Here is a 461,373-nt window from a genome sequence, read left to right on the forward strand (position 1 = left end):
CTTTAGGAGGAAAAGATATAGATGTAACTTTAAAAACAATTTTACTTTTAATAATAAGCTTAGTTATTGTTAGATTTTTATTGAAATACTTAAAAAAACTAGCTAAAAGTAAATTGGAACAAGAAGATAAGAATAAGTTCAATACTATTTTCTCGTTTACTAGTTGGTTAGCTTATGTAATTGTCTTTTCAATAGCGTTAAGCTCAGCAGGAGTTAATTTAAGCGCTGTTTTAGTTGCCTCCTCAGCATTATTAATTGGTATTGGTTTGGCTTTGCAAACCTTTTTTCAAGATATTATTTCTGGTGTTTTTATCATTGTTGATAAAAGTGTGCATGTAGGAGATATTATAGAGTTAGATGATAAAGTAGGAAGAGTAGAGGAAATAAAATTAAGAACTACAAGAGCTGTAACCATAGATAATAAAGTATTGGTTATTCCTAATCACAAGTATTTGTCGAATAGCTTGTACAATTGGACTCAAAATGGAACAACTACTCGCGAAAATGTTACGGTAGGAGTAGCCTATGGAAGTGACGTAGCTTTGGTTAAAAAATTGTTGCTACAAGCTGCTAATGAACATCCAAAAGTATATCAACACCCCGCTCCAATGGTACTATTTGAAAACTTTGGCGATAGTTCATTAGATTTCAAATTAATATTTACATTAAATGATAGTTTTCAAGCACTAATCCCTAAGAGTGATATCAGATTTAGAATTGATGAACTGTTTAGAGAACATAATGTAAGTATTCCATTTCCTCAAAGAGATATACATATTATTGAAAAAAATAAATAATGGCTTAATTGTTGCTTTTTTAGGGAAAATATCAAAAGAATAAAAGGAAGTATGGCTAAAATATTAATAATAGAAGATGAAGCTGCAATTCGCAGAGTATTAAAAAAAATCATTTCAGAAGAAAATGATTCCTATGATGTTGAGGAAGCTGAAGATGGGTTAGCAGGAATTGAAATGATAAAGAATACAGATTATGATTTAGTGCTTTGTGATATTAAAATGCCCAAAATGGATGGGGTTGAGGTATTGGAAAAAGCCAGAAAGATAAAACCAGAAACACCTATGGTAATGATCTCCGGCCACGGAGATTTAGATACAGCAGTAAATACAATGCGTTTAGGTGCTTTCGATTATATTTCAAAACCACCAGATTTAAACCGCTTGTTAAATACGGTAAGAAATGCTTTAGATAAAAAGGAGCTAGTAGTAGAGAACAAGCGTTTAAAAAAGAAAGTGAGCAAGAATTATGAAATGATAGGTGAAAGTGATGCTATTGCTCATATTAAAGGTATCATAGAAAAAGTGGCTGCGACTGATGCTCGTGTTTTAGTTACCGGACCTAACGGAACGGGTAAAGAATTAGTGGCGCATTGGTTGCATGAAAAATCAGAACGTTCTAAAGGACCTATGATTGAAGTGAACTGTGCAGCAATTCCTTCAGAATTGATAGAGAGTGAGTTGTTTGGGCATGTGAAAGGAAGTTTTACTGGAGCAAATAAAGATAGAGCAGGTAAATTTGAAGCTGCAAATGGAGGTACTATTTTTTTAGATGAAATAGGAGATATGAGTTTGTCAGCACAGGCAAAAGTACTTCGAGCTTTACAAGAAAATAGAATTTCACGAGTAGGTTCTGATAAAGATATTAAGGTAAATGTACGTGTAGTAGCAGCGACCAATAAAGATTTAAAAAAAGAAATTGCTGAAGGACGTTTTAGAGAAGATTTGTATCATCGTTTAGCTGTAATTTTAATTGAGGTTCCGGCGTTAAATGATCGAAGAGAAGATATTCCGTTATTGGTAAAATTCTTTGCAGAGAAAATTTCGGAAGAGCAGGGTATGCCTAAAAAAGCATTTGCAGATGATGCTATAAAACAATTACAAGAGTATGATTGGACAGGGAATATTCGTGAACTTCGAAATGTTGTTGAACGTTTGTTAATCTTAGGAGAAAAAGAGGTTTCTAAAAATGATGTAAAACTATTTGCAAGTAAATAGTATAAATATTTTGTCAAAATAAAAAAGAAGAGCTTTAAGCTCTTCTTTTTTTGTGTAAGTATGTTTTAATTTAAATCGTATCTATCTGCATTCATTACTTTAGTCCAAGCGGCTACAAAGTCCTTTATAAATTTTTCTTTATTATCGTCCTGGGCATATACTTCAGCATACGAACGTAAAATTGAATTGGAACCAAATATTAAATCGGCTCTTGTAGCTGTCCATTTCGTATTTCCTGTATTTCGATCAACAATATTATAGAGGTTTTCTCCTACAGGCTTCCAAGAATATGCCATATCTGTTAAGTTTACAAAGAAATCATTACTTAAAACGCCTTCGTTATCAGTAAATACTCCATGTTTAGTACCTCCGTGATTGGTTCCTAATACACGCATTCCTCCAACTAAAACAACCATTTCAGGAGCTGTTAACCCCATAAGTTGTGTTTTGTCTAGTAATAATTCCTCAGGTGTTACAGTATACTCTTTTTTCAACCAGTTTCTATATCCGTCGTGTAAAGGTTCTAATACATCAAATGATTCAGCATCGGTCATTTCTGAAGTAGCGTCTCCTCTTCCTGGAGAGAAAGGAACTTTAATATGTACACCACCTTCTTGAGCAGCTTTTTCAATAGCAGCACTACCACCTAAAACAATTAAGTCGGCAATGCTTACTTTTTTATTCAACCCTGATTGAATTTCACTTAGTTTATCTAGAACTTTTTTCAATCTTTCAGGCTCATTTCCTTCCCAATCTTTTTGAGGAGCTAAACGAATTCGAGCACCATTCGCACCACCTCTATAGTCTGAGCTTCTGAAAGTTCTAGCGCTATCCCACGCGGTATTAATGAGCTCGGTGCGAGTTAACCCACTATTTAATAATGTGTTTTTTAATTCTTCTATTTCTGTTTCACTTAAAGTGTACACTGCTTTTGGAACAGGATCTTGCCAAATAAGGATTTCAGTAGGTGCATCAGCTCCTAAATAACGAGTATTAGGACCTAAATCACGATGCGTTAATTTGAACCAAGCTCGAGCAAACGTATCAGCAAAGTACTCTGGGTCTTTATAGAATTTTTCAGAGATCTTTCTGTACTCAGGATCCATTTTCATTGCCATATCCGCATCAGTCATGATGGGGTTTCTTTTAATGTTTGGATTATGAGCATCTGTAGGCTTGTCTTCTTCTTTCATATTAACAGGCTCCCATTGCCAAGCACCAGCAGGACTCTTTGTTAGCTCCCAATCATGATTTAATAATAAATGAAAATAAGTGTGATTCCATCTGTCAGGTGTAGTTGTCCATGCACCTTCTAAACCACTAGTAACTGCGTTTTCAGCATTTCCATTTCCTTTAGGGTTGTACCATCCTAAACCTTGTTCGTGAATTTCAGCTCCTTCAGGACTTTGACCTAAAGCGCCAGCATCGGCATTTCCATGTGCTTTTCCTACGGTATGACCTCCAGCTGTTAAAGCAACAGTTTCTTCATCGTTCATTGCCATACGCTTAAAGGTTAAACGAACATCTTTTGCAGTTCTCAGCGGATCTGGTTTGCCATCAACTCCTTCAGGGTTAACATAAATTAATCCCATTTGAACCGCAGCTAGTGGATTTTCTAGAGATTCTCTATTGGTATCGCTTTCGTATCTATTGTGTGTGGCAGCTAACCATTCTTTTTCCGAGCCCCAATAAATGTCCTTTTCAGGATGCCAAATATCTTCACGTCCTCCAGCAAAACCAAAGGTTTTGAATCCCATAGATTCGTATGCCATGTTTCCTGCTAAAATCATTAAATCGGCCCATGAAATTTTATTACCATATTTTTTCTTGATTGGCCATAATAACCTTCTTGCTTTGTCAAGATTACCATTATCAGGCCAACTATTTAATGGAGCGAAGCGTAAGTTACCAGTATTACTACCACCTCTACCATCAGCAACTCTATAAGTACCGGCAGCATGCCATGCCATTCGGATCATTAATCCTCCATAATGCCCCCAATCTGCTGGCCACCATTCTTGGCTACTTGTCATTAATTCTTTCAGATCATCTTTTAGAGCTTCAAGATCTAGTTTTTTAAATTCTTCAGCATAATTAAAATCTTCACCTAAAGGATTTGTTTTGGTATCGTGTTGATGTAGGATGTCTAAATTCAAAGATTTCGGCCACCATTCCATGACATTATTATGTATTTCGGTATTAGCGCCTTGAGAAAACGGACATTTTCCTGTTTTACTACCAGAAAAGTGTGGATTAGTATCGTTCATTTTTTTATTTTTTAAGGTTACAGTACCATCAAATTTACGATAAACCATTAGATAATTTTTATTTATATTTTTTATTTTACTATAAGATAAAATTATTTTAATTTATAATGTATTGATGTGTAGTGTTGTATTTTGTTTTTTTATGTCGTTGTTTGTTTGGTATCGATTATTCTTATAATGAAATAAAAAAATATTTTAACATTCGTTCTTTAAAATGTTAGGAAACGAAATACATTTGCATCCGTTAAGAATTATTAATCAATAAAAAACTTTAAAATGGCTACAGCAGTTGGAAAAAAATTCCCGAATCTAAACGTAGATGCAATGAACGAAATGGGTGATACGTTCAAATTAAATGTATTGGAAGAAGCAATCAATAATAAGAAGAAAATATTGTTGTTTTGGTACCCAAAAGATTTTACCTTTGTATGCCCAACTGAGTTACATGCTTTTCAAGCTGCATTATCAGAATTTGAAAAAAGAAATACAATTGTAATTGGTGCATCATGTGATACTCCTGAAGTACATTTTGCTTGGTTAAATCAAGCGAAAGAAAATGGAGGTATAGAAGGTGTAACATATCCATTGTTAGCAGATAGTAACCGTAACTTATCATCTATCTTAGGTATCTTAGATATTACTAATGAAACTTTTGATGAGGCTACAGGGACAGTTCAAGTAGAAGGAGATAATGTAACTTATAGAGCTACTTATTTAATTGACGAGGAAGGGACAGTATTCCACGAAGGAATTAACCATATGCCAGTAGGTCGTAATGTAAATGAATACTTACGTCTAATTGATGCTTACACTCACGTACAAGAAAAAGGTGAGGTGTGTCCAGCAAACTGGGAAGAAGGAAAAGAAGCAATGCAAGCAAACGCTAAAGCTACTGCAGAGTACTTAGCTGCACTTTAAAATACAGTTAGGAAAGGAACAAAGTTCGTGTGAGATAAGTGAAGGGGTCGAGCACGAACTCCTTTCGAAACCTAATAAAGTACAAGACTATGGTACAAGAATTAACTCAAGATAATTTATCGGAAGTTGTTGAAGGAAACTCGAAAGTAGTAGTACAGTTTTCAGCTACTTGGTGTGGTAACTGCCGTATTATGAAACCTAAATTTAAGAAGTTATCTTCTGAAAATGAAGAGATGGTTTTCGTAATTGTTGATGCAGAAAAGTTTCCAGAAAGCAGAAAGTTAGCAGATGTAAGTAATTTACCAACTTTTGCAACATTTGTTGATGGTAAATTTGTGAATCAAACACAAACGAACAAGTTTGATGTATTGAAAGATTTAGTAAATGAAGTTGCTTAATTATGAAATTACCAATAATTAAACACTTAACTTCTTTTATTGAAGAAAACGACCAGGATTACGTACTAGAAACTATTGAAACTCTTGAAGCCTTAACAGAAGTTCCATCATTAAAAGATGAAGAACTAGATGTAATAGGTGAGTTAATCTCTAATATGTATGGAGCAATTGAAGTCGATAAAATGATTAAAGACGGAACACCTAAGAAAGAAGCGTTAAATAGTTTTATGAAACGCGTTTTAGGTTCAATTGACCAATAGGTTTAAGGAATAAAAATTTAAATCCCAGTTTAACATAGTTAACTGGGATTTTTTTTTATGCTAAAAAGTTAATTTTTTGAGTAACTGAATATCTTTGGAAAATTTGTAGCCAGAATTTCCTTTAGTTTTTCAGAAGTCAAAGGCTTGGATTGAAATTCATTAATTTGACTAATAGATTTAGCTTTTTCTCGATCATGAGGGTCTAAAGAAGTTGTAAGCATAATAATAATTTTTTTTGCCTGCTGTTCTTTGTCAAACTTTTTATATTCTTCAAGAAACTCCCAGCCGTTCATCTTAGGCATGTTAATGTCTAAAAAGATAATTTCGGGGTGTGGGTATTGTCCTTCAATTTTAGACTCTAAATAAATTAAGGCTTCCTCAGCACTTTGTTTACAAACAATGTTTTCGGTACAATCTTCCTTTTCAATAAGTAGTTTATGAAGAAAATTTGTAGCAGGATCATCATCAATTAATAAGATAGTATGTAGTTTTTTCATAATAATTGGTTTAGTATTGTATTGTGAAGAAAAAAGTACTTCCTTCATCTGGTTTTGATTTTACTCCAATTTCACCACCATGCAAGCCTACTATTTTTTGGCAATGAGCTAGTCCTATTCCGGTGCCTTCATACTCACCATCTAAATGTAGACGTTGAAAGATAGCAAAAATTTTGTGTTGAAATTTTTTAGGTATTCCAATACCATTGTCTTTTACAAAGAATTTCCATGCGTATTTTTTTTGTTTTGCTTTTATGGTAATAACAGGAGGGATGCCTTTTTTAGAAAACTTGATAGCATTACTTATAAGGTTTTGAAATAGTAATCGAAGCTCTGTAGGGTAAGCATTTATAATAGGTAAATTATCATCATAAACAATTGTTGTTTTTGTTTTTGTAATAATGTTATTTAAATCTTCTATAATATCCTTAATTAAGACATTGCAATTGACTTTTGATAACTCTTTTTCACGACCTAACCTAGAATAGTCTAATAGATTTGTGATTAAGTTACTCATTCTGTTGGTAGCTTTTTTTATAAAAGTAAAAAGTTGTTTTGCGTTTTCATCTAATTTATCATAGTAATCCGTATAAAGAATATCAGAAAAAGTAGAGATTGTTCTCAAAGGTTCTTGTAAGTCATGAGAAGTAATATAGCTAAACTGCTCTAGTTCTTTATTCTTTTGCTCTAAAGTCTTAACATATTTAGAAGCAAGTAGTTCTTCTGCTTCTTTACGTTGAGTAATGTCTAGTTGAATAGCCATGTATTCGTTAATATGGTTTATTGTATTTTTAAGAGGTACAATAGCGGTTTCTGTCCAGTATAAGGACCCGTCTTTTGCTTTGCTCTTCACCTCTCCAAACCAGGGTTCTCCAGAAGAAACTGTTAACCAAGCATCAGTGTAAAAAGAAGCAGGATGATAATCGGAACGGACAATTTCATTGGTGTTTCCTATGATTTCTTCTTTGGAATATTTTGAAATTTCACAAAAGTTTTCGTTTACATACTTTATGTTCGTATCTTCATCAGTAATGGCCACAATAGCTATTTTATTTAAAGCCTCTTTAAACTGTAGTAATTCTCGGTTTTTGTTAATTAAGTTTTTTTCTAGTCTTTTTCGTTGATAATCAGTTTTATTTAGCCCAATAGAAATAATATAAGTGTACAAAAAACCAGAGAGAATAAGTATTAAAGTGTAAACAATAATACCCGATTGTGCTCCAATAACGTTCTCATTAATGAGTGTAAGCATCAAGAAACTTAGGAAAAAAGGAATTAATACTATAAAAGGCAATAAGCGTTGTAGTGATTTACTACCAGAATTATTTCCTAAGATTGTTTCTTTAAATCCAATATTATAAGACTTAAGTATTAGTAAAAAAGAAATAAGAACAAAAGCTACAGATGTTTGAATAGACATTGTTCTAAAAAATTCAATCTTAGCTTCTACAGGTACTCTTAAAGCGAAAGAAATAATAATGATGGACGAAACCGCGGTTGTAATAAGAGCAACGTGTTGTGTGGTAGCTATATAGACTCTGTTAGTAGATTTTAATCCAGTGAGCCCTATGGAGAAAAAGAAAAAACAGGCAGCAGTAGCTTCTGACATTCTTCCCGGATGTGTTTTTGTAATAGTGTCTTTTACAAATAAATTATCAATATATAAATCGATGTGAAAGGTATATTCTATAAGTGTTAATGTACTTATAACTAGTATTAAGTAGGTGAGAAGTAAAAAAGGCTTTTTGTATTGTTTTCGTTTTCCTCTGCTAATAATTAGGCAAATTGCAGATATAAGAAATAAAAAAGCGGTATTAAATTTAGTGGTGGCTCCATCTTCATTAACTGTAAATAAAATTCGTTTGTGAAAAATCCACTCAAACATGGTAAACGTACTAAACAGTAAAATAAGAGAAGTTAGGATATAATCTAAGTGTTTAAATTTTTGCGTTTTCATGTAGCTAATTAGTTGAGGGATTTGATAAAATGACTAGTTGTTATTTTTTACAAAACACGATAATATTTTTTCATACTCAATAACGCTTTCATCATAATTGACTAATACAGAATTAGTGAGTGTTTTTATTTTTTCAATATCTTTTAATTCAGAGCTTAAGGTTTCAATTTCATCAAGTAAATTTTTAGACTTTAATCCCATAATGGTAAATGAAGATCTCAAAAAGTGTGAAGCTTCTTTAATTAAAGTAAAGTTTTCTTCACTAATAGCTTTTTTGAGGGTTGCAATTTTTTCTTTACTCTGTATTAGGAAAATAGAAATCATTTCAGAGTACTGTTCAACATCACCAGAAAGATTTTCATTTAAAAAACCTAAATCAACAACTTCACTATTAAAACAATTGTTATGTAACATGTGCGCAATTTTTAGTACTGTTTAATCTAAACTATATATGACAAATACTGATATATTTTTAGTATATTTGAGTAGAAGGTGTCATATGTGTATAAATTTAATAAAAAAAATAGATAGATAATAATTTAATGAATAAAGCAAAAAAAATTGTTATAGCTGAGGATAACTCAGTGTTTTTATTATTAATTAAGTTGAAATTAGAAAAAGAGGGCTATGAGTTATTTGTTGCTGAAGATGGTCAAAAAGCAATTGACCTTATTGAAACTCACAAACCTGATTTAATTTTAACAGATATTATGATGGACTATCTTTCTGGCTTAGAGGTTATAAGTCATGTTAGAAATGTATTAAAAATGAATACCCCTATTATTGTCTTTTCTGCCTCAGGTCAAGAAGAAATGGTAACGAAAGCGTTTAATTTAGGAGCTAATGATTTTATGGTTAAGCCATTAATTCCTAATGAGTTGATAATAAGGGTTAAACGTATGCTTATGTAATGTAAACTAATCCCTCAGCTTTATGGTCCCCCCTCTATTTATTAATTCTTTTTTTGAAGACTTTCCGTCTATCGTCAAAATAATCTGGATACTTGCTATTGTTTTCTTTTTTATAATGATAAGTCTTATCTTTTTATTAAAAGTGACAAGATTTCGTTTAAGAAAGAAAGAGGTTTTTATAAAAGCTAGAAGTAAAGAGTATGAAAAAAGAATTGTAGACTACTTATATTTAAACGAAGATACTCAAGAATTAAACAGCTCTCAGCAGGAATTTATAGGTAAACTAAAACTAAGTTTAAAAAAGAGTTTAGATAGAAGAATATTTATCACAGCACTTTTAAAATTGAAAGGCGAAGTTTCAGGAGATATGGTTGGTGTTATTAATCAGCTGTATAAAGAATTGGGGTTAGACAAGCAAGCAATGTCTAAGTTACATAGTAAAAGGTGGCATATTGTAGCAATAGGAATTAGAGATTTAAGACGATTTAAAGTATTTGATGCTCAAAATGAAGTAGCAAAATGTATTAATCATTCAAAAATGGAGGTTCGCCGTCAGGCATATTTATATTTTATCAATTTGTTTGGATTTAAAGGACTTGATTTTTTAGATGATTTAACATCTACAATATCAATTTGGGATCAAATAGGTATTCTTGACGCTTTACAGGGAGTAAAGTTAGAAGGTGTACCTAAAGCTCAAAAATGGCTAAGATCTAAAAATGACTATGTAATATTGTTAGCTCTTGAGTTAGTGAAGGTTTATAACTTAAGAGAAACTCAAAAAGAATTATTACACTTAATACAGCATCGAAACAAAGAAATACGATTAAAGACTATTCGTGTTTTAAGCTATTTGTATATAGCTGAAGCAAAACAGGAACTTATTGATGCTTATGAAAATTTAAATGTAAAAGAACAAATTGCTGTATTTGAGCTGCTAGAAAATATAGGGGCTAGAGAAGAAAAACCTTTTGTGTTAAAACATATAAGCAGTAAAGTTTTTGAAATAAAAGTTTTAGCCTTAAAAATTTTGAAACAAATAGATACCCCAAAGTTTGTTGGGTTGAAAAATGAAATAGATGTGTTAGCAAATCTTAAGGTATTTAATTATCTAGAAAATAACCCATAAGAAAAAGAAAGCTATGGATACACAACAGATTACATATTATGTATTGCTAGTCATTCACTTTTTATTTTTAGCATACTCTTTTTTAGTGCTTTTGTCGTATGGAATACTTGCTGTTTTCTCAGGAAAAGAAACGATTTCGTATTTGAGAAAAAATAGTTTCGTTAATTATAAAGAAATTTTATCCTCAAAATTAGCACCAGGTATTTCAATTATAGCGCCTGCTTATAATGAAAGTTTAAATATTGTAGAGAATGTAAGGTCTTTGCTTTCTGCTCACTATGCAAATTACGATGTCATTATAGTAAATGATGGGAGCACCGATGATAGTTTAGACAGGTTGATTAAAGCTTATAAATTGGAAAGAGTAGAGTATTTAATCAATGAGCGCATTGAAACAAAACCTTTAAGAGCAGGAGTGTTTAGGTCTAAAAATCCTGCTTTTGAAAGACTTATTGTGGTTGATAAAGAAAATGGAGGAAAAGCAGATGCTTTAAATGTGGGGTTAAACATTAGTAATAATGATTATGTAGCATGTATTGATGTAGATTGTTTGTTGTTGGAAGACTCCCTACAAAAAATGATTAAACCTTTTTTAGAGTATACAGATAGAAAGGTTATAGCTTCTGGAGGAGTTATAAGAATAGCAAACTCTTGTGTTATAGAGAACGGAAAATTAATTGATATAAATTACCCTAAAACAACACTGGTTAGATTGCAGATACTAGAGTATTTGCGTTCTTTTTTGTTAGGAAGGATGGCTTGGAGTAAGTTAAATGGGTTATTGGTTATTTCCGGAGCATTTGGAATGTTTGATAGAAATATAGCAATTAAAGTAGGAGGGTATAATACAAAAACAGTTGGTGAAGATATGGAAATTGTTGTTCGTATGCGTAGGTACATGGAAGAGCAAAAGAAAGAATATAAAGTAGCATATATACCAGATCCTTTATGTTGGACAGAGGCTCCAGAAAATCATAAAACTTTTATCTCACAACGCAATAGATGGACACGAGGAACCATAGAAACATTAAAAGAACATCGGGTTATTGGGTTTAATCCTAAATATAGAGTTTTAGGAATGTTAAGTTTTCCTTATTGGTTTCTTTTCGAGCGTATGGCTCCCATTGTTGAAATATTAGGAATTATATATTTCATTTTATTGCTTCTTATAAGAAATATTCAATGGGATTATGCACTAGGATTTTTTTTAGCAGCCTATTTTTCATCTGTTATTTACACCTTATTAGCTGTTTTTTCAGAGGAGTTTACTTTTCATCAATACAAAAAGAAAGGAGTAGGAGCTCAGTTGGTTGTGTCAGCTCTTTTAGAGCCTTTTCTTTTACATCCCATAGTGTTATATGCGGCAATCAAAGGGAATATAGACTATTATTTTAACAAAAATCTAAGATGGGGAGAAATGACAAGAAAAGGATTGACTAATAAATATAAAGTATGAAAACAAGCTTGTTGAAGAAATCTATTTTTATTTATTCTAAAGCTATTGTTGCATTAATAGTAACATTCTGGCTAATGAGCTTTGTGGAAGCTTTTATTAAGTTTAGAACAATCACGACAGTAGAAATACTTCAGTTTATAGCCTATAAATTGTTACATGATTTTTTGGTAGTATTAATATTGGGTGTTTTGTTTTTTCCTATTTACTATGTATTCAACTTAGGACCTAAAAAACATGGAGAGTTGCTGTTTGGTGTTTTTGGAATACTACTTGTTTTAGGGGAATTTTTACTGGTAAAGTATAGCTCGATAACGTTACTAAACTTAGGGGCAGATCTTCTAGGGTATTCGTATAATGATATTTATAAAACTGTAGTTTCTTCAGAGTCGATTTCAATTGTAAATAGCCTTCTTTTTTTGGTAGCTCCTGTACTTTTTTTGATAATTCTATATTATTTCAAGAAGAGGATGTCTGATGCCTTTCCTTTAAAAATATTATTGGTGTTATTAATATTAGTAGTTCCGTTAAAGTTTTTTGCAACAGAATTTAATGAAGCCAAGTATCAAAATAAAATAGGGTTTTTAGCAATTGATGTTTTACAATTTAAGTTAGGGAAGCTAGAAGCGAATACTTATGAGGTTACAATAGAAAATGAATATCCTCTTCTAAAATTAACAGAACAAACGAAAGATGTTTTAGGTCCATTCTTTAATCAGCAGTTACAAAAACCCAATATTGTAGTCGTTATTTTTGAGGGATTGGGGACTGAGTTCGTTGATGGGAATTCGTATAGTGGATTTACACCATATGTAGATAGTTTAATAACGAATTCTTTGTATTGGGAGAATTTTGTGAGTAATACAGGAAGAACCTTTGGGGTATTACCTTCTTTAATAGGTTCTCTTCCTTTTGGAGATACTGGTTTTTTAGAGCTTGCTAAAACCCCAACTCACTTATCATTATTCAATCTGTTAAAAGAAAATGGTTACACAACATCCTATTATACTGGAGCTCCATCAAGTTTTGATAAAATTGATAACTTTTTAGAATACAATGATGTTGATTTTATTGTAGACGATAATAAGTTTGGACCGTCGTACATAAAAGCAGGAAGTGTTGATGGTTTTTCTTGGGGGTATCCAGATGCAGAAATGTTTAAAAAAGTATTGAGTACTTTAAAAGAAAAGAAAGAACCAAGATTTGATGTTATATCAACACTTAGCAACCACGAACCTTTTATATTTCCTGATAAGGCTACATATGAAATGAAAGTTGATAGTGTTTTAAATACATCGCAAAGGTTTGGGGTTTCGAAAAGAGAGATTCAGAGTAATAAGGAAATTTATGCAACATTACTTTATAGTGATAATGCTCTAAAGACTTTTATGAAAGATTATGAGGAAGAAAATAATATAGAAAACACAATTTTTATTATAACAGGTGACCATCGATTAATCCCAATTGAACAAAAAGATAAGTTGTGTAGGTTTCATGTTCCACTACTTATTTATAGTCCAATGCTAAAGAAACCACAGCGATTCAAATCGGTTTCTTCTCATTGGGATGTAGCTCCTAGTATCTATTCTTTTTTAAGTAATAATTATTTCCTAAAACCATTAAAACAAACTGCGTGGATGGGAACTGGTTTAGATACGGTTAAAGAGTTTAGGAATACTCATAAAATAGGGCTAATACGTTATAAAGGTGGACTGAAAGATTTTATTTATGATGATTATTTATATTCAGACGGAAGCTTGTATAGAATAAACAGTTCATTTGAAGTGTATAAAATTAATGACAATAAAATGTTGGAGACTGTTAAGGAGTCATTCAATAACTTTAAAAGAATAAACAACTATGTCGCGCAACAAGATAAAATTTATCCATTTACTGAAGCGCGTAAGAAGCGAAATAAAGTTGATTTTTCAATAGAGGAAAAAGAATTAATAAGAGAAGTTACTGAAGGAAAAACGTTTGATGAGGTATTTTTAATCGCGAGAGCTAAAGCATTTGATGGAGATAGAAAAACAGCAAGGTTGTTATGTGATTTCATCTTAAACAGTATGCCAAATCATGTAGATGCAAGAATTTTAAAAGGAAGAACTTTATCTTGGGATGGAAAGTATAATGAAGCAGAACCTTTGTTGTTAGAAGCTATTAATCGACATCCGTTTTATGATGATTCTTATTTGGCTTTGTTAGATACATATCGATGGTCTGGTCAAGAAAGTAAAAGCGTTATTACAGCAAAAAAAGCAATTAGAAATAAAATTAAGAATCCAAGTATAGCTTTTAAATTAGCAATGGGCTACCAAAAGTTAGCACAAAAAGAACAAGCGATTAGGGTTATAGATAGTCTTTTAGAAATATATCCAGAAAATGAAGAGTATTTAAAATTCAAAAAAGTTCTAAAATAATGATGTTAAAAGGGAAAAGTTATAGCTTATGTATAGTGTTAATATTGTGTGTATGTTCTGTTTTTTCTCAGAAAAAGACATTTCAAGGAGATCCTGATGTGGCTTTTGAAAAAGCAAGAGAATTGGCTTTTAATAAACAACGCAAAGAGGCACAAGATACTTTACGATTTATTTTAACAAAGTATCCAAATTACTTGGATGTACGTTCGTTTTTAGCCAGCACATATTCTTGGGATGGTAACTATAAACAAGCCCGAACAGAGTTTGAGTATGTGTTAGAAAAAGATGCTAAAAGAAAGAGCGATTGGGTGGGGGCAATTAATAACGAGTTATATGCAGAATTGCCGTATAAGGCATATGAGTTAGTAAAAAAAGCTTTGTTATATTTTCCAGATGATACCGATTTACTCTATTTAAAAGCAAAGTCCGAAGAAAAATTTCAAAAGCCAGAAGATGCATTACGAACTTTAGATAAGATAATTGAAATAGATAGTAATAATACCAAAGCTATTTCTTACAAGGAAAGCTTAATGAACACGCTACGCTTTAACAGTGTTGGATTGAACTATTCAATGATTTTGTATAACAAGGATGAAAGAGATCCGTCTTATTACAGTACAGTTCGATATTCAAGGCAAACAAAATATGGTAGTATTATTGGTAAAGTAAATTATTCGCGAAGATTCGATACCGATAATTTTCAGTATGAATTGGATATGTATCCGAGAATTGTAGAAGGTTTGTATGCATATATTAGTGGAGGTTTTTCAAGTGATGCTTTGTTTCCTAAAATACGCTATGGTGCGGAACTGTATAAAACACTACCATACAGCTTAGAAGTTTCCTTGGGTTTTAGAGGATTGAAGTTTTCGGAAACTACTACTATTTATACAGGGTCTGTAGGATGGTACACTGGAAATAGTTATTGGTCGTTTCAAACTTACATTACTCCTAATGATAATGGAACAAGTAAATCTGGGACTTTAACGTATCGAAGATATTATAGCGATGCGGATAATTACTTTGGTGTAGCGGTAGGTGCAGGGTTTTCTCCAGAAATAGATAGGTATCCAGTTAATACCGAGCAAACGGTAGTTTTTGATTTAAAAACTCAGAAAATTAGTGGGGAATATGCATTTACTTCTTCTAGTAAAAAACATGCTTGGAAGACTTTTGTGAATATTTTACGTGAAGAAAAAAGTTTTGATCGTGGCGAGTACTTTTTGCTATATACTTTAGGGATTTCCTATGATTTAAGATTCAGATAAGCTTATACATAAGCAAACGCCTCTACTTTTTAATTCGAGGCGTTTGCTTTTAAGAGTTTTGTTAATCCATAATAAATTTAAAACCTGCTGTTATTAAGCTTGAATTAAAAGTTGTATTTCTGTCATATTTATAAAACTTTACATCAATACTTTTGAGTCCAAACTTCCATATATGTGCTTTGGAAAAGATGTCTGTATAAGAAGCTCCAAAACCAAATTGATTGGAAGAATATTCTGAAAGGTCATAATCCGAGGTATAAAACTTGTTTGTAGACAAGTGTTTTTCGTAAGCGGCAAAATAATCTGCAGCTGTTTGATTGTAAAATCGGTATGAAGGATACAGTGTGAATTTATCTGTAATTTTTATAGGAATTTCAATACTGGCTGTGTGAGAATTGATTCCCCAATCGTCAAAATAATAACGATAAAAAGTACGCACAGTAAGCAATTCATTTAAGTACCAGTTTAGTCTACCTCCCATAGCTATTTTAAGTCTGTTATTAGGAAGCTTTTCGTTGGCATCCGCTAATTGAAAATTTTGAATAAAAGAGTCGGCTATATCACTAAAATAAACTCTTTGAAATGGTGTAGCAAGCAAACCGTTTTGTTTGATAAGGTCAAAAGCTAATGAGCCTTGTACATTTTTATGTAAAATTTGAGAAAACCCAAGACCAAAGGAATAAGAGTTTCTATTCTTACTAGAAAACTCATTAAAAATAGGACTATAATTTGTAACTCCGTATTGAACAAATAGCCCATCATTTATACCATCTCCACCGGCAGAAAAAGGTCTTAGTTCATATGGATAAATAGTTTTCCAAGTGTCTAAATATATATTAGCACTAATGCTAAGTTCTGTGTTTTTTTCGTTAAAAAGTCGGGTATAGCTTCCTCCAAAACCTATTGAAGAGTAATCAAACTCAGAAGAAACAGAGGCTTTTGCTGTCCAAATTTGGTTTCTGTCGTCAGAACTATGGCTATAATTTCCAGAGAAATTAAACCATAAATCGGTATGCGATGCACCAGTAGAAGCTTGAAAAGGATCGGCATAACCTTTATCGAAAGGGTTTACATTACTTGATGAAGCTGAGGTGTAGGCAGAAATACCTGTATCTAAAGTTAACACATCATCATCGTTTAACGGAATTGAAACTACAATGTCAGCAGTTAGGTCGGTTAATTCTTCGGTACCAACCCCACCGCTTACTGCAGCGTTATCTCCATCTTGGCTATAATAGCTTGTTAAAAAATCTACTTCAGCAGTTTCTAACACACGTTTTTTGTATACTTTAACAGAGTCTTTTGCTTGTTGAGAGAAGCTGTAAAGTGATGCAAACAAAAAAGTTATTGATAAAAAATATTTCAAATTATAAGTTGAATTAGAATTATTAAAAGGTTTAATACATTAGTTGCAGCCACAACCACCTCCAGTTTTACCACCATTAGCACCAGAGGCAGCCTCTCTATAAGAATGCATGGTAGTTACATAGCGGTCACATTTTTTTTCTGTCAGCGCCATATCAGGGTCATTAATGTTTATTTTTTCGTATTCTTTTACAACTACACAACTAGTACAGAAAAAAGTACCAATAATAGCAATCATTAATTTTTTCATATTTTATCTATCGTTATATTTTTTGAAGTTGAAATATTGCCTTTTTCATCAATAATAATACATTCAACTTTTGGTAATTGATTAACTCTATTTAAGCCTACATCTTTTCCCATCACAAAGATTGATGTAGCTAAGGCATCTGCTAATTCCGCTTTAGGGGCAAAAACAGTAACACTAATAATTCCGCTAGAAGGATACCCAGTTCTAGGATCTATAATGTGTGTATATCGTTTTCCGTTTAAATTTACAAATTTTTCATAATTTCCTGATGTAACTACAGCACTATTAACTAAAGGGAAAAGCGCAAATACTTTATTCTTATTCATAGGGTTAGTTATAGCAACTTTCCATGGTTTGCTATTAGGTTGGCTTCCCCAGGTATTCATGTCTCCTGAAGCATTTATAATACCTGCAGTGACTCCTTTTGATATAAGAAGTGCTTTTGCTTTGTCAGCGGCGTACCCTTTTCCGATAGCGCCAAAGCCAATTTTCATTCCTTTTTCTTTTAAAAAGACGGTGTTTTTGCTTTTGTCAAGTATAATATTTTGGAATCCAACCTTAGCCACAGAAACACTTATTTTATCTGCTGAGGGCATTTTTGTCATACTGCCATCAAACTTCCAGATGCAATCCATTGAAGCGTAGCTAATATCAAAAGCTCCATCAGTTAGTTTAGAGATAGAAATAGCTCTTTTAATAAGTTCAAAAAGTTCTGCATCTACAACTACAGGTTTGATTCCTGCATTTTTGTTAATTTTTGATGTTTGTGAGTTAACATCCCAAGAAGAGATTAGTTTTTCAATTCTTGTAATTTCTGATATAGCTATATCAATATTATTCTTTCCTTGTACAGAATCATTTGCAACTACCGTAATATCAAAACGGCTACCCATTAGTTTAAGGGTACGTTGATACGTCTGTTGAGCATAACCTGTAACTACTAAGAAGACTAGAAGAAAAGGAGTTAATTTATTTAATAAAAGCATTTATTTCGTCAATATAAGATACTGGAGTCGTTTTTTTATACCCTGTTTCACCCAATACTTTACCTTCTTTATCCAGTATTACAACCAAAGGAAAGAAACCTTTTTTATTGTAAGTTTCAAATAGTTTAGCATTGGCTTCTTGTTGTTCTTCAGACAGTGTGTTTTTTTTCTTTCTAGGGAAATCTGCTTGTAACATCACATAATGTTCCTTTGCGTATTCTTTAAAAGTATTAGTGCTCCAAACTTCCTTGTTCAATTTCATGCATGGAATACACCAGTCTGATCCTTGAAAAACAAGAATGATAGGTTTGTCTTCTTGTATGGCAATTTCTTTTGCTTTTGAAAAATCTGTTTGCCAGTTTTGGGCATAAGTAGTACTTAAACCCATTAGTAAAAAGATGACGATTATTGTCTTATTCATTGGTTTGTTATTTATAGTGTTAATAACGAGGCGTCCCTTTTTTTCTTACAATTTAAGAATAAAAGTTTTCTTAAGAAAGAAGCGCTTAGGATTTTAAATAAATCGTTGGTAGTAACTTTTTCCTAGTTTAATAGAGTAATCAATTACATCTTTAATAATTTTTCTGTCGTCATTTTTACGCCAATTGATGAAAAGTTCAGTGTTTTCGGGTAGTTTGATAAAGCGGACTTTGGAGTTTAACGAAAACTGAAAAGAGTAGGGTAGGATAGAAATCCCTAGTCCTTTTGAAATTAGATTTAATATCATACTTCCAAAATCAGATTCAATATGAGTTTTAGGTTCAAAACCATAGGTGTTAAAAATATTGCGAAGCAACGAAGAAAAATAAGTCGTATGATGTAAACCAGAAATGATAAATTTTTCGTTTTTTACATCTTTTAAGTCAACAAAATTATCAGTTGTTAGCCAATGATTTTCAGGAACAACAAGACAAACAGGTTCAGCATACAGTTTTTCAGATAAAATAGAAGAGTTTAAAACTTCATTTCTGCTAAAAGCAAGATCAATTTGATAATTAGTAAGAAGATTTTCAATACTAATATCAATAGGCTCCATAAGCTCTACTTTTAAATCGGGTTTTTCGTCAGAGAATATTTTAAGTAATTCTGGTAAATAGTTGTAAGAAATAGAACCTGGGTAAGCAATACTAACAAGCCCAGAAGAGCCTTCTTCAATTTTTTTAGCATGCTGGTGTGTGCGATCAAATTCATCTAATAAATCTTCCCACTTTTTTTTAAGAAACATACCCGCATCAGTCAATTTTACATTTCTTTTGTCGCGCTCAAATAAGGTAATACCCAATTCTTCCTCTAAGGCTTGAATTTGCCTGCTTAAAGAAGATTGAGAGGTGTATACCTTTTCTGCTGTCTTCCAAAAATGGAGCTCTTCTGCAAGAACTAAAAAGTATCGAATCTGTTGAAAGGTCATTCTAATGCGTTTTTTGCATTAATAGATCAAAAATAAGTATTTTTTAATAAAGGATACTGCTGTTGATTTGCATAAAAAAACTTTGTAATTATTTTAAATTGATAAAGATGGGAGTTGAAAATTTTATGGCATTTTTTGTGGCGACAATTCTTTTTATTTTAACGCCAGGGATAGAAACTATTTTTTTGATTAATAAATCAATAAGTCAAGGAAGAAAATCTGGAGTTTATACTGCTTTTGGTTTGAATACAGGAGCTTTGGTGCATACTTTGTTTGGAGCATTAGGACTGTCAATTATTGTAGCTAAATCTGCAATATTTTTTGCATTGATAAAATATTTAGGAGCGGCCTATTTAATTTATTTAGGAGTGATGAAAATAATATCTAGGAAAGGAATGATTGAAAATCTTGATGAAGAACAAAAGAAAAATTCTGCAAAAAGTGATTTTAAATCAGGGTTTATAACGAATATATTAAATCCGAAAGTTGCATTATTCTTTTTAGCGTTTTTTCCACAATTTATTAGTTCTGACCAAATAGAAAACCCAATGCCGTTTATTTTTATGGGGGTTTCTTATGCAGTTATGACGACGATTTGGTACTTAATTTTAACATCGTTTGCAGGAGCGTTTTCAAAAAAAATTAAAGAAAATCAAAAAATAGGAATACGATTGAATAAAATTTCAGGAGCAATATTTGTATTGATGGGGATTCAAATAGCGTTTATGTAAGCTCAAAACCGATAGTATTATAGTTTTACTATCGGTTTTTTATAATAAATATATAGGTTGACACTGAAAAGTGTTAGGTTTTATTAGGAGGCTATGAATGTGTCAGTTTACTTATAATTTCTTTATGCTGAGGGAATAGCTGTATGAGCTCTTCTCTTTTAGGTAGCACAAAATCGTTAAAATCAAAGCCTGGGGCAACAGTACAACCAGTAAAAGTATAAGAGTTTTCTTTAACAACTTCTGCAGCAAACCAATAACCAGCAGGAACTACAAATTGTGGTTGTTCATTATTTTCTATATCATTTCCTATGAGAACAAAAGAATAATCTCCTTGTGGAGAAATTATATGTAATTTCAGAGAACTTCCTTTATAAAAATGCCAAATTTCATCTTGATTAATTTTATGAAAAGCGGAGAATTTTTTAGAAGTCAATAAAAAATAAATACATGTACTATAATTTCTGTCTCCTTTAAAATTTGAACCTAGTTGTTCATTTTTAATGATTCCATTGCTTCTGTAAGTTTCTTTAAAATAACCACCTTCAGGATGTTCCGTTAAGTCAAACTTTTTAATTATCTGTTGTGCTGTCATTTTCTTTTTGTTCGTTCACTTTTTTAATAATGGCTTTCAAACGTTCTTTGGTACGTTGCTTTTCCAGACGAAGTTTGTTTTCCTTTTGTTTCATCAAGCGTGTATGCTTCGCTTTGTTTACGGTGTTTTTTGCTTTTCCTTTTTTAGGCATTTTTTGATGTTTTAATAGTTAATAATCCTAAGAAAGTCAAGAATCCATTTAAAATTAAGACAAAAAATCCAAAATCAAAGCCCAATTTTTCTTTGCTGTAAAAGCTAATAATATAGGTTAATACTGGAGCAATTAAACAAATGACAGGAACCAATTTGTCTTTCACCTTTAGTTTGGTGAATAACCCGAAAGCATATAACCCTAATAGCGGACCATAGGTATACCCTGCAAATTGAAATATTTTAGCAATTACACTCTCGTTTGCAATAAAATATTTAAAAATTAAGATGGTAGCTACCAAAATGAAAGAGAATAACACGTGAATTCTCTTTCGTGTTTTTTCTTTTTCTTGCTCGTTATCTTTTTTATCAATCTCTAAAATATCAATACTAAATGAGGTGGTTAACGAAGTTAAAGCACTATCGGCACTAGAGTATGCTGCGGCAATCAATCCTAATAAAAAGAACAATGCTGTAGCAATTCCTAAATTCCCACTCATGGCAACAGTTGGGAATAAGTTGTCTTTATGAGCGTCTAAACCATTAGCGGTAGCATAATCCGTTAACAAGACGCCTAAGGCTAAAAAGAAAAAGTTTACAATTACTAAGACAATAGTAAACCAAAACATGTTTTTTTGAGCATCTTTTAAGTTACGACAAGTCAAGTTTTTTTGCATCATGTCTTGATCTAACCCCGTCATTACTATAGCGATAAAAGCTCCAGAGAAAAACTGTTTCCAAAAATAATTTCCAGCTTTAACATCGTCAAAAAAGAAGGTTTTTGATAAGTTATTATTAGCAACGTACGAAAATAGGTTGTCTATGTGCATTGCATCTTTAATCATAACAATACAAACACCAACTGCAATTAGCATAAAGAGCGTTTGTAAAGTATCAGTCCATACAATTGTTTTAATACCGCCTTTAAAGGTATACAACCAAATAAGTAAAATAGTAATGGTTACCGTTACCCAAAAAGGAATTCCATATGCATCAAACAGGATTAATTGCAAAACATTGGCTACTAAAAACAATCTGAAAGCAGCACCAACAGTTCTTGAAAGTAAGAAAAAAGAAGCGCCTGTTTTATAGGAGTATCTTCCGAAGCGACCTTCTAAATAAGTATAAATAGAAGTTAAATTTAATCGGTAATAGAGAGGGAGTAATACGAGTCCAATTACAGCATACCCTAATACATATCCTAATACCATTTGCATATAACCCATTTGTTGACCTTCAACCCATCCAGGAACCGAAATAAAGGTTACTCCTGAAAGGGAAGCACCAATCATTCCAAAAGCAACTAAATACCAAGGAGAAGAATTGTTTGCTTTAAAAAATGTGGCGTTGTTTGCTGATTTGCCGGTGATGTACGAAATGAGAATTAATACACCAAAATAAGCTAAAATGAGGAGTAGTATTTGTAGTGGTTGCATACAATTAAATTATGAACTACGAATGTACTAAAATTATCATTCGTAATTCATAATTCAAGTTTTCTAAGAAAGTTCAATAACCACTTCTTCGGTTTTTCTTCGTACTTTTTTTAAGTCCTTCATATAATCGTCTTCTGCTCTAAAACCAACAGGTAATACTAAAACAGACTGTAAATTATATTTGTCTAATTCTAAGATTTCGTTATATTTTTCTGGAACAAAACCTTCCATTGGGCATGAGTCTATTTTTTCATAGGCTGCTACCGTTAGTAAGTTTCCTAAGGCAATATATGCTTGGTTTTTCATCCATTGAAATAAAACTTCTTGCGATTTGTTTTCAATGTCGTTTGTTAAGTACTCTTTAAATGGATTTAAAATTTCATCAGGAGTGTTTCTAATATCTTTTACTAATTTAAAGTAGCTTTCAACGTGTTCTGTAGTTAATTCTTTTGGAATACATAAAACCAGTAAGTGTGAAGCTTGTACAACTTGAGGCTGATTCCAAGAGTGTTCTACCAATTGTTGTTGTAGATCTTTGTTTTTTATAACTAACATTTTTACAGGTTGTAATCCGTAAGAAGTAGCCGTTAAATTAAAAGCTTCTTTTAAGATATTGATTTGTTCTTCGGAAAGACTTTTATGTTCGTCGAATTTTTTAACAGCATAACGCCATTGTAAATTTTCAATACTATTCATTCGTTTAATTTTTTTTACTTGTCAAAAGTACTCTAATATGAAATCGTCTAAAAGCACTTTGGATAATAAAAATTGATAATATCATAGAGAATATTTTTGTACCTTGAAAATGAAAATGAAAAGGAAATGTTATGAAAGAAGAGTTTTTACATTTTTTATGGCAGTACAAATTATTTAACGTTACCAATTTAACATCTGTTAAAGGTGAAACGATTGAGGTAATTAACTCGGGAGTTTATAATACCAATTCTGGACCTGATTTTTTGAATGCAGAATTAAAAATTGAAGGTCAGTTGTGGATTGGGAATGTTGAGATTCACCTAAAATCATCTGACTGGTATGCGCATCATCATGAAAAAGATTCAAACTATGACGCAGTAATTTTACATGTAGTTTGGAATTATGATACTGATGTTTTTATGAAAAATAATCTTCCTTTGCCTACTGTAGAATTGCAGCAATTTGTTCAAAAAGAAGTATTAATAAATTATCAAGAGTTATTTTCAAAAGAACAACGTTGGATTCCTTGTGAAAAGCAAATAGCAGAAGTAGATTCTTTTTTGCTTCATAATTGGTTAGAACGCTTGTATTTTGAACGTTTAGAAAACAAAGCTGTTTTTATTAAGGGATTATTAGCTAGAACCAATAATGATTATGAAGCAGTATTATTTAAGTTATTGGCAAAGAATTTCGGATTGAAAGTAAATGGAGAGGCCTTTTTTGAGTTGTCGAACTCTTTTGATTTTTCGGTACTGCGAAAAGTTCGATTTAACCAAGAACAATTGTCAGCATTATTGTTTGGACAAGCAGGTTTTTTAGCAGATGAAATTGAAGATAGTTATTATTTAGGGCTTCAAAAAGAATATAAGTACTTACAACATAAGTATCAATTGAAACCGTTAACGAAACATCGATTTCAGTTTTTTAGAATGCGTCCCAATAACTTTCCATCAATTCGAATGGCTCAGTTGGTAGCATTATACTGCAGACATCAACATTTATTTTCTCAAATATTAGAAGTATCTAGTTTGCAAAATTTTTATATGTTGTTTTCAGTAGAAGTGAATGACTTTTGGAAAACACATTATACTTTTGAAACCACTTCTAAAAAATCATCTAAAAAGCTTACAAAATCATTTATAGACTTACTCGTTGTCAATACAATCATTCCTTTAAAGTTTGTATATGAGCAAGAAAGAGGAGAGGTAAATGAAGAAAAATTATTGCAATTAATGCAGCAATTAAAACCTGAGAAAAATTCAATTATTAACAAGTTTTCTGAATTAAAAATTGAAGCAAAGAATGTTTTTGAAACCCAAGCTTTGTTGGAATTGAAAAACAACTATTGCACACAGAAACGTTGTTTACAATGTGCAATAGGAAATAGTCTATTGCGTAAATAATAAATCTCGTGAATTTTAAAATTCACGAGATTTATTTTACTCTTTTATAGGTCTATTTCTGACTAGTATAAACTCTTAAATTTAGCAGGATTTGCTTCGTGCATAATTTCGTATACTTTTTCAAAAATATCTTCAGCAGATGGTTTAGAGAAGTAATCTCCGTCAGTACCATAAGCAGGTCTGTGTGCTTTTGCTGTTAAGGTTTGTGGCTTGCTGTCTAAGTGTTTGTAACCATTTTGGTTTTCAACAATTTCTTGTAATAAATATGCTGAAGCTCCTCCAGGAACATCTTCGTCAACTACTAACAAACGGTTTGTTTTAGCAACCGATTTTACCGTATCGTGATTGATATCAAAAGGTAATAAACTTTGCGCATCTACAATTTCTACATCAATGCCAACTTGAGCTAAGTCTTTAGTAGCTTCTTCAACAATTCGTAAAGTAGAACCATAAGAAACTATAGTAATGTCGTTTCCTTCTTTGATGGTTTCCACAACCCCAATAGGAGTTTTAAAATCTCCTAAGTTGGTTGGTAATTCTTCTTTTAAACGGTATCCGTTTAAACATTCTACTACTAAAGCAGGATCATCACCTTCTAATAGGGTATTATAGAATCCAGCAGCTTTGGTCATGTTACGAGGAACCAATACGTGAATACCTCTTACGTTATTGATAATTCCTCCCATTGGAGAACCTGAGTGCCAAATTCCTTCTAAACGATGTCCACGAGTACGAACAATTAAAGGTGCCTTTTGTTTACCAAACGTACGGTAACGTAGTGTGGCTAAATCATCACTCATAATTTGTAAGGCGTACAATAAATAATCTAAATATTGAATCTCAGCAATCGGACGTAATCCACGCATTGCCATACCAATACCTTGACCTAAAATGGTAGCTTCACGAATTCCAGTGTCAGAAACACGTAATTCACCAAATTTTTCTTGTAAACCTTCCAATCCTTGATTTACATCACCAATATAACCAGCATCCTCTCCAAAGATTAATACCTCAGGATGTTTTGCCAAAATTGCATCAAAATTATCACGCATAATAATACGTGCATCTACCATATTTGTTTCTGAAGCGTAGGTTGGAGCTTCAGCTGGAACATTTTCAGTTGCTAATTCGGTTTCACTTAATAAGTGCGCCGAATATTTTACAGCAGCTTTATCAATCGAAGCTTTGATAAAGTTTTTAAGAGCTGTTTTTTCAGCAAAATCTTCATCTCTTAAGTAACGTAACGTTTTACGTGCCGCTACTAAGATATCTTTTCGTATTGGTTCAGCAATTGCTGCTAAATCGTTTTTATATTTTGTAATAAAGGAACCGTTGTTGCTCTTTTGTGCGACAGTGTCTAGTAAAGCAACAGCTTCTATAACTTCGTTTTTTATTTCGTCGGTGTAAGCACTCCAAGCATCACGTTTCGCTTTGCTAACTTCTTTTTTAGCGTCTTTTTCAATATTGATTAAATCCTCTTCTGAATCAATAAATTTTAACGTTTCACCATTCTCATTTTCTAATTCAAACTCTAAAATCCACTTACGCATTTGAGCAATACAGTCAAACTCTTGCTCCCATTGTAAACGATCAGTCGACTTGTAACGTTCGTGTGAACCAGAAGTTGAGTGTCCTTGTGGTTGTGTTAATTCTTTTACGTGAATTAATACAGGTATATGTTGCTCTCTTGCAATTTGAGAAGCTTTATTGTAGGTATCTACTAATTGAACATAATCCCATCCATTTACTACAAAAATTTCATACCCGTTGCTTCCATTTTCGCGTTGAAAACCTTTTAAGATTTCTGAAATACTTTCTTTAGTTGTTTGATGACGCGCATGTACTGAGATTCCATATTCATCATCCCATACATTCATAATCATTGGAACTTGTAAAACACCAGCCGCGTTGATAGTTTCAAAAAACAAACCTTCACTTGTACTAGCATTTCCTATAGTACCCCAGGCAACTTCGTTACCATTGATAGAAAAATTAGTGTGTTTTTCTAACCCTTTTACATTTCTGTAAATTTTAGATGCTTGCGCTAATCCTAATAAGCGAGGCATTTGACCTGCTGTAGGAGAGATGTCAGAAGATGAATTTTTTTGAGCAGTTAAATTTTTCCAATTCCCATTTTCATCTAAAGAGTGGGTTGCAAAGTGACCTCCCATTTGGCGACCTGCCGACATTGGTTCAATTTCAATATCAGTATGTGCGTATAAACCAGCAAAAAATTGTTGCGGAGTTAATTCACCTATAGCCATCATAAAGGTTTGGTCACGGTAATACCCCGAGCGAAAATCTCCATTTTGAAAGGCTTTAGCCATTGCTAATTGAGGTACTTCTTTACCATCACCAAAAATTCCAAATTTAGCCTTACCTGTTAAAACTTCTCTTCTTCCTAGCAAACTACATTCTCTACTAATACGAGCAATTTTATAATCATTTAAAACTTCGTTTTTAAAATCTTGAAAAGAAAGCTGTTGAGTATTAGCTATTTCGGTATTTTGCGTCATAATCATCTAATTTAGGTACGGTTACAAAGATAGTTTTTTTAGTTGAAATTTAAAAATTTCAGTTTTTATTGAATATTTTTCAAAATAACAGAAAAAAAAGAGAATTTGTTGAGGTATTTACAATAGTCCTCTTCTAAAAAAGTTGTAAATTCTATCAATATCTGTTGTAATGATAAAACGAATTTTTGTAGGATAAGCTCCTTTATTAATTTCGAAACCTTCGTTGGTATAAATTGGAAAATAAAATTCAAAAATGTCAGGTAGAAAGTTTAAGCGTATTCCGTTTTCATAAAAAAACTTAGGTGATGTGCTTTTGTCTTTTAACATGGCTACATCATTATATATTTCTGCCCATTTCCATACACTAACACTGGTGTTGATAGAAGAAATTAATTGGTTAGCGTAATATGGGTTTTTAAACTTTGATTTAAAACCTCCTTGATCAACAACAAATTGTTGACTAAAAATTCCTTCATTTTCTGAACGTCCAAATAAGTTTTGTTCAAACAGATAATCATTGCCTCTATTTAAACCAAAACTAAAGTAATCTCCTTCAGTATCATTGGTCAAGAAAAGTCCTCCAAAAAAACGAATTTCATAGCTTTCATTAGGAGTAAAAAACTTTCTGTACCTAATATCTGTAGATATTTTGTTGAAATTTGAATTTATTTCAGCATTGAAAGCATATCTAATGTCTTGGATAGCAGTATACTTATTGTTAATGTAGCGCAAATTAAAAATATTATACTTGTCTTGATCTGTTTGAGTATTACCAGAAGCTACTTCTTTATTAACTCCCACTAAACGAACCAAAAAAAACTTAGACCCTATGTCTCGAAGTGTGTTTCTTCTAAATTGAAAACTAACAAAAGGAGTCAAAGTGTTATAGCCTAGTTCAGGGGCATAATGAAAATTGCTACCACCAATACCGTAGCGTATTTTGTATAAACTAGATTCTTTAAGAAAATGATTGTATGCGACAACAAAAGAACCTGTTAGATTTCTACTTTTTGTTCCGTAGTTGGGAGTTATGCTAAACTCGAAGTTGTGGTTAATAATAGGTCTATTATTAATATTAACTCCTAATATTAGACCATCATATAGATTGTATTTAATGTCAGGGTAATAAAATAGTTGATTGTAGTATGGGTTTTCTGCATCCTTAAAAAAACGAAATTGGAGAGGTTTATTAATAAGGCTATTGTTTACATTTCTGAAATTGTCTAAAGAATTAAACTCAGGGTAATTATCTTCATAATTTAAAGCTAATTTATCAAAATCGCCTCTCTTTATTGTAATAGTCTTTGTAGAGTCAACATTAGTTACCCATGTTTTAAATTTTACTTTTTTATTTTGAATTCCATACAAGGTAACCGGAGCCGTAAAATTCCTTTTGTTTTTAATGGTAATGTTAAGAGAATCTTTATTTTTAGAGTATTTTACTTTTTTTATTTTATAATCAATTTTTTTATTAGTGTGTATATAATCACCAAAGAACCATTGTAAATCTTTTGAAGTGTTTTGTTGAATAATGCTAGCAAAATTTTCACTACTAGTTAGTTTTAATTGATTTTTAATATAAAACTCTTTTATAGATTTCTTTAAAATACTATCTCCAACAAAATCTTGTAAATACTTAAATCCAAGTCCAGCTTTATACTTACTAACTACTTTTCGGTTAAAATTAGAAAGTGAATCACTTGGTGTTGTTAGTGATTGATCATAGAATTTACGAGCACTAAATTGATATACAAAAGCATACTTGTCGTTTTGTTTGAGTTTAGAAAGGTTATAGGATTTTATAAGCCAATTGTTGGCATATTTACCTAAAATGGGAACTTCAGGATAGTATTTTTTTACATACTCCATCATTAAAAAAGTTTGTAATCCGTCAGTTAGCCAATAATCTTTTCTTGTATTAAGAATAATTACATCATCAAAATATTTTTGTGTTAGAGCTTTGAAAAAACCAGTTTCCCATCTAAAATTTTTAGGAAAGGGCTTAAGCCAACTGGGAATTCCATAGATCTCATGTAGGGAGTTTTTATTCACAGTACGTGCATCTACAAGAATTTCAGGATGAGGGTTTTTACCTATAAAGTCTTCAATAAATTGTATCTGTCGATTTATAATTTGGGTTGTTTCTTGGTTTGAAATATCTTTTAAATAAGCGTCTGTTTTTATTTCTTTATCATCCGTTTTAAACGATTTAAATGTTTTTAAGGTGTCAATGTGAAGTATAATGTCTTTTTTATTATGTCCAACTAAATAGTAATTTGTAAACTCCTTTTTCTCAGTTTTGTATTGATAAAGGTTACTTTCTATATAGTAATTTTTTGGGACATCGATTGAAATAGTATAGCTAGATGGCTTTTCATATAAGTCATCTAAATTTAAATTACTCATTACTTCCCATTTCTTATTAAATACAGCAGGGGTTATGTACCAAAATCGTAAATGATATCCTGTTTTTGTTTTTCCATAACCTGTGTATTTAGCATTTGGAATTTTTACAAAATAGGAAGTGAATATAGTTAAGCGATCTTGAGGTTTTAGTGTATCTGTTAGAGAAACTTCAATAACATCAGGTTGGTTCTTTTTTTCTTTAAAAGGAACTAGTTTATAATTTACGGCTAAATTTTTTATATAGCTAAAACCCCTATCACTATCTTTTGAAAAGTAAAAATCATTTTTGTAATCTTCTATAAAACGTTTGCCCAGAGGTGTTCTGTTATCTATGTAGCTATTAGCCCAATTATGTAGGTAAAGTTTTTTTAAGTTATTGGATGATTGGTTAAAAAAAACAGTTTTCTGTTGAATGTGAAGTAAGTTGTTTTTCACATCTAATTTTGCTTTGATGTCAATTGAATTTACTTGTGCTGTTACTTTTAAACAACACAATAAAATAATACAGACAAGGAAGTGTGTTTTTGATTTCAATTCAAACATAAAAAAAGCTCGTTGGAAATACAACGAGCTTTAAAGATACATATTTTTAGAAATTTGGTTTTAATTGATATTTAGCATAAAACTTATTGAAGTGCTCAACAGCTTCGTCTGCTGTATCAACAATTCTAAATAAGTTTAAATCATTTTCGCTAACATTTCCTTCTGTGATTAATGTATTCTTAATCCAATCTAATAAACCAGACCAGAATTTTTTGCCAATTAGTACAATTGGGAAACGACCAATTTTTTTTGTTTGAATTAAGGTAATGGCTTCGAAAAGTTCGTCCATAGTTCCAAAACCACCGGGCATTACCACAAACCCTTGAGAATATTTTACAAACATAACTTTACGAACAAAGAAGTAATCAAACTCTAGGTTTTTATCGCTATCAATCCATGGGTTATCATGTTGTTCAAAGGGAAGTTCAATATTTAAACCAACAGAAGTACCTTTACCACGATGAGCTCCTTTGTTACCTGCTTCCATAATACCAGGACCACCACCTGTGATTACACCAAAACCACTTTGTGTTAATTTATAAGCAACTTCTTCAGCTAACTTGTAATATTTATCATCAGTTTTTGTTCGGGCAGAACCAAAAATAGATACACATGGTCCTATTTTACTAAGTTTTTCATATCCATCAACAAACTCAGACATGATTTTAAAAATTGCCCAAGAATCGTTAGTTTTTATTTCATTCCATGTTTTTTGCTGTAGTTTTTCTCTAATTTTTCTGTCATCATTCGGACTCATATACATATATCTTTATTAAATTAACAATTTAAAGAGCTTCTAAAATTTAGAATTTTAGCAAGCCTGCTAATTTAGTGGTTTTTTATGGATAGATATAAGATAAATAAAAAAAAACTACCGTTAAAGGTAGTTTTTTTAAAAAGCAAGCAAGTTGCATATATTTAATCTGGGATGCACATTAGCATTCCATTCATATAACCGCAAGTACCTGTTCCATATCCTGATTGGCTAATCCAGTCACAAAAGTCTCCATCATTTTTGCATTTATTAATAAAGCCTCCACCATTTATGTTTTGTTGGTTTACCTTGTTTAGTACTTTTCCTAGGCTTGAAATTGATTTTTTCATAAATTGAAATTTTAAATAATCATAAGTTTAGTACCAAAAACATCCATATGTGCCACATCTACCAGCGTCACAAAAAAGACCCCATGGTCTGTATTCACAACATTTTGTACCTTGTTGATAGCAAGCACCAGAAGCACCTCCATTAATTTGTTTTTGATCAGCTTTGTTTAAGCTTTTTCCCAAATTTAAAATTGTTTTTTTCATGATTAAAAAAATTAATATTTGATAATCCTTGATCATTTAAAGACACTCAAGGTTTGTGTCTATTCTTCGCGAGAGAATTTATTTATATGAATCAGTGTTTTTATTTTAAAGATTCAAAGTTTTTTAGTCAAAATTGAATAACCGCAAGAAAGGCAGCTATTTAATTTATAAAGGTTCTATTCCATTAATACAATCAGAGTGAACAAGAGCACACATTTTGTACTCAGGAGGTAGAGCATTATAATCTGCACAACTACCGCATACACCATTTCTTATACCATAGCATATAGGCCCAGAGTAAGTATCGCAGCTACTAAAACTTCCACCGATTATTTGTTTTTGATTAGCTTTGTTTAAAGCTTTTCCTAAGTTTAAGATTTGTTTTTTCATCAGCATTTAGTTATTTAAAGATATTTAGGAGTATATCTATTTTATATAGAAAATTAAGGACCTGTAGGAGCTATCATACAGGTATAACCACAACCTGGAATGTATTCCCATGGGCTTACACAATCTACATTTGATACTGGTTGTTCATAGCAACCTCTAGAGTTAGGTAGGTCATTAGTGGATGTTTCATCACCATTACCTTTTATTTTTTTCTGTTCTAATTTATTTAGAATTTTCCCTAAACTTAAAATTGAATTTTTCATAAATTAAAAAGATTGATTAACACAACATTGTCCAGCTTGTATTTCACCTAAGCATACGAAGCCTTCAGGGAATTTAGCAGGATAGGTACAGGAACCATCACCGTGATCTGTATAAGAACCAGTGCATGGACAAGGATTAGGCAATTTATCCCCTCCATTAATTTGTTTTTGATCAGCTTTACTTAGAGCTTTACCTAAGTTTAAAATTGATTTTTTCATGATTAAAAAATTAAATATTAATTAATCCTTGATCATTTAAAGACACTCAAGGTTTGTGTCTATTCTTCGCGAGAGAATTTTTTATTTAATAATATTTTTGAGTTGATAGAAAAAACGTTCTATCAAGCGTAAATCTTCTGTTACAATATCTGCTGCCCCTTTCATTTCTTGTCTAAAAGGAATTGTTTTGTTATATGTAGTTTCTAGGTTTTGAGGTAGTTCTACATCAATTAAGTAGTTCCCATTTTCATTTGGAATGAGTGAAATATATTTTACTTTTCCGTTGAGTTCACCAAACTCATCAGAAGGGTAATTCAATAGTTTTATTTGAACTTTTTGTCCCTTTTTTATTTTACCTGAATTGGCTGCAGGGGCCTCAATTTTTCCTATAAAAGTGTTTCCTTCATCGGGGATGATGGTAAAAATAAGGTCTCCTGTTTTTACAGTTTGATTTTTGTTCCAAAAAGATAAAAAAGAAACCTTTCCGCTGATAGAAGAAGTTAAAGCATACTGTTTTTCCCAATCTTTAATAGCTTTTTTTAAGTATAAAAAAGACTGAATAGCTTTATTTTTAAGGCGTGTGTCTTGTTGTGCTTTTTTGATAGAGGTTCCTTCTAAATTTTTATTAGAATTACTGATTAATTCTCGGATTTGTGAAATTGAAGATTCAAGTGTTTTATAAGAACGTTTTGCCTGTAGATATTCTATTTCTTTTTGATCTTTTTCTTTAGCAGAAATAACCCCTTGGCTAAACATTTTTCTACTACGGTCTAAATCTTTTTCCTTAAATTCTAATTCTTTTAGGTTTAAATCTTTTTGAGATAATAAAATTTGTAGTCGTCCTTTAGCCTCAATAACGGACATCTGATTAGCAAAGTTTTCAGACTTAAAAGGAGTTAGTTTTTCGTTGAGTATGTACTCGGAATAGTCATTTTCAAATTGAGAATAACTAGAAGTTATATCACCTAAAATTAAAGGGGGAACTTTATCAATAGGGAAAAAGAATTTTTCTTGATTTACTTGTATTGTGTCTACAATACTTTTTAAGAGTAAGACATCTTTAAAGGAGGCGCTATTTTCAATGACAGCCAAAACATCTCCTTCAGTAACATTTTTCCCTTCATTGGTTAAGAAAGTTTCAAATTGCCCTGTAGATTTCGCATAAATTTTTTCAGGAGGTGTTGAAGTTGTTACCATGACTTCGGTTGAAATAACGTCAGGGTATTTTACAAACCAAGAAATGAACAATAACATTAAAATGAGTCCCAAAAAAAGTGTGTTACCCCAACGAATCATCCAATTGGGTACATGGGTTAAAATTTCTTGAACTTCTTCACTTCTAATTTCTATGTCTTGAGTATTGTTTGGCATATATGATAAAAAATATTGTAAAAATGAGGAGAATTTATTCTCCTCATATAAATAAGGTTATTAAGGTAAAAATGGGCAGGTAACACCTATTTCTTCCCAATAGACACATTCTCCATTTCTCCATGAGCAACAGTGTTTGCCTCTCCCTCCATTGATTTGCTTTTGCTCTATTTTATTTAGAGTTTTACCTAAAATTAAAATTGATTTTTTCATAATTGGTGTTAAGCATTAAGGTTAAGAAGGGCAACATTGCCCATTTTTTATTGTTCCTCTATAAACTCCTCCCGTACCATCAGGTACAGCACACACGTCTCCTTCTTGGCAGTCTAATGCACAAAAAAAGTTACTAGAGCAAAGAAAGCTAGGTCTTAAACCTCCGTTTATTTGTTTTTGCTCAGTTTTTTCTAGGACTTTACCCAAGTTTAAAATTGATTTTTTCATAATTAACAAATTTTAAAGGTACTAGCACGGAACACCTTCTTCTGGTTCATAAATGCATCGACCAGCAATAATAATACAAGAAGTTGCATGAGTTGGAGGGCACAAAGGATTGTCGTAACAACAAATAAATTTTCCGCCATTAATTTGTTGTTGTTCAGCTCTGTTTAAAGCTTTACCTAAGTTTAAAATTGATTTTTTCATGATTAAAAAATTAAATATTAATTAATCCCTGAACTATTTAAAGACACTCAAGGTTTGTGTCTATTCTTCGCGAAAAGTTTTTATTTACCACTTACTAGTTAGTTATTTAATAAAACTAACTAGTAAGTCATTACACAACAATTGTTGTGACACAATGTAGAAGCAGTTACGCATTCATTATAATTGATTACGTAATGTTTTTTAAAACCATTATAAGTGCTTCCACGTTTCCGTTAATTTTCTTTAGTTCTTTTTTGTTTAGAATTTAACCTAAGTTTAAGACTAAACCTTTCATAATTATTAATTAATTAGGAATAGCAAGCAGGATGAGTTGGTAATACACACATATAATTGCAACATACATGCCCATCCACACCACAAAAGAAACCAAACTTTTCTTTACAGACACCATATTCGTCTGTACCTCCAAAAATTTGTTTTTGTTTAGCTTGACTTAAACTTTTTCCTAGATTTAGAATTTCTTTTTTCATGATTTTTTTATTTTATAAAGTGCAACATTTTCTATATCCGCTTTGTAGCGAACAAGAATTTTCATAATCCCATTGACATTGGTTACATGTATAACTACTCCATCCTAAATCTTCACATGTGGCTTGTATATATCCACCATTAATTTGTTGTTGTTCAACTTTGTTTAAAGTTTTTCCTAAGTTTAAAATTGATTTTTTCATTTTTTAAAAAAATTAAAATTTGATAAAACCCTTGAACATTTAAAGACACTCAAGGTTTATGTCTATTCTTCGCGAGAGTTTTTTATAATGTTAGTTTTTAAAGAATTTTATTATCTAGAAAAACATGCATAGTTGACTAAAACACTCATCTGACATTCTTGTGGAAGATTGTGGTAATCTTGACACGTACCGCAAAGGGTAGCAGGTGTGTTAAGAGGATCATCAGAGTAATAACAGCCTCTTGGAGGACATGATTCACCTCTCCCGTTAATTAGTTTTTGTTCAACTTTGTTTAAAGCTTTGCCTAAGTTTAGAATTGATTTTTTCATAGTTTTAGTATTATTTAAAATTTATAGTTGAGTTAAGACTAGCACTTACTAGGGTAAAAAAGACATACGTCTATATCTATAACACCACAACCAGGACCAATACCTTCACAAGGTTGATTTATAATAGTCCCTGTAGTATCACATTGGCACATAGGTAAAGTAGGATTGTCTCCTCCATTAATTTGTTTTTGAGCAACTTTGTTCAGAACTTTACCTAGATTTAAAATTTGCTTTTTCATAATTTAAAAGTTTAAATAATTAATCCTTGATTATTTTAAAGACACTCAAGGTTTGTGTCTATTCTTCGCGAAATGAATATTTTTATTTACCTAGGTCTAGTTGGTTTTTAACTAGATGGTAATAACTTCCTTTTAGTTTGATTAATTCTTCGTGATTTCCTTTTTCGATTATTTTTCCTTTATCTAACACTACTATTTGATGTGCATTTTTTACAGTACTTAATCGGTGTGCTATTACTATCGCAGTTTTATTAGAGAAAAAAGTGTTTAGCTTTTCCATAATAACTTTTTCGTTATTGGCATCTAAGGCACTAGTAGCTTCATCAAAGAATAAGAATTTAGGGTTTTTATATACTGAACGAGCTATGAGTAGTCGTTGTTTTTGACCAGTACTAAGTCCGTTACCTTCACTTCCAATTTTGGTGTTGTAGCCTAAAGGTAAGCCATCAATATAATCTCCAATATTGGCTACATCAATAGCGTGTGCTAGTTTTTCTTTATCAACATAATCTTCACCAACAGCTATATTTTTTGCTATAGAATCATTAAAAATATACCCCTCCTGCATAACAACTCCGCAATTTCTTCTCCATTCTTTTTGAGAAATATTTTTTAAGCTAAAATTATTGATCATTATATCTCCTTTGTCAACTTGATAAAAACCAAGGAGCAATTTCATTAAAGTAGTTTTACCGCTACCGCTAACACCTACAATTGCTGTTGTTTTATTAGCAGGTATCTCAAGAGACAAATCTTTTAAAACAGGTTCCAGTCCACCAGTATATCTAAAAGAGATATCGTTTAGTTTTATAGAAGCATCTTCTGGTATATTAGTAACTTTTTCGTCGGTAGGTTTTTCTTCATCTTCCATATTGTGAATTTCACCTAACCTATCTACAGATATTTGTGCATCTTGAATATCTCTCATGAAATTAATCAATTGAGTGATGGGACCATTTAATTGTCCAACGATATAGCTAATAGCCATCATCATACCTAGTGTAATTTGACCATCTATTACAAGTTTAGCTGAAAGTATGGTAACGAACATGTTTTTAAGTTCATTAATAAAATTAGAACCTACACTTTGTGTTTGTTCAAGAGCGAGACTTTTTGTGGCAACTTTAAATAATCGTGCTTGAACATATTCCCAATTCCAACGCATACGTCTTTCTGCATTATGAAGTTTAATCTCTTGCATTCCATTAATAAGTTCGATTACTTTACTTTGTTCTTGACTTACTTGAGAAAATCGCTTGTAGTCAAGTTCTTTACGTTTTTTAAAGAAGAATAATACCCACCCAAAATATAATACACTTCCGAGTACAAATACTCCAAAGATTTGTAGGCTATAATACCCCAGAACCAAACTGAAAATAATCAGATTAAAAAATGAAAATAAAACGGTTAATGATGATGTGGTGAGTATTCTTTCAATACGTTTGTGATCATTAATTCTTTGCAGCAGGTCCCCAGTCATTCTTACATCAAAATAGGAGATAGGTAGTTTCATTAACTTGATAAAGAAGTCAGAAATTAGAGAAATATTAATACGTGTACTAAGGTGAAGTAAAATCCAACTTCTAATAATATCTAGAGATGCTTTCCCAATAAATAAAAACAACTGTGCAAATAGGATTAAGTATACAAAGTTTAAGTCTTGGTTTTTAATCCCCACATCAACTACGCTCTGAGTTAAGAAAGGAAGGATTAATTGAAGTAAGCTCCCTGCAAGCAGTCCTATTATAAGTTGAACTATAAATTTTTTGTATTTGTAAAGGTATTTAAAGATAAATGAGAAACCGAATTTTTCATCTTCTTCAAATTCTTCCTGATAGAATCTGGGAGTGGGTTCAACTAACAAAGCAATTCCCTCTTCTGTGTCTTCATTAGCGTTGTTTCCAATCCAGTGTTGTATGAACTCTTCTTTGGTAAAAGTGATGAGTCCGTGTGCAGGATCGGATATGTAAACAATATCTTTTTTTATTTTATAAAGTACTACGTAGTGGTTTTTGTTCCAGTGAATAATACAAGGAAAAGGAGCCTCTTTAAGTTTACTGTAGGCTAATTTTATACCTAAGGATTTAAACCCAATAGATTCAACGGCTTCACTTAGACCAAGTAAACTACTACCTTCACGTGTAGTCTCACTGAGGCTACGTAGTTGTTGTGTGTTAATGGTTTTGCCATAGTGTTTGGCTATAATTTTTATACATGTAGGGCCACAATCTTTGGCTTCAGTTTGTTTGTAATTTGGGAATTTTTTCAAATGAATTATATATAAAAGATTAAAAGAGCAAAATACAGAAGATTTTACTCTTTTTTTAATTAGATTCTCTTATTTAATTAGTAAGGACAATACTCCTCAGAGCGAACACAAGTCCATTCGTGTGTGTATGGATTGTAACAATCAAATTTTGTGCACTCTCCTGGAGCTCCTCCATTAATTTGTTTTTGTTCTAACTTATTTAAGGTTTTTCCTATGTTTAAAATTTGTTTTTTCATTATATAGAATTTTGATATGTGTAATTATTTTACCTGTTGAATCATTCTTATAAAAGGTAATCTCCAAAGCAAGAGGCAGGAGTTCCTTCATAAACACCTGGGATATCTCCATCTGGACATAAAGATTGACAATCTGTTGTGTATTTTGTAGAGTTTAAATAACAAAAACATTTACAATTAGGGTCAGGCATAGGTTGACCTCCACTAATTTTTTTTTGCTGTACTTTACCTAGAATTTTGCCTAAGTTTAAAATTTGTTTTTTCATTATAATCTAGTTTTGTTTTATTAAAAAATTTTATAAGCTGCCATCACATAAAAATCCTGTATTGATTTCAAAAGATTGGCACCACCTAAGAGTATTACAACAGTAACCTGGGCCACACTCGCTATGAGAACTACAATACTTCTTACCTCCATTAATTAGTTTTTGCTCAGGTTTATTTAATCTTTTGCCTAAGTTTAATATTTGTTTTTTCATTATTATAAGTTTTGTGTTTAACAACCTGTACAGCTAATGCCACCTTCAGGGCAAAATTGCCATGGTCCTGTGCAGTTATTACTCCCTCCGTTATTGCCATCACCGCTACCATTAAGATAACAGTAAATGCCTTCACAGTATTGTCCTGTTGGGCAGTTTCCTCCTTCGTCACAAAAACCTATAGCCCCACCACCGTTTACTAACTTCTGCTCCTTTTTGCTTAACGTTTTTCCTAAGTTTAAAATTTGTTTTTTCATAATTTAACTTTTAATATAAAAGAGTTAAAAATCAACTAGAAAAGTAGTTTTCTAGTTGATATATTATCTATTGAGCACAAACGTTTAGACAAGCACTTCTTTGGTCTACTCCACATGCATATATTGGCCCAAGTTCACATTGACAATAGCCACACCACATTGGTTTCCCACCGTTAATTTGTATTTGCTCTACTTTGTTTAAAGCTTTGCCTAAGTTTAAAATTGATTTTTTCATTTTAAATGGTTAATAGAGTTGATATTATAAAGGTATCCTACAATAGACTTCAGCACAGGTAAATCTTTCTTTTTCACAAATCCCATCTCTGTTAGTATCACATATTTCTCTACCTCCATTAATATAGATTTGTTCAGCTTTACTTAACGCTTTACCTAAGTTTAAAATTGATTTTTTCATCTTACTGTTTTTTAAACGCTATTAGAATTCAATATCAAAGCTGCAGTATATTTCGGCACAATGAGGACCGTTATCTTCACACTTACCGTCTTTATTAGTGTCACACATTTTTCTACCACCATTAATGTGGATTTGTTCTGCTTTGTTTAAAACTTTACCTAAGTTTAATATTTGTTTTTTCATGATAAATAATTAAAGTATTTGACATTGAAATTCAGCACATTGTAATCCCTGTTCTATACATTCACCATTACTCCATGGAGTAATACACTGTCTCTTACCTCCATTAATTTGAGTTTTTTCCGCTTTGTTTAAAACTTTACCTAATGTTAAAATTTGTTTTTTCATAATTGAAATTTTAAAGTTACTTTTGCGGCGAACATTTAAAGACACTCACCATTGTGTCTATTCTTCGCGAGAGAATATTGTTCAAAACGCAAAGCCCTTTTAAGGGCTTTGTTTTTTATTATGCTGTTTTTAATGAAGTAGTTGAAACTTGACAGTTTTCTTCCAAATCTTCAATAAATAAAATTAGATCAATTCTATTGTATTCTTTAGGGAAGGATCTTCCGTTAATTAGAATTTCAGGGGTAAAATTGATAGTATTCTCTTTACACCAATTTTTTTCTTTTTCTAGTTCAGAAATGTAGAGTTCTTTTTGTGTGCATTCTCCCCATTTTTTTAACCAAGTAGTTGGCTTTTCGTCTCCATAAATGGCATCCATAGCAGCTAAACATTCTTTTTCTCCTTTTAACTCGTATAATTCCAATAATCTACTAGTAATTTTGACTGCATCACTTTCTGTATCTTCAGGGGTTATATTGAAGCGAACTTTTATTTTTACATTGTTGTGATATCTTTTTAGAATTTCATCAACATGAGCATGAACAGGTTTACAATGCCCACAGAAAGGATTGGTTACTATTACTATCTCTAAGTTAGAATTTAAGTTTCCAAAAATAATTTCCTTACTGTTAGTTAATTGAGTGTCTAACTGTGGAGATTTCTGAAGAAGGTTATCAAATAAGGTATAGTTTCTTTTAAATTTAACACTTTCAATTTTTTCCTTTTTTAGTTCGTGTACGTTTGTAATTAATGGTTTAACATAACTCCAAGCTATCCATGATGAGAATGCTATCAATCCTAAAATAAGAAAGTCATTGATAACAAAACTATCAATGTAAGTTTTGGTAAGAATAGGAGCTAATGCTTGTATCCATAAAATACCTACAATACTTAAGCATAAAAGACACCATTTTTTTATTACTGCATACTGGTAGTAAAGAGAGTAAATTGTAGCAGGAATAGCTAATAAACTAATAGTGTATGAAATTACAGGGTTTGCTATTTGAATAAAAGTAATGATTGACAATCCTGTGAAATATAATATACTTAAGTCACTTAGCTTGTAGCCTTTTATAATTTCTGCACCTTTAGAAGTTAATACAGCATCGCAGTCTTTTTTGTCATCTGCTCCAGAACAAAAGGCATCACCAATGGAGGTTTTTAATCCCAGTTCTTGTTTTATAATAGCGATACTAACTATTATTCCGATAATAGATAGAATAAAGTATGCAATATTGTGCCATGAAGCTGAACTTTGGTAAAGATAATAGGAAGCTAAAATGGTTAAGAAGATAAATCCAATAGTTTTTACAGCATTGGATTTTGTATTAGTTTGTTCACTAGTTTCAGTTTGTTCAACAGCAACAATAATACCCGTAAATATGTTAAGGAATTCAGTTTCTGTTAGAGTGCTTTTTTTGTTATCTGAGTTATATATTATATAATCTAATCCTTTTCTTTCTAAAACAATCAAATCTTGTCCTTGCTCTTTGTTTATTTGAGCAATGAAACAGTTAGGTAATTGTAAAAGAGTTTCTGAATTTACAGGTACGTCAGCAGCAACATTTTCAATATTAAAGTGGTCTAAAACACCAGTAATTGCATGTAAACTAGGATAAGAAGGGTGACTTTGAATTTGAAAAGCAAGTTCTTCTTTGTCAAAAGGAATTCTATTTCTTTTAAGTAATTTTTGTACTAAAGTTATTAATGTGTCTTTCAAGGATATAGGTTTGTTTTGTGAATAGCTATTTTTTGATTTTTCCAAATCTATCTTGTCATAATTTAAAAAACGAAAAAAAAAACATAAAAAAAGTAAGGTTTTTCCGTACTTTTTTATTTCTAAATATATCCTTTCTCTTTTGCTATCAAAATTAATTCTCTATCACCTTTGTCTTTTACATTAAAAACCTTTTTTAGGTGTCGTTTTCTTTTTTCTATACTAGCAGCAGATAGAGGAATATAAATAGGCATATCTTTCATTTTTGAACCAATTGATAGTTCATAAAGAATTTTTCTGTCTATAGAATCAATTGAAATGTTGTTTGCAACCTCTTTTCGTATAAGTTTTAAGACTGTTTTACTATAGTAAGGTGTATTACTAACTACATTCCTAATAGCATTCTTTAATTCTTCAGATGTTAAATCGTTTTTTATTAAAAAACCTTCAGGATTTAAGCTTTTAATGATATTGTGGATTCTATAATTATCATTACAATCTGTAGATACAATAATTTTTGTACTAGGGAGTAGTTTTCTGATTAAAAGAGCTAAATCTTCACCTGATAAAATCTTTCTATTAGTTGAAGGAGTTAGCTTCAAATCCAATAGTACAAAATTTAGAGAGGTTTCTTTTTCTATAGTTCTTTTTATAATATCATATGCTCCATTACAATTATATGTAATATCAGTATTAAAATTAAGATTAGATGTTAATTTGGCAACTTTTGATATTATACTCTTATATGTCTCACATATAAGAGGACAATTATCCGCTATTAAAGCAGATTGTTTTTCTTTTTTCATATTTAAATAATTTCGGGGGGAATATTATCTTAATTTATTTTAACTACTTCTTAAAATAAATTGCGTATAAATTTATAGAAAGTAAATTAAAATCAAAAAAATAAGGCAGTTTTAACAAAATTATTTAATCAAAAAAAACGATTTTTAGTTGTTTAATTCTTTTTTTAGAAATTTAGCGGTGTAGCTTTTTTTATGGGTAGCTACTTCTTCAGGTGTTCCGTAAGTCAATACTTTTCCACCTTTTTTACCACCTTCCATACCGATATCAATAATGTAATCGGCTAGTTTAATTACATCTAAATTATGCTCTATAATTAACACGGTATTTCCTTTGTTGGCCAATTTATTTAACACTTCCATTAATACACGAATGTCTTCAAAATGTAATCCAGTGGTTGGTTCATCTAAAATATAGAAGGTGTTACCAGTATCTCTTTTAGATAATTCTGAAGCTAGTTTAATGCGTTGTGCTTCTCCGCCAGAAAGGGTAGTGGATTGTTGTCCGAGGGTGATATAACCTAGTCCAACATCTTTAATGGTTTTTAGTTTTCGATGTATCTTAGGAATGTGCTCAAAGAACTGAGTAGCTTCATTAATGGTCATATCTAACACGTCAGAAATTGATTTTCCTTTGTAGCGAATTTCAAGGGTTTCTCTATTAAAACGTTTTCCTTGACACGTTTCACATTCAACTTGAACATCAGGTAAAAAATTCATCTCAATTACGCGAACTCCTCCACCTTGACAAGTTTCACAACGACCTCCTTTTACGTTAAAACTAAAACGACCAGGTTTATAACCACGAATAGATGCTTCGGGAGTTTTAGCAAATAAACTACGAATCTCACTAAAAACACCAGTGTAAGTGGCTGGGTTAGATCGTGGTGTTCTTCCAATAGGAGATTGGTCAATGTCAATTACTTTATCAACATGCTCTAAGCCTTCGATTTTTTTATAAGGCATAGGTTTTTTTACAGCCTTGTATATGTGTGCGTTTAGAATAGGGTAGAGGGTTTCGTTGATTAATGTAGATTTACCACTACCTGAAACACCAGTCACACAAATCATTTTTCCTAAAGGAAATTCAACCGAAACATTTTTTAAATTGTTTCCAGAAGCACCTGTGAGTTTTATAATATTTCCGTTCCCTTCACGACGTTTTTTAGGAACTTCAATTTTTTTTCTTTTAGATAGGTAATCGGCGGTAAGTGTTTCGTGAGCTTTTAAATCATCAAAACTTCCTTCACTTACTATTTCTCCTCCATGGCGTCCGGCTCCTGGACCAATATCTAAGACAAAATCAGCGTTTTTAATCATGTCTTCATCATGTTCAACTACTAAAACAGAGTTTCCAACATCACGAAGTTTAATCAGAGAATCGATTAATTTTTGATTATCACGTTGGTGTAAACCAATACTAGGCTCATCTAAAATATAGAGAACTCCTACTAATTGAGAACCAATTTGCGTTGCTAAACGAATACGTTGTGCTTCACCGCCAGAAAGTGATTTAGAAGTTCTGTCTAAGGTTAAGTAATCCAATCCGACATCTAATAGAAATTGAATTCGAGTTCGAATTTCTTTTAAAATTTCAAAGGCAATAGTTAATTGTTTCTCAGACAGTTCTTTATCTATTTTTTGGAACCAGCTAGCTAGTTCTAACACATCCATATGAGCTAAATCACTTATGTTTTTATCAGTAATTTTAAAATGAAGCGCTTCTTTCTTTAATCGTTTACCATCACAAACCGAACAAGTAACTTCATCCATAAAGTCTTTAGCCCAACGTTTAATTGATGTACTTTCTGAGTTTTTGTATTGATTTTCAATAAAAGCAACTATTCCTTCAAAATCAATTTCATAATTTCGGGTTACTCCAGCCGCTTTAGATTGGATTTCAAACTTTTCTTTTCCACCATGTAAAATAACCTCCATAGCTTCTTTTGGAATGTTTTTTATAGGGTCGTTTAGTCTAAAATCATAGCGCTCAGCAATAGTTTGTAGTTGTTTGAAGATCCAACTATTTTTTTGTTCTCCCAAAGGAACAATTCCTCCATTTTTGATGGAGATGTTGTCATCTGGAATTACTTTTTGCTGGTTTATTTCATTGGTAATCCCTAGTCCGTTACAATGTATACAGGCACCTTTAGGTGAGTTGAACGAGAAAGTGTTTGGTTCCGGATTAGGATATGCAATTCCTGTTGTAGGGCACATCAATTCTCGACTAAAGTAACGCGGTTTTTCATCGTCAACGTCAATTACCATTAAAATATTATCTCCAGTATATAAAGCTGTTTTAATAGTTTCGTCTAAACGTTTCTCTGCGGCGTCATTTACAGCCAAACGATCAATAACTACTTCTATATCGTGTGTCTTGTAGCGGTCGAGTTTCATTCCTTTCTCAATCTCACGAATTTCACCATCTACACGAACACGAACAAAACCTTGTTTTGAAATTTGTTCGAATAATTCACGATAATGCCCTTTTCTCGATTTAATTAATGGTGCAAGAATAGCAATGCGTTTTCCATCGAAATCTTTTAAGATTAATTCTTTGATTTGTTCGTCAGAATAGCTCACCATTTTCTCACCAGTATTATAAGAATAAGCATCTGCTGCGCGAGAAAATAACAGACGAAGAAAGTCATATATTTCAGTAATAGTACCTACTGTAGAACGCGGACTTTTATTAGTAGTTTTCTGTTCAATAGAAATTACAGGAGAAAGTCCGTCGATTTTATCAACATCGGGACGTTCCAATCCTCCTAAGAACTGACGTGCATAGGCAGAGAAAGTTTCAATATAACGACGTTGTCCTTCTGCATAAATAGTATCAAAAGCAAGCGAAGACTTTCCGCTTCCGCTTAAACCTGTAATAACTACTAGCTTTTCACGAGGGATTTTAACATCTATGTTTTTTAAATTATGAGCTCTTGCTCCGTAAACTTCTATGTATTCTTGTTCTTTCAAAGTGAGGATTTTACCAAAAAAGGCAAAGTTACCAAAACCAAATTTATTTTAAACAAGGGTATCTAACAAATCATATGAAATTGGTATCTTGCATGTTATCTATATAATAGTAGTGCATAAAAAGAGTATTGAAATACACGAAACAGCTTTTATTACATCAACATTCAGGTCTTTAAATGAAGATTTGAGTAGAGATGTATATGCTAAACTTTGGGGGAATTCTAGAACAGATGTTTTGGTAGAAAAGTATCTTAATCAAGTTTGTGAAGAAGAAGTTTCGGCACATTGTTTAAGAAATCGATTTTTTCTAGAAGAGATTGAAAGGTTAAAACCAGAAGTGCTTATTAATTTTGGGAGTGGTTTTAGTATGTACCCTTTTTTACTGAATGAACACGTCATTAATGTTGAAATAGACAAAAAAGAAGTAATACTTTATAAAGAGGGAAAAATTAAAGAGTTTCAAAAACAGGGAAAATTACCTAAAAGAACAATCTATTTTATAGGAGTAGATTTTAGTAAAGATTATGTTAAAGTATTGTTGGAAACACTCAAGACAATAAAAGGAAGTAAATCTTCTTTTATTTTAATAGAAGGGGTGTTGTTTTTTTTATCAAGAAAAGACACAGATAAACTTTTTGAGTTGTTTTCAAAATTACAAGAAGAAGGAGACTATGTTGGAAGTGCTTCTTTCCATAATGATTTAAAAAACACTCAAGGGTTTAAAAAATTACTCGATTTTTGCAATAATGAAATGATAAAGACTGAAGCTTCTGATTGGCAAACTATAGAAGATGATTTTTATAGAAAGAATAAGAATTATGATTTAGTGAATCATCAAGATTATTTTAGTCTTTCAGAAAAGTATGGTAATGAAGTAAAGCTAGAAAAAGATTTTATTTTAAATGAAAATTTTTATATTTTAAAAAGAAAATAGTTATATGAAGTTTATCCATTCAGTCCGACATTTTTTTGAACGCCACGGATTTAACGTATCCTCTCGATTTGCAGACCGTTTAGGTATGAGAGCAACCAATGTAAGATTGTTTTTTATTTACATATCATTCGTTACCGTTGGTTTATCGTTTGGATTGTATCTAACCTTAGCATTTTTATTGCGTTTAAAAGATATGATTTATACAAAACGAACGTCAGTTTTTGATCTATGATTATAAACACGGTACTTCAATCAAGATTATATAGAGCTATAACTTACTCCGTACTTATTGTTAGTATTGGAGTTTTGGGGTACTTATTGTTGTTTGGGTATTCATTAATAGATGCCTTGTATATGACGGTAATTACTATTAGTACAATAGGTTTTGGTGAGGTGCATCCGTTTGGTACAGGAGAAAAACTATTTACAATTGGACTTATTTTATCAAGTTTATTTGTTTTTGGGTATGCAGTGTCTTCATTTTCAGAATATTTAATTAGTGGACAATTTTTTCGTCAATTAAAAGTAAAAAAAGTGCAAAAAAAAATAGAGCAATTACAAGGACATACTATTGTTTGTGGTTATGGAAGAAATGGTAAACAAGCAATAGCAAAATTAAATAGTTACAAAAAAGAGTTTGTGGTGGTAGAAATGGATGCAAAGCTTATTAAACTACTAGATGAAGTTGAAGTGCTTAATATTGAAGGTGATGCTACTATTGATGAAACTCTGTTAAAGGCAGGTATTTTGAATGCCGAAAATTTAATTACGGCTTTACCTTCAGATGCTGATAACTTATTTGTAGTGTTGACAGCTAAACAATTGAATAAAGATTGCAAAATAATTAGCAGAGCCTCAAAAGAAACATCGTATAATAAGTTAAAGATTGCTGGAGCGGATAATGTAATTATGCCAGATAAACTAGGAGGAGCTCATATGGCATCATTAGTTGTAACTCCTGATGTTATTGAGTTCGTTGATAGATTGACAATTGAAGGAGATACGACAGCGAACTTAGAAGAAGTGGCTATAAGTGATTTGCCTGAAAAATATATTGATAAAACAATATTAGATTTAGATTTGCGAAAAAAAACAGGATGTACGGTTATTGGTTACCGTACTCCAGATAAAGAATATATTATTAATCCAGAAGCTTCGGTAAAATTAGAGGCTGGAGGAAATCTTATTGTATTAGGACGTCCTGAACAAATAAATACGCTTAGAAAGTTATTTTAATGAAGAAGGTAGTAGTAACGGGAAGTAATGGTTTGTTGGGGCAAACTTTAGTGAATTTATTATTAGAAGAGAAAAGTAAGTATCAGGTAGTAGGTTTTTCAAGAGGAGAAAATAGGAGTGGAAGGAGTGATTTTGAATATGTCTCGATTGATATTACAGATGAATTGTTGCTTTGTGAAAAGTTATCTGAGTATACCCCTGATGTTATTGTAAATACAGCAGCAATGACAAATGTAGATACTTGTGAAGTTGAAAAAGAAGCTTGCAACGCATTGAATATTGATGTAGTTCAATATCTTAAAAACTATTCAGAAGAAAACAATACACATTTAATTCATATTTCAACCGATTTTATTTTTGATGGAAAAAAAGGATTGTATAAAGAAACAGATATTCCTAAGCCTTTGAGTCACTATGGATGGTCTAAGTTGAAATCTGAAGAAATCTTAACAAAGTCTACTATTGATTATACTATCCTTCGAACTATTTTAGTATATGGTAAGGTATATGATATGTCTCGTGATAATATTGTATTATGGGTGAAAAAGTCTTTAGAAGAAGGAAAAGAAATTACGATAGTTAACGACCAATATCGTATGCCGACTTATGTTGAAGATTTAGCTCTAGCTTGTAAGCTGGCTATAGATAAAAAAGCAAAAGGAATTTTTAATGTTTCTTCAAATGAGTTGTTAAGTATTTATGAAATAGCGCAACAAATAGCAGTAACTTTTGGGTTAGATAAGAGTTTAATTAAACCCATTTCTACAAGTACCTTAAATCAAAAAGCACCACGTCCTTCAAAAACAGGATTCGATTTGAAGAAAACAAGAGAAGAGCTGGGGTTGTCTCCAAAATCATTTGAGGAAGATTTACAAAAATTTAAAGAAAAGCTAATATAAAACTAGATTTAACAACTAAAACTTGTCGAGAGTACATTTTTTTATGATATTGCGGGCTGCAAATTCAAAAATCTAACACAATATTATGAATAAAAAACTACTTACATTGTTGTTATTAATAACACCGATGTTCACTTTCGCACAAGAAAAAGGTTTGGATAAACAAATCGATGAAGCTTTTAAACCAATTTCTGACTTCTTTAGCGGTTTGATCTTCTTTACAGTATTTGATACTCCTTTTGTGTTGATTTTGTTGGTGACAAGTGCTGCTTTTTTTACGATTTATTTTGGGTTTCCAAACTTTCGTTACTTCATTACAGCTATTAATGTAGTTAGAGGAAAGTATGAAGATATAGAAAAACATGGAGCTCAAATACTATATGGAGAGGAAGGAATCGCGAAGGGAGTGGATATGAATGAGGTAGATGATATTGAAGAGCATATAGAAAATTTAGAGCAGATACATAGTGATTTAGAAATCGATGGAGATATAAAAGAGACTATTAGAGATGAAAGCCATGATGGAGAAGTATCTCACTTTCAAGCCCTAGCTACAGCAGTTTCAGGTACAGTAGGAAATGGTAATATTGCAGGGGTTGCATTGGCAATTGCATTAGGAGGTCCTGGAGCAACTTTTTGGATGGTAGTTTGTGGTTTGTTGGGTATGTCAACAAAATTTGTTGAATGTACATTAGGGGTTCATTATCGTGATGTAGGTGAAGATGGTACAGTATACGGAGGACCTATGTATTATTTAACAAAAGGGTTAAAAGAAAAAGGATTTAAAACTTTAGGTAAAATAGCTGCAGCAGCATTTGCAGTTTTTTGTATTGGAGGTTCTTTTGGTGGTGGTAACGCAGCACAATCTAACCAAGCAACAATTGTAATAAAAGAATTACTAGGTTTAGAAAGTACTGCGGCTGGAGCCATTATAGGAGTTGTATTGGCAGCATTAGTAGGAATTATTATTATTGGAGGAATTAAAAGAATTGCTTCTGTAACAGAAAAAGTAGTTCCATTTATGGCGTTATTATATTTATTAGCCTGTTTTTATATTTTAGGGATTAACTTTTCATTAATTGATGATGCGATTTCTTTAATTTTTAGTGAAGCATTCAAACCAACTGCTATAGGTGTAGGAGGTCTAATAGGTGTTTTATTAGTTGGGTTTAAAAGAGCAGCTTTCTCTAACGAAGCAGGAGCAGGTTCAGCATCAATTGCGCACTCGGCAGTAAAAACAAAATATTCCGCATCAGAAGGATTAGTGGCATTATTAGAGCCATTTATCGATACAGTATTAATATGTACAATGACGGCTTTGGTAATTATTATTTTCAACTTCGGAGGAGCATTTGAATATGGAGGTGATGGTACAGGGTCTGTATTTATTGATGGAGTAGCGTATGAAGGAGCAGGAATTACTTCAAAAGCATTTGCAGCATATATTCCGTTTTCAAATGTATTTTTAACAGTGGCAGTAGTATTATTCGCTGTGTCTACAATGATTTCATGGTCATATTACGGATTACAATCATGGAAATTCTTATTTGGTAGAGGTAAAAAAGCAGATTTAACATATAAAATTTTATTCTTAACTTTCGTAGTAATTGGAGCAGCTGCAAGTATGAAGTCTATTTGGGATTTTTCAGATGCAATGATTTTTGCGATGGTATTCCCAAACATGGTAGGTTTATATTTGTTGATGCCAGTGGTTAAAAAGCAATTAAAAAGGTATTTGGATGCTATTAACCTTAAAAAGGAAGCAGTGGAATAATAAACAAAATTATAATGAAAATATTTAAATCCCATTTCTGGTACAACAAACGCCAAAGAAATGGGATTTTCTTTTTGTTGTTACTAATTGTAATAATGCAGTACATATATGTTTATGTTAATTTTTCTTCAAATGAAGAAGAGAGTATAAAAACTACTGAGTTAATAACACTTCAAAATCAGATAGACAGTTTAAAAGTAATTGAACTTAAAAAAAGAACCCAAAAACTCTATCCTTTCAATCCAAATTATATAACCGATTTTAAAGGATACCACTTAGGAATGTCTCTTAATGAAATAGATAGACTACACAAGTATAGAAAACAGAACAAGTTTGTGAATTCTGCGGGTGAATTTCAACAAATAACAAAAGTATCTGATAGTTTATTAGAGGCAATTTCTCCGTATTTTAAATTTCCAGATTGGGTGGTAAAAAGACAAAATAAAAAGAAAACTAAAGTAGTAGAATCTACTTTGGGTGAAAAGCATATATATAATAAGGTATATAAAATTTCTACTAATGATATTAATAAAGCTACACAACAGGATTTAGAAAGTGTAAATGGAATAGGAGAGGTGCTTGCTGCTAGAATTATAAAATATCGAAATAAATTACAAGGTTATTTATTTCCTTCACAGCTGTATGAGGTTTGGGGCTTGGATAAAGAAACAGCAAATCGTGTTTTACAAGCCTTTAAAATTATTGAAAAACCTAGCATTAAAAAAGTAAATGTAAATACAGCTACTTTTAAAGAAGTATTGAAAAATCCGTATATCAATTATGAGTTGTGTAAAAAGATTTTTGAGTACCGAGATGAGGTAGCAGAGCTTCAAAATATTTCAGAATTAAGAAACATTAAGGATTTTCCTTTAGATAAATACGATAGAATAGTTATATATTTGGAAGCAAAATAACAAACAACAAACAATTATAGAACCAATGAACAGTATGTATTTTACTGAAGAGCACGAGTCTTTTCGTCAGAGTTTTAGAGATTTTTTACAAAAAGAGGTTGTTCCGCATATAGATAAATGGGAAAAAGAAGGAACTGTTGAACGTTTTATCTGGAAGAAATTCGGTGAAATGGGATACTTTGGTTTAAATCAACCAGAAGAATATGGAGGATTAGGTTTAGACCTTTTCTATACAGTAATCTTTTTAGAAGAATTACAAAAAATAAACTCAGGAGGTTTTGCGGCTAACATGTGGGCACATGCTTATTTAGCAATGACGCATGTAAATAAAGAAGGAGACGATCGTATAAAAAGAGAATACTTAACACCAAGTATTGAAGGAGATAAAATAGGGTGTTTGTGTATCACTGAGCCTTTTGGAGGGAGTGATGTTGCAGGAATGCGAACTACTGCAATTAAGAAAGGAGATACTTATGTGCTTAATGGATCAAAAACATTTATCACTAACGGAGTGTATTCAGATTATTTAGTAGTAGCTGCTAAAACAAATCCAGAAGATAAGCATAGAGGAATGAGTATTTTTATTGTAGATAGAGATACTCCAGGAATTTCATCAACTAAATTAGATAAGTTAGGTTGGAGAGCTTCAGATACTGCAGAAATAGCTTTTGATAATGTGGTAATTCCTGCTGAAAACTTAATGGGAGAAGAAGGTAAAGGGTTTCCTTATATCATGCAACATTTTGCATTAGAACGTTTGGTTATGGGAATCAATGCACATGCGCGTGCAGAATATGCAGTTGACTATGCAGTGCAGTACATGAGCGAACGACAAGCATTCGGAAAAACATTAGATAAGTTTCAAGCCTTGCGACATAAAGTTGCTGAAATGGCGAGTAGAGTAGATATGTGTAAAGAGTACAACTATTCTATAGCAAAACGATTAAACGATGGTGTTTATGTTGTTAAAGAAGCAAGTATGAGTAAGTTGTTGTCTACAAAAATGGCAGATGAGGTAATTTATGATGCATTGCAATTATTAGGAGGTTATGGGTATATGGAAGAATATCCTATGGCGCGTTTACTTCGCGATAGCCGTTTAGGGCCAATCGGAGGAGGAACATCTGAAATCTTAAAAGAGATTATCGCAAAAATGGTAATAGATAAAAAGGAGTATAAACCAGCGACATAGAATTGTTTAAAAATATTAAAGTAATAAATCCTGTTTTTAGTAGCAGGATTTATTATTTAGAGTGTTTTTTTAAAGAAAAACCGATTAAAAAATAATTTGAATTTAAATAATACTTTGTATCTTTGCGGTCCAAATAAATAAAAAAAACATAATCTTCTGATATACTGTGTTTTATCGAAAGATTTTAAAATATAGAAAACTACAATGAAAGGAGGTGCAAAAACATGTTAATCATTCCAGTTAAAGAAGGAGAGAATATCGATAGAGCGTTAAAACGTTATAAGCGTAAATTTGATCGTACAAAAACGATGAAGCAACTACGTAACAGAAAGCAATTTACAAAGCCATCTGTAGCTAAACGTGCTCAAATGATTAAAGCATCTTACGTTCAGAAGTTAAGAACTCAAGAAGAAGTAGGATAGTATTTATCCTTAATTGTATAAAAAACCTGTGTTGATTTCAATACAGGTTTTTTTTGTACCTTCATTTTACTAAATAAAAGATATATGCTTATAGAAGCTTTTTTAGAATACCTAGAGTTTGAAAAGAACTATTCGAAACATACTATACAGGCATACAAAACAGATTTAATGGCATTTAAAGATTTTTGTGAAGTTGAATATGATCAAAAAGAATTGGCTGAGATTCACTATAACCAAATAAGAACATGGATCGTTAGTTTGGTTAACAATGGAGTTTCAAATAGAAGTGTGAATCGAAAGGTAAGTTCGTTAAAATCGTTTTATAAATTTTTGCAAAAGATAGGAGAGGTAACTATCAATCCATTGTCAAGTCATAAAGCATTAAAAACTCAAAAAAAGCTACAAACACCATTTGAGCAAAAAGAAATAGAAGAGGTGCTAAAATTGATTAATGATGAATCTGATTTTGTTTCTGTAAGAAACCGATTAATAGTAGAAATGCTATATTCAACAGGAATACGAAGAATTGAGTTAATTAATATCAAGGAAAAGGATATTGATTTTGGAAAGAAAGCGATAAAGGTATTAGGGAAAAGAAATAAAGAAAGATATGTAACTGTTTTACCTTCCGTATATAAAACAATGGAAGAATATTTAGAGCTAAAAAAAGCATATCAAAAAGAGAATGTTGAAGAATTATTGATAACAGAAAAAGGAGTTAAAATTTATGAAACTCTTGTTTACCGAATAATAAATTTGTACTTTAGTAGGGTGTCCACAAAAGTGAAAAAGAGCCCACATATTCTAAGGCACGCTTTTGCTACACATCTACTTAATAACGGTGCGTCGTTAAATTCGGTTAAAGAATTACTAGGGCATTCAAGTTTAGCCTCTACCCAAGTCTATACGCATAATAGCTTGGAGCAAATAAAAAAAGTGTATAATAAGGCTCACCCTAGAGAGTCGACCTAAAGATTGAAGAATTATGAAGGTATTCACGCAGTCAGTAAATTTCTCAGCAGACAAAAAATTAATAGATTTTATTGAGAAAAAAGTAGGGGGATTAGAAAAGTTTCACGACAAAATTGTTGATGCAGAAGTGTTTTTAAAAGTGCAGAAAACGAGTGAAAAAGAAAACAAAATTACGGAGATAAAAATCAATATTCCAGGGAATGAGTTGATTGTAAAAAAGCAATGTAAAACCTTTGAAGAAGGAGTTAGTATGTCGGTAGAATCGTTGAAAAGACAGTTACGAAGATCGAAAGAAAAAATAAAGGATGCTTTGGTGTCATAAAAACATAAAAAATAATTGAAAAAAGTTTTAGAAATTCAAAATAACTTTTTACATTTGCAGTCCGTTAGAAATAGCGGATTGTTTTTTTATAGCAATTGCCGATGTAGCTCAGCTGGCTAGAGCAGCTGATTTGTAATCAGCAGGTCGTGGGTTCGAGTCCCTCCATCGGCTCTAAAAGAACAAAAGTTCATTAAAATTTTGATTTAAGATTTTGGGGAGATTCCAGAGCGGCCAAATGGGACGGACTGTAACTCCGTTGTCTTACGACTTCGCAGGTTCGAATCCTGCTCTCCCCACTAAAATCTTAAACTAGCAAAATTGCGGGAGTAGCTCAGTTGGTAGAGCGTCAGCCTTCCAAGCTGAATGTCGCCGGTTCGAACCCGGTCTCCCGCTCTAAATTCGTTGCCGACATAGCTCAGTTGGTAGAGCGCATCCTTGGTAGGGATGAGGTCACGGGTTCAAATCCCGTTGTTGGCTCTATTTTAGAGTTTATTTGACAAGAGTTTTAAAATAACACTAAATATATTTAACTAAGAATTAAAATTAATAATCATGGCAAAAGGAACTTATGATCGTTCGAAACCGCACTTAAATGTAGGTACTATTGGTCACGTAGATCACGGTAAAACTACTTTAACTGCTGCAATTACAAAAGTTTTAGCAGATGCAGGATATTCTGAGCAAAGAGCTTTTGATCAAATCGATAACGCTCCAGAAGAAAAAGAAAGAGGTATTACAATTAACTCTTCTCACGTAGAGTACGCAACAGCTAACCGTCACTACGCACACGTTGACTGTCCAGGTCACGCCGATTACGTAAAGAACATGGTAACTGGAGCTGCACAAATGGATGGAGCTATCTTAGTAGTTGCTGCTACAGATGGTCCAATGCCACAAACTCGTGAGCACATCTTATTAGGTCGTCAGGTAGGTATTCCACGTATCGTTGTTTTCTTAAACAAAGTTGATATGGTTGATGATGAGGAGTTATTAGAGTTAGTAGAGATGGAAGTAAGAGATTTATTATCTTTCTATGATTACGATGGAGATAATGGTCCTGTTATTGCTGGTTCTGCTTTAGGTGCTTTAAACGGAGAGCAAAAGTGGGTTGATACAGTTTTAGAATTAATGGAAGCTGTGGATACTTGGATCGAAGAGCCACCAAGAGATACTGAAAAGCCATTCTTAATGCCAATCGAAGATGTATTCTCTATTACTGGTCGTGGTACTGTAGCAACAGGACGTATCGAAACTGGTATCATCAACACTGGAGATCCTGTAGAGATCATCGGTATGGGTGACGAGAAATTAACTTCTACTGTAACTGGTATCGAAATGTTCCGTCAAATCTTAGATAGAGGTGAAGCTGGAGATAACGCAGGTATCTTATTAAGAGGTATTGCAAAAGAAGATATCAAGAGAGGTATGGTAATCTGTAAGCCAGGTTCAATTACTCCACACGCTAAGTTTAAAGCTGAGGTATATATCTTAAAGAAAGAAGAAGGTGGACGTCACACTCCATTCCACAACAACTACCGTCCACAGTTCTACGTACGTACAACTGACGTAACTGGTAACATCAACTTACCTGATGGAGTAGAAATGGTAATGCCAGGTGATAACTTAACTATTACTGTAGACTTAATCCAACCAATCGCATTAAACGTTGGTTTACAATTCGCTATCCGTGAAGGAGGTAGAACTGTAGGAGCTGGTCAGGTAACTGAAATTTTAGACTAATTATAGTTTAATTATAAATTATAAGGAGTCTCCTTATTAGTGAGACTCCTTTATAAATACGGGTTTAGCTCAGTTGGTAGAGCACTGGTCTCCAAAACCAGGTGTCGGGAGTTCGAGTCTCTCAACCCGTGCAAAAAAAACTAAAACGAGTTGTGGTTTTTCCGCAGCTCGTTAAACGGATAAAATATGAGTAACTTTATACAATACATTAAAGGTTCTTTTGAAGAATTAAATACCAATATGACATGGGTTTCTCGTGAAGAAGCACAAAAGTCTACTGTGGTAGTTGCAGCATTTACAATTGTTTTTGCTTTAGCTGTAGCTGCTATAGATAAGGTTTTTCAAGCGGGGTTAGATAACTTCTTTAAAATGTTTTAATGATGGCTGAGTCGGTGATGAAATGGTATGTGGTTAGAGCTATTGGAGGTCAAGAAAATAAGGTAAAAACTTATATCGAGACTGAGATTGCTCGTCATGGGTTGTCTGATTATGTAAACCAAGTAATCGTTCCAACAGAAAAAGTTATTCAAGTAAGAAACGGAAAGAAAATAAACAGAGAGAGAGTTTATTTTCCTGGTTATGTAATGGTAGAAGCTAATTTAGCTGGAGAAGTTCCTCACGTAATTAGATCCGTAACAGGAGTTATTGGGTTTTTAGGTGAAACTAAAGGAGGTGATCCTGTACCAATGCGTAAATCAGAAGTAAACAGAATGTTAGGTAAGGTTGATGAACTTTCTGTTAGAGATGAAAACGTTGCAATTCCTTATTCAGTTGGTGAAACTGTAAAAGTAATTGACGGGCCTTTCAACGGATTCGATGGAACAGTTGAAAAGGTTAACGAAGAAAAGCGTAAGTTAGAAGTAATGGTTAAGATTTTTGGAAGAAAAACACCATTAGAACTAAATTACATGCAAGTAGAGAAAATATAATTGTTACACCTATATTTTGGTGTGTTTAAGCTTCCAATTTAAGCACATCGTTAAATCTTAAACAATGGCAAAAGAAGTAAGTAAATTAGTAAAACTACAAGTAAGGGGAGGTGCAGCGAATCCGTCGCCACCAGTTGGACCCGCTTTAGGTGCTGCCGGTGTTAACATCATGGAGTTCTGTAAGCAATTTAATGCTCGTACACAGGACAAACAAGGTAAAGTATTACCTGTTGTTATTACGGTTTATACAGACAAATCTTTCGAGTTTGTTGTAAAAACTCCACCAGCTGCAGTACAATTAATGGAAGCGGCCAAAATTAAGAAAGGTTCAGGTGAGCCTAATAGAAAGAAAGTAGCAAGCGTTTCTTGGGATGAAATTCGTGGAATTGCAGAAGACAAAATGGCAGATATGAATGCCTTTGAAGTTGAGTCTGCAATGAGAATGATTGCCGGAACAGCTCGTTCTATGGGATTAACAGTAACAGGTGATGCTCCTGCATAAACTTAAAAGAGATTTAGAAAATGGCAAGATTGACTAAAAAACAAAAAGAGGCTCGTGCTAAAGTAGATAGCTCTAAAGTTTATAATTTAAGTGAAGCATCAGCTTTAGTTAAAGAAATTACAAACGTAAAATTTGATGCATCTGTTGATTTAGCAGTACGTTTAGGAGTAGATCCTCGTAAAGCTAACCAAATGGTACGTGGAGTTGTAACATTACCTCACGGAACTGGTAAAGATGTAAAAGTTTTAGCATTAGTTACTCCAGATAAAGAAGCAGAAGCTAAAGAAGCAGGTGCTGATTATGTTGGATTAGATGAGTACCTTCAAAAAATTAAAGGAGGTTGGACTGATGTTGACGTTATTATTACTATGCCTTCAGTAATGGGTAAATTAGGTCCTTTAGGACGTGTATTAGGTCCTCGTGGTTTAATGCCAAACCCAAAAACAGGTACAGTAACTATGGATGTTGCAAAAGCAGTACAAGAAGTAAAAGCGGGTAAAATCGACTTTAAAGTAGATAAAACTGGTATTGTACACGCTGCAATCGGAAAAGCATCTTTCGATGCTGCTAAGATTACAGAAAATGCAAACGAGTTAATTCAAACATTAATTAAATTAAAGCCAACAGCGGCTAAAGGAACTTATATTAAGAGTATCTTTATTTCTTCTACTATGAGTCCTAGTGTTGCTGTAGATGTTAAAACAGTATCGTAAGGCAGTTAAAACTTTTTAATTATGACTAGAGAGGAAAAATCACAAGTAATACAAGATTTAACAGCACAATTAGCAGATACTAGCACCATCTATTTAGCAGATATTTCTGGTTTAGATGCAGCTACCACATCTAACTTACGTAGAGCTTGTTTCAAAGCTAACGTACAATTGGCTGTTGTTAAAAATACATTGCTTTCTAAAGCAATGGAAGCTTCTGATAAAGATTTTGGAGAGTTACCAGACGTATTAAAAGGTAATACTTCAATGTTAATTGCTGAGGCTGCGAATGCACCAGCAAAAGTTATCAAAGAGTTCAGAAAAAAATCAAAAGATCGTCCTTTATTAAAAGGAGCGTATGTTGAGGAGGCAGTTTATATTGGAGATGAACAATTAGACGCTCTTGTTAACATTAAATCTAGAGAAGAACTTATTGGAGATATTATTACGTTATTACAATCTCCTGCTAAGAATGTTGTTTCAGCATTACAATCAGGTGGTGGTAAATTATCAGGTATCTTAAAGACATTATCAGAAAAATAATTTCGCGCACTAATAAACTAAAATAATAAAATTTTTAAAAACAATTAAAATGGCAGATTTAAAAGATTTCGCAGAACAATTAGTTAACTTAACAGTAAAAGAAGTTAATGAATTAGCTGATATTTTAAAAGAAGAGTATGGTATTGAGCCAGCAGCAGCAGCTGTAGCAGTAGCAGGTCCAGTAGCAGGTGGTGGAGATGCAGCTGAAGAAAAAACTGAATTTGATGTAATCTTAAAAGCAGCAGGTGCTTCTAAATTAGCAGTTGTAAAGTTAGTTAAAGAATTAACTGGATTAGGATTAAAAGAAGCTAAAGAAATCGTTGATAGCGCACCAGCACCAGTAAAAGAAGGAATCTCTAAAGATGAGGCAGAAGGTCTTAAAAAATCTTTAGAAGAAGCAGGAGCTGAGGTAGAGCTTAAGTAAGCTATACTCCCGATTTAAAACGGGGAAAAACAATTAAGGTTTAGGTACTAAAAACACATGTTTTTAGGCCTAAACCATTTTGTGTATATATTCGTTCTTTATTTTCACAATATATTTTATTGTGTTTTTACGATTATAAAGTGCTGATTTTTAATCAGTAAAAAGCAATTAAAATTGCAGTATTGAAACAACAAAGTTTCAAAAATAATATTTTTAATTAAAAATAGCATCTCTTTTGGCAACGATAAATACTACTGAAAGAATTAACTTCGCATCATCGCAGTTAGGAGCTGATTATCCAGATTTTTTAGATATTCAGGTAAAATCTTTCCAAGATTTTTTCCAACTGCAAACTAAAGCTGAGGAGCGAGGTGAAGAAGGTTTGTATAAAACCTTTATGGATAACTTCCCGATTACAGATACCCGTAATCAATTTGTATTAGAATTTTTAGACTATTTTGTTGACCCGCCAAGATATAGCATTCAAGAATGTATAGAGCGTGGATTAACTTATAGTGTACCTTTAAAAGCACGTTTAAAATTATATTGTACTGACCCTGAACACGAAGATTTCGAAACCATCGTTCAAGATGTATATTTAGGTACAATTCCTTATATGACAAACTCTGGAACCTTTATTATTAATGGGGCAGAAAGAGTTGTGGTATCACAATTACACCGTTCACCAGGTGTATTCTTTGGGCAATCTTTCCATGCAAACGGAACCAAATTATACTCTGCAAGAGTTATTCCATTTAAAGGTTCTTGGATAGAATTTGCTACCGATATCAATCAAGTAATGTATGCTTATATTGATAGAAAGAAAAAATTACCAGTAACAACATTATTCAGAGCCATAGGTTTTGAAAGAGATAAAGATATTTTAGAAATCTTTGATTTAGCTGAAGAAGTAAAAGTATCTAAAGCAGGATTAAAGAAAGTATTAGGGCGTAAATTAGCGGCGAGAGTATTAAAGACTTGGCACGAAGATTTCGTAGACGAAGATACTGGAGAAGTAGTATCAATTGAGCGTAACGAAATTATTTATGACCGTGATACTATTATAGAAAAAGACGATATTGATGAAATAATCGAATCTGGAGCAAAAACTATCTTATTACACAAAGAAGATAATCAGCAAGCAGATTATGCCATCATCCATAATACATTACAAAAAGATCCTACAAACTCTGAAAAAGAGGCAGTAGAACATATATATAGACAGTTACGTAATGCTGAACCGCCAGACGAGGAAACTGCAAGAGGAATTATTGAAAAATTATTCTTCTCAGAGCAACGTTATAGTTTAGGTGAAGTAGGACGTTTTAGAATGAATACTAAACTTGGTTTAGATGAAGATTTAGATCAAAAAGTATTAACAAAGACTGATATCATTACTATTATTAAGTATTTAATTGAGTTAATCAATTCAAAGGCTGAAGTAGATGATATCGATCACTTATCTAACCGTCGTGTTAGAACTGTTGGTGAGCAATTAGCAGGTCAATTTGGTGTAGGTTTAGCTCGTATGGCACGTACTATTCGTGAAAGAATGAACGTTCGTGATAATGAGGTATTTACTCCAATCGACTTAATTAACGCTAAGACTTTATCTTCAGTAATTAACTCTTTCTTTGGTACTAACCAGTTATCTCAGTTCATGGATCAAACAAACCCATTAGCAGAGATTACTCATAAGCGTCGTTTATCGGCATTAGGACCAGGAGGTTTATCGCGTGAAAGAGCAGGTTTCGAGGTCCGTGACGTTCACTATACACACTATGGTCGTTTATGTCCTATCGAAACTCCTGAAGGACCAAACATTGGACTTATTTCTTCTTTAGCAGTATACGCTAAAGTAAACAGTATGGGATTCATTGAAACACCATATAAGAAAGTAGCTGATGGTTCAGTTTCTCCAGAAGAACCTATTTATTTAAGTGCTGAGGAGGAAGAAGGAATGAAGATTGCTCAATCTAACTTACCAGTAGCAAAAGATGGTAAGATTGAAACAGATAGAGTTATTGCTCGTGAAGAAGGAGATTTCCCAGTTGAAAGCCCAGAAGCAATTAATTATATGGACGTTGCTCCAAACCAAATCGCTTCTATTTCAGCATCGTTAATTCCTTTCTTAGAGCATGATGATGCGAACCGTGCATTGATGGGATCGAACATGATGCGTCAAGCTGTTCCATTATTACGTCCAGAATCTCCAATCGTAGGTACTGGTTTAGAGCGTAGAGTAGCAAAAGACTCTCGTATCTTAATCAACGCTGAAGGAGCTGGAGTTGTTGAGTATGTAGATGCTAACAAAATTACAATTAAGTACGATAGAACTGAAGAAGAGCGCATGGTAAGCTTTGACCCAGATGAGAGATCGTATGACTTAATTAAATTTAGAAAAACCAACCAAGGTACAAACATCAACTTAAAACCAATTGTAAAAGTAGGTGATAGAGTTGAAGAAGGACAAGTACTTTGTGAAGGTTATGCAACACAAAAAGGAGAATTAGCTTTAGGTAGAAACATGAAAGTAGCCTTTATGCCTTGGAAAGGGTATAACTTCGAGGATGCGATTGTGATTTCTGAAAAAGTTGTTCGTGAAGATATCTTTACTTCTATCCACATTGATGAATATTCGTTAGATGTTCGTGATACGAAGTTAGGAGCAGAGGAGTTAACAAACGATATTCCTAACGTTTCAGAAGAGGCTACTAAAGACTTAGATGAAAACGGTATGATTCGTATTGGAGCAGAGGTAAATCCTGGTGACATCTTAATTGGTAAGATTACACCTAAAGGAGAATCTGATCCAACTCCAGAAGAAAAGTTATTACGTGCCATTTTTGGTGATAAAGCAGGTGATGTAAAAGACGCATCATTAAAAGCTTCTCCATCATTAAGAGGGGTTGTAATTAACAAGAAATTATTTAAACGTGCAGTAAAAGATAAGAATAAGCGTGCTCGCGATAAGGAAGCTATTGCTAAATTAGAAGCATCTTATGTATCTAAATTTGAAACGTTAAAAGAAACTTTAGTAGAAAAATTATTCAACTTAGTATCAGGTAAAACTTCTCAAGGAGTGTATAACGATTTAGGAGAAGAAGTATTACCAAAAGGTAAAAAGTTCACTCAAAAAATGTTAAACTCTGTTGAAGACTTTACACATTTAAATGGAGTTTGGACTACTGATAAAGAGTTGAACGATTTAGTTGTAGAATTAGTTCACAACTATAAGATTAAAGTAAATGATTTACAAGGTATTTTACGTCGTGAGAAATTCACTATTTCTGTAGGAGACGAATTACCAGCAGGAATCTTAAAGCTTGCTAAAATTTATGTTGCTAAAAAACGTAAATTAAAAGTAGGAGATAAGATGGCAGGACGTCACGGAAACAAAGGTATTGTTGCACGTATTGTACGTCAAGAAGACATGCCTTTCTTAGAAGACGGAACCCCAGTAGACATCGTATTGAACCCATTAGGGGTACCATCGCGTATGAACATTGGTCAGATTTATGAAACTGTTCTTGGTTGGGCAGGTCAAAAATTAGGTCAAAAATACGCAACTCCAATTTTTGATGGGGCTTCTTTAGATGAGATTAATAAATTAACAGACGAAGCAGGTATTCCAAGATTCGGTCATACATACTTATATGACGGAGGTACAGGTAAGCGTTTTGACCAACCAGCAACAGTAGGGGTAATTTATATGATTAAGTTAGGTCACATGATTGAAGATAAGATGCATGCGCGTTCTATCGGACCTTACTCATTAATTACACAACAACCATTAGGAGGTAAAGCTCAGTTTGGAGGTCAGCGTTTTGGAGAGATGGAAGTTTGGGCACTTGAAGCATATGGTGCATCAAGTATCTTACGTGAAATCTTAACTGTTAAGTCTGATGACGTATTAGGTAGAGCTAAAACTTACGAAAGTATTGTTAAAGGAGAGGCTATGCCAGAACCAGGTTTACCAGAATCATTTAACGTATTAATGCACGAACTTAAAGGTTTAGGATTAGACGTTAAATTAGAAGAATAATCACAGTGAAATGTCTCAGAGTTTTGGCTCTGAGACAAATCATTTTTTCAATATCAGTCTTTATATAAGACATTTATTTTTAATTCGAATCCATTATCATGGCAAGAAAAAACGAAAAATACACTGTTAAGAAGTTTAACAAAATCTCAATAGGTTTAGCATCTCCTGAGTCTATTTTAGAGGCTTCTAAAGGTGAGGTGTTAAAACCAGAAACTATTAACTACCGTACACATAAACCAGAAAGAGATGGGTTGTTTTGTGAGCGTATCTTTGGTCCTGTAAAAGATTACGAGTGTGCGTGTGGTAAATATAAAAGAATTCGATATAAAGGTATCGTTTGTGACCGTTGTGGGGTTGAAGTTACTGAGAAAAAAGTACGTAGAGATAGAGTAGGTCATATTAACTTAGTGGTACCTGTAGCACATATTTGGTATTTTAGATCATTACCTAACAAAATGGGATACCTTTTAGGTTTACCATCTAAAAAGTTAGATATGATTATTTACTACGAGCGTTACGTAGTAATTCAACCAGGTATAGCTAAAAATGCTGAAGGAGAACCATTACAAAAAATGGATTTCTTAACAGAAGAAGAGTATTTAGATATTTTAGATACACTTCCACAAGAAAATATGTATTTAGAAGATTCTGATCCTAACAAGTTTATCGCTAAAATGGGAGCAGAGTGTTTAATTGATTTATTAGAAAGAATCGATTTAGATACATTATCATATGAGTTACGTCATAAAGCAAATACTGAAACTTCAAAACAACGTAAAAACGAAGCATTAAAACGTTTAAATGTTGTTGAAGCGTTTAGAGAATCTCAACAAAATAGAGAAAACAAACCAGAGTGGATGATTATGAAAGTAATTCCGGTTATTCCACCAGAATTACGTCCATTAGTTCCATTAGATGGAGGTCGTTTCGCTACTTCTGATTTGAATGATTTATACCGTCGTGTAATTATCCGTAACAATCGTTTAAAGCGATTAATGGAAATTAAAGCTCCAGAAGTAATTTTACGTAACGAAAAACGTATGTTGCAAGAATCAGTAGATTCATTATTTGATAACACACGTAAATCATCTGCAGTAAAAACTGAGTCTAACAGACCATTAAAATCATTATCTGATAGTTTAAAAGGTAAACAAGGACGTTTCCGTCAAAACTTATTAGGTAAGCGTGTTGATTATTCTGCACGTTCGGTAATTGTTGTTGGACCTGAGTTAAAATTATACGAGTGTGGATTGCCAAAAGATATGGCAGCTGAACTTTACAAGCCTTTCGTAATTCGTAAGTTAATCGAAAGAGGAATTGTTAAGACAGTAAAATCTGCAAAGAAAATTATTGACAGAAAAGAACCAGTTGTTTGGGATATTTTAGAAAATGTAATTAAAGGACACCCAGTTTTATTAAACCGTGCCCCTACCTTACACCGTTTAGGTATCCAAGCATTCCAACCGAAATTAATTGAAGGTAAAGCAATTCGTTTACACCCATTAGTGTGTACAGCCTTCAACGCCGATTTCGATGGGGATCAAATGGCGGTTCACTTACCATTAGGACCAGAAGCTATTTTAGAAGCACAATTACTAATGTTAGCTTCTCACAATATCTTAAACCCTGCAAACGGAGCTCCAATTACGGTACCGTCTCAGGATATGGTTTTAGGGTTATACTATATGACAAAAGAAAGAAAGTCAACTCCAGAAGTGCCAATTAAAGGTGAAGGGTTAATTTTCTATTCTCCAGAAGAAGTTATTATTGCCTTAAACGAAGGTAAAGTAGACTTAAATGCTGGTATAAAAGTACGTACTCAAGATGTAGAAAAAGGTGTACAAGTTACTAAGATTATTGAAACTACTGTAGGTAGAGTTTTATTTAACGAAGTAGTACCGGAAGCTGCAGGATACGTAAACGAGGTTTTAACTAAGAAATCTTTAAGAGGAATTATTGGTAACATTTTAAAAGTTACAAATATTCCTGCAGTAGGAAAATTCTTAGATGAAATCAAGAATATGGGATATAAATACGCTTTCGAAGGTGGTTTATCATTCTCATTAGGAGATATCATTATCCCAGAAGAAAAGCAAGCAATGATTGATGAAGCTAACGAAGAAGTGGATGGAATCATTATGAACTATAACATGGGTATGTTAACCCAAAAAGAACGTTATAATCAGGTAATTGATGTTTGGGGATCTACCAACAACCGATTAACTGAATTATCGATGAAGCGTTTACGTGAAGACCAACAAGGATTTAACTCAGTATATATGATGTTAGATTCTGGAGCGCGTGGATCGAAAGAGCAGATTCGTCAGTTAACAGGTATGCGTGGTTTGATGGCAAAACCTAAAAAATCGACAGCTAGTGGTGGAGAAATTATTGAAAACCCAATTTTATCGAACTTTAAAGAAGGTTTATCAATTTTAGAATACTTTATCTCTACGCACGGTGCTCGTAAAGGTCTTGCCGATACCGCATTAAAAACAGCCGATGCTGGTTATTTAACACGTCGTTTAGTAGATGTATCTCAGGATGTTATCGTAAATGAAGTAGATTGTGGTACATTAAGAGGATTAGAGGTAAGTCCATTAAAGAAAAATGATGAAATCGTTGAATCTTTAAGCGATAGAATTTCTGGTCGTACAGTATTACACGATGTATATGTTCCTAATACAGAAACGTTATTAGCTACTTCAGGTGAGTTAATTACTCCACTTTTAGCGGATAAAATTGAAGAAGCAGGAGTTGACATGGTAGAGGTAAGATCTCCGTTAACTTGTGAATCGGAAAAAGGAATTTGTGAAAAGTGTTACGGACAAAGTTTATCTACAGGTAAAAAAGTTCAAAGAGGTGAGGCAGTTGGTGTAATTGCGGCACAGTCTATTGGAGAGCCTGGTACACAGTTAACATTACGTACATTCCACGTAGGAGGGGTTGCAGGAAACATTTCTGAAGAGAATAAATTAATCTCTAAGTTTGATGGAAATGTAACTATTGACGATTTACGTACTGTAAAAGGTAAAGATACTAATGGAGAAGAAGTTGATATCGTAATTTCTCGTACAGCAGAAATCAAGATAACAGATAAGAAGACAGATGTAGTATTAAGTACTAACATTATTCCTTATGGTTCAATCATTTTCGATAAAGATAGAACTGAAGTTAAAAAAGGAGAAGCAATCTGTCAATGGGATCCATTTAACGGAGTTATCGTTTCAGAATTCGCTGGAAAAGTGAAGTTTGACAACTTAGAGCAAGGAATTAACTACTCTGTAGAGATTGATGAACAAACTGGTTTCCAAGAGAAAGTAATTACTGATTCTAAGAATAAGAAAATTATTCCTTCATTAATTATTGAGGATGCTGATGGTAATGCATTACGTTCTTACAGTTTACCAGTAGGTGCTCACTTAATAGTTGATAATGGAGATAAAGTTGAGTCAGGTAAAACATTAGTGAAGATTCCTCGTAAGTCAGGTAAAGCGGGAGATATTACAGGAGGTTTACCACGTGTAACAGAGTTATTCGAAGCACGTAACCCTTCTAACCCAGCTGTAGTTGCAGAGATTGATGGAGTTGTGTCATTTGGTAAGATTAAGCGTGGTAACCGCGAAATCATTATTGAATCTAAAACAGGAGATGTTAGGAAATACTTAATTAAGTTATCTAACCAAATCTTAGTTCAAGAAAATGACTTTATCAAAGCAGGTATGCCATTATCTGACGGAGCAATTACTCCAATAGATATCTTAAATATCAAAGGACCTTCAGCAGTACAAGAGTACTTAGTAAACGAAATTCAAGAAGTATATCGTTTACAAGGGGTGAAGATTAATGACAAGCATTTCGAAGTTGTTGTACGTCAAATGATGCGTAAAGTTAGAATTATTGATTCTGGAGATACATTATTCTTAGAAAATCAATTAGTTCATAAAACGGATTTCATCAAAGAAAACGATGCTATCTACGGAATGAAGGTTGTTGAAGATGCTGGAGATTCTGAGAAGTTAAAAGCAGGACAGATTATTACAGCTCGTCAATTAAGAGATGAGAACTCTATTTTACGTAGAGCAGATAAAAACTTAGTAGTAGCGCGTGATGCACAACCAGCAACAGCTGAACAAGTATTACAAGGTATTACAAGAGCTTCATTACAAACGAAGTCATTTATCTCAGCTGCGTCATTCCAGGAAACTACTAAAGTATTAAACGAAGCCGCAGTTAACGGTAAAGTTGATGACTTAGAAGGATTAAAAGAAAATGTAATTGTAGGTAAGCGTATACCTGCAGGTACAGGAATGAGAGTGTATGAAGATCAAATAGTTGGTCCAAAAGATGAAATAGAACAGAGTTTATAAAAACTTATGTTTATAAATTTTAATAAGGGTTTAGCGTTCTATGAGCGATAAACCCTTATTTTTTTAGTAAATTTACGTAAGAAACATTTTAAGTATGGAAGATAATAAAGAACCACAACTAAATATTGAGTTGGACCAAGATGTAGCAGAAGGGATTTATAGTAATTTAGCGATTATAAATCATTCTGTTTCAGAGTTTATAGTGGATTTTGTAAGAATATTACCTGGGGTGCCTAAAGCAAAAGTAAAATCAAGAATTATTTTAACTCCGCAACATGCAAAGCGGTTAGCAAAAGCACTTTCGGATAATGTTCATAAATTCGAGCAAGCACACGGTGAAATTAAAGATTACGAGCAACCACCAATTCCTTTAAATTTTGGAGGAACGACTGGAGAAGCATAAAAAAATCGCCTAATATACATTAGGCGATTTTTTTATTTATTTTTTTTAAAAGCCGTCAGATATATCTCTTAGCTCTTGTAAGTCTGTTATAAATATTTCCTTTCCTTTTAAATCGATTAACTTTTTCTTTTTAAATTCTGAAAGTAATCGAATAGCACTTTCTGTTGCAGTTCCTATAATATTGGCAATATCTTCACGAGAAAGGTTCACATTTATGGAACCATTTTCATTTTTATCAAACTTTGAGTCTAGTAATAAAAGAGTGGCAGCTAAACGTTGTTTTACCGTCTTTTGAGCCATATCCACAATAACATCATCTGCTTTTTTTAAAGAATTCGCCATTTTCTTTAAAATATCCATAGAGAAATTAGTGTTGTTTTCTAAATCTTTAATAATTTCTTCTTTTGGTATAAAGCAAACTTCCATATCATTAACAGCTATAGCTTTTAGATTTGAAGCTTCATTATTAATTAGACTACGTTCACCTATAATATCTCCTTTTTTTATTAAGTGAATAATTTGGTCTCTACCATTATCACTCATTTTAGAAACTTTACAAACTCCATCTTTAATACAAAAAACACCATTGATGTGTTCACCCTCGTCAAAAAGAAGTTCTCCTTTTTTAATTGTTTTAGAGGTTTTACATCCTGTAATTCTAATTAACTCTTCTTTTGTTAAAGCTTTTAAAGAATTGAATTCGCGAATAATACACTGTTCGCATTTGCTCATAACATGCCTTTTTTTACCTATTCAAATATAAGAAAAAGCTGACAATTATCATGTTTTAAATGGGGATGTTATTAGACATTTGCATTAGGCAAAAGAGTAAATATGGAAAGCACAATTTGTTTTCATTGTGGTAACGAGTGCGACACTAAAACAATTACTGTACAAGACAAAAGTTTTTGTTGTAATGGGTGTAAAACTGTTTATGAGATATTCTCAGAGAACAATTTAACTTGTTATTATGATTTTCAAAATAACCCAGGAGCTATTCCTGAGGAAATACACGGAAAATACGATTTTTTAGAAAATGAATCTATTATTGAAAAGCTACTAGAATTCAATGATGGTAACGTACAGGTAGTTAATTTATATATACCACATATACATTGTAGTTCATGTATTTGGGTGTTGGAAAACTTACATAAACTGCAAAGTAATGTATCGTCTTCACAAGTTAATTTCCCAAAGAAAACAGTACGGGTAACGTATAATTCTGAAAAAACATCTTTAAAAGAAATTGTATTACTTCTTAGTTCTATAGGATATGAACCTTATATAAGCTTAGAAGATTATGAAGCAGGTAAAAAGAAAGTAGACCGTAGCTTAATTTACAAATTAGGGATTGCTGGTTTTGCTTTTGGAAATGTGATGTTTTTATCATTTCCAGAGTATTTTGAAGTCTCAGAATTTTGGCTGGAGCAATACAAAAATGTATTCCGATGGTTAATGTTTGCTTTTTCTCTTCCAGTAGTTTTCTATGCTGGTATTGACTATTTCATTTCGGCTTATAAAGGACTTCGCTCTAAAATTTTAAATATAGATGTTCCTATAGCTTTAGGAATTTTGGTGTTGTTTGTTCGTAGCACAGCAGAAATTATATTTGATTTAGGTACTGGTTTTTTCGATAGTTTAACAGGATTAGTATTCTTTTTATTACTAGGAAAATTCTTTCAACAAAAAACCTATAACTTTCTTTCATTTGAACGTGATTATAAATCGTATTTCCCCATAGCTGTAACTAGAATAACTTCAGATAAAAAAGAGGAGAATACTCAAATTTATGAGATAAAAAAAGGAGATAGGTTACTTATTAGAAATCAAGAATTAATTCCTGTTGATGGAATTTTGATTAATGGAAATGCACAAATAGATTACAGTTTTGTTACGGGAGAAGAGATTCCTGTGAATAAACAGTCAGGAGATAAATTATTTGCGGGAGGGAAACAGCTATCTGGAAGTATAGAAATGGAAGTATTGGCATCGGTTTCACAAAGTTATTTAACGCAATTGTGGAGCAATGATGTTTTTCAAAAAGATAAAAACTCATCTTTTAAAACATTAACAGATAAAATCAGTAAAAACTTTACTATTATAGTATTGTCAATAGCTTTATTATCAACTGTTTTTTGGTTGTACTACGATTCTAGCAAAGCTTTAAATGTATTTACTTCGGTATTAATTATAGCGTGTCCATGTGCTATAGCATTAGCTGGACCTTTTACTTTAGGAAACATGTTACGAATTTTTGGCAGAAAGAAGTTTTACCTAAAAAATGCAACAGTAGTAGAACAGTTAGCGGCGGTTAATTCAGTAATTTTTGATAAAACGGGAACACTAACAACCAATAAAGATAATACCATAACCTACGAAGGAGAAGCATTAAATACAATCCAAAAGTCAATTTTAAAGAGTTCTTTAAGATCGTCTAATCACCCGTTAAGTAGAATGTTATATGCATCGTTAGTAGAAGAAAAAATGTTATCTATAGAGAAATATAAAGAACTTGTAGGCAAAGGAATAGAAGTTTCTTATCAAGAAATAAAATTAAAAATAGGATCTTCTTCTTTTGTCAGAAATGCTAAAGAACAGACAAATTTAGATACTTCAGTACATATTAGTGTAAATGATGAATATAAAGGAAAATATATTTTTAAAAACGCTTACAGAAAAGGTGTAGAAGATTTGTTTTCAAACCTACAAAAGAAATATGAACTGTCAGTTGTTTCAGGGGATAATGAAGGTGAAAAGGAGTTTTTAGAAGAACTGTTGCCCAAACAAACCAAATTTTTATTCAACCAAAAGCCACAAGACAAATTGCACTATGTAGAAGAACTACAAGAACGAGGAAGAAGCGTCTTGATGATTGGTGATGGGTTGAATGATGCAGGAGCTTTGGCTCAAAGTAATGTAGGAGTAGCTATATCAGAAAATATAAATGTGTTTTCTCCTGCTTGTGATGTTATTTTAGACGCCACAAAATTCAACCAGATTGCGAATTATATTAAAGCGTCAAAAAAAGCAATACAAATTATAAAATATTGTTTTTTACTATCTTTAATGTATAACATTGTGGGGCTTTATTTTGCTGTAACAGGACAGTTAATGCCTGTAATTGCTGCAATATTAATGCCGTTGAGTTCAATAAGTGTTGTAGTGTTTACCACAATAGCTACAAATATGTTAGGAAGAAAAATAAATTAAAAAACATGCGAATTAATAAATATATAGATCATACTTTATTAAAAGCTACAGCTACAAAAGTAGATATAGTAAAATTGTGTGATGAAGCTAAGGAATATAACTTTCATGCAGTTTGTGTAAACGGAAGTTATGTAGAGTTGGCAAGTAAAGAATTACAAAATACAGAGGTGAAAGTAGCTGCTGTAATAGGTTTTCCTTTAGGAGCAATGACCACTGAAGCAAAAATTTTTGAAGCGAAAGATTGTATTGATAAAGGAGCTTCAGAGATAGATATGGTTATAAATATTGGAAAACTGTTGGATGGAGAAGAAGATTATGTTGAAAAAGAAATCCGATTGATAAAAGAAGCTATTGGAAAAAATATATTAAAAGTAATTTTTGAAAATTGTTACCTATCTAAAGAACAAATAAAAAAAGTAAGTCAGTTGGCTGTAAATGCAGGAGCAGATTTTGTGAAAACTTCAACTGGATTTGGTACTGGAGGAGCAACTTTTGAAGATGTTGTTATTATGAATAATATAGTTGATGGTAAAGCTCAAATAAAAGCAGCTGGCGGAATTAGAGATATCCAAACAGCATTAGAGTATATAAAAATGGGAGTTACTCGCTTAGGAACTTCCTCAGGAGTCTCTTTAATTAATGAAGGAGTTTCAGACCAAAATCAATATTAAACCCCAAACGAACAAAAGTTTAGTAACCAAAATATCCCAAAAATGAGTATACATATTGAAGCTAAAGAAGGAGACATCGCAGAAACCATTTTATTACCAGGTGACCCTTTGAGAGCAAAATGGATTGCAGACACTTTTTTAGAGGACGTTGCTTGTTATAATGATGTAAGAGGAATGTTAGGCTTTACAGGAAGCTATCAAGGAAAACGAATCTCGGTGCAAGGTACGGGTATGGGAATTCCGTCTACATTAATTTATTGTCATGAGTTGATTACCGAGTATGGAGTAAAAAATTTGATTCGAGTAGGTTCAGCAGGATCATATCAAAGAGAAGTAGAAATACGAGACATTGTTATTGCCATGGCAGCTTCAACCAACTCAGGACTGAATACAGTTCGTTTTAATGGAGCTGATTATGCGCCTACTGCAAGTTTTAAGTTATTTCAAAAAGCGATAGAGGTAGCTAAAGAAAAAAAGATACCAATCAAAGCGGGTAACGTATTAAGTTCGGATGAGTTTTATGCAGATGAATTTGAAAGCTATAAAAAATGGGCTGATTATGGTGTGTTATGTGTTGAAATGGAAACCAACGGGTTATATACTGTAGCAGCAAAGCACAAAGCAAATGCACTATCAATTTTAACTATTTCTGATAGCTTAGTTACAGGTGAAAGAACCACAGCTGATGAAAGAGAACAAACTTTTAAAGAAATGATAGAAATTGCTTTAGAATTGGCCTAATGTCAGTTCGAGTGATTTTGTTGAAGAAAGAAACAAAATAGTATCAAGAACATGAACTCACTTATTCAAAAATATAACATTCCAGGACCAAGATATACGAGTTATCCAACTGTTCCGTATTGGGATAATGAAACATTTTCAAAAGAAAAATGGATAAAAACTTTTAAACAATCGTTTATAGAAAGCAATTCATCAGAAGGAATCAGCTTGTATATTCATTTACCGTTTTGTGAGAGTTTATGTACGTTTTGTGCTTGTCACAAACACATAACAAAACGTCATGAAGTAGAAGATCCATATATAGAAACAGTTCTAAAAGAATGGCAGTTGTATGTGGATCTGGTTGATGAAAAACCAGTAATAAAAGAGATTCATTTAGGAGGAGGAACACCCACATTTTTTTCAGAAACACAATTAAAAAGACTAATTGAAGGAATCTTTAATAATGCAGAAAGACATCCTGATCATGAATTTAGTTTTGAGGGACACCCTAATAATACTTCGAAAGAACACTTACAAACGTTATATGATTTAGGGTTTACCAGAGTAAGTTTTGGGGTACAAGATTACAATCCAAAAGTACAAGAAGCAATTCATCGAATTCAACCTTTTGAAAATGTTCAAAAAGTACACAATTGGGCAAAAGAAATAGGGTACAAATCCATTAGCCATGATTTAGTGTTTGGACTCCCTTTTCAAACGAAAGAGAATGTAATCTACACCATTAATAAGACAAAAGAATTACAACCTGATAGAATTTCGTTTTATAGTTATGCACATGTTCCCTGGGTAAAAGGAGTGGGGCAGCGTGGTTTTAATGAAGATGATTTACCTAAAAATGAAGAGAAGCGTGAGTTATACGAAATAGGGAAGGATTTGTTCGCAGAAATGGGCTATGTTGAAATAGGAATGGATCATTTTGCATTGCCTACAGATAGTTTATACAAGGCAACCCAAGAAAAAACATTACACCGTAATTTTATGGGATACACAGCCAATAAAACACAATTAATGATTGGGTTGGGAATGTCTGCAATATCCGATTCGTGGTATGGATTTGCACAAAATGTAAAGACAGTAAAAGAGTATGAAAAGGTAGTTAATGAAGGAGAAATTCCTGTTTTTAGAGGGCATATTTTATCAAAAGAAGACTTAATTATGAGAAAACATATTTTGAATATAATGTGTCATTTTGCTACTTCGTGGGAAGAAGAGCAATTACAGATAGAAAATGTGGAAATATATATAGAAAAGTTAGAAGAGATGATAGCTGATGGATTAGTTTCAGTTAAAGGAAGTAATCTAACGGTTCCAGAAAAAGCCAGACCGTACGTGAGAAATATTTGTATGGCATTTGATAAAAAACTCCATCAAAAACAACCCGAAACGAAATTGTTTTCAATGACGATTTAACTTTTTGTGAATAAGTGGTTTATGATAATTATCATTGCATGTCTACTTAAAAAACGATTAAATTTGAGTAAACTTAAAATCACATGTCATGAAAAAATTTGTAGTAGATTGGTCCAAAGAAGAGTTACAAACCTATCTTTTTATTTTTTGTATAAATGCCAATTATAAAGAAACAAAAGAAGAAATTGAAGCGATTTCGTTAAAGACAAACCAAGAAACATATAAGAAAATGCATGATGAGTTTGTAAAAGATAATGACTATGCGAGTATTCAAAAAATTAATGAATCACTTAAAAACTTAAACTATAGTAAAGAGGAAATAAATAAGCTATTTAAAGAGATAAAAGAGTTATTCTTATCAGATGGAAAGTATGAGATTTTGGAAAGAAATTTAATGACAGGGTTAAAAAGAGTTTTAGGTTAAACTTCTGAGATGTTTAATAAAAAAAGGATTTTATATTCATGAATATAAAATCCTTTTTTTTATGGCTAAAAAATTTCAAACAAATTTTGAAACATGACAAAAGTCATATTTTAAGAAAGTCTTCACACCTATTTTTGAACTATAATTATCAGGCAAGATATGAGCGTTATTTACTTACTACTTACACTAAGTATTTTAGTGGCTATTGTTTTTTTTATAGCATTTATTGTTTCGGTAAAAAATGGGCAGTACGATGATTCGTATACGCCATCAGTTCGTATGCTGTTTGACGATGAATTGGTAAAAGAAGACAATATTAACAACTAACAATAGATATTAAATTCAAATAGATTATGGAAATGCAACAATTTTATTACGATAATAAGATCGTAAAAAAATTCATCTACGCAACCTTACTATGGGGAATAGTAGGTTTTTCAGTAGGATTGTTATTGGCTTTTATGTTTTTGTTCCCAAATTTAACTAGCGGAATTTCGTGGTTAAGTTTTGGACGTTTAAGACCATTACATACGAACGCAGTAATTTTTGCATTCGTAGGAAATGCCATTTTTGCAGGAGTTTACTACTCACTACAACGATTACTGAAAGCCCGTATGGCGAGTGATTTTTTAAGTAACTTTAACTTTTGGGGATGGCAGTTAATAATTGTTGCAGCAGCAATAACACTTCCGTTAGGGTATACAACTTCAAAAGAATATGCCGAATTAGAATGGCCAATTGATATTGCCATAGCATTAGTTTGGGTAGCTTTTGGAGCGAACATGATTTGGACAATCTTACGAAGAAGACAACGTCATTTATACGTAGCAATATGGTTCTATTTAGGAACTTTTGTAACCGTAGCAGTACTGCACATTTTTAATAGTTTAGAACTACCTGTAAGCTTCTTAAAAAGTTACTCAGTATATGCAGGAGTACAGGATGCTTTGGTACAATGGTGGTACGGACATAATGCCGTTGCATTCTTTTTAACGACTCCGTTTTTAGGATTGATGTATTATTTTGTTCCTAAAGCGGCAAATCGCCCAGTATATTCGTATAGATTATCTATTGTACACTTCTGGTCATTAATTTTTATATACATCTGGGCAGGGCCACACCACTTATTATATACTTCGTTACCAGATTGGGCTCAAAACTTAGGAGTTGCATTTTCTGTAATGTTAATTGCACCGTCTTGGGGAGGTATGATCAATGGTTTATTGACACTACGTGGAGCTTGGGATAAAGTAAGAGTTGATCCTGTATTAAAGTTCATGGTAGTAGCCATTACGGGTTATGGTATGGCAACCTTTGAAGGTCCAATGCTATCGTTAAAAAACGTAAATGCAATAGCACACTTTAGTGATTGGATTATTGCTCACGTACACGTAGGTGCTTTAGCATGGAACGGATTCTTAACCTTTGGTATGTTATACTGGTTAGTACCAAGAATGTTCAAAACAAAATTATACTCTACAGCATTAGCTAACTTCCACTTCTGGATTGGAACTTTAGGTATCATCATGTATGCATTACCTATGTATGTAGCAGGATTTGTACAAGCTTCAATGTGGAAACAATTTAATCCAGATGGAACCTTAACATATGGAAACTTCTTAGAAACGGTTAACGAAATCATTCCAATGTATTGGATGCGTGCTATTGGAGGAAGTTTATTTATCCTTGGAGCTTTCGTTATGCTATATAATATTGTTAAAACTGTGAGATCAGGTAGTGAAGTAACTGATGAATTAGCAGAAGCAGCAGCATTAACAAAGGTTTCTAAATATAGAACAACGAAAGAAGGTTGGCATACATGGTTAGAAAGAAGACCAATCAAATTAACAATTTATGCTACGATAGCTATTTTAATTGGAGGTGTTGTTCAAATTATACCAACATTATTAGTGAAATCTAACATACCAACAATTACAAGTGTGCAACCATATACTCCACTAGAATTAGAAGGAAGGGATATTTATATCCGTGAAGGATGTGTAGGATGTCACTCGCAAATGGTACGTCCATTTAGATCAGAAGTAGAGCGTTATGGAGAGTACGCTAAAGCAGGAGAGTTTGTGTACGATCATCCATTCTTATGGGGGTCTAAACGTACAGGGCCAGACTTACTTAGAGTTGGAGGAAAGTATAACGATAGTTGGCACTTAAATCACATGTACGATCCACAAAGTACTTCACCAGGTTCTATCATGCCATCATATCAATGGTTGGTGAAAAGTAAATTAGATAAGAACGATACTGAAGGAAAAATGAAGGCAATGGTGAGTTTAGGGGTTCCTTATACAGAAGAAGATATTGCTAATGCACAAACAAGTATGGAAGAGCAAGGAACTAAAATTCAAGAGAGCTTATATGCTGATCCTGATTTTGCAACAAATTATGAAGCAGATAAAAAGTACGCTCAAGAAAACGGACAAACTTTCATTGAGATGAAAGATAGAGAAATCGTAGCCCTAATTGCTTACTTACAACGATTAGGTACTGATATTAAGATTAAAGATGTTCAAGATCAATTAAGCGCTAAAAACTAGAAATTATGTTAAAGTTCATAAAAGGCCATATGGAAACCATTGCAGGTATTGAGGTATACCCAATAATATCACTAACCATATTCTTTACATTTTTTGTAGTGTTGTTTTGGTGGGTGTTCACAGCTAAAAAAGAATATATAAGTAGGGTAAGTAATTTACCATTAGATAACTAGTAAAATTAAACAAGATGAAAAAGTATTTTCAATCTATAGTATATATCATTTTTGTTGCAGTAACTTTTTTTACTATCGCTATTGCAATTAAATCATACCAAAATCCATTTAGTTTATACGAGCATCCTTTAGTATGGATAGCAATTGTAGCGTTGGTAATGGTAGTTGTTTTGAAAGAAACATTAAACATTGTAGCGCAGCAAAAAGCAGAGCAGCTTCAAATGGAGAAAGACGGTATTCAACCTGAAGAAGTTGATAATTGGGCTTGGGCTAAAAAAATTATTAGTAAATGGACAGCAGCTAAAGCTGTTGAAGAAGAGGATGAAATTATTTTGGATCATAACTATGATGGAATAAAAGAGTTAGATAATAACTTACCACCATGGTGGTTGTACATGTTCTACGCGACTATAATTTTTGCAGCTGTATATTTAGTAAGATATCATGTTCTTGGGGCAGATAATCAAGATATGGAGTATGCACAAGCAGTTGAAAAAGCAAAAAGAGAATTGGCAACGTTCAAATCAACTTCAAAAGAAGCTGTTATTGATGCAGAAACAGTTACTGTTTTAACATCAGAAGCTGATTTAAGTAGAGGGAAAGCTGTTTTTAATCTTAACTGTGCTGCATGTCACATCGCTGATGGTGGTGGAGGTATAGGTCCTAATTTAACCGATCAATATTGGATTTTAGGAGGAGGAATTAAAAATATCTTTAATACCATTTCTAATGGTGGTAGAGATGGAAAAGGAATGGTAGCTTGGAATAAAACCTTAAAACCTAATGACATTCAAAAAGTAGCTAGTTATATTATGTCTTTACAAGGTACAACTCCAGCAAAACCAAAAGCTCCTCAAGGTGAATTATATGTAGAAGAAGGGCAAACACAAACCTCAGGAGAACAACCAAAAGATAGCATACAATAAAGTATAATTTTATTACAAATTAGTTTTTAATAGTTGATATGGAAACACCCAAAAACGAACAGTTTAGAGATAGCATAGGTACGATAAACGAAGAGGGAAAACGTGCTTGGGTGTTTCCTAAAAAACCTAGTGGTAGGTTTTACAAATACCGTAGCTATGTAAGTTACTTTTTATTAGCCTTTTTATTATCGGCGCCTTTTATAAAAATTAACGGAAACCAGTTTTTACTGTTTAATGTTTTAGAACGCAAGTTTAATATTTTCGGATTTCCTTTTTGGCCACAAGATTTTCATTTAATGGTAATTTCTATGATTATTGGCGTGGTATTTATAATCCTATTTACCGTTGTTTTTGGTAGAATTTTTTGCGGGTGGATTTGTCCACAAACCATTTTCTTAGAAATGGTTTTTAGGAAAATAGAATATGCAATTGAAGGAGATAGAGGAAAGCAAATGCGCTTAGCTAAGCAACCATGGAATGCTGAAAAGATTAAAAAGAGAGTTTTAAAATGGAGTATCTTTTTTATCATCTCGTTTATTATAGCCAATGTTTTTTTAGCATATCTTATAGGGAGTGATGAACTAATTAGCTATATAACAACGAATCCTCTAGATCACATTAGTACATTAATATCCTTATTAATTTTTACAGGGGTATTCTATTTTGTATTTGCTTGGTTTAGAGAGCAGGTGTGCATTATTGCTTGTCCTTATGGAAGATTACAAGGAGTATTGCTTGATAATAAAACGATCAATGTAGCTTATGATCATGTAAGAGGAGAAGGAAAAACAGGAAGAGGTAAATTTAAAAAGAATGAAGATAGAACGGCTTTAGGAAAAGGAGATTGTATTGATTGTTTTCAATGTGTACATGTATGTCCTACAGGAATAGATATTCGTAATGGAACACAGTTGGAGTGTGTAAACTGTACAGCGTGTATTGATGAGTGTGATCATATGATGGAGAAGGTAGGTTTACCTAAAGGATTGATTCGTTATGCAAGTGAAGAAAACATTGTAAAGAAAGCGCCTTTCAAATTTACAGCTAGAATGAAAGGATACTCAGCAGTATTATTCATCTTGACAGGAATTTTAGTTGGAATGCTATTCTTAAGAAATGATGTTGAAGCTACAATTTTAAGGCTACCAGGGCAATTATATCAACACAAAGAAAATGATATTATTAGTAATATATATACTTACAAAGTAATTAATAAAACAACCAAACAAATAGATGATGTAAGCTATAAACTGTTATCTCATAAAGGAAAGATAGAAACAGTAACACATCAAAATTTTGAAGTACCTAAGCAAGGATTAGCAGAAGGTACACTGTTTATAGAGTTACATCAATCAGAAATGGAGAAGGAAAAAGTAAGCTTAAAAATAGGGGTGTATAGTGGAAATAAATTAATAGAAACCACAACGACCAATTTTTTAGGACCAAGAAGTTATAGATAAAAAATTATCTCTAGTACAGTAGAGAAATAAAAATATAAGGGTATCGACTGTACTCGACCTAACCTAAAACTAAATAAAATGAAACTAAACTGGGGCACGGGCATAGTAATCGCAATTATTGGGTTTATAGGGTTTATCATGTATTTTGTTATAACCATGAGTACAGATAAAAACTATAATCACGATTTAGTAACAGAAAAATATTATCAGCAAGAATTAGAATTTCAGCATAAAATTAATGCTACTAAAAATGCGAATACTTTAAAAGAGAAAATTAAAATAGAAAGAATTTCAGAAGGATTAAAAATCCATTTTCCAACAGATTTTAATCCTAAAGATATAAAAGGAAAAGTGTTCCTATATAGACCATCTGATAAACAACTGGATTTTGAAATGCCTATTTCGCTTTCCAATACATATTTGCTCGTGCCTGAGAATCGTTTGTTGGATGGTCGCTGGAACATCACAGTTTCCTGGACTTACAAAAGTAAAGATTATTTATACCAAGAAGAATTAGTTTACTAATGTTTCTTTCAGCAATCATATTAGGTTTCTTAGGAAGTTTTCACTGCATAGGTATGTGCGGTCCCATAGCTTTCATGCTACCTGTAGATAGAACAAACAAGGTAAAACAGTTTTTTCAAATTACGAGTTATCATTTAGGACGTTTATTTACTTATAGCTTAATAGGGTTATTATTTGGGGCTTTGGGTAAAGGATTTTATTTCTTTGGTTTTCAGCAGCAGCTTTCAATCATAGTTGGAATCTTAATGATTTTAATCATTCTGCTCCCTAAAACCTTTCAAAAATACAATTTGTCAAAACCAATAAATAAGTGGGTAATAAAAGTGAAATCTTCCTTAGGAAAAGAACTTAAAAATAGAGGAAATGATACTTTTTTAACCATTGGGTTTTTAAATGGCTTTTTACCTTGTGGATTGGTATACATGGCTGTTTTTGGGGCATTGAACACTACTAATATGTTGTCAGGTAGTTTGTATATGTTTCTTTTTGGTTTAGGAACCATTCCGTTAATGACATCGGTTGTTTATGTTGGTAATTTTGCAAGCGGATTGCTACGAAAGAAAATTCAACAAATCATACCTTACGTAGTAATATTTATTGGGGTTTTATTTGTTTTACGTGGTTTAGGTTTAGGAATCCCATATGTATCTCCATTACCAGTTACCGAGCTTCATAATTCTGTAGAAGGTTGTCATTAAAACAATTTTGATGATGATTATCATAGTTTTACTGCTAAAATTTAGGTAACTTTATAGGAAAGGTTATAAACACTCTTAAATGATTATATTATGAAAAAAATAATAGTACCCGTTGATTTTTCATTGCATTCGGAAAACGCTTTAAAAACGGCTGCTTTTTTAGCACAACAAACTGGAGCGGAAGTAGTAGCTGTGCATATGTTAGAATTATCGAATGCTGTAATTAGTCAGTCAGAAAGTTACATTCAGCAAGAAATGTTATTTTATTTAAAACTGACGGAAAAAAAATTCACCGATTTTTTAGAAAAGGATTATTTATCAAATATAAAGGTGACTCCTGTAATAAAGCACTTTAAAATTTTTAGTGAATTAGATAAATTGGCTAGAGAAGAAAATGCTGATTTGATAATAATGGGGTCGAAAGGAGTAGAAGGTTTAAAAGAAATGTTTATCGGTTCTAATACAGAGAAGGTAATCCGTTATGCACATACACCTGTGTTAGTAATCAAAGAAAAACCGATTTCGAAAAGAATAGAGAAAGTAATATTTGCTTGCGATTTTTCGGACGATGATGTTAAACCTTATATAAAAGCTAAAGACTTTTTTAAAAAAATAGGTTGTAATATAGAATTGGTATATGTAAGTACACCTACTTCTAAATTTAGAAGCACTAAAGAATTAGAAGAAAAAATGCTACGCTTTTTTTACCAAGCAGACGAGAGCGAAGAGCACATAAAAAATGTAAAGATTATATCAGATTTTTCAGTTGAAAAAGGAATCTTTTATTATGCTGATAAAGTAGGTTCAGATGTTTTAGTAGTAGCTACTCACGGAAGAAAAGGAATAGCACACTTTTTTGAAGGTAGTATTTCTGAAGATATAGCGAATCATAGTGAACTCCCTGTAATGTCGTTCAAAATTTAAATAAAAAAGCTCATTCAAATTGAATGAGCTTTTTTATTTAGTTTTTAATGGTTTCTTTAATTTTAACTTCTTTTTTCAATTCAGGTAATCTCTTTTTTAGGAATAGTATTTGTCCTAAGTGACTTGATTGATGTTCCATTACATGAAACCAGGCATATTGGTTAGATATACTTTTACCAGCATTTACACTTTTAAACCATTTATCATTTCTTTTTCGTAATTCTTCTATGGTTTTTTCTCTTACGTTATTATATATCTTTAAATAATAATCAATGGGTTTACCTTGTAACAAATCCCTTCCTTTACTGTCTAAATCCATTCCAGCTTCCCATTCTTCTGTTTTCTCTTTATTAATTAAAGGTTCACCAAAAGTATATTCTTGATAATAAACTTCTGCAGCGGCTAAATGCATAATTAATGCACCAATTCTGTTAGCTTTAGGGTCATGTAAATGGTCTACGTGTTCTTGAGGTAAATTTTTTACAGTACGTTCAACCCTTCTTTTTAAATCTTCTAACATCGAAATCATGCTTTCTATTTCAGGGTTTTTCGCGTTTTCTTTTCCTATATATCCCCATTTTTGATCTGGTACTTTTATACCTTTACCTTTTATAAGTAAAGATTGTTTTCCAGAAAAACTATCATTACTAGATTCTAAAGAGTATTCTTTTACTCTAACAGATTTTTTGTTATTAGTAGACTCATTCCAACCGATTATTTCATTATTGATAACAGCTTCTTCAAAGTTACTATTTACTAATTTAAATTCTTTAAAGTCACCTTTTTCATCTTCAATAAATAGCTTAATATCATCAAAATAAAAATCACCATTATAAGAACATAACATTCCAAAGTTTAAAGATTTTGAATTTTTATTTATATATCCTTCAATAGTATACTGTTTCCATTCGTCACTTCTTACTCTTCTGTTATTCATATTATCAAAAAAACCAACTTCACCATCCTTTGTGTCAACTCTAGCCCATAAACCACTCCAAGCCATTTCATCAAGAGGTTTTGTTTTTATACTACCTACTATTTTAAACTTCTTTTTGTTTTCTGAATTGATGTTAACAGTTTGAGTAAGCGAAGTCCAGTCTCTAGAAATAGTCTTTTGTTGAGAAAAAGAGAACAGTGTTAAGAATAGCAATTTGAAAGTAACAATACCTTTTATATTTTTCATATTTCTTTTTTTTCAAAAATAACAAAATAAAAAAACCGTTGAAAAAATAACAACGGTTTTTATATTTTGAAAAGAGAGTTCAATTATTTTTTCTCTTCAGCTTTAATATCACTTACAAATTTTTGTAGACGTTTACCATAATCAGAATTTTTAATCCTATCAGTTAAACTGTTATTGATAGTGTCTAACAATTGAATGTTAGCATCGTACAATTCTGATAAGGCAATAAATGGTGCTGCTTCATAATCTGCATTTGCTATAGCAAAGTTTGTAGTGAATAAAAAACGACGACGAACCATTTTATTGTAATCAGTTTCTAATTGCTTAAGTAATTCTTCATCTTTAGCTTGGCGAGCTTCTACTTCTTTCTTGATAAACTCTAATCGCTGATCCATAAACTTTTGATTTACTTCGCGATATTTATCCATTACCTCTTGGTTTTTAGAACCTTTTATTTCAGGTTTAAAGCCAAACTCTTCAATATTATCGTTAATAGTAATTTCACCTTCTTCACCAAAAAACATAATATGCTTATCAGTTGTATTACCATCAAAAGTTAAATAGTATACTACAGGAGATTGAACATCATCGGTCAATATAAATTTATCATCGCCTAATAAAGCCATAGAATCTACAGACACTAAAGCTGTATCTTTCATTTTTTGAAGATATAAAGTACCTTTTTTTAATCCTTTGATCTGACCTTTAACAATCATATTTCCTTCTTTCTTAGAGGAACAAGCAAAAGCTACTAGGGCAATTGCGAAAAGAGCAATAATTTTCTTCATTGAGTTCAAAATTTATTAGATGCAAATATGCAGATTTCTCTTAAACTTTAGAGGCTATTTCCATTAAAATTGTACACGCTATCGCACCAACAGTTCCAATAGCATATCCAAAAACTGCTAACAAAACACCTACAGTTGCTAATGAAGGGTGAAAAGCTTGTGCTACAATAGGTGCAGATGCTGCACCACCCACATTCGCTTGGCTACCTACAGCTAAGAAAAAGTAGGGTGCACGAATTAATTTAGCTACTAAGATTAACAATCCTGCATGTATAGCCATCCACACTAATCCAATAGCAATTAACCCCATATTCTCAAAAATCAAGGTTAAGTCCATTTTCATTCCAATGGTTGCTACTAAAATGTAAATGAAAATACTTCCTATTTTACTAGCTCCAGCACCTTCATAGTTTTTAGCTTTGGTAAATGATAATAGAACAGCTACAACAGTAGAGATGCTAATTAACCAAAAGAAACTTGAGCCTAAGAACGAAAAGATATTTCTCCATGTTTGAGATTCTATTTGAGCTGTTATAGAACCGAAAAAGTCTCCTAAATATTTAGCTGCAAAATGACCAAATCCAACAGTACCAAAGGCAATAGCAAGCATTATCATAAAATCGGTTAAAGTAGGATTCTTTTTAACACTTTGGGTGAATTTTGAAACGCGTTCTTTTAAATCATCTATAGCAGAATTATCAGCTTTTAACCATTTGTCTATTTTATCTTTCTTACCAATTCCTATTAGTAAAATAGCCATCCATATATTGGCAACAACGATATCAACAAATACCATCCCTCCATACTTCGCAGGGTTATATTTGTAAATTTCTAACATCGCTGTTTGGTTTGCTCCACCACCAATCCAGCTTCCAGAAAGGGTAGATAAACCTCTCCATACAGCATCAAATCCTGCACCACCAACTGTTTCTGGTGAAAAAATAGAGATTAATAAAATAGCAAGGGGACCACCAATTATAATACCAACAGTTCCTGTAAAAAACATGATTAAAGCTTTAGAACCTAAGTTAAAAATAGCTTTTAAGTCGATACTCAATGTCATTAATACTAAGGCTGCAGGTAATAAAAACCTACTGGATACATAATATAATTGAGATTTATTTTTTACAACTTCATCAGCTGCATTTGTAATTTCCCATTCAGGAGAAATCACTCCTAAAGTGGTGAATATTGCAGGAATAAAATATGCCATGAATAAACCTGGAACTATTTTATAAAACTTGTGCCAAAATCCTGAAGTTTTTGATTCTGTATAAAATACAAAACCTAAAGAAATCATTAAAATACCAAATACAATTGCATCGTTAGTAAAAAGAGGTGCTCCCATTTTAAAATTTAATTTTAGCTAAAGTATGAAATTATAGTTAGTTCTATTTTTTTGTGACTTTTGTTGATTGTTACTCTTAGTTGAATTCTATTAAAATTACCAATCTTATTATATAAATTAGTCAATATCCAGTTTGAAGTTTTTTTATATTTAGAAACTTTGTATGTAAAACCGGTACCAAACTAGTTTTGATTGTATATCTCTCCTTCAAAATCAAAAAAGAAAAGCTGCCTTTAAAGGCAGCTTTTTATAAATTGTTTAAAACAAATTTATAAAGTATGGCTAAGACATCTAATACATTCAGGGTTGCTTAAGTCAGTTGATTGATCTCCTCCTTCTCCCCAGCAATATGTTTGGCAAAAAGCATCGCCACCATTGATTATTTGTTGAGCTGTTTTGTTTAAAACTGTTCCTAAATTTTTAATAGAATTTTTCATTATTAATAGATTAAAATTTAATATAACCTCTGAACATTTAAAGACACTCAGAATATGTGTCTATTTTTCGCGAAAAAATATTTTTACTTTAAAGTATTTAAAAAAGATATGTATTGTTTTTCATAACATTTTGTATTAATAGCATGATAAAAGTACAAATTGGAGGAAATAAAAAATCACCCAAAAAGGGTGATTTTTTCCAACTTTTTTTGCCTATCATAGATAATAGATAAACAGTTTTTTTGATTAAAAAATAAGAGTAGTGTTTGTGTTTACAAATGCTATAGTGGTTTGCTTAGTGTTAGATTGTTGCTTAATAAAATTGGATGTTATTTATAATAAGCTTTTAAGATTTACAGTTATTCTTCTTTCTTTTTAGGCTCACGATTAGCTTCTTTAAGAGCTTGCATAAGCATCCATTCGATCTGACCATTGGTAGATCGAAATTCATCGGAAGCCCATTTTTCAATGGCTTTTAGCATATCTTCATTAATACGCAATGCAAATGCTTTCTTTTTTGCCATGTGTTGTTTTAAAACTATTTTTTAGAATTGTAAAAAATGATTGCAAAAATACAATTTCCTTTTTCTTCTAAATAAATGAAATTATAAAGGTCAAAACGCAGATTATCAAATATGTTATAGCTACAATCATTTTAGTTGATTTTATATTGATAATTTTCCAAAACACGTATTGCATCTTCTTTTTTACGAGTTCCAATAAGTATTTTTTTACCATTTTTCAGTTCTAGCTGAATTCCAACATCTCCTGAAATATTGATAGCAGTTCCTTTTTCCTTGTTTCTGAAAAAACTTCTTTTTAATCCCCAGCCACCATATTCTCCAATAGGGTTGTAAGTTCTGATATAAGCATTGTTTATTTCATGCCAAGCTATTTTTTTCATTGAAAGATGAAACGGAAAAAATTGATAATGAATTCCGTACTCATCTATTCTTGTGCTTAGCTTAAAAATAAAGATAAACGCAAAAGATAAAGTTAAACCAAGTAGAACAAGCATAAACTCTGTTGAACTCATTGTAGAGTTTTCTTGCGTATACTCTTTAACAATAAGTGTTATGGGGACAATTAAACTTACGGCTAAGATTATTAGCAACCAAAGCTGTGTAAAACGTTGTTCTTCTTTAAAGATTTTCATCTTATCTGTTTTTATCTCGTTCTAAAATAACTTCAATATTACCATCACTTACTTGGTAAGCACTAGCTACTTTCCAACCTTGTTTCGCATAATTGTTCAGATCATCTTCGAATTTTTGTCGTCCGTTAGACCAGCTAAATTTTCTATGTATGATTTTATATTCTTTCATTTATTAAGTGGTTTTATTGGGTTTAGTGACTTAATGTCCCAGTATTAACTACTGGAGAGGCTTCTTTATCACCACATAAAATCACTAATAAATTACTCACCATAGCTGCTTTGCGCTCTTCGTCTAATTCAACAATTTCTTTCTTGTTCAATTCATTCAAAGCCATATCTACCATTTCAACAGCTCCTTGTACTATTTTATGACGTGCAGCAACAATAGCAGTGGCTTGTTGACGCTTTAACATAGCACTTGCTATTTCTTGTGCATAAGCCAAATAACCAATACGTGCTTCTAAAACTTCGATACCAGCGATAGCTAAACGTTCTTCTAATTCTTTTTCTAAGGCTTCACTTACTTCATTTACACTAGAACGTAGAGTAATGTCTTCTTCATGGCCTTCATCAGCGAAATTATCATAAGGATACATACTTGCAAGTTTACGAACAGCAGCGTCGGTTTGAACTCGAACAAAGTTTTCGTAATTGTCAACATCAAAAGCAGCTTTATAGGTTTCAGTAACTCTCCATACCAAAATAGTACTAATCATAACAGGATTTCCTAATTTGTCATTTACCTTTAAACGTTCACTGTCAAAGTTACTAGCCCTTAATGAGATTGTTTTCTTTTTATATAAAGGGTTAGCCCAAAACAATCCGTTTTGTTTAACTGTACCCACATATTTTCCAAAGAATAATAAAACTTTAGAAGAATTTGGGTTTACTAGAATAAAACCTAAGGTTAAAATAAAAGCCAGTATGGTTAATAAGATATATGCTGGATTTTCATTTTTAACAGTCAATACAATTCCTCCTATAAATGAGAGTAACACGATAACAAACATTAAATATCCGTTGGCTGGTTTGATGATTTTTTCTGCTTTCATTTGTTTTAATTTAAAGTGATATTAAAATGATATCACAAAGATATAAGTTAATTTTTGTTAAATCCAAATTTTTGAGTAAATATTTTATAATTTAGCATTCAATTTTAATTATAAATTATAGATGAAAACAAAGCTTTTACTATTAGTAACTATTTTATTTGTGAACGTTTCTTTTGCTGCTAATAATGAAGATATTTGGGGACCTACAGGTCATAGAGCTACAGGAAAAATAGCTGAGAAGCATTTAACAAAAAGAGCTAAAAAGGAAATAGAAAAATTATTACAAGGAGAAAGTTTAGCATTTGTGTCAACTTATGCAGATGAAATAAAATCTGATAGAAAAAAATACGGAAAATTTTATACTTGGCATTACGTGAACATGCCGTTAGATGTTCGTTATGAAGATGTAGAGAAAAACCCAGAGGGTGATTTAGTAACAGGTATAGCAGAATGTGTGAAAGTATTGAAGAATGCTAATAGTTCAGTAGAAGATAAGCGTTTTTATTTGAAAATGTTAGTACACTTAATAGGAGATTTACATCAACCATTGCATATAGGTCAAAAAGAAGATAAAGGCGGGAATACTATACAGGTTCAATGGCATGGAGAAGGTTCTAATTTACACAGAGTTTGGGATGAGAACTTGATTGATAAATATGACATGAGTTACATAGAATTGGCTAACAATGCTAAACACTTATCAAAAGAACAAATAAAAGCTATTCAAAAGGGAAGTGTAATAGATTGGTTACAAGATACACATCAATTGACAAAGGAAGTATACAAGTCTGCTGAGGTGGGAGAAAACTTACGCTACCGTTATTCGTATGTATATTTTCCTGTTGTAAGAGAACAATTACAAAAAGGAGGATTACGTTTAGCTAAATTATTGAATGAGATTTTTGGTTAGACTTAGTTAATAGAACAAAAAAATAAAAAGCCCGGAAATTTTTTCTGGGCTTTTTTTCTTGTTAATCTTTAGTTAATTTTAGAATTAGAGAGCATAAATAATTAGTTTTGAAAGAAATGATTAAAGCAAATTAATGAATCCACTAATGAAGAAACTATTTACACTGCTATTATTTATCTGTACAACACTATCTGCTCAAACAATCGATTTGAGTTATTATTTGCCTAAAGATGTTTCTTATAACAAAAATATTCCTACACCAAAATCAGTTTTGGGACATGAAGTAGGAGAGTGGCATGTAACACATGATAAATTAGTGGAGTATATGAAGGCTTTGGCAAAATCTTCAGATAGGGTAACACTTGAAAATAGAGGAACAACCTACGAAGGAAGACCTTTATTATTATTGACAATTACATCGTCTAAAAATCATCAGAATTTAGAACAAATAAGAAAAAATCACATCAAAGCAACCGATGATGTTTCTGTCGATATAACTAATAGCCCGATTGTAGTATATCAAGGATTTTCAATTCATGGTAATGAAGCTAGTGGATCTAACGCAGCTTTAGCTGTAGCCTATTACTTGGCAGCAGGAAAAGGAGAGAAAATAGAAGAATTATTAGAGAAGACAGTGATTTTATTTGACCCGTCGTTGAATCCAGATGGTTTGCAGCGATTTGCTTATTGGGTAAATACAAATAAAGCAAATAACATCAACCCTGATCCAAATGATAGAGAGTATCATGAGGTTTGGCCTGGAGGAAGAACCAATCACTATTGGTTTGATATGAATCGTGATTGGTTACCGGTTCAATTACCTGAGAGTAAAGCAAGAATTGAAACATTTCATCAATGGTTACCCAATATTTTAACCGATCATCATGAAATGGGAACCAATTCAACCTTCTTTTTTCAACCAGGAATTCCTAGTAGAACGAATCCGTTAACTCCAAAAATGAATCAGGAATTGACGAAAGAAATTGCTGCTTTTCATGCAAAAGCGTTAGATAAAATTGGGTCAACTTACTATTCAGAAGAAAGTTTTGATGATTTTTATTATGGAAAAGGTTCAACTTTTCCAGATATTAATGGAGGTATAGGTATTTTGTTTGAACAAGGAAGTTCTCGGGGACATGCACAAGAAAGTGATAACGGTGTATTGACTTTTCCATTCACAATTCGCAATCAATTTACAGCAGCATTGTCAACTTTGGAAGCTGCTAAAAATATGCGAACGAAAATTTTACAATATCAACAAGATTTCTATAAAAATTCAAGAAGCTCAGAAAAAAATAACGCTATTGTTTTTGGCGATGAAAAGGATGCAGGGAAAACCAATCACTTAGCAGAGGTTTTGCAACGTCATCAAATTAAATTTCATGAATTAAAAGAAGATTTTACTTTAAAAGGGAAAAATTTCAAAAAGGGATATAGCTATGTAATACCAATGAATCAGAAAAACCATCGATTGGTAAAAGCGATGTTTGATGTGCAAACTTCATTTAAAGATAGTTTGTTTTACGATGTGTCAGCATGGACATTCAATTATGCGTTCGGAGTTGATTTTGTGGATGATGTTTCATTGTCAAAAGCAGGAGTAGAGGTGACTAAATTACAACCAAAACAAGGAACAATTCTACAAAAAAGTAGTGTAGGATATCTATTCTCTTGGAATGAGTATAATACACCTAAAGCATTGAATGCTATTTTAGAAAAAGGATTGCGCGCAAAAGTAGCGATGAAGAACTTTGTAAATGGTAACGATTCTTACGATTACGGAACCATTTTTATCCCAGCTCAAAATCAACAGCTAAAAGGAAGTGAATTATTTGATTTTTTAGGGAAAATAGCCAACGAAAACCATATTGAAATCAAAGGAGTAGCTACTGGTTTAAATGAAGGAATTGATTTAGGAAGTAGAAATTTTGAAGCAGTAAAACCACAAAAAGTAGCTATGTTGGTTGGAAACAAGATTACAAGTAGTGATGCTGGAGAGATTTGGCATTTGTTAGATCAACGTTATCATATGAAGTTAACAAAGCTAGATACAGATTATGCTTCAAGAATAAATTTAGCGAAGTACACAACGATTATTGTTCCCAATAGTCAACCTATTGATAAGAATTTAGAGGAAAAATTAAAAGTTTGGGTGCGTAATGGAGGCGTATTAATCGGATATAGAAATGCAATAGATTGGCTGTCGAACAAAGGATTTATCAATGTGAAATTTAATAAAGTGAAAATAGACTCTATTACTAATGTGACGTTTGAAAATCGTTCGTTGCAATCGGGAGCGCAAGTAATTGGAGGAGCTATTTTTGAAGCGAAACTAGATCGTTCACATCCAATTAATTTTGGTTATAAAAATGACAGGATTGCTTTGTTTAGAAACACGAAACAGTTTATACAACCTGATACTAAGAGTTATAATAACCCAATTCAATACACCAATAACCCGCTATTGAGTGGTTATATTTCAAAAGAAAATTTAAAAGAATTAAAAAATACGGTTCCTTTTAAAGCAGAAAAGTTAGGAAGTGGTAGCGTAATTATTTTCACTGATAATACTAATTTTAGAGCTTTTTGGTACGGAACTAACAAGTTATTGATGAATGCAATTTTCTTTGGAAAGTTGATGTAGGAAAAAAATAGAAATAAAAAACTTTAGTAATAATGGAGTAACTGTAACATTTTTCAGTGAAAATCGTCTTTTAAGTGTATTAACCAAAAAAAGACTATGAGTTTACTAAGAGTTTTATTAGCAATTTTCTTTCCTCCTTTGGCAGTACTAGGAAAAGGATGTGGGTCGGTGGTGATTGTATTTTTATTAACCCTTTGCGGATGGGTGCCAGGAGTTATTGGAGCATTAGTGATACTGAATAATCCTAAATAAGCAATGTGGTAATTCGGTAATTTAAAAATGAATTAATTAAAAGAAAACTCCAATTTGATAACATCAAGTTGGAGTTTTTTATAGTCTCTTTTCTAAACTCTAAATTCTCTACTCAAGAACTTCATCTATAATTTTACCAGAGGATCCATTTGGAAACTGAATTTGTAATAAATTAGAGATTGTAGGAGCAATATCTACAATTTCGTATTTCTTTCTTGATGTACCTTGTTTGATTCCGTTTCCGTAAAAAATCATAGGAATATGAGTGTCATACGTATATCCAGAACCGTGTGTGGTTCCTTTTTTAGAACTACTACTTATCGTTGATGGAGTTGGTATTAACATAACATCTCCAGAAAATTTTTGATTATAACCATTTTGTAAAGAGTTTAATACTCCATTAGTAAATGTGGTAGTTTGTAATGTCTTTGCAGTAACAGCCTTATAAATTCCTTTATAATTGATAGCTTCATCAGCAATGGTTTGAGCTACGGTTTGATAATCAAGTTTTAAATCTTGAATTTTATCTTTAGCTAAGAATACTTGAAAATTAGAAACGTTTTCAATGATTTCATCAGATTTAAAGTGTTTTAAAGTAACCTCGTTTAAAAAGTTTTTAAAAGCAACAGGCTTAATATAGTTTGCAGGTATTTTTACCGATTGTAAATAAGAAGGAACTTGCACCGCAGCATGATCAGCTGTTAAGAACAAAGTATAGTTATCTTTCCCAACTTGTGTATCTAAAAACTGGAATAAATCGGCTAAATCTTTATCTAAACGTAAATACGTGTCTTCAATTTCTTTGGATGCAACTCCAAATTGATGTCCCACATAATCAGTAGAAGAATAACTGATAGCAATAAAGTCTGTATATTCAGATTTTCCTAGTTTTTCATTAATAATAGCTGCTTTGGCGAAATCGGTCGTAAGAGAGTTTCCTGCAGGTGTAGCTTTAATAATACTATAGTTGTTATTCTTGCTTCTTAAAGAAGGAATATCATGAGGAAAAACAGGTTTTTCTTCCCCTTTAAATGTTACCTCAAAATTATTGTCGTCTTCAATACTTTCTGTATAGGTATTGATATCGTATAATGTTTCCCAAGGCTTACTTAAATACTCATCTACTTTACCAGATTTGTTAAAATCTTGTACCCAAGTAGGTAATTCATTTAAATAAAAAGACGAAGAGATCCATTGTCCTTTTTCACCTCCATCAAACCAATATGCTGCATTAGCAGTATGACCAGCAGGTAAAATAGCAGAACGATCTTTAAGGGCAATACCAATGGTTTTCCCATTCATATTTTGCGCTAACCTTAATTGATCGGTCATGGTGGTTGTCATCATTCTATAAGGAGACTTTTTACCTCCATCGCCATCATTTCCAATAGTGTTATAATTACTATCATCTACACAATAAATGGATTTCTTTGCATATTTATCATACCAATCATTGCTAATTATTCCATGGTTAGTTGGAGTAGTACCTGTATAAATAGAAGTATGTCCAACAGCGGTATACGTTGGAATGTAATTATAATGAGCATTTTCTAAAGAAAATCCATTGTTTAATAAGCGCTTAAAACCATCGTTTCCATATTTGTTAGCAAAACGGATGAGGTAATCGTAACGCATTTGGTCAACAACAACACCTACTACTAATTTTGGTTTTTGAGATTTCGTTTTTTTATTTGGAGCACAGCTAGTCAAACATAAGATAGCTGCCAAAAGAGCTAATTTTTTCATGTTAAATTTTAAAAAATTTAATGTCAAAGGTACACAAAAAGCAAGCTAAAACTCATAAATAAGATGTCGAGTTAATGGTTTTTTAATACTTTAGCAAAAAAGAAAAATAGAATTCGTTTAATGAACTATATTGAGCATATAGGTAAATACGTTGCAATGCTTAAACAGGTTTTTACTAAACCTCAAAGAGCCAGAGTATTTCGTGAAGCCTTATTTAGAGAGATTGAAGAATTAGGACATAAATCAATTGGAATTATAGCTTTTATCTCCTTTTTTATTGGTGGTGTAATCGCATTACAAACAGCCTTAAATTTAGAAAGCCCGTTTATCCCAAAATCTTTAATAGGGTTTGCAGCAAAGCGTTCGGTAATTTTAGAGTTTGCACCTACATTTTGTTCCATTATTTTGGCAGGAAAAGTAGGTTCGTATATCACTTCTAGTATTGGTACTATGCGTGTTACTGAGCAAATTGATGCATTAGAAGTTATGGGAATCAATTCTTTAAATTATTTAGTACTGCCTAAAATAATAGCAACCGTATTTTTTTATCCTTTTTTAATCATACTAGGAATGTTTTTAGGAATTTTCGGAGGATGGGTTGCTGGAGTTATTTCAGGGCTATTTTCAGGAATGGATTTTATTACAGGTGTTCAAATGGATTTTGATCCGTTTTTAATAACCTATGCCTTAATCAAAACTGTTGTTTTTGCTTTTTTAATTGCTACAGTACCTTCGTATCATGGGTATTATGTAAAAGGAGGGTCGTTAGAAGTTGGTAAAGCAAGTACGCAATCGGTAGTGTGGACGACTGTACTTATTGTAATAGCTAATTATTTCTTAACTCAAATGTTATTAACCTAATGATAGAAGTAAACAATTTACATAAAGGATTTAACGGTGTTGAGATTTTAAAAGGAATATCAACCACATTTAAACCAGGAGAAACTAGCTTGATAATAGGTAGAAGTGGTTCTGGGAAAACGGTATTTTTAAAATCATTGATAGGTTTACACACACCTGAAGAAGGAACTATTATATATGATGGATTAGCAAATGTGGACATGACACTAGAAGATAAGCGTCAATTTCGTCAAGAGTTAGGAATGGTTTTTCAAGGAAGTGCATTATTTGATTCGCAAACGGTAGAAGAAAATGTGATGTTTCCGCTTAAAATGTTCACAAAAAAGCCAGAAGATGAAATGTTGGATAGAGTGAACTTTGTATTAAAACGTGTAAACTTAGAAAACTCTAATCAAAAATTTCCAGCAGAATTATCTGGAGGGATGCAAAAGCGTGTAGCCATAGCACGTGCTATTGTAATGAACCCTAAATTTTTGTTTTGTGATGAACCTAACTCGGGATTAGATCCACAAACAGCTATTGTTATAGATAACCTTATTCAAGAAATTACCGACGAATATAAAATAACTACGGTAATCAATACACACGATATGAATTCGGTGATGGAAATAGGTGATAAGATTGTTTTTTTAAAAAATGGAGTCAAAGCATGGGAGGGATCACACAAAGAAATCTTTAAAACAGACAACGAAGCTGTGGTAGATTTTGTGTATTCTTCTAATTTATTTAAAAAAGTTAGACAAGCTTACTTAAATGATGGATAGGTAACTTTCTGTTTACTAGAAGGTAATAAAAAAGAGTGATTTTTTTTTAAAATAAATTCAAAAAAATGTTTGCTGAAACAATAAAACCTTCTATATTTGCACCCGCAAACGCAGAAAAGCAAAAGCAAAAAAATGACCGGGTAGCTCAGTTGGTAGAGCATCTCCCTTTTAAGGAGAGGGTCCTGGGTTCGAGCCCCAGCCCGGTCACTAGTAAAGCTTCTCGATAAAAGAGAAGCTTTTTTTAAAAGTTTTGGGGAGATTCCAGAGCGGCCAAATGGGACGGACTGTAACTCCGTTGTCTTACGACTTCGCAGGTTCGAATCCTGCTCTCCCCACAAAAAACCTCAATCATAACGATTGAGGTTTTTTTGTGTTTGTTAATATTTTGTTTAAGTTATTTTATTTTTTGTTAAACGAAAAATTGTAGCTTTGTTGAGAGTAGAATACTTAATCAAATGAAAAAAATCTTTTTATTTATAATCTTATTACAGTCTTATAGTCTGGTATCACAAAACCAAGGGAGAATTTCAGGTAGGGTAATTGATGCTAAAACGAGAGAAACACTTCCTTTTGTAAATGTATTGATATACGGAACAACGATAGGAGCAGTTTCTAATGAAAAAGGAACTTTTGAAGTAAAGAATGTTCCTTTAGGGTATAATAAAATACAGGTCTCCTTTATAGGGTACAAAACATTAATATCGGATGAATACTTAGTGACCAAAGACAATACTCCTTTTATAAGTATTGAGTTAAATGAAGATGAAACAAATCTTGAAGAAGTAGAAGTACAGGCAAGTTTGTTCAAAAGTTCAATTGAGAGTCCGTTATCTCTCCAATCTCTAGGAATTGCAGAAATTGAAAAAAATCCTGGTGGAGACAGAGATGTTTTAAAAGTAATACAATCTTTTCCAGGTGTAGCATCTAATCCAGGATTTAGAAACGATATAATTATTAGGGGAGGAGCTACATCAGAAAATAAGTTTTATTTAGAAGGTGTGGAGGTGCCAGTGATTAACCATTTCCAAACTCAGGGAGCTAGTGGTGGCCCTGTAGGGATTATTAATGCAGATTTAGTACAGAAAGTTGATTTTTATTCAAGTGCATTTCCAGCAAACAGAGGAAATACATTAAGTTCTGTAATAGAGTTTACGCAAAAAACAGGAAATTCAAAATCGTTGAATACCAGAGCTACTATTGGAACTTCTGATGCAGGAATTACTTTAGATGGACCGTTGGGAGAAAATACAACATTTGTTTTTTCTGCTCGTCAATCGTATTTACAGTTATTATTCAAATTGATAAAACTTCCTTTTTTACCAACATATAATGATTTTCAGGCAAACATAAAATCTCAAATCTCAAAAAATAGTGAGCTTTCCATAATCGCATTAGGAGCTATTGATGATTTTGAAATTAACAAGGGAGTAAACGATGGAGAAACTGATGTAGAAACGATAAAAAGAAACAAAGTTATTTTAAATTCAGTGCCAGTAAATAGCCAATGGAATTACACTGTGGGAGCAAGTTATAAGTACTTTGCACCTAATACAACACATCTGTTTGTATTGAGTAGAAATGAATGGAAAAACAAAGCGGTTAAATATTTTCTAAATGAAGAAACACCAGCTAATTTATTACTCGATTATTCATCAAAAGAAATAGAAAACAAGTTGAGGTACGAAAGTCGTTTCGAAAGTATTAATAATGTTGATTTCAATATAGGTTTTAATCTGGAAACAGCAAGATATACCAATAGGAATTATCAGAAAAATGCAAATTCAGATGGAGTTATAACTTACGATTTTAATTCAGCTATAGATTTTGTTAAATATGGAGTTTTTGGACAGGTTTCAAAAAAATATCTAGATGATAAATTGGGAGTTTCTTTAGGTTTTAGGATAGATGGAATAGATCACAATTCAACAATGAAAAATCCATTCAATCAGTTTTCACCTAGGTTATCACTAAGTTATAATTTATCAAATAAATGGATGGTTAGCTCTTCTGTAGGACGCTATTATCAGTTACCATCTTATACCGTATTAGGGTATAAAAATGATTTAGGGGAATTCGCAAACAAAAGAGAATTAAAGTACATTCAATCTGATCATTTTGTAAGCGGATTAAGTTATAAACCGGAAGCAACATCTAAGATTACTATTGAAGGTTTTTATAAAGGATATAAGAATTATCCGTTTTCCATAAGAAATCAAATAAGTTTAGCAAATCTCGGAGCTGACTTTGGTGTTGTTGGAAACGAAGAAGTAGCTTCTATTTCAAAAGGAAGAGCTTATGGTTTTGAGTTATTGGCTCAAAAAAAATCATATAACGGACTTTATGGGGTAGCATCATATACTTTTGTAAGAAGTGAATTTAAAGATAGACAAGGTATGTATATACCTTCTACTTGGGATAATAAGCATTTACTAACTATTACGGCAGGAAAAAAGTTACATAAGAACTGGGAAATAGGAACGAAATTTAGATTGGTGGGAGGCAGACCTTATACGCCATATGATTTGAATGCTTCTTCTCTTAAAGAAAACTACGACGTGCAAAATGGAGGTATTTTAGATTATTCAAAACTGAATAAAAAACGTTTAGATACTTATACGCAGTTAGACATCCGGATAGATAAGACCTGGTTTTTAAATAAAGCAGCAATTAATCTATACTTAGACGTGCAAAATATCTATGCTAGTAGTTCAAAACAACAGCCTTATTTATTACCTGTAGAAGATGAAAATGGAAGAGTTACCGATCCTAATGATAGTTCTAGGTATGTTTTAGAAGAAATTGAAAGTACTTCTGGAAGAGCTTTACCTCGTATTGGAGTAATTGTAGATTTTTAATAGTATTCAATTTTAGTAATCTTATTAAAAAGAGTAAATTGCTCGTTTAATTTATAAAAGATTCAATAAAATGAAGAAACTCTTAATAGGTGCAGCATTTAGTTTTTTTGCTATAAACTCTCTTACTGCGCAAGAATATCAGTTTAAAACAGTAAAAGATATTGAAGACACCGAAGTAAAAAGCCAAGGAAGAACAGGAACTTGTTGGAGTTTTTCAACCACTTCTTTTTTAGAATCTGAGATTATTAGATTAACAGGTAAGAATATCGATTTATCTGAAATGTATACAGTAAGAAATACGTATTCTGACAAAGCCAATAATTATTTATATCGCCAAGGAAAAGCACAGTTTAGTGAAGGAGGTTTAGCACATGATGTTATCAATTCTGTAGCTAAATACGGTTTAGTTCCAGAGCAGGTTTTTACAGGGCTGGATTTAGGTCAAGATAGACACAATCATGCTGAAATGGTAGCTGTGTTGAAATCGATGTTGGATGCTTATATAACAAACCCAGCTGGAACGTTGAGTTCGAAATGGAAACAAGCTATAGAAGGTGTTTTAGATGTGTATTTAGGAAAAAACAAAGAAGAGTTTGTTTTTGAAGGAAAGAAGTATACTCCAAAAACCTTTAGAGAATATGTAAAAATCAATCCGTCAAACTATGTAACAATTACTTCATTTGAGCATGCTAATAAATACGATAAATTCATTTTAAACATTCCTGATAATTTTTCAAACGGAGCGTTTTATAATGTTTCGTTAGACGAATTAGTTTCTGTAACAGAAGATGCTATTAAAAATGGATATACTGTAGAATTGGATTGTGATGTGTCAGAAAAAACATTTTCTTCAAAATCTGGAGTAGCTGTAATTCCTGCGAGTAGTATGGAAAATGACAAAGCATTAACGGAAATCGTTCAAGAAAAAAAGATAACACCTAGTTTACGTCAAGCAGAATTTGAGAACTTTAATACGACTGATGATCATTTAATGCATATTGTAGGTTTGGTTAAAGATCAAAAAGGAAATACCTATTTTAAAGTGAAAAATTCTTGGGGTACTAATCAAGGGAATCAAGGATATGTATTTATGTCGGTACCGTATTTTAAATTGAAAACAATTTCTGTTTTAGTGCACAAAGATGCTCTTTCGGCTTCATTAAAAAAGAAATTAGATATTTAATAAAAAAGAGTTTAGAAATTATAAAAAGCTTGAAGTTGACTTCAAGCTTTTTATTTTCTGCCTATTTAGAGAAATTTGTATCTTTCCGAAGATAACAAAAACAAAGTGTATGGAAGAAAATAAGCATGAAGAAGTTGTAGAGCAATCAAAACAAGCAATACAAGAAGATGCGAAAGGCTTATGGGAAAAGATTAAAAAATTTATACTAGAATTACTTGATTTTAGAGATGATACCGATCATGAGGCTACTATTGAAGCAATAAAGAATGATATTTCTATTCAAGGAGCTACAGCATGGATTTTAGTATGTTCTATTTTTGTAGCATCTATTGGATTAAATGCCAACTCAACAGCAGTAGTAATTGGAGCCATGTTAATTTCTCCTTTAATGGGACCCATTTTAGGGGTAGGAATGTCAATTGCTATTAATGATATTGATACTTTAAGAAAATCGTTAACCAATTTAGCAACCATGATTGTGCTGAGTTTATTAACGGCTTTTTTATTTTTCTTTTTATTCCCATTACGAGAAGAAACATCAGAATTGTTAGGTAGGGTTAGACCCGATATACGTGATGTATTAATTGCCTTTTTTGGTGGTTTAGCATTGATTATTGCCAGAACTAAGAAGGGAACCATTGCTTCAGTAATATTTGGGGTAGCTATTGCAACAGCCTTAATGCCTCCTTTATGTACAGCAGGGTATGGTTTAGCCATAGGAAATTTTGATTATTTCTTAGGTGCGATGTATTTATTTACGATCAATACAATTTTTATTGCCTTAGCAACCTTTTTAGTGTTGAAGTTATTAGGATTTACGATGATCCGATATGTAAATTCAGCAAAGCGAAAGAGAATTGCCCGTATAGCGTCGGTAATAGCCTTTTTAGTTATGATTCCAGCGGTATTTACTTTTATAGGGGTTTATAGAGAGAGTGTGATTAGCGTGAATTACAACAAATTTTTAAAAACAAAAGTTTTAGATAATCCTAATTTATGGTTACAGCGTGAAAACATTGATGTTAGTAATAAAACAATCAACTTGTTTTTTAATGGAGATGTTAGTGATGCAACAGAGTCTTTTTTAAAAAATGAATTGAAAAGTTTTTCTAAAATAGATTCGTATCATCTTGTGATCAATGAAAATAAAGCACGTAGTGTAGATAGAGTTGTGGATGCGTATGATAGAGCTGTAGCAGAACTTGATGAAAAAGATAATATTATTAAAGGACTGCATATGGAAATCGATGATTTGAAAAAAACAATCGCTAGTCTAAATCAACGAATAGAGCAAGATGCATTAGACAGAGACAAGAATTCGATACCATTTAATAAAATTAGTAAAGAAGCAAAGATCAGATTTAATGATATCAAAGAAATAAGTTTGGCAAAAGTGTTATCGTCTAGCGATTTTATTAAAGCAGATACTACTACTGTAATCTCTATTAAATGGAATAAAAAATTAGCAGATTCTAGTATAGTGAAAAATGAGAAGGAACTTAAAAGTTGGATAGAAAAAGAGCTCAAAACAAAGAATCTTCAAATAGAAAGAAAATAAAATAACTAGAATAAAAGCTGATTGAACTATTTAATCAGCTTTTATTTTAAATTAATCACTACATTTTTTGTAGTTAACTACAAAAAATGTAGTTTTGTGTCATGAATATACCAAAACCAGGAAAATCAGTTAGAGGTTCTAAGTCAGGAAAGCCAATTATGGCGCTTTTTGATTTATTAGGACGAAGTTGGACAATGAGTATTATTTGGCATTTGAATGATTCACCAAAATCATTTAGTGATTTAGAAAAGCTTTGTGATGATATATCGCCAACTACATTAAATACAAGACTAAAAGAACTCCAAAAAACCTTTATTATAGAGAAAATACTAGGAGGATATCAATTAACAGAAATAGGAGAGGAGTTATTTCTTTTGTTTGAACCTTTAAGGAACTGGTCTAAAGAATGGTCAAAAAAGTTTAATTAAAAAATAGCACATGTTTATTATCAATTTTAATTTTATAAAGCCTATTGAAGAAGTCAATAGATATACAGAGCAACATAGAAATTATGTAGCAAAACAATATAAAGAAGGAAAATTTATAATTGGAGGTCCGCTAGAACCTAGAAGTGGAGGCATTGTAATTTCTGATATGAAAGAGAAAGAGGAAATTATTGAAGTGTTGAAGAAAGACCCACTAATAATTGAAGGAGTAGCGGAATTTAGCTTAACTGAGTTTACGCCATTAATGAGTGCAGAAAATTTAAAATCGTATGTAAAATAAAAACCGAGGAATTTCCTCGGTTTTTATTTTTGATTATGTTTTATGTGTCAATTAAAGCTTATTAAAATATAAACTTTTAATGATTCCGTCTGAAAGTCCAATCTTAGGAACGTAAATTTTTCTAGCCCCGCTCCATTTCATTGCGGACAAGTATATTTTTGTTGCAGGGACAATTACATCGGCTCTATCAGGGTTTAAACTCAGTTCAGAAATTCGCTCTTGATAACTCATCTTTTTCAAGAACTGATATTGCGCATTTAAATAGATATAAGAAATAGGTTTTCCAATTTCTCTACCTGACATTTTAAAGATCTTGTTAATGTTACCTCCAGAACCAATTAAAGAAATACGTTTGTACTCACTGGTGTTTTCTTCAATCCAATTTTGTACTTTTTTAAAAAGGATTTTATTTTCTGCTTTCTTGTTATTTAATAAACGTACGGTTCCTATTTTGAAAGATTTTGAGTTGATAATTTTCCCTTTGGAAAACAAGGTGAACTCAGTACTACCTCCCCCTACATCAACATATAAATAAGTAGAGTCGGATTCAATGAGTTGATTTAAATCGGTAGAAGATATAATAGCTGCTTCTTTTTTACCGTCAATAATATCCACTTTAACATCTGTACTTTCTAATATAGATTCTGCGACCTCCTTGCCATTTTCGGCTTCTCTCATTGCTGAGGTTGCACAAGCTTTATATCGTTCTACCCCATGAATTTTCATGATAAGTTTAAAAGCTTGCATCGCATCAATCATTCGTTGAGTGTTTGCTTCTGAAATTCGTCCAGAAACAAAAGCATCAGCTCCTAAACGAATAGGTACACGCACTAATGATGATTTTTTAAATTGTGGTTCTCTATCTCTTTCTTCAATAACGTTAGCTACTAATAACCTCACTGCATTAGATCCAATATCAATAGCTCCGTACTTCTTTATCTTCAAAATATATAGATTTATCTATGGTTTTTAGGAAACTCTACCAGTATTGTATTTCCTTTTTTAATATCCTTCCAATGTTTTGTGTCAAACTGAATCCCTACAACTCCACAGGTAGTTACATGTGCAATGGGTTTACTTCCAAACCTATTTACAAAACTATTAATACCATGGTCATGGCTAAATACAATTGCACTGTCAAAACTATCATCGAGTGCTTTTACTGTTTTTACCAAATACCCATCACTAAAGTTATACAGTTGACGTTTTATTTTCAAATTAGATAATGGATATCCAAAATTTTCACAAAAAATAACCGCTGTATGTAGGGCTCTATTAGCGCTACTAGAAAGAAAAACATCAGGTTTTTTTATTTCTCCAGCTAGGTATTTAGACAAAAGATGGGCATCGTTAATACCACGCTCTTTTAAAGGTCTATCAATATCTTTAACGCTATCATATTCCCATGATGATTTAGCGTGACGAACGATATATAGTGTTTTCATTCAAATATAAATACAATGTAAATATAAAACTAAGGAGCTAAACGTTCAAGTTTCCAAGAAAAATCTTTTTGTAAAGTGTATCGAATACGGTCGTGCATACGATTTGGACGCCCTTGCCAAAACTCAATAGAAACAGGTTTTACGATAAAACCACCCCAATGTTTTGGTCTAGGAATTTCTTGGTTTTCAAATTGTTTTTCAAAAGAAGCTAACTTTTGGTCTAGCTCTTCTCGTGAGGTAACCACTTCACTCTGTTCAGAAGCCCAAGCGCCTAATTTACTGCCATCGGGTCTCGATTCAAAATAACCATCTGATAGGTTTTCGGCTAATTTCTCAGCAGTACCTTTAATGATAATTTGTTGTTCTAAACCAGACCAAAAAAAAGACAAACACACATGGTTATTATTTAAAATAGCTTTTCCTTTTTCTGAGTTGTAATTGGTATAAAAAATAAATCCCTCCCAAGTATATCTTTTTAATAAAACCACTCTACTTTTTGGAAAACCATCTAATCCTATAGAGGCAATTGTCATGGCATTGGCTTCATCTACTAATTCAGATTCATCGGCAACAAAAAACCAATCTCTAAATAACTCAATTGGATTTTCCGGACAATTGCTTTCTAGTAATTCTTTTTTCTCGTAAGATTTTCTATAGTCACTTAAATCGTGTGCCATTACTGTTAATTTATGCTAGGTAAAAGTACAATTTTATCAAATGTATTGCTCTTTTATACTCTAAAATTTAGCAAGATTTGAATAATTGAAAGCAAGAATGGTAAAATGAGAAACAGTATTCAGTGCTAGTTTTGATGCTTGAAACAGTTCGTCAGTAAAATTATACAGTTGAGTATTTCTTTTTGTGCAAAAAATAAAAAAGTAAGCAGTTTTGTGGCATCAAAAAAATAAAAACAATGAAACACTATTTACTTATTATATGTCTTTTTGTTCATGTAGTATTAATTGCCCAAACTACTATTTCAGGGAAAATAACAGATCATCAAGGAAACCCAATAGAGGGAGCAAATGTATATTTAGAGGGAACCTATGACGGAACTTCTTCTAATGCAAAAGGAGCTTTTTCGTTTACTACCTCTGAAACAGGAAGGCAAACGTTGGTTGTATCTTTTATTTCTTTTGAAACATATACAAAAACGGCAGATGTTTCTTCATTTAAAAATATATCAATTGCGCTTCGTGAAGACGTTACCACTTTAGATGCTGTAACCATTAATGCCGGAACCTTTGAAGCTGGAGATAATGCAAAAGTAACTGCATTAAAACCGTTAGATGTAGTAACAACAGCAAGTGCTTTGGGAGATTTTGTTGGTGCACTACAAACCTTACCAGGGACATCATCGGTAAGTGAAGATGGGCGCTTGTTTGTGCGTGGAGGAGAAGCTGATGAAACACAGATTTTTGTTGATGGAATGCGTGTGTTTTCTCCGTATACGCCTACAGCTCCAAATATTCCAACACGTGGACGCTTTTCTCCATTTTTGTTTAAAGGAATCACATTTTCTACAGGAGGCTATTCAGCAGAGTATGGACAAGCATTGTCAAGTGTTTTGTTGTTAAATACGAATGATGAGTCAGTAAAAGAAAAAACAGATATATCGCTGATGACGGTAGGTTTGGGAGTAGGTAACACACAAGTATTTGGTAAAAGCTCGTTAAGTGTAAATGCATCGTATATCAACTTAGCACCGTACCAAAAATTGTTTCCAGATAGAAATGAGTGGAACAAGCCAGTACAATCGTTAAGTGGAGAAGCGGTGTACCGATTTAAGTTTGACGATGAATCACTATTAAAATTATATGGGGCTTATAGCTATACAGACTTTGATATGATCCAAGATAATATCAATTACGAAAATGGATTTCACTTTGCTTTACAAAATAGAAATCTGTATTTCAACGGATCGTATAAGCGACATTTAGCAAACAACTGGACAGTTTCTGGTGGAGTATCATTTACCAACGACCATTCTAAAGTAGGAATTTCTGAGAGTAAGATTAATGACGATGAAAATTCGGCGCACTTTAAAGTGGTTTTGAAAAAGCGATTTTCTAATCGATTTAAACTCAATTTTGGAACAGAATATTTTGTAACCAATTTTACTGAAGATTATCAAAATGAAACCAACGGGAATGCCACTTACGGATTTAACAATAACATTTTAGGAAGTTTTGCTGAAGCAGATATTTTCTTCTCTAAAAAGCTAGGTTCAAAAGTAGGAGTTCGTGGAGAGTATTCAGAATTGTTGGGGCAATTTACGGTATCTCCTAGAGCATCGATAGCATATAAATCTGGAGACAATGCTCAGTTTTCATTAGCATATGGACAATTTTATCAAAACCCGAAGAATGAGTATTTAAAATTCAACACGGAATTTAAAGCAGAGAATACGTCGCATTTTATTGCCAATTATCAATATGTAAAAGACAAGCAAATTTTAAGAATAGAAGGCTACTATAAAAAATATCAAGATTTGGTAAAGTACGATACTGATTTTACCGAACCCAATTCGAATTATTCAAATCTAGGGGAAGGCTTTTCTAAGGGGATTGATGTTTTTTGGAGAGATAACAAGAACATAAAAAATACAGATTATTGGGTGTCGTATTCGTTTTTAGATACCAAAAGAGATTATAAAAATTACACAACAAAGGCGACACCTAACTTCGCTTCAAAACACAATGTATCGGTAGTAGCAAAGCATTGGATTGCCGATTGGAAAAGTCAAGTAGGAATGAGTTACACTTTTGCATCGGGAAGAAGTTATACGAATCCTAATACCAGCGGATTTTTAAATCAAAAAACTAAAAATTACAACTCTGTAAGTGTGAATTGGGCGTATTTAATCAGTCAACAAAAAATCTTGTATTTCTCGGTAAACAATGTGTTAGGCACCCAAAATGTATTTGGATATGATTACAAGAACACCCCAAATTCAACAGGTGTTTACGAGCGACAAGCAGTTACGCCTTCAGCAGATCGTTTCTTTTTTGTCGGGTTCTTTTGGACGATTAGCGATAATAAAAAATATAACCAACTAAACAATTTATAAGGGTTTTTAAAAAAGTATAAGGATACATTTAGCTAGATTTCTCATCACTCGTTCCTCGTTCTTTCGAAATGACAAAATGTTTAAAGTCCGTCATCTCGAACGTAGTGAGAAATCTGCCACTTATAACAATTCAGTCATAAAAAATAACAACTCAGTATAGTATTTTATATAAACAATAACAATCGTAAGATATTTGAACTATCAATTAAAATCAATCAAAAATGAAAAAAATTATTACACTTTTAGCCATAGTATTTGCTGTAAATGTATCAGCACAAAGTCAATACGAAAAAGGAATGACCAAAGCATTTGAATTATGGAAAACCAACAAAACAACCGAAGCAGCTCAGTTGTTTGAAAGAATATCAAAAGCTGAAAAGAACAACTGGTTACCTCCGTATTATGCTGCTACTATTGAAATTATAGAGAGTTTTCAAATTAAAGACGAGGCAACGTTGACTACGAAGTTAACCAAGGCACAAGGGTTTTTAGATATAGCCAAGTCAATATCTCCAGAGAATCCAGAAATATTAATTACCCAAGCTTTATTAAACATCGCTTATATGGTTTTTGATGGTCAGAAATATGGAATGACGATGTCTATGAAAAATGCAACATTGTATGAGAAAGCTTTAAAATTAGCTCCTAACAATCCAAGAGTTGTGTTAAGTAAAGCAGAATCTGATATGGGAGCCGCTCGTTTTTTTGGACAATCAACCGAGCCTTTTTGTAATAATATCAAGAAAGCGATTGAATTAGGAAAAGAAGAAAAAATAACAGAGAAATTTTATCCAAGATTCAATAAAGAAAGAGCAGAAGAAGTATTGAAAAAATGTATGAAACCTTAAATTGTTTGGTTTCATTAGCTAAAAAAAGCTTCCTTACAAAATAGCAAGGAAGCTTTTTTTTAACTGCTTAAAGCAGTATTAAAATTTTGGTATTCGTAGGTTATTGCTTGGGTATAGAGCTGTGTTGCTAATTTTTCATCTATAGGATTTTCTTTCTGGTACTCCTCTAAAAAATTACCCATTGCATAAGCGCCATTGGGGTCATTGTTGCCAGTAATCCATGGAGCATAAAGATTTTTTGAAGAAGTAGGAGATAGCTGTGAGGCTAACCACGCCCATAAATATTCACAAGGTATCATGACTATAAGTGCGTAAATGGGCTCTTGATGAGAGGCTACCATCGACTCAAATTTAGAATACAACTTACAAACCTCACTAGGTACAATCCCCTCCGCATCTTTAATACGCCATGTTTTTGGAAACGTATCATTGTATTTTTGGTAGCTATTGTATTTTTTGTGTAAAAATGCCTTAAGAGTTGGATTTGAAGCTCTGTCCATTGCATTTAGATAATCTTGCGCTCCCTTAAAACAGTAATAGGCGTCACTAATATTAAACCCTCCATAATGTACAGGGTTGAGTGTCCCTGATTTAATCTCTTGAATAAATTGAGTATTCAATGTTTCATTAGCAATGTCTTGGCAGGCATTCCACATTTTCCAGAATAAAGCATCTGTTGGTGGAGGAGCAGTAGATAATTTATACTCTGTTAAAAAATTGTGGTCTAGTTGAGTTGATCTGTTGTTTTTCATAGTAATCGGGGGGCTTTTATAGGGGTTAGGTAAAAACTAGTTATTTCTCAACTCGTTTTAAGTTTAAATCTTGAAAGTCAAAACTAAAGTCAATGTTAGGAGATATGCCTTTCATTTTTATACCCATTGCTTTGCCTTCTTCATCTAAATTAAATGTAGCAAACGCATCGGCATTCATGTCTGTATATTCCCATTTTATAGCAAATGTAGTTGCTTTGTAGTAGAACATTTGTCCATTCAATTTTGGTGAACGTTTAGAGGTAAACCAAAGCTTTCCATTTTTTAAGGATATTACTACCTCACCAAACCAATCATCTTTATAGGTTCCTAAGTAGTTGTTTAAATTTATGCTTACTGATTTATTCTTTTCAACAGTCTTCCAAACTTTAGTAGTAACAGAATCTGATTTTTGCCCAGTAGCTTTTGCTTGATCTGCTAATATTTTAACCCAATCTCGTTTTTCAATCTTTAAATATGAATCCAATATTGTTTCAGGAATAGCACTGTATGCTTTTCCACCAGGTAAGGAGTTTGTCAAAACTACAATTCCTAAGTTAAGTTCAGGAACTAACACCGTTTTTGATAGCATACCTGGTAAACCACCTGTATGACTAATCACAATTTTTCCTTGTTTATCTGCAATAAACCACCCCAAACCATAAGCTGCAAAATGTTGCTGGGTTCTTGGGTTAGGCTTTGTGGAGAAGCCTAAGTTGGTATGTGGTTTCCACATTTGTTTTTGTTGTTTTTCAGAAAACAATTCATTGGATAACTCTTTCCCGTATTTTCCATTGTTTAGTTGCACAAGCATCCATTGGGTTAAATCGTGTACACTTGCGTAAATACCACCAGCAGCAGCAACCAAATCGTTATGGTAAGTAGCCAATTGTTTTATTTTTTCACCTTCGGAATCATGCGGGAACGCTAGGTTTGCATTTTTAGCTAATTTGGAACTTATAGGAGCAGAATTTTTCATTCCTAACGGATTAAATATTCTTGATTGCACAAAATCTGTCCAAGGCATACCACTAACTCGAGCTACGACTTCACCTGCTACTATATACAAAAGATTGTCGTAATCGTATTTGGTACGGAATGCTGAAACTGGTTTTTGATATTGAAAACTATTCACTACATCTTTGATTGTGAAATTGGAACCATCAGGAAAAATCATTAAATCTCCAGCGCCCAATCCTAAACCACTTCTGTGGGTTAAAAGGTCAAGAATGGTAAAATTAGCAGTTACATAATTGTTGTACATTTTAAACTCAGGAATGTACGTAATCACTTTGTCTTCCCATTTTAGTTTTCCTTCATCAACCAATATTGCTAGGGTAGCAGCCGTAAATGCTTTTGAGTTTGAAGCAATAGCAAACAAAGTGTTTTCGTCTACCTTTTCTTTGTTTTTAATAGATTTAACTCCGTATCCTTTCGAATGAATTATTTTTCCATCTTTCACCACAGCGACTGCAATTCCTACTGAAGGAGTTGATGCTAATGCTCTATTTACAAGTACATCAATTTCAGAGGAATTAATTTCTTGTGCAGTAACAGCGTTAGTAAGAGAAACAATAGTTATTAATGAGAGAAATAGAATTACTTTTTTCATAATTTTTATTTAATGTCTTTTATGAAGCTTTTGATGACAAGTTTATATATCTGCTGAACTTAGCGTAGCTATTTAGTGTATTCCCCAATAAATGAGTCCGCTTATTAGCCATAGCAACATCCATTGTCCTAATTTTAAATAGTTCTTTGGAAATTTTTTAGAAATAGTTATTCCAATCAACCAAGCAACTCCATATCCAAAAAAGTAAATGGCTAATAGTTGGAGTAACTGTGTTTCATTTTCCAAATAGTCGGTAAAATTGATAAGTCCAAGTCCAATAGAAGCAAACAATAAATCAAAAGAAATCCAATGCCAACCACTTCTCGCCATGGTCCATTTTTCTCGTTTTAAATACGTTTGGTTGTCTTCGGGTTCAATTATCTTCAATTCTTTGTCACCCATAAAAGTATGGATTAGAAAAGCTAATAAGGTTAAGATATTAGCTATTAAAATAGGTATGTTCATAAGGTTACTTTTTCTTTTTATGATAGCGATTTCATATAACTTCAGTTAGCGGATTAAAGATACTTTAATTTTGGTTTGATGCCAACAATAATAATTCCGAATAAATAAGGTCACAGTTAAATTCATTCGGAATTACAGTTATACATTGTTACTAGTTGGTTTTTATCCCACTAATGTGTTTGGGTTATGTCCTATTTTGAAGTTACAAGAATTAGCAATAAAACACATTTTATTTGCTTCATGGTGCAATTCGTTAGCTTTATTAATCATATTTTCGTCAATGATTTTCACGATTGGATTGAGGGTGACCTCCGTAAATTTTCCACTCCCGTTTTCAGTCTCTTCCATAATTCCAGTAGCATTGTCCACATAGTCAGTTACGACTATTTTGTGAACTGAACATAAATGCAAATACCAAAGCATATGACAAGCAGATAGTGAAGATAAAAAAAGGTCTTCTGGATTGTATCTTGTTTGATCTCCTAAAAAGGAAGGATCAGATGAACCCTTTATTTCGTCATATTTTCTGGGTGCTATAATTTTATGGTTCCTATTATACGACTTATAATTCAAGGTTCCGTTACCTTCGTTTCCTGTCCATTCAACTTTTATTTGGTAGTTGTGTTTTTTCATATGAATTGTTAGTTGTTTTTTTCTAGTATTCTTTCGCCAAAGGATGCTTTTTCGAGGTTTGTTTCTAATACTTCTAAATGTTGAATGATGGAGATATCTCCATTGAGTAACTCATAGATAACTTCTTTACCATAGCCCCATATTTGTTCTATTTTGGGTAGAATTTCGACCGCCTTTTGGTTTAAATTAAAAACCGTTTTTCTCTTGTCTTTTTCGTCTTTAGAAACTTGTAAATAGCCTTTTTTTACCATTTTATTGGTCATCGTAATTACTGACTGATGTGTAAATCCTAATTTTTCAGCAATACCCATTACCGAAATGTTTGGGTTTTGTTTTACGATTATTAAAACTAAATACCAGTTAGGTTCTATATCAATATTTAAGTTTCGATACATTAACCGCGTACTATGGGTCATTTTATCACTAATTCGCTTTAGTCGTGTTGCTAAAGCGATATATCCCATTTCTCTAACTAAATCATTGTTCATCTGAATCTTTTTGTCAAATATACTTAAAAAACGCAGTCAACTGCGTTTTTTTTTGAAAATAATTTCTTTAGAGAGATTAGGTTAAAAAGTATTCTTTTAGAACTTGTTGTGATAGTTTGTATAAGAGTAGTTATATGTTAAACATATAAATGGGAGGAACTAAAAAGGTTTTGAGAAATAGGAGAGGGCAAGCAATTGCTAATAGCCATTGTTTGCAAATTATTTTATTATTCAGTCTTTATCTTTTCATAAAGTGAACTTAATTTATATTCTCCATTTTCTTTAATATAAAAACCAGCTTCTCTTTCCTCTTCAAACTCTTTATTTGATAAATACTCTCCTTTTTTCCAACTTTCAATAATTTTTTCTGTTGAAACAATTATTTCAGGTGAAATTATCATTTGAGATTGAACTTTATTCCAAGGCAAGCTATAGGTTGCTTGTTCAAAATTTATAGCAACCGAATCCCCATATATTTCTTTAAATAAATCAGGGAAGCTTTTATTTTTAATCGGCAAGTTATAATTATTGTAAGGATTGAACATCAGGGGGTTCAAAAATTTAGACCCTGCAGTTTTTCCCTCTTTTAATGGAGTGATATATATTCCAGTTCCACAACCAAACCCATCGAAAGGTATAGAGTCTATTTTTCCATTCCTGAATATTTTATAATTAATTCTGATTCTTGAATTAGGTTCTCCCCAAGTCACATAATAAAATTTTTCTTTTGAGATATTTTTAAAACCTAAATAAACTGAATCTAGTTTTTCAAATTCTTTTTTGTTATAAATCCATTTAACAGGTCTGTTCTCACTATTAGGAACTTTATTCCAAGAATTACCCCAAAAATTTATCCAAGGATACTTCTCGTTTTTTTCAAAAAGTGATTGAGCTATGAATAAATCAAAATAAAAAGGCTGTTCGTATAAGCTATTCCTATAGGAAAAGTATTTCCAACTAATTATTCCTGTTAGAATAAATAAAATTAAAATAATTATTATCTTCTTTTTCATTTTAGTTTGAGTTAGAATTGAAGTTCAATAGTCTCAAAAAAGACCGTCAGTTATGGGGTTTAAGTTGCATTTTTTCAGTTTAGTACTTGTAGTTATATACTGTTGTGTGGTGTATTTCTAACAGCAATCCCAGTAAAAATAGGCTTTCGAAAAATCTTTTTTAATCAGGTTTTCTTTGCTAATAAAAATATGCCCAAGTCCGCTATCTCCAAACATTATATGTTCATCAACATCTATTTGCAAAACTTGTATGTCATCTCTTTGGTCAGCATTGTAGTCTCTGGGGTCAGATTGGGTAAATTCCGCAAACCCGCCTATTTTATGTCCCGTTGCATTGAAATATTCTCCAAATAGTTTCTCTTGTTCCTCGTTTAAGTTTTCGGTAAAATTCCAATAATCATTTCCATCAAAAAGATAATCGAATTGAGAATCTTCTGAACCACCTTTATCAATACCTTTTTCAAATGATAGTTCATGAAGTTTATAAACAGGCATTTCTTCATAATCTTTTTCAGTAATGAATGAAAAATCATTCATAGGTTCTTTGCTTAACTCCTCAACTGAATGATAAACAATAGCTGAATCTTCTTCATACCAATCTGTTGTTGACAAGAATAGTTGAAGAATCCCATTTTTAGGGAATGGTTTTAGTTCGGGAATTTGCTCAAAATTTAGTTGAGCAAGCATCACCATAGGTTTTCCATTTTCATCTTTTGGGTACTCTTTGTCAATTGGAAAAAATGGTTTTCCAAGAAATTTACTGTCTTTCAAGTCCAAATTGTCTTCTAGAAGCCTTTCTTTTCTTGGTTTTGCTTTTATTCGGATAAATTCTCGTTCGTATTTTTTTAAATCAGTTTCAAATTTCTTTAAAAAGTCAGGGATCATTAGTGTTTATTTTTATTCAATTTTTTTAGTTCAATTTTAGTTGAATTTATCGAAAATCCTATTAAATAGTCCGTATAAAAATACATGGTTTCTTGCATATTCGTTAATTTTAAACTGTCTCCTTCTTTTTCATACATCCCGATTGTTATTAATGAATCTTTTGATTCTGAAATAATTTCGTCAATACTAAAATGGTCAGGGTTTTTATCAATTCCTAGCTTAAAGTGTCTGTTTTCAATTTGAAAAGTATACTCTGTTGTTGAATAAGGATGGTTTTCAATCCATAAATTCCAGAAAAAAGAAAATATCCAATAACAAATGATTGAGTTGATAAAGAATAAAATTGAAAGTCTTTTTCTAATAAAGAAAACAATAACTCCAATTAGAATGTTTACTCCAAATATTTCGATTCTATGAGATTCGAGCCCTATAGACATTGAAGGGTAAGGTTTGATTATACTAACCCAATATTCCATTAAAAAAATATCGATTAGCAGAATTAGGATTCCAACTCCGAGTAATAATTTTGTTTCAGATATTCTTTTATCTTCTTTCATCAATGCATTTTATATATGTTATTATCACAAAAAAATTAATCGAAATCATAATTTACATCCCAATCTCCTCCAGAGCTAAAGTCAAAATAGTCATCTACTGAATCGAATACTTCAGATATATCAGAAAAAGATAAGTCAGAATCATACATAAAGTCAATTTCAAACCAATCGTAGTAATATTCATTATTATTTGAAGATACGGTTGAAGTTAATTTTAGTTTCTCTAAAAGTTCAAAGTTTAAATTTTTAAGAAGGAAGATATTTCCTTGAAGGAATAGTATTAATTCAAGCGCTTTATTAGGTTCCTGAATAATTAAATCTCCTATACTCTCATCTATTTTGCCTAAGTATTCCGTAATATCAGTTTTTAATTCATTTCCCTTTTGACTAGTCTTAAGCCAAGAAAAAGTATTTAAAACCAAATTATTTTTAAAAAGTTCATCGATTTTTAAATCATGAATAATCTCTTTTTTATACTTGTATTCGGATGGTATTTCTTTAAATATGACTCTTAAATACGACCTCAGTTGAAAATAGCTATCCTCATCAATTTTCTCTGTAAAATGCTTTTCGAAACTGTTTGGTTTATATGTCGAGTAGTTTTTTCCAGTTTCAACTACTGTATATTCTCTTAAATGCGGATCTCTAGGATGAGATTTCTTTAGTATTTTTTTAATTACCAGCACTTGTTTTAAAAGCAAATCAAATAATGTCAACTTTAAGAGTTCTATTAATTCGGTTTTAGGCTCTAAAATCAATTTAGTTCCAGCTGGTTTTAATTCTGATAATAAATATATGTTTGACTCTCTGAATTTAAAATCAGAATTAAACTTTATTATTTTATGAGGGTTCTTCAAAATGTTTTTTAGTAGTATTACGTATAACCGTTAATTATCGGTTTGGTTTATTTTGTTTATCGATTTAGAACTGTTGTTAGCAATCTCGAGTGTGATTATACATTGTTGTGAATAGTGTGTTTTTCTTTCAGTGCAAGAATTTATAAAAATCATAAGTTGTCAATTCAGCTAATAAATAAGGTAAAAACCCTAATGTTAAAATTCCGATTACACTTATTTTATTTTCTTTTAGTTTTTCAGTCAGAGTAGCAATTCCAATTTTGGTTTTTAGTTTATGGAACGATATTACAATCAAAATCAGCAATAATATATTTTCTCCAGAATAGTAAATTGTTGAAATTCCGTATTGAATTATGTCGATTGCCAAATATATTATTAGAAGAAAAGCCAATGGTAAAATCAGATAATTGTTTTCAGATTTTCTTTTTATAAATTTAATTCCGATTAGTAAGCTTAAAATTCCACAAATGATTTTCGTGTAAGCTATTATAATAGGAATCATTACAAGCCATAAAATTCCAGGTGTCGAATATTGGTGTAAATAACCAAAACCTTGATAGAGATATAGAAGACCAAAAATCAACCATATAATTCCGATTATTTTTTCTGTTTTCATTTTTTTAAATTATTTACAACGGTCTCGGCTATGAGTAGTTGCGTGGTTTGACACGAAACTTTGCAAGTACACACCAAACTGAAAATCCGCGAGGATTTTCAGAAGTAGGTAAGAACAAGCAATTACTTATAGCCATTGTTGGCATTTCGTTTTTATTTAAACATCTCAATTTTAAAAAATTCTTCTTCGTCAAAAACTAATTCCTCATCGATATCTTCTTCTGAAATTTCAATATCAGAATCTAGTTCTTCAATTTCCTCATCATCTTTCATAGAAATAGAATCTATCTTTTCTTTAATTTCTAATTTTAATGAAGAATAATCGTATTTAGAAATTAAAGATAAGCTTTCAATTTCGTTATCTAATTCGAAAATTAAATCGTCAAGAGAAGATTCTGAATCTGTAAACTCAATATCTTGTTTTATTGCATTTACAAATTTATCGTCTAAAGAGTCGATGTTTTTGGTTACAAACTCTTTAAATTCTACATCCGAAATATTCTTAAGTAATAGAAAATTTTTAATATTTCTTAACCAGCTAATATTATTATATAGTTTATTGATAATATAATTAAAGCTTAATGATATGTCATTTTTAAAGTCTGAGTAAAAATCTATGTATTTCTTTTCGTCGTGAGCATAGAGATTTTCAATCTCTATTTTTTCAAACTTTTTTATTAAAAACTTTCGTAAAGGTTTGTTTTTATAAGCAAGAATGTAATTCTTTAAATTATCTATAATATCAATATCCTTTCTTTCATTTTTGTACTCATAACTGCTGTAAAAACTACTTGAATTTTCCAGTTGATTATATCTATCAATCAAATTAGAAGCTATTAATTTTTTTACTTCTTTATTATGATTAATATTTTTTGATAAATAGTTTATTGTGTAAACTAGCTGATTAAAAAAGTATGAAGAATTAATTATCATCTTAATAATATCTTCATTAGCCCTAACTATTTTTATCAGAAAATCTTTTATTGATGGATTTTGAAAATCAACATAATGTTTTGATTTATCGGTAATATCTATTTTTATAAAACTACCTTCTAGTTCTTTTAAATAGTTTTTAAAATCTATTGGTCTAAAATCAAGAGAGTGCTTTTTTGCTGATTGATTAAAAAAGTATTTTAGAGCTTTTTTTAAATCGTTAAGTGATATAGCTCTACCAATTGATAGAAGGATATAAAGAGTATATTTTGAACCTTCTGATATTTCGGCTTTGAAAGCTCTATCCCATATTCCAAAAGGGTTATCGAGATTATCTATAAATGTTTCAGAATAGACATCTGGCTTAACTTTATTAAGCTTGATTGTCATTTGTTCAATTATCCTAGGACTATAATTTTTGTGGTTAATAATACTTTTGTATGCTTTTGATTGAATTATATTTTTAATGTGTTCATCACTAATTTTTGAATAGTATAAATGATTATATAAAATAAGCGTTTTTATTCTTTTGGTATAGTTGTTTAAATCTAATGTGTACTTGTATATATTTAACTCTGAAGTGTCTAGTTTTTCATATTTTTCCTTTGCTTGATTTAAGATATATTCTCTAGTCGTCATTATGAGAATCTTATTTTTATTATTCATTATTCTTTGAATAAACTGAACTAAATCGTAGGAACGCCCTTCAATGACATCATATTTGAGGAAATTCTCACCTAAAAAATCATCGAAATAAAATACTTGTTTTGTTTCAGATTCTTCTATCAAGATTTGTTCTCCCTCAATAACTTTTCTTATTTCTATAACCTCAAAATCTTTCTGTAAATATTCCCACAACAATAGCTTAGCTAGTGTCGTTTTACCAATTCCTGGAATCCCACTAATAATTAAAAATTGACTTTCATTTAAAATTTTAATTGCCTCTTTGATGCTATCATTCCTAACATAGTATTTATATGAATTTGTAATACTATTTATTAAAGATTTTGCTCTTTCGAATAGATGTTGGTTAATTAATGAATTAAAAATGTTTGAGCTATTAAGCCATAGTTTATAATGTTTTTGATGAACATCTTTGTGCTTGTCAATTAAAGTGTTAAGCTTCTCTCTAGAGTATATATATTCATCACTGTCAATCCAGTCTTCAAAAATTTCTCTTATTTGGTCAGTTTTAGCGACACTTAATTCTGAAGATGTTACAAAATAATATTTATCAGGATTTAATTTTTTTAATTTTTCAGCTTCTTCGGTTAGGGTTTTCTTTCCGATATATTTAACCCGTTTGCATTGAACAACAATATTGGAATCTCCATTTTTTGAATATCGTAGATCTACACCTCCGTCTTTTCCCGAAGCAAATGTTGTAAATTCCATTTTCAATTCAGCAGATAGCAAATCTTTAACTAGATGTTCAAAATCTAGAGGTGATAAAAGATTCTGAAAATCATAATTCGCCATTAATTTTTAATTATTTGGTTTGTTAAAATGAATGCCAACTAGTTTATATACAGAATAAACTTACCGTTATACTCCTTTTTTGGCAGGATAAGCAGAAGTTTTTAGCAATTTTATTCTTTTTCATTTTTTGAGAACTAAATATAGTAAAAAATCCCAAGCTAGTAACTTGGGATTTTGTGGTATCAATGTTTTTCTATTTCTGTAGTAGACTCTTGGGGGTGTTTTATTCTTTTATAATTTTATAGGTAATTGTTTTTTCTTTCGCTTTTACATCAACAAAATACAAACCTTTAGGCACCGATTTTAAATTGATATCCGCATTGTTTTGTATAGCGGTTTGTTGTAAAATGGTTTGTCCTAAAAAGTTTCGTACTGTATAGGTAAACGGAACACAGTCTTCACACTTGATATTCACCATCCCTTGTGTTGGGTTAGGATATATGCTAAAAGTATCATCGGTTTGTGAAGTGGTATCGGTGGTTTCAAACATTCTAGCAGCAGTATTTGCAGATAGGTTAATTACAGCACTCACCCCTTTATGGTCTGAAGGCCACGATAATTGATTAGCTTCAAAGGTATCGTTTTGCGTGTTTGCGGTACTCGATACATTGTTAACATACGAAGCTTTTGGCCCTACAAGAGCAGCACTGGTTGCAGAAAGCGTAGCACCTCGGTAAAAAATATAGTCAATACGATCTCTCTCGTCAGCTTCTGGTGTCCAGCTAGTGCTTCCAACCCCTGTAGCAACAGAAGGCCAGGTAATACCAGGGTTGGCAACTTCATCAGGATATACTTCTCTAAAAGCATCTACAAAACCATTATTCTCTAGAGTTTTGGTCGTATGCCAAGGGAATACCACTCCGTGGTGGTCAAACATATTGGCTTGTCTTGCTGTCCAGTCTAAGTGCGAAGGTTCGTTAAAATCCCCCACTAAAATAACCGGACGAGTTTCATTTTTTACATGATTGATAAACGCAGCAATTTGCTCATCTCTTCGTGAACCTAAATTTTGTTCTGCAATGATAGCAGGATCCGTAACGGGTTGTGGATCTTGATTGGCAGCTCCTATTTTACTCCATCCGCTATAAGGTGAAGAACCTCCACAGTTGTATCCTCTTGGAAGATAGTTAGCGTAATGCGTATAATCTAAGTGTGCGGTTGCTACCACAACACTTTGTCCGTTTACATCTACATCAAAAACCGAAATCGCACCAAGATTGGTGCCAGACGAAGTAATTGGATATTTACTAATGATAGAAACATCACCATAAGCATACCCTCTGTGGTAGTTTAAACCAATAGCCGCAAGGTTGTTTACAATTTTGGTTGTCCAATCGCCCGTATAGTTTCTTACTTCGCTAAAACATACAATATCTGGATTTACGTTGGCAATGACATCTCTAATATAGGTCATTCCGTTAGGGACCGAAGTTCCTTCTTGCCAAATATTAAATTGCAATACTTTAAGGCTATTGGTGTTACGAACAGTAACATAACCTGTTTTAGTAATGGTGTCGCTACCCGTAGTATTGCTTGCAGTTAAAGTAACATTATACGTTCCTTCGGTAGTATAGGTTACTACCGGATTTTGAGCTGTACTCGTAGCAGGGGTTCCTCCTTCATATGTCCAGTTCCAAGAGGTAGGAGTGTTCGTAGAACTATCTGTAAAAGAAATTTGTTGCCCTGAAATAATAGAAGTAGTGTTTGAAGTGAAATTAGCTACTGGAGCTCCTGATTGAATTAAGGTACCGCTGATGTTGATCTCCGCAGCTGAGGTATAATTTCCACCGTTGATATCCGAAGTGGCTACTAAACGCACATATTGTCCTTGTTTTTTAGGAAAACTAACCGTTTTTTCTATTTGGTTGGAAGCAAAGGTTCCTGTTGCAACCGCAGTTCCCCAGTTTGAAGGGGTATCACTTACATAAATTTGATAATCGGCAATGGTACCGTTGGTTCCTGTTTGACGAGGTAAGTATTTTAGCTCACAAACATCGTATATACCGTTTAAGTTAATTTGAATTTCATGCGGGTGTGTAGGTTGACTAGCACTCCATTCGGTATGCCAAATAGTTGACGTGTCGCCATCAAAGGCATTGGTAGCGACTCCGTTTTCACCTGATGTTTCCTGACTGTCTACATACTGTAAACTCCATCCAGATTGTGGAATAAGGGTACAGGTTGGAGTTTCTGTGTCTACCGTAAAACTTGAAGAGGCTAATATCGTGTATCCGTCATTCTGTAATAGGTACACTTTATAAGTTCCTGTATTTGGCAAACCAGCTGAAAAGGTAACCGTACCATTTTTAAGTTTTTTGGTGGCGCTTTTTTGTCCGTTTACATACAACCAATCAATAGAACTTACAAAGCCAGGAGTATCTCCTTGATGGTAAATACCAATCCAGTCTTTTGCATTGCCAGGACCGTTTGAAAAATTGACAGTGATAGTTTCGTTAGGAGCATAAGTGGTTTTTGAAGGGGTTACACTCTGTGCGTGTAATTTGATAAGGCTTCCTACTAATAAGAAGCAGATAAAAAAAATAGTTTTTCTCATGGGGGTTAAATTAGTTTGATGTTATATAAATTCTTATAGAATCTAGTCTACAGAAATAGTTAATTGATTAACTATCAAATTTATAAACTAATTGTTTTTATGAGTGAAGAGAGCGTAAACGGTCTGTTAAGACATTGTTATTTTTCTTACTGAAAGGTAAAGAGTAGGGGAGATTTTAACTATTTATTGCTTTTGAATGAGTTGTATTAGGAAATCAAAAGAGCCTTTATCAGCTACCCATTTTTGGTATTTCTTAAACGGAAGTTGCTGGATATTTTTTGTAGGGTGTAATTGATGAAAAATAGTTAAGGCAGCTAAAAAGCTTCCTGCCGTTGAGGGATGAAAATTATCAGAAGTATACAAAGAAGAGGTATTACTTTCATGCTCGTTATATTGTTTCCAAATTTTTCCCACAGGAAATAACAAGGCGTTATTTTGTTTGGCAGCAAATTCATGATTGGCTATAACTTTATCAAAGGTATTATAGTAATGTTTTGAAGGCCATACCATAAAATACCCCAGTTGAATATTGTACTGCTCACAAAGAGCTTTGATGGTAGCACCATCATTGATCAACATTCTTTTTCCTTCTTCCTGCGAGGACGGACCTTGTTGAATAATGACGTAATCGAATTGTTTTTTCTGAAGTAATTTTTGAAGTTTTCCTTCATTTATATGATCTATAATAGCATAGTTAGGATAGCATAAACTAGTAGTCTTGATTTTCAAATCGTTTTGCTTGCCTATTTGCTCTAACATTTTCGGCATATCGTTAGTGTAGGTTAAACTATTCCCTACAAATAAAATGTTTTGAGATTGAACAGAAAGACTTATCAATAGTAATAAGTAAAGGAGTTTTTTCATAGAATTAGCCTTTGGGTTTTTCTTCATATTCAGGGCAATCTAAACGGATATCTTGTTGTAAGAGTTCTTGTTGAAGTAAATTACAATAATCAGATTCTTGGTTTTTTTGATAGAATTTACAGCTATAGCAAGTTCGTTGTACGCTTAAGATACCACTTTGATGCAACTTGAATATTAGCTGACTTAAGGTACCAAATAAACTTTCTAATTCAGGTTGAGACAAGTTATCGACTTGTTTTTTTAAGGGAGTTGAGAAGTTATAGGTTTGTGCTATGATATCATTTCCAAGTTCCGAAATTCTTATGGAATAACTACGATTATCTGAAGATGAAAAATCTTTTTCAATCATTCCTTTTTTATCCAAAACTCGAATGGCATCACTTATAGTTGGTTTTGTAACATTGAACTCTTTAGCCAAATGGCTAACATTACACAAATTGTCTTTATGAAAAGCAACAAAAATTAGGATTTGAATTTGAATAGGACTCAAACCCACCAATTTTGCTTTTTCCCACAATAAGATTTTAAATACTTCAGAAACGCGTTCTAATCCTGCAACAATTTTACTTGAAATGTCTTTTTGCTGTTGTTCTGGGTTAAATGTGCTGTCCTTCATAAAAAAAGCCTGTCGAAATAGGTCGACAGGCAAAGTTAGTAATCCTAATTAATTTAATTACAGTTTTCCATTTCAATTATTGAATAACCATTTGCTTTAATGTTGATTAGCATTTCTTGTGTAGCTTGTTCAATATGACAAAACTTACATTCGTTAGACGATATTTGATTGGTTTTGAAAGGCTTTTTTTGAAGGTACTGTTTAGCAAAACCAAACACAAAGTTTTCTTCTTTAACATCACTAGGTACAAGAACATCAAAATGCATTATTTTACCATCATCTCTTTTTACATAGGTGTCCCAAACTGCTACTTTCATCTATTTAACTTTATAAGGTAATGATAAATTTCCGCTAGCAACACTAAATACCTCATAAACTCCTAACATAGGAAGGTCTTTGTTACTTGTATTCACTTTCATAAAAGCGGCTACTCCATCGTAGTTAAAATCAGTTCGGTTGTTTATTCTATAATCAGGAACTACTACTTTGATTTTATTTTCTTTGGTAGTCACTGGGTAACCTGGAGAGTCCATATACATTGGCATTCCCGGATTTGTAGGTGGTAATACTACCGTTTCATCTGCTTTTTTAAACTGTTTTACAGAAAGTCCACCAGCAACTCTTTCATCTTTATGAAGCACTACCCAATGTGGATGCCAAATTATACCATCATTATCATAGATTTTGTCGTTATTTTCATCCCATAGCGGAGTATCATCAAAATCTGGATGTGAAGTCAAAGCAAGTGCAACAATTCCTTCAGTGTTGCTAAAGCCAACATCAGTAGGTTTTAAGTTTGTTGGAAAAACATAACCTAAAACAGGAGCACCATCTAATTTTCCTGCTTTTGTAGGAGTGGTTTTTCCTGCTTTTCCTTTAACGGTAATTTCCCAAACAGTTACCCCTAATTTAGCTTTGTGAGTTACGTTGACTTTCTTAATTGAAAAGTCATCATTTTTATACGTATTGGTTTGTGCATAAAATGTTGTTATGCTTAGTAGTAGTATTGCTGAAGATAATATTAATTTCATTTTTTTGTGTTTTAGTTATTAAAGCAGTTAAGATAGGAATCCTAACTACTTTAAATAAAGATTTACCCTTTTACGTCTGAGATGGAAGCACCAAAGTTTATGTGCAATGCATTACCATTTGGGGTAACAAGAGCAGGTACCGATTGTACACCAGCATTTTCAGCTTCTGAAATACGAGCTTTGTCTTCACCAATGTTTACAATTTCAACATTTTGCTCTCCGATTAAACTAACAATGTCTTGTTCTGCACTTACACAAACTGGACATCCTGCGTGATAGAAAATTGATTTGTTCATTTTTTTAATATTTTTTAGTTGATGCATTATTGCGGTACAAATATAGTAAGGAATCCTAACTAAAAAAATAAAACTACTTTTTTTATTTATTTTTTTTGAAATTTACTTGTTTCAATGCCGTTCTTAGAAAATGAAAACTTCTTGTTTTTAAGTGTAAGCTTTTGTTACTTAGAGATATTAGCCTTCGTATTTGTGATATTCGGTAATAATCCAAAAATACCCGTCGAGGTCTCGTAATGAGAATTCTTTTTTCATAGAATTAGGGTTTAAGTTAATATCCTCTTCAATAGGGTAGCCCATTTTCTCAATATTTTGCCGAATTCCCAGTAAGTCGTCTGTTTTAAAATAGAGAATCAGCCCATTTCCAGGGGTGATATCTGAATTTATCATCGTAGGATGTTCGTGTTCTCCCCATACATGAAGACAGAGTAAAACTTCATTGTTTTTATCAACCAGTACAGCAAAATTATCTCCTTCATGAGTTCTTTTACACTCAAAAGCAGCTTGATACCATTGTGAGCTTTTGTTTACATCTTTAACGGCTATGATAGGATCAATTTTTGTCATTCTTTAGCTTTTACAATTGCTAGATTATTGACGATTTTCCATTTGTTATCAATATCCAAAATGAGGGAGTTGTAAGAAAGAAAATTATTTTCAGCACTTTCAATTCTCAGTTTTACAGAAGCGATAATTCCACTATGGTCAATTCCTTCGATAACCATTTTTCTGGGTAGCCCCCCAAAAATGCCATTTTGAATATTATTCAAATACTCTTGTTTATCAATAACGGTAACTCCAGAAGTCCCCATAAACCCGTTATTGGTGACTCTGAAATCTTTGTGTAACACTTTGTCTAAAAGTTCAACATCGCTGTCATCACCACCTTTTACAAAATCTATAATTGATTGTCTTATTTTGTCTTTTTCGCTCATATTAATTTGTATTAAGATTTTTCGTTGTTAACTAGCTTTAACCTAACTCAAAGGTTGTAATTCCGTATATTTTATCAATAGCTACCTTAGGGGCTTGACCATAATACATTCTCGCACATTCAAAAACATATTTTGCGTCGTATTTGTTCACCAAATCAACCGCTTTTGTATTTATGGTAGGAATATCGAGATATACCGAATCTCCAGAAGCGGTGTTTAAACAAGATTTATACAATTCTTCGGCAATTTGATTGTTGTTAGCAAATAGAGGGCCTATTTTATAACCTTTATCAACCTTTCTAATAACTGCGTAGCCTAAAACCTCATTATTTTCTGAATATTTAAAAGTGTTGCTTTGTGGCATTGAAAACCAACTTTTTAAAAACTCTTGTCTTTTGTAACCAAAACAAGCAATATCATACTCAAAAAGTTTTTCTAAATCTTCTGTTTTAATAGGAGATATGTTAGGACTGACATCCATTTTCTTACCTATGCACTCATATCTTTCATCTCGAAAGGCTATGTTAAAGCCTCCTTTTTCATAAAAAGGCTGCATGGCAACAACACCATCCATTCCTATAGACGCATTCTTATCAAGTCTTTTGATAAGAAGATCCCTTCTTAAATACCACAGTTTCTTTCCAATTCCTTGTTCTCTTAAATCAGGGCGTACAATGAACAATCCCATAAAACCAAACTCTTGGTTGTAGGAAACAACAGCACCACCAGCGATTAATTCCTTATCATTATAAAATCCGTAAAAACCATCAGGATCAGTTTTCCAAAACACGGTAGAATCGTTTTTTCCAGGATTCCATCCTTCATTTTTTGCCCAATCTACTAGGGTATTTACACCATCTTGATTGAGTTTTTTTAATTCTAGGTTTTCTACACTTATCATCTATACTGTGTTTTTTTAACCAAAATGTATTATTTATAGCACGTTTTTTTTAGTTGTACGAAGTTTTGAGAGTTTTCATTAGCAACCAAAAAGCAATTACATTTTATTTAGCTAAAAATAACAATTTTTAAACTTCTAATTTCAATCTATTTTTCAACAGAAATAATTGTTATCTCTAATTTCATGCTAAATGTAAATATAAAAGAAAAGTAAATACAGTTTTGATTAGGTATCAAAACTGTATTTATAACTAGCTATTAGTAAAGAGTTTTTGGTGTGTTATTTACCATGTTCAACTATTTTTAGTGCTGCATTTTCTCTTTTTTGAAATTCAAAATTTTGAAATTCAGAATTGTTTGGAGTATCCATTTCAAAGGTTTTTAAAACAGCAATTTCAATTTTAAGGTTATTTCCTTTAAAATCTAAAGTATGTCCGCCTTGTTTTGTGTCCTTAGATAGAAAGTGAAAATGAAAACCACTAACGTTAATACCGTCTAAATAATTAGGTAAGAGAAAACCAACCAATGTTCCTTCTGTGTTTTTATACTCAAAAAAATGTTGTTGATTGAGCATGTTTGTCAATTTTGGAAACGGTTCTTTTTCAACAGGAGAAAAGGCTCTTGTTTTCATATAATCAAACGTACCTGAAATTTTTATGGCATACATTTTATTTGAACTCGGCAGCACGTTTTTAATAGTACTCAATAAATTATTTTTATCAGTTAATGAGGTTTGAATAAAAGTAGTGTCAAACTTGAAGAATGTAACAGAAGCAAATGAGGTTAGGTGACTATTATCCAGTTCTGTTGTTTCTCCTGTTGACTTTGTTTGGTAAGCCTTTCCGTTAACCAGAGTCATCTCACCATTTAACATATCTGGAGCTCCTATTCCAAAATCTCCTTTTAGTTTTAAATTTTTAATAGGAAGTGTACCGCGATAAAGTCCGCCAACAAAGCCGTCAATAATACCATAGTTGTATAGGTTGTTGACACTTTGTTGTTTTTTGTTTAATTGTTTCCAATCAGAGATTAGTACACGGTTATGAAACATTTGAGGCATGTATATGCTTGAACTTTTTTGGTCGTAATAGATATCAGCAATACTTTCTCCTGTGAATTTGAATTTGGCTTGTTGATTTTTAAGGTCATAAATCCAAAGTTTTCCAGAACCATTTGTTGGAAAAGTTATCCAGTCAGAGATTAATAAGTGATCATTGTCTATCCATTCGATACCATCAAAAAAGCCATTGGTAATGTTAGGGAGTTTTTTAAATTCTGAAATTTCAGATTTCAAATAAACACTACCATCTCCATAATTTTTACCATTACTACATACCAATAACTCTTTTGTTTTTTGGTTGTATGCTATACCATTAACCGTAGGAATGTTTCCAATGATAGTATATGTTTTTTTAATGATGTTTATTTTATAAATATTTCCAGAAACGGTTTCCGTTACTCCAATAAAACCATTTTCTAGTTGACAGATGTCGTTTAAAAGTATTGCTTCAGGAATTGTAAGCTCAAAAACAGTTTTTCTATTGTTTATATTAAAACCAACAATTCTCTCCAAATCAGCCACAAAGAGTATGTTATTTACAATAACCATTCCTTTAGGGGCATTTAATACACCTTTTAAAGGGAGAAACTTTTTAGTTAAAATAGTACCTTCTGCTGAAATTTCACTGATAAAACCATCTGCATCTTTTTTGATAAAATCTTGACCTTGATTGGAAACAAAAAATCGTTTACCATTAGAAATTATACTTTCAGGCATTGAAAAGCCATTAGTTATTTGTTGTGAAAAGCTTACCTTCCAGAGTAGTAAGAAGGTAAGGGTAATAATATGTTTTACTTTCATTTTTTAGAATTTGATGATAATTTTCCCGAAAGATTTCCCTGATTTTAATTTTAAGAAGGCTTCTTTAGTTTTTTCTATAGGGAAAACGCTATCAATCACAGGTTTTAGGTTGTTTTTTTCAATTGCGTGTACCAATTCGGTTAATTCTTGTGCATTACCAACTGAATACCCTTGAAGTCTTATGTAATTCATAATCAAAGGGAAAATATCGATGCTTGCTTCGCTTCCCGACATAAAGCCCACTAAACCTACATAAGCATTTTCTTTACAGGAAAGGATACTTTGTTTAATAGTTTGATTGCCTGCGACATCTAAAGTAAGATCGACTCCGATTCCATCATTTAATCGTATTACCTCGCTGCTCCATTCTTTTATTTCATTGTAGTTGATAACTTTATCAGCTCCTAAAGCTTTTAACTTAGCTTCTTTTTCTTTACTACCTGTGGTGGCGATGACTTTAAGTCCAAAGGTTTTAGCAATTTGTAGGGCAAATAACGAAACTCCTCCGCTACCTTGAATTAAAATTGTTTGTCCTGCTTTGATGTTTGCTAATGATACTAAATTAGACCAAGCAGTAAGTCCTGCTACAGAGAGTGATGCAGATTCTTCGTCGGTAAGGTTTCGAGGGGCAGAAACTAAAGTGTTTTCTGGTTGAACGGTAAATTCAGATAGTGTTCCTGGTAACTGCATTCCTGTACGAAGTTCATTATTGTAGGATGTCATTTTCCCAGCTTCCCATCTAGGAATAAAAGGAATAAGTACGCGGTCTCCTTTTTTCCAACGAGTTACATTCTTTCCAACTTCTTCAACGATTCCCATACCTTCTGAAACAGGTATATGAGGAAAATTTAAGTTAGGCATTATGTTTCCTTCTACCATTATCAAATCTAAATACTGAAGTGAAACTGCTGAGGTTTTTACCAATACTTCGTTTTCATTTATGGTTGGTAAAGTAATGTTTACTAATTCTAAATGGTCTATACCAAACTGTTCTAATTGTATTGCTTTCATATCTTTTATTTTATGAAGCAAAATTAGAATCTTGATCTCAGTCTAGATTATGTGAATCAAACTATGTGTTATGAAAAGGAAACCTCTGTCTTACGGAAAGTATTAGGAGTGCTTCCAGTTTGATTTTTGAAAAAAATATTAAAGTTTGAAGGATGCTCAAAACCTAAAGAATAGCCTATTTCAGCAATATCCCAATCGCTATTCAGTAAAAGCGCTTTTGCTTCTTTAATCGTTCGTTCAGAAATCCATTGACTTGTGGTTTTTCCGGTAATATTTTTTAATGATCGGTTAAGGTGATTTGTATGAACATTAAGTTGGGTTGCAAATTCGTTGGCGTTTTTTAATTTAATGATTTGATTAGGAGAGTCAATAGGGAACTGCCTTTCCAATAATTGTATAAATAAAGAACAAATTCTTTCAGAAGCGTTAGTTGGTTTGTAGAAAGTTTCGGGAGGTTGCATTCTTAATGCTTCGTGCATAATAATTTGAACATAACTACGTATCAAATCATATTTATTGGGGTAATCGGACTGTATTTCTCTGAATATGCTTTCAAAAATTCCGACTAATAGATTTATACTTTTTTCATCTGGGCAAAAAACAAAATTCCCACCCACTTTAAATAATGGTGATTGTGAAAGGCTTTCACTTTTGAGGTTTTGGGTTACAAAATCTTCCGTAAAAAGACAAAAATAACCTGTTTGGTTTGTGGATGTAGGCTCCCAAGAATATGGAATTAGAGGGTTCATAAAAGTTATAGTATTGCCTTTTATGTTTATAGATTTTCCGGCAGAAGAGATAGTACCTTCACCATTTAAGATTAACGAAATTTTGTAAAAATCTCTTCTGTTTGTAGGGAGTGAAGTTGAATCACAAGCAAATTCTTCACGCTTGTATATATTGAACTGACCTCTAGTTTTATTAGTTTGATTGTGTTGCGCGTAAAAGTCGTCTATTGTTTCTTTTAATTTCATTTGGTGAAATTATGAAAATCAAATAATTCTATAACATCTTGTGTTATTTAATAAAAAGGATTGTCAGAGAGTAAGTTTAAAACAGTTTTATATTTCTAAATTCAATCTATTTTTTAGCTCTATTTTTCCTGTCGAAGTAATAAATACTTCTCTAGAATTGGCTTTTTTACGAATCCAGTCTTTTTCAATCATGAGTTCAAGAAGTGAAGCGCCCAATGCTCCAGCAATATGGTGTTTCCTTTCACTCCAATCTAAACATTGGTGAGCGAATGAGCGTTTTTTCTGTTGGATACTATGGATGTCTACTCCGATTTTATGAAACCATTCTTCTCCAAATTCGGTAACAGCATACTCTTTCCCAGAAATTTTAATGATTTCGTTGTCTAATAAAGACGTTGTTAATTTAACCCCAAGTTTGCCTGCTAAATGGTCATAGCAAGTTCTGGCATACGTAAAATCGTTTAATTGAGGAGACTTAATTTTTTTGTAGTCTTTGTCTATGGAAATTAAACTAGCCATGGATTCTATTACCTGAGCTACTTCATTGTTGGCAAGTTTAAAGTATCGATGTCTTCCTTGTTTTTCTACAGTTAAAAGATTAGCTGAAGTCATTTTTTTTAAATGATTACTAGCCGATTGTAAAGAAATATTGGCACTTGCAGCCAATTCAGTAGCAGTATATGCTCTACCATCTAATAAATTCCATAAGATGATAGAGCGAGATTTATCTCCTAAAATAGCAGCGATTTTACTAAACTGATTTTCTAATTCTTCGATAACTTTTATAGTTTTCTAATCCCATATTTGGGCTCGTTTTACTCCTAGTGTTCTTAAATATCCTAACAGTTGTCCTGTATGAACTGATTCATGATAGGCAATTCGATTTAAATAATCTCCTAGCTTTTTGCTTTGTCCCACTTCTTTTCGTTCTATTCGTATGCTCTCTAAATCAGTTTCATCAAGTGTTTTTATCATATCCATAAAACTGTTTCGATATTTCTCCGCAAAATTAAGCTCATTTTTTAAATCTGAGTACGCTAAATTTTTCCAAGGAGATACATAATCACCTAAATCACCTCTGTTTTTAATAATCGTATGAAATAAATGCTCACCTTCAAGAGTGTGTCGTATCATTTCAATAATAGAAAAAGCTTTTTGATCTGGTTTCCAATTTAAAAATTCTGTGGGAATATTTTCCCATAACTTGATACTTCTTCTTCTTGTTTCTGAAAAGTTTAATAAGATAATTTCAATTGCGTTCATACTTACGTTTAAATTAATTGTTGGTGATTAGGGAACAAAAGTAAATGACACTTTTATAGTATAGTTCATTTTAGAATGTAGTATGGAAGTTTTAAGTATAGGCACTTAGGATACATTTTACTTATTGTTTCTTATCTTATTAACATTCTTGTTCATACTTTGTCTAACAATATTACGGAAAATAAACTTTTTAAAAGCGCCTAGCTTTTGTTGGTGTTTAGCGTAAAATTCATCAGGCGTGTCAAAGAGTCCGAAATCTTGGTTTATCCCTTTGTCTTGTATGAATGTATTATTTAAATTCCATTCAATAGGTGGATTTTCAAAGTTATCGGTATAGGCTCCATAACCACAAAATGTAGTTTTGCAGTCGTTGTTTTTTTCTTGAAGTCTTTTCAAATATTCCTTGTCAAGAATAACACCTTCCAAAAAATACCATGTATCATTTATATAAATTTCTACCCAGCTATGTAAAATGTTTTGAGGAGATATTGTATACCAAATTCCACTAATAGCCCCTTTTTGTAGTGCTTTGTCAATAGTAAATCCGTGAATTCTATTAGGGATTCCTGTAGCTCTTAAAAGTGCCATTAATAAGGTAGCTTTCGTGTTACATTGCCCGTATCCATCTTTCAAAACTTCGGTTGCAGGGATACCATCAGATATATTGTATCCAAATTTTATTTCATCTCTAGCATAGTTGTAAATAGCTTTAACTCTTTCTACGGGATCTAATTGTTTCCAATTACGGTCATTTATTAGTTTTTGGATGGAATTGTCAGAGTAGTTTAAAGTTTTAGTTTCCTTTAAATAATTGTCCATACTTCCTTTTGCTTGTTATTTAATTACAATGCAAAGTTGGTAAGAGGAGCAAACTTAAACTTGTATAAACTGGCTATTCTTTTGAACCATAAATTTAGGGGTTAGTCCAAATGTTTCTTTAAATGTTCTTGTGTAATGAGAACTATCAGTAAATCCAAACATGTGGGCAGTGTCGGTAATAGAGTTTACAGATAAAAATGGTAAAGACTTTATCATTTTATTCCAAAGTTGATACCTTCTAAAATTGAGTCCTGTTTTTTCTTTGAATAAATGAAGGAAACGAGAAGGAGATAAACAGCAGATTTCAGCAATTTCCTCTAAACTGTATACTTTTTCGAAATTATCATCAAAAAACTCCAAAGCTTTTATAATTCTATCGTCATTTGAGTGGTTCTCAATTTTACAAGAACATTGATATTCATTTAAAGTATCGGTAACTAATGTACAAAGCTCTTTAAAATTAATTTCGGAGGTGTTGAATTTGGAAAGGATACTAACCAACTTATTTTTAAAACCAGTTTCAAGTATTGAAACGTTCAATTCTCCATAGTTTATATAGAGTTGATGTCCTAATGAACTTAAAGGATTGATTAGAATGGTTAGTTGAGTTTTTGGACTTAAGAGTTTATGTTCAACTCTAGACGAAACAAAAAAAGAATCCCCTGATTTTTCTGTTCCATCTTTTGAGGCCAAATTCATATTAGGTTTTTCAGAAACACTTATCTGTAAAGCATAGTGCTTGTGAAACTCATTAGTAGTTAAATCACCAACAAAAAGACCAAAATTTTTATCAAAATGGAACATGTTTTTGTTTTTCAGAGATAGTTAAGAACAAGCAATAATTTATACACTATTTTACTTATCTTCAAGTATTATAGTTGCAATTTGTGAGTTAATTTGATTTGGCCTAATTGTCCAGTTTAAAGCACCATTAGTTAACAAAATCACTGTAACATTTTGATTGGTTTTTTCATTCCAATAATGTCTGAAAGAGGAAATTCCAGCCCCTCCATGTCCGACCATTCTATAATCATTTTGAAGTCTATATGATTCCCATCCTAACCCAAAGTAGCCATCTTTTCCACTTTTTAACTTTACAGGAGCCCAAACTTTTTCGAGTTGTTTTTTTGTTATGATTTTTTCTTTTTGAATGACTTGAAACCATTTTGCTAAATCATTTATTGAGATATTTAAACCAGCACCAGCATACATAGGACTAGAATAATTTAAAGGAAACATCTCTAAACTCCCATTTCTTTTTTGGTAGCAAGTAACCCTATTAGGAATAACTTTTTTAAATCCACCGTACTTAGCTGAACTTAAATTGAACTTATCGAAATATTCAGTTTACATATACGATTCAAAATCCTGATTAGCCAATTTTTCAATTATAGCACGAACTAGTAAAAATCCTGTTGCATTATATTTTGACTCTGTTCCAGGGTCAGAACTAAATGGTTTGTCTCTAAGGGCTTCAATAACAGTTTTTTCACTATCAGGAGCTAAATAAATTTGATAATCTATTTGGTCTGGAACACCAGAGGTATGAGACAGTAATTGTTTGAGAGTTAATTTTCTCCAAGATTTTGGTAAGTCGTTTCTGTTTGGAAGAAAATCTTCTAAAGTTTCATTTACATCTCGTTTATGAATGCTTAATAATTTATAAAGTGCAACCGAACTGAATAATTTGGATATTGAAGCAACAGGAAAAGACTTATCTATAGTCATAGGTACTTTAAGCTGAGCATGTGCTGAACCGAATGATTTTTGGTGTACTACCTTATTGTCAACGAGGATTACGTAGTTTAATCCAATAATTTTTAGGCTATCTATGGTACTTTCTAAATAGGCATCAGTTTTACTAAAAACACTTTTATCATTTTCTTGAGCATAAGATTTTCCTATTAAACAAGTGATTAGCAATAGTTGTAAAATTAGTTTCATTAGTTATATTTTTTTTCAATGACAGATGAGATTTGAAATTGTTACAGTTTATAAAAAAATAACGGTTATTTTTTATTTGTTCATTGTTCCAAGAGTTGCTACTTTTTTCAACCATTTAGCTCTAAACTTTTCTTTTGATAATCTTATAGGACCAATAGTAGTAATTTGCACTTTTTTTACTCCTATATAGTTTAATGTTAGTTTTTTCATAGCATTATGACTCGGGCTTCTATATAGCCATTTATAGTACCAAGCAGGTTGGTCTAATGTGCAAATTATTCTGGCTGTTTTTCCTGTAAAACATTTATCCCACCATAAAGACTTTTCTCTTTTATTAAAAGCAAAACCAGGAAGTAAAACTCGGTCTAAAAAACCTTTCATAATTGCAGGTACTGAGCCCCACCAAATGGGATACACCAACACCAAATGGTCTGCCCACTTTAGTTTTTTTTGCGCTTCTAATAAGTCAGGTTCAAGTTCTGTTCGTTTTCGATAACCAAATTGAAGGTTAGGGTTAAAGTTTAATTCTCGGATGTTTATTTCTTGTATTTCAGCATTCGATTTTTTAGCGCCTATTTTATAAGCTTCAGAAAGAGCATAATTAAAACTTTCCTTATCTGGATGTCCGTTTATAATGAGTATTTTCTTCATTTATCTTAAAAAATAGGTTTTAATGTTGCTTCAAATTGAGAACCTGTTAAGTTTTCTGTTTTAAAAAACTTATACAGTATAAAACAGGTAGGTATTGTTAAAAAGACTGTGCAAATTATAAAAGTACTAAGGCTACAAAATATGCCTAAAATTTGGGTGCCAACTTCTCCTATATATGAAGCGATATTGTTTTGTTGATTTTTAAAATAAATATGAACCGATAAGGCATACTCATAAAACCGAATTGAAGTTTCATAGACTAGCCAAGTAGGATAAAACCACTTTCTAATAGGTTCCCACCATTTTCCCCAGATTGACTTTAGTTGTTGTTCGTTGTTATCTTCCATTGTTATTGTATTTGTTAGCAAAATTGCTGTAAATGGAAGGCTTATCATTTGATATAAATCAAATTCGTTTTTTGGGGTTTCTTATCCTGCTCAACGTTTCTAGAGTTATTCCTAAATAAGAAGCAATATGTGTAAGGGGAATTCTGTTGGTTATAAAAGGGTAAATGTTAAGTAGGTGTTTATATCTTTCTTCTGCTTTGTTGAATTGAATGGTGTATAAGCGTTCGCAAAGCCCTAACATGGTTTCAGTGACTATCTTACTAATTAAGCGTTCAAAGTCGTGATGCTTTTGAGAAAGCTTATCAACAGTATCTTTTGAAAATTCCAAAACGGTTGAATCTTCAACAAATTCAACATAATGGGGACTTGGTTCGTTACTAAAAAAGCTAACTATGGAAGCCATAAACTGATTTTCGAAAGTAAACCAATCTGAAATGTCTTTACCATCTTTTAAGTAATAAGCCCTTGAACATCCTTGTACAATAAAAAAGACTTTTTTAGAGAATTGCCCTTCTCGTACAACAATATCCCCTTTTTTATATACACAAACTTTTGAATTGGTAATTAACTCTTGTTGACACTCAGTAGATAAGGGAGCGTATGCTTCTTCAATCGTTTTAAAGATTTCTTTATAATTCATCCTTTCTCATTAGTAGCCTCAAACCTACTGTTTTTTTACCAAGTTCAAAAGTTATGTATGTTAATAAGCTGTGCTTTTAAGAAGGATTGGCAATACCATAATTTTTCATTAAGAAGTCTAAAGAAAACCCTAGTTTTAAATACATTTCTTTTGCCATTTCTGAGGCTTGTAGCGTAGCTAAAGATAAGTTATTGTCAATAGCCTTATTCAGCGTATGACACATGATTTCAGTAGCAAAACCTTGTTTTCTCTTTTCAGGTAAAATTCCTAAACTATGCAAACCAGCAACGCTATCAGTAGCATATAAAATTATAGTCCCAATGAGCTCTTGTTCAAAATATACCAAATAAAAAGGAATGTGCTCTCTAGTATCAAAAATTGTTTTCGGGCTTATTTTATACCCAAAAGCTTTATCAAAAGAATGACTCCACGTATTTGCTTCTTCTTCATTTTCCACTCGTTTAAACGTAATGTTTTTCTGAGTTGTAAACTTTTCTTTTAAAAGTAAACTCATACCGTATTGCACCGATTTTAGATTGAGTGGTAATTCATTTTTATCGGTATTTTCTTGATTAAAAGGAGTAAAATAAGAGAAGGTTAAGTTTCCATAAGCGTCTAACTTTTGTTGTAGTTCTTCTATTTGTTGTGAAGAAGTAATGGAATCGGTCCAAACTCTACTAGGCCACTGCGTATTTTCAATATATGCAATTTCAAAGCTATCTTCTTTTTGATGTCCTTTATATACAGAAGAAGCTGTTCTCCATAAAGAGGTTAAGTTGTCAATGTTTAATTGTGTATGGGTCATTTTGAATTGATTAAAAGAATACTAATAGCTAAAAAAACAACTCCAACAAATCGTTTTATAGTTATGGGTTCAACAGGAAGGTTTAGCCATCCGAATTTACCTGCGAATAATGAAAAAATCAGTTGACCACAAAGCCCCAGAGCAATCATTTTTGAAATACCTAATTTGGGGATTGTGTAAAAGTAAAGTGAGATTCCTATCATACTAAATAAACCTCCAATAAACCACAGGTACCAGGGTACTTGAAGCATTAAGTCAAATTCCATATTTTCTTTTTTAAAAAAGAAGAAGAATACACTTCCAAAAACGGCGCTAGCAATAGAGGTGGAAATTACTGCTATAATTGGTTGTTTTACTATAGAACCTAGTTGAGTGTTAAATCCAGCATGAACAGCAAGAGATATGCCGCCTATAAATGCTAAAAGGTATATAAATAATATTTTCATATGACAAAGATGAAAAGTATATAGCACCTTTTTCTTTACATATGTTGATTATAGTGTCGTATTTTTTATATTCTTACGAATTCTACTCAATTGTGTTGGTGTAATACCTAAATGAGAAGCGATATAGTGTAAGGGAATACGGTTTTCTATTTCAGGATTTGTATTTATGTAGTCGAGATATCGTTCTTTCGCTTCTTTCATTACAATATCAATTTCTCGCTGTTCTTTATCAATAATCCAGTTTTTTTCAATATAAGCGACATAGAAGTTTTGTATATCTCTATGTTCTTTGATTAATTGTTTGTATTCTTTGAAAGGAAAGCTAATTATTACGGTATCCTCAATAGCTTCGAGAGAAAATTGAGAAGGTTTGTTAGTTAGTGATGATACAACTGATCCGGCAAAATCACCTTGTAAGAAAATATTTTTATGATATACATTTCCATCTTTGTATAAATAACATGAAACAACTGCTCCACTATAAAGAATGTAGATATGTTTAGAAATTTTACCTAACGGAAGTATTATCTCTCCTTTTTTAAAATGTTGAATTTTGGCTATTGAAAAGAATAAGGAGACAGATTTATCATCTACAAAAGTATACCTGTTCAGTACATTTTTTACAAATTGTTCGTATTTTTCCAAAGAGTTGTTCATAGCGATTAGTCCTGTTTAATTATCAAAAGAATTACTTTTTATCTTGATTTTTAACTTGAATGATTTGTGCCGCAATACTTACCGCAATTTCTTCAGGAGTTTCACTTTTTATAGATAGCCCTATAGGTGCGTGAACTTTGTTTAATTTTTCTTGAGTAACTCCTTCGTTTAGTAAAACTTCCCACATCGTTTTTAGTTTCGCTTTACTGCCCAAAACACCTAGAAATTTATAGTTGTTTTTTATCAACTTACTTAATACTAATTTGTCATCTGTGTATTTATTGGTCATAATGGCTACATAGCTTGAAGAAGATGTTTCTACGTAGTTTTCAATATCGTTGTAATTAATTACTAATTTTTGATGAGCAGTCCGGTTATTTTCTAAGGTGTTAAGATTTTCTCTATTATCAAAAACAACGACATAGAAACCAAGTTTAACAAAGAGTTCGGAAACAGCAACGCCTACATGCCCACCGCCAACGATATATAAAGTTTCTTTAAAACCGATATGTTCATTGAAATACCAATCTTCTAAAGAGTTGATTTTATACTCAAATTGATTTTCTAGAATAAGGGAAGTAAAATCAAATTGGGTAGGAGACAAGTGTAAAGTTCCTTTTTTACCATGTTGTAAGCAAGAAATAATGTGCTCAACTATTGAAATATCATTGGAATCTAAATAATGAAAAGCAACAGTTTGTTCACCAGAACAAATCATACCCGAACCATCTTTGATATTTCCTTTGTGAATTTGTTTTTTGATGAATGTTGGAGGGTTTTCTTGTTGCAACAATTGTTTCGCTTCTTCAACGAGTGTAAACTCCATCACACCACCACCTACAGAACCGAAAATAAAACCGTTTTTAGTAATTAACATTTTAAAGCCTTTTCGACCTGGTGAACTGCCAAGATTTTCAATTACCGTTAGGAGGTATACCCTCTGTTTATTTTGAAGTTTTGTATGTAACTGTTGCCAGAATTCCATAAAAGTTTACTTAAAAATAGTTTCGCTTAGGGCATAATAAATAGCCATTAGTGCAGAAAAAATAGCACTGGCTAAAAAACGCCAATCGAGTTTTACTTTATTTTGAATGATAAAATTAGCGATAAACGAAATAGGAATGTTTACTAAAAACGACCAACAAGCAACAATGAATAAGTTACTGGTTATTTGTTCAAAATTTCCAGAAAATAACTTGATAAACAGCAAATGTCTAAAAATCCAAAGTGGATTAAAGTACGCAATCGCTAATATTGTTTTTGCAATGGTTCTTCTGAGTCCGCTATTATTGGCTGTCTTTTTTTCTATCCAATTAAAATAGTTAGGAATTTCAAGAGCATAAACGGTAGCACCAATAAGTACCATTCCGAGAAGTCTGTATATTGAAAACTCGTTTAGTAAAAGGGATGCCATCGTATCTCCAATGCTATAAATTAACGCGCCCCGAAATATATTCTGTTTGGTGTATTGTAGTTTGATAAGCTTTTATTTTTCATACAATCCCATCAACACTTTTTCGGGTGTAAAAGGAGAGTGGAATTTTAATTTATAATTAGGGTTGAAAGCTTTCACAGCTTGCTGAATGGCAAAATAAGCCCCAATTCCATACATTAATGGAGGCTCACCAACTGCTTTCGATTTTTTAATAGCCATTTGATTCCCTTCAGTTTTTAACGGAATGGTTTCTACTGTTTTGGGAGCAGAAAAAATATCAGGCACCTTATAGGTAGACAAAGCATTCGATAATAATCTTCCTTCATTGTTATAGGAGATTTCTTCCATAGTCATCCAACCAATTCCTTGTGCCAAAGCACCTTCGACTTGTCCTAAATCAATACCCATATTCATACTTTTACCAAAGTCGTGTACTATTTTTACGCTATCAATTTCATAATTACCACGAATACAATTTACAGTAACTGTTGTTATAGCTGTACCGTACACGTGGTAGGCAAACGGATGTCCTTTTTCTATGGTTTTATCAAAGTGAATAATTGGCGTTGCATAATGTGCGTTTTCAGAGAGTGCTACACGACGTAGCATCGCTTCAGCAATTAAAGCTTCCCATGTTAGATCTGATTTTTTATCACTTACAAAAATAGCATCTTCCTGAAAAGAGATGTTTTCTTTTTTGGTAGAGAGTATGTCAGCGGCAACTACTGTTAGTCGTTCAACTAACGAATTACAAGCCATTTCAGTTGCTTTTCCGTTAAGGTCGGCAGTTGAACTTGCTGCAGAAGGTGAGGTATTGGCAACACGTGTAGTATTGGTAGTTTCTAGTTTTACTTTATCTGGCGAAATTCCTAAAACACTTTGTGCTACTTGTAATATTTTGGTGTTTACACTTTGTCCCATTTCTACAGCACCTGTTGAGACACCAACACTTCCATCTTGATAAATATGCACCAAAGCACGTGCATGGTTCATTGGGGTATTGGTAAACGAAATACCAAAAGCAATAGGCATTAATGAAATACCTTTTTTGTAGCGGTTGTTCTTCTTATTGAAGTCAGCTACTTCTTGTTCTAGTTGCTCCAGTTGATATTGCTCCTTTGCGCTAAACCATGAATTTTGTGCTTGTACTTCGGTCGCAATTTGTCCGTATGAAAACTCGTCATTTTCAGCTAATAGATTAGCTTCTTGAATTAATCTTTTATTGATTCCGATTTTATCAGCGGCATCTGCAATGGCACTTTCAATCACAAACATTCCTTGTGGGCCACCAAAACCACGAAAAGCGGTGTTAGGTGGTAAGTTGGTTTTACAACTATACACTGTAGTATGTACGTTTGGAACAAAATAACTATTGGTAGCATGAAACAAAGTTCTCTCGGCAATTGCAGGTGATAAATCTGCTGCGGCTCCTGAATTTTGTAGGAACTCGGCTTCAAAAGCTTTTATTTTTAAGTCTTTGGTTAATCCTATTTTGTAAAATGAAGAATAGGGATGACGTTTCCCTGTCATGCGTAAATCGTCATGGCGATTCAGCATGTATTTAACTGGGCGGTTTAAGTGTTGCACTGCTACAGCAGCCATAACAGCCCAAGGAGTTGCTTGATCTTCTTTTCCTCCAAAACCACCTCCTAAACGGATTACATCTACTTCAATTTTATGCATTGGAACGCCTAATACCTTTGCTGCTGTTTTTTGAACAGCAGTAGGGCCTTGAGTTGATGAGGTAATTTTTATATTCCCGTTTTCTTGAGGAACGGCATAACAACCTTGTGTTTCTAAATACAAATGTTCTTGTCCGTTCGAAAAAGTCTCACCTTCAAAAACATAATCACATTCGGTAAAGGCATTTAGAGTATCCCCCAATTTGAAAGAGCGAGGAGCGTTGATAAAACTTCCTTTTTCTTTAGCTTCTTTAGCGGTTGTGATTACAGGAAGTTCTTCAATATCTATGGTAATTAAAGCTCTAGCTTTTTTAGCAATAGCTTCACTTTTGGCAACAATAAAAGCAATGGGTTGTCCCGAGAAATGAACTTCATTTTCTGCCCATAAAGGTTCATCAGGGATGATACCTCCAATTTGATTTTCTCCTAAAACATCTTTATAGGTGAATATTTTTACTACACCTTCTAACACTTCTGCTTTTGAATAATCTACCGATTTGATTTTTCCATGCGCTTTTGGCGAGTCAAAAACCAATCCGAATAAGGTGTCTTGACGTAGCATTAAATCGTCAACAAATAACGATTCTCCTCGGACATGCGTGAAACTGTCAATATTTTTCATTGTTTTCATTAGGTAATCAATTTTTTAAGTTCAACTTGGTTAGGGAATAGCTCTAAAAAGTGAGCAAAAAATAATTGTCTTGCTAACAAACGCTTGTATTCAGCATTTCCACGTACATCACTAATGGGAGAGATTTCTGACTGTAAAACTGTTTCAGCTTCTTTTACTGTTTCCGAACTGATTGTTTTTCCAATTAAAAAAGCATTGGTTTTGTGTAAATATTTCGGAATAGCAGCAACACCTCCTAATGAAAAATGTGCCTCTATAATTGTATCGTTTACTACAGAAATTCTCCCTGCGGCATTTACACTAGCAATATCCAAGTGTGTCCGTTTGCTTACTTTTTCAAAATTGAAAAAGTCCTCAGCTTGTGGAACTTTGAATTGTATTAATTGCAAGATTTCACCTTCTTGTAAATCGTATTTTTTATACTCTTGATGAAATTCTTGAAATGGAATTTGTCGAGTACTTCCATCTTCTTTTTGAATGGTTAAGGTTGAATTTAATGCTAAAAAGAAAATAGACATGTCACCAATAGGAGAGGCATTCACAAAATTACCTCCGATGGTTCCCATATTTCTGATTTGCTCTGAAGAAACTAGTTTCAGAAATTGTTTCAATTTAGGGAAAAGAGTTTGTAGTTGTTTACTTTCAGCTATTTCGGTAACCGTTGTGTTAACGCCTAAGGTACAAATCCCTTCTGTGAAAGAAATTCCTTTCAAGGCATTTTTATCGGTTAATAAATGCACATCTTCTTCCGCCATTTTATCTGCATGTTGTACATAAATATCGGTTCCGTTGGCAACTTTAACTCCTGTTTTTTCAAAGTTTTTTGGTTGTAATTGTTGTAGTTTTTCAGGAATGGTTTTGAAATAATCAGGAATAAAACCTTCTTTGATTAACCAGTCAATTTGCTGATTGCCGTTTTGTTGTTGTAATTTATGTTCTATCTCGTAACCTGCTTTTTCAATAGACTTGTAACCTGTACAACGACAAATATTTCCACTAATAGCATCGTTACAGCTTGTTGTTTTGTTGTTTTCCAAAGCATATCCTGTCATAGATACCACAAATCCTGGTGTACAAAAGCCACATTGTGTCGCATAATTATCGGTCATTGCTTTTTGTACAGCATTTAGTTCTTTAGGTAAATTGATACCTTCTACCGTAACGATGTGTTTTCCATTGGCATTTCCTAAAGGAGAAATACATGAAGTTATACTTTGGTAAGTTACTTTATTCTCAGTTAGTTCTCCAACTAATACCGTACAAGCACCACAATCGCCTTCACGACATCCTATTTTGGTTCCCTTTAACTGTTGATGGTCTCGAATAAAATCAAGTAGCGTAATACCTGCATTTGCAGACGTTTTAATTACTTGGTTATTTAATATAAATTGTATCATAAGCAAAATGCAAGATACGAAAATGTAACATGCATGTAAAGTTTAGTTTTCTTGAAATATAAAGAGTAAAGGAGAGGGATAAAAAAAGCCCTCTATTTTAGAGGGCTTGATATATATTTTAAGAAAAAATATTAAGCAAACAAGCTGTCAATTTTCTCTTTTTCTTCTTGAGCTAAGGCAGCATCTACTAAAATACGTCCACTGTGCTCGTCAATTGTAATTTTCTTACGGTTAGCGATTTCTAATTGCACTTGTGGTGGAATCGTAAAGAAAGAACCTCCAGCAGCTCCACGTTCAATAGCTACAACAGCTAATCCGTTTCTTACTTTAGTTCTAATTCTATTGTAAGCAGATAATAAGTGATCGTCAATAGACTGAGCAAATTCTTCAGATTTTTCTTTTAATAACTGCTCTTCTTTCTCAGTTTCTTTTAAGATAGCATCTAACTCACCTTTTTTGTGGGCTAAGTGACTTTCTTGTAAAGTTAATTTCTCTTTTGTTTTCTCGATAACCTCGTTTTTTTGAGCAATTTTAGCTTTGTACTCTTTAATTCTTTTTTCAGATAATTGAATTTCTAATTCTTGGTACTCAACTTCTTTAGTTAAAGAATCAAACTCACGGTTATTACGAACATTTTTTTGTTGTTCTGCATATTTAGCGATTAATGCTTTAGATTCATCAATAGCTAATTTTTTGTTACTAATATCAGTTTCTAAATTTTTAACATCTTCAGCTAAATTAGAAAGTCTAGTGTTTAATCCGGCAACTTCATCTTCTAAATCTTCAACTTCTAAAGGTAATTCACCGCGAACGTTTCTAATTTCGTCAATTCTAGAATCGATTAACTGTAAATCGTATAACGCTCTTAATTTTTCTTCTACCGTTACTTCTTTTTTTGCCATCTGTTAAATATAGTGTATTGGATTTGTACTCTTTTCGCTTAAAATAATTGCAAAAGTACTAAATTTTTTGCTAAGATAATCAACTAAAAGATTTTTTGTAAATTGTTCGCTTTCATAATGTCCAACATCGGTAAGTAAGATGTTTTTTTCAGCTTTGAAAAACTCATGATACTTAAAATCAGCACTAATGTATGCATCTGCACCTGCTCGTATGGCATTTTTGATAGCAAAACTTCCTGAACCTCCAAGTACAGCGACTTTTTTAATAGGCTTGTCAAGCAATTCTGAATGTCGAACACAGCCTGTTTTAAAGGTTTCTTTTACAAATAGTAAAAAGTCTTTTTCATTCATTGGAGAAGAAAGTTCTCCAATCATTCCCATACCTACGTTTTGGTTTTGGTTATCTAAGGTAATAACTTCGTAAGCAACTTCTTCATACGGGTGATTTTTAAAGAGAGCCGAAAGTATTTTTTCTTCTAAATAAGAATCGAATGTTACCGTAATGCAGGTTTCTTCTTCAAACATTAATTTACCTTTTTCACCAACAGTAGGATTTGAGGTTTCGTTACCTCTATAACTTCCTTTTCCTTCTACATTAAAAGAACAGTTGTCATAATTACCAATATTTCCTGCGCCCGCTTCAAATAATTTTTCACGTAAATTAGTAGCTTCTGAAAAAGGAACATAAGTAGTTAACTTTTTGATGATTCCTTTTTTAGGAATGAGTGTTCTCATGTTTTCTAAACCTAAAACTTCTCCCATTTTAGCTGAAACACCATTATTAACATTATCTAAAGCTGTATGGGTAGCATAAATAGCAATGTTATGCTGAATAGCTTTTAATACAACACGTTCTACATAATTGTTACCGTTTATTTTTTTTAAGCCACTAAATACAATTGGATGAAAGCTTACAATAAGATTACAATTGTTAGTAATTGCTTCATCCACAGTTTCTTCAAGAGTATCAAGAGTGACTATAATCCCGGTTACTTCTGTAGTGTAATTTCCTATTAATAAGCCAACATTGTCAAAATCTTCAGCATACGAAAGCGGTGCTAATTGTTCAATATAGTTGGTAACGTCTTTTATTTGCATTTGGGTGAGTTTAATGATAGTTCAAAGTTAGTAAAACTAGTTGTTACTATAAAGGTTACTTCACTTTGTTAGTAATGAAGAAATAATTTTTACTTTTGGTGTAATGAAGCTACTTCGATTTTTATTATTTCCGTTTGCTATATTGTATGATGTTGTTACGAGGTTTCGTAATTGGTTTTTTAATATTGGTATTTTAAAAGCTACTTCTTTTGATATTCCTGTAATTGCTGTAGGGAATTTGAGTGTAGGCGGGACAGGAAAATCTCCACAGATTGAATATTTGATACGTTTATTGAAAGATGATTATAAAATAGCTGTTTTAAGTCGAGGGTACAAGCGCAAAACGGAAGGTTTTCAGTTAGTAAATGATGCACATACTGCAGAAGATGTAGGAGATGAACCCTTACAGTTTTATAAAAAGTTCAAAGAAGAGATTACCGTGGCTGTGGATGCCGATAGAACGAATGGAATTCAGCAGTTGTTGCTACGTAATAATCCGCCAGAAGTTGTATTGTTGGATGATGCCTATCAGCATAGAAAAGTTACGGCCAGTAGTTATATTTTACTAACCAAGTACAACGATTTGTTTGTAGATGATTTTTTATTACCTACAGGAAATTTGCGAGAAAGTAGAAGAGGGGCTAAGCGAGCTAAGGTGATAGTGGTTACGAAATGTCCTGAGAATTTATCGAAAGGAGAACAAGAAAAAATAGTGCAAAAACTTAATCCAAAATCATATCAAAAAGTGTTTTTCACAACGATTACGTATGACGAAAATTTAAAAGGAGTTGAAGAGTTAACAATTGCTGATTTGCAGGATAAAGAAGTATTGTTAGTAACGGGAATTGCGAATCCGACTCCTTTATTGAATTTTTTGAAAGAAAAGAAAGTAAGTTTTAAGCATCTAAACTTTCCTGATCATCATAATTTCACGAATCAAGATATTACAACGATCAAGAAAAGTTTTGATGAATTGCAATCTCAACAAAAAATCATATTAACTACTGAAAAAGATTATATGCGTTTAGAAGGAAAGATTGATCCTCTTAATTATATTTCTATAAAAAGTCATTTTATAAGTGAAGAGAAAGTTTTTAACTCTTTGGTGTTTAATGAAATAAAGAAGGTTGGCTAGATTACTCGCTCGTCAGCTTTATAAGCACCACGACGGTGTAAAATCCATTGAGCTTCGTCTAATGGATTTACTCCTTTAAACTCTCTCGATTTCCCTTCTCCTTCAGGGCATACATCATAACCATGAAAAATCATTCGCAAACGTATACGACCGCTGCAAACAGTATTTAACTTAATACTTAAATCTAAAGAAGTAGCTACGGGGATGGTTCCTGTAAGATGCATCATTTCGTTTTGAAAAGAAGGAGAGTTAATAGTAGCTCTTCTAGTAGTAAGTTCAGAAATAATTTTACTTAAAAATTCTTCATTGGTTTTTATTTCAAAGCGAACAAGAGGTTCTAATAAATGTGTTCCTCCAGCTTGTAAACCTTTCATGATTCCCATTGGAGTAGCTAAGTTAAAATCGCCAGGTCTTGAATGTATATTATGATCTTCTCCTTTAATTAATGTGATTTTTACATCGGTTACTTCCCAGCCGAGTAAACCTTGCTCTAAAGCTTTAGGGATCGTTCTGGCTATTTCGTTTTGATATTTATTATGAATATCATTTTTAGAAACAATAGATTGATAGCTAACACCTGAGTTTAAAGGAGCGGGTTCAATTAAAAAAGTCATAATTGCCCAACAAGGCTTAGGCATCCAATAACGAATATAACCTTCTGCAGCTTTACTTATGGTCTCTTTGTAAACAATTTGTGGTTCTGTAAAAGTAACAGGTATTGAAAATCGCTCTAATAATGCATGTGTAAGCACTTCAATTTGCATATCCCCCATTAATAACAATAACAGTTCTTTTTCGGGTTTATGCCACTTGAATTGTAGCGTTGGATCTTCTCTGTCTATGATTTGTAAAGCCTGCGCTAAAGTATTGTAATCTTTATCGTTATCAGGTAATACTTGTACACTCAAAACGGGAGTGTTTAATTCGGGTAGTTTTGGAATTCTTTCGGGGTTGCCAAGAATGTCTCCTGTTTTAGTATCAACAACACCTGTAATAATTCCGATATCACCAGCTTTAATAGTAGTGTCAATATGTTTGGTATGATGAAAAACCTTCGATTGGTTTATTTTAGTTTCTACAGCTTGTGTATGATTATAAATAACCGACTTAGAAGATAGCTCACCCGAAAAGACTTTTACATGTGCCATAACACCATGAGTTTTATGATGTTCCAACTTGTATACATAAGCAGAAGTTTCTTGTGTGGCAGTATTCTTATCTGGTTTGATGAAATTTGTTAATCCATCTAATAATTCCTTTACACCGATGTTGTTTTTAGCAATCCCAATAAATACAGGAGAAATTAAAGCTTTGGAAGTATTCTTTACAATAGATTTTATATAGGTCTCATCAGTTATAGTACCACCGTTTAAGTATTGCTCTAACAGACTTTCATCAGTTTCAATCAGTTCTTCTGTTATGGCTTCTTTTTGTTCTTTGGTAACTAAATCATCATGAAAAACTGGAGTAATACAAGCAGCATCTAATCCTTCTTGATGACTGGTATAGATAGATACAGTTTTAATTTGAAGCTCATCTTTTATTTGTTCTAAAACACTTTCAGTATCAGCTCCTTGTCGGTCAATTTTATTAACGAAAATTATGGTTGGAATTTTCAGCTTTTGCAAAGCATCTGCAATAGTTAAGGTATGAGCCTGTACACCTTCAACTGCTGAAACAACTAAAACAACAGCATCTACCACACATAATGTTCTTGCAACTTCACTAGAAAAATCTACGTGTCCTGGAGTATCTATTAGATTGACTTTGGTATCATTCCAAATAAAAGAAGTGGTTGCTGCTTTTATGGAAATTCCACGCTCTTTTTCTAGCGCTAAACTATCAGTAACAGTAGAACCTTTATCTACACTTCCTATATTTCTTATAGCTCCTGTATGGTATAATAAATGTTCGGTTAAAGTAGTTTTACCAGCATCAACATGTGCTAAAATTCCTATGTTAAGAATGTTAGAATATTCCATTAATCAATAATATCTTATAAAGAGAGAGGTAGCTTGTTAAAATTTCTCTTTTGCAGCTGCACTAATTAGCTTAATGTCTTGCTCATCTTTACGGGGACAAATAACTAATACATCGTCTTTTTCTACAATAATGAAATCTTTTAATCCTTGAACTACTACTTTTTTGCCATTTTTAGTACTAACCATATTTCCGTTGGCGTCTTTAAAAATAGTTGTAGCTCCAACTGTTGCATTTTGGTGAGTGTCTTTACCAAGTTTGTTATATAAAGAACCCCAGGTACCTAAATCATCCCAACCAAAATCTACAGGGAGTACGTGTACTTTTTCAGAGCGTTCCATAATTCCGAAGTCGATAGAAATGTTTTCGCACTTTTCATAGTTACTTTTAATAAAATCGTCTTCAAAATTGGTGTTGTATACGTTGTCACCAGCATCTAAAATGTTAACCATTTCAGGAAGATGCTTGTTGAAAGAATCTAAGATACTAGAAACAGACCAAACAAAAATACCAGCATTCCACAGATAATCACCACTCGCTAAAAACTGAGTAGCTTTTTCTAGGTTTGGTTTTTCGGTAAACGTTTTTACTTTTTTTATTTCAGAAGCATTTTCTTCAAACTGAATATAACCATAACCTGTATTTGGATGACTCGGTTGTATTCCTAGAGTCATTAATATATCTTCTTGAAAACAAGCGTTAAAAGAAGTCTCAATATTCTTAATAAATTCCGCTTCGTTTTCTATCCAATGATCCGACGGCGCTACTAACATCACAGCATTTTCATTTTGCTGGCGAATTTTTAATGCAGCATACAAAATACAAGGGGCAGTATTACGCATTGTAGGTTCAAGTAATAGCTGTTTTGCGCTAATTTTAGGAAGTTGCTCTAATACTAACTCTTCATAACGCTTATTTGTAGCAATTAAAATATTTTCAGAAGGAACTAATTGATTAATTCTACTAAAAGTTCTTTGCAGTAAAGATTCACCAGTTCCTAATAGGTCGTGAAATTGTTTTGGATACTTTTCGGTGCTTACTGGCCAAAGACGTGAACCTACACCTCCCGCCATAATTACTGCATAATAATTAGTGTTCATACTGGTTGTTTTGATACTAGTCTGAATTTACTTCAGAATGATATAATTAATTGTTTGAAGCTACTAGCTCCACTTCTGCATTTTGATTGAATAAATAGACACGTTTGTTACTTAAGTTTAAGCACTCGTAACGTGTTCTTCGTTTGCTTCCTCTTTTGTACAGTGTCTCTTTAAACTGAAAAACACTACCATTTGGAATTTCAAAGATAAAATTCTTTCCGTCTTTAGATTCTCCTTTTCGTAAAGCTAGCGATAAATTTACATCGGTATCGGTACTGGCTTTTGGGTTTTTTAGGTAGTTGGCTAGATACGGAAGCATATCTTTCGGATAGATTTCAGGCTGTAAAAATGGTAACATTAAATGTTGAAAAACTGTTTTCCACTCTTTACCATGAGGTTGTACTCTTCCAAATTTTTGATAGGTAACATGATGTGCAATTTCATGAACTAAAGTCAACAAAAACTGATATGGGTTTAAGTTGTTATTCACCGTAATTTGCATGTGACCATTTGGTAAGCGACGAAAATCACCATGTTTGGTTTGACGTTCACTCACTATTTTTAAATTGATTTTATGCTCAATAATTAAATATTCAACTAACGGAATAGCTTCTTCAGGGATGTATTTAATCAATATTTTTTTCAAATGTAGTACTTGAATTTAAGGAGTAGAACTTGAAACTTGTAATACTTTTCCGTTGTAGTATTTGTTACCTGTTAAAGCAAAATCAAAAATATAGTTAGCCATTTCTTTAGCGGATAATGGAGCAATATAACCAGGGAAGGCTTCTTCTAGCATTTCTGTTTGTACAGCACCTAAGGCTAATACGTTAAAAGCTATTTGTTGCTCTTTATATTCTTCAGCTAGTAATTCAGATAAAGTAATAACTGCTCCTTTGGCAGAACTATAGGCTGCTAATCCAGGAAATTTCATACTTCCTTGTATTCCGCCCATGCTACTCACTGTTACTACATGGCTCCCTTGTTGCATAAATGGTAAGAGGTTTTTAGTCAATTCAGCAACTGCAAAAACATTCACTCTATAAACCTCTTCAAAATCTTGCGTAGTTAATTGCTCAAAAGGTTTATTAATCAATTTTCCTGCATTATTAACAAGAATATCTACCTTTTTCCATTCAGTTGAAACAAAATTAACCGCTTTTTTTACATCATTTTCGTTAGATAAATCAACAGAAATAGTTGTAATCTTAGGGTGGTTTATTTGCTCTAAAGGCTTAGTGTTTCTTGATAAGGCTAATACTTGATGTCCTTGATTAGCAAATTGTTGCGCTAATTCAAAACCAATACCTCTACTAGTTCCTGTAATAACAATGTGTTTCATCTAAAATAGGTAAAATTAAAAAGGCAAGCTACATAAAAATCACTACATTTAGTACCTAATCGGATTTAAATTATTATGAAAAATAGATTTTTTTTAACCTTAACTTTATTCATTTCTGCAATTGCATTTGGTCAAAATTCTTATATATTCTGTGGGAAATTAATAGATACAGAACAAGGTAAAATTAAAGAGGAACAAACTGTCGTTGTGAAAGAAAATAAAATTGTTGATGTGTTAAAAGGTTATGTTAACCCAGATAATCCTGATGATGAAATAATAGATTTAAAAGATAAAGTAGTTATTCCTGGATTGATTGACATGCATGTACATATTGAAAGTGAACATAGTCCTAAAACAAGGTTAGAAAAATATATTTTGAATGATGCAGATAGAGCTTATAATTCTGTAGGATTTGCCAAAACGACTTTATTAAATGGCTTTACTACGGTAAGAGACTTAGGAGGAACAGGAGTTAATATTTCTTTAGCAAAAGCAATTAAAGCAGACAAAATTGTTGGACCAAGAGTGTTTACAGCTGGAAAATCTTTAGCAACAACAGGAGGACATGCAGATCCAACAAATGGTAGTAGAAGAGAACTTACAGGGAATCCGGGGCCAAAAGAAGGAGTAGTAAATTCGGTAGAAGATGCTAGAAAAGCGGTTAGACAGCGTTATAAAAATGGAGCAGATTGTATTAAAATTACAGCAACAGGAGGTGTGTTGAGTGTAGCAAAATCTGGAGATAACCCTCAATTTACAATTGAAGAAATAAAAGCAATCTGTGAAACTGCCAAAGATTATGGAATGCATGTAGCAGCTCATGCTCATGGAGACGAGGGGATGCAACGAGCAATTATAGGAGGAGTAAAAACTATTGAGCATGGAACGTATATGAGTGACGCAACTATGGAGTTGATGAAAAAGCATGATGTGTATTTAGTGCCAACAATTACTGCAGGTAAAGAAGTGGAAGAGAAGGCAAAGGTTAAAGGTTTTTATCCTGAAATAGTGGTGCCTAAAGCTTTAGCGGTAGGACCACAAATACAAGGAACTTTTAGTAAAGCGTATAAAAAAGGAGTAAAAATAGCTTTTGGTACCGATGCAGGAGTATTTGAACACGGAAAGAACGGAAAAGAATTTGGGTATATGGTTGAAGCAGGGATGCCAGCGATGGAAGCAATTCAATCTGCAACGATAACTAATGCTAAATTGCTAAATAAGGAAAAGGAGTTGGGACAAGTTAAAAAAGGATTTTTAGCAGATATTATTGCTGTAAATGAAGACCCGACCCAAAATATTCACACGATGGAAAAAGTAACTTTTGTGATGAAAAACGGGAAGGTTTATAAAAAGTAGCAATTAAAAAATCCCACTTTCTATAGTAAGAGAGTGGGATTTTTAGTTTTTAAGTAGGTTATTTATTCTTTAGTAAGTTCTATTTCGAATAATTTACTCCAGTGTTTTCCTGTAACAAACAAGCGATTGGTATCTGCATCGTAAGCAATTCCATTTAATACATCATCTTGAGGTTCTAAGCTTTGATCTTTAGTAACAATATCTCTTAGTCCATTTAAATTAGCAACACCTTCAACCACACCTGTTTCAGGATTGATAATCACTATTGAGTTTTGTTGCCATTTGTTAGCATAAATTTTACCATTGATAAACTCAATTTCATTTAAATTGTCAACAGGGTATTTGTTGGTGTATACTTGAATACTGCTTTTTTCTTTCTGAGTATTGGCATCTAAAAACCAAACTTTATTTGTTCCATCCGTTTTAATAAGCTCAGAACCGTTGTGTGTCAATCCCCAACCTTCATTACTATTGGTGTAGTTAAAACTTCCAGTTTGTTTAAAAGTGTCAAAATCATAGATAAACCCCTTACGTGCTTGCCATGTTAACCAATATATTTTATTATTGAAGATGGTCATTCCTTCTCCAAAATACTTTTCATCTAAATCAGTCTTATGTAGCACTTCTCCAGTTTTTAAATCTACTTTTCTTAAAGAAGACTGTCCTTTACGTCCTGTAGTTTCGTATAAGTATCCGTTTTTATATTCTAAACCTTGAGTATAAGCATCTTTATCGTGAGGATATGTGTTTACAATCTTATAAGAATATACAGCAGGAGCTTCTTTAGCTAATACTTCAATAGAATTATTTAATTTTTTAGATTTATTTGGATAAAAGGCTAGAGCAGTAACCGCATGTTTTCCCACACCAAAATCGGCAGTATTAATAGTAACGCTGGTTTCGTTTGTATTTACACGTTTATTGTCAACATACAATTGTACTGAATCTATTTGTTCTCCTTTAAGTTGTTCAAATTTAATAGCAGCTTTATCTCCTAAAGTGGTCTTTTTTGTAGTGTTTAATTTAAATTTGTAATTAGTTTCGCTACAAGAGGTTATTACTAAAGTAGTAGCTAATCCTAAAGTAAAAAGGTTATAAAAACGCATATATATAATATTATTTTTGTAGTTTATACTGTTGTTCTACAAATTAAAGCAAATTATTTGTTTGCAAATTAAAAAAAAGGGTTAAATTTGCACCCTCAAATAGCCATTGCAGGTTTTTGAATAATGAAATGATTATAAAGCTTTACCAACTTTATATTTTTCAACAAAAATAAAAGATTTTAAATTTACAAGAGATGAAAAAAGGTATACATCCAGAAAATTATAGAATGGTAGCGTTTAAAGATATGTCTAACGGAGATGTTTTTTTAACGCGTTCAACTGCTAATACAAGAGAAACTTTAGAAGTAGAAGGAGTTGAGTATCCATTAATCAAATTAGAAATTTCAAGAACTTCACATCCTTTCTATACTGGTAAGTCTAAGTTAGTAGATACTGCAGGACGTATTGATAAGTTCAAAAACAAATACTCAAAATTCAAAAAATAATTTTAAGTATTTTATAATATATTATAAAAGCTCTGGCTATTGGTCAGAGTTTTTTTTGTTTAAAACCTTTATTTTAGCTTGTAAAAAACACAAGAGATGAGAGATACCATTTTATCGATAATTATTGTTATTAACGTTTTGTGTGGTGTGCTGGTTTATTTTATTCCAGACATGGGGAATGTTATTTTATTAACCATAGCTTCTGCAGTAACCTTGTTAGCTATTTATGATGCTTTTATTCAAAAAGAGCATTCGTTAATGAGGGCATTTCCTGTTGTGGCTCGGTTACGATGGATTTTTGAAGATGAGCGAGAGAAAATTCAGCAATACTTTATTGAAGATGATTTAAACGGAAAACCAATTAACCGTGAAAAGAGAAGTATCGTTTATCAACGCTCCAAAAAAGAAATAGAAACCGTGCCTTTTGGTACGCAACATAACGTATATAAAAAAGGGTATGAGTTTGTAAAACACTCATTGTTTCCTAAAGATCATCATTATATTACAGGAGAAAGGGTGATGATTGGTTCTGATAAGTGTACGCAAAAATATGATGCTTCAATTATCAATATATCTGCGATGTCTTTTGGTTCATTGAGTAAAAATGCAGTAATGGCATTAAACCAAGGAGCAAAGATGGGCGGTTTTGCTCATAATACCGGTGAAGGTGGAATTTCTCCATATCATTTGCAAGGAGGAGATCTGATTTTTCAAGTAGGAACTGGATATTTTGGAGCAGGAAAAAGTGTGAATGGTAAGCGTGTTTTTGATGCAGAAGTTTTTAAAAACAATGCGATTCGTCCAGAAGTAAAGATGGTGGAAATTAAATTTTCTCAAGGAGCTAAACCTGGTCACGGTGGGATTCTTCCAGCTAAAAAGAATACAAAAGAAATAGCTGAGATTCGTTCTGTAGAACCGTTTACTAGAGTAGACTCACCACCAAGTCACGATGCTTTCTCTAATTTTGATGAAATGATCAACTTTATTCAAAGTTTAAGAGAGTTATCAGGAGGAAAGCCTATTGGAATTAAATTTTGTGTTGGAGATAATGATGAAATAGAAGGAATGATCAAAGCTTTTGCTGATGCGAATAATTATCCGGATTATATTGCTGTTGATGGAGGAGAAGGAGGTACAGGTTCTGCACCATTGGAGTTTTCAAATTATATTGGAACTCCATTATTAGAAGGATTGTCATTTGTGAACGGAATGTTGAAAAAATATGGATTAAAGAATCAAATTAAAATTATTGCTAGTGGTAAAGCTATTGACGCGTTTGATGTAGTGAAATATTTGGCTCTGGGTGCAGACGCTATTGGTATGGCACGTAGTTTTATGTTAAGTTTAGGATGTATACAAGCACGTGAATGTAATTTAGATACCTGTCCTGTTGGTGTGGCAACTCAAGATAAAGATTTAGTTAAGGCTTTGGTTGTTGAATACAAGAATGTACGTGTAAAGAATTACCACAATAAAACTATTAGTGCTGTTAAAGAAATGGTAGCAGCAATGGGAAAAGAGTCGATTATTGAGGTGGAGTCTAAACATATTTTTAGAAGAGGAAAGGATGGAGAGATTACCTCTTTAGATAAAATTTATGAAGCTCAGGAAGAAGTGTTAATTTAGAATTTAGTTCTAAGTCATTTCGACTGCAGGGAGAAATCTATTTATAAGATAAAGATAAGCCTATTGGAAGCTGCTGTAGAGATTAATTCGAAGACATATCAATTAGAACGTTACCCAAAGACTTTTGATAAAAGTCTTCGTGCATGGAGTAATGCTGAGTTATTGGTGTTAGAGTACATAGCCGATAAGAATATTGAACATTTACATTTGTTTAATGATCGTTTTGGGGTGTGGAATTGTACATTGCACGATAAAAAACTCACAACAGTTTGGACCTATGCTAGTCAGCAGAAAGCCATTCGTCAAAATTTAGAGTTGAATAAGTTACCAGTTATAGTCGACTATAAAACTCCACTGGATGATTTGGGAAAAGTGGAGTTAGCTTTGATGAAAATTCCTAAGTCTATTGAATTATTCGAGCTGTTTTTACAACAAATTCACAAAGTTTCTAATGAGAACACTGAAGCGGTTTGTGGATTCATGACCAAATACTTTTCACCTTCTTTTATAAAAGTAGCAGAGCAGTATTTTGATGAGGTAACCCAATCAAAAGCATGGAAGAAAGCGCGATTACTTATTTTAAAATCGCCTAAAGAATCAATTCTGAAGAAAGAATTTATCAATACAATTCAATGGAAAGAAAAGCTTTTACAACAATATTATGGAGTGTTTTCTTCAGGAAGTATTGATATTGGAACACAATTCTTTTTGGAAAATTTAATAGTTAAACCAGAAGAGTTAAAAATATTGGATGTGGCTTCTGGGAATGGAATTATAGCTTATGAGGTAGTTGAGCAAAACCCACAAACGGAAGTAACTGTACTAGACGATTTTAATTTGGCTATTGAGTCTTCTAAAATTAATTTACAAGGAAAAAAAGCACAGTTTTTATGTGCTGACACTTTAGAAGGTATAGAAAAAGCTTCGTTTGATTTAGTGGTATCGAATCCTCCTTTTCATTTCGAACATGAAAATAATATAGAAATAGCACTGAACCTTTTTAGAGGTGTAAAAGACTGTTTAAAAACAAATGGTAGGTTTTTATTAGTAGCTAATTCACACTTAAATTATAGTACACATCTAAGTTTATTGTTTGAATCTGTAAGTGTTGTAAATCAGAATAAAAAGTTTCAAATTATAGAATGTATAAAAAAACGCTAAGAAATTTCTTAGCGTTTTTTTGTTTGATTTGTAAATTTTAAGACTACCAATAGTACGATAAACCAAACATTAAATCAGTTGAGTTTATATTAAAATTAAAAGAGCTAGTATCTCTATTAGAAAGATTAATGTTGTCTTCATGATTGGTTTTTGAGTAACCTAAACCACCTATATTGGCTTCTAAAGCAATATTTTTATTTAAGAAATAAGTTATTCCTGGCCTAATTCCTATAAAATATTCATTAGATTCTCTTTTATAGGGAGTAGGAGTGTCATTGTTTGAAAAGTCAGAATAACTATATCTAAATTCTCCTTGTAATGAAATAGTTAGTTTTTTACCAAGAGGGAAATGTTTTTTGATGTAAGGAAAAACTTGGTAAGAATTTCCCTTACCAGTCATAATTGTTGATTTATTTTTTGAATACCCATAACCTACACCCAAACCTATAATTAAGTTGTCGTTAATGGTGTATCCTATCTTAGGTGAAAAATTAAACCCAAAAGATTCAGAGTCATTGTTAGAATCTTCAGCTTCGTAGTTATTTTGGTTTATTGATAGGTTTCCACTGATATACCATGTACCTTTTTCAATAGTTAATTTTTCGTTGTCTTCTTTTTCTTGTGCATTAGCAAACGACAATGCAAACAGCATTGTGTATAATAGTAATTTTTTCATAGATTATTTTTCTTTTAAAGCGTTCAAAGATATACGTTGTGTTTTAAAAGAATGTTAACTCAATGAAAAATCATAGGAAATATCCTCTTCAATAATTGGTTCTGTGCAATTTTTTAAATCATTAATGAATTCGTCAATTTGTGTTTTGGTGACATTAGGCATACAAATTACATGAGAAATGTCTCCTTCGGTAGCTAATTGCCATTTGTCTTTTATGCTTTTCGGAGTTTTTGGTAATACTACGGTAATTGCATTAGGATTTCTCCAAGCATCAATTCCAATTTTTTGTAATTCAGCTTCGCAATATTCAGCAACAGCTAAACTATGTTGATAACGTTGTTGTAATCCTTCAACTCCTAATTGTTTTAAAGCGTACCATAAAAATAATGGTGAGTGTCCGTTACGTGAACCTGTAATGGTAGTGTCAAAAGAACCTATATAAGAAATACCCTTAGCAATTCTATCTCTGTTAGATCGTTTTGCCATTAATACTCCTGTTGGGATTGGAGAACCGATAAATTTATGTCCACTAATAGAAATGCTATCTGCACCATCCATAAAATCAAACGGTAAACGAGGTTCCATAAATGGTCCAAAAGAACCTGCTAAAGCAGCATCACAGTGAATATAATGATCTTGGATAGCCATGTTGCTTAAAATTCCTTTGATTTTACCTATGTCATCTTTAGCTTCTTTCATGGTTGTACCAAAGGTAGCTAACACGATTACAGGTTTGTGGCGGTTCATGCGAACGGTATTTTCAAAATCTTCGTAGTCCATTTCACCATTTTCTTGTGATTTAATTACAATACTAGGGATGTTTAATAAATGGATATTCTTACGTACACTATAGTGAGTAGATTCAGAATAGTATACCATAGCCTTTGGAAACAACTCACGAGCAATATATAAACCATATAAATTACTTTCAGAACCTCCGTTGGTAACATATCCCCAGAAATCTTTAGGGTTTGCTCTAAATAACTTGGCAAAAAAGGCGATAACTTCGCGTTCCATTTCGTGTGTTTGTACACGATAGGTACCTTGTTCAAAAGGATCACCAAGATTGTTAATAGGGTACTGAAAAAATCTATTTAACTCTGAATAGTCAAAATCTTTTGATACAGGATACCCTAAAAAAGTATCACGAGCATTGGTAAGTTCATGCTCAAGTTTATTTAGTTTTTGTTGATTCTCTATTGATAATTTATGCTCGTTAGCCATGGATGAAAATTTAAGCGGGCAAAAGTAAACGAAACAATAGTATTTGTCATTAAAAAGATTAATAATTAGATTATTTTTCTATTTTAATATTCTGTGTAGATAAATAATCTAATTATTACTGATTGATTGAGTGTAGAGCGATAAATTTTAATGGAACCTAACAGTTACTTGGGGTTGTAAATGAAAAAAGCTCATCGATTTGATGAGCTTTGTAACTTATAATTTAAATTTGATTGACTTTATTTTGCGGCTTTATCAACTACAATTCGTTTTTCGCGATTAGCAACTTCCCAAGCTGTATGGAAAACTAAACGAGCTCTGTTTTCTAACATTTCATAATTGATTTTGTCAGGAGTGTCTGTAGGCTGATGATAGTCAGCATGTGTTCCGTTAAAATAGAAGATGATTGGAATGTTATGCTTAGCAAAATTGTAATGGTCAGAACGATAGTAAAAACGATTAGGATCGTTATCATCGTTATATTTATAGTCTAAATTGATATTTGTATACTTCTTGTTCATTGCTTCAGAAATATTGTGTAACTCAGTACTTAACTTGTCTGAACCAATTAAATATACATAATTAGGGTTTCCTTTATGACGGTCGTCAACTCTACCGACCATGTCAATATTTAAATCAGCAACAGTGTTAGCTAAAGGGAAAATAGGATTTTCGGTATAAAATTTAGATCCTAACAAACCTTTTTCTTCACCAGTAACATGTAAGAATAGGATTGAACGCTTAGGCCCTTTGCCAGCATCAGCAGCTTTTTTGAAAGCTTCAGCAATTTCTAAGATTGCCACAGTACCAGAACCATCATCATCAGCCCCATTATAAATTTTTCCATTTTTAACTCCTTCGTGATCTAAGTGAGCAGAGATAACTACAATTTCATTTGGTTTTTCAGTTCCTTTAATGAAAGCAACCACATTTTCTGAGTCTTTTAAATTCAGTCCTCTACGGCTGTTACTATTTAAAAAATCAGCAGGAATTTCTTGGAAGTAATCATCACCACCTATTGGAGACTTAATTCCTTGGCTTACATAAAAATCTTTCAAATATTTAACAGCTTTCTTTTGCCCTGGTTCACCAGTATTTCTTCCTTCAAACTCATCAGAAGCATAAATAAATAAGTGTTTTCCTAAATCTTTAGCGGTGATAGTTTTAGCGTATTCAGCAGCATAATCTGTAGTAGTGTCATTATCTGTGCTCGTGGTTTCTTTGCTAGACCCGCATGCAACAAGCGCAATTGCACTTGCAATATAGAGTAATTTTCTCATCAATAATTAGTTAAGGTTGTTTAGTTTGATTAGTGTCCAAAAATAACAAAATGTTATAGAGGGGCAAATTTAATTTTTCTTGATAACGAATTGTTCTAATGTTTTGTTAAAACTTATAAGTTCTTTAGGAAAGAGTTCTTCAAAAGCATTTTGAGCAATTAATTCTTTTGAGGTGCCTGTATATAATTCTTTTTCTGAAAGCAAGATAAACTCATCGGCTAATTGAATTGCTAAATTTACTTCGTGTGTAGAAATAATAATAGTTTTTCCTGTATTTTCTACCAATTTTTTAAGCAGTGAAAATACCTTGAAAGTATGATGAATATCTAAATGAGCGGTTGGTTCATCTAAAATAATAATCTCTGTATCTTGCGCTAATGCACGAGCTATAAGAACCCGTTGTAATTGACCATCACTCAACTCATAAAATCGTTTGTCTCTTAAATGACTAATCTCAGTCTGTTCAATAGCCCAAAGAATTTTTTTTAAATGATCAGGGGTAAGTTTATCTATCCAGTTGGTATAAGGTTGACGTCCTAATGCTACTAATTCAAAAACGGTTAACTGACTTAAAGGTAAACGTTCTGTGAGTACTAAACTCAAGGTAGTAGATAACTCTTGATTGGTGTAAGCAGAAAGTTTTTTCTGGTTAATTTTTACGATACCTTCAAGAGGTTTTTGAACTTTAGAAATTGTACGCAGTAATGTCGATTTACCAATTCCATTTTTACCTAAAAGAGCAACAAATTTTCCTTTTTCAATCGATATATTAATCTTAGAAGCAATAGCAGTTTGTTCCTTTTTTGATTGATATCCTATAGTAAGGTTTTCGGTTTGTAAGACGATATGTTTTTCTGAATTTGTCAAACTATACGTAAATTTTCTTTTTTCTTACCAATAGCCAAATAACTATAGGGGCGCCAAAAAGTGAGGTTATAGCATTAATAGGTAAAGTGAATTCGCTTGTAGGGAGTTGTGCTATACTATCGCAAATTAATAAAACAATAGCGCCAATCAAAGCTACAGCAGGTAATAAAACTTTATGATTAGAAGTTGAAAACAACATTTTTGCTAGGTGTGGAACCGCTAAACCAACAAAAGCTATAGGTCCTGAAAACGCTGTAATAACACCTGTAAGTACGCTGGTAATTAGTAATATGATATTTCTACTTCGTTTAATATTTATTCCAAGGCTTTTAGCATAGTTCTCTCCTAATAGAAAACTATTTAAAGGTTTGATAACAAAAAAAGTACCTAGAATACCTATGAGATAAATGATTCCAAAAACTGTAAGCTCTGTCCAGGTTAAGTTTCCTAAACTTCCAAAACTCCAAAATAAATATTGTTGAATTTGTTCTGCATCACTAAAATAAGCAAGTACACTTATTACTGAGGAAGTTAAAGAACCAAACATTAATCCGATGATTAATATAGACATGGTATTACGAACTCTATTGGCAGCAATAATAACGGCTAACAATACTAAAAAAGCTCCAGAACTAGAAGCGATGGCAAGTCCCCAGTTTGAGAAAACCAAGGTTAAAAGAGTTCCCCCAAAAATACTTGAACCTAAAATAAGTAAAGCTACCCCAAGACTAGCTCCTGAAGAAATTCCTAAAACAAAAGGACCAGCAAGTGGATTTCTGAACAATGTTTGCATTAACAAACCGCTGATAGATAAACCAGATCCGACTAAAATAGCGGTAATTGCTTTGGGTAATCGGTAATTTATAATTATGGTTTCCCAACTATCTTTTATAGAAGTCCCTCCTGATAGGATATTGAAAATTTCTTTTAAAGGAATGGTTACTGAACCTAGACTAACATTTGCAAAAAGAAAAATAATCAGTAAAACCGATAGTACTAAAAAATGAACTGTATATGTTTTTGATAAATTCAACTAATCAATGGATTTTAAAAATGCTACTAATTGTTGAATTGCCAATCCGCGGTGACTAATCTTATTTTTTTCTTCCGAAGTCATTTCAGCAAAAGACTTGTTATGTTCTTCAGGTTGAAAAACAGGGTCGTATCCGAAACCATGTTCTCCTTGTTTTTGTAATAAAATTTCACCTCTACAAATACCATCAAAGAAGAACTGTTTTCCATCTAAATTTAAACAAATAGAAGTCCTAAATTGAGCTTTTCTGTTGGTCTTGTCATTTAATTCGGTTAAAAGCTTTTGCATATTGCTTTCCGAATTACTTGGTTCACCAGCATAACGAGCAGAATATACTCCTGGAGCGCCATTTAACGCTTCAACTTCCAAACCTGTATCATCAGCAAAACAGTTGTACCCAAATTTTTCAGTAATATAATCGGCTTTAATTTGAGCGTTTCCTTCTAAGGTAGTAGCAGTTTCTTCTATGTCATCAAAACAATTAATGTCTTTTAAAGAAAGTAACTCGATAGAGTCTGGAAGCATTTTTTGTACTTCGGCAAGTTTGTTTTGATTGTTAGTTGCAAAAACTAGTTTCATTGATTAGAAGTTTATATAAGCAAATGTATCAATTTTTATTCTCATGCTATTTGTATTCAACTACAGAAATCATAAAAAGAAAATAACCCGCTGTTTAACTAAACAGCGGGTTATGATAAGTTACTATTAAATAGTTTTATATTATCCTTTGATTTTTGCTAACTCTTGTTTTTTAGCATTGATTTCGTTTTCAATTTTTAGTAAACGAGTTTCAATTTTATCAATAATAGCTTGTTTTCTTTCGATGCTTTCTTTAGAAGTAGCAGGATCTTTTTTAGCTTCTTCTAATTTAGATTTCATTTTAGCTAATCCTTCTTTACCACTAATTAAAATTTCTTCGTTGATGCTAATGTCATCCTCAAGATCACTTACTAATACATTCTTTTCTTTAGTAATAACTTTCTCTTGAGCTTTAATTTGATTATCTAACTGCTTTAGTTTTTCTTCTTCTAAACGTAATGCTTCTTGCTCTTTTAAATAAGCAATCTCTCTTGCTTTACGCTCTTCATCTAATTTTTTACGAGCAGCTTCAAGTTGTTGTTTTTTTGCATCAATAGTTTCTTGACCTTTATTTAAGTCTACATTAAATGTGGTACTGTTTTCTTTCTTAGACTCAGTCTTTTTAGCTGCCTCAGCCTCTTTTTTTGTTTTTTTAGCTAATTTTCTTTCAAGGCTTTCTAAGTCTTTTTTATGACCATCAATTTGAGCATTTAACTTAGTAAGTCTTTGTTGCATGTTAGAAACTAATTTTTCTTTTCTTTCAACTTCTGTCTTAGTAGCTTTTTTATTCTTTTTATAATCTTCTAAATTAGCCTTCACGCGTTTTAATGCAGTAACACCACTCATTAAAATCTCTTCGTTGGCATTAATTTGATTTTCTTTATTTTCTATTTGAGCTTTCAACTCTTTAATATCGTCTTGAGCAGCGATTTGTTGAATGCTAAAAAATGTGATGAAAAAGATTGAAGTTGCTAAAAGCCTTAATGTTTTCATTTTAATGTGTTTAAATTTGTGTTTTGGGGCGACAAAAGTATAGTTTCTTGCTTTAAAAAAATAACTTTTAGAGAGGTATTTTTAGTGCTGTTTTTAAGGATTAACACATCTTTATTTTTTATGCAAATTCGTTAGAAAGTATTTAATTTTTTTGCATTATTCATGATGATATGGCTCGTTACGTAGAATAGTAAAAGCACGATAAATTTGTTCAACGATAAATAAACGAATCATTTGGTGAGAAAACGTCATTTTTGATAAGGATAACTTTCCTTGGGCTTTATTATATACAGCTTCAGAAAAACCATAAGGACCACCAATTACCAATACCAATTGTTTAATACCAGAGTTCATTTTCTTTTGTAGATACTGAGAAAACTCCATTGAGGTGTGTTGTTTCCCTTTGTCATCCAATAAAACTAATTGATCGGTAGGTTGTAGTTTAGACAGAATTAACTCACCTTCTTTTTCTTTTTGTTGAGACTCGCTTAGGTTTTTAACATTTTTGATGTCTGGTATCACTTCCAACTCAAACTTTACGTAATGTTTTAGTCGGTTTTGGTATTCGTCAATTAATTGCTGTAACTGCTTATTGTCAGTTTTACCTATGGCGAGTAGTTTTATTTTCATACGGCAAAATTACGAATGTTTTATAAACTCTTAAAAGGATAGGTTTCAGTTGTCTGCTGACTTTATTTCTTTTTTATCGACTCTGCAATACTTTTTATTTGGTTTAATGTTTCTTCCCAGTTTTTCTCTGAATGTTCATACATTGTTTGGTTTTTGATTTCAGAGTGTGTCAGTTTCAATAAGGTTAGCAAATCTTTTTCTTCAAGTTTGAAGCTGATTTTAGAATAATTTTCAGGTTTGTCTGGTAGTCCTGAAAAGTTACTCCAGTAGGTGTAAACAAATAGTTTATTCTCATCAAAATTAATGATATTCCCCTTGTCTACAAATTCTTTCCCATCCCAAGAAAACTTGAAGAGCAAGTCGTTATTAATTTTCCAATCCGATTCCGTCTTTACACCCAACCATTTTTCAATATGTTCAGGTTTTGTTAAAACGTCCCAAACCACTGTAGGAAGTGTTTCTATTATTCGTTCTTTTTTTATTTCCATAATGTTTTAGTTTTTGATTTAAAGTGTATCAGAAGTAAGAGAGGACTAGCAATTAATTTTATCCGTGATAATAGTCCCAAGATTCCATTGTTATAAATTCGTCTTTTAACATAACAATACAAACTCCGTGTTCCTCATCCCAATTACATTCTCCTTTATACATAACAAAGGAGGAACCATTTTGATGGTTATCTGAAATTATTATATTTTGTATTGATATAGCTTTTTTAAAATCACTTGTGTCTTTTATTTCAGGTAAGAATTCTATAAACTTTTCAAACCTTTTTAAGTAAATGGAGTTGTATGAGTTTACAGCTCCTTTGACTAAAGAACTAATTATCTTTTCTTCGTTTTCTAAGAGAAATTCATAAGCAATTAATTGTTCTTTACTGGGTTTTTCGCCAAATCCAAAAAAATCAATACATATAGAGTCTTTAGGTTGATGTTTTTTTTCAAATTGATTGAGAGACTTTAAGGAAACCAATGAATACTATTTATCCTCTTCTTCTGAGTATTCTATTTTCATATTACTCTAATAAACTATTGCTACAATTCTCAATGGCGCACCACTACCATTTTTAATTTTCATTGGTAATGCAATTATTTTAAATCCAATACTAGGTAGCTTATCTAGATTGGTTAGATTTTCAAAAGCTGGTATGTTTTGAGAGAGTAATATAACATGACTTTCAAAATATTTAGATTGACCATAGTCGATACTTGGTGTATCAATTCCAATTGCATTGATGTTCCGTTGTTCAACTAACCATTTTGCTGCTTCTTTAGACAACCCAGGAAAGTGTAGTTTTTTAACCGCATCTTCACCTCGTTCAGCAGTTCCCATATATTTAACTTTATCAGGATAGTATTTAGAAAAACCTGTTTCTAATAAAATAATACTTCCATTAGGAATTTTGATTTTCTCTTTATTTTCCCACGCTAAAAAATCATCAATTTTTATTAAGTAGTCAGGATTATTAAGTGTTTTTGAAGAAACATCAATTTTAATTGCAGACCCGATTAATTTTTCGAGAGGAATTTCATCTACAGTTTGGCCTTTTTCAGCAAAATGGATAGGTGCATCTATATGAGTTCCTCCATGTTCTGCAGTACTAAAATTATATGCGGAATAATAAAATCCTTTATCTGTTTGTCCTTTAAAAACAGTGTCTAATTTGAATTCCTTTGCTGTAACCCAATATACAGTCTCATTAGAATATGCATGGGATAAATCTATAATTTTGTCTTCTGATAAGTTTGTTTGGTCTGATTTATTAGAATCAGGCGAATTGGTCTGTTTCTCATTACATGCCAAGAGTAAAAAAAGGAATAATTTAATTAAAGAAAATGTTTTTTTCATTTTTTTAAATTTAAAACGCTAGATGATGTTTAATCACGCACAGTGGTTTTGTATGTGGTTTGTTGCATGTTTTAAGTACCTAATTTAGCAAATACAAACCAAACTGAAAATCCGTGAGGATTTTCAGAAGTATCCGAGAACAAGCAATTACTTATAGCCATTGTTGTAGTGCCTTTTATTTTATCCAACGGTATTTTCTAATTAACTCTTCTTTTTTAGTTTCAAATCCGCGAGTATCATTATCAATAACTCGCTTAAGAATCCAGCCAGCATCTTTTCCTGCATCAGAAATGGCTTTGGCGTCAGTTTTCCCTTTTGATTTATGCTTTTCATACAACGCAATCATTGGTGTTCCGTTCCAATCAAAGTTTGCACCACCAAATAAATCTCTAACTGAAAACCACTCGTCAAATCTATTTTTGCACCAACAGTAAACAGCACCTTGTAAATAGTCATAGATTCTTTGTTTTTGAGAATCCGTAATCTCTTTTACATCTCTAATTTCAGTTCTAGATATTAATGTCATTTTTTTCTATAGTTTGGTGGAAATTTCTCTTTTCCATAAATCCAGAGAAATTTGTCAATTTGCTTTAGATTATGTTTTGTCAGTCCGTAATAATTTAAAAAGTCTGAAATTATTTTTCTAAACATTTCAAAGTCTTTTAAATCAGTAGTTTTAAAATCCGAAAACTTATCTTTTCGTTTATAAGCCAATAATACTTTTTCCACGAAACTGTCATAAATAGCATAACTTTCTTGATTATGCCAGTTGCAGTATTTTGTGGCAAATGAATAAAAATTCAGTTCTGTATTATTTCTTTTTGTACGGATTCCGTGTCCTTTTGCAATTTGATGAACAACTTCAGCATCTCCATTTTTAAGTCCCTTGTCAATATTCTGTTCCAAAATATGTTCAGCCATTTTAAATGTTCCCAGTATGTTCGTGCTGTACATATCATTTATTACGCTAATTTTTAGTAGAATGTCCTCAATATTGTCATTTTTAGGGAATGCTTTAAATAACTTGACAATGGCATCATCGGCTGGCTTATATCGTTTATCTCGGTTAAATTTTTCGATATAAATGTCCAGTAATTTATTTGTCGGTTTATCTAATTCTGCCATTTTTCTCAAATGCACTACAACTCGTTATATACCAAATTTTACTGCTTTTATTCCAATAAAAAAATGTGATATCATAAAGTGTAGCAATTTTTATATGCTATCAAATATATTAAAACCAGTACTTTATCAAAAGTAAAGTTATTAACGAGTGTTAATTAATTATACAATTTTCACGAAGCTAATACAAAGCATGTATACATTCTTACGGAATCCCATAAGCTCCCTTAACAAGTTACCTATACGGAGGACCCGCAACCCAACCTACAATAGATTTACGAACTCCTTTGGTAATAGGAGTTACGCGATGCATTACAAATGAAGGGAAAACAATGATGGTACCTTTTTCTCTGGGAGCATTTACAATTTTTTGATTTAGCATAAATTGTAAATCACCGCCTTCATATTCATCAGGGTCAGATAACTGCATGGAAATACTCAGTTTTCTATCAGAAATTTCTCCCGCTCCAAAATCTAAATGCCAGTCAAAGAAATCTCCTTCAGTATAGCTAGCCAATTGTAAATTGTTGTGAAACCCCAATAAATCAAACCAATACCGTTCGTTATTACATTGCATAGCCAAACCAGCTAATCGGTTATATATCCATTCGTTTTCTGGGTTGTTTTCAATAAACATCACAGCACTCTTTCGAAGTTCATCATCATAGGTGTCGGCTCCGCTAAGAGTTGCTTTAATTTTTTGGTTATCGTCCCATAGATTGAGGATTCTTTCTGTTTCATGCGGAAGAAATAGTCCGTTGTAGTATACAAATTCTACAAAATTATTTTTTAAAGGAAGACCAAATGGATAGTTTATCGCCATAATGTATGATTAGTTGTAAGTCAAGAAAAAGGATGTTTTTCTATAGTTTTTTGATAGCAAAATATAAAAAATTAAAGAATATGCTTAAAAGTTTTCCGTAAGAGCAAGTATTTTAATCAAGAGTGTCAAATTTTTAGTAAAGAAACGGTGAAAATTATCAGAATAATAAGGAGTGAACTCAAAACGGAGAACTAAAAATAATTGTATTTTTACCTCAATAATTCAATACTATGATTTCACAAGAACAATTTAATAAAGAGTTAGATTTAATTATAGCAAATGCTATTAGAGAAGATATAGGAGATGGCGATCACACATCATTATCATGCATTCCTGTCGATGCAAAAGGGAAAGCAAAATTGTTGGTAAAAGACAAAGGGGTAATAGCTGGAGTAGAGTTTGCTAAAATGGTGTTTAATTATGTGGATGCTGATTTAGAAGTAGAAACTTTAATCAATGATGGTGAAGCAGTGAAGTATGGAGATATTGTTTTATATGTTTCAGGAAAATCACAATCTATTTTAATGGCAGAGCGTTTGGTATTAAACGCAATGCAACGTATGAGTGCCATTGCTACCAAAACAAAGTTCTTTGCCGATTTGTTAGAAGGCACCAAAACCAAAGTATTAGATACTCGTAAAACTACTCCAGGAATTCGTGCTTTAGAAAAGTGGGCAGTAAAAATTGGAGGAGGAGAAAACCACCGATTTGCTTTATACGATATGGTAATGATTAAAGATAACCATATTGATTTTGCTGGTGGGATAACTCAAGCAATCACAAAAACTAAAAAGTATTTAGCTGAAAAAGGATTGGATATTAAAATTATTGTTGAAGCTAGAAGTTTAGAAGAAATTGAAGAGATTTTGCAGAACGAAGGAGTGTACCGTATTCTAATAGATAACTTTAATTATGAAGATACGCGCAAAGCAGTTGAGTTGATTGGTGATAAATGTTTAACAGAATCTTCGGGAGGAATTAACGAAGAAACGATCAGAAAATATGCTGAATGTGGCGTTGACTTTATTTCGTCAGGGGCGTTAACGCATTCGGTATACAATATGGACTTAAGCCTAAAAGCTGTTGATTAATTAAAAATCGTCATTACGAGTGAAGCGAAGTAATCTTAATGAATAATTACTATCACTTTGTTTAAATACTAAAAACAAACCCATGAAAAAACAACTATTACTCATAGCAACCATAGTGTTAGCGATGTCATGTAAAACAGAAGAATCTAAAAAAGAAAGCGATACAAACATGATAGAAAATCCTTTGCTAGTAAAAAGTACTATAGATTATGGTGCACCAGATTTCACCAAAATTAAGAACGAACATTTTATGCCTGCCATTTTAAAAGGTATGGAAGTTCAAAATGAGGCAATAGCTAAGATTGTGGCTAACACAGAAGCTCCTACATTTGAAAATACTGTTTTAGCGCTTGAAGAAAGTTCTAAAACATTAGATAATGTAACTTCAGTTTTTTACGCATTAGCAGGAGCACATACAAATGATGTAATTAAAGATAATCAAAAAGAGCTAGCGCCTAAATTTTCAAAGCATACCGATGAAATTTTACTAAACACGAAGTTGTTTGAAAGAATAAAAGCTGTTCATGATAATTTAGAAAATTTAGAGTTAGATGCAGAATCTAAACACTTAGTAAAAGAGTATTACAAAAACTTTGTAAAAGCAGGAGCTAATTTATCAGAAGAAAAGAAAACTGAGCTAAAAGAAATCAATGCTGAATTGGCTAGTTTATCTAACGATTTTGGTAAAATGTTGTTAGATGCTAGTAAAAAAGGCGGATTAACAATTACGGATAAAGAGCAATTAAAAGGGCTTTCGGAAGATAAAATTAAAGGCTTAGAAAAAGATGGGAAGTATGAAATTCAGTTGATAAATACTACGCAACAACCTTTATTACAAACGTTAGAAAATAGAGAGGTTCGTAAAGAATTATTTGAGAAATCTATTCATAGAACAGATGCAGGTGAGTACAATACCAGTGATTTAGTAAAGAAAATGGTGTTGTTACGTGCTAAAAAAGCAAACATTTTAGGGTTTGATAATTATGCTAGTTGGAGTTTACAAGGAACTATGGCAGCTACACCAGATAAAGTTTTTGAAATGTTCAACGGATTGATTCCAGGTTCATTAGAAAAAGTAGCAGCAGAAACTAAAGAAATTCAGGCAGAAATAGCAAAAGAAGGTAATAATTTTAAATTAGCTCCATACGATTGGAATCACTTTGCAGAAAAAGTGCGTAAATCAAAATACAATTTGAACGAAGATGAAGTAAAACAGTATTTTGAATTGACCAATGTGTTAGAAAAAGGAGTATTTTATGCTGCTACCAAATTATACGGAATTACATTTAAAAAACGCACAGATATACCAACATATCATCCAGATGTAGTTGTGTACGAAATTTTTGAAGAGGACGGTAGTAAATTAGGATTGTTCTATGGAGATTATTTTGCGAGAGATAGTAAAAGAGGTGGAGCATGGATGGATGCTTTTGTAAAACAATCGAAGCTTAGAGGGCAAAAACCTGTAATTTATAATGTTTGTAACTACGCAAAACCAGCAGAAGGAGAACCAGCATTAATCAGTTTTGATAATGTTGAAACAATGTTTCATGAGTTTGGACATGCATTACACGGTTTATTTGGAAATCAACATTACGCGTCAATTTCAGGAACCAGTACAGCAAGAGATTTTGTAGAGTTTCCATCGCAATTCAATGAAAACTGGGCAACCTATCCTGAAGTTTTAAATAATTATGCATTGCACCACAAAACAGGAGAAGTAATTCCTGATGAATTATTGCAAAAAATTAAAAATGCAGGAACTTTCAATCAAGGGTATTCAATTATCGAAAACTTATGTTCTTCTAATTTAGATATGCAATGGCACACGATTGCTGCTGATACAACTATTGACGATGTTGCTAAGTTTGAAGAAGAGGCGTTAGCAAAAATGAAGTTAAAGATTGAAGAAGTTCCACCAAGATACCGTTCAACATATTTTGCACATATTTTTAGTGGAGGGTATGCCGCTGGATATTACTCGTATTTATGGACAGAAATGTTAAGTCACGATGCATACGATTGGTTTAAAAACAATGGATTATTGACAAGAGAAAACGGACAAAAGTTTAGAGAGCAGATTTTATCAAAAGGAAATACGATGGATTATGCTGAAATGTATCGAATTTTTGCAGGACATGATCCAAAAGCCGAACCAATGCTAAAAGCAAGAGGGTTACAATAAATGGTTGATTTTTTTGATAGTGAAGAATTTACTAAAGTAGATTTTACCAAAACAAAACTCAAAAAAGGAGAATATGATAGCTGTACGTTCGAGAATTGCAATTTCGAGAACGTACATGCTTCTAACATTCAGTTTTTAGAATGTGAATTTATCAATTGTAATTTTAGTAATACAGCTGTAAACGAAACTTCATTTAAAGAGTGTGTTTTTAGTAAGTGTAAAATGGTTGGCGTTAAGTTTCATGAGTGCAATAGTTTCTTGTTACAAATGAGTTTTAGTAACTGCCTGTTAAACCTATCTTCTTTTTATCAATTAAGAATACCCAATACAAAATTTGTAAATTGTAATTTGCAAGAAGTAGATTTTACCGAAACTGATATTCAAAAAAGTATTTTTCAAGATTGCGATTTAAAAGGAGCAATTTTTGATCAAACCAACATAGAAAAAGTAGATTTTAGAAGCGCTACTAATTTTGTGATTAATCCAGAAAGTAATAAAATTCAAAAAGCTAAATTTTCACAAGAGAATATTCTGGGATTATTACAGAAATATGATATTGTGGTGGAGTAAGCTTCTAAGAGGCAGAGTAGCAAAGTGAAAAAGTGAAAAATGAAAGAGAAAACGAGTATAAAAACATTCAGAGACTTGTTGGTTTGGCAAAAATCAATGGTTTTTGTAACAGAAGTTTATAAAATTTCTAATGACTTTCCTAAAGAAGAAGTTTTTGGATTGACATCTCAAATAAGAAGATGCGCGGTTTCAATACCTAGTAATATTTCAGAAGGATATGGGAGACAAAGTTTAGGAGATTTTATTCGTTTTTTAAATATAGGAATAGCTTCTTTGTTTGAATTACAAACGCAACTTGAAATTTCTCTAAACTTAGAGTATATTTCAAATGAATCTTTTACTAAACTCTATGAACAATCAAGAGAAATAGAAAGAATGTTATCAAGTCTCATAAGAAAGTTAAAAGAAAAACGATGAATTCCTCTTTGTAACTTTGCAACTAAAAGAATATGACAAAGCATATAGAAGAAAGTCTTGAAAAAATTCCAGTAGTTAACTGGCTAGTAGCCTTTGGAAAGAAGATTAAAATTCCTGGGCTAGAAGGAATGTCTTTGTATGATGTGCTTGAAATGTATGTTATAGGTATTGTAAAAGGAGCGCTAACTACAAGAGCCGGAGGAATCGCTTTCAGTTTTTTTATGGCAATTTTTCCTTTTCTGCTATTTATTTTAACGTTGATTCCATACATCCCAATAGAAGGATTTCAAGAAGGCTTACTTTCATTAATGCAAGAAGCGTTGCCTCCCAAAACCTTTGAAGCAGTTGATTTTGTAATTAAAGATATCATCAACAATCAATATGGAGGCTTGTTGTCTTTTGGTTTTTTAGCATCCATTTTTTTAATGACGAATGGAGTGAATGCTATTTTTGGAGGTTTTGAATATTCATATCATGTAAAGGAAATAAGAAGTGTGTTTAGAGCATATATCGTTTCCTTAGGAGTTTCATTGCTAATGTCACTTTTCTTAATTATCACGGTTGCATTGATAATTTTTTATCAAATAGCACTAACAAAAATTCATAAAATAGGTTGGTTAAATACGGGAGATCTTGATTTGTTTTACTACGGAAGAGGCTTTTTGTTTTTAGTAATGATTTTTACCATTGTATCGCTACTTTTTAGGTATGGAACCAAACAGGGGAAAGAAGTGAAATTCTTTTCTCCAGGAGCTATTTTAACGACAGTAGTATCCATGTTTACTTTTTACTTATTTGGAATTTATGTAGTGAAGTTTGCAAAATATAATCAACTATACGGATCAATAGGAACCTTACTTGTTTTAATGTTGTTCGTTTGGTTGAATGCAATTATTTTACTGTTAGGTTTTGAATTAAATGCTTCTATTTATCGTTTAAAACGTAAAAATAAAGCTAGAGCCAAATAATATTTTTCTTCATATTTTTCGGATATTTGCAGGTTCAAAGGAACAATAAACAGTTGTTAGTTTTTACTAATAAACTGATGATTGGTAATTGATAAATGATAACAAAAGAAATATGAAGCTAGGAATCCCAAAAGGTACAAGAGATTTTTCATCAACAGAAGTAGCAAAAAGAAACTATATTTTCAATACAATTAAACATTCGTTTGAAAATTTTGGATTTCAACCTATCGAAACACCAAGTTTTGAAAATTCTTCAACACTAATGGGTAAGTATGGAGAAGAAGGGGATCGCTTGATTTTTAAAATTTTGAATTCAGGTGATTATTTGAAAAAAGTAGATGAAGGATTACTTTCAGAGAAAGATAGTCAAAAGGTAACTTCAAAAATTTCAGAAAAAGCTTTACGTTATGATTTAACAGTGCCATTTGCACGTTATGTAGTGCAACATCAAAACGAAATTACGTTTCCTTTTAAACGTTACCAAATTCAACCTGTTTGGAGAGCGGATCGTCCACAAAAAGGGCGTTTCCGTGAGTTTTACCAATGTGATGCCGATGTGGTAGGAAGTACTTCATTATGGCAAGAAGTAGAGTTTGTACAATTATACGATGCTGTTTTTAGTAAGTTAAGACTTAATGGTACGACTATCAAAATCAACAACCGAAAGATATTATCTGGAATAGTCGAAGTTATAGGAGCTTCAGATAAGTTAATTGATTTTACGGTGGCTTTAGATAAGTTAGATAAAATAGGAAAAGAAGGGGTAGTAAACGAAATGTTGTCTAAAGGAATATCAGAAGAAGCCATTGAAAAAGTAGAACCGTTGTTTAATTTTTCAGGAAGCAATCAAGATAAATTAGCTTCTTTAGAAAATATGTTACAAGAATCTAAAGAAGGTTTACAAGGAGTAGCGGATTTAAAAACGGTAGTTGATCGAGTTGAAGCATTAGGTTTAGACTCAGCTACCTTAGAAATAGATGTAACCTTAGCGCGTGGACTGAATTATTATACAGGAGCGATATATGAAGTGGGAGCACCTGAAGGTGTGAAAATGGGCTCTATCGGAGGAGGAGGTCGTTATGACGATTTGACAGGTATTTTTGGTTTAAAAGATGTTTCAGGTGTAGGAATTTCTTTCGGATTAGATAGAATTTACTTGGTAATGGAAGAATTAGGTTTATTTGAGGCAGTCGAATTACCAAAACCGAAAGTATTGTTTTTGAATTTTGACGAAAATGAAGGTTTAGAAAAAGTCAAAATGATTAAAACGCTACGTAATAATGACATAAAAACAGAAATGTATCCAGATGTTGCTACAAGTAATAATCAACAAAAAAAGCAATGGAAATATGCCATAAATAGAGAAATTGAATTTGTTGTGACAGCGGTAGAAAATGGTACGCTTGTTGTAAAAGATATGAAGGCAGGAGAGCAAACTACCTGTTCTTTAGATGAATTGATAAATAAAGTGCAGTAAATTACAAACAATGTTGTAAATTTGCACCCATTAATTTTTGATAGCAATGTTTGAAGTGAACAGCAAAAAAATGAATAACGATAGCAAGGACGAAATAGGAGAGAACCACATTGGTACATCAGCAAAAACACCTTTAAGAGCTGATGCTTTTGATATTTCTGACAAGGAGAAGATAGAAAAGATTCAAGAGAATGTTAAAGAGATTCTTGAAACTTTAGGAATGGATTTGAATGATGATAGTTTAAGCGGAACTCCTAAAAGAGTTGCAAAAGCTTTCGTTAGCGAATTGTTTATGGGGTTAAATCCTAAAAATCAACCAGAACCATCTACATTTGAAAATACTTATAAGTACGGAGAAATGTTAGTTGAAAAGAACATTATTGTATATTCAACTTGTGAGCATCACTTATTACCAATTATTGGTAGAGCACATGTAGCGTACATTTCTAACGGTAAGGTAATAGGGCTTTCAAAAATGAACCGTATTGTAGAGTACTATGCAAAGCGTCCACAGGTACAAGAGCGTTTAACTATGCAAGTAGTACAAGCAATGCAAGAAGCTTTAGGAACTGAAGATGTGGCATGTGTTATTGATGCAAAACACTTATGTGTAAATTCTCGCGGAATTAAAGATATCGAGAGTAGTACAGTTACTGCAGAGTTTGGTGGAGCATTTAAAAACAAAGAAACCAAACGTGAATTCTTAGACTACATTAAACTGAATACAGATTTTCATTAGAGAATATAAATTCATAGATAAATACTAAAAAAGCTCATTCGAAAGAATGAGCTTTTTTAGTATTAGTAAAAATTATAAAAAGAAAACTCTCGACTAACATTGAGAGTTTTTTGTATTATCTATATCTAAAACAGTTTTTAACAGTTTGAAAAACAGTGTAATTTACGTTAAGTTAAAATTTCTCCTTTCGTATTAACAATTTTGTTACGCTAAAATAGCAATTCGTAAAAGTTTTCTTAATATTTGAAAGTTTACAAATAGTAAAAAAAATTAGTGATTTGCAATGTTAATTTTTAATAATTGTAAATAATAGATCAATGAATAATTTTAAACTTTTACTAAGTTCACTATTTCTTCTTTTTACATGTAGTGCAGCTTTAGGTCAGGGGGCTACTATTGTTGGAATAGTAAATGATGGAAATTATCCTTTGCCTGGGGCTAGTGTTATGGTATCAGGAACAGCAAAGGGGGTGAATACAGATTTTGATGGAAACTTCATTTTGTCAAATGTTAAAAATGGTGTAGTAACTTTAGAGATATCTTACATCGGTTTTGAAACAAAAACAGTTTCTGTAAATACTAACTTTAAGAAAAACGTAGGTATAATTACATTACTGCCATCTAATCAAAATTTAGAGGAAGTTATTATTACTTCTTCAGGAAGAAGAAACAGTGAAGCAAGAGCATTAAGCATTCAAAAGAAATCAATGAGTATTATGAATGTGATTGCTGCTGATGGAATCGGGAAGTTACCAGATAGAAATGCGGCAGAGACAGTACAACGTATTCAAGGATTGTCTATTGAAAGAGATCAAGGAGAAGGACGTTTTGTGTCTGTTCGTGGATTACCGCCATTTTGGGCTTCTACAACAATTAACGGAAATCGTATTCCTACAGCAGAAGAAGAAACAACTTCTCGTGCTACTGCTTTTGATTTCTTTCCTTCTGATTTAATTTCTTATGTACAAGCAGCGAAAGCATATACACCAGATATGGAAGCTGATGGTATTGGTGGAGGTGTAAACTTTATTACGCAAACAGCACCAACAAAAAGAATTTTAAATGTGAATGTGGGTGGAGGTTATAACGAAAAATCTGGAGAACCTATATACAATGCGTCATTAACTTTTGGAGATAGAAGTAAAGACGGAAAATTAGGGTTCATTATAAATGGTTCTTATTGGAATAGAAACTGGGGTACAGATAATTTTGAAGCGAGAAGAAAAGGAGACGAAGGAGTATTTAGAATGGAGCTAAGAGATTATAATGGAGTAAGAGTTACTAAAGGGTTAAACGGAGCAATGGAATACAATTTTACACCAGAGCATAAAATGTATTTCAGAGGAGTATATGGAACATTGTCAGATACAGAAACTCACTATAAACACAGAGTGCGTTTTGATAAGTTTGATTCAGCAACAAGTACAGCCAGAGTAGAGTTACAAAATATATACAACGAGTTAATTACCGAAATGATTGGTGGTGAAATTGGAGGAAGACATGTTGTAGGTAATGGTAAATTTGATTGGAGTATTGCTAATTATAACAATGAGTTTAGGTATGGAGGAATTCCAACGGAACAAGATAAAAGTTACTATGTAGTAAAGTTTAAACAAGATGGAGTAGGAATAAAACCTGAGTACTTACAGAATAGACCTGAAGCAGATGGAGGAGCAGGGGATGATAGAGCATATTGGAAAGCAGATGGAGGATTGTTGGATTATAACGATACGGATGCTTTATTTGGATTTTTTAGTGATTCTTCATTTAAAATGGATGCTACTCAAATGTCATTTGCTGATTTAGAATTGTATAAAATATCAATTAAAGAACGAGATAATATTGTAGCATCTTTAAACTATGAGTACACATTTAATGATAACTTTAAAATAAAAGTAGGTACAAAATTTAGGGACAAAGACCGTAGAGCTAAGTTTGAAGATTTATTTTACGGTTGGTCGGGTGCAGCAGCAACTCCAGTTTTATCGGACTATTCTCAATACATTATTGAACAACCAGGAAGAGCAGATTACTTAAAAGAAATAGGATCAAATATCCAGTCTACCTTTGGTCCAGTACTATCTAGACAAGGAATGGTGAATTTCTGGAAAAACAACAAAAATAATTTAAGTGTTGTTGAAGGAGATTCAGAAATGTTGAAAAACGGAGGAGGTTTAGGAAGAAACTTTAATGTAGATGAAACCCATTTATCATTCTATGGAATGGGAACTTTAAAACTTTCAGATGAATTAACAGTATTAGGAGGTTTACGAGCAACAAAAACAGAAACTGAAGTAAACGGATACGTTTGGGATGCAGATTTAAGTCAGTTGAATGCAGTGAGAAATGTAAAAGATTATTGGGCGGTGTTACCTATGTTGCATGTAAAATACTCTCCAAAAGCAGATTTAAATATTCGTTTTGCTGCAACAAGAAGCTTTTCAAGACCAAACTTTGGAGATATCGCTCCAGGAGGTACTTTTATCTCATTCGATAATGAGTTTAAAGGAGGAAACCCAAACTTAAATCCTACATTTTCATGGAATTTTGATTTACTAGGAGAATATTACTTTAAAAACGTAGGAGTAGTAAATGCGGGAATTTTCTACAAGTCGATTACAGATCCAGTATTCAACGATACCTATCAAGGTACTTATAATGGAAATGCAGGAGTAGAATTTAGTACGCCAGTAAATGGAGCTGATGCTTGGATTGGTGGTATAGAGTTAGGAATTAACAAACGATTTGATTTCTTACCTGGATTCTTACAGTATTTCGGAACTCAATTAAATGCAACGTTTATGGATTCTGAAATGACAAAACCAAGTGGAAGAAAAGTGTCAATTCCATATCAAGCAAACACCTTATTTAATGCACAGTTATTCTTCGAAAAAGGAGGGTTTAATACACGATTAGCCTACAACCACAAAGGAAGCTATGCAATTGGGTTTGGAGAAAGAGATATCGATGATATTTACTACGGAAAATACAATACACTAGATTTTTCAGCATCATATCAAATAGGAAAAAACTGGACCATTTTTACCGATGTAAATAACATATTAAATAATCCCCTAATCTACCATTACGGTAAAACTGAAGACCGTCCTAAACAAGTAGAATTCTACGGAATTAAAGGAAGTATAGGTGTAAAGTATAATCTGTAATGAACTTGTTTTCTGTTTATAAATGCAATGTAGGCTCTCATTTTTATGAGGGCTTGCATTATTAAAAAGATTTGTATGAATTTAAGGTTTATAACAAGAGCTTCTATAGCAGCTTTCGGTACCTACTTTTGTATGTATGCTTTTCGAAAGCCATTTACGGTAGCAACTTTTGCGAATGAAAGTTTTTGGGGAATTGATTACAAGATTCTTTTGATAATAGCCCAAGTAGTGGGGTATACACTATCAAAATTTATAGGAATTAAAGTCATTTCAGAAATGAAATCAGGGAAGAGAATGTTAGCTTTAATTTGTTTTATTCTTTTTGCTGAATTAAGTCTGTTAGGTTTTGCTATAACTCCAGCACCTTATAATATTTTATTTCTGTTTTTAAATGGTTTACCCTTAGGAATGATCTGGGGAATTGTATTTTCTTATTTGGAAGGAAGAAAAGCTACAGAGCTATTAGGAGTAATCTTGTCGTCGAGTTTTATCGTTTCTTCTGGAGCTGTAAAATCAGTTGGAAAAATAGTATTAGATAGCTTTGGATTTAATGAATATTGGATGCCTTTTATAACAGGGCTGTTTTTTATAATTCCGTTGATGTTTTTTGCCTGGTTACTAGAAAAATTACCAGCACCAACAAAAGAAGAAACAGAATTAAAAGTTTTACGTAAACCATTAGATTCAGCAGGAAGGAAAAAATTATTTAAAGAATTTTCAGTACCCTTGATTCTTATCATTTTCTTTTTTATGCTGCTTACAGCATTAAGAGATTTTAGAGACAATTTTGCTCGTGAAATATGGGATGCCTTAGGCTATAAAGATGCCTCTATTTATAGTGTTTCTGAAATTCCAATAGCGATAGTAGTATTAATTATTTTAGGATTTATAGGAAGCATTAGCAAAAACTACAAAGCATTTGTTTACTATCATTATGTGCTGTTTGTTTCTTGTTTAGCAGTAATTATCAGTACTTATTTATTTCAATATGATGAAATTTCAGCATTGAGTTGGATGATTATTTCTGGTTTAGGTTTATACAGTTGTTATGTTCCTTTCAACGGAATATTTTTCGACCGTATGATTGCTACTTTTAAAATAAACGGAAATGTAGGATTCTTAATTTATATAGCTGATGCTTTTGGTTATTTGGGTAGTATCCTAATTCTTTTATATAAAAACTTTGGAAAAGGAGAGATTTCTTGGTTAAGCTTTTTTACCTACGCACTTTACATCTTAGCATTTATAGGAATATTTATTACGCTATATAGCTTTTACTTTTTTAGAGTTAAAAAAAACAAAGAACAAAAAATAAATCAATTTGTATATGAATAATAAATATGACCTTATTGTTGTTGGTGGAGGAGTTTTAGGAACTTTTCATGCATATCATGCAGCAAAAAAAGGGTTGTCAGTAGCTATTTTAGAAAAAGATAGCAAACCACAAGGAGCTACAGTTCGCAATTTCGGACAAGTAGTGCCTTCAGGTATGAATCAAAAATGGCAAAACTACGGAAGAGAAAGTTTAGCTATTTATAAAAGCATTCAAGAACAATTTGATGTTTCTATACGTCAAAATGGAACCATATATATTGCTTCAAACGAAGAAGAAGTTCAGTTAATAGAAGAGCTACATCACATTAATAAAAACAACAGCTACAAGTCACAACTATTAACCAAAGAACAATGCTTAGATAAGTATGCTGGCTTGCGAAGTGACTACTGTAAAGCAGGGTTGTTTTTTCCTGAAGAAGTAACTGTGGAGCCTAGAGTCATGATTCTTCGTTTACATGAGTTCATGAAAAAAGAATTGAACGTAACAATACACTATAATACTAACGTGATTGCTACAAATAATGTTAACGGTGGTGTATCAGTGTTAACATCAAATTCCGAAGAATTATTGGCGTCAAAAGTAATCATCTGCAACGGAAGTGATTTTAAGACACTGTATCCGTCAATATATAATGAAAGTGATTTAATAGTATCTAAGCTACAAATGATGCAAACAAAACCACAGAAGAATTACCAATTAGACGGATCTATTTTAACAGGATTGACTATTAGAAGATATGAAGCTTTTGAAGAATGTGCTTCATGGAATGCGATAAAATCAAAAGAAGATCCGAATTCGTTTGAGAAAAAATACGGAGTACATATTTTATTTAAGCAAGCGACAGATGGTTCCGTAATTTTAGGAGACTCACACGAATATGCAACGGCAAAAAATATAGACGATCTTGGATTTGATTCGAATGATGATATTGATAATTTCATGATCCAAGAAGCCCAAAAAATTATCGATTTACCAACGTATGAAATTCAACATCGTTGGGCAGGTTTTTATAGTCAATGTAAAACCAAAGATCTTTTCGAATATTCGGTAGGAGAAAATATACACATTGTAACAGGAATTGGAGGGAAAGGAATGACAGGTAGTGCTGGATTTTCAAAAGAGAGTATAAATAAATTATTTTAATCAAGATAGATGTTAGAGAATATTAAAATGGTTGTTTTTGATATGGCAGGAACAACAGTAGATGAGCAAAATGTTGTGTATAAAACACTACATAAAGCATTAAATGTATACGGAGTTGAAGTTGATTTGAATACCGTTTTAAGAATTGGGGCAGGAAAAGAAAAACATCAGGCTATAAAAGATGTTTTAGCAGAATTTAAACCAAATAAATTGAGTGAATCTGAACCCATATTTGAAGCGTTTAAAAAAATGTTGGATGAAGCTTATGAAACTTTAGAAGTTAAACCTGTTAAAGGAGTAGAAAGAGTGCTACTCAATTTAAGACAAAAAGGAATTATAGTAGTTTTAAATACGGGATATAATAGGCAAGTAGCAGAAAAATTGCTAGAGAAATTGATGTGGGATAAGAATGTGCATTATGATATGCTGGTAACAGCTTCGGATGTAGAGAAAGGACGCCCACACCCAGAGATGATACAAAAAGCGATGAAAGCATTTGATATTACTGATTCTACCGTTGTTTTAAAGGCAGGAGATTCAGCTATTGATATTGAAGAAGGAAAAAATGCGAATTGTGGTGTCACAATAGGGGTTTTATCAGGAGCACAAACAAGAGAGCAACTTGAAGAGCAAAATCCAAATTATATTTTGTTGTCTTTAAATGAGTTAGTTTAATAAAATGTAAATGATATGTTTGCTAAATATGTACTTAATGTTAGCTAATTTATCTTTGTATTAAGACTAGAAAACAAATTTTAAAAAGTTTACTAATAGTGTATTTTTGGTAAATAAATTAACTATTAGTAAACTTTTTTTAAATGAAAACCAATTATTTAGTAAAGCTAAGCGCTTTAATTTTACTGTTCGCATTGTCGAGCTGTCAAGAGAACAATTTGGATGAAGTATCCAAAAAACAAGGAAATCAAGAACTGAAGAAAAAATCACTCTTAAAGAAAAAAGTACTCGTTGTAGGCTTTGATGGAGTACAGTTTGAAAAAATTTCCGAAACACCAACTCCAAATTTAGATAAGCTTACTTTAGTGAAGGCTTATGCAGGAGGAATCGATAATACCTCTTCTGAACAAAAAACAAGTAGTGGACCGGGGTGGTCAACTATTTTAACGGGTGTTTGGGTAAACAAACACGGAGTTACAGACAACAGCACTTCGCATATTTCGAAAGCGAAAAGTGTTTTTCAATTAATTAAAGAATCAAATCCTACTTTAAAAACAGCTAGTGTTGTTACTTGGGGACCTATCCATGATTTTTTTAGAGATCAATTAAACTACATAGATTACCACACGAATAGTGGGGGAGATGAGAACACAGTTACTGGAGCAATACATGCAATTAACAACGAAAATTCAGATTTTGTTTTTGCACATATTGATAATGTAGACGAAGTTGGGCATGCATTAGGTTTTGGAACTTCTTATAACAATGCTATAACAAAAGCTGATGAACAATTTGGAAGAATTGTAGCTGAGGTTGAAAAGAGAACAAATGAAGATTGGTTAATAATGGTGGTAACCGATCACGGAAGAGGTATTGGAGGATATAGTCATGGAGGACAAACAACTCAAGAAAAAACAATTTTTGTAGGTATGAATAAGAGTGGAAACGAAGAGTTTAATTCATATGTTTCTAATACTCCAAATCAAGATTTTAGTGGGATATACGGTAATGTTGCACAAACTGCAATAGTTCCTTCAATTTTAACTCACTTAAATGTATCAATTCAAAAAGAATGGCAATTAAATAGTACTTCATTAGTAGGGAATGTAGGAGTTAGAAAAGTAATGATGCAAAACTCAAATACCATTTATTGGAATTCAAATTCTTCTAACGATGTAGAAATTTATAAAAATGATTCTTTTGTAGCTTCAGCTCCAGCCTTACAAGGGTATTTTACGGACGGAAGTAGTTCAGAAGGAGGTGTTAATTATACAATTTTACTAAACGGACAAACAGGTTCCGTAGCTTTTAATAACTCTAAAATTATTGCTGGTTTAGATTGGAATGATTTAACAGATAATAGAGCTTATTTTTTCAGAAGTGACAACAATTATGTGCGTTATAATAAGTTGCTTGATAAGGCTGATGATGGTTATCCTAAAGAGGTAAATAATAGCACATGGCCAGGGTTAGGAGCTTATAAAGATTTGATAAGTGCAGCTTTTAAATGGCATAATCATAAAGGGTATTTCTTTTTAAAAGATGGAAGGTACTTGCGATATGATATGAATAACGATTCTGTAGATCCAGGGTATCCAGTTGATATTACGAATGGCAATTGGTTAGGGTTAGAATCGTATAAAAACAAAATCGTAGCTGCTTTTAAATGGGATAATAGCAAAGTATATTTCTTTTTAAATGACGGAACTTATATACGATACAGTATAACTAATGATTCTGTAGATTCTGGGTATCCAGCTACTATAAATAATAGTACTTGGCCAGGGTTGGGAGATTATGCAACAAAAATTACTGCAGCTGTAGATTGGGATTTAACTTATTGTTACTTTTTCTTAGATGACAATAGATATATTAAGTACAATAAGTCAACAGATAGTGCTGTTTCTGGTTATCCAAAAGAGATAAATAGTAGTACTTGGCCAGGGCTTAATAACTAAAATTGTAAGTTAAGTAGGGTGTTTAAAACACCCTACTTAATTATTTTCAGAATAAAAATATAGTACCAACATGGTACATGGCGTTTGAGTTCGATTAACTGGCACATGAGGAAGCCTTCCATCAAAATACAAAGAATCGCCTTCTTTAACGGTAACTTCAACATTCTCTATTACATAAGTACACTCACCATTAATAATGTATTTAAATTCCCAAGCATCGGTAGTAACTTTTTCTCTTTTTGAGTTGGGAGATATTGTAAGTAAAACAGCTTCAAAACCAACCGCATTTAAATTCTTTCCAAAAATTTGGCGGTAGGTAAAACCTTCGGCTTCTACTTCTTTTTCTATTAATTGCTGTTCTTCTTTTTTAATATGAATATATTTTGAGCCCGCTTTTTTTTCAACTCCTTCAAAAAAAGTACTGGCATCTATTTCTAAGGCAGATATAATTTCTAACAGAACAGGTAAAGAAGGAATGGTTCTACCATTTTCTATTCTAGAGATTAAACCATTACTAACGTTAGCATTTGTAGCTAATGTATTAATGGTAATGTTTTGTTTTTTTCTAATTTCTTTAATTCGTTTTCCTATTCCGATTAAAAAATTATCCATAAATGACTATTGGGGTTTCTTAACATTTAATACTCGAAAGAATATTTGTTTTTAGTTGTACTACAACTTAAGAAAACTCTACATTTCTTTCTTCAATATAAAAATACCAATGTTGAATAAGAGAAGCAAAGTTTTATCATTATTGTACAGGAATTTTAATTTCGTACAATTTTCTACTACGATTGTTTAATTTGTTTTCTCTCAACCATGAATTGTGTAGTTTCAAATCTTTGTAAGTAGTACCAAACTTTTTAGCAAATAAAGCAATATCAGTAATGGCTGTATCTACTTTTACTGTATATGTTTCTGGTAAGGTATACAAGTCTTCTTTGTCGTATACGAATCCATATTTATCTGGATTTGAAATGATTTCTTTTAAAGCCAAAACTCTAAACACATATCTTTCAGTTTCATCTGGTAATTTAGCATCATAATAATTTGTTACTCCTTGAGCTGCTAATCTTTTAGAAACACCATAATTTCCTGCATTGTAAGCTGCAGCAGCAAGTGTCCAAGAACCAAAGCGTTCTTTTGATTTTTTTAGATATTCTGCAGCAACCCTAGTTGATTTTTCTATGTCATAACGCTCATCTACATTATCATTAATTTCTAACCCAAACTCTCTACCTGTTTGTTTCATAAAGTGCCACATACCTGCCGCTCCTACTGATGAGGTCTCGTCTATAAACCCACTTTCAGCCAAAGCTAAAAATTTAAAATCGTCAGGTAAACCGTATTTTTTTAATAAAGGTTCTAGTACAGGGAAATATTTATTAGCACGTTTGATTAATAATAACCCGTTTGATTGCCAATAGGTATTAACTAATAGCTCACGATCCATACGTTCTCTTATATCAGGCTTTTCTATTGGAACGCGTTCTCCTGCTAAATTAAGATCTTGGGGTAGTTTTAAAGCTTTAATAACATAGCTTTCGGCTACATTTTTAATAATAGGTTCGTTTGATTTACTTATCGTGTTTGTAAATAAAACTGCTGTAAATACTACTATTACAACAGATAGAAAGCGTACTGACGTATTCATGTTTTTTGTTTTTTGATTGAAGTGAACTGCTCATTTTAATCTATCAATAAGCATTCCTTTTCTAAGATTTTAGAAATAGTTTTTGCTTTATTTAAGATCATTACATGGGTCCCATTTTCAACTTCAATACTGTTTTTAATATATTTTATAGGAAAAACTTCATCTTTTTTTCCGTGTATATGAACTATATTGGCAAGCGGTTCTTTTTGTTGCCAATGTAGTACATTATAAATAGCCCATTGTAGGTACTCTTTGTTTCGTACAGATAAATACATTTTGTATAATTCTGCTCGTTTTTTTAAATAATCATTGAAAAAGTAATGTTCGTAACTTTCAATGTTTGCTATAATTTTTGAAGGGAAAAGTTTATAAGCTTTCGTTATTTGTGCTAGCCTTAAACGTTTTGGGAGTTCTTTGTTGCTTTTAATGCTAGATATGATGATTACTTTTTTACAATTAATAATCTTGCTCATTTCTTGCACCATTATGCCACCAAAAGAAACTCCGACCAATATAGGGTTTTTATGTTGAATTTTTGAGCATAATCGCAACGCATATTCTTGAATAGTCTCATTAATTGATGTAGGCATCAACCAATCTAAAAAATGCAATTCAAATTGTTCTTCTGGTAGAGAGATATGCTCAAATATTTTGGTGTTGGCAGCTAAACCAGGAACAAAATATATGTGAGTTTTTGACATTATTCTATGAGCTTTTTATTTAATAAAATACCTTCTACATATTCGTGTATATCAATAAGCTCATCTGGAATACCATTCCATAAACGAATTTGAATTTGTTTTCCGTTATGAATGATATATGTACTAGGTAAATCTTGTACTTTAGGATTATTGTATACATCTTTAAAGCTTGAAAAATCCTTTTTACTAAGCTTATTATTCAATTCTTTTAGTTGTTCTTCAGAAAGAGTAAACTCATGAATTCCTTTTTCGAGTACATACTCAATTCCGTTATAAATTACATTTCCTTTTTTATCAATGGAAACACTATATCTAGGACAATCTCCAAAACATTGAGTTTTTCTTATGCTGAGTAAGGTATTTTTTTCTTTGTTGATAATATCAGCTAATTTTTCTTCGGTATTGATGTCTACTAATCTGAATTCTCCACTTTCCTGAAGTTTACCAACCCAAAATTCACGTTTCCTTTCAGGAACTTTGATGATTCCTATTTTAGAAGCCTCTGTGTCGTAAGCCATTTTACTCCAAGTTAAACCACTGTTTTTAATAAGGGATTTCACATCGTTAATACTTTTAGCATTTTTAAGTACAACGATTAACTCATTTTGAGTAGCTATAGGTTTAGCAATTTTTTCTTCTTTTATAATTATTTCTTTTTCTTTGGTTTCAGAACTTTTTTTAGGGATACTACAAGAAATTCCTAAAACTAAGAAGGAATATAAAAGATATTTCATAGGTGAATTTTATTGATTTTGTGAACTAGGCAACAAGTTAAGCAATAACTTTAGCATTCACAAAATCAAAACGCACTAAACCATCTTCATCAATTTTAGTCAAGGTAACTTTATGTAGTGTGTTTACCAAGTCTGGATTCCAAGGAGCTTTTACTTTAACGTAATTTTCGGTAAATCCGTGAATGTATCCTTCCTTATTTTCTCCTTCAAATAAAACAGTAAGCGTGTTTCCTAATTGACTTTCGTAGAAAGCTCTACGTTTTTTAACAGACAATCCACGTAACATTTTACTACGTTTTGTACGTACATTTTTAGGTACTACACCATCCATTTCAACCGCTTCTGTATTAGGTCTTTCAGAGTAGGTAAAAACATGTAAATAAGAAATATCTAATTCACTTAGATAATTATAAGTTTCTAAGAACAGTTCATCAGTTTCACCAGGAAATCCAACAATAACATCAACACCAATACAAGCGTTAGGCATTACCTCTTTAATTTTTGTTACTCTATCGGTATAAACTTTACGCAAATAACGACGCTTCATTTTCTTTAAAAGCGTATCGCTTCCCGACTGTAACGGAATATGAAAATGCGGAACAAAGGTGTCTGAGTTAGAAACAAAATCAATAGTTTCATCTTTTAACAAGTTAGGTTCTATTGAAGAGATTCGCAAACGGTGAATTCCTTCAACTTTATCTAATGCTTGAACCAATTCTAAAAAGGTGTGTTCGTGTTTTTTATTTCCGAATTCACCTTTTCCATAATCACCAATATTAACTCCAGTTAATACAATTTCTTTGATTCCTTTTTCTGAAATTTCTTTGGCATTTTTCAATACATTTTCTAAGGTATCACTACGAGAGATTCCGCGAGCTAGTGGAATAGTACAATAAGTACATTTATAATCGCAACCATCTTGTACTTTTAAAAAGGCACGGGTACGATCACCAATAGAATACGAACCTACATAAAAGTCAGCTTCTTCAATTTCGCAAGAATGCACTTCACCAATTTCATTTTTGGTTAAGTCGTTAATGTAGCTAGTTACATTAAATTTTTCAGTAGCTCCTAATACTAAATCAACACCATCAACAGCTGCTAACTCTTCTGGTTTCAATTGTGCATAACATCCAACGCCAATTACAAAAGCGTTTTCGTTTTGTTTTAAGGCAGACTTCACAATGGATTTAAAACGTTTATCAGCATTGTCAGTTACCGAGCACGTATTAATCACATATACATCTGCTTTTTCTTCAAACTCAACACGTTCAAAACCTTCGTTAACAAAGTTTCTTGCAATAGTTGAGGTTTCTGAAAAGTTTAATTTACAACCTAACGTATAAAAAGCTACTTTTTTATCTGCATTCATCTTTTCTCTATCCTAAATAAAAAATAAAAGTCTTGTACAAGTCTTCAATTTTTTAGAAGTTCGTATAGTTTATTTAATCTGCTACTGTTTTTAACAGTTTAAGGTTTGCAAAAGTACGATAATATTCATGATTTTTGAAACTAAAAGACTATTAGTTAGAAAATTAAAACATTCTGATTTAGAGGGGTTTTATGAGTTGGAAAGCAATCCGAAAGTATTACAATACGCTACAGGTGGGCCCAAAAATTTTGAAGAATGTAAAGTAGACCTAGATCAATTGATAAAAAGATATGACGATGTTGCTAATGATTTTTGGATTTATGCAGTAGAGAATAAACAAAGTAATAATTTTATAGGTACCGTTGCATTGGTGAAAGATGAAGATGGAAATGATGAAATAGGTTATCGTTTTATTGAACGTTTTTGGGGTAATGGGTTTGCTTCAGAATTATGCGGAGGATTGATACACTATTGTAAATCAAAGGGAATGAAAAAATTGATAGGCTGTGTCGTGGATGTAAATGTTGCTTCCGCTAAAATATTAGAACGATTCAATTTTGTGGCAATAGAGAAATTTATCAGTGACGATATTGGTTTACCAGAAACAAAATATGAATTGATTTTATGATGGTAGACACCCTAGAACCTCCATATTATACAGTAATTATTACTACAAAACGGAAAGAGACTATGGTTATTAAACAATAATAGGTATGTACGCAACAATTTCTAATTTTTTAAAGAAATACCTTAAACAGAGTACTATTTTTAAGTACGGATTCAATATTTCTCCTATGTATAGAAGATCTACTGGGAGAATAAATTATATTTCTGAAGACTTGTTGGAAGCACAAGTAAAAATCCCTATTACGTATAAGAATAAGAATTATGTAGGATCTATTTTTGGAGGGAGTTTATTTTCTGCTACAGATCCTGTTTTTATGATTCAGTTAATGAATATTCTAGGAAATGACTATGTAGTTTGGGATAAGGAAGCGAGTATAAAATTTAAAAGACCTGTGAAACAAGATGCTTATGTTGATTTTATTTTTTCTGAAGATGAAATAAAACAAATACAAGAACAGGTTAAAGATGAACAAGAAATAGATCTGATTAAAGAGATTAAAATAACCAACAAAGACGAATCTGTTGTTTTTGCTGAAGTATCTAAAACCATTTACATTGCAGATAAAACCTACTATAAAAATAAACGTAAGAAGAAATAAAGTTGTCGCGCTAATAACCTTATTGATTCTTTTTTCATGTACTAAGAAGAAATCAAAATATACAGACAATCAAGTTTTCCGTTACAACGAACATTCAAATATAACTTCTCTTGATCCTGCTTTTGCAAAAGATCAGCGAAATATATGGGGGGTAAATCAGCTGTATAATGGATTGGTGCAATTAGATGATAGTCTGCAAGTAGAACCGTCTATAGCTAAAAGTTGGACAATTTCTGAGGATGGAAAGGTGTACCAATTTGCATTACGTAAAGATGTGCTATTTCATAAACATGTTCTATTTGGAAAAGACTCAACAAGAAATGTTGTAGCAAAAGACTTTGAGTATTCTTTCAATAGGTTGCTAGATAAAAATGTAGCTTCTCCAGGAGGTTGGGTATTACAAAATGTAGCCAATTTTAAAGCTGAAAACGATTCTACTTTTACCATTAATTTAAAGCAACCTTTTCCACCCTTTTTAGGTTTATTGGCAATGAAATATTGTTCGGTAGTTCCTAAAGAAGCAGTAGAATTTTTTGGAAATGAGTTTAGAGCAAACCCGATAGGTACTGGGCCTTTCCATTTTAAATTATGGGTAGAAAACACCAAGTTGATACTACGCAAAAATCCACTGTATTTTGAACGAGATGAAAAAGGAAATTCACTACCATATTTAGAAGCTGTAGCGGTTACTTTTTTACCAGATAAACAAAGTGAATTTTTACAGTTTGTACAAGGAAATATTGATTTTATGAAGAGTTTAGACGCTTCGTATAAAGATGATATTTTAAATACTGATGGAACATTAAAAGAGAAATATGCAGATAAGATACGCATGCAAACAGGTGCGTATTTAAATACAGAATATTTAGGGATTTATCTGGATGGAGAAGAAGAGTTTCCTACAAAATCAAAACTCATTAGACAAGCAATCAATTATGGTTTTGATCGCGTGAAAATGATTACTTTTTTGCGAAATGGTATTGGTACGCCTGCTACGAATGGATTTATTCCGAAAGGATTACCATCTTTTAATAATCAACAAGGATATTCATATCAACCAGAGAAGGCAAAAGCTTTAGTATCGCAATACAAAGAGGAAACAGGAATTTTAGACCCACAAATAACAATCACGACAAATAGTAATTATTTGGATTTATGTGAGTTCATTCAAAGAGAATTACAAAAAATAGGCTTGCAAACTAAAGTAGATGTAATACCACCATCAACTTTACGTCAAGGTAAGGCGAGTGGTAAGCTTCCTGTTTTTAGAGCGAGTTGGATAGCTGATTATCCAGATGCTGAAAATTATGTGTCGTTATTTTACAGTAAAAACTTTACTCCTAACGGACCTAATTACACACATTTTAAAAACAAGCTTTTTGATGCTTTGTACGAGCAATCTATCAAAGAAATTGATGTGTTAAAGCGTCGAAAACTCTATCAACAAATGGATAGTATCATTATTGAAGAAGCTCCTGTAGTTCCGTTATACTACGATGAAGTTATTCGATTCACTCAAAAAAATGTACAAGGTTTAGGTATCAATCCTATTGATTTGTTGGATTTGAGGAGGGTGAAGAAAAATTAAAATACCTAAATATTTTTATTGTAGTAATCTTTAGAGAGTTTTTAAATGTTGACTGTTAGTGTTTTATGTTGTTTTTTTAGGTATTGATTCCTTAATATAACTCGTTTATGGTATTTTACGAGTTTTATGCTGTTAGTTTTATGAACTTTGATAGGCAGGTGGAAAAAGAATATTCTTTTTTTCTGTCTAGGCGAAATCCGAAAAGCCTTTAGTAAACAGAGTAGGAAAATAAAACTAACTATTATGGGATTTTATGGTAAACAACCGGTGAACCCGGAAAAATGCTCAGCCGTTTATATTTGGACAGGACTTGGTACTCCTGGATTTTTCAGTGTTTATGTTGAAGGAGAAGCTCAAAATTATTCATATGGATTTGATTTAGTTCGTGATGCTCATTTTGTAGGTGGATTAAAAGTAGATTCTATGGGATGGACAGGACCTTTAGGTAAAGGAACTACCCCATATAAAGAATCAGGAAGTTTTCAAGGAGTTTATAGAAGCGAAATTGTTGTTTCTGGATCCAACGGAAATTTTAGAATACCAGTAAGAGAAATTCCTCACGATCAAGTCGAGAAATACATTAAGTCTAGAGAATTAGAAAAAGTGTAAAGCTTGTCGATAGCTAACCTACTTATCCTAACAGATGAAATCTTTTCTGTATTTCAAGTTAAATTTCATCTGTTAGTTTATTTTTACTAAACTCAAAAAGAATAGCAAAAAACTATATACTGTTTTTTGATTCGTTCCAATAGTAACTATCTGGATATATTCGTTCTCCAAAAATAGCAGTTCCAACTCGGACAATAGTAGCACCTTCTTCAATGGCAATTTCTAAATCACCACTTATTCCCATAGAAAGTTCATTCATTTCTACATTAGGAATTTGAAGAGCTTTGATTTCTTCTTGAAGTTGCTTTAAAAGTTGAAAACATTTTCGAATTTCAGTTGATTCTGAACTTAATAATCCAATCGTCATTAACCCTTTGATATGAATATTTTTAAATTCAGATATCTTTTTTACTAATTCGATAGTTTCCTCTGGTTTTGCTCCAAACTTACTTTCTTCAAAAGATGTGTTTACTTGAATATATATATCAATTTCTTTTTCTTCAAAAGTTAAACGTTGATATAACTTTTCAGCTATGGAAAATCGATCGATAGATTCTATACAACTGGCCCATTTAAGTACCTCTTTAATTTTATTACTTTGTAAATGACCAATAAAATGAACTTCTGGTTTTTGTTCCTTTACAGCATCACATTTTTGTTTTAACTCTTGAACTTTATTTTCACCAATGAGTGTCTCTCCTTGAGCAAGGGCAAAGTTAATTTTGTCAGAGGTTACAGTTTTGGTAGCTAATAATAAACGAACATCTTTTGGATTTCTGTTGGCTTTTTCACAAGCGAATTTTATACGCTGATGAATAATGTTTAAGTTATTTTGAATATTATCCATTTTGTAGTTGACTATTCAGTTCTTCTTTTTCTATAATTTTGTTTTTTAAAGTTCTGTATGTGATGTCTTTTGCTTCAGCATAAGAGATTCCATAAATAGGATTTAGATCTCTAAACTCCTCAGGAAATTCTTGTAACAAAGCTTGATAATAAATGTCTAAATCAGCATCACTAGGAGCTTCAAACTGTAGCTTTAATTGAAAGCGTCTTAACAAAGCAGCATCAATAACACTAGAGTAATTGGTTGCAGCTATTAATAAAACATCGTTTGGTAATTGATCTATTAATTGGATAACAGTATTGACCAAACGTTTCATCTCAGCAGAATCTTTACTGTCATAATCACGGGCTTTACCTATGTAGTCAAATTCATCTAAAAATAACACAGCGCTTTCTCGCGTTGCTTTTTTAAAAACATCAGAAATATTTTTAGCAGTTTCACCAAGTTTAGATGAAACAATACTCCCCAAATTCAAGGTGATTATTTTCTTGTTTAATGTTTTTGCAATGGCTTTTGCTGTAGTTGTCTTTCCACATCCAGTATGCCCAAATAGTAATAATTTATTGTCAACAGGAAGTTTATATGAATTTAAAACGGCCACATGTTTAAACTCTTTTAATAGCTGATTTAGAGCCTTCTTGTTTTCACTGCTCAAGTGAATTTCATGTAATTCAATAGTAGTTTCTCTCGATTGAATTACAAAATCGTGTATAGCCATTTTTGTTATTTGTAATTTAAAAACAAATATACTAAGCGTAGGTTACAGCATGAAAGGTATTATTGTTTTTAACAATAATATTAATCTAGAATAAAATTTGTACTAAGTATTTGCTAAAGAAAAAACTTCTGTAATTTTGATAGTTAAAGTTGGTTAGAAAAAAAATGCAATTGAAAACAGAAACAGGTTGTTTAGGAAAAGCTAAAAGGACATTATTTGAAGTAAAACAAATGGTTGTAATGGCCTGTTTGTTGTTTACCTGTAGTGTGCTATCACAAACAGAAATGCAAAGGTTTAAAGCTTTTGGAGTGAATCCCACCATTCCCAACGATTCTCTTTTTGAAAATATAAAAAAAGCAAAAAACTTTACATCTAAATACCAAGCCACATTTGAATTGATAGAGTTTCACCAACAGAAAGGAAATATAGATTCTATTATATTCTATGGAAATAAGCTCTATACAGAAATTACAGATGAGAAATTAAAAGACAAAGAAAATTACATAGCTGAAATATCAAGTGTTATAGCTGAAGGAAAACTTGAAAAAGGACTTTTTGATGAGGCCTTAAAATGGTTTTTGCTTGGTATTGAAAACTCCAAAGAAAATAAGGATAGCGAATTATACATAAAAAACAGAATAGGGTTAGGAACTGTTAAGTTTATTAGAGAAAAAGAAGAAGAAGGAAAAGCAATTATTGAAGAATGTGTAGAGAAAGCTCCTAATGAAAAGCTAAAACATGACGCGCTTTTTGAATTGGGTTTTGTTTTTTATGCTAAAGGAAATCTAGAAGCAGCAAAGGAAAATTATAATAAAGCAAAAGTGTTTTATGTATCTGAAGGTTATACAAAGGAAGCGTTGAAAACCGACTTATTGCTTGGTAAAATCTTACAAAGAGAAAACAAGATAGAAGAAGCTTTAGATATATGTTATGCTGTTTTTAACCAATCGTTGTCTAGCGGTTTTTTCACCCTATATGCAAAAGCAGGAAATACGTTAGGAAGTATCTACTTACAGGAGAAAGATTATGAAAATGCTAAAAAAATATTATCTACCGTCTATATAAATTCTATTCAATGGGGAAATTTAGATATTGAGAGAAGAGCTATTTTAGGGTTACAAAACGCATATGCGAAGACAGAAGATTATAAAAATGCCTATTCTTTAATGACCCAATTGAACCGTTTGAACAATCAAATTCTAGAGATTCAAAACAAACAACAAGTAAACGAATTAGAAGTACAATACAAAACACTAGAACAGAAGCAAGAAATTCAACGACAAAAGGCAATGAAGAAGAATATATTGATAGGTTTTCTCATTGTATTAATACCTGTGTTAGGATTGTTGTATATGTACTACCAAAAATTACAAACACAGAGTAAGCTAACTAAAACATTAGAAGAAGTTAGTCAGCAAAAAATAACTACGTTGCTAAAAGATCAAGAATTAAAATTGGTTAAAGCTTCTTTAGAAGGACAAAATAATGAAAGGAAACGTATAGCAAGAGAATTACACGATAGTATTGGTGGTAATTTAGCGACTATCAAATTACAGCTCTCAAATAAAAATACATCAAAGCAAGAAAACCTTATTCAGCAAGTAGATGATACCTATAATCAAGTAAGAGAATTGTCTCATAACCTGATGCCTAAAAAGTTTAAAGACTCTGCGTTTACTTCAATAATTTCAGCGTATATCGATAATGTTAAAACACTATCGAAAGAGCAAATCACTTTACAAATACATCCAAAGGAGGAGATAGATGAAGTAGGTGAAAATTTAAAGGTAGAGCTGTATAAAATAATTCAAGAGCTATTAACAAATGCTTTAAAACATGCAAAGGCCACAGAAATAGATATTCAACTTTCTGTATTTAATAATAGTATAAAATTACTTTTTGAAGATGACGGAGTAGGTTTTGATCAAGAAAAGGTAAAATATGGTCTTGGGTTTCAAAATTTAAAAGATAGATTAAAAACCATTGAAGGTAATATTTTTATTAATGCTTTTCCTAACAGAGGTACTGTAATAGATATAGATGTTCCTTTAAATTAATGTGATATGACGTATAATATTATTTTGGTAGATGACCATAAGATGTTTTTAGATGGATTGTTAAGCATATTCAATAACGAAGAAGCGTACAATATTCTGCTAACGGCAAATAGTGGTGAAAATGTTATAAAATATATAGATTCAAACCCTAATCAACATATTGACATTGTCATTAGTGATATTTCCATGCCTGATATTGATGGTATTACATTAAACGACTACATAAAAAAGGAGCGCTCAGAGATTAAAACCTTGGTAGTAAGTATGCATACTGATACAAGTATGATAGATACACTAATTAAGAGTGATGTTGATGGGTACTTGTCTAAAAATGCAACACAATCTGAGTTGTTACAAGCAGTTAAAACTATTCTTAATGGTGAAAAATACTTTTCTCAATCGGTAAAACAATCCTATATGGATAATGTTTTTAATAAAGGAAAAGATACTATGGTAATGCTTACTAAAAGAGAGAAAGATGTGCTTAAACTCATTGCCGAAGAATATACTACACAAGAAATTGCCGATAAACTTTTTTTAAGTAAACATACAATTGAGAGTTATAGAAAAAATTTAATATCGAAATTGAATGTGAAAAACTTAGCGGGCTTAACCAAATATGCCATAAAACTAGGCTTAGTGGAGTAATTTTATAGAATACCCCTGAAAACAGGGTATTAACTTTCGCTAGTTTCAGGCTATTTTAAAAACAACTTCGAACGCATCTTTGTACCGTAATTATTAAGTAATAAAGTTATGGTCATTTTCGGATGGCGTGAAGCCAAAATAAATATACAGCCAATAAATAATCACAGTTGTAATTATTGCAATACACCAGAGCGATTGTTTATACAAGTAAACAGACTATATGTACATATATTTTGGATTCCTATTATTCCATTGCACAAAAAGACATATAGCATTTGTGGTCATTGTAAGTTAGAAATGAGCAAAAGCCAAATGCCTCCAGATTTACAGAAAAAAGCGAAAGACTGTAAGCAAATGAGTAAAACCCCTTGGTGGATGTTTTTAGGGCTTTTCATCGTAACTTTTTTTACGCTGTACATGTTTGCAACAGTACTTTTAATTCATAAATAAGTAAATAAATTAACTATAAACCATTTAAATTTTAATTAAACATGATTTACGGAATTTCATTAGTATTTTTAAGTATAGTGGCAGTACCGTCATTAATCTTATCAAAAAAGCCAAACGCAAAAGAATTACTTGAAAAAATAGAACCTTACCAAGGTTGGATAGGTCTTGTATTTTGTTTTTGGGGTATTTGGGGTATCATTTCAGCTATTTTAAACTTAGGTTGGTTAACTACAACTCCAATATGGTGGGGAACTTTTTTAGCAGGAAGTGTTGTTGAAGCAGGCTTAGGTTTTATGTTAGGATACGGAATGATTAGTAAACTATTCTTATCGAAAAATGCTGAAGCAAAAGAAAAAGCAGAACAATTGAGGGGGAAGATTGCACCAAAACAAGGGAAATTAGGATTATTAGGAATTGCAGTAGGAGTATGGATGATTGTTGCTTCTTTCATCTTCTTTTAAACTAATTATTTAAAGAAAAAGAAAAGAAAAAATAAAGATATAACATTGTAAACTAAGGTATAATAAGGTAGGGATGTGGGGTTTCTATCAAAAGATCAAAAACCTTGTTTGCAATGTTTTTTTATTCAACCTTAGTAGAAGATAGTTGTAAACTAAGTTTTGGATCTGTATCAATAATGTACTGAGAATCAATAATTATATCCTCATTATTGTTATTGCTGGATATCGCTTTGATATATTTAGGGGTAGTTAGTCCACTTTCGTTTACTTTTATTTTTATGTCTCTATATACAGTAATTTCTGTAATAACAACAATTTGATTTGCATTTGATAGTTCTTTCCTATCAATAATAGTTTGATTTTTAGTAAAAGTAAGTTTATTGGAGGCTTTATCAAGAGTCCAATCAGTTGAGTTCATAGTTTTTTTACAAACTTCAAATACATTATTAAGCTTTTTAAAGTGTTTTTCACCTGTTTTTAGACCAATATATAGAGCTATTTTTTCAGGTATGAAAATAGTATTAGAAGAAACTTGACTCATCAAATTATAATAGATAGAAACTTGTTGTTCCTTATCCAATGCTCTTAGCATGGTCTCACTAATTATAAGATTTGGGGTAAGATGGTTCGGGATTTTATACTTAGTTGCATCATCGTTAACTAACGTAATATTAACTGTGTTTAAACCCAGTTTTTGGATGACTTTTTCTAGTATTTTAAAGCTTATAGGGTTTATCTCTAATAAGGTATATTGTATGTTAGGTTTTAAGTATTTAATAATGATAGGAAGAAGAAGTGTTGCAAAAGGCCCAGTACCTGCATAAAGTATATGTAATGTCTTTTCTTGATGAATTTTTTCTTGAATAGCAATATCTATTCCTTTGATGAATTTTTTAGTTCGTGCAAAGTCATCAATACAAGAAGCCGCCCATAAAGTACCTATAGCGATACCATTTTCAAGATGAATAGAATCTTGAAAGTTTTCAAGGATTATATTTTCATTTGAAAGAGAAAGTAATAATTCTTTGTATTCTTTTGATGCTATTGATAACGCTTCGTAATCAAATGTGTCTTCAAAATATATTGATGTAATACGCTGTAACTCTTGTTTAAAATCCATGGATAGTTTTTAAAAATTAGGATTGTTTTGCTGTAGTTTTTGTTCTAATTCAATAATTAGTTGTTGAGAAACAGGTGCGTTCTGAAGTTTTAACTCTTCAATCATTAAGCGAATTGTTTTCGGAGATTCTATTTCTTCTTGTATGGGTTGAAAACTTTCTTTTGAAGCAAGTGAAAAAAATAAAGCATCAGACCATTCATTTCTTTCTGCATCAATAACCAAATGAATACGATCCTCTTTTCCGTGGTTAGCAACAGAATGTATAAAGTTTACATTGGTATACCAACATTCTCCAGGAAGCATGGCTAATTGCACACCATTTAAAATAAATTGAACCTCGTTATTAGTAATGATAGGAATGTGCAAACGAAAATTTCCATCTTCATAACCTAATTTATAATCACGATGAGGTTTTATTTCCGCTCCAGCACCTAATCTTAATAAACGAGCAGATAATATTGGACATTGAAAAGAATTAATAACTTCTTTAAAATATGTGCAATTATTCATTGCGGGAGTTTCTACAATTGTTTCATTACTGTTAGATAAAGCAAAAATATTAGAAGCATCACCTTTGCTTGAATATAAAGGAATTGCCTTCCATTTACCAACATAACCATTAGTATTAAAATGAGGGATCCAGTCTTGATTAACAACTAAAGAATAATCATGTAAAAGTTTAGCTGTATCAAACTGAAAAGGAAGTTGTAAGTGAGAAATAGGTGGCATGTTTATATTTTTATAACAATTGTAACTAACTTTTGTTCTTTATGAAACTGATACAAGTTACTTGAAAAATAGTAAATAATTAATTATGCTGTATTGAGTGTAGCTATTTTAAGTATGAGTGAGTAAGCTATTTATACTAACTAAAAAAGCAATCGTTACAGATTGCTTTTTTGTTTTTAAAATACTAGTTTTTTAATTCTTTGAGTAATTGTTTTCTTTATATCTGTTGGATAGCTTCTGTCTCCATGAAAAACATCAGCCATAGCTTCACTAAATTGTTGACCGTATTTTTTTAATAAAATATTTCTAATGCTTTTTTGCTCATAAAACCACTTAGAAAGCCATAAACCAGTTTGTATCTCAGGCAAGAGTTTTTCAGAAATTTTTTCTAGATATAATTTTTCAGCCAACTTAGGCTCTTTGTTAGCTTCAATAATAGCTTCGGCAGCTAGTTTACCACTATAAATGGCATTTGAAATACCTTCAGCAGTAATAGGATCAGCAAAACCAGCAGCATCACCAATTAAAAACACATTGTTTTTAACAAATCCATCAGTACGAGGAGCAACTGGAATTTGAAAACCGTGTTGTGATTCGCTAACAATGTTTGAAATTCCTAATGTTTTTAAATATTCTTGATAATATTCTTTCAAGTTAATTTTAGTTCTTCTTGCAGAAGCAACTCCAATGGATAAATGTTTTTTCTTAGGGAAGTTCCAAGCATATCCATAAGGAATTGCATCAATATCAAAACGAACTTCTTTTGACAAACGTTCAAAGTCTTCTTCAGAAACTTCTACCTCATATTCTAAAGCGGGAATTAATTTTCGAGTATCTTCTTTCCAACCTGCCATTTTTGCGGTTGGACTTAAAGCTCCGTCGGCAGCAATTACAAAATTAGCAGTGTAAGTACCTTGCGATGTATCTAAAGTAATAACATTATCAGAAAAAGAAAGACTTTTTAATTTATGATTTTCTAATAAGTCTGCTCCAAATTCTTTTGCCTTTTGAGTAATAAGGTTGTCAAAAGAATCGCGCATAATCATAGAAATCGTAGGTTCTTCTCTATGGGTTTTAAAGTGCAATTTTTCGCCTAAATAAATATCAACAGTATGAAACTCCTTTTCAACAACTTCGTCAATTTCAAAAGGTAAATTCTTACGTCCTCTAAATACAAATCCGCCTCCACAGGTTTTGTAGCGAGGTAAAGTTTCTTTTTCAATAATTACTGTTGAAATGCCTTTTTGAGCTAGATGAAAAGCAGTTGAAGCACCAGAAGGCCCACTACCAATAACGGCAACATCGTAATGTTTAATCATAGGTTAAATCTTTTGAATAAAAATACACTTTTATTTCAAAGAATAATAAAACCTACCAGCCTAAACGAGCCATAATAGGATAATGATCAGAAAGATTTATCTTGTTATATGTTTTGAATTGATTGATGGTAGCTTTTTCGTCAGTTAAAACAAAATCGATTCGCATAGGGTAGATATATCGGAAAGATTTACCTAAACCAATACCACATTCAATAAAGGCATCTTTTTTGTTTTTTGCCAGTTGTTTATAAGCCCAAGAATATGCGGTGTTATTAAAATCACCACAAACTATTTTTTTACCATTCCATGAATTTTCATGCTCTAAAATAAGATTGGTTTGATCTACTTGCTTTTCAAATCCGTTGGCTAAACGTTTAAATAAGCGTTCAGAATTTTTTTCACCAAAATTTTCTTTATTGGGATTAATTTTTAAGGATTCTAAGTGAACATTATACACTCTAATAGTGTCGTTGTTTTTTACGATATCAGTAAAAATGGTATTATTGGCACTTTTCTTAAAATCAAGTGATCCAGAGTTTATAATAGGGTATCTAGAATAAATAGCAAGCCCAAATTTATTGGTTGCCGATTTTGTTTTGATGTATTTATACGGAAGTTTTATATCTAATGATTTCGAATAATAAAACTCCTGTAAAGCAATTACGTCAGGACTTTGGCTATTGATAAACTCATAAATTTTTTGTTCAATAGTAGTATCCTCATTCCATTTGTAATAATTAAACATTCGAACATTAAAGCTCATAACTTTTAAGTCTTTGTTTAAAATGACTTCTTTATTTGAAAATTTTAGAAGCGGAGTTGAAATAAAGAGCCCTACCGATAATACAAGTAAAGAAAGTAATATATTCTTGTGAAGTTTTATAAGCCAATACACCAAAAAGAAAAGGTTTGTAAGTACTAAAAAAGGGACAAACAAACTGAAAACTGCAAAGGCAGGAATCTTTTTGGGTGATACAAAAGGAAGAATGTAAGAAAGTAATAAAGCAGTTGCTACAACTGAGTTGATAAAAAACAAAAGCTTGTTTACTAACGAGTTCCTTTTCATGTTTATGTATTAGTTTTTTCCTTGCTTAAATAAAAATTCTTTTTCGTCTTTACTTAATGTATCGTAACCAGACTTACTGATTTTATCTAAAATAGTATCAATTTCTTGCTGATTTTTTGTTTTATTAACGTTGCTTTTAGGTGTTTTATTACCAGACTTGTAAACCGTTTTTAGCTTTTTCTCTTTTTTAGTAAACACCTTTTTTAAGGAGTTGAAAACATCCAATTCTTTATTGCTAGCACTGCGTACATAAAAGAAACCAAATAAAGCACCACCTAAATGAGCTAAGTGACCTCCCGCATTTCCAGCAGGAATTTGAATAATGTCAACAGCAATCCAAATACAAGCTAATACCCATAGTTTTACAAAACCTATTAAAGGGAATTTTAATTCATAATTAGGTATATAGGTAGCAATACCAATAAAAATTGCAGAAATACCAGCAGAAGCACCTAACAAAACACTATTGTGAGCAACATTTTGTAAGGCAGGAAAAAAATTATAACTACCAACAAAAATGATTCCTCCAAACAAGGTTCCTAATAAGTAAAAACTAAGTAGTTGTTTAGGGGTAAAGTATTGCTGAAATAAATGACCAATATAAAATAAGGCAATCAAGTTTAGTAAAATGTGTAAAAAGCTGGTGTGTAAAAAACCATAGGTAATAATTGTCCATGGCTTTATTAGAAAATCATTAAAGTTGGCAGGTAATGCAAGCCACTCTACTACAAAGTTAGTTTTTGATTGAAACAAAAAACCAAAAGTATTGGTAATAAAAGCAAGCAAAAAAACAGCAAGGTTTATATAAATAAGCTTTTCTACAATACCAGCATGTTTAAATCGATATTTTAAGTTTTCTAATACATCCATTATACGTTATTTCTTTTTAAAAGATACTTACAAATCATTAAATTAACGAAACTTAAATTGATTTTTTTTCCAGTACCATGCAATGATAAAACCAATAACTGCCCCACCAACGTGTGCAAAATGTGCAATATTACCTATAGAGTATTTTGTCATACCAAAGAATAAATCACTTAAAATAATCAGCGGAATAAAATATTTAGCAGCTACAGGCACAGGGAAGAAAATTAAAGCTAGTTTAGCATTTGGATACGTTAATCCAAAAGCTACTAAAACACCATAAATTGCACCAGAAGCTCCAACAGCAGGAGTGTGATATAAGCTATAAAACTCACTCATAGTTTTGTTTGATAAGGTAATCAAACTGTCATTGTACTGTCCAGAATCTAAAATATTTTGAATTTCAGTAGGAGAAATTCCCATAGTAATTAATTGTTCGTAGATTCCATTAAATTGATAATAGTTTGCAAGTGTGTATATTAATCCAGCTCCAATACCAGCAGAGAAGTAAAAGAATAAAAATTTATTTCTTCCCCACATTTGTTCTAACGGAGTACCAAAAGCCCATAAACCGTACATATTAAAGAGCAAGTGCATTGTTCCACCATGCATAAACATGTGTGTTATGTATTGCCAAATGCCAAAATGTTCATTTTTTGGGAAATGTAAAGCTAACAGATTGGTTAAATCCATATGCAATAGCAGAGGGGCAAAAAACATAATCACGTTAATGATTATTAAATGTTTTATGGCTTGCGTTAATCTTGGCATAATTCTTTTTTATTTGTTAAAAATGGTATCAATTTCACTTAAAGCTAATGTTTTAAATGTTGATTTACCAAATGGTGAAATGTTAGGTTCCTTGCAAGAAAACAAATTGTTTACCAAGTTTTCTTGTTCTTTTAAACTTAACGAAGTTCCTGTTTTTATGGCTAATGATTTAGCAAATGATTTAGCCATAATATCAAAATGACTAAAACTAGTATCTGGTACTTCTAATTTAATATCGTCTAATAACTGCTCTAAAATAAAAGTAATTTGACTTTCAGTTATAGAGGTAGGAATTCCCGCAATTACTACACTTTCTTTTGTAAATTCATCAAACATAAATCCAGCACTTTCTAAATCAGACTTTATACTGTAAATCATTTCAATATCCGATGAAGAAAATGAAATGTTTACTGGAAATAACAATTGCTGACTACTAGCTTCTTTAACAGTAATGTTCTCTAAAAACTCTTCATATAAAACACGTTGATGTGCTAAGGATTGATGAATTAATACTACTCCAGATTTTATAGAGCTTAGTAAATATTTCTTTTGAATTTGAAAGGTTTTTCCCGTTTCGTTTTCTTGTTGAGATTCAAAAAGTTGTTCTTGTTGTATAGGTTCAACAGTATCTATATTTGTGTATAAAGCTTCCCAACTACCAGTATCTTTCTTAAAGTTTGATTGATAACTGTGTGTACTAGTATTTTTCGAAGAACTGTTAGTAATCGTAGGTTCGTCGTAGTTTGTTGTTTCCGTTTTAAACGGATTAAAAGTTGGGTCTACTGTAATCGGTGGAATCGAAGAACCACTTTTTTTACTATAATCGTAAGGAGTATCTAAAGTAGCATCTCTGTCAAAATCCAATACAGGAGCAACATTATATTGCCCTAAACTATGTTTTACAGTGGCACGTAAAATAGCGTATAAGGCTTTTTCATTGTCAAACTTTATCTCTGTTTTTGTCGGATGAATATTGATATCAATCGTATTCGGTGGTACTTCTAAATACAAAAAATACGATGGATGTGATCCACTTTCTAACAAACCTTCAAAAGCATTAACCACAGCGTGATTTAAGTATGAACTTTTAATGAAACGGTTGTTGACAAAAAAGAATTGTTCTCCGCGTTTTTTCTTAGCAAACTCAGGTTTTGCCACAAATCCATTAACAGTAATAATATCGGTTTGCTCGTTAATTGGAACTAGTTTTTCATTCATTTTAGTTCCAAAAATAGCAACGATACGCTTACGAAGATTGCTCTTTTTTAAATGGTAAACTTCGTTATTGTTGTGGTGTAATAAAAAAGAAATACTAGGATGTGCCAAAGCAACACGTTGAAATTCATCTATAATATGACGGGTTTCAATAGCGTCTGATTTTAAGAAGTTACGACGTGCTGGAATGTTAAAAAATAAATTTTTAACAGCAATACTCGTTCCTTTTGCTGTTGATATTACTTCTTGAGAAGCAATTTCACTTCCTTCAATTTTTATTTGTGTACCCAGTTCATCATCTTCCTGCTTTGTTTTTAATTCAACATGAGCAATTGCCGCAATTGAAGCTAAAGCCTCTCCACGAAATCCTTTGGTATTTAAGTTGAATAAATCTTGAGCTTCTTTAATTTTTGAAGTAGCATGACGCTCAAAACTTAAGCGAGCATCGGTAGGACTCATTCCTTTACCATCGTCAATTACTTGAATCAAAGTTTTTCCTGCATCTTTTAAAAGTAAAGTAATTGAGGTAGCACCAGCATCAATAGAGTTTTCAATCAATTCTTTTACCACAGAAGCAGGTCGTTGCACCACTTCACCAGCAGCAATTTGATTCGCAACATGATCAGGAAGTAACTGTATGATATCTGACATTTAATTATTTTTTAGGGAAAAAGATTGAAAGATCGAAATCGATTAAAAACAAGAAGATTAGCGTTAAAATCAGCGCAATAATAACAACAGTCTTGTTTAATCGGTATCCTGATTTTTTTAAGTCATCAAAAGCAGCATTAAACTTTCCTTTTAAATTCTTTTTCTTTCCAATAGTAGTTCTGTAATCATCAAACTTCTGTTTAATCTCATAAGGGTTTCCTTCTCCTTTGTAATAACGAGGTTTGTAATCGAACTTTTTATTTTCTCTTTTGATAATTCCCATAAAAATGTTGCTTCATTTATAGCTTAAGCGGTACAAAAATCACACCAAATAAGACGAAATTCAAAGTTACTGAATTATAGACAGGTGGTCAAAATTTATAAATAAATTAAAGTTAAAAAAGAAGCGAGAAACCTTTTAAGATTTCTCGCTTTATATTCTATTGTTTTAAAAGAAATTAAAATCCTAATGAGTTAGATGTGCGTTCTTGGTTTTTAATAGCGGCCATTTTAATAGCAGCCACAGCACACTCAATTCCTTTATTTCCTAGTTTTCCTCCAGAGCGGTCGATCGATTGCTGTTTAGTGTTATCAGTCAATACACAAAAGATTACTGGAACATCGTATTTGATGTTTAAGTCTACTATTCCTTGTGTTACTCCTTCGCATACAAAATCGAAATGCTTGGTTTCACCTTGAATAACATTACCAATAGCGATGATAGCATCCAATTTTTGGGTTTCAATCATTTTTTTGCAACCGTATACTAATTCGAAACTACCAGGAACATCCCAAGAAACAATGTTTTCTTGCTCAGTACCACAGTCTAGTAAAGTTTCAATTGCACCTTTATGAAGGTTTTTGGTGATTTCAGGATTCCATTCTGAAACAACAATCCCAAATCGAAAAGGTTTCGCATTTGGGATTGAAGCTTTATCGTAATAAGATAAATTTGTTGTTGCCATTATTGAGCGTATTTAGCACTGTTGATATATTTTTCAATATCTCTACCTTGATCGGTATCAGCATATTTTTCTTTAATGGTTGTGTATAATTTTTCAGCTTTACTGTACTCTTTTAAATCCATAGCAATCTGAGCTGCTTTGAATAAGAATAAAGGAGTTGTAAATTGATTGTCTTTTTTGTTCGCTGCTTTTTCATAGTAGTCTAAAGCATCTTTTGGTTGGTTAATATCAGCAAAAGCATCACCAATAGCTCCTAAAGCAGCAGGTCCTAATAATTCGTCGTCAGAACTAAAGTTTCCTAAATACTCGATAGCTTCTTCGTATTTTTTCATTCTTAAGTAAGAAATACCAGCGTAGTAGTTTGCTAAGTTTCCAGCTTTGGTTCCGCTAAATTTATCAGCAATATCAACAAAACCGTATTTTCCATCACCACCTTCTAAACCAAGAGTGTATAAAGAATCAGCAGCAGCTCCAGCAGATACATTTGCTTTTTCAAAGAAAGTACGTGGGTAAGCTAATTCGTTAGAAGCTTCTTTTTGTGTTGGTTCAGCAATAAATTTATTATAAGCTAAGTACACTAAAATTAAAGCTGCAATAGTTACCAATCCGTAAAATAATGGCTTGCTATTTTTTTCAATCCATTGTTCTGATTTGTTCGCAGTTTCGTCTAAAGTATTAAATACTTCAGCAGTAGTACTTTGCGTTTCATCAAATGTTTCTTCTACTTCTTGTGTAACCTTTTCTTTCTTAGGTTTAAAACCTCTTTTTTTGTATGTAGCCATAGTTGCTTAAAAAATTAGTGGCGACAAAAATAGTTTTTTTAATTGGATTTTAAAAGTCGTTTTTTCGTAAATTTTCGATAATTTGCGCATTCTTTTTTGAAACAACGCTTATTCATGTATTTGCAAAAAATATCATTGGTGAATTTTAAAAATATCGAATTGCAAACTTTTGATTTTCAGAAGAAAATAAATTGTTTTGTAGGGAATAATGGTATTGGGAAAACCAACGTATTAGATGCAATTTATTACTTGTCTTTTGCGAAAAGTTACTTCAATTCGGTTGCAGGTCAGAATATTCGTCACGGTCAAGATTTTTTTATGATTGAGGGTGATTATTTGCTAAATGAACGACAAGAAAAAATTGTTTGCTCTTTAAAAAGAGGGCAAAAGAAGGTTTTGAAACGCAATGGTAAAGCATATGAAAAGTTTTCTGAACATATTGGTCAATTACCTTTGGTTATTATTTCTCCTGCAGATAGAGATTTGATTGTAGAAGGAAGTGAAACACGTCGTAAATTTATCGATGGAGTAATTTCGCAACAGGATAAACAGTATTTACAAGCTTTAATTTCGTACACTAAGATAGTAAGTCAGCGAAATGCTTTACTAAAATATTTTGCAGCAAACAGAACATTTGACGCTTTAAATTTAAAGGTGTACGACGAGCAGTTAATTGAATACGGAACGGTTATTTACAATAAGCGAAAAGTGTTTTTAGAAGAATTTGTGCCTATTTTTAATGTTAAGCACCAAATTATTACTGGAGCTAATGAAGAAGTAAATTTGCGATACAAAAGTCAGTTACATGAGGTGTCTTTGAAAGATTTACTGGTGCAAAATTTGGAGAAGGATAAGATATTACAATATACATCAGCAGGAATACATAAAGATGATTTAAGTTTTGAAATAGGGGAGCATCCTATAAAAAAGTTTGGTTCACAAGGACAGCAAAAATCATACTTAATAGCATTAAAATTAGCACAGTTTGAGTTTATTAAACAGCAATCTAATGTCACACCAATTTTGTTGTTGGATGATATTTTTGATAAGTTAGATGAACATCGTGTAGCACAAATTGTGGATTTAGTGAATAGTGATGAGTTCGGACAAATTTTTATTACTGATACACATGCTGATCGTACAGAGGAAGTTATTAAAAAGAGTAATCAAGAGTATCAGATTTTTAAATTATAAGGTGATTACAAGAAAGTATGACGAAGTAATTTTTGAATAATTAGCTTGCAATTCTTGTTGGTTATGATAAAAAGATAAAACAAATGGCTAAAAGAGAAAATGACAGTTTTTCCATAAAAGACTTAATGGGGAGTTTTATTCAAGAGAATAATAATTTGAAAAAGGGTTTTCAGAAAATTCATATTGATGAAGCTTGGGAAAAATTGATGGGAACAGGTGTTGCTTCATATACAAGCGAAGTAAAACTACAAAATGGCACTTTAATTGTTCGTTTGTCTTCTTCTGTATTACGTGAAGAGTTGAGCTATGGAAAAGATAAAATTATACGCATGATTAATGAAGAAATGGGGGAGGAACTTGTAAAAAAAATAATGCTAGTTTAGTCTAGGGTTTGTAATGTGTTAAAATAGAGTGTTTATTTTAAAAGATTTGTTTCTGAGCCTGTTAGTGTTTTAATTATTGTTTTTGCGATTTCTATTGAAATTATTTCGCTTAATGCAAGGTCAATAAATTTACCTTTGATTATTTCGAACCAATTCTTTTTGTTTACTCTATTTGTTAACTCTTTTAATTCATCAATTTCGTCAAAGATTACTTGTTGGCCATAGTTTTGTTTTATTAACATCTCTTTTAATTCTAAAAGTTGTTCTTCTATTTTATCGCGGCTTTCGTGTGAGAAATAATCGCAATCAGATACTATGTTGCTTTCGTAGATATACCATAAAAACAAATCTTTAAAGGGGGTTAGGAAATAGTTATTAAAAGTCCTCTGATATTCATGGAAATCTCTTCCTTTATCATACCAATACCTTGATAATTCGATATAATGAGGTGTTGATTTTTTTTCCTGATTAAACTTTGTTAAAATAGTAAAATAAGCAAAAGCCCCTTGTATATCTGGTGTAAGTAAACTTTGGATTATAACTCGTTTTTCTGAACTTTTGATATTATTAAAATCAGATGGTAGTTTTGTTTTGATTTCGGAGTAATCATTTTCTATTCTTTCAAGAATTCTATTTGAAATATCCTGATGTTTTAAAAAGTATATTAGTTGGGTAAGCTTGTTTGAGACTTCTGAAAATTCACAATATTCAACATCTGAAATATAGTCTTTGAATTTGTTTTCTAGTTCGTTTAGTGTTAATTGTCTCATGTGTTATTAAAGTAAATTATAAAGAGTGAATTCTTTTTTACAAGTGTATTAATCGATAGCTAAAATATTCAATATTATGCTAAAAAAGCATAGCTGTTAAATAGATTCCTAATCCGAAAATAAAATGAGTAACTAGGCTTTTAAAACGTGCTATGTTTGCATTTGGTAGTTTAGAAGCTGCTATTCCAATTCCAAAAGAAGGTTGCATGATGAAAAATGGAGCAACTACAGTTGTTAAACCAATAATAATTGCAGGTTGTAGTGTTGGTGTGTTAAGCCAATCTTTACCATATATGATAACAAGAAGAAATGTAAAGGTGATGCCAATTAGGTAATGCGCTATCCAGCCAATGATTAATTCGTTAGGGAAAGGTTTGGTGTTGAAAATTTTATCGTGCTTAAGCTTACCTTTGGTAATATAACCTAGCCATCTTCCAACAAAACGATAATCTAAAGATTTTATGTTGAAAAGACTTAAAAGGTATGCCCAAACATCCATAGTTAATGTAGCTCCAATTCCGATAATGATAATTTGTAATGTATGATTCATGCTGTTATTTTTTGGTAAAGATATACTTTTTTATTATTATTGCAACATAATCGCATTAGATAAAATGAAAAGAAGAAATACACTACATTCGAATGAGATTTATTCTTTGTTAAAGGACTCTAAATTGGCATTAAGCCATGAAATGATTCAAGAGAAAATGACGAGTAAAGCAGATAGAGCAACAGTTTATAGGGTTTTAAATAGATTGTGTGATGATCGTGTGGTTCATAAAATAATAGGAGATGATGGAAAACAATACTTTGCTTTCTGTGTAAAATGTGAAGAGAAAAGGCATAAACACAATCATTTTCATTTTAGATGTATTGTATGTGGTAAAGTAGAGTGTTTAGAAGGAGAGGTAAAAGTGACGTTACCCGAAAAGTATGTGCTAGAAAATTTTAATGGTATAGTGTCGGGTACTTGTTCTAGCTGTGCTTAGTAAAGTTGAAGTTAACTAAGTTGTTAATTAGATTAAAAGAATAAAAAAACTCGTTACATAGTAACGAGTTTTAAATATGAGTTGTTCTCTATGTGGGAAATTAAAACATTTCTCTACCAGAGAAGTGGAAAGCACCTTCGATAGCTGCATTTTCATCAGAGTCAGAACCGTGTACAGCATTTTCTCCAATAGAAGTAGCATATAACTGACGGATAGTTCCTTCAGCAGCTTCAGCTGGGTTAGTAGCACCAATTAAAGTTCTAAAGTCTTCAACAGCGTTGTCTTTTTCTAAGATAGCAGCGATGATTGGTCCACGAGTCATGAATTCTACTAATTCACCAAAGAAAGGACGCTCGCTGTGTACTCCGTAAAAAGTTTCAGCATCACGCTTAGTCATTTGTGTTTTTTTCATAGCTACGATTCTAAATCCCGCAGCATTAATTTTTTCTAAAATTGCACCAGTGTGTCCGTTTTCAACAGCATCTGGTTTAATCATTGTAAAAGTTCTATTTGTTGCCATTATTAAATGTAATAGTTATCAGTAAATGATAAATTCCTTAATTGTTGTTGTTTATGCGTGCTCTACATAAATCGGCGCGAAATTACATAAATTTTTTAATTTAATTGTATCTTCGCCTCCTATGATTTTAAAACACTTTACAGAATTACAAGAATTCTTATCGAAACCTAAAAGCATTGTGATTGTTGGGCATAGAAATCCTGATGGAGATGCAATTGGTTCAACGTTAGGATTAAAACACTATTTTGATAAAAAAGGACACACTACTCAAGTGTTAATGCCAAATGAATATCCTGAGTTTTTACATTGGGTGCCAGGTTCAGAAACAGTAAAGCGTTTTGATCGCCAAAATAGCCAATCGGTAAAAGCATTATCAAAATCAGATATTGTTTTTTTATTAGATTTTAATGCATTGCATAGAGTAGGAGGAGATATGCAGAATACTTTAGAGCAATACGAAAACGATTTTGTATTGATAGATCATCATCAACAACCAGATGATTTTACATATATGTATTCAGATACAGCAATGTCATCAACCTGTCAAATGGTATATAATTTCATAGAAATGATGGGGGATGTTGAGTTGATTGATAAAAATATCGCGACTTGTTTGTATACGGGAATTATGACAGACACAGGTTCGTTTCGTTTTCGTTCTACAACGAGTACAACTCATAGAATCATTGCAGATTTGATAGATAAAGGAGCTGAGAATGATAAAATTCACAGCAATGTGCATGATTCAAATTCTTACAATAGGTTATTATTGCTTGGTCAAGCGCTGAGTAATATGAAAGTATTACCAGAGTATAAAACAGCATTTATAACTCTTTCTGAAGAAGAAAAGAAACGTTTTCATTACGAAAAAGGAGATACCGAAGGAATAGTTAATTATGCTTTATCATTAAAGGGTATAGTATTCGCAGCTATTTTTATAGAAGATGAAGAGCAAGGAATTGTAAAAATATCTTTACGATCTAAAGGAAGTTTTTCTGTAAATCAATTTGCAAGAAACTATTTTGATGGTGGAGGGCATGATAATGCTGCTGGTGGAAGAAGTGAGGATAGTATGAAAGATACGATAGCGCGATTTAAATCGTTATTACCTAAATATCAACACGAATTAAAAAACTCATATGAAGTATAGGTTATTACTTTTTATAAGTGTTATTACTGTTGTGATTTCTTGTAAAGAGCCAGAAGCAAGAAGACCTAAACAACATGGAACAACAAATTTTTATCATGAAGTTGTAAAGAAAAATAAAAGACTAAACGCTTTAGAGAAAAAGTATTTAGAAGAAAGGATTGCGCATGATACAGTAAGGCAATACCTAACTTCAGCTAATGGGTATTGGTATACCTATGTAAAAAAGGATACTCTAAACGCAGAATCTCCTAAGTTAGAGGATGTAGTGCAAATTATATACAATATTGCTGATATAGATGGGAATATTATATATGAAAATGAAGAACGAACTTATAAGATAGACAAAGAAGATTTTATTCCAGCATTACAAGATGGAATAAAGTTGATGAAAATAGGAGAAACTATTACATTTGTGATTCCATCGTACAGTGCTTTTGGGGTTACAGGTGATGGAAATAAAATAGCTGTGAATCAGCCAATACAAAGTACACTAACATTAATCGATATAAAATCAAAAAAAGAAGAATGAAATTAACCAATATTTTAGCAGCAACAGTTGTAGGTTTATCAATTGTTTCATGTAGTAACGGTCAGTTCAAACAAAAAAGTTCATTAACGTCTGAGGTAGATTCTGTAAGTTATGCATTAGGTTTAGACATGGCAACTAAAATCAAAGTAAATTTTGATGAGATGGATCAAGATTTATTTGTACAAGGATTTAAAAACGGAATGGACTCAACGAATTTATTAGTAGAGACTAAAGATATCAATAACATCTTAAGAGCATTTTTTCAGAAGAAGCAACAAGAAAAAATGAAAAAGATGCAAGAAGAACAAGCTAAAAAAGCTGAAGAAGAATTTGCTGATAACAAAAAAGTAGGAGAGGATTTTTTAGCTGAAAATAAAACTAAAGAAGGAGTAAAAACTACTGATAGTGGTTTACAATACATTGTATTAAAAGAAGGAGAGGGAGAGTCACCAAAAGAAACTTCTCGTGTAAAAGTTAACTACCACGGTACTTTAATTGACGGAACTGTTTTTGATAGTTCGGTAGAAAGAGGTGAGCCAGCAGAGTTTGGAGTAAATCAAGTAATTAAAGGATGGACAGAAGGTTTGCAATTAATGAAACCAGGTTCAAAATACAAGTTTTTCATTCCTCAAGAATTAGCTTATGGTTACCAAAAAAGAGGTCAACATATTAAGCCTTTCTCAGCTTTAGTTTTTGAAGTGGAGTTATTGAAAGTACAATAATAAAATATAAATATATGAAAATCAATTAGGTTAGTGCTTGTTGCTAACCTAATTGATTGTTTATAAAAGAATCATAAATATCAAGATAGATGAAATTAATTAAAGTTTTAGTAGCTGTTACGGTATTATTTACTGCTTGTAAATCTGCTAAATACCCTAATTTAGAAAATGGGCTGTATGCAGATATTCAAACAAACAAAGGAGATATTTTAATAAAGCTACATAGTGAAAAAGTGCCTATGACGGTTGCTAATTTTGTGTCTTTGTCTGAAGGAGATAATCCAAAAATGGTAGACTCGTTAAAAGGGGAGCCTTTTTATGATGGGACTAAATTTCATCGTGTAATTAAAGATTTTATGATCCAAGGTGGTGATAGAACAGGAACCGGAGGAGGAGATGCGGGTTATACATTTGCAGATGAGTTTCCAATAAATGATGAAGGAGAATTGTTATACAAGCACGATGGGCCAGGGGTCTTGTCTATGGCAAATTATTCTAAACCCGTTACTAATTCTAGTCAGTTCTTTATTACACATAAAGCTACTCCATGGTTAGATGGAGGACATTCGGTTTTTGGTCGCGTTTTAAAAGGACAAGATGTAGTAGATACTATTGAGAAAAATGACTTCATTGAACATGTTGAAATTTTAAGAGTAGGAGATAAGGCTAAAAATTTTAATGCACCGGAAGTTTTTGAAGAAGAGTTAGCAAATGTTGAAAAGAAAGAAGCTGAGCGTAAGCAAAAATTAGAAGAACTAAAGAGGAAGTATCAAGAAGAACAAGGAATTAATGAAGCAATTACCACTGATTCAGGATTGAAGATTTTATCCTTACAAAAAGGAAACGGAAAACAAGTAAATCCAGCATTGCCAACGACTGCTCACTATACCTTGTATTTAACTGATGGACGAAAAATAGATTCAAGTTTAGATAAAGGTGAGCCATTTGTTTTTACGGTTGATGACGAAAATTTTCCGTTAATTGCAGGATGGAAAGAAGGGGTAAAAACAATGAGCGAAGGGGATAAAGTACGTTTATTCATACCTTCGTATTTAGGGTATGGAGATCAAAGAGTAGGGCCAATTCCTCCTAAATCAGATTTGATTTTTGAAATAGAAGTATTAAAAGTAGGAAAATAGTTTTGATAGAAAATATACTACAAAAAGATAGCGAGCTATTAGTTTATCTTAATAATTTAGGAAGTGAACAATGGGATGGTTTTTGGTTAACTATTACGAATCAGTTTACTTGGACGCCATTGTTTGTTTTAGTGTTGTTTTTAGTATTTAAACAATTTGGTTGGAAGAAAGGAGTATTTACATTGTTGTTTATTGCTGTAATAGTTGCTTTCTCTGATCAGTTTACCAATTTAGTTAAGAATACAACAGAAAGAATCAGGCCTTGTAATACAGAAAGTTTAAAAGGATATTTAAGAGAGTTTACTTATAAGCCAAGAGGCTATAGTTTTTGGTCGGGACATGCTTCATTATCTACAACAATAACCATGTTTATGATTTTGTTGTTAAAAAAGCATTATAAAGCTATTTACTTTATGGTTTTATTTCCTCTAATATTTGGATATAGTAGAATTTATTTAGGAGTACATTTTCCTGTTGATGTCACTAGTGGGTATATTTCAGGGGTAATTTTTGGAGTTTTATTTTATAGAGTATATATTTTTTTACAGAGTAGAATACGTTTTATACAGGTATAACTAACAACGACATATTATAGAAATAAAAAAAAGCTTACCCCGGTAAGCTTTTTTTCTTTAATCCCCTAAAAAAAAGTCCGAAGCTTTCGCTTCGGACTTGCGGAGAAAGAGGGATTCGAACCCCCGGTCCTGTTACAGACAACGGTTTTCAAGACCGCCGCATTCGACCACTCTGCCATTTCTCCTGACTGCCTCATCAGGTATTTCCTGATTGCGGATGCAAATATATGACCTTTTTTCAATTCTAAAAAAGTTTTTGAGTACTTTTTTCAAGAAAATTTGATTAAAAATAAAATAAAAAACATAACTGTTTTTATATCAGTAAGTTTTGGTTTTTGATGAAAATAAAAAAAATAGAAAATATCTAAAATTACTACTGTAAACAGTGTTTTTGATACTAATTATAGGTATAAAAAAGATAGTTTTTTATCAAATTAAACTCTACCTTCGTCCTGTTAAATCATAAGATATGTTTAATTCATTCGGAAATATTTTAAAGTTAACTACTTTTGGTGAATCTCATGGAACAGCAATAGGAGGTGTTATTGATGGGTTCCCTGCAGGAATGGAAGTTGATTTCGAAGCGATTCAGTACGAATTGGATCGTCGTAAGCCTGGACAATCAAAAATTGTAACACAACGCAAAGAACCTGATACAGTTGAATTTTTATCAGGTATTTTTGAAGGAAAGACTACAGGAGCTTCTATTGGTTTTGTAATAAAAAACACCAATCAAAAAAGTAAAGACTATAATCACAATACTGATGTTTACCGTCCTTCTCATGCCGATTATACTTATGATAAAAAATATGGAATAAGAGATCATAGAGGTGGAGGAAGAACTTCAGCTCGTGAAACAGCTAATTGGGTTGTGGCGGGTGCATTAGCAAAGCAATTAATTCAACATATTAATATCAATGCGTTTACATCGTCAGTTGGAGATATTTTTATAATGAAGCCGTATCAAGAGCTAGACTTTTCTAAGACAGAAACTAATATTGTTCGTTGTCCTGATGAAAAATCTGCTGAAATTATGATTGATAAAATCAATGAGATACGCAAAGCAGGAGATACTATTGGAGGGACGATTACTTGTGTAGCGCAAAATGTACCTGTTGGTTTAGGTGAACCAATTTTTCACAAACTTCATGCTGAGTTAGGCAAAGCAATGTTATCAATCAATGCTGTAAAAGGATTCGAGTTTGGTAGCGGTTTTTGTGGTGCGAAAATGCAAGGATCTGAGCATAATGATATTTTTAATACAGATGGTACCACGCAGTCTAATTTATCAGGAGGTATTCAAGGAGGAATTTCTAATGGAATGGATATTTATTTCCGTGTAGCGTTTAAACCTGTAGCTACTATAATGCAAAATCAAGCAACAATTAATTCAAAAGGTGAAGTTACAGATATTCATGGAAAAGGGCGTCATGACCCTTGTGTGGTTCCTAGAGCAGTACCTATTGTAGAAGCGTTGACAGCCTTAGTATTAGCAGATTTTTGGTTGTTAGATAAAACTAGAAAACTATAAAAAATAAAACCCAGATAACTTTTATCTGGGTTTGTTTTATAAGAATGTTTTAAATCTTAGTAAAGAGTTAACATTGCATTTTTATCATTATTATTAAATGTTATTGCTGGTCCACAAGATTGCATAATAGAAGTTGAATCTGATCCTGTAGGTGTACCATTAATGTGGATAGCTCCAACTCCAGCACTACCTTCGTTAACATTCTGTCCACAGCTTTCACGTGTTTGGTAATCTGTATGTCGGAAACCAATACAATGTCCGATTTCATGTGCCATTGTACCAGCAAGTTCATTAACAGTAGGAGCGATTGATAATTCAAACCATCTACTGTTTATTCCAAAACCTTTAGCAGGATCTCCTCTTCTAGTAGGGAAACCAGCAGCTCTACCTAGTGTAATATATCCACCACTTTCTAACTCATAAAATTCTGTAACCTCAATATCAGCTTGAGACTTTCCTTTGCCTCCAAAAGAAACTCTTTGATATGTTAATTGAGAACCTAAGTTGTTCAACATGCTGATTGTCTTATCTAAAGCATTAGATCCTAAAGTTCCTAAGTCTGGAGAAACACTTACAGTAATAACTCTAGGTAAACCAGTTACTAAATTAGTAGTTCTGTAATGTTCGGTGTTTGGAATTTGAGAACCTTCACCCAATTCATCAATTTGAGCAAAAGTAAAGAACATGTCCTCTACAGCTACACCTTGTTCTCCCATGAAGGTTGTTACTTTAGCAGAAGAAGTTTGAAAATAAGCAGCTTGTAATTTTGAAGCTATTTCAGGAGTGATTTTACTAATTTCATTGGTAGGAGTGTTGTCCTCAGAGTTACACGCAGCAAAGAAAACAACTGCGAAAGCTACTACACTTAGTAATAGCGATAATTTTAGTTTTTTCATTTTTTGAAGGGTTGATTTTTTAAAATTTGATGATAAATGTATGTTTTTATAATGAAATACGCAAAAAAAGTGTTTTATTTGTGCGAATAGTATATGTTTTATGAGAGTTTTTTTTCTTTTTTTATGTAGTGTTTTTTTTACCTTTAAGGTATACTCCCAAGTTGATTTTCCTCTGAATGTTAAAAAAATTGAACCAAAGAAATTAGATAAAAAGATATTGAAAAAAAAATATTATCTAATCAGTAAAAAAGACTTTATTTTAAACAAAAAATCGATAAATATTATAAGAAAATTGGATAATAATTTTTTTATAGTAACTAAAAAAGAGGGAGTTAACAGTTTTTCTTTCAAAGGGGATTTGTTTGATGTAAATAATAATTGGAAACTGTCAAACAGAAGTGCAGAGTTATCTAAGAAGAAAAATAAAAGGGTAAAAATTGTAGTAAAAACAATTAATTCAGAAAGTTTTTTGAAAGAAGTAGCTGGGAAAAACCTAAATATTAAAATATTACATAGGTATAAAGACCTTTTAACCTTAGAAGTATCTTCAAATGAGATATCCAAAATAGCTTCATTGTATCAAAGTGTTTATATAGATACACAACTTACCCCTCAGCCAGAAGCCATTCCGATAGAAAAAGTAGACTTAAGTGTAAATAATGTATATAAGGCTCATAATGACTTTAAAACAATCAATGGAGAAGGAATTACGGTCTCTGTAAAAGAGTTATTGTTTGATATTGAGGATATAGATTTACGAAAAAGAATAAAATTATACGGTAACGAAGCTACGGATGTTTCTAGTCATGCTACTTTAATGGCAACAACTATAGGGGGAGCAGGAAATACCTCTTACGATTCTAAAGGCGTTGCTAACCATAGTTATTTATCATCATCAGATTTTAGTACCCTATTGCCTGACAATGATGCTTATTATAAAGACAATACTATTTTTACTCAAAATCATTCTTACGGAACAGAAATAGAAAGTTTTTACGGGGCTGAAGCTAATGCCTATGATCAGAGTACAATAGATATTCCTGAGTTACTTCATGTGTTTTCTTCTGGTAATCTAGGGGAATCAACTCCAGAAGAAGGAAACTATCAAGGAATAAAAGAGTATGCTAATATGACAGGAAATTTTAAAATGGCTAAGAATGTTTTAGTTGTTGGTGGTGTGAATAATGAATTAGCTATAAACTCTAGAAGTTCTAAAGGACCTGCTTATGATGGGAGGGTAAAGCCAGAGTTAGTGGCTCACGGACCAGATGGAACTTCAGATGCGGCAGCTATAGTTTCTGGTATTGCAGCTCTGTTGCAACAGAAATATAAAGAGGGTACGAATGTATTACCTCCTTCTTCGTTAGTAAAGTCATTATTAATTGCTGGAGCTGATGATGTTGGAGCTAAAGAAATTGATTTTAAAAGCGGTTATGGTAATGTAAATGCATCTAATAGCTTGAATATTTTAGAAGAAGGAAGTTATATCAATGATATAGTTTCTAGTAATGAAGTTAAAGAATATTCGATACCTATTAATGCAACAACTCAAGAAGTAAGGATAGCTTTAGTTTGGAATGACGTTCCAGCAAATATCAACGATAATATAGCCTTGGTTAATGATCTTGATTTAGAAATGAGTAAAGATTCCAATACGTGGCTTCCATGGGTTTTAGATGCTTCACCGTTCTTAGTTTCTCTAGAAAAAGAAGCTATACAAGGAGAAGATCACATCAACAATGTAGAATTAATTACAATTAATAATCCTGAAGAAGGAACGTATAAATTGAAGGTAAAAGCAAACTCACTGACAACTTCTTCACAATCATTTTCTGTCGCGTATTTTTTTCAACCTAAAAATGTATTTAAATGGAACTATCCAAGTAAGAACGAACAATTACCTACCCAAACAGATAAGTATATAAGATGGACTAATAATCTGGGAACTTCAATAAGTAAAATAGAATATTCGGTAAACAATGGAGGTTGGACTGAGGTTGAGAACTCAACAAATGTTTCGAATCCATTTTTGCTTTGGAATATCCCTGATATAAATGGTGTAGTACAATTAAGAGCTTTAATCAATGGAGTTTATTATACCTCTGATGAGTTTGTTGTATCTGATATTATTACCCCTACAATAGATTATAATTGTGATGAGAATATTCAATTTAGTTGGGGAGCAGTTCCCAATGCAACTGCTTATGATGTGCAATTTTTAGAAGATGCTTATATGCATACTAATGTTACACTAAATGAAACGAGTGTAGTTATACCTAAAAGTACATTTAAAACACCATATATATCTATAACTCCTGTTTTTGATGTGGAAAAAGGAATTAAAGGGCAAACAATAAATTATGATTTGCAATCTATTTACTGTTACTACAAGAGTTTTTTAGCTTTCATAAAAAACGAAAATATTGTTGACATACGATTAAGTTTAAGTACTTTGAAAAATGTGACATCTGTTGTTTTTGAAAAGACTTTAAATGGAGATACTGAAATAGTAAAAACTTTTTCAAATCCTAATACTCAAGAACTTCAGGTAGATGATAATGATGTTTTAGGAGGTGAGAATGAATACAGAGCCCGAATTATTTTAAATGACGGTTCAGAAATTTATACAGATGCTATAAATATAAGTTTCCCTTTTGATAACACATTAAAAATATATCCTAACCCCGTAATAGCTTCAGAAGGGATGTTCATATATTCAAGAGGAAATGATTTAAGCGTAGAAATTACGGATGTTACAGGGCGAATAATCTATACCAATAAATTACAAAAAATCAGACAAACTGTTCCTGTACCAAATTTTAAAACAGGTTTGTTATTTGTTCGTTTGCTAAAAGATGGACGTCAAATAGCAGTTAAAAAAATACTGGTGAAACCTTAAGTAGATTGATAAATTTATCAACATTAACATTTTTGTGTTTTCTTTTCTTGTAATTTTATAACGTCACTTCGGATGGTTTCGATTCTCTATCGAAATTGTATTGAGAAGTTAGTAAATTTATTCTCGATAAAGTCATTCTAAAGGCAATTTTTATAATGTTTATTTAGAGATGATATGGACTACATTAAAGGACGTGGTGCACAACACAACACCCATAATAAGTTTTTACAGCATCAGCACACGGTGTTGGACGACTTTCTGAATTATTGTGAAGCTGAAAGTGAATTGGCAGACAATAATAAAACGTCCTATTTAGAAATTTATCCAAAAACAATTCTGAATAAAGTAACGAGTCCAGATATAGGATTTTCATATTCTATGAATCCTTACCAGGGATGTGAACATGGTTGTATTTACTGTTATGCGCGCAATACTCATGAATATTGGGGGTATTCAGCGGGTTTGGATTTTGAGCGTAAAATTTTATATAAAGCCAATGCACCTGAATTGTTAGAGAAAAAATTACGAAGCAAAAGCTGGCAACCACAAGATATTATGTTTTCAGGGAATACTGATTGTTATCAGCCGATTGAAAAGAAACTAGAGATTACACGAAAAATGTTACAAGTACTGCTGAAGTTGAAGCATCCAGTAAGTATGATAACCAAAAACTCGTTAATTCTTCGCGATTTAGATATTTTAAAAGAAATGGCTGAAATGAATTTGGTACGAGTAAGTATCTCTATTACCTCACTATCTGAAGAAACGAGAAGAGTAGTAGAACCGAGAACAGCATCGATAAAAAAAAGATTAGAAACAGTTCAGGTTCTTTCAGAAAACGGAATCCCAGTCAATGTTATGATGGCACCAATAATACCATCAATAAACAGTCATGAAATTCTACCGTTAGTAAAAAAAGTAAGCGAGTTAGGAGCAACATCAATAGGATATACAATAGTGCGTTTGAATGGAGCTATCGGAGAAATTTTTACCAATTGGTTGCGTAAAACGTATCCTGATAGAGCAGAGAAAATTTTACATCAAATAGAAGATTGTCATGGAGGAACATTAAATGATTCACGCTATGGAAATAGAATGCGAGGAGAAGGCAAAATAGCCGAACAAATAAAAATGCAATTTAAGCTTGCGAAAAATATGTATTTAAAAGATCAACATTTACCTCCATTAGATTTTTCTAAATTTGACAAGCATCAAACCAATCAAACCAGCTTATTTTAATGAATTTTTATCAGAAGCTCTTAGCGGTTTTAGAATCTAATTGGGAGGAAGAAATTGTTCTAAAAAGGAATGAATATTTAATAACTAAAGAAGCTGTAAACACCGATTTGTTTTTAGTAGCAGAAGGAAGTTTACGTGTTTTTATAGAGGACGATGAAGAAGAACACACGATTCGATTTGGATACAAAAACTCCATAATAACAGCGTTAGACTCTTTTTTAACTGAACAACCAACGAAGTTTTATATACAAGCTTTAAAGAAATGTCACTTGAAAAAGATTTCTAAAAATGGCTTTACAAAACTTATGCAAACTTCTGAAGAAAATAAGAAAGTATGGGAGCAATTATTGCAAAGTTTTGTATATCAACAAATAGAACGAGAAATAGATTTGATAACTTACTCACCTCAAAAACGTTTTGAAAGCGTATTGAAAAGAAGTCCACAGGTGTTTCAAGAAATTCCATTGAAATATATTGCTTCTTATTTACGGATGACACCAGAAACCTTGTCCAGAATTTTAAAAACTCTTGATTAGCCTCAAGATTTTTTTATTATAAAAGAGTCAATTTTGAAGAAAATTTTAAAAGATGATTTTTAAAACAGAAGCATTGTTAGAAGAGTTAAAGCAATATGTAAACTCTCATGTTCAATTTGTGCAATCACTAAATGAATTTTCAGAGGTTGATTTACAAAGGAAAAAAGACACGAAGTCTTGGTCGGTTGTTGAGTGTTTGGAACATTTAAATTTGTACGCAGTTTTTTACAATAAAGAAATACAAAAGCAATTGCAAAACTCTGATAATATTAAATCAGATACTTTTAAATCGGGGTATTGGGGAAACAAGTTTGCAGTAGATATGTTACCGAAAAAAGGCATGAAAACGATGAATACGTTTAAGAGTAAAAACCCTATCTATTCAAAGTTGAACACAGAAGAAGTAATCACTAACTTTTTAAAAAACCAGGAGAAATTGTTAGAGTTATTGGAGCAAGCCAAACAAAAAGACTTGACTAGAATTAAAACAGCAATTACGCTTCCCTTGTTAAAACTTAGGTTAGGAGATACGCTTCGTTTTGTGATCCATCATAACGAACGTCATATAGTTCAAGCTCAAAAGGTGTTGAAAAATTAATAAGATTATACCTAGTTATAATAGCATCATTTTATATTTTAGTTGAGTATTTTGCTAATGATATGATGTTTGACAATCCACTGCTTTTTTTTATTTGTTCTTTGGGCGTATTTAATGGTCTTTTGGTGAGTATCTATTTTTTATTGGTAGATAAAACAAAAAGAGTCCCTAATTTTTTGTTTGGGTTGCTAACCTTTTTCTTAACAGTGAGAATAGGAAAGTCTGTTTACACAATATTTACTCCTAGAGAAGAAAGAAATTTATGGATTATCCAAATAGGATTGTCGGCTTGTTTTTTAATAGGGATCTCATTGTACTATTATTTAAAATCTTCTGTAAATAAGACGAAGAGCATTCCGTTAAAGTGGAAAACCCATTTTTCAATATTATTTCTAATTATACTTATTGTAGGAATTATAAAACCCTATGCAATAGATACTCTTTTTTGGAACACCTATTTTGTTAAGTTTATTTATTTGGTATGGGGTATTTATGTTGTGTTGTCAGGTTTTGTTTTAAAAGATGTTTTCAAAAAACTATTTTCAAAGAAAGAAACTTGTACTACTTCAGAAGTATGGTTGGTAGCTGTTTATATGAGTAATTTGCTAATTTATTTGGCATACATTATTGGGTATTTTTATTTCTATTTTGTAGGAACCGTTACTTTTTCTATTGTCTTTTATGGCTTAGTATTGTTGTTTCTTTCTAAGAAAAATAGAGAGTCTATTTTTAAAGATTTACCAGAAAAATACTCAACTAAAAAAATTGAAAATGAAGAAGCGGATTCTTTAAAGTTACAATTAGACATTTTAATGAAAGAAGAAGAATTGTATAAAGATACAGCTATAAAACTGTCTGATATTTCAGTTAAAATAGGAGTCTCTTCTCATAAATTATCACAATTTTTAAATGACAATCTCGGAAAAAGCTTTGCAACTTTCTTGAATGAATACAGAATTGAAGAAGCGAAGAAACTATTAAAAGAGAATCATAAAATTACTTTAGAAAGTATTGGGTTTGAAGCAGGATTTTCTTCAAAATCAAACTTTTACGCTACCTTTAAAAAGGTGGTTGGACAAACTCCAGCTCAATATCAAAAGCAGTTTTTATAGTATAGAATTATAATTTAGGACGCCTAAATTATAGGAGATCATCAAAAAGGAAGATTGTTTTAAGAGGTTTGAATTCAAATTCAAAATCTTTTAAAATGAAATTTATATGTACAGCGGTAGTATCTTTCTTTTTTGTAACTAGTTTTTCACAGGGAAAACAAGTAAAAGAAGATACTAAGGAAAAGCTTTTAGTCAGTATTTATGGAAGTAAACAACAAAAAGTAATCAACTACGACAAGAGTTTTGTGTCTGACGACCGTTTGTTTTATGAAAGCTTAGATCGTCCAGATATTAATTTACCTCCTTCTTCCGATAAAGAGTTGATTGAACAAACACTTAACAATTATATAGAAGGGAGTTCTTTTAATAAAATGAATACTCTTAAAAGTTCTTTTTACAAAGACGCAACACTTTATTTAACAGGAAAAGACGGCTTTAATCAGTTTACTACTGAAGAGTATTCAAAATTTTTTCCATCTAATAAAAAAGGAAAGTTCAATGGTAGAATAGGGGAAATCATTTCGATTGATATAACGAATGATATTGCTACTGCAAAAGTTGAAATCTTAATTCCTAATCGTAAATGGAGGTTTGTAGATCTTTTTTTATTGAGGAAGTTTGATAATAGCTGGAAGATTATAAGCAAAACAGCGACTAGAGAATCATCAATTGAAACAGGAAATAAAATTTTGTTTGTAGTTTCAAATACAGACTATTATGTGGGAACAAATATTCCTACAGGAAATAGTTTTGATGAAATAGTGTTGGCTTATCAAATGTTTACTGATGCTGGTTTTAATATTGATATTATTAGTCCAGAAGGAGGAGCTATTCCTTTAAAATATTTGAACACATCTGAGAATATAAAGAAAGAGTATTTATACAATAGTGATTTTATGTACGCGCTAAAAAACACCAAGAAGCCTACGCAAGTCCGTTCATCTGAGTATAAAGCTATTTATTATGTTGGAGGTGGTAGTGCTATGTTTAATGTGCCTAAGAACAAAGAAATACAAAAAATAGCTATGGATATTTATGAAAAGCAAGAAGGTGTTATCAGTGCCGTTTGTCATGGTACTGCTGGGATCGTTTTTTTGAAAAAGGCTAATGGAGAGTATGTGGTAAAAAACAAACGTGTAAATGGCTTTCCTGAAGACCATGAAAAAAAAGAAAGAGAATACTTTAAAAGCTTTCCGTTTTTAATAAGAAAGACTGTCGAAAACCATGGAGGAAAATTCTTTTATTCAGATGCACTAGATGAACATGTTGAAGTGGATGGACGATTGGTTACAGGGCAAAACCCAGCCTCGGTTCCTAAATTGGTAAGAGAGGTAATTAAAATTATCAACTCAAAAAAAGGATGATTTGATTCATAAAAAAAGCTCACCAAAAGGTGAGCTTTTTATTTATGTTTTATTGAAAAACTATGCCAGCATAGTAACAGGGTTTTCAATATATGTTTTTAATGTTTGTAAAAATTGAGCACCAACAGCACCGTCAACCGTTCTATGGTCACATGCTAAGGTTAATTTCATTGTATTACCTACAACGATTTCTCCGTTTTTAACTACTGGTTTTTGTACAATTGCACCTACTGATAAAATAGCAGAGTTAGGTTGGTTAATAATTGAAGTAAAACTTTCAATACCGAACATTCCTAAGTTAGAAACTGTAAAAGTACTTCCTTGCATTTCTGCAGGAGTAATTTTCTTAGTTCTAGCTTTACCAGCTAAATCACGTACAGCAGCACCAATTTGTGTTAAACTTAATGCATCTGTATGTTTTACTACTGGTACTACTAAGCCTTCATCTACAGCGACTGCAACACCAACGTTAATGTGACTGTGGAATAACGTATCGTTATCTGTCCAGCTAGTATTTACTTGTGGATGCTTTTTCAATGCCATTGCACATGCCTTTACAACCATATCGTTGAACGATATTTTAGTGTCAGGAATTGCATTAATGGTTTTACGAGAAGCCATTGCATTGTCCATATCTACTTCAATATTCAAGTAGAAGTGAGGAGCAGAGAATTTAGAATTACTTAATGCTTTTGCAATCGCTTTACGCATTTGAGAATTCTTAACTTCTGTAGTATTTTCTTCTCCTGCAATTGCAAAACTAGTTACAGTTGATGGAGTAGAAGCAGTACTTGTAGCTACAGGAGCTTCAACTTTAGCTGTTGGCGTATAATTTTCTACATCTTTTTTAACGATACGACCGTTTTCTCCAGAACCTTTAACGTCTGCTAAATTGATTCCTTTATCCTTTGCTATTTTCTTAGCTAAAGGAGATGCAAAAATTCTTCCTCCACTAGTATTTGATACAGTTGCTACCGGAGTAGCTGCTGTTTCTGTTTTGTTTTCTGCTACGGCTTTAGGAGCTTCTTCTTGTTTTTCAGTAGATGGAGTACTTGTTAAAGTACCAGCTTTGTGTGCTTCTACTAATGAAGAAACGTCAGTTCCAGCTTCACCAATAATAGCTAATAAACTATCTACAGGAGCACTTTCACCTTCTTGAACTCCGATATGTAATAAAGTTCCTTCGTTGAAAGATTCAAACTCCATGGTAGCTTTGTCAGTTTCGATTTCAGCTAAAATATCACCTTCTTCAACTTTATCACCTGCTTTTTTCAACCAAGAAGCAACTGTACCTTCAGTCATGGTGTCACTTAAACGAGGCATCGTAACAACTTTTACTCCCTCAGGAATAGTAGTGTTTGAACTTGCTGCTTTAGGCTCTTCAACTTTAGGAGCTTCTTCTGTTTTTGTTTCTGCAGGAGCCGAAGTATTTCCATTTAATAAACCAGAAATATCTTCACCTTCTTCTCCAATAATAGCTAATAGGCTATCAACAGGAGCTGTTTCACCTTCTTGAACTCCGATATGTAATAAGGTACCTTCGTGAAAAGATTCAAATTCCATCGTAGCTTTATCGGTTTCGATTTCAGCTAAAATATCACCTTCTTCAACTTTGTCACCTACTTTTTTCAACCAAGAAGCTACCACTCCTTCTTCCATCGTATCGCTTAAGCGAGGCATGTTTATAATTGTAGCCATAGTTTACTTAGATTTTATGAATGGATAATCTTCTTGTTCGTATACCATATCGTATAATTGATTTAATTCTGGATATGGAGATTCTTCAGCGAATTTTTCACATTCCTTTACTAAATCTTTTACTTCTTTATCAATCGCTTTGATTTCATCTTCAGTCGCATAATTGTTTTCTTTGATGATATCTAAAACTTGAGTGATAGGATCTATTTTTTTGTACTCTTCAACTTCTTCTTTAGTACGGTAATGTTGCGCATCAGACATAGAGTGACCTCTATAACGATACGTTTTCATTTCTAAGAAAGTTGGTCCATCACCACGACGTGCTCTTTGAATAGCTTCGTCAACTGCTTCAGCAACTTTGATAGGGTTCATTCCGTCAACAGGTCCACAAGGCATTTCATATCCTAAACCTAATTTCCAGATGTCAGTGTGGTTTGCAGTTCTTTCAACTGAAGTACCCATAGCATATCCATTGTTTTCAACAATAAATATTACAGGTAATTTCCAGTTCATTGCCATGTTAAAAGTTTCATGTAAAGAACCTTGACGAGCAGCTCCATCACCAAAATAACATAAAGTAACAGCATCGCTACCTTTGTATTTGTCTCCAAAAGCAATACCAGCACCTAAAGGAATTTGTCCACCTACAATTCCGTGACCCCCATAAAAACGGTATTCTTTAGAGAAAATATGCATTGAACCACCCATACCATGTGAAGTACCAGTTGCTTTACCATATAATTCTGCCATAACACGTTTTGGGTCTTCACCCATACCAATTGGTTGTACGTGGTTACGGTATGCAGTAATCATTTTATCTTTAGTCAAATCCATTGCATGCAATGAACCTGCTAAAACAGCCTCTTGACCGTTATATAAGTGTAAAAAACCTCTTACTTTTTGTTGAATGTAAACAGCTGCTAGTTTATCTTCAAACTTTCTCCAAAATAGCATATCTCTATACCAATTGATATAGGTTTCTTTGGTGATTTTCTTCATTATATATTAGTTGTTTATTTTAAAGTTTGTTTATTACAAAACGTAGCTACAAAAGTAAGTAGTTTTTGGTAATTTAAAAAAAGTTATGCTTAAAAGTTAAGGACGGTTTTTTAGCTATGAGTAATATGTAGTTTTACTTCTCTTTTGCCACTATAATAGTAGCTTTAGCCCCTGTAGCTAAGTTCCATTCATTCGATGAAATTAGCATGCCAGCATCATTATAAATTTTGAAAGCAGCTGTATTAGGACCAGAGGTTCCTTGGTTAAGGGCAACAATCTCTATGGTATTAATACCTTTATCTAAGGGTAAATTAAAAGATTGATAATTTTGTTTAAGAGTTAAGTTGCTTATTACGGGAATCTTGTTGATGTAAATAGTAACCCTATCTCCATCTGGATATTGATAGTCTCTACATATAATGTTTACACTTTTACCTTTTGTGCTAAAACTTCCTAAATCTTGATCAATAACTGGATAATTATACATTCCATTTATTTGCTTAAAGGCTTTTAGGTATTGTTCTTCGGCAATTTTAGCTTTGGTAAGAATTCCTTTATTTTCTAAATCTTGTTCAGCTTGTTGTTTTTGAAGCTCTTTTTGTTGTTTGTTATGAGCAGTTTTAAAACCATTATCATTACTAAAATCTAGAACATTAGGTTTTTTAACTTCTTTAGCTGGGGCTGTTTTAAATCCGAAAGATGAAGTTCCTTCATTATTACCCCCAACCGAACCATCTAATTGTGCAAAACTATTAGATGTTACAAAGCATGATAAAAAGATAAAAAGTAAATATAAGTTTTTGTTCATTGCAAATAAATCTACACAAATATAATGCCGATTTTATATAAAAATGTTGTTGTTGTGTTAAAAACAATTATTTTACAGGAAAATCAAAATAGGTTTTAGGAAAAGGCTCATGTCGTAATGTAAAATGCCACCATTCGTTTGTATAAGGTCTAAAACCATGCTTACGCATCACTTTCTGCAATAGCTGCCTGTTCTTTTTTTGTTGTTTTGTTAATTTTTCGTAGGTGATATGAGATGAAACTCCAAAGAAATCATAAGGACTTCCCATATCTAATTCTTTACCAGTTTTTAAATCTACAATGGTTAAGTCTACAGTGCTACCACGAGAATGTCCTGATTTTGAAGCAATATATCCTAATTTAAATAGATGACGTTTATTAACTTCAGGATAGTATTGTTGTTTCATTAAAGTATCGTTAATAACACGAGCCCATTTTACAAAATGATTTACAGCAGTTTGTGGTCGATAAGCGTCAAATATTTTTAAACTCAAACCTTTGGTTGTAAGTTCGTCTTGGACTTTTTTTAAGGCTTTTGCAGTGGGAGATGTCGCAATTAATATATTTTCTTCATAACCGTTTATAGGAGCCCCAATAAAGTTATTATTGCTACAATACCTTAACTCTTTTTGTATAGTGGGAGATACATTATTTATATATGAAAACCCTTTAGGTAAGTTTTGCGATTGTATAGCTAAGGAAGCTAATAAGAATAAAGTTAAAATCCATTTCATTGGGTAAAAGTAATGAAATGGATTTTAACTGTTTTTAGTTGTCTAATTTTATAGTTATTTATCTAGAAAATCTTGATATGCCGTTTGACTTATTGCCCTACCTAAAGAGTCTAGTGGTTGATAGTTGCCTTTTTGAATAACTGGTTTGTTACTCACATAATCATACACAAAAACTCCATTTTTTGAAACCGTACCAAAACCTTTATTGAATACAAAATGAGCATATTGTTTGTTAGAAGTATTGAAGATTTGTTTTCCAAACTGAAATTGTTTTGGATTGCCTCCTAACATATCAGTTAATGTATAAGCTAAATCACTCTGTGCACTTACATTATCAACGGTAATTCCTGTTTTGGTAAGAGCTCCTCCTAACCAAACCATTGGAATTTGAAAGCGAATTGGTGAATTGAAATATCCTTTATGTTTTGGTAAAGGATGTCCGTGATCTGCTAAAATGATAATCAAAGTGTTATCCCACCAAGGTTGTTTTTTAGCATCTTCAATAAACTTTCCAATAGCTTTATCTGTATAAGCTTGGGCACTTCTATAAAGGTTCTCTTCAGAGTTCTTGCCAAATTTATAGTCACCTGGAAACTCGTATGGCTCATGACTAGTTAAGGTTAAAGCTACTTCAAAAAAGGGTTCTTCTAGGTTGGGAGCTGATAAATCTTTCATGAATCGATCTAAAAAAATATGATCGTGTGCTCCCCATTTAGAATTCCAGTTTTCTTTGTCAAACTCAGCTCCATCAACAATTTTATCTATTTGACCATTTCGTAAATAGGTAATCATGTTTCCAAAATTACTATCGCCACCATAATAAAAGGCAGTGTGATAACCTAAGCTTTTCATTTCTTTGGTAAGCATTGGTAGTTTTCTAGCTTTGAAAGGAATTTTCATAATGCTATTAGTAGGTTGAGGGTAATAGCCACTCAAAATAGCAGGAACTCCTTTATCGGTTCTGACTCCATTTCCATAGAAATTAGTAAACAAAATTCCTTCCTTGGCAAGTTTATTAAGGTTTTCAGTAACATCAGGTTCCCCTCCTAAAACACCAACAGCTTTTGCAGATAAGCTTTCCCAAATAAGTACAATAACATTAGGTTTTTTAGTGTTTAAAATAGAATCTGTGTTGGCTGTTAAGAGCTGATTTTTGGTTTTGTCAATAATATGTTTTGCAGTATCTTTTTTAAAATGAACATATGGGTTTTTTCCATTTGTTCTATGACTTATTGTATTAGCAAAATTCCATATAAAATTTACTGCGGCATGATTGGCAAACATGTTAGTTGAAAAGTAAACATTACTTTGGTTGATAGGAATGTTAGCAAAACCACCACGGATAGGAATAATTAATGCGCCCATAAATAAAAGGAAAACAGGAGCTTCTAAAAATCTACCTCCTTTTAATTTATGAATAATTCTATTTAATACCTTGTTAAAGCAATAGACCATTCCTAACGATAGTATCACCCAGATAAAAATCCCACCAACAAGTTGCATTGTTGAAACTGAAGCTAACATGGCTTTTGGTGTATTGATATAATTTAATAAAGTTGAATCAATACGAACTCCCCAAGATTTGTATAAAACGATATCAATCAACATAAATAGATTGATAATAAAAACGATTAAAAAAGTATATATTTTAATGATTTTACTAATAAAGTTTTTGGGAATCCAAATAGAAAGAAGTGCTATTAAAAATGGAATGGCAGCTATATATGCTGCAAAAGAAAAATCTAATAGAATACCGTATAGAAACGTTTTTAAAGTAGTAACGAATTTTAACTCAGAAGTTTTGTCAAAATAGTACGATAGGAATAAAAAACGAGCGAATATAAAGTAAACTACCCACAAAAAATAATAGGTGATATTAAAAAGAATTCGGTTTTTAAAATTAGTCATTATTATCTTGTTAGAGTTATTCAGTAACTTTTAATCGCGCTTGAGCTGTTACTGAAATATCAGAATAATCGTTATTTAAGTATTTCAAATATCCAGCAATTGCTATCATCGCTGCATTATCTGTTGTGTATTCAAATTTAGGAATATAGGTTGTCCATCCCCAGTGTTTTTCAGCTAAAGTTAAACGCTTTCTAATCTCAGAATTGGCAGAAACACCACCAGCAATAGCAATATGTTTAATGTCAGTTAGCTTTACAGTGTTTTTGAGCTTATCCATTAAGATTTCAATAATAGTATGTTGTATTGAAGCACAAATATCATTAAGGTTCTCTTTGATAAAGTCAGGGTTCTCTTTTGTGTTCTTTTGAATAAAATATAGAATGCCTGTTTTTAATCCGCTAAAACTGAATTCTAAATCACCTACTTTTGGTTTCGTAAATTTAAAAGCTTTTGGGTTTCCTAATTGAGCATATTTATCAACCAAAGGTCCTCCAGGGTAAGGGAGTCCTAGTATTTTTGCTGATTTATCATAGGCTTCACCTACAGCATCATCAATTGTTTCTCCCAAAATTTCCATTTCAAAATGGTTGGTAATTTTTACGATTTGGGTATGTCCACCACTAATAGTTAAGCAAACAAAAGGAAAAGGAGGTGTTTTACTACCTGCCTCATCAATAAAATGAGCTAAAATATGCGCTTGCATATGGTTTACATCTATCAAAGGAATGTTTAATCCTAAAGCTAGAGATTTAGCAAAAGAAGTTCCCACAAGTAAAGACCCCATTAACCCGGGTCCGCGAGTAAAAGCAATGGCTTTTAAATCGTGTTTTGTAATGCCAGCTCTCTCAATAGCTTGTTGTACCACAGGAACAATATTTTGTTGATGTGCTCTTGAAGCTAATTCAGGAACGACACCTCCATATTTAGCATGTACCTCTTGGTTTGCTACGACATTGCTTAACACTTTTCCGTTGCAAATTACAGAAGCACTTGTGTCATCACAAGAACTTTCAATACCTAAAATATAAATGTTGTCTTTACTCAATTCATTTCGGATTTAGGTTACAAAAATATTCATATTACGTTAGATTTTCGTTAAAATCGATATTTCTTTAAAATAAGGCAGCATTTTTGCAGTTTGCTGATTACTTTTGTTTATTAGGATTGTAAAAAAGGGAAATCATTAAAAGAGTAGGGAAAATAATAGGTAGAATACTAAAGTACGCTGTGCTCTTTTTACTCTTGCTTTTTATTTTACTATCGTTACCTTTTGTTCAAAGTCAATTAGCGAAATATGCAACGAATTGGGTGAATAAAGAATTTAACACGAATATCGTTGTTAAAAAGATTGATTTGTCTTGGTTTGGAAGTGTTCAGTTAAAGGAAATTGAGATTCGAGACCATCATAAAGACACCCTTATTTTTGTTAATAACCTAACTACTTCCTTACAAAATGCGAAACGTGTATTAGAGAATAAAGTTGATTTAGGAGAAGCTTCTTTAAGCGGAATTCACTTTTACATGAAAACATATAAAGGTGAAAAAAATGATAACATGTCTATTTTTGTAGACAGTTTTGAAGACGGGAAACCTAAAGATAGTTTAGCTACGCCATTTATCCTTAAAAGTGATAAAATTTCTCTGAAAGATTTGACTTTTAAATTGATGGATGAAAATAAAGATGAATTACTTCAGTTTGCAGCTTACAAAGGAGGAGGGGAATTACAAGATTTTTCTATTGTAGGACCTGATGTTTCAATGAAAATAAGAAACTTATATTTTACAGAAAATAGAGGGGTAAACATATCTAATTTATCTACTGATTTTACCTATACAAAATCATTTATGAATTTTGAAAAAACGGTACTTGAAACAGATAATGCATCCAAGTTACAAGGGAATATAAAGTTTACATACAATCGAAAAGATTTTGTGAATTTTAATGACAAGGTAAAAATTAAGGCGAAGTTCCATGAGAGTACGGTCTCAGTAAAAGATTTACATAAGTTTTATAATGAAATCGGAGGAAATGATCTTTTGTATTTAAGCGGGAGTGTTGATGGAGTTCTGAATAATTTTAGTGCCAATAATGTTCGAATACATTCAAGAGGAGGTATGAGGATTATTGGAAATATGGGATTTGTTAATGCGGTTAAAACAAGTAGAGGTTTTGTCTTTGATGCAGATTTAGATAATGTAACTGCCAATTATAGTCAATTAAAAAATGTATTACCTAACTTATTAGGAAAAACATTACCTACAGAGTTTCAAAGGTTAGGAAACTTTACGCTGAACGGATTGATAAAAGTTACTCCAGAACAAATGGATGCTACTTTAACAGTACAATCTGAAGTAGGAACCACTATTTCAGATCTTCAATTGACAAACATCAGTAATATTGATGCAGCTGAGTATAATGGAGGAATAGAGTTTAAAGATTTTGATTTAGGTGTTTTTGCTAATGATCCTGTGTTGGGAAAGATATCATTAAAAGCAGATGTAAATGGAAGCGGGTTTGATGTAGATAATGTTAATACAACCATTATAGGGAAAGTAAGTAGTTTGTTTTTTAATGGATATGAATACAAAAACTTACAAGTAAATGGGCAATTTCAAAACAAAAAGTTTGATGGACTGTTAAATGCTGAAGACGACAATTTTAAATTGGAGTTTGAAGGATTGGCAGATTTTTCTTCTGAAATAAACAAGTTCGATTTTATAGCAAATGTTGAAAGAATAGACCTGAAAAAAACAAATCTTTTTACGAGAGATAGTATTTCAGAGTTAAAAGGAAATATCAATTTGAATATTTCAGGAAATACTTTTGATGATATCGTAGGTAAAGCAGTATTCAGAAATTTAGTATATACAAATCAAAAGCAAAGCTATCCCTTTAAAATTTTTGAAGTGAATTCTTCCGTAAAAGATAGTATAAAAACTATTGATATAAAGTCTGAAGAAATAGTAAGCGGGCATATTAAAGGAAAGTTTTCTTTTGAAGAACTCGTGCCAATAGCTCAAAATGCATTGGGTAGTGTATATACCAACTATCGCCCACACGAGATAACACCAAATCAGTTTTTAGATTTTGACTTTACCATATACAACAGAATAATAGAAGTATTTCTTCCACAAGTTTCGATTGGTAGCAATACTCGATTAAAAGGGCGTATAAACTCTGATAAAAACTCATTAAAGCTTACATTTGAATCACCTGAAATAAAAGCTTATGAGAATGTTATTGAAGGTGTAGTCCTGAGGATGGATAACAAAAATCCGTTGTACAATACACACTTAACCGCCGACAAAATAAATACAAAGTACTACAATATAGAAAAGTTAAACTTGTTAAACCGTACCCAAAATGATACACTTTTTTTTAAGTCGGTTTTTAAGGGAGGAGAAGAGTACTCTGAGAGTTTTAATTTAGACTTTTTTTATACGATAAACGAAATACAGAAATCGGTTATAGGGGTTCAAAAATCAAAAGTACATTACAAAGGATTTGACTGGTTAATCAACCCAAACGAAGATAAAAACAACAAAGTAGCTTTTGATTTAAATAAAGACGATTTTACAATAAGTCCATTTATCTTTAAATCAGGGGAACAAAAGATCGGATTTAAAGGAGTTGTTAGAGATAGTACTTATAAAGATTTACAAGCATCTTTTGAAAAAGTAAAACTAAAAAGCTTTTTGCCAACTATTGATAGTTTAAAACTTGATGGAAAATTAAATGGAACACTAAGTTTCAAAGAAGAAAATAATATAGTTGATCCCAGAGGTAATTTGTATGTAGAAGATTTCCGTATAAATGATTTTCCTCAAGGAAATTTAGCATTAAATGTAACTGGTGATAATTCGTATGAAAAGTATGATGTCAATCTATCCTTAGAAAGTGAAAAAGCTAAGAATATTTCAGCAACAGGTGGAATAGATTTTTCTAAAGAAAGACCTACAATGGATTTAGAAATCTATTTAAAAGAATACGAAATAGCAGCGTTTAGTCCATTAGGAGAAGATGTATTATCAAGGTTAAGAGGAAAGGTGACAGGAAATTTTACTGCAAAAGGGTATTTTAGAAACCCTGACTTTGATGGCGTGCTTAATTTTGAAAATGTAGGATTATCTTTTCCTTACCTGAATGTTGATTTTGATTTGACAGGAAATACAAGTATTGTCCTTAATAAACAAGAGTTTATTTTTGAAGATATAATACTAGAAGACACCAAGTATTTAACACAAGGAAACTTATCAGGTAGTATAGCGCATCAAAATTTTAAAGATTGGTTTTTAAACTTTGATATTGATACACGTAACTTATTAGTGTTAGATACTCAAGAAACGGAAGAGGCACAATATTACGGAACAGGTTTTTTAAATGGAGAAGCTAAGATTAGAGGACTTACTAGTAATTTGGATATTGATGTAAATGGAAGAACGAATAAAGGTACTTTGTTTGTAATTCCATTAAGTGATGTTAAAACAATTGATAATTATAAACTGATTCGTTTTAAAACAGGAAAAGAAGAGGAAGATGGTAAAGGAAGAGTAATTAAAAATATTAAAGGGTTAGATTTGAAATTGAATTTAGCCGTTACAAAAGATGCAGTAGCGCAAGTGGTGATAGATAAAGTGTCTGGAAGTGAATTAAAAGGTAGTGGAGAAGGAAACTTATTTATTGATATTGACACACGTGGGAAGTTTAATATGTTTGGAGATTTCACTGTTGATAATGGGTTTTACAACTTTAAATATGCAGGAATAACCAAACCGTTTACTGTACAAAAAGGAGGAACCATTTCTTGGAATGGAAATCCTTATGAAGCTGAGTTGGATATTACTGCTGTTTATAGAACCAAAGCAAACCCTGCACAGTTGTTAGATAATATCAATTCAAATCGTAAAATTCCAATAGATCTTTATACAAAAATTACAGGAGGATTATTTAGCTCGAAACAAGAGTTTGATATAAAAATTCCTAATGCAAATTCAACAGTAAGTTCTGAGTTAGAATTTATTTTAAATGAAAATGATTTAAATACAAAAATGCAGCATTTTTCATTTCTGTTAGCTTTCGGAACTTTTTATAATGAAGATGCAATAGGAAATAGTGCAAGCTCAGGAATTACAGGGACAGCTTCAGAAATAGCTTCAAGTATTTTAACAAACATGTTAAATAGCAAAGAGAATAAGTTTCAGCTAGGTTTAGGATATACACAAGGAGACAGAGGTAAAGTAGATAATCTTAATTCTGATGATCAAGTTGATGTATCTGTATCTACCCAATTGAGCGATCGAGTTCTAGTTAATGGAAAGGTAGGAGTGCCAGTTGGTGCTAATACCCAAACAAGTGTTGTAGGAGAAGTAAAAGTTGAGGTACTGCTAAATGAAGAAGGTAGTTTAAGAGGTACTGTATTTAATCGTCAAAATGAGGTACAGTATTCTACAGAGGAAGAAGGGTATACCCAAGGAGTAGGTATTTCATATCAAGTAAACTTTAATAATCTTAAAGACTTAGGTAGGAAACTAGGATTGAACAAGAAAAAAAAGAAAAAAGAAGAAGTAAAAGATAGTGTAAAACCAAAGAAAAAAGGATTAATAAACTTTAAATCTAAAGAAGAAAAATAACCAAACATTAATGAGTAGAACAAATAAAGATTACCTCGTAATCATGTTAAAAGGAATTGCTATGGGGGCGGCAGATGTTGTTCCAGGTGTTTCAGGAGGTACTATCGCATTTATTTCAGGGATTTATGAAGAGCTTTTAAGTTCTATTAGTAATATTAATATAGAGTTGCTAAAAACCTTAAAAAAAGAAGGAGTAAAAGCTGCATGGCAACAAGCAAATGGGAATTTTTTGGCATCACTTTTTGTCGGAATTTTTATTAGTATTGTTTCGTTAGCTAAAGTAATTTCATGGTTACTTATACACCAACCTATTTTATTGTGGTCGTTTTTCTTTGGATTGGTATTAGCAAGTATTATTTATATCGCTAAACAAGTTACACAATGGAATATTGTTTCGATAATTTTGTTAGTATTAGGAGCAATGTTAGCGTATTATATCACTACGTTAAATCCATTAGTATCAGAGCATTCTTCATTGCCATTTATCTTTTTAGCAGGAGCTATTGCTATTTGTGCTATGATTCTTCCAGGGATTTCTGGATCTTTTGTGTTGGTTCTCTTAGGAGCTTATAAACCAATTTTAGCAGCTGTGAACAACCGTAATTTAACGACAATAGCTGTCGTTGGTTTAGGTGCTATTATTGGATTGCTGTCGTTTTCTAGGGTTTTAAAATATTTGTTTGAAAACTATAAAAATTACACTTTAGTAGCTTTAACAGGGTTTATTATAGGTTCTTTAAATAAGATTTGGCCTTGGAAAAGAGTACTAACTTATCGAATGAATTCACATGGAGAACAAGTTCCATTTAATGAATTGTCGATTTCTCCATTTTCTTACGAAGGAAATTCACAAATAATGTATGCTGTGGTATTAGCTCTAGTAGGTTTTGGTTTAATTTTATTGCTTGAAAAAATAGCGGTAAAAAAACAATAGAAAATAACTAATTTAGGGTTCTAATTAATTAGCATGTATAAAGAGCGTACACTATCGCAAAAAATCAATCTTTTTTTAAAAGGGCTGGTAATGGGCGGAGCCAATAAAATACCAGGAGTTTCAGGAGGTATGGTAGCTTTTGTGATGGGGTTTTATGAAGAACTGATCTATACTTTTCAAAGAATAAATGCAAAAGCATTTAAATTATTAATCAACGGTCGCTACAAAAGCTTTTCAGATTATACCAATTTACAATTTTTAGTATGGGTAATGATGGGAAGCATGTTTAGTTACTTTAGTGTTTCCCTAGTTTTAGATTATTTTTTGAGGAATTACGAGCTGTATGTTTGGTCGTGGTTTTTTGGAATGATTATAGGTTCAATCTACTATATATCAAAAGATTTTAACGACTGGAGGCCTAGAACAATTATAGGGTTGTTAGTAGGAACTTTGGTAGGTATTGCAATAAGTTTTATGACTCCTGCTACCGAAAATGATAACCTTTGGTTTGTGTTTTTGTGTGGAATAATTGGAGTTTCGGGAATGACCTTACCAGGGCTTTCGGGATCTTTTATTTTAATATTACTAGGGAATTATGTCTTGTTGTTGGTAGATAGTGTCAATGTTTTAGGAAATGTAATAACGAGTTTGTTATCGGGCGATTTTGAGGTTTTTAATGATGCTACTAAAGTTAGATATTTAAAAATAATAGGTGTTTTTACAGCAGGTTCGGCGTTTGGTTTAGTCTCTATTTCTCATGTATTGGGTTATGTCTTAAAAAGATGGCATCAAATTGTAACTGCAATTATTATTGGGTTCATTACAGGGTCGCTAGGTATTGTTTGGCCATGGAAAGAAACTATTTATAAAACCCATGAAGGAACTTTTTTATTAGATCAAAACGGGAATAGAATAATAGAAAACTATCAACGATTTATGCCTGATTTTCAAAGTCAAGAAACATGGATTTCTATCGGATTCATTCTTGTTGGGGTTGGGTTGATTTTAATTATTGAATTTTATGGTAGAAAAAGAAAATAAGCATTTATATGCTTTGGTGGGAAGAAATATTTCATACTCATTTTCTCGCGGATACTTTACTAGTAAATTTGAAAAACTAGCATTAAAAAATCATGAGTATATCAATTTTGATATACAATCAATAAATGAACTACCTCAAAAAATAAAAGAAAACAAAAAGAAGTTAAGAGGAATGAATGTTACCATTCCCTATAAACTAGAGGTGTTTAATTTTTTAGACAAAATAGATAAAAAAGCTTTAAAGGTAGGAGCTGTAAATACCATAAAAATAACTAAAAAGGGAAGGTTGAAAGGATATAATACAGATGTATATGGTTTTGAAAGATCACTCAAGCCTTTGCTAAATGAGCATCATAAAAAAGCATTGGTTTTAGGTACAGGAGGAGCATCTAAGGCAGTAGCTTTTGTATTAGAAAGCCTTGGGATTAAATATAAGTTTGTTTCAAGAAATCCTGAGGGTAAAAAACAAATTTCATATAATGAAATTACAAAAAAGACAATGAAAACCTATCACCTTATTATAAATTGTACTCCATTAGGAACACATCCTAATATCGAAGCTTGTCCGGATATTCCATATGAGTATATTTCAGATAAACATCTGTTGTATGATTTGATATATAATCCGTCAGAAACCACTTTTTTAAGAAAAGGAAAAGAAAAGGGAGCTATTATAAAAAACGGATTAGAAATGTTAGAGCTACAAGCTGAAAAAGCGTGGAAAATTTGGAATGATAACTAAAGCATAACTATAAAATAAAATTTGGTATTCTCTAAGAATCCGTATATTTATAGTCTAAAATATAGGAACTTAAACATTGTAGATATGTTAGAAAATAATAAAGAAAAAGTAGAACAACCAATAACTAAAGGAGAGGTAAGTGCTAATGAAGATACTGAAAAAGCAGTAAATGAAGTAGAGAACGAAGTGGCTAATGAAGCTGAAAAAGCTGATGAAAAGCATGAAATACCAATGCTTGATTATGCTTCAATGGAGCTGGAAAAATTAGTCTCAGAGTTAAAAAAGCTATTAAAAAACCATCCTGTTCAGCAATTAAAATCAAATGTAGATGCTATTAAAATAGCATTTAATTCTAAGTTTGGTAAGTTGTTAGCTGATAAAAAAGAAGCATTTTTAGCAGAAGGAGGGAATTCTATTGATTTTCAGTTTTCTAGCCCGTTAAAAACAGAGTATAACACATTACTTGGAGAATACAAAACGAAACGTGATGCATACTATTCTCAGTTAGAAAATCAGTTAAAGGACAATTTAGATAGAAGAAATAATCTAATTGAAGAGTTAAAAGCTTTAATAGAAGAGGCAGATCCAAAAACAATGTACAACGATTTTCAAGAGATTCAAAATCGTTGGAAAAATATAGGGGCGGTTCCTAAAACAAAGTATAATGATACTTGGAGAACGTATCATCATCACGTTGAGCGTTTTTACGACTTATTACATTTAAACAAAGACTTTAGAGAGTTAGATTTTAAACATAACTTAGAAGAGAAATTAAAGCTGATAGAACGAGCAGAGGCATTAAATGATGTCGAAGATGTTAATGCTGCATTTAAAGAATTGCAAGAGTTACACCGCTTGTGGAAAGAAGAAGTTGGGCCTGTAGCGAAAGAGAACAGAGAAGAAGTTTGGGGTAGGTTTAGTGAGGCTACTAAGAATATACATGACAAGCGTCATCAATTTTTTAAAGAGTTAAAATCTAAGTATCAAGAAATGATAGATGCTAAATTGGCAGTAGCTGCTGAGATTAAAGCATATGATACTTCTAAAAATCAAACGCATAACGATTGGCAAAAAAGTATTGCTGAAATAGAAAAATTGCGTAAAAAATACTTTGATATAGGAAAGTTACCTTATAGTAAAAGTGAGGCTGTTTGGCAAGAATTTAAAGCGGCTACTAAAAAGTTTAACACCGCAAAGAATGCTTTTTATAAGTACGAAAAAAGTTCTCAGAATGAGAATTTAAAAAAGAAAATGGAATTGATAGAATTAGCGGAAAGTCTTAAAGATAGTGAAGACTGGAATGAAACTACCAATACCATGAAACGTATACAGTCAGATTGGAAGAAAATAGGACATGTGCCTCGAAAATTTTCTGATGATATCTGGAAACGTTTTAAAGATGCTTGTAATTATTATTTTGATAGACTTCATGCTCGTAAAAATGAACAAAATAAAGAGCAGTTAGCAGTTGTCGAAGCTAAAAAAGACTTTATAGAAGAAGTTAAAACGGCTGAGATAACAACAGAAGAAGATGTAGAAAAGACTTTGGTTGAATGGAGAGATTTAGGAGCGTTGCCAAGAAATGCACGTTACTTAGATGAGAAATTTAATAAAGCTATGGATGCTCATTTAGATAAGTTAGATATGAGCAGAAATGATATCGAAATGATGAAGTTTAAGAGCTTAGTTGATACGTACTTATCTCAAGAAGATTATAGGAAATTAGATAGCGAGCAATTCTTTATTCGTAAGAAAATAGATGAAACTGTTCGTGAAATGCAACAATTAGAAAACAATTTAAGCTTTATCTCTAATGCTACAGAAGACAATCCTTTAGTGCAGAATGTTCGTAAAGGAATTGATGAGTTCAAAGATCAATTAGATATTTGGCAAGAAAAATTAGATTACTTAAAAAAGTTAGAGTACTAATCGTATTTTACTTAATTGCATAAACAAAAAAAACTCGAATCATTATGATTCGAGTTTTTTGTTTATACATTACTTCGTTGTTAATTTTTAGCGGTTATAAGCTCTGTTATAGAGAGAATAATAATGATTATAACTTCACCTGAAATATATATCCATCCTAATCTAGTAATTGTTTCTAAATGATATAAAGCAGCACCGATAGATAAAGAACAGTACAAGAGATTCATCAAAGCAATCCACTTTAAAAATTGTTTTTGTTTGCTATCCTTTTTTTGATAACAGTAAAAATCATAGAATGCAAAGAATACAGGTAAAATAGCTAGTAAATAAAGAGTAGATGGTGGAATCCCAAAAATACTTTCAAACTTCACCAGCACGACCCCCAATAAAAAGGCTGATACAAATGCTCCTAAACCATCTATTAAAAATAGCTTTTTCGGGTTTAAGAGCAAGTTTTTTATTTGCTTCTTAACCATAAGGTTATTTTACATAGACTTTGAATACACATAAAAATTAGGGTCTACCTCAATAGAAGAGCTATCAATTGTCTTAGTTTGCCATTTTTCTGTAGGACTCAATAGTATAGATTTTCCGCTAACATTTATTCTTAAAGGCATATTAAATCCTTTAACAACATTAGTCCAACGATATTTTAATATCTTGTTTTTGATTGTGTATTCAAATTCTGGGATTTTTACTGTACGCAAGTATTGGTCAAAAACCTTACTTAAATCAATTCCAGATTTATCAATCAAGTATTGTTCAATTTCTTGAGTGGTTACTGTCTTATGATAAAATTCTGAGTTCAACCCACGTAAAATTTGTCGCCACTTTTCATCATCGTTCACTAATTGACGTATGGTATGTAGCATATTGGCTCCTTTATAGTACATATCTCCAGATCCTTCATTATTTACGTCATAATGTCCAATAATAGGAACGTCATTTTGAATAGCACTACGTGTACCTATAACATATTCAGCAGATGCCCTTTTTCCGTAATAATAATCCAAAAATAAGTTTTCTGAATAGGCAGTAAAACTTTCATGAATCCACATATCGGCAATATCCTTATCGGTAATATTGTTAGCAAACCATTCGTGACCAGATTCATGAATAATAATAAAATCGAATTTTAATCCCCAACCAGTTCCTGATAAATCTCTCCCTAAGTACCCATTTTGATATTGATTTCCGTAGGTTACAGAACTTTGATGCTCCATTCCTAAATAAGGAACTTCTACTAGTTTAAAACCATCTTTATAAAAAGGATACTTACCAAACCAATATTCAAAAGCTTTCATCATTTTAGGGGCATCCTTAAATTGTTTTTTTGCTTTTTCTAAATTGTCTTTCAGTACATAATAGTTCATATCTAATTCACCGGCTTCACCTTGATATTTTTCTGAAAAATGGACGTAATCACCGATGTTTACATTCACTCCATAATTATTAATAGGATTATCTACAAACCAATGATAGGTTGTAGTATTGTCCTTGTGTTGTTCAATGTTGCGTAAACGACCGTTAGATACATCCATTAAGTTTTTAGGTACACGAACACTGATAGCCATACTATCTACTTCGTCATACATATGGTCTTTATTAGGCCACCAAACACTAGCACCTAAACCTTGGCAAGAAGTAGCCACAAAATGGTTTCCATTATTGTCTTTTTTCCAAGAAAAACCTCCATCCCAAGGAGCTCTAACAGCTTCTTTAGGTATACCTTCGTAATACACATCAACAGCGTTTATTTCACCTGTTTTTTGAGGGGATTCTAGTTGGATAAAATGAGCGTTCCCTTCAGAAATAACTTTCAAATCTTTATTGTTTTGAGTTGCTTTGGTAATTTTTAAAGGAGGTTGCAAATCAATTTGTAAAACTTGATGAGGTTTTAAAACTTTGTATTGAACGGTGTTTTTCCCTTTGATGAATTTTTTATCAGGATCAACAGAGATGTTAAGATGGTAATATGTTAAATCCCACCAAGATCTTTCTGGAGTAATGGAACCTCGTAAGGAATCTTGACGGGTAAACTTCTCGCTTTTTGAAAATAAGGCTGTACTTTTTTGGGCTGAAATAGATGAACATCCAGTAATTAAAATCATCAAAGATGAAATAAAAACAGAAGTAAAAAATGTTTTTTTATGCATAGTGTTTGTTCTTGTTGTTCTTGAGTGAGAAAATGCTAAGATAAGTTTTTAAAGTTTTTTTATTGAGGGTAACTTTAAGATATTTGTTTAAAATTAGAGCAATGTCAAAAACAGTTTTTATCACAGGAGCTTCTTCAGGAATAGGTAAGTCAATCGCTATGTATTTGCATGATAGAGGTTATGTGGTATATGGTACAAGTAGAAATCCAGAAAAGGTAGATGTTCCGTTTCATATGGTAGCGTTAGATGTCACTGATGAGACTTCAATTAAAAATGCAGTTGAAGATGTGGTGACAAAAGCAGGAAAGATAGATGTGTTGATTAACAATGCAGGAAAAGGAATTACTGGTCCTATTGAAGATACACCGACAGATGAAATGCGTGGTAATTTTAATACGAATTTCTTTGGTGTTATTGATGTGATTAAAGCGGTGTTGCCTCATATGCGAAAACAGCAATCAGGAATGATTATTAATACAACTTCAATTGCAGGTTATATGGGGTTGCCTTTTAGAGGAATTTATTCAGCAAGTAAAGGAGCTTTAGAATTGGTGACTGAAGCATTAAGTATGGAAGTAAAAAGTTTTGGAGTCAAAGTGGTAAATATTGCACCTGGTGATTTTGCTACCAATATTGCAGCAGGTAGATATCATACACCTGTTTTTGAAAATTCTGCTTATAAGGAGAAATATGCGGAGAATTTAGCTTTGATGAATACTCATGTTGATTCTGGGGCAGATCCAATATTAATGGCGAAAGCAATTCATCAAATTATTGAAAATAAAAACCCAAATATTCATTATAAAGTAGGTGGATTTATGGAAAAATTCTCCGTAGTTTTAAAAAGAGTATTGCCTGATAAAGTTTACGAAAAACTCCTAATGAATCATTATAAATTGTAAATTCGCAGTGCGTTAGCGGTTGAAGCAAATAGGTGAGTAATTTGGAAGTTATAATTTGTTTCAGAAGTAAAGTAACGCGCAAAGTATTAAGGTTTTAACACAACTACATAATTTATATAACAGATGAAATTTTTTATTGATACTGCTAACTTAGATCAGATTAGAGAAGCGCAAGCTTTGGGTATTTTAGACGGAGTAACTACAAACCCTTCGTTAATGGCTAAAGAAGGAATTACAGGAGAAGAAAATATTATTAACCACTACAAAGCTATTTGTGAAATTGTAGAAGGAGATGTTTCTGCTGAGGTAATTTCTACTGATTTTGATGGAATGGTAAAGGAAGGAGAAGCGTTAGCTGCGTTACACCCACAAATCGTAGTAAAGTTACCTATGATTGCTGATGGTATTAAAGCATGTAAATATTTTTCTGATAAAGGAATTAAAACGAATGTAACACTAGTGTTTTCTGCTGGTCAAGCATTATTAGCAGCAAAGGCAGGAGCTACATATGTATCGCCATTTATCGGTCGTTTAGATGATATTTCTACAGACGGATTGAATTTAATTGAAGAAATCCGTCAGATTTATGATAACTACTTATTCGATACGCAAATTTTAGCTGCATCAGTACGTCACACAATGCATGTGATTGATTGTGCTAAAATTGGGGCTGATGTTATGACAGGTCCTTTAAGCGCAATTGAGGGATTGTTAAAACACCCATTAACTGATATTGGTTTAGCTAAATTTTTAGCAGATTATAAAAAAGGAAATTAACCAACTTAGTTGGTAGAAAATATAATGTCATTTCGACCGAAGGGAGAAATCTTTTTATTTATAAAGATTTTTATCCTTTTTCGAAATGGCATTTTTTAACGTTATAAAATGTTCCCAAAAAAAGAACTCGCACAATTAGTTATTTCTGTATGTCATCAATTTGATGTTGATACCGTTGTTATATCTCCAGGATCGAGAAACGCACCGTTAACAGTAGGGTTTACAAATCATCCAAAAATTAAGACCTTGAGTGTGGTAGATGAGCGTTGTGCTGCTTTTTTTGCATTGGGAATTGCACAACAAACTCAAAAGCCTGTAGTTATAACTTGTTCTTCGGGGTCAGCTTTGTTGAATTATTATCCTGCAATTGCTGAAGCGTATTATAGTCAGATTCCGTTAATTGTAATTTCTGCGGATAGACCTAAGCATTTAATTGATATAGGTGATGGGCAAACCATTCGTCAAGAGAATGTATTTGAAAATCATATCCTGTTTTCAGCGAATTTGATCGAAGAAGAAAATAAATTAAAAAACAATACTGATTTATTAGTTGAAGCTTTTCAGGCTTCTATCATCAAAAAAGGACCAGTTCATATCAATGTTCCATTTGATGAGCCTTTATATGAAACTGTAAATGAGGAATACCCTGTCATAGCGAACAAGGTGAAGCAATCTTTTGATGTTTTGAATGTCATTTCGAGCGCAGTCGAGAAATCTCAAATAGATTATCAAAAATTTTCATCTATTTGGAATTCTTCGATTAAGAAAATGATTTTAGTGGGAAGTAGTTTTCCAGATTCTGAACTACAAAAAGCACTATCATTATTTGCTGAAAATAGTTCTGTAATCATTTTAACTGAAACAACTTCAAACTTACATCATCCTAAGTTTATTAATAGTATTGATAAAGTTATATTTCCTTTGTCAGTAGAGCAATTTGAAGTGTTTAAACCAGAAGTTTTAGTAACTTTAGGAGGTATGGTGATTTCAAAAAAAATCAAACAGCTTTTACGAAAATCACCACCTAAAGACCACTGGCATATAGATGAGTTAAAAGCAATGGATACCTATCATTGTCTATCTGAGTTTGTACAAACTAATCCAGTAGATTTCTTAACAAATTTGTGTGAGATAAATAAGGATATTAAAAGCGATTATCAACAAATATGGTTAGAAGAGAAGACTCAACGAGAAGAAAAGCATGATGCTTATTTGCAAATTTGTGAGTATTCTGACTTGAAAGTATTTGAAAGTATTTTACAAAAAATTCCGAATGATTCCCAATTGCAAATTAGCAATAGTTCTACTATTCGATATTCGCAGTTGTTTAATGTAAATCCGACCTTGAGAGTATTTTGCAATAGAGGAGCAAGCGGAATAGATGGGAGTACAAGTACTGCTGTAGGAGCAGCATTTGCTGTTAATAAATCTACGACATTTATCACAGGAGATTTAAGCTTCTTTTATGATAGTAATGCATTGTGGAATACTAATACTCCAAAGAACTTTAGAATTATTATTTTAAACAATGCAGGAGGTGGTATTTTTAGATTCATTCCTGGTCCGCTAACAACCAATGCTGCAGATTATTTTGAAACACCTCATAATTTAACAGCAGAGCATTTAGCAAAAATGTATGGTTTTGACTATGTTTCAGTTGAAGATTTAAAAGAATTGGATAGTAGCTTAGCTACTTTTTATGCAGAATCAAATCAACCTAAAATAATGGAAGTTTTTACTCCAAAAGAAATAAATGATGTAGTTTTAAAGAACTATTTTAAAAACTTATAAGATGGAATTAAAAGAAGGCGATAAGGTAGAGTTAGTAATTGGTGTACAAACTGCATTAGGTTATACAGTTTTGATTAATGAAGAATATGAAGGTTTATTGTATAACAATGAAGTTTTTAACGATATAGAAGAAGGAATGCGTACTGTGGGGTATGTAAAAAAGATACGTGAAGATGAAAAAATTGATGTTTCACTTCGTCCACAAGGTTTTATGAATGTAATTGATTCAGATGTAGATAAAGTTTTACATAAACTACAAGAAAAAGGTTTTTTACTATTAACAGATAAAAGCTCTCCTGAATCAATTAAATTTCACTTACAAATGAGTAAAAAAGCATTCAAGAGAGCTATTGGCAGTTTGTATAAAAGTAAAAAAATAGAATTACAAGAAGATAGAATAGTATTAAAATAAACTATTCTTTATCTTCTTCTTGTTGTTCTTGATTTTCATCTTCTGTATTTTCTTGTGTAGGTTTTTCTTTTTTTACAGTGGTCATTAAGTCGTTAACACGTTTAATGTTTTCGTAAAAAGCATTGGTATTAGGATCAGAAGGATCCATTTTTCCGTAAGCAGCTTTATAGTAAAAATCTGCCTTTTCATAGTCCTTTCCTAATTCATAGTATTTACCGATATAAAAATCCCCCATGTGTGAGTCTGGGTATTTTATCATTACAAAATCTCCTAGTACTCTTAGGTAGTCCCCATCTTGTCTGTCAATTACAATATCTTCAATAGCAAAAATATCATCTAAACGAACATTTAAGTTTGAACCATATAAATACTGGATGTCTAAGTATTTCTTCTCTACATATTTAATAGCATCTAAAGGAGCTAAATCTTTAACATTAGCTTCAAATTCTTCTTTTGTAATTTTTGAATACAGGGCAAACATTTGTGTGAATGCTCTTGGAATGGTTTCTCCAATCATGGAAAGATAACTCGGAGCAGTTTCAAATTCATCAAAGTTTACATGTAAGTTTTTAGCTTCATATGAGGTTAATAATGTTTTAATGTCACTAAAACGGTTGTATTGGTCAGTGTCGATATACTTTTTGTTGTTGCTAGTGTATACAAAATAAGTGTTATCAATAGAGCCTAATCTGTTCAATGAATATGAATCTATAATAACTGGAGCAAATTGAGGAAAGTCTGGCGTAATACAGATATATGAGTTGAAAACAGGTTGCTCATCTTTTAAATAATGTGTGATAAAATTAGCCCCTTTTCCTTCGCCAACAATCGTCATAAAAGCGGAAGTTCTAAAATTTCCTTCCATAAATGGAATTAGTTCGTGTTTTATAAAATTAAAAAAATGAACTCCAGAAGTTGTCAATGCATTGTTAGCAGGAATTATCGAAATATCCTTAGCATACGTATTTTTCATGTCGATACCTACAACAATTTGTCTTGGTGCTTTATCTACATTGGCATATAGTTTTGCATTTCCCACATATAAGTCAAAAAGATATTCATCACCCAATATAATCGCTAAAGGATAATTGGTAGTTTCATCTACATCGTAACCTTTAGGAAGGTAAACTTTAATATTTCTACTTGTGCCTAATTCACTGGAATTAACTTTTTGAGAAATTACTTTTTGAGAAAAAAGACTGGTGCTAATTAATAAAGCAAATACTAAATAAACTTGTTTCATATTGGGGGTAAATTATATCGTTCAAATATAGAAAAGAAAAATAAAGTTATTATGTTATTTTTGTACATCTAAATAACGACAATATTTTAAAATTATGATACAACCAGATTGGAAAGTAGCCAAAGAATACGAAGATATTACTTATAAAAAGTCGCATAATGTTGCAAGAATAGCATTTAACAGACCAAATGTGCGTAATGCATTTCGTCCTAAGACTACGTCTGAGTTATTAGATGCCTTCCATGATGCACATGAAGATACTAATATTGGAGTTGTATTATTATCAGCTGAAGGACCGTCAACAAAAGATGGTGTTTGGAGCTTTTGTTCTGGAGGAGATCAAAATGCACGTGGGCATCAAGGATATGTAGGAGAAGATGGTTATCACCGATTAAATATTTTAGAAGTACAACGTTTAATTCGTTTTATGCCAAAAGCAGTAATTTGTGTGGTTCCTGGTTGGGCAGTAGGTGGTGGACATAGTTTACACGTAACTTGCGATTTAACGTTAGCAAGTAAAGAGCATGCGATTTTTAAACAAACCGATGCTGATGTTACTTCGTTTGACGCAGGGTATGGATCAGCATATTTAGCTAAAATGGTAGGGCAGAAGAAAGCGCGTGAAATCTTTTTCTTAGGAAGAAATTATTCGGCTCAAGAAGCTTATGAAATGGGAATGGTAAATGCTGTTATTCCTCATGACGAATTGGAGCAAACTGCTTTTGAATGGGCACAAGAAATTTTAGCAAAGTCACCAACTTCAATAAAAATGTTAAAGTTTGCAATGAACTTAACGGATGATGGAATGGTTGGTCAACAGGTGTTTGCGGGTGAAGTAACTCGTTTAGCTTATATGACCGATGAAGCAAAAGAAGGACGTGATGCGTTTTTAGAAAAACGTAAGCCAAACTTCCCAAAAACTTGGATACCTTAAAACCAGCTGTCATTTCGAATGAAAGTGAGAAATCTCTAAGTCAAACGTAAAAACAAATCAACATTGAAAATAATTTGTATTGGGCGTAATTACGCAAAACATATAGAAGAATTAGCGAATGAAAGACCAGAGAATCCTGTAGTTTTTTTGAAGCCAGATTCGGCTATTCTTCCAAAGAAAATGCCATTTTTTATCCCGCCATTTTCAAATGATGTGCATTATGAGGTAGAAGTATTGGTAAAAATAAATAAAGTGGGGAAACATATTTCTCCAAAGTTTGCTCATAAGTACTATGACACAGTCGGATTGGGAATTGATTTTACTGCACGAGATGTACAAACTGAGTGTAAAGAAAAAGGATTGCCATGGGAAAAGGCCAAAGCTTTTGATGGAAGTGCTATTGTTGGAGAGTTTTATCCAAAAGAAGAGTTTGATTTAGAAAATATTTCTTTTCAATTACTAAAGAACGATGAGGTGGTTCAAGATGGAAATACATCAAACATGCTGTGGAAGATTGATGAGTTGGTAAGTTATGTGTCACAGTATTTTACCTTAAAAAAAGGAGATATTATTTTTACAGGTACACCAGCTGGTGTTGGTAAAGTAGTAGAAAATGACATATTAACAGGAACTATTGAAGGAAAACAAGCTTTTGAAATAAAAGTAAAATAAAATATCCCGCTTCGGCGGGATTCTTTTTTAGAAATAAATAAATGAATGCAGAAATTATAACGATAGGAGATGAAATTCTTATCGGGCAAATAGTGGATACCAATTCGCAATGGATTGGTCAGGAACTTAATAAAATTGGAGTTTCAGTTTATCAAATATCTTCTATCCAAGATGAAAAGCAACATATACTAAATGCGTTAAAAGAAGCAGAAGGTAGAGCAGATATTGTCATTATTACTGGAGGATTAGGACCAACCAAAGATGATATTACTAAAAAAACAATTGCTGAATATTTTCAAGATGAAAAGGTTGTTGAATACTCGGAGGTGATTGATAATATTAAATATTTATTTAAGAAAGTAAATCATCCGTTTAACGAAATTCAGAAGTATCAAGCACAGCTTCCTTCTAAAGCAACCTTATTAATGAATCGTTTGGGAACGGCACCTGGAATGTGGTTTTATGAAAATAATACTGTTTTTGTATCGCTTCCTGGAGTTCCGTATGAAATGAAAGGGTTGATGACACATGAAGTGTTACCAAGACTTCAATCAACTTTTAAGCTACCTTTTATTTTGCATAGAACGATTATGACGGTGGGCACAGGTGAAACCATTATTGCTGAAAGAATTTCAGAATGGGAAGATGATTTACCTGATTTTATAAAACTAGCTTATTTACCATCATATGGTAGCGTTCGTTTACGTTTATCAGCAAAAGGAAATGATAAAGAATTGCTAGCACAAGAGATGGAGAAGCAAGTTGCAGCATTATATGCTCTAATTCCAGAGATTATAGTTGGCGATGATAATGAGACTTCACTAGAAAAAGAAGTTGGGAAACTGTTACAACAACGTGGAAAAACTCTAGGGACTGCTGAAAGTTTAACAGGAGGAAAAATAGCATCCACTATGGTTTCTGTTTCTGGGGCTTCCAATTATTTTATGGGTGGATTTGTAACATATACAGCAGCTTTAAAAGAACAGCTATTAGGAGTTTCGAAAGAAATAATTGATCAATTTACGGTAGTAAGTAAAGAAGTTGCAGTTGCAATGGCAAAAGGATGTTTAGATAAATTACAAACGGATTATGTTATAGCAGTTACAGGAAATGCAGGACCAACTACGGATCATAACGATAAGAATGTAGGTTTGGTATATATTGCCATTGCTAGTAAAAATGGAGTGGAAGTGCAAGAGTTTAACTTTGGGCAACCTAGAGAAAAAGTAATCAATAGAACGGTAACTAAATCTTTAGAACTTTTACAATCAATCATATTAAAATAATTAGTATTTTTGCGCCCGTTACGCTTCCAAATAGGTTAGATGCTGAACCTAAGTTTTGAATGGATTAAAATAATTTAAAATTTAACCGAGAATATTTTTGTGCAATAAATTAAAATGCATAAATTTGCACCTCGTTTAGAAATAACACTAAAAACTGTCAAGAAGATGTCTAGAGTTTGTGAATTAACAGGAAAAAAAGCGATGGTAGGTAATAATGTATCTCACGCTTTAAATAGAACTAAAAGAAGATTTAACGCTAATCTAATGACTAAGCGTTTCTATATTCCAGAAGAAGATAAATGGATTACTTTGAAAGTATCTGCTTCTGCATTAAAAAATATTAATAAAAAAGGAATCTCTGCGGTTATTAAAGAAGCAAGAGCTAATGGTTTCTTAACTAAATAATTCCTTACTTAGATAAAATTTTAGAGAGATGGCAAAAAAAGGAAACAGAGTTCAAGTAATTTTAGAGTGTACTGAGCACAAAGCTTCTGGACAACCAGGAACTTCTCGTTATATTACAACAAAGAACAAAAAGAATACTCCAGATAGAATGGAATTAAAGAAATTTAATCCAATCTTAAAGAAGATGACAGTTCATAAAGAAATTAAATAATTAGCTACGGCGTAAACTTTAATTAAAATGGCAAAGAAATCAGTAGCAACTTTACAAACAGGTTCGAAAAGATTAACCAAAGCTATCAAAATGGTAAAGTCACCAAAATCAGGTGCTTACACTTTTGTTGAGGCTATTATGGATCCAGATAGAGTGAATGACTTTTTAGCAAAAAAGTAATTCTTGTATACAGTTTAAAGAAAAGCTACTTTCATCAGAGAGTAGCTTTTTTTATATTTGACAGTCTCAAATCTATAGCATAGCTTAAGGTCTTTAAAAGATGTTTCAGTTTCTATCAATGAGGTAACAATATAATGACAATTTGACCGTATTAATAAAATGGTATAGTTTTTAACCTATTATTAGCGATTATAAAATTTAACAATGAGTTTTTTTAAGAAAATCTTCTCAAAAGAGAAAAAAGAAACCTTAGATAAGGGATTAGAAAAAACCAAAACAAGTTTTTTCTCTAAATTATCAAAAGCAGTTGCAGGAAAAGCAAAGGTTGATGATGATGTGTTAGATAATTTAGAAGAAGTACTTGTATCGTCTGATGTAGGAGTAGACACTACTTTAAAAATTATTGAAAGAATAGAGGAGCGTGTATCGCGTGATAAGTATTTAGGGACTGATGAGTTAAACCAAATTTTGCGAGAAGAAATTGCAGGTTTATTATCAGAAACGAATACAGGCGATGAAACCGATTTTACCATTCCTGTTAATACTAAACCATATGTATTAATGGTAGTAGGGGTGAACGGAGTGGGGAAAACAACGACGATTGGTAAGTTAGCTTCACAATTTAAAAAGAAAGGTTTAAAAGTGGTTTTAGGAGCTGCTGATACTTTTAGAGCTGCAGCTATAGATCAGTTACAAGTATGGGCAGATAGAACTGATGTGCCAATTGTACGCCAAGAAATGGGTTCTGATCCTGCATCTGTGGCATATGATACCGTACAGTCAGGGGTAAACCAAGGAGCCGATGTTATTATTATCGATACCGCAGGTCGTTTACACAATAAGGTAAACTTAATGAATGAGTTAACCAAGATTAAACGTGTAATGCAAAAAGTGGTACCAGATGCACCACATGATGTATTGTTAGTGTTAGATGGCTCTACAGGACAAAATGCCTTTGAACAAGCGAAACAATTTACCAAAGCAACGGAAGTAACTTCATTAGCAGTAACCAAATTAGACGGTACTGCTAAAGGAGGAGTAGTTATTGGTATTTCTGACCAATTTCAAATTCCTGTAAAATATATTGGAGTAGGAGAAGGTATTGACGATTTACAAGTGTTTAATAAACATGAATTTGTAGATTCGTTTTTTAAATAGTAAATGCTATTCCTGCGTAGGTAGGAATTTCAGTATAAATAAAAAACTCCCATTTAGGGAGTTTTTTGTGCTTATAACTTGAGGGGTCTATAAAAGTAAAAATTAGTTATGAGTACCTATTAATGAGATTATTCCGTCTGCAAGTGTTCCTTTCCAATTTACATAACTATGTCCGCCTTTAAACTCACGATAATCAACTTTATAACCTTTTAATTCCAGTATATCTCTGAATTGTCTGTTCATTCCAAGCATGGATGCACCAGCGTCGTAAAGTCCAACATCCATATAAAAATTGATAGGTAACTGTTTGCTTTTCTTGTAGGCATCTATAAGCTTCCCGTTTTCTTCAGGATATATCCAATGGTTCTCATTTTTTGTTCCTTTAATCCAGTAAGAACCAGATTGAGAAAGTACATTTCCTATAGCATTGGAATGTTTTAAAGCTATATAGCTAGCAGCGAAGCCTCCTCTACTTGAACCTGCTAAGACAACTTTGTTTGCTTGAGGATAAATATTGTACTTAGAGCGAACCCAAGGAATAAGTTCCTCAGCTATAAAATTTCCAAAATTTTCATTTATTAAATCTTTCCCTCTTTTACCCATTGACCATACTAAAACTGTAACAGTTGGAGGAATTTTATTATCAGCTATTAAGTTGTCCATTATTGTTGGAGTTGGTATTCTAGACCTTCTATTTGGTCTACCTCCATAAGCCTCACCATCAAAAATAATGAGCAGATTATGAGGGATGTTGGAGTTGTAATTAGCTGGAGTATGAACAGAGATTTTTCGCTCCTCTTTTAGAATTTTACTGAATAGTGAAGTAGGGAAAAGTTTACCTTTAACGACACCTTCTTTTTCAGAAATATAAATTTGTCTTGGAGCTTCGGGCATTTCCAGAGTCCCGTCATAAGCATGTTCAACACTTCTTGATTCAATTTCATTATTAGGTCCCGCTTTAACTAAGTTAAAATAATTGAATCCATAATTAAAACGAGCGTCTTTAGGAACTCGTTGAGTAACAAAAAATAATTTAGTATTGGTTAATTTTTGAAAACGTAAACCTAAAAAATCAGGTCCGCCACTTAACATTATATATTCCGTATTTTCATGAGGAACACAAAAATAGGTGACTAACATTTCCTTGTTATTCCCTTCAATAGGTTCAATAATGTGCTTTTCTGGATGTTTAGAGATAAAATCATCAATAGCATTATTATTGGTTAATGAAGTTTCCCATAAGTTGTACAAGGTCTTAGTAGGAAGCTCTTTTTTAGCTATTCGTTTCATATTGTCTTTTAAGCTCAATATTTGCTGAATTTGTAAAGTATAGCTTCCCTTGGTAGCTTTTTTATCTAGTGAATGAACAACTAGTTTGTACACCCCAGATTTGTTTGCTGTAAAATCTATGGGCTCTATGCCGTTTTTTCCATTTGGACTATCAACCTGTTTTAAAAATACGTCGTCTGGATTGTAAATATCGATAACAAGATCTATCTCTTTTTGAGTTAACTCTCCAATAATGGCCATACCATTTTCTAATTTGAAAGTATAAGTATGTTTTTCTGAAGGTGAAATGGATTTATTGATTTCTTTTTCTGTAATTAAACTCTTTTCAAGTTTAGCTTGGGCATACATAGTAGTACTACTATAAAAAAGAAATAAAAAGAATAGAGCAATTTTTAATAAGATATTCATTTTGGGTTTTAGTCTAAGTTGATACAAATAACAAAAGTTTTAAATCTTTTGTTTTAATAATTATGATGTGAGCAAGTTATTGAAAACAAGACTAAAAGCCAAACTACTTTTAAAGGTTGAAATAAAAGCTAAATCTTAGAAATACATGAGATAAGGGAAGATGTTTATTTAATATATGTTATAACTAAAAAACTCTTTACTAAAGGGTTTTCTAGTTATTGTTGTATCTATGATTTAGCTACTTTAATCTTCTAATTTATATTTTCCAATATGATTAGAAACATCTCCACCTAGATAAAGATAACCGTCATGTTCTTCAACAGAACTTGCTTCTGACACAATTTTACCCGTAGTATCATAATAAGTTTTTAAAATTTTTCCATCCGTACTCAAATGCATTATCATTCCATAAGGTGCTACTTTAGGTTGTAGAAATAGCGGAAGACCATAAACTAGCTTTTTTACAAGTGGCTTAGGATGTATTTCATCTAAAGAAAGATCTCTTTTAGTTGAAAACCCAAGCCAAAAGCTACCATCAGACCTTCTAGAAACTCCATTAGGAAAACCAGGTAAGTTGTCTAAAAACACATCTGTTGTTCCTTTGTAATTTCCTTTTAACCAGTATCTCAGGACTCTATATTTCGCTAAATCTACCATTAAAACAAAATCATCATTTTGAGAAACTGCAACTCCGTTTCCAAAATAAGTGCCTTCTATAAGTGTTTTTACTTGTTTGGTTTTAGGGTTGTAACTATAAAGACCTCCGTCGGGTTTCGCTTCCATTAATAGTTTCCAAATATGTGTTCTGCTAAAGGGAAGTTTTGAAGAGGTGTTGGTAAAATAAATAATTCCGTCCGAAGCAATGTCTACATCATTGGGGATAAGAAATTTATTTCCGTGTTCATCTTCACTTGCTAAAGTTGTGATTTTTCCTTTTTTGTCAACACTGATTAAACCTCTTTCTAAGTCACAAGCAATTAGGTTTTGATTGCTGTCAAAATGAAGTCCAGCAACCCAAGATTCTGTATTACAAAAGACGGAAACTTTTCCTGATGGATCAATCTTTAAAATTAGACCATCTGAAAAGTCTGTTTCAGAAATATGAACTCCACAATATAGGTTTCCTTGCTTATCTACTGCAATATCCTCAGGACCATACCAACCATCTAAGTTGATGTGTTTGGTGGTACTTAATAATTCATTTTCAAGGAGTGCACCTTCTAATTTTGGAGGTGATGGTGGAGACCAAGCTTCTGGACTAATTGAACAAGATTTAAATGCAATACTAGCTATAAAAATAACTAAGCATAAGAGAATGGCATATTTTGCCATCGATACGATTTTCATTGTATTTATTTTATGATTTATAAAAACAAAGAAAATGAGAGGAAACTATTTTTATCTTGACAAATGTTAGGAAATAACCACCTCTTTTCGAATTCTGCTTAACGATTCAGCAGCTATACCAAGAAAACTGGCAATTTGGTATTGAGGAGCTCTTAAAACAATTTTTTTATCGTAGTTCTTTATAAAATCTAAATACTTTTTCTTGGCCGATTTTGTTTGCATAGTTAGAGCTCTTTGTTGCGCACAAAGATGATTTCTCTCGGCTAAAACTCTACCAAACTTTTCAAAATTAGGAGACTTTTTATATAGTTGGGCTAAACTTTCAAAAGATATTTTATATACGATACTATCTTCTAGAGTTTCTAAAAATTCGTGAGAAGGAGTTTGGTATATAAAACTGTCAAAAACCGTTATAAATTGTTTATCACAGGCAAAATAGGTAGTAAACTCTTTGTCTTCTATATACTTAAATGTTCTAAAGAGTCCAGATGTGACAAAGTATAAATACTTTGCACTTTTTCCTTCTTTAATTACTAATGCTTTTGCTTTGTATTCTTTTTTTTCTAATTGATTGTAAAACGTTTGAAACTCATTTTCCGTGAGTCCGATTAAATCCTGTAGCAATCTTTTGAGTTCGTTCATTAGTGTTTGATAGCGATTAATTTAGTTTTTAAGTGCATATTCTCTAATAACGAAGTTATCTAAAACAGGACTAAAAATCAAGCTAGTCTTAAATGGGTAAATAAAAGAGAGTTTCTTCATAGTATATTGGAGTAGGAAAGGGTATTGATGATTTATAAGCGTTTAACTAACAAAGGTTTGTAGATTCGTTTTTTAAGTAGAAAAGGAAAACTAATAAAAAGAAAAAGCAGCTTTTTAAAGCTGCTTTTTCTTTTTATTAAATATATTCTATTCTATTCTATTTTATTGTTTTGTAAATTTATAAGTAACCTGTTTTACTCCACTAGAACAGTCATTATAAACATCTGATGAAAACTTCAAATAAAAAACACTATCGTTATTAAGGTTATAACTACTATCTTCATTAGAGGGACCAAAATAATAACTTCCATTGCATGAGCAAGCAGATTGAAGTAGAGGAACGTTTAAGGTTCCATTTTCTTGAAGGACAAAATAAAAAGTATATATAGGACTACAATTGTCAGGGAAAAATTTGGTGTCAAATTTACGCCTATTATCTTGACCACTTATACTTAAAGTTACAATTGAGCCATTAGATAATACAGGGCCATTAGAACCTATATTTGTAATTTCTTCGATTAAGTAATTACCAGTAAAAGAATCAGAAACAGTACCTGACTTAGTAATAAAACTGTGTGGTCCTGCCCATTCACTATAATTTTCGCCTCCACAGTTAGATCGAACATAAAAGTCATATTCAGTATTGCCAGTAAGTCCAGTAATCTCTTTAGATTTATCACCTGTGCTAATTCTAGTACCATCACCAATGGAAAAGCCTCTAGCTCCATATTCAATATTAAATAATTGAGTATTATCATAATCTGCCCATTTACATATAACTGAAGTTGAAGTTGTATAGTCAGAAATTATTTCTAAACCTAAAGGTTTTGGACAAGAGGAGTCAGAGTTGCCATTATCTATAACAACATCAGCACCTTCATCTGGGTTATCTCCATTAAGGTTGTCATCACTTTCACTATTTGAACATGAAATAGAAAATAAAATAATAAAAGATAATAGTATTTTTTTCATAGCATAATAAGTATTTGAGTTTATAGCAGGCCAAATATAAAATAAAAATATGTTTTGCATAACTTTTTTAGGCTGTATCTTTGCACATTGAATTTTTTACAATATGCGTACAAAGACAACAAAACAAAACAAAATCAACGTAGTTACTTTAGGTTGCTCTAAAAACGTTTACGATAGCGAAGTGTTAATGGGGCAGTTAAAAGCCAATGGTAAAGAGGTGGTTCACGAAGATGAAAATGACGAAGGAAATATTGTAGTAATCAATACCTGTGGTTTTATTGGTAAAGCTAAAGAAGAAAGTGTAGAGGCTATTTTACACTACGCACAAAAGAAAGAAGAAGGCGAAGTTGATAAAGTGTTTGTAACCGGTTGTTTAAGTGAGCGTTATAAGCCAGATTTAGAAGCTGAAATTACCAATGTGGATCAGTATTTTGGTACGCACGATTTACCAAACTTGTTAAAAGTATTGGAAGCAGATTATAAGCATGAGTTAATCGGTGAACGTTTAACAACGACTCCAGATCATTATGCGTATTTAAAAATAGCTGAAGGTTGTGATCGTCCATGTTCGTTTTGTGCGATTCCTTTAATGCGAGGTAAACATGTTTCTACTCCAATTGAAGATTTGGTTACCGAAGCGACGAAGTTAGCCGAAAAAGGTATCAAAGAAATTATGCTAATTGCTCAGGATTTAACTTATTACGGGTTAGATATTTATAAAAAACGTGCGTTAGCAGATTTGCTTAAAGAATTGGTAAAAGTAGATGGAATAGAATGGATTCGTTTACATTATGCTTTCCCATCAGGTTTCCCAATGGATGTATTAGAAGTGATGAAAAACGAACCAAAGGTTTGTAATTATTTAGACATTCCGTTACAGCATATCAACACCGAGATTTTAAAATCGATGAAGCGTGGTACGACACATGAAAAAACCACAGCGTTGATTTACAAATTCCGTGAGGCTGTGCCAAATATGGCCATTCGTACAACGTTAATTGTTGGATATCCAGGAGAAACTGAAGAGCAATTCCAAGAATTGAAAGATTGGGTAGAGGAGATGCGTTTTGAGCGTTTAGGTGCTTTTGAATATTCACACGAAGAAAATACGGGAGCGTATGTTTTAGAAGATGATGTGCCTGCTGATGTAAAGTTCAGACGTGTGAACGAAATTATGGAAGTGCAATCTCAAATTTCTTGGGAATTGAATCAAGAAAAAATAGGGAAAACATTCAAATGTTTGTTTGATAGAAAAGATGGAGAATACTACTATGGACGTACAGAATTTGACTCACCAGATGTAGATAACGACGTTATTGTGGATGCTCGTGAATATTACATCAAGCTAGGAGAATTTATTGATATCGAAATTTTCGATGCAGGAGATTTTGACTTACATGGAAAACCTGTAGTAAAACAAGAAAGACCTGTTCCTTTAAATCAAAAGAGGAAATAAAATCAAACCTGCGAAATGCAGGTTTTTTTATGCATATTTGTCACATGAAAAAAGCCTATTTTAATTGGAGTTCAGGAAAAGACTCATCGTTAGCATTATATAAAATATTACAGCAAAAAGAATTTGATGTGCAAAAGTTGATAACCAATGTAAATCAGGATTATCAGCGTGTTTCAATGCATGGGTTGCATGAAGAATTGTTAGATGCACAGGCAGAAAGTATTGGAATACCTTTAGAGAAAATATATTTTCCTGCTGAAGTTACTATGGAATTGTACAATCAAAAGATGAAAGAGAAAACCGCGGAGCTACAATCTGATGGTTTACAACACGCAGTTTTTGGAGATATTTTTTTAGAGGATTTAAGAGCTTACCGTGACTCAAAATTACAAGAGGTAGGAATTACAGGAGTATACCCACTTTGGAAACAAGACACCAAAGAATTATTACGTGAATTTTTGTCGTTAGGCTTTAAAACGATTACTGTTTGTGTTAATGCCAAATTGTTAGGGGAAGAGTTTGTAGGAAGGGTAATTGACGAAGATTTTATAAACGAACTTCCTGAAGGTATTGATGTTTGTGGAGAGAATGGAGAGTTTCATACCTTTTGCTATGATGGCCCCATTTTTAAGAAACCAGTAGAATTTGAAATAGGAGAGAAGGTGTTAAAATCGTATACACTCCATAAAAGTGATGATGATAACTGTTACCAAAACTCAAAAGAAACTAAAAAGGAAAAAGAAACCACAACTAAAAACTATGATAGAAGTTTTTGGTATTGTGATTTAAAACTGATAAAGTAAGTTATACAGCTTCTTTTTCTAAGGCTAAAAAGTGTGTGATTTTTGAATTACTACTATTGTGTAAGGGAATAATATGCAATTCACATTTATAAGTGGATTGATCTTTTCTGTAATTGATGATTACATCTTTAAAAGGTTTTCCAAGTTGAAGTTTCTTTTGAATTCTCTTTTTAGTAGTTTCTTTAGTCTCTTTACCTTGTAAAAAACGGGGAGTTTTGTTCAATGCAAATTCTTTTTCATACCCCGTCATTTTGGTAAAACCATTACTTACCCAAATTATTTTTTTTTCGGCATCGGTAAGAACTAATGATTCGTAATAATTCTCTTTTATAACTGTTGAAACATTGTCTTTCCAGTTGAAGTTTTTAGAGAAGGTTTTTATAGTATCAAGGTCATTGAATAGTTCTTTTTCAAAAAATAAATCTTGAATTCCCCAGCTTATAAGATTTACACTTTTTTTAGAAGAAGGTTGAAGTTCAGTAGTAATTTCGGAATATTTTTCTTCTTCTAAATTAGACACATAAATGTCTAAAGCCATCATTTTGGTTAGGTTATTTTTCATGTCAACTAAATAAATACTTTTTTAGGAAAAATTAAAACTTTTCAAAAACTCCTAATCCAAATAAGGCAAAATCATATTTTACAGGATCATTTTTGTCAAATCCTCTTAAAACAATATCTAACTCTTGAATAGCTTTCCAATCGTTCTGTTTTCGAGTAAGAATTTTTAGTTTTCGAGCAATATTTCCTGTATGCACATCTAACGGACAATGCAAATGTGCTGGAGAGTGTGTTTTCCATATTCCTAAGTCAACCCCTGTATTATTATCGCGCACCATCCAGCGTAAAAACATGTTAATTCTTTTAGATGCTGAACCTTTTAATGGATCAGAAACATGTTTTAAAGTTCTTGGTTGATGAGGGATTTCAAAAAAGACTTGTTTAAAATGATGAATGGCATGCTGGTAATTATCAGCATCATTTTTAGGTTTCAAAACAGCTTCTAATCCACCATGATGTAGATAGATGTTCTTTAGTGATTGAATAAAAAACTTAAAATCATCCACATTAAAGGTTCGATGAACAAAACCGTCAAAATTAGCAAGGTCTTCTTCAGAATGATTCATAACAAAATCATACGGAGAATTCCCCATTAAATCCATCATTTTATGAGCATTGTTGATAATCATTTTACGATTTCCCCAAGCAATGGTTGACGCTAAAAAGCCAGCAATCTCAATGTCTTCTTTTAACGAAAACTCATGTGGAATTTGAATAGGGTCACTATCAATAAAATCAGGATTATTATATTGTATAACCTTTTCGTCTAGAAAATCTTTCAGTTCTTTTTTGTTCATTTTATATTAAATCTCCTAAAAAACTCACTCCTGTAAAAACTCCATTGTAAACAGCATGCAAGGCCATGGCCCAAAGTAAGCCAAAGCGAACACGAATAAAACCTAAATAGAATCCTAATAAAGTTTGAGGTAAAACTAAAATAGGAGATAGTAATAGTACGTTTGTAGAAATTTGATAATTATTGATATGCAGAAAGCCAAATAGAACAGCAAAAACATAAAAAGCAATCCTAAATTGTCTTCCTTTTTTAAAAACTGTTAGAGGAGCTCTGAAAAAAGTTTCTTCAAGTAAGGGAGCAAGAATAACTACTAAGAAAAAAACAACAATTTTAGGAAGAGACTTAAATAGTTCTTCAGCTTTGTGATCTTTAGCTAAATTAACTAATCCAAGTTTATCAACAAGACCTATTAAAACTAAACTAACCATTGCAGTTAATATACTTATTATTAAAAGATGCAAGAATTTTTGAAGTCGGTACAAGGTATCTTGATTGGCATCTTTTTCTAAAATAGGGTTTTTTAAATAGTTGATAAGCTCGTAAAAAGTTTCTTGCATAGTTTAGTGTATTTAATATTACTATAGATATATAGAAACTTAAAAACGTTCCATTATTCAACAATAATTCCGTCTTTCATAGTTAAGGTTCTATCAGCCATTTGTGCTAAATCTTTATTATGAGTAACCAATACAAAAGTTTGCCCAAATTCATCACGCAATTTGAAAAATAGCTCGTGTAAGTTTTTTGCTGAAACAGAATCGAGATTCCCTGAAGGTTCATCAGCAAAAATAACAGCAGGTTCATTTATCAAAGCTCTGGCAACAGCTACACGTTGTTGTTCACCTCCAGAAAGCTCATTAGGTTTGTGATTTTCTCTATGAGATAATCCTAAAAAAGCTAATAATTCTTTGGCTCTTTTTTCGGTTTCTGCTTTTGATTTTCCTCCTATAAAAGCTGGAATACAAACATTTTCTAAAGCAGTAAACTCAGGTAATAATTGATGAAATTGAAAAATAAAACCTACATGTTTGTTTCTGAAAGAAGAAACTTCTTTGTCTTTTAAGTTTTTGATTGAAATGCCATTAACAGAAAGCTCATAGTTTTGATCTTTCAAAGGTTTATCTAAAGTTCCTAAAATTTGTAATAGTGTTGTTTTTCCTGCTCCAGATGGACCAACAATGGCTACAATTTCTCCTTTTTTAATATGAAGATTTACTCCTTTTAAAATTTCAACATTTCCATAATGCCTATGGATATTTTTAGCTACAATCATGGTTTCATTTTCAAAGTAACGAATGTATAAAAAAGAAATCAGATAGACTTTTAAAGCCTATCTGATTTCAAATAATAAATAAACGATCTATTAAAATATGTCTTTTAGGTTATTGTAATCAATAAAATATACTAATCGAACAGAAAATCTATGTTGCATATTTTCATCGAAGAGTTTTGAAATATTGTTCTTAAAGCTAATTTTAGCAGGAGCAAAATCATCGTCAGGTCGTATTGAATTTCGATAGAAAACAATTAATTGACTTCCAGGAGCAAATTGCCATACATAATTTAAATCGACGTTCCAACTATTAAAGTTTTTATCATAATTTTCCTTATAGTTATTTGCTATTAGTTCACCATTATCTTCATTTAAGCTATAGAATTGGTCCTTATAAGGGACCTTACTCCAATTATGTCTAAAAGAAAGCGATAATGAAGATTTTGTACTAAAGCTATATTTTCCTGTTAATGAGTTATTATAAGTGGTCCAATCACGTTGCCCAAAAATAATATCACCTTCCAATGGAGCTAGAGTAGAATCTTCTTCAACATCATCTTCACTAATTTTAGTTACATATCCTTGCCCGTTATTAGTTTTTCCATATCTAAAACCATAGATTAAGGAAAATTGGTTGTTGAAACGATATCTTGGAGAAACCCCGAAGCCATAACTTTCTTTTGGGTTGTTTTTGAAAAAGGTATAGTACCAATCATAATCAATAGCAAATTTCTTTCTGTAATCAGTAGACCCCCAATGATTCACATTTAACCTTTCAGGTCTGTTAAAATAAATACCACTAGTGCTTCCTTGTCTTGGTTCAAAGAAGTCTCTTGTTTCTGTACTGTAATTTATATTCCCCCCAAAGCCAAATCGCTTTTTAGTTTGTGCCCAAAAAGATAAACCAGCATTGGTACCAACATAAGTACCTGGATTATGTAAAAAGTTGATATTGTAATACACGTTAAAGTTATAATCATTAAAAAGACCTTTTGGTTTTAATGATCGAAAGCCAACAAAACCATAGATAGCTTGTTCATTATTACTGAAGAGAATCCCCATGTCGTTAGGGTTGAAGTCTTTATTTTCAAAATTATACCCAATCTCTCCGCGCCAATTTCCTGATTGCTTTCCAATACTGGTATCAAAAGCGTATCCTGTACTAGGATAGTCTTCATCATCAGAAATATTACTCATTTTAAAACTTCCGTCGATATTGTATCTACTTTTTTTATCTTCAACATGCCATAGCAATCCTGTAACATTAGCATCTCTAAATCGACCATCACGAGTTACATTTGTGTTGATTAAAGTTACTGCAGAATTTTGGTTAAACTGTTGGTCCAGCACTAGTATGTTATAGTTTGAAAATGGATTTACCGTAGTTTTATAGGTGCTAACGTTGGTAATGGTATCTAAGCCGTTAATTGTCTTTTCAGTTCTTTCAACAGTAGCTTCTGTTTTTTCTGTAATGGCGTTAAAAAAACCAATTCCTAAACCACCTTTAGTTCTTCCTGATATTTTTATAGCATTTAGCATTTGCACTTTATCAGGAACATCTATAACTTCATCATTCACTTTTTTACCATCAACAAAATCCTCATCATCTTTACGTTCATTAGCAAATTGATCGATAGGTTTTGAACCAATTCTTCTTGAATAAAATAATCGTCCTTTACCAAATAATTCCGTTCCTTCAGTAAAAAACTGACGTTGTTCCGTAAATTGTTGTTCAAAAGGTCCCAAGTTTAAGGTAACATCATCAAAACCTACCTGACTAAAATCTGGAATTAAGGTAGCGTCTAATGTGAAGTTTTCTGTGATTCCGTATTTTACATCCATACCCACACTCCAATCAAAATCTGTTTTACCTTCTGAAGTAGTTGTCGTTGCAGATGCATACGGATAAAAGTTTAATCGAGTAGGAGGTTTTATATTTTTAAAATTCTCATACATACCATCATACTGTGTCCAATTACCTTGTTGGTTGTCAATATGATTCCATGTAAATTGAGCATTTAAGTTTTGCACTCTTCTATGAAAATTGATTCCCCATGATTGAATTGGAGCATTGGCAAATCGTAAGGCTCTATAAGGTATTTTCATCTCAACAATCCAAGCATTATCAGTAAGTTTAAAATCACTTTCCCAAACAGCACTCCAATTAAAATCTTCATTTCCATTCGATACTTTTGAATCTGCTTGTACTCCAGAGCTCGTTACAATAAATTCAAAAGGGTTTTGTCCGTCATCATTTGGGTTTATAGTAATTAAAAAGAAATCAGCGTTACCAATATTATCTCTATTGGTAAATTCGGCTGGAATCTTGGTAGGATCTGGAGCATACATTAAAGCACTTATGTAAATAGCATTATCGTCGTATACTAATTTCACCTCCGTTTTATGAGTACTAGGTTCTGGTTTGCCATTATCAGGACGCATCATTACAAAATCTTTAGCAATAGGAACGTTATCCCATGCTTCATCATCTAGTTCTCCATCTATTTTAGGGGGTGTTTGGACTCTTACAGCTTCTAGTTTTTTTCTGTTTTGATTAATGGTTTGTGCTGTTGTTATTTCAGAAAAGAGGAGGACTGTAATAATTAATGCGATAATTCTATGCATAGTTGATTGAAAATATAATTATTGGTTTCGCTAAAATATTTATGATCTATAGCAATAAATCACAAAATCATGTTAATTACACTAAAGACATGTTAAAAAAAGGGTTGTTACACATAGAGTGTTAAAAATATGTGAAAGTGAGGCTTACAGATCGTTGACAATATTTATAATAAATTAAACTCCAAATTATAAGGTATTATCAATTGAATTTGTATTTTTGTTCGACTTTTAAAATTCATATCGAATGAACTTACACGAATATCAAGGTAAAGAAATATTAAACAGTTTTGGCGTTCGTATTCAACGTGGAATTGTTGCGAATACACCAGAAGAAGCTGTTGAAGCAGCAAAGAAATTAACAGAAGAAACAGGTACTGGTTGGCACGTAATTAAGGCTCAAGTACACGCAGGTGGTCGTGGAAAAGGTGGAGGTGTTAAGTTAGCTAAAAACTTAGAAGAGGTTAAAAGTATTGCTAATGACATTTTAGGAATGATGTTAGTTACTCCTCAAACTTCTGCTGAAGGTAAATTAGTTAACCAAGTGTTAATAGCTGAGGACGTATATTATCCTGGAGATAGTGAACCAGATGAATTTTATATGTCAGTTTTATTAAATCGTGCTACAGGTAGAAACATGATTATGTATTCTACTGAAGGAGGTATGGATATTGAAACTGTGGCAGAAGAAACTCCACACTTAATTTTTACAGAAGAAATTAATCCAGCAACAGGATTATTACCTTTCCAAGCTCGTAAAATTGCATTTAACTTAGGGTTAAGCGGTGCAGCTTTTAAAGAAATGGTAAAATTTGTTACTGCATTATATACAGCATATGTAAAGTCTGATTCGTCTTTATTTGAAATCAACCCAGTATTAAAAACATCTGATGATAAAATCATGGCAGTTGATGCTAAGGTAACGTTAGATGATAATGCTTTGTACCGTCATAAGGATTATGCAGAAATGCGTGATTTCCGTGAGGAGAATCCTATTGAAGTTGAAGCAAATGCAGCAGGATTAAACTATGTAGATTTAGATGGAAACGTTGGATGTATGGTAAACGGAGCTGGTTTAGCAATGGGAACTATGGATTTAATTAAGCAAGCAGGTGGTGAGCCAGCTAACTTCTTAGATGTTGGTGGTACTGCTGATGCACAACGTGTTGAAACTGCTTTTGGAATCATTTTAAAAGATCCTAACGTAAAAGCTATCTTAGTAAACATTTTTGGAGGTATCGTTCGTTGTGACCGTGTGGCACAAGGTATTGTTGATGCTTACAAAAACATGGGTGACAAAATTAATGTGCCTATTATTGCTCGTTTACAAGGAACAAACGCAAAAGAAGCAAAAGAATTAATTGACAATAGCGGAATGGAAATTATCTCAGCAACTGAGTTCCAAGAAGCAGCTGATAAAGTACAAGAAGTTTTAAGCGCTTAAAACTTTTTAATTAATTCTTAGTAATATATTAAAAAACCTCACTTATATAAGTGAGGTTTTTTGTTTTAATTAATAGATGCTTTTATTAATAGTATAGTACTTATTTTATATCTTTTATTTACTCTATCCAAACCGAATTTGCACAAATAGTTTCCCATTCTTTTCTTTTTCATATAAATTAGTCTATAATTGTTGCATCTTGTAAATGAGCTTTAATTACTATGGAATCTTTTTCTTTAATAATAAGTTTTATATCTATATTCTGTTTACTTGGATATAGTATTGACAAATTATGTTTTCCTAGACCCAAGCTAAATACAGTCCCTTCTAGATATACATTATTGATTACCTTTGTTGAAGGTAATAATAGATTTTTTTTAATATTATCATATGTTTGTATTTTTATACCAGTAAAAAGCCCCTTAGATTTATATCTTTCAATTTTGTAGTTTTTATTATTTACCGTATAAATTTCCTTAGGAGTTTTGCATGCTGTTATACAACAACAAAAAACTAGTAACAAACTAACATTTAGTACTTTTTGTATATCTTTCATTTTCTTTTTCTACCAATATTATAAACTAATCTATAATAGGTCTTTTATCTTCTTTTAAATAAGCATTAATAACTATAGAATCACCCCTTTTGACAAAAAACTTATCAATTTTAACCGTATACCTTCTTATATAAGAAACTTCAACATCAAAATAGTTATTTGTATTTGGTGTGATTACCAAAGGCTTTACCTTTTTTTTGTTTTCATCAAACTCCATAAAAAAAACCACATCATTTACATATACGATTCCTGCTAATTCTTTTTTGTTTTCAAAATCATAAGCATTAACTACAATACTTGAAAAATCGGTTTGTTTAGATTTGATTTTTTCTAATTTATAGTTATTGTCTACTATATCATTACGAACTGCTTTACATGAGGTCAGATTTAAGATGAATAAAAGAATTAAACCTATTCTAATTATGCTTCGCATTAGTGTTAATTTTTCTATTTTTTTGATTTATTCTATCCAAACCGAATTGGCACAGATAGTTTCCCATTCTCCATTTACTTTTCGTAGTAGTTTAAATTCTCCTCCATAAGTTTGTGTTGCATAATAAATAGCCATTGTATTATTTCTAAATAAAATAGGCATAGAAATAAATGAAGTTTTAAAACGTATCTTTTTTTTAGTAGTTTTATCTTTAAGGTCAGGAAATAGTTTGTCTATTCTCTGAACAGAAATACTTTTAACTTTTTGTTTTAAAAAAACTACTTCTTCTTTAGGTATTTTAATTGGAGAATAGATACCATTACTACATAAATAAAACTCTAAGTATCTGTTTTTTACATATGATTCTATAGGTATATTTCCTTCTTCTGTAATTGTTTTATAATAAATATTCCCTTTAGATTTTTTTAAAATATAACTTAAAACTTCATACTCGTTATTTACTTTATTGATTGTATTCTTGTTTGAAGAACAACTCGTTATAAAAATTAGAACAGCTATTGTTTTAAAAATAGTTGGTGTCTTTAGTATTAACAACCTTAATCTCATTTTTAACATATCTTTCTTTTTCTTTCTCTATTTGTCTTATAGATTAATCTACAATATTTTCGTTTTGTAAATAAGCTTTAATAATTATAGAATCTTTTTCAAAAACTTTTAATTTATTTATTTTCAAACTTTTACTACCAACAAAATGAAATAAAATATTAAAACTGTTTTCTGCTTTGACATCTAATACAATGGGTAAAAAATGATTCTCTAGATATTTAAAATTTACATACACATTATTTATTTCCACATATCCGCCTATTTTTTCTTTAGAATTATAATCATATGCTTCTAAAGTTAAAGAGGTATTCCCATTAGATTTTAATCTTTCAATAGTAAAATGATTAGTATCCTCCTTAACTATTTTTTTAGGGGTCTTACAACAATAATAAGTTAATAACAGACTAACACTTAGTGCTTTTAGCACCACTCTTTGTATATCTTTCATTTTGTATTATATTTTGAATTTTTGTTTTATCGGTGCTACTTAAACTTTGGTAAGCACTGGACGATTCTAAACCTGCCCATGATAGAGCTTTATAATAATCTATATTTTGTTGATGGTTATCGTAAGAAGAAAGAGAATAAGCCAAGGCTTCTACATATTGTCCCATAAACTCATGCTCTGTTAAATTAGATTTATTTCCTGATGATTTATGTAAAGACATTAATGTACTATACATACTGGATGTGGGAGATGTTCTCATTACATAATGAATATAGGCATGTAAGCTTTCATGTATAGCGGTTTTGGCAATAAATAATTTTGTGGCATCTTTTACCAAATCGGTATCTAAGGTAATATTAAACCCATTGGTATTTCCGTTTACATTGGAACCTATTGTATTTAATTGTCCTATATCAAAAGTCAAATTATACGTCTGAGAGTGATCAAACAAATCTAAAATTATTTGCGATAAATGCCCCATTCCTTCTAAATCGGGTACTAATGCACCTTTCATGTCTTTTTCTTGTAAAGCCTTTATAATAGCGCTTACACAAGGGTTTCTAGTATTATCTAAAATTTTTTCTACAGAGTGGTTGTTTAACCCGAGTGAAGGTCCATGAGGGGCATCATAATGCGAATGATATGTTTGTGTATCGCCTCCATCACCTCCAGTATACTCATCTTCTATATATACGTATTCTACTGATGTTGATTCATATGAACTTAACATATATACAAAATTTCCGTCGCCTCCTCCTTTATACCAATCTACATAATAATCGGTAACAACAAGTATATATCTACCCATATAAGGGGTTTTAGAAGCATAATTATTATGTATTTTGAGTTTGTTATCTATTTCACTAACTAATTCTCCTTTTTTATAGGCTTCTATTTTAATTGTTTCTCCTAAAAGATTATATTCCTGTATGGTACCAGTAAAAGTATTGGTTTGTATATAGGAAGCTTCTTGAACTTCTTCTTTAGAGTTAGCAACAAACTTTATAATGTTAAAAGAAAATTCGTTTAAAGATTTTTCTGTAGCAAGTACCTTGTACCTATAAAATAGGTTTTGTCCTTTATTAGGAGAGGTACTTTTACCTGAAAGTGAGGTGTTAAATTCATATAGGATAGTATTATTTGCTTCATCATTAACAGTTATGTAATCATTCCAATTAACTATTAAGTTGTTTTTTACAAGTGAATTGTCGAAATTCTCTAATATAAACTGTTCTTGAATTTTAGAGTCTAGTTGATTGTTAAGGTTTATACTTTCATCTTGACAATTCCATAGTAGTATTGAAAGACTTAAAAAGAAGACTCCTGATTTTAAAAGGTAGGTTACTAAGTTTTTCTTATTTTTCATGATTTTAAACTAGTTACAATTTTTAGCTACTAAAATAACATAAATAAGAAGAAAAGATATGAGGCCTAGCCCTACTTTAGGTAAGGGCACCCCTTACTTTTGTATGTTAAAACTTACAAACTTTCCTTCAAAACCTCAATTTCATCTCGTAATTTCGCTGCGACTAAAAAATCTAGTGCTTTGGCAGCTTCTTCCATTTGTTTGCGTTTGTCGCGTATGCGTTTTTCAATTTCTTGTTTTGGTAGGTATTCTAAATCTTGCTCAGCAGCTTTTTGTGTAGCATTATCGTAATGATACGAAGTAATTGCGTTTTTAGATAAAGTATTGTCTATCTTTTTATTGATTTGTTTAGGGGTAATTCCGTGAGCAGTATTGTAATTAATTTGCTTTTCCCGTCTACGATTGGTCTCGTCAATAGTAAGTTGCATACTATTGGTAATTTTGTCAGCATACATAATTGCTTTACCGTTTACGTTACGTGCAGCACGCCCCACGGTTTGTGTTAATGAACGGTGCGAACGTAAAAACCCTTCTTTATCAGCATCTAAAATAGCGACCAACGACACTTCTGGAAGATCTAATCCTTCTCTTAATAGGTTTACTCCGATGAGTACATCAAACAAACCTTTACGTAAATCTTGCATAATTTCTACACGCTCTAAAGTATCTACATCAGAGTGAATATAACGACAACGTACTTGAATACGAGTTAAATATTTAGCTAACTCTTCTGCCATTCGTTTGGTTAAGGTAGTCACCAAAGAACGCTCGTCTTTTTCTACACGAATTTGAATTTCTTCAATTAAATCATCAATTTGATTTAAACTTGGTCGAACTTCAATCTCCGGATCTAACAGTCCTGTAGGGCGAATCACTTGCTCAACAAATAAACCTTCGGTTTTTTGTAATTCATAATCTGCAGGAGTTGCCGAAACATAAATCACTTGATTTTGTAAGGCTTCAAACTCTTCAAACTTTAACGGACGGTTATCCATTGCCGCAGGTAATCGGAATCCGTATTCCACCAAGTTTTCTTTTCGACTTCTGTCTCCACCGTACATCGCATGCACTTGTGGTACAGTAACGTGACTTTCATCAATCACCATCAAGTAGTCATCAGGAAAGTAATCTAACAAGCAGAAAGGTCGTGTACCAGCTTTTCGTCCATCTAAATAACGAGAGTAGTTCTCAATTCCTGAACAATACCCTAATTCGCGAATCATTTCTAAGTCGAACTCAGTTCGCTCTTGCAAACGTTTCGCTTCTAAATGTTTCCCTATTTCTTTGAAATAATCTACTTGTTTTACCATATCTTCTTGAATTTGATGAATGGCATTTTGTAATATATCAGGAGAGGTTACAAAAAGGTTAGCAGGGTAAATATTTAATTTTTCTAATCGCGTAATCGTTTGATTGGTTTCAATATCGAAAGTTTCAATTTCTTCTATTTCATCTCCAAAAAAGTGGATCTTATATCCATTGTCTCCATACGAAGGATAAATGGTAACTACATCACCTTTCACTTTAAAAGTTCCACTTTTTATTTCAACTTCGGTACGTGCATATAAACTCGTAACTAAGCGATGTAAAAACTTCGTACGTGATATTTGTTGGTCAACTTCAATGGTAATAACGTTCTTTTTAAACTCTGTAGGATTACCTATACCGTATAAACATGAAACTGAAGCTACTACTAACACATCTCGACGTCCTGAAAGTAGGGAAGAGGAGGTGCTAATTCGTAAACGTTCTATTTCATCGTTGATCGATAAATCTTTCTCAATATACGTTCCTGTAACAGGAATATAGGCTTCGGGTTGATAGTAATCATAATACGAAACAAAATATTCCACAGCATTGTTTGGAAAGAACTGTTTAAACTCTGAATACAACTGTGCGGCTAATGTTTTGTTATGTGCTAAGACCAAAGTTGGTCGTTGTACTTCAGCAACAACATTAGCCACAGAAAATGTTTTTCCAGAACCCGTAACACCCAAAAGTGTTTGGTACTTTTCGTCGGCTAAGATTCCATTAGCTAATTGTTTAATCGCTTGTGGTTGATCACCAGTTGGCTTAAATTCAGAGTGTAATTCAAAGTTCATCCAACAAAAATACGGATAGTTTATGTGAAACCCTCATAGAGGGTTTAGGTAAAACAAATTATTTTTTAAGAAGATTTACTTTCTAAGTAGTGAAAAATGTCCTGTTTTTTTACGGATTTTTCCATTGGTATCTATCAGTTCAGCATTATACCAATAATCATTAGAAGGGAGCAAAATACCATCATATATACCATTCCATTCTGGATGGTTTTTATCTGTAATCTCACTAATCAATTTCCCAAAACGATTAAAAATTTGAACTTTTACAACTTCATAATAATCATTATTAACTCCGAGTACTTTCCAGGTGTCAAAATATCCATCTCCGTTAGGAGTAAAATGACGTTGAAAGTAAATAGTTGAAATTTTATTTGAAGATACTACACCGCATCCGTTACGATCTCTAATAGAAATTGAATTCAATCCAGGAGGAATATTGGTGAAAGTATAAGTGAGGTTCTCATCTCCTTTAACAAAATCACTAAGATTAGTGCTGTTTAAGGCATATTCATAATCACCAATTCCATCTACGGTAATTTCTATTTTATTATTGTCAAGATTGTCTTGATCATCCACAGATTTGATATTGACAATTAATGCTTGATTGGATTCTTTGACAAAAAATGTATTATACCCCATGCAAGGAGTACTTGTGTTAGGGTATTTTCTATACGCTTCAACTTTGTATTCACCAGCCATATTTGCATTATAAATAGCAGATGTTTCATTTGGAATTAGATTGCCATTCAAATACCATTTATAAGTGTCTGTTATATTTCCGGTAACAGCATTTAAAGCTATAGTATGGGGCTGTGGGGTTAGTTTTGGGTTGTCTACACACAAAATTACACCATTCAAATCGCCTTGTGGAACAGGAATTTTTTCTACAAAAATTTTAAAACTACCAACAGCTTCACAAGATGTCGCTCCTTTATTTGAAATTCTTACATAGACATCAGAATTATCGGTGAATAAATCATCCTCATAAGGAGGTACAATTTGATTTACTTGTAAAGAAGCATCTTCTGCAGTTCTATAATATTGAAAATCGTGTGTAGTTTCAGACAAAGCTCCTCCAGAATTGCTAATTATTTGTTGCGTTTTGATAGAGAAATCAAAAAAACTATTGCCGGATCCAATACTAAACTTTGCATCAGGATTTGCAGCATTTTGATCTAATTCGCAAATATACTCATTAGGGTAAAAGCTTAATCCAGTTGGGTTAATAGTTAAATCTAAACTGCCAGTATTAAAACATTGTGTTGTATTATTGATAATCTTTACGAGTAATGTTTGGTTAAACGGAATACTATTGGTGTAATTTTGTGGATATGTTATTGGGGTGTTATTATTTAAATCAGTTTGATTTTCAAAAAAATATACAGTTACATTTGTTGCATTGTTCGATATTTCTGCTTCTTTGTTTTGTAGATTAAAGGAGGTGAAACCGTCAAAAGAATTGTTGTCAAAATCACATTGTTGATATGGAGCAGTATTGATAAATTTAGGAACAGGGGTCACAACTAAATTAAAAGTAGTTGTTGTGTTTAAGCACCCAACGATATTTTCAACTCTGATATAAATTGTCTGAGTATCTCTTACAGTGTTCGTAAAAGGAGTGTTTTTATTTATAGGATTCAAAGCATTTTGAGCATCAGTAAGACTCAAATGATAGCTTATAGTATATGTATTAGGGTCTAATGTTCCTAAAATTTCATTGTCTTTAGAGGATAATAAAAAAGAACTGTATATACCATCAGTGTTATTTCCACTATTAATATCATCACATTCAATATAGTCTGTTGGTGTAGTAAGATTTATACTGTTATTTACAGTAATATTAAAATCAGTTACAGAAAAGCAGTCAGAGTTTATATTGGTTAACCTCATGAAAATTGTTTGAGGATTACTGGTGTTTTTAAAATTAGTAGGGGTTGTTATAGGGTTAGTGTTGGTTTGTGCATCATTATCACTTGTGTGGTAAGAGACTTTAATGTTTGATTGATCGTTTAATATAGAATTACTATAAGTAGTTAAATCAAATTCTGTACTATTATCAAAAGTACCATCATCATCACACTCTTCTAAATCATATGATTGACCTACTGTAGGAGGATTGATAGTTGGAGGTTTATTGAAAGTAGCAGTACCAGTCCAATCAATTTTAAAATTACTATTTCCAATAGGTCTGTCAATTACTAAAAAGTACGAATCGTTATCATTAACATTTAATAATCTTACAAAACTATTTCCATCTTCTCCAGGACCTTCTGAGAAATCTGTTTCTGAGTTACTGATGCCTGTTAAATTATTAGTTTGATTACTGGCAACTGGGTTTGTTGTAGAACAACGAATTGCATGTCCTATATTATCACAGCTTACATTAGGACCGAAGATGAAAAAATCAAGATCAACATTAATATCGGTATTATGACTACCATCGGCATTGGTAGGTGTTAAAGTAAAAGCTAATGTTCCTCCTTTGTCAATTTTAATTTTGACCCACAAACTGTTATTCTCTACAGCGTAACAGCTGTTTGAATCCCATAGTTCCTGTATTCCAACACCAGTAGCATTTAAGTTTTGAAATCCACTATTGCCACAAACAACAATTGCATCTGAACAATCATTTTGTGAAAACAAGGAGGTATAAGTAAGGATTAAGCTCAATAATAATATTTTTTTCATAGCGTTTTTTTTATTTTCTTAATAAAGAAAAATGCCCTGTTTTTTTACGAATTTTTCCATTGGTGTCTATCAATTCAGCATTATACCAATAATCATTAGAAGGGAGTAAAATACCATCATATATACCATTCCATCCTGGATGATTTTTATCTGTAATTTTACTAATCAATTTTCCAAAACGATTAAAAATTTGAACTTTTACAACTTCATAATAATCATTATCAACACCTAAAACTTTCCATGTGTCAAAATATCCATCTCCATTTGGGGTAAAATGACGTTGGAAATAGATGGTAGAAATTTTATTAGAAGTTATGACACCACATCCATTACGATCTCTGATAGAAATAGAGTTAAGTCCGGGAAGGATATTGGTAAAGGTATAAGAGAGATTTTCGTTCCCTTTGACAAAATCACTAAGATTGGTGCTGTTTAAAGCATATTCATAATCACCAATTCCGTCTACCGTAATTTCTATTTTATTACTATCTGGATTATCCTGATCATCGACAGATTTAATATTGACAATTAATGCCTGATTGGATTCTTTGACAAAAAATGTATTATATCCCATGCAAGGAGTACTTATGTTAGGGTATTTTCTATACGCTTCAACTTTATATTCACCAGCAGAATTAGCATTATAAATAGCAGATGTTTCATTTGGGATTAAATTATCATTTAAGTACCATTTGTAAGTGTCAGTCGTATTTCCTGTATCAGCATTTAGAGTCACTGTATGGGGTTGTGGAGTTAATCTTGGGTTGTCTACACATAAAATTACACCATCCAAATCGCCTTGTGGAACAGGGATTTTTTCTACAAAAATCTTAAAGTTACCAACAGCTTCACAAGATGTTGCTCCTTTATTTGAAATTCTTACGTAGACATCAGAATTATTAGTGAATAAGTCATCTTCATAGGGTGGTACAATTTGATTTACTTGTAAAGAAGCATCTTCTGCAGTTCTATAATATTGAAAATCGTGTGTAATTTCTGATAAAGCCCCTCCAGAATTGTTAATTATTTGCTGCGTTTTTATAGAGAAATCAAAAAAACTGTTACCAGATCCAATACTGAATTTTGCATCAGGGTTTATTGCATTTTGATCTAATTCACAGAGATGTTCATCTGTATAGGAAGTTAACCCTGTAGGGTTTACTTGTAAATTAATAATTTCAGTTTGATAACAATGGGTTGTATTGTTAGTTATCTTAATTGTTAATGAATGGTTAGTAGCTACTGAGTTTGTATAGTTAGTTTTGTTTAGTGGAGTGGTAAAATTAATATCTGAAGTTTCAAAAAAATCGATAGAAACATTAGCAGAATCATCAATTAACAGATTCTCCAATTGTTCAAGGTTGAATGTTGTATACCCATCAATAGGATTATTATCAAAATCACATTGAATGTATGGTGGAATTTTATTTATAGTTGGTTTAGGAACAAAGGTAATTTGTACTTTTCCAACATACGTTTTTTTACAATACGAGGTTGACTCTATTTTGATTTCATATGAACCACTCCCAAAATTGTTGTTATCAACGGTTAATATTCTTGTATTGGCTATTTCTGCACCATCTTTAAACCAAGTATAGGTATCATTGGGGTTGTTTTTTTCTGGTTGAATTTCATAACTCTCTCCAATACAAAACACTTGATTGCTATTGTTTAAAACTTCATTGGTTGCAAGGTTGATTAATTTTACAGGTGCAAAAAATGATTGAATAAAAGGAGGTAATCCTTGTGATGACTTAGCTCCTCCTAAGCTAAAGGCATTGGGAGTGTATTGAATATTAACGGCACTTTCTTCAGGGTTTTCAATAGCACCTAAATAAGTTTTATCAGGAATTGAAGTGTATATTTTCCCGTTTGAAGCTAATTGTAAAGCACCCCTATATCCAGAACCACTCCATATTTGATTTTTTGTTTGTGCTATGTTTGTATCTAATAAATCAAATTGAAGAATGTTAAAAGTAAGTGGGAGGTTAAATGTTGATACGTATAATTTTGATGATTGTTGAGAAAACTCAACACCATAAGGAACACCATCTGATCTGGGGTTAGTTAAGGCAATACCAGCAGATGTAATTTTACCTGTTGTATTGTCAAAATCATATAAAATTAAACGACCATTACCTAAAGTTCTACCAGCTGTAAAATCGGCCAGCGCAACTTTTGTACCATCAGGAGAAACTTTTAAATAGCCTCTTTTATCAAAAAGAGTATATGACGATGACGAGATAACAGGGGTGGTATAATCTACTCCATTTTTATCAATTTTATAGGCATAAAAAGTATTTTCTACAATAGACAAAACCCAAATCTCTGTACAGTCTTTTCCTTGAACTGCAGTAACTTTTTCAGACCATTCAAAACTTCTTCCGTTAGCAAGATCAACAGGGCCAGAAATTATTTCGCCTCCATTTCCTTTAGAAATATCAATGGTATAAAAATTAAAACCAGGATTTTCTGGGTATACATCACCTACATAATCAGTTCCAACTGTAAAAATATAGTAGATGCTTTTATCTTCAGGATTTGGAACTATTAATCCTGATTGTGTACTGGATGGATTTCCTTGTAAATTGTTGGCTAGCCTCCCATCAGAATATTTCATTAACTGATGGTTCTTAGTCCATACATTAATTCCGTCAGAATAAAACAAAAGATTTCCATTTTCATCAGAAATGGTAGAACAACCTTCATCTGTATTTAATTTGCTATCAGTTAATGCAGTTGGAGTAGAGGTGTTAAAATCTATTCCAGCATTTCTTCCAAAATACCAAACATTTGCTTCTTTTTGACTATAAAGAGAAATAGAAACGGTAATAAAAAGGATAAATAGTAGTTGTTTTTTCATTTAAATAACATTTGCTGTGTAAATAAAACAACTAAAGTAGGTAAAACCCCCTATAAATCTCGCTTTTTTAACAAAGCATACGATGAATAGATAAAAATACCTGTCCAAATTAATACAATTGTAATGTTTAATAAGCTTACTGAATAATCTTTTGTAAAGTTTTCTCCTATTTGACTTGCTACTGATTTAACAGCTCCCAATCTTGTAAAAGGTTCTTTAATTAGGTTGGCCATTGACTCTAGCGGGAAAAATTGCATAATGGCATTTACAGATTCATCAACTCCTGTTTTTACATTTCTAAATGTCCAGTATAAGTATCCTTTAAGCATACTTTCAATAATAAGCCAAATAATCATGGCTGCTACGGCAAAAGCTGAACGTTTTATAAGGATACCTAAAAACAATCCAAAAGAAAAGAACCCTAAAAGTTTTATAAAGAAAGCAACTAAATAATCTAGGTCTGAAAATACGATGGACATCTCGTTAAAATCTGAGTAAATGGCTCCAAGAATTAAAGAGGTAATAAATACAAATACGGTAGAAATAAAAGCGAATGCTATAACAGTATAAAATTTTGATAAGATAAATTCTTTTTTACTTAACCCGTCAATCAAGTTCTGTTTTAAAGTTTTGTAACTATATTCATTAGCCATCATAGAAACAATAACTAATAATAAGAAGAACTTAAATATAGCAGCAATATAGGTGTTGAAATGCCAGATGTAAGGAAAATTAAAAATTCCTTGTTCTGCCAAGTGAAATTTTATCGGTCCAATATCGAACTTAATGGCAGCTATTAATGCAATTGAAGTTAGTAAGGCAAAATAGATGATTGAAAGAACTTTACTAGCTCTGTTATATTTTAATTTATGTAACTCTATATTTAAAAGTCGTAGCATGGTAGTTATTTTATTGGTTGTTAGTAAGGTCTAAAAATTGTTGCTCTAAACTAGGTTTACGTTTTACTAAGTGTGAGAGTGAAATTCCATTGTCAAATAAAAACTTATTAATTTCAGAAGCAGATAATTCAGAGGCAAGGTTTGCAATTAAAACACCATTTTCGTTATTAATAGTACCTATTGAAGAATGGTTTTCTAAAAGCTTTATAAGTTTATTTTGATCATCAGCTTGCAATTCAAAGAAGCCATTTGAAGCTGTCATTTCATCAACTCTACCGCTATATAATTTTATTCCATTTCTAATTACCACAACGTGAGAACATACTTTTTCTACTTCGTCAAGTAGGTGAGAGGCTAATAAAATAGTAGTTCCGTTTTTAGCTATTTCTTTAATAATTTGACGAATTTCATGAATTCCTTGTGGGTCTAATCCATTTGTAGGTTCGTCTAAAATTAAAATCTCAGGATCGTTTAATAGAGCAGAAGCAATAGCTAAACGTTGCTTCATACCTAACGAATAAGTTCGGAACTTGCTATCTTTTCGATCGTAAAGGTTTACAATTTTTAATTTTTCTTCTATTTTATCGTATGAAACACCTTTTATCTTACAAATAAGCTGTAGGTTTTGTACAGCACTCATATATGGGTAAAAGTTTGGACGTTCAATAATTGCTCCTACTTTTTTTAAAGCTTCATGGGTGGATAATTTACCGTTAAACCAGCTAAAGTTACCAGAGGTTTTATTTACTACATTTAAGATAATACCAAGTGTTGTAGACTTTCCACTTCCGTTAGGTCCTAAAATTCCGTAAACATTTCCTTTTTGGATATCAAATGATAAGTTATTTACAGCATGAACTTTTCCGTATTTTTTATCGAGGTTTTGTATAGATAAAATTGTTTCCAAGCTTTTATTTTTTGTTGATTATATGTATTTGACGATTTATTCAAAGTATTGTTACAAGGTATAAAAAAGAAAAGACTTCCTAGATATAGGAAGCCTTTAGTATTTTGATATAAATGTAGCTTAATTACTTGTGGTCTATTAATCTGAACCCTTCACCGTGAATGTTTAGAATTTCTACATTTTCATCACTCTTTAAGTATTTACGAAGTTTAGCGATATATACGTCCATACTACGAGAGGTAAAGTAATTATCATCTCTCCATATTTTTGTTAAAGCTAATTCACGTGGCATTAAATCATTTTTATGAATAGCTAGCATACGTAATAATTTACTCTCTTTAGGTGATAATTTTTGAGCTTCACCGCCTTTGTAAGATAAGTGACGTAGTTTAGAGTTAAAGTCAAATCCCCCAATTTTGAATTCAAACTCATCACTATCGTTCGTTTTTTCAGTTTCTTTACGTTGTAAAATTGCTTTAATTTTATGTAACAATACTTCAGAATCGAAAGGTTTGTTTAAATAATCATCAGCACCAACTTGATAGCCTCTTAAAACATCTTCCTTCAATGTCTTTGCGGTTAAGAAAATAATTGGGATTTCTTTGTTGGTTGATCGAATATCTTCAGCTAATGAAAAGCCATCTTTACGAGGCATCATAACGTCTAAAATACATAAGTCATACTCTGCATTTTTAAACATGATTAAACCATCTATCCCGTCTTTAGCATGCGTAACATTATAATCATTAAGTGCTAAATAATCTTTAAGAACTGTTCCAAAATTTGGATCATCTTCTACTAATAATATCTTTTTGGTCCCCATCCCTTATATTTTTATATTAATGGTAATTTAACTGTAAATATGCTTCCTTTGCCTTTTTCACTCTCAACATAAACGGTACCATGGTGGTTATCTATTATTTCTTTTACATAGGCTAACCCTAATCCATGACCTTTTACATTGTGTATGTTTCCTTTGTGTTCTCTATAAAATTTATCAAACACATATTTTTGAGCATTTCTACTCATTCCTATACCTTCATCTTTTATCTTAAAGATAAAGTATTTATTTGTGCTTTCAGTAAATACATCAATTTTTGGAGCATTTTCTGAATATTTTAATGCGTTTTCTAACATGTTAACAACAACATTTGTTAGGTGAAATTGATTTCCTAGAACTTCAGATGAAATCGCTTGAAAATGTGTTGTTACATTTCCTTTTCTGTCATCAATTAATAATTGAATATGCTCGATTGCTTCTTCAATAATATCGTGCATATCTACTGCATCTTTACTAATATCAAGCTGATTCTTTTCTAATCTTGAAATACGTAATACATTTTCTACTTGCCCATGCATACGCTTGTTTTCATCACGAATCATTTGAACATAACGTTTCACTTTCTCTTCATCTGATATGATTTTTGGGTTTTTAATAGCATCTAAAGCTAAGTTAATTGTAGCAATAGGTGTTTTAAACTCATGTGTCATATTGTTAATGAAATCTGTTTTTATTTCAGAAATCTTTTTTTGACGAATTAATTGGTACAATGATGTCGAAAAAGCCGCAATGATTATTCCTATAAAAAATAGAGAAAGTATCAATACTTTCATCATTCCTGATAGCAAATTTTTTCGCTCATTTGGAAATTTCACATACAATTTATACTTACTATTACCATCTTCATCTTCCAGTAAAGGATAATTAATATCTTCTGGTTGTATGTTAAAATATCCTGATTTTAATTGTGTTGCCAAACCGTCTTCGTACACAACATATTTAAAATCTTGTGTAATGTTCATTTTAGCAAATTCTTCTTTAAGCGTATTGTTTAACTCTTTATTACTTATACGTTGGTTTATAGGAATAAAGATACTTTTGCTTTGACGAAAGGCATGTTCTAGTGCTTCACTATTCCAACTAGGATAACTTTTGAAAAGAGAATAACGATTTTCATTTAAATACGCTTTAAAATCCTTGTTTTCAGATTTTATAATTTGTGAAAAATAAATATCCTCTTTACCTGAATATCGTTTTATGACGATAGAATCATTATCGACAAATTCGCCCGGAATTTTTATACTTTCTTCTAAAATGGTATTACCAAAGGTGAACTTTTTCTTACTAACGGTATCAACTTGTTGAAAAAGAAACGTTGTGATTTCAGCATCAGTCCTTAACTGATTGTTTTCAAAGAACTCATTATAAGTTTGCGCAAATTCTTGATACTCTCTTTCTTTAATATTTTCTGAGGTACGCGCTAATGCAATCGTTACATTATTTTTAAATTGTTGTTGCTTATTCTTAATAGCATCTTTTATCCAATATACTTGAACAGAAATAATTCCTACAAGTGAGATACTCATTAAAACAACAATGAGAATAAAAATTTTCTTACCCATTAACCAAAAATATATTAATAAAATTTAGGGATATAATGTTTTAACTTAGATTAACAAAGTTACTGTAAAATTAAGATAATTTTAACAAACTCAGTCAATTAAATGTAAATTACGAGATATATTTTGTTAAATAATTGTGGATTTTTAACACTTGTTGTCTTGAATAGGTAAGGTCAACATTATCAATTATATAGTGAGATTGTAATGTTTTTTTAGTTACATTCCATTGGTTTTTAATCCTGTTTTTTACATCTTCAATTGTAGTGTTGTCTCTTTTTACAACTCGATTGATTCTCACATCTTCTGGAGCAGTAACGGTAATAATCTTATCACAGAAAGAGTCACTCCCATTTTCAAAAAGAATAGCATTTTCGTATAGGATATAGTCTTTATCAGTATTTTTTTTGATAAAACTCTGTAAATGTTCATTTACAACAGGATGGACGATTGAATTAAGAATAGCTAATTTCTCTTTGTTTTTAAATACTATAGAAGCTAAATAAGCCCTGTTTAGCTCATTATTGATATAAACTTGATCTCCAAATTCAGAAATTAATTGGTTTTTTATTTCTTTAGAAGTGGACATTAGCTTTTTAGCTTCGTCATCGGCAATATATATTGCTATGTTATCAAATTGAGAGAACATTTTAACGATGGTAGATTTTCCGCTACCTATTCCGCCTGTTAAGCCTACTATCATATTATTCGTAAGTTAAAAAATCAATTTTATCTGGGACTACCCTTATAAGTGTAGCTAAATCTGGAAAGCTTTTAAGTTTAGGTGTAAGATAGTTCACTTCATTATTCACAGATTGCAAATAATCACATTCCACTTTAAATAAGTCAGGGGTTATTTCGTTAAAGTTCTTTAAACCAACTTTGTAAATTATTTTTACTTTTTTAGGGAAAATATTAATGCCCTTTGGTGCATTTTTCACAAATACAGGAACTTCAATTTCGCCTTCAGTAAACTTATCAACTGATATTTGAATTTTTACTGATTCATTATCAGTTTTGAGATGTACATCTTTAGGGAAAATAACTGGAGCCGTAATATTTGTATTTTCAGAAAGGTTTTCTAAAACAACTTTTTCTAAGTTTAAAAAATCGAGGCTATCTAAATAAGATTCATCTCCAGAAACTACAATGCTATCAGGTACAATGTTTATAGGTTTAGAAAAATCATACCCTAATTGAAAAGTAATATTTAAGTCTGCTTTTAAAGGGATTTTTTTTGAGCTTAATGTACCAATTTTTAGAGGTATACTATCTTGTTTGACTCTTAATAGTTGTATGCCAGATTTTAACTGACTTTGTATTTCTGGAAGTAAATTTTTAGAGAGGAAAAAATAATCGTTGCCTTTTTTCTTTGCAGCTCTATTCAAATCTAATTGAATTGGTTTATGAGCTAAGTTTGCAGCAAATAAATTATATCCACTACTTTTTAATACAAGAGTTATTTTCTTTAGAGGTGTACTAATTAATGTTTTTTGTAAAGAAAGTTGTGTGTATTCTACATCATATTCAACTTCAGTATTATATTCTTTTGATAAATTAATAAGTAACCAAAAAAATACTGAGGCGGTTAAAAAACCGAAAAAGGTTTTAGGTATGTTAAGTTTTTTTTTCACACTAAGATATTGTTGCAATCTACATAAAAAACAAAAAAGTGAGCCAATAAGCTCACTTTTTTATGAAAAGAAATACTATTAGTTTTTACTATCAGTATTGTATTTTTTACTAAGTTCCATAGAAATAGCAGAACGTTCAAATTTAATTTTACCAGCACCAGTTTCTATGGTAACAGTATTGTCGGTATCGTTAATTTCAACGATTTTGCCATGAATACCACTAGTGGTAACTATTTTAGCTCCTTTTTTAATTTCAGTTTGAAACTGCTTTTCTTTTTTTTGACGTCTCATTTGTGGACGAATAATTAAAAAGTAAAAAACAGCAATCATTGCTATAAAAGGAAGCATGTTCATTAAGCTTTGCTGAGAGCTAGCTTGTAAAAAAATAGTTGTATACATTATACAGTTTTATTTTTTGGCGTTACCATTCCATGAATCTTAATAACTTCTCTACCTTTTTCTGTATTGGTAGTTAATGTTATTGATTTTGATTGTTTATTTGGTTTACCGTTAGTGTTGAATTTAACTTTAATGTCACCCGTTTTACCCGGAGCTATAGGTTCTTTTGGCCAATCTGGAACTGTACATCCACAGCTAGCTTGTGCATGAGTAATTACTAAGTCGGATTTACCAGTATTAGTTACTACGAATGTGGTCTCAACAATATCACCTTCGTTAACAGTACCAAAGTCGTAATCTTCTTTGTCAAAAGAAATAGTCGGAGCACCTAAACCTATAGTGTTATCCCTTTTTTCTGCGTTTTCAACATTTTCTTTTTTTACTTTTGATGAAGCATTTCCTTGTCCACATGAAACTAACAATCCTGTTGAAACAATAAATGCTATTGCTACTGCTAATTTTTTCATTGTAAAATATTTTTAATTTGTTGTAAATGTACTAATTTATTACAATAAACCCCTACCAATTTTAACCATCTTGTTTTCAGATAGGTAATCTTTAGAAAGTTTATCTAACACCCCGTTAACAAAATATCCACTCTTATTAGTTGAATAATCTTTAGCTAATTCTATGTATTCGTTAATGGTAACTCTACTAGGGATAGAAGGGAAGTGTAAGAACTCTGTAATTGCCATTTTAATAATAATCATATCAATATCAGCAATTCTGTCTGTTTCCCAGTTAGGTGTTTTTTCTTTGATATCTTCTTCATATTTATGCTGATGTAGCATTGTTTTGTTGAAAAGATCAGATACGAATCTTTTATCCTCGTCATCTTTATATAAACTACCTAAAATAAAAGGAGCGTTTGCTTTTTGCTTGTTTAACGATTTTAATACCCAAGTATTTACAAATGGCATATCATCAACCCAAGAAATCATTTTGTCTTCAAAATAATCTGCTAATTTTTCATTTGGAGCTACAATCTCTCTGAAAAAATCAATAGCTAAAGCTCTGTCTACATTATAAGAATCTTCAACAGTATCCATGTATTTTATATAGAAGCCGCTTTGTTGTAACTCATCTAACAAAATTTTTACATACTCATCATCAAGATCCCAATAGTTAAGCTTGTTAAGCTCTACATAGCCTTCTAAACTTACACTTTCATTAAGCAAGTTTATAAGTTTGTTGTCAATAAATTTTGTGTTAGGGTTAAGTTCATCTTTAGTAGCAAGTATTTTTTTCTTAGAAAGTTCTATTCTTTTACGAGCTAATTTTTGTACTTCTACTAACAACTGAAGGTTTAAAACGTACAAGTCGTACATTTTTTGAATACTGTGTTTTAAGAATTTTTCTTCTTTAACCAAATCATCACTGTGTGATTGTTGTATTGCATAAATCGACTGCATTACCTTAACTCGAATATGTCTTCTATTAATCATTTTAAAGAACTTTAAAAAAAAGAGCGATAGAAACTATTTCTAACGCTCTGCAAAAGTAAAACTTTTTTATTTTTTATCTAGCTATTTTGTTCTTTTTTACGAGCGTCAATTCTTGCCTGAGCAATATTGAAAGCCGCTTGATGTGTAGTGATGTTTTCTTTTTCTGATAAATTGAAAATTTCTAATGTTGTGTTATAGATGTTTTCAGTTCTTCTTAAGCTTTCTGCTTTATCGTAACCTTCAACTTCAGCATATACATTAATAATACCACCTGCGTTAATCAAGAAATCAGGAGCATAAGCAATTCCTCTTTCTTTTAGCATCATACCGTGCTTTAATTCGTTAGCTAATTGGTTGTTAGCAGCACCGGCAATTACTTTAGCTTTTAATTGAGCGATACTTTCATCGTTAATAGTAGCACCTAAAGCACAAGGAGCATAGATATCTAAGTCTAATCCGTAAATATCATTTCCTAATACCACGTTAGCCCCATATTTTTTACTTAATTCTTCTAAACGAGCTTCGTTAATATCGTTTAAGATAACTTGAGCTCCTTCGTCAGTAATATGCTTTACTAAAGTTTCTCCTACATGACCAACACCTTGCACTAATACTTTTTTACCGTCTAAGTTATCAGTACCAAATTTATATTTAGCAGCAGCTTTCATACCCATATATACTCCGTAAGCAGTTACAGGAGAAGGGTTTCCAGACCCACCTATTGCTTCAGAAACACCAGTTACGTGTGGAGTTACTTCACGAATAACATCCATGTCACGAGTTTCCATCCCAACATCTTCTGCAGTAATATATTTTCCACTTAAAGAGTTCACAAACTCACCAAACTTACGCATTAAAGCGTCATTTTTTTGAGTTTTAGCATCACCAATAATAACTGCTTTACCACCACCAAGGTTTAAACCAGTAACAGCAGACTTATAAGTCATCCCACGAGACAAACGTAATACATCATTTAAAGCTTCCCACTCACTTTTATATTGCCACATTCTAGTACCACCTAAAGCTGGTCCTAAAGTTGTGTTATGGATACCGATAATTGCTTTTAAACCTGTATCTTCGTCGTTGCAAAAAACGATTTGCTCGTGATTGTCAAAAGAGAATTGACCAAACACTGGGTCGTTCTTAAGATCTTTAGTATCAATGATTTCTGATGTCATTTTTAGTTGTTTTTAATTTGAGATGATTTAAGCAATCTCAAAAATTCGTGCACAAAAGTAGGAAATCGTTAAAACATAAGCAAAAAAAGAGGACTTAATTATGGTATCTTTAACAAGTGCTCTTTTTAAGGTTTAATTTTTATAAAAGGATAAGGTTGAAAGCATTACAATATTTAAACAAGTACTTTATTAAGTATAAATGGAGATTATTACTGGGAGTTTTTATTACAGTATTGGCAAAAATATTTACGTTAAAAGTGCCTAATTATGTATTAACTTCTTTAAACGTAGTTGAAGATTATCAATTAGGTAAAATAACAGAGTTGGCTGAGGTAAAAAGTATTCTTTTAGAGAATATCTTATTAATCTTAGCGGTAACATTAATAGGAGGTTTTTTTACTTTTTTAATGCGTCAAACAATTATTGTAATGTCTCGATTCATCGAGTTTGATCTAAAAAATGAAATTTATCAACAGTATCAACGATTGTCTCTAAATTTTTACAAACAAAATAGAACGGGAGATTTAATGAATCGTATTAGTGAAGATGTGTCTAAAGTACGTATGTATGTTGGGCCTGCTATTATGTATTCGTTAAACATGTTAGTGTCATTCGTCGTTGGTTTTGCCCAAATGTATGCAATCTCACCAAAACTAACTTTGTATACAATGATACCGTTTCCTGTTTTGTCAGTATCAGTTTTTATTTTAAGTAAGCAAATCAATAAACGAAGTACAATAGTTCAGCAATATTTATCAAAATTAACAACGTTTAATCAAGAATTTTTTTCTGGGATTAATGTTGTAAAGTCATATGCAATAGAAGGAGCCGTTATTAAGAATTTTGATAGTCTTGCAGATGCTAGTAAAGAGAAAAACATTAGTTTATATAAAGTGCAAGCATTGTTTTTTCCTCTAATGATTTTATTAATAGGAATAAGTAATGTTATAGTGCTATATGTAGGTGGGACATTATATATTAATGGAGAAATTCAAGTAGGAGCCATAGGAGCATTCGTTATGTATGTAAATATTCTAACGTGGCCAGTGGCGATAGTTGGTTGGGTAACTTCAATGGTGCAACAAGCAGAAGCTTCACAAGAAAGAATTAACGAATTTTTACAACAAGTTCCAGAAATAAAGAATACAAACCCAGGAGAAACAGAAGTAGAAGGAGAAATAGAGCTTAAGCACGTTTCGTTAACGTATGAAGACACTAATATTACTGCATTAAAAGATGTAAGTTTCAAGGTAGATAAAGGCGAAACCTTAGCTATTTTAGGAAAAACCGGAAGTGGTAAATCATCTATTATTAATTTAATATCACGTTTATACGATACAACAGAAGGAAATGTTTTTATAGATGGTAAAAATATTAAGGATTGCAATCTTTATGATGTTAGAAATCAAATAGGATTTGTGCCTCAAGAGCCATTTTTATTTTCAGATACTATTGAAAACAATATAAAATTTGGAAAAGATGATGCTACTGAAGAGGAAATTATAGAAGCAGCCAAGAATGCGGTAATACACGATAATATAGCTGATTTTAAAGAAGGTTATAAAACTATTTTGGGTGAAAGAGGAGTAACACTTTCAGGAGGTCAAAAGCAACGAACATCTATAGCTAGAGCAATTATTAAGAATCCTAAAATTTTGATCTTTGATGATTGTTTGTCAGCGGTAGATACAGAAACAGAAGAACGTATTTTATCAAATTTAGAGCGAGTTTCAAGCGATAAAACGACTATAATCATAAGTCACAGAGTTTCTTCGGCTAAAAATGCAGATAAAATTATTGTATTAGATGATGGTAAAATCATTCAGCAAGGCATTCATAATCAATTGGTAAAAGAAGAAGGCTATTATAAAGAGCTGTATGAACAGCAACTTTTGGAAAAAGAAATATAGTGTTTCGTATTGCCAAGTCAAATATTTTGTTAGATTTGTTGAAAAATTTTAAGTAAACAACTATTATTTAAGCAAAAGAATTATGAGCGAGAGAGTAGAACAAGAGGAAATTTTTTCACAAGTTTTAAGAGCAGGAAGAAGAACGTATTTTTTCGACGTTAGATCTACAAAGGCAGATGATTATTATTTAACAGTAACAGAAAGCAAGAAATTTACACACGATGATGGTTCTTTCCATTATCAAAAACATAAAATCTACTTATACAAAGAAGACTTTGTCGATTTTCAAGAAATGTTGAATAAAGCAACTGACTTTATTGTTAACGAAAAAGGATCTGAAGTAATAAGTGAGCGTCATCAAAAAGACTATAAAAAAGAAGAAGGTATAACTGCAGAGACAACTTCAACGGAAAGTTTTACAGATGTATCTTTTGACGATATTTAAACAGAGAAAAACTGTTTAGCGTAGCTTCTTACTAACACAAATAGTATTTGTGTTTAAAGTATGCTAGTGCTATAAAAAATCAATTCAAATTCAATTTACACGCAAGAACCGCCATTGCTATACAGCAATTGGTGGTTTTTATTTTTAAAAATTAATTTAGACTATTAAATTATAGTACTTTTTTCATGGTCGTAGTTTTGGCTACGGTTTCTTCCCATTCTTTTTTAGGATTGCTGTCTTTTGTAATACCACCACCAACATAAATAGAAACAGTATTATTGCTTACTTCCATACAACGTAAATTCACGAAAAGTTCGGAGGTTGTAGTTTTGTCTGTGTTTAAATTCAGTTCACCTAAAAAACCGGTATAAAAACTTCGACTATAATTTTCGTTATGTATAATAAACTGCTTAGTAGCTTCTAAAGGTAGTCCACAAACAGCAGGAGTTGGGTGTAGGGTGTTTATTAATGTAGAAGAATCAGTTGAAAGGTTACCACAAATAATTGTTCTAAGGTGTAGTAAATTACCCGCTTTAATAGTTTCGGTTTCAGAGGTAGTTATATCTGAACAAATTCCAGATAATTTATCAGTAATATAATCTGTAACAAACTGTTGTTCTTCTACTTCCTTAGGTTGCCAGATAACATTAGTGGTTCCGTTATAAACTTGCGTTCCTGCTAATGACATAGTAGTAAACTGATTGTTTTGAATGTTTACTAAAGTTTCAGGAGTTGCTCCTAGCCATAAACCAACTTTTGGATGGTACCACACATAAACAAAGGCAGTAGGATAGTTGTACAGTAATTTTTTGAAAGTTTCAACAAGCTTAAAGTTAGAGACTTCTACTTTCTCTTTTCTAGAGAGTACAACCTTCTTAAATTGCTGATTTTTGATCGCTTCTATCCCTTTTTCAACTAATAGAATATGGTTTTCTTCAGAAGAAATAGTTGAAGACTCAATTGTACTATCGATGAAATTATTAGTTATGTTTATTGTTTCCTCATAAAAATCAGACTGCTCTTTAGGAATTATAATTGCATCTTTACTATTGTCAAAGGGAGCAAAGATAAATCCACTTTCTTCATAATTTTCTGAAGTGATTAAATCATTGTTTTTTTGGAACCAGCTCTTTAGTACAGAGGAGTTTGATTTTCTATAAGCAACAAAAGGAAGCTGTTTTTGTATAGTTTCTTCTATTTTTAAAAAAATATTCAATCTAATTGTTGTATTAAAAGTTGTTTAATGTCGTCAAATTTACTCCAAATAAACCCGTGACCAGCTTCTGGAATACTGATTAACTCAAACTGAGTTTTAGGAAATTGACGTTCTAAAAATGTAGAGTTCTCATAAGGTACAATCCAATCGTCAGTTCCATGAATACTAATTATTTGGTTTGGAGAATTTTTCCAATCGTTTTCAAATAGTTGTAAGTCCTGTTTATGAGATAGTTTTTCTTTGCTGGCTTCTTGCCAAACAGGAGGAACTAACCATCGTGTTAACTTCCACTTGTATAAGTTCAAAGCCCAAGGCATAGGTTCTATTTTGCTATATACAGCAGGAGCTAATAAAATGAGCTTACGAACTTTTTGTTGTATTGCTAGTGTAATAGGACCTCCGTAAGAATACCCTACTAAAATTGTTTTGTCAGGATTTTCTTTTTGTATGATGCTTTGTAGCATGTCCCGCTCAAAAGTAATACTTTCTTGTACAGAGTTTTTATCTTGATAGTTATACCCAATTCTATCATATGAAATCATGTTAGCTTTACTAAGAAGCAAGCTATCTTTCATGTATTTAGAAAAATCGGTAGACGAACCAATAGTTCCATGAACAAAAATGATGGTAGGTAAGGTTGTGTCTCTTTTTATGGTAAGTTTTCGATATTTAAATTCTCTAAAACTTTCATGAGTTACAGCAGGAATTACAGGGCTATTTTCAAATTTATCAAGAACTTTTTTATCCGATTTAGGAGTGGTAAAGCTGGAAAATAAGTAATATAAAATAAGAAGTGTTATAAAAAATAACACTCCTGTGATTTTCAATATTTTTTTTAGCAACCTCATATTATTGTTTGTCTAAAACAATATTGGTAATCTTACAAAGTGAAATCAAATTATTGTCTTCGTCTACAATTTTAACTTCCCATAAATGAGTAGTTCTTCCTTTGTGTATAGCTTTTGCTGTAGCAAAAACATGTCCATCTCTTTTACTTTTTACGTGGTTAATGCTTAGTTCAATTCCTTTTACAATTTTATTAGAATCTCTTAAAAAAAAAGCTGAGGCACAACTTCCAACAGATTCGGCAAGTGCTGCAGTTGCTCCACCGTGTAATAATCCATAAGGTTGATGCACTTTTGGAGTTACTGGCATTTTTGCAGTAATAAAATCATCTCCTAAATCGATAAACTCTATTTGTAAAGTTTCCATTAAGGTATTTTTATTGTAATTATTGAGAATTGTAAGAGATTCTTGCTTGTTCATTTTACTAAAAATTATCATTCAAAAATACGTATTTTTGTAATGATTAAAAATGACAGAATGTATAAAGTACGTGTAATTTTAGATGCAAAAGAAGATGTTATAAGAACCTTGTTAGTAAACGAAACTACTTCGTTAGAAAAACTACATTTAGATATAGCAAAATCATTTGGTTTTAATGGACAAGAAATGGCTTCTTTTTATCTTACAGATGAAGAGTGGAGTCAAGGAGAAGAAATTCCTTTGTTTAGTATGTCTGAAGCAGGAGAGGGGATTTCAATGGCTACTTGTATATTGAATGAAACGTTGCCAAATCAACATGATAAGTTAATTTATGTGTACGACTTCTTACAAATGTGGACGTTTTATGTGGAAGTAATTGAGCAATCAAACGAAGAAGTTACTGAAACAAAAATAATTTTATCAGTAGGAGAGATTCCAGAAGAAGCTCCTGAAAAAGAATTTAAAGCAGATGAACTTTCAACTGACTTTGACGATGATGAGTTTGATGATGAATTCAATAACTTTGAAAGTTTAGACGATTTTGACTTTGATAATTACTAAGCTATGGCACAATTCATAAAACTGTATAACGATAATCCAAACCCAAAAGAGATTCAAAAAATTGTAAAAGTATTACAAAGCGGAGGTTTGGTAATATATCCTACAGATACAGTTTATGGATTAGGTTGTGATTTTACCAATAATAAAGCTTTAGAAAAAGTTGCGAAAATAAAAGGAATTAAGCCTGATAAAGCTGATTTCTCCTTTGTTTGTAATGATTTAAGCCACTTATCAGACTACGTCAAACAAATTGATACTGCTACTTATAAAATTTTAAAAAGAGCATTACCAGGACCGTATACCTTTGTTTTGCCAGGAAGCAATTCACTGCCAAAAGCTTTTAAAAAGCGAAAAACAGTGGGAATTCGTGTGCCAGATAATAACATTGCTAGAGCAATTGTAGAAGCATTAGGAAACCCGATTATATCAACTTCAATTCACGACGAAGATGAAGTGTTAGAATATACTACTGATCCGGAGCTAATTTTTGAGAAATGGCAAAACTTGGTTGATATTGTGGTTGATGGTGGTTATGGAGATAATCATGCTTCTACTGTAATCGATTTAACTACAGATGAACCAGAAGTTATTCGTGAAGGAAAAGGAAGTTTAGATATTTTGTAATGCCTAGAATAAAATTAATAACTTATATTAATTCTTCTAGAGAAGTTGTATTTGACCTATCCCGAAGTATAGAACTACATAAAATATCAACGAAAAAAACTAAAGAAAAAGTTATAGCAGGGAAAATGACAGGTTTAATTGAATTGAATGAAAGTGCTACTTGGAGGGCTAAGCATTTAGGGTTTTATCAGGAGTTAACTTCAAAGATTATAGAATATAATTATCCAGAGTATTTTGTAGATGAAATGCAAAAGGGAGCTTTTAAAAATTTCAGACACGAGCATTATTTTTTTGAAGAAACCACTGAAGGAGTTAAAATGGTTAATGTGTTTGAATATGAATCACCTTTTGGTTTTTTAGGAAAATTAATAGACAAAATATTTCTAGAAAAATACATGGTAAAACTACTCCTAGAAAGAAATAGAGTAATAAAGGAGTTTGCTGAAACAAATTTATGGAAGAAAATTTTACCTGCTTAGTTAGTTTTTTTTGCTCGTTTTCAAATAAACAATCTTTCAAATATTAGTTAGAATATTTTTTAAAAAATAGAAGAAAGAGCTATATAAAAAAGCTTTTAAATTATAAACGTATTTCTTATCTTGTTATAGAATAGAAAAAGGATATATGTTTTTACTGAATCAGTTCCCAAACGATAGCGGACCAATTTATCAAGAAACCATAGCAGGAAGGTTACCAGTAGAGCCTTTCAATACGTTTAGCAACCTAATTTTTATTGCTTTACTGATTTATTTTGGAAGTAAAGTCTATAAAAATCCGAGACAATACCCATTTTTTTTATTTGCAATTCCCATAATATTTATCAGTTGGGTTGGAGGAACGATGTTTCATGGAACAAGAAGTGATGAAGTTTGGTTGTTGTTAGATTGGGTTCCCATCATGGTTGTATGCTTGGGAGCTATTGTGTATTTTGTTCAAAAAATTAAAAAAAAATGGTCGCAACGAATAGGGATCTTATTAGGAATGTTGCTAGTATCTATTTTACCAAGGTTTTTACCAATACCTACAGGATATAGAACATCGTTTGGTTATGCAGTTACAGCGTTAGCAGTGGTAACACCCTTGATATGGTATGCATATAAAACACATTGGAAAAATGTAAAATATATTGTGTATGGAGCAATGGTTTTTGGTATGGCCTTATTGTTTAGAACTTTAGATAATAAGGTAGTGTTATTGCCCATGGGAACTCACTGGTTGTGGCATACCTTTGGAGGTGTAGCAGTATTCTTTTTACTATATTATATTTACAAGGATGAGCAAGAACTAACGTAGTTCAGTAAATTTTTTTCTTCCAAGCGCATAATATTGCCAAACAACAGAACCATGAAGGTTATAAGTCGATTTTTGTTGTGATTTTTTACGTTTCTTGATGAACCTAAAAAGATTCATGTAGAAGCTAAAATGTGCTTTTAAAATAGCCCAAAGATGTTTTGGCTTTCCTTCCAATAAAAACTTAATACCAGCCAATCCGTCTAAAGCTAAGCGAGAAAAGATAATAGGAAAAAGTTTGTTAGAAGGTAAGTTTTTAACCAAATTTAACAGGCTATTTCTAAAATTTAGATATGTCTTTTTAGGATTGATAGTTTCAAGCGTTGCCCCACCAACATGATACACGGTTGAATTCCCTACATATTTTATGGTATGCCCGTTATTTTTAGCTCGCCAACACAAATCAATTTCTTCTTGATGAGCAAAAAAGTCTTCATCAAAACCTTGTAGTTGATGAAAAACTTGAGAGCGAATAAAAAAACAAGCTCCAGACGCCCAGAAAATTTCAGTAGTGTCGTCGAATTGCCCGTTATCCGATTCTAAATCGTTAAAAAGTCGTCCTCTACAATATGGATATCCAAACGCGTCAATAAAACCACCACCAGCACCAGCATATTCAAATTTAGTTTTGTCTTTAAAGTCTAAAATTTTAGGTTGAATAATAGCAGTATTGTATTCTTCTTTAAAAACAGATAGAATAAGAGTTAACCAATTTTTGGTAACTTCAATATCAGAATTTACTAAACAATATATATCAGCATCAATATGTTTTAAAGCATCATTGTATCCTTTAGCATACCCACCATTCTCTTCGTTTTTTACAATTTTAACAGAAGGGAAATGTTGTTTGATAAATTCAATTGAATCGTCGGAAGAAGCATTGTCGGCAACATAAACTTCAGCTTCTTCAGAACTAAAGTTTACCACTGAAGGTAAAAACTGTTCTAACAATTTTTTTCCGTTCCAATTTAATATGACAATAGCGGTTTTCAAGAAACCAAAAATACATTTTTAAGTTGATTTATGTAGAGAAAAAGTTAATTTATAACTACTCTTAAAGCTGTATTAGTAAGTCTATTTTTTATGATTCAGAGTTAAAAACTACCTAACATTTTCTAAGTTGAAGCTAAAGGGTTCAGAACTAGCGTTTGGACCTCCTCCAGTCATAACTATATCGGCACTATTAATACCAAACAAGCTAATTTCAGTATTAATTTGCGAAATGATAGCAGAGTTTATAATGTCTCCTTCTACAATTTGTGAAACGACTCCGATATAAATACTTGGAGTAAATTTAAAAATAGCTTTTTGAGCAGGGGCAATTCCTCTTTTAGTAGCTAATAATTTACCATCTTTATAACAGTTGGCATCAATAGCACCAGTAATTAGGTTGTTTCTTACTTCTACTTCATCCGGATTTACTGTTGGATTTGAAGATTTTTGTAAAATATTTCCAGAACTGCTATTAGTCATTTCAAAAGCATCTCCATAGTTAGAGGTTAATGTAGGTGTGTGGTTCCCATAGGAATCACTAGCAGCAACTTGAAAGTCGGTAGAGTAATTGATAGGATGGCTATCCATATAACCTGGATTCCTTATTACTTTCCATGCAGTAGCAGTATCATCAAAACTGTCAGCAACGTTCTTTTGGAAAATCACAATACTACTGTTATTTACATCATTCGACTTGTTTACAAAGTTTAATTTAATACTGTTACTCATGACCAATTTTAAAAAATTTCTTGTTAAGTAGGTGAATTTAAGAAAAGAATTAAGTTAGGAGTAAAAGGATGTTATGAACGTGTTGTTTTATGGATTGAAATATGTGTAAGAAGTCATAAAAGAAATTACAGTCATTGCGAGTGAAACGAAGCAATCTTTTTATCGAGAATGAGATAGTCATGTTATTATCACTTCATATTATGACGTTTTGCAGTCCTGTCATTCCGAAGAACAGAGGAGGGGAAATCGTAAGGTTCAGCAAAGCTAAATCTCATTCAACTAAGAAACTACTATGTTTAAGATTTCTCAGTCGTAACCTCTTTCGAAATGACGTCTTATTTTTGTGATTTCGAGCGAAAGCGAGAAATCTCATGAGGTGAGTACCCCTTATTCTTCAATAAACAACTTCTCCCAAGTATTTTTCCATCCTTTGTTTGTAACTCTTTCTCGATAAGTAGTTAAATCGAAATTAGGAGTAGGTTTTACAATAAGATTGAATAAATCACTTAAACCGTATGGAGCAATAAATTCAATTTGATTGTTAGAATTTAGTTTAACAGCAATAGCAGTAGCTGTTTCAGGCCAGTAAGAAATAGCATCACAACAATTTTCATATTGGGAATGACCGTTTCTTACACTCATTCTAACTTGGTTTTTTACAGACCAGTTTACTGTAGGAATTATAGTATGTAGCTTTTTTTCTAAAGTTAATTCGTACTCTTTGGAAGAATCATTTTTATCAAAAAAAATAACATCAATATCGTTTAGTGAAGTTCGGGTTCTTTGGTGTTTATAGTCCCAGATTTTGTTTCTAACAAATCCAGCTCCAATCCAACAGTCAGATAAGTTTAAACTTTTAACGGTTTCTAAAATGGATAGCATCCAAGCATCATTTTCTATGATGGTTACAAATTCAGTAGTAAAATCGTTTTCCATATGGGGTTAAGTATATTCAGGAATATCTCTTAAAAACACATAGGTTTCATTCTTCTTATCTAATACACAAAAAAAGTGCTGTAACCCATTAGTAACAATCAAATAATTAGCATTGAGCTTTAAATTGTATCGTGCAATTTGGTCAAAAGTATCTTGAGTTATTTTTATGTGCGGAGCTTTACATTCTACAATGATATTAGGGTGTCCATCAGAATTGAAAATAACAATATCCGTGCGCTTTTTTAAGTTATTAATAACTAGTTGTTTTTCAATAGCGATTAAAGAAATTGGGTAATTTTTTTCTTGAACTAGCCATTGAGAAAAATGCTGTCGCACCCATTCCTCAGGAGTTAAGACCACATATTTTTTTCTCAAATTATCAAAAATAAGCGTCTTATTTTCGTTACTTTTGAGCTTAAATGTATAGCTAGGAAGATTGAGCTTTTGCATATACCAAAAGTAAGAAAATTATAAGTCATTCCGAACGACGAAATAGGAGAAACAGTCATTTCGAACGAATGCGAGAAATCTCAACAATAAGAGTTACTCGTTTGAAAAGATAATAGCGTTTCGTCATTGCGAACAATAGTGAAGCAATCTTTTTTCGAAAAGAGATAGCCACGTCGTTTTCACTCTTCGCTATGATGTTCCAGTTTTGTCATTCCGACCAGAGGACGGAATCTCATAAGGAGAGTGATTTATATTATTGAGATTTCTCAGTCGTAACCTCTTTCGAAATGACATTAGTTATAACATTTTAAACAATAACACCCAAAAGAAGGTAGAAGAAAGACTCATGAACGAAATTAAATCCATCATATCTGATATTAAAGGAGGCAACATTAAACCTATTTATTTTTTAATGGGGGAAGAGCCGTATTACATTGACAAAATTTCAGATTATATAGAAGATAATGTGCTTGATGAGTCTGAAAAAGGGTTCAATCAAGTGGTAATGTATGGTCGTGATGTATCGATAGAGGAAATTGTGTCGTCAGCAAAACGATTTCCTATGATGGCTGAAAAGCAAGTAATCATTGTTAAAGAAGCCCAAGATTTAAGCCGTTCCATAGAAAAGATAGAAGCGTATGCGGAAAATCCACAACCTAGTACGGTATTAGTATTTAATTACAAATACAAAAAACTCGATAAGCGTAAGAAGGCATACAAAGTTATAGCCAAAAACGGACTTATTTACGAGAGTAAAAAGCTATATGAGAATCAGGTAGCGGATTGGATTCGTCAGGTGTTGGGAGGAAAAAAGTTCAACATAGAACCTAAAGCAGCACAAATGCTGGTGGAGTTTTTAGGAACCGATCTCAGTAAAATTAGTAATGAGTTAGATAAATTAACTTCAGTATTGCCTGCTGAAACGATTATTAACGATAAGCATATTGAAGAAAATATTGGTATTTCAAAGGACTTCAACAATTTTGAGTTACGTAAAGCTGTAGGAGAACGTGATGTGGTTAAAGCAAACAGAATTATCAATTATTTTGCACAAAACCCAAAGAACAATCCGTTGGTAATGACGATTTCTTTGTTGAATAGCTTTTTTACACAGTTGTTACTATATCACGGATTAAAAGATAAATCGAAAGCTTCTGTAGCTAAAAATTTAGGAGTGAATCCTTATTTTGTTGATGATTATGTAAATGCTGCTCGTAATTATCCAATGCGTAAAGTATCGCAAATTATCGCTTTATTACGTGAAGCCGATGTAAAGAGTAAAGGGGTTGGTGCTAATCAAACTCAGGCAGATATTTTAAAAGAATTACTTTTTAAAATATTGCATTAGAGTTTCTATTAAGGAGAACTAAACTAAGATAATAATTAATTTTTGTGGTAATCTAATCTTTTCTTTCTGCTAAGAAAAGTTGATTATTGTTTAAATCAGAAAAATAAGCTAATCGAATCCAACCGTCATTTTCCAACTTGAATTCAATTCCTTTAGCTTCTAATTCTTTAATAGTCGCATCGAATTCAGTAATACCAAATCCAATAGAAAGGTTATTCCCATATACTATTTTATCAGATGTAGGATGCAAGCCTATTAATAAATCGGGAGCTTGGATCTCAGCATAGTGATCTCCATATCTATTTATTAATTCTAAACCTAATTTGTGATGATAAAACTCAACGGCTTGATCCAAGTTTGATACCATCATATTAACTCTACAAGTTTTCAGATTTTTCATGTGTAATTACTTTTAGCAGTATAGATAGTTTAAGTTAGAAGTAAAAAAGATAGTATATCTAAAAGAGTTAATTTAGTGTTTTTCAATATAAAAACAAAAAGGAGGTTTAAAAACCTCCTTTCTAATTAAATATTTTTTACAAAATTTAAAAATACTTTTTTGTGACGTTCTAAATCCATATCAGGAGATAACGCTACGCGAGCAATATAATCTTTATCACCTTCTTTCGTAGTTCCTTGCGTTGAGGTAGCAGGTATTGTCCAATAACAACCTTTTAACTGGCCGTAGCTTACACAATACTTGCTTTCATTAGGAATTTCAGTAATCATCAAGTTGATTAGCTTTAAATTTAGTGCTCTTTTATAAGCTTCTTTTTCTTCCGCGGTATTTCCTTTGGTAGGAAGGTCTAATGAAAATACAGAAGGCATGAATCCTTGAGTAGCCAATTCTTCAGAAACAAAGTTAATTTTAGCATCCGGTAAAACTTCTTCAATAAAGTTTACAAATGAACGGGTGTTTTTATAAGCATCAACAATTCGTTGATTCATCGATGGCATTTGTTTTGCTAATATTTCATATTGAAGCGGAGTTGCTTCGTTATCGCAAATGTGCAAGTGTTTTTCGATTTTATCGATTAGCGGATTTGTTGTTTTGTTTCCAACACAATAACCTGCAGTACATTTACCTCCACTTGGGAATTTAGATCCGCTGGTAAAAGAAATAGTTCTAACCGAAGCTAACATATCTGTATCACCTAAAAAGTGCACGTTCGGACAGAAAGTTTGATCTAAAATAAAAACAGGATCAACTGCAATTTCACCAGTTGGAGTAGTACGCTTCTTGCTTAAAACATCCCTCAAATCAGTAAGGTTTGGCACTTCAACTCTTGGATTTGTAGGGATTTCAGCAATGATATAAGGAACAGCATCTTGTTGAGCAATGTTAGCTAAAACAGTATCAATACTTTCTACCATATCGTTGTCACCATCAACAGCAAAATCTACGACTTCTACATTATCAAGACTAGCAGCAATACGTCTCGCCTGATCGTTGGTACCACCGTAACAGTTAGGTGGAACTACAATTTTAATTGCTTTTCCTAGGTGATTTTCAAGCGCATAATCGATCAATCCCATTAAAATGGCATATTGTATTGAAAGTCCGCTAGAACCTACTAAAGCTTTGGTGCTGGTATTCGTAATTTCATTGATTAAGTTAACAACTTTTGCTTTGTTTTGTACTACATCAGTCACAGTAGTATCAGAAGATTCACCCACAAGACCTTTTAAAGCAATAAAGGTATTGGTTGGAGTCATGGCAATAGTTTCTCTTCTTCTTACATGTTGAATTTCTGAAACATAACTTTCATTTTGCTCACCGTTAACCAATAAAATACTACCTAATTCAGGATGCGTATTGATGATAAAATCTATAGTAGCTATGGTATTAAAATGACAAATATCTTTTTGTTCAGAAATGAATACGGTACTACCATCAAATTCAGTAATGTCTTCAATGGTATCAATTTTTTGTAATTCAAATTGATATCCGTATACGTTTTTTATAATATCTGCATCAAAAGAGCTTGGTAACTCGTTAGTGTATACTATTCGTGTGTTTTTGTTAGCAAACAAATTTGCTCTTAACACTGCTAATACGGGAACCGTTTGCGACGAAAAGCTAATTACATTTTCTGCTTTGGTGTAGTGTAATTTGGCAATTGTCCATTCTAATACAGATGATAAAGGATGCCCTAAACGAATATAATCGTATGCAGTAGGTAATTCCTTCAATGCAGTAGCAGTTGCATTGTTGTTGTTATACAAATCTTCAAACTGCTCTAAAAACTGAGTTTTAGCTAGCTCTTCTACGTAAATATCTAGTCGGTGTGTAGTTAGATCTAGCCAATCAGTGGGCATATTTTCTAATACACTTTTTATATATGGAAGTATAGTATTGTCTTGCATTGTAGGCGTCTTTTAATAAGCCTGCAAGATACGTTAATTTGAAATTTTTTGAAAGGTTAGGAGAAAGGTATATTAAGTTTTGTGCTTATTCTAAGCTCTAAAAGTTAGTAGGAAAAACCATACTAACTTTTAGAGTTTTAAAATTATTTATTATTTCGTTCAGTAGGTTTGATAATCATTCTAAAATACTGGTCTTTATAAATATAGTAACCCAACCAGTTATACAGTGTTCTTACCTTATTTTTAAAATTGACAAGTCCCATAATGTGTACAAAAATCCAAATTAACCAAGCTACAAAACCTTTTAAAGATTGTTTTTGCCCAGGAAAATCCAATACAGCTTTGTTGCGTCCTATAATAGCTAACGAACCTTTATCGTTGTACTGAAAAGGCTTCCAGTTGTTAGCTTTTCTATTCAAGTTGTCAGCTAAATTTTTAGCTTGTTGTAAAGCAGGTTGCGCTAATTGAGGATGTCCGTTAGGATATTTTTCATCACCAACAATTAAGGCGCAATCTCCCAATGCATAAATATTATCGTACGGATAAACTTGGTTAAACTGGTTTGTTTTTAACCTTTTACCGGCTCCAAAACTGTCTTTTGAAAATCCGTCAAATGTTTTGGCAGCGACTCCTGCCGCCCAAATAAGATTTTTAGATTGAATTTTATCCCCGTTAGATAAGTCTACAGTTTCTCCGTCAAAATTCTTTACCAAGGTGTTCATAACTAAGCTTACCCCAAGGTCTGCTAGTTTTTTGGAAGTATATGCTTGAGCATTTTTAGACATTGAGGCTAAAACAGATTCATTTCCATCAATTAAATAGATTTCACCAAGATCTTCTTGACTTAATTCAGGATAATCTTTGGTAATAATAGAAACCTTCATTTCAGATAATATTCCTGAAAGTTCTACCCCTGTTGGTCCAGCACCTGCAATAACAAAGGTCAAGTATTTTTTTCTTTCTTCAGGATTTTGAATTCTTGTGGCGCGGTCAAATCGAGTGAGAATAACGTTTCTAAGAGACAAGGCATCGCTAATCGTTTTCATAGGTAAACTGTATTTTTCGATGTTTTTGTTACCGAAAAAGTTAGTTTCAGTACCCGTTGCCATAACTAAGATGTCGTAAGTAAATTCTCCGTTGCTTAAAATGACTTTATTTTCTTCAGGAACCACTTTTTCGAGAGCCCCTAACCGAAAACGGACATTTTTTAATTTTCGTAAGATTTTTCTGAACGGATAGCTAATAGCAGAAGGCTCCATAAAACCTGTGGATACCTGATATATTAAAGGAGGAAAAAAGTTGTAATTATTACTGTCAACCAAAATGATTTGGTAATTAGCTGAATTTCCTAGTCTTTTTACAAGTTCTAACCCTGCAAAACCACCACCTATAACGACAATTTTTTTAAGATTTTCCATACACTACTTATGCCTTTTGTTTTAACTAATACAAAGGTAGGGAAGGAGATTTTGGTAAAAATTAAACTGGTTTAAGAAAAGGTTTTTTGTAGCTGTTTTGCTGTAAAAGTAATATAGCTACTCAATTTTTAGGCATGTGTATGTCTTTTAATTTCACTCATGTATTCAGGAGTTAAACCAAGAAAACTAGCTAATACATATTGAGGCACTCTTTGTACAAACTCAGGAAACTTATTTTTAAATCGATAATAAATCTCTTCTTTAGAGTAGTTATTTATATATTTTAACCGCATTAAAGCGGCACCATAGGCCATTTCATAAATACTTCTAAAGTATTTTTCCATCTTTGGAAATTGCGCTAACAACTCTTGATATTTAGAAAAGGAGATAGACAATACTTCTGATTTCTCCACGGTTTCTACATAAAAATTAGCAGGGTGTTGATTTTGAAAGGCTAAAAAATCGGTTAACCACCAGGTTTCTATGGCAAATTGAGTTGTTTTTTTATTGCCTAAACTATCAATAAAGTAGAGCTGTAAGCAACCTTTGCCAACAAAAAATAGTTGATCGCATCGTTTTTCTTCAACTAATAAGGTTTCTTTTTTTTTGTAAGAGTGATAATCAAAAAAAGAGGCAATTTCAGTGAGTTCTTTTTCTGAAAGATCTATATAGGTTTTTATATGATCTGTTAATGTATTGTATGACATTGGTTGGTGTTGTACTCAATAAAATTTTAAAATAATTGAGTGTTTAAATATGCTTTAAAGATACGAGAATTTGAAGTTTTTAGAAAGGTTTAGGATAAGGGATTTTGCTATGGTTTTTATAAATACTACCTGTTGTTTTAAATATATTCTAATTTTTAGGTTGATACTTTGTTTCCAAACATTCCTTCAATTACAAATTTTAAATCTTTTTGCATTTTTATTGCTTTTACTTCTTCTTGATTTTCTGGTTTTAATTGATCTTTAATAGAACTAAATTCATATCCGAAAAATTGATGAAATCCTATCAAGAAGAAAGTTGATAGCATTAGATTATTGTGAGTAATCAGACTTTCCATATCAGATTTGAACTCCTTGGACTCTATTTGGATTTTTTTTTCTTTGCTTAAATATTCAAACTCTTTTGGTATTGGTTCTTTTATAGGGAATCCGTCGTAATGCTTTACGCAATTACTTATCCAGTTAATTTTTTTAGTAATATGAAAATTATTTACTGTCTTTTTTAATACAATACCAAATTCGTTTTTTAGATAATTTTCAAGAGGAATAAATTCATTTTCGAAATCCAAGTCTTTGAAGAACTCATCCATTAAAGGTAATAGCCGTTTAATATATCCTTCATATTTGTGATAAGCGCCGACATATCCAAGACGTATAGTTTCATAATAGTTTTCTTTAAATTCTTCTTCAGTAATATGAAAAAAATCTTTGTATTTTGAATGTTTTATTTCTCTTTTAGTTTCATTTATTGAATTACGAGAAGCAGGGAGATAATATTGAATGAATAGATTTTGATAAGCCCTAAACTCTGAAACAAGTCTGACAACAAAATTGAAAAATTTATTACCCATTGGGTCATTTTGGGTCAATTCAAAATCCTTAATTTTTGAGAATTCTTTTAAAAGATTCTCTACTATTAAATCGATTGAATTTTGTTTTTTCATTTTTAAATTGTGTTTATAATTTTTATAAAATTTAGTTCGAGAGTTTTATGCTTTTACGCAATCTTAGTTCCGTTCTTCACGGTACGTTCGGTGGTTAAAAGTGTTACCTCTTTATCATCACCTAAACCACCCAAAACCAAACATTCGCTCATCATATTGGCAATTTGTTTTTTAGGAAAGTTCACTACAGCTACTACTTGTTTGCCTATCAATTCTTGTGGTTGGTATAATTTGGTAATTTGTGCTGAGGTTTTTTTAATTCCGTAGTCGCCAAAATCTACCTGCATTTTATAAGCAGGATTTTTTACTTCTTCAAAAATTTCAGCAGAAATAATAGTACCAATGCGCATTTCTACTTTTGTAAAATCGTTCCAAGTAAGTGTATTCTCTTCCATATGTTTATAACCCTATAAGGGAGTCTGTATTTTTATTAATTATTTGTCACCTAACAATCGTTTCGCTGCTGTAAATGGTGTGGTTTTTCCACTTTCCAGTTTGGCAACTTCTTGCTGCAACAATTCTTTAATTTTTGGGTTGTTGTAAAAATTACTTTTTAATTGTTGGTTAATGGTTTCTAACAACCAATAGTTATTCTGTTCGTTTCTTTTTTGTTGAAAATATCCAGAGTTTTTTGCCAGCGTGATGTATTCATCAATCATGGTATAAATAGCATCAATTCCTTGATGTTGTAGCGCACTTGCCAACAATACTTTGGGTTGCCAACCACTATCTTTTGGCGGATATAAATGTAAGGCTCTGTTAAACTCAACTTTGGCAATCTTCGCATTTTTTTCGTTACCGCTGTCTGCTTTGTTAATCACAATAGCATCTGCCATTTCAATAATTCCACGCTTAATTCCTTGCAATTCATCACCAGCACCTGCCAGCTTCAACAATAAAAAGAAATCGGTCATGGAATGTACCGCAGTTTCTGATTGACCAACACCTACAGTTTCTATAATAATGGTATCAAATCCTGCTGCTTCGCACAAAATAATACTTTCACGTGTTTTTTGGGCAACACCACCTAGTGAAGTACCCGAAGGAGAGGGACGGATAAAGGCATTTTCATCAGTAACCAATTCTTCCATACGAGTTTTGTCTCCTAAAATACTTCCTTTGTGTACCGAGCTACTTGGATCTACTGCTAATACTGCAACTTTTTTACCTAGTGAAGTTAAATGTTTTCCGAAAGACTCTATAAACGTACTTTTTCCAACTCCAGGCACTCCCGTAATTCCAATTCGTACCGATTTATTGGCATGTGGCAAGCAAGCTTCTAAAATTTCATTTGCTTGTTCTTGGTGTTTTGGATTGGTACTTTCTACTAAGGTAATCGCTCTACTTAAAAAAGGAATGTTTCCTGCTAATATTTGGGTTACAAATTCTTCGGTAGAGGTGCTTTTTCTTCTGCTACGTTTTATTTTTTCTGCGGATGATTTGCTAGTAGTTTCAGGTTGTGAAACCCCATCTTTTTCAGTAAGTGCAGATTTGTTTTTATCGGTCATTGTATAGCTAAAACAGAATAATAATGTAAATTTAGAAATAAAAATGCAGGAAAATGCAACGGAGTATAAAAAGACTCGTCTTTAGGGTAAGAAATCAAGAATGAAATCAACCAAACAGATACATCAACCGGTTATAGATGCCTGTAAAAATAATGATGCAAAAGCACAAATGCAATTGTATGATTTGTATTGTGATGCTATGTATACAGTGGCGTTACGCTATGTGAAAGATTCATTTACTGCGGAAGATGTGATGCAAGAAGCGTTTATAAAAGCGTTTAAAAGTATGGATTCTTACAAAGAAGAAGTAACGTTTGGAGCTTGGTTGAAAAGGATTGTCATCAATCAAAGTATTGATTACTTAAAGAAAAAGAAGTTAGAGTTGGTTTCTATAAATGAAGAAACCACCACATGGGTAGATGATGATCATGATAATTGGAATGTAGCGTCGACCATATCGTATCAAGATATTGTGAACTGCATTCAGCAATTGAAAGAGAAGTACAGAATAGTATTGACGCTGTTCTTGTTAGAAGGGTATGACCACGGAGAAATTTCGCAAATATTAGGAATTTCGGAAGTGAGTTCGAGAACACATTTATTACGAGGAAAAAAGCAAGTACAAGAGCAATTAAAAGCAGTACATCATGTCTAAAGATATTAGAGAAATATTAAAGAATGAGGTTGAAAGCACAGAAAGGCTATCAACCAATCACAGACAACGTTTTCAACAAAAGTTGCTAGATGAATTGCATGCAAAACCATCAGCAAAAAAATCATATCAGTGGTTATACATAGCTGCATCAATAGTGTTATTGGTGAGTTTAGGAATTCAATTTTATCCAAAAAATACTGTAGCTCCTGTAATCAAAGAAGTTCCTAAGGAGTTACGAAACCAAATTAGTTTAGGAACTATTTCACCAGAATTAAAAACGGTAGAAGATTACTATGTAAATACCATTAACTACGAGTTAAGTCAACTTGAATTAACGAGTGAAAATAAAGAACTTTTTGACGGTTATTTGACCAAAATAGGTGAATTGACCAAAGAATATAAGTCGTTAACCAAAGAGCTCAATACAAAAGGAGTTAACGATGATACTATCAATGCATTGATTGGAAACCTGCAATTGCGTTTACAGCTGTTAAAACGTATGCAAAAACAATTACAAGAATTTAAAAATCCAACTCAAAATGACATTCAAACAATTTAAAATCAGTGTTTTTTTACTGTTAGTAACTGGCGTTGTATCTGCTCAGAAATACAACAAAAAGTTTAGTGAAAATTTTAATACCAATAAAGATGTGGTAGTAAATATCAATGCATCTAATGCAGAGATTGACGTAACTACTTGGAACAAAAACGAAGTCTTAGTAGAGGCAGTTGTCGAGGTAGAAGGACTTGACCAAAAAGAAGCCCAAAAGTATTTAGACAACTGGAAATTTGAAGCTTTGGGCAATAAGAACAAAGTACAGGTCAACGCAAATAGTAATAGTTTTCGTTCTTTAGGAAATGATAATATTGTGTTCTTTAATTCATCAGATGATAACTTTCCTAGAGTGTTTCAATTTGATGACGATGAGGTAGTGGTAGTTCCTGAAGTAAGAATTCCAGAAATGCCTGAGATGCCAGAAATTCCGGAAATTGAAATCCCTGAAATTAATTTTGAAGAAATTGTTACAGGCTTAGAAGACATAGAGTTTGACTTTGATAAGTATGCAAAAGATGGTGATAATTATTTCTTTACATGGAAAGATGGTGTAAATGATATTACCATTAAGTCGAAAAAAGAATGGGAAGAATTCAAGAAAACAGATAAATACAAAGAGTTTAAAAAGCACCAAGAAGAACGAAAAAAAGAAATTCAAGAGGAGCTAAAAAAAGTAAAGAAAGAAAGAATAAACCAAGAAGAGCTTCGAAAAGAAATGGCGAAAGCTAGAGCGGAGATTAGAAAAATTAATAGAGAAGAGATAAGAAGAGAACTTGAGAAAGCTAGAGAAGAAATGCATAAGGCAAGAGAAGAGATGCATAAAGCAAGAAAGGAAATGCATAAAAATAGTGTTCGTTATTCTTTTTCTACCGATAGTAATGACTTTATGGTGAATGGTAAAAAAGTAAAAATTACTAAGAAAATTACCGTAAAAGTTCCAAAATCGGCAACGTTTGACTTGAATACACGTCACAGTAAAGTAAACTTGCCAAAGACCAAAGCTTCAGGAAAAGTTAGCTATGGTACTTTTAAAGCCGATGCATTGGATGGTGGAAAATTGAATATTTCATATTCGCCTGTAAACATAAATTCATTAAACGCTTGTACGTTGTTCTTAAATAATGTAACCGATGCTCAATTGGCATCGGTTACCAATACAAAGTTGAATTTTAACTCGTCAGGAGTGGTACTAAGTAATGTATATAACGATGTGGAGGTGAATAATGAATTTGGAAACTTAACCATAGTAAAGGTGCATCCTAATCATAACAACTTAAGAATCTTTTTAAATTATTCAGAAGCAGGAGTAAATTTGTTAGGAGCTAACAAAGCCTTTACTATTGAAAGTGGTAAGGTTAAAAATATGAAAGACGGAAGTATAGAATACAACGGAGATTTTACATTGGTTTCAAAAGATAGAAAGATAGAGATAGACGGTAAATACAGTGAGTTAAAATTGAAGAATCAGTAGAAAAGGGAGTTGATAAAACTACTTTTTATTTTTATAAAATTGCTAACAAATTCCATTTCTATATTCTTTTTAAAGTGCCTATCTTAGCGTTCGTTAATAGTCACTTTTACTATGGAATTATACAAAGAAAATCAACTTAAAATATATAACTCTTTAACCAAATCAAAAGAGCTTTTTAAACCAGTAACTGAGGGACGCGTAGGAATGTATGTGTGTGGTCCTACGGTATATAGCAATGCCCATTTAGGAAATGTACGAACTTTTATGTTTTTTGATGTGGTATATCGCTACTTATTACACTTAGGATATAAAGTACGTTATGTACGTAATATTACTGATGCTGGTCACTTAGAAAATGATGCTGATGAAGGAGAAGACAGAATTGCTAAAAAAGCGCGATTAGAAGAAATTGAACCAATGGAAGTGGTTCAACGTTACACAGTAGATTTTCACAACGTATTAAACAACTACAACTTTTTACCACCAAGTATAGAGCCGACAGCTACAGGGCATATTGTAGAGCAGATTGAAATGATTAAAGAAATCATGGATAAAGGATTTGCTTACGAAGTGAATGGATCAGTGTATTTTGACGTATTAAAGTATAACGAAACAGGTAACTACGGTATTCTTTCAGGTAGAAAATTTGAAGATGCTATTCATAACACAAGAGCTTTAGACGGACAATCAGATAAAAGAAATCCGCAAGATTTTGCACTGTGGAAAAAAGCCGATGAACGCCATATCATGCGTTGGCCTTCACCATGGAGTGATGGTTTTCCTGGTTGGCACTTAGAGTGTTCGGTAATGAGTACTAAATATTTAGGAGAACAATTTGATATTCATGGTGGAGGAATGGATTTAAAATTCCCACATCACGAGTGTGAAATTGCACAATCGCAAACGTGTAGTGGTGTAAGACCTGTAAATTATTGGATGCACACCAATATGTTGTTGTTAAACAGCCAAAAAATGGCAAAATCAACAGGAAACTACATTTTGCCAAACGAAATTTTAACAGGAGAAAATAACATTTTAGGAAAAGCCTTTTCGGCAAGTGTGGTTCGTTTTTTCAATATGCAAGCTAACTACCGTAGTATCTTAGATTTTTCCGGAGAAGCTTTAGAAGCTGCCGAAAAAGGACATGCGAAGTTAATGGAAGCGGTAAATTTCTTAGATAAAATTGAAGCAGGAGCTACTTCTACTTTTGATGTTCAAAAATGGAAGCAAGATTGCTATGATGCGATGAACGATGATTTCAATACACCAATTTTAGTTTCGAATTTATTTGAAGCGGTTAAGGTGGTGAATCAGATAAAAGAAGGAAAAGCAAGTTTAACGGCAGAAGATTTAACGGTATTTAAAGATACCATCAATGCATTTGTTTTTGATGTATTAGGATTGATGAATGAAACTTCTGAAGGAAACAATTCGGAAAAATTAAATGGTGTGGTTGAAATGTTAATTACCATGCGTAAAGAAGCTCGTGAAAATAAAGACTGGGCATTGTCTGATGAAATTCGTGACAGGTTATTAGCTTTAGGAATTCAATTAAAAGACGGTAGAGAAGGAACAACATTTACAGTTAACTAATTGAAAAAAATTCTAACATATCCATTTATATTGTTGGTTCGGTTTTATCAAACCGCAATTTCACCTTATACACCCGCTACGTGTAGGTATTCACCTACCTGTTCAAGCTACACCATAGAAGCATTGCAAAAACACGGATTGTTTTATGGTGGATGGTTAGCACTCAAAAGAATTTTTAGTTGCCATCCGTGGGGAGGAAGTGGTTATGATCCTGTTCCAGACAAAAAAGAAAAAAAATAAGCGTCATTACGAGGAGTTTATGACGAAGTAATCTCTTTATTTAAAGATTGCTTCATTACATTCGCAATGACAATGTTAAAAACTAAAATAAGAATAGATGAATTTTTTATCCATAGTGTGGGATTGGAACCCAGAAATAATAAATATTGGAGGTTTTGGTATTCGTTGGTACAGTTTAATGTTTGTGGCAGCATTTGTATTAGGACTTCGATTAATGAAAAAGATTTACATTAACGATAACATTCCTGTTGAAAAACTAGATCCGTTATTTATGTACGTATTCGTTTCTATGTTGGTAGGGATGCGTTTAGGAGATGTGTTTTTTTACAGCTGGGATTATTACCAAAACCACTTACTAGAAATTATACTGCCGTTTAAAAAACACGAAGGTTCTTCTGCTTTATTCGGATTGTTAGATGGATGGAAATTCACAGGATTTACAGGGTTTGCAAGCCATGGAGCGGCAATTGCAATTCCACTTGTTATGTATTTCTATGCTAAAAAGCATCTACACAAACCGTGGTTGTTTATTTTAGATAGGTTAGGAATTATGGTTGCTTTAGCTGGATTTTTTATCCGTTTCGGAAACTTTTTCAATTCTGAAATTTATGGAAAACCAACAGGAAGCAGTTTCGGAGTTATTTTTAAAAGAGCAGGAGAGACGGTACCACGTCACCCAACCCAATTATATGAAGCATTTAGTTATTTAGCATTGTTTTTAGCCTTGTGGTATTTCTATTGGAAAACCGATAAGAAAAATCAAACAGGCTTTTTGTTCGGGTTATTCATGGTGGTGCTATGGTCGTTACGTTTTGTAATTGAATTCTTAAAAGAAGCACAAGTAGAAGGACGAGAAGATTGGGTATTCAACTCTTTAAATACGGGTCAAGTATTGAGTATTCCGTTAGTATTAATAGGCTTTTGGTTAATGTTTAGAAAACCCAAAGCAACTGCATAAAACAATAAAAAACTCCAAGTCTACACTTGGAGTTTTTTATTGTTTTACAGTAATTATTTTTATTCTGTTGAAAATTTCTCAGCTAACAAATCCCATAGTTGTGGATATCCATTGTCATAGCCTAGAGCCCAAATACCCACGCCACTTATTTTATTGCTTTTTATCCAGTCATATTTCATGGAAAGCGATTGTACATCTTCAAAAAACAACTGTCTGTACTCCTGATTTCCATCTTTAATGATCATATAGCTAGAAGCGCTTTTAGGATCAAATTTAATAGGAATTTGTAAGGAATCAATGTAAATATCTCGTATAGTATTGTAACGAGGATGCGATTTGAATTTGGTTACTTTAGCACCCATTTCAGAGTTTTTTGTATACCATTCTGCTCCATAATAAGGTAGCCCAGCGATTAACTTGTCCAGTGATACACCTTTATTTTTATAATAGTTGACAGAAGTTTCTAAACCATTTCCAAATGTTTTGCTGTATTTAAAAGGTGTTACCGGTCCTGTAGTTTTACTAAAACTACCGTAGTAATCGTACCCCATTAGGGTATAAAAATCGATATACGGATTGATAGCTTGTATATTAAAAACATCGTTCCAATCAATAGCATACAAACATATAGAAACCATATAGTTTGGATTCTTTTCTTTTAGTTTTTTAGAAACTTGAATGATAAACTGCGTAAAACGATTTCGGTCTTCTTTGGCAACTCCCTCAAAATCTATATTGATGCCATTGGCATTTCTTAATGCAAGTAATTCAGCTAAGTTCTCAATCAATGTTGCTTGCGCTTTTGAGTTGTTTAAAAAGACAGCATTGTTTTCGCTTCCAAAGTTAGAAACAGACAAAAATACCTTACAACCATTCACCTTTGCACTGTCTATTAACGAAGTAGTTTTCCACTGGTGTATGCTTTGGTAATTACCTGTTTTGGGCTCAACAGTATATGAAAAGTATGAAATTCCCCAAAGCATAGAAAAGTTGTAGCTCTTATAAGAAGAACCGTTGGAATATACATGCCATCCAAATGTACGGTAATTTGGATCTACTTTTCCTTTTTTATGAACTATGGGTTTGTAAGAGATATTGTTTAAACTATCCCATTGCTGTTCGGTTGTAAAATTATAACCACCGTATGTTTTTTCATGTAAATAGTGTTGACTTATAAACTGACTACTGTCTGCAACATTGGTGGGATTTTTATACTCACTAGGTTTGGTATGATTACTGGCTTGTGATGTTTTGTTTTTTGGATTCGAACAAGAAGTAATTAAAGCGATTAAAAACAGGAAACTAATTATGAACCTGCTTTGCTCATTTGGGGTTTGTTTCATTTTGGTTATTTGATATTTCGTTTTGGTTTGTTGATTTTATGCAAGGCTAATAGTATAACTAATAACAAAAAGGCGGATTAGTAAAATTCATAGCATCTCACAAATTTTAAGAGTTACTAAAATACGATAAGTTTTCTAAAATAGCTTCTTAACCAGAAACTTGATATAGGGTTTAATGTTTAGAAAATAAAGTAAATACTATATAGGACAATAAAAAACTCCAAGTATGCACTTGGAGTTTTTTGCTATTTTTTTAAGCTAATTAGGTTGAGTAATTTCTTTATTTTATATCGAATCAAGGCAGATTGTGAAAATCTAGATTGCAAACCCGCTTCTATTGTTTGCATACAAGGAGCACATTTTCCACAAGGTTCATTATTTTTTGGTCGGTGACAAAACCATGTTTTGTTCATAATATCAATATAACCTTTTTGTGTAGCAATACGCTGCATGTCGAGCTTACTGTAACCTAATAAAGGGTAACGATAATTTCCAAAGACGTTTATTAAATCTTGAGTTGAATTCTCTTTGTCTAGAATATAGTGTTCTCCTAAAATTTCATCTTGTTTCTTCTCCAATCGACCAAACATGTTGATGAGTACTTGAGGTTTAGAATCTTTTTCTATACCTAATTCTAAATAACGAATGTCTTTAGAAAATCGAGCTAACCACTCATACTGACTTCCTAATTTAGCTCCATGACCTTCCTTTTTAAACCTTTCACGTAGATTATTATACGATTTAGTGATTTCTTCATCTGGCTCTATTTCCGAAACCTTTTTTGCAAGTAACGGCTTTATAACACACTTTGTGTTTGGAAGTTTTCTTATTTCTTCAGTAAGGCTTTCAACAGTATCTATTTCCATTTTCTCAGATTTCCTGTTGTCCTTAAGGTAATAAGGCTGGATAGTAATGTTTTTATCTGCTAATTCAAGCACTCTAAAAGTGGAGTCCCATCCACCTGTCCAAAGTATATTAATAGTTTCTGAATTCATTTTTATGAGGATATTGATTTTGGGGATTTTTGGAAATACAAACTCTAATTTATTTTAAATAGTATGTGTTTTTTTATACTTAAAACTATTTAGAGGTGGCCTTTATTTCATTTTTTAATAAAAAGAACAATACTTTTCTCTGTTTTCTACACTATGAAAGAATTGAGAAAGTTGTTCTGAATACACCTTTTTATTCTTGGGGCGAAAATAGTATTTCTTTCTTCTAAAAGAAATTTTAAACAAGTTACTTCTTTTTTTCTTTTTAAATCATCCTTATTTTTCAGTGGTTCTCTCTGTTTTTGGCTTTTTTAAGGAAATTGTATGGTAATCCGTTAGGAAACATCAATGTTAATAACACAAAAATTAATAAAAAACTAAACTCTACACCATTTCTCCCGCCACCTACTACATACCAGCCTTCTTTAAAATGGATCATGACAATTCCTGAGATAAGTACAAATATGGTAATAGCACTTGCCCATTTAACATACTTATTTAAAAGCAAACAAAAAGCAGCAATCAGGTGCGATAGTTTAATAGACCAGGCAATAAAAACACCAAAAGGAGCAAATCCCATTGGGTTTAAGTACAAATTGCCAAAATCGTTAATTCCGTTGTCAAACATTCCAGGAATGCTGTGGGCAAGTAAAATAATGGCAGCTGCCAAACGAAGTAAAAAAGAAGGGTGTGTCATTTTGTATTGTTGTTTAGTTGATGATTTTTAAAGTTGATAAATTATGTCGATATTTTAAAAGGATTATTGATTAAGAGTTTGTAGTAAAGTTATGTAAGTATAAGGTCAGTGTTTTTTAATCAAGTTGTTAGATTTTTGTGGTTTTAATATGCTTTGTTTTACTTTAGTTGTTTACTCCAATTTTGTATCTGTGTCAAATCTTCAAATAACTTCTCATCTCTTTTTATAACCTTAAGAACATTTAATTTTTTTTCTATTATTGAATCGGTATCATGAGGATAATAATTATTATTGAAATAATATGACATCATTCTTTTACTTAGTTTAGGATAAATATCTAATTCTTTTATTTTAATTGAGGTGAAAACGATACAGGGAATTCCTATTTTCTTTAATTCTTCTGTGTTTTTGAGGTAAGTGTACATCGCTTCACCACCCCAAAAGCCTAAAAGTTTATTTAGTCCCCACTCATCTTTAAGTGTTGTTAAACAATGAAAAACAAAAATCTTTCCCTTTCTATTATTTGCAACTAATTCTTTTTTGTTTGTAAGTTGATTTTTTAACTCTTTAGAAATTAATCCTTTTTTATAAACTCTTTCTATTCGTTGTTGAGAAAATTCTTTACTCAGTGGTTTGAGTCCGTTTTCAATAATATCTTCTATTTCATCCTTCAATAGATTTGTTGCATGAATGCCTATAATTAAATGCTCCTTCAAAATATTTTCAACTTTTTCAATAGCAGTCCTCCAACTATCCTGATGGATATTTTTAGGTCTATTAAATTGAATAGATAAATCTTCTCTTGCTAATTTATTAATACGATATTCTTCTTGAAAGAATCCTTTTATAGAATTTTCGTTAGTTTTTATTATCTCTAAAACTTCATTTGGCCAAGAATTAATATTATCAAGTATTATATGTTCCTTAAAATCAATCATTGTATTGAAAGTCTTGTTAAAAATGGAATTAAGGTGTCAAACTTAACCTCTCTTATCTTAATGTCGCTATAGGCTATACTGAAGTTTAAGCAATTTTTTGTTCTCTCAAATATAACAAAATCAATAAACTATCTAAGCGAAAGTTTTTCACAAGTTTATACATAGTTTTTGCTAATTTCGCCGCTTAAAATTATTTATAAAGTTTTAATGTAGAAACAAAGGGTTTGGTTAATACCAAACCCGTATAGTATTTTAGAGAGTGTAATATTTATTAATTTTAGAGGTTTTTTGTACTAAAAACCAAAGCCTCCGCACCCAGCACTAAATTCTGCTAGAGTAAAACGACTAACTGTAGAGTTGTCACAATTATTGGTATGACTAACAGAAACAGCAAAACCCCCTGTGTTAGGAGATTGTATCTTTATGATTCTAGTTCCTTGTCCTGAAATAATATAAGCACCATTAGTAGCATTCCATTGGTAAGTTCCACTATATGAACTACCATTAGGTTCGGCTTCAAAAGTAAATACATCACCAGAACAAGCTCCTTTAGTTTGTTCAATATTTACCTCTGTAGTGGGGTTACAACCAGAGCATTTAGAAATGACAAAATTATCACTACAGGTTAAGGTACCATTATCTGACCCTTGAGCAGTTATTTCTCCTCCTTGAAAGTTTATTCCAAATTCTAAGGTAATAGTTTTAGTTCCTTGTCCACTTTTAATGGTAATATCTCCACTTAATACAGACCAATTAATATTAGAATTATTAAAATTACTTGTATATGTATAAGTATTCGTGCTATTAGGAAAAACACATGAATTACCTGTTATATCACATGTTGTCTTATAGCTATAGTCTTTAGAAGGTGCTTCTGTAGTTTGAGGGGTGTCTTTTAAGTCATTTATATTTTCATCACTACATGAAGTGAGTAATACAAAAGAAATAAAAAGTAAATAAAATAAATTTTTCATGTTTTCATATTTTTATGTTTTCTCTACTCTATTGATGGATTTTCGAGTGCCTCCAATTACACCCTCTAAAAGTGTTTTTTGTTTTGGTTAAAAAGTAATGTGTAAGAAATAAAAAGCAATTTTTTCTTCTCTCAAATATAACAAAATCAATGAATTATCTAAGTGAAAGTTTTTCATAAGTTTATACACCATTTTTGCTAATTTCGCCGCTTAAAATATTTTGTATGATTACGGTAGATCAATTAACGGTTGAGTTTAGTGGTAACACCCTGTTTAGCGACGTGTCGTTTGTAATTAACGAAAACGATAAAATTGCCTTAATGGGTAAAAATGGGGCAGGAAAATCCACGATGATGAAAATTATTGCGGGAGTTTCTAAAGCTACAAAAGGGGGCGTTCGTAGTCCGAAAGATACCGTAATTGCTTATTTACCTCAGCACTTGTTAATGGAAGATGATTGCACGGTAAAAGAAGAGGCTTCTAAAGCATTTGAATCAGTTTTTGCTATGAAAGCCGAAATGGAAGACCTGAACAAACAATTAGAAACCCGTACCGATTACGAATCGGACGATTATATGAAAATCATCGAGCGTGTATCGGATTTAGGAGAGAAATTCTACGCGTTAGAAGAGGTAAATTACGAAGCAGAAGTAGAAAAGGCTTTAAAAGGATTAGGATTTAAACAAGAAGATTTTGATAGAGCAACCTCAGAGTTTAGTGGAGGTTGGCGTATGCGTATAGAGTTGGCGAAAATCTTACTACAAAAACCCGATTTAATTTTGTTAGATGAGCCTACCAACCACGTAGATATCGAATCGGTAATTTGGTTGGAAAACTTCTTGTTAAACAAAGCCAAAGCGGTAGTGGTAATTTCGCACGACAAAGCATTTATCGATAACATTACCAATAGAACCATTGAGGTGACAATGGGAACCATTCACGATTACAAAGCGAACTATTCGCACTATTTAGAGTTGCGTAAAGAACGTCGTGCACATCAGTTAAAAGCGTATCAAGAACAACAAAAATTCATTGCCGATACCAAAGCATTTATAGAGCGTTTTAAAGGAACTTATTCAAAAACGAATCAGGTAGCTTCGCGTGAGCGTATGTTAGAAAAATTGGTTCCTGTAGAAATTGATGAGGTAGATACTTCGGCATTAAAACTGCGTTTTCCGCCTTCACCACGTTCAGGAGATTATCCTGTAAAAGTGGAAGGGTTGACAAAAAAATACGAAGACTTAACAGTATTTAAAGACGCAAGCTTTTCAATAGCTCGTGGCGAAAAAGTATCGTTTGTAGGAAGAAACGGAGAAGGAAAATCAACCATGATTAAAGCAATTATGGGAGAAATAGATTTTGAAGGTGAATGTGGTTTAGGGCACAATGCCAAAGTGGGCTACTTTGCACAAAATCAAGCGTCGTTATTAGATCCTGAATTGACAATTTTCCAAACCGTAGATGAGGTTGCTGAAGGAGATATTAGAACGCAAATCAAAAATATATTAGGACGTTTCATGTTCTCGGGAGATGATTTAGAAAAGAAAGTAAAAGTACTTTCTGGAGGAGAGAAAACGCGTTTGGCAATGGTAAAATTGTTATTAGAACCTGTAAACGTGTTGATATTGGATGAGCCTACGAACCACTTAGATTTAAAATCAAAAGAGGTAATCAAAGAAGCGTTATTACACTTCGACGGAACGTTGATTTTAGTATCGCACGACCGTGATTTCTTACAAGGCCTATCTCAAAAAGTATTCGAGTTTAAAGATCAACGTGTAATCGAACACTTTGAAACTATTGATGCGTTTTTAGAGCGTAACAACATCAAAGCGTTAAAAGAGATTGATTTGTAATAAATGTCATTTCGAGCGATAGCGAGAAACCGATAGGTTCAGCGGAGCTAAATCTCATGAGGTGGGTAACTCCTATTATTGAGATCTCTCACACTCCGCGTTGCTTCAGTTCGAGATGACAGGATGTTTCGTCATTGCGAGTGGAACAAAGCAATCTGTTAGTTGAGCAAAAGATAGCCACGTCGTTATGACTCCTCGCTATGACGTTTATTAGGTGTCATTCCAACAATAGGAGGAATCTCATGAATCTAGTAATTCACATTCAAAAGATTTCTCGTCGCTCATAAAATCGCTCTGTCGAAATGACGTTTCGATAGTTGTCATTGTGAACGAGGTTAAGCAATCTGTTAGTAGAGTAAAAGATAGCCACGTCGTTATCACTCCTTGCTATGACGTTCAGTAAGTGTCATTTCTAGCGATAGCGAGAAATCTCATGAAGCTAATAACTCCTTAGGTTAAGATTTCTCCCTTTGGTCGAAATGACGTTTGAGTTGTCGTCATTGCGAACGATAGTGAAGTAATCTGCTAATTAATGGAGAGATTACTTCAGTTGTACCTCCTTCGTAATGACGATGGTTATTACTTTATCATTGGTTGATAAGCCTCACGATTTTCATAAATCACCCAAAGGTTAATTGCAAATAAAACAGAGGCTATAGGAAGACCAGAAGGAGCTTGAAGGATGTTGGTAAGCATAATTCCAATCATTACAGGGAAGATAACTACAGCACCTAAAGCACGTGTTTTGGGTAAAATGAATAAGAGACCTCCCAGAATTTCGGCAAATCCTACCAAAGGCATCAACCAGCCTATTTCCATCATAGCAGTCATAGCGCTCATCATTTTTTCAGGAAGGTTTTCAGGCATAGGCATGTAGTTTAAAAACTTATTAAGTCCAGAGTTGATAAACATTAATCCAAATAGTAGGCTTAGTACGAATAAAATTTTTTGTTTCATAGTGTTAGTTAGTTTTTAGGGGTTAGTTAATTGTTTTTAAGTATTTTTTTTCTGTCTCTTTCAAATATAAAAAAAAATAAAAGAGATATAACACGCAGAATATGAGTCATTAAATTTTATTGTCATTGCGAGCATTAGCGAAGTAATCTGTTAGTCGAGCAAAAGGTAGCCGCGTCGTTATCACTCCTCGCTATGACGTTCATTAGGTGTCATTCCGACAATAGGAGAAACCGTAAGGTTCAGCAAAGCTAAATCTCATGAAATTAGTAACCCCTAATGTTGAGATCTCTCATATTTCGCGTTGCTCCAGTTCGAGATGACTGGATGGTTTTGTTATTGTGTTAGAAACGAAGCAATCTACTAGTCGATGGAGAGATTACTTCAGTCATAACCTCCTTCGTAATGACGTTTCAGTTGTCATCATTGCGAACGAAGTGAAGCAATCTGCCAGTTGAAGAAAAGATAGCCGCGTCGTTATCACTCCTCACTATGATGTTCAGTAAGTGTCATTCTGATTAATTTTATGTCATTCCGAACGGATGTGAGGAATCTCAAGAGGTGAATAACTCTTATGACTGAAATTTAGTTTTGTTTAGTTGAAGTTTTAATAGAAAAAAGGATGGAATTGAAGCTATGATTTTTTTAGTATTTCTGTTCTGTGGTAATCTTCTATAATATTATCCATTTTAGACCACCACCGTCGAGTCTTATAGTCTTCGCCGGCTTCAGTTAGTAAATCTTGAAGAACATAACTGGTATGTCCCTTTACTTTTTTGTTTTTAGCGTTGTCATGATATTGAAATAATAAATTAATCATTTTTTCAAAAAAACTAAAATCATTATCATAGATGTTATCTACTTCAAAGGAATCAATAACCTCTAAGATTCGATACTTTTTTGGTTCTTTTTCAACAATGTTTAAAATTCTTTTTAGCTCATCAAAAAGAAAATCATTCCAGTCTGTAGAATAAGTTGAAAGGGCTTCATATATTATATTGTGTGATGATATAAGTGAAGGTTCAGAGCTAAGGGTATAACTGATAACCTCGCTCTTGTGGTTATCAGCATATGTAACAAATTCTTTCATGAAATGATCGGAGAACTCCACAGAAGTACTATACCAATTATCAAGTTCGTCTTTTTCGTATTCAATCAACTTTTCTATCATAACAAAAAATGTAAGTTACTTTTTTAAGTAAATGTAAGAATTAGTTGTGTATCGAACAAAAAGATAGCCACGTCGTTATGACTCCTCGCTATGACGTTTAATAATTGTCATTCCGACGATAGGAGAAACCGCTAGGTTCAGCGAAGCTAAATTTCATGAAGTGAGCGTCCTCTTTTCTAAAGATTTCTCAGTCGTGCCTCCTTCGAAATGACGAGTAGAGGAGAAGGTCTAGTTCGCTCCACAACACTTCTTATACTTTGAACCACTATCACAAGGACAAGGATCGTTCCTAGAAATATCAATACGCTTTAAATGTAAGTTCATGTCACCCATATCTTGTTTAAAGATTTGCTCTAGCAAATGATACAATTCTGGATGCTTTTTTGCTAATAGTTTAGGGCGTTCAAAAAAGTATTCGCTGGCAACCGAGAAGAATTCTGCTTTATTAGTTCCTCCATAGGGGTTGATATCAGACGTATTGTTATAGATTTCTTCAATTTTTCTGTTAACTAGTTCTATCCACGGAATACTGTATTGTTTTTCTAGTAAAACCTGTGGTATTCCATCAATAGAACCATCTAATTTATCTATCAAATGGACAAATTCGTGAATGGCAGTATTCTTTTTGTCAGTTTCGTTGGTAAAGCCTAAATGTAATGCAGGTTTAGATAAAATCATTTTACCTTCCAAATATCCGTTGCCTACCATTCCTAATATTCTTCTATCATCTCCTTCTGTTTCGAAATGTTCGTTGAACATTGCAGGGTATAAAATAATTTCTTTAATATTTGGATATCGCCATTCGGGAAAATTGAAAATAGGGATTACAGCACTTGAAGCGATTAATAGTTTATCAGTAATGGTAACCGTAACGTCGACTCCTATAACCTCATGATTTAATATAAATTCAAAAACTTTGAATTCGAAGAGTTCTTTTTCGTCAGAATTTAATGCGTTGTAAAAAGCTACATTTTTAGTTAGAATAATTCTCCATTTATTAGGGAATGGAGTAGTAGGTTGTTTCCATTTAGAGGTTGAGGTATTTTTATTGAATATATAAAAAACACCTACGAGTATAATTACAGAAAGATATATCATTAAAAATTGAGGTTACTGCTACATAGAAATTTGTTTCCAAAGATATAAAATTAAGGTAGAGTAATTCCTCTTATTGAGATCTCTCACGCTCCGCGTTGCTTCAGTTCGAGATGACGGGATGTTTCGTCATTGCGAACGTAGTGAAGCAATCTGTTAGTTGAGAAAAAGATAGCCGCGTCGTTGTCACTCCTCGCTATGACGATTGGTAAGTGTCATTCCGAAGATAGGAGAAACCGTAAGGTTCAGCGAAGCTAAATTCTATTCAGGTGAAAAATCCTTATATATCAAATGCTAATTAGAGTTTTTGTTATGTTTAGGGGATGTATGTTTTTGTTATTAATTACTTAATTTTTAAGATGTGTTTGTGTGTAAAAGTTAAAGTTTTTATTATTTAATTAAATTATTTGTAATTAAGTTTTTAAATAGATACATTGGCAATAAGATTTTAGTCTAATAACTCAAATCTAATTTTCACAAAGTAGTAACCTATAATTCCCCATTAATATGACTACAAACACAAGTTTTATAACTGTAGCAAAAGAACAAATTAAGTTCTTAAAATTTCCAAAAGAAGAAGTATTAAATAAGAAGAAAGCAGTGGTAAATCGTTTTTTAGATTTACAACGAGCTCTGTCTTTAGGAAATCTAGAAAGAGAAAAGGTAAAAATATTTTTTATGGATGTGGATGGTTTAAAGAAAGTAGAAACCACTGTTTGGGGTATTACTGATAAATCAGTAATTCTAAAAGAGTCTACCATTATTCCACTCGAAAGAATCGTAAGAGTAGCATAAAAAAAAGCCCTCGAAATTTCGAGGGCTTTTTTGTTGTTTATGATTAAGCTTCTGCTTCCATATAATCTTCAATAGGATTACAAGAACAAATTAAGTTACGGTCACCAAAAGCATCGTCTACACGACGTACAGAAGGCCAAAACTTATTGTCTGCAATATACTCTAACGGAAATGCTGCTTGCTTACGAGAATATGGTAAGTTCCATTCGTCAGCAGTTAACATTTCTTGTGTATGAGGTGCGTTTTTAAGCGGGTTGTTAGGGTTTTCCTTACTCGTTTCAGCAATCTCTTTTCTAATAGAAATTAATGCATCGCAAAAACGATCTAATTCTGTTACACTTTCAGATTCTGTTGGCTCCACCATAATTGTTCCAGCAACAGGGAATGATACAGTAGGTGCGTGGAATCCGTAGTCCATTAAACGCTTCGCGATATCAGTTACTTCAATTCCGTTTTGTTTAAAATCACGACAGTCTAAAATCATTTCGTGAGCAGCACGGTTCATTTCACCAGTATATAAAGTACTGTAATGTCCACTTAAACGCTCTTTGATATAGTTTGCATTTAAAATGGCATTTTTGGTTGAGTTTGTCAATCCGTCAGCACCTAACATCGTGATGTATCCGTAAGAAATTAAACATACTAAGGCAGAACCCCAAGGAGCTGCTGAAATAGCAGTGATGGCATTATCACCACCCGTAGCTACTACTGGATTGGTTGGTAAGAACGGTACTAATTGTGGCGCCACACAAATTGGTCCTACACCTGGTCCACCACCACCGTGAGGAATCGCAAATGTTTTGTGTAAGTTTAAGTGACAAACATCAGCACCAATAGTTGCAGGATTGGTTAATCCTACCTGTGCATTCATGTTTGCACCATCCATATATACTTGTCCACCGTTATCGTGGATAATTTGCGTAATTTCTTTAATGGCTTTTTCGTATACTCCGTGAGTAGATGGGTAGGTAACCATTAAAGCAGCTAAATTATCTTTATGTTTTTCAGCTTTAGCACGTAAGTCTTCTACGTCGATATTTCCTTTTTCATCAGTTTTGGTAACTACTACCTTCATACCTGCCATTACAGCCGATGCAGGGTTAGTTCCGTGAGCTGATGCAGGAATTAAACAGATATCTCTGTGGGTATCTCCATTTGCTTCATGGTATGCTCTAATTACCATTAAACCTGCAAACTCTCCTTGTGCACCTGAATTAGGCTGTAAAGAAGTACCTGCAAAACCAGTAATTACGTTTAATTGGTTTTCAAGGTTTTTTAACATGATTTGGTATCCTTCTGCTTGATTTAAAGGAGCAAAAGGGTGGATATTTCCCCATTGTGGGTTACTTAATGGTAACATTTCAGAAGCAGCATTTAGTTTCATAGTACATGATCCTAAAGAAATCATTGAATGATTTAACGCTAAATCTTTACGTTCTAATTTCTTGATATAACGCATCATTTCAGTTTCTGATTGATACGTATTGAATACTTCGTTATCTAAGAAAGAAGTTGCTCTTTTTACACCAGCAGGAATTACGTCTGCTGTAGTAAATTCAGTAACCGTAATATCTGTGATATTGAACGCTTGTTCGAAACAATCAACAATAGCATTGATTTCTTTTAAACCAACAGTTTCGTTTACAGAGATTGAAATATGGTTTTCATCAATGTAGTTAAAGTTAATTCCGTTTGCTTCAGCTACTGGACGTAATGTGTCTGCTTCAACTTCTACTAAAATAGTATCGAAGTATGAAGTGTTTTGTTGTTTGAAACCTAAATCGGTTAAAGCTTTTGCTAAGGTTGTAGTGCTTGTGTGTACACGGTCAGCAATATATTGTAATCCATCTTTTCCGTGGTATACAGCATACATACCAGCCATAACAGCTAACAATACTTGTGCAGTACAAATGTTAGAAGTTGCTTTTTCACGTTTAATGTGTTGTTCACGTGTTTGTAATGCCATACGCAATGCACGACCACCGTCAACATCTTTAGTAACTCCAATAATACGACCAGGCATACTACGCTTGTATTCTTCTTTAGTAGCAAAGAATCCAGCGTGAGGACCTCCGTAACCTAATGGGATACCAAAACGTTGCGTAGTACCTACTACCACATCAGCACCAAATTGTGCAGGTGCTTTTAATTTTACTAATGATAAAATATCAGCTGCAACCGCTACCTTGATGTGTTTTGCATTACAGTTCGCTACAAATTCCGTATAGTCATAAACTTGACCATGTTTTCCTGGATATTGTACAATTGCTCCGAAGAATTCTTCAGAGAAATCAAATTTTTGGTGATTACCAACCACTAACTCAATCCCGATAGGAATCGCACGTGTTTGTAATACAGATAAGGTTTGTGGTAAAATTTCTTCAGAAACAAAGAACTTATTTACGTTTGCTTTCTTTTGTGCTCTATCACGAACATCAAATAATAAAGCCATAGCCTCAGCTGCAGCAGTACCTTCATCTAATAATGAAGCGTTGGCTAACTCCATTCCTGTTAAATCACAAATCATTGTTTGGTAATTTAACAAGGCTTCTAAACGACCTTGAGCAATTTCAGCTTGGTAAGGAGTGTAGGCAGTATACCATCCTGGGTTTTCTAAAATATTACGTTGAATTACACTTGGTATAATTGCTTCGTGATATCCTAAACCGATATAACTCTTAAAAACTTTGTTTTTTGCACCCAACTCGTTAATGTGAGTTAAGTATTCATATTCACTCATTGCAGGAGCTAAATCTAACTCTTTTTGTAAACGAATATCGTCAGGGATAGTCTCATAAATCAATTGGTCTAAACTCTCTACACCAATCGTTTTAAGCATTTGGTCTTGGTCTTTAACACGAGGACCTATATGTCTTAATTGAAATGAATTTGTGTTCATTATTGTGTTGTTGTTTTAAGTGGCTCAAAAATAGTGAAATTGCCTGACTTGATACTACATATTTTTTTGTTAAAAAGTGATATTTTATTAACCAAACAGTAGGGTTATAAACATAAAAGCTATTTTTGTTAGATGAAGTTTCTTAAAACAGCACTCGATTTTTATATAAATTCTAGTATTCATGTTGCTTTAGCGGTGTATGCATTAGTGCGAATTACAGAATTGTATTTTGAACTTTCGTACAATGAACCGTTGGGTTTATTTGTTTTTTTTGCAACAATTACGGGGTATAATTTTGTAAAATATGCTGGAGTAGCAAAATTACATCATCGCAGTTTAACAACACACTTAAAGATAATTCAGATTTTTTCTTTGTTTTGTTTTTTGCTGATGTGTTATTTCGCATGGTTACTTCCTTTAAGAGCTTTGCTGTTTTTTGTGCCTTTTGGCCTGCTGACTTTTTTATATGCAGTTCCTTTTTTTAGTGGGTTTCAAAAAAATTTACGAAGTATTGGCTATTTAAAAATTATAGTAGTAGCAGCAGTTTGGGCAGGAACCACGGTTATGTTGCCTGTATATGCAGCCAAGGCTTCTTTTACTACAGAAGTGTATTTGTCTATCATTCAGCGCTTTTTGTTAATCATAATATTGTTGTTGCCTTTTGATATTCGAGATGTACAATACGATGCCATTTCTTTACAAACGATACCCAAAAAGATAGGGGTTGAAAACACTAAAAAATTTGGGTATGTTTTATTGCTTTTATGTTTGGTTTTAGAATTTATGATTAGCCCTAATACTCAGTTCAGATCAGTGTTTTTTGGGTTATTCTTCCTGATACTCTTTCTGTTAATGAGATCAGAAACGAATCAATCTAAATATTATAGTTCTTTTTGGGTAGAAGCGGTTCCTATTTTGTGGTTATTTGTACTGTTATTGCTTTAAAAATAAAACTCATTAGTGCTAAATACTGTTAAAGTGTAATTGAGGTAGTGTTAAAAAGTACGTCCTTTTAAAAATCGAAACTTAACTAGCTTGGTATGGGAGTTTTTACGAAAAGCTTTGTACATTCGTTGGCTTAACAACACAACAACAAAAACATAACAAAGTAACATGAATTTAGTAAAACGAAATTTCGTTTTCGATTTCGATAGCACGTTAACACGTGTAGAAGCATTAGATGTTTTGGCAGAAATCACGCTTGCGGGAAATCCGAAAAAAGAGGAGATTGTTCAAGAGATAATCCATATTACCAATCAAGGAATTGATGGTGATATTTCTTTTACTGAATCCTTAGAAAAACGCATTCAGTTATTAAAAGCAAAAGAATCGGATTTACCTTTATTAATAGAAGAATTAAAACAAAAAGTATCTCCATCAATAGAGAGAAACAAAGAGTTTTTTGAAAAATTCTCTGATGATATTTATGTGATTTCCGCAGGATTTAAAGAGTTTATCGATCCTATTGTGGCTGCATATAACATTCCTACAGAAAGAGTATTTGCAAACACGTTTGAGTTTGATAAAGCAGGAGTTATTGTAGGGTTTGATACTGAAAACCCATTATCTAAGCATAATGGTAAAATAGATTGTTTAAAATCCTTAAATTTAGACGGTGAAGTACAAGTGATTGGTGATGGTTATAGTGATGCAGTAACCAAAGAAGCTGGAGTAGCAGATAAGTTTTTTGCGTATACAGAAAATGTATTGCGAGATAAAACAATTGCCAACGCGGACCATATCACACCAAATTTAGATGAATTTTTATACGTTAACAAATTGCCTAGAAACTTATCATACCCAAAGAATAGAATTAAAATTCTACTGTTAGAAAATGTACATCCTGATGCTTTTACAAAGTTAACGAGCGACGGGTTTTCTGTAGAAACTGTTTCAAGAAGTTTGTCGGAAGATGAATTGATTGAAAAATTAAAAGATGTTCATGTGTTAGGAATCCGTTCTAAAACACAAGTAACTCGTAAAGTGATTGAAGCTGCTGAAAAACTAATGGTAGTTTCTGCTTTTTGTATTGGAACCAAGCAAATTGATTTAGAGGCATGTAAAGAAAACGGGGTTGTAGTTTTCAACGCGCCTTACAGTAATACGCGTTCTGTAGTTGAATTAGCGATTGGAGAAATCATTATGTTGATGCGTAGTGTATTTCAAAGAAGTACAGAAATTCATAACGGTCAGTGGAACAAAACAGCTCAGGGGTCTAGAGAAGTTCGTGGTAAAAAGTTAGGAATTGTAGGGTACGGAAATATAGGGAAGCAATTATCGGTATTAGCAGAAGCACTTGGAATGGATGTGTACTATTACGATGTAGAAGATAAATTAGCTTTAGGAAACGCTACCAGAATGAATACTTTAAAAGAGTTGTTGAATATTTCTGATGTAGTTACGCTGCATGTAGATGATAATTCTGCCAACAAAAACTTTATAGGAAGAGAAGAAATAGCTGAAATGAAAGATGGAGTTCATTTTGTAAACCTTTCTCGTGGATTTGTAGTGGATATTGAAGCTTTAGTAGAAGGATTAAAGTCTGGTAAAATTGCTGGAGCGGCAGTAGATGTGTATCCTGAAGAACCAAGTAAAAATGGTGAGTTTAGTACTGAATTAAAAGGATTAGATAATGTGATTTTGACTCCACACGTAGGAGGTAGTACAGAAGAAGCTCAAAAGGATATCGCTGATTTTGTTCCGAATAAAATTATGGCATATATCAATTCAGGAAATACGGTAGATGCGGTTAATTTCCCAAATATTCGTTTACCTAAGCATAAAAATGCACACCGTTTTTTGCATATTCATAAAAACGTACCTGGAGTAATGGCGAAGATCAATAAAGTGTTAGCAAAGTATGAATTGAATATTACAGGACAATACCTGTCTACAGATGAAAAAGTAGGGTATGTAATTACCGATGTGGATAAAGAGTATAACCAAGAAGTAATAGCAAAACTGAAAAAAGTAGATGGTACTATTAAATTTAGAGTACTGTATTAACAAGGTTTTGATTTTATAAGAAATAAACGAGGTCCACAGATAATTTGTAGACCTCGTTTTATTTTTATTATAAGTTAGAAGCTATTATTGAGTTAGTTTTAATAGTAGAAAAGTAAATCCACGCTATAAAAAAGAGTTGTAATGGAACTCTAAACCATAAATATGAAAGTCCTTTTCCGTCATAAGTACCTGTTTGGTAATTCAAGTTTTCTAAACTAGCTTTTATGTTTGCAGGAAGCATCAATAGTAAGAAAAAGATAAGAATCCAAGCTGTTGTTCTTTTGTAAGTTGGTAATAGTAAACCTATGGCTAATATAATTTCTAAAACTCCGGTAACTAATACTAGAGTTGGTTTTAAAGGAATAAAATTCGGTATCATTTTACTCATGCCTTCAGTAAACAAAAAGTGTCCTAAAGCGGTAAATAATAGCATTGCACACATGGCCATTCTAGCAGAAAGCAGGTAATTGATGTTTTTTGAAATAAGTTTTTGCACTCCTATAGAAATTATAAAAGTTAAGAGTAAAATAAATAATGGTTTCATTGCCTAAAAAGTTTTATTCAAAATTGAAGAAACTTTTGGATGGAATCAATGAACTTGGGTTAATAAATTCGTTTTCTAATTCTACTTAATGCTTGTGGAGTTACTCCGATATATGATGCTATGTATTTTAAAGGGATATGTCGAATTAATTCGGGTCTTTCTTGAAAAAGGTTGAGATATCTTTCTTCTGGTGTATTGTTTAATAAGGATAGCTCTCGCTTTGATTTTAGTAAGAATAAATTTTCTGCATTTTTCCTCCCAATTTCATGACCAATAGTAGTGTTTTGGTAGATGTCTTCTAAATCATTAAAAGATAGTCTCCACAAAATCGTAGGGGTTAACGTTTCAATACTGTATTCTGAAGGAGTTTGTGTTAAAAAAGAATCATAAGCACTGATAAAACTATTTTTAAAAACAAATCCAAAGGTTACATCGTTTTCAATTTTAGGAATAAATAATCTTAAAATTCCTGTTTCAACAAAAGAAAGATAATTTTCCGTTGTTCCTTTGGTTAATACGATTTCCTTCTTTTGAAGTGTTGCTTTTTGGAGTTTAGAGCAAAAATAGTTTAAGTCATTTTCAGAGATGTCAGCAAAAGATTGTAAGAGTGTTTTTATTTGTTCCATATTTTATAAACTATCAAAGTCACTTAAATTTTGTTCTATAGTATTGGCTCCTTTTTGTAAAATTTGAATGTAACTAGATACATTTTCCATTTTAAATCTACTAGAAGGTCCTGATGCGCTAATGCCAGCGATAACTTTACCTTTTTTATTATAAATAGGAATGGCAATACAAACTAAACCCAATTCTGATTCCTCAATATCTAACGCAAATTGTTGCTGTTGAATTTGTAATAATTCCTTTTTGAATTTTGAAACAGATGAAATCGTGTTTTTGGTAAACGATTTTAAAGAAATCGAGTTGAAAAAAGTTTCTTGAGTTTCTATCGAAGAAAAAGCTAATAGTAATTTTCCAATGGCGCTTCCGTTAACAGGTACGTAAGAACCAATAGAGGTGCTTATTTTAAGCCCTTGTAAACTATCAGCTTTATTAATATGAAATACTTGCTGTTCTTTTAAAATGCCCAATAAAACAGTTTCTTGAATTTCTAAGGCTACCTTTTGTATTGGTTCATTGGTTAAATCTCTCAGTGATTTATATATAGAAACGCGATTGCCTAATTCAAACAACTTACTTCCCAATTGATATTTTTCGTTGTCGTTTTGTTGCACAGCATTCAACGAAACTAAAGTACTTAGTAATCGGTATACGGTACTCTTGTTATAGCCAGTTTTAGTAGCTAATTCTCTAACGCCCCATTCTTTTTTATCATTGGTAAAAGCATCTAAAACAGCAAACGCTTTGATAATGGATTGATTTAAATTTTTAGAATCTGTATTCATTTTCTCAAAAAATTATTGACTAATATAATAAAAATATGTAGATTTATAAAACGCCGTTTTATTATGTGAAACACTTTAGGTTTTATTTTGAGGTAAAAATGAAGTATCTTTAGTGTTTTAGAAATGGTTTTTAGAAATATAATAAGTATGTATAAACCAACACTTGATTACGCACAACAACTAGATAAAGAAGATAACTTAGCGCATTTAAGAGCGCAGTTTCATATTCCAAAAGATACAAAAGGAAATGACTGGTTGTATTTTACAGGAAACTCACTTGGATTGCAACCTAAACAAACGCAACAATACATTCAACAGGAATTAGATGATTGGGCAAAATATGGAGTAGAAGGGCATTTTGAAGCTCGAAATCCATGGATGCCATATCACGAGTTTTTGACAAATTCGATGGCGAAAATAGTGGGCGCTAAACCATTAGAAGTGGTAGTGATGAACACGCTAACGACCAACTTACATTTGTTAATGGTGTCGTTTTACCAACCGACTAAAACAAAGTATAAAATTGTTATAGAAAGTGACGCTTTTCCTTCGGATAGATATGCGGTACAATCGCAATTAAAATTCCATGGATTTGATACAGAAGAAGGATTGATAGAATGGAAACCTCGTGAAGGAGAAGAATTATTGCGTATTGAAGATTTAGAGAAAATAGTAAACGAGCAAGGTGATGAAATTGCCTTGTTGTTGATAGGAGGTGTGAATTATTATACAGGACAGTATTTAGATATCAAACGTATTGCAGAAATAGGGCATGCTAAAAACTGTATCGTTGGTATAGATTTAGCGCACGGTGCAGGAAATATTTCTCCAGAATTACATGATAGCGGAGTAGATTTTGCAGCTTGGTGTACCTATAAATATTTGAATTCAGGTCCAGGAAGTTTAGCAGGATTATTTGTACATGAAAAACATGCGCATAATAAAGAGTTGCCACGTTTTGCAGGCTGGTGGAACCATAATAAAGAAACTCGTTTTAACATGCGTCAACCATTTGATGTGATGCCGGGAGCAGAAGGTTGGCAGTTATCAAATCCACCAATTTTATCAATGGCAGCAATCAGAGCTTCATTAGATATGTTTGAAGAAGTAGGAATGGAAGCGTTAAGAGCCAAATCGGAAAAATTAACGGGCTATTTTGAATATTTAATCAATCAGATTGATACGGATAGAATTAAAATAATTACGCCATCGAATCCAAAAGAAAGAGGGTGTCAATTATCTATTCAAGTAAAGAATGCAGATAAAAGTTTACACAAAAAACTAACCGAAAATAATATTATAACCGACTGGAGAGAGCCTGATGTAATTCGTTGCGCACCAGTGCCAATGTATAACAGTTTTGAAGATGTATACAGGATGGTTGAAATTTTAAAAACATTGTTATAAAACAAATGAGCAAACAAGAAAACATAGTAATTATAGGTGCTGGTTTATGCGGAAGTTTATTAGCACTTCGTTTAGCACAAAGAGGCTATAAGGTAGCAATGTATGAAAGTCGTCCAGATTTACGAGTTACCGATATTTCAGCAGGACGTTCTATCAACTTAGCATTATCGGATCGCGGTTTTAAAGCGTTACGTTTATGTGGAGTGGAAGAAAAAGCACGTGAAATTTGTATTCCGATGTATGGGCGTTTAATGCATGATAGGGAAGGGAATACGTTTGCATCGAACTATTCGGGTAGAGAAGGAGAGTATATCAATTCTATTTCAAGAGGAGATTTAAACGGAATCTTATTAAATGAGGCGGAAGCACACGAAAATGTAAGCATACATTTTAATACAGAATGTACTTCGGTAGATATAGAAAATACAGTAGCACATTTTAAAAATTACAATACCAAGGAAGAGTTTTCAGTAGATGGAGATGTGATTTTTGGAACAGATGGGGCTGGATCTGCATTGAGGAAAAGCTACTATTTAGAAAGAAAATTCTTGTTTAGCTATTCACAGAATTTCTTAACACACGGATATAAAGAATTAGAAATTCCTGCAGACAAGTTAGGAAACCATCAAATAAGTAAAGATCATTTGCATATTTGGCCTCGTGGAGAGTACATGTTAATCGCGTTACCGAATTTAGATGGAAGTTTTACGGTAACCTTATTTTTGAGTTACGATGAAGGAGAATACAATTTCAATAACTTAACTTCCGAAGAAAAGATAACTGAGTTTTTTGAAAAAGAATTTTCAGATGCCTTAGCGTTGATACCAAGTATAAAAGACGAATTCTTAAACAACCCAACAGGGGCTTTAGGAACGGTAAAGTGTTCACCTTGGCATTATCAAAACAAGACCTTGTTAATGGGAGATGCGGCACACGCGATTGTTCCTTTTTATGGACAAGGAATGAATGCATCGTTTGAAGATGTAACTGTATTTGATACGATTTTAGATACACACGAAGGAGATTGGCAAGCGACTTTTAAAGCGTATGAAAAAGCACGTAAAGAAGATACCGATGCGATTGCTGATTTAGCCATCGATAATTTTTACGAGATGCGCGACCATGTTGCAAATCCATTATTTAAACAAAAAAGAAAGTTAGAAATGGATTTAGAAAAGACATTCCCTGAAGAGTATTTCTCGAAATACTCAATGGTAACCTTTAATGAAGAGATTCCGTATGCAGAAGCGATGAAAAAAGGACGTGCGCAAGATAAAGCCTTGTTAAATATGGTAGCTCATCATGATTTAGATACCATCACCGATTTGAATGAGGTGTTAAAAAAGGTGCAAGAAGAAACCAACGAGATTTTAGAAGAAGATAAAATAGCAGGATTATAAATGAATAGATATATAATATTACTAAGAGGGATTAATGTCTCGGGAAAAAACAAGCTTCCGATGGCAGAGTTACGAGATATCTTAAATGAATTAGGGTTTCAAAATGTGCAAACCTATATTCAAAGTGGTAATATTATTTTAGATTCAGAAGAAAGAAAAGAGATCGTTTGTCAGAAAATTAACGAAGCGATTGCTGCTGAATTTGGATATGATGTGCCTGTGCTAGCCAGAACACCAGAGGAATGGAAAAGTACACTAGAAAACTATCCATTTTCACAAGAAAATGAAAAAATAGTAGCTTTTACTTTTCTAGATAGAATAATCAAAGAATCAGTTATCGAAGTTAATGGAATTAACGAAGATAAATATGAAATAGTTGATGATGTGGTGTATTTGTATTGTCCATCTAGTTTTGGGAGTACTAAATTAACAAACAGTGTAATCGAAAAGAAGTTGAAAGTAACAGCAACCACCCGCAATTTAAAAACAACGATAAAACTATTAGAATTAGCAACTATTTAATAAAAACAGAACGTCATTCCGAGCATAGCGAAGGAATCTCATCATAAAAGATTGCTTCAACTTTTAAAAGTTTCGCAATGACGATAAAAAATATAAAACATGGACAGTAAAGTAATCAAAGGAAAAGCGATACCAAGAGGGAAATTTCCGCATGTAAAACAAGTAGGAGATTTTATTTATGTATCAGGAACAAGTTCTCGTAGACCTGATAATTCTTTTGAAGGTGTTGAGGTAGATGAGTTTGGAACGACCAACTTGGATATTAAAAAACAAACACGAGCGGTAATAGAAAACATTCGAGATATTTTAAACGAAGTCGGTGCTGATTTATCTGATATTGTTGATGTAACTTCATTCTTGGTAAATATGAATGATTTTGGAGGGTATAATGAAGTATATGCTGAGTACTTTGACTATAACGGACCAACGAGAACAACCGTAGCTGTACATCAATTACCGCACCCACATTTATTGATTGAAATTAAAGTGGTGGCTTATAAGAAACAATAGAAAGGAGTGTTAGGTTTTAATCAACATAAACGAGAGTTAATTGAAAAGGGTTTTTCTATAACTAGTACTATTTTTAGTGATGAAGAAATAGAAAACCTTAAGAAGTTAATAAATAGTCCTAAAGACACTTATGCGATAAGACAGTTGTTTGTAAATAATCCTGCAATAATGGAAATTGTTCTTTCAAACGATAAGTTCAAGAGGTTAATTTCTGAAGTTTGTGAAGATGATTACTTTATTACAAAAGCTATTTATTTTAATAAACCAGCAAAATCCAATTGGTTTGTATCACATCATCAAGATATTAGTATAAGTGCAGAAAATAAAATTGAAGCAGAGAATTACACAAATTGGACTAATAAAAAAGGACAGTTGGGAGTAGTTCCACCATTAGAAATTTTAGAAAATACAGTAACATTTAGAATTCATTTGGACGATACAGATGAAACTAATGGAGCTTTAAAAGTAATACCTAAATCTCATAGCAAAGGGTTTATAAGGGTTGATGAGAAGTTTAAGGTTCAAGAACATGGAGAAGAACAACTTTGTAAGGTTAGAAAAGGGGAAGTAATGTTAATGAAACCTTTATTGTTACACGCGTCTCAAAAATCTATTTCGAGTACCGATAGGTCTGTAATACATATGGAATTATGTAATAGAAATATTCCCATGGGATGGTTAGAAAAAAAAGAGATAGTATGAAGATTCTAAATTACATAAACGGAGAGTTTGTTAATCCAGTAAAAGGAAATTATATAGATAACTATAATCCATCTATTGGAGAAGTGTATGGGCAAATTCCTAATTCTACTACTGAAGATGTAGAAAAAGCATATCAAAGTGCCAAAGCTGCCTTTAAGCACTGGTCAAATACTACCTTAAACAAACGTAGAGATATTCTTTCTAAAATAGCACAGTTAATTCAACAGAGATTACCAGAATTGGCAAAAGCAGAGGCTAAGGATAATGGAAAACCATTAAGTTTAGCAACGGCGATTGATATTCCGAGAGCCTCATCAAATTTTCAATATTTTGCAGATGCAATTACGCAATTTTCATCCGAAGCGCATGAAAGTGTTGGTTTAGGAGCTATGAATTTTACGTTACGTCAACCGATTGGTGTAGTGGCATGTATTTCTCCTTGGAACTTACCACTCTATTTATTCACATGGAAGATTGCCCCAGCAATAGCAGCAGGAAATTGTGTGGTAGCAAAACCAAGTGAGGTTACACCAATGACCGCTTATTTATTAGGTGAGATTTGTAATGAAGCAGGTTTGCCTAAAGGGGTGTTAAACATAGTTCACGGATTAGGAACTACCACAGGACAAGCTATTATAGAACATCCAGATATCAAAGCAATTTCATTTACTGGAGGTACCGCTACAGGAGCACATATAGCTCGTACAGCAGCACCTATGTTTAAGAAGTTATCGTTGGAGTTAGGAGGTAAAAATCCAAATATCATTTTTGCGGATTGCGATTATGAAAATATGTTGGCAACTACAGTTCGTTCTTCATTTGCAAATCAAGGTCAGATATGCTTATGTGGAAGTAGAATTTTTGTAGAAGAAAGTATCTATGAGCAATTCAAAAAAGATTTTGTTCAGAAAGTATCGCAATTGAAAATAGGGAATCCTTTTGATGAGGATACTAATGTTGGAGCCTTGGTGTCGAAACCTCATTTAGAAAAGGTAAAATCATATATAGATATTGCAGAACAAGAAGGAGGGAAAATTCTATATGGAGGTGACAGAGTCACTGTCAAGAATTGTGAAAACGGGTACTATTTACAACCGACGATTATAGAAGTTTCAAGTAATCAGTGTAGATTAAATCAAGAAGAGATTTTTGGACCCGTAGTAACGTTGATGTCTTTTAAAACGGAAGAAGAGGCATTACAATTAGCTAATGATGTGGTATATGGATTGTCATCAACATTATGGACAAACAATTTGACGAGAACCATGCGATTGTCTAAAGAATTACATACAGGAATTGTTTGGGTAAATACTTGGTTATTACGTGACTTAAGAACGCCATTTGGAGGTCAAAAAGCGAGTGGAGTAGGACGTGAAGGTGGTTTTGAAGCTTTACGCTTTTTTACAGAACCCAAAAATGTATGTATAAAATATGAATAAGGAAATAAAAGAAAAAATAATTGCTGTTTGTGAAGAGAAAATTGCAAAAAAAGGAGAAAATGTAGGGCTTTCGTTTTATGCATTTTTCAAAAATAAAAATGACAATCCGAAAGTACTGATGGAAGTGGCTACTTGGTGGATTCAGACACACCAATTAGATCATTTTGAGAAAGCGGTTAAGATTAAACAAATGATTCAGAATAACGAATAAAATGAATTTAGATATACAACATAAAAACGCCTTGGTATGTGGTAGTACTCAGGGAATAGGTAAAGCAGCAGCAATACAATTAGCTCAAGAAGGAGTAAATGTAACTTTAGTAGCTCGTAGCGAAGATAAATTAAAAGCGGTGTTAGCTGAGTTACCTAATGACAATCAAAATCATGGATATTTAGTTGCTGATTTTACAAATCCAACAGATTTAAAAGAGAAGTTAGAGGCAACAAATTTACAGTTTCATATTTTGGTAAATAATACAGGAGGTCCAGCAGGAGGTCCGGTGTTTAATGCTACCTTAGAAGAGTTTGAGCGTGCTTTTACCATGCACTTAAAATGTAACCATGTATTGGTACAGGCGGTGGTTCCGTTTATGAAAGAACAAAATTATGGTAGAATTATTAATGTAATTTCTACTTCAGTAAAACAACCTCTAGATGGTTTAGGAGTGTCGAATACCATTCGTGGTGCAGTTGCTAATTGGAGCAAAACCTTAGCGAATGAGTTAGGACAATTCGGAATTACAGTGAATAATGTATTACCAGGAGCTACAGCAACGGAACGTTTGACAGAAATTATCAATAATAAAGCTGCTAAAACAGGTAAAACTGTTGAAGAAGTTGCCGAAATGATGAAAAATGCATCGCCTGCAAAACGTTTTGCGAAACCTGAAGAAGTAGCGAATGCTATTGTGTTTTTAGCAAGCGAAAGAGCAAGTTTTATCAACGGAATTAACGTTCCTGTAGATGGAGGAAGAACAAAAAGTTTGTAAGCATATAGAATCAATACAAATTTAAGTAACTTTATAAAGTTTCCGTCATTATGAGGAAGTATGACGAAATAATCTCAAGAATAAAATAACGGATTGCTACAGCAAATTGAAATTTGTTTCGCAATGACAAAATCTAAATAAAATGAGCAAGTTAGTACAACCTTTGAATTTCAAAAAGTGGATTGATGAAAATCGTCATTTATTAAAGCCACCAGTAGGAAATAAACAAGTTTGGGATAATGGTGAATATATCGTAATGGTTGTTGGAGGCCCTAACAATCGTAAAGATTATCACTACAACGAAACACCAGAGTTTTTCTATCAATTAGAAGGAGATATGGTGCTGAAAATTATTGACGACAAAGGTGAAATGATAGATGTTGAAATTAATGAAGGAGATATTTATTTGCTACCAGGTAAAGTACCACACTCACCACAACGTAAAGCGAATACGGTAGGTTTGGTTATCGAATATCCACGCGATGAAGGTATGATGGATGCTTTAGAGTGGTATTGTGAAAATTGCGGACATCAATTATATCGAGAAGAATTTGCTCTAGACAATATTGAAACGGATATGCCAATAATTTTTGATAAGTATTATTCTGATAAAGAAAAGTGTACTTGTGATAAATGTGGTACTGTAATGGAAGCTCCTAATAAGATAAAGTAATTTATTGTTTCTGAGAAGGTTGGAATTTAATCAAAATATAATCGTCATTACGAGGAAGAATGACGAAGTAATCTCAAACTAAAAAAAATGATTGCCACGGCTAAAGCCTCGCAATGACAATAAAAATGGAAAAACGCAAATTAAGAATAAACGGACATTCACATTTGTTACCTTACCCAGAGCAAATTCCGCAGTTTATGAAAGACAAAGGAATTTTTTGGGTAGATAAGGACAGAAAGTTCATGCTACAAAAAGATTGGAGTCGTCCAGTAACGGATTCTAGTTTCTTTTTAGATGAAAAACTAGCATGGATGGAGCATTTTAAAATTGACCATGCGGTGGTGCTGAACTTATCTCAATTATATGGAAATGGTTTACGCTTAGAAGAGATGAAACAAGCCTTACGTTTTCAAAATGATTTTAATGCGCGTGTACAGCACGATCACCCAGATAAGTTTACTTGTGGTTTTGTGGTGCACCCAGGATTTGTTCGTGGTGCTTTATGGGAAATAGAACGTTGTGTTGAGGTATTGGGAATGCGTTTGTTGTGTTTACCAACACACTATATGGATACCATTGGTACTTGGCGTTGTATTTTTGATGAAGAGAACGAGCCTATTTTTGAATTAGCTGATAAATACAATTTAGCGGTTGAAATTCATCCGTATGATGGAGAGAAATTTATCAAACTACAAAATACCAGTTGGCGCTTTCACTTAATTTGGATGTTGGCGCAATGTGCAGATGCATATCACTTCTTAACTTTAAATGGATATTATGAAAAGTACCCAAATATGCGCGTGTGTTTTGCTCATGGAGGTCAGTTAGCACAAATGAATTTAGGACGTCGTATACAAGGATTTGACGGAAGACCTGATTTGTTTGAAGGAAAACAACATCCTCGTAAAGCGGTTGGGCATAAAAATATTTTCTTTGATACACTGGTTCATGATACAGGTTCTTTAGGGTTATTGATCAAAAATCAAGGATCAAAACAAGTGCTAATAGGATTGGATGATCCGTATCCGTTAGGTGAGATGGAAAGTGAAAATCAGTCATCTTATCCAGGAAAAATTTTAGATTTAGCGATTGACAGAAATATTATTACAGAAACAGAACGTGATGAGATGTGGGAGGATAATGTATTACAATGGTTGTTTGGTGATGACGAGAAAGCTAAAAAAGAGTTAGTTTCTAAAATTCTAAAATAGAAGAAGCAGACATAAAAAAACCCGAAGTATTTACTTCGGTTTTTTGTTTTATAAACTGTTTAAGTTACCAAGTAGTTTAACTAATTTACTTTTTGTTTTAGCATATTCATATTGGTTTTTAATTTCTTTTAACTTACTTTCAATTAGCTTTACTTCTCTATAATTGACTAAGAATATAGAACTTTCACCTAAAGAGAATTTTCGTTCTTCACTTTTTACAAGAGTTGTATAATCATTTACAAGGTTTTTTAAAATATCATTTTGTTTCTGATACGATTCAATTTCTTGTTTGGTAGCAGTAACCTTGTTCTGTATAGAAACTCTAGTTGAAGCAATTTCAAAATTGATATCTTGAAGTTTAACTTTAGCGAGTTTTAAATCACCTCTAGATTTTCTTAAAAATAAAGGAATGCTAACCTGTAGTGAATTTTTATAATTGGCTACATCAAAAGCATCTAAATTACTTACTTTAGAGCTTAAAAAGTTATATTGAAAATCTACTTTAGGTAGTAAATTGTTTATCATTAACAGCTTATTAATATTCAGGTTGTTTTTCTTTAGTTCTAATAGTTTTAATTTAGGGTGATTGTCAAAATTATCAGGAAACAATGAACTCACAGAAGTGTTTAAAATCGCGTCAATATTAGAAATAGTATTGGCGTCCGGAATCATGTTTTCTTTTAATTCCATAGGAATGTTGTTGCCAATCCATAAGAAATTAGCCAATTCAAATTTTGATTTGACGTATTTTATCTTCGATTTTTCTAGATCTAATTGTCTGTTTTTTAAATTAATATTAGCTTCTAAGGTGTCTATAGCAGGTTTGTCACCAGCCTTAAAACTTTTAATTACATTTTGTAGTCTTGTATCAGCATTGGTATAATATTCTTTATATACTTCGTAACTTTGATAGTACTGTAACCAATTTAAATAGGCAGAAATAGCTTCAAACAAAATATCGTTCACCAATAATTGTTGTTCGAGTTTACCTTGCTTTGCATATAATTTTGCTTGTTTTAAGGTAGCCATTCTTTTATTGATGAATAGGTTTTGAGCTAAAGAAACAGTAACTCCAACACTATATAAACCATCTTCAGGAGTTTTAAATTCAGGGTTTAAATATTGACCAGAATTATTTTCATAACTACCTTTCAATTCCACTCCGTACCATGTAGGGATTTTAAAAGTGGAATTCAGTTTTTTGTAGTACTCAGTATCTTTAAACTCTTTTCTGCTGTAATCTATCTCTATTTTTGGATCAAAAGCTCCTCTAGCTTTTAATAATTTTGCTTCGTTAGTACTAGTAATAAGTTCAGCTTGTTTTATTATTGGATGGTACTTTTTTACATACCCTAAATATTCTTCTAAACTCAGCTGAGTCGTTAGTTCGTTTTGAGAAAAGGAAGCAAAACTTAGAAATAAGAAAATGATATATAGTTTTTTCATTATTTATCTTCCTTTGATTTATAGTTTTTGTTTTTTGGTTGGTAAAAGTTAGGAGGGAAGCTGTTGAGTTGCCTCCATAATTCATACCATATAGGTACATTTTCTAACATGGCAATAGTTTTTGCTCCTGATCCAACCCTAATAGCTTTGGGCCAAGGTTCGTCATTGCTATCAGGAACAATTAATACACGGTATTTACCATTACTGCTGATGAAGTTTTCTATAGCTACAATTTTAGCTCCATAGGTTCCGTAGGATACATTAGGCCAACCGCTGAATACCATTGCAGGCCAACCATCAAATTGAACACGAACACTTTCACCAGTGTGTATTAATGGTAAATCGATAGGTTGGATGTACATTTCAACAGCTAAATCGTAATTAGCGGGCATAATATTAACAAGTTGTTCGCCTTCTTTAAAGGTTTCCCCAATCCCTGATTTTATTGTTTTATTAATATATCCGTCTTGTGGAGCTGTTATGTATAATAAAGAGCTACGTTTGTTATAATTGGCTAAACTGGTTTCTAATTTAGATACTTGCACATCTGTGTCATAAGCATCAGATTGAGCTGTGTATAAACTACTTTCTGCTTTAGAAAGTTTATCAATATAAGAAGCTTGTATGCTACTAATACTCAGTTGAGCATTAATAAGATCGTTTTTTGAAGTTAAAAATTTGTTTTCTTGAGAGACTAATTTTGCTGTGAGTTCTTGAAGTTTAGCTCTTTTTTCTTCCACGTCTTTTACAGCTTTCAACCCTTCTTTTTGAAGTGTAAGTGTTCTGTCTAATTGAGTTTGACCAATGTTTTGTTTTATTTCGGCTGCTTTTAAATCAATACTATCACTTTTAACTTTTAAATGGGCTTGTTTCAACTTGTTTTTAGCTTGTTCTAATTTTAAAACACGCTCATTTTGAATAGCAGCTATTTGCTTTTGTAAAGCACTTATTTTGTTTGTGTACGCTTTAGCAGATAGATTTTTTGAGTTTAACTGTTTGTCGGTTCTTTCAGCTAATTTAGTGTCAAAATATTCACTCTTTATTTCAGAAATTCTTAAAATGGTGTCTCCTTTTTTTACCAAATCTCCTTCTTGTACAAACCACTCTTCAATACGTCCAGGAATTTGAGACTGCAGTGTTTGTGGACGTTGATCAGGTTTTAAAGTAGTCACTTTACCATTACTGGATACGTTTTGAGTCCAAGGCAAAAACAAGATTATTAAAAGTAACATTGAAAAGAAAAGTAAAAACTTTTTAAACCGCTTGTGATATTCTTTTGTAAAAATTTCTTTTCCAGACTCAAGCTTAGTTAAGTCTATTTGATTGGAAACTTTATTATTTGATATATTTAACATGGTTGCCTACGATTTAAAGTTAGTGATACTACCTTTTTGAAGAGTAATTTGCTTATTACATTTTTCTTTCCAGTTTTCATTTCTACTAATGATAATTAAGCTCCATGGCTGAGAAGGGTCTGTAATAAAATTAATGATTTTTTTTGCCTCATCTTTTTCAAATTGATCAAGAGGATCTTCTAAAATTAACAGTTTAGGCTTTTTTATAATAGCTCTTGCTAGTATAAGTTTTTTAGCAATGGTGTAACCTATAAGTTTACCTTCAGGCTTTAAACTGGTGTTTAAACCTTTAGGTTGTTGTTTTAAGAATTCGGTTAATCCAACAATTTTAAATGTTTCATAAATCTCATTATCACTAATTGAAGTATCTCCAAAAGTTACATTTTCTCTTATAGTTCCTTCAAAAGGAGTTTCCCCGTTTAATGAAAGTCCTAAATTAGCTCTGTAATCATTAATGAAAAGACTTTTTAGTGATAAATCATTTACAAAAATATGTCCAGAGGTAGGTTCTATTAAACCTGATATAAGTTTTATAAGACTCGATTTTCCTGAGTTACTACTTCCTTGAATTAAAATTCGGTCACTAGGTTTTATATCAAAAGAAATATTGTTCAGTATAGGTTTGTCCTCTGTTTTTATATTGTATGAAACATCTTGTATTTCAATAGAGAAGGGTCTATCATTATTAACATTTGTACCTTGTTGTGATTCAATAGGTTTATCAGCAACTTGACCAAGCTTTTCAATAGAGGTAAGAACATCATAAAAAGATTCTAATCCCAAAATTAATTTTTCAACAGAGTTGATGATTAATAAAATAATGATTTCAGCAGCGACAAATTGACCTATGTTCATTTGTTGGGTTAATACTAAAAAACCTCCCATAAATAACAGTCCTGCGGTAACAATTACTTTAAAGCTAATCATTTGGATGTATTGCATTACTAAAACTTTAAAATGACTTTCTCTTGATTTTAAATAATCATTAACCAATGCATCGCTCTTTTGAAGAGCTAAGCTTGTTTTACCAGATAGCTTAAAGCTAATAATTGTTCTAGCAATTTCTTGTAGCCAGTGAGCAACTTTGTATTTGTTTTTTGATTCACTTAAACTTGTTTCTAATCCACTTTTTGCCGTGTATTTGAATACTACGAATATTAATGTAAGTACCAATAAACCAAATATTATAAAAAAGGAATGATAGAATGATAATAAAAGTAGTGCAAAAATGATCTGTATAAGAGCAGAAGGAACATCAAGTAAAATCTTTGAAAATCCTTTTTGAATAGTTAAAGTATCAAAAAATCTATTGGCTAATTCTGGTGGATAGTAGTTTCTCAATCCACTCATTTTAAGCTTAGGAAATCGATAACTTAATTCTATTGATGCTCTTGTAAAAATTCTTTGTTGGATGGTTTCTATAATCCTGAATTGCATGAGTTTTAAAATACCACTAAAAGCTACACCACCAGTAACAAGTATTATAAGAACAACCCATGATGCTGAAATTTGAGCTGCTTGTAAGAGGTTTATAATTGCTTGAATCCCCAATGGAAGTGATAAAGCTACAATCCCTTCAAAAATGGCATAATAAGCTATTTGCAACGTGTCTTTTTTCTCAAGTTTTACTAATCCTAAAAAACGTTGCCAAGGGGTCAATTGATTATTTTCTTTCATCAGAGAGTGTTTTTAGGGTTAAGTTAATAAAAAAAGATGTTGGAGATGTTTCATCATTACAATTAGTTAATGATTTAAAGTGTTGTTTAAGAAACTGTTGATGCAAAGCACCATCAATTATGGTACTCGCTAATGTTAGAGGATGTTCATAAGAATTGTTGTACAATAATATTATTTCAGCAAAACGTTTTATCACTTCTTTGTATAGCTTAAAAACACCTTCTTTATTTTCGGTATCTACTTCTTTAGTTAAGTAAGATTTAGAGTTCTCGTTAATGATAATTGAGTTTAATAAAACTTCATTAACATGAGAAAAGTTACTGTCTTGTTTAGTGGTTTTGGTAACAACCTCAATAGCTTTCAGTAATTTTTTTTTAGGGTTTTGGATACTGTATGTTTCAAGAACCAATTGGTATTGAATCCATCCCCAATACCATGAAGTTAAATATATTAGTAGCTTGTGCTTGCTTTCAAAATATCGATATATAGAACTCTCATTTGATCCAATTAACGTACCCAATTTTTTAAAATTAAAGTTTTCAAAACCAATATCTTCAATTAAGATAATGCTATTTTCTATGATTCTTTTTCCTAAATCAGATGTTTCAGGGTCTTTAATATAAATTCCTGACGGTATTTCTATTTTTAAATTTGATAGTAGATTTTTCATAAATAAAAATTGATAGCGCAAAATTAATAGCTTTACTATTAAAACTGAAAATATTTATGTTAATTACATCTTAATGTTTTTGCTAAAAGAATTATGAATTTGGTATACCTTTTAAAGAAAGTGAAGCTAAGGGGTTGGGTAGTAGATTTATAGTGTAGAGAGAAGAATTTAAGTTTATAAAACAAAAAAATCCGAAGCTAATGCATCGGATTTTTTAAAAAATATTTTGTCTTTTCTTACTTAAAAACAGAAGAGATAGTAAGAGCAACTTCGTCCCATGTTTTAGAAACACCATCAGCTCCTTTGTGTAAATCTTTACAAGCTGTATTTAATGAGTCTAAAGCATTTTGAGCTTGCCAATCTGAAATATTCATGGTAGCATTTAAATTGAACTCTTTTTCTTTTAAGGTATATTTAAAAGGAAGTTTTTTAGTAACGTTATTCATTGTTAAGTCAGCATAACCAATAGAATCATTTTCTAAAACTAACTTACCAGAAAGTAATTCTGTTTTATCCATAATTCCGAAGAAAAACTTCTTGATTTTGAAATCTCGACTAGTATCTGAGGTAAAAATACTACTAACAGGGATAGAGAATTCAGCATTATTGATTGCTTCTTTAGCTGTATTACCTTCACCACCACCAGTTATGTTTACTTTTTGAAATTGACCTTTAACAGGCACTTTCTCTGTAGTTTTATAAGCCACCCAATTTATAGAGTTATTAGCATCTTGTAAAACAAATGCAGCTTTTTTTTCTGTTGTAACTTCTTCTTTTGTAGTTTCTGTTTCTTTTTTTACTTCTGATTTACAAGAAATCATTTGAGAAATTGTAAAACAGATAATTAAAGAATAAACGATTTTTTTCATGAGGTTTATTTTATGATTGAATTTACTAATTTAATATATTCTTTTTTAGCTTCCTTTACTCCCATACCTCTTAATTGCATCCAAGCATTAAATTTAAAAGCATTTCGCAAGTCGCTATTGTCGTTAAATGTAAATCGATCACCTTTTACAGCTTGTTTATAGTAAGCGTATAATCGCAGCATTACATCAGGGGGAAGCTTTTCCTCCAAATCAGAAGCTATTTTAAAGGCTTCTTGAAACATTAAATCTAAATCATCATCTTCCATAACTAGAGTAATTATGTGTGGAGGGGTTACATTATATAATGTATATACAAATATACGAAGGGAGCAAGGAAAAACAAGCTATCTAATCGATCTAATAATCCTCCATGACCAGGCATAATTGTTCCACTATCTTTTATATTAGCTTGTCGTTTAAATTTAGACTCTACTAAATCGCCCAAAGAGCCAAAAATAGCTACAATAATTGAAATAATAACCCAGTTAAGTGTAGAGAAGTTCTCTGAATACTGGCCAATGATAAAACCAGCAATAATAGAGAATACCAAACCGCCAATAAACCCTTCTATCGTTTTTTTAGGAGATACTGTTTCAAATAATTTTCTTTTTCCAAAGTTTTTACCTACTAAAAAAGCGAAACTATCGTTAGTCCAAATAATTAAAATGATATAAATAATAATATTTGGATAATAGTTATTGTTAATAAAAGGAAGATTCATTAAAAAGTAAAAAGGCAAGATTAAGTAGATAATTTGCAAAAAAACTTTTTGACTGAATGTTTCAGTTTTAATCGGTTTAGTGCTTATTAGTAAGTATAATAAGATAGACAACCCAACTAAAGTGGCTCCTAGTAAAAAGGGATTGTAGTTGATTGTAGTTTGCACAGACATATAAACTACACAAGCTAAAAGTATATATGGAATAATATTTTTGAATTGCAAAAGTTTTGACAATTCCCAAATACAAACCGTAGCAAATATAGCCAGTAAACCTATATATGTTTCCGCAGAAAAAAGTATTGCAGAAATAAATAGGATAGCGTAAACAAGTGCAGAAAGAGTTCTTGTTAAAAGATTAGACATATTTTAAAGGTCTTCGAATAGCAGCAAATATAAATTTTTTGTGTTATTATTTCCATAACTTAAAAAATTATCATCTTCAACCTCAAATTTATAATTCTTAATAGAACTAATATTGGTTGGGATATTACCACTAAAGTGTGTTTTTATACCAGTTAATCCTTCTCCTGTATTTTTTACCAATTGGCTTGTCGTAGCATATACAATAAAATGTTTAGAATACGTGGCTAATTTGTGACTACCCAGTTGGTTTGAAGAAAAAAGTATTTCACCTCTGTCTGCAATCAAGTGCTCACAAGAAGTAAAAAAAGGTATCGATTCTGAGGAATGTGCTTGTACGGCTACATCAATTTTTTCAGTAATTTTTAATAAATCAAAATCAGTACAAGTAATTTTATTCCAGTTGTTTTCTTGTAAAATGTGTTTTAAATTATTCGCAACTTCATTAATAGATGTAGAGTATAAAAACTTACCTCCTTTATTAATAAAGTTATGAACAAAGGAATCATCTAAAGATAAATGAACTACTTGCTCATTAATTTTCTTGTCTTTAGATGATTCTTGATATGTTTTAAATAATTTTTTGAAAAAGTTCATTCAAATAAAAACTATTCTTCTGTTGTAATTTTTGTTTCTTCCTTGTTGTCAAACGGTCTGTCACCAAAAATTTTGACTAAATCGTCTTTAAAGATAACTTCTTTTTCAAGCAATAATTCAGCTAACTCTGTTAACTTATCTCTGTTGTGATCAAGTATATCAATAGCTCTTTTGTATTGATTTTCTATGATTTCAGAAATTTCTTCGTCAATTTTTTGAGCTGTAGCATCACTATAAGGCTTTACAAAAGCGTCATTTCCTGATGAGTCGTAATAAGTAATATTACCAACTTTATCATTCAATCCGTAAACAGTAACCATAGCGCGAGCTTGTTTAGTAACTTTCTCTAAATCACTTAACGCTCCAGTTGAGATTTTATTGAAAATTAACTTTTCAGCAGCTCTACCTCCCATAGTAGCACACATTTCATCTAGCATTTGTTCAGTTTGAACAATTTTTCTTTCCTCAGGAAGGTACCAAGCAGCACCTAACGATTGTCCACGAGGAACGATAGTAACTTTTACTAAAGGAGCAGCATGTTCAAGCATCCAACTTACAGTGGCATGACCAGCTTCGTGAAAAGCAATTACTTTCTTTTCTTTTGGAGTAATAACCTTGTTTTTCTTTTCTAAACCACCAACTATTCTATCAACAGCATCTAAGAAATCTTGGTGCTCAATGGCATTCTTACCTTTTCTAGCAGCAATCAAAGCAGCTTCGTTACAAAGGTTAGCAATATCAGCACCAGAGAAACCAGGAGTTTGTTGAGCTAAAAATTCTAAATTAACATTTTCTGCTAATTTTAGCGGTTTAATATGTACGTTAAAAATTTCTCTACGTTCATGTAGGTCTGGTAAGTCAACATAAATTTGACGATCAAAACGACCTGCACGCATCAAAGCTTTATCTAGTACATCTGCACGGTTTGTTGCTGCCAATACAATAACATTAGTGTCAGTGCCAAAACCGTCCATTTCAGTAAGTAGTTGGTTTAAAGTGTTTTCGCGCTCATCATTTCCGCCTGTCATACTATTTTTCCCTCTGGCACGTCCAATGGCGTCAATTTCATCAATAAAAATAATTGAAGGCGACTTTTGTTGAGCTTGTTTAAATAAATCACGAACACGAGATGCTCCAACACCAACAAACATTTCAACAAAATCTGAACCAGATAAAGAAAAGAATGGTACTCCAGCTTCACCAGCAACAGCTTTGGCTAATAAGGTTTTACCAGTACCCGGAGGTCCTACTAATAAAGCTCCTTTAGGAATTTTACCTCCTAATTTGGTGTATTTTTCTGGGCTTTTTAAAAAGTCTACAATTTCTTGTACTTCCTCTTTGGCGCCTTCTAAACCAGCAACATTTTTAAAGGTAGTCTTAACTTTGGTGTTTTCGTCAAAAAGTTTAGCCTTTGATTTACCGATGTTGAAAATTTGTCCACCAGCACCGCCGCCACCAGCAGCTCCTGACATTCTTCTCATAAAGAAAAGCCAAATAGCAATAAGTAAGATAAAAGGAAGGAAGCTGATGATGGTATCCATCATGCTAGTTCTTTCAATATTTACTTTATCGAAATCAAGATTTTTTTCTTGCTTTTCTTTATTGATTTCATTTTCAAAGTTTTGCAAATCTCCAAAATTGTAAGTGTACAAAGGAGTACCACTTCTGTAAAAAGGAGAGTCTGCTAATTTTTTGTGTTCTTCTTTCTTTTCTGCCTCAGGTTTTAAAAATATTTGAGCAAGACTATTGTTTTCAACAACAATTTTTTGAATATCGTTTGCTTGAAGAATTTTAGTAAACTCGTTTTTAGAAATATTGCGAGACCCTAAGTTACTGGAATTAAAGAAACTTAACCCTAATAGTATAACTAAAATAGGAATGTATAACCAAAACGAATTAAAAGTAAATTTTGGCGCATTTTTTTTATTATCACTCATAAAAAGGTGTCTAAATTGTTAGCAATTAAGCTGGATTAATTTCGGTGATTTTTGCATCACCCCAAAGGCTTTCTATATCGTAAAACTCACGTACTTGTTTTTGAAAGATGTGAACAACCACATTTACGTAGTCCATAAGTACCCATTCAGAGTTTGCTTGCCCTTCTATGTGCCAAGGTTTATCTTTAAGTTCTTTACTTACTACTTTTTGTACGGAACCAGAAATGGCATTGACTTGTGTGTTTGAATTACCTGAACAAACTACAAAATAATCACAAACAGTATTTTCTATCTCTCTTAAATCTAGTAGTTGGATGTCTTCACCCTTTACATCATCAATCCCTTTAATAATCACAGCTATTAGATCGTCTGTGTTTGTTTGTTTTATTGTCATTAAAAAAAATTAAGTTTTAGCAAAGTTATTATTTTTTTGCGAGTAATTTATGTAATATTGATACTTGTTTTACTCACAAAATCTGTATGAAAATAATCAAACTTAATGCCATTGATTCTACCAATACTTTTTTAAAGAATATGGTGTCAAAAATGTCTATTGATGATTTTACAGTAGTAGTAGCTAAAACTCAAACAAAGGGTAGGGGGCAAATGAACTCAGAATGGGTGGTAGAAGAAGGTAAAAACCTGACTTTTAGTGTGTATTCAAGCTTTATAGGCTTAGATGTTACCAATCATAAGTATCTTAATTTCTGTGTTTCCCTAAGTGTATACGAAGCGCTGAATGACCTAAAACTACCTGATTTAAAGGTGAAATGGCCTAACGACATTCTGTCAGGAAATAAAAAATTAGCAGGAATTTTAATTGAAAACTCATTGAAAGTAAGTAACATAAGTTCTTCTGTAATAGGAATAGGGGTGAATGTAAATCAAGATTCATTTTCAAAAAAGTTACCCAATGCTTCTTCAATAAAAATGATTTTAAAGAAAGAAATTGATTTGGATGTTTTACTAGATAATATTCTTTCTAAAATGAAAGATAAGTTTGATCTTTTAGCTAAAAAAGAATTTCAGCTTTTAGAAAAGGCGTACTTACAAGTGTTGTATAAAAAAAATGTTCCAACTATGTTTAAGAATAGTCAGAACATTTTATTTATGGGTAAAATTATTGGAGTTTCAAAAAGCGGAAATCTCCAAATAGAATTAGAAAACGAAACAATTCAAGAATTTGGTTTGAAAGAGGTTTCGTTTGCTAGTTTATAATTTTGCTAAATTTTCAGTTAAAGTACCTATGAACTTAGTTAAAGGAGCTTTAACCATCATTGCCATCATTGCGTTAAATTCACCATCAAATTTTAAAGTTACCTCACTTTCATTTTCTGATGTTTCATTGATGTCAGCAGCTAGAGTAAAAGGCAATTTACTACTTGCAGCACCTAAAGTTACATTCGAATATTCGGTTTTATCTTTCATTACCAATCTAATCTCTGGCATTCCTTTTAAACCAAAGATAAAGCTATCGCCATCCACTTCAAATTTTTGAGTGTTTTCAGGCATTAATTGCTCAAAGTTTTCAAGTTTAGTTAAAAAATCGAATAAATCTTTAGATGATTTTTTTACTGTTACTGTATTTCCTTCTATGTTCATTATTGTGCTGTTATTTTTCGTTTTGTTTCCACTTACTAGGCTCAACTCTCCAATCTTCTAAAGTACGAAGTTCTTCACTAGTAATATATTTACTGTCTAAAGCTTGTTCTAATAAGTACTCATAGTTACTTAAAGTAGTAAGCTCTACACCATCTTTTTTAAAGTTTTCCGACGCAATTTCAAATCCATAAGAAAAAATAGCGATCATACCTTTTACATTAGCATGGGCTTCTTTAAGTGCTGTCACTGCATTTAAACTACTTTTTCCTGTACTGATTAAATCTTCAATTACAACCACATTTTGACCACTTTCAAGGTGTCCTTCAATTTGATTTTGTCTTCCGTGTTTTTTAGGTTCAGGTCTTACATACACAAAAGGGACTCCTAGTTCTTGGGCAACTAATACTCCTATAGCTATGGCACCAGTTGCTACCCCAGCAATAACATCTGGTTTTCCGTGTTTTTCCTCAACTAATTTAGCAATTTCTTCTTTCAAAAAATTTCTAACAGTTGGGTAGGATAATGTAATTCTGTTATCACAATAAATAGGCGATTTCCACCCAGAAGCCCAAGTAAATGGAGTTTGTGGGTTTAATTTTATAGCTTTAATTTGCAAAAGAAGCTCGGCAGTTTTTTTTGCTGTATCTTTGTTAAAATCCATAGCACAAATGTATAAAGTTTTTGTCAATGATAAGCCAATAATTTTTACAACTTCATTTAAAAATGAAGATAATTACCCCGTTTATATTTACAAAAATGAAAGCATAGAAGAGCTTATTTATAAGTTAAAAATAGGGGAACTAAAAGGGCTTTATTTGTTTTCGAATAATTTAGCTGAAACTTGGAAAGTTTTTAGAATAAAATTCAAAGTAATTATTGCAGGAGGCGGATTGGTTTTAAATAATCACAATGATGTTTTGTTCATTTATAGAGGTAACAAATGGGATTTACCAAAAGGGCGCATTGAGAAAGGTGAGGAAATTGAAGAAACAGCCATTAGGGAAGTTGAGGAAGAATGTGGGATTGAAAATCTTACCATTAAAAGAAAATTGTTGGTAACCTATCACTTATTTGCACAACAAAATGAATATCGTTTAAAAGAAACCCATTGGTATTTGATGCACTCTGATTATGAAGGAATTTTAACTCCTCAGTTAGAAGAAGGAATTACAGATGTAGCGTTTAAAGATAATGAAGCTGTAAAGGAAGCATTGAAAAATACCTATGAGAACATTCAACTTGTCTACGATTCATACATAAACAAGGTAAGTTAATGACACTATGTCACAAAAAACTACCTATATCTTTTCTTTTTCTGCCAAAATAATAGCTAAAGTTTAATGGCATACACTTTGACTATTTACTACTCGTAAATTTGAATTAAAAACTTTAAAAAGAGAAATAAAGATTATGAGTAAAATTATTGGTATAGATTTAGGTACTACAAACTCATGTGTTTCTGTAATGGAAGGAAATGAGCCAGTAGTAATTCCAAATGCTGAAGGAAAAAGAACTACACCTTCTATTGTAGCATTTGTAGAAGGAGGTGAGCGTAAAGTAGGAGATCCTGCAAAGCGTCAAGCAGTAACAAACCCAACAAAAACGGTTTATTCTATTAAGCGTTTTATGGGTAATTCGTACTCTGAGTCTTCAAAAGAAGCAGATAGAGTTCCTTATGAAGTAGTAAAAGGAGAAAACGATACACCAAGAGTAAAAATTGATGATCGTTTATATACACCGCAAGAAATATCAGCAATGATCTTACAAAAGATGAAGAAAACTGCTGAAGACTATTTAGGTCAAGGAGTTACTGAAGCGGTAATTACAGTACCAGCATATTTTAACGATGCGCAACGCCAAGCTACGAAAGAAGCAGGTGAAATTGCAGGATTAAAAGTTCGTCGTATTATCAACGAGCCAACTGCAGCTGCATTAGCTTACGGATTAGATAAAGCAAATGATGATAAGAAGATTGTAGTATTTGACTTTGGTGGAGGTACACACGACGTTTCTATTTTAGAATTAGGAGACGGAGTATTTGAAGTATTAGCTACTGATGGAGATACACACTTAGGTGGTGATGATGTAGATGAAAAAATCATTAACTGGTTAGCAGAAGAGTTTAATGCTGAAGAAAGCATGGATTTACGTAAAGATCCTATGGCATTACAACGTTTAAAAGAAGCTGCTGAAAAAGCGAAGATTGAATTATCAAGCACAACTTCAACAGAAATTAACTTACCATATATTACAGCTACAGCTAGTGGGCCAAAACACTTGGTAAGAACATTAACGAGAGCGAAGTTTGAGCAATTAATCCACGATTTAATCGATAGAACAATTGAGCCTTGTAGAACAGCGTTAAAAAATGCTGATTTATCAACTTCTGATATCGATGAGATTATTTTAGTAGGAGGATCGACTCGTATCCCTGCTATTCAAGAAGCAGTTGAGAAGTTCTTTGGTAAAGCGCCAAGTAAAGGTGTAAACCCAGACGAGGTTGTGTCATTAGGAGCAGCAATTCAAGGAGGAGTGTTAACAGGTGATGTAAAAGACGTATTATTATTAGATGTAACACCGTTATCATTAGGAATTGAAACTATGGGTAACGTATTTACAAAGTTAATCGATGCAAATACAACTATTCCAACTAAAAAGTCGCAAGTATTCTCTACAGCAGTAGATAACCAACCATCGGTAGATATTCACGTATTACAAGGTGAAAGAGCAATGGCAGCTGATAACAAAACAATTGGTCGTTTCCAATTAACAGATATTCCACCAGCACCAAGAGGAGTTCCTCAAATTGAAGTAACATTTGATATTGATGCTAATGGTATTATCAATGTATCTGCGGCTGATAAAGCAACAGGAAAAACTCAAAACATCCGTATTGAAGCTTCTTCTGGATTAACAGACGAAGAAATCGAAAAGATGAAAGCTGATGCTGAAGCAAATGCTGAAGCAGATAAGCAAGCAAAAGAAACTGCAGATAAAATTAACGGAGCAGATTCTATGATTTTTCAAACTGAAAAGCAATTAAAAGAATTTGGTGATAAATTATCAGCAGATAAAAAAGAACCAATCGAAGCTGCTTTAGAAGAGTTAAAGAAAGCACACGAATCTAAAGATATTGCTGCTATTGATGCTGCAATGGAAAAGATTAACGAAGCTTGGAAAGTTGCTTCAGAAGAAATGTACAAAGCACAACAAGATGCACAAGCTAACGGAGCAGGTGCACAAGGAAATGCAGATGCAGGTTCTTCAGCTGAAGGAGATAACGTAGAAGACGTAGACTTCGAAGAAGTAAAGTAATTTTGAATTTATTTCAGAATCCAAAATAAAACAAAAAGCCATTGAATACGTTCAGTGGCTTTTTTACTTTTACAATATGAAATTTTACCAAAAAGAAATTCAATTGCCTGCATTTAGTAGAGGGTATCATTTAATTACAGATATCATAGAGAAAGCTTTGCCAGAGCTTACGACCATTCAAATTGGCCAGTTACAAGTGTTTATAAAACATACTTCTGCTAGTTTGACAATTAATGAAAATGCAGATCCAACGGTACGAATGGATTTCGAGTCACACATTAACAAAATGATTCCTGAAAATATGCTGTATTATAAGCACGATTACGAAGGTGCTGATGATATGCCAGCACATCTTAAAAGTTCTATGTTAGGATGTCAGGTACAAATTCCAATTACCAACGGAAAACTCAATTTAGGCACTTGGCAAGGAATATACTTAGGCGAGCACAGAAATTATGGAGGAAGAAGAAAAGTAGTATTAACAGCCTTTGGAAATTAAATGACATATCATAAATTCAATTTTTACAGAAGCACGTATTGTGAATTTGAAATGCAAAACATCAATTTTTTTGAGGAGATGAAAGCGCATTTTCAAAGTAAATCAGGAAGCTACTATTATTATACTGAAAATGGTGTTTTCCGTTATTCGAATCACTGGGGAAGAGTTGCCAATTGTCGATGGAAAATTCGAGGAATAGAACAGTATAAAAATCAAAACTACTATGTAGGATATGCAAATTGGTCAGACTTTTATCCGCTAAATAATACTGATAAAGTGTTTTACTTAGAAGCAGATTATGTGGAGCATAAGGTGAGTATTAAAAGAATTCAATACAATTCCGAAGAAGCTCATTTTTTAATGACTTCAGAATTAGCGCATCAACGTTTAAAACAAATCCAATCGTTATTTAAAGAGTACAAATGGGCTCGTTATTTTGAAGAAGATATCGAGGTGTTAAGAAAGCGATTAATTGACCAGTTAATACATACAAATAAAAGCTTACAGCAGTTAAAATTAGAGTTATAATTCTCTATAATCTCTATTAACTCCTATACTAAAACCAAATCGAATTTCATTTTCACTACCTAATCTGTGAATAGCGACTTTGCCTAAAGGAATTTTACCAAACTCATTGTTGGTAATCTCATCTTCGTTTAAAAAAAGTTTCCCTTTAAACTGTTGTTTAGTGTTGTACTCACTTTTATCTTTTTTGTTTTGATAAATGTTGATAGACAGGATATTATCACTATCCGTGTATCCACAAAAAATACCATATTGATCCCAAATAATATAGTTGTTGCTTTTTTCAAGTTCTCTGCTAGGACTACCTAAAATTTGAGTTAAGGCATCATAACTAGTTGGAAATGTAAGAGGTTTGTCATCAATGTGAATAACATCTGTATCACATGTAATCACTAAATCTTTTACTTTCTTTTTTTTAAAAAAACTCAACATATTTTTCTCGGTTTGGTTTGTAGAATTTAACGTAAAACTAGAAAATAAATTTTAAGAAACTCCCTTCACTTTTAATTAAATTTGCTAATTGGATATAAAACCCTAATACATAATGAACATACCTCAAACGAGTTTTCCTAGAGTTGTAATTATAGGAGGAGGATTCGCAGGATTGGCAGCTGCAAGAGCATTAGAGAATCAAGAATTACAGGTTGTTTTAATAGATAAACACAATTACCATACTTTTCAACCCTTATTATACCAAGTAGCAACAGGGGGTTTAGAGCCCGATAGTATTGCATTTCCTTTACGAAAGAGGTTTAATGATGTTGAAAACTTTTATTTCAGATTGGCAAAAGTTACTCATATTAATGCGGAAAGAAATATCGTAGAAACGACTATTGGTAATTTAGAATATGATGAGTTAATTATTGCTACGGGATCTACCACAAACTTTTTCGGAAACACAAGTATTCAAAAGTATGCTATGGAAATGAAATCGGTTCCACAAGCATTGAATATTCGTAGTTTGGTATTAGAAAATTTTGAAGATGCACTGTTGGTAACCGATTTAGAAAAACGTTTGGCATTGATGAACTTTGTTATTGTTGGAGGCGGACCTACAGGAGTGGAATTGGCAGGAGCATTGGCAGAAATGAAAAAAGCAATACTACCTAAAGATTATCCAGATTTAGATATTCGACAAATGAAGATTAACTTGATTCAAAGTTCAGGAGAACTACTCAAAGGGATGAGTGAGTCCTCTTCAAGAAAATCAGAAGAGTTTTTAAGAAAATTAGGAGTCGATATATGGAAGAACTTGCGTGTAGTAGATTATGATGGAGAAACTGTTAGAACAGATGGAGAAGACCATTTTAAAGCACAAACTGTTATTTGGGCGGCAGGAGTAAAAGGGGAAGTCGTTGAAGGATTGAATCATGAATGTGTGATAGAAAGAGCGAATCGATTTAAAGTGGATGAGTATAATAAGGTAATTGGCTACGATAATGTATATGCGATTGGTGATGTAGCATGTATGCAAACCAAAGATTATGAAAGAGGACATCCTATGATGGCACAACCAGCCATTCAACAAGGTCGATTATTAGGAAAAAATATTTTGGCAAAGTTAAAAGGTAAAAAACAAAAGCCTTTTAAGTATAAAGACAAAGGAGCTATGGCAACTATAGGAAGAAATAAAGCTGTGGTAGATTTACCTAAGTGGAAGTTTCAAGGAGTATTTGCTTGGTTTGTGTGGATGTTTGTACACTTGTTTTCATTGATAGGGTTTAGAAATAAAGTAATTGTATTTATGAATTGGGTATATAATTATGTTCGTTTTGATAGAGAAACAAGATTGATTATTCGTCCTTATAAAAATAAAAATAAGTACAGTTTTAAAGAGCAAGAAAATGGCAATTACTAAAAATATTAAGTGCCCAAGTTGCGGAGTTTTTAATACGAATAGAGATTATTGCAAAGACTGTGATACACTCATTTCTTTTGAAAAGAAGCGGGAGCAAAAAGTAGCTGCTTATAAAGAAGAAGAACTCGAAAGAGTAAAATACGATATTGAAAACCCTAATTTAGCAGAACGTTTAAAAAAACATCCAGTTTGGCTGTTTCGAATTGTTGGTTGGGTGTTGTATTCTGCATATTTATTAATTAGTGCTATAGGAGCTTTAATAGCTTGGTTTGTAGCCATGGTTGCTGCGGGTTAGAATTGTATGCATAAAAGAGTACTCCCATATTATTTTGTATTTTCATTAGCTACAGGTAGCCTCATTTACCTTGCACAAAAATTGGCAATAGAACTCCCAGTTATAGTAAATAATTATGTGAATGATTTTTTAATCATCCCCATAGTATTAATAGTTAGTTTGTATGTTTTACGATGGAGTAGAAATGATGCTAATTACCAAATTTCTATTGGAGCAATTCTTTATCTATGCAGTTTTTATGCAGTTATTTTTGAATATGTTCTGCCTAAATTTCATCCAAGATACACTGCTGATATCATAGATGTTGTATTGTATTTTATAGGAGGGATAATTTTTTATTACCTTCAAAAATGTAGATTATGAAACCAAGATTACTTGTTTTATCTGATTTATGGGGAAAGGAGAATGCCAATTGGGTTTCGACCTATGTTGAAAATTTATCGGAGGATTTTGAAGTAGTATTTTACAGCAGTTGTGAATTGGCAGGTATTCCAGATTTTGATATAACAGAACAAGAGAGACACCGTTTGTTTGTAGAGAGTGGGGTAGAGCAAGCTGTTAAAAATTTATTGAGTTTAGAAAAAGAAGAAGTAGTAATTTTAGCATTTAGCATAGGGGGTACTATCGGTTGGAAAGCTAGTTTAAGAGGTTTAATGATTAAGGATTTTTATGCAGTTTCAGCAACAAGGCTGCGTTACGAAGAAGAAAAACTGTCAAACAAAGTAACTCTTTATTATGGAGAAAAGGATGCTTACAAACCTGATGGTAATTGGTTTGAGAAAATGAAAGTTGACTATCATATAATTCCAAAAGGTACCCACGAACTATATAGAGATAAGGAGTTTGCTATAAAGCTATGTTTAGAAATAAAAAGTAAAAGATGAAACCTTCGACAAAAATACCCTCAACGATTGTAACTAGAATAAGTAAAGCGATTTCTTTTATTGAAGATAATTTAGAGACGAAACTTGCTTTAGAAGAAATAGCAAAAGAAGCTTATTTTTCTCCGTTTCACTTTCACAGACTTTTTAAAGCAGTAACTAAAGAAACGGTAAATGATTTTATCACAAGAAAAAGAGTAGAAAAAGCGGCTTCGTTTCTGTTACATCAACAGGAAAAAACAATTACAGAAGTGGCAGAAATAGTTGGGTTTACCAGTTTGTCATCATTTTCAAGAGCCTTTAAAAAGTTTTATGGATTGAGTCCTGTTGAGTTTAAAAAAGAGAGTCCTAATAAATTTAGCAAGATTTGTAAAGAGGAAAGCAAGAACGGTCAAGTTGAAATTCGATTTGAAGAATACATTTGTAACATACAAAATGCTTTAAATTGGATTAAAATGAATGCTAAAACAGAAGTTAAAATGGTTCCTGAAATGAACCTAGCGTACATAAGCCATCAAGGAAAAATGGACTTAATAGGAGATGCATATACTAGATTAATGCGTTGGGCAACTCCTAAAGGATTGATGAATCAACCAGACTTAAAAATGATTACGATTTATCATGACAGCCCTAAAATTACAGACCCAGATTATATACGTATGAGTGCTTGTATGACGTTGAATGGTGAAGTAGCTACAGACGGGGAGGTAAATACAAAAGTTTTACCAACGACAAAATGTATTGTTTCTAGGTTTGAAATTGGTTTTGACGAGTTTCAACAAGCTTGGGAAACCAGTTTTGTATGGATGAGTGAACACGGTTATCAAAAGGCAACTATAGATCCGTTTGAGATATATCATAACAATCCACAAGAGCACCCAGAAGGGAAATGTATTGTAGATATTTGTATTCCCGTGGAGTAATAAAGTTTGCGTTTGTAATTGTTAATACAGAGATTATTCGTTTTTGTGTTCAAGGACTTTTCATAGGGAAATCAAAGTGACTATAAATGCAAAAAGTTTTGATTAAGGACTAACCTAACATTATTTTAGAAAGTGTCGCAAGTTGTCTTATAGTTATTTACTCAGAATATTTTTATAATAATTATCCATAGTATAAATATAAATGCGTTTGAGAAAATTAAATTTAATCTGGCATTTTCAGTGATTTTATTAGTTAAAAGAGTATAACAAATTGAAATGAGAGTAGAAGAATTACAAATGATAAATAAAATACCACTTATTCCATTTAGACCTGACGAAAGTTTTATTCTTTTATTTTCAATTTCTACTGTTTTCACTGTCTTATAAATTGGGGAAATTTTTAGTTTTATTTCAGAAGCAATTATCCTTTTTTCCTGAGTTGTAGAAAACTTGTAATTATTTTCGGTAATATAATTGAATCCTATTTTTGTTGTAGTGTTGCTACTTGAGAATTTATGATGACCAGAAACTTCTATTGTACTTACTTGAGAAATTTTTTCAGTTTTATTGAATTCTGGAAAGAAAAAATAGTCAGCTAAAAATAGAGCACTAAACATAAAAGGAATAGAAATGAACGTAATGAACTTTTTTTTAAAGTCTTTTTTAAAAAAGTTATTAATCCTGTTTGTTGTTTTATCCATAAATAGCTTATAACTTGTTTATAAGTGTAATAAAATTACTATTATATTCCCTTAATGGTAGAATAAGCAGAAGTTTAGCAATTTTAAACCTCTAAATATAAAAAATAAAATAGCGAATAGGAGTATAATTTATAAAAACAAAAATCCCGAGTTAGCGAACTCGGGATTTTTATATTATTTTTATTTATAAACTAAGTTTACGTGTTGTTTTAACCTATCCGAACACTAGTCATTGTTAAAGACCCACCTACCGCTTGGTCATTGAATAAAGAAACTTCATCAGTGTCATCTTTTAATGCTAAAGAATAGAGTAAAGGGAGATAATGTTCTGCTGTTGGAATTGCTAAGTCAAAAGCTTTTCCATGTTTTCTAAAGTCAATTAACGATTGATGATCATTTTTTAAAATCCAATCCTTCATTTTTTGATTGGCTTCTATAGCCCAATCAAAACCAAAATTCGTATGGATTTTACTAAAAGAAATTTCTCTTAGATTATGAACCATATTTCCGCTACCTATAATTAGAACCCCTTTGTGTCTCAGTCTAGTTAACTGCTTTGCTAGTGCATAATGTTCGGCAGGTGTTCTATTATAATCTAAACTTAATTGAATAACTGGCACATCAGCTTCAGGAAAAAGATGTTTAACAACAGTCCATGAACCATGATCAAGCCCCCATTTATAATCAAGATGAACTGATTCAGCAGGTTCAATAATTTTTGTTATTTGTTCTGCAAGTTGAGGGTGACCAGGAGTAGGGTATTGCACTTCAAAAAGTGTTTTGGGAAATCCACCAAAATCATGAATAGTTCTTGGTTGCTCCATTGCAGTAACAAATGTTCCTTTGGTTTCCCAATGAGCAGAAACGACTATAATTGCATTGGGTTTTTCTAAACTTCTTCGTTGTTTTTTAAAACCTTGAACAAATTCATTATCCTCAATTCCATTCATAGGAGAACCGTGCCCTAGAAATAAAACAGGCATTTTTTCTGTATTGTTAAATGACTGTGTTAATTGTTCTAATTTTGAAAATGATGATATCATAGGTATTGATAATGTGCTTATCCCAGCAAGCTTTATGAAATCTTTACGATTCATTTTAGTTAAATGCGTTACTCAAATATTCTTTTATAGTTGTAGGTTTTCTATTTAGTAAGATTTCTAAACTATTGTCAGATAATTCTAATTCTCCTTTGGCTTGAGCTAAAGAGAAGGCGGTTAACAATTCAATGTATTCTTCAGGAACTCCATATTGTTTTAATGTTTCTTGATAATCCCCTGCTTTAGGTGATTGATAAATAATTTCTTTTCTTGATATTTTTGTCAATATTTCTGCCACATCTTTATAGCTAAAAGCCTCTGGATTTGTTAGCGAATATATTTTATTATTATGACCTTCTGAAACTAAAATGTGTGCTGTAACTTCTGCTAATTCATCTCTTAAAACTGAATTAGATTTTCCTTCTTTAGCGGGTAAAGATATAACACCAGTATCTAAAACATTTTCTCCTATAAACATTGGAATATTTTCGAAATAGGAAGCATTTTGAAGTATGGTGTAATTTAGGCTGCTTTCTTTTAGCCATTTTTCGGTTTTTGCATGTGAGTCTTGTAAAAATCCTATTGCAGAATCTTCTACACTTGTATTTCTGATAAAAGAAGTATAAACCACATGATTGATATTAGCCTCAATAGCTGCTTTTATAACCTTTTTGTGTTGGTTTTCTCTTGCTTTAATATCGTTTCCTGAAACGAATAGTAATTTGTCTATTCCTTGAAATGCTTTGACTAAAGAGTTGTAATCAGAATAATCTCCAATTCTTAGTTCAATACCCTTGCTTTTTAAGTCTGAAGCTTTTTCTTTATTTCTTACCAGTGCAGCAATGTTTGAAGCAGGTATTCCTTTATTTAATAATGCATGAATGGTACTATTGCCATATCCTCCAGTGGCTCCTGTTACTAAAATCATATTTGATATATTTAAATTGTTTATACAAAATTAGTATATTTGGTATCTAAAGTATAGTTAAGTACTTAAAAATACTAGTATACAAAAGTATAGTAATATAAATTTTATGAAATTTGAATTGATTCAAACCTATCCAGAGGTAAAGAAGTGTCCTGTAAGTTATGTCTTGGCTATTAATGATACATTAAATGTATTGAGCGGTAAATGGAAAATGCCCATAATTGCAGCCTTGTTGTATGGTAATAAACGATTTAAGGACATTCAGCTAAGTATTGATAAGATTACACCAAGAATGTTATCTAAGGAATTAAAAGATTTGGAGGTGAATAGTGTTGTAAAAAGAAAAGTTTATGATAGTCAACCAGTTTTAATAGAATATGAACTTACTGAATCTGGTAGAAAAATAATACAGGTCTTAGATTCTATGGTTGCATGGGGGCTTGCTCATAGAGAGTCAGTTTTAGAAAATAATGCATAAACTTTTTTTTGGATGTTTAGGTAGTAGTTTAATGTAGAGCATACAAAAATCCCGAGTTAGCTAACTCGGGGTTTTTAGTTTTTATGTTATTTTCCGATAGTTAAATTAGAAATAATAATCTATACATGGTATTGTACCTAGTGCTTCCTAATCCTAATAGGAGGCAATTCAATATTTTCTATTTGTTAACTTCATTGTAACTCATATTGTTAAGTAAGTAAGATTGTTCGGGTATAACTTCTTTAATATACTCAACGCCCCATTCATAAAGTGGATCAAAAATGAAACATAATTTTTGACCTATTTCTGTGAGCGAGTATTCCACTTTTGGAGGAACTTGCGGGTATACTTTACGATTTATTAAACCATCATTTTGTAATTCTTTTAGTTGGTTTGTGAGCATTTTTTCGGTGATATTTCCACAAATCCGTCTTAATTCCCCATATCTTTTTGGCTCATTCTTAAGGCCATTTAAAATAAAAAGTTTCCATTTTCCACTTATCATTTTTACTCCTAATGATAAAGGACAACTCTCTTCTGGATGATGCATAAAAAATATTTTTAAAAAAAAGTTGCTCTAAAGGTACTTATTTTATTAAAAACATACAAAAATGTATGTACCATACAAAAAAGTAACTACTTGTATTAAAGATAGTGTTAGGCTAGTTTTGTCTGAAATAAAAACAAATCATAATGTTAAAAATTTTAGAGAAAATTCAAATAGGAAGTTTAGAATTGAAAAACAGAGTAATAATGGCACCATTAACAAGAATGAGGTCTAACCCCAATGGTGTTCCTTCGGATCTGAACATTGAACATTATTCACAAAGAGCGAGTGCAGGGTTAATTATTGCTGAGTCAACATCAATCTCAAAACATGGAGTAGGGTATGTGAATGCTCCGGGAATTTATACCCAAGAACAAGTTCAAGGTTGGAAGAGAGTAACAGATGAAGTGCACAGAAATGAAGGGAAAATATTTGTGCAGCTACTCCATGTTGGTAGAATTTCACATTCAGACTTCCTTGACGGACAAAAACCCGTTGCTCCATCAAGTATTAAGCCTAATGGACAAGGGTATACACCAAATGGATTAAAAGATTTTGAGACGCCTAAAGAATTGAGTTTAAATGAAATTTCTTCCATTATTAATGAATTTAAAGTTGCTGCACAAAATGCTAAAAATGCAGGGTTTGATGGTATTGAGGTACATGGCGCAAATGGATATCTCATAAATCAGTTTATAGATGATGTTAGTAATAAACGTATAGATTATTATGGCGGTTCGATAACTAATAGAAGTAGATTTCTTTTTGAAGTACTTGATGCTGTACTTGAGGTCTGGGATAGTGAAAGAGTTGGTGTAAGATTATCTCCATCTGGAATTTTTAATTCAGTTGGAGACTCTAATCCAAAGCAAACCTATTCTTATATAATAGAAAGACTTAATGATTATAATCTGGGATATTTACATCTAATGAATCCGATGATGCCTATAAATGAGTATCCTGAAATGGTGTCTGATGTTGCTAATTTTTATGGTAAATTATACAAAGGAAATCGGATAATAAATGGAGGATATACTAGAGAAACTGGAAATGAGGCTATAGAAAAAGGTATTGCTGAAATGGTATCCTATGGACATTTATTTATTGCAAATCCGGATTTACCAATGAGGTTTGAATTAAACTCTGATTATAATGACCAGAATCCTGAAACATTTTATGGAGGCGGAGAAGAAGGTTATATTGATTACCCGTTTTTAGCTCATCAATAAAAATATTTAAAAATAAACACTATGAAAACAAACTCAATGTTTATTGTAACTCTTAAATTTTCAGAAAATAAAGGTCGAGCTCATGAATTAATGCAAGGGCATAATGAATGGATAAATGATGGTATTAAAGATGACGTGTTCTTAATGGTTGGTAGTCTTAAATTTAACCTTGGAGGTGTGATTGTGGCTTACAATTCCACATTTTCAGATATTCAGGTTAGGGTAGAGAAAGACCCATTTGTAATTGAAAATATTGTTAGTTTTGAAATAATTGAATTTACACCAGCTAAACTAAATAACCGATTAGATTTTCTGTTCAGATAATAACTTGTTTATATACATAATAAAATTGAGGATAGAATTCTAATTTATGACATACAAAAATCCCGAGTTAGCTAACTCGGGTTTTTTAGTTATTCTATTTTTACAATCCCGTCTGCAATTTTCTTAAACTTAGTAAATACTTGTGCATCGTGTCCCGGAATAATAAACTTCATATTGGAAACAAAGCTTTTCATTCGTTCCATTTCACTAACATATTTATTGGGATTAAATGTGTAATGAGGTATAGGCAAACGTTTTTCTAAGTTGTAGTAAAACCAGATATTGTCCGAAGCGATAATAACAGGTTCTTTATCATTGGTGTTAACGAGCACATATTGTGATTCATATGTGTGTTTTGATCCAATATAAATTTTTATTCCAGGAATAATCTCAATGTCATCACCCTCTACAAGTTTTAATTTTCCTTGTAAATTTATATCAACAATTGTTTGCACATCAGCTTTATCAAATCCATCGGAGAAACCCTTTTTTTGCCAAGCTTCACCAACAAAATATTCGTAATCGGCTTTTTGAATCCAAACTGTGGCATTAGGGAATAGAGAAAGTCCGCCAATATGATCCCAGTGCGGATGTGTTAGGATAATATCTGAAATCTGATTGTTCTTAATGTTCAGCCGCTCAAGAACTTTATCTGGTCTTACATAATTTGGAATCTTGTGTGTGATTGAGTCTGTAAAACCAGAATCGACTAGAATATTACGACCATTGGTTCCTTTTAATAGCCAAAACATATTACATGCTGATACCGTATCAGACTCTAAACCATTAACTGCTATTTTGTCTCCAGACATTTTTCGTGGACCTGCAAATTGTAATGCAAAAACATCATAATTTGAATTCTGAGATTTTACTGAAGTTATTGCGAAGAGGATTAATGTAAAAGGGATTAGGTAGTTTTTCATGCTATTGAATTGGATTGAGGGTTTTCGTCGACAGTCTATTATAACTGTGAGTTACAGGATTAAAGTTACTATTTTTTGGCTTAGTATTGATGTTAACAATTCTGGTTGTATTCGGACGTATTCAAATCCATCGTAATTTCGGTTATATATTGTCGTAGCCAGTTATTTTTTTGCCGAGTCTAAAAAGTTGAATTATTATTTCCAATCGTTCCACCTGTAACCAACATTAAAAATCTAGAGAAAAAATCGATTGGTTGTATAGCGTCCCAATGTTCTGCCAATTTACCTTCTTTTAGTTTAAAAGTATCAGTAATGATAAAACCTTTCTTTTCGTTGCCTCTATGTTTTGCTTTCATCGTGGTATGGCTTTGAAGGATAACAAAATCACCATCGGTAAAAATTTTCTTTACATCAAAAGAATATTCTGGAAAGCGGTTTACCATTGTTTTTACATAACCTACAAGTCCTTCAATCTCATTAGGAATAGCTCTATTGTGTTGAATGTATGAACCACCACCAAAAGTTTTTAAAGTGTATTCAAAATTGTGTTCATTCATTAAATGTTGAAAAAAATCGACAACCACTTTTACGTTTTCAGTTTCTTGCTGTGTCCATTGGTCTTGTGTGTAATTATCGAAAATTATTAGCGGAGCTTTAGTATTTGACATGCTTATTATTATTTGATTTTTAGAAGTGATTGTTTGTATTTATTATATGTTTCGATGATTTGTTTGCTTGATTGCTCTGTATTCATTTTTATTTTATCTAGTTCCGGATAAATATTTAGGTTTGGATGAAACTCTTGGATATTTTCTTTACTCCAAAACATAAGCTCAATTAGAATGGGGGTAAACGACAAACCTTTTTTAGTCAAAGTATAAATATTGGTTTTCTTGTTTTCAGGATGATTCTCCTTGTTGATTATTCCAAACTTTTCCAACAGTTTCAATCTTGATGAAAGAATGTTGGTAGCAATAGATTCTTGACTTTCAGTAAAATCTTTAAAAGTACTTTTTTCCTCAAAAAGCATCTGTTTGATAATAACCAATGTCCACTTGTCCCCAACAATATCAAGTGCTGAAGTTATGGGGCATTTACATCTAAAATGATTCTCCATTTGAAAAATGTTTAATATTACTTGCAAAACAAAAGTAATAATTTTATTTTTGCTTGCATAATAAAAGTAAAAAATAAATGAAAAAAGTTTTATTAACAGGAATATCAGGTTATATCGGTTTGCATTGTGCAGTAGAGTTGTTAAAGAAAGGGTATGCAGTAAAAGGTTCTATTCGAAATTTGTCAAAAGCTCGAAAGCTTGCTGAAACAATTGAAAAATATACTGTTCTAAATGGAAACTTAGAATTCTGCGAACTGGATTTATTAAATGATGATGGATGGGATGAAGCAGTTGTAGATTGTGATTTTGTGATGCACGTAGCTTCTCCATTTTTTTCAAAAGTACCTAAAGATGAAAGTGAACTCATTAAACCTGCTGTTGAAGGAACGCTACGAGCCTTAAAATCTGCTCACAAAGCTGGAATAAAACGTGTAGTGTTGACTTCCTCAATGGTAGCGATGTTGGGTGACTTAACAGGCGATGAAAATATTAACCAAAAAAGTTGGACGAATACGAATTCTAGAAACGCTACTGCTTACTTGAAAAGCAAAACACTGGCTGAAAAAAGTGCTTGGGACTTTGTAAAAGATAAAGAAATGGAGTTAGTAACTATTCATCCTGGTCCTGTTTATGGTCCTTCATTATCCGCTAATCTTTCAGGTGAATCTATGACCTTGTTTAAACGAATAATTACTGGTGAACTAAAGCAAATGATTAAAGCCAGTATCAATATGTCAGATGTGAGAGATGTAGCAAAAATTCACGTTTTAGCTTTAGAAAATGATGAAGCTAGCAATCAGCGTTTTATGGTAGCTACAGAAACGGCTCACTCTTTTCGGGAGATTACAAAGTTGTTAAAGTCAAATGGATATGAAAAGGTAGGTACCGGTGTAGTTCCTAATTTTATGGTTAAATTATTATCCAATTTCAATAATGAAATGAAAGGAATGTTGCCCTATGTTGGTAAAAAATATGAGGGTAAAGTGAAGGAAGCAAAAACAGTTTTTAACTGGGAACCAATTCCTTTTGAAAAAATGGTGTTGGATACGGCTAAATCTGTTGACGACTTTTTATAGGGCGAGTGATTTTAATTGGTTACATACACCATAAATTTACTATTATACTCCTTAAATAGTAAAATAAGCAGCAATTTTAGTATTATTAAATATAAAAAAATCCCGAGTTAGCTAACTCGGGATTTTTTTATATTTATATTGTTTTTTTGATTAGTAGTTTACATAATCAACAATTTCTAATCCGTAACCAATCATACCCACACGTTTGGTTTGTTTGGTATTAGAAACTAAGCGTAGTTTGTGAATGTGCAAATCGTGTAAAATTTGGGCTCCAATACCAAAATCTTTATTATCCATTACCACATTTGGAGCTTTCATTTCTCCTTTTGCTTGGTTCTCTTTTAAAATACGAAGTCTATTCAATAAGTTTAATGCTTGCATTTGCTGGTTAATGAATAGGATAGCACCTCTACCTTCATCATTAATCACTTTAAACATTTGGTCTAATTTCTGATCAGCATTATTGGTAAGCGTTCCTAATATATCGTTGTTTACCAAGGTAGAATTCACACGAGTTAAAATCGGTTCGTTCTTGCTCCAAGTCCCTTTAGTCAAAGCAATATGAACTTGGCTGTTGGTAGTTTGTTGGTAAGCACGTAAACGGAAATCGCCAAAGCGAGTTTGGATATTGAAATCTTCTTTCTTTTCAATTAACGAATCGTGTTCCATACGATAAGCTACTAAATCTTCAATAGAAACAATTTTTAAATCGAATTTTTGAGCAACTTCAACCAGTTGAGGTAAGCGAGCCATAGTACCATCCTCATTCATTATCTCAACGATAACTCCTGCAGGTTGTAATCCAGCTAAACGAGCAAAATCGATAGCAGCTTCAGTATGCCCGGTTCTTCTTAAAACACCCCCGTTCTTGGCTTTTAAAGGGAAAATATGTCCTGGTCTAGCTAAATCAAAAGGTTTGGTGTTAGGATTTATCAAAGCTTGAATGGTCTTAGCTCTGTCAGATGCAGAAATACCAGTGGTAACTCCATTTCCTCGTAAATCAACCGATACCGTAAAAGCAGTTTCCATAGGATCGGTATTGTTACTAACCATCATACCTAATTCTAACTCTTCACAGTGGGTTTCGGTAAGAGGAGTACAAATTAGGCCTCTGCCGTGTGTAGCCATAAAGTTGATCATTTCTGGGGTGATTTTCTCTGCAGCTGCTACGAAATCACCTTCGTTTTCGCGATCTTCATCATCAACGACAATAATAACCTTACCATTTTTGATATCTTCTATAGCTTCTTCAATTGTATTTAAATGAATATTAGTTGGTGTTTGTGTTGTCATTATTTTATTGTTTTCTCTTTTTTAGAGAATAAGTTTTTAAAAGAGTTTCTAATAGATGCAAAAAAGCTATTTATATCAAATAGTCCTTTGTCTTTAGTAGCTCTAACAGTTAAAGTTATAGCCAAAGGTAACATTATAAATACACTTAGCCAAGATCCTGTAATAGCAGTTAACGAGCTTTCTTCAGCTAAGTTTCTTCCAAAAGTATTGGAGAAAAAGTATAAAACGTAAATAGCAATAGCCAAAATCATAGGCAATCCCATACCTCCTTTTCTAATAATAGAACCTAAAGGAGCTCCAATAAAGAATAGGAGTAAGCAAGAGAGTGAAAAGGCTACTCTGTTATAGAATTCTATATCGTATAGGTTTAAATATTTACGTCTATTTTTTAAGGTTTCTTTATTAGAAGCATTATTGTTAATAGTACGTTCTAATTTTGAAGTTGCTGTTAAAATTATGTTTTGTTTTTCTTTTAAATCAAAGTTGTCAAGAATATCTGTTGATAGTTCTTTATTTATTAGCGAATCAGGATATTGGTGTAAATCTTCTATATCAATACTTAGAAATAAATTTTTAGCTCTACTTGTAACAAAATCATCATAATCCTTCTTCATTGTGGGTAAGGTATCTTTTAATTGTGCCAAGCTTAACATGTTAAATTGTGTTTTGTACTTTTCATCTTCAAGGCTACCTTCATTAAAAGAAGAGATGTCAATATTGATGGTATATTCATCAAAATCAGCATATGATGCAGGCATTTTTTGTCTTTCTTTTAAAGATGCCCCATTTTTTAAGTGGTGTTCAAAATAATGCCCATCTTTCAATACAAAAGTCATGTATCTACTTCCTTCATCTGAAAGAATTTCTCCTCTTTTAGCAGTGATAATTTTATTGTTTCCTTTTTTAGAAGATAAATCATAAATCATAACCTCCTTTAAAAGGTTGTCATTTTCACCATATTTCTCTTCGAATTTTATTTGAAAATTAGGAATTTCAGTATTGAAACTACCTGCAACTAGAGCAATAGCAGGTTGTTTCTTTTTAATGTTTACCTTCATGTTTAGCTGTTTAAGAGTGGCATAAGGGTAAACATAGTTTAGAAAGAAAAAGTTAATATTGCTTAAAAATATAGCTAAGAAAACAATTGGTCGTACCATTCTTTGTAAGGATACTCCTGCTGATTTTGCAGCAGCAAACTCGTAATTTTCAGACAGACTTCCAAGTGTCATAATTGAAGAGAGCAAAACACCAATAGGTAGAGCTTGAGGAGCCACAAGAAGAGTAGTGTACCAAAGGAATTTTAAGATAATTCCAACACTAATACCTTTACCAGCAAAGTTATCAAAAGCTAACCATAATGCCTGCATTACCAATACAAATAAAATGATAAAGAAGGTTGCTAGAAAAGGGATTAAAAAGCTTTTTAAAATATATCTGTCTAATGTTTTCACAGATGCAAAGGTAGTAGGTTAGAGGTATATAAACACAAAAGTTTTGTTAATGATTTTAAAACAACAATTAACAAAACTCTTGGGTAATTTTTTTTAGTCAATATAGTAGCCTAGTTTAGCATACTTAGTTTTATCAAATGAGAATAATTTTTCTGAAAGAGGTTGGTTACTTTTAAATTTAGTAATCGTAAAAGTAGTTTCAGCACCATTTGAACCTATTTGAGTAAGCTTATAAATGTGTTTTGTTTTGGCATCTATACCTAATTGTACTTTAACAATGTCTGAGTTGCTATCAATAGGAGTTAAGTTGATATATTGAACTTTACGACCATTACTGTTTTTTAAAGCTCCCATAGCAAACGTATATCCTTCTTTGTAGAAAGTCAATAATTTTGAAGGGTAGATGAATCCATCTTCTTCATCAATATTACCGTTTGTGATACTTACTTCCTTTTCATCTTTATTGATAACGACTAATTTTTTACCATCGAAAATAAAAGTATTTCCTAAATAATCAAGATTATATTTTTCTCCTGAGAGAGTTATTTCTCCTCTAATAGGTGGGTCGTTTGTGATACCAGCAGCTTTGTTTACTAGAGAAGAGTTAAAACCAATCACCATATTTTTATAGGCTCCCATTTTAGATGATACTTCGTCTAACAATTTTTTTGCTTCAGAAGAATTCTTTTGTCCCATGGCATTAATGCTAATACATAATCCAATAAATAATAATCCTATTTTTTTCATCGTCTTTCTAATTTCCACTTTCGGAATAGTTTATAATTATTAATTCTTTTCACTTTCTAATAATTGCTCTAAAGCAATTAAATCGGTAACTAAAACTTGTCTCGCTTTACTACCTTCAAAAGGTCCCACAATACCAGCAGCTTCTAACTGATCAATTAATCTACCAGCGCGATTGTATCCTAATTTTAATTTACGTTGCAATAACGATGCCGAACCTTGTTGTGCTGTCACAATAATTTCAGCAGCTTCTTTAAATAGTTTGTCTCTATCTTCTATATCAATATCAAGATTTGTGCCACCTTCTTCACCAACATACTCTGGTAATAAATAAGCATCTGGGTAAGCACGTTGAGAACCAATAAAATCGGTGATTTTTTCTACTTCAGGAGTGTCAACAAAAGCACATTGAATACGAGTAATATCATTTCCTGCGGAGTATAATAAATCTCCTCGACCAATTAATTGGTCAGCTCCAGGTGCATCCAAAATCGTTCTAGAGTCAATTTTAGAAGTTACTCTAAAGGCAATTCTAGACGGGAAATTCGCTTTGATAATACCCGTAATTACGTTTACTGACGGACGTTGCGTAGCCACAATTAAATGAATTCCAATTGCACGTGCTAATTGTGCTAAACGAGCGATAGGAGTTTCTACTTCTTTACCTGCGGTCATAATTAAATCGGCGAATTCATCAATAACCAATACGATGTATGGTAAAAAACGGTGTCCGTTTTCAGGATTTAATTTACGAGCTTTGAATTTTGCATTGTATTCTTTAATGTTACGAACCATTGCTTCTTTCAATAAGTCGTAACGATTATCCATTTCAATACATAACGAATTTAAGGTATTTACAACCTTCGTGGTATCGGTAATAATAGCTTCAGATTCATCAGGGAGCTTTGCTAAATAATGACGCTCTATTTTATTGAAAAGTGTTAATTCTACTTTTTTAGGATCTACTAATACAAATTTTACTTCCGCAGGATGCTTTTTGTATAAAAGTGATGTAAGTATTGCATTCAACCCAACTGATTTACCTTGTCCCGTAGCTCCAGCCATCAATAAGTGAGGCATTTTAGCTAAATCAACAATAAAGGTTTCGTTAGAAATCGTTTTTCCTAAAGCAATAGGAAGTTGCATTGGTGATTCTTGAAACTTCTTTGAAGCAATTACCGAGTGCATAGAAACGATGGTTGCCTTTTTATTAGGTACTTCAATACCAATAGTTCCTTTTCCAGGAATTGGTGCAATAATACGAATTCCTAATGCTGAAAGAGATAAAGCAATATCGTCTTCTAAGTTTTTTATTTTAGAAATACGAACTCCTGCCTCAGGAACTATTTCATATAAAGTAATTGTTGGACCAACGGTTGCCTTGATTTGAGCAATACCAATTTTGTAGTTTTTTAAAGTTTCTACAATTTGGTTTTTATTGGCCTCTAATTCGTTAGGGTCAACAGAAATACTTTCATTATATTCTTTAAGTAAATTGAAGGTTGGGAACTTGAAGTTTCCTAGTTCTAGCGTAGGATCAAACTCACCAAAATCTTTTATTAATTGATCCGATAAGTTTTCAGAAACACTTTTCTCTTCAGCTATTTTTTCAATGGCAACTTCAACTTCGTTTCTGGTTTCATCAGAAACTTTAAGAACGGGTTCTATAGATTGATGAACGTCTAAGGAAACTTTGGTATTATCCTTTTCCTCTGAAGTGTTTTTAACTCCAGAATAGTTTGAAATTGTAGGTTGTAAATTTTCTACTGACAATTCAAAATCTGATTTGTCGGTTTTTACTTCTTGAACTTCAGAAGTGTCCTCTATAATGGTTGAATTATCAGGAGTAATTTCTTCTGTATGATTGTTAAGAATAACTTTACTTTTTTCTTTATGAGTTTTTACTTTTTCACCAATACCCTCTGGGGTAATACTAAATCGAATAATTAAATAAGCAATAAAGAAGAAGATGAGTAAGATAGCCAAACCTGTTTTACCTAAAAAAGTTTGTAAATATTCATTTAATTCAAAACCTACAATACCCGATAAAAGTGCATTCTTTTTTTCAACGTAACCAAGAGAAGTAGATAGCCATAGCATAACTAAAATAGCCCAGTTCCACGAAGTGACTATGCGTTTTAAGTTGGTTTGTAATAAAATGCGAGCTCCAGTTAAAAATAATGCAACAGGGATTATAAAAGCGCCTAATCCAAAACCTCTGTATATAAAGAAATCACTTAGTTTAGCACCAATTTTACCTAACAAATTTTTAGTAATAACAGTTCTATCTGTGAATTGAGATAAAGTACTTTGGTCTTCTTGCCATGAAAAGAAAAAAGAAATAAAAGCAACAGTTAAAAATATAGAAAACAACAACAAAAAAAAGCCTAAAACAGTTTGATTTTGCCTGTTAGAAAAAAAGATAGAAATCCTCTTAAAAATAGAATTTTTTGGTTGTTTCTTTTGCGCAGTTGTCTTTTTTTTGGCCATGTATTTTTATTAGAAATAAATTGAACGCTACAATATAGCTATTATTTTAGGAAGGTAAATAAACCCTGCAATAATTAAAGATATTACTGCAGCAAAAGCAGGAGCTCCAGCAGAAATATCTTTAATAAAACCTATTTTTTTATGATAATCAGGGTGTATAAAGTCAGCTACTTTTTCAATAGCAGTGTTTAATGCTTCAGCAACCAAAACGATACCAATAGCTAAACATTGAATCATCCATTCAATAGACGATATATTAAAATAAATACCAAATAAAGTAGCTAGTAAAGCAAACGTAAGTTGAGCTTTAATACTATCTTCAGTAATAATTAACAACCACATTCCTTTTACAGCAAATTTAATACTACGTAAACGTCCTTTTAAAAAGCCGTCGTTAGGGTTCTTCATAAATGTTTATAGAGCTTTTAAAGCGGCTTCGTAATTTGGTTCGTCTACAGTTTCATTTACTTGCTCTGTGTAGGTAACGTTACCTTTTTCATCAATTATAACAATACAACGAGAATGTAAACCAGTTAGAGGACCAGAAGTAATCTCTAAGCCATAATCTTTACCAAATTGCCCTGTAGCAAAATCAGATAGCATTACAACATTTTCAATTCCTTCGGCACCACAAAAACGACCTTGAGCAAAAGGTAAGTCTCTTGAAATACATAATACTTTGGTGTTTTCTAAATCAGCAGCTTTTTTATTGAACTCTCTTACTGATGTAGCACAAGTACCTGTGTCAACACTTGGGAAAATATTTAAGATTAATCGAGAACCATTAAAATCATTTAAATTTTTAACAGATAAATCAGTTGCAACCAATGAAAAATTAGTAGCTGTAGTCCCTATTTCTGGTAAAGTACCTATTGTGTTGATAGGGTTTCCTTTTAGTGTTATTGAAGCCATTTTATATACGTTTTAATAAAAATCAAAGGTAATTAAATTAATTAAAAAAAGAAGAAGATAAACCCAGAGGACCTCTAAAAAAGTTATCTTCGCAGTCTGAAAAAAAGGGTAAAAATTGAATTTACAGCAATATACTTCGGAGTTTAAATATAACTTAAAACTTGCAACACCAGTTATGTTGGGTATGCTAGGACATACTTTTGTAAGTTTTATAGATAATGTAATGGTAGGACAATTGGGAACAGCTGAATTAGCAGCGGTTTCGTTAGGTAATAGTTTTATGTTTATAGCTATGTCTTTGGGAATTGGGTTTTCTACAGCGATAACTCCTTTAATAGCCGAGGCAGATTCTTCAAATAATTTTGATCAGGCAAAATCTACTTTCAAACATGGATTATTCTTATGCACAATGATGGGAATTATCTTATTTTCTATAGTATATTTTTCAAAACCGTTAATGTATTTAATGAAACAACCAGTGGAGGTAGTTGAATTAGCAATTCCATATTTAGACCTGGTAGCTTTTTCATTAATACCAATGATTGTTTTCCAGGCATTTAAACAGTTTAGCGATGGGATGTCAATGACACGTTATCCAATGTATGCTACATTAATTGCTAATCTGTTGAATGTTTTATTAAACTATTTACTGATTTATGGAAAGTTTGGATTTCCAAGATTAGGAATAGTTGGGGCAGCTTATGGTACACTGTTAGCTAGATTTGTAATGGTGCTATATTTATGGTGGTTATTGAGTAAAAAAGAACGTTCAAGACGTTTGGTTACCAACATCAAAATTTTTGTTTTAGATACTTTAATGCTTCGAAAAATTATTAGCTTAGGAACGCCTAGTGCGATGCAAATGTTTTTTGAAGTAGCGATTTTTACAGCAGCTGTTTGGCTAAGTGGATTATTAGGTAAAAACCCACAAGCAGCAAATCAAATAGCTTTAAATTTATCGTCTATGACGTTTATGGTTGCTACTGGATTGAGTGTTGCATCAATGATTAGAGTTGGAAATCAAAAAGGCTTACAGAATTATAAAGAGTTAAGAAGGATAGCTTTTTCTATCTTTATGTTGGGAATCATCCTTGCAGTTGTATTTGCTACAATCTTTTTTGTATTTCATAAATCTCTACCTAATTTATATATGGATTTAAGCGATGCTAATAATTATGTAGACAATATGGAAGTAATGAAAATAGCCGCAAATTTATTGATTGCAGCCGCTATTTTTCAAATTAGTGATAGTATACAAGTTATGGTATTAGGAGCTTTACGTGGTTTACAAGATGTAAAAATACCAACAATAATTACTTTTATATCGTATTGGGTTGTTGGTTTTCCTATTAGTTTTTTCTTAGGAACGGAAGAGAGATATGGTAGCTTTGGAATATGGTTAGGATTGTTAGCAGGATTAACAACCGCTTCTATACTTTTATTTATACGATTTAACAGATTAACAGTTCAACTTATTAAAACAAATCCAGTAATTGGAGAAAAATAATTAAAAAAAGCTTTTTTATGAATTTACCTAAATTTTTATTAGCAGATAATAGTAATCATCCGGAAGATATTTTTGTATTACATACTGAATATCCTCGCTTTCTTATTAACTTAAAAGATGATGAAATTGAATGGTTTGAAGACATATCTGATGAGAACGAACAAGATTTGGCAAATGAACTTGAAAGCTTGATTGAAGCAGCAGGATTATTTTATGACACCGAAATGGAAGGGCTAGAGTAGGAGGTAATTACTTTTACTTGGCTTTCTTTTATTTATTGACTATTAGGTCTAACGGTAGAAGCAAGCTTTTCAGGGGCTACTTCACAATATGCAGTAGTAATTACATCTTGAAGCAGTTTTTCGTTAATTTTTTCAATTTCTATAAACGTCCAACCTTGTTTTCCCCATTTGTTATCTACCGGATAAATAGCTTTTTTATCGAGTAGGCAAAACACGTTTTGGTCAATTTCAGAGAGTTTAACTGTTGCTCGATTGTTCTTTTGGTCAAAGGTTAAAAATATCTTTTTTTGAATACGAAATGATGTTTTCTTAAAATGAGGTTCTATTGTAACCTTAGGTAGAGATAAAGAAAGGTCTTCTATTGTCTTAAAAGTAGCCATTAGTTTTATAAGTTTTTAAGAGAGTAGTAATTTACAATTTTTCTTAAAACCTTGATACAAAAGTGTTTAATGATGCTAGGTGATTTTATTAAGAATATTTAATTTTTCTGGATTGCGTTGTGCAAAAATTCGAGTGATACATTTATTTTCAATTTCAAAACTCATAACTGTTTCAGGTTGCCACAAGTTTTCTACTCGTTTTGATATAATCATTCCTGGGCGGAAATTAACCCAAGCAACATTTAAACGATAATCTTTTGAAGAAAATATAGGTGACTTTTGTAATGCCATAAAAAAATCGGCAATTTTCTGTTTAGTTAAGATAATAGGAGCCGCTGGTACTTTTCCTCCACCATCACTTAAAAATTCAGAATTGTCAGAAAGTAAAGCTTCAAGTTTTGTTTGATTACCATGTTTAGCAGCTTCAAAAAATTGATGAATTAATTTTTCAGCATCAGGAGATGGTTTTGAAAAATTCTGTTTCTTTTGTTTGTTAATTGAATTTCTAGCACGTTCAGCAATTTTTCTACAATTAGCTTCATTTTTTTCCAATAATTGAGATACTTCTTTAAAAGAGTAACCAAAAATGTCTTTTAATAAAAAAACAGCTCGTTCTACCGGACGAAGATTTTGTAATAATACTAAAAAGGAGATTGTTAAACTTTCAGCTAATTCAAGACTTGCATCTTCCCACAGCAAACTAGTTTTATGATTAACAGCATCTGGAATCATATCTGGAAGCCAACTGCCTATATAGTTATTACGTTTGCTGTGCGCAGATTTTAACAGATCAAGAGCTTTGTTAGAGCAAATTCTTGTCATCCACGCTTTGTGATTTGAAACTGTATTAAAATCGTGTTTTAAACATTCAAAAACAGTATCTTGTACTATGTCTTCAGCATCCACTAAACTTCCAGTCATTCTAAAAGCATAGGATACTAAAAAGTTTCGCTGCTGTTTGTAACAATCTTCCCAAGAAGAAACAGAATTTTTTTGTCTAGTCATAAATTCAAAAAGTTTATGCCCAATCAGCAGTTATTTGCCTTGTTGCAACATTAATTCGTGTAAACATATTCATTACAGAAATGTAAAGTACAAGAGCTGCACGTTCTTTTTCATTAAATGAACCTTCAAATTTAGACCATAATTCATCTGGAAGGGAATTGTATCTATCTTCTAACTTTGTTATAGCTTCTGTTACTTCTAAAGCAACACGTTCCGATTCATTAAATGTGTTAGTTTCTTTCCAGTCCAAAACATGCTCAATCTGATTACTAGTATGAATGTTGTCTTTGGCTTTTATTAAAGATTGATCAATACATAATTGACAGTTGTTCATTTGACCGACTCTTAAGCCAACATATTCAAGTAAATCTACCGAAATACCACTTTGGTATATTGAAGTCATCATATTTTGTATGACGGGGTTTACATTTAGTAACATAGCTGGGTTTTTCATTCTTGCTTTCATTTGTTGTTGTTTTAAGTTAATAATGTGCCTTTTTTATGGCTTTCATTACTATGTCGATTTAGAACAACAGAATGTGACAAACAATTATTTTTTTATGAATTTATTTATAAAAAGAATAAAGTTAAAAAGAAAAATAAGCTACTTACAAGTGTTTTTAAATAAAGTGAATTATTTTTTATTGTATAGTATTTTTAAAAATTTCTCTTTGCATGGTAATGTTTAACTTTTTGTAAAATTCTGAGGGATTAAATCCAGTTTTTTGGTATTCATTTAGAACTAGGGCTTTAGCGTTGTTTAAAGATTTCTGGTTTTCCCAAATAGCCACAGTCATTACTGTAATATTTCCGTTTTCTTCTTCTTTTATCATTTTTTCATCACTTATAAATCCTTCAAGATTTCTGATGAAATTTCGGTTCATTTCCATTTTTTCAAAAAAATCAGAGAAGGATGATTTAGGCATTGTAAATCGATCTACAAAAAAAATAGTATTACTATCAAATGGAGATATTTTTTTAGGAATAACACCTAGTTGTTGAAGAAAATCTAATTGATTTGTTTGTATTTGGTGTGAGATAATTTTACCATCTTTTAGTTCATATATACCCATTCCTTCATTTGTAATAAGTTGATTGGTTGGTTGAATATTTTGAAAAATACCTTTGTGAGTTCCTGTAACTTTTTGTTTAACAAAAACTTTATCATCTTTTGCCATTATGTCGGTTAAAGCCCATTTTGCATCTGGAAAGGCATGAATAAAATTCATTATATTTTTCTTAAAACCATTTACTCCTTTTTCCCCCTGATGATTAGAGTAATTTTTTGAAATAACACTTGTGAATTCTTGAAAATTTCTTTGGTTCAAAACATTATTATATAAGTTTTGTATGACTTTTTTGTTTGATTCAGCTTTCATAAAATTTGTTTTTAATGATTTGTTACTTTGTGTAAAAGCATTTTGACTAAACACTAATAGAGCCAAAAAGCTGAGTTGCAATATTGTTTTCATGTTTTTTTAAGCAAAGATGAGAAGTGTAGAAAACAATAGATTGTAAAAAATCATTGATTACCAAATATTTTCTGAGGTGTAGAATTCAGTAGGGGTGAGACCAGTAAAGATTTTGAACTCTTTATTAAAATGAGCTTGATCGTAAAATCCGTTTTCTAATGCCAAATCAATAATAGATTCTGGTTTTTCTGTTTGAGTTATTGATTTTAGTCTTATTAAAGAAGAAAATTGTTTAGGTGTGCTACCTACTGTTTTTCGAAAGCGTTTTTCAAAAGCGTCTATACTAATAAATAGCTTTTGTGATAACTCTCTAATTTTAATATTTCCTTTAGCAGCGCATATTTCTGAAATACTTTTTTGAATTAGTAAATCGGTATGTTTACGATATAGGATAGAAAGTAAAAAGTCTTCTATCATTTTTATACTTTCTAAATCTGATTTAGCAGAATTTAAATTTTCTTCCACTCTATGAATTTTGTCTTTATTAATAAAATGATCAAGAGATACACTTTGTTGAAAGAGTTCGTAAAGTGGATCTTTTAAAAAAGACGAAATTCCCATTTCTGTAAACAAAACTATTATGGATTTGCTGTTTTTTTGATAGTTAATATTTCTAACTGATTTTCTCAATCCAGAAATAATTACAGAAGGTAGATGTATGACGTTTTTATTATCAAGGTAGGAAATTTGCCCTTTAAGAGTAAATACAATCGCAAAATTTGAATTAGGAAGAACTCGATTCACCAAGTCATGATGTGTCTGGATTATTCTAAAGGATTGAATAAAGGGACTTAATTCTTTACTGGGGGTGTAAATTTTAGAGATCAAAATTAAAAAATTACGTTTATTACTCTTTGTGGTTAAAAGCTCTGTATAACTGCTTATTATTGATTATAGAACTAAAGATAGTGTTTTTCAGTTTAATTAAGAGTTAATATTTCTAATAGCAAGTTTACTGCTCAGCTTCTTTAGCCCACTTCTGTTAAACAATTTGGGTTATGTTGTACTATAAAATTTACTGAGTTTGCGATAAAACAAAGCTCATTAGCTTTTTTATGTAATTCATTAGCCTTTTTTATCATTGAGCTTTCGCTAACTGTAACTGTTGGGTTTAAAGTAACTTCTGAAAAATACCCATTACCATTCTGTTCTTCAATCATAATTCCAGATGGATTATCAACATATCTTGTTACAATAATATTAGCTTCAGAGCACAAATGTAAATACCAGAGCATATGGCAAGAAGATAGTGATGCTATTAGAAGTTCTTCAGGGTTGTGTCTCGTTTTATCTCCAAGAAAGGCTGGGTCAGATGAGCATAAAATATCAGGTTTATTTTCAATTGATATAATATGGCTTCTTTCAAATGCTCTATAATTTGAGGTACCCTCTCCTTTGTTTCCTGTCCATTCTATAGTAGCGGAATAGTTGTGTTGCCTTTTTATCATATTACATAATCATCGCTATTCCACCATCTTTTCATCCATTTATTGGATACTTTTTTTGCTTTTTCGTAATCGTCTACAACGATGATTAATTGATTAGCATGATCGCTATACTGTGTAAGGATATTAACATTAGCTTCAGCTAATTCTTTACAGAACAAACCTAACTGCCCAGGTACATTTTGTTTAAGTTTTTGAATAATCACATTATTTATTTTAGAAACTCTTATCCCAACTTTTTCTAGTTCTATTTTAGCTTTGTCAGCCTCTTCAACTAAAAAATGAGCTATTGAAGAATTTCCATTTTGAAAAACACCACCGCCTTCTAAACTAATTTTGTGCTTACCTAGTACTTCTCCCATTAGAGCTAATTGTCCAGGCTTGTTATCAAATAAAATTTCTATGTCTTGCATTGTTGTAATTTTTAATTTTCAACAAAGAAAAATGAATAATTATTTAAACAATTCATTTAAAAATGAACAATGGATGACAACATATTTATTTGAGGAGAGTGTTATTAAAAGACACTTATAAAATAGAGATAAACAAGCTATGTTAACAAATTATATTATTCATGATTTGATATTTGAAATGCGATTATTTTATTGCGAATTTGTTAAAATTTATAAAAAAATGTATTTTTACGTTTGTCTATTACTTTGAATAACAGTATTTTGTTGTGAATCTGATAGGCTAATCTTGATATTTACGAGTTTAATCTCGATATAATCCCCTATACTTTTTATAACAAAATATGAAAATGCTTTTCTGTGTTTTAAGAAGAAGTCTTGAAACCCTCAAAGGTTTTTAAAAATTGTACTAACCTAAACTATGTATCAAATGAAATCTAACCATTTATTATTGTTCGTATTAACCTTTTTTTTATTCGCATGTAAAACTGAGGTAAAAAAAGAAACAACTGTAGAACCTTCTAAAGAGTCTGTAGCTGTTGTTGAAGAAAAAACACTTTATGAAAAACTTGGAGGTGAGGAGGGAATATCATCTATAGTAGATGATATTATTGAAGTACATTTAAAAAATGACAAAATCAAACAGTTTTTTATACCGTTAACTGAAGATCCTGAACATATGGAACAGTTTAAACAGCATGTGAAAGATTTTTTTGGTTCAGGAACAGGTGGTCCTGAAGAATATAAGGGCAGAGATATGCCTACAGCTCATCAGGGCTTAAATATATCAGAAGCCGAATTTTTGCATACGATAGATGATATATTATTAGTTTTGGACTCGCATAAAATTGATAGAAACTCAAGGAATGAAGTTTTAGCGGTGCTATTTTCCTTGAAATGGGATGTAATAAAAAAATAAAAATAGCTGGCTTTATAATGTAGCTATAAATCTTGAATTAGAATCGTTGTGGGGAATCCAATAGGATTTTCCACATTGATTAAAAGTTGATAGTTTTTACTGAACAATAATTAAAAAGTTTGCAAGGGTAAAAATAAATAAAGACAATTTTATTCCTTTTTTTATTTAAAGTTAAGAGAGTTGTTATTGATAAACTCTAAAAATTGAGGTTTGTACTGTTCAGAAACTGTAATACGTTGCTTATTAATAATTATTTGACTGCGTTCTATCACATTAATGCTATTTAAAGCTACTATAAATGATCTATGAACACGCATAAATTGTGATTTTGGCAACTTTTGTTCTAAAGATTTTAAGCTCATTAAGGTTAGAATAGGGGTGTTGTCGTTTTTTAGCCAAATTTTGATGTAGTCTTTTAACCCTTCAAAATATAACACATCTGATAGTTTAATACGAAGTTGTTTGTACTCAGATTTTACAAATAAAAACTCTTTTTTAGGAGGGGCAAAATTAGGAGTGGTTTGTTGTCCTTTTATGAGTTCAAACCATTGATATGCTTTATTGGCTGCAGTTAAAAACTCGCTATAGTCAAAAGGTTTTAGTAAATAATCCAAAGCTTCTACTTTAAACCCTTCAATAGCATATTCATTAAAAGCTGTGGTAAAAATAACTTTGGTATTTTTAGGTAGCATTTTAGAAAATTTTACACCTGTTAAGTCAGGCATTTGTATGTCTAGAAACAACAAATCTACAGAGGTACTTTTAATAAAATTCATAGCTTCTATGGCACTGCTACATTTAGCTTTAAGGTCTAAGAAAGGTGTTTTTTCTATATAACTTTCTACTAAATTTAGAGCCATAGGTTCATCATCAACAGCAATACAAGAAATTTTTAAGGTACTCATAACTAATTAAGTAGTTTCTATCTTTAAAAATACAGAAAAACGATTGTTTTTAAGTATTGTTTCAAAAGTATATTGATTTGGATATAATAACTGTAAACGCTTTTCTAAATTTTGTAAGCCAATACCTGAACCGCTTTTATCGTTCATTTTTTTAGGAAAATTATCATTCTCTATTTTAAAAATAACTGTTTTGGCATCCAGACTCATTTTCATAGTAATCTCACTTTTTTCGTTAGCAGAGATTCCATGTTTAAAAGCATTTTCAATTAAAGAAATAAAAAGTAGCGGAGCTATTTTAATATTGGTTTTCTCAGAAGGAAAATAATAGTTTATAGTAATATTATCAGATACTCTCAGTTTCATTAATTCAATATATTTCTCTAGAAAATCTATTTCTTTAGAGAGCTCAACTAACTCTACATTAGTTTCATACAGCATATAACGCATTAACTTACCTAAACTATGAATAGAGGTCTTTGCTTGATTTGGTAAAACATCTACCAATGCATAAATATTATTTAACGAGTTAAAAAAGAAGTGCGGTTGTAATTGATAATGTAAATGCTGTAATTCTGATTGTAACCTAAAATTGGTAGCTTCTTTACGTTCCGCTTCGGCTTTTACCCAACGTTTGGTTGTTTTAATAGCGATAGAAAATAGTAATGGAGCTAAATAAGATAACATTTGAGCATAAATAATCATTTTTAAAGGTGGTGCATTACCATTACTATCTGTAGGTTTTTTAATAAGATTTAAAAAAAAGTAACTTTCTATTTGCTCTTTTAAAGCAATAAAAGTAGCAATCATTAACGTGTTTATAAGTACAAATAACAAGGTGCTTTTTCGAAATAAAAATCGATCAATTAAAAAGAAATAATTAATGTAAAAGATGATAGCATAGAATAGCAGCGGAACCCAAAAATGAGCTATTATTCTATTAATATTTTGTTCTTGACCATAAGACAAAATATATGGCATGCTTATTAATACAAGCCAAATAAGTACATGGGCAAAAAGTGTTATCTTATTATTTTTATTCATACTTGTTATTCGTAACGTAAAGCAGTTATCGGGTTTAAAGCAGAAGCTTTTCTAGCAGGATACCATCCAAAGAAAATACCTGTAATGGCACATACCGCAAATGATATAACAATAGAGTATAAAGCAACGTCTGTAGGCCAATTTAAGATTTTTTCAATAAAAAGGGTGACGCTTAAACCTAAGATTACACCAAGTAATCCACCGGTAACACTAATTAAAATAGCTTCAATTAGAAATTGCATTAAAATATCAGAGCCTTTTCCTCCAATTGCCATACGTAAACCTATTTCTTTGGTACGTTCTTTTACTGAAACATACATAATGTTCATAATACCAATACCTCCAATTAATAAAGAAATTCCTGCAATTGCAACCAATAAAACAGTTAGTATTTCACTAGTAGAGCTAAAAGTAGAAATAAGTTCTTCCATAGATCTGACATTAAAATCATCATCTTCATTATCTGAAAGCTTATGTTGAGATCTTAAAATTTCAGTAACTTGAGTTACAGCATTAGGAGCTTGCTCTTCACTAACTGCAGAAGCTACAATTTGGTTTATATGATTTATAGCCAAAATACGCTTTTGCACTGTTGTATAAGGGGCAATTACCACATCATCCTGATCTTGACCAAAAGTGTTTTCTCCTTTTTTTTCTAGGATACCTATTATTTTAAAAGGAATATTATTGAATCGAATAGTCTTTCCTACAGGTTCTTCTCCTTCAGCAAATATATTATCTACAACTGTTTGCCCTAATAAAGCTACTTTAGCAGCTGATTTTACTTCGGCTTCAGTAAACATACTACCACTTTGTAAGCCTACAAGCTTTATATCTAAGTATTCAGGGTTTACTCCGTAAATTGAAGAAGGCCAGTTGTTCGAGCCATTGATTACTTGTCCACCACCATTTACCATTGGAGTAGAGTAGGTTAGTAAATTAGCTCGCTCTTTTATGGTTTTGTAGTCATCTAGTGTTAGAGTTTCCATAGCACTAGCATCTTGTATTACTCCTCCACGCATGTCGGCTCCAGGGCTAACAGTTATCATATTAGATCCCATACTAGAAATGGTAGAGCGTATACTTTTTTTAGAACCCTCTCCAATAGCTAACATTGCAATTACAGAAGCAACTCCTATAATAATACCCAGCATAGTGAGTAAGGTTCTCATTTTATTTAAGATAATGGCTTTGTAAGCTATTTTAAGTAAGTTTAAAATTCTCATGACATATTATTTTCTATAGGTAATGCGGCTAAATGTTCTGTAGCTGACTGTATATTATGATTTTTATAATCTTGTATTATTTCTCCATCTTTTAATATAATAGTTCTGTTACTAAAAGTGGCAATATCAGGTTCGTGAGTTACAAAGGCTATCGTAATTCCTTGTTGATTTAACTCCTGAAATAAAGCCATGATTTCGTAAGATGTTTTGGTATCCAAATTACCTGTGGCCTCATCAGCAAGAATGATTACTGGGTTGTTAACTAACGATCTAGCAATAGCTACCCGTTGTTGTTGCCCTCCTGAAAGTTGTGCAGGGGTATGATATAATCGTTCTCCTAAACCAACCATTTTTAAAGCTTTAATAGCGCGCTTTTTTCGTTCTTCAGTAGTGACTTTGCTGTTGTATAGTAAGGGGAGTTCTACATTTTCTATTGCTGTAGTTCTTGCTAGTAAGTTATATGATTGAAAAATAAACCCTATTTTTTCATTTCGTACAGTAGCTAATTCATTTTTGCTTAAATCTTTAATATTAACACCATCAATTTCGTATGTACCAGAGGTTGGCTGATCTAAGCAACCTAAAATGTTTAACATAGTACTTTTCCCAGAACCACTAGAGCCCATAATAGTTACAAATTCACCTTTTGTAATGCTATAAGAAATACCTTTAAGTGCATGAACTGTTTCTGAACCCATAGTGAACTTACGCTTTAGGTCTTGTATTTTAATAATTTCTTTAGTCATAATTACTTTCCTTTTTTGTTAGTACCTGGAGGTTTTGGCATAAAAGGGCTTTCGTTTGCATCTTGTGTCTGAGATAAAGGAGCCGCTGTTTTAAGGCTATATACTAGTTTTTCTCCTTCAGTAATACCACTTAAAATTTGGACGTTAACACCATCACTAGCACCAAGAGTAACTGGTCTTGAAGTAATTGATTCATCGTTATTTAAAACCCAAAGTACAGTTGTTTCTTTTGTGTCTTTTTTTGGCGAAGTATTATTTATTTTGGGAGTAAGCTTCTTTTGAGTAAAGTATTGAGACATTACATCAGCATCTGGTTTAAAGTTTACCGCTTTAGCTTGAATTGTTAATACATTTTTTAATTCTAAAGTGTAAATTGAAATAGTTGCTGTTAACCCTGGTTTTAGTTTTAAATCTGGATTATGAGCTTTTATAACTACTGTGTAAGTTACTACATTAGAGTTGGTTGTAGGGTTTAAACGTACTTGTGTAACTTTGCCTTCAAAGGTTTCGCCTACATAAGCATCAACAGTAAAGGTTACTCGTTGTCCTTCTTCTACGTTTCCTATATCAGCTTCATCAACATCGGCTTCCACTTGCATTTCTTTTAAATCTTGTGCTATGGTGAATAAGGTAGGGGTACTGTAACTTGCTGCAACGGTTTGACCCTCATCTATATTTTTAGACAAAACGACTCCATTAATAGGTGAATAGATATTGGCATATTCTAAATTTGTTTTCGCTGTTTTAAGTTCAGATAAGCGTTGTACTACAGTATTTTTTGCTGTTTGAAAATTATAGAAAGCATCGTCATAATCAGATTTACTTATAACTTTATTGTTATACAAGTTTTTCTGCCTATTGTATATTGTTTCGGTATAATTACGTTGGTTTAAAGCATTGCTATAACTGGCTTGAGCTTGTGTTAATGCAGCTTTAAGATTGGTTTTGTCTAATTCGGCAATGAGTTGTCCTTCTTTTACGATATCATTGTAATCTACATAAATTTTTTTAACAACTCCAGATACTTGTGTACCAACTTCTACTAGAGTGATGGGTTCAACAGTTCCTGTAGCCGTAACTAAGGTGCTAACATCGTCTTTTTTAGCTAAAATAGTTTTAGCTTCAATAGATGCGGGGGCTTCCAGAGGGGATAGATTATAAAATGCTAATATGGCAATGACTAGGCTAATGCCAATGATGGTAATATTTTTTTTAGTTTTCATTCTATATTTTTTAAAGTGTTATACGGTTTCCTTGATAGAATTCTAATAATTGTTGGTACAAAATGTTTAGATATTTAGCTTGTAAATAGTTTTGTTGAGTATTGGTATAGGTGTTTTGGCTAATTACTAAGTCAGCTGTACTTAAATTATCTAATTCATATTTCTTTTTAGCCAACTTATATGATTGTTCGGCTGCTTTCATAGAAGTTTTAGCAGCTACAAGTTGCTCTTGAGTAGCGATGGCATTTTGATATGCTGTAGCTACTTTTTTATAAATTTCTTTTTGAGTGTTTGTTTTGCTTATTTCAGCTTTTTCTATATTAATTGTGGCTTTTTGAACGGCTGCCTTTGTTTGATTTCTATTGAAGATAGGAATTGAAAGAGAGAGTCCAATTTTTTGATTAAAATTAAAATCAAGTTGATTGGAAAAAGTCATTGTTTCATTAACACTTGTATAACCTGAGCCTAAGCTACTTGTAAGTGATAAAGTTGGTAAATATCCTCCTTTGGCAATATCCATTCCCTTTTTACTAGCTTCAATTTCTAAATTACTCGCATTAATTTCAGGCAAAACATTTAAAGCCTTTTTGTAAATAGCTATTTTGTTTAAAGCTATTAGAGGAAAATTTGTATTATTATCTAAATCTTTAATTTCAATATCGTGGGTTGGATTTAATTCTAACAACTGTTTTAAACTAATTAGATATTGTTGATATGTGTTTTTGGCGTTAATAAGGATGTATTTATTTGTTGCTGCTTGACTTTGCGCTTCGGTATAATTGCCTAAAGTAATTGTGCCAGCATCTAATCTTGCTTTAGCTTGTTCAACTTCTTTTTCAGTTGATTGTAAGTTGTTTTCGGCAATAATAATTCCTTCTTTAGCATGAAGAATTTGTAAATAGTTTTCTAAAACACTTAAGGTGATATTGTTTTTAACCTCTTTTTCAATAAAAGTGCTTTGTTTTACAAGGAGTTCGCTCTGAATAATTTGGTTATTGATTTGATTTCCTTGAAACAAAATTATAGAACTATTCAGCCCAATATTAGTACTATATATTTGGTCAGAAACAAAATTACTTGTGATGGGATCTATAGAGTTTCCATTTGAAAAAGAAGTTGAACCAGAAGCGGTTAAATTAGGAAGTCTAGATGATTTTACAGCTTTATAATCTGTTTCTGTAATACTTTTATTTAAAGTAGCTTCCTTTATAGTAATATTATTTTCTATAGCGTGAGCAATACATTTTTCAAGCGTCCATACTTTTGATGGTATGGAATCTTTTACCTGTGAAAAACTAACCTGTAAATAAAAGAAGGTTGCTATGATAAGACATAATTTCATTGTTAGCGTATTTTAATTTACGCTTCAAAAATGAAGTATATTGGTGCCTTAATAAATTGTAATAGATGTTTACAGTTATTAACTATTCAGAAAGGCTAATTTTATCGATGAAATATTAAGTTAAAAAGGGAACATGTTTTAATACCCGAAAAGGCATTGTTAGAAGAGTTTTTAGGAGAACAAAAATTGATTTGTTCTTGAGTATGAAAAGTAGCGGATTTTGAGAGCCATTTTTTCTATTTTATACTGACTTTTAAAATTATGAAATTCACTTTTATTAAAGCTCTCAAATCGCTATTGTATATGTTTTTAGTTATTGAATTTTATTCATTCAATATTTTTTTCATCACAGGGATAATCATTTTCCAACCTTGTTTTGATTCTTCGAATCGTTTTACAGCATTGTCTGTACCTTTAAAATCACCTTGAGTTATTACTAGTTTACAACCAATTTCATTCGGAATTATTTCATAGGTAAGATTAATATGGTTTTTTGGTATATCAGGGATTCCTATATTAGGGTCAAACATTGTTGAAGTAACTTTTTTTTCGTTTTCAAATTCAATAATTTTTCCTTTAACATAGGTTATCTCTTCTCCATTTTCGGTTTTTCCGTTCCATAATATTTGACTTCCAATTTTCCAATCGGTAAGGACTTCACAGCCAAACATATATTGTTTCGTCATTTTTGGGTTGGTTAATAAATCCCAAACCATACTAGGTGTTGTTTTAAAGAAAATTTCTTCTTCGATAATCATTGAATCACTCATTTTAATTGAATTTAATTATTAATTTGAAGCTCAAAGTTGGAGTATTATCAATGTTTTATATTGTAGAATTAGGATTATTCTTTATACTATTGGGAGAAACTCCAAAAGTATTTTTAAACGCTTTTGAAAAATGTTGAGGTGAACTATAACCTATTTCATATGCAATTTCTTGAGCAGTTTTGTCTGTTCCTAACAAAAGTCTTTTTGCTGAACTCATTCTAATGCCGTGGATATAACCGAAAATAGTTGTTCCAAATAGCTCCTTAAACCCTCTTTTTAATTTATATTCGTTTATGCCAATTAATTTTGATAATTCTATTATAGTAGGAGGATTATCAATCTTATTGGTTAAAATTTCTTTTGCTTCGATTAATTTTTGCGTGTCTTTTTTTGTTCTGATAAACTGATTTGAAGTTTGTTGTTCGTAGAGTTCAGCTTGTAATACTAACAACTCTATACTTTTGGAAAGTAAAAATAAATCCCTTAACTCATTTTGGTATTTGCAATTTATAATTTCATTTATTACTTGCTGAATTTTGAAATTATTTGTTTTCCATTCGCTAGATAGAATAGCGTTTTTTCGATTAATAGCCTTTTCAGTAAATTTCTTTAATGGCTCATTCCCATTTTGTCCTATTTCAATAAATGTTTCTGTATTAAAATTTATACCAAAAGTCTCTATTTTTTTACTTTTATTAGAAACTTCAATTTCAAGCCCATCAGTGTACATTATATTATTGTGATGCCCAGAAAGAGTAAAAGAACTATTTAGCTGTGCAAAACTGAAATCATAGCTTCCTTGTAATCCAAAATGAAGCCTAACGCAATTCGTGTTATTAACAGATTTTATTTTGTCAAATGAATTGTACTCCATTAAATTATGAGTAATTTGAATATTTCTCAATTCCCAGTTTTTAGTGGATCTCTTTTTTATGTTGTGAGTTTTATTCATTTAGCTTGTAGGTAAGGTATTTGCGTGTGAGTATTTTTCAGAAAACAACAATCAAAAACAATATTGTAACAGAGTGTTAAATCGTTTTATTTTTATAACAATTTCGTCATGATTCTCTATATGTTAAAATTCAATAATTTTTTCAAAAAAGCATAGTATAAAAATATCAGGTTAATTAATCCGTTTTTTTATTAATAGATAGCGATTTTGTATAAATTAACATATTATTTCTATAAGGGAAGATACAATTTTTAACACAATAGCGATTTAAGTTGGTACTCAAACCGCTATTGTATTTACATCTTGTTGGCTGTGGTTTTTTTACACTTAAATATTCATAGAGAACCTTTCTTTTGTTTTTGAAACACCACCAATCTTTTGGTAAAACCGAATTGCTTTTTTGTTAAAGCAAGGTGTTTGCCATTGAATAATAGTACAGTTCTCAGTTTTTGTGTATTCTTTAATTTTTTCCATTAGGGCTGTTCCTAACCCTTCTCCGCGGGTTTTTTCTGTAAGGAACAAACAATCGAGGTAAATATAAGAATCTGCATTCCAAGTCGAAAACTGCTTCATGTAGGTTGCATACCCAACAATTGTATTTTCACTTACTACCACTAAACATTTTAAGCTTGGAAATTCTCCAAAAATTGACTCCATTAGTAATTTTTCTTTGTCTTTTTTTTCAAACTCAGCGTGTTCAAATTTAGCATGTTGCTCACATAAATCAATAATTTGTGATAAGTCGGTAGTTTTGGCGAATCGTATAATCATTATATACTATTTTAACAAGCACATTTAAACATTGAACCTTTGTTTGGGTGTGATCCTTCAGTTGCGTAACCATCAAATTTCCACCATTCGATTCCGCCCATTAATTCTTTAACTTTAAACCCTAATTTAGCCATTTTTAAAGCACCTTTTGTAGACGCATTACAACCAATTCCGTCACAATAGCAAACATAGGTTTTAGATTTGTCTAAATGTTTTGTTGTTTCTTCGGTAATTTCTTTATGAGGAAGATTAATTGCTGTTGGAATATGCTCTTTATTATATCCAAAAGCTTGTCTTGCATCTACCGCTATATATCCTATGTCATTCTCAAAAGTATGATATAAATCTGAGGGATCCATTTCGAAAGCGAGTTTGTTTTCGTAAAATTCAATTTGTTTTTGCATAATTAACAGATTTTAATTTTTACCAAAATTAGTTAGTCAAGAATCGATTTTTTGAATATTGAAATTGAGTGTTTTAAAATTGAAGCTGAAATTTTTTCAAACTGAACATAGGTAACAAATTGTTATTTTTGTAAACTATGGAAATCAAATACTTTAGACTTATAAAAACAATAGAAGAAGAGGGCAGTATTGCCAATTCTGCCAATAAATTATTTTTAACACAATCAGCATTGAGTCATCAATTAAGAGAATTAGAAGAACGTTTAGGGTTTAAAGTATTTTATAGAAAGCGAAATAAATGGCAATTAACAGAAGAAGGTACCGAGCTGTATAAATTAGGTAATTCTATTTTAGAAAGCATTGAAAAAGGCTTCCAAAATATAGAACAATTACGAACAGGCTCTGTTGGTACTATCAAAGTTAGTACAGAATGTTATAGTTTTTATCATGGACTTTCCTCATTTATTCAAAAAATGGGACTTTTATATCCAGAAATAAATGTTGATTTAGTTTTAGAAGCCACTCATCAACCTATTTCAAAAATTTTATCGAATGAGATTGATATTGCCATTGTTACTCAAGAACCTATAAATGATATTTTGTCAAATGTAGAAGTTTTTGAAGACGAGATTTTTACAATTGTTCATAAAGAAAACCCTTTGAGTAAGAAAGAATTTTTAGATACCAATGATTTTTCAGAAACACATTTAATAATTCATTCTTTCCCTTTAGAAACAGTCTCAGTTTATGACCTGTTTTTAAAACCAAATAAAATAACCCCGTTAAAAATTTCTGCTATTCCTTTGACGGAAGTTGCTTTGGAGATGGTTGATGCTAATATGGGAATTATGTGTATGCCTCTATGGGCATTAAAACCCTTTAAGTTATCTGATGATTTGGAGTTTAAGCGAATTGGAAAAAATGGATTAAAAAGAAAACATTATTTGGTTTTTCGAAAAATGGATAAGGATAAAAATTATATCAATGATTTTATTTCCAATTTTGAAGAAGATTTTTCAAAGTGATGACTTGTTTATCTTGCAGCTAAACGATTATGTATAACCCTTTGGTTATTGGTTTAAATATATTCTAATTTTTACTTACAATTCTCCCACAATTAATTTTGTAGCCGTTTATTTTATAAATCAAGTCTTGTTTTTCTAATTCGAATCCAGCTCGTATTACACCATTAACACCTTTATTAGAAATAGCAACTGTATAAAAAAGATAGGAATCTTTCGTGTGAATAGTAGTTGTTGTTACTTCAGATGGTTTATTTATGCTTTCGTTTAAAACTGAATTTATATCCAAGCCATAATTGTATAGGGCTTCCTTTTCAATAGCCATTTCTTCCTTTGGTAAAAACAAATTGAAGACTGTATTAGGAGAGGAAGGAATTGTGAATGAATCATTGGGGAAATGTATTTCTAATTCTAAATTAGAAGCTGTTTCATTAATGATACGAGCCCAAAATATTACATACACATATTCTTTACCGCTATAAGGGTCTGTATATTTTTGTCCGCCTTTCGGATAACTATTTTGTATTCTTATACCCTTATTTAAGTAATCATTGTATTTAAAATCTGTATGGAACTTTTGTCCCATAACAGCAAAAGAAAATAATGATAAAGCGAAAGGAATTAAAGGTTTCATTTGTAAATCTGTTTTTTGGGCTTTTATTTGTCAAGCTTATAGATAAATTCTTCAATTTCTCTCTGTCGAGCATTGGCAAAGCCTTTATCTGAACCAACTTTAGTAAAACCACATTTTTCTAACACTTTTTGGGATCCAAAATTGTCAAAAGCAACTCGCCCAAAAATTGGTCTGTTGGTTTCAATTGTAAGAAATTCTTTCAGTGCTTTTGTAGCAATGCCTTGTCCCCAAAATTTTCGATCAATCCAATAAGTAATTTCATTATCACCTTCCATGACAAACTTTGCGATGCTTCCTATAATCGTGTTATCAAGAACGATTGTTTGGTTGTTTACCGTTGGATTATCTAACAACTTTGTGTGTTTGTTAATATATGTAGTTTTATCTGTTGGGTCTTGGGGCATAAATGCAGCCAAATACCCACCTTCTTTGTCAAGTTGAAATTGAAACAAGCTCTCTAAGTCTGAAATTTCTGTTGGTCTGAGTTGTATATCAATTTTCTTATTCATTAAAGGTTTATGTTTTTCGGTTAAGAACTGTCGTTAGTAATCCCGAGAGGATCTGAGTGTAATCGAATCCTCTCGGAATTGTGATTATATATTGTAGTGTGAAGTTTTTTAATTTTTAAGAAATTCTTCAGTTGTTAATACGTCTGAATAATAATAGTTCAAGGCAGCAAGAAAAGCTTTTTGAACTTCGCTAGCTTTTACATTTTCTCCATTTATTTCTAAATCTTTAGTAGCACAAGCATCTCCAATAACAATGCAGTCAAATCCAAAGTCTTTGGCCGCTCTTGTAGTTGCATCCACACACATATGTGTCATCATTCCGCAAATCACCAAATTTTTCACTCCCATTTCTTTCAAGGTTTTCAGTAATTCGGTTTCTCTAAAACTGTTTGGAAAGTGTTTGATTATTATTTTTTCCCCATCTATTGGTTTTACGTTCTTGTGAATTTCTACACCTTGAGTTTCTGGAATAAAAAATGTAGAACCAGGACGAGTTGATTTGTGTTGAATATGGATTACAGGAAGATTTTTCTTCCTAAAATGCTCCAAAATTTCCTTGGCATTTAAACTTGCCTTTTCGGATTGTGAAAGTTTCATTTTTCCATTTGGAAAGTAATCATTTTGAAGGTCAATTAGTATTAAAGCTGTTTCCATATTTTCTGTTTTTTGGGCTTGAAGCGTAACAGTAAAAACTGTTAGTAGTACTAGGGTTAAAATTTGTTTCATTTGTTTGTTTTGCGTTGTATGCAACGGTCTCATATTACCATCAGTTATTGGCTCAGAATTAACGGTAACAAATCCACTCCGGAATTTCGGTTTTATTCGTTTAATTCTTTAACTAACTTTCTTGTAATAACGGTATCGTATATAATTTTGAGTTTCTTTATTTTGTTTTCAGAGTTAAGTTCAATAATATCAACAACATCAAACTCTACTACCTTATTGTTTTTTAATGTCCATTTATAGGTAAAGAAAATTGCGAAATTATTAGAGTCGTTTTGTTCAAAAATTCCCTTAAGTTGAAGTTTTGAATTAGAGGTGTCATTATTTAACTCACGATAAAATAGAGTAGCTTTTTTAATTCCATAAATAGGAGATTCAACAATTCCATTTTCATCAAATAAATTAATAACCTTTTCCATATTACCGTTTTCGAGAAATTCTAAATACTTATTTGCAATTTCAGTTTTATTCGTCATTTTTTTCTAGGGTTTGTGTACCGTTTTTTTATATACTTAATAAATATATTTATCAAACTTCCAAACATAATAAGGGATATGTAGAAGTTTTAGCAATTTTACGTTATACCAATATTTCATTTTTACTGAATTAAATATTAGTAAAGCAAGCCCAAGGATTGAAGAAATTAGAAGTATATTTTTTATTTTTTTTGTTCAATTTTATCAAATGTTGGGTAACGTATTTGTATATGAAAAGGAGCAGATTTATATGTGCTTTTTTTTCAGTTTGAAAACAAAGATAGCAGAAAACAACCAAACTTTAAGTTTAGCTATTAACTGCTATTTTATATATACGTTGTTGTATACTGACTTTATTTTTCAGCTATTTGTTGCATTATCGGAATTATCATTTCCCATCCTTTTAACGATTTTTTATATCTTTTTTCCCCATCAGCAACAGAGGCAAAGTTCCCTTGAGTTAATTTTAATATAGTCTTGTTATCCATCTCTTTTAGTTCATAGGTCAAATTCAAATAGTTTTCTGGAATATCCTCAAGTTTCATGTTTGGGTCAAACATTGTAAAAGTAACTTTTCGCCCATCTATAACTTCAATAATATTCCCTTTTATATAGATAATTTCTCTTCCATCTTCAGTTTGACCTTTCCAAAGAATAGGATTACCTACCTTCCAATCAGATATTACTTCGCAACCAAACATATACTCTTTGGTTATAGCAGGATTTGTAAGTAAATTCCAAACTTTTTCTCTAGGAACGCTAAATTGCATTTCTTTTTCTATCATCATAATTTTATTTGTGTTTTTTGATTTACAGCCAATCAATAATAGGATTATTATTAATAAAGAAAATCTTCTGGTTGTCATAACTATTTTAGTTTTAAATCTCGAACCAAAAATGATGCTATTTCTTTTGTTTAAGTTGCATAATCAGGATGATTTCTAATACTATCAGGAGTATTCCAAAAAAAAATCTTGAACACCTTTGAAAAAATGTAGAAGAGAGCTATAGCCAGTTTTATAAGTAGTTTCTTTTGCTGACATACTTAGTACCGAGTAGAAGTCTGTTTACTAAACTCATTCGATTACTATATATATACCCTAATATTGTAGTGTCAACATTTTTTAACCCTTTATTTAGCTTGCACTCATACAAGTTTATCAGATTTGATTTTATAAATCCGTTTTGAGTATTTCATTCACAAAGTTTAGCTTGTAAAATGAGAAGTTCAATACTTTTAGGGAGTAAAAACAAATCTTTTAATTCATCTGTGAATTAACAATATAGAATTTCATTAATAACTAGGTGAATTGTAAAGCTACTAGGTTTCCAAACATTGGAAGGAATGGATTTTTTATTAATTACTTTTTTTGTAAGTCTTTTTAACGCTCTTACTAAACGGACGTGGCGGTCCGTCTGCAAGGCGTAATCGTCCGTCCGTGCCAAAGATAGCTAAACTGTTAGACCGCAAAAGGGGAGAATACATAGCCATGACATTTAGTTATTGTCAGCGGCTGTTAATTTTTAGCATGTTTTAATGAGGCTCTAAAAATATCCCTTACTTCAATTATATCATCTGATGTGTCTGAAGTATTGACAAACACAATGATACCTATATTATTCTCCTTAAAAAAGTACGCGTGACTAAGAAGTCCCAAATCACTGCCACTATGCCCAATTTTCTTAGAATCTACACTCCAAAAAACACCTTTCTTGAATTCTTCCGAAGGAGGCTCTTGCATCATTTCTATATAGCTGTTATGCTTCAATACATTGTCCTCTCCATTGAAGCCCTGAATCATTGCAATTAAGAACTTACTGAAGTCAACAATATTAGTCATGAAGTTGCCATCAGGATAGGTTATCAAGTCTGATTTTGGCATGGGAAATCCATACCAATATAGAGTTGCCTCATTAAAAGGTTGGTAATTTTTAGACCTCCAGCCTGACATATCCATATTAAGAGGATTCAAGATGTGGTTTTGTACAAAAATTCTATAATCATCTCCAAATATCTGTTCAATGATGTAGGCAGCTATATTTGCTCCCATATTACTGTACTTATATTTACTGCCAGATGGGTATTTGGCAAAGTGCTCTTCAGAATACCACATTTCTCCAGCTACATACTGTTTTCGAATAAACGTACCAAGAGGCATTAGCTCATTTGAATTATATAACTTAATATACTTTTGTATCTCTTCTCTATCCTCAATTTTTACATTGTCATATAGTGGTTGAATGTTAGAATTAAAGATGTATGTTCTTTCATACGTTTCCCCATCCAATATTCCAGATGTATGGTTGGCAAGATGTCTAATGGTTATGATTTTATCCGGATAATTAGGATTGACAATTTTAAAAGGTAGGTAATTATTAATGTCATCATCTAGTTTCAGTTTACCCAATTCTTGAGCTTTCATAAGTGCTACCCCTAGTAGAGTTTTAGAAATAGAAGCAATTGGTTGTATCGTTAGTGGAGAGTAGGCTATTTTTTTCTCCTCATTAGCATATCCAAAACCTTGTGCATAAATCAAGCGATCATTGTTTACAATTCCAACCGCAAAGCCTACAAGGTGACTATTGGTTTTTAATGTATTTAGTTCAATTGTCAGTGAATCTAACTTAGCTTGTCCAAAAATATAGGTATTGAGCATTGTGATAGAAAGTATTAAAAGGAATCGTTTCATTTAAATAATTTTTAGAAAGGACGATTCATAAATACTTTTGTTACCTCAAACCTCAAATCAATAACGGGTAACGGTCTCGTATAAGAATAGTAGCGGATTTGAAATCCTAATTTTTCGGTTAAATACAGACCTTTTTTATATTTATTCACTCTGGTTTTAGCGATTAAACCGCTATTATTTTTATACAATGTTATGTGCTGGCATTTTTCCATTTCTCGTAAATATTCCAAGTATTTATTTCACTATCTGGATAAATAAATTCTTTCGTAATTCCATCAGCTTTCAGTTTCTCAAGGATATATGGAACTAAATTTTTATTAATATTATAGCAACCACTAAATCTATAGTCTTCAGGGTCACTTTCCGAACGAGATTTGTCATACTGTTCGTTTCCAACCATTTCAAGAGGTTTTGATGGTTCTGCATTCCAAGTAAAAACTCCTTTTTGATTTTTAATATTATTACTATTTGAAAGTGAAAAAATTAATTGTGAATCAGATTCAGAATCGCTAAAATAGGTGACTGGAATATTAATCAGATTTTGCATTTTAGTCATATGGCTAATTAGTCCAGAGCCTTTTACTCTCTTTTCGTCAAAGAAACTTCTCTCTTCAAAATGCTTTTTCATTTTTTCAAAGTCATCTTCATCTTTAGCAATCTTTTTCATAAAAGCTAATTTCAAGTCATCTCCAACACTTTTTAGGCTATCACTAATAATTTTACGCATTCCTCCTTGACCAAAATCGTCTTCTTGAAGATAGTAAACACTAAAATAGTTGTCGATTTCCTTCATTCCAGGGTTTGGCTCAATATTATCAGTTCCAAAAAATAAAGCGTTCTGAAAACTGTAAGTCCAATCCAAAAGAGGTGTAGGTGTTCCGTGATGTTGTAAAAATCCAAGTACTGCAATGTCATTAACAACGTCAATATGATTTTCTTCTAATATTCCTTTAATTGTATCGCTATGGTTTGATATACCTGAAGAAACTATAGAATTTAAGTAATTTAAATAGTCTTTGCCATTTTCTTTATGCTTATCCCAAATCCAAAATCTTTGCAACGTACTATAAAGTCTCCATCTTGCTTCTCTTTGACCTCTAAAGAGCATAGAGTCCTGCTCTTTTAGTTTATCGTAAAGTTTGTCAAAATCATCTTCTGTATCTATTTTCTCTTGGTCAAAAAGATAACTTTTTTGCAAAAATGAGTCGTAGTCTGATATGTGTTCATCAGAAAAGTAAGGTGGTGTCATTTGACTACCGAGTATAGCCAACATAAATGCATTCAATCTTGGCGTTACTGTGCTTAAATCGTTTCGATTATAGTTAATTAAATCTTCCAGTAATTGAACATCTCGAATTGTTTCCAATCCTCCACTTCTCAAAAATTCATTGGTAAATTGTTCTTTTAATTCAAGATTTGAAATTTTTCTCATAGGTTTATCTCTGCTTGCACACAACTAGTTTATATGCAGAATAAACTTACCGTTATACTCCTTTTTTGGTAGGATAAGCAGAAGTTTTAGCAATTTTTATTCTTCTTATTTTTTTTGCAATATAAATGTATTTTATAAACTATCAAAAGGGTTTTTAATTTGAGATAATTGTTTATTTGATACATGTGTGTAAATCATCGTTGTTTTTGGACTACCGTGTCCTAAAAGTTCTTGTATGTATCTTAAGTCTGTGCCACTTTCTAATAAATGGGTAGCAAAACTATGTCGTAATGTATGCAAAGTAACCTTTTTACTAATTGATGTTTTTCTAACAGCATTAGACAAAATTTTTTGAGCACTAGTAGGGCTATATTTATTTCCATCAGCACCTTCAAATAAAAATATTTTAGGTTTGTAAACTGAATAGTATTGCCTAACCAATACGAGAAATAAAGGAGAGAGTAGTGTGTATCTGTCTTTTTTACCTTTAGAATTTTCAACACAAATAAGCATTCGTTTACTATCAATATCAGTTATTTTTAAATTAATGGCTTCTCCAATTCGTAAACCTGCTGAATAAATTAAGGCTATTAATGCTTTATGTTTTAAATTGTTAATGTTGTTTAAAATTAACTTTACTTCATCTAAACTTAGTACTGTAGGAAGTTTTTTCTCTTTTTTAGGACGTACTATTTGAAGCGTATCAAGGTTTATGTTTTTGTATTGTAAAAATTTTTTAATTCCGTTTATGCATTGATTTTGATAAGAAATAGACTTATTTTCTTTTACAATAAAGTCGTAATTAAAACTTTCAATCATGTGATTGGTATACAACGTTGTATTTTTAGAATGACAATATTTTATAAAATAGGTAACGACATTTGTGTAGGTGTTAACAGTATTATCACTCAATCTTTTTTGAGTGAGCCATCGTTTAAATTTTTGAATATCTAGTAGTTGTTCTTGTGTTAGGTTAATTAAAAACAAATCATTCTTTGGTAAGTTGTTTTGTATATTCCAAGGAGAGTTTTTTAAATGTTTTGCACTTAAATTAATGTTCTCTTTTGTATACGGAATATAAAAAACACCATGTGTTTTACTCCAATTTATATGGGGTAATTTTTTTATATACTCTTTAATTTCAGTATCGTACTGAAATTTAAAAGCAATTTGTTTTATGGTTTTGTGTTTTATTAGTGTAAGAGTAACCTTTTTCATAGCTAAGTAAATATATGAAAAAGTTTTGTAGTGCTAATACATTATTTCTTAGCTCGTTCTACCAATTCTAATTGTTCAATTTTAGCCTCAGTAGTAAACAAACCGTAATTGATAAATGCTTTTTTCTTTTCTACTTTATCAATGGTACCCACGGCATTTCCATCTGTTAAGCGAACACGATCTCCTACTTTAAAAACATAGGCTGCTTTTTCTTTGGCAATTTTTTCGGCTTCTTTCTTCTTCTCTTCACGCACTTTTACCACTTTTTGAAGCACTTCTTTTTCTACTTTTTGAATAGCTTCTTGTTGTTTTTGCGCGGCTACTTTTTCTTGCTGTTTTTCTACCTTCGTTTTCTTTATAGGAGGATTCTTTTTTAAGTGTTTTGTTTTTTCAGTAGTTACCCATTTAAAAAAGTTGGTTGACAACTCCTTTTTATTGTTGGTCTGAAAATATTTATTCAATAACTCATTTACTTTTCTTCCCAAAGAAAGCATGCGTTGGTTGTTATCGTACAATTCTTGGAAACCTTCTAGTTTTTCGCGTATTCTTAATTCTTTTTCCTGTAGGTTTTCAATATGTTCTTGACCTTTCGATTTTTGTTTGTCTAAACTCTCAGAAGTTTTTTGCAAGCGATTTCGCTCTTTTTGAAGTTTAGAAATGGTTTTGTCTAAACGTACTTTTTCGGTCTCTACACGTTTTTTAGCTCGATTAATTAAGCTGTATGGAATTCCGTTTTTTTGTGCTACTTCAAACGTAAAAGAACTTCCTGCTTGTCCGATATATAATTTGTATAAAGGCTCTAAAGAACGCTCATCAAATTGCATGTTGGCATTGGTAACATTGTCTAATTCATCAGCCAGTACTTTTAAATTCGCATAATGCGTGGTAATGATTCCAAAAGCTTTTTTTTCGTAAAACTCTTCCAGGAAAATTTCAGCTAAAGCACCTCCTAATTCTGGATCAGAACCTGTACCAAACTCATCAATTAAAAACAGGGTATTGTGATCGCATTTCTTTAAGAAATAACGCATGTTTTTCAATCGGTAGCTATAGGTACTTAATTGATTTTCGATGGATTGATTATCTCCAATATCTGTTAAAATTGTGTTGAATAGTGTCGTTTCACTACGTTCATGAACTGGGATTAACAGCGCACTTTGTAGCATGAGTTGTAACAAACCAATTGTTTTTAACGTGATACTTTTCCCTCCAGCATTAGGTCCTGAAATAACAATAATTTGTTGTTGTTCGTTCAGTTCAAGAGTTTGTGGTATCGTTTCAATGCCTTTAGTTTTATTTTTTTGCCATAAAATAGGATGGAAGGCATCTTTTAAAAAGATTTTTTTCTCTTTGGTAATTTTAGGTAACAATCCGTTAATACTTTTTGCATACTTAGCTTTGGCTCCTACAACATCTAAATGTGTTAAAAACGTAAGATATTCCGTTAAAAGTGGGGTATAAGGACGTATTTCTGTAGCTAAAGTTCTCAATATACGTACCACTTCTTGCTTTTCTTCATATAACAGGTTTTGTAACTCTCTGCTATAAGCTAAAGTAGCTTGCGGAGCAATGTAAACTATATTTCCTGATTTTGAAGATCCTAGTAAGCTACCTTTAACTTTACGTCTATGCATTGCTAAAACAGCCAATACACGTTGGTTGTCAATAACAGTTTCTTTGATGTCATCTAAGTAACCGCTCGCAATATTTTTACTCAAGGCACGAGAAAAACTCTCCGAAATTTTACCTCTAACAGCTCCTATATCTTTTCGTATTTGCTTTAGAGCTGCAGAAGCATTATCGGCAACTTCACCAAAGGGAGTGATAATCTTTTTAATACTATCTACAATAACGGTAGTGAATTCAATTTCATCACTTAAAGCGAAAAGCGTAGGGTAATAGGTTTCAAATTTTTTTAAAAATTTCTTTTGCTCATTTACGGTTTCTGAAACGGCTGAAACTCTCAAAAAACCATCGGTTTCTAGAAAACTATTCTCAATAGCAAGTCGTTTGGTTTCTTCAGAAATATCTTCAAAATGGTGATTCGGAATTCTGTTCTCGTTTTCAAATGAAGCCAAATACTCGTTAACCATATTCAACTCAAAAAATAATTTTTTCTTGTTTGAAATAGGATGTATTTGCATGGTTTTCTCTTTTCCTAAATTAGAGATACAATGCGTAGCAACTTGTTCTAAAACCGTTGTAAATTCTAAATCTTGAAGTGTTTTTTCTGAAATGTTTTTAGTCAAAATAGTATATTTGAAACCACGACAAAAATAACAAACAATGCAAGTAAAAATTAATGATAGTTGGAAAAATATTTTACAATCAGAATTTGAGAAACCTTATTTTGAAAATCTTACCAACTTTGTTAAAAGTGAATATACTAATAATACTTGTTATCCTAAAGGGACAGATATTTTTGCGGCGTTTGATTTTTGTGCTTTAGATGATTTAAAAGTAGTGATTTTAGGTCAAGATCCATATCATGGAATGGGGCAAGCAAATGGATTGTGTTTTTCGGTTCATGATGGTATAGCACATCCTCCATCACTTATCAATATTTTTAAAGAGATAGAAAAGGATGTAGATATAGCTTATCCTAAAAGTGGTGATTTATCACGTTGGGCTAAGCAAGGTGTATTGTTGTTGAATGCTACATTAACAGTGAGGGCAGGAGAGGCTGGAAGTCACCAAAAACAAGGGTGGGAACAGTTTACCGATGCAGTAATTCAAAAAATATCTGAAGAAAAAAAAGATGTAGTGTTTTTACTTTGGGGCGGTTTTGCAAAGAAGAAAACAACACTTATTGATAAAAAGAAACATCATATTTTAACTTCAGGACATCCATCACCTTTAAGTGCAAACCGAGGATATTGGTTTGGTAACAAACATTTTTCTAAAACCAACACTTTTTTAGAAGGTATTGGCTCAACCACTATTCAATGGTAATTTCAGGCAATATTGTTTTGTTGTAATATGGTAAAATTATAGCGTCTAAAATGTCTTCAGTAACATCAGGGTAGTGAACGTCAACTATTTTGTTGGAATTAATCCATTTCTCAATTTTAGGAAGCTGTTTTTTACTTAATTTTTTAACAACAGTAACTCCCATTTCTTTTAATGTAACAGCATTACATTGTTGTTCGTATTGATTTTTCATAGGGATAACCAATAGTTTTTTGCGTAGGTATAAAGCTTCAGTGGGAGTAGCAAAACCAGCTCCGCAAATGATACCTTTAGAAGAAGCAATACTGCGTATAAAAGTATCGTCGTTAATAGGAAGAATGGTAATATTATGAAAAAACTGATGTTCCTTACTATTTTTGGAAAAAACCTGCCATTTAGTGTCTTTTATTTTTGAAAGTATTTTTATAATCTTTTCATCACTATAAGATGGTAAGTATACGGTATAGTGTCCTTTGTTGGTGATATTCCTATAACGAATTTCTTTACGAATAATAGGTAAAAAGGTAGAGGATGAGTGCGTTTTGAAATGGAATCCGAATTTGTTTTTTGCCGGAGCATAATATTTTATAATCAAACGTTCTAGCCTAAATTTTTTATAAGCGGAATTGTTCTCGTTTAATAAAGCATTTTGATTGCTCAATGAAATAATTGGAACGTTTTTAAAAAGACAGGCCCAAGCTGAAATAGGTTCGAAATCATTGATGACTAAATCGTATTCTTTTACAGGAAGTGCTTTTATTTCTTGATATACTTTTTTTAAGTTAAAGCTTTTTAAAGAACTAATCAAGTCGATACCTCCTTTTTTACCAAATACAAATCCAAGCCCGTGTAATTTATATTTTATTTCAAAAGGAAGTTGAATTTCGTATTGAGACCCACTAACAAGTATGTCAACTTCACCACGTCTTTGTAAGTGAGGGATGATTTCTAAAGCTCTACTTGCATGCCCGTTTCCTGTTCCTTGAAAAGCGTATAATATCTTCATAACTATTGGGTATTAATGTTGAATTCTTTTAGAAGTTCTGTAAAAAGAGTACTATTGTCATGTTCTGAATTTACCAGTTCTATATCTTTTACAGTATAATTCAAATGAACGTTTTTGGCTATTTCATCTTTTTCATATTCGTATAAAGACCACGTTTTATTTTTATACTCTAAAGCAGTTAAGTTTTCAACCCAATCACCAGAATTTAAATACGTAGTTGTTCCATTACTAGTGTTAATTGTCTTTATTTCTGGTTGATGAATATGACCACAAACAACGTAGTCATATCCTTCATTAATTGCAATTTCTGCAGCGGTAGTCTCAAAATTGTTGATGAATTTGATAGCGCTTTTTACACTGTTTTTAATTTTTTTAGAAAAAGATAATCTACCGTATCCAAGTTTCTGGCTAATCCAGTTTACCACCGTATTGATTAAGATTAAAAAATCATAACCCATACCTCCTAATTTAGCAAGCCATTTTGAGTGTTGCATGGTTACATCAAAGACATCTCCGTGAAAAAACCACCCTTTTTTATCATCAATATCAAGTACTACTTTATTTACAATTTCAAAGCTACCTAAACGAAACCCTTTAAATCGTCTGAGCATTTCATCGTGATTTCCAGTTATATAGTATACTTTTGTGTCAGAAGTTATAAAATTCATCAATTGCTTGATGACCTTCATGTGAGGTTTAGGAAAATAACGCTTGTTGAATTGCCAAATGTCAATAATATCTCCGTTCAGGATTAAAACTTTCGGATTGATGGTTTTTAAGTAATTGTGAAGTTCGGTAGCTCTACAACCAAAGGTTCCTAAATGTACATCTGATATTACTGCAATGTCTACTTTACGCCTTTTGTATTTTTTCATTCTATAGTATTCTTCGATATCTCTCAAAGTTATTTTCTAAATGTTTTTAAAAAGTAAACTAAATATGAAGTATTGGTAATGAGAGTTTTAAGTTAAAGTATGGTAAAAGTTATATGAAAGTAAATAGGTTTTGGTGTTAGGTGTTAAAAAACAGTTAATTATAGTTTATAGAAATTAGACTTTAACGAATTGCTAACAGAGGTGTTTTTAATTTGTTTTTAAATTGAGAAGCAAAAGAATTTAACTAAACCAAAATTAAAGATGAAATCAAACAAATTTACCAGAATTATTGTGTGCTTTTTAGTCTTGTTAAGTGTTGATATGCATGCACAATTGAATTTACCTCGAGGAAGCCAACAGGCAACTGTTTCTCAACGTATAGGAATAACAGATATTTACATTAAGTATTCTCGTCCTAGTGTTAAAAACAGAGAAATATGGGGGAAACTAGTTCCGTATGGAATGAATGATTTAAGATTTGGTACAGCAAAAGAATCGCCGTGGCGAGCTGGAGCCAATGAGAATACAATTATTAAGTTTACAAATGATGTTACGATTGAAGGACAACCATTAAAAGCCGGTAAATATGGGTTGCATATGGTTATAAACAAGGATAATACAGCAACAGTAATTTTCTCAAAAAACTACACTGCATGGGGTAGTTTTTTTTATGATCCAAATGAAGATGCTTTGAGAGTTAATGTAAAAACGAAAACAATTCCTTTTGTAGAGCAACTTACTTTTGATTTTACAGATGTGGATGCAACATCAGCGATAGCTTCTTTAAAATGGGAAAAGAAGGAAATACCTTTTAAAATAGAGGTCGATGTTACGAAAATTGTTTTAGAAGATATACGTAAGAAGTTGCAGGATCAACCTGGATTTAGTAGACAAACATGGGAGCAAGCGGCTAATTTCTCTCTAAATAATGGAGGCGATTTAAATGAAGCTTTAGTTTGGATTGATAAAGCGATAGCAGGACAATTTTTTAGTCAAAAGACATTTAATAACTTGTCTATAAAAGCGCAAATATTGAACAAATTGGGTAGGGCAGAAGAGTATGGTAAATTGATGGATGAAGCAGCATCGATGGCTAATACCAATCAGCTTAATAGATTAGGGTATACCATGATAAAAGCGAAGGATTATGCACGCGCAATAAAGTATTTGAAAAGAAATGTAGATAATAATCCAACAAGCGCTAATGCATATGATAGTTTAGGAGAGGCCTATAAAGAGGCAGGAGATAAAAAGAATGCTGTAAAAGCCTTAAAAAAGTCACTGTCATTAAATCCGCCAGCAAATGTAAAAGCTAACTCAGAAAAGTTATTAAAAGAATTAGGAGAAATGTAGTTCCCTTGGGTATAAAAAAATAAAAGCTCGGTTTAACCGAGCTTTTTTATATGTGATAATTAAGATTACTTATTTATGTAATACCCAAGTTCCTTCTTCTAATAATGGAATAGCTTGTTTGAATTTTACCTCTTTCTCCTCACCAGTCATTACATTTTTAATGGTAACCTTTTCGTTACGTCCAATCTTTGGTTGCTCACGTACAACAGTTTCAATTATTTGTTGTTCTTGTGTTTGTTGGTTACGAGCATTACTAATAGCTTGTTGTGTAGAGTTTTGAACTTCGTCTTTACGTAAGTCTAACTTTTCTCTTTGTTGTTCATGAGCTTCTGAAACTTGTGAAGCTTCTTGGCTAGGTAATTGTCCTTTGAATAAGAATGATAATACTTCTTTGTTAATCTTATCAATAGTTTCTTGGAACAATTCAAAAGCTTCAAACTTGTATACTAATAATGGATCTTTTTGCTCATATGTAGCGTTTTGAACGGTTTGCTTTAACTCGTCCATTTTACGTAAGTGATCTTTCCAGTTTTCATCAATAATCGCTAAGGTAATGTTCTTTTCAAAATCGTTTATTAATGATTTACCTCCACTTTCATAAGCTTCTTTTAAGTTGGTAACTACTTGTAAAGTTTTAGTACCATCTGTAAAAGGAACTACAATACGCTCGTAACGATCACCTTCATTTTCAAAAACATTTTTAATCACAGGGAATGCATTTTCAGCATTTCTTCCAGCATCTTCTTTGTAGTGTTCTGTTACTATCTGATATAATTTATCCGTTAATTCTTGCTCTGTTGCTTTATTGAATTCTTCTTCAGAAAAAGGAGAAGTCATTGAAGAGAAACGAATTAATTCAAACTCGAAGTTTTGGAAATCTTTTGCTTCTTTGTTTTGTATCACAATTGAATTACATGTGTCATAAATCATATTTGCAATATCAATTTGTAAGCGTTTTCCGTCTAAAGCATGTCGACGACGTTTGTATACAAACTCACGCTGTGCGTTCATAATATCATCGTATTCTAACAAACGTTTACGAATACCAAAGTTGTTTTCTTCTACTTTCTTTTGTGCTCTTTCAATAGATTTAGAAATCATAGAATGCTGAATTACTTCACCTTCTTTTAACCCCATTCTGTCCATCATTTTAGCAATTCTTTCTGAACCGAATAAACGCATTAGGTTATCGTCTAAAGCTACATAGAATTGAGAAGAACCTACATCTCCTTGACGTCCTGCACGACCACGTAACTGACGGTCTACACGACGAGAATCATGACGTTCTGTACCAATAATTGCTAAACCTCCAGCGGCTTTTACTTCATTTGATAATTTAATATCGGTACCACGACCAGCCATGTTTGTTGCAATTGTTACTACTCCTGGTTTACCAGCTTCAGCAACTACATCAGCTTCTTTCTTGTGTAATTTCGCATTTAAGATATTGTGAGGAATCTTACGCATTTGTAACATTCTTCCTAGTAATTCAGAGATTTCAACCGAAGTAGTACCTACTAATACTGGTCTTCCTTCTCCAACTAATTTTACAATATCATCAATTACTGCGTTGTATTTTTCACGTGTAGTTTTGTAAACTAAATCTTGTTTATCGTCTCTTTGAATTGGTTTGTTCGTTGGAATTTCAACAACATCTAATTTATAGATTTCCCAGAATTCACCAGCTTCAGTAATTGCTGTACCTGTCATACCTGATAACTTGCGGTACATTCTGAAGTAATTTTGTAAAGTAACAGTAGCAAAAGTTTGTGTTGCATCCTCAATCTTTACATTTTCTTTCGCTTCGATAGCTTGGTGTAATCCGTCAGAGTAACGACGACCGTCCATAATACGACCTGTTTGCTCATCAACAATCATTACTTTGTTATCCATTACCACATACTCCACATCTTTTTCAAAAACTGTATAAGCTTTTAAAAGCTGATTCATAGTATGGATACGTTCACTTTTTACACTAAACTCACGATATAACTCTTCTTTTTGATTTGCTTTTTCTTCTGGAGTAGCATCACTTTTGTCTATTTGACCAACTTTTACACTAATGTCTGGTAATACGAAGAATGTTTCGTTTTTAGTAATTTCAGAAAGGTGTGCAATCCCTTTATCGGTTAAATCTATTTGATTGTTTTTCTCTTCAATAGTAAACCATAATTCAGCATCAACTTCTGGCATCAACTTATTGTTGTCTTGCATGTAGAAGTTTTCAGTTTTTTGAAGAATTTGTTTGATTCCTTCTTGTGATAAGAATTTAATTAAAGCCTTGTTTTTTGGTAAACCTCTATAAACTCTCAATAATAAGAAACCTCCTTCTTTGGTGTCTCCTTCTTTAATCAAGCGTTTAGCTTCTGCTAAAACACCTACTAAATATTTATTTTGAAGAGAAACTAAATCGGCAACTAATGGTTTTAATTCGTTAAACTCATGACGACCTCCTTGTGGTACTGGTCCAGAAATAATTAATGGTGTACGAGCATCATCAATTAAAACAGAATCAACCTCATCAATAATAGCATAGTTTGGTGCGCGTTGTACTAAATCTTGTTTAGAATTAGCCATATTATCACGTAAATAGTCAAAACCAAATTCATTGTTGGTTCCGTAAGTGATATCGGCATTATAAGCAGTTCTTCGAGCTTCAGAGTTTGGTTGATGATAATCAATACAATCTGTACTTAATCCATGGAACTCAAAAATAGGAGCCATCCACGCACGGTCACGTTTTGCTAAGTAGTCGTTTACAGTAACTACGTGTACTCCATTACCTGTTAATGCATTTAAATATACTGGTAGGGTAGAAACCAAGGTTTTACCTTCTCCAGTCATCATTTCGGCAATTTTACCTTGATGTAAAACAGATCCACCAATTAACTGTACATCGTAGTGTACCATATCCCAAGTAACTGGTTTTCCCGCAGCATCCCAAGAATTAGCCCAGTATGCTTTGTCGTCTTCAAGAGTTACATGTTCTCTAGTAGCTGATAATTCTCTGTCAAAAGGAGTTGCGGTTACTTCAAGCTCAGTGTTGTTTGCAAAACGTTTAGCAGTTTCTTTTACAGTTGCGAAAGCCTCTGGCATAATATCTAATAAAACAGCCTCAGATGCTTCGTAGGCTTCATCTCTTAATTTGTCAATTTCAGCATAAATATCTTCTTGACGATCAATGTCAGCAGTTAGAGCTTCTTCTTCAAGAGTGGTTATTTTATCTGTAAAAGATTTTGTAGCGTCATTTATTTTCGATTTAAATTCGATTGTTTTTGCTCGTAACTCATCGTTGGATAAATTGCTTAATGAATTTTCAAAAGATCGTACCTTTTCAACGATCGGTTGTAGAGATTTTAGGTCTTTTTGTTGTTTGTCTCCAACAAATAGTTTTATAATCGAATTTAAAACGCTCATTTGTAAAATATTGTTTTTTAACTGATTAAACTTGTTCAATCAGCGTGTTTTATGTTTTTTATTTGGGTGCTTAAAAGTAAGCAAAAAAAAAGCCTCTGTAAATAGAGACTTTTAAGGTTGTGTTTTATTAATATTCATCTTCATTCCAAAGATAATCTTCTTCTGTAGGGTAATCTGGCCAGATTTCAATAATAGAATCGTATGCCTCACCTTCATCTTCAATATCTTGTAAGTTTTCAACCACTTCTAACGGTGCCCCAGTACGAATTGCATAATCAATTAATTCGTCTTTAGTTGCAGGCCAAGGTGCATCTGCTAAATAAGATGCTAATTCAAGTGTCCAATACATTTCTTTATCTGTTTAATAAGATTTTCCGCAAAAATAATTTTTTTTTGTAAAAAGTCAAGTTTTTTTTAAAAAATGTGAGTCAATAAAAAAAGAACTTAATTATAGCTTTTCAGGAATCCATTTAATTTCCTCAGCTTGTAAGTCTTGAGTCAACTTTCGTGCCAACACAAAAAGGTAGTCAGAAAGTCGGTTTAAATACTTTAATATGGTATCGCTTATGGCTTCTTCTTCATTCAAAGCGACAGCTAAACGCTCAGATCTACGGCATACACAGCGTGCAATATGACAAAATGACACGATCTGATGTCCTCCCGGTAAAATAAAGTGCGTCATTTGAGGTAAGTCTTTGTTCATAAAGTCAATTTCATCTTCTAAAAACTGAATGGAAGTATCATTAATTTTAGGAATATTAAGACGTTCTTTTCCGCTTTTTAATACTTCTTTTTCTGGAGGTGTGGCAAGCATAGCTCCTAAAGTGAATAAGTCACTTTGAATTTTTGTAAGCGCGTTTTTTAAAGAGATGTCTATTTCTTGATCTCTAATCAAGCCAATGTAAGAATTTAACTCGTCAACTGTTCCGTAACTTTCAATTCGTAAGTGATGTTTGGGGACTCGAGTACCACCAAATAATGCGGTAGTACCTTTGTCACCAGTTTTAGTATATATTTTCATGTTTATTATTTGATTGATAGGCTATTTTAAGATGGCTAATTTATCTAAAATATAATCAGGGCAACGAGTTGGTTTTTTTGTGTCACTGTTAATAAAAGCTAAGGTCGTATTTCCAGTGCAGATTAATTCGTTGTTTTGATTTATGATTTCATAGTCAAATTCAATTTTTACCGAAGGTGTTTTTTTAAGAATCGTAGTAATAGTTAAATGATCGTCATAGAACGCTGATTTTTTAAAATTACACGATAAAGAAATTACAGGGAGCATAATTCCCGTTTTTTCCATATATTTGTATGTAACGCCCATAGAACGTAGCCATTCGGTACGACCAATTTCAAAAAACTGAGCATAATTCCCATGGTAAACAACTCCCATTTGGTCAGTTTCTCCGTATCGAACTCGTATAGATGTATGATGTTTTTGCAAGATCTTTTTTATATTTTAATTGCATTAACGTTACGCAAAAAAAAAAATAAAAGTCAATAGCAATTTGATTTTTTTATGCTAAATTTTATTCACACTTTTGTTCGCTCAGACATTAATGTTTGTGTCCCCTAAACTTGAATAAAAAATAACAACTAAATTGTTTTTTACCGAATATGACTAAAACAGCCGATTCAGTTTGGACGGAATGCTTGTCTTTTATCAAAGATAATATTAAACCCCAAGCGTACAAAACTTGGTTTGAGCCAATAAGACCAATTAAATTGGCAGGCGAAGCTTTGACGGTACAAGTGCCTAGCAAATTTTTTTACGAGTGGTTGGAAGAGCATTATATCAAGTTATTAAGAGTAGCTTTAATGCGCGAATTGGGGAATGAGGCAAAGTTAATTTACGACGTGCGTATGGAAAATACGTATAGTAGTAATAGCCCACAAACAGTTAAAATTCCTAGTTCTAACCGTAACCCATTAAAACCTCAAAAGGTAACCGTTCCTTTGGAGTCTAAACGAGAGTTGAAAAACCCGTTTATTATTCCTGGGTTACAGAAGGTGAAGATTGAATCGCAGTTAAATCCTAATTATAATTTTGTAAATTTTGTTGAAGGTGATTCGAATAGGTTAGCGCGTTCTGCAGGTATGGCTGTGGCAAACAAACCTGGAGGGACATCATTTAACCCATTGTTAATATATGGTGGTGTTGGTTTAGGAAAAACTCACTTAGCACATGCAATAGGAGTAGAGATTAAAGATAAATATCCAGATAAAACTGTTTTATATATTTCTTCGGAAAAATTTACACAGCAATTTATAGATTCGGTAAAATCGAATACAAGAAATGATTTTATTCATTTCTATCAAATGATTGATGTTTTAATTATTGATGATGTACAGTTCTTATCGGGAAAAGCTGGAACACAAGATGTATTCTTCCATATATTCAACCATTTACATCAAAATGGAAAGCAGGTAATTTTAACTTCTGATAAGGCTCCTGTTGATATGCAAGATATCGAACAACGTCTTTTATCTCGTTTTAAATGGGGGTTATCAGCAGAATTGCAAGCTCCTGATTATGAAACTAGAATTTCTATACTACAAAATAAGCTGTATAGAGATGGAGTAGAAATGCCTGAAGAAATAGTTGAGTATATTGCTAAAAATATCAAATCGAATGTTCGTGAGTTAGAAGGAGTGATTATTTCAATGATAGCACAAGCTTCTTTCAATAGAAAAGAGTTTACAATTGAATTAGCGAAACAAATTGTAGATAAGTTTGTAAAGAATACGAAGAAAGAGTTATCAGTAGATTATATTCAAAAAGTAGTATCAAAGTATTTTGATATGGATGTAGCTACGCTACAGTCTAAAACTCGTAAGCGACATATTGTACAAGCACGTCAGTTAGCAATGTATTTTGCAAAACGTATGACAAAGTCGTCTTTAGCTAGTATTGGAAGTCAGATAGGAAAACGAGATCATGCAACAGTATTACATGCTTGTAAAACTGTTGATAATTTGACTGAGACAGATAAGCAGTTTAAGAAATATGTTGAAGATTTAACGAAGAAGTTAACACTTTAAACAAACAGCCTCACAACGTGAGGTTTTTTATTTTTATAGAGATTTTTAAATTATTTAGTAAACAAGAGTCATTATTTATGAGGGTAGATTAATCTTGAAATTAATGACTTGAGAAATGTTGTATAGATGAAGAAAATATTGATGGTTTGTTTAGGGAATATTTGTCGTTCGCCATTAGCTGAAGGTATTTTGCAATCAAAATTATCTTTAGAAGACTTTAAAATTGATTCTGCAGGTACAACTGGTTACCATGTAGGTGAATTACCAGATAAACGCTCGATTGAAGTAGCTAGAAAATATGGGATTGATATTACAAATCAACGATCAAGAAAGTTTGCTAAAAAAGATTTTGAAGAGTTTGACATGATTTTTGTTATGGATAAAGACAATTATGAAGATATCATAGCAATGGCTGATACTATGGAACAGCAAGAAAAAGTAAAGATGATTTTGAACGAATTGTATCCTTATGAAGATATGAGTGTTCCTGATCCATACTATGGAGGAGATCAAGGTTTTGAAAAAGTGTACCAAATGTTAGACGAAGTTTGTGAGATTATAGCTTCAAAAATTAGAAAGTAATGAAAGGTAAATTATACTTAATACCTACAACTTTAGGGGATACAGAACCTTTAGAGGTAATGCCTTTATCGGTAAAAAAGGTTGTTGAGCAACTGGATTATTTTATTGTAGAAAATGAGAAGTCAGCTAGGAGATTCATTAAAAGAATTACTCCTTCAAAGCCACAACCTTCTTTGGAATTGATGCTGTTGGATAAATATTCAGATGATTTAGAAACGAAAAATTACTTGGATGTTTGTGAAAAAGGTATTTCAGTAGGATTGTTGTCTGAGGCAGGAGTTCCTGCGGTAGCCGATCCTGGTGCAACCATTGTTAAGTTAGCGCATCAAAAAGGAATTCAAGTAGTACCGTTAGTGGGGCCTTCCTCTATTTTGTTGGCTATTATGGCGTCTGGAATGAACGGGCAAAGTTTTGCGTTTAATGGATATTTACCAATCGATAAATCAGATAGGAAGAAAGCGATTAAAGATTTAGAAAAGCTTTCTAAAGATAAAAATCAGTCGCAAATTTTTATAGAAACACCGTATAGAAATGAAAAAATGTTAGAAGATTTGCGAGCTATACTGTCTCCTGAAACTAGGGTTTGTGTTGCTTGTGATATTACACTTCCGTCAGAATATATTAAGACATTAACAGTAAAAGAATGGAAAAATGTAAAGCCTGATTTGCATAAGCGCCCAGCTATTTTTATCATTCATAAATAAAAAAAGCACCGAGTTATCGGTGCTTTACTTTTTTAAATAGTTTCTGTTATACGATTGGTTTCTTATTTGCTTTGATGTTAGAAACATCATAATCAGCAAATTTTTCAAGATACGATTGCATCGAAGTCCCAAAGGCATCGTTAAATTTAATAGTTCCGTTAGAACGTAAAAACTTTTTCACATTACCAGCTCCACCTAAGTGTGCTGCTGCTAAAATGCCTGATTCGGTAATTTTAACTCCTCCTATAGTTTTACCTACACTTCTTTTAATATCTTTTCTTAAAATCCATTTGTTTAATTTACAATAAGCAACAAATGTGCGTTCTTGTAATTTTGGGTTTTTAAGGAAGTAATCGGTATTGTAAATTCGGAATCTTTTTAGGGTTTCTCTACCAAATTGGTATTTACCTAAATAACCTAGTTCGTTAACTACTCTGTAGTTTCCTTGTGATTCTTTAAAAGCAAGTGCTTCTTTAAAACCAACAAAGTCTTTTTGTAAAAAGGGAATATTTACCTTTTCTATTTCGTGTGCTGGTACCGGTGTGGTAACAGCTTTTTCTTTTTTGTCATTTAAGACGGTGAAACTAGTTAGTAATATAATCCCCCCAATGATTAATACTAAATTTCTGATAACTAATAACTTTCTGTTTAGCTAGGCAAAGATACGGTAAATTTTTCTAAAACATTAAAAACCAATGAATTGAAGTTGTTTGTTTATTGAAGTATTAATGGTTTCATTAGTGTTTTATTAGTTAATTTAAAAAAGAAGGTGAATTTTATTAACGATTTAATAAAATTCACCTTCTTTTTGTAAAAATAAAATTTTGTTAATTTACCTCCTTACTCCTTGTTGATGTATCCATTGTTGGTATTTTGCAGCATTTCGATTGTGTTGTGCTAAAGAGTTAGCAAACTCATGAAAACCAATTTTATCTACACTCGCACACATGTAATAATAATTGTGATTTTGACGGTTTAATACAGCATCAATAGATGAAATATCAGGCATTGCAATTAGAGAGGGAGGTAATCCCGTATTTTTGTAGGTATTATAAGGAGAATTGATTTCCAAATCTTTATTCAATACTCTTTTTACAACGAAATCTTGACCATTTATTTCTCTAATGGCGTAAATAATAGTAGGGTCTGCTTGTAAAGGCCAATTGTCTTTTAATCTATTTAAATATAAACCCGCTACAATAGGACGTTCTACTTTTTTAGCAGTTTCTTTTTGAACAATGGAAGCTAATGTGATGACTTCTTCTTTTGAAAGATTTAGTTTTTTAGCTTTTTCTAATCTATCAGTAGTCCAAAAACGCTTGTATTCACGCAACATTTTATCACGAAAGTTTTCTGCGGAAGTATTCCAGTAAAATTCGTAGCTATTCGGAATGTACATTCCTAAAACAGATTTTTCTGTAAAATTGTTAGTTGACAAGAAGCTGGTATCTGTCATTGCTTGTAAAAGAGCAATTGAGTCTGCTTCAATTTGTTCAGCAATTCTTCCTGCTAATTTCTCTAAAGTATCTTGATTGTTGAATGATAATTTAATAGGGGTTTGATTTCCGCTTCTTAAAAGATTGACAACATCGTTCAGGCTCATGCCTTCTTTTAATAAGTATTTACCTCCTTTAGGTTGGGTGAATTTTTTCTTTTCGGCTACCCAAACAAAATTTTCAGGATACTTAACAAATTCGGTAAGTTGTTTTGTTACATCTTCAAAAGAAGCATTAGAACCTATGTAAATAGCTCCATCTTTTTGTACTGCTTTTCCAAATATTTTTTGATAGTAGTTAAATCCAATAATTCCACCAATTAAAAAAATGGCGAGAATGCTTCCTAAAAGTATCTTCTTATTCATTGATTAATTGAAATAATATTTCGTCTTTATATGTTCCTTCGTTGTATGTCCAATCTTTTTTTATACCAATTTTTTTAAAGTTGTGCTTTTGAAAAAGGTGTAAGCTTTTGGTGTTATCATTTGTAATATTAGCATATAGTTGATGTAACTGTAGGTGTGTAAAACTATAATTGATTAATAACTCTAAAGCTTCCGAAGCAAATCCATTTCGCTGAAAATCGGGGTGAACTAAAATTCCAATTCCAGCTCTTCTGTGTTGAGGGTTGAAATTGAATAGATCAATCATTCCAATAGGTTTGTTAGTGGATTTCTCTTCTATAATCAAACGTAACTGTTTAGCTTCATAAATATCTAAATGAGCATTTTCTAAATATTGTTTCAATAAAAATTTAGAAAAAGGAGCTTGCGTATGACTAACTTCCCAAAAGAGTTCGTTGTTTTCGATTTGAAACAAAAACTCTAAATCTTCAGGCTCTAAAGCTCTTAAATTGATATATGTTCCTGTTAACGTATACACTAAAAATTTATTTTTCCTTTGAATACAAATGTAGCAGGTCCTTTTAAAAATACATCTGTGTAATTGCCATTTTGTTCATTAAAAGAAACTTCTAACGTGCCACCTTCAACAGGTAGAACAATTGAAGTACGGTCTGTTTTTTTTGTTGCATGCATAGCTATGGCAACAGCGGTAACTCCTGTACCACAAGCTAAAGTTTCGTCTTCCACACCACGTTCATAGGTACGAACCTTAAAAGTGTTATGGTTTATTTGTTCTACAAAATTAACATTACTTCCCTCTGCGTTGTAAACTTCATTTCTGATTTTTCTTCCGTTAGAAAACACATCATAATCTGCAAGGTTTTTCACTAATTGTACATGATGTGGCGATCCTGTATTGGTGAAAACGTAATCGTTAAAGATTTTCACTTCATTAACATCAATCATTTGTAGAGATACAATATTGTTAGAAATAGAAGCATGATGAAGTCCATCAATAGCAATAAAAGTAGTATTAGTTTCAAAAAGGCCTAATTTATGAGCAAAAGCAACAATACAACGTCCACCATTACCACACATAGTACTTTCGTTACCGTCAGAGTTGTAGTACACCATTTTAAAATTAGTGTTAGTATCTTCTTCAAGTAAAATTAAACCGTCAGCACCAATGCCAAAATGTCTATTGCACAATTTTGCAATTATGTCAGTATTATTTTTTGGAAAGGTTTTTGAACGATTATCAATGATGATAAAATCATTCCCAGTTCCTTGATATTTGTAAAATTCTAATTCCATAATAATGGACAAAGATACATATTTTATCAAGGAAAGAAGACTGTTAAATAGCGGTTAAAATCCGTTAAATAGAAGTTAAACACATTTACTCAAAATGTTAAAATAGTATATTTGAAATATAAAATTTTGTAAGCATATGAAGAAAACTTTTAAAACTTTAGGAATTGCGTTTTTAGGAGGCGCCATAGCACTTGCAGGATACAAAATGGTAATAGAAAAACCGCAAGTGGTAGTAGGAAAACCGGGAGAGCCGACCATACAAACTGTAAGAGCAAATTATACACCTACAGTTATAAATTCAACATCAACTCCAACTGATTTTACTGAAGCTGCAGATAAGACTGTGCATGCAGTAGTACATGTTAAAAATACATCTATACGAACACAGCAAAACCCATTGGCAGAATTGTTTTATGGAAGTGGGAGTGGTACACGAAAATATGAGCAAGTAGGAACAGGAAGTGGAGTTATTATCTCTCCTGATGGATATATTGTAACTAATAATCATGTAATTGAAGGTGCAAGTGATTTAGAAGTCACTCTAAACAATCAAAAAAAATTAAAAGCGACTTTAATAGGAGCTGATAAAAGCAATGATATTGCATTGTTAAAAGTAGATGCTGATTTTGAATTGCCCAATTTACCTTTTGGGAATTCAGATAACATTAAAGTAGGTGAGTGGGTGTTAGCGGTAGGTAACCCGTACAATTTAACATCTACAGTTACAGCGGGTATAGTAAGTGCTAAAGGACGAGACTTAGATGGTAATACTAATATTGACTCTTTTATTCAAACAGATGCTGCCGTTAATCCAGGGAATAGCGGTGGTGCTTTGGTGAATACTAGAGGAGAATTGATTGGAATTAATACAGCTATCTCATCAAGAACAGGATCATTTATAGGCTACTCTTTTGCAGTGCCTTCAAATATTGCTAAAAAAGTAGTAGATGATTTATTAGAGTTCGGGACTGTTCAAGAAGCTATTTTAGGAATAGGAGTTGATAATGACGCAAAAGATGTAGAAGGAGTTAAAATTGGTTCTATTGATGCAGAGAGTGATGCTTTAAAAGCTGGCTTAAAAGAAGGAGATATAATTACTCAAGTAAACAATGTGAAAATCTCTAAGTTTTCTGATTTAAAAGGACAGTTAACAGCTAAAAGGCCTGGTGAATACGTAAATGTTACAGTGAATAGAAATGGAGAAGACTTGATGAAAACTGTTAAATTGAGTAAAAGAAGCACGTATACTTCATTTTCTTTTGGTGTTCAATTAAAAGATTTAACGGCTAAAGAAAGAAAAAAGTTTGGAGTAACTGGAGGAGCTAAGATAGTGGCTACAAATAATGAAGGATTTAGATATTTTAAAGTAGGTCCAGGATATGTTGTATCAAAAATAAATGGAAAGTCTGTAGCAAATGCATCTGAAGCAGCTTCACTTTTTGATAGTTATAATGGTTCGCAACGAATGTATTTAGAATTGATTAGTCCTGACGGACAAGTAGAAAAATATAAGTATTAAAATAGTTAGAAATTTAACTTTTTGAAATCCTGTTGAAAGAAAAAAATCAACAGGATTTTTCTTTTATAAAACAGATATAAAATAGAGAAGAAATACCTATTTTTGCACAAATTTTTTAATTTTAGTTAACACACAACTATGTCAACAATAACAAATTACGAAAAAGAAGTAGTAAATCAAGCGCAAGTTCGAAGAGCTACTGTTGAGTTTATTAACATCGTTAACGATTTATGGTATGATAAATCTATCGAGTTAGTACTATTTAGAAACCAATTAGTAGACAAAAGAGCTAGTGAGGTTTTAAACTTAATCAACTATGCAAAAGAGTTTGTTGCGAAACCAATTTCTATTGATGATGCATTAGAAATTGCAAAAGCAATTCAATCAATCGATTTACCACCATCTAAATTAGATATCGGTAAATTAGCTTACGAATATCATTTACAAGATGATGCTTCTGCTGATAAAGTAGCTTTTGTAAAAGAGCAGTTAAAAGATGCTACAGAGGCTGAAGATATTAAACCAAAAGACGTAGTATTGTACGGATTTGGACGTATTGGTCGTTTATTAGCTCGTGAGTTGAGTAGCAAAATGGGTAAAGGTTCTCAATTACGTTTAAGAGCTGTAGTTACTCGTGGTAATATTGATCAAACAGTATTAGAAAAAAGAGCTTCATTATTAAGTGTAGATTCAGTACACGGAGATTTCTTAGGGACTGTTCAGGTAGATGCTGATAACAATGCGTTAATCATCAACGGAACTACAGTATATATGATCTCTGCGAATCAACCAGAAGATATTGATTATACTCAATACGGAATTAACGATGCGTTAATTATAGATAACACAGGTGCTTTTAGAGATGAAGAAGCATTAAGTCGTCACTTAAAATCTAAAGGAGCTAGTAAAGTATTATTAACAGCTCCAGGAGGTGGTGTGCCTAACATTGTTCACGGTGTAAACCACAACGAGAACAATCCTGATAACATTGATATTTTCTCTGCTGCTTCTTGTACAACGAATGCTATTACTCCAGTATTAAAAGTATTAGAAGATAACTTCGGAATTAAAAAAGGACACTTAGAAACAATCCATGCATATACAAATGACCAAAACTTGGTTGATAATATGCACAAGAAATACCGAAGAGGTAGAGCAGCTGCTTTAAACATGGTAATTACTGAAACTGGAGCAGGAAAAGCAGTAGCAAAAGCGTTACCAGCATTAGCAGGTAAATTAACGTCAAGCGCTATTCGTGTACCAGTACCAAACGGATCGTTAGCTATCTTAAACTTACAATTAAATACTCCAGCTACAGTAGAGTCTGTAAATGCTATTATGAAAAAATATGCATTAGAAGGAGATTTAGTAGAGCAAATTCAATACTCATTAAGTAATGAGTTAGTATCTTCTGATATTGTTGGAACTACAGCGCCATCTATTTTTGATAGTAAAGCTACTATTGCAGATGGAGATACAATCGTAATTTATGTATGGTATGATAATGAGTATGGATACTCTCACCAAGTAATGCGTTTAGCTAAACATATTGCTAAGGTACGTCGTTATACTTACTATTAGGATGCTTCTATAAGTAAAATATAAATGAGCCAGAGTTGTTTACTCTGGCTTTTTTTATTGAAAAAAGTTATGCAATAACTCATGAATCTTTTCCTTAAATTAGCGTCAAAATTTTACTTGATGAAGGCAGTATTTACACCAATGTTGTTTTTGTTTGCTGCAATTACAACAAACTCACAAACTAAATTACCATATTACGAAATTCCTAAAGAAGCTCAAGAGTTTACGGCAGGTTCTGTAATTAGTAGAATGATTGATGGTTTAGGATTCCGTTATTATTGGTCAACTGAAGGTTTAACTAAAAAAGACTTGCAATATAAGCCAAGTAAAGAAGCAAAAACTTCAGAGGAAACAATAGATCATATTTTAAATTTATCGCAAGTAATTAAAAATGCTGCTTTGAAAGTTCCTTATAAGGAACCAGAATCAGGAATGTCCTTTGAACAAAAGCGAGAGGCGACTTTAGAAAACTTAAAGTTAGCTAGTGATATTTTTAGAAAAAGTGAGGATGTATCTCAACACAAAATAATTTTTGGAGATAAAGAGCATCCGTTATGGAATGCTATTAACGGGCCTATTGCAGATGCTATTTGGCACACAGGTCAATTAGCTTCTTTTAGACGAGCTTCGGGAAATCCAATCAATTCAAAAATCAATCATTTTACAGGTACCGTTAGACAATAATTTAATGACAGTTCAAGAAAAGATACAACAGTTAAGAGAAGAGCTACATAAACATAATCATAATTATTATGTGTTGGATGAACCAACTATATCAGACTATGATTTTGATATTAAGTTAAAAGAGCTTCAGCAGTTAGAAGACGAGAACCCTGAGTTTTTTGATCCAAACTCGCCTACACAACGAGTAGGAGGAGAAGTAACTAAAAACTTCGAAACAGTTGCTCATAAGCATAGGATGTATTCGTTAGATAATTCGTATTCTAAGGAAGATTTATTGGATTGGGAAAAACGTGTTCAGAAAATACTAGGAACCGATCAAATTGAATACACATGTGAACTAAAATACGATGGGGCTTCTATCAATCTTACGTATGAAAATGGACAATTTGTACAGGCGGTAACTCGTGGAGATGGTTTTCAAGGAGATAATGTAACTACGAATATCCGTACTATAAAATCAATCCCATTATCATTAAAGACTGATTTTGTTCATGATTTTGAGATGCGAGGAGAAATCATCTTACCATTAGATGGATTCAATAGGATGAATGAAGAGAGAGTAGCAAATGATGAAGAACCATATAGAAATCCACGTAATACAGCTAGTGGAAGTTTAAAGCTGCAAGATAGTGCAGAAGTTGCAAAACGTCCATTAGATTGTTTGTTGTATCAGTTGGTAACCAGAGAGCGCAAATATGCTTCACATTTTGAAAGTCTAGAAGCTGCTAGAAAAGTAGGGTTTAAAATTCCAGATACAATAGTTTTGGCGAAGTCGATAGAAGAAGTATTAGATTTTGTAAACGAATGGGATGTAAAACGTCATACATTACCTTATGAAACAGATGGAGTTGTGGTGAAAGTAAATTCATTTCAACAGCAAGATGAATTAGGATATACTTCAAAAGCACCTCGTTGGGCAATTGCGTATAAGTTTAAGGCGGAACAAGTTTCAACAGTGTTGAATGAAATCACGTATCAAGTAGGTCGTACAGGAGCAATAACTCCAGTTGCAAATTTAGAACCTGTGCAGTTGGCAGGAACGATTGTGAAAAGGGCTTCGTTGCATAATGCAGACCAAATAGCAAAACTAGACGTACGAGTAGGAGATATTGTTTTTGTTGAAAAAGGAGGAGAGATTATCCCTAAGATTGTGGGTGTAGATTTAACAAAACGTCCAGCAGATTCTGTTCCTACTCAATATGCAACGCATTGCCCTGAATGTCATACCGAGTTGGTAAGAACTGAAGGTGACGCAAAACATTATTGTCCTAATGAATTTGGATGTGCGCCACAAATTACAGGTAGAATCAAGCATTTTATCAGTAGAAAAGCTATGGATATTGATGGATTAGGTGGTGAAACGGTTGATTTATTGTGTAAAGAAGGATTGATAAAAAATTACGCGGATTTATATGATTTGACAGAGGAGCAGGTTATTCCGTTAGAGCGAATGGCAGAAAAATCAGCGCAAAATATGATTGACGGAATTGAGAAATCGAAAGAAATTCCGTTTGAAAAAGTGTTGTTTGCACTAGGAATCCGTTTTGTAGGTGAAACCGTAGCTAAAAAATTAGCAAAACACTTTAAGTCGATAGATAATTTAATGAATGCTGATTTTGAAACGCTCATTGCAGTTGACGAAATTGGGGATAGAATAGCGCAAAGTATTATTGATTTTTCAAATGATTTAGGAAATATTGAATTGATAAATCGATTAAAATCATACGGAGTTCAGCTAGAAGTTTCTGCAGAGAGTTTAGAAGGACAAACCGATAAGCTAGCAGGCAAAGTCTTTGTGGTTTCAGGAGTGTTTCATCAAATGAGTAGAAATGAACTCAAAAAAGCGATTGAAGACAACGGAGGAAAAGTGTCGAGCACAATTTCTAAAAAAACAACTTATATTGTAGCAGGTGATAATATGGGACCAAGTAAACTTACAAAAGCTGAAAGTTTAGGAATCCCAATTATTTCTGAACAAGATTTTATTGATATGGTTAGTTAATAATAGTAAAGAAATGGGTGTGAAACTTAAACTAGAAGAAGAAAAATTTATTTATAATACTAAATTGATTATAGAAAAAGTATCACCTCATGTTTTACCTAAATATTATAAAGGTTATGAGATTACAAGAGTAAGTAATAAAGAAAGTTATTGCACTTTAAAAAATAAGAAAATTAATGTGTACAGGAGTTTGGCTGTAAGTGAGCTAAAAGTAGGAGAGTCTACTGTAAGTTTAATAATGAGTTTTAAGCTAAGATGGTTTAGTCTTTTTAAGATATATTTAAATGACTTTATTTTTTTTAGTTTAAATTCTAACTTTAGAAAGTTAAAATATTTTATTAAAGTAAATAAAATGTTTTTTGTAGCTCTTTTAATTACGGGGTTATATTTTTTATTGAATAGTATTTTTGAAGGTAAAATAGTTGATTTTATAGAGAAAACTAAAGTTTTCCATTTTTTATGGGTTTTTATAGTTTCTTTTTTAACAGTAAAGAAAATAGTTGAATTTAGATTACATTTCAGTAACCCAGATAAAAAGATTTATGATATTGCAGAAGAAAAATCACAAGAAAATATAGAAGAGTATAGAAAAGATATTGAATATAAAAAGAGAAGTGAAAATTCCTTATAAAACATGATCAAACAAACCAAAATAACCTTAGCTTCCATTGTATTTTTATTGATTGCTATTGCTGATGTGTATGCGGTAATTACACAGAGTAAAACCATCGAAATGATTTTTAAACCATTGCTGATGACAACACTGGCAATAGTGTATTTAGTATCGGTTAAAAAACCTAGTTTTTGGTTGTTGTCAGCGTTGTTTTTTTCGTTTTGGGGTGATGTTTTTCTGTTAGATAAAGCTAATTTCTTTGTGTTTGGTTTAGCATCTTTTTTAGTAGCTCATGTTGTTTATATTAAAATTACAACCGATATGTTGTTTAAAGATTTAACAGTAAAAATGATAACTTCAGCCATACCTTTTGTGTTGTTGTTTGTAGGGCTGTTAGGTTTAATTTACGATAATTTAGGTGATATGTTATTGCCAGTAATTGTATACGGAATTACTATCTCAACTTTTGGAACAGCAGCATTATTGAATTACCGTCAACAAAAAACAACAGCAAATTCTTGGTTGTTACTTGGAGCTGTATTGTTTATAGCTTCAGATAGTTTAATAGCGTTGAATAACTTTTACACACCAAAACGATTGTTTGATATAGCAATTATAGTATTGTATGTCGTTTCTCAGTACTTAATTGTTAAGGCAATCATAGCTAAAGAAAATTAAAAACTCCTGACATAGGGTTGACATAGCTAGATTTTATTTTTGTTTAAAACTTAAAAACAAAAGATGAGTACAGAACAAAAAGAACCATTTTACATTGTTGGGATTTCGGTAAGAACCACCAACGAGAACCAACAAGCAGCAAAAGATATACCTGTTTTATGGCAAAGATTTATGTCGGAAAATATAGCTAAACAAATCTTAAATAAATCTTCTGATGAAATTTACGCTGTTTATACCGATTATGAGTCAGATTATACTAAGCCATACACTACAATTATTGGTTGTAGAGTGGATGAAATAACTGATATTCCAGAAGGAATGATTAGTAAGAAAATTGAAGCTCCAAACTATAAAAAATATGTAGCAAAAGGAAATTTGAATGAAGGTGTTGTGTATAGCAAATGGATAGAGATATGGAATGAAGATATTAACAGAGCTTATACTTCCGATTTTGAAGTTTATGGGTCGAAAGCTACAGATCCAACAAATGCTGAAATTGAAATATTTATAGGAATAAACTAATAAAAGGGCGGTTTAAACCGCTCTTTTTTATGTTTGTAGAACTACAATTTACTTCCAATTATTGGAATGCTTTTTTTATTTAAAATTAATAAAATCAATCCTGAAACAAAGGTTATAATAGCACTTATAAATAGGGCACCACCATCGTGGTTGTGTTCTATACCTATAATAGTTAAATGACTCATAATTGCTCCTCCCATAAGTCCAATAGTTAAAAACGCTCCTAACCATGTTTTGTTGGGTGCAAATAATAAAATGGAAGCAATTAGTTCTAAGGTACCAGTACCCAATCGCATGTAAGCTTCATTACTTCCTGCTATTTTGGTAAACAAATCAATACTTTCTTGCGCTCCAGTAAATTTAAAAAACAATGTTTGTAACATTATAATGGCAGCTACCAACTTTAAAATAAAAGGTATGTATTTTTTCATATTTAATAAAGTTTGTTGTATTAGACGAGGTAATTTTTAATGCTTACATAAACTAAAAACAATATTTTTGTAAATATGAAAAAAATAGCACTTGCTTTATTGATTATAGGTTTAGTGGCTTGTAAAAAACAAGCTATTTCACTTAAGTTTTTAAATGAATATGTAGTTAAAGATTCATTGCAGATTGACAGTACAGTTATTGGAGGGATTTCTGGAATTGATTTTTACAATAATAGTTATTATATGGTGGTAGATGATGCCGCTAATCCAAGGATTTTAGTGGCGGATGTAACCATTCAAAACGATTCTATCAAGTCGATAGAATTTAACAAGTTAATTCAATTAGATACCACTAGTCAGTTTTCTAAAAATCACGTATTAGATTTAGAATCTATTTTTATAGATAATGGATTGATTAATTTAACTAGCGAAGGATCTATCCGATATAAAAAAGATCCGAGTATTTTTCAAGTAGATTTTAATGGGGAGTTCAAAAATGAAATGACCATACCTAGTTATTTCAAGGCTACTTCAGAAGCAAAACCAAAACACAATGGTGTTTTTGAAGGTTCATCAAGAAGCTTTGATGGAAAAGGAGTTTGGGTTTCTATGGAAGCACCTTTGGAAGCAGATGGAGAAGAGCCAACATTTCATGAAACACAATCACCCATAAGAATCACTTATTTTGATAATGAGTCGAAAGAAGCAACTAAACAGTTTGCTTATCAATTAGAAAAAATAGACAAACCAGCGAAAGGGAATGTAAATTTGAATGGAGTAACGGCCATTTTAGAATACGAGAAAGATCACTTTTTTGTTATTGAAAGAGCGTACCAAAGTGGTTATGGAAGTTATGGTAATGTGGTTAGAATTTTTAAAGCAACTATTGATGATACTTCAACAAATACCTTGGAGATTCAATCTTTAAAACAAGAAAAGTATATTCCGTTAAAGAAAGAGTTGCTGCTAGATTTTAGTACCATTCAAAATCAATTAACAAATAAAATTATTGATAATATAGAGGCAATTACTTTAGGTCCAAAGTTGTCTAACGGAAACAGGTCGTTAATTGTAGCGTCTGATGATAATTTTCAAGTATACGGCAAGCAATTGAATCAATTTTTATTGATTGAAATTGAAGAGAAATAAATAAATTAGCTATCCCTAATTTTCATAAATGATAAGCAAATTAAAAAGTAAGTCCATTCAAAAGGAGTACGATAAACTCATAGCAAAGCAGAGTCTTAAAAAGCATAAAACTACCAAGGTTAAAAAAATAGCAATCTTGTTGGATAATGAAGCTTTGGTAAATGTAGTGCTAGCGAATTTAGCGAACAATTTTCCGTTAAAAAAAGAAGATATAACAGTTTTGGTTTATAGAGAGTATTCTAAAAAAGATGAGCTATCACCACAGTTTTTCACGAACAAAGATTTAGGATTTAATGCGAGTTTAAAATCCGACAATTTGAAAAATTTCGTTAAAAATGAATACGACTTATTTATAAACTATACAAAAACATCAAATTTGCTAACGAATATGGTAACTTTGTTATCACAAGCAGATTTCAAAGCAGGTTTTGCTGAAATTGATGATAGATTATACGATATTGTGGTGTCTGATGTTAATTTTAACGAAGCGGTTTTAAATCAAGAATTAAAAAAATACCTAACGATTTTAAATAAAATATAATGCAAAAGTTTGTAGGAACTGGAGTAGCATTGGTAACTCCTTTCAACGAAGATTTAAGTGTAGATTTCGATGCACTTAGAAAGTTAATAAACTATAATATTGAAAATGGCACAAACTATTTAGTAATAAATGGAACTACTGGAGAAAGTGCAACAATCACCAAAGAAGAAAAGCTTGAAATAATAAAGGTCGTTGCTGAAGAAAATAGAGGACGTTTACCTTTAGTGCTTGGGGTTGGTGGTAATAATACACAGGCTATTATTGATGAGCTGACTTCGTTAGATTTAACCGATATTGATGCAATTTTATCTGTAGCTCCATATTATAGTAAACCAACTCAAGAAGGTTTCTATCAGCATTACAAAGCAATTTCGTTAGCAAGTCCAAAGCCAATTATTTTATACAATGTTCCTGGAAGAACAGCAAAAAATATGGAGCCTGCAACTACTTTACGATTAGCTAGAGATTTTGAAAATATTATTGCAGTTAAAGAAGCAGGAAACAATCAACAACAATACTATGAACTGTTAAAAGATAAGCCAGAAGACTTTTTAGTGATTTCTGGAGATGATGATTTAGCATTAGGAGTAGTGTTGGCAGGTGGAGCAGGAGTGATTTCTGTAATAGGACAGGCATTACCAAAAGAGTTTTCAAAAATGATTCAGTTAGGATTAGAAGGAAAAGCAAAAGAGGCTTATGATATACATTACAAATTGATGGATGTTGTAAACTATATCTTTGAAGAAAATAATCCGGCAGGAATTAAAGCTGTACTGTTAAAGTTAGGAATTTGTTTAGATGAGGTACGTTTACCATTGGTAAAAGCATCAGAGGAATTACAAACCAAAATATCAGATTTTATAGATAATCTATAATTTGTCTAAACAAAAATTAATAAGACTAAAGACTACAGTTTCGTTATTGTAGTCTTTTTTTAGCATCTTTGTATAAGAATCAAATCAAAAGAAGAAAAATATGTTATCAAAAGTAATAGAACAGGCATTAAATGAGCAAATAAAAGTAGAAGCAGAGTCGTCACAAGTATATTTATCGATGGCATGTTGGGCAGAAATACAAGGGTTTGAAGGTGTAGCACAATTTATGTATGCACATTCAGATGAAGAGCGTATGCATATGTTAAAATTGGTAAAGTTTGTAAATGAACGTGGAGGTCATGCACGTATTTCAGAATTATCTGCTCCTCCAACAAAGTTTGGTTCATTTAAAGATATGTTTCAAGCGTTGTTTGATCATGAAGTAATGGTGTCTAAATCAATCAACGATTTAGTACATATTACCTTACAAGAGCAAGATTATGCTACCCATAACTTTTTACAATGGTATGTGTCTGAGCAGATAGAAGAAGAAGCGTTAGCGCGCAATATTTTAGATAAAATCAACTTAATTGGTGATGATAAAGGAGGATTGTATTTGTTTGATAACGATGTAAAACAAATAGTAGCACAGTCAGCAACAAATGCTCAGCAATAAGATTAACAAACATTTAGGGATTCTTTGAATATTTTATAACAGAATTTATAGTTTCTTGTAGTGCTTTATTCAGAGTAAAAAAATCGTTTTAATAATCCATAATTAATCACTAATTTTGCCAGATGCAAAAAATGAAAAAACTAGCGTATATTCTTGTAATGCTTTTAGTACTATCTTCATGTGGAGAATACCAAAAAGTATTAAATAGAGGAACTGTTGAAGAACAATACAAAATGGCTGTGAAAATGTACGAAGCACAAAAGTACGGAAAAGCCTTACGTTTGTTTGAAAAAATAACTCCTTCATACAGAGGAAAACCACAAATGGAGCGTATTCAATTTATGGTTTCACAGGCTAATTTTAATGAAAAGAATTACAGTTTAGCTGGGTATTACTTCAACAGATTTGCAGGTAATTATCCAAAGAGTTCTAAAAGAGAAGAAGCTGCTTTTTTATCGGCGTTAAGTTATTATAAAGCAGCACCTAGTTATAGTTTAGATCCAACAGATACAGATAAAGCATTAGAAGCATTTCAAAAGTTTATTGATAATTATCCAGATTCTGATAAGTTAGCAGAGGCTAATAAGTATCACGCAGAGTTAAGAGCTAAATTAGAAAAGAAAGCTTTTGAAATAGCAAAAACATATTATAGAACAGCAGAATACGATTCTAGAAATTACAAAGCAGCGATAGTAGCTTTTGACAATTTATTAGAAGACTACTTAGGGACAAAATATAAAGAAGAAGCTTTATTTTATCGCTTAAAAGCTGCACACGATTTTGCAATGAAAAGTACGCAACGAAGAAAAGCGGAAAGAATAAAAGAAGCAGTAAAGGCGTACGATAAATTGAAAAGAAATTTTCCAGAATCTAAATTCATGGAAGAGTCAAATCAAATGCTAACAGCATTAAACAAGGAACAAGAGCAATTAGTTAAAAGTTAAAAAATGGATTATAAAGAAACGAAAGCGGCGTTAAGTACAATAACTTACAACAGAGAAGCTATCGAAGCTCCAACAGATAATATCTACGAAGCTATTTCAATCATAGCTAAGAGAGCTACACAAATTAATTCTGATTTAAAAAAGGAATTAGTAGATAAGTTAGATGAGTTTGCTACTTATAATGATAGCTTAGAAGAAGTCTTTGAAAACAAAGAACAAATAGAAGTTTCTAAATTTTACGAGCGCTTACCTAAACCACATGCAATAGCTGTGGAAGAATGGTTAAACGAAAAAGTATATTATAGAAATCCAGAGACAAAATAATATGTCTGTACTAAGCGGTAAAAAAGTTTTACTTGGTGTTACCGCAGGTATTGCGGCGTACAAAACAGCGAACTTAGTTCGTCTATTTATAAAATCAGGCGCAGAAGTCAAGGTTATTATGACTCCTGCGTCTAAAGATTTTATAACACCTCTTACTCTTTCTACACTTTCAAAAAATCCAGTTCATTCTACTTTTTATGATAAAGAGGACGAAAATGAATTGTGGAATAATCATGTAGATTTAGGTTTGTGGGCAGATTTGATGCTAATTGCCCCTGTAACGGCAAATACCTTGTCTAAAATGACTAATGGTACTTGTGATAACCTATTGTTGGCAACCTATTTATCAGCAAAATGCCCAGTGTATTTTGCACCTGCAATGGATTTAGATATGTACCAGCATCCATCAACAAAAACAAGTTTAGATAGTTTACAAAGTTTTGGTAATATTTTAATACCAGCTACTTCGGGTGAATTGGCAAGCGGATTGGTAGGTGAAGGTCGTATGGCAGAACCAGAAGATATTGTTGACTTTATTGAAAAAGACATCGTATCGAAATTACCACTTCGAGGAAAAAAGATATTAATTACTGCAGGACCAACGTATGAAGCAATAGATCCAGTACGTTTTATCGGAAATCATTCTTCGGGTAAAATGGGGTTTGAAATTGCTAAAACTGCTGCTAATTTAGGGGCAGAGGTATTCTTAATAGCTGGCCCTTCTCATCAACAAGCAAATCATTCTTTTATTCATAGAATAGACGTAAAATCAGCACAAGATATGTATGATGCTTGTCATCAATATTATGCAGATGTGGATGTAGCAGTATTATCTGCCGCTGTGGCCGATTATCGACCAAAAAATGTGGCAACTCAAAAAATAAAAAAGAAAGAAGCAGCGTTAAGTATTGAGTTAGAACCAACTAAAGATATCTTAAAATCTCTAGGAGAAATTAAGAAAAATCAGTTATTAGTTGGGTTTGCATTAGAAACGAACGATGAAGTACAAAACGCAAAAAGTAAGCTTACACGCAAAAATTTAGATTTTATTGTATTAAATTCGTTACGTGATGAAGGTGCTGGTTTTGCGACCGACACTAATAAAATTACAATTATTGATGCTGATTTGAATGAAAAATCATTTGATTTAAAATCGAAAGTAGAAGTGTCAAAAGATATCGTTAACGAAATAATACAAAAATTAAATGCGTAAGTTTTTCTTTATAGTTTTTCTTTTTTCAATTGTTTTATCTTCTCAATCTCAAGAGTTGAATGCTACTGTGGTTATCAATTCAGATAAAGTTCAAAGTAGTAACAAACAAGTATATCAAACCTTACAAAAAGCACTAACCGAGTTTATCAATGATAAACAATGGACTAACAGAAACTTCAAACAGCAAGAACGTATTAATTGTGCTTTTAACATCATTATTGATGAACAAAATGGTAGTAACTTTTCAGCAACTTTACAAGTGCAATCAACGAGACCTGTGTACAATTCTACGTATGCAACTCCTGTTTTAAATATTAACGATACAAATTTTAACTTTCGTTATAACGAATTTGATCCGTTAATTTACAATCCAACTACTTACGACTCCAATTTAATTTCTACAATTGCTTTTTATGTATACACGATTTTAGGAATAGATGCAGATACTTTTGCTTTAAAAGGAGGAGAGAGTTATTTTAAGCAAGCTGAAAATATTATGTTATTGGCACAAGCGAATGGTGAATCTGGTTGGCAAAATCAAGTTGGAAAACAAAATAGATTTGCGTTGATTGATAATTTATTATCATCAAAATATAGTACGCTAAGAAGTATTTATTATAACTATCACCGTAATGGATTTGATAAATTTGCTGATGATAAAAGCTCAGCGAAAGAAGCTGTAGAAAAAAGCGTAATAGATTTAGATAAGTTGCATAATATAGCCATTGGTAATTACATGATCCGTGTATTCTTAGATGCTAAAGGAGATGAAATAGTCAATGTTTTTTCTGATGGAATTGCTTCTAAAAATCAATCTCAAATGCTTACAGTTTTAAATAAAATTGCTCCAACTTATAAGGATAAGTGGAAAAATATTCAGTAAAACGAAGTTTGTAAACTGCTAAAAATTATAACATCATTCCGAACCTCAAAATTTTGAGGTGAAGGAATCTCATGGAAAGATTACTTTATTACTTCTCGTAAAGACAAATCATTTTTTAGGGCGATATAATTCAATCAAAATCCTTACTTTTATTCCTTTTAAAGAATAAAATTTGTTAACACATTTATCCATACAAAACTACGCGCTAATCAATCAGTTATCGATTGATTTTACAAAAGGTTTATCTATCATTACTGGTGAAACTGGAGCTGGAAAATCTATTTTATTAGGAGCTTTAGGTTTAGTAATGGGTAATCGTGCCGATTTATCTTCACTTAAAGACACTGAAAAAAAATGTGTAATTGAAGCACAATTTTCGGTTGAAGGCTATAATTTACAAGAATTGTTTGAAGAGTTAGATGTTGATTATGAAGTGGAGACGATTATTAGAAGAGAAATTTTACCTTCGGGAAAATCACGTGCTTTTGTAAACGATTCACCAGTAAACTTATCTGTACTATCAGCTTTAAAATCAAAGTTGATAGATATTCATTCGCAACATCAAACCTTGCAGTTATCGGACGAGAGTTTTCAGTTTTCTGTAATTGATGCTTTAGCAAAGAATCAAGCTAAAATAGCCTCTTATAAAAGAGGGGTACGTGCTTATAACAAATTAAAAAAGGAGCTAAAACTTCTTCAAGAAGAAACCGAAAAATCAAAAGAACAGTACGAATACAATTTGCACTTGTTTAATGAATTAGAAGATGCAAAATTACAAGCAGGTGAGCAAGAAGTTTTAGAAGAAAAGCTAGATAAATTAAACAATATTGAAGAGATAAAGTTGAATTTATCGGAAGCTTTAGGTGTGTCAATAAATGAAGAGATAGGAATTCAAACTTTATTACATTCCTTAGAGAATAAACTGCAAAAAATAAGCTCATATTCAAAGCAGTATGAAGAATTAGCCAATCGTGTAACAAGTGTTAAAATTGAGTTAGACGATGTAGTTGCTGAATTGGAAAGTGCCAATGAAGAGGTGGAGTTCAATCCAAATGAAATAGAAGAGCTGAATGATAGATTGCAGTTAATCTACAATCTTCAAAAGAAACATTCTGTAGCAACGATAACTGAGTTACAAGAAATCCATGAATCGTTAGCGGAAAAAGTAGCACAAGTTGAAGACGCTGGAGGATTGATAGGAAAAAAGGAAGTAGAAATTAAAGAAGTAGCTAAAAAGCTTGATGAAGTAGCAAATATGATTACTACTTCGAGAAATAAAGTCATTCCAAAGTTGAAAAAAGAATTAGAATACCTCTTATCAGAATTAGGAATGCCAAATGCTCGTTTTGCTATCGAATTACAACCTTCCGAAGATTATTTATCTAACGGAAAAGACAATTTAGAGTTCTTGTTCTCTGCCAATAAAGGCGGGAATTTTGGAGAATTGAAGAAGGTGGCATCTGGTGGAGAATTGTCGAGAATCATGCTATCCATCAAAAAAATATTATCAGAGAATATACAATTACCAACGATTATTTTTGATGAAATTGATACAGGAGTTTCAGGAGAGGTTTCTAACAAAATAGCAAAAATAATGCAGGATATGGGAGCGAATATGCAGGTAATAACTATTACACATTTACCACAGATAGCTTCAAAAGGTGTACAACACTATAAAGTATTTAAAGGGGAAGAAGCAGGAGTTACTACTTCAAATTTAAAACTATTATCAGAAAGTGAGCGAATTAGGGAAATTGCAGAGATGCTAAGTGGTAAGGATGTTTCTGAAAGTGCATTGACCCATGCTAAGGAATTATTAAATTAAGAGTATATTTGCTTTCTAAACGAACAACGATAGACTAAAATATTTTAAATATGTATAATTTATTAAAAGGAAAAAAAGGAATTATTTTTGGAGCTTTAGATGAAAATTCTATTGCATGGAAAGTTGCTGAACGTGCTCACGAAGAAGGAGCAGAGTTTGTATTAACCAACGCGCCAATTGCTATGCGTATGGGAGGTATCAAAGATTTAGCAGCGAAAACCGGGTCAGAAATTATTCCTGCTGACGCTACTTCTATGGATGATTTAAACAACTTAGTTGAAAAGTCTATGGAAATCTTAGGAGGTAAAATCGATTTCGTTTTACACTCAATCGGTATGTCAGTAAATGTACGTAAAGGAAAACACTATACAGATTCTAACTACGATTTTACAACGAAAGGATGGGACGTTTCTGCGGTATCTTTTCACAAGGTAATGAACGTTTTATACAACAAACAAGCCATGAACGAGTGGGGAAGTATTGTTGCATTAACTTATATGGCAGCACAACGTGTATTCCCAGATTACAACGATATGGCTGATAATAAAGCGTATTTAGAAAGTATTGCTCGTAGTTTTGGATATTTCTTTGGAAGAGACCACAAAGTACGTGTAAATACAATTTCTCAATCACCAACTCCAACAACAGCAGGTCAAGGAGTAAAAGGTTTTGACGGATTTATTTCATATGCTGAAAAAATGTCTCCATTAGGAAATGCAACAGCGTTAGAATGTGCAGATTACACAATCTCATTATTCTCTGACTTAACTAAAAAAGTAACTTTACAAAACTTATTCCACGATGGAGGTTTCTCTAACATGGGAGTAAGTGATGCAGTAATGGAAAGATTTACTGAAGAGTAAGATCTTTACTGAAATAGAATATAGATAAAATGCAAATCGTTAGATTTGCATTTTTTATTGATAGCTACAAAATGAACAATATTTTACAGATAGAAAAGGAGTTAGCGCCATTAAGACAACAGTTAAAAGAACACGAATTGTACAATTCGTTACAACATATTGATGATGTAAAACTATTTATGGAATCACATGTATTTGCTGTATGGGATTTTATGTCGTTGCTAAAAGCGTTACAACGAGAGCTTACTTGCGTAACTTTACCTTGGTTACCTGCTGTAAATACAAAAACAGCACGTTTTATTAATGAAATAGTGTTAGGTGAAGAAACTGATGTAAACGAGTTAGGCGAGCCTAAAAGTCATTTTGAGATGTATATTGATGCTATGCGTCAAGCTGGGGCTAGTACAGCTCAAATTTCAAGTTTTATTTCGGATATTATTGATGGAAAACCTGTTGAGATAGCCATAGAGGATAGTTCTATTCTTGAAGAAGTAAAAGACTTTGTAAATTTTTCTTTTGAAGTTATTAAAACAGGACAAGCTCATATTATTGCATCAAGTTTTACCTTTGGAAGAGAAGATGTGATACCAGATATGTTTTTAGAAATTGTAAAAAATACGGAAGAAAAAGAAGGTAGTTCATACAGTAAATTGACGTATTATTTGAATAGACATATTGAGTTAGATGGTGATGAACACGGACCGTTATCATTACAAATGATTGAAGAGTTGTGCAGAGAAGATCAACAAAAATGGAATGATGTGTTGTATTATGCAAAGGAATCATTGCAGAAAAGAATCCAGCTTTGGGATGGAATCGCTAAACAAATAAACAAAACAGTTTTAGTATAATGAGTCTACAGCTTTCAATAATAGTACCCGTTTACAATCGACCACAAGAAATTGATGAGTTGTTAGAAAGTCTAACCCAGCAAGACTATAATCAACCTTACGAAATAGTAATTGTAGAGGATGGTTCTACAGAATCTTCTGAAGAAATAGTTAAAAAGTATCAAGAAAAACTTACTATAACCTATTTATATAAAAAAAATTCTGGACCAGGAGATTCCAGAAATTATGGTATGAAGAAGGCATCAGGAAATTATTTTATTATTTTAGATTCTGATGTAATATTGCCTGGACATTACCTGAGTACAATTCATGCTTTTTTAGAAAAGAACTATGTAGATTGTTTTGGTGGAGCAGATACCGCACATGAAAGTTTTACGACCCTACAAAAAGCAATCAATTATGTTATGACTTCTTTTTTAACAACTGGAGGCATTAGAGGAGGGAAAACCAAAGTTCAAAAGTTTGAACCCCGTAGTTTTAATATGGGAATATCAAAAGAAGCTTTTGAAAAGACAGGAGGTTTTGCAAGGATTCATCCAGGAGAAGATCCCGATTTATCAAGAAGAATAGAAAAAGAAGGTTTTTCTACCAATTTTTTACCTAATGCTTATGTTTATCATAAAAGAAGGATTTCATGGAGTAAATTTTATACTCAGGTCAAAAAATTTGGTATGGTAAGACCAATATTGTCGAGTTGGCACCCAAAAACAGCAAAAATTACTTTTTGGTTTCCTACCTTATTTGTAATGTTTGTGATTTTTTCAATAGGAGGAGCAATTATTAATAGACAGATAGAATTAGTATATCCTCTTTTAATGTATTTAGGGATTTTATTTTTACACTCTACAATAATTAATAGGAATATTGTTGTGGGTATTTTTTCCGTTTATGCTGTATTTATACAATTTTTTGGATATGGGATAGCATTCTTAAAATCAACATTTTATATTCGATGGTTGCAAAGGAATCCAGAAAAACAATTTCCAAATTTATTCTTTAAGAAGCATTAATTAATATAAGTTCTTATTTTTGATGTAAAATATATATAGTTAGTGAAAAAAATTTTAGTTACAGGAGGAGCAGGTTTTATTGGTTCACATCTTTGTGAACGTTTGTTAGATGAAGGGAATGAAGTAATCTGTTTAGATAATTACTTTACAGGGAGTAAAAAAAATATTTTACATCTTTTAGAAAATCCTTTTTTTGAATTGGTTCGTCACGACGTAACAGAACCTTATTATGCTGAGATAGACGAAATATACAATTTAGCATGTCCAGCTTCACCAATACACTATCAGCACGATCCTATTAAAACTATAAAAACATCAGTAGTAGGTGCTACTAATATGTTGGGTTTAGCTAAACGAGTAAATGCTAAAATATTACAAGCATCTACAAGTGAGGTTTATGGTGACCCCAAAATACATCCGCAACCTGAGAACTATTGGGGAAATGTTAATCCGATAGGTTTACGTTCTTGTTATGATGAAGGAAAGCGTTGTGCTGAATCACTATTTATGAATTATCATAAACAGAACGATGTACGTATTAAAATTATTAGAATTTTTAATACCTACGGAACAAGGATGAATACCAATGACGGTAGAGTGATTTCTAATTTTATTATTCAAGCCTTAAAAGGAGAAGATATTACAATATACGGTGATGGTTCACAAACTAGAAGTTTTCAGTATGTAGACGATTTAATAGAAGGAATGATTCGCATGATGAATACTTCTGAAAATGTAATAGGTCCTGTTAATATTGGGAACCCTTTGGAATATTCTATTTTGGAGTTAGCGAGTGAAATTATAAGACTAACAAACTCATCCTCGAAAATAATTTTTAAACCTTTACCTGAAGACGATCCTATGCAAAGAAAACCAGATATTTCGCTTGCAAAAGAAATATTAAATGATTGGAAACCTGTTATAGGTTTAGAAGAAGGCTTAACAAAAGTAATAACTTATTTTGATAAAGTATTAACTACAGAAAAATAAGATATTTATATAGTAAAAAATAAAAAGCACCCCTAGAGGTGCTTTTGTTTTTAAATAATTTCTTTGATAGTTTCTGGTGGACGACCAATCACTGCTTTACCACCATTGATAACAATTGGACGTTCTATTAATTTTGGATTCTCAACCATTGCTTTTATAATTTCAGCATCAGATAATTCTTTTCCTTTAAAATTATCTTTCCAAATTTGCTCATTTTTTCGAACCAATTGAATAGGAGAAATACCTAATAAACTGATAATTTCTTTTAATTCTTTTTCAGAAGGAACATTGTCTAAATATTTTACAACTTCAAATTCTTTTGTAGAATTTTCTACGATTTCTAAACCTTGACGTGATTTAGAGCAACGTGGATTATGGTATATTTTTATCATTTTTAAGAGTTTTATAAGTTTAATCTTCTTTTTGTCCCATCATCATTAAATAGGCTTTTAAAAATGGATTGATATTTCCGTCCATTACAGCATCTACATTTCCTGTTTCATGGGCAGTACGAACGTCTTTTACTAATTTATATGGATGCATTACATAGTTTCGAATTTGACTTCCCCATTCATTTTTCATTTTGTTAGCCTCAATTTCATCTCGGGCAGCCAATCGTTTTTGTAGCTCAATTTCGTACAGCTGAGATTTCAACATTTGTAAAGCAGTGGCTCTGTTGTCGTGCTGCGAACGTGAATTAGAACACTGAATTTGAATTCCAGTAGGTTTGTGTACTAATTGTACCTTTGTTTCAACTTTGTTTACATTTTGTCCACCAGCGCCACTAGAACGTGCTGTGGTAATTTCAATATCGGCAGGGTTTACTTCAATTTCGATAGAGTCATCAGCTACTGGATATACATATACCGAAGCAAAGGAAGTATGACGTTTAGCATTGCTATCAAAAGGAGAAATACGCACCAAACGATGCACGCCATTTTCACCTTTTAACCATCCGAAAGCATAATCACCTTCAAATTCTAAAGTAACTGTTTTTATACCAGCAACATCACCTTCTTGGTAATTCAAGGTTTTTATTTTATAACCTTGTTTTTCTGCCCACATAGTGTACATTCGAGTTAACATTTCTGCCCAATCACAACTCTCAGTTCCACCTGCACCTGCAGTTATTTGTATGGTAGCACTTAAACTATCACCTTCTTCAGAAAGCATATTTTTAAATTCAATATCTTCTAAAAAAGTAGCCGTTTTTTCATATTGTTCTTTTACTTCACTATCCTCAACATCTCCTTCTTTATAAAAATCGTACAAAACTGTTAAATCGTCATTCATCGCCACAACAGTATTGTAATCTTCTACCCATTTTTTCTTAAAACGAAGGGATTTCATAACAGCTTCTGCTTCTTTTGGATTGTTCCAAAAATCAGGATTTGCTGTTTTTTCTTCTTCATTTGAAATTTCAATTAACTTCTTGTCAATTTCTAAATATCCTTTTAACTTGCCAATTCGTTCAGCGATATTTTTAAGCTGTTCGTGTGTAATCATAGATGCAAAAATACATTTTAAAAATCGTAGTTAGAAATGGAAATAAACTTAATAAGTGATACTGTAACGAAGCCAACTCAAGGAATGTTGGAAGCAATGATGAATGCTAAGGTAGGAGATGATGTTTTTAAAGCAGATCCGACAGTTAATTTGTTACAAGAAAAAGTAGCTGATATGTTTGGAATGGAAGCTGCACTATTTTTTCCTTCGGGAACCATGGCAAACCAAACAGCTATAAAGATTCATACGCAACCAGGAGATAGAATGTTTTGTGATAAATGGGCTCATGTGTATAACTATGAAGGAGGTGGAGCTGCATTTAATGCAGGAGTAACTTCTTGTTTGATTGATGGTGATAGAGGTATGTTTACTGCAGAGCAATTAGAGAGTTTGGTAGGAGGTAGAAATGATATTCATACCCCATATAGTAGATTGGTGTGTGTTGAAAATACAACGAACAAAGGAGGTGGAGCTTGTTGGGATTTTGAAGAGTTACAGAAAATTCAAAAAGTAGCTAAAAGTAATGATTTAACTTATCACTTAGATGGAGCACGTTTATTCAACGCTTTGGTGGCTAAAAATGAAACTCCGAAACAATACGGAGAATTGTTTGATACGATTTCGGTTTGTTTATCGAAAGGTTTAGGGGCTCCTGTAGGTTCTGTTTTGGTAGGGAGCAAAGCGCATATTGAAAAAGCATTACGTGTGCGTAAGTTGTTTGGTGGAGGAATGAGACAAGCGGGTTTTTTGGCAGCAGCAGGAATTTATGCGTTAGACAATCAAGTAGAGCGTTTAGCTGAAGATCATCAAAAAGCAAAAGAAATAGGAAAGGCACTAGAAAGCTGTTCGTATGTGAAGAAGGTGGAGTCTATTGAAACGAATATTGTTATTTTTTATGTAAATGATTCAATAAAGCCAGATGATTTTATGAAAAAAATTGCAGATAAAGGCGTTTTGTTGATTTCTATGGGAGAAGGAAAGATACGAATAGTTACCCACTTAGATTATACTGACGAGATGCATGATAAGTTATTGCAAGAGTTAAAATCATTATAAACTAAAAAGAGAGGTTGTTTTTGCAACCTCTCTTTTTAGTTTATATCTTCTAATTTAATTAACTCTTTGTAATTTCTATGAAGTTTTTTAAGTAGTCTACCATATATTATTTTGTAAAACAACCATAGAATTAAGAACATAAAACTTAGTGTTACTGTCATGGCAATTATTAAAGATACCACTAATTGATTTTTATTAATAGCTGAAGATGCTATTCCGTGGTTATTATAGTATTGTATCAGCCCATCTAAATCATAAAAAATGAAGCACATAATAACAATGTTTGCTAATACCATGTAAATAAGGTTAAAGTATACGTAGTATTTAACCGTTTTACGAGTGTTTAGAATTTTATTGATAAGCTTTTTTGTATTATCAGAGATTGAGATAGATTTATAATTTTTGTAAAAAAGAATTAAGAATAGTGTTATAACAAAATAGTGTAGGTATATGCTAACTTTTACAAGAGCATTTAAATGAAGCTCTTCATATATTTCAGAGTATGAAGATCCTACAAATACGAGGTTTAAACCACCCCAAAAAATAAGTTCCAATATTCCAATAATAAAAATCCATTTTACTATTGATGATGACTTGGAATGTGCCATCTTATAAATATCAACCTTAGAAACTTTGTTGGTCTCTTCTGGTTGATTTTCCCAAGCTTTTTTATATTTATCTAAATCCATTAATTTATGGGTTTAATACCTTTTTTAATTTATCCTTCGCTCTATTCATCTTCACACGAGCATTTACTTCACTAATACCTAGAGTATTCGAGATTTCTTTGTAAGATTTATCTTCCAAATACAAAAATATCAGCGCTTTATCAATATCGTTCAATTGTCGTATCGCATTGTATAAAGCCTTCAACTGTAGTTCTTCTGTGTCGTCATAATCCTCTGCCTTAATTTTAAAAGAATATTCAGTAATATCTTGTGTTTGTACTGTTCTAGTTGATTTTCTGTATAAAGAAATAGCAGTATTTAAAGCTACTCGATACATCCAAGTACTAAACTTTGCATCTCCTCTAAACTTGCTATAATTTTTCCATAGCTGAATGGTAATTTCTTGAAACAAATCATTATGTGCATCTTGATTAGTTGTGTAAATTCTACACACTTTATGCACAATGTTTTGATTGGCTTCAAAATCGTTTAAAAATTTATTTTCTAGTTCTTTTTCCACTAAGTTTATTACAGTTGATATGTTATAAGTAGCCCAAAAATACAAATTGTTACAACTCATCCTAAAAATAATACAGTTCGGTTGTTTTTTATTCTATAGTTTAAGTGTCTGGTAGATATTTGTGGTATAATTAACCATAAAAAATAATACAATGAGATTTTTAATACACATTTTAGTTATTGCAGCATTGTTTACTATTGAAAAAGTATCTGCCCAAAATCAAAAAATTACAGCAACAGTTGTAAATGCAACTTCAGATAAGGGAACAGTAAAGTATGCTTTATATACTAAAGATAACTTTAGAAAGAAGCCTTTACAAGCTCAAAAATCAATTATCAAAGAAGGAAAGAGTACTGTAGTTTTTGAAAATGTACCTTCGGGTGAATATGCTATTATTTGTTTTCATGATGCTAATGCTAATGATAAAATGGACTTTCAACCCAATGGTATGCCTTTAGAAGATTATGGAGCTACAAATAACAGATTATCACGTTTTGGTCCTCCTCAATATGAAGAAGCAAAGTTTTTAGTTGAAGATAAAGATGTATCTTTCGAAATTAGATTTTAAAAATTGTAGTAAACATTCATAATTAAAGAATAATAGAAAGATGAAAGCACCATCAAAAAAAGCATTTGAAAATTTTAAAAAAGATGTTTGGGTTTGTTTAAAACTCACCATTGTTTTCGGAATCTTTTTTACGCTATTAAATAGAGCATTTACTCTAAAAGAAGCGGGATTGGTGTTTTTATTTTCTGGATTGTATTCTTTTGTTTTAGGGCTAGGGAATGGACTAATAAACGATTATTTGAATACAAAATGGGATTGGGTAACCCAAACGACTCAAAGAGTTTGGTCAGGAATTATAACAACTGTACTATATACAATAGTAGCTGTTTTGTTAATTCATTATATACAGTACTTTGTAATTTTCAATAATAATATTGAAGATTTTTTTAAAGGGCAGTTTTTATGGATGCATCTATTCATAATCATACTTTCGTTAGGAATAGCTACCTTTTTTCATGCAAGAGGTTTCATGGTAAACTGGAAAGCATCTTTGAAACAAGAAACCACACAACATGAAATTGTAGCCAAAACAGAAACCGCAAAGTTTGAAACTCTAAAAAGTCAGATTGATCCACATTTTTTATTTAATAGTTTAAATGTGTTGACTTCTTTAATAAGTGAAAATCCAAAACAAGCAGAAAGGTTTACAACCAAACTCTCAAAGGTGTATCGCTATGTATTAGAACAACGTAATAAAGAGTTAGTGCCAATTGAGGAAGAATTGCAGTTTGCTAAAACATATATGGAATTGTTACAAATGCGTTTTGAAGAAGCAGTGACATTTACAGTGTCTGATAAAATTAGTAATCCAGAATTAAAAATTGTTCCATTATCACTTCAATTATTATTAGAAAATGCAGTAAAGCACAATGTGGTTTCGGTATCTAAACCTTTGGATATTCACATTTTTGAACAAGATGGATTTTTACAAGTCCAAAATAATATAAATCCTAAAGAAGCTATTGGTATAAGTACCAAAGTAGGGTTGAGAAATATAGCTGATCGTTATGGATTAATTACCGATAGGAATGTGGAAATAACGAACAATAATAAAATATTCACAGTGAGTTTGCCACTGTTAACAAAATCAAAAAACATGACAATTAATACAGATAATTTAGAAAATAGCAAGTATGTAAAAGCTGTTGAAAGAGTAGAAAAATTAAAAGAGTTTTATCAAAATTTAATAGCGTATTGTTTAGTAATACCATTTTTAATATTCATTAATTTAAAAACATATTCGAAGTTTCAATGGTTTTGGTTTCCTATGATAGGTTGGGGGATAGGGTTGCTTTTCCATTTTTTAGATGTAAGCAATTATAATTTATTCTTAGGTAAAAACTGGGAAGATCGAAAAATCAAGGAATTAATGGAAGAAGATAAAGAATTATAAATAAGATGAAAAGAGATTATATACAAGAGAGAAAATATATAAGAGCAAAAAAGAAGGTTACAGAAATAAAAAAGTTTTATATACACTTATTTGTAACAATACTTTCTTTAGTTGTAGTAACTACCATTAACATTTTATTTGTGCCTAGTTTTTACTTCTTCTGGTATGCAATAATGGGTATGTTAATAATTTTATCAATACACTGGTTTATGGTTTTTGGAGGATATAGATTAGGCTTAGGAAAAGATTGGGAAGAAAAGAAGATAAAAGAACTAATGAGAGAAGGTATAAAATAAAAAACATAACAAAAAAATGGAAAGAGATTACACACAAGAGCAAAAATATTTAAAAGCCAAAAAGAGAGTAGAAAAAATTAGAGGGTTTTATATCCATGTGTTTGTAACTGCTTTACTAATACCAGCCTTAATTTTCTTTAACTTAAAGTTTGTTCCAGAGTTTCATTGGTTCTATTTCGCTGTAACAGGCTTGTTGTTTGGAGTATTTTTTCACTGGCTAGGAGTTTTTGGCTTTGATAAAGTAGGTCTAGGAAAAGAATGGGAAGAAAAGAAGATAAGAGAATTAATGGAGGAAAATAAAAAATAGAATACAATGGAAAGAGATTATTCAAAAGAACAAAGATATTTACTAGCAAAAAAAAGAGTAGATAAAATAAAAGGCTTTTATAGACATTTACTAATTTATGTAGCAGTTAATATATTTATCTCCATAGTAATTATTGTTGGATTAATGAATGAAGATAAGTATACATTTACAGAAGCTATAACCAACTTTGGAGTTTATGGAACTTGGGTTTTTTGGGGAATAGGAATGCTGTTCCATTGGTTAGGGGTATTCGGAGTAAAAAGCCTTTTTAGTAAAGATTGGGAAGAGCGTAAGATTAAAGAATACATGGATAAATAATAGCTGAAAATTAAACTATGAATGTTATAATTATTGAAGATGAAAAGCCAGCAGCAAGAAGATTGAATAGAATGTTGGCAGAACTGAATATTGAAGTACAAAACATGCTGCATTCTGTAGAAGAAGCCATTAATTGGTTTCAAAACAATGAGCATCCAGATTTAATTTTTTTAGATATTCAACTTTCTGACGGGTTGTCATTTGAAATTTTTGAAGAAGTTAACGTAAAATCAGCGATTATTTTTACAACAGCATATGATGAATATGCTTTAAAAGCTTTTAAATTAAATTCAATAGATTATTTATTAAAACCTATTGACGAAGATGAGTTAGAAGTTGCTGTTAACAAGTTTAAAGAGAATAGACCACAGCAGACAGAACTAAAGGTTAATGTTGATGAAATTCGTAAACTATTAATTAATCCGATTGATAGAAAATATAAAAAGCGATTTACGATTAAAGTAGGGCAGCACTTAAAAATAATTCACATAGATGAAATAGAGTGCTTTTACTCAGAAAATAAAGCTACTTATATACATACAAACTCTAATAGAAGTTATTTGATAGATAATTCATTAGAACATTGGCAAGAACAATTAGATCCAGAGCAATTCTTTCGCGCTAATAGAACTTTTATGGTGCATATTAATGCAATAAAAGATATGGTATCTTATACAAACTCTCGATTACAGTTAAAGTTACATTCTTATGATGAAACAGAAATAATTGTAAGTCGTGAACGAGTAAAAGATTTTAAAAACTGGATAGACTAGTTTAAAGGTTTGTAATAAAAGTGGTTTTCAAAGTTTTTAGTTACAAAATACTCTGAAGGTTTAAGGCTTGTATAACTTTGAAATTCTCGTATGAAATGACTCTGGTCGTAATAACCATTATCTAAGGCAGTAGACAAATAATGTTTATCACTTGTAAGTAATACTTGCTTTACGGTTTTTTGTAACCTAGTGATTCGTTGAAATTTTTTCGGAGAGACTCCGAACTTTTGTTTAAAAATACGTTCAAATTGACGGTAACTCAGGTTACTTTGATATGCCAATTCATGAAGAGATATTGAATTAAAGTTTTTGTATAAAGTTTTAATTACTAAATCCCAATTAACTAGATCAGAATAGTGATGTTTTTTTAGTTGATTGCATAGAAAGAAATCAATCAGTTTGATTTTCTCCTCTACACTAGGTAATGAAGAAAGAATATCTAAAAGTTCTTTGCCTTCTTTTTTCCATATTTCTTCAACGGATAAATATTGATTTATAATATGTGTATGTGGTATTGAAGTAAAGTGTCTAAAACCACCACTATGAAAGCGTACTGAAATATAATTTACGTTGTTTGTCGAATCAAAAATTAATTTTTCTCTGGGGCAAATAACATGAGCAACGTCTAATTTGTTGTTATTGATGGATAAAGGAGTATCAATGTGAAATAGTACTTCTAAGCCAGTGCCAGGTAAAATTAAGGGCAGGCTTTTGGTTTGAGAACAAACAAAATACCTATCAATATAAGGAGATAGGTATTTTGATGGTTTATAGTGTTTTACACTCATTTAGATTAATAAATGTTTATAATAGGCTCTTTGGTAATTAAAGGAGTAATATCCTTTATAAATTGATGAAAGTGATTAGAGTTATTATGCGCATCTACAGCTTTGCTATCAATATACTCTTCATAAAACAAATAATTACCTTCACTAAATAAATCTTTATGTAATTGATAGGTAATGCATCCTGTTTCAGCGTTACTCGTTTTTACCATTTCCTCAGCCAATTTTAAAAAATCGTTTTCTTTTCCTTGTTGAATTGCTATTTGAGCTATAATTACTTTTTGCATTGTAATGAATTAAAAATTAAAACTCAAAAGTACTATCAGGGGTTTCTTATAAATTGTAAAAAAACGACATCTTAAAATTTTAAAGGGTTAAAACATCCTTAAAATTTTTAGCAGCAAAAATATTTCTAAACTCATTAATTTTAACTTTTGCATCAGGATGAATTTCATTGCCATCTTTAGTAAACCATGTATGAACATCACCAAGGTAATTCATGCCTAAATATTTAGCACTCTCTCTAAAAGGCATTTCAAAACCATTTCTTAAATCGTTTTCTCCAGAATTACTTATCATAGCCATATTCTTACCTCTTAATTGTCTTCCTAATTCTTTTTTGTAGTGAAGTAAATCAGATAACCTGTCAAAAAATATTTTTAAAGTAGCACTCATAGAGTACCAATATACGGGAGTAGCAAAGACAATAGTCTCATATTTGCTGATGATTTCTTCCATTAGTGGAATAAAATCATCGTGTGCATTGCTAAAATCGTATTCAAAAAAACCAATATTCTTTGTTTTTAAATCGATAACGTCAAACCCTTGATTGTTGTTGAGGTAGTTAATAACTTTATGGGTGTTGCCTTTGCTTTTTGAACTTGCTTGTATGATAACTGTGTTTTTCATTGTTTTAAAGTTTAATTGATGTTATAAAGCTCTAAAAATAATTCTTGAGGTAAAAGCGTTCATAATTGTAAGAACTGATAATAACCAAGAAAAAATCAATGCAAAAAAGCCTACATTTTGTACTTTTATGCTATAAAGAAAAATTAATGGACATACATAAATATATATTTTCTGAAGTAAAAGATTTAAAAGATTTTTCGACTAAAGAAGTGATTGAAGAAGCAAAAAAGAAATTAAAAAAATCACGAAAAAAAATAAGTGAGTTGCAAGATACCATGTATGCAGAAGGAAAGTATAGTGTATTGATTTGCATGCAAGGAATGGATACAGCTGGAAAAGATAGCTTGATTAGAGAAGTGTTTAAAGATGTAAATGCACGTGGAGTAGTGGTACATAGTTTCAAAGTACCTACAAGTATTGAGCTAAAGCATGATTTCTTATGGCGTCATTATATAGCGTTACCAGCTAAAGGGAAAATAGGAGTTTTTAATCGTACTCACTACGAGAATGTGTTGGTTACGAGAGTGCACCCTGAGTATGTCTTTGCAGAAAATATTCCGACTATAAAAAGCTTAGATGATTTAACGGATGAGTTTTATCATAATAGAATGGAACGTATCAATCAGTTTGAGAAGCATATTACTGATAATGGAACGATTATTTTAAAATTTTTCTTAAACGTTTCAAAAGAAGAGCAAAAAAATAGATTGTTAAGTCGTTTAAACATTCAAGAAAAGAACTGGAAATTTTCAGAAGGAGATTTAGAGGAGCGCAAATTGTGGGATAAATATCAAGATTGCTATAAAGATTTACTACGAAGAACATCAACAGGTTATGCTCCGTGGTATGTAATACCAGCAGATGATAAACCAACAGCTCAATATATTGTAGCAAAAACCTTGCAAGAAGAATTAGAAAAGTATAATTTTAAAGAGCCAATATTACCACAAAAAGTGTTGGATCAAATACACGAATTTAAAGAACAATTAAACAACGAATAATAAAAAGGAGAAGATGTGATTTAAATTAAAACATCTTGTAAAACCTTTTGTATAGAACCCCATAATTAAGAGAATGAAGTTAGATTTAAAGAAACCCATTGTATTTTTCGATTTAGAAACCACAGGAATTAACATAGCAAAGGATAGAGTTGTAGAGATATCAATTTTAAAAGTCTATCCAAATGGAAATAAAGAAAGTAAAACATGGTTGGTAAACCCAGAAATTGAAATACCAGCAGAAGCAACTGCAGTACATGGAATTACTAATGAAAAGGTGGTAACAGAACCTACATTTAAAGAGTTGGCATCACAAATAAATGAAATGATAGCTGATGCAGATTTAGCAGGGTTTAATTCAAATAGATTTGACATTCCTTTATTAGCGGAAGAATTACTAAGAGCAGGAATAGATTTTGATATGAATAACCGTAAAGCAGTTGATGTTCAAACTATTTTTCATAAAAAAGAGCAGAGAACTTTAAGTGCTGGATATCAGTTTTACTGCGGAAAAGATTTAGAAGGAGCACATTCAGCAGAGGCAGATACGAATGCAACTTATGAAATCTTGTTAGCGCAGGTAGATAAGTATGACGATTTAGAGAACACAGTAGAAGCATTAAGCGAATTTTCTACTCATGGAAAAAGAGCTGATTTTGCAGGTTTTGTTTTGTTTAATGATGATGATCAAGAAATTTTTTCTTTTGGGAAATATAAAGGAAGAACGGTTGAAGAGGTATTAAAAGAAAACCCAGGGTATAATGCATGGATTCAAAATGCAGATTTTCCGTTGTATACTAAAAAGGTATTACGAGAAATCAAAGAGCGAATGTCTGCGCCTAAAAAGAATACCATGACAGATGAGGAAAAGCTTCAAGCCTTACAACAAAAGTTTAATTTAAGATAATCTTTAACATTTATTATTAGGAGTACCCTTGCTAGTTTTCTAATTTAGAGAGCCAAATGGGTGTATTATAAATGAATTAATATCAAAAATAAAAATGTTTACAGAATATAAAAAATTACCACAAAATTCAAGAGTGTGGGTGTATCAATCCGATAGAGAATTTACACAAGAAGAGATAGAGCACATAAGTGCAAAAGCACTTATTTTTATTGATAACTGGACACGTCATGGAGATGATTTAAAAGGATCTTTTACGATTAAATACAATCAGTTTTTAGTATTAGGAGTAGATGAGAACTTTAACAATGTTTCTGGTTGTTCAATTGATGCCTCAGTACGTTTTATACAAGAGTTGGAAAAAGAATTGAATTTGGACTTAATGGACAAAATGAATATTTCTTTTAAAGACGGAGAAAATATCAATATCGTAAAGCTTACGGAGTTTCAAAATTTTGCAAAAGAGCAAAAAATAACTTCTGAAACTGTAGTATTTAACAATATGGTGAATACTAAAAAAGATTTTGAAACTAAATGGGAAGTACCAGCAAAACAAAGTTGGCACGCGCGCTTTTTGGTATAACTATTGATTTTACCTTGTAAAAAACAACATTAACTTTTAATTTAATTCATGCCATAAGCTTAAAGGCGTAAGATATATGAAGAAAAAGGCACTTACTTTACTAGCTCTTATTTTTATACAACTATTACAAGCTCAACAAGTAGATCCGTTGTTGGCAAAAGACCCCATAAAACAAAATGTTTGGGTAGATAGTATCATGAAAAGAATGTCTATTGATGAAAAAATAGGACAATTATTCATGGTACAAGCGTATTCAAATAAAGATAAAACCCATGAAGATTTTATTTCTAACCTGATAACAAAGTATCATGTTGGTAATCTTATTTTTATGCAAGGGACTCCTGAGAAACAAGTTGTATTGAATAATAAATATCAAGAGTTAGCAAAAGTTCCTTTATTAGTTGGATTTGATGGAGAATGGGGCTTAGATATGCGATTGAAAAATACATATCGTTTCCCTTGGAACATGACTTTAGGGGCGATTAAAGACACAGTATTATTAAAAGAAGTAGGTAAAAGAATAGGAGAGCATTGTAAACGAGTTGGAATTCACATGAATTTTGCTCCCGTAGTGGATGTAAATACCAATCCTAATAATCCAATAATTGGAAATCGTTCTTTTGGCGAAAGCAAAGAAAATGTAACACAAAAAGCACAGGCTTTTATTAAAGGTATGCAAGGAGTAGGTGTATTGGCTAATGCAAAACACTTTCCTGGGCATGGAGATACTGAAACTGATTCGCATCAAACCTTACCAGTAATCAATTTTAATGAGCAACGATTAGACTCAATTGAATTGTATCCGTATAAAAAGCTATTTAAAGGAGGAGTGGCTAGTGTGATGACAGCACATTTAAGCATTCCTGCTTTAGAAACAAATCCAAAATTACCTTCATCATTATCAAAAAATGTTGTGACAAATTTGTTGCAACATAAATTAGGTTTTGAAGGATTGGTAATAACAGATGGATTAAATATGAAAGGAGCTGCGAATTATTCAACTTCAGCAGAAATTGATTTAGCAGCTATCATGGCAGGAAATGATTTATTGTTGATACCTCAAGATATACCTGGTTCTGTAAAATTGATTAAAAAAGCAATACAAGACGGAAAATTAACCGAAGAGCGTTTAAATCGTTCAGTAAAAAAGATATTGAAGGCGAAGTACTTGGTAGGTTTAAATAAGTATAAACCTATTGTGACTGAACATCTTTCAAAAGATTTAAACTCACCTTATGATGAGGTATTGTATCGAAAGTTGATTAAAAATTCTATTACGGTATTAAAAGATAATGAAGGTATTCTTCCCATTAAAAACCTTCAAGATAAAAAGGTAGCCTATGTTTCTTTAGGAGATGATGATGGAACAGAGTTTTACCAAATGCTTAAAAATTATACAAAGGTTGATAAAATATCAGAAAAGCATTTGAATGTTTTATTGCAAAAACTAGAAAAATATAATTTAGTAATTGTAGGCTTTCATAAATCGAATAAGAATCCATGGAAGAGCTATAAGTTCTCAAATAAAGACTTAGTTTGGTTACAAGAAATAGCTAGAAATAATAAGATAGTTTTAGATGCTTTTGCTAGTCCATACAGTTTGTTACAGGTACCATCGTTTAATAATATAGAAGGAGTTATAGTATCTTATCAAAATAGTAAGTTATCTCAAGAACTTTCTGCACAAGCACTTTTTGGAGCATTTGAATTGAAAGGAAAATTACCGGTGTCAATAAAAAATGAGTTTAAGGTAGGTGATGGATTAAATGTAGAAGGTTTAGATGTATTACAGTATACCATTCCTGAAGAAGCAGGAGTATCTTCAGAAAAATTGTCAATCATTGATAAACGTATAGATACTATTTTAAGTGAAAAAATGTCACCAGGAGGTCAAATCTTAGTAGCTAGAAACGGTAAAGTTATTTATAACAAAAGTTTCGGATATCACACGTTGTTAAAAAATAGAGCTGTTAAAAATTCAGATGTGTATGATTTAGCTTCACTGACTAAAATTTTAGCATCGTTACCAATGATAATGAAAGCAGAAGAAGAGAAAAAAATTAGTTTATTTTCTAGCTTAGGTGATGTGTTACCTCGTTATAAAGACTCTAATAAAGACACCTTATTATTAAAAGAAATACTATCTCATTACGGACGTCTTCGTTCTTGGATACCTTTTTATTTAGATACTAAAGATGAAAAAACAGGGGAGAATTCTTCAAAATATTATAGAAAAAAACGTACTCCGCGTTTTAATATTAAAGTAGCTCAAAACCTGTATTTAGCAAAGGATTATAGAGATTCCATTTATAAGCATATCGTAGATTCAGAACTACGAAAAAGAGCAGGGTATAAGTATAGTGATTTAGGGTATTACATATTTAAAGAAATTTTAGAGAGAAAGTACAAAAGACCCTTAAATAAGTTGGTTGATGAACGGTTTTATCAATCATTAGGAGCAGATAGAATGACTTATTTGCCATTAAATAAATTTGATAAAAGTGAAATTGTTCCAACTGAGAAAGATGATTATTATAGACATCAATTAGTGCACGGTTATGTGCATGATATGGGAGCAGCTATGTTAGGTGGAGTAGGTGGTCATGCAGGATTGTTTGCAAACGCTAACGATGTAGCAAAAATAATGCAGATGTTTTTACAAGACGGTTCTTACGGAGGTAAGAGATATCTTGAACCTGAAACGATACATAAGTTTAACAAACGTTACTATGAAAACAAAAAGGTTAGAAGAGGTCTAGGTTTTGATAAGCCGCAATTAAATCCAGATATAAAAGCAACTTGTGGTTGTGTTTCTAATGAAAGCTTTGGACATAGTGGTTTTACAGGTACTTATACATGGGCAGATCCTGCTACAGGTATTGTTTATGTGTTTTTATCTAATAGAATATATCCTACGATGAAAAATTACGGTTTAGTTAAAAGTAATATCCGTACCAAAATTCAACAAGACATTCAAGATGCTATTTTGATGGCGGAGTAGGAGATAATTTTACATAAAGAAACACTAGCAGAAAAGAACTTATAAAGTAAATGAACGCTATTTGCCAATTAAAAAGTAGATAGATAACCCAGCTTTGAATACCATAAAAGATAGGGAATGAAAAAGCATTTATACTTAAGCGAAAAGTATCAATAAATTCAAATTCATCAACTTTATTACTAATCATTTTCCAGATAGAAAAAGGCACAATACTATTTAAAATAATTAGACATAATAATGGAAAAGCGTAGTTTTTACTGCGCTTTTTCTTTTCAGGATAATTCTTCTTTTTAATTATTGAATTAACAGTGTTAACTTGAGTAAAATCAACTTGAGCACTATTTAAACTTGATAAAACAGCATTGTAATTTTCATCATGTTTTATGTGTACACTTAGTTTTTTTAACTGACTATAAACTTGATCCTTGATGATTTTAGCAGATTGATTGAAGTTTTCCTTATCATAAAAATTATTAGCCAAAATTGGAGTTCCAAAATTGATGGCAGACTTGGAAGGGAAGTTTGAAGCGTTTTGATATGTAATGCCAACAGGAACAATATGAATTTGAGTATTAGGGGAATTATCTAACGTTTTAAAAATAATTCGTGTAAACCCTTTACTTAAAGGTCTAATGGTTCTATTTTTATTATGACTTCCTTCAGGGAAAATTAATAGCGCTTTGTTATCTTTTAATAAAGTTTCACATTTATTAAAGATAGCTTCGTTTTTATTTAATTGTTTAATTCCGTCTTTAATTCGATAAATAGGCATCATTCCTAATAAATCGAAAAAACTGGCCACAAGAGGATTGTTAAAAATAGCTGCTTGTACTAAGAAGCTTGTTCTTCTTTTTGTATGTGTGGCTATTAATAAAGGGTCAAGCAAACCATTAGGGTGGTTAGAAGCAAAGACAATTGCTCCCTCCTTAGGTATATTTTTATTGCCTATAACAGTTATTTTTTTATAGTAAAAAAATAAACCTACTCTAACATAAAATTTAAAAAAGTAATATATAAATGTTTTCATCTATTGTTTTTTCTTCCCCAATAGGTAGCGAGTGCCATTCCAGAAAAAATATCCCAAACACCCCAAAAAGCAGCTAATAAAGCCATACCACCTAAGCCGTCAAAGAAACTAAAAATTAATAATAAACCTAATCCACTATTTTGAATACCTGTTTCAAAGGTAACTGTTTTACAGTCTTTTTTATTTAACTTAAATAATTTCGCAGTAATATAACCTATTACAAAGGCATAAATATTATGAAAAATAACTAAGAAAAGCACATGATGTATATGAATCTTAAAAATATCTACATTGTCATACAAGGCTATCACAATTAATAAAAGAAAGAAGAAAATTGAGAAAGGGCGTAATATTTTGTTTATTTTTTTTGCCATTTCATGATGAAAGTGATTAACCAACATCCCTAAAACAATTGGAATTCCTAAAATGAGTAATACTAATTTAAATAACTCAAAAGGATTTAATGAAACATCTTTCAAAATCAGATTTGTAGGTTCATACAAACTAGCCCACAATTCCAAGTTTAAAGGAGTCATTATTAAACATATAATGGTTGCAAAAGCAGTTAAACTTACAGATAAAGCGGCATTACCATTGGCCATTTTACTGTAAAAATTGGAAACATTTCCACCTGGACATGCAGCAATAAGAATCATACCTAATGCAAAGCTTGGATAAGGATTTAGTATATATACAAGAACAAATGTTAATAGAGGTAATAAAATAAACTGAGACAATAAACCTACAAACAAAATTTTAGGATTATTGATTAACCTTTTAAAATCGTCAATTTTAATATCCAAAGCAATCCCAAACATGATTATAGCCAAAGCTATATTTAACATCCATAAGGCTTCAGTATCAAAATTTATTTTAATATCATCTATTTGTGGATAATTAATGCTTAAAGGCATATTCTATAATGTTTGTTCCCATTTTTAACGCCTTTTCCCTAACATCTTGGGGGTCATTATGTACCTCTGGAGATTCCCATCCATCACTTAAATCACTTTCGTAATCGTAAAAAACAATAAGTCTACCATTGTGAAAGAGACCATAGCCTTTAGGAGGCTTTCCATCATGTTCATGGATTTTAGGGAGTCCATTAGGAAACAAAAAAGTTTGTTGGTAGATAGGATGATTTTTTGGAATCTCTTGTAGTTCTACTTCAGGAAAAACTTTTTTTAATTCTTTACGAATATATTGATCCAGACCATAGTTGTCTGAAACATGTAAAAACCCTCCTGAAGTTAAGTAATCTCTCAAAATTTTGATTTCACTTTCTGTAAAAAAAATATTTCCATGCCCAGTAATAAAAGTTATGGGATAATTAAAAATAGCTTCATCATCCAATTTTACTGTTTGTATGTTTTTATCTATTTGAGTTTTTGCGTTAGTATTTGAAAAGTCTATCAAATTGGGTAAAGCGGTTGGGTTAGCATACCAATCACCACCACCTTTGTACTGTATAATTGCAATTTGTTGAGAAAAAAGATTAGAAAAGTTTGATAAAAAGAGTAAGACTAAAATAATTCTCATTTGTTTTTTTGTAATGATATGATTAAGAAGCAATATAGTAAAAAGAGAAACAAAAACACCAACAATAAAATTGTTGGTGTTTTCTTTTCCCCTTAAATGTAAATTGTACATTACATTGAAAATTTCTTGTTTTTCAATTAATTGTAAATTTATGTAGTGAATATAATTTAAGTAAACTAATCAGCAGTCCTAAATCGTCCAATCTGGACGTTTTGGGATAAATTTTTGTAAAAAAGTTTGTTACCTGTTGAAAGAGAAAAGTAATTTTTAATAAAAAACACCAATAAATACTTATTGGTGTTTTTAGCTTTATAGCTTTCTCTTTTTCGTATTGAGAGCAGTTCTCAATAAATTCTTAGAAATGTTTAAATAAATCGAAAACCCCTTCAACTATTTTCAATTATGTTTAATTTCTAATTTTCACTAGGTAAAAATAATGTATTATAATGAGAATGAAGTTTTAAAACATCCAATCTGGATGTTTTCGAACTCTTTTTTTATAAAAAGTAATATTTTAGTTAACGGCTAGCGATACATTTTTAAATTCAAAAGGAGTATATCCTGTATGTTTTTTAAATGCTGTGTAAAATGTTGATTTTGAATTGAAACCAGATTCTAGCCCAATTGATGTTATGGTATAATTGGCATAATTAGAGTCTAGTAATAATACCTTAGCTTGTTCAATTCTCATCTCATTTAAGTAATCAGTAAATGATTTTTTGGCAACATTGTTTATAATTAAAGAAAGAGTACTAGAGCTCAATTCAGTATCTGAAGATAAGTGTTGAAGAGTATATTTTGGGAGCAAAAATTTTTTCTTAGCTCTAATAAAGCTGTCAATTTCATTAAATTGTTCTTTTTGCCTCTCTGTTAGGTTTTCAGAAAATTGTTCTTCAGAGCTTAGTTTAATGGTATCTACACTAAAGTCACCATTTAAATCAATCAATAAAGATTTCCTGATATTTTTTCGTTCTTTTAATACTCTAATTTGTTTAAGCCCTTGGTATCCTAACCAATAAATAAGTACAGTAGTATATATTCTCAAGGGATAGTAAGAAAAGATGAATCCTGTAAAATTCATGCTAATTTTAATAATTAAAGCTAAGATCCAAAGAACATATCCTACAGTTGTTAGCATAAAGAAAGTATAAATCCATTTTAAATTGTCATATGACAGTATTTTAGGAAATAGTTTTTCTTTTTTGTATAATATGTAAAATGAGTAAGCAAAAATGCTTAGTGAAGTGACTAAGCTAAAAATTTCTTCAAAAGAAGTATATCTTTCATATGTATAAGCAAGATTTTCATTTGAAACTGTATCGCTATAATATATAACAAAGCTAATTTGACTTACTATCAATAGAAGAAATACAGGGATAATGACTTTTAGAATTTTATATGATTTTTTAGCAAGATTTAAATAATGAATTAAGAACATATACAAAAAGGGCATTGCTAGAAAGTGCCAGGGTATTTGTATATAATCTAAAGCAAATTTATACTGAAGTAATTCGTTTTCTAATGCCCAAGACTGAATATTGTTCAATGAAATTGCTAAAATCAATAAGTTGAGATACAACATACTTTTTTCTCTTCCATTTTTAGAACAAAAAAGAATAATGCTAAAAGCAAATCCATGGAGAGCACTAACTAATAAAAAAAGATTAAAAAGATCAGCAGTAGTCAAAATTTATCATATTATTTAATGATAAATATACAAAAAATGAATTACTGATGTAGGAAGTCAATACTTTGTACTACGTTTAATCCAGCTGTTTCTGTTCTTAATCTATTTAAACCTAGTGATATAGGAGTGAAATTTTTATTCAGTGATTGTCGAATTTCGTTACTTGAAAAGTCTCCCTCAGGCCCTATAAGAATTGTATATGATGTGTTAGGAGTAGCAATATTTTTTAAAAATTTCTTCTCGATATTTTCTTCACAATGTGCAATAAAAGTTTCATTTGAGAAATCTTGAGAAATAAAGTCAGAAAATTTTACAGCCTCATTAAGTTTAGGAAGCGTACATTGTAAAGACTGCTTCATAGCAGATTGCACAATTCTTGATAATCGATCTATTTTAACAATTTTTCTTTCAGAATTTTCACAAATTATAGGGGTGATTTCATCAATACCAATTTCAGTAGCCTTTTCTAAAAACCACTCGAAACGATCGTTATTTTTAGTAGGAGCAATAGCTACATGCAGATAATAATTTCTAGTACGTGATTTTTCTTCAAACTTGATGATGCGAGCTAGACATTTTTTGTCATTTCCTATGATAATTTCAGCAAAAAAAAGCAGTCCATATCCATTGGTAATATGTAATATATCACCTTCTTTTTTTCGTAACACACGAATTATGTGACGGCTTTCATCTTTATCGAAAGTAATTTCTTTTGAAGTAGCTTTTAAATCAGGATTGTAAAATAATTGCATTATAAATCAAGTTTATAGGTTCTTCTTCGTTTGTGAATTTTAGGATTAAATTCTTTCCAAATTTGATGAATTGCATGGTTATCTTCCAATTCGGGAGTTCTGATACAGTTTTTTATGCCTTTTGAAGAGAAAATAGGATAAAATTGATCAAAAATAACAGCTGTAACACCTTTGTTTTGATACTCAGGATGTACGCCAATTAAGTAAAAGGTTACATCTTTTGAGTTTTTCCTAGCACTTAACAAATGAAAAATTCCAAAAGGTAAAAGTTTACCATTAGCTTTTTGTAGTGCCGTTGAAAATGAAGGCATAACAATAGCAAAGGCCACAAGTTTATCGTCTTTATCCACCACGAATTTTATGTATTCAGGGTTGATAAAGCTTATGTATTTCTTTTTAAAATAGGTTATTTGTGCTTCAGAAATAGGAACATAAGTTGATAGTTTTGAATATGTTTTACTAAACAAATCAAACATCTCATCAACATAAGGCATTATTTTATTAGTAGAGGTAAAGTTTAAAGGTTTTAACTGGTACCTTCTTTGGATTAAAGCACTTGCCTTTTGATATTTTTTAATGTCAACATCGTTAAAAGAAAACTTACTTTCTATGTATTCTTTCTCCTTTTTAAAGCCTAATTGTTCTAGATGTTTTGAATAGTATGGATGATTGTACCAGGTAATCATAGTTCCTATATGATCAAATCCATCAATAAGAACACCTGTTTTATCTAAATTATTAAAGCCAACAGGTCCTTCAATATACTCTAAGTTATTTTCTTTGCCTATTTCAGCAACCTTGTTTAATAGAGCTTTAGAAACTTCTATGTCATCAATCACATCAAACCAACCGAAACGCATTTTTTTGATGTTTTGCTTTTCAGTTTCATAAGTGTTAATAATTGCTATAACTCTACCTACAATTTCATTGTTTTTAAGAGCTATAAAAAAACGAGCTTTGGCATGCTCAAAAACAGGGTTTTTGTCTTTATCAAAACTTTCAACCTCATCAATTATGATTGGAGGAACCCAATACTTATTATTTTTATAAAGAGAAAAAGGAAACTTAACAAACTGTTTCATTTCCTTTTTGGTAGTTATTTCTTTAATTTGAATCATATAACAAATGTAAGACTTTTAATTGTCCTCTTTTTCTTGATCTTCTTGTTGTTCTTTTTGATCTTCTTTTTTTATTTCCTCTTCTAGTTTCTTAATTTCTTTTTCGAGCTTTAAACGTTCTTTTTCTTTACGTTTAGCCTCTTCCTCTTCTGCCTTTTTCATTTCCTTTTCAAGCTTTAAACGTTCTTTTTCTTTACGTTTGGCTTCTTTTTCAGCCTCTCTTTGTGCTTTTTTAGCAGCCTTTCTTTCTTCTTTAGCAGTTTTTTTCTTTTGTTTTTTATCTTCTTTAGCTATTACATCTACCAATGATTCTTGACGTTCTCTTCTTGGTTTTTCATTCAATAAACCATCATCATTATTGTTTGGAGATATATCTAAATCAACTTTTTTCTCTCGTTTTTTAGAGAATAGTTTTCCTACTTTGCTAAACATGCGACCAAAGAAACTTCTGTCTTCATCATATTTAACTTGCTTTTCATTTTCAATTTTGTTTCCAAATTCATCAATCTCAACAAATTCATCTTGATGTCTGTTAATTCTATATGAAACTCCTATTGCTGAATAAAAACCAACTTCATCTTGTTGCAGGTTAGCTCTAAGAGAAGCATTGAATTGTAAATTTTCACTGAATAAATATGCAGCTCCAGCTCCTATACTTGTTTTCTTTTCATATTCTTCAAAAATACCTTGCATTTCAGCAAAACCAGACCAGTAGTCATCAAAATTATAGGTGCCTGTTATGATGTATGAAAATTGAGAAAAATCTGTGCCAATATAATCGTAATGAACGTTAGTAATAACATTCAATTTGTCAGAAAACTCATTTTGTAATAAAAGCCCTATTTTAGGACTAAAACCACCTCTTTCATGGAAATCGGTTAAAAAGTTTCCAATGTTTAAACCTGCTGAAATACCAATATGAGGAATCCACCTTTTCCAGTCGAAGGAATGGCGTTCTTTCCAGCTTCTAATTTCTTTACTTTTATCATCATATTTAGGTGAGTAAATTAAGTATTTAGCACCTAAACTAAATTGACTTAATCCAGTTTTATTATAAGATGATTCAAATATATTTTTAAAAGCTATTTTGTCTCTTTGTAAAGAAGTGTTTAAATTGAACTCTAGCTTTTCGGTGATAAAACTAGTTCTGAAAAATAAGTTCAACCCTAAAGCTTCAGGATTACTAAATGTTGGAGTAGCATTAATTTTTCGATAAAATATACTTGATTCAAATTGATATACACCTGAGCCAACACTGTAAGGACTTTCAGAAAAACCTGGTCGATTTGAATTTATAACAGGGGTATACTGTGCATTTGAAGTTAAAATAGCGCTAAAAACAAAAAACAAAAAGAGTTTCTTAATCATATAATAAGTCCAGTTTTTCAGGTTTTACAAACATACATAAAAATACGATTACCTATATAACATAAGTTTTGTAAACTCTTAACGCTACCTTTGGCTTCAAATTGTTATTTTTGGTTGATTTTTTTATTTTAAGAAAAAGATGACTTACATAAATGAAGCTGGGCCTGTGAATTTTTTAAAGACCATATTAATTATTTTTTTAGTTTACTACGCTATTAAATTCTTTGCTAAACTTTTTGGACCTTATTTAATAAAAAAAGCAGTGGATAAAGTGCAGAAAAAAGCAGAGCAGCAATATAGAAATCAACAGCAAGATTCAACTGTTGAAGTAGGGAAAACGGTTATAGATAAAAAACCAAATAATACTAAAGAAAGTAATAATTCGGTTGGCGAGTACGTTGACTATGAAGAAATAGACTAACATGAACTTAAAGAAAATTTTACCGTTTGCAATTGCATTTATTGTTTTTGTAATAGCTTCAGTATTGTATTTTAATCCAGTTTTAAGCGGAAAACAAATAAAACAAAGCGACATTACTCAGTTTATAGGAATGTCTAAAAATGTAAAAGAATATAGAGCAGAAAAGGGAGAAGAACCTTACTGGCTAGATAATGCCTTTGGAGGAATGCCAACTTACCAAGCTGGTGCATATTACCCAAATGATTATGTTCGTTATCTTGATAAAGTTATTCGTTTTTTGCCAAGACCTGCTGATTATCTGTTCTTATATTTCTTAGGTTTTTTTATATTGTTAACAGCACTAAAAATAGACTGGAGACTAGCAATATTAGGAAGTTTATCCTTTGGTTTTTCTACTTATTTGATTATTATTTTTGGCGCGGGTCACAACGCGAAAGCTCATGCTATAGGGTATATGCCGATGGTTATAGCGGGCTTTATTTATGTCTTCAGGAAAAAATATTTACTAGGTTTTGCACTTACGGCTATAGCTATGGCTTTAGAAATATTTTCTAATCATGTGCAAATGACTTATTATTTAGGGTTTTGTTTATTTATCTTAGGTATTGTTGAATTTATTTATGCTTATAAAAGTAAAGAGTTGTTGTTGTATGCTAAACAGATAACAGTCATATTAGCAGCTTGTCTTATTGGTATTAGTGTAAATGCAACTCGGTTGTTAGCTACAAAGGAGTATGCAGCTCATAGTACAAGAGGAAAATCAGAATTAACAATTAATCCAGATGGGACACCAAAAGAGAATTCATCTGGTTTAGATAAAGACTATATTACTGAATACAGTTATGGAATAGCTGAGACTTTTAATTTGATTATTCCCCGTTTCAATGGGGGAGGAACGGTAGAAAAATTAGGAGAAGATTCTAATTTTTATCAAGTTTTAGAGCAAAATGCTGGAAAGCAAGTAGCAAAAGAGTACTCTAGTCAGACCTTAACGTACTGGGGGAAACAACCCATTGTAGAAGCTCCTGCTTACATAGGCGTGATAGTTTTCTTTTTGTTCTTTTTAGGAGTTTTCTTAGTAAAAGGAAGGCTGAAGTATTGGTTGGTTTCAGCTACTATTTTTTCAATAGTACTAAGTTGGGGAAAGAATTTCCCTGTAATTACCAATTTTTTTATTGATTATGTTCCTTTATATAATAAGTTTAGAGCGGTTTCTTCAATTCAGGTCATAGCTGAATTGTGTGTGCCGTTGCTAGGGATTTTAGCATTAAAAGAATTTTTCTATTCAGAGAATTCTTCCGAAGAAAAGGAGGATGCTATAAAAAAAGCTTTTTATATCGTAGGAGGAATCTCATTATTGTTTTTGCTGTTCGGGTCGAGCTTATTTGCTTTTGAAGGATTAAGGGATGGTCAATATCAACAACTTCCAGAGTTAATAGACGCATTGATTAGCGATAGAAAAACAATGCTGTTTAATGATAGTTTACGTTCTCTTTTACTTGTTTTAGGAGTGGGAGGTTTACTATGGTTCTATTTAAAGGGAAAATTACAAAGGGTTCCCGTTTTGATTGCTTTAGCTGTATTAATTGTATTCGATTTAGTATCAATAGATACTAAGTATGTAAATAAAGAAGATTTTACTTCAGCAAGAAAAGTACAAAAGCCATTTGTAGAAAGTAAAGCAGATACAGAAATTTTAAAAGATAAAAGTTATTATCGAGTAGCAAACTTTAGTGTGAGTCCGCTACAGGATGGAAGAACTTCATATTTCCACAATTCAATTGGAGGGTATCATGCAGCGAAGATGAAACGTTATCAAGAATTATTCGATTACCAGATTGCTAAAAACAATATGGAGGTGTTGAATATGTTAAACACTAAGTATTTTATAATTGGTGATGAACAAGTTCAAAAAAATACAGAAGCTAATGGTAGTGCGTGGTTTGTGAATTCACTGAAGGAGGTGAAATCTGCAAACGAAGAAATGAAAGCTTTAGATAGTTTAAAAACAAAGGAAGAGGCAGTAATTAATACCAAAGAATTCCAGTTCAACGGTTCTAATAAATTTCAAAAAGATTCAACAGCTACCATAAACATAGTTAAACAGGATCTTACGACATTAGTTTACGAAACGAGAGCAAAAGCTGAACAGTTCGCTGTATTTTCTGAAATTTACTATAAAGATGGATGGAATGCATATATTGATGGTGAAAGTGTTCCTTATTATAGAGTGAATTACTTATTAAGAGGGCTTAAAGTTCCTAAGGGAGAACATACAGTAACTTTTAAGTTTGAACCAACAGTTATTAAAACAGGAAGTTTATTGTCTGTTGTTTTCTACGTTTTGTTTCTCTTAATAGTAGGTGCATGGTTTATTTTAACAGGTAAAACGAAAAAAGGACAAGATTAGCTTAATTGTTGTCAAAATCCTTTAAAAAAGCAGAAGGGGTTACACCAACATGTTTTTTAAAAGCTCTAGTAAAAGCCGAGGCGTTAGTGTAGCCTATTTCTTCAGCTATTGCTTGTATTGAATATTTTCTAAAAACTTTGTCAGTCTTTAGCTTTTCTACTACAAAGTTAATTTTAAGTTTGGTAGAATATTGCTTAAAAGATTCGTCATGATATTTGTTAAATACAAAAGAAATATAAGTAGTATTTGTATTTAATTTATCAGCAATGTAGTTTGTTGAAAAATCAGGTCTTAAAAAGTCTAAGTTTTTAGATGTATTTTTAAACTCGTTAAGAATCTTATCTTCTAAAACTTTATCAATATTGTATGCTTTTTTTTCAATTTCAACAGGTTTGTTTTCATGTATTTTAAGAAGGAGCTCTTTTTTCTTTTTTTTCTCCCCATTTAACAAATAAAATGTCAGAATAACTAAGGTTAATAATAAAGCTGTAAAAGCAATAATAAGCTTAGATTGTTTTTCTGTTTCTTTCTCCTTAATAGTATTGTTAAGTTGTTGGGCTTTATTGTAGTTGTTATTGTAGAATAAATTGAAAGTTTTATCCTTATTATTTCTAACCAAATTGTATCCATCTAAAGTGAGTCTAGAGTATTTAAGAGCACTATCCAATTTGTGTAAATGGTTATATTGATTTGAAAGTATATCGTATATAGTAATTAACTTACTAGGTTCACATTTTTTAGAGTCTTTTAAAAGTTTATTTGAATAATAAATAGCAGAATCCGAATTGTTTAAGTTGTTGTAACATATTGCTTTTTGAAAATACTCTCTATGAAAATAGGGGTAGCCATTGCTTATATGTTTATAGTTGTTAATTAGCTCAATAGCTTTTTTGTGTTGTTTTTTAGCCATTAAAACCTCTGTTTTCTTAAAATTATATAGAATTTCAGAGTCTTTATGTAGAGGATTAAAGAACTTAGTTACTTCAAAAGCTTTATCATAGAAATATGATGCAGAGTCTATAAATATAGGATTTTGTTCCTTATCACTCAGTGTCATATAAATATTGCCTAAAGTATTAATGATATGAGCTCTCTGAAGATATACATGGTTGTTGTCATTGTACTCTTTTAATGGAATAAATTTTAAATTTTTATAAATATTAAGTAGAATATCTTTAGCTGAACGTTCCATTTTTAAGGACATTTTAATAATAGCTTTAGAATTTTCGACTGTAATTTTATTGTAATGAAATTTAGGGTCTTTAACAACCCTCATTTCATTTGTTTTCTCCATCAATGTTAAATACAGGTAGGCTTTGTTATAGTCCTCTTGATTTTTTTTTATCCAAAAAAGCCTATTATAAGCAGATATTTTAGCATCTAACAAACAGTTTAATTTCTCTTTTTCAATTAAAGGAGTAACTCTATTTATTACATCAATAGCAATTTCTTCTGCTTTATCATACTTTCTTGCTCTATAAAAAGCATAGGATATACTTGTTGATGCTTTTAATTTTTTACATATATCGTTTGAGTTTTTTAGTTTATTACAGTAGTATATAGTACTATCACTATTTATATCTCTGAAATAATGAATCTTACTTATATGAATAGAATCTAAATATTTTGTTTGTGATACGATCTTTTTTGAAAAAGCTAAAACGATGAATATGGTAATTAAAAGTCTGTTCATTATAATGTGAAATCAGTATCAAGCCTTTTGATAAATGGGCGAAAAGAAAATCAAATATAGTGTTTTTGATTGTGCTTTTTATAAAATATAGACTATAGTGTTTGGTTTGTATTTAAAGCTGCAATATGTTTGTTTTATCTAAAGATAGTGCAAGCAAGCACGGGTTGCTATGGAAAATCGAAAAAGGGGGAAAAGCGAAGAATTTGTTCTTCGCTTTTTTACTTTATAGATGTCAAAAATGTACTCACATTCAGTTGCTCAGAATAATAAAATAATGATACATTTGTTATCTTTAAAATAAACTTCATGTATTCTAAATTACCAAAAAAGAGATATAAGCACACACTTGAATTTTTACAAAAACATCTCCCAGCACCTGCGACTATATTAGATTTGGGGGTTCGCAATCCATTTTCACAAATAATGGAAGAAAATGGCTACACAGTTTATAATACAGAAGGAGAAGATTTAGATTTACTACCTCATATAGTTAAAGAATATAAAGTCGATGCGATAACAGCTTTTGAAATTTTTGAACACTTAATAGCTCCTTTTAACGTTTTAAGAGAAATAGAAACCTCTAAAATAATAACAACAGTTCCTTTAAAACTTTGGTTTTCCAATGCATACAGAAGTAAAACTGATATGTGGGATAGGCATTATCATGAGTTTGAAGATTGGCAATATGATTGGTTGTTGGAAAAATCTGGATGGAATATTGTTGATACAGAAAAATGGACTAGTCCAGTAAATAAAATAGGATTGAGACCAATTTTAAGAAATTATGTGCCGAGGTATTATGCAGTATACGCTGAAAAAAAGAGTTAGATATGAGAATAGGAATGATTTTGGACGATACATTTCCTCCTGATCCAAGAGTTGAAAATGAGGCAATAGAGTTGATAAAGGATGGTCATGAAGTCTTTTTATTTTGTTTAACTTATGGAAATGAAAAAAAAGAGGAAATTGTAAATAATATTCATGTAAAAAGATACAATACAAATATTTTTGAATACAAAATGTCAGCTTTAGTGTATACAATACCTGTTTACACTTATTTAATGAGTCAAAAAATAAAAAACTTCATAGAGCAGCATAAAATAGAAAGTATTCATATTCATGATATGAGAATTGCAGAAGCTGCATTTCGCGCAAACAGAAGTAATTTACCTGTAGTTTTAGATCTACATGAGAATAGACCCGAGATAATGCGTTTCTATCCTCATATGCAAAAGATGAGAGGGAAGTTATTGGTATCAATAAAAAAATGGATTAAGAAAGAAGAAGAGTTTATACGAAAAGCAACAAAAGTTGTAGTCGTTACTAATGAAGCCAAAGAAGAAATTGTTGCTAGAGTGGGTGTGGAACCTGATAAAATAGTAGTGGTTCCTAATACCGTTAGAACATCTTTTTTTGAGAAGAACAGTTTGTTTGATATACCTTACAAGAAAAAAGAAGAAGAGTTTATGATGCTTTACTTGGGAGATACAGGATTTAGGAGAGGTATTGAAACGGTATTGGAAAGTATGGTAGAGTTAAAAAAGAATCTAAAAAACGTAACATTTGTAGTTGTGGGTAAGGCATCTCCAGAATTAGAGAAAAAGGTTGCTGATTTAGGGTTGATTAATGAGGTAAAACTAATGGGCTGGCAAAACGATACAACATTTCCTAATTGGATTAAAAATTCAGATGTGTGTTTGTCTCCTTTACATAGAAATATTCATCATGATACGACTTATGCAAATAAAATTTTTCAATACATGAGTATGGGAAAACCTGTATTGGTAAGTGATGCAAAGGCTCAGAAAGAAGTTGTAGAGAGAGAGCAAGCAGGGTTAGTGCATAAGGCTCAAGATGTAATTGATTTTACTGAAAAAATAATAACTTTGTATGAAGACAAACAACTGAGGGAAAAGATGGGACAATGTGGGAAAGAGTTTGTAAAAAGAGAATTTACTTGGGATAAAACTTCAAAGGACTTAAAAGAATTATATAATAAATTAGCTTGAAAGTATTAATTGTTACTTATTACTGGCCGCCTGCTGGTGGACCTGGGGTGCAACGTTGGTTAAAGTTTGTAAAATATTTACGTGACTTTAATGTAGAACCTGTAGTTTTTACAGCTGAAAATCCTAGCTATCCTGTTACGGATGATTCTCTCGCAAATGAAGTGCCCGAAGGAATTGAGGTAATAAAATGCCCTATATTTGAACCTAATGAGATTATATCAAAAGTAAAAAAAAGTGACACACAAAAAAGTTTAGGTTTTTTAAACCCCAATCCAACTTTTTTCGATAAAGTTTTAATGTATATAAGGGCTAACTATTTTATTCCAGATGCTCGTAAATTTTGGATACGCCCCTCAGTTAAGAAATTAAAAAAGTATCTTTCAGAAAATAAAATAGATGTTTTAATAACAACAGGGCCACCATATAGTGTTCATTTAATAGGACTAGAATTACAAAAGCAATTAAAGTTAAAATGGATAGCTGATTTCAGAGATCCGTGGACTAGTGTAGATTATTTTCATTTGTTGCCACTAACAAAAAGATCATTAAAAAAGCATTATAAATTAGAGGAAGAAGTGGTTACGTCTGCTGATGGGGTTTTAATGGTTAGTAATCACGCAAAAAAGAAGTATCAGAATAAAGCTAAAGTCATAGATGTTATAACTAATGGTTTTGATGTCGAAGAGAGTTCTAGTACAGATAAGGTTGTAGTTGATAGTAAATTTACTCTTACCTATATTGGTATGATGAATTCTGAAAGAAACCCCAAAAAATTATGGGAAGCGCTATCAGAAATCTCTGAAGAGAATGAAGAGTTTGCTAGTGATTTTGTG

Annotated in this window: 473 protein-coding genes, 8 tRNA genes and 1 pseudogene (2 of these 482 only partly in view); 209 read left to right on the forward strand and 273 right to left on the reverse strand. The window is 31.8% G+C overall.

Going from position 1 to position 461,373, the window contains the following annotated elements:
- Nucleotides 1-797 carry the 3' portion of a mechanosensitive ion channel family protein gene (locus ACQY6M_RS11560; RefSeq protein WP_428742052.1) on the forward strand. Its footprint begins 49 nt before the window's first position, so 797 of the gene's 846 nt are visible here — the last part of the coding sequence; its start codon lies off the left edge, out of view; it ends in the stop codon at nt 795-797.
- A gap of 51 nt (nt 798-848) precedes the next feature.
- Nucleotides 849-2,012 (forward strand): sigma-54-dependent transcriptional regulator, encoded by a 1,164-nt coding sequence (locus ACQY6M_RS11565; RefSeq protein ID WP_428742053.1) that lies wholly within the window; start codon nt 849-851, stop codon nt 2,010-2,012.
- A 65-nt stretch (nt 2,013-2,077) separates the two neighbouring features.
- Here ACQY6M_RS11565 and katG read toward each other — a convergent pair whose 3' ends face one another.
- The gene (gene katG, locus ACQY6M_RS11570) at nt 2,078-4,279 is read right to left on the reverse strand and encodes a catalase/peroxidase HPI (RefSeq protein ID WP_428742054.1); all 2,202 of its coding nucleotides are present in this window, start codon (nt 4,277-4,279) and stop codon (nt 2,078-2,080) included.
- Nucleotides 4,280-4,555: 276 nt separating this feature from the next.
- Between katG and ACQY6M_RS11575 the strand changes: the two genes are divergently transcribed.
- From ACQY6M_RS11575 to ACQY6M_RS11585, 3 genes are all read left to right on the forward strand, one after another.
- On the forward strand, nt 4,556-5,197 hold the full coding sequence (locus ACQY6M_RS11575) for a peroxiredoxin (protein ID WP_428742055.1): 642 nt from the start codon (nt 4,556-4,558) through the stop codon (nt 5,195-5,197).
- A gap of 89 nt (nt 5,198-5,286) precedes the next feature.
- Nucleotides 5,287-5,595 carry a thioredoxin family protein gene (locus ACQY6M_RS11580; protein WP_428742056.1) on the forward strand — a complete coding sequence of 103 codons (309 nt, stop codon included), beginning with the start codon at nt 5,287-5,289 and terminating at the stop codon, nt 5,593-5,595.
- 2 nt (nt 5,596-5,597) lie between these two features.
- Complete coding sequence (locus tag ACQY6M_RS11585) at nt 5,598-5,855, forward strand: DUF6952 family protein (RefSeq protein ID WP_428742057.1); 258 nt, start codon at nt 5,598-5,600, stop codon at nt 5,853-5,855.
- 68 nt (nt 5,856-5,923) lie between these two features.
- Here the strand turns inward: ACQY6M_RS11585 and ACQY6M_RS11590 are convergent, their stop codons facing one another.
- From ACQY6M_RS11590 to ACQY6M_RS11600, 3 genes are read right to left on the reverse strand one after another with little or no spacing between them, the layout of a single operon-like run.
- On the reverse strand, nt 5,924-6,352 hold the full coding sequence (locus ACQY6M_RS11590) for a response regulator (RefSeq protein ID WP_428742058.1): 429 nt from the start codon (nt 6,350-6,352) through the stop codon (nt 5,924-5,926).
- A gap of 10 nt (nt 6,353-6,362) precedes the next feature.
- Nucleotides 6,363-8,309: a sensor histidine kinase gene (locus tag ACQY6M_RS11595; RefSeq protein WP_428742059.1), complete on the reverse strand. Its 1,947-nt coding sequence runs from the start codon at nt 8,307-8,309 to the stop codon at nt 6,363-6,365.
- 33 nt (nt 8,310-8,342) lie between these two features.
- On the reverse strand, nt 8,343-8,723 hold the full coding sequence (locus ACQY6M_RS11600; RefSeq protein WP_428742060.1) for an Hpt domain-containing protein: 381 nt from the start codon (nt 8,721-8,723) through the stop codon (nt 8,343-8,345).
- 128 nt (nt 8,724-8,851) lie between these two features.
- On the opposite strand from ACQY6M_RS11600, the gene ACQY6M_RS11605 reads away from it, so the two are divergent.
- From ACQY6M_RS11605 to ACQY6M_RS11625, 5 genes are all read left to right on the forward strand, one after another.
- On the forward strand, nt 8,852-9,220 hold the full coding sequence (locus ACQY6M_RS11605; RefSeq protein WP_428742061.1) for a response regulator: 369 nt from the start codon (nt 8,852-8,854) through the stop codon (nt 9,218-9,220).
- Nucleotides 9,221-9,362: 142 nt separating this feature from the next.
- Nucleotides 9,363-10,349 (forward strand): HEAT repeat domain-containing protein, encoded by a 987-nt coding sequence (locus ACQY6M_RS11610; RefSeq protein ID WP_428742062.1) that lies wholly within the window; start codon nt 9,363-9,365, stop codon nt 10,347-10,349.
- A gap of 13 nt (nt 10,350-10,362) precedes the next feature.
- Nucleotides 10,363-11,805, forward strand: coding sequence for a glycosyltransferase family 2 protein (locus tag ACQY6M_RS11615; RefSeq protein WP_428742063.1), 1,443 nt, complete (start codon nt 10,363-10,365; stop codon nt 11,803-11,805).
- Nucleotides 11,802-14,222, forward strand: a complete 2,421-nt coding sequence (locus tag ACQY6M_RS11620; RefSeq protein ID WP_428742064.1) for a sulfatase-like hydrolase/transferase — start codon at nt 11,802-11,804, stop codon at nt 14,220-14,222. Before ACQY6M_RS11615 ends, ACQY6M_RS11620 begins: the two co-directional genes overlap by 4 nt.
- Nucleotides 14,222-15,490, forward strand: a complete 1,269-nt coding sequence (locus ACQY6M_RS11625; RefSeq protein ID WP_428742065.1) for a YaiO family outer membrane beta-barrel protein — start codon at nt 14,222-14,224, stop codon at nt 15,488-15,490. Before ACQY6M_RS11620 ends, ACQY6M_RS11625 begins: the two co-directional genes overlap by 1 nt.
- 61 nt (nt 15,491-15,551) lie before the next feature.
- Here ACQY6M_RS11625 and ACQY6M_RS11630 read toward each other — a convergent pair whose 3' ends face one another.
- The 5 genes from ACQY6M_RS11630 to ACQY6M_RS11650 all read right to left on the reverse strand — a co-directional run bounded on the left by ACQY6M_RS11630 (nt 15,552) and on the right by ACQY6M_RS11650 (nt 19,499).
- Nucleotides 15,552-16,829, reverse strand: a complete 1,278-nt coding sequence (locus tag ACQY6M_RS11630; RefSeq protein ID WP_428742066.1) for a DUF3570 domain-containing protein — start codon at nt 16,827-16,829, stop codon at nt 15,552-15,554.
- Nucleotides 16,830-16,895: 66 nt separating this feature from the next.
- Entirely contained in the window at nt 16,896-17,105 is a 210-nt protein-coding gene (locus tag ACQY6M_RS11635; RefSeq protein ID WP_428742067.1) for a DUF4266 domain-containing protein, read from the reverse strand.
- Complete coding sequence (locus ACQY6M_RS11640; RefSeq protein WP_428742068.1) at nt 17,102-18,091, reverse strand: FAD:protein FMN transferase; 990 nt, start codon at nt 18,089-18,091, stop codon at nt 17,102-17,104. Before ACQY6M_RS11640 ends, ACQY6M_RS11635 begins: the two co-directional genes overlap by 4 nt.
- A complete protein-coding gene (locus ACQY6M_RS11645; RefSeq protein ID WP_428742069.1) occupies nt 18,075-18,512 on the reverse strand; it encodes a thioredoxin family protein in 438 nt (145 codons plus the stop codon). The genes ACQY6M_RS11640 and ACQY6M_RS11645 overlap by 17 nt, the downstream gene beginning before the upstream one ends.
- A 93-nt stretch (nt 18,513-18,605) precedes the next feature.
- Nucleotides 18,606-19,499 carry a LysR family transcriptional regulator gene (locus ACQY6M_RS11650; RefSeq protein WP_428742070.1) on the reverse strand — a complete coding sequence of 298 codons (894 nt, stop codon included), beginning with the start codon at nt 19,497-19,499 and terminating at the stop codon, nt 18,606-18,608.
- Nucleotides 19,500-19,606: 107 nt separating this feature from the next.
- Between ACQY6M_RS11650 and ACQY6M_RS11655 the strand changes: the two genes are divergently transcribed.
- A complete protein-coding gene (locus tag ACQY6M_RS11655; RefSeq protein WP_428742071.1) occupies nt 19,607-20,230 on the forward strand; it encodes a LysE family translocator in 624 nt (207 codons plus the stop codon).
- A 91-nt stretch (nt 20,231-20,321) separates the two neighbouring features.
- Here the strand turns inward: ACQY6M_RS11655 and ACQY6M_RS11660 are convergent, their stop codons facing one another.
- The 4 genes from ACQY6M_RS11660 to ACQY6M_RS11675 all read right to left on the reverse strand — a co-directional run bounded on the left by ACQY6M_RS11660 (nt 20,322) and on the right by ACQY6M_RS11675 (nt 23,104).
- Nucleotides 20,322-20,822: a cupin domain-containing protein gene (locus tag ACQY6M_RS11660; protein WP_428742072.1), complete on the reverse strand. Its 501-nt coding sequence runs from the start codon at nt 20,820-20,822 to the stop codon at nt 20,322-20,324.
- A complete protein-coding gene (locus ACQY6M_RS11665; protein ID WP_166627783.1) occupies nt 20,800-20,973 on the reverse strand; it encodes a hypothetical protein in 174 nt (57 codons plus the stop codon). Before ACQY6M_RS11665 ends, ACQY6M_RS11660 begins: the two co-directional genes overlap by 23 nt.
- Nucleotides 20,966-22,408, reverse strand: a complete 1,443-nt coding sequence (locus ACQY6M_RS11670) for a sodium:solute symporter (protein ID WP_428742073.1) — start codon at nt 22,406-22,408, stop codon at nt 20,966-20,968. Before ACQY6M_RS11670 ends, ACQY6M_RS11665 begins: the two co-directional genes overlap by 8 nt.
- Nucleotides 22,409-22,471: 63 nt before the next feature.
- Nucleotides 22,472-23,104 carry an NAD(P)H-dependent oxidoreductase gene (locus ACQY6M_RS11675; RefSeq protein ID WP_428742074.1) on the reverse strand — a complete coding sequence of 211 codons (633 nt, stop codon included), beginning with the start codon at nt 23,102-23,104 and terminating at the stop codon, nt 22,472-22,474.
- A 131-nt stretch (nt 23,105-23,235) separates the two neighbouring features.
- On the opposite strand from ACQY6M_RS11675, the gene ACQY6M_RS11680 reads away from it, so the two are divergent.
- Nucleotides 23,236-24,507, forward strand: a complete 1,272-nt coding sequence (locus ACQY6M_RS11680; protein WP_428742075.1) for a DUF2851 family protein — start codon at nt 23,236-23,238, stop codon at nt 24,505-24,507.
- Nucleotides 24,508-24,569: 62 nt separating this feature from the next.
- On the opposite strand, the gene ACQY6M_RS11685 is transcribed toward ACQY6M_RS11680, so the two are convergent.
- From ACQY6M_RS11685 to uvrA, 27 genes are all read right to left on the reverse strand, one after another.
- Nucleotides 24,570-27,023, reverse strand: a complete 2,454-nt coding sequence (locus ACQY6M_RS11685) for an alpha-ketoacid dehydrogenase subunit alpha/beta (RefSeq protein ID WP_428742076.1) — start codon at nt 27,021-27,023, stop codon at nt 24,570-24,572.
- A gap of 117 nt (nt 27,024-27,140) precedes the next feature.
- Complete coding sequence (locus tag ACQY6M_RS11690) at nt 27,141-29,972, reverse strand: aminopeptidase (RefSeq protein WP_428742077.1); 2,832 nt, start codon at nt 29,970-29,972, stop codon at nt 27,141-27,143.
- Nucleotides 29,973-30,018: 46 nt separating this feature from the next.
- Nucleotides 30,019-30,729, reverse strand: coding sequence for a TIGR00730 family Rossman fold protein (locus ACQY6M_RS11695; protein ID WP_428742078.1), 711 nt, complete (start codon nt 30,727-30,729; stop codon nt 30,019-30,021).
- Nucleotides 30,730-30,890: 161 nt separating this feature from the next.
- Nucleotides 30,891-31,076: a hypothetical protein gene (locus tag ACQY6M_RS11700; protein WP_428742079.1), complete on the reverse strand. Its 186-nt coding sequence runs from the start codon at nt 31,074-31,076 to the stop codon at nt 30,891-30,893.
- A 27-nt stretch (nt 31,077-31,103) separates the two neighbouring features.
- Nucleotides 31,104-31,280, reverse strand: a complete 177-nt coding sequence (locus ACQY6M_RS11705) for a hypothetical protein (RefSeq protein WP_428744956.1) — start codon at nt 31,278-31,280, stop codon at nt 31,104-31,106.
- A 165-nt stretch (nt 31,281-31,445) separates the two neighbouring features.
- Nucleotides 31,446-31,670 carry a hypothetical protein gene (locus ACQY6M_RS11710; RefSeq protein ID WP_428742081.1) on the reverse strand — a complete coding sequence of 75 codons (225 nt, stop codon included), beginning with the start codon at nt 31,668-31,670 and terminating at the stop codon, nt 31,446-31,448.
- Nucleotides 31,671-31,723: 53 nt separating this feature from the next.
- A complete protein-coding gene (locus ACQY6M_RS11715) occupies nt 31,724-31,933 on the reverse strand; it encodes a hypothetical protein (protein ID WP_428742082.1) in 210 nt (69 codons plus the stop codon).
- 3 nt (nt 31,934-31,936) lie between these two features.
- On the reverse strand, nt 31,937-32,152 hold the full coding sequence (locus ACQY6M_RS11720) for a hypothetical protein (protein WP_428742083.1): 216 nt from the start codon (nt 32,150-32,152) through the stop codon (nt 31,937-31,939).
- 81 nt (nt 32,153-32,233) lie between these two features.
- The gene (locus ACQY6M_RS11725) at nt 32,234-33,523 is read right to left on the reverse strand and encodes an HlyD family secretion protein (RefSeq protein WP_428742084.1); all 1,290 of its coding nucleotides are present in this window, start codon (nt 33,521-33,523) and stop codon (nt 32,234-32,236) included.
- Between the two features lie 60 nt (nt 33,524-33,583).
- Nucleotides 33,584-33,736, reverse strand: a complete 153-nt coding sequence (locus ACQY6M_RS11730; protein ID WP_428742085.1) for a hypothetical protein — start codon at nt 33,734-33,736, stop codon at nt 33,584-33,586.
- 21 nt (nt 33,737-33,757) lie between these two features.
- Nucleotides 33,758-33,964 (reverse strand): hypothetical protein, encoded by a 207-nt coding sequence (locus ACQY6M_RS11735; RefSeq protein WP_428742086.1) that lies wholly within the window; start codon nt 33,962-33,964, stop codon nt 33,758-33,760.
- A 21-nt stretch (nt 33,965-33,985) separates the two neighbouring features.
- Complete coding sequence (locus ACQY6M_RS11740) at nt 33,986-34,165, reverse strand: hypothetical protein (protein ID WP_428742087.1); 180 nt, start codon at nt 34,163-34,165, stop codon at nt 33,986-33,988.
- Between the two features lie 308 nt (nt 34,166-34,473).
- A complete protein-coding gene (locus tag ACQY6M_RS11745) occupies nt 34,474-34,656 on the reverse strand; it encodes a hypothetical protein (protein WP_428742088.1) in 183 nt (60 codons plus the stop codon).
- Between the two features lie 12 nt (nt 34,657-34,668).
- Nucleotides 34,669-34,857 carry a hypothetical protein gene (locus ACQY6M_RS11750; RefSeq protein WP_428742089.1) on the reverse strand — a complete coding sequence of 63 codons (189 nt, stop codon included), beginning with the start codon at nt 34,855-34,857 and terminating at the stop codon, nt 34,669-34,671.
- Between the two features lie 110 nt (nt 34,858-34,967).
- On the reverse strand, nt 34,968-35,186 hold the full coding sequence (locus ACQY6M_RS11755) for a hypothetical protein (protein ID WP_428744957.1): 219 nt from the start codon (nt 35,184-35,186) through the stop codon (nt 34,968-34,970).
- Nucleotides 35,187-35,224: 38 nt separating this feature from the next.
- Entirely contained in the window at nt 35,225-35,425 is a 201-nt protein-coding gene (locus tag ACQY6M_RS11760) for a hypothetical protein (protein WP_428742090.1), read from the reverse strand.
- Nucleotides 35,426-35,507: 82 nt separating this feature from the next.
- Nucleotides 35,508-37,694, reverse strand: coding sequence for a peptidase domain-containing ABC transporter (locus tag ACQY6M_RS11765; protein WP_428742091.1), 2,187 nt, complete (start codon nt 37,692-37,694; stop codon nt 35,508-35,510).
- A 77-nt stretch (nt 37,695-37,771) separates the two neighbouring features.
- Complete coding sequence (locus ACQY6M_RS11770) at nt 37,772-37,930, reverse strand: hypothetical protein (protein WP_428742092.1); 159 nt, start codon at nt 37,928-37,930, stop codon at nt 37,772-37,774.
- Nucleotides 37,931-37,977: 47 nt separating this feature from the next.
- Nucleotides 37,978-38,196 carry a hypothetical protein gene (locus ACQY6M_RS11775; RefSeq protein ID WP_428742093.1) on the reverse strand — a complete coding sequence of 73 codons (219 nt, stop codon included), beginning with the start codon at nt 38,194-38,196 and terminating at the stop codon, nt 37,978-37,980.
- Between the two features lie 230 nt (nt 38,197-38,426).
- Nucleotides 38,427-38,666 carry a hypothetical protein gene (locus tag ACQY6M_RS11780; protein WP_428742094.1) on the reverse strand — a complete coding sequence of 80 codons (240 nt, stop codon included), beginning with the start codon at nt 38,664-38,666 and terminating at the stop codon, nt 38,427-38,429.
- Nucleotides 38,667-38,733: 67 nt separating this feature from the next.
- The gene (locus tag ACQY6M_RS11785; RefSeq protein ID WP_428742095.1) at nt 38,734-38,901 is read right to left on the reverse strand and encodes a hypothetical protein; all 168 of its coding nucleotides are present in this window, start codon (nt 38,899-38,901) and stop codon (nt 38,734-38,736) included.
- Between the two features lie 24 nt (nt 38,902-38,925).
- On the reverse strand, nt 38,926-39,081 hold the full coding sequence (locus ACQY6M_RS11790; RefSeq protein ID WP_428742096.1) for a hypothetical protein: 156 nt from the start codon (nt 39,079-39,081) through the stop codon (nt 38,926-38,928).
- Between the two features lie 21 nt (nt 39,082-39,102).
- Nucleotides 39,103-39,264, reverse strand: a complete 162-nt coding sequence (locus ACQY6M_RS11795; protein WP_428742097.1) for a hypothetical protein — start codon at nt 39,262-39,264, stop codon at nt 39,103-39,105.
- 9 nt (nt 39,265-39,273) lie between these two features.
- Complete coding sequence (locus tag ACQY6M_RS11800) at nt 39,274-39,429, reverse strand: hypothetical protein (protein WP_428742098.1); 156 nt, start codon at nt 39,427-39,429, stop codon at nt 39,274-39,276.
- 118 nt (nt 39,430-39,547) lie between these two features.
- The gene (locus ACQY6M_RS11805) at nt 39,548-41,191 is read right to left on the reverse strand and encodes a vitamin K epoxide reductase family protein (RefSeq protein WP_428742099.1); all 1,644 of its coding nucleotides are present in this window, start codon (nt 41,189-41,191) and stop codon (nt 39,548-39,550) included.
- Between the two features lie 74 nt (nt 41,192-41,265).
- Entirely contained in the window at nt 41,266-41,949 is a 684-nt protein-coding gene (locus ACQY6M_RS11810; RefSeq protein WP_428742100.1) for a DNA-binding response regulator, read from the reverse strand.
- A 144-nt stretch (nt 41,950-42,093) separates the two neighbouring features.
- Nucleotides 42,094-44,919 (reverse strand): excinuclease ABC subunit UvrA, encoded by a 2,826-nt coding sequence (gene uvrA, locus ACQY6M_RS11815; RefSeq protein WP_428742101.1) that lies wholly within the window; start codon nt 44,917-44,919, stop codon nt 42,094-42,096.
- Nucleotides 44,920-45,007: 88 nt separating this feature from the next.
- On the opposite strand from uvrA, the gene ACQY6M_RS11820 reads away from it, so the two are divergent.
- The 25 genes from ACQY6M_RS11820 (at nt 45,008) to ACQY6M_RS11940 (ending at nt 67,250) form a co-directional block, all read left to right on the forward strand.
- Nucleotides 45,008-45,853, forward strand: coding sequence for a class I SAM-dependent methyltransferase (locus ACQY6M_RS11820; protein WP_428742102.1), 846 nt, complete (start codon nt 45,008-45,010; stop codon nt 45,851-45,853).
- A gap of 4 nt (nt 45,854-45,857) precedes the next feature.
- Entirely contained in the window at nt 45,858-46,085 is a 228-nt protein-coding gene (locus ACQY6M_RS11825; protein WP_428742103.1) for a PspC domain-containing protein, read from the forward strand.
- Complete coding sequence (locus tag ACQY6M_RS11830) at nt 46,082-47,089, forward strand: potassium channel family protein (protein ID WP_428742104.1); 1,008 nt, start codon at nt 46,082-46,084, stop codon at nt 47,087-47,089. The genes ACQY6M_RS11825 and ACQY6M_RS11830 overlap by 4 nt, the downstream gene beginning before the upstream one ends.
- Nucleotides 47,089-47,988 carry an SDR family oxidoreductase gene (locus ACQY6M_RS11835; RefSeq protein WP_428742105.1) on the forward strand — a complete coding sequence of 300 codons (900 nt, stop codon included), beginning with the start codon at nt 47,089-47,091 and terminating at the stop codon, nt 47,986-47,988. The genes ACQY6M_RS11830 and ACQY6M_RS11835 overlap by 1 nt, the downstream gene beginning before the upstream one ends.
- Nucleotides 47,989-48,073: 85 nt before the next feature.
- A complete protein-coding gene (locus ACQY6M_RS11840; RefSeq protein ID WP_428742106.1) occupies nt 48,074-49,762 on the forward strand; it encodes an alanine/glycine:cation symporter family protein in 1,689 nt (562 codons plus the stop codon).
- 14 nt (nt 49,763-49,776) lie between these two features.
- Nucleotides 49,777-50,676: a ComEA family DNA-binding protein gene (locus tag ACQY6M_RS11845; protein WP_428742107.1), complete on the forward strand. Its 900-nt coding sequence runs from the start codon at nt 49,777-49,779 to the stop codon at nt 50,674-50,676.
- 25 nt (nt 50,677-50,701) lie between these two features.
- Entirely contained in the window at nt 50,702-51,868 is a 1,167-nt protein-coding gene (locus tag ACQY6M_RS11850) for an acyl-CoA dehydrogenase family protein (RefSeq protein ID WP_428742108.1), read from the forward strand.
- Nucleotides 51,869-52,092: 224 nt separating this feature from the next.
- Nucleotides 52,093-52,290 (forward strand): 30S ribosomal protein S21, encoded by a 198-nt coding sequence (gene rpsU, locus ACQY6M_RS11855; protein WP_274633612.1) that lies wholly within the window; start codon nt 52,093-52,095, stop codon nt 52,288-52,290.
- Nucleotides 52,291-52,374: 84 nt separating this feature from the next.
- On the forward strand, nt 52,375-53,262 hold the full coding sequence (locus ACQY6M_RS11860) for a tyrosine-type recombinase/integrase (RefSeq protein WP_428742109.1): 888 nt from the start codon (nt 52,375-52,377) through the stop codon (nt 53,260-53,262).
- Between the two features lie 13 nt (nt 53,263-53,275).
- Nucleotides 53,276-53,584 carry a ribosome hibernation-promoting factor, HPF/YfiA family gene (hpf, locus tag ACQY6M_RS11865; protein ID WP_428742110.1) on the forward strand — a complete coding sequence of 103 codons (309 nt, stop codon included), beginning with the start codon at nt 53,276-53,278 and terminating at the stop codon, nt 53,582-53,584.
- Nucleotides 53,585-53,681: 97 nt separating this feature from the next.
- Nucleotides 53,682-53,755: transfer RNA gene (locus ACQY6M_RS11870), tRNA-Thr, on the forward strand.
- 42 nt (nt 53,756-53,797) lie between these two features.
- A tRNA-Tyr gene (locus ACQY6M_RS11875) sits at nt 53,798-53,880 on the forward strand.
- A gap of 24 nt (nt 53,881-53,904) precedes the next feature.
- A tRNA-Gly gene (locus ACQY6M_RS11880) sits at nt 53,905-53,977 on the forward strand.
- Nucleotides 53,978-53,988: 11 nt separating this feature from the next.
- Nucleotides 53,989-54,061, forward strand: a tRNA-Thr gene (locus ACQY6M_RS11885).
- A gap of 75 nt (nt 54,062-54,136) precedes the next feature.
- Nucleotides 54,137-55,324 (forward strand): elongation factor Tu, encoded by a 1,188-nt coding sequence (gene tuf, locus ACQY6M_RS11890; RefSeq protein ID WP_428742111.1) that lies wholly within the window; start codon nt 54,137-54,139, stop codon nt 55,322-55,324.
- Between the two features lie 58 nt (nt 55,325-55,382).
- Nucleotides 55,383-55,455 (forward strand) — tRNA-Trp (locus tag ACQY6M_RS11895).
- A 55-nt stretch (nt 55,456-55,510) separates the two neighbouring features.
- Nucleotides 55,511-55,702, forward strand: a complete 192-nt coding sequence (secE, locus tag ACQY6M_RS11900) for a preprotein translocase subunit SecE (RefSeq protein WP_428742112.1) — start codon at nt 55,511-55,513, stop codon at nt 55,700-55,702.
- Between the two features lie 2 nt (nt 55,703-55,704).
- Nucleotides 55,705-56,253, forward strand: coding sequence for a transcription termination/antitermination protein NusG (gene nusG / locus ACQY6M_RS11905; RefSeq protein WP_428742524.1), 549 nt, complete (start codon nt 55,705-55,707; stop codon nt 56,251-56,253).
- 64 nt (nt 56,254-56,317) lie between these two features.
- On the forward strand, nt 56,318-56,755 hold the full coding sequence (gene rplK / locus ACQY6M_RS11910; RefSeq protein WP_428742113.1) for a 50S ribosomal protein L11: 438 nt from the start codon (nt 56,318-56,320) through the stop codon (nt 56,753-56,755).
- Between the two features lie 20 nt (nt 56,756-56,775).
- Nucleotides 56,776-57,468: a 50S ribosomal protein L1 gene (gene rplA / locus ACQY6M_RS11915; protein WP_028892876.1), complete on the forward strand. Its 693-nt coding sequence runs from the start codon at nt 56,776-56,778 to the stop codon at nt 57,466-57,468.
- A 21-nt stretch (nt 57,469-57,489) separates the two neighbouring features.
- On the forward strand, nt 57,490-58,008 hold the full coding sequence (gene rplJ / locus ACQY6M_RS11920; protein ID WP_428742114.1) for a 50S ribosomal protein L10: 519 nt from the start codon (nt 57,490-57,492) through the stop codon (nt 58,006-58,008).
- 49 nt (nt 58,009-58,057) lie between these two features.
- Nucleotides 58,058-58,432, forward strand: coding sequence for a 50S ribosomal protein L7/L12 (gene rplL, locus ACQY6M_RS11925; RefSeq protein WP_428742115.1), 375 nt, complete (start codon nt 58,058-58,060; stop codon nt 58,430-58,432).
- 235 nt (nt 58,433-58,667) lie between these two features.
- A complete protein-coding gene (rpoB, locus tag ACQY6M_RS11930; protein ID WP_428742116.1) occupies nt 58,668-62,477 on the forward strand; it encodes a DNA-directed RNA polymerase subunit beta in 3,810 nt (1,269 codons plus the stop codon).
- Between the two features lie 98 nt (nt 62,478-62,575).
- Nucleotides 62,576-66,847 carry a DNA-directed RNA polymerase subunit beta' gene (gene rpoC, locus ACQY6M_RS11935; RefSeq protein WP_428742117.1) on the forward strand — a complete coding sequence of 1,424 codons (4,272 nt, stop codon included), beginning with the start codon at nt 62,576-62,578 and terminating at the stop codon, nt 66,845-66,847.
- A 94-nt stretch (nt 66,848-66,941) separates the two neighbouring features.
- Nucleotides 66,942-67,250 (forward strand): DUF3467 domain-containing protein, encoded by a 309-nt coding sequence (locus tag ACQY6M_RS11940; protein ID WP_428742118.1) that lies wholly within the window; start codon nt 66,942-66,944, stop codon nt 67,248-67,250.
- A gap of 45 nt (nt 67,251-67,295) precedes the next feature.
- On the opposite strand, the gene ACQY6M_RS11945 is transcribed toward ACQY6M_RS11940, so the two are convergent.
- Nucleotides 67,296-67,982, reverse strand: a complete 687-nt coding sequence (locus ACQY6M_RS11945; protein WP_428742119.1) for a Crp/Fnr family transcriptional regulator — start codon at nt 67,980-67,982, stop codon at nt 67,296-67,298.
- A gap of 102 nt (nt 67,983-68,084) precedes the next feature.
- On the opposite strand from ACQY6M_RS11945, the gene ACQY6M_RS11950 reads away from it, so the two are divergent.
- The 13 genes from ACQY6M_RS11950 to ACQY6M_RS12010 all read left to right on the forward strand — a co-directional run bounded on the left by ACQY6M_RS11950 (nt 68,085) and on the right by ACQY6M_RS12010 (nt 80,970).
- Entirely contained in the window at nt 68,085-70,460 is a 2,376-nt protein-coding gene (locus ACQY6M_RS11950) for a heavy metal translocating P-type ATPase (protein ID WP_428742120.1), read from the forward strand.
- Nucleotides 70,461-70,465: 5 nt separating this feature from the next.
- Entirely contained in the window at nt 70,466-71,131 is a 666-nt protein-coding gene (gene deoC / locus ACQY6M_RS11955) for a deoxyribose-phosphate aldolase (protein WP_428742121.1), read from the forward strand.
- A 42-nt stretch (nt 71,132-71,173) separates the two neighbouring features.
- Complete coding sequence (gene deoD, locus ACQY6M_RS11960) at nt 71,174-71,872, forward strand: purine-nucleoside phosphorylase (RefSeq protein ID WP_428742122.1); 699 nt, start codon at nt 71,174-71,176, stop codon at nt 71,870-71,872.
- Between the two features lie 51 nt (nt 71,873-71,923).
- Complete coding sequence (gene hemN / locus ACQY6M_RS11965) at nt 71,924-73,285, forward strand: oxygen-independent coproporphyrinogen III oxidase (protein ID WP_428742123.1); 1,362 nt, start codon at nt 71,924-71,926, stop codon at nt 73,283-73,285.
- 88 nt (nt 73,286-73,373) lie between these two features.
- Nucleotides 73,374-73,709 (forward strand): hypothetical protein, encoded by a 336-nt coding sequence (locus tag ACQY6M_RS11970; RefSeq protein WP_428742124.1) that lies wholly within the window; start codon nt 73,374-73,376, stop codon nt 73,707-73,709.
- A 159-nt stretch (nt 73,710-73,868) separates the two neighbouring features.
- Complete coding sequence (ccoS, locus tag ACQY6M_RS11975) at nt 73,869-74,036, forward strand: cbb3-type cytochrome oxidase assembly protein CcoS (RefSeq protein WP_428742125.1); 168 nt, start codon at nt 73,869-73,871, stop codon at nt 74,034-74,036.
- Nucleotides 74,037-74,062: 26 nt separating this feature from the next.
- On the forward strand, nt 74,063-76,264 hold the full coding sequence (gene ccoN, locus ACQY6M_RS11980) for a cytochrome-c oxidase, cbb3-type subunit I (RefSeq protein ID WP_428742126.1): 2,202 nt from the start codon (nt 74,063-74,065) through the stop codon (nt 76,262-76,264).
- A 5-nt stretch (nt 76,265-76,269) separates the two neighbouring features.
- On the forward strand, nt 76,270-76,437 hold the full coding sequence (locus ACQY6M_RS11985; protein WP_428742127.1) for a CcoQ/FixQ family Cbb3-type cytochrome c oxidase assembly chaperone: 168 nt from the start codon (nt 76,270-76,272) through the stop codon (nt 76,435-76,437).
- Nucleotides 76,438-76,451: 14 nt separating this feature from the next.
- Nucleotides 76,452-77,363, forward strand: a complete 912-nt coding sequence (locus tag ACQY6M_RS11990; RefSeq protein WP_428742128.1) for a cbb3-type cytochrome c oxidase N-terminal domain-containing protein — start codon at nt 76,452-76,454, stop codon at nt 77,361-77,363.
- A 38-nt stretch (nt 77,364-77,401) separates the two neighbouring features.
- Nucleotides 77,402-78,823 (forward strand): cytochrome c oxidase accessory protein CcoG, encoded by a 1,422-nt coding sequence (gene ccoG / locus ACQY6M_RS11995; protein WP_428742129.1) that lies wholly within the window; start codon nt 77,402-77,404, stop codon nt 78,821-78,823.
- A 78-nt stretch (nt 78,824-78,901) separates the two neighbouring features.
- Nucleotides 78,902-79,348: a FixH family protein gene (locus tag ACQY6M_RS12000; protein ID WP_428742130.1), complete on the forward strand. Its 447-nt coding sequence runs from the start codon at nt 78,902-78,904 to the stop codon at nt 79,346-79,348.
- Nucleotides 79,348-80,046 carry a sulfite exporter TauE/SafE family protein gene (locus ACQY6M_RS12005; protein WP_428742131.1) on the forward strand — a complete coding sequence of 233 codons (699 nt, stop codon included), beginning with the start codon at nt 79,348-79,350 and terminating at the stop codon, nt 80,044-80,046. The genes ACQY6M_RS12000 and ACQY6M_RS12005 overlap by 1 nt, the downstream gene beginning before the upstream one ends.
- Before the next feature lie 90 nt (nt 80,047-80,136).
- A complete protein-coding gene (locus ACQY6M_RS12010) occupies nt 80,137-80,970 on the forward strand; it encodes a universal stress protein (protein WP_428742132.1) in 834 nt (277 codons plus the stop codon).
- A gap of 37 nt (nt 80,971-81,007) precedes the next feature.
- Here the strand turns inward: ACQY6M_RS12010 and ACQY6M_RS12015 are convergent, their stop codons facing one another.
- The 8 genes from ACQY6M_RS12015 to ACQY6M_RS12050 all read right to left on the reverse strand — a co-directional run bounded on the left by ACQY6M_RS12015 (nt 81,008) and on the right by ACQY6M_RS12050 (nt 86,934).
- Nucleotides 81,008-82,153 (reverse strand): DinB family protein, encoded by a 1,146-nt coding sequence (locus tag ACQY6M_RS12015; RefSeq protein ID WP_428742133.1) that lies wholly within the window; start codon nt 82,151-82,153, stop codon nt 81,008-81,010.
- Nucleotides 82,154-82,236: 83 nt separating this feature from the next.
- Nucleotides 82,237-82,941, reverse strand: a complete 705-nt coding sequence (locus ACQY6M_RS12020) for a DUF4369 domain-containing protein (RefSeq protein WP_428742134.1) — start codon at nt 82,939-82,941, stop codon at nt 82,237-82,239.
- A gap of 40 nt (nt 82,942-82,981) precedes the next feature.
- Entirely contained in the window at nt 82,982-84,289 is a 1,308-nt protein-coding gene (locus tag ACQY6M_RS12025; RefSeq protein WP_428742135.1) for a DUF819 domain-containing protein, read from the reverse strand.
- Between the two features lie 269 nt (nt 84,290-84,558).
- The gene (locus ACQY6M_RS12030; RefSeq protein ID WP_428742136.1) at nt 84,559-84,726 is read right to left on the reverse strand and encodes a hypothetical protein; all 168 of its coding nucleotides are present in this window, start codon (nt 84,724-84,726) and stop codon (nt 84,559-84,561) included.
- 359 nt (nt 84,727-85,085) lie between these two features.
- Nucleotides 85,086-85,250, reverse strand: a complete 165-nt coding sequence (locus ACQY6M_RS12035) for an Arc family DNA-binding protein (protein ID WP_428742137.1) — start codon at nt 85,248-85,250, stop codon at nt 85,086-85,088.
- Nucleotides 85,251-85,381: 131 nt separating this feature from the next.
- On the reverse strand, nt 85,382-85,882 hold the full coding sequence (locus ACQY6M_RS12040; RefSeq protein ID WP_428742138.1) for a hypothetical protein: 501 nt from the start codon (nt 85,880-85,882) through the stop codon (nt 85,382-85,384).
- Between the two features lies 1 nt (nt 85,883).
- Complete coding sequence (locus ACQY6M_RS12045; protein ID WP_428742139.1) at nt 85,884-86,051, reverse strand: DUF4177 domain-containing protein; 168 nt, start codon at nt 86,049-86,051, stop codon at nt 85,884-85,886.
- Between the two features lie 22 nt (nt 86,052-86,073).
- Nucleotides 86,074-86,934, reverse strand: a complete 861-nt coding sequence (locus tag ACQY6M_RS12050) for an SPFH domain-containing protein (protein ID WP_428742140.1) — start codon at nt 86,932-86,934, stop codon at nt 86,074-86,076.
- A gap of 121 nt (nt 86,935-87,055) precedes the next feature.
- On the opposite strand from ACQY6M_RS12050, the gene ACQY6M_RS12055 reads away from it, so the two are divergent.
- The 3 genes from ACQY6M_RS12055 to ACQY6M_RS12065 all read left to right on the forward strand — a co-directional run bounded on the left by ACQY6M_RS12055 (nt 87,056) and on the right by ACQY6M_RS12065 (nt 90,740).
- Complete coding sequence (locus ACQY6M_RS12055; protein ID WP_428742141.1) at nt 87,056-87,844, forward strand: S1/P1 nuclease; 789 nt, start codon at nt 87,056-87,058, stop codon at nt 87,842-87,844.
- A gap of 145 nt (nt 87,845-87,989) precedes the next feature.
- Nucleotides 87,990-90,488 carry a M14 family metallopeptidase gene (locus ACQY6M_RS12060; protein ID WP_428742142.1) on the forward strand — a complete coding sequence of 833 codons (2,499 nt, stop codon included), beginning with the start codon at nt 87,990-87,992 and terminating at the stop codon, nt 90,486-90,488.
- A 96-nt stretch (nt 90,489-90,584) separates the two neighbouring features.
- Complete coding sequence (locus ACQY6M_RS12065; protein WP_133537141.1) at nt 90,585-90,740, forward strand: YqaE/Pmp3 family membrane protein; 156 nt, start codon at nt 90,585-90,587, stop codon at nt 90,738-90,740.
- A 108-nt stretch (nt 90,741-90,848) separates the two neighbouring features.
- On the opposite strand, the gene pafA is transcribed toward ACQY6M_RS12065, so the two are convergent.
- Complete coding sequence (gene pafA / locus ACQY6M_RS12070; RefSeq protein WP_428742143.1) at nt 90,849-92,486, reverse strand: alkaline phosphatase PafA; 1,638 nt, start codon at nt 92,484-92,486, stop codon at nt 90,849-90,851.
- Nucleotides 92,487-92,606: 120 nt separating this feature from the next.
- Between pafA and ACQY6M_RS12075 the strand changes: the two genes are divergently transcribed.
- The 9 genes from ACQY6M_RS12075 (at nt 92,607) to ACQY6M_RS12115 (ending at nt 100,433) form a co-directional block, all read left to right on the forward strand.
- The gene (locus ACQY6M_RS12075) at nt 92,607-93,347 is read left to right on the forward strand and encodes an MlaE family ABC transporter permease (RefSeq protein WP_428742144.1); all 741 of its coding nucleotides are present in this window, start codon (nt 92,607-92,609) and stop codon (nt 93,345-93,347) included.
- On the forward strand, nt 93,347-94,111 hold the full coding sequence (locus tag ACQY6M_RS12080; protein ID WP_428742145.1) for an ABC transporter ATP-binding protein: 765 nt from the start codon (nt 93,347-93,349) through the stop codon (nt 94,109-94,111). Before ACQY6M_RS12075 ends, ACQY6M_RS12080 begins: the two co-directional genes overlap by 1 nt.
- Nucleotides 94,112-94,245: 134 nt before the next feature.
- Nucleotides 94,246-94,318, forward strand: a tRNA-Lys gene (locus tag ACQY6M_RS12085).
- Between the two features lie 45 nt (nt 94,319-94,363).
- Nucleotides 94,364-94,446, forward strand: a tRNA-Tyr gene (locus ACQY6M_RS12090).
- A gap of 120 nt (nt 94,447-94,566) precedes the next feature.
- A complete protein-coding gene (locus ACQY6M_RS12095; protein WP_428742146.1) occupies nt 94,567-96,966 on the forward strand; it encodes a TonB-dependent receptor in 2,400 nt (799 codons plus the stop codon).
- 70 nt (nt 96,967-97,036) lie between these two features.
- Entirely contained in the window at nt 97,037-98,149 is a 1,113-nt protein-coding gene (locus ACQY6M_RS12100) for an aminopeptidase C (RefSeq protein WP_428742147.1), read from the forward strand.
- 109 nt (nt 98,150-98,258) lie between these two features.
- The gene (locus tag ACQY6M_RS12105; protein ID WP_428742148.1) at nt 98,259-99,707 is read left to right on the forward strand and encodes a DUF389 domain-containing protein; all 1,449 of its coding nucleotides are present in this window, start codon (nt 98,259-98,261) and stop codon (nt 99,705-99,707) included.
- Nucleotides 99,708-99,808: 101 nt separating this feature from the next.
- Nucleotides 99,809-100,135, forward strand: a complete 327-nt coding sequence (locus tag ACQY6M_RS12110; protein ID WP_428742149.1) for a winged helix-turn-helix transcriptional regulator — start codon at nt 99,809-99,811, stop codon at nt 100,133-100,135.
- 10 nt (nt 100,136-100,145) lie between these two features.
- A complete protein-coding gene (locus ACQY6M_RS12115) occupies nt 100,146-100,433 on the forward strand; it encodes a YciI family protein (RefSeq protein ID WP_428742150.1) in 288 nt (95 codons plus the stop codon).
- 51 nt (nt 100,434-100,484) lie between these two features.
- On the opposite strand, the gene ACQY6M_RS12120 is transcribed toward ACQY6M_RS12115, so the two are convergent.
- Genes ACQY6M_RS12120 through pdxH form a run of 3 tightly spaced genes read right to left on the reverse strand, consistent with a single transcriptional unit; the run spans nt 100,485 to nt 102,555 of the window.
- On the reverse strand, nt 100,485-101,381 hold the full coding sequence (locus ACQY6M_RS12120; protein ID WP_428742525.1) for a Ppx/GppA phosphatase family protein: 897 nt from the start codon (nt 101,379-101,381) through the stop codon (nt 100,485-100,487).
- An 8-nt stretch (nt 101,382-101,389) separates the two neighbouring features.
- Nucleotides 101,390-101,878 carry a SixA phosphatase family protein gene (locus ACQY6M_RS12125; RefSeq protein ID WP_428742151.1) on the reverse strand — a complete coding sequence of 163 codons (489 nt, stop codon included), beginning with the start codon at nt 101,876-101,878 and terminating at the stop codon, nt 101,390-101,392.
- A 29-nt stretch (nt 101,879-101,907) separates the two neighbouring features.
- Nucleotides 101,908-102,555 (reverse strand): pyridoxamine 5'-phosphate oxidase, encoded by a 648-nt coding sequence (gene pdxH, locus ACQY6M_RS12130; RefSeq protein WP_428742152.1) that lies wholly within the window; start codon nt 102,553-102,555, stop codon nt 101,908-101,910.
- 236 nt (nt 102,556-102,791) lie between these two features.
- On the opposite strand from pdxH, the gene ACQY6M_RS12135 reads away from it, so the two are divergent.
- Nucleotides 102,792-104,948, forward strand: a complete 2,157-nt coding sequence (locus ACQY6M_RS12135; RefSeq protein WP_428742153.1) for a TonB-dependent receptor — start codon at nt 102,792-102,794, stop codon at nt 104,946-104,948.
- A gap of 221 nt (nt 104,949-105,169) precedes the next feature.
- A complete protein-coding gene (locus ACQY6M_RS12140) occupies nt 105,170-105,796 on the forward strand; it encodes a hypothetical protein (RefSeq protein ID WP_428742154.1) in 627 nt (208 codons plus the stop codon).
- 59 nt (nt 105,797-105,855) lie between these two features.
- On the opposite strand, the gene ACQY6M_RS12145 is transcribed toward ACQY6M_RS12140, so the two are convergent.
- The 40 genes and pseudogenes from ACQY6M_RS12145 to ACQY6M_RS12340 form a co-directional block, all read right to left on the reverse strand.
- Nucleotides 105,856-106,548: a hypothetical protein gene (locus ACQY6M_RS12145; protein WP_428742155.1), complete on the reverse strand. Its 693-nt coding sequence runs from the start codon at nt 106,546-106,548 to the stop codon at nt 105,856-105,858.
- A gap of 40 nt (nt 106,549-106,588) precedes the next feature.
- Nucleotides 106,589-108,157 carry a serine hydrolase gene (locus ACQY6M_RS12150; RefSeq protein WP_428742156.1) on the reverse strand — a complete coding sequence of 523 codons (1,569 nt, stop codon included), beginning with the start codon at nt 108,155-108,157 and terminating at the stop codon, nt 106,589-106,591.
- A 72-nt stretch (nt 108,158-108,229) separates the two neighbouring features.
- Complete coding sequence (locus tag ACQY6M_RS12155; RefSeq protein WP_428742157.1) at nt 108,230-108,622, reverse strand: hypothetical protein; 393 nt, start codon at nt 108,620-108,622, stop codon at nt 108,230-108,232.
- Nucleotides 108,623-108,784: 162 nt separating this feature from the next.
- On the reverse strand, nt 108,785-109,255 hold the full coding sequence (locus ACQY6M_RS12160) for an OsmC family protein (protein ID WP_428742158.1): 471 nt from the start codon (nt 109,253-109,255) through the stop codon (nt 108,785-108,787).
- 8 nt (nt 109,256-109,263) lie between these two features.
- A complete protein-coding gene (locus ACQY6M_RS12165) occupies nt 109,264-109,743 on the reverse strand; it encodes a MarR family transcriptional regulator (protein WP_428742159.1) in 480 nt (159 codons plus the stop codon).
- 227 nt (nt 109,744-109,970) lie between these two features.
- Nucleotides 109,971-110,756, reverse strand: a complete 786-nt coding sequence (locus ACQY6M_RS12170; protein ID WP_428742160.1) for a hypothetical protein — start codon at nt 110,754-110,756, stop codon at nt 109,971-109,973.
- Nucleotides 110,757-110,873: 117 nt separating this feature from the next.
- The gene (locus ACQY6M_RS12175; protein WP_428742161.1) at nt 110,874-111,641 is read right to left on the reverse strand and encodes a YwqG family protein; all 768 of its coding nucleotides are present in this window, start codon (nt 111,639-111,641) and stop codon (nt 110,874-110,876) included.
- Nucleotides 111,641-112,198 (reverse strand): hypothetical protein, encoded by a 558-nt coding sequence (locus tag ACQY6M_RS12180; protein WP_428742162.1) that lies wholly within the window; start codon nt 112,196-112,198, stop codon nt 111,641-111,643. Before ACQY6M_RS12180 ends, ACQY6M_RS12175 begins: the two co-directional genes overlap by 1 nt.
- A gap of 35 nt (nt 112,199-112,233) precedes the next feature.
- Entirely contained in the window at nt 112,234-113,055 is an 822-nt protein-coding gene (locus tag ACQY6M_RS12185) for a hypothetical protein (RefSeq protein ID WP_428742163.1), read from the reverse strand.
- Between the two features lie 127 nt (nt 113,056-113,182).
- Entirely contained in the window at nt 113,183-113,671 is a 489-nt protein-coding gene (locus ACQY6M_RS12190) for a hypothetical protein (protein ID WP_428742164.1), read from the reverse strand.
- A 152-nt stretch (nt 113,672-113,823) separates the two neighbouring features.
- On the reverse strand, nt 113,824-116,082 hold the full coding sequence (locus tag ACQY6M_RS12195; RefSeq protein ID WP_428742165.1) for a restriction endonuclease: 2,259 nt from the start codon (nt 116,080-116,082) through the stop codon (nt 113,824-113,826).
- Between the two features lie 223 nt (nt 116,083-116,305).
- Nucleotides 116,306-118,636, reverse strand: coding sequence for a discoidin domain-containing protein (locus tag ACQY6M_RS12200; protein ID WP_428742166.1), 2,331 nt, complete (start codon nt 118,634-118,636; stop codon nt 116,306-116,308).
- Between the two features lie 183 nt (nt 118,637-118,819).
- Nucleotides 118,820-119,500, reverse strand: a complete 681-nt coding sequence (locus ACQY6M_RS12205; protein WP_428742167.1) for an SGNH/GDSL hydrolase family protein — start codon at nt 119,498-119,500, stop codon at nt 118,820-118,822.
- 4 nt (nt 119,501-119,504) lie between these two features.
- A complete protein-coding gene (locus ACQY6M_RS12210; RefSeq protein WP_428742168.1) occupies nt 119,505-120,116 on the reverse strand; it encodes a MarR family winged helix-turn-helix transcriptional regulator in 612 nt (203 codons plus the stop codon).
- Nucleotides 120,117-120,169: 53 nt separating this feature from the next.
- Entirely contained in the window at nt 120,170-120,433 is a 264-nt protein-coding gene (locus tag ACQY6M_RS12215; RefSeq protein ID WP_133537087.1) for a DUF2024 family protein, read from the reverse strand.
- Nucleotides 120,434-121,147 (reverse strand): hypothetical protein, encoded by a 714-nt coding sequence (locus tag ACQY6M_RS12220; RefSeq protein ID WP_428742169.1) that lies wholly within the window; start codon nt 121,145-121,147, stop codon nt 120,434-120,436.
- 62 nt (nt 121,148-121,209) lie between these two features.
- Complete coding sequence (locus ACQY6M_RS12225) at nt 121,210-121,443, reverse strand: thioredoxin family protein (protein ID WP_133537083.1); 234 nt, start codon at nt 121,441-121,443, stop codon at nt 121,210-121,212.
- Between the two features lie 177 nt (nt 121,444-121,620).
- Nucleotides 121,621-122,010, reverse strand: a complete 390-nt coding sequence (locus ACQY6M_RS12230; RefSeq protein ID WP_428742170.1) for a VOC family protein — start codon at nt 122,008-122,010, stop codon at nt 121,621-121,623.
- Complete coding sequence (locus ACQY6M_RS12235) at nt 122,007-122,378, reverse strand: nuclear transport factor 2 family protein (RefSeq protein WP_133537079.1); 372 nt, start codon at nt 122,376-122,378, stop codon at nt 122,007-122,009. The genes ACQY6M_RS12230 and ACQY6M_RS12235 overlap by 4 nt, the downstream gene beginning before the upstream one ends.
- A gap of 37 nt (nt 122,379-122,415) precedes the next feature.
- Nucleotides 122,416-123,279 carry a GNAT family N-acetyltransferase gene (locus ACQY6M_RS12240; protein WP_428742171.1) on the reverse strand — a complete coding sequence of 288 codons (864 nt, stop codon included), beginning with the start codon at nt 123,277-123,279 and terminating at the stop codon, nt 122,416-122,418.
- A gap of 279 nt (nt 123,280-123,558) precedes the next feature.
- On the reverse strand, nt 123,559-125,139 hold the full coding sequence (budA, locus tag ACQY6M_RS12245; RefSeq protein ID WP_428742172.1) for an acetolactate decarboxylase: 1,581 nt from the start codon (nt 125,137-125,139) through the stop codon (nt 123,559-123,561).
- A 3-nt stretch (nt 125,140-125,142) separates the two neighbouring features.
- Nucleotides 125,143-126,150: a zinc-dependent alcohol dehydrogenase family protein gene (locus ACQY6M_RS12250; RefSeq protein WP_428742173.1), complete on the reverse strand. Its 1,008-nt coding sequence runs from the start codon at nt 126,148-126,150 to the stop codon at nt 125,143-125,145.
- 68 nt (nt 126,151-126,218) lie between these two features.
- Nucleotides 126,219-127,124, reverse strand: coding sequence for an AraC family transcriptional regulator (locus ACQY6M_RS12255; RefSeq protein WP_428742174.1), 906 nt, complete (start codon nt 127,122-127,124; stop codon nt 126,219-126,221).
- An 87-nt stretch (nt 127,125-127,211) separates the two neighbouring features.
- Nucleotides 127,212-127,910: an ArsR/SmtB family transcription factor gene (locus ACQY6M_RS12260; protein ID WP_428742526.1), complete on the reverse strand. Its 699-nt coding sequence runs from the start codon at nt 127,908-127,910 to the stop codon at nt 127,212-127,214.
- Between the two features lie 6 nt (nt 127,911-127,916).
- The gene (locus tag ACQY6M_RS12265) at nt 127,917-128,387 is read right to left on the reverse strand and encodes a DinB family protein (RefSeq protein ID WP_428742175.1); all 471 of its coding nucleotides are present in this window, start codon (nt 128,385-128,387) and stop codon (nt 127,917-127,919) included.
- A gap of 117 nt (nt 128,388-128,504) precedes the next feature.
- Nucleotides 128,505-129,206, reverse strand: coding sequence for a transglutaminase-like domain-containing protein (locus ACQY6M_RS12270; protein WP_428742176.1), 702 nt, complete (start codon nt 129,204-129,206; stop codon nt 128,505-128,507).
- Between the two features lie 54 nt (nt 129,207-129,260).
- The gene (locus tag ACQY6M_RS12275) at nt 129,261-130,010 is read right to left on the reverse strand and encodes a helix-turn-helix domain-containing protein (protein ID WP_428742177.1); all 750 of its coding nucleotides are present in this window, start codon (nt 130,008-130,010) and stop codon (nt 129,261-129,263) included.
- 51 nt (nt 130,011-130,061) lie between these two features.
- Nucleotides 130,062-131,150 (reverse strand): annotated as a pseudogene (locus tag ACQY6M_RS12280) (serine hydrolase domain-containing protein).
- Nucleotides 131,151-131,222: 72 nt separating this feature from the next.
- Nucleotides 131,223-131,801 carry an NAD(P)H-dependent oxidoreductase gene (locus ACQY6M_RS12285; protein WP_428742178.1) on the reverse strand — a complete coding sequence of 193 codons (579 nt, stop codon included), beginning with the start codon at nt 131,799-131,801 and terminating at the stop codon, nt 131,223-131,225.
- A 5-nt stretch (nt 131,802-131,806) separates the two neighbouring features.
- Nucleotides 131,807-132,148 (reverse strand): hypothetical protein, encoded by a 342-nt coding sequence (locus ACQY6M_RS12290; RefSeq protein ID WP_428742179.1) that lies wholly within the window; start codon nt 132,146-132,148, stop codon nt 131,807-131,809.
- Nucleotides 132,149-132,206: 58 nt separating this feature from the next.
- Nucleotides 132,207-132,788, reverse strand: coding sequence for a Crp/Fnr family transcriptional regulator (locus tag ACQY6M_RS12295; protein WP_428742180.1), 582 nt, complete (start codon nt 132,786-132,788; stop codon nt 132,207-132,209).
- Between the two features lie 76 nt (nt 132,789-132,864).
- A complete protein-coding gene (locus tag ACQY6M_RS12300; protein ID WP_428742181.1) occupies nt 132,865-133,593 on the reverse strand; it encodes a GNAT family N-acetyltransferase in 729 nt (242 codons plus the stop codon).
- Nucleotides 133,590-134,039: a DMT family transporter gene (locus ACQY6M_RS12305; protein WP_428742182.1), complete on the reverse strand. Its 450-nt coding sequence runs from the start codon at nt 134,037-134,039 to the stop codon at nt 133,590-133,592. Before ACQY6M_RS12305 ends, ACQY6M_RS12300 begins: the two co-directional genes overlap by 4 nt.
- 48 nt (nt 134,040-134,087) lie before the next feature.
- Nucleotides 134,088-134,696, reverse strand: coding sequence for a Crp/Fnr family transcriptional regulator (locus ACQY6M_RS12310; protein ID WP_428742183.1), 609 nt, complete (start codon nt 134,694-134,696; stop codon nt 134,088-134,090).
- Nucleotides 134,697-134,727: 31 nt separating this feature from the next.
- The gene (locus ACQY6M_RS12315; RefSeq protein WP_428742184.1) at nt 134,728-135,681 is read right to left on the reverse strand and encodes an XdhC family protein; all 954 of its coding nucleotides are present in this window, start codon (nt 135,679-135,681) and stop codon (nt 134,728-134,730) included.
- Nucleotides 135,682-135,687: 6 nt separating this feature from the next.
- Nucleotides 135,688-136,110 carry a hypothetical protein gene (locus ACQY6M_RS12320; protein ID WP_428742185.1) on the reverse strand — a complete coding sequence of 141 codons (423 nt, stop codon included), beginning with the start codon at nt 136,108-136,110 and terminating at the stop codon, nt 135,688-135,690.
- Nucleotides 136,111-136,182: 72 nt separating this feature from the next.
- Nucleotides 136,183-138,444 carry a xanthine dehydrogenase molybdopterin binding subunit gene (locus tag ACQY6M_RS12325; RefSeq protein WP_428742186.1) on the reverse strand — a complete coding sequence of 754 codons (2,262 nt, stop codon included), beginning with the start codon at nt 138,442-138,444 and terminating at the stop codon, nt 136,183-136,185.
- A complete protein-coding gene (locus tag ACQY6M_RS12330; protein WP_428742187.1) occupies nt 138,444-139,841 on the reverse strand; it encodes an FAD binding domain-containing protein in 1,398 nt (465 codons plus the stop codon). Before ACQY6M_RS12330 ends, ACQY6M_RS12325 begins: the two co-directional genes overlap by 1 nt.
- Before the next feature lie 131 nt (nt 139,842-139,972).
- Nucleotides 139,973-140,743 carry a zinc ribbon domain-containing protein gene (locus tag ACQY6M_RS12335; RefSeq protein WP_428742188.1) on the reverse strand — a complete coding sequence of 257 codons (771 nt, stop codon included), beginning with the start codon at nt 140,741-140,743 and terminating at the stop codon, nt 139,973-139,975.
- A gap of 3 nt (nt 140,744-140,746) precedes the next feature.
- Nucleotides 140,747-141,841 carry a Nif3-like dinuclear metal center hexameric protein gene (locus ACQY6M_RS12340; protein WP_428742189.1) on the reverse strand — a complete coding sequence of 365 codons (1,095 nt, stop codon included), beginning with the start codon at nt 141,839-141,841 and terminating at the stop codon, nt 140,747-140,749.
- Nucleotides 141,842-141,944: 103 nt separating this feature from the next.
- Between ACQY6M_RS12340 and lpxK the strand changes: the two genes are divergently transcribed.
- Nucleotides 141,945-142,976, forward strand: coding sequence for a tetraacyldisaccharide 4'-kinase (gene lpxK / locus ACQY6M_RS12345; RefSeq protein ID WP_428742190.1), 1,032 nt, complete (start codon nt 141,945-141,947; stop codon nt 142,974-142,976).
- Here lpxK and ACQY6M_RS12350 read toward each other — a convergent pair.
- The 4 genes from ACQY6M_RS12350 to ACQY6M_RS12365 are packed head-to-tail and all read right to left on the reverse strand — an operon-like array spanning nt 142,973 to nt 147,398.
- The gene (locus tag ACQY6M_RS12350; RefSeq protein WP_428742191.1) at nt 142,973-144,958 is read right to left on the reverse strand and encodes a GTP-binding protein; all 1,986 of its coding nucleotides are present in this window, start codon (nt 144,956-144,958) and stop codon (nt 142,973-142,975) included. The two genes, lpxK and ACQY6M_RS12350, sit on opposite strands and share 4 nt — an antisense overlap.
- 36 nt (nt 144,959-144,994) lie before the next feature.
- Nucleotides 144,995-146,056 carry a mannose-1-phosphate guanylyltransferase gene (locus ACQY6M_RS12355; protein ID WP_428742192.1) on the reverse strand — a complete coding sequence of 354 codons (1,062 nt, stop codon included), beginning with the start codon at nt 146,054-146,056 and terminating at the stop codon, nt 144,995-144,997.
- A gap of 46 nt (nt 146,057-146,102) precedes the next feature.
- Nucleotides 146,103-146,702 (reverse strand): SprT-like domain-containing protein, encoded by a 600-nt coding sequence (locus tag ACQY6M_RS12360; RefSeq protein WP_428742193.1) that lies wholly within the window; start codon nt 146,700-146,702, stop codon nt 146,103-146,105.
- 15 nt (nt 146,703-146,717) lie between these two features.
- Nucleotides 146,718-147,398: an SDR family NAD(P)-dependent oxidoreductase gene (locus ACQY6M_RS12365; RefSeq protein ID WP_428742194.1), complete on the reverse strand. Its 681-nt coding sequence runs from the start codon at nt 147,396-147,398 to the stop codon at nt 146,718-146,720.
- Between the two features lie 75 nt (nt 147,399-147,473).
- Between ACQY6M_RS12365 and ACQY6M_RS12370 the strand changes: the two genes are divergently transcribed.
- Nucleotides 147,474-148,754 carry an amidohydrolase family protein gene (locus ACQY6M_RS12370; protein WP_428742195.1) on the forward strand — a complete coding sequence of 427 codons (1,281 nt, stop codon included), beginning with the start codon at nt 147,474-147,476 and terminating at the stop codon, nt 148,752-148,754.
- A 62-nt stretch (nt 148,755-148,816) separates the two neighbouring features.
- On the opposite strand, the gene ACQY6M_RS12375 is transcribed toward ACQY6M_RS12370, so the two are convergent.
- A complete protein-coding gene (locus ACQY6M_RS12375) occupies nt 148,817-149,860 on the reverse strand; it encodes a glutaminyl-peptide cyclotransferase (RefSeq protein WP_428742196.1) in 1,044 nt (347 codons plus the stop codon).
- Between the two features lie 194 nt (nt 149,861-150,054).
- Here ACQY6M_RS12375 and ACQY6M_RS12380 point away from each other — a divergent pair, with 194 nt between their 5' ends.
- From ACQY6M_RS12380 to ACQY6M_RS12390, 3 genes are all read left to right on the forward strand, one after another.
- Nucleotides 150,055-150,306 (forward strand): type B 50S ribosomal protein L31, encoded by a 252-nt coding sequence (locus ACQY6M_RS12380; protein WP_428742197.1) that lies wholly within the window; start codon nt 150,055-150,057, stop codon nt 150,304-150,306.
- 96 nt (nt 150,307-150,402) lie between these two features.
- Entirely contained in the window at nt 150,403-151,932 is a 1,530-nt protein-coding gene (locus ACQY6M_RS12385) for an FMN-binding glutamate synthase family protein (RefSeq protein ID WP_428742198.1), read from the forward strand.
- A 63-nt stretch (nt 151,933-151,995) separates the two neighbouring features.
- Nucleotides 151,996-153,093 (forward strand): methyltransferase, encoded by a 1,098-nt coding sequence (locus tag ACQY6M_RS12390; protein ID WP_428742199.1) that lies wholly within the window; start codon nt 151,996-151,998, stop codon nt 153,091-153,093.
- Between the two features lie 43 nt (nt 153,094-153,136).
- On the opposite strand, the gene ACQY6M_RS12395 is transcribed toward ACQY6M_RS12390, so the two are convergent.
- The 14 genes from ACQY6M_RS12395 to ACQY6M_RS12460 form a co-directional block, all read right to left on the reverse strand.
- Nucleotides 153,137-153,769: an outer membrane beta-barrel protein gene (locus ACQY6M_RS12395; RefSeq protein ID WP_428742200.1), complete on the reverse strand. Its 633-nt coding sequence runs from the start codon at nt 153,767-153,769 to the stop codon at nt 153,137-153,139.
- A gap of 54 nt (nt 153,770-153,823) precedes the next feature.
- Nucleotides 153,824-154,993 (reverse strand): histidine decarboxylase, encoded by a 1,170-nt coding sequence (locus ACQY6M_RS12400; protein WP_428742201.1) that lies wholly within the window; start codon nt 154,991-154,993, stop codon nt 153,824-153,826.
- A gap of 239 nt (nt 154,994-155,232) precedes the next feature.
- Nucleotides 155,233-156,273, reverse strand: a complete 1,041-nt coding sequence (locus ACQY6M_RS12405) for a M28 family metallopeptidase (RefSeq protein WP_428742202.1) — start codon at nt 156,271-156,273, stop codon at nt 155,233-155,235.
- Nucleotides 156,274-156,342: 69 nt separating this feature from the next.
- Nucleotides 156,343-157,140: an ABC transporter ATP-binding protein gene (locus ACQY6M_RS12410; protein ID WP_428742203.1), complete on the reverse strand. Its 798-nt coding sequence runs from the start codon at nt 157,138-157,140 to the stop codon at nt 156,343-156,345.
- Nucleotide 157,141: 1 nt separating this feature from the next.
- Nucleotides 157,142-158,173 carry a FecCD family ABC transporter permease gene (locus ACQY6M_RS12415; RefSeq protein ID WP_428742204.1) on the reverse strand — a complete coding sequence of 344 codons (1,032 nt, stop codon included), beginning with the start codon at nt 158,171-158,173 and terminating at the stop codon, nt 157,142-157,144.
- Nucleotides 158,174-158,752 (reverse strand): non-canonical purine NTP diphosphatase, encoded by a 579-nt coding sequence (locus ACQY6M_RS12420; RefSeq protein ID WP_428742205.1) that lies wholly within the window; start codon nt 158,750-158,752, stop codon nt 158,174-158,176. It lies immediately after the preceding gene.
- A gap of 141 nt (nt 158,753-158,893) precedes the next feature.
- Complete coding sequence (locus ACQY6M_RS12425) at nt 158,894-159,745, reverse strand: hypothetical protein (RefSeq protein ID WP_428742206.1); 852 nt, start codon at nt 159,743-159,745, stop codon at nt 158,894-158,896.
- A gap of 156 nt (nt 159,746-159,901) precedes the next feature.
- The gene (rlmH, locus tag ACQY6M_RS12430; protein WP_428742207.1) at nt 159,902-160,375 is read right to left on the reverse strand and encodes a 23S rRNA (pseudouridine(1915)-N(3))-methyltransferase RlmH; all 474 of its coding nucleotides are present in this window, start codon (nt 160,373-160,375) and stop codon (nt 159,902-159,904) included.
- Nucleotides 160,376-160,437: 62 nt separating this feature from the next.
- Nucleotides 160,438-160,863, reverse strand: a complete 426-nt coding sequence (locus ACQY6M_RS12435; RefSeq protein WP_428742208.1) for an SRPBCC family protein — start codon at nt 160,861-160,863, stop codon at nt 160,438-160,440.
- Nucleotides 160,864-160,921: 58 nt separating this feature from the next.
- Nucleotides 160,922-161,347, reverse strand: coding sequence for a DUF6985 domain-containing protein (locus tag ACQY6M_RS12440; protein ID WP_428742209.1), 426 nt, complete (start codon nt 161,345-161,347; stop codon nt 160,922-160,924).
- A gap of 48 nt (nt 161,348-161,395) precedes the next feature.
- Complete coding sequence (locus ACQY6M_RS12445; protein ID WP_428742210.1) at nt 161,396-162,223, reverse strand: cyclase family protein; 828 nt, start codon at nt 162,221-162,223, stop codon at nt 161,396-161,398.
- 175 nt (nt 162,224-162,398) lie between these two features.
- Nucleotides 162,399-162,749, reverse strand: a complete 351-nt coding sequence (locus ACQY6M_RS12450) for a hypothetical protein (protein ID WP_428742211.1) — start codon at nt 162,747-162,749, stop codon at nt 162,399-162,401.
- Nucleotides 162,746-163,348 carry a hypothetical protein gene (locus ACQY6M_RS12455; RefSeq protein WP_428744958.1) on the reverse strand — a complete coding sequence of 201 codons (603 nt, stop codon included), beginning with the start codon at nt 163,346-163,348 and terminating at the stop codon, nt 162,746-162,748. Before ACQY6M_RS12455 ends, ACQY6M_RS12450 begins: the two co-directional genes overlap by 4 nt.
- A gap of 232 nt (nt 163,349-163,580) precedes the next feature.
- Nucleotides 163,581-164,168: a 2OG-Fe(II) oxygenase gene (locus ACQY6M_RS12460; protein ID WP_428742213.1), complete on the reverse strand. Its 588-nt coding sequence runs from the start codon at nt 164,166-164,168 to the stop codon at nt 163,581-163,583.
- A 230-nt stretch (nt 164,169-164,398) separates the two neighbouring features.
- On the opposite strand from ACQY6M_RS12460, the gene nadC reads away from it, so the two are divergent.
- From nadC to ACQY6M_RS12520, 12 genes are all read left to right on the forward strand, one after another.
- Nucleotides 164,399-165,259, forward strand: coding sequence for a carboxylating nicotinate-nucleotide diphosphorylase (gene nadC, locus ACQY6M_RS12465; protein WP_428742214.1), 861 nt, complete (start codon nt 164,399-164,401; stop codon nt 165,257-165,259).
- 82 nt (nt 165,260-165,341) lie between these two features.
- Nucleotides 165,342-167,444: a M3 family metallopeptidase gene (locus ACQY6M_RS12470; RefSeq protein ID WP_428742215.1), complete on the forward strand. Its 2,103-nt coding sequence runs from the start codon at nt 165,342-165,344 to the stop codon at nt 167,442-167,444.
- On the forward strand, nt 167,445-168,014 hold the full coding sequence (locus ACQY6M_RS12475) for a pentapeptide repeat-containing protein (RefSeq protein WP_428742216.1): 570 nt from the start codon (nt 167,445-167,447) through the stop codon (nt 168,012-168,014). It abuts the gene before it with no gap.
- A gap of 39 nt (nt 168,015-168,053) precedes the next feature.
- Nucleotides 168,054-168,431, forward strand: a complete 378-nt coding sequence (locus tag ACQY6M_RS12480; RefSeq protein WP_428742217.1) for a four helix bundle protein — start codon at nt 168,054-168,056, stop codon at nt 168,429-168,431.
- Between the two features lie 32 nt (nt 168,432-168,463).
- Nucleotides 168,464-169,399 (forward strand): YihY/virulence factor BrkB family protein, encoded by a 936-nt coding sequence (locus tag ACQY6M_RS12485; RefSeq protein WP_428742218.1) that lies wholly within the window; start codon nt 168,464-168,466, stop codon nt 169,397-169,399.
- Nucleotides 169,400-169,511: 112 nt separating this feature from the next.
- Complete coding sequence (gene hisS, locus ACQY6M_RS12490) at nt 169,512-170,876, forward strand: histidine--tRNA ligase (protein ID WP_428742219.1); 1,365 nt, start codon at nt 169,512-169,514, stop codon at nt 170,874-170,876.
- Nucleotides 170,877-170,922: 46 nt separating this feature from the next.
- The gene (folE, locus tag ACQY6M_RS12495; RefSeq protein WP_428742220.1) at nt 170,923-171,615 is read left to right on the forward strand and encodes a GTP cyclohydrolase I FolE; all 693 of its coding nucleotides are present in this window, start codon (nt 170,923-170,925) and stop codon (nt 171,613-171,615) included.
- A gap of 317 nt (nt 171,616-171,932) precedes the next feature.
- Entirely contained in the window at nt 171,933-174,782 is a 2,850-nt protein-coding gene (locus ACQY6M_RS12500; protein ID WP_428742221.1) for a TonB-dependent receptor, read from the forward strand.
- A gap of 75 nt (nt 174,783-174,857) precedes the next feature.
- Nucleotides 174,858-176,117, forward strand: coding sequence for a DUF5690 family protein (locus tag ACQY6M_RS12505; RefSeq protein WP_428742222.1), 1,260 nt, complete (start codon nt 174,858-174,860; stop codon nt 176,115-176,117).
- A complete protein-coding gene (locus ACQY6M_RS12510) occupies nt 176,110-177,261 on the forward strand; it encodes a TIGR03364 family FAD-dependent oxidoreductase (RefSeq protein ID WP_428742223.1) in 1,152 nt (383 codons plus the stop codon). Before ACQY6M_RS12505 ends, ACQY6M_RS12510 begins: the two co-directional genes overlap by 8 nt.
- A gap of 9 nt (nt 177,262-177,270) precedes the next feature.
- A complete protein-coding gene (locus ACQY6M_RS12515; RefSeq protein ID WP_428742224.1) occupies nt 177,271-177,936 on the forward strand; it encodes a phosphonatase-like hydrolase in 666 nt (221 codons plus the stop codon).
- Nucleotides 177,937-178,079: 143 nt separating this feature from the next.
- Nucleotides 178,080-179,894: a hemopexin repeat-containing protein gene (locus tag ACQY6M_RS12520; RefSeq protein WP_428742225.1), complete on the forward strand. Its 1,815-nt coding sequence runs from the start codon at nt 178,080-178,082 to the stop codon at nt 179,892-179,894.
- Nucleotides 179,895-179,930: 36 nt separating this feature from the next.
- Here ACQY6M_RS12520 and ACQY6M_RS12525 read toward each other — a convergent pair whose 3' ends face one another.
- The 5 genes from ACQY6M_RS12525 to mtaB all read right to left on the reverse strand — a co-directional run bounded on the left by ACQY6M_RS12525 (nt 179,931) and on the right by mtaB (nt 184,355).
- A complete protein-coding gene (locus ACQY6M_RS12525) occupies nt 179,931-180,506 on the reverse strand; it encodes a helix-turn-helix domain-containing protein (protein WP_428742226.1) in 576 nt (191 codons plus the stop codon).
- Nucleotides 180,507-180,645: 139 nt separating this feature from the next.
- Nucleotides 180,646-181,548 carry a lytic transglycosylase domain-containing protein gene (locus tag ACQY6M_RS12530; RefSeq protein ID WP_428742227.1) on the reverse strand — a complete coding sequence of 301 codons (903 nt, stop codon included), beginning with the start codon at nt 181,546-181,548 and terminating at the stop codon, nt 180,646-180,648.
- Between the two features lie 35 nt (nt 181,549-181,583).
- A complete protein-coding gene (locus tag ACQY6M_RS12535) occupies nt 181,584-182,249 on the reverse strand; it encodes an alpha/beta hydrolase (protein WP_428742228.1) in 666 nt (221 codons plus the stop codon).
- Nucleotides 182,249-182,983 carry a DUF6438 domain-containing protein gene (locus tag ACQY6M_RS12540; RefSeq protein ID WP_428742229.1) on the reverse strand — a complete coding sequence of 245 codons (735 nt, stop codon included), beginning with the start codon at nt 182,981-182,983 and terminating at the stop codon, nt 182,249-182,251. Before ACQY6M_RS12540 ends, ACQY6M_RS12535 begins: the two co-directional genes overlap by 1 nt.
- 37 nt (nt 182,984-183,020) lie before the next feature.
- A complete protein-coding gene (gene mtaB / locus ACQY6M_RS12545) occupies nt 183,021-184,355 on the reverse strand; it encodes a tRNA (N(6)-L-threonylcarbamoyladenosine(37)-C(2))-methylthiotransferase MtaB (RefSeq protein WP_428742230.1) in 1,335 nt (444 codons plus the stop codon).
- 127 nt (nt 184,356-184,482) lie between these two features.
- Here mtaB and ACQY6M_RS12550 point away from each other — a divergent pair, with 127 nt between their 5' ends.
- The 4 genes from ACQY6M_RS12550 (at nt 184,483) to ACQY6M_RS12565 (ending at nt 187,778) form a co-directional block, all read left to right on the forward strand.
- Entirely contained in the window at nt 184,483-184,983 is a 501-nt protein-coding gene (locus tag ACQY6M_RS12550) for a GNAT family N-acetyltransferase (RefSeq protein ID WP_428742231.1), read from the forward strand.
- Between the two features lie 85 nt (nt 184,984-185,068).
- Nucleotides 185,069-185,581 (forward strand): DUF4442 domain-containing protein, encoded by a 513-nt coding sequence (locus ACQY6M_RS12555; RefSeq protein ID WP_428742232.1) that lies wholly within the window; start codon nt 185,069-185,071, stop codon nt 185,579-185,581.
- On the forward strand, nt 185,544-187,169 hold the full coding sequence (locus tag ACQY6M_RS12560) for an ABC transporter substrate-binding protein (RefSeq protein WP_428742527.1): 1,626 nt from the start codon (nt 185,544-185,546) through the stop codon (nt 187,167-187,169). The genes ACQY6M_RS12555 and ACQY6M_RS12560 overlap by 38 nt, the downstream gene beginning before the upstream one ends.
- 243 nt (nt 187,170-187,412) lie before the next feature.
- Complete coding sequence (locus ACQY6M_RS12565) at nt 187,413-187,778, forward strand: hypothetical protein (protein WP_428742233.1); 366 nt, start codon at nt 187,413-187,415, stop codon at nt 187,776-187,778.
- A 112-nt stretch (nt 187,779-187,890) separates the two neighbouring features.
- On the opposite strand, the gene ACQY6M_RS12570 is transcribed toward ACQY6M_RS12565, so the two are convergent.
- Both ACQY6M_RS12570 and ACQY6M_RS12575 read right to left on the reverse strand, forming a co-directional pair.
- Nucleotides 187,891-188,625 carry a YggS family pyridoxal phosphate-dependent enzyme gene (locus ACQY6M_RS12570; protein ID WP_428742234.1) on the reverse strand — a complete coding sequence of 245 codons (735 nt, stop codon included), beginning with the start codon at nt 188,623-188,625 and terminating at the stop codon, nt 187,891-187,893.
- Nucleotides 188,618-189,343, reverse strand: coding sequence for an AAA family ATPase (locus tag ACQY6M_RS12575; RefSeq protein ID WP_428742235.1), 726 nt, complete (start codon nt 189,341-189,343; stop codon nt 188,618-188,620). Before ACQY6M_RS12575 ends, ACQY6M_RS12570 begins: the two co-directional genes overlap by 8 nt.
- A gap of 164 nt (nt 189,344-189,507) precedes the next feature.
- On the opposite strand from ACQY6M_RS12575, the gene ACQY6M_RS12580 reads away from it, so the two are divergent.
- The 4 genes from ACQY6M_RS12580 to ACQY6M_RS12595 all read left to right on the forward strand — a co-directional run bounded on the left by ACQY6M_RS12580 (nt 189,508) and on the right by ACQY6M_RS12595 (nt 192,959).
- Nucleotides 189,508-191,400 (forward strand): tetratricopeptide repeat-containing sensor histidine kinase, encoded by a 1,893-nt coding sequence (locus tag ACQY6M_RS12580; protein ID WP_428742236.1) that lies wholly within the window; start codon nt 189,508-189,510, stop codon nt 191,398-191,400.
- A 6-nt stretch (nt 191,401-191,406) separates the two neighbouring features.
- Nucleotides 191,407-192,048 (forward strand): response regulator, encoded by a 642-nt coding sequence (locus tag ACQY6M_RS12585; protein ID WP_428742237.1) that lies wholly within the window; start codon nt 191,407-191,409, stop codon nt 192,046-192,048.
- 108 nt (nt 192,049-192,156) lie between these two features.
- Nucleotides 192,157-192,498 carry a zinc-ribbon domain-containing protein gene (locus ACQY6M_RS12590; protein WP_428742238.1) on the forward strand — a complete coding sequence of 114 codons (342 nt, stop codon included), beginning with the start codon at nt 192,157-192,159 and terminating at the stop codon, nt 192,496-192,498.
- A 41-nt stretch (nt 192,499-192,539) separates the two neighbouring features.
- The gene (locus tag ACQY6M_RS12595) at nt 192,540-192,959 is read left to right on the forward strand and encodes a hypothetical protein (RefSeq protein WP_133536948.1); all 420 of its coding nucleotides are present in this window, start codon (nt 192,540-192,542) and stop codon (nt 192,957-192,959) included.
- 121 nt (nt 192,960-193,080) lie between these two features.
- Here the strand turns inward: ACQY6M_RS12595 and ACQY6M_RS12600 are convergent, their stop codons facing one another.
- From ACQY6M_RS12600 to ACQY6M_RS12645, 10 genes are all read right to left on the reverse strand, one after another.
- A complete protein-coding gene (locus ACQY6M_RS12600) occupies nt 193,081-194,079 on the reverse strand; it encodes a hypothetical protein (protein ID WP_428742239.1) in 999 nt (332 codons plus the stop codon).
- A gap of 9 nt (nt 194,080-194,088) precedes the next feature.
- A complete protein-coding gene (locus ACQY6M_RS12605; RefSeq protein WP_428742240.1) occupies nt 194,089-194,808 on the reverse strand; it encodes an aspartyl/asparaginyl beta-hydroxylase domain-containing protein in 720 nt (239 codons plus the stop codon).
- Between the two features lie 176 nt (nt 194,809-194,984).
- Nucleotides 194,985-196,127, reverse strand: a complete 1,143-nt coding sequence (locus tag ACQY6M_RS12610; protein ID WP_428742241.1) for a geranylgeranyl reductase family protein — start codon at nt 196,125-196,127, stop codon at nt 194,985-194,987.
- 52 nt (nt 196,128-196,179) lie between these two features.
- Nucleotides 196,180-197,193, reverse strand: coding sequence for an endonuclease/exonuclease/phosphatase family protein (locus ACQY6M_RS12615; protein ID WP_428742242.1), 1,014 nt, complete (start codon nt 197,191-197,193; stop codon nt 196,180-196,182).
- Nucleotides 197,194-197,202: 9 nt separating this feature from the next.
- Nucleotides 197,203-198,063, reverse strand: coding sequence for a rhomboid family intramembrane serine protease (locus tag ACQY6M_RS12620; RefSeq protein WP_428742243.1), 861 nt, complete (start codon nt 198,061-198,063; stop codon nt 197,203-197,205).
- A gap of 42 nt (nt 198,064-198,105) precedes the next feature.
- The gene (locus tag ACQY6M_RS12625; RefSeq protein WP_428742244.1) at nt 198,106-198,831 is read right to left on the reverse strand and encodes a rhomboid family intramembrane serine protease; all 726 of its coding nucleotides are present in this window, start codon (nt 198,829-198,831) and stop codon (nt 198,106-198,108) included.
- A 9-nt stretch (nt 198,832-198,840) separates the two neighbouring features.
- Nucleotides 198,841-200,697 (reverse strand): DNA mismatch repair endonuclease MutL, encoded by a 1,857-nt coding sequence (gene mutL, locus ACQY6M_RS12630; protein WP_428742245.1) that lies wholly within the window; start codon nt 200,695-200,697, stop codon nt 198,841-198,843.
- Between the two features lie 4 nt (nt 200,698-200,701).
- Nucleotides 200,702-200,980 carry a riboflavin synthase subunit beta gene (locus ACQY6M_RS12635; RefSeq protein WP_428742246.1) on the reverse strand — a complete coding sequence of 93 codons (279 nt, stop codon included), beginning with the start codon at nt 200,978-200,980 and terminating at the stop codon, nt 200,702-200,704.
- A 175-nt stretch (nt 200,981-201,155) separates the two neighbouring features.
- Nucleotides 201,156-201,662: a 6,7-dimethyl-8-ribityllumazine synthase gene (gene ribH, locus ACQY6M_RS12640; RefSeq protein ID WP_428742247.1), complete on the reverse strand. Its 507-nt coding sequence runs from the start codon at nt 201,660-201,662 to the stop codon at nt 201,156-201,158.
- On the reverse strand, nt 201,662-202,444 hold the full coding sequence (locus ACQY6M_RS12645; protein ID WP_428742248.1) for a tetratricopeptide repeat protein: 783 nt from the start codon (nt 202,442-202,444) through the stop codon (nt 201,662-201,664). Before ACQY6M_RS12645 ends, ribH begins: the two co-directional genes overlap by 1 nt.
- A gap of 114 nt (nt 202,445-202,558) precedes the next feature.
- Between ACQY6M_RS12645 and recF the strand changes: the two genes are divergently transcribed.
- On the forward strand, nt 202,559-203,638 hold the full coding sequence (gene recF / locus ACQY6M_RS12650; RefSeq protein WP_428742249.1) for a DNA replication/repair protein RecF: 1,080 nt from the start codon (nt 202,559-202,561) through the stop codon (nt 203,636-203,638).
- A gap of 83 nt (nt 203,639-203,721) precedes the next feature.
- Nucleotides 203,722-204,021 (forward strand): DUF721 domain-containing protein, encoded by a 300-nt coding sequence (locus tag ACQY6M_RS12655; protein WP_428742250.1) that lies wholly within the window; start codon nt 203,722-203,724, stop codon nt 204,019-204,021.
- Between the two features lie 32 nt (nt 204,022-204,053).
- Here ACQY6M_RS12655 and ACQY6M_RS12660 read toward each other — a convergent pair whose 3' ends face one another.
- Both ACQY6M_RS12660 and ACQY6M_RS12665 read right to left on the reverse strand, forming a co-directional pair.
- Entirely contained in the window at nt 204,054-204,791 is a 738-nt protein-coding gene (locus ACQY6M_RS12660; RefSeq protein ID WP_428742251.1) for a hypothetical protein, read from the reverse strand.
- Nucleotides 204,792-204,870: 79 nt separating this feature from the next.
- Entirely contained in the window at nt 204,871-205,341 is a 471-nt protein-coding gene (locus ACQY6M_RS12665; RefSeq protein WP_428742252.1) for a DUF2938 domain-containing protein, read from the reverse strand.
- Nucleotides 205,342-205,405: 64 nt separating this feature from the next.
- Here ACQY6M_RS12665 and ACQY6M_RS12670 point away from each other — a divergent pair, with 64 nt between their 5' ends.
- The gene (locus ACQY6M_RS12670; RefSeq protein WP_428742253.1) at nt 205,406-205,780 is read left to right on the forward strand and encodes a Fur family transcriptional regulator; all 375 of its coding nucleotides are present in this window, start codon (nt 205,406-205,408) and stop codon (nt 205,778-205,780) included.
- Between the two features lie 100 nt (nt 205,781-205,880).
- Here ACQY6M_RS12670 and ACQY6M_RS12675 read toward each other — a convergent pair whose 3' ends face one another.
- Nucleotides 205,881-206,300, reverse strand: coding sequence for a nucleoside-diphosphate kinase (locus ACQY6M_RS12675; protein ID WP_028892988.1), 420 nt, complete (start codon nt 206,298-206,300; stop codon nt 205,881-205,883).
- Nucleotides 206,301-206,421: 121 nt separating this feature from the next.
- Between ACQY6M_RS12675 and ACQY6M_RS12680 the strand changes: the two genes are divergently transcribed.
- The 5 genes from ACQY6M_RS12680 to ACQY6M_RS12700 all read left to right on the forward strand — a co-directional run bounded on the left by ACQY6M_RS12680 (nt 206,422) and on the right by ACQY6M_RS12700 (nt 210,415).
- Nucleotides 206,422-207,450: a DHH family phosphoesterase gene (locus tag ACQY6M_RS12680; protein ID WP_428742254.1), complete on the forward strand. Its 1,029-nt coding sequence runs from the start codon at nt 206,422-206,424 to the stop codon at nt 207,448-207,450.
- On the forward strand, nt 207,440-207,979 hold the full coding sequence (gene gldI / locus ACQY6M_RS12685) for a gliding motility-associated peptidyl-prolyl isomerase GldI (protein WP_428742255.1): 540 nt from the start codon (nt 207,440-207,442) through the stop codon (nt 207,977-207,979). Before ACQY6M_RS12680 ends, gldI begins: the two co-directional genes overlap by 11 nt.
- Nucleotides 207,976-208,701: an FKBP-type peptidyl-prolyl cis-trans isomerase gene (locus ACQY6M_RS12690; RefSeq protein ID WP_428742256.1), complete on the forward strand. Its 726-nt coding sequence runs from the start codon at nt 207,976-207,978 to the stop codon at nt 208,699-208,701. The genes gldI and ACQY6M_RS12690 overlap by 4 nt, the downstream gene beginning before the upstream one ends.
- A gap of 89 nt (nt 208,702-208,790) precedes the next feature.
- The gene (locus tag ACQY6M_RS12695; RefSeq protein ID WP_428742257.1) at nt 208,791-209,840 is read left to right on the forward strand and encodes a peptidylprolyl isomerase; all 1,050 of its coding nucleotides are present in this window, start codon (nt 208,791-208,793) and stop codon (nt 209,838-209,840) included.
- Between the two features lie 2 nt (nt 209,841-209,842).
- Entirely contained in the window at nt 209,843-210,415 is a 573-nt protein-coding gene (locus ACQY6M_RS12700) for a phosphatase PAP2 family protein (RefSeq protein ID WP_428742258.1), read from the forward strand.
- A gap of 100 nt (nt 210,416-210,515) precedes the next feature.
- On the opposite strand, the gene ACQY6M_RS12705 is transcribed toward ACQY6M_RS12700, so the two are convergent.
- Nucleotides 210,516-210,600, reverse strand: a tRNA-Ser gene (locus ACQY6M_RS12705).
- A gap of 284 nt (nt 210,601-210,884) precedes the next feature.
- On the opposite strand from ACQY6M_RS12705, the gene aroC reads away from it, so the two are divergent.
- Nucleotides 210,885-211,946: a chorismate synthase gene (gene aroC / locus ACQY6M_RS12710; protein ID WP_428742259.1), complete on the forward strand. Its 1,062-nt coding sequence runs from the start codon at nt 210,885-210,887 to the stop codon at nt 211,944-211,946.
- Between the two features lie 56 nt (nt 211,947-212,002).
- Here aroC and ACQY6M_RS12715 read toward each other — a convergent pair whose 3' ends face one another.
- On the reverse strand, nt 212,003-212,842 hold the full coding sequence (locus tag ACQY6M_RS12715; RefSeq protein ID WP_428742260.1) for a M57 family metalloprotease: 840 nt from the start codon (nt 212,840-212,842) through the stop codon (nt 212,003-212,005).
- Between the two features lie 292 nt (nt 212,843-213,134).
- Here ACQY6M_RS12715 and ACQY6M_RS12720 point away from each other — a divergent pair, with 292 nt between their 5' ends.
- The 6 genes from ACQY6M_RS12720 (at nt 213,135) to ACQY6M_RS12745 (ending at nt 220,590) form a co-directional block, all read left to right on the forward strand.
- Entirely contained in the window at nt 213,135-215,741 is a 2,607-nt protein-coding gene (locus ACQY6M_RS12720; protein WP_428742261.1) for a S8 family peptidase, read from the forward strand.
- 174 nt (nt 215,742-215,915) lie between these two features.
- Nucleotides 215,916-216,980 carry a PA0069 family radical SAM protein gene (locus ACQY6M_RS12725; protein WP_428742262.1) on the forward strand — a complete coding sequence of 355 codons (1,065 nt, stop codon included), beginning with the start codon at nt 215,916-215,918 and terminating at the stop codon, nt 216,978-216,980.
- On the forward strand, nt 216,980-217,516 hold the full coding sequence (locus ACQY6M_RS12730; RefSeq protein WP_428742263.1) for a Crp/Fnr family transcriptional regulator: 537 nt from the start codon (nt 216,980-216,982) through the stop codon (nt 217,514-217,516). Before ACQY6M_RS12725 ends, ACQY6M_RS12730 begins: the two co-directional genes overlap by 1 nt.
- A 52-nt stretch (nt 217,517-217,568) precedes the next feature.
- Nucleotides 217,569-218,114 (forward strand): DinB family protein, encoded by a 546-nt coding sequence (locus ACQY6M_RS12735; protein ID WP_428742264.1) that lies wholly within the window; start codon nt 217,569-217,571, stop codon nt 218,112-218,114.
- A gap of 125 nt (nt 218,115-218,239) precedes the next feature.
- On the forward strand, nt 218,240-219,226 hold the full coding sequence (locus ACQY6M_RS12740) for a helix-turn-helix domain-containing protein (RefSeq protein ID WP_428742265.1): 987 nt from the start codon (nt 218,240-218,242) through the stop codon (nt 219,224-219,226).
- Nucleotides 219,227-219,321: 95 nt separating this feature from the next.
- Nucleotides 219,322-220,590: a nuclear transport factor 2 family protein gene (locus ACQY6M_RS12745; protein WP_428742266.1), complete on the forward strand. Its 1,269-nt coding sequence runs from the start codon at nt 219,322-219,324 to the stop codon at nt 220,588-220,590.
- A 60-nt stretch (nt 220,591-220,650) separates the two neighbouring features.
- Here ACQY6M_RS12745 and ACQY6M_RS12750 read toward each other — a convergent pair whose 3' ends face one another.
- The 6 genes from ACQY6M_RS12750 to tsaD form a co-directional block, all read right to left on the reverse strand.
- On the reverse strand, nt 220,651-222,288 hold the full coding sequence (locus ACQY6M_RS12750; RefSeq protein WP_428742267.1) for a pyruvate dehydrogenase complex dihydrolipoamide acetyltransferase: 1,638 nt from the start codon (nt 222,286-222,288) through the stop codon (nt 220,651-220,653).
- A 3-nt stretch (nt 222,289-222,291) separates the two neighbouring features.
- Nucleotides 222,292-223,287 (reverse strand): pyruvate dehydrogenase (acetyl-transferring) E1 component subunit alpha, encoded by a 996-nt coding sequence (pdhA, locus tag ACQY6M_RS12755; protein WP_408035106.1) that lies wholly within the window; start codon nt 223,285-223,287, stop codon nt 222,292-222,294.
- A 133-nt stretch (nt 223,288-223,420) separates the two neighbouring features.
- The gene (locus ACQY6M_RS12760) at nt 223,421-224,095 is read right to left on the reverse strand and encodes a hypothetical protein (RefSeq protein ID WP_428742268.1); all 675 of its coding nucleotides are present in this window, start codon (nt 224,093-224,095) and stop codon (nt 223,421-223,423) included.
- 67 nt (nt 224,096-224,162) lie between these two features.
- Nucleotides 224,163-224,828, reverse strand: coding sequence for a M15 family metallopeptidase (locus ACQY6M_RS12765; protein ID WP_428742269.1), 666 nt, complete (start codon nt 224,826-224,828; stop codon nt 224,163-224,165).
- Nucleotides 224,829-224,882: 54 nt separating this feature from the next.
- Complete coding sequence (locus tag ACQY6M_RS12770) at nt 224,883-226,736, reverse strand: LTA synthase family protein (RefSeq protein WP_428742270.1); 1,854 nt, start codon at nt 226,734-226,736, stop codon at nt 224,883-224,885.
- Between the two features lie 16 nt (nt 226,737-226,752).
- Nucleotides 226,753-227,781 carry a tRNA (adenosine(37)-N6)-threonylcarbamoyltransferase complex transferase subunit TsaD gene (gene tsaD, locus ACQY6M_RS12775; protein WP_428742271.1) on the reverse strand — a complete coding sequence of 343 codons (1,029 nt, stop codon included), beginning with the start codon at nt 227,779-227,781 and terminating at the stop codon, nt 226,753-226,755.
- Between the two features lie 263 nt (nt 227,782-228,044).
- Here tsaD and ACQY6M_RS12780 point away from each other — a divergent pair, with 263 nt between their 5' ends.
- The 5 genes from ACQY6M_RS12780 to ACQY6M_RS12800 all read left to right on the forward strand — a co-directional run bounded on the left by ACQY6M_RS12780 (nt 228,045) and on the right by ACQY6M_RS12800 (nt 237,013).
- A complete protein-coding gene (locus tag ACQY6M_RS12780; protein ID WP_428744959.1) occupies nt 228,045-232,367 on the forward strand; it encodes a translocation/assembly module TamB domain-containing protein in 4,323 nt (1,440 codons plus the stop codon).
- A 10-nt stretch (nt 232,368-232,377) separates the two neighbouring features.
- Entirely contained in the window at nt 232,378-233,301 is a 924-nt protein-coding gene (locus tag ACQY6M_RS12785; protein WP_428742273.1) for a DUF368 domain-containing protein, read from the forward strand.
- A gap of 33 nt (nt 233,302-233,334) precedes the next feature.
- Complete coding sequence (locus tag ACQY6M_RS12790; protein ID WP_428742274.1) at nt 233,335-234,342, forward strand: DUF368 domain-containing protein; 1,008 nt, start codon at nt 233,335-233,337, stop codon at nt 234,340-234,342.
- Entirely contained in the window at nt 234,323-235,084 is a 762-nt protein-coding gene (locus tag ACQY6M_RS12795; protein WP_428742275.1) for a shikimate dehydrogenase family protein, read from the forward strand. Before ACQY6M_RS12790 ends, ACQY6M_RS12795 begins: the two co-directional genes overlap by 20 nt.
- 84 nt (nt 235,085-235,168) lie before the next feature.
- Entirely contained in the window at nt 235,169-237,013 is a 1,845-nt protein-coding gene (locus ACQY6M_RS12800) for a DUF349 domain-containing protein (protein WP_428742276.1), read from the forward strand.
- A gap of 80 nt (nt 237,014-237,093) precedes the next feature.
- On the opposite strand, the gene ACQY6M_RS12805 is transcribed toward ACQY6M_RS12800, so the two are convergent.
- Both ACQY6M_RS12805 and ACQY6M_RS12810 read right to left on the reverse strand, forming a co-directional pair.
- Nucleotides 237,094-237,489: a hypothetical protein gene (locus ACQY6M_RS12805; protein WP_428742277.1), complete on the reverse strand. Its 396-nt coding sequence runs from the start codon at nt 237,487-237,489 to the stop codon at nt 237,094-237,096.
- A 9-nt stretch (nt 237,490-237,498) separates the two neighbouring features.
- Nucleotides 237,499-239,169, reverse strand: coding sequence for a M1 family metallopeptidase (locus tag ACQY6M_RS12810; RefSeq protein ID WP_428742278.1), 1,671 nt, complete (start codon nt 239,167-239,169; stop codon nt 237,499-237,501).
- Between the two features lie 101 nt (nt 239,170-239,270).
- On the opposite strand from ACQY6M_RS12810, the gene ACQY6M_RS12815 reads away from it, so the two are divergent.
- The 4 genes from ACQY6M_RS12815 to ACQY6M_RS12830 all read left to right on the forward strand — a co-directional run bounded on the left by ACQY6M_RS12815 (nt 239,271) and on the right by ACQY6M_RS12830 (nt 243,051).
- Nucleotides 239,271-240,071, forward strand: coding sequence for an SDR family oxidoreductase (locus tag ACQY6M_RS12815; protein WP_428742279.1), 801 nt, complete (start codon nt 239,271-239,273; stop codon nt 240,069-240,071).
- 123 nt (nt 240,072-240,194) lie between these two features.
- Nucleotides 240,195-240,848: a fructose-6-phosphate aldolase gene (gene fsa, locus ACQY6M_RS12820; protein WP_428742280.1), complete on the forward strand. Its 654-nt coding sequence runs from the start codon at nt 240,195-240,197 to the stop codon at nt 240,846-240,848.
- Nucleotides 240,849-240,956: 108 nt separating this feature from the next.
- Nucleotides 240,957-242,639, forward strand: coding sequence for a 2-succinyl-5-enolpyruvyl-6-hydroxy-3-cyclohexene-1-carboxylic-acid synthase (gene menD / locus ACQY6M_RS12825; protein ID WP_428742281.1), 1,683 nt, complete (start codon nt 240,957-240,959; stop codon nt 242,637-242,639).
- 1 nt (nt 242,640) lies between these two features.
- Nucleotides 242,641-243,051, forward strand: coding sequence for a DNA-binding protein (locus ACQY6M_RS12830; RefSeq protein ID WP_428742282.1), 411 nt, complete (start codon nt 242,641-242,643; stop codon nt 243,049-243,051).
- Between the two features lies 1 nt (nt 243,052).
- Here the strand turns inward: ACQY6M_RS12830 and ACQY6M_RS12835 are convergent, their stop codons facing one another.
- Nucleotides 243,053-244,294: an alpha/beta hydrolase-fold protein gene (locus tag ACQY6M_RS12835; protein WP_428742283.1), complete on the reverse strand. Its 1,242-nt coding sequence runs from the start codon at nt 244,292-244,294 to the stop codon at nt 243,053-243,055.
- A gap of 94 nt (nt 244,295-244,388) precedes the next feature.
- Between ACQY6M_RS12835 and ACQY6M_RS12840 the strand changes: the two genes are divergently transcribed.
- The 7 genes from ACQY6M_RS12840 (at nt 244,389) to ftsY (ending at nt 249,140) form a co-directional block, all read left to right on the forward strand.
- Nucleotides 244,389-245,228: a 1,4-dihydroxy-2-naphthoyl-CoA synthase gene (locus ACQY6M_RS12840; RefSeq protein ID WP_121147029.1), complete on the forward strand. Its 840-nt coding sequence runs from the start codon at nt 244,389-244,391 to the stop codon at nt 245,226-245,228.
- A 63-nt stretch (nt 245,229-245,291) separates the two neighbouring features.
- Entirely contained in the window at nt 245,292-245,900 is a 609-nt protein-coding gene (locus tag ACQY6M_RS12845; RefSeq protein WP_428742284.1) for a fumarylacetoacetate hydrolase family protein, read from the forward strand.
- 41 nt (nt 245,901-245,941) lie between these two features.
- On the forward strand, nt 245,942-247,186 hold the full coding sequence (locus ACQY6M_RS12850; RefSeq protein WP_428742285.1) for a competence/damage-inducible protein A: 1,245 nt from the start codon (nt 245,942-245,944) through the stop codon (nt 247,184-247,186).
- A 165-nt stretch (nt 247,187-247,351) separates the two neighbouring features.
- Nucleotides 247,352-247,591: a 50S ribosomal protein L28 gene (rpmB, locus tag ACQY6M_RS12855; RefSeq protein ID WP_028893013.1), complete on the forward strand. Its 240-nt coding sequence runs from the start codon at nt 247,352-247,354 to the stop codon at nt 247,589-247,591.
- A gap of 28 nt (nt 247,592-247,619) precedes the next feature.
- Nucleotides 247,620-247,802: a 50S ribosomal protein L33 gene (gene rpmG, locus ACQY6M_RS12860; RefSeq protein ID WP_013070733.1), complete on the forward strand. Its 183-nt coding sequence runs from the start codon at nt 247,620-247,622 to the stop codon at nt 247,800-247,802.
- Between the two features lie 27 nt (nt 247,803-247,829).
- On the forward strand, nt 247,830-247,982 hold the full coding sequence (locus ACQY6M_RS12865) for a DUF4295 domain-containing protein (protein ID WP_428742286.1): 153 nt from the start codon (nt 247,830-247,832) through the stop codon (nt 247,980-247,982).
- Between the two features lie 204 nt (nt 247,983-248,186).
- Nucleotides 248,187-249,140: a signal recognition particle-docking protein FtsY gene (gene ftsY / locus ACQY6M_RS12870; protein WP_428742287.1), complete on the forward strand. Its 954-nt coding sequence runs from the start codon at nt 248,187-248,189 to the stop codon at nt 249,138-249,140.
- Nucleotides 249,141-249,242: 102 nt separating this feature from the next.
- Here the strand turns inward: ftsY and ACQY6M_RS12875 are convergent, their stop codons facing one another.
- From ACQY6M_RS12875 to ACQY6M_RS12890, 4 genes are all read right to left on the reverse strand, one after another.
- Nucleotides 249,243-250,838: an alpha/beta hydrolase gene (locus ACQY6M_RS12875; RefSeq protein WP_428742288.1), complete on the reverse strand. Its 1,596-nt coding sequence runs from the start codon at nt 250,836-250,838 to the stop codon at nt 249,243-249,245.
- A 243-nt stretch (nt 250,839-251,081) separates the two neighbouring features.
- Entirely contained in the window at nt 251,082-252,185 is a 1,104-nt protein-coding gene (locus ACQY6M_RS12880; protein ID WP_428742289.1) for an SMP-30/gluconolactonase/LRE family protein, read from the reverse strand.
- 66 nt (nt 252,186-252,251) lie between these two features.
- Nucleotides 252,252-252,827, reverse strand: a complete 576-nt coding sequence (locus tag ACQY6M_RS12885) for a Crp/Fnr family transcriptional regulator (protein ID WP_428742290.1) — start codon at nt 252,825-252,827, stop codon at nt 252,252-252,254.
- 282 nt (nt 252,828-253,109) lie between these two features.
- On the reverse strand, nt 253,110-253,919 hold the full coding sequence (locus tag ACQY6M_RS12890; protein WP_428742291.1) for a fibronectin type III domain-containing protein: 810 nt from the start codon (nt 253,917-253,919) through the stop codon (nt 253,110-253,112).
- Nucleotides 253,920-254,022: 103 nt separating this feature from the next.
- Between ACQY6M_RS12890 and rimO the strand changes: the two genes are divergently transcribed.
- Nucleotides 254,023-255,375 carry a 30S ribosomal protein S12 methylthiotransferase RimO gene (gene rimO / locus ACQY6M_RS12895; RefSeq protein ID WP_428742292.1) on the forward strand — a complete coding sequence of 451 codons (1,353 nt, stop codon included), beginning with the start codon at nt 254,023-254,025 and terminating at the stop codon, nt 255,373-255,375.
- A 44-nt stretch (nt 255,376-255,419) separates the two neighbouring features.
- Complete coding sequence (locus tag ACQY6M_RS12900; RefSeq protein WP_428742293.1) at nt 255,420-256,178, forward strand: diphthine--ammonia ligase; 759 nt, start codon at nt 255,420-255,422, stop codon at nt 256,176-256,178.
- A gap of 1 nt (nt 256,179) precedes the next feature.
- Here ACQY6M_RS12900 and ACQY6M_RS12905 read toward each other — a convergent pair whose 3' ends face one another.
- From ACQY6M_RS12905 to ACQY6M_RS12925, 5 genes are all read right to left on the reverse strand, one after another.
- Nucleotides 256,180-256,740, reverse strand: a complete 561-nt coding sequence (locus ACQY6M_RS12905) for a PAS domain-containing protein (RefSeq protein WP_428742294.1) — start codon at nt 256,738-256,740, stop codon at nt 256,180-256,182.
- A 31-nt stretch (nt 256,741-256,771) separates the two neighbouring features.
- Nucleotides 256,772-257,536: a TIGR02757 family protein gene (locus ACQY6M_RS12910; RefSeq protein ID WP_428742295.1), complete on the reverse strand. Its 765-nt coding sequence runs from the start codon at nt 257,534-257,536 to the stop codon at nt 256,772-256,774.
- A 1-nt stretch (nt 257,537) separates the two neighbouring features.
- Entirely contained in the window at nt 257,538-258,092 is a 555-nt protein-coding gene (locus ACQY6M_RS12915) for a CPBP family intramembrane glutamic endopeptidase (RefSeq protein ID WP_428742296.1), read from the reverse strand.
- 53 nt (nt 258,093-258,145) lie between these two features.
- The gene (locus ACQY6M_RS12920; RefSeq protein WP_428742297.1) at nt 258,146-258,808 is read right to left on the reverse strand and encodes an ABC transporter ATP-binding protein; all 663 of its coding nucleotides are present in this window, start codon (nt 258,806-258,808) and stop codon (nt 258,146-258,148) included.
- 90 nt (nt 258,809-258,898) lie between these two features.
- Nucleotides 258,899-261,433 carry a DUF5916 domain-containing protein gene (locus ACQY6M_RS12925; protein WP_428742298.1) on the reverse strand — a complete coding sequence of 845 codons (2,535 nt, stop codon included), beginning with the start codon at nt 261,431-261,433 and terminating at the stop codon, nt 258,899-258,901.
- Nucleotides 261,434-261,677: 244 nt separating this feature from the next.
- On the opposite strand from ACQY6M_RS12925, the gene sucC reads away from it, so the two are divergent.
- Nucleotides 261,678-262,874, forward strand: coding sequence for an ADP-forming succinate--CoA ligase subunit beta (gene sucC / locus ACQY6M_RS12930; RefSeq protein ID WP_428742299.1), 1,197 nt, complete (start codon nt 261,678-261,680; stop codon nt 262,872-262,874).
- Between the two features lie 178 nt (nt 262,875-263,052).
- On the opposite strand, the gene ACQY6M_RS12935 is transcribed toward sucC, so the two are convergent.
- The 18 genes from ACQY6M_RS12935 to ACQY6M_RS13020 form a co-directional block, all read right to left on the reverse strand.
- Nucleotides 263,053-263,430 carry a hypothetical protein gene (locus tag ACQY6M_RS12935; RefSeq protein WP_428742300.1) on the reverse strand — a complete coding sequence of 126 codons (378 nt, stop codon included), beginning with the start codon at nt 263,428-263,430 and terminating at the stop codon, nt 263,053-263,055.
- Between the two features lie 25 nt (nt 263,431-263,455).
- The gene (locus ACQY6M_RS12940) at nt 263,456-263,863 is read right to left on the reverse strand and encodes a hypothetical protein (RefSeq protein ID WP_428742301.1); all 408 of its coding nucleotides are present in this window, start codon (nt 263,861-263,863) and stop codon (nt 263,456-263,458) included.
- Between the two features lie 27 nt (nt 263,864-263,890).
- Nucleotides 263,891-264,430 (reverse strand): hypothetical protein, encoded by a 540-nt coding sequence (locus ACQY6M_RS12945; RefSeq protein WP_428742302.1) that lies wholly within the window; start codon nt 264,428-264,430, stop codon nt 263,891-263,893.
- 43 nt (nt 264,431-264,473) lie between these two features.
- Nucleotides 264,474-264,878, reverse strand: a complete 405-nt coding sequence (locus tag ACQY6M_RS12950; RefSeq protein ID WP_428742303.1) for a hypothetical protein — start codon at nt 264,876-264,878, stop codon at nt 264,474-264,476.
- Entirely contained in the window at nt 264,835-266,244 is a 1,410-nt protein-coding gene (locus tag ACQY6M_RS12955) for a hypothetical protein (protein ID WP_428742304.1), read from the reverse strand. The genes ACQY6M_RS12950 and ACQY6M_RS12955 overlap by 44 nt, the downstream gene beginning before the upstream one ends.
- A 113-nt stretch (nt 266,245-266,357) precedes the next feature.
- The gene (uvrB, locus tag ACQY6M_RS12960; RefSeq protein WP_428742305.1) at nt 266,358-268,346 is read right to left on the reverse strand and encodes an excinuclease ABC subunit UvrB; all 1,989 of its coding nucleotides are present in this window, start codon (nt 268,344-268,346) and stop codon (nt 266,358-266,360) included.
- Between the two features lie 75 nt (nt 268,347-268,421).
- Complete coding sequence (locus ACQY6M_RS12965; RefSeq protein ID WP_428742306.1) at nt 268,422-271,034, reverse strand: T9SS type B sorting domain-containing protein; 2,613 nt, start codon at nt 271,032-271,034, stop codon at nt 268,422-268,424.
- 10 nt (nt 271,035-271,044) lie between these two features.
- Nucleotides 271,045-273,897 (reverse strand): T9SS type B sorting domain-containing protein, encoded by a 2,853-nt coding sequence (locus ACQY6M_RS12970; protein ID WP_428742307.1) that lies wholly within the window; start codon nt 273,895-273,897, stop codon nt 271,045-271,047.
- Between the two features lie 50 nt (nt 273,898-273,947).
- The gene (locus ACQY6M_RS12975; RefSeq protein ID WP_428742308.1) at nt 273,948-274,796 is read right to left on the reverse strand and encodes an ABC transporter permease; all 849 of its coding nucleotides are present in this window, start codon (nt 274,794-274,796) and stop codon (nt 273,948-273,950) included.
- A gap of 10 nt (nt 274,797-274,806) precedes the next feature.
- A complete protein-coding gene (locus ACQY6M_RS12980; protein WP_428742309.1) occupies nt 274,807-275,703 on the reverse strand; it encodes an ABC transporter ATP-binding protein in 897 nt (298 codons plus the stop codon).
- 124 nt (nt 275,704-275,827) lie between these two features.
- Nucleotides 275,828-276,526 carry a response regulator transcription factor gene (locus tag ACQY6M_RS12985; RefSeq protein ID WP_428742310.1) on the reverse strand — a complete coding sequence of 233 codons (699 nt, stop codon included), beginning with the start codon at nt 276,524-276,526 and terminating at the stop codon, nt 275,828-275,830.
- Nucleotides 276,527-276,537: 11 nt separating this feature from the next.
- Nucleotides 276,538-278,070, reverse strand: a complete 1,533-nt coding sequence (locus ACQY6M_RS12990) for a sensor histidine kinase (RefSeq protein WP_428742311.1) — start codon at nt 278,068-278,070, stop codon at nt 276,538-276,540.
- A 145-nt stretch (nt 278,071-278,215) separates the two neighbouring features.
- A complete protein-coding gene (coaE, locus tag ACQY6M_RS12995; RefSeq protein ID WP_428742312.1) occupies nt 278,216-278,806 on the reverse strand; it encodes a dephospho-CoA kinase in 591 nt (196 codons plus the stop codon).
- 1 nt (nt 278,807) lies between these two features.
- Nucleotides 278,808-279,737: a hypothetical protein gene (locus ACQY6M_RS13000; protein ID WP_428742313.1), complete on the reverse strand. Its 930-nt coding sequence runs from the start codon at nt 279,735-279,737 to the stop codon at nt 278,808-278,810.
- A gap of 78 nt (nt 279,738-279,815) precedes the next feature.
- Entirely contained in the window at nt 279,816-280,136 is a 321-nt protein-coding gene (gene yajC / locus ACQY6M_RS13005) for a preprotein translocase subunit YajC (RefSeq protein ID WP_428742314.1), read from the reverse strand.
- On the reverse strand, nt 280,136-280,603 hold the full coding sequence (locus ACQY6M_RS13010) for a DUF1573 domain-containing protein (RefSeq protein WP_428742315.1): 468 nt from the start codon (nt 280,601-280,603) through the stop codon (nt 280,136-280,138). The genes yajC and ACQY6M_RS13010 overlap by 1 nt, the downstream gene beginning before the upstream one ends.
- Before the next feature lie 39 nt (nt 280,604-280,642).
- The gene (gene nusB / locus ACQY6M_RS13015; RefSeq protein WP_428742316.1) at nt 280,643-281,581 is read right to left on the reverse strand and encodes a transcription antitermination factor NusB; all 939 of its coding nucleotides are present in this window, start codon (nt 281,579-281,581) and stop codon (nt 280,643-280,645) included.
- 77 nt (nt 281,582-281,658) lie between these two features.
- Nucleotides 281,659-282,759, reverse strand: a complete 1,101-nt coding sequence (locus ACQY6M_RS13020; protein WP_428742317.1) for a Glu/Leu/Phe/Val family dehydrogenase — start codon at nt 282,757-282,759, stop codon at nt 281,659-281,661.
- Between the two features lie 155 nt (nt 282,760-282,914).
- Here ACQY6M_RS13020 and ACQY6M_RS13025 point away from each other — a divergent pair, with 155 nt between their 5' ends.
- Both ACQY6M_RS13025 and ACQY6M_RS13030 read left to right on the forward strand, forming a co-directional pair.
- Nucleotides 282,915-284,669, forward strand: coding sequence for an ABC transporter ATP-binding protein (locus ACQY6M_RS13025; protein WP_428742318.1), 1,755 nt, complete (start codon nt 282,915-282,917; stop codon nt 284,667-284,669).
- A gap of 82 nt (nt 284,670-284,751) precedes the next feature.
- Nucleotides 284,752-285,114, forward strand: a complete 363-nt coding sequence (locus ACQY6M_RS13030) for a PUR family DNA/RNA-binding protein (protein ID WP_428742319.1) — start codon at nt 284,752-284,754, stop codon at nt 285,112-285,114.
- 169 nt (nt 285,115-285,283) lie between these two features.
- Here the strand turns inward: ACQY6M_RS13030 and ACQY6M_RS13035 are convergent, their stop codons facing one another.
- The 3 genes from ACQY6M_RS13035 to ACQY6M_RS13045 are packed head-to-tail and all read right to left on the reverse strand — an operon-like array spanning nt 285,284 to nt 287,596.
- Nucleotides 285,284-286,330: a chorismate-binding protein gene (locus ACQY6M_RS13035; protein ID WP_428742320.1), complete on the reverse strand. Its 1,047-nt coding sequence runs from the start codon at nt 286,328-286,330 to the stop codon at nt 285,284-285,286.
- On the reverse strand, nt 286,327-287,178 hold the full coding sequence (locus ACQY6M_RS13040) for an alpha/beta fold hydrolase (protein ID WP_428742321.1): 852 nt from the start codon (nt 287,176-287,178) through the stop codon (nt 286,327-286,329). The genes ACQY6M_RS13035 and ACQY6M_RS13040 overlap by 4 nt, the downstream gene beginning before the upstream one ends.
- Nucleotide 287,179: 1 nt before the next feature.
- The gene (locus ACQY6M_RS13045) at nt 287,180-287,596 is read right to left on the reverse strand and encodes a PaaI family thioesterase (RefSeq protein WP_428742322.1); all 417 of its coding nucleotides are present in this window, start codon (nt 287,594-287,596) and stop codon (nt 287,180-287,182) included.
- Nucleotides 287,597-287,653: 57 nt separating this feature from the next.
- Here ACQY6M_RS13045 and ACQY6M_RS13050 point away from each other — a divergent pair, with 57 nt between their 5' ends.
- The 4 genes from ACQY6M_RS13050 to ACQY6M_RS13065 all read left to right on the forward strand — a co-directional run bounded on the left by ACQY6M_RS13050 (nt 287,654) and on the right by ACQY6M_RS13065 (nt 290,074).
- Nucleotides 287,654-288,157 (forward strand): IS1096 element passenger TnpR family protein, encoded by a 504-nt coding sequence (locus ACQY6M_RS13050; protein WP_428742528.1) that lies wholly within the window; start codon nt 287,654-287,656, stop codon nt 288,155-288,157.
- Between the two features lie 3 nt (nt 288,158-288,160).
- Entirely contained in the window at nt 288,161-288,781 is a 621-nt protein-coding gene (locus ACQY6M_RS13055) for an L-threonylcarbamoyladenylate synthase (RefSeq protein ID WP_428742323.1), read from the forward strand.
- A complete protein-coding gene (locus ACQY6M_RS13060; protein WP_428742324.1) occupies nt 288,781-289,260 on the forward strand; it encodes an SRPBCC family protein in 480 nt (159 codons plus the stop codon). Before ACQY6M_RS13055 ends, ACQY6M_RS13060 begins: the two co-directional genes overlap by 1 nt.
- A 145-nt stretch (nt 289,261-289,405) precedes the next feature.
- Nucleotides 289,406-290,074, forward strand: coding sequence for a hypothetical protein (locus ACQY6M_RS13065; protein ID WP_428742325.1), 669 nt, complete (start codon nt 289,406-289,408; stop codon nt 290,072-290,074).
- Here the strand turns inward: ACQY6M_RS13065 and ACQY6M_RS13070 are convergent.
- The 4 genes from ACQY6M_RS13070 to ACQY6M_RS13085 all read right to left on the reverse strand — a co-directional run bounded on the left by ACQY6M_RS13070 (nt 290,066) and on the right by ACQY6M_RS13085 (nt 293,179).
- The gene (locus tag ACQY6M_RS13070) at nt 290,066-291,064 is read right to left on the reverse strand and encodes a glycosyltransferase family 2 protein (protein WP_428742326.1); all 999 of its coding nucleotides are present in this window, start codon (nt 291,062-291,064) and stop codon (nt 290,066-290,068) included. The genes ACQY6M_RS13065 and ACQY6M_RS13070 overlap by 9 nt on opposite strands.
- 108 nt (nt 291,065-291,172) lie before the next feature.
- Nucleotides 291,173-291,793, reverse strand: coding sequence for a hypothetical protein (locus tag ACQY6M_RS13075; RefSeq protein WP_428742327.1), 621 nt, complete (start codon nt 291,791-291,793; stop codon nt 291,173-291,175).
- Nucleotides 291,794-292,180: 387 nt separating this feature from the next.
- Nucleotides 292,181-292,729 (reverse strand): nucleotidyltransferase family protein, encoded by a 549-nt coding sequence (locus ACQY6M_RS13080; protein WP_428742328.1) that lies wholly within the window; start codon nt 292,727-292,729, stop codon nt 292,181-292,183.
- 6 nt (nt 292,730-292,735) lie between these two features.
- Nucleotides 292,736-293,179 (reverse strand): type I restriction enzyme HsdR N-terminal domain-containing protein, encoded by a 444-nt coding sequence (locus ACQY6M_RS13085; RefSeq protein WP_428742329.1) that lies wholly within the window; start codon nt 293,177-293,179, stop codon nt 292,736-292,738.
- A gap of 346 nt (nt 293,180-293,525) precedes the next feature.
- On the opposite strand from ACQY6M_RS13085, the gene holA reads away from it, so the two are divergent.
- Nucleotides 293,526-294,527 carry a DNA polymerase III subunit delta gene (gene holA, locus ACQY6M_RS13090; protein WP_428742330.1) on the forward strand — a complete coding sequence of 334 codons (1,002 nt, stop codon included), beginning with the start codon at nt 293,526-293,528 and terminating at the stop codon, nt 294,525-294,527.
- A gap of 52 nt (nt 294,528-294,579) precedes the next feature.
- Here holA and ACQY6M_RS13095 read toward each other — a convergent pair whose 3' ends face one another.
- From ACQY6M_RS13095 to meaB, 7 genes are all read right to left on the reverse strand, one after another.
- Nucleotides 294,580-294,927, reverse strand: coding sequence for a VOC family protein (locus ACQY6M_RS13095; protein WP_428742331.1), 348 nt, complete (start codon nt 294,925-294,927; stop codon nt 294,580-294,582).
- A 125-nt stretch (nt 294,928-295,052) separates the two neighbouring features.
- Nucleotides 295,053-296,894 (reverse strand): cystathionine beta-synthase, encoded by a 1,842-nt coding sequence (locus ACQY6M_RS13100; RefSeq protein ID WP_428742332.1) that lies wholly within the window; start codon nt 296,892-296,894, stop codon nt 295,053-295,055.
- A 143-nt stretch (nt 296,895-297,037) separates the two neighbouring features.
- Entirely contained in the window at nt 297,038-298,312 is a 1,275-nt protein-coding gene (locus tag ACQY6M_RS13105) for an NAD(P)/FAD-dependent oxidoreductase (RefSeq protein WP_428742333.1), read from the reverse strand.
- A 128-nt stretch (nt 298,313-298,440) separates the two neighbouring features.
- A complete protein-coding gene (locus ACQY6M_RS13110) occupies nt 298,441-299,019 on the reverse strand; it encodes a Crp/Fnr family transcriptional regulator (RefSeq protein WP_428742334.1) in 579 nt (192 codons plus the stop codon).
- 155 nt (nt 299,020-299,174) lie between these two features.
- Nucleotides 299,175-299,981 (reverse strand): hypothetical protein, encoded by an 807-nt coding sequence (locus ACQY6M_RS13115; protein WP_428742335.1) that lies wholly within the window; start codon nt 299,979-299,981, stop codon nt 299,175-299,177.
- A gap of 53 nt (nt 299,982-300,034) precedes the next feature.
- Nucleotides 300,035-300,376: a tRNA-binding protein gene (locus ACQY6M_RS13120; RefSeq protein WP_428742336.1), complete on the reverse strand. Its 342-nt coding sequence runs from the start codon at nt 300,374-300,376 to the stop codon at nt 300,035-300,037.
- Between the two features lie 39 nt (nt 300,377-300,415).
- Nucleotides 300,416-301,489 (reverse strand): methylmalonyl Co-A mutase-associated GTPase MeaB, encoded by a 1,074-nt coding sequence (meaB, locus tag ACQY6M_RS13125; protein ID WP_428742337.1) that lies wholly within the window; start codon nt 301,487-301,489, stop codon nt 300,416-300,418.
- Nucleotides 301,490-301,589: 100 nt separating this feature from the next.
- Here meaB and ACQY6M_RS13130 point away from each other — a divergent pair, with 100 nt between their 5' ends.
- From ACQY6M_RS13130 to lgt, 6 genes are all read left to right on the forward strand, one after another.
- On the forward strand, nt 301,590-302,144 hold the full coding sequence (locus ACQY6M_RS13130; protein ID WP_428742338.1) for an RNA polymerase sigma factor: 555 nt from the start codon (nt 301,590-301,592) through the stop codon (nt 302,142-302,144).
- Nucleotides 302,137-302,703: a hypothetical protein gene (locus tag ACQY6M_RS13135; protein ID WP_428742339.1), complete on the forward strand. Its 567-nt coding sequence runs from the start codon at nt 302,137-302,139 to the stop codon at nt 302,701-302,703. Before ACQY6M_RS13130 ends, ACQY6M_RS13135 begins: the two co-directional genes overlap by 8 nt.
- Nucleotides 302,684-304,171, forward strand: a complete 1,488-nt coding sequence (locus ACQY6M_RS13140) for an MAP7 domain-containing protein (protein ID WP_428742340.1) — start codon at nt 302,684-302,686, stop codon at nt 304,169-304,171. The genes ACQY6M_RS13135 and ACQY6M_RS13140 overlap by 20 nt, the downstream gene beginning before the upstream one ends.
- 111 nt (nt 304,172-304,282) lie before the next feature.
- Entirely contained in the window at nt 304,283-305,764 is a 1,482-nt protein-coding gene (cysS, locus tag ACQY6M_RS13145; RefSeq protein WP_428742341.1) for a cysteine--tRNA ligase, read from the forward strand.
- On the forward strand, nt 305,765-306,004 hold the full coding sequence (yidD, locus tag ACQY6M_RS13150) for a membrane protein insertion efficiency factor YidD (RefSeq protein WP_428742342.1): 240 nt from the start codon (nt 305,765-305,767) through the stop codon (nt 306,002-306,004). It abuts the gene before it with no gap.
- A gap of 97 nt (nt 306,005-306,101) precedes the next feature.
- Entirely contained in the window at nt 306,102-306,962 is an 861-nt protein-coding gene (lgt, locus tag ACQY6M_RS13155) for a prolipoprotein diacylglyceryl transferase (protein WP_428742343.1), read from the forward strand.
- Between the two features lie 59 nt (nt 306,963-307,021).
- Here lgt and ACQY6M_RS13160 read toward each other — a convergent pair whose 3' ends face one another.
- From ACQY6M_RS13160 to ACQY6M_RS13180, 5 genes are all read right to left on the reverse strand, one after another.
- Entirely contained in the window at nt 307,022-308,305 is a 1,284-nt protein-coding gene (locus ACQY6M_RS13160; RefSeq protein WP_428742344.1) for a glycosyl hydrolase family 18 protein, read from the reverse strand.
- Nucleotides 308,306-308,550: 245 nt separating this feature from the next.
- Nucleotides 308,551-309,300 (reverse strand): hypothetical protein, encoded by a 750-nt coding sequence (locus tag ACQY6M_RS13165; RefSeq protein WP_428742345.1) that lies wholly within the window; start codon nt 309,298-309,300, stop codon nt 308,551-308,553.
- A gap of 280 nt (nt 309,301-309,580) precedes the next feature.
- Complete coding sequence (locus tag ACQY6M_RS13170) at nt 309,581-309,994, reverse strand: DoxX family protein (protein WP_428742346.1); 414 nt, start codon at nt 309,992-309,994, stop codon at nt 309,581-309,583.
- Nucleotides 309,995-310,152: 158 nt separating this feature from the next.
- Nucleotides 310,153-310,932 carry a hypothetical protein gene (locus ACQY6M_RS13175; RefSeq protein ID WP_428742347.1) on the reverse strand — a complete coding sequence of 260 codons (780 nt, stop codon included), beginning with the start codon at nt 310,930-310,932 and terminating at the stop codon, nt 310,153-310,155.
- A gap of 293 nt (nt 310,933-311,225) precedes the next feature.
- Nucleotides 311,226-311,906: a hypothetical protein gene (locus tag ACQY6M_RS13180; RefSeq protein WP_428742348.1), complete on the reverse strand. Its 681-nt coding sequence runs from the start codon at nt 311,904-311,906 to the stop codon at nt 311,226-311,228.
- Between the two features lie 224 nt (nt 311,907-312,130).
- On the opposite strand from ACQY6M_RS13180, the gene ACQY6M_RS13185 reads away from it, so the two are divergent.
- Nucleotides 312,131-313,762 (forward strand): ABC-F family ATP-binding cassette domain-containing protein, encoded by a 1,632-nt coding sequence (locus tag ACQY6M_RS13185; protein ID WP_428742349.1) that lies wholly within the window; start codon nt 312,131-312,133, stop codon nt 313,760-313,762.
- Between the two features lie 579 nt (nt 313,763-314,341).
- Here ACQY6M_RS13185 and ACQY6M_RS13190 read toward each other — a convergent pair.
- From ACQY6M_RS13190 to ACQY6M_RS13200, 3 genes are all read right to left on the reverse strand, one after another.
- Complete coding sequence (locus ACQY6M_RS13190) at nt 314,342-314,719, reverse strand: DoxX family protein (RefSeq protein WP_428742350.1); 378 nt, start codon at nt 314,717-314,719, stop codon at nt 314,342-314,344.
- Between the two features lie 631 nt (nt 314,720-315,350).
- Nucleotides 315,351-315,887, reverse strand: coding sequence for a hypothetical protein (locus tag ACQY6M_RS13195; RefSeq protein WP_428742351.1), 537 nt, complete (start codon nt 315,885-315,887; stop codon nt 315,351-315,353).
- A gap of 228 nt (nt 315,888-316,115) precedes the next feature.
- Nucleotides 316,116-316,985: a zinc-dependent peptidase gene (locus ACQY6M_RS13200; protein ID WP_428742352.1), complete on the reverse strand. Its 870-nt coding sequence runs from the start codon at nt 316,983-316,985 to the stop codon at nt 316,116-316,118.
- A gap of 504 nt (nt 316,986-317,489) precedes the next feature.
- Between ACQY6M_RS13200 and ACQY6M_RS13205 the strand changes: the two genes are divergently transcribed.
- Nucleotides 317,490-317,777: a hypothetical protein gene (locus ACQY6M_RS13205; RefSeq protein WP_428742353.1), complete on the forward strand. Its 288-nt coding sequence runs from the start codon at nt 317,490-317,492 to the stop codon at nt 317,775-317,777.
- A 43-nt stretch (nt 317,778-317,820) separates the two neighbouring features.
- On the opposite strand, the gene gcvP is transcribed toward ACQY6M_RS13205, so the two are convergent.
- A complete protein-coding gene (gene gcvP, locus ACQY6M_RS13210) occupies nt 317,821-320,676 on the reverse strand; it encodes an aminomethyl-transferring glycine dehydrogenase (protein ID WP_428742354.1) in 2,856 nt (951 codons plus the stop codon).
- A 132-nt stretch (nt 320,677-320,808) separates the two neighbouring features.
- On the opposite strand from gcvP, the gene ACQY6M_RS13215 reads away from it, so the two are divergent.
- A complete protein-coding gene (locus ACQY6M_RS13215) occupies nt 320,809-321,621 on the forward strand; it encodes a hypothetical protein (RefSeq protein ID WP_428742355.1) in 813 nt (270 codons plus the stop codon).
- 168 nt (nt 321,622-321,789) lie between these two features.
- The gene (serA, locus tag ACQY6M_RS13220) at nt 321,790-323,682 is read left to right on the forward strand and encodes a phosphoglycerate dehydrogenase (protein WP_428742356.1); all 1,893 of its coding nucleotides are present in this window, start codon (nt 321,790-321,792) and stop codon (nt 323,680-323,682) included.
- Nucleotides 323,683-323,749: 67 nt separating this feature from the next.
- Here the strand turns inward: serA and ACQY6M_RS13225 are convergent, their stop codons facing one another.
- From ACQY6M_RS13225 to ACQY6M_RS13235, 3 genes are read right to left on the reverse strand one after another with little or no spacing between them, the layout of a single operon-like run.
- Nucleotides 323,750-324,226 carry a DoxX family protein gene (locus ACQY6M_RS13225; protein WP_428742357.1) on the reverse strand — a complete coding sequence of 159 codons (477 nt, stop codon included), beginning with the start codon at nt 324,224-324,226 and terminating at the stop codon, nt 323,750-323,752.
- A 59-nt stretch (nt 324,227-324,285) separates the two neighbouring features.
- Nucleotides 324,286-324,852: a Crp/Fnr family transcriptional regulator gene (locus ACQY6M_RS13230; protein ID WP_428742358.1), complete on the reverse strand. Its 567-nt coding sequence runs from the start codon at nt 324,850-324,852 to the stop codon at nt 324,286-324,288.
- Nucleotides 324,853-324,855: 3 nt separating this feature from the next.
- Nucleotides 324,856-325,632: an IclR family transcriptional regulator gene (locus tag ACQY6M_RS13235; protein ID WP_428742359.1), complete on the reverse strand. Its 777-nt coding sequence runs from the start codon at nt 325,630-325,632 to the stop codon at nt 324,856-324,858.
- A gap of 147 nt (nt 325,633-325,779) precedes the next feature.
- Here ACQY6M_RS13235 and kynU point away from each other — a divergent pair, with 147 nt between their 5' ends.
- The 10 genes from kynU (at nt 325,780) to ACQY6M_RS13285 (ending at nt 334,485) form a co-directional block, all read left to right on the forward strand.
- Nucleotides 325,780-327,039 carry a kynureninase gene (kynU, locus tag ACQY6M_RS13240; RefSeq protein WP_428742360.1) on the forward strand — a complete coding sequence of 420 codons (1,260 nt, stop codon included), beginning with the start codon at nt 325,780-325,782 and terminating at the stop codon, nt 327,037-327,039.
- Between the two features lie 5 nt (nt 327,040-327,044).
- On the forward strand, nt 327,045-328,439 hold the full coding sequence (locus tag ACQY6M_RS13245) for an FAD-dependent monooxygenase (protein ID WP_428742361.1): 1,395 nt from the start codon (nt 327,045-327,047) through the stop codon (nt 328,437-328,439).
- Nucleotides 328,440-328,961, forward strand: a complete 522-nt coding sequence (locus ACQY6M_RS13250; RefSeq protein ID WP_428742362.1) for a DUF1697 domain-containing protein — start codon at nt 328,440-328,442, stop codon at nt 328,959-328,961.
- A 99-nt stretch (nt 328,962-329,060) separates the two neighbouring features.
- Nucleotides 329,061-329,471: a RidA family protein gene (locus ACQY6M_RS13255; RefSeq protein WP_428742363.1), complete on the forward strand. Its 411-nt coding sequence runs from the start codon at nt 329,061-329,063 to the stop codon at nt 329,469-329,471.
- Between the two features lie 6 nt (nt 329,472-329,477).
- The gene (locus ACQY6M_RS13260; RefSeq protein WP_428742364.1) at nt 329,478-330,173 is read left to right on the forward strand and encodes a phytanoyl-CoA dioxygenase family protein; all 696 of its coding nucleotides are present in this window, start codon (nt 329,478-329,480) and stop codon (nt 330,171-330,173) included.
- A complete protein-coding gene (locus tag ACQY6M_RS13265) occupies nt 330,170-331,612 on the forward strand; it encodes an aldehyde dehydrogenase (RefSeq protein ID WP_428742365.1) in 1,443 nt (480 codons plus the stop codon). Before ACQY6M_RS13260 ends, ACQY6M_RS13265 begins: the two co-directional genes overlap by 4 nt.
- A complete protein-coding gene (locus tag ACQY6M_RS13270; protein WP_120187375.1) occupies nt 331,605-331,823 on the forward strand; it encodes a DUF6500 family protein in 219 nt (72 codons plus the stop codon). The genes ACQY6M_RS13265 and ACQY6M_RS13270 overlap by 8 nt, the downstream gene beginning before the upstream one ends.
- Nucleotide 331,824: 1 nt before the next feature.
- Nucleotides 331,825-332,601, forward strand: coding sequence for an SDR family oxidoreductase (locus ACQY6M_RS13275; protein WP_428742366.1), 777 nt, complete (start codon nt 331,825-331,827; stop codon nt 332,599-332,601).
- Between the two features lie 142 nt (nt 332,602-332,743).
- Nucleotides 332,744-333,274 carry a 3-hydroxyanthranilate 3,4-dioxygenase gene (locus ACQY6M_RS13280; RefSeq protein WP_408026840.1) on the forward strand — a complete coding sequence of 177 codons (531 nt, stop codon included), beginning with the start codon at nt 332,744-332,746 and terminating at the stop codon, nt 333,272-333,274.
- 125 nt (nt 333,275-333,399) lie between these two features.
- Complete coding sequence (locus ACQY6M_RS13285) at nt 333,400-334,485, forward strand: amidohydrolase family protein (RefSeq protein ID WP_428742367.1); 1,086 nt, start codon at nt 333,400-333,402, stop codon at nt 334,483-334,485.
- A gap of 48 nt (nt 334,486-334,533) precedes the next feature.
- Here the strand turns inward: ACQY6M_RS13285 and ACQY6M_RS13290 are convergent, their stop codons facing one another.
- The 10 genes from ACQY6M_RS13290 to rsfS all read right to left on the reverse strand — a co-directional run bounded on the left by ACQY6M_RS13290 (nt 334,534) and on the right by rsfS (nt 344,511).
- Nucleotides 334,534-335,931, reverse strand: a complete 1,398-nt coding sequence (locus ACQY6M_RS13290) for a TolC family protein (RefSeq protein ID WP_428742368.1) — start codon at nt 335,929-335,931, stop codon at nt 334,534-334,536.
- On the reverse strand, nt 335,931-337,286 hold the full coding sequence (locus ACQY6M_RS13295; RefSeq protein WP_428742369.1) for an HlyD family secretion protein: 1,356 nt from the start codon (nt 337,284-337,286) through the stop codon (nt 335,931-335,933). Before ACQY6M_RS13295 ends, ACQY6M_RS13290 begins: the two co-directional genes overlap by 1 nt.
- Nucleotides 337,287-337,292: 6 nt before the next feature.
- The gene (locus ACQY6M_RS13300) at nt 337,293-338,963 is read right to left on the reverse strand and encodes a peptidase domain-containing ABC transporter (RefSeq protein WP_428742370.1); all 1,671 of its coding nucleotides are present in this window, start codon (nt 338,961-338,963) and stop codon (nt 337,293-337,295) included.
- Nucleotides 338,950-339,633 (reverse strand): TetR/AcrR family transcriptional regulator, encoded by a 684-nt coding sequence (locus ACQY6M_RS13305; protein ID WP_428742371.1) that lies wholly within the window; start codon nt 339,631-339,633, stop codon nt 338,950-338,952. The genes ACQY6M_RS13300 and ACQY6M_RS13305 overlap by 14 nt, the downstream gene beginning before the upstream one ends.
- A 236-nt stretch (nt 339,634-339,869) precedes the next feature.
- Nucleotides 339,870-340,502 (reverse strand): YceI family protein, encoded by a 633-nt coding sequence (locus ACQY6M_RS13310; RefSeq protein ID WP_428742372.1) that lies wholly within the window; start codon nt 340,500-340,502, stop codon nt 339,870-339,872.
- 5 nt (nt 340,503-340,507) lie between these two features.
- Nucleotides 340,508-340,768, reverse strand: coding sequence for an acyl-CoA-binding protein (locus ACQY6M_RS13315; RefSeq protein ID WP_428742373.1), 261 nt, complete (start codon nt 340,766-340,768; stop codon nt 340,508-340,510).
- Between the two features lie 26 nt (nt 340,769-340,794).
- Complete coding sequence (locus ACQY6M_RS13320) at nt 340,795-341,586, reverse strand: phosphatidate cytidylyltransferase (protein ID WP_428742374.1); 792 nt, start codon at nt 341,584-341,586, stop codon at nt 340,795-340,797.
- Nucleotides 341,587-341,589: 3 nt separating this feature from the next.
- The gene (locus ACQY6M_RS13325; RefSeq protein ID WP_428742375.1) at nt 341,590-342,180 is read right to left on the reverse strand and encodes an LUD domain-containing protein; all 591 of its coding nucleotides are present in this window, start codon (nt 342,178-342,180) and stop codon (nt 341,590-341,592) included.
- An 11-nt stretch (nt 342,181-342,191) separates the two neighbouring features.
- Entirely contained in the window at nt 342,192-344,117 is a 1,926-nt protein-coding gene (ftsH, locus tag ACQY6M_RS13330; RefSeq protein WP_428742376.1) for an ATP-dependent zinc metalloprotease FtsH, read from the reverse strand.
- A gap of 25 nt (nt 344,118-344,142) precedes the next feature.
- The gene (gene rsfS / locus ACQY6M_RS13335; protein ID WP_428742377.1) at nt 344,143-344,511 is read right to left on the reverse strand and encodes a ribosome silencing factor; all 369 of its coding nucleotides are present in this window, start codon (nt 344,509-344,511) and stop codon (nt 344,143-344,145) included.
- A gap of 86 nt (nt 344,512-344,597) precedes the next feature.
- Here rsfS and ACQY6M_RS13340 point away from each other — a divergent pair, with 86 nt between their 5' ends.
- The gene (locus ACQY6M_RS13340) at nt 344,598-345,335 is read left to right on the forward strand and encodes a biotin--[acetyl-CoA-carboxylase] ligase (RefSeq protein WP_428742378.1); all 738 of its coding nucleotides are present in this window, start codon (nt 344,598-344,600) and stop codon (nt 345,333-345,335) included.
- On the opposite strand, the gene ACQY6M_RS13345 is transcribed toward ACQY6M_RS13340, so the two are convergent.
- Nucleotides 345,330-345,719, reverse strand: a complete 390-nt coding sequence (locus ACQY6M_RS13345; RefSeq protein ID WP_428742379.1) for an SRPBCC family protein — start codon at nt 345,717-345,719, stop codon at nt 345,330-345,332. The two genes, ACQY6M_RS13340 and ACQY6M_RS13345, sit on opposite strands and share 6 nt — an antisense overlap.
- Nucleotides 345,720-345,729: 10 nt before the next feature.
- Complete coding sequence (gene pyrE / locus ACQY6M_RS13350; protein ID WP_428742380.1) at nt 345,730-346,380, reverse strand: orotate phosphoribosyltransferase; 651 nt, start codon at nt 346,378-346,380, stop codon at nt 345,730-345,732.
- A gap of 7 nt (nt 346,381-346,387) precedes the next feature.
- Between pyrE and ACQY6M_RS13355 the strand changes: the two genes are divergently transcribed.
- The 4 genes from ACQY6M_RS13355 to ACQY6M_RS13370 all read left to right on the forward strand — a co-directional run bounded on the left by ACQY6M_RS13355 (nt 346,388) and on the right by ACQY6M_RS13370 (nt 350,061).
- Nucleotides 346,388-346,993 carry an NUDIX hydrolase gene (locus ACQY6M_RS13355; RefSeq protein WP_428742381.1) on the forward strand — a complete coding sequence of 202 codons (606 nt, stop codon included), beginning with the start codon at nt 346,388-346,390 and terminating at the stop codon, nt 346,991-346,993.
- Between the two features lie 136 nt (nt 346,994-347,129).
- Nucleotides 347,130-349,034 carry a molecular chaperone DnaK gene (gene dnaK, locus ACQY6M_RS13360; RefSeq protein ID WP_428742382.1) on the forward strand — a complete coding sequence of 635 codons (1,905 nt, stop codon included), beginning with the start codon at nt 347,130-347,132 and terminating at the stop codon, nt 349,032-349,034.
- Between the two features lie 76 nt (nt 349,035-349,110).
- The gene (locus ACQY6M_RS13365) at nt 349,111-349,533 is read left to right on the forward strand and encodes a secondary thiamine-phosphate synthase enzyme YjbQ (RefSeq protein ID WP_428742383.1); all 423 of its coding nucleotides are present in this window, start codon (nt 349,111-349,113) and stop codon (nt 349,531-349,533) included.
- Entirely contained in the window at nt 349,534-350,061 is a 528-nt protein-coding gene (locus tag ACQY6M_RS13370) for a hypothetical protein (protein WP_428742384.1), read from the forward strand.
- Here the strand turns inward: ACQY6M_RS13370 and ACQY6M_RS13375 are convergent.
- Nucleotides 350,056-350,490 carry a hypothetical protein gene (locus ACQY6M_RS13375; protein ID WP_428742385.1) on the reverse strand — a complete coding sequence of 145 codons (435 nt, stop codon included), beginning with the start codon at nt 350,488-350,490 and terminating at the stop codon, nt 350,056-350,058. The genes ACQY6M_RS13370 and ACQY6M_RS13375 overlap by 6 nt on opposite strands.
- Before the next feature lie 112 nt (nt 350,491-350,602).
- Between ACQY6M_RS13375 and ACQY6M_RS13380 the strand changes: the two genes are divergently transcribed.
- From ACQY6M_RS13380 to ACQY6M_RS13400, 5 genes are all read left to right on the forward strand, one after another.
- Nucleotides 350,603-351,916: an NAD(P)/FAD-dependent oxidoreductase gene (locus ACQY6M_RS13380; RefSeq protein ID WP_428742386.1), complete on the forward strand. Its 1,314-nt coding sequence runs from the start codon at nt 350,603-350,605 to the stop codon at nt 351,914-351,916.
- Nucleotides 351,903-352,211: a hypothetical protein gene (locus ACQY6M_RS13385; protein ID WP_428742387.1), complete on the forward strand. Its 309-nt coding sequence runs from the start codon at nt 351,903-351,905 to the stop codon at nt 352,209-352,211. The genes ACQY6M_RS13380 and ACQY6M_RS13385 overlap by 14 nt, the downstream gene beginning before the upstream one ends.
- A gap of 81 nt (nt 352,212-352,292) precedes the next feature.
- Entirely contained in the window at nt 352,293-352,574 is a 282-nt protein-coding gene (locus ACQY6M_RS13390; RefSeq protein WP_428744960.1) for a hypothetical protein, read from the forward strand.
- Nucleotides 352,571-353,095 (forward strand): alpha/beta hydrolase, encoded by a 525-nt coding sequence (locus ACQY6M_RS13395; protein ID WP_428742389.1) that lies wholly within the window; start codon nt 352,571-352,573, stop codon nt 353,093-353,095. The genes ACQY6M_RS13390 and ACQY6M_RS13395 overlap by 4 nt, the downstream gene beginning before the upstream one ends.
- A complete protein-coding gene (locus ACQY6M_RS13400; RefSeq protein WP_428742390.1) occupies nt 353,092-354,015 on the forward strand; it encodes an AraC family transcriptional regulator in 924 nt (307 codons plus the stop codon). Before ACQY6M_RS13395 ends, ACQY6M_RS13400 begins: the two co-directional genes overlap by 4 nt.
- Before the next feature lie 910 nt (nt 354,016-354,925).
- Here ACQY6M_RS13400 and ygiD read toward each other — a convergent pair.
- Nucleotides 354,926-355,813 carry a 4,5-DOPA dioxygenase extradiol gene (gene ygiD / locus ACQY6M_RS13405; protein ID WP_428742392.1) on the reverse strand — a complete coding sequence of 296 codons (888 nt, stop codon included), beginning with the start codon at nt 355,811-355,813 and terminating at the stop codon, nt 354,926-354,928.
- A gap of 1 nt (nt 355,814) precedes the next feature.
- The gene (locus ACQY6M_RS13410; protein WP_428742393.1) at nt 355,815-356,684 is read right to left on the reverse strand and encodes an SDR family oxidoreductase; all 870 of its coding nucleotides are present in this window, start codon (nt 356,682-356,684) and stop codon (nt 355,815-355,817) included.
- A 106-nt stretch (nt 356,685-356,790) separates the two neighbouring features.
- On the opposite strand from ACQY6M_RS13410, the gene ACQY6M_RS13415 reads away from it, so the two are divergent.
- Nucleotides 356,791-357,162, forward strand: a complete 372-nt coding sequence (locus ACQY6M_RS13415) for a winged helix-turn-helix transcriptional regulator (protein ID WP_428742394.1) — start codon at nt 356,791-356,793, stop codon at nt 357,160-357,162.
- 178 nt (nt 357,163-357,340) lie between these two features.
- Here ACQY6M_RS13415 and ACQY6M_RS13420 read toward each other — a convergent pair whose 3' ends face one another.
- Nucleotides 357,341-357,712 carry a winged helix-turn-helix transcriptional regulator gene (locus tag ACQY6M_RS13420; RefSeq protein WP_428742395.1) on the reverse strand — a complete coding sequence of 124 codons (372 nt, stop codon included), beginning with the start codon at nt 357,710-357,712 and terminating at the stop codon, nt 357,341-357,343.
- A 143-nt stretch (nt 357,713-357,855) separates the two neighbouring features.
- Between ACQY6M_RS13420 and ACQY6M_RS13425 the strand changes: the two genes are divergently transcribed.
- Together ACQY6M_RS13425 and ACQY6M_RS13430 are read left to right on the forward strand one after the other, a co-directional pair.
- Nucleotides 357,856-358,938, forward strand: coding sequence for an alkene reductase (locus ACQY6M_RS13425; RefSeq protein WP_428742396.1), 1,083 nt, complete (start codon nt 357,856-357,858; stop codon nt 358,936-358,938).
- Nucleotides 358,939-358,959: 21 nt separating this feature from the next.
- Complete coding sequence (locus ACQY6M_RS13430; protein ID WP_428742397.1) at nt 358,960-359,262, forward strand: YciI family protein; 303 nt, start codon at nt 358,960-358,962, stop codon at nt 359,260-359,262.
- Nucleotides 359,263-359,351: 89 nt separating this feature from the next.
- Here the strand turns inward: ACQY6M_RS13430 and ACQY6M_RS13435 are convergent, their stop codons facing one another.
- The 3 genes from ACQY6M_RS13435 to ACQY6M_RS13445 form a co-directional block, all read right to left on the reverse strand.
- Nucleotides 359,352-360,185, reverse strand: coding sequence for an N-acyl homoserine lactonase family protein (locus tag ACQY6M_RS13435; RefSeq protein ID WP_428742398.1), 834 nt, complete (start codon nt 360,183-360,185; stop codon nt 359,352-359,354).
- 179 nt (nt 360,186-360,364) lie between these two features.
- Nucleotides 360,365-360,853, reverse strand: a complete 489-nt coding sequence (locus ACQY6M_RS13440; RefSeq protein ID WP_428742399.1) for a nuclear transport factor 2 family protein — start codon at nt 360,851-360,853, stop codon at nt 360,365-360,367.
- A gap of 8 nt (nt 360,854-360,861) precedes the next feature.
- Nucleotides 360,862-361,302, reverse strand: coding sequence for a winged helix-turn-helix transcriptional regulator (locus ACQY6M_RS13445; RefSeq protein WP_428742400.1), 441 nt, complete (start codon nt 361,300-361,302; stop codon nt 360,862-360,864).
- Between the two features lie 77 nt (nt 361,303-361,379).
- Between ACQY6M_RS13445 and ACQY6M_RS13450 the strand changes: the two genes are divergently transcribed.
- On the forward strand, nt 361,380-362,378 hold the full coding sequence (locus tag ACQY6M_RS13450; protein ID WP_428742401.1) for an SDR family oxidoreductase: 999 nt from the start codon (nt 361,380-361,382) through the stop codon (nt 362,376-362,378).
- A gap of 150 nt (nt 362,379-362,528) precedes the next feature.
- On the opposite strand, the gene ribB is transcribed toward ACQY6M_RS13450, so the two are convergent.
- The 6 genes from ribB to tpx all read right to left on the reverse strand — a co-directional run bounded on the left by ribB (nt 362,529) and on the right by tpx (nt 369,268).
- Nucleotides 362,529-363,671 carry a 3,4-dihydroxy-2-butanone-4-phosphate synthase gene (gene ribB, locus ACQY6M_RS13455; RefSeq protein ID WP_428742402.1) on the reverse strand — a complete coding sequence of 381 codons (1,143 nt, stop codon included), beginning with the start codon at nt 363,669-363,671 and terminating at the stop codon, nt 362,529-362,531.
- Nucleotides 363,671-365,122, reverse strand: a complete 1,452-nt coding sequence (locus tag ACQY6M_RS13460) for an LptF/LptG family permease (RefSeq protein ID WP_428742403.1) — start codon at nt 365,120-365,122, stop codon at nt 363,671-363,673. Before ACQY6M_RS13460 ends, ribB begins: the two co-directional genes overlap by 1 nt.
- A 93-nt stretch (nt 365,123-365,215) precedes the next feature.
- A complete protein-coding gene (locus tag ACQY6M_RS13465) occupies nt 365,216-365,869 on the reverse strand; it encodes a LolA family protein (RefSeq protein WP_428742404.1) in 654 nt (217 codons plus the stop codon).
- 39 nt (nt 365,870-365,908) lie between these two features.
- The gene (locus ACQY6M_RS13470; RefSeq protein WP_428742405.1) at nt 365,909-368,356 is read right to left on the reverse strand and encodes a DNA translocase FtsK 4TM domain-containing protein; all 2,448 of its coding nucleotides are present in this window, start codon (nt 368,354-368,356) and stop codon (nt 365,909-365,911) included.
- Between the two features lie 27 nt (nt 368,357-368,383).
- Nucleotides 368,384-368,764 (reverse strand): diacylglycerol kinase family protein, encoded by a 381-nt coding sequence (locus tag ACQY6M_RS13475; protein WP_428742406.1) that lies wholly within the window; start codon nt 368,762-368,764, stop codon nt 368,384-368,386.
- A gap of 6 nt (nt 368,765-368,770) precedes the next feature.
- Nucleotides 368,771-369,268: a thiol peroxidase gene (gene tpx / locus ACQY6M_RS13480; protein WP_428742407.1), complete on the reverse strand. Its 498-nt coding sequence runs from the start codon at nt 369,266-369,268 to the stop codon at nt 368,771-368,773.
- Nucleotides 369,269-369,383: 115 nt separating this feature from the next.
- Between tpx and ACQY6M_RS13485 the strand changes: the two genes are divergently transcribed.
- Entirely contained in the window at nt 369,384-370,775 is a 1,392-nt protein-coding gene (locus ACQY6M_RS13485; protein WP_428742408.1) for an MATE family efflux transporter, read from the forward strand.
- A gap of 17 nt (nt 370,776-370,792) precedes the next feature.
- Entirely contained in the window at nt 370,793-371,017 is a 225-nt protein-coding gene (locus tag ACQY6M_RS13490; RefSeq protein WP_428742409.1) for a hypothetical protein, read from the forward strand.
- Between the two features lie 32 nt (nt 371,018-371,049).
- On the opposite strand, the gene ACQY6M_RS13495 is transcribed toward ACQY6M_RS13490, so the two are convergent.
- The 7 genes from ACQY6M_RS13495 to ACQY6M_RS13525 form a co-directional block, all read right to left on the reverse strand.
- Nucleotides 371,050-371,397: an MmcQ/YjbR family DNA-binding protein gene (locus tag ACQY6M_RS13495; RefSeq protein ID WP_428742410.1), complete on the reverse strand. Its 348-nt coding sequence runs from the start codon at nt 371,395-371,397 to the stop codon at nt 371,050-371,052.
- Nucleotides 371,398-371,472: 75 nt separating this feature from the next.
- Complete coding sequence (locus ACQY6M_RS13500) at nt 371,473-372,402, reverse strand: sigma-70 family RNA polymerase sigma factor (RefSeq protein ID WP_428742411.1); 930 nt, start codon at nt 372,400-372,402, stop codon at nt 371,473-371,475.
- Nucleotides 372,403-372,415: 13 nt separating this feature from the next.
- The gene (locus ACQY6M_RS13505) at nt 372,416-372,868 is read right to left on the reverse strand and encodes a carboxymuconolactone decarboxylase family protein (RefSeq protein ID WP_428742412.1); all 453 of its coding nucleotides are present in this window, start codon (nt 372,866-372,868) and stop codon (nt 372,416-372,418) included.
- Between the two features lie 175 nt (nt 372,869-373,043).
- Entirely contained in the window at nt 373,044-373,781 is a 738-nt protein-coding gene (locus ACQY6M_RS13510; RefSeq protein WP_428742413.1) for an ester cyclase, read from the reverse strand.
- A 150-nt stretch (nt 373,782-373,931) separates the two neighbouring features.
- Nucleotides 373,932-374,702 carry a helix-turn-helix domain-containing protein gene (locus tag ACQY6M_RS13515; RefSeq protein WP_428742414.1) on the reverse strand — a complete coding sequence of 257 codons (771 nt, stop codon included), beginning with the start codon at nt 374,700-374,702 and terminating at the stop codon, nt 373,932-373,934.
- Between the two features lie 140 nt (nt 374,703-374,842).
- Nucleotides 374,843-375,322 carry an OsmC family protein gene (locus ACQY6M_RS13520; protein ID WP_428742415.1) on the reverse strand — a complete coding sequence of 160 codons (480 nt, stop codon included), beginning with the start codon at nt 375,320-375,322 and terminating at the stop codon, nt 374,843-374,845.
- A complete protein-coding gene (locus tag ACQY6M_RS13525) occupies nt 375,319-375,732 on the reverse strand; it encodes an amino acid-binding ACT domain-containing protein (protein WP_428742416.1) in 414 nt (137 codons plus the stop codon). Before ACQY6M_RS13525 ends, ACQY6M_RS13520 begins: the two co-directional genes overlap by 4 nt.
- Before the next feature lie 427 nt (nt 375,733-376,159).
- Here ACQY6M_RS13525 and ACQY6M_RS13530 point away from each other — a divergent pair, with 427 nt between their 5' ends.
- On the forward strand, nt 376,160-376,648 hold the full coding sequence (locus ACQY6M_RS13530; RefSeq protein WP_428742417.1) for a group I truncated hemoglobin: 489 nt from the start codon (nt 376,160-376,162) through the stop codon (nt 376,646-376,648).
- A 161-nt stretch (nt 376,649-376,809) separates the two neighbouring features.
- Here ACQY6M_RS13530 and ACQY6M_RS13535 read toward each other — a convergent pair whose 3' ends face one another.
- From ACQY6M_RS13535 to ACQY6M_RS13580, 10 genes are all read right to left on the reverse strand, one after another.
- Nucleotides 376,810-377,553 carry a LytR/AlgR family response regulator transcription factor gene (locus ACQY6M_RS13535; RefSeq protein ID WP_428742418.1) on the reverse strand — a complete coding sequence of 248 codons (744 nt, stop codon included), beginning with the start codon at nt 377,551-377,553 and terminating at the stop codon, nt 376,810-376,812.
- A 6-nt stretch (nt 377,554-377,559) separates the two neighbouring features.
- The gene (locus tag ACQY6M_RS13540) at nt 377,560-378,531 is read right to left on the reverse strand and encodes a sensor histidine kinase (RefSeq protein ID WP_428744961.1); all 972 of its coding nucleotides are present in this window, start codon (nt 378,529-378,531) and stop codon (nt 377,560-377,562) included.
- A 68-nt stretch (nt 378,532-378,599) separates the two neighbouring features.
- Entirely contained in the window at nt 378,600-379,820 is a 1,221-nt protein-coding gene (locus ACQY6M_RS13545) for an ABC transporter permease (RefSeq protein WP_428742420.1), read from the reverse strand.
- Nucleotides 379,817-380,566: an ABC transporter ATP-binding protein gene (locus ACQY6M_RS13550; RefSeq protein ID WP_428742421.1), complete on the reverse strand. Its 750-nt coding sequence runs from the start codon at nt 380,564-380,566 to the stop codon at nt 379,817-379,819. Before ACQY6M_RS13550 ends, ACQY6M_RS13545 begins: the two co-directional genes overlap by 4 nt.
- Nucleotides 380,567-380,568: 2 nt before the next feature.
- Entirely contained in the window at nt 380,569-381,789 is a 1,221-nt protein-coding gene (locus ACQY6M_RS13555; RefSeq protein ID WP_428742422.1) for an efflux RND transporter periplasmic adaptor subunit, read from the reverse strand.
- Nucleotides 381,790-381,799: 10 nt separating this feature from the next.
- Nucleotides 381,800-383,131, reverse strand: a complete 1,332-nt coding sequence (locus ACQY6M_RS13560) for a TolC family protein (protein ID WP_428742423.1) — start codon at nt 383,129-383,131, stop codon at nt 381,800-381,802.
- 323 nt (nt 383,132-383,454) lie between these two features.
- Nucleotides 383,455-383,901: an SRPBCC domain-containing protein gene (locus ACQY6M_RS13565; RefSeq protein WP_428742424.1), complete on the reverse strand. Its 447-nt coding sequence runs from the start codon at nt 383,899-383,901 to the stop codon at nt 383,455-383,457.
- A gap of 55 nt (nt 383,902-383,956) precedes the next feature.
- Nucleotides 383,957-384,805: a helix-turn-helix transcriptional regulator gene (locus ACQY6M_RS13570; RefSeq protein WP_428744962.1), complete on the reverse strand. Its 849-nt coding sequence runs from the start codon at nt 384,803-384,805 to the stop codon at nt 383,957-383,959.
- Between the two features lie 375 nt (nt 384,806-385,180).
- On the reverse strand, nt 385,181-385,624 hold the full coding sequence (locus tag ACQY6M_RS13575; RefSeq protein WP_428742426.1) for an N-acetyltransferase family protein: 444 nt from the start codon (nt 385,622-385,624) through the stop codon (nt 385,181-385,183).
- Nucleotides 385,625-385,635: 11 nt separating this feature from the next.
- A complete protein-coding gene (locus ACQY6M_RS13580; RefSeq protein ID WP_428742427.1) occupies nt 385,636-386,028 on the reverse strand; it encodes a rhodanese-like domain-containing protein in 393 nt (130 codons plus the stop codon).
- A gap of 137 nt (nt 386,029-386,165) precedes the next feature.
- Between ACQY6M_RS13580 and ACQY6M_RS13585 the strand changes: the two genes are divergently transcribed.
- Nucleotides 386,166-387,053 (forward strand): LysR family transcriptional regulator, encoded by an 888-nt coding sequence (locus ACQY6M_RS13585; protein WP_428742428.1) that lies wholly within the window; start codon nt 386,166-386,168, stop codon nt 387,051-387,053.
- Nucleotides 387,054-387,117: 64 nt separating this feature from the next.
- Here ACQY6M_RS13585 and ACQY6M_RS13590 read toward each other — a convergent pair whose 3' ends face one another.
- The 9 genes from ACQY6M_RS13590 to ACQY6M_RS13630 all read right to left on the reverse strand — a co-directional run bounded on the left by ACQY6M_RS13590 (nt 387,118) and on the right by ACQY6M_RS13630 (nt 396,981).
- Complete coding sequence (locus ACQY6M_RS13590; protein WP_428742429.1) at nt 387,118-387,684, reverse strand: hypothetical protein; 567 nt, start codon at nt 387,682-387,684, stop codon at nt 387,118-387,120.
- 23 nt (nt 387,685-387,707) lie between these two features.
- Nucleotides 387,708-388,193 (reverse strand): GNAT family N-acetyltransferase, encoded by a 486-nt coding sequence (locus tag ACQY6M_RS13595; protein ID WP_428742430.1) that lies wholly within the window; start codon nt 388,191-388,193, stop codon nt 387,708-387,710.
- A gap of 108 nt (nt 388,194-388,301) precedes the next feature.
- Nucleotides 388,302-388,919, reverse strand: coding sequence for a cysteine hydrolase family protein (locus ACQY6M_RS13600; protein WP_428742431.1), 618 nt, complete (start codon nt 388,917-388,919; stop codon nt 388,302-388,304).
- A gap of 92 nt (nt 388,920-389,011) precedes the next feature.
- Nucleotides 389,012-389,392, reverse strand: coding sequence for a nuclear transport factor 2 family protein (locus tag ACQY6M_RS13605; RefSeq protein ID WP_428742432.1), 381 nt, complete (start codon nt 389,390-389,392; stop codon nt 389,012-389,014).
- Nucleotides 389,393-389,745: 353 nt separating this feature from the next.
- Nucleotides 389,746-390,258, reverse strand: a complete 513-nt coding sequence (locus ACQY6M_RS13610) for an SRPBCC family protein (protein ID WP_428742433.1) — start codon at nt 390,256-390,258, stop codon at nt 389,746-389,748.
- 651 nt (nt 390,259-390,909) lie between these two features.
- The gene (locus ACQY6M_RS13615; protein ID WP_428742434.1) at nt 390,910-392,082 is read right to left on the reverse strand and encodes a serine hydrolase domain-containing protein; all 1,173 of its coding nucleotides are present in this window, start codon (nt 392,080-392,082) and stop codon (nt 390,910-390,912) included.
- 190 nt (nt 392,083-392,272) lie between these two features.
- Nucleotides 392,273-393,514, reverse strand: coding sequence for an FRG domain-containing protein (locus ACQY6M_RS13620; RefSeq protein ID WP_428744963.1), 1,242 nt, complete (start codon nt 393,512-393,514; stop codon nt 392,273-392,275).
- 132 nt (nt 393,515-393,646) lie between these two features.
- Nucleotides 393,647-394,732 carry a tyrosine-type recombinase/integrase gene (locus tag ACQY6M_RS13625; protein ID WP_428742436.1) on the reverse strand — a complete coding sequence of 362 codons (1,086 nt, stop codon included), beginning with the start codon at nt 394,730-394,732 and terminating at the stop codon, nt 393,647-393,649.
- Nucleotides 394,733-394,773: 41 nt separating this feature from the next.
- A complete protein-coding gene (locus tag ACQY6M_RS13630; protein ID WP_428742437.1) occupies nt 394,774-396,981 on the reverse strand; it encodes an endonuclease MutS2 in 2,208 nt (735 codons plus the stop codon).
- Nucleotides 396,982-397,018: 37 nt separating this feature from the next.
- On the opposite strand from ACQY6M_RS13630, the gene ACQY6M_RS13635 reads away from it, so the two are divergent.
- Complete coding sequence (locus ACQY6M_RS13635) at nt 397,019-397,684, forward strand: uracil-DNA glycosylase (protein WP_428742438.1); 666 nt, start codon at nt 397,019-397,021, stop codon at nt 397,682-397,684.
- On the opposite strand, the gene ACQY6M_RS13640 is transcribed toward ACQY6M_RS13635, so the two are convergent.
- Both ACQY6M_RS13640 and ACQY6M_RS13645 read right to left on the reverse strand, forming a co-directional pair.
- On the reverse strand, nt 397,671-398,687 hold the full coding sequence (locus ACQY6M_RS13640; RefSeq protein WP_428742439.1) for a glycosyltransferase family protein: 1,017 nt from the start codon (nt 398,685-398,687) through the stop codon (nt 397,671-397,673). The two genes, ACQY6M_RS13635 and ACQY6M_RS13640, sit on opposite strands and share 14 nt — an antisense overlap.
- A 2-nt stretch (nt 398,688-398,689) precedes the next feature.
- Nucleotides 398,690-399,562: a UDP-2,3-diacylglucosamine diphosphatase gene (locus tag ACQY6M_RS13645; RefSeq protein ID WP_428742440.1), complete on the reverse strand. Its 873-nt coding sequence runs from the start codon at nt 399,560-399,562 to the stop codon at nt 398,690-398,692.
- Nucleotides 399,563-399,823: 261 nt separating this feature from the next.
- On the opposite strand from ACQY6M_RS13645, the gene ACQY6M_RS13650 reads away from it, so the two are divergent.
- Nucleotides 399,824-400,915: a DUF2911 domain-containing protein gene (locus ACQY6M_RS13650; protein ID WP_428742441.1), complete on the forward strand. Its 1,092-nt coding sequence runs from the start codon at nt 399,824-399,826 to the stop codon at nt 400,913-400,915.
- 69 nt (nt 400,916-400,984) lie between these two features.
- On the opposite strand, the gene secA is transcribed toward ACQY6M_RS13650, so the two are convergent.
- From secA to ACQY6M_RS13670, 4 genes are all read right to left on the reverse strand, one after another.
- Nucleotides 400,985-404,332: a preprotein translocase subunit SecA gene (gene secA / locus ACQY6M_RS13655; protein ID WP_428742442.1), complete on the reverse strand. Its 3,348-nt coding sequence runs from the start codon at nt 404,330-404,332 to the stop codon at nt 400,985-400,987.
- A gap of 127 nt (nt 404,333-404,459) precedes the next feature.
- Nucleotides 404,460-404,681, reverse strand: coding sequence for a DUF2795 domain-containing protein (locus ACQY6M_RS13660; RefSeq protein ID WP_047789198.1), 222 nt, complete (start codon nt 404,679-404,681; stop codon nt 404,460-404,462).
- A 99-nt stretch (nt 404,682-404,780) separates the two neighbouring features.
- On the reverse strand, nt 404,781-405,353 hold the full coding sequence (locus tag ACQY6M_RS13665; protein ID WP_428742443.1) for a cob(I)yrinic acid a,c-diamide adenosyltransferase: 573 nt from the start codon (nt 405,351-405,353) through the stop codon (nt 404,781-404,783).
- A 21-nt stretch (nt 405,354-405,374) separates the two neighbouring features.
- On the reverse strand, nt 405,375-405,779 hold the full coding sequence (locus ACQY6M_RS13670) for an acyl-CoA thioesterase (protein ID WP_428742444.1): 405 nt from the start codon (nt 405,777-405,779) through the stop codon (nt 405,375-405,377).
- Nucleotides 405,780-405,952: 173 nt separating this feature from the next.
- Between ACQY6M_RS13670 and dnaA the strand changes: the two genes are divergently transcribed.
- The 3 genes from dnaA to ACQY6M_RS13685 all read left to right on the forward strand — a co-directional run bounded on the left by dnaA (nt 405,953) and on the right by ACQY6M_RS13685 (nt 408,663).
- On the forward strand, nt 405,953-407,377 hold the full coding sequence (gene dnaA, locus ACQY6M_RS13675) for a chromosomal replication initiator protein DnaA (protein ID WP_428742445.1): 1,425 nt from the start codon (nt 405,953-405,955) through the stop codon (nt 407,375-407,377).
- A 126-nt stretch (nt 407,378-407,503) separates the two neighbouring features.
- Complete coding sequence (locus ACQY6M_RS13680; protein WP_428742446.1) at nt 407,504-407,959, forward strand: low molecular weight protein-tyrosine-phosphatase; 456 nt, start codon at nt 407,504-407,506, stop codon at nt 407,957-407,959.
- Nucleotides 407,959-408,663: an SAM-dependent methyltransferase gene (locus ACQY6M_RS13685; protein WP_428742447.1), complete on the forward strand. Its 705-nt coding sequence runs from the start codon at nt 407,959-407,961 to the stop codon at nt 408,661-408,663. The genes ACQY6M_RS13680 and ACQY6M_RS13685 overlap by 1 nt, the downstream gene beginning before the upstream one ends.
- 46 nt (nt 408,664-408,709) lie before the next feature.
- On the opposite strand, the gene ACQY6M_RS13690 is transcribed toward ACQY6M_RS13685, so the two are convergent.
- The 4 genes from ACQY6M_RS13690 to dapF form a co-directional block, all read right to left on the reverse strand.
- The gene (locus ACQY6M_RS13690; RefSeq protein WP_428742529.1) at nt 408,710-409,273 is read right to left on the reverse strand and encodes a peptidoglycan-binding protein LysM; all 564 of its coding nucleotides are present in this window, start codon (nt 409,271-409,273) and stop codon (nt 408,710-408,712) included.
- Between the two features lie 222 nt (nt 409,274-409,495).
- On the reverse strand, nt 409,496-410,524 hold the full coding sequence (mltG, locus tag ACQY6M_RS13695; protein WP_428742448.1) for an endolytic transglycosylase MltG: 1,029 nt from the start codon (nt 410,522-410,524) through the stop codon (nt 409,496-409,498).
- Nucleotides 410,517-411,041, reverse strand: coding sequence for a GNAT family N-acetyltransferase (locus ACQY6M_RS13700; protein ID WP_428742449.1), 525 nt, complete (start codon nt 411,039-411,041; stop codon nt 410,517-410,519). Before ACQY6M_RS13700 ends, mltG begins: the two co-directional genes overlap by 8 nt.
- Nucleotides 411,041-411,817, reverse strand: coding sequence for a diaminopimelate epimerase (gene dapF, locus ACQY6M_RS13705; RefSeq protein WP_428742450.1), 777 nt, complete (start codon nt 411,815-411,817; stop codon nt 411,041-411,043). The genes ACQY6M_RS13700 and dapF overlap by 1 nt, the downstream gene beginning before the upstream one ends.
- A gap of 136 nt (nt 411,818-411,953) precedes the next feature.
- On the opposite strand from dapF, the gene ACQY6M_RS13710 reads away from it, so the two are divergent.
- The 7 genes from ACQY6M_RS13710 (at nt 411,954) to ACQY6M_RS13740 (ending at nt 419,416) form a co-directional block, all read left to right on the forward strand.
- The gene (locus ACQY6M_RS13710) at nt 411,954-413,336 is read left to right on the forward strand and encodes a trypsin-like peptidase domain-containing protein (protein ID WP_428742451.1); all 1,383 of its coding nucleotides are present in this window, start codon (nt 411,954-411,956) and stop codon (nt 413,334-413,336) included.
- A 138-nt stretch (nt 413,337-413,474) separates the two neighbouring features.
- Nucleotides 413,475-414,917 carry a glyceraldehyde-3-phosphate dehydrogenase gene (locus ACQY6M_RS13715; RefSeq protein WP_428742452.1) on the forward strand — a complete coding sequence of 481 codons (1,443 nt, stop codon included), beginning with the start codon at nt 413,475-413,477 and terminating at the stop codon, nt 414,915-414,917.
- A 120-nt stretch (nt 414,918-415,037) separates the two neighbouring features.
- Nucleotides 415,038-415,601, forward strand: coding sequence for a hypothetical protein (locus ACQY6M_RS13720; protein WP_428742453.1), 564 nt, complete (start codon nt 415,038-415,040; stop codon nt 415,599-415,601).
- Between the two features lie 4 nt (nt 415,602-415,605).
- On the forward strand, nt 415,606-417,603 hold the full coding sequence (gene ligA / locus ACQY6M_RS13725; protein ID WP_428742454.1) for an NAD-dependent DNA ligase LigA: 1,998 nt from the start codon (nt 415,606-415,608) through the stop codon (nt 417,601-417,603).
- 19 nt (nt 417,604-417,622) lie between these two features.
- Nucleotides 417,623-418,234: a hypothetical protein gene (locus ACQY6M_RS13730; RefSeq protein WP_428742455.1), complete on the forward strand. Its 612-nt coding sequence runs from the start codon at nt 417,623-417,625 to the stop codon at nt 418,232-418,234.
- A 3-nt stretch (nt 418,235-418,237) separates the two neighbouring features.
- Nucleotides 418,238-418,894 carry a lysoplasmalogenase gene (locus ACQY6M_RS13735; RefSeq protein ID WP_428742456.1) on the forward strand — a complete coding sequence of 219 codons (657 nt, stop codon included), beginning with the start codon at nt 418,238-418,240 and terminating at the stop codon, nt 418,892-418,894.
- 63 nt (nt 418,895-418,957) lie between these two features.
- Entirely contained in the window at nt 418,958-419,416 is a 459-nt protein-coding gene (locus ACQY6M_RS13740; RefSeq protein WP_428742457.1) for a GyrI-like domain-containing protein, read from the forward strand.
- 41 nt (nt 419,417-419,457) lie between these two features.
- On the opposite strand, the gene ACQY6M_RS13745 is transcribed toward ACQY6M_RS13740, so the two are convergent.
- Nucleotides 419,458-419,847, reverse strand: a complete 390-nt coding sequence (locus ACQY6M_RS13745; protein ID WP_428742458.1) for a DoxX family membrane protein — start codon at nt 419,845-419,847, stop codon at nt 419,458-419,460.
- A 75-nt stretch (nt 419,848-419,922) separates the two neighbouring features.
- Between ACQY6M_RS13745 and ACQY6M_RS13750 the strand changes: the two genes are divergently transcribed.
- From ACQY6M_RS13750 to ACQY6M_RS13810, 13 genes are all read left to right on the forward strand, one after another.
- The gene (locus ACQY6M_RS13750; protein ID WP_428742459.1) at nt 419,923-420,996 is read left to right on the forward strand and encodes an esterase-like activity of phytase family protein; all 1,074 of its coding nucleotides are present in this window, start codon (nt 419,923-419,925) and stop codon (nt 420,994-420,996) included.
- A 28-nt stretch (nt 420,997-421,024) separates the two neighbouring features.
- Nucleotides 421,025-421,537, forward strand: a complete 513-nt coding sequence (locus ACQY6M_RS13755) for a DUF6913 domain-containing protein (protein WP_428742460.1) — start codon at nt 421,025-421,027, stop codon at nt 421,535-421,537.
- A complete protein-coding gene (gene dapA / locus ACQY6M_RS13760; RefSeq protein WP_428742461.1) occupies nt 421,537-422,412 on the forward strand; it encodes a 4-hydroxy-tetrahydrodipicolinate synthase in 876 nt (291 codons plus the stop codon). Before ACQY6M_RS13755 ends, dapA begins: the two co-directional genes overlap by 1 nt.
- A 100-nt stretch (nt 422,413-422,512) precedes the next feature.
- The gene (locus ACQY6M_RS13765) at nt 422,513-423,028 is read left to right on the forward strand and encodes a ferritin (protein ID WP_428742462.1); all 516 of its coding nucleotides are present in this window, start codon (nt 422,513-422,515) and stop codon (nt 423,026-423,028) included.
- A 131-nt stretch (nt 423,029-423,159) separates the two neighbouring features.
- A complete protein-coding gene (locus ACQY6M_RS13770) occupies nt 423,160-423,972 on the forward strand; it encodes an outer membrane protein assembly factor BamD (RefSeq protein ID WP_428742463.1) in 813 nt (270 codons plus the stop codon).
- Between the two features lie 3 nt (nt 423,973-423,975).
- Nucleotides 423,976-424,296, forward strand: a complete 321-nt coding sequence (locus ACQY6M_RS13775) for a DNA-directed RNA polymerase subunit omega (RefSeq protein ID WP_428742464.1) — start codon at nt 423,976-423,978, stop codon at nt 424,294-424,296.
- A 1-nt stretch (nt 424,297) separates the two neighbouring features.
- Entirely contained in the window at nt 424,298-425,509 is a 1,212-nt protein-coding gene (gene coaBC / locus ACQY6M_RS13780) for a bifunctional phosphopantothenoylcysteine decarboxylase/phosphopantothenate--cysteine ligase CoaBC (protein ID WP_428742465.1), read from the forward strand.
- On the forward strand, nt 425,502-426,392 hold the full coding sequence (locus tag ACQY6M_RS13785; protein ID WP_428742466.1) for a DUF4835 family protein: 891 nt from the start codon (nt 425,502-425,504) through the stop codon (nt 426,390-426,392). The genes coaBC and ACQY6M_RS13785 overlap by 8 nt, the downstream gene beginning before the upstream one ends.
- A gap of 172 nt (nt 426,393-426,564) precedes the next feature.
- Complete coding sequence (recN, locus tag ACQY6M_RS13790) at nt 426,565-428,217, forward strand: DNA repair protein RecN (protein WP_428742467.1); 1,653 nt, start codon at nt 426,565-426,567, stop codon at nt 428,215-428,217.
- 50 nt (nt 428,218-428,267) lie between these two features.
- The gene (locus ACQY6M_RS13795) at nt 428,268-429,080 is read left to right on the forward strand and encodes an enoyl-ACP reductase FabI (protein WP_274634730.1); all 813 of its coding nucleotides are present in this window, start codon (nt 428,268-428,270) and stop codon (nt 429,078-429,080) included.
- 71 nt (nt 429,081-429,151) lie between these two features.
- On the forward strand, nt 429,152-429,931 hold the full coding sequence (locus tag ACQY6M_RS13800) for a DUF3050 domain-containing protein (RefSeq protein ID WP_428742468.1): 780 nt from the start codon (nt 429,152-429,154) through the stop codon (nt 429,929-429,931).
- On the forward strand, nt 429,931-430,941 hold the full coding sequence (locus ACQY6M_RS13805; protein ID WP_428742469.1) for a glycosyltransferase: 1,011 nt from the start codon (nt 429,931-429,933) through the stop codon (nt 430,939-430,941). Before ACQY6M_RS13800 ends, ACQY6M_RS13805 begins: the two co-directional genes overlap by 1 nt.
- A gap of 42 nt (nt 430,942-430,983) precedes the next feature.
- Entirely contained in the window at nt 430,984-431,931 is a 948-nt protein-coding gene (locus tag ACQY6M_RS13810) for a UDP-glucuronic acid decarboxylase family protein (RefSeq protein ID WP_428742470.1), read from the forward strand.
- Between the two features lie 50 nt (nt 431,932-431,981).
- Here ACQY6M_RS13810 and arsC read toward each other — a convergent pair whose 3' ends face one another.
- Entirely contained in the window at nt 431,982-432,323 is a 342-nt protein-coding gene (arsC, locus tag ACQY6M_RS13815) for an arsenate reductase (glutaredoxin) (protein ID WP_428742471.1), read from the reverse strand.
- A 19-nt stretch (nt 432,324-432,342) separates the two neighbouring features.
- A complete protein-coding gene (gene prfB, locus ACQY6M_RS13820) occupies nt 432,343-433,437 on the reverse strand; it encodes a peptide chain release factor 2 (protein WP_428742472.1) in 1,095 nt (364 codons plus the stop codon).
- A 36-nt stretch (nt 433,438-433,473) separates the two neighbouring features.
- On the opposite strand from prfB, the gene ACQY6M_RS13825 reads away from it, so the two are divergent.
- Nucleotides 433,474-434,493 (forward strand): threonine aldolase family protein, encoded by a 1,020-nt coding sequence (locus ACQY6M_RS13825; protein WP_428742473.1) that lies wholly within the window; start codon nt 433,474-433,476, stop codon nt 434,491-434,493.
- A 35-nt stretch (nt 434,494-434,528) separates the two neighbouring features.
- Here the strand turns inward: ACQY6M_RS13825 and ACQY6M_RS13830 are convergent, their stop codons facing one another.
- Complete coding sequence (locus tag ACQY6M_RS13830) at nt 434,529-435,182, reverse strand: hypothetical protein (RefSeq protein ID WP_428744964.1); 654 nt, start codon at nt 435,180-435,182, stop codon at nt 434,529-434,531.
- A gap of 4 nt (nt 435,183-435,186) precedes the next feature.
- The gene (locus ACQY6M_RS13835; protein ID WP_428742475.1) at nt 435,187-435,681 is read right to left on the reverse strand and encodes an RNA polymerase sigma factor; all 495 of its coding nucleotides are present in this window, start codon (nt 435,679-435,681) and stop codon (nt 435,187-435,189) included.
- Between the two features lie 151 nt (nt 435,682-435,832).
- On the opposite strand from ACQY6M_RS13835, the gene ACQY6M_RS13840 reads away from it, so the two are divergent.
- Genes ACQY6M_RS13840 through ACQY6M_RS13865 form a run of 6 tightly spaced genes read left to right on the forward strand, consistent with a single transcriptional unit; the run spans nt 435,833 to nt 439,336 of the window.
- Nucleotides 435,833-436,249, forward strand: a complete 417-nt coding sequence (locus ACQY6M_RS13840; protein WP_428742476.1) for a DUF2141 domain-containing protein — start codon at nt 435,833-435,835, stop codon at nt 436,247-436,249.
- A 40-nt stretch (nt 436,250-436,289) separates the two neighbouring features.
- Nucleotides 436,290-437,642: a 2TM domain-containing protein gene (locus ACQY6M_RS13845; protein WP_428742477.1), complete on the forward strand. Its 1,353-nt coding sequence runs from the start codon at nt 436,290-436,292 to the stop codon at nt 437,640-437,642.
- Nucleotides 437,643-437,647: 5 nt separating this feature from the next.
- Nucleotides 437,648-437,938, forward strand: coding sequence for a 2TM domain-containing protein (locus ACQY6M_RS13850; protein ID WP_428742478.1), 291 nt, complete (start codon nt 437,648-437,650; stop codon nt 437,936-437,938).
- A gap of 16 nt (nt 437,939-437,954) precedes the next feature.
- Nucleotides 437,955-438,245: a 2TM domain-containing protein gene (locus ACQY6M_RS13855; protein WP_428742479.1), complete on the forward strand. Its 291-nt coding sequence runs from the start codon at nt 437,955-437,957 to the stop codon at nt 438,243-438,245.
- 6 nt (nt 438,246-438,251) lie between these two features.
- Nucleotides 438,252-438,563, forward strand: a complete 312-nt coding sequence (locus ACQY6M_RS13860) for a 2TM domain-containing protein (protein WP_428742480.1) — start codon at nt 438,252-438,254, stop codon at nt 438,561-438,563.
- 17 nt (nt 438,564-438,580) lie between these two features.
- A complete protein-coding gene (locus ACQY6M_RS13865) occupies nt 438,581-439,336 on the forward strand; it encodes a LytR/AlgR family response regulator transcription factor (protein WP_428742481.1) in 756 nt (251 codons plus the stop codon).
- Here the strand turns inward: ACQY6M_RS13865 and ACQY6M_RS13870 are convergent.
- The 3 genes from ACQY6M_RS13870 to ACQY6M_RS13880 form a co-directional block, all read right to left on the reverse strand.
- Nucleotides 439,333-440,124 (reverse strand): helix-turn-helix domain-containing protein, encoded by a 792-nt coding sequence (locus ACQY6M_RS13870; RefSeq protein WP_428742482.1) that lies wholly within the window; start codon nt 440,122-440,124, stop codon nt 439,333-439,335. The genes ACQY6M_RS13865 and ACQY6M_RS13870 overlap by 4 nt on opposite strands.
- Before the next feature lie 5 nt (nt 440,125-440,129).
- On the reverse strand, nt 440,130-440,408 hold the full coding sequence (locus tag ACQY6M_RS13875) for a putative quinol monooxygenase (protein WP_428742483.1): 279 nt from the start codon (nt 440,406-440,408) through the stop codon (nt 440,130-440,132).
- 79 nt (nt 440,409-440,487) lie between these two features.
- A complete protein-coding gene (locus tag ACQY6M_RS13880; protein WP_428742484.1) occupies nt 440,488-441,030 on the reverse strand; it encodes a flavodoxin family protein in 543 nt (180 codons plus the stop codon).
- A gap of 146 nt (nt 441,031-441,176) precedes the next feature.
- On the opposite strand from ACQY6M_RS13880, the gene ACQY6M_RS13885 reads away from it, so the two are divergent.
- The 4 genes from ACQY6M_RS13885 (at nt 441,177) to ACQY6M_RS13900 (ending at nt 446,516) form a co-directional block, all read left to right on the forward strand.
- Complete coding sequence (locus tag ACQY6M_RS13885) at nt 441,177-442,031, forward strand: PPK2 family polyphosphate kinase (RefSeq protein ID WP_428742485.1); 855 nt, start codon at nt 441,177-441,179, stop codon at nt 442,029-442,031.
- A 73-nt stretch (nt 442,032-442,104) separates the two neighbouring features.
- Entirely contained in the window at nt 442,105-442,935 is an 831-nt protein-coding gene (locus ACQY6M_RS13890) for an exonuclease domain-containing protein (RefSeq protein ID WP_428742486.1), read from the forward strand.
- Nucleotides 442,936-443,029: 94 nt separating this feature from the next.
- Complete coding sequence (locus ACQY6M_RS13895; protein ID WP_428742487.1) at nt 443,030-443,515, forward strand: ABC transporter ATPase; 486 nt, start codon at nt 443,030-443,032, stop codon at nt 443,513-443,515.
- Nucleotides 443,516-443,591: 76 nt separating this feature from the next.
- On the forward strand, nt 443,592-446,516 hold the full coding sequence (locus ACQY6M_RS13900; protein ID WP_428742488.1) for a glycoside hydrolase family 3 N-terminal domain-containing protein: 2,925 nt from the start codon (nt 443,592-443,594) through the stop codon (nt 446,514-446,516).
- On the opposite strand, the gene ACQY6M_RS13905 is transcribed toward ACQY6M_RS13900, so the two are convergent.
- The 7 genes from ACQY6M_RS13905 to ACQY6M_RS13935 form a co-directional block, all read right to left on the reverse strand.
- Complete coding sequence (locus ACQY6M_RS13905) at nt 446,497-447,543, reverse strand: lysophospholipid acyltransferase family protein (protein ID WP_428742489.1); 1,047 nt, start codon at nt 447,541-447,543, stop codon at nt 446,497-446,499. The genes ACQY6M_RS13900 and ACQY6M_RS13905 overlap by 20 nt on opposite strands.
- The gene (locus tag ACQY6M_RS13910; protein WP_428742490.1) at nt 447,540-448,457 is read right to left on the reverse strand and encodes a bile acid:sodium symporter family protein; all 918 of its coding nucleotides are present in this window, start codon (nt 448,455-448,457) and stop codon (nt 447,540-447,542) included. Before ACQY6M_RS13910 ends, ACQY6M_RS13905 begins: the two co-directional genes overlap by 4 nt.
- Nucleotides 448,441-449,082, reverse strand: coding sequence for a DUF4159 domain-containing protein (locus ACQY6M_RS13915; protein WP_428742491.1), 642 nt, complete (start codon nt 449,080-449,082; stop codon nt 448,441-448,443). Before ACQY6M_RS13915 ends, ACQY6M_RS13910 begins: the two co-directional genes overlap by 17 nt.
- A 514-nt stretch (nt 449,083-449,596) precedes the next feature.
- Entirely contained in the window at nt 449,597-450,664 is a 1,068-nt protein-coding gene (locus ACQY6M_RS13920) for a helix-turn-helix domain-containing protein (protein ID WP_428742492.1), read from the reverse strand.
- A gap of 146 nt (nt 450,665-450,810) precedes the next feature.
- A complete protein-coding gene (locus ACQY6M_RS13925) occupies nt 450,811-451,521 on the reverse strand; it encodes a 16S rRNA (uracil(1498)-N(3))-methyltransferase (protein ID WP_428742493.1) in 711 nt (236 codons plus the stop codon).
- Nucleotides 451,521-452,639, reverse strand: coding sequence for a GTP cyclohydrolase (locus ACQY6M_RS13930; protein ID WP_428742494.1), 1,119 nt, complete (start codon nt 452,637-452,639; stop codon nt 451,521-451,523). Before ACQY6M_RS13930 ends, ACQY6M_RS13925 begins: the two co-directional genes overlap by 1 nt.
- A gap of 18 nt (nt 452,640-452,657) precedes the next feature.
- On the reverse strand, nt 452,658-454,007 hold the full coding sequence (locus tag ACQY6M_RS13935; protein WP_428742495.1) for a transporter: 1,350 nt from the start codon (nt 454,005-454,007) through the stop codon (nt 452,658-452,660).
- 139 nt (nt 454,008-454,146) lie between these two features.
- Between ACQY6M_RS13935 and ACQY6M_RS13940 the strand changes: the two genes are divergently transcribed.
- The gene (locus tag ACQY6M_RS13940; RefSeq protein WP_428742496.1) at nt 454,147-454,428 is read left to right on the forward strand and encodes a DUF4834 domain-containing protein; all 282 of its coding nucleotides are present in this window, start codon (nt 454,147-454,149) and stop codon (nt 454,426-454,428) included.
- A gap of 1 nt (nt 454,429) precedes the next feature.
- Nucleotides 454,430-456,838 carry a YfhO family protein gene (locus ACQY6M_RS13945; protein WP_428742497.1) on the forward strand — a complete coding sequence of 803 codons (2,409 nt, stop codon included), beginning with the start codon at nt 454,430-454,432 and terminating at the stop codon, nt 456,836-456,838.
- Nucleotide 456,839: 1 nt separating this feature from the next.
- On the opposite strand, the gene ACQY6M_RS13950 is transcribed toward ACQY6M_RS13945, so the two are convergent.
- Entirely contained in the window at nt 456,840-458,531 is a 1,692-nt protein-coding gene (locus ACQY6M_RS13950) for a helix-turn-helix domain-containing protein (RefSeq protein WP_428742498.1), read from the reverse strand.
- Nucleotides 458,532-458,837: 306 nt separating this feature from the next.
- Here ACQY6M_RS13950 and ACQY6M_RS13955 point away from each other — a divergent pair, with 306 nt between their 5' ends.
- The 3 genes in view from ACQY6M_RS13955 to ACQY6M_RS13965 are tightly spaced (at most 2 nt apart) and all read left to right on the forward strand, a layout consistent with a single transcriptional unit that may run on beyond the window.
- A complete protein-coding gene (locus ACQY6M_RS13955) occupies nt 458,838-459,359 on the forward strand; it encodes a methyltransferase (RefSeq protein WP_428742499.1) in 522 nt (173 codons plus the stop codon).
- A gap of 2 nt (nt 459,360-459,361) precedes the next feature.
- Nucleotides 459,362-460,540 (forward strand): glycosyltransferase family 4 protein, encoded by a 1,179-nt coding sequence (locus tag ACQY6M_RS13960; protein WP_428742500.1) that lies wholly within the window; start codon nt 459,362-459,364, stop codon nt 460,538-460,540.
- Nucleotides 460,537-461,373: the 5' portion of a glycosyltransferase family 4 protein gene (locus tag ACQY6M_RS13965; protein WP_428742501.1), read on the forward strand. Its footprint extends 444 nt past the window's final position; the window shows 837 of its 1,281 coding nt (coding positions 1-837); it begins with the start codon at nt 460,537-460,539; its stop codon lies off the right edge, out of view. Before ACQY6M_RS13960 ends, ACQY6M_RS13965 begins: the two co-directional genes overlap by 4 nt.

Origin of the sequence: Tenacibaculum sp. (assembly GCF_050290165.1) — a bacterium.
GTDB lineage: Bacteria > Bacteroidota > Bacteroidia > Flavobacteriales > Flavobacteriaceae > Polaribacter.

Coding starts and splice junctions, on each gene's coding strand:
- ACQY6M_RS11565 (WP_428742053.1), top strand. CDS start 849: ATGGCTAAAATATTAATAATAGAAGATGAAGCTGCAATTCGCAGAGTA.
- katG (WP_428742054.1), bottom strand. CDS start 4,279: ATGAACGATACTAATCCACACTTTTCTGGTAGTAAAACAGGAAAATGT.
- ACQY6M_RS11575 (WP_428742055.1), top strand. CDS start 4,556: ATGGCTACAGCAGTTGGAAAAAAATTCCCGAATCTAAACGTAGATGCA.
- ACQY6M_RS11580 (WP_428742056.1), top strand. CDS start 5,287: ATGGTACAAGAATTAACTCAAGATAATTTATCGGAAGTTGTTGAAGGA.
- ACQY6M_RS11585 (WP_428742057.1), top strand. CDS start 5,598: ATGAAATTACCAATAATTAAACACTTAACTTCTTTTATTGAAGAAAAC.
- ACQY6M_RS11590 (WP_428742058.1), bottom strand. CDS start 6,352: ATGAAAAAACTACATACTATCTTATTAATTGATGATGATCCTGCTACA.
- ACQY6M_RS11595 (WP_428742059.1), bottom strand. CDS start 8,309: ATGAAAACGCAAAAATTTAAACACTTAGATTATATCCTAACTTCTCTT.
- ACQY6M_RS11600 (WP_428742060.1), bottom strand. CDS start 8,723: ATGTTACATAACAATTGTTTTAATAGTGAAGTTGTTGATTTAGGTTTT.
- ACQY6M_RS11605 (WP_428742061.1), top strand. CDS start 8,852: ATGAATAAAGCAAAAAAAATTGTTATAGCTGAGGATAACTCAGTGTTT.
- ACQY6M_RS11615 (WP_428742063.1), top strand. CDS start 10,363: ATGGATACACAACAGATTACATATTATGTATTGCTAGTCATTCACTTT.
- ACQY6M_RS11620 (WP_428742064.1), top strand. CDS start 11,802: ATGAAAACAAGCTTGTTGAAGAAATCTATTTTTATTTATTCTAAAGCT.
- ACQY6M_RS11625 (WP_428742065.1), top strand. CDS start 14,222: ATGATGTTAAAAGGGAAAAGTTATAGCTTATGTATAGTGTTAATATTG.
- ACQY6M_RS11635 (WP_428742067.1), bottom strand. CDS start 17,105: ATGAAAAAATTAATGATTGCTATTATTGGTACTTTTTTCTGTACTAGT.
- ACQY6M_RS11640 (WP_428742068.1), bottom strand. CDS start 18,091: ATGCTTTTATTAAATAAATTAACTCCTTTTCTTCTAGTCTTCTTAGTA.
- ACQY6M_RS11645 (WP_428742069.1), bottom strand. CDS start 18,512: ATGAATAAGACAATAATCGTCATCTTTTTACTAATGGGTTTAAGTACT.
- ACQY6M_RS11650 (WP_428742070.1), bottom strand. CDS start 19,499: ATGACCTTTCAACAGATTCGATACTTTTTAGTTCTTGCAGAAGAGCTC.
- ACQY6M_RS11655 (WP_428742071.1), top strand. CDS start 19,607: ATGGGAGTTGAAAATTTTATGGCATTTTTTGTGGCGACAATTCTTTTT.
- ACQY6M_RS11660 (WP_428742072.1), bottom strand. CDS start 20,822: ATGACAGCACAACAGATAATTAAAAAGTTTGACTTAACGGAACATCCT.
- ACQY6M_RS11665 (WP_166627783.1), bottom strand. CDS start 20,973: ATGCCTAAAAAAGGAAAAGCAAAAAACACCGTAAACAAAGCGAAGCAT.
- ACQY6M_RS11670 (WP_428742073.1), bottom strand. CDS start 22,408: ATGCAACCACTACAAATACTACTCCTCATTTTAGCTTATTTTGGTGTA.
- ACQY6M_RS11675 (WP_428742074.1), bottom strand. CDS start 23,104: ATGAATAGTATTGAAAATTTACAATGGCGTTATGCTGTTAAAAAATTC.
- ACQY6M_RS11680 (WP_428742075.1), top strand. CDS start 23,236: ATGAAAGAAGAGTTTTTACATTTTTTATGGCAGTACAAATTATTTAAC.
- ACQY6M_RS11685 (WP_428742076.1), bottom strand. CDS start 27,023: ATGACGCAAAATACCGAAATAGCTAATACTCAACAGCTTTCTTTTCAA.
- ACQY6M_RS11690 (WP_428742077.1), bottom strand. CDS start 29,972: ATGTTTGAATTGAAATCAAAAACACACTTCCTTGTCTGTATTATTTTA.
- ACQY6M_RS11695 (WP_428742078.1), bottom strand. CDS start 30,729: ATGAGTCCGAATGATGACAGAAAAATTAGAGAAAAACTACAGCAAAAA.
- ACQY6M_RS11700 (WP_428742079.1), bottom strand. CDS start 31,076: ATGAAAAAATCAATTTCAAGCCTAGGAAAAGTACTAAACAAGGTAAAC.
- ACQY6M_RS11705 (WP_428744956.1), bottom strand. CDS start 31,280: ATGAAAAAAACAATTTTAAATTTGGGAAAAAGCTTAAACAAAGCTGAT.
- ACQY6M_RS11710 (WP_428742081.1), bottom strand. CDS start 31,670: ATGAAAAAACAAATCTTAAACTTAGGAAAAGCTTTAAACAAAGCTAAT.
- ACQY6M_RS11715 (WP_428742082.1), bottom strand. CDS start 31,933: ATGAAAAATTCAATTTTAAGTTTAGGGAAAATTCTAAATAAATTAGAA.
- ACQY6M_RS11720 (WP_428742083.1), bottom strand. CDS start 32,152: ATGAAAAAATCAATTTTAAACTTAGGTAAAGCTCTAAGTAAAGCTGAT.
- ACQY6M_RS11725 (WP_428742084.1), bottom strand. CDS start 33,523: ATGCCAAACAATACTCAAGACATAGAAATTAGAAGTGAAGAAGTTCAA.
- ACQY6M_RS11730 (WP_428742085.1), bottom strand. CDS start 33,736: ATGAAAAAATCAATTTTAATTTTAGGTAAAACTCTAAATAAAATAGAG.
- ACQY6M_RS11735 (WP_428742086.1), bottom strand. CDS start 33,964: ATGAAAAAATCAATTTTAAACTTGGGTAAAGTCCTAGAAAAAACTGAG.
- ACQY6M_RS11740 (WP_428742087.1), bottom strand. CDS start 34,165: ATGAAAAAATCAATTTTAAACTTAGGTAAAGCTTTAAACAGAGCTGAA.
- ACQY6M_RS11745 (WP_428742088.1), bottom strand. CDS start 34,656: ATGAAAAAAGAAATTCTAAATCTAGGAAAAAGTTTAAGTCAAGCTAAA.
- ACQY6M_RS11750 (WP_428742089.1), bottom strand. CDS start 34,857: ATGAAAAAATCAATTTTAAACTTAGGAAAAACTTTAAACAAAGTTGAA.
- ACQY6M_RS11755 (WP_428744957.1), bottom strand. CDS start 35,186: ATGAAAAAATCAATTCTAAACTTAGGCAAAGCTTTAAACAAAGTTGAA.
- ACQY6M_RS11760 (WP_428742090.1), bottom strand. CDS start 35,425: ATGAAAAAGCAAATTTTAAATCTAGGTAAAGTTCTGAACAAAGTTGCT.
- ACQY6M_RS11770 (WP_428742092.1), bottom strand. CDS start 37,930: ATGAAAAAACAAATTTTAAACATAGGAAAAACCTTAAATAAGTTAGAA.
- ACQY6M_RS11775 (WP_428742093.1), bottom strand. CDS start 38,196: ATGAAAAAACAAATTTTAAACTTAGGCAAAATTCTAGGTAAAGTACAG.
- ACQY6M_RS11780 (WP_428742094.1), bottom strand. CDS start 38,666: ATGAAAAAACAAATTTTAAACTTAGGAAAAACGTTAAGCAAAAAGGAG.
- ACQY6M_RS11785 (WP_428742095.1), bottom strand. CDS start 38,901: ATGAAAAAATCAATTTTAAACTTAGGCAAAGCTTTAAACAAAGTAGAG.
- ACQY6M_RS11790 (WP_428742096.1), bottom strand. CDS start 39,081: ATGAAAAAATCAATTTTAAACTTAGGTAAAGCGTTAAGTAAAGCTGAA.
- ACQY6M_RS11795 (WP_428742097.1), bottom strand. CDS start 39,264: ATGAAAAAACAAATATTAAACTTAGGTAAAGTTTTAAACAAAGCAGAA.
- ACQY6M_RS11800 (WP_428742098.1), bottom strand. CDS start 39,429: ATGAAAAAACAAATTTTAACATTAGGTAAAGTTTTAAACAAAGCGGAA.
- ACQY6M_RS11810 (WP_428742100.1), bottom strand. CDS start 41,949: ATGAAAAAAGAAAAACAATCTGCTTTAATAGCGGATAATTGTCCTCTT.
- ACQY6M_RS11825 (WP_428742103.1), top strand. CDS start 45,858: ATGAAGTTTATCCATTCAGTCCGACATTTTTTTGAACGCCACGGATTT.
- ACQY6M_RS11830 (WP_428742104.1), top strand. CDS start 46,082: ATGATTATAAACACGGTACTTCAATCAAGATTATATAGAGCTATAACT.
- ACQY6M_RS11835 (WP_428742105.1), top strand. CDS start 47,089: ATGAAGAAGGTAGTAGTAACGGGAAGTAATGGTTTGTTGGGGCAAACT.
- ACQY6M_RS11840 (WP_428742106.1), top strand. CDS start 48,074: ATGAATAAAAAACTACTTACATTGTTGTTATTAATAACACCGATGTTC.
- ACQY6M_RS11845 (WP_428742107.1), top strand. CDS start 49,777: ATGAAAATATTTAAATCCCATTTCTGGTACAACAAACGCCAAAGAAAT.
- ACQY6M_RS11850 (WP_428742108.1), top strand. CDS start 50,702: ATGAACAGTATGTATTTTACTGAAGAGCACGAGTCTTTTCGTCAGAGT.
- rpsU (WP_274633612.1), top strand. CDS start 52,093: ATGTTAATCATTCCAGTTAAAGAAGGAGAGAATATCGATAGAGCGTTA.
- ACQY6M_RS11860 (WP_428742109.1), top strand. CDS start 52,375: ATGCTTATAGAAGCTTTTTTAGAATACCTAGAGTTTGAAAAGAACTAT.
- hpf (WP_428742110.1), top strand. CDS start 53,276: ATGAAGGTATTCACGCAGTCAGTAAATTTCTCAGCAGACAAAAAATTA.
- tuf (WP_428742111.1), top strand. CDS start 54,137: ATGGCAAAAGGAACTTATGATCGTTCGAAACCGCACTTAAATGTAGGT.
- secE (WP_428742112.1), top strand. CDS start 55,511: ATGAGTAACTTTATACAATACATTAAAGGTTCTTTTGAAGAATTAAAT.
- nusG (WP_428742524.1), top strand. CDS start 55,705: ATGGCTGAGTCGGTGATGAAATGGTATGTGGTTAGAGCTATTGGAGGT.
- rplK (WP_428742113.1), top strand. CDS start 56,318: ATGGCAAAAGAAGTAAGTAAATTAGTAAAACTACAAGTAAGGGGAGGT.
- rplA (WP_028892876.1), top strand. CDS start 56,776: ATGGCAAGATTGACTAAAAAACAAAAAGAGGCTCGTGCTAAAGTAGAT.
- rplJ (WP_428742114.1), top strand. CDS start 57,490: ATGACTAGAGAGGAAAAATCACAAGTAATACAAGATTTAACAGCACAA.
- rplL (WP_428742115.1), top strand. CDS start 58,058: ATGGCAGATTTAAAAGATTTCGCAGAACAATTAGTTAACTTAACAGTA.
- rpoC (WP_428742117.1), top strand. CDS start 62,576: ATGGCAAGAAAAAACGAAAAATACACTGTTAAGAAGTTTAACAAAATC.
- ACQY6M_RS11940 (WP_428742118.1), top strand. CDS start 66,942: ATGGAAGATAATAAAGAACCACAACTAAATATTGAGTTGGACCAAGAT.
- ACQY6M_RS11945 (WP_428742119.1), bottom strand. CDS start 67,982: ATGAGCAAATGCGAACAGTGTATTATTCGCGAATTCAATTCTTTAAAA.
- ACQY6M_RS11950 (WP_428742120.1), top strand. CDS start 68,085: ATGGAAAGCACAATTTGTTTTCATTGTGGTAACGAGTGCGACACTAAA.
- deoC (WP_428742121.1), top strand. CDS start 70,466: ATGCGAATTAATAAATATATAGATCATACTTTATTAAAAGCTACAGCT.
- deoD (WP_428742122.1), top strand. CDS start 71,174: ATGAGTATACATATTGAAGCTAAAGAAGGAGACATCGCAGAAACCATT.
- hemN (WP_428742123.1), top strand. CDS start 71,924: ATGAACTCACTTATTCAAAAATATAACATTCCAGGACCAAGATATACG.
- ACQY6M_RS11970 (WP_428742124.1), top strand. CDS start 73,374: ATGAAAAAATTTGTAGTAGATTGGTCCAAAGAAGAGTTACAAACCTAT.
- ccoS (WP_428742125.1), top strand. CDS start 73,869: ATGAGCGTTATTTACTTACTACTTACACTAAGTATTTTAGTGGCTATT.
- ccoN (WP_428742126.1), top strand. CDS start 74,063: ATGGAAATGCAACAATTTTATTACGATAATAAGATCGTAAAAAAATTC.
- ACQY6M_RS11985 (WP_428742127.1), top strand. CDS start 76,270: ATGTTAAAGTTCATAAAAGGCCATATGGAAACCATTGCAGGTATTGAG.
- ACQY6M_RS11990 (WP_428742128.1), top strand. CDS start 76,452: ATGAAAAAGTATTTTCAATCTATAGTATATATCATTTTTGTTGCAGTA.
- ccoG (WP_428742129.1), top strand. CDS start 77,402: ATGGAAACACCCAAAAACGAACAGTTTAGAGATAGCATAGGTACGATA.
- ACQY6M_RS12000 (WP_428742130.1), top strand. CDS start 78,902: ATGAAACTAAACTGGGGCACGGGCATAGTAATCGCAATTATTGGGTTT.
- ACQY6M_RS12005 (WP_428742131.1), top strand. CDS start 79,348: ATGTTTCTTTCAGCAATCATATTAGGTTTCTTAGGAAGTTTTCACTGC.
- ACQY6M_RS12010 (WP_428742132.1), top strand. CDS start 80,137: ATGAAAAAAATAATAGTACCCGTTGATTTTTCATTGCATTCGGAAAAC.
- ACQY6M_RS12015 (WP_428742133.1), bottom strand. CDS start 82,153: ATGAAAAATATAAAAGGTATTGTTACTTTCAAATTGCTATTCTTAACA.
- ACQY6M_RS12020 (WP_428742134.1), bottom strand. CDS start 82,941: ATGAAGAAAATTATTGCTCTTTTCGCAATTGCCCTAGTAGCTTTTGCT.
- ACQY6M_RS12025 (WP_428742135.1), bottom strand. CDS start 84,289: ATGGGAGCACCTCTTTTTACTAACGATGCAATTGTATTTGGTATTTTA.
- ACQY6M_RS12030 (WP_428742136.1), bottom strand. CDS start 84,726: ATGAAAAATTCTATTAAAAATTTAGGAACAGTTTTAAACAAAACAGCT.
- ACQY6M_RS12035 (WP_428742137.1), bottom strand. CDS start 85,250: ATGGCAAAAAAGAAAGCATTTGCATTGCGTATTAATGAAGATATGCTA.
- ACQY6M_RS12040 (WP_428742138.1), bottom strand. CDS start 85,882: ATGAAAATCTTTAAAGAAGAACAACGTTTTACACAGCTTTGGTTGCTA.
- ACQY6M_RS12045 (WP_428742139.1), bottom strand. CDS start 86,051: ATGAAAGAATATAAAATCATACATAGAAAATTTAGCTGGTCTAACGGA.
- ACQY6M_RS12050 (WP_428742140.1), bottom strand. CDS start 86,934: ATGAAAGCAGAAAAAATCATCAAACCAGCCAACGGATATTTAATGTTT.
- ACQY6M_RS12055 (WP_428742141.1), top strand. CDS start 87,056: ATGAAAACAAAGCTTTTACTATTAGTAACTATTTTATTTGTGAACGTT.
- ACQY6M_RS12060 (WP_428742142.1), top strand. CDS start 87,990: ATGAAGAAACTATTTACACTGCTATTATTTATCTGTACAACACTATCT.
- ACQY6M_RS12065 (WP_133537141.1), top strand. CDS start 90,585: ATGAGTTTACTAAGAGTTTTATTAGCAATTTTCTTTCCTCCTTTGGCA.
- pafA (WP_428742143.1), bottom strand. CDS start 92,486: ATGAAAAAATTAGCTCTTTTGGCAGCTATCTTATGTTTGACTAGCTGT.
- ACQY6M_RS12075 (WP_428742144.1), top strand. CDS start 92,607: ATGAACTATATTGAGCATATAGGTAAATACGTTGCAATGCTTAAACAG.
- ACQY6M_RS12080 (WP_428742145.1), top strand. CDS start 93,347: ATGATAGAAGTAAACAATTTACATAAAGGATTTAACGGTGTTGAGATT.
- ACQY6M_RS12095 (WP_428742146.1), top strand. CDS start 94,567: ATGAAAAAAATCTTTTTATTTATAATCTTATTACAGTCTTATAGTCTG.
- ACQY6M_RS12100 (WP_428742147.1), top strand. CDS start 97,037: ATGAAGAAACTCTTAATAGGTGCAGCATTTAGTTTTTTTGCTATAAAC.
- ACQY6M_RS12105 (WP_428742148.1), top strand. CDS start 98,259: ATGGAAGAAAATAAGCATGAAGAAGTTGTAGAGCAATCAAAACAAGCA.
- ACQY6M_RS12110 (WP_428742149.1), top strand. CDS start 99,809: ATGAATATACCAAAACCAGGAAAATCAGTTAGAGGTTCTAAGTCAGGA.
- ACQY6M_RS12115 (WP_428742150.1), top strand. CDS start 100,146: ATGTTTATTATCAATTTTAATTTTATAAAGCCTATTGAAGAAGTCAAT.
- ACQY6M_RS12125 (WP_428742151.1), bottom strand. CDS start 101,878: ATGAAAACACTATATATCGTTCGTCACGCTAAATCATCATGGGAATAT.
- pdxH (WP_428742152.1), bottom strand. CDS start 102,555: ATGGCACACGATTTAAGTGACTATAGAAAATCTTACGAGAAAAAAGAA.
- ACQY6M_RS12135 (WP_428742153.1), top strand. CDS start 102,792: ATGAAACACTATTTACTTATTATATGTCTTTTTGTTCATGTAGTATTA.
- ACQY6M_RS12140 (WP_428742154.1), top strand. CDS start 105,170: ATGAAAAAAATTATTACACTTTTAGCCATAGTATTTGCTGTAAATGTA.
- ACQY6M_RS12145 (WP_428742155.1), bottom strand. CDS start 106,548: ATGAAAAACAACAGATCAACTCAACTAGACCACAATTTTTTAACAGAG.
- ACQY6M_RS12150 (WP_428742156.1), bottom strand. CDS start 108,157: ATGAAAAAAGTAATTCTATTTCTCTCATTAATAACTATTGTTTCTCTT.
- ACQY6M_RS12155 (WP_428742157.1), bottom strand. CDS start 108,622: ATGAACATACCTATTTTAATAGCTAATATCTTAACCTTATTAGCTTTT.
- ACQY6M_RS12160 (WP_428742158.1), bottom strand. CDS start 109,255: ATGAAAAAACACAACTACCAAATAAAAGTTGAATGGACAGGAAACGAA.
- ACQY6M_RS12165 (WP_428742159.1), bottom strand. CDS start 109,743: ATGAACAATGATTTAGTTAGAGAAATGGGATATATCGCTTTAGCAACA.
- ACQY6M_RS12170 (WP_428742160.1), bottom strand. CDS start 110,756: ATGAAAAAGAAGATAATAATTATTTTAATTTTATTTATTCTAACAGGA.
- ACQY6M_RS12175 (WP_428742161.1), bottom strand. CDS start 111,641: ATGATCCCTGACTTTTTAAAGAAATTTGAAACTGATTTAAAAAAATAC.
- ACQY6M_RS12180 (WP_428742162.1), bottom strand. CDS start 112,198: ATGAAAGAAGATAAAAGAATATCTGAAACAAAATTATTACTCGGAGTT.
- ACQY6M_RS12190 (WP_428742164.1), bottom strand. CDS start 113,671: ATGAAAACAGAAAAAATAATCGGAATTATATGGTTGATTTTTGGTCTT.
- ACQY6M_RS12195 (WP_428742165.1), bottom strand. CDS start 116,082: ATGGCGAATTATGATTTTCAGAATCTTTTATCACCTCTAGATTTTGAA.
- ACQY6M_RS12200 (WP_428742166.1), bottom strand. CDS start 118,636: ATGAGAAAAACTATTTTTTTTATCTGCTTCTTATTAGTAGGAAGCCTT.
- ACQY6M_RS12205 (WP_428742167.1), bottom strand. CDS start 119,500: ATGAAAAAACTCCTTTACTTATTACTATTGATAAGTCTTTCTGTTCAA.
- ACQY6M_RS12210 (WP_428742168.1), bottom strand. CDS start 120,116: ATGAAGGACAGCACATTTAACCCAGAACAACAGCAAAAAGACATTTCA.
- ACQY6M_RS12215 (WP_133537087.1), bottom strand. CDS start 120,433: ATGAAAGTAGCAGTTTGGGACACCTATGTAAAAAGAGATGATGGTAAA.
- ACQY6M_RS12220 (WP_428742169.1), bottom strand. CDS start 121,147: ATGAAATTAATATTATCTTCAGCAATACTACTACTAAGCATAACAACA.
- ACQY6M_RS12225 (WP_133537083.1), bottom strand. CDS start 121,443: ATGAACAAATCAATTTTCTATCACGCAGGATGTCCAGTTTGTGTAAGT.
- ACQY6M_RS12230 (WP_428742170.1), bottom strand. CDS start 122,010: ATGACAAAAATTGATCCTATCATAGCCGTTAAAGATGTAAACAAAAGC.
- ACQY6M_RS12235 (WP_133537079.1), bottom strand. CDS start 122,378: ATGAGCGAAAAAGACAAAATAAGACAATCAATTATAGATTTTGTAAAA.
- ACQY6M_RS12240 (WP_428742171.1), bottom strand. CDS start 123,279: ATGATAAGTGTAGAAAACCTAGAATTAAAAAAACTCAATCAAGATGGT.
- budA (WP_428742172.1), bottom strand. CDS start 125,139: ATGAAAGTAAAACATATTATTACCCTTACCTTCTTACTACTCTGGAAG.
- ACQY6M_RS12250 (WP_428742173.1), bottom strand. CDS start 126,150: ATGAAAGCAATACAATTAGAACAGTTTGGTATAGACCATTTAGAATTA.
- ACQY6M_RS12255 (WP_428742174.1), bottom strand. CDS start 127,124: ATGAAATTAAAAGAAACAATAGACGACTTTTACGCGCAACACAATCAA.
- ACQY6M_RS12265 (WP_428742175.1), bottom strand. CDS start 128,387: ATGAACGCAATTGAAATTATCTTATTAAACTTTTCAGAAACAAGAAGA.
- ACQY6M_RS12270 (WP_428742176.1), bottom strand. CDS start 129,206: ATGGACAATTATTTAAAGGAAACTAAAACTTTAAACTACTCTGACAAT.
- ACQY6M_RS12275 (WP_428742177.1), bottom strand. CDS start 130,010: ATGTTCCATTTTGATAAAAATTTTGGTCTTTTTGTTGGTGATTTAACT.
- ACQY6M_RS12285 (WP_428742178.1), bottom strand. CDS start 131,801: ATGAAGAAAATACTCATTATAAACGGACATCCAGATAAGGAAAGTTTT.
- ACQY6M_RS12290 (WP_428742179.1), bottom strand. CDS start 132,148: ATGGAAGATAACAACGAACAACAACTAAAGTCAATCTGGGGAAAATGG.
- ACQY6M_RS12295 (WP_428742180.1), bottom strand. CDS start 132,788: ATGAATTATAAAGAAATCTTTAAAACGATTGAAGAAGCATACGCTCCC.
- ACQY6M_RS12300 (WP_428742181.1), bottom strand. CDS start 133,593: ATGACCCATACACAATTAAACATTGACAACTTAACCTCTTTATGGAGA.
- ACQY6M_RS12305 (WP_428742182.1), bottom strand. CDS start 134,039: ATGAAAATATTATTTATATACCTTTTAGCATTTATAGGCGGCATATCT.
- ACQY6M_RS12310 (WP_428742183.1), bottom strand. CDS start 134,696: ATGAACAACTCTTTGGAAAAATACGAACAATTTGTAAAAAATGTACTG.
- ACQY6M_RS12315 (WP_428742184.1), bottom strand. CDS start 135,681: ATGGAATTCTGGCAACAGTTACATACAAAACTTCAAAATAAACAGAGG.
- ACQY6M_RS12320 (WP_428742185.1), bottom strand. CDS start 136,110: ATGGCATCCCTTTTACTAAACGAGTTTTCAATATACAGACTTCTCGGA.
- ACQY6M_RS12325 (WP_428742186.1), bottom strand. CDS start 138,444: ATGAAAACAATGAAAAATATTGACAGTTTCACGCATGTCCGAGGAGAA.
- ACQY6M_RS12330 (WP_428742187.1), bottom strand. CDS start 139,841: ATGATACAATTTATATTAAATAACCAAGTAATTAAAACGTCTGCAAAT.
- ACQY6M_RS12335 (WP_428742188.1), bottom strand. CDS start 140,743: ATGGCAAAAAAAGAAGTAACGGTAGAAGAAAAATTAAGAGCGTTATAC.
- ACQY6M_RS12340 (WP_428742189.1), bottom strand. CDS start 141,841: ATGCAAATAAAAGACGTTACCAACTATATTGAACAATTAGCACCGCTT.
- lpxK (WP_428742190.1), top strand. CDS start 141,945: ATGAAGCTACTTCGATTTTTATTATTTCCGTTTGCTATATTGTATGAT.
- ACQY6M_RS12350 (WP_428742191.1), bottom strand. CDS start 144,958: ATGGAATATTCTAACATTCTTAACATAGGAATTTTAGCACATGTTGAT.
- ACQY6M_RS12355 (WP_428742192.1), bottom strand. CDS start 146,056: ATGAACACTAATTATTATGCAGTAATTATGGCGGGAGGTGTAGGTTCA.
- ACQY6M_RS12365 (WP_428742194.1), bottom strand. CDS start 147,398: ATGAAACACATTGTTATTACAGGAACTAGTAGAGGTATTGGTTTTGAA.
- ACQY6M_RS12370 (WP_428742195.1), top strand. CDS start 147,474: ATGAAAAATAGATTTTTTTTAACCTTAACTTTATTCATTTCTGCAATT.
- ACQY6M_RS12375 (WP_428742196.1), bottom strand. CDS start 149,860: ATGCGTTTTTATAACCTTTTTACTTTAGGATTAGCTACTACTTTAGTA.
- ACQY6M_RS12380 (WP_428742197.1), top strand. CDS start 150,055: ATGAAAAAAGGTATACATCCAGAAAATTATAGAATGGTAGCGTTTAAA.
- ACQY6M_RS12385 (WP_428742198.1), top strand. CDS start 150,403: ATGAGAGATACCATTTTATCGATAATTATTGTTATTAACGTTTTGTGT.
- ACQY6M_RS12395 (WP_428742200.1), bottom strand. CDS start 153,769: ATGAAAAAATTACTATTATACACAATGCTGTTTGCATTGTCGTTTGCT.
- ACQY6M_RS12400 (WP_428742201.1), bottom strand. CDS start 154,993: ATGGCTAACGAGCATAAATTATCAATAGAGAATCAACAAAAACTAAAT.
- ACQY6M_RS12405 (WP_428742202.1), bottom strand. CDS start 156,273: ATGAGAAAATTACTCTATATTGCAAGTGCAATTGCGCTTGTTGCATGC.
- ACQY6M_RS12420 (WP_428742205.1), bottom strand. CDS start 158,752: ATGAAACTAGTTTTTGCAACTAACAATCAAAACAAACTTGCCGAAGTA.
- ACQY6M_RS12425 (WP_428742206.1), bottom strand. CDS start 159,745: ATGAAAACATTAAGGCTTTTAGCAACTTCAATCTTTTTCATCACATTT.
- rlmH (WP_428742207.1), bottom strand. CDS start 160,375: ATGAAAATAAAACTACTCGCCATAGGTAAAACTGACAATAAGCAGTTA.
- ACQY6M_RS12435 (WP_428742208.1), bottom strand. CDS start 160,863: ATGGAAATAAAAAAAGAACGAATAATAGAAACACTTCCTACAGTGGTT.
- ACQY6M_RS12445 (WP_428742210.1), bottom strand. CDS start 162,223: ATGAAAAAAACATTTTCTTTAATTAAATTATTCCTTTTTTTACTCTTG.
- ACQY6M_RS12450 (WP_428742211.1), bottom strand. CDS start 162,749: ATGACATTAATATCTAGAACTGAAATTAGAGATGTAAAAGAGATTACG.
- ACQY6M_RS12455 (WP_428744958.1), bottom strand. CDS start 163,348: ATGGCAGAATTAGATAAACCGACAAATAAATTACTGGACATTTATATC.
- ACQY6M_RS12460 (WP_428742213.1), bottom strand. CDS start 164,168: ATGGCGATAAACTATCCATTTGGTCTTCCTTTAAAAAATAATTTTGTA.
- nadC (WP_428742214.1), top strand. CDS start 164,399: ATGATTTCACAAGAACAATTTAATAAAGAGTTAGATTTAATTATAGCA.
- ACQY6M_RS12470 (WP_428742215.1), top strand. CDS start 165,342: ATGAAAAAACAACTATTACTCATAGCAACCATAGTGTTAGCGATGTCA.
- ACQY6M_RS12475 (WP_428742216.1), top strand. CDS start 167,445: ATGGTTGATTTTTTTGATAGTGAAGAATTTACTAAAGTAGATTTTACC.
- ACQY6M_RS12480 (WP_428742217.1), top strand. CDS start 168,054: ATGAAAGAGAAAACGAGTATAAAAACATTCAGAGACTTGTTGGTTTGG.
- ACQY6M_RS12485 (WP_428742218.1), top strand. CDS start 168,464: ATGACAAAGCATATAGAAGAAAGTCTTGAAAAAATTCCAGTAGTTAAC.
- hisS (WP_428742219.1), top strand. CDS start 169,512: ATGAAGCTAGGAATCCCAAAAGGTACAAGAGATTTTTCATCAACAGAA.
- folE (WP_428742220.1), top strand. CDS start 170,923: ATGTTTGAAGTGAACAGCAAAAAAATGAATAACGATAGCAAGGACGAA.
- ACQY6M_RS12500 (WP_428742221.1), top strand. CDS start 171,933: ATGAATAATTTTAAACTTTTACTAAGTTCACTATTTCTTCTTTTTACA.
- ACQY6M_RS12505 (WP_428742222.1), top strand. CDS start 174,858: ATGAATTTAAGGTTTATAACAAGAGCTTCTATAGCAGCTTTCGGTACC.
- ACQY6M_RS12510 (WP_428742223.1), top strand. CDS start 176,110: ATGAATAATAAATATGACCTTATTGTTGTTGGTGGAGGAGTTTTAGGA.
- ACQY6M_RS12515 (WP_428742224.1), top strand. CDS start 177,271: ATGTTAGAGAATATTAAAATGGTTGTTTTTGATATGGCAGGAACAACA.
- ACQY6M_RS12520 (WP_428742225.1), top strand. CDS start 178,080: ATGAAAACCAATTATTTAGTAAAGCTAAGCGCTTTAATTTTACTGTTC.
- ACQY6M_RS12525 (WP_428742226.1), bottom strand. CDS start 180,506: ATGGATAATTTTTTAATCGGAATAGGAAAACGAATTAAAGAAATTAGA.
- ACQY6M_RS12530 (WP_428742227.1), bottom strand. CDS start 181,548: ATGAATACGTCAGTACGCTTTCTATCTGTTGTAATAGTAGTATTTACA.
- ACQY6M_RS12535 (WP_428742228.1), bottom strand. CDS start 182,249: ATGTCAAAAACTCACATATATTTTGTTCCTGGTTTAGCTGCCAACACC.
- ACQY6M_RS12540 (WP_428742229.1), bottom strand. CDS start 182,983: ATGAAATATCTTTTATATTCCTTCTTAGTTTTAGGAATTTCTTGTAGT.
- mtaB (WP_428742230.1), bottom strand. CDS start 184,355: ATGAATGCAGATAAAAAAGTAGCTTTTTATACGTTAGGTTGTAAATTA.
- ACQY6M_RS12550 (WP_428742231.1), top strand. CDS start 184,483: ATGATTTTTGAAACTAAAAGACTATTAGTTAGAAAATTAAAACATTCT.
- ACQY6M_RS12555 (WP_428742232.1), top strand. CDS start 185,069: ATGTACGCAACAATTTCTAATTTTTTAAAGAAATACCTTAAACAGAGT.
- ACQY6M_RS12565 (WP_428742233.1), top strand. CDS start 187,413: ATGGGATTTTATGGTAAACAACCGGTGAACCCGGAAAAATGCTCAGCC.
- ACQY6M_RS12570 (WP_428742234.1), bottom strand. CDS start 188,625: ATGGATAATATTCAAAATAACTTAAACATTATTCATCAGCGTATAAAA.
- ACQY6M_RS12575 (WP_428742235.1), bottom strand. CDS start 189,343: ATGGCTATACACGATTTTGTAATTCAATCGAGAGAAACTACTATTGAA.
- ACQY6M_RS12580 (WP_428742236.1), top strand. CDS start 189,508: ATGCAATTGAAAACAGAAACAGGTTGTTTAGGAAAAGCTAAAAGGACA.
- ACQY6M_RS12585 (WP_428742237.1), top strand. CDS start 191,407: ATGACGTATAATATTATTTTGGTAGATGACCATAAGATGTTTTTAGAT.
- ACQY6M_RS12590 (WP_428742238.1), top strand. CDS start 192,157: ATGGTCATTTTCGGATGGCGTGAAGCCAAAATAAATATACAGCCAATA.
- ACQY6M_RS12595 (WP_133536948.1), top strand. CDS start 192,540: ATGATTTACGGAATTTCATTAGTATTTTTAAGTATAGTGGCAGTACCG.
- ACQY6M_RS12600 (WP_428742239.1), bottom strand. CDS start 194,079: ATGGATTTTAAACAAGAGTTACAGCGTATTACATCAATATATTTTGAA.
- ACQY6M_RS12605 (WP_428742240.1), bottom strand. CDS start 194,808: ATGCCACCTATTTCTCACTTACAACTTCCTTTTCAGTTTGATACAGCT.
- ACQY6M_RS12610 (WP_428742241.1), bottom strand. CDS start 196,127: ATGATTAAACATTACGATGTTGCCGTTATTGGTAGTGGGCCTTCTGGT.
- ACQY6M_RS12615 (WP_428742242.1), bottom strand. CDS start 197,193: ATGAAAAGGAACTCGTTAGTAAACAAGCTTTTGTTTTTTATCAACTCA.
- ACQY6M_RS12620 (WP_428742243.1), bottom strand. CDS start 198,063: ATGGATGTATTAGAAAACTTAAAATATCGATTTAAACATGCTGGTATT.
- ACQY6M_RS12625 (WP_428742244.1), bottom strand. CDS start 198,831: ATGCCAAGATTAACGCAAGCCATAAAACATTTAATAATCATTAACGTG.
- mutL (WP_428742245.1), bottom strand. CDS start 200,697: ATGTCAGATATCATACAGTTACTTCCTGATCATGTTGCGAATCAAATT.
- ACQY6M_RS12635 (WP_428742246.1), bottom strand. CDS start 200,980: ATGGGAATTATCAAAAGAGAAAATAAAAAGTTCGATTACAAACCTCGT.
- ribH (WP_428742247.1), bottom strand. CDS start 201,662: ATGGCAACAACAAATTTATCTTATTACGATAAAGCTTCAATCCCAAAT.
- ACQY6M_RS12645 (WP_428742248.1), bottom strand. CDS start 202,444: ATGGCTACATACAAAAAAAGAGGTTTTAAACCTAAGAAAGAAAAGGTT.
- recF (WP_428742249.1), top strand. CDS start 202,559: ATGTATTTGCAAAAAATATCATTGGTGAATTTTAAAAATATCGAATTG.
- ACQY6M_RS12655 (WP_428742250.1), top strand. CDS start 203,722: ATGGCTAAAAGAGAAAATGACAGTTTTTCCATAAAAGACTTAATGGGG.
- ACQY6M_RS12660 (WP_428742251.1), bottom strand. CDS start 204,791: ATGAGACAATTAACACTAAACGAACTAGAAAACAAATTCAAAGACTAT.
- ACQY6M_RS12665 (WP_428742252.1), bottom strand. CDS start 205,341: ATGAATCATACATTACAAATTATCATTATCGGAATTGGAGCTACATTA.
- ACQY6M_RS12670 (WP_428742253.1), top strand. CDS start 205,406: ATGAAAAGAAGAAATACACTACATTCGAATGAGATTTATTCTTTGTTA.
- ACQY6M_RS12675 (WP_028892988.1), bottom strand. CDS start 206,300: ATGGCAACAAATAGAACTTTTACAATGATTAAACCAGATGCTGTTGAA.
- ACQY6M_RS12680 (WP_428742254.1), top strand. CDS start 206,422: ATGATTTTAAAACACTTTACAGAATTACAAGAATTCTTATCGAAACCT.
- gldI (WP_428742255.1), top strand. CDS start 207,440: ATGAAGTATAGGTTATTACTTTTTATAAGTGTTATTACTGTTGTGATT.
- ACQY6M_RS12690 (WP_428742256.1), top strand. CDS start 207,976: ATGAAATTAACCAATATTTTAGCAGCAACAGTTGTAGGTTTATCAATT.
- ACQY6M_RS12695 (WP_428742257.1), top strand. CDS start 208,791: ATGAAATTAATTAAAGTTTTAGTAGCTGTTACGGTATTATTTACTGCT.
- aroC (WP_428742259.1), top strand. CDS start 210,885: ATGTTTAATTCATTCGGAAATATTTTAAAGTTAACTACTTTTGGTGAA.
- ACQY6M_RS12715 (WP_428742260.1), bottom strand. CDS start 212,842: ATGAAAAAACTAAAATTATCGCTATTACTAAGTGTAGTAGCTTTCGCA.
- ACQY6M_RS12725 (WP_428742262.1), top strand. CDS start 215,916: ATGGACTACATTAAAGGACGTGGTGCACAACACAACACCCATAATAAG.
- ACQY6M_RS12730 (WP_428742263.1), top strand. CDS start 216,980: ATGAATTTTTATCAGAAGCTCTTAGCGGTTTTAGAATCTAATTGGGAG.
- ACQY6M_RS12735 (WP_428742264.1), top strand. CDS start 217,569: ATGATTTTTAAAACAGAAGCATTGTTAGAAGAGTTAAAGCAATATGTA.
- ACQY6M_RS12745 (WP_428742266.1), top strand. CDS start 219,322: ATGAAATTTATATGTACAGCGGTAGTATCTTTCTTTTTTGTAACTAGT.
- ACQY6M_RS12750 (WP_428742267.1), bottom strand. CDS start 222,288: ATGGCTACAATTATAAACATGCCTCGCTTAAGCGATACGATGGAAGAA.
- pdhA (WP_408035106.1), bottom strand. CDS start 223,287: ATGAAGAAAATCACCAAAGAAACCTATATCAATTGGTATAGAGATATG.
- ACQY6M_RS12760 (WP_428742268.1), bottom strand. CDS start 224,095: ATGAACAAAAACTTATATTTACTTTTTATCTTTTTATCATGCTTTGTA.
- ACQY6M_RS12765 (WP_428742269.1), bottom strand. CDS start 224,828: ATGAAATGGATTTTAACTTTATTCTTATTAGCTTCCTTAGCTATACAA.
- ACQY6M_RS12770 (WP_428742270.1), bottom strand. CDS start 226,736: ATGACTAATTTTAAAAACCGAATTCTTTTTAATATCACCTATTATTTT.
- ACQY6M_RS12785 (WP_428742273.1), top strand. CDS start 232,378: ATGAGTAGAACAAATAAAGATTACCTCGTAATCATGTTAAAAGGAATT.
- ACQY6M_RS12790 (WP_428742274.1), top strand. CDS start 233,335: ATGTATAAAGAGCGTACACTATCGCAAAAAATCAATCTTTTTTTAAAA.
- ACQY6M_RS12795 (WP_428742275.1), top strand. CDS start 234,323: ATGGTAGAAAAAGAAAATAAGCATTTATATGCTTTGGTGGGAAGAAAT.
- ACQY6M_RS12800 (WP_428742276.1), top strand. CDS start 235,169: ATGTTAGAAAATAATAAAGAAAAAGTAGAACAACCAATAACTAAAGGA.
- ACQY6M_RS12805 (WP_428742277.1), bottom strand. CDS start 237,489: ATGGTTAAGAAGCAAATAAAAAACTTGCTCTTAAACCCGAAAAAGCTA.
- ACQY6M_RS12810 (WP_428742278.1), bottom strand. CDS start 239,169: ATGCATAAAAAAACATTTTTTACTTCTGTTTTTATTTCATCTTTGATG.
- ACQY6M_RS12815 (WP_428742279.1), top strand. CDS start 239,271: ATGTCAAAAACAGTTTTTATCACAGGAGCTTCTTCAGGAATAGGTAAG.
- fsa (WP_428742280.1), top strand. CDS start 240,195: ATGAAATTTTTTATTGATACTGCTAACTTAGATCAGATTAGAGAAGCG.
- menD (WP_428742281.1), top strand. CDS start 240,957: ATGTTCCCAAAAAAAGAACTCGCACAATTAGTTATTTCTGTATGTCAT.
- ACQY6M_RS12830 (WP_428742282.1), top strand. CDS start 242,641: ATGGAATTAAAAGAAGGCGATAAGGTAGAGTTAGTAATTGGTGTACAA.
- ACQY6M_RS12835 (WP_428742283.1), bottom strand. CDS start 244,294: ATGAAACAAGTTTATTTAGTATTTGCTTTATTAATTAGCACCAGTCTT.
- ACQY6M_RS12840 (WP_121147029.1), top strand. CDS start 244,389: ATGATACAACCAGATTGGAAAGTAGCCAAAGAATACGAAGATATTACT.
- ACQY6M_RS12850 (WP_428742285.1), top strand. CDS start 245,942: ATGAATGCAGAAATTATAACGATAGGAGATGAAATTCTTATCGGGCAA.
- rpmB (WP_028893013.1), top strand. CDS start 247,352: ATGTCTAGAGTTTGTGAATTAACAGGAAAAAAAGCGATGGTAGGTAAT.
- rpmG (WP_013070733.1), top strand. CDS start 247,620: ATGGCAAAAAAAGGAAACAGAGTTCAAGTAATTTTAGAGTGTACTGAG.
- ACQY6M_RS12865 (WP_428742286.1), top strand. CDS start 247,830: ATGGCAAAGAAATCAGTAGCAACTTTACAAACAGGTTCGAAAAGATTA.
- ftsY (WP_428742287.1), top strand. CDS start 248,187: ATGAGTTTTTTTAAGAAAATCTTCTCAAAAGAGAAAAAAGAAACCTTA.
- ACQY6M_RS12875 (WP_428742288.1), bottom strand. CDS start 250,838: ATGAATATCTTATTAAAAATTGCTCTATTCTTTTTATTTCTTTTTTAT.
- ACQY6M_RS12880 (WP_428742289.1), bottom strand. CDS start 252,185: ATGAAAATCGTATCGATGGCAAAATATGCCATTCTCTTATGCTTAGTT.
- ACQY6M_RS12885 (WP_428742290.1), bottom strand. CDS start 252,827: ATGAACGAACTCAAAAGATTGCTACAGGATTTAATCGGACTCACGGAA.
- ACQY6M_RS12890 (WP_428742291.1), bottom strand. CDS start 253,919: ATGAAAAAAATACTATTATCTTTTATTATTTTATTTTCTATTTCATGT.
- rimO (WP_428742292.1), top strand. CDS start 254,023: ATGCGTACAAAGACAACAAAACAAAACAAAATCAACGTAGTTACTTTA.
- ACQY6M_RS12900 (WP_428742293.1), top strand. CDS start 255,420: ATGAAAAAAGCCTATTTTAATTGGAGTTCAGGAAAAGACTCATCGTTA.
- ACQY6M_RS12905 (WP_428742294.1), bottom strand. CDS start 256,740: ATGAAAAATAACCTAACCAAAATGATGGCTTTAGACATTTATGTGTCT.
- ACQY6M_RS12910 (WP_428742295.1), bottom strand. CDS start 257,536: ATGAACAAAAAAGAACTGAAAGATTTTCTAGACGAAAAGGTTATACAA.
- ACQY6M_RS12915 (WP_428742296.1), bottom strand. CDS start 258,092: ATGCAAGAAACTTTTTACGAGCTTATCAACTATTTAAAAAACCCTATT.
- ACQY6M_RS12920 (WP_428742297.1), bottom strand. CDS start 258,808: ATGATTGTAGCTAAAAATATCCATAGGCATTATGGAAATGTTGAAATT.
- ACQY6M_RS12925 (WP_428742298.1), bottom strand. CDS start 261,433: ATGCATAGAATTATCGCATTAATTATTACAGTCCTCCTCTTTTCTGAA.
- sucC (WP_428742299.1), top strand. CDS start 261,678: ATGAACTTACACGAATATCAAGGTAAAGAAATATTAAACAGTTTTGGC.
- ACQY6M_RS12935 (WP_428742300.1), bottom strand. CDS start 263,430: ATGAAAGATATACAAAAAGTACTAAATGTTAGTTTGTTACTAGTTTTT.
- ACQY6M_RS12940 (WP_428742301.1), bottom strand. CDS start 263,863: ATGCGAAGCATAATTAGAATAGGTTTAATTCTTTTATTCATCTTAAAT.
- ACQY6M_RS12945 (WP_428742302.1), bottom strand. CDS start 264,430: ATGAGATTAAGGTTGTTAATACTAAAGACACCAACTATTTTTAAAACA.
- ACQY6M_RS12950 (WP_428742303.1), bottom strand. CDS start 264,878: ATGAAAGATATACAAAGAGTGGTGCTAAAAGCACTAAGTGTTAGTCTG.
- ACQY6M_RS12955 (WP_428742304.1), bottom strand. CDS start 266,244: ATGAAAAATAAGAAAAACTTAGTAACCTACCTTTTAAAATCAGGAGTC.
- uvrB (WP_428742305.1), bottom strand. CDS start 268,346: ATGAACTTTGAATTACACTCTGAATTTAAGCCAACTGGTGATCAACCA.
- ACQY6M_RS12965 (WP_428742306.1), bottom strand. CDS start 271,034: ATGAAAAAAATATTATTATTGAGCTTAATCCTTACTTATACCTCCTTG.
- ACQY6M_RS12970 (WP_428742307.1), bottom strand. CDS start 273,897: ATGAAAAAACAACTACTATTTATCCTTTTTATTACCGTTTCTATTTCT.
- ACQY6M_RS12975 (WP_428742308.1), bottom strand. CDS start 274,796: ATGCTACGACTTTTAAATATAGAGTTACATAAATTAAAATATAACAGA.
- ACQY6M_RS12985 (WP_428742310.1), bottom strand. CDS start 276,526: ATGGGGACCAAAAAGATATTATTAGTAGAAGATGATCCAAATTTTGGA.
- ACQY6M_RS12990 (WP_428742311.1), bottom strand. CDS start 278,070: ATGAGTATCTCACTTGTAGGAATTATTTCTGTTCAAGTATATTGGATA.
- coaE (WP_428742312.1), bottom strand. CDS start 278,806: ATGATAGTAGGCTTAACAGGCGGAATAGGTAGCGGAAAATCTACCATC.
- yajC (WP_428742314.1), bottom strand. CDS start 280,136: ATGTATACAACTATTTTTTTACAAGCTAGCTCTCAGCAAAGCTTAATG.
- ACQY6M_RS13010 (WP_428742315.1), bottom strand. CDS start 280,603: ATGAAAAAATTAGCAGTAGCAATAGCATTTATTGTTTCAACAGGATTG.
- nusB (WP_428742316.1), bottom strand. CDS start 281,581: ATGATTAATAGAAGACATATTCGAGTTAAGGTAATGCAGTCGATTTAT.
- ACQY6M_RS13020 (WP_428742317.1), bottom strand. CDS start 282,759: ATGACATCAGAAATCATTGATACTAAAGATCTTAAGAACGACCCAGTG.
- ACQY6M_RS13030 (WP_428742319.1), top strand. CDS start 284,752: ATGAGCGAGAGAGTAGAACAAGAGGAAATTTTTTCACAAGTTTTAAGA.
- ACQY6M_RS13040 (WP_428742321.1), bottom strand. CDS start 287,178: ATGAGGTTGCTAAAAAAAATATTGAAAATCACAGGAGTGTTATTTTTT.
- ACQY6M_RS13045 (WP_428742322.1), bottom strand. CDS start 287,596: ATGAACAAGCAAGAATCTCTTACAATTCTCAATAATTACAATAAAAAT.
- ACQY6M_RS13050 (WP_428742528.1), top strand. CDS start 287,654: ATGTATAAAGTACGTGTAATTTTAGATGCAAAAGAAGATGTTATAAGA.
- ACQY6M_RS13055 (WP_428742323.1), top strand. CDS start 288,161: ATGGCACAATTCATAAAACTGTATAACGATAATCCAAACCCAAAAGAG.
- ACQY6M_RS13060 (WP_428742324.1), top strand. CDS start 288,781: ATGCCTAGAATAAAATTAATAACTTATATTAATTCTTCTAGAGAAGTT.
- ACQY6M_RS13065 (WP_428742325.1), top strand. CDS start 289,406: ATGTTTTTACTGAATCAGTTCCCAAACGATAGCGGACCAATTTATCAA.
- ACQY6M_RS13075 (WP_428742327.1), bottom strand. CDS start 291,793: ATGAGTAACAGTATTAAATTAAACTTTGTAAACAAGTCGAATGATGTA.
- ACQY6M_RS13080 (WP_428742328.1), bottom strand. CDS start 292,729: ATGGAAAACGATTTTACTACTGAATTTGTAACCATCATAGAAAATGAT.
- ACQY6M_RS13085 (WP_428742329.1), bottom strand. CDS start 293,179: ATGCAAAAGCTCAATCTTCCTAGCTATACATTTAAGCTCAAAAGTAAC.
- holA (WP_428742330.1), top strand. CDS start 293,526: ATGAACGAAATTAAATCCATCATATCTGATATTAAAGGAGGCAACATT.
- ACQY6M_RS13095 (WP_428742331.1), bottom strand. CDS start 294,927: ATGAAAAATCTGAAAACTTGTAGAGTTAATATGATGGTATCAAACTTG.
- ACQY6M_RS13100 (WP_428742332.1), bottom strand. CDS start 296,894: ATGCAAGACAATACTATACTTCCATATATAAAAAGTGTATTAGAAAAT.
- ACQY6M_RS13105 (WP_428742333.1), bottom strand. CDS start 298,312: ATGGAAAATCTTAAAAAAATTGTCGTTATAGGTGGTGGTTTTGCAGGG.
- ACQY6M_RS13110 (WP_428742334.1), bottom strand. CDS start 299,019: ATGTCATACAATACATTAACAGATCATATAAAAACCTATATAGATCTT.
- ACQY6M_RS13115 (WP_428742335.1), bottom strand. CDS start 299,981: ATGAAAAAACAAAATTCAATCGATTTAATAGTAGAGAATCTTTTAAAA.
- ACQY6M_RS13120 (WP_428742336.1), bottom strand. CDS start 300,376: ATGGAAGAGAATACACTTACTTGGAACGATTTTACAAAAGTAGAAATG.
- meaB (WP_428742337.1), bottom strand. CDS start 301,489: ATGACCGATAAAAACAAATCTGCACTTACTGAAAAAGATGGGGTTTCA.
- ACQY6M_RS13130 (WP_428742338.1), top strand. CDS start 301,590: ATGAAATCAACCAAACAGATACATCAACCGGTTATAGATGCCTGTAAA.
- ACQY6M_RS13135 (WP_428742339.1), top strand. CDS start 302,137: ATGTCTAAAGATATTAGAGAAATATTAAAGAATGAGGTTGAAAGCACA.
- ACQY6M_RS13140 (WP_428742340.1), top strand. CDS start 302,684: ATGACATTCAAACAATTTAAAATCAGTGTTTTTTTACTGTTAGTAACT.
- cysS (WP_428742341.1), top strand. CDS start 304,283: ATGGAATTATACAAAGAAAATCAACTTAAAATATATAACTCTTTAACC.
- lgt (WP_428742343.1), top strand. CDS start 306,102: ATGAATTTTTTATCCATAGTGTGGGATTGGAACCCAGAAATAATAAAT.
- ACQY6M_RS13160 (WP_428742344.1), bottom strand. CDS start 308,305: ATGAAACAAACCCCAAATGAGCAAAGCAGGTTCATAATTAGTTTCCTG.
- ACQY6M_RS13165 (WP_428742345.1), bottom strand. CDS start 309,300: ATGAATTCAGAAACTATTAATATACTTTGGACAGGTGGATGGGACTCC.
- ACQY6M_RS13170 (WP_428742346.1), bottom strand. CDS start 309,994: ATGACACACCCTTCTTTTTTACTTCGTTTGGCAGCTGCCATTATTTTA.
- ACQY6M_RS13175 (WP_428742347.1), bottom strand. CDS start 310,932: ATGATTGATTTTAAGGAACATATAATACTTGATAATATTAATTCTTGG.
- ACQY6M_RS13180 (WP_428742348.1), bottom strand. CDS start 311,906: ATGAAAAATTTATTTTATTTACTTTTTATTTCTTTTGTATTACTCACT.
- ACQY6M_RS13185 (WP_428742349.1), top strand. CDS start 312,131: ATGATTACGGTAGATCAATTAACGGTTGAGTTTAGTGGTAACACCCTG.
- ACQY6M_RS13190 (WP_428742350.1), bottom strand. CDS start 314,719: ATGAAACAAAAAATTTTATTCGTACTAAGCCTACTATTTGGATTAATG.
- ACQY6M_RS13195 (WP_428742351.1), bottom strand. CDS start 315,887: ATGATAGAAAAGTTGATTGAATACGAAAAAGACGAACTTGATAATTGG.
- ACQY6M_RS13200 (WP_428742352.1), bottom strand. CDS start 316,985: ATGATATATCTTTCTGTAATTATACTCGTAGGTGTTTTTTATATATTC.
- ACQY6M_RS13205 (WP_428742353.1), top strand. CDS start 317,490: ATGACTACAAACACAAGTTTTATAACTGTAGCAAAAGAACAAATTAAG.
- gcvP (WP_428742354.1), bottom strand. CDS start 320,676: ATGAACACAAATTCATTTCAATTAAGACATATAGGTCCTCGTGTTAAA.
- ACQY6M_RS13215 (WP_428742355.1), top strand. CDS start 320,809: ATGAAGTTTCTTAAAACAGCACTCGATTTTTATATAAATTCTAGTATT.
- serA (WP_428742356.1), top strand. CDS start 321,790: ATGAATTTAGTAAAACGAAATTTCGTTTTCGATTTCGATAGCACGTTA.
- ACQY6M_RS13225 (WP_428742357.1), bottom strand. CDS start 324,226: ATGAAACCATTATTTATTTTACTCTTAACTTTTATAATTTCTATAGGA.
- ACQY6M_RS13230 (WP_428742358.1), bottom strand. CDS start 324,852: ATGGAACAAATAAAAACACTCTTACAATCTTTTGCTGACATCTCTGAA.
- ACQY6M_RS13235 (WP_428742359.1), bottom strand. CDS start 325,632: ATGAATACAGATTCTAAAAATTTAAATCAATCCATTATCAAAGCGTTT.
- kynU (WP_428742360.1), top strand. CDS start 325,780: ATGTATAAACCAACACTTGATTACGCACAACAACTAGATAAAGAAGAT.
- ACQY6M_RS13245 (WP_428742361.1), top strand. CDS start 327,045: ATGAGCAAACAAGAAAACATAGTAATTATAGGTGCTGGTTTATGCGGA.
- ACQY6M_RS13250 (WP_428742362.1), top strand. CDS start 328,440: ATGAATAGATATATAATATTACTAAGAGGGATTAATGTCTCGGGAAAA.
- ACQY6M_RS13255 (WP_428742363.1), top strand. CDS start 329,061: ATGGACAGTAAAGTAATCAAAGGAAAAGCGATACCAAGAGGGAAATTT.
- ACQY6M_RS13265 (WP_428742365.1), top strand. CDS start 330,170: ATGAAGATTCTAAATTACATAAACGGAGAGTTTGTTAATCCAGTAAAA.
- ACQY6M_RS13270 (WP_120187375.1), top strand. CDS start 331,605: ATGAATAAGGAAATAAAAGAAAAAATAATTGCTGTTTGTGAAGAGAAA.
- ACQY6M_RS13275 (WP_428742366.1), top strand. CDS start 331,825: ATGAATTTAGATATACAACATAAAAACGCCTTGGTATGTGGTAGTACT.
- ACQY6M_RS13280 (WP_408026840.1), top strand. CDS start 332,744: ATGAGCAAGTTAGTACAACCTTTGAATTTCAAAAAGTGGATTGATGAA.
- ACQY6M_RS13285 (WP_428742367.1), top strand. CDS start 333,400: ATGGAAAAACGCAAATTAAGAATAAACGGACATTCACATTTGTTACCT.
- ACQY6M_RS13290 (WP_428742368.1), bottom strand. CDS start 335,931: ATGAAAAAACTATATATCATTTTCTTATTTCTAAGTTTTGCTTCCTTT.
- ACQY6M_RS13295 (WP_428742369.1), bottom strand. CDS start 337,286: ATGTTAAATATATCAAATAATAAAGTTTCCAATCAAATAGACTTAACT.
- ACQY6M_RS13300 (WP_428742370.1), bottom strand. CDS start 338,963: ATGAAAGAAAATAATCAATTGACCCCTTGGCAACGTTTTTTAGGATTA.
- ACQY6M_RS13305 (WP_428742371.1), bottom strand. CDS start 339,633: ATGAAAAATCTACTATCAAATTTAAAAATAGAAATACCGTCAGGAATT.
- ACQY6M_RS13310 (WP_428742372.1), bottom strand. CDS start 340,502: ATGAAAAAAATCGTTTATTCTTTAATTATCTGTTTTACAATTTCTCAA.
- ACQY6M_RS13315 (WP_428742373.1), bottom strand. CDS start 340,768: ATGGAAGATGATGATTTAGATTTAATGTTTCAAGAAGCCTTTAAAATA.
- ACQY6M_RS13320 (WP_428742374.1), bottom strand. CDS start 341,586: ATGTCTAATCTTTTAACAAGAACTCTTTCTGCACTTGTTTACGCTATC.
- ACQY6M_RS13325 (WP_428742375.1), bottom strand. CDS start 342,180: ATGAACTTTTTCAAAAAATTATTTAAAACATATCAAGAATCATCTAAA.
- ftsH (WP_428742376.1), bottom strand. CDS start 344,117: ATGAGTGATAATAAAAAAAATGCGCCAAAATTTACTTTTAATTCGTTT.
- rsfS (WP_428742377.1), bottom strand. CDS start 344,511: ATGACAATAAAACAAACAAACACAGACGATCTAATAGCTGTGATTATT.
- ACQY6M_RS13340 (WP_428742378.1), top strand. CDS start 344,598: ATGAAAATAATCAAACTTAATGCCATTGATTCTACCAATACTTTTTTA.
- ACQY6M_RS13345 (WP_428742379.1), bottom strand. CDS start 345,719: ATGAACATAGAAGGAAATACAGTAACAGTAAAAAAATCATCTAAAGAT.
- pyrE (WP_428742380.1), bottom strand. CDS start 346,380: ATGGATTTTAACAAAGATACAGCAAAAAAAACTGCCGAGCTTCTTTTG.
- ACQY6M_RS13355 (WP_428742381.1), top strand. CDS start 346,388: ATGTATAAAGTTTTTGTCAATGATAAGCCAATAATTTTTACAACTTCA.
- dnaK (WP_428742382.1), top strand. CDS start 347,130: ATGAGTAAAATTATTGGTATAGATTTAGGTACTACAAACTCATGTGTT.
- ACQY6M_RS13365 (WP_428742383.1), top strand. CDS start 349,111: ATGAAATTTTACCAAAAAGAAATTCAATTGCCTGCATTTAGTAGAGGG.
- ACQY6M_RS13370 (WP_428742384.1), top strand. CDS start 349,534: ATGACATATCATAAATTCAATTTTTACAGAAGCACGTATTGTGAATTT.
- ACQY6M_RS13375 (WP_428742385.1), bottom strand. CDS start 350,490: ATGTTGAGTTTTTTTAAAAAAAAGAAAGTAAAAGATTTAGTGATTACA.
- ACQY6M_RS13380 (WP_428742386.1), top strand. CDS start 350,603: ATGAACATACCTCAAACGAGTTTTCCTAGAGTTGTAATTATAGGAGGA.
- ACQY6M_RS13385 (WP_428742387.1), top strand. CDS start 351,903: ATGGCAATTACTAAAAATATTAAGTGCCCAAGTTGCGGAGTTTTTAAT.
- ACQY6M_RS13395 (WP_428742389.1), top strand. CDS start 352,571: ATGAAACCAAGATTACTTGTTTTATCTGATTTATGGGGAAAGGAGAAT.
- ACQY6M_RS13400 (WP_428742390.1), top strand. CDS start 353,092: ATGAAACCTTCGACAAAAATACCCTCAACGATTGTAACTAGAATAAGT.
- ygiD (WP_428742392.1), bottom strand. CDS start 355,813: ATGAATCGTAAAGATTTCATAAAGCTTGCTGGGATAAGCACATTATCA.
- ACQY6M_RS13410 (WP_428742393.1), bottom strand. CDS start 356,684: ATGATTTTAGTAACAGGAGCCACTGGAGGATATGGCAATAGTACCATT.
- ACQY6M_RS13415 (WP_428742394.1), top strand. CDS start 356,791: ATGAAATTTGAATTGATTCAAACCTATCCAGAGGTAAAGAAGTGTCCT.
- ACQY6M_RS13420 (WP_428742395.1), bottom strand. CDS start 357,712: ATGCATCATCCAGAAGAGAGTTGTCCTTTATCATTAGGAGTAAAAATG.
- ACQY6M_RS13425 (WP_428742396.1), top strand. CDS start 357,856: ATGTTAAAAATTTTAGAGAAAATTCAAATAGGAAGTTTAGAATTGAAA.
- ACQY6M_RS13430 (WP_428742397.1), top strand. CDS start 358,960: ATGAAAACAAACTCAATGTTTATTGTAACTCTTAAATTTTCAGAAAAT.
- ACQY6M_RS13435 (WP_428742398.1), bottom strand. CDS start 360,185: ATGAAAAACTACCTAATCCCTTTTACATTAATCCTCTTCGCAATAACT.
- ACQY6M_RS13440 (WP_428742399.1), bottom strand. CDS start 360,853: ATGTCAAATACTAAAGCTCCGCTAATAATTTTCGATAATTACACACAA.
- ACQY6M_RS13445 (WP_428742400.1), bottom strand. CDS start 361,302: ATGGAGAATCATTTTAGATGTAAATGCCCCATAACTTCAGCACTTGAT.
- ACQY6M_RS13450 (WP_428742401.1), top strand. CDS start 361,380: ATGAAAAAAGTTTTATTAACAGGAATATCAGGTTATATCGGTTTGCAT.
- ribB (WP_428742402.1), bottom strand. CDS start 363,671: ATGACAACACAAACACCAACTAATATTCATTTAAATACAATTGAAGAA.
- ACQY6M_RS13465 (WP_428742404.1), bottom strand. CDS start 365,869: ATGAAAAAAATAGGATTATTATTTATTGGATTATGTATTAGCATTAAT.
- ACQY6M_RS13470 (WP_428742405.1), bottom strand. CDS start 368,356: ATGGCCAAAAAAAAGACAACTGCGCAAAAGAAACAACCAAAAAATTCT.
- ACQY6M_RS13475 (WP_428742406.1), bottom strand. CDS start 368,764: ATGAAGAACCCTAACGACGGCTTTTTAAAAGGACGTTTACGTAGTATT.
- tpx (WP_428742407.1), bottom strand. CDS start 369,268: ATGGCTTCAATAACACTAAAAGGAAACCCTATCAACACAATAGGTACT.
- ACQY6M_RS13490 (WP_428742409.1), top strand. CDS start 370,793: ATGAATTTACCTAAATTTTTATTAGCAGATAATAGTAATCATCCGGAA.
- ACQY6M_RS13495 (WP_428742410.1), bottom strand. CDS start 371,397: ATGGCTACTTTTAAGACAATAGAAGACCTTTCTTTATCTCTACCTAAG.
- ACQY6M_RS13500 (WP_428742411.1), bottom strand. CDS start 372,402: ATGACTAGACAAAAAAATTCTGTTTCTTCTTGGGAAGATTGTTACAAA.
- ACQY6M_RS13505 (WP_428742412.1), bottom strand. CDS start 372,868: ATGAAAGCAAGAATGAAAAACCCAGCTATGTTACTAAATGTAAACCCC.
- ACQY6M_RS13510 (WP_428742413.1), bottom strand. CDS start 373,781: ATGAAAGCTGAATCAAACAAAAAAGTCATACAAAACTTATATAATAAT.
- ACQY6M_RS13520 (WP_428742415.1), bottom strand. CDS start 375,322: ATGATAAAAAGGCAACACAACTATTCCGCTACTATAGAATGGACAGGA.
- ACQY6M_RS13525 (WP_428742416.1), bottom strand. CDS start 375,732: ATGCAAGACATAGAAATTTTATTTGATAACAAGCCTGGACAATTAGCT.
- ACQY6M_RS13530 (WP_428742417.1), top strand. CDS start 376,160: ATGAAATCTAACCATTTATTATTGTTCGTATTAACCTTTTTTTTATTC.
- ACQY6M_RS13535 (WP_428742418.1), bottom strand. CDS start 377,553: ATGAGTACCTTAAAAATTTCTTGTATTGCTGTTGATGATGAACCTATG.
- ACQY6M_RS13540 (WP_428744961.1), bottom strand. CDS start 378,531: ATGCCATATATTTTGTCTTATGGTCAAGAACAAAATATTAATAGAATA.
- ACQY6M_RS13545 (WP_428742420.1), bottom strand. CDS start 379,820: ATGAGAATTTTAAACTTACTTAAAATAGCTTACAAAGCCATTATCTTA.
- ACQY6M_RS13550 (WP_428742421.1), bottom strand. CDS start 380,566: ATGACTAAAGAAATTATTAAAATACAAGACCTAAAGCGTAAGTTCACT.
- ACQY6M_RS13555 (WP_428742422.1), bottom strand. CDS start 381,789: ATGAAAACTAAAAAAAATATTACCATCATTGGCATTAGCCTAGTCATT.
- ACQY6M_RS13560 (WP_428742423.1), bottom strand. CDS start 383,131: ATGAAATTATGTCTTATCATAGCAACCTTCTTTTATTTACAGGTTAGT.
- ACQY6M_RS13565 (WP_428742424.1), bottom strand. CDS start 383,901: ATGAGTGATTCAATGATTATCGAAGAAGAAATTTTCTTTAAAACAACA.
- ACQY6M_RS13575 (WP_428742426.1), bottom strand. CDS start 385,624: ATGATTATACGATTCGCCAAAACTACCGACTTATCACAAATTATTGAT.
- ACQY6M_RS13580 (WP_428742427.1), bottom strand. CDS start 386,028: ATGCAAAAACAAATTGAATTTTACGAAAACAAACTCGCTTTCGAAATG.
- ACQY6M_RS13585 (WP_428742428.1), top strand. CDS start 386,166: ATGGAAATCAAATACTTTAGACTTATAAAAACAATAGAAGAAGAGGGC.
- ACQY6M_RS13590 (WP_428742429.1), bottom strand. CDS start 387,684: ATGAAACCTTTAATTCCTTTCGCTTTATCATTATTTTCTTTTGCTGTT.
- ACQY6M_RS13595 (WP_428742430.1), bottom strand. CDS start 388,193: ATGAATAAGAAAATTGATATACAACTCAGACCAACAGAAATTTCAGAC.
- ACQY6M_RS13600 (WP_428742431.1), bottom strand. CDS start 388,919: ATGAAACAAATTTTAACCCTAGTACTACTAACAGTTTTTACTGTTACG.
- ACQY6M_RS13605 (WP_428742432.1), bottom strand. CDS start 389,392: ATGACGAATAAAACTGAAATTGCAAATAAGTATTTAGAATTTCTCGAA.
- ACQY6M_RS13610 (WP_428742433.1), bottom strand. CDS start 390,258: ATGACAACCAGAAGATTTTCTTTATTAATAATAATCCTATTATTGATT.
- ACQY6M_RS13615 (WP_428742434.1), bottom strand. CDS start 392,082: ATGAAACGATTCCTTTTAATACTTTCTATCACAATGCTCAATACCTAT.
- ACQY6M_RS13620 (WP_428744963.1), bottom strand. CDS start 393,514: ATGAGAAAAATTTCAAATCTTGAATTAAAAGAACAATTTACCAATGAA.
- ACQY6M_RS13625 (WP_428742436.1), bottom strand. CDS start 394,732: ATGAAAAAGGTTACTCTTACACTAATAAAACACAAAACCATAAAACAA.
- ACQY6M_RS13635 (WP_428742438.1), top strand. CDS start 397,019: ATGCAAGTAAAAATTAATGATAGTTGGAAAAATATTTTACAATCAGAA.
- ACQY6M_RS13640 (WP_428742439.1), bottom strand. CDS start 398,687: ATGAAGATATTATACGCTTTTCAAGGAACAGGAAACGGGCATGCAAGT.
- ACQY6M_RS13645 (WP_428742440.1), bottom strand. CDS start 399,562: ATGAAAAAATACAAAAGGCGTAAAGTAGACATTGCAGTAATATCAGAT.
- ACQY6M_RS13650 (WP_428742441.1), top strand. CDS start 399,824: ATGAAATCAAACAAATTTACCAGAATTATTGTGTGCTTTTTAGTCTTG.
- secA (WP_428742442.1), bottom strand. CDS start 404,332: ATGAGCGTTTTAAATTCGATTATAAAACTATTTGTTGGAGACAAACAA.
- ACQY6M_RS13660 (WP_047789198.1), bottom strand. CDS start 404,681: ATGTATTGGACACTTGAATTAGCATCTTATTTAGCAGATGCACCTTGG.
- ACQY6M_RS13665 (WP_428742443.1), bottom strand. CDS start 405,353: ATGAAAATATATACTAAAACTGGTGACAAAGGTACTACCGCATTATTT.
- dnaA (WP_428742445.1), top strand. CDS start 405,953: ATGACTAAAACAGCCGATTCAGTTTGGACGGAATGCTTGTCTTTTATC.
- ACQY6M_RS13680 (WP_428742446.1), top strand. CDS start 407,504: ATGAAGAAAATATTGATGGTTTGTTTAGGGAATATTTGTCGTTCGCCA.
- ACQY6M_RS13685 (WP_428742447.1), top strand. CDS start 407,959: ATGAAAGGTAAATTATACTTAATACCTACAACTTTAGGGGATACAGAA.
- mltG (WP_428742448.1), bottom strand. CDS start 410,524: ATGAATAAGAAGATACTTTTAGGAAGCATTCTCGCCATTTTTTTAATT.
- dapF (WP_428742450.1), bottom strand. CDS start 411,817: ATGGAATTAGAATTTTACAAATATCAAGGAACTGGGAATGATTTTATC.
- ACQY6M_RS13710 (WP_428742451.1), top strand. CDS start 411,954: ATGAAGAAAACTTTTAAAACTTTAGGAATTGCGTTTTTAGGAGGCGCC.
- ACQY6M_RS13715 (WP_428742452.1), top strand. CDS start 413,475: ATGTCAACAATAACAAATTACGAAAAAGAAGTAGTAAATCAAGCGCAA.
- ACQY6M_RS13720 (WP_428742453.1), top strand. CDS start 415,038: ATGAAGGCAGTATTTACACCAATGTTGTTTTTGTTTGCTGCAATTACA.
- ligA (WP_428742454.1), top strand. CDS start 415,606: ATGACAGTTCAAGAAAAGATACAACAGTTAAGAGAAGAGCTACATAAA.
- ACQY6M_RS13735 (WP_428742456.1), top strand. CDS start 418,238: ATGATCAAACAAACCAAAATAACCTTAGCTTCCATTGTATTTTTATTG.
- ACQY6M_RS13740 (WP_428742457.1), top strand. CDS start 418,958: ATGAGTACAGAACAAAAAGAACCATTTTACATTGTTGGGATTTCGGTA.
- ACQY6M_RS13745 (WP_428742458.1), bottom strand. CDS start 419,847: ATGAAAAAATACATACCTTTTATTTTAAAGTTGGTAGCTGCCATTATA.
- ACQY6M_RS13750 (WP_428742459.1), top strand. CDS start 419,923: ATGAAAAAAATAGCACTTGCTTTATTGATTATAGGTTTAGTGGCTTGT.
- ACQY6M_RS13755 (WP_428742460.1), top strand. CDS start 421,025: ATGATAAGCAAATTAAAAAGTAAGTCCATTCAAAAGGAGTACGATAAA.
- dapA (WP_428742461.1), top strand. CDS start 421,537: ATGCAAAAGTTTGTAGGAACTGGAGTAGCATTGGTAACTCCTTTCAAC.
- ACQY6M_RS13765 (WP_428742462.1), top strand. CDS start 422,513: ATGTTATCAAAAGTAATAGAACAGGCATTAAATGAGCAAATAAAAGTA.
- ACQY6M_RS13770 (WP_428742463.1), top strand. CDS start 423,160: ATGAAAAAACTAGCGTATATTCTTGTAATGCTTTTAGTACTATCTTCA.
- ACQY6M_RS13775 (WP_428742464.1), top strand. CDS start 423,976: ATGGATTATAAAGAAACGAAAGCGGCGTTAAGTACAATAACTTACAAC.
- coaBC (WP_428742465.1), top strand. CDS start 424,298: ATGTCTGTACTAAGCGGTAAAAAAGTTTTACTTGGTGTTACCGCAGGT.
- ACQY6M_RS13785 (WP_428742466.1), top strand. CDS start 425,502: ATGCGTAAGTTTTTCTTTATAGTTTTTCTTTTTTCAATTGTTTTATCT.
- ACQY6M_RS13795 (WP_274634730.1), top strand. CDS start 428,268: ATGTATAATTTATTAAAAGGAAAAAAAGGAATTATTTTTGGAGCTTTA.
- ACQY6M_RS13800 (WP_428742468.1), top strand. CDS start 429,152: ATGAACAATATTTTACAGATAGAAAAGGAGTTAGCGCCATTAAGACAA.
- ACQY6M_RS13805 (WP_428742469.1), top strand. CDS start 429,931: ATGAGTCTACAGCTTTCAATAATAGTACCCGTTTACAATCGACCACAA.
- arsC (WP_428742471.1), bottom strand. CDS start 432,323: ATGATAAAAATATACCATAATCCACGTTGCTCTAAATCACGTCAAGGT.
- prfB (WP_428742472.1), bottom strand. CDS start 433,437: ATGATTACACACGAACAGCTTAAAAATATCGCTGAACGAATTGGCAAG.
- ACQY6M_RS13825 (WP_428742473.1), top strand. CDS start 433,474: ATGGAAATAAACTTAATAAGTGATACTGTAACGAAGCCAACTCAAGGA.
- ACQY6M_RS13830 (WP_428744964.1), bottom strand. CDS start 435,182: ATGGATTTAGATAAATATAAAAAAGCTTGGGAAAATCAACCAGAAGAG.
- ACQY6M_RS13840 (WP_428742476.1), top strand. CDS start 435,833: ATGAGATTTTTAATACACATTTTAGTTATTGCAGCATTGTTTACTATT.
- ACQY6M_RS13845 (WP_428742477.1), top strand. CDS start 436,290: ATGAAAGCACCATCAAAAAAAGCATTTGAAAATTTTAAAAAAGATGTT.
- ACQY6M_RS13850 (WP_428742478.1), top strand. CDS start 437,648: ATGAAAAGAGATTATATACAAGAGAGAAAATATATAAGAGCAAAAAAG.
- ACQY6M_RS13855 (WP_428742479.1), top strand. CDS start 437,955: ATGGAAAGAGATTACACACAAGAGCAAAAATATTTAAAAGCCAAAAAG.
- ACQY6M_RS13860 (WP_428742480.1), top strand. CDS start 438,252: ATGGAAAGAGATTATTCAAAAGAACAAAGATATTTACTAGCAAAAAAA.
- ACQY6M_RS13865 (WP_428742481.1), top strand. CDS start 438,581: ATGAATGTTATAATTATTGAAGATGAAAAGCCAGCAGCAAGAAGATTG.
- ACQY6M_RS13870 (WP_428742482.1), bottom strand. CDS start 440,124: ATGAGTGTAAAACACTATAAACCATCAAAATACCTATCTCCTTATATT.
- ACQY6M_RS13875 (WP_428742483.1), bottom strand. CDS start 440,408: ATGCAAAAAGTAATTATAGCTCAAATAGCAATTCAACAAGGAAAAGAA.
- ACQY6M_RS13880 (WP_428742484.1), bottom strand. CDS start 441,030: ATGAAAAACACAGTTATCATACAAGCAAGTTCAAAAAGCAAAGGCAAC.
- ACQY6M_RS13885 (WP_428742485.1), top strand. CDS start 441,177: ATGGACATACATAAATATATATTTTCTGAAGTAAAAGATTTAAAAGAT.
- ACQY6M_RS13890 (WP_428742486.1), top strand. CDS start 442,105: ATGAAGTTAGATTTAAAGAAACCCATTGTATTTTTCGATTTAGAAACC.
- ACQY6M_RS13895 (WP_428742487.1), top strand. CDS start 443,030: ATGTTTACAGAATATAAAAAATTACCACAAAATTCAAGAGTGTGGGTG.
- ACQY6M_RS13900 (WP_428742488.1), top strand. CDS start 443,592: ATGAAGAAAAAGGCACTTACTTTACTAGCTCTTATTTTTATACAACTA.
- ACQY6M_RS13905 (WP_428742489.1), bottom strand. CDS start 447,543: ATGAAAACATTTATATATTACTTTTTTAAATTTTATGTTAGAGTAGGT.
- ACQY6M_RS13910 (WP_428742490.1), bottom strand. CDS start 448,457: ATGCCTTTAAGCATTAATTATCCACAAATAGATGATATTAAAATAAAT.
- ACQY6M_RS13915 (WP_428742491.1), bottom strand. CDS start 449,082: ATGAGAATTATTTTAGTCTTACTCTTTTTATCAAACTTTTCTAATCTT.
- ACQY6M_RS13920 (WP_428742492.1), bottom strand. CDS start 450,664: ATGTTGTATCTCAACTTATTGATTTTAGCAATTTCATTGAACAATATT.
- ACQY6M_RS13925 (WP_428742493.1), bottom strand. CDS start 451,521: ATGCAATTATTTTACAATCCTGATTTAAAAGCTACTTCAAAAGAAATT.
- ACQY6M_RS13930 (WP_428742494.1), bottom strand. CDS start 452,639: ATGATTCAAATTAAAGAAATAACTACCAAAAAGGAAATGAAACAGTTT.
- ACQY6M_RS13935 (WP_428742495.1), bottom strand. CDS start 454,007: ATGATTAAGAAACTCTTTTTGTTTTTTGTTTTTAGCGCTATTTTAACT.
- ACQY6M_RS13940 (WP_428742496.1), top strand. CDS start 454,147: ATGACTTACATAAATGAAGCTGGGCCTGTGAATTTTTTAAAGACCATA.
- ACQY6M_RS13945 (WP_428742497.1), top strand. CDS start 454,430: ATGAACTTAAAGAAAATTTTACCGTTTGCAATTGCATTTATTGTTTTT.
- ACQY6M_RS13950 (WP_428742498.1), bottom strand. CDS start 458,531: ATGAACAGACTTTTAATTACCATATTCATCGTTTTAGCTTTTTCAAAA.
- ACQY6M_RS13955 (WP_428742499.1), top strand. CDS start 458,838: ATGTATTCTAAATTACCAAAAAAGAGATATAAGCACACACTTGAATTT.
- ACQY6M_RS13960 (WP_428742500.1), top strand. CDS start 459,362: ATGAGAATAGGAATGATTTTGGACGATACATTTCCTCCTGATCCAAGA.